This window comes from Rhizobium ruizarguesonis, from assembly GCF_017357285.1.
Lineage (GTDB): Bacteria > Pseudomonadota > Alphaproteobacteria > Rhizobiales > Rhizobiaceae > Rhizobium > Rhizobium ruizarguesonis.
Genome location: NZ_CP071678.1, coordinates 67501 through 516254, shown reverse-complemented (window position 1 = coordinate 516254; position 448754 = coordinate 67501). Strand labels below are relative to the sequence as shown.

At 61.3% G+C, this 448754-nt stretch carries 430 protein-coding genes, 4 tRNA genes, 2 rRNA genes, 1 other RNA gene and 4 pseudogenes (2 of these 441 only partly in view); 260 read left to right on the top strand and 181 right to left on the bottom strand.

Annotated elements, in window-relative coordinates:
* Both J3P73_RS02505 and J3P73_RS02500 read left to right on the top strand, forming a co-directional pair.
* Positions 1-367, top strand: the 3' portion of a protein-coding gene (locus tag J3P73_RS02505) for a pyrimidine 5'-nucleotidase (RefSeq protein ID WP_018485363.1). Its footprint begins 341 nt before the window's first position; the window shows 367 of its 708 coding nt (coding positions 342-708); its start codon lies beyond the left edge, outside the window; the stop codon is at positions 365-367.
* A gap of 104 nt (positions 368-471) precedes the next feature.
* Complete coding sequence (locus J3P73_RS02500) at positions 472-1107, top strand: EF-hand domain-containing protein (protein ID WP_027689524.1); 636 nt, start codon at positions 472-474, stop codon at positions 1105-1107.
* A 99-nt stretch (positions 1108-1206) separates the two neighbouring features.
* Here the strand turns inward: J3P73_RS02500 and J3P73_RS02495 are convergent, their stop codons facing one another.
* Positions 1207-2073 carry an LOG family protein gene (locus tag J3P73_RS02495; protein WP_024323867.1) on the bottom strand — a complete coding sequence of 289 codons (867 nt, stop codon included), beginning with the start codon at positions 2071-2073 and terminating at the stop codon, positions 1207-1209.
* A gap of 194 nt (positions 2074-2267) precedes the next feature.
* Between J3P73_RS02495 and dapD the strand changes: the two genes are divergently transcribed.
* The 3 genes from dapD to J3P73_RS02480 all read left to right on the top strand — a co-directional run bounded on the left by dapD (position 2268) and on the right by J3P73_RS02480 (position 5006).
* Entirely contained in the window at positions 2268-3128 is an 861-nt protein-coding gene (gene dapD, locus J3P73_RS02490; protein ID WP_018068718.1) for a 2,3,4,5-tetrahydropyridine-2,6-dicarboxylate N-succinyltransferase, read from the top strand.
* 101 nt (positions 3129-3229) lie between these two features.
* A complete protein-coding gene (gene dapE, locus J3P73_RS02485) occupies positions 3230-4423 on the top strand; it encodes a succinyl-diaminopimelate desuccinylase (protein WP_027689523.1) in 1194 nt (397 codons plus the stop codon).
* Positions 4410-5006, top strand: a complete 597-nt coding sequence (locus tag J3P73_RS02480; protein WP_018068716.1) for a hypothetical protein — start codon at positions 4410-4412, stop codon at positions 5004-5006. Before dapE ends, J3P73_RS02480 begins: the two co-directional genes overlap by 14 nt.
* A gap of 120 nt (positions 5007-5126) precedes the next feature.
* Here the strand turns inward: J3P73_RS02480 and truA are convergent, their stop codons facing one another.
* The 6 genes from truA to J3P73_RS02450 all read right to left on the bottom strand — a co-directional run bounded on the left by truA (position 5127) and on the right by J3P73_RS02450 (position 9778).
* Entirely contained in the window at positions 5127-5945 is an 819-nt protein-coding gene (truA, locus tag J3P73_RS02475; RefSeq protein WP_018070093.1) for a tRNA pseudouridine(38-40) synthase TruA, read from the bottom strand.
* A complete protein-coding gene (gene fmt, locus J3P73_RS02470; protein ID WP_024323862.1) occupies positions 5945-6880 on the bottom strand; it encodes a methionyl-tRNA formyltransferase in 936 nt (311 codons plus the stop codon). The genes truA and fmt overlap by 1 nt, the downstream gene beginning before the upstream one ends.
* 20 nt (positions 6881-6900) lie before the next feature.
* On the bottom strand, positions 6901-7323 hold the full coding sequence (locus J3P73_RS02465) for a type II toxin-antitoxin system VapC family toxin (RefSeq protein ID WP_018070091.1): 423 nt from the start codon (positions 7321-7323) through the stop codon (positions 6901-6903).
* Complete coding sequence (locus tag J3P73_RS02460; RefSeq protein ID WP_018070090.1) at positions 7320-7604, bottom strand: plasmid stabilization protein; 285 nt, start codon at positions 7602-7604, stop codon at positions 7320-7322. Before J3P73_RS02460 ends, J3P73_RS02465 begins: the two co-directional genes overlap by 4 nt.
* A gap of 64 nt (positions 7605-7668) precedes the next feature.
* Positions 7669-8184: a peptide deformylase gene (gene def / locus J3P73_RS02455; RefSeq protein WP_020397424.1), complete on the bottom strand. Its 516-nt coding sequence runs from the start codon at positions 8182-8184 to the stop codon at positions 7669-7671.
* A gap of 97 nt (positions 8185-8281) precedes the next feature.
* Entirely contained in the window at positions 8282-9778 is a 1497-nt protein-coding gene (locus J3P73_RS02450; protein ID WP_020397423.1) for a globin-coupled sensor protein, read from the bottom strand.
* Between the two features lie 204 nt (positions 9779-9982).
* On the opposite strand from J3P73_RS02450, the gene J3P73_RS02445 reads away from it, so the two are divergent.
* The 3 genes from J3P73_RS02445 to J3P73_RS02435 all read left to right on the top strand — a co-directional run bounded on the left by J3P73_RS02445 (position 9983) and on the right by J3P73_RS02435 (position 14792).
* On the top strand, positions 9983-11209 hold the full coding sequence (locus tag J3P73_RS02445; protein WP_130764799.1) for a DNA recombination protein RmuC: 1227 nt from the start codon (positions 9983-9985) through the stop codon (positions 11207-11209).
* Between the two features lie 104 nt (positions 11210-11313).
* Positions 11314-12213 (top strand): ribokinase, encoded by a 900-nt coding sequence (locus tag J3P73_RS02440; protein ID WP_130764798.1) that lies wholly within the window; start codon positions 11314-11316, stop codon positions 12211-12213.
* Between the two features lie 242 nt (positions 12214-12455).
* Entirely contained in the window at positions 12456-14792 is a 2337-nt protein-coding gene (locus J3P73_RS02435) for a methyl-accepting chemotaxis protein (RefSeq protein WP_024323859.1), read from the top strand.
* A 151-nt stretch (positions 14793-14943) separates the two neighbouring features.
* Here the strand turns inward: J3P73_RS02435 and J3P73_RS02430 are convergent, their stop codons facing one another.
* The 8 genes from J3P73_RS02430 to lptC all read right to left on the bottom strand — a co-directional run bounded on the left by J3P73_RS02430 (position 14944) and on the right by lptC (position 22735).
* A complete protein-coding gene (locus J3P73_RS02430) occupies positions 14944-16314 on the bottom strand; it encodes an IS1182-like element ISRle11 family transposase (protein ID WP_075226224.1) in 1371 nt (456 codons plus the stop codon).
* A 120-nt stretch (positions 16315-16434) separates the two neighbouring features.
* A complete protein-coding gene (ptsN, locus tag J3P73_RS02425; RefSeq protein WP_018070085.1) occupies positions 16435-16899 on the bottom strand; it encodes a PTS IIA-like nitrogen regulatory protein PtsN in 465 nt (154 codons plus the stop codon).
* 70 nt (positions 16900-16969) lie between these two features.
* The gene (gene hpf, locus J3P73_RS02420; protein ID WP_017958734.1) at positions 16970-17545 is read right to left on the bottom strand and encodes a ribosome hibernation-promoting factor, HPF/YfiA family; all 576 of its coding nucleotides are present in this window, start codon (positions 17543-17545) and stop codon (positions 16970-16972) included.
* Positions 17546-17836: 291 nt separating this feature from the next.
* Positions 17837-18760 carry a DMT family transporter gene (locus J3P73_RS02415; RefSeq protein ID WP_024322174.1) on the bottom strand — a complete coding sequence of 308 codons (924 nt, stop codon included), beginning with the start codon at positions 18758-18760 and terminating at the stop codon, positions 17837-17839.
* 126 nt (positions 18761-18886) lie between these two features.
* Positions 18887-20446 carry an RNA polymerase factor sigma-54 gene (rpoN, locus tag J3P73_RS02410; RefSeq protein ID WP_018070083.1) on the bottom strand — a complete coding sequence of 520 codons (1560 nt, stop codon included), beginning with the start codon at positions 20444-20446 and terminating at the stop codon, positions 18887-18889.
* Positions 20447-20601: 155 nt separating this feature from the next.
* Positions 20602-21378 carry an LPS export ABC transporter ATP-binding protein gene (gene lptB, locus J3P73_RS02405; protein ID WP_020397421.1) on the bottom strand — a complete coding sequence of 259 codons (777 nt, stop codon included), beginning with the start codon at positions 21376-21378 and terminating at the stop codon, positions 20602-20604.
* Positions 21379-21418: 40 nt separating this feature from the next.
* Entirely contained in the window at positions 21419-22054 is a 636-nt protein-coding gene (locus J3P73_RS02400; RefSeq protein ID WP_018070081.1) for an LptA/OstA family protein, read from the bottom strand.
* Positions 22055-22069: 15 nt separating this feature from the next.
* The gene (lptC, locus tag J3P73_RS02395; RefSeq protein WP_024322175.1) at positions 22070-22735 is read right to left on the bottom strand and encodes an LPS export ABC transporter periplasmic protein LptC; all 666 of its coding nucleotides are present in this window, start codon (positions 22733-22735) and stop codon (positions 22070-22072) included.
* A 225-nt stretch (positions 22736-22960) separates the two neighbouring features.
* On the opposite strand from lptC, the gene sppA reads away from it, so the two are divergent.
* The 3 genes from sppA to J3P73_RS02380 all read left to right on the top strand — a co-directional run bounded on the left by sppA (position 22961) and on the right by J3P73_RS02380 (position 24732).
* Positions 22961-23911, top strand: a complete 951-nt coding sequence (sppA, locus tag J3P73_RS02390; protein ID WP_024322176.1) for a signal peptide peptidase SppA — start codon at positions 22961-22963, stop codon at positions 23909-23911.
* Between the two features lie 29 nt (positions 23912-23940).
* Entirely contained in the window at positions 23941-24240 is a 300-nt protein-coding gene (locus J3P73_RS02385) for an integration host factor subunit beta (protein ID WP_003544934.1), read from the top strand.
* 159 nt (positions 24241-24399) lie between these two features.
* Positions 24400-24732: a LapA family protein gene (locus J3P73_RS02380; RefSeq protein WP_017966752.1), complete on the top strand. Its 333-nt coding sequence runs from the start codon at positions 24400-24402 to the stop codon at positions 24730-24732.
* A gap of 39 nt (positions 24733-24771) precedes the next feature.
* On the opposite strand, the gene J3P73_RS02375 is transcribed toward J3P73_RS02380, so the two are convergent.
* Together J3P73_RS02375 and J3P73_RS02370 are read right to left on the bottom strand one after the other, a co-directional pair.
* Positions 24772-25206, bottom strand: a complete 435-nt coding sequence (locus J3P73_RS02375) for a GNAT family N-acetyltransferase (protein WP_018070078.1) — start codon at positions 25204-25206, stop codon at positions 24772-24774.
* A 37-nt stretch (positions 25207-25243) separates the two neighbouring features.
* Complete coding sequence (locus J3P73_RS02370) at positions 25244-25699, bottom strand: SRPBCC family protein (protein ID WP_018070077.1); 456 nt, start codon at positions 25697-25699, stop codon at positions 25244-25246.
* A gap of 68 nt (positions 25700-25767) precedes the next feature.
* On the opposite strand from J3P73_RS02370, the gene J3P73_RS02365 reads away from it, so the two are divergent.
* The 6 genes from J3P73_RS02365 (at position 25768) to olsB (ending at position 32384) form a co-directional block, all read left to right on the top strand.
* Positions 25768-26415, top strand: a complete 648-nt coding sequence (locus J3P73_RS02365; RefSeq protein WP_024322178.1) for an NUDIX hydrolase — start codon at positions 25768-25770, stop codon at positions 26413-26415.
* Positions 26416-26604: 189 nt separating this feature from the next.
* Positions 26605-27702: a class I SAM-dependent methyltransferase gene (locus tag J3P73_RS02360; RefSeq protein ID WP_130764796.1), complete on the top strand. Its 1098-nt coding sequence runs from the start codon at positions 26605-26607 to the stop codon at positions 27700-27702.
* Entirely contained in the window at positions 27699-28559 is an 861-nt protein-coding gene (locus tag J3P73_RS02355) for a TrmH family RNA methyltransferase (protein ID WP_024322180.1), read from the top strand. The genes J3P73_RS02360 and J3P73_RS02355 overlap by 4 nt, the downstream gene beginning before the upstream one ends.
* On the top strand, positions 28556-29059 hold the full coding sequence (lspA, locus tag J3P73_RS02350; protein ID WP_130721425.1) for a signal peptidase II: 504 nt from the start codon (positions 28556-28558) through the stop codon (positions 29057-29059). Before J3P73_RS02355 ends, lspA begins: the two co-directional genes overlap by 4 nt.
* A gap of 55 nt (positions 29060-29114) precedes the next feature.
* The gene (locus J3P73_RS02345; protein ID WP_130764795.1) at positions 29115-31397 is read left to right on the top strand and encodes a PAS domain-containing hybrid sensor histidine kinase/response regulator; all 2283 of its coding nucleotides are present in this window, start codon (positions 29115-29117) and stop codon (positions 31395-31397) included.
* Positions 31398-31505: 108 nt separating this feature from the next.
* On the top strand, positions 31506-32384 hold the full coding sequence (gene olsB, locus J3P73_RS02340) for a l-ornithine N(alpha)-acyltransferase (RefSeq protein ID WP_018070071.1): 879 nt from the start codon (positions 31506-31508) through the stop codon (positions 32382-32384).
* A gap of 19 nt (positions 32385-32403) precedes the next feature.
* On the opposite strand, the gene J3P73_RS02335 is transcribed toward olsB, so the two are convergent.
* Together J3P73_RS02335 and J3P73_RS02330 are read right to left on the bottom strand one after the other, a co-directional pair.
* Positions 32404-32943 carry a L,D-transpeptidase family protein gene (locus J3P73_RS02335; RefSeq protein WP_130654460.1) on the bottom strand — a complete coding sequence of 180 codons (540 nt, stop codon included), beginning with the start codon at positions 32941-32943 and terminating at the stop codon, positions 32404-32406.
* A gap of 287 nt (positions 32944-33230) precedes the next feature.
* The gene (locus tag J3P73_RS02330) at positions 33231-35516 is read right to left on the bottom strand and encodes an NADP-dependent malic enzyme (RefSeq protein ID WP_018070069.1); all 2286 of its coding nucleotides are present in this window, start codon (positions 35514-35516) and stop codon (positions 33231-33233) included.
* Positions 35517-35629: 113 nt separating this feature from the next.
* Between J3P73_RS02330 and mutS the strand changes: the two genes are divergently transcribed.
* The 4 genes from mutS to murJ all read left to right on the top strand — a co-directional run bounded on the left by mutS (position 35630) and on the right by murJ (position 43309).
* Positions 35630-38356: a DNA mismatch repair protein MutS gene (gene mutS / locus J3P73_RS02325; protein ID WP_130654459.1), complete on the top strand. Its 2727-nt coding sequence runs from the start codon at positions 35630-35632 to the stop codon at positions 38354-38356.
* A gap of 12 nt (positions 38357-38368) precedes the next feature.
* On the top strand, positions 38369-38644 hold the full coding sequence (locus tag J3P73_RS02320) for a hypothetical protein (protein ID WP_130654458.1): 276 nt from the start codon (positions 38369-38371) through the stop codon (positions 38642-38644).
* Between the two features lie 153 nt (positions 38645-38797).
* Complete coding sequence (locus J3P73_RS02315; RefSeq protein ID WP_130814620.1) at positions 38798-41704, top strand: [protein-PII] uridylyltransferase; 2907 nt, start codon at positions 38798-38800, stop codon at positions 41702-41704.
* Positions 41705-41728: 24 nt separating this feature from the next.
* Positions 41729-43309 carry a murein biosynthesis integral membrane protein MurJ gene (gene murJ / locus J3P73_RS02310; RefSeq protein ID WP_018070066.1) on the top strand — a complete coding sequence of 527 codons (1581 nt, stop codon included), beginning with the start codon at positions 41729-41731 and terminating at the stop codon, positions 43307-43309.
* Between the two features lie 24 nt (positions 43310-43333).
* Here murJ and J3P73_RS02305 read toward each other — a convergent pair whose 3' ends face one another.
* Entirely contained in the window at positions 43334-43762 is a 429-nt protein-coding gene (locus J3P73_RS02305) for a YcbK family protein (protein WP_018070065.1), read from the bottom strand.
* Positions 43763-43950: 188 nt separating this feature from the next.
* Here J3P73_RS02305 and J3P73_RS02300 point away from each other — a divergent pair, with 188 nt between their 5' ends.
* From J3P73_RS02300 to trmB, 16 genes are all read left to right on the top strand, one after another.
* Positions 43951-44349: a VOC family protein gene (locus tag J3P73_RS02300; protein WP_024322186.1), complete on the top strand. Its 399-nt coding sequence runs from the start codon at positions 43951-43953 to the stop codon at positions 44347-44349.
* Between the two features lie 130 nt (positions 44350-44479).
* The gene (gene trpS, locus J3P73_RS02295; RefSeq protein ID WP_024322187.1) at positions 44480-45544 is read left to right on the top strand and encodes a tryptophan--tRNA ligase; all 1065 of its coding nucleotides are present in this window, start codon (positions 44480-44482) and stop codon (positions 45542-45544) included.
* Positions 45545-45651: 107 nt separating this feature from the next.
* Positions 45652-46143 carry a universal stress protein gene (locus tag J3P73_RS02290; protein ID WP_003544884.1) on the top strand — a complete coding sequence of 164 codons (492 nt, stop codon included), beginning with the start codon at positions 45652-45654 and terminating at the stop codon, positions 46141-46143.
* A 185-nt stretch (positions 46144-46328) separates the two neighbouring features.
* Positions 46329-46895 (top strand): NifU family protein, encoded by a 567-nt coding sequence (locus tag J3P73_RS02285; protein WP_130771060.1) that lies wholly within the window; start codon positions 46329-46331, stop codon positions 46893-46895.
* A gap of 88 nt (positions 46896-46983) precedes the next feature.
* The gene (tsaB, locus tag J3P73_RS02280; protein WP_130771059.1) at positions 46984-47646 is read left to right on the top strand and encodes a tRNA (adenosine(37)-N6)-threonylcarbamoyltransferase complex dimerization subunit type 1 TsaB; all 663 of its coding nucleotides are present in this window, start codon (positions 46984-46986) and stop codon (positions 47644-47646) included.
* The gene (locus tag J3P73_RS02275; RefSeq protein WP_018070061.1) at positions 47643-48143 is read left to right on the top strand and encodes a GNAT family N-acetyltransferase; all 501 of its coding nucleotides are present in this window, start codon (positions 47643-47645) and stop codon (positions 48141-48143) included. The genes tsaB and J3P73_RS02275 overlap by 4 nt, the downstream gene beginning before the upstream one ends.
* A gap of 82 nt (positions 48144-48225) precedes the next feature.
* Complete coding sequence (locus J3P73_RS02270) at positions 48226-48654, top strand: Fur family transcriptional regulator (RefSeq protein WP_003544875.1); 429 nt, start codon at positions 48226-48228, stop codon at positions 48652-48654.
* A gap of 27 nt (positions 48655-48681) precedes the next feature.
* Positions 48682-49479, top strand: a complete 798-nt coding sequence (olsA, locus tag J3P73_RS02265; RefSeq protein WP_024322189.1) for a lyso-ornithine lipid O-acyltransferase — start codon at positions 48682-48684, stop codon at positions 49477-49479.
* Positions 49480-49799: 320 nt separating this feature from the next.
* Positions 49800-51209: a tRNA (N6-isopentenyl adenosine(37)-C2)-methylthiotransferase MiaB gene (miaB, locus tag J3P73_RS02260; protein WP_130654457.1), complete on the top strand. Its 1410-nt coding sequence runs from the start codon at positions 49800-49802 to the stop codon at positions 51207-51209.
* Positions 51210-51227: 18 nt separating this feature from the next.
* Complete coding sequence (locus J3P73_RS02255) at positions 51228-52280, top strand: PhoH family protein (RefSeq protein ID WP_024322191.1); 1053 nt, start codon at positions 51228-51230, stop codon at positions 52278-52280.
* Positions 52280-52795, top strand: coding sequence for an rRNA maturation RNase YbeY (ybeY, locus tag J3P73_RS02250; protein WP_018070056.1), 516 nt, complete (start codon positions 52280-52282; stop codon positions 52793-52795). Before J3P73_RS02255 ends, ybeY begins: the two co-directional genes overlap by 1 nt.
* Positions 52792-53937 carry a hemolysin family protein gene (locus J3P73_RS02245; protein ID WP_018070055.1) on the top strand — a complete coding sequence of 382 codons (1146 nt, stop codon included), beginning with the start codon at positions 52792-52794 and terminating at the stop codon, positions 53935-53937. Before ybeY ends, J3P73_RS02245 begins: the two co-directional genes overlap by 4 nt.
* Before the next feature lie 80 nt (positions 53938-54017).
* Positions 54018-55622 carry an apolipoprotein N-acyltransferase gene (lnt, locus tag J3P73_RS02240; RefSeq protein ID WP_130771058.1) on the top strand — a complete coding sequence of 535 codons (1605 nt, stop codon included), beginning with the start codon at positions 54018-54020 and terminating at the stop codon, positions 55620-55622.
* 152 nt (positions 55623-55774) lie between these two features.
* On the top strand, positions 55775-56191 hold the full coding sequence (locus tag J3P73_RS02235) for a helix-turn-helix domain-containing protein (RefSeq protein ID WP_017966725.1): 417 nt from the start codon (positions 55775-55777) through the stop codon (positions 56189-56191).
* Between the two features lie 178 nt (positions 56192-56369).
* The gene (metK, locus tag J3P73_RS02230; RefSeq protein ID WP_018070053.1) at positions 56370-57608 is read left to right on the top strand and encodes a methionine adenosyltransferase; all 1239 of its coding nucleotides are present in this window, start codon (positions 56370-56372) and stop codon (positions 57606-57608) included.
* 8 nt (positions 57609-57616) lie between these two features.
* Positions 57617-58318 (top strand): tRNA (guanine(46)-N(7))-methyltransferase TrmB, encoded by a 702-nt coding sequence (gene trmB / locus J3P73_RS02225; protein WP_018070052.1) that lies wholly within the window; start codon positions 57617-57619, stop codon positions 58316-58318.
* 262 nt (positions 58319-58580) lie between these two features.
* On the opposite strand, the gene J3P73_RS02220 is transcribed toward trmB, so the two are convergent.
* Positions 58581-58838: a BQ00720 family protein gene (locus J3P73_RS02220; RefSeq protein WP_003556039.1), complete on the bottom strand. Its 258-nt coding sequence runs from the start codon at positions 58836-58838 to the stop codon at positions 58581-58583.
* 47 nt (positions 58839-58885) lie between these two features.
* On the bottom strand, positions 58886-59311 hold the full coding sequence (locus J3P73_RS02215) for an Hsp20 family protein (RefSeq protein ID WP_003583826.1): 426 nt from the start codon (positions 59309-59311) through the stop codon (positions 58886-58888).
* A 276-nt stretch (positions 59312-59587) separates the two neighbouring features.
* Between J3P73_RS02215 and J3P73_RS02210 the strand changes: the two genes are divergently transcribed.
* The gene (locus J3P73_RS02210) at positions 59588-60532 is read left to right on the top strand and encodes a nucleoside hydrolase (RefSeq protein ID WP_024322194.1); all 945 of its coding nucleotides are present in this window, start codon (positions 59588-59590) and stop codon (positions 60530-60532) included.
* A gap of 41 nt (positions 60533-60573) precedes the next feature.
* Here J3P73_RS02210 and grpE read toward each other — a convergent pair whose 3' ends face one another.
* Both grpE and hrcA read right to left on the bottom strand, forming a co-directional pair.
* Positions 60574-61206 carry a nucleotide exchange factor GrpE gene (gene grpE, locus J3P73_RS02205; protein WP_024322195.1) on the bottom strand — a complete coding sequence of 211 codons (633 nt, stop codon included), beginning with the start codon at positions 61204-61206 and terminating at the stop codon, positions 60574-60576.
* A gap of 112 nt (positions 61207-61318) precedes the next feature.
* Positions 61319-62407 carry a heat-inducible transcriptional repressor HrcA gene (gene hrcA, locus J3P73_RS02200; RefSeq protein ID WP_003556035.1) on the bottom strand — a complete coding sequence of 363 codons (1089 nt, stop codon included), beginning with the start codon at positions 62405-62407 and terminating at the stop codon, positions 61319-61321.
* Between the two features lie 128 nt (positions 62408-62535).
* Here hrcA and rph point away from each other — a divergent pair, with 128 nt between their 5' ends.
* Genes rph through hemW form a run of 4 tightly spaced genes read left to right on the top strand, consistent with a single transcriptional unit; the run spans position 62536 to position 65534 of the window.
* A complete protein-coding gene (gene rph / locus J3P73_RS02195; protein WP_003556034.1) occupies positions 62536-63255 on the top strand; it encodes a ribonuclease PH in 720 nt (239 codons plus the stop codon).
* Entirely contained in the window at positions 63252-63677 is a 426-nt protein-coding gene (locus J3P73_RS02190; RefSeq protein ID WP_130771057.1) for a VOC family protein, read from the top strand. Before rph ends, J3P73_RS02190 begins: the two co-directional genes overlap by 4 nt.
* The gene (rdgB, locus tag J3P73_RS02185; RefSeq protein WP_018070047.1) at positions 63678-64322 is read left to right on the top strand and encodes an RdgB/HAM1 family non-canonical purine NTP pyrophosphatase; all 645 of its coding nucleotides are present in this window, start codon (positions 63678-63680) and stop codon (positions 64320-64322) included.
* A gap of 9 nt (positions 64323-64331) precedes the next feature.
* Positions 64332-65534 carry a radical SAM family heme chaperone HemW gene (gene hemW / locus J3P73_RS02180; protein ID WP_130654453.1) on the top strand — a complete coding sequence of 401 codons (1203 nt, stop codon included), beginning with the start codon at positions 64332-64334 and terminating at the stop codon, positions 65532-65534.
* 65 nt (positions 65535-65599) lie between these two features.
* Here hemW and J3P73_RS02175 read toward each other — a convergent pair whose 3' ends face one another.
* The 5 genes from J3P73_RS02175 to mutM form a co-directional block, all read right to left on the bottom strand.
* The gene (locus J3P73_RS02175) at positions 65600-66682 is read right to left on the bottom strand and encodes a saccharopine dehydrogenase family protein (RefSeq protein WP_003556030.1); all 1083 of its coding nucleotides are present in this window, start codon (positions 66680-66682) and stop codon (positions 65600-65602) included.
* Positions 66683-66819: 137 nt separating this feature from the next.
* Positions 66820-68370, bottom strand: a complete 1551-nt coding sequence (gene dnaA / locus J3P73_RS02170) for a chromosomal replication initiator protein DnaA (protein WP_018070045.1) — start codon at positions 68368-68370, stop codon at positions 66820-66822.
* An 855-nt stretch (positions 68371-69225) separates the two neighbouring features.
* Entirely contained in the window at positions 69226-69504 is a 279-nt protein-coding gene (rpsT, locus tag J3P73_RS02165; RefSeq protein ID WP_003556028.1) for a 30S ribosomal protein S20, read from the bottom strand.
* Between the two features lie 192 nt (positions 69505-69696).
* Positions 69697-70470, bottom strand: a complete 774-nt coding sequence (locus J3P73_RS02160) for an enoyl-CoA hydratase (RefSeq protein WP_018070044.1) — start codon at positions 70468-70470, stop codon at positions 69697-69699.
* 38 nt (positions 70471-70508) lie between these two features.
* Positions 70509-71399: a bifunctional DNA-formamidopyrimidine glycosylase/DNA-(apurinic or apyrimidinic site) lyase gene (gene mutM, locus J3P73_RS02155; protein ID WP_130662719.1), complete on the bottom strand. Its 891-nt coding sequence runs from the start codon at positions 71397-71399 to the stop codon at positions 70509-70511.
* A 149-nt stretch (positions 71400-71548) separates the two neighbouring features.
* Between mutM and ubiE the strand changes: the two genes are divergently transcribed.
* The 8 genes from ubiE (at position 71549) to J3P73_RS02115 (ending at position 81673) form a co-directional block, all read left to right on the top strand.
* A complete protein-coding gene (gene ubiE, locus J3P73_RS02150) occupies positions 71549-72325 on the top strand; it encodes a bifunctional demethylmenaquinone methyltransferase/2-methoxy-6-polyprenyl-1,4-benzoquinol methylase UbiE (protein WP_011650173.1) in 777 nt (258 codons plus the stop codon).
* A 62-nt stretch (positions 72326-72387) separates the two neighbouring features.
* Positions 72388-73962, top strand: a complete 1575-nt coding sequence (gene ubiB, locus J3P73_RS02145; RefSeq protein WP_024322200.1) for a 2-polyprenylphenol 6-hydroxylase — start codon at positions 72388-72390, stop codon at positions 73960-73962.
* 198 nt (positions 73963-74160) lie between these two features.
* Complete coding sequence (locus tag J3P73_RS02140; protein ID WP_130814758.1) at positions 74161-75732, top strand: aromatic amino acid lyase; 1572 nt, start codon at positions 74161-74163, stop codon at positions 75730-75732.
* Between the two features lie 146 nt (positions 75733-75878).
* Positions 75879-77258 (top strand): dihydroorotase, encoded by a 1380-nt coding sequence (locus tag J3P73_RS02135; protein ID WP_130835999.1) that lies wholly within the window; start codon positions 75879-75881, stop codon positions 77256-77258.
* Positions 77255-78535: a Zn-dependent hydrolase gene (locus J3P73_RS02130; RefSeq protein ID WP_130814756.1), complete on the top strand. Its 1281-nt coding sequence runs from the start codon at positions 77255-77257 to the stop codon at positions 78533-78535. Before J3P73_RS02135 ends, J3P73_RS02130 begins: the two co-directional genes overlap by 4 nt.
* Positions 78516-79613 (top strand): thiohydantoin desulfurase, encoded by a 1098-nt coding sequence (locus J3P73_RS02125; protein ID WP_130814755.1) that lies wholly within the window; start codon positions 78516-78518, stop codon positions 79611-79613. Before J3P73_RS02130 ends, J3P73_RS02125 begins: the two co-directional genes overlap by 20 nt.
* A 3-nt stretch (positions 79614-79616) precedes the next feature.
* Entirely contained in the window at positions 79617-79946 is a 330-nt protein-coding gene (locus J3P73_RS02120; protein WP_130814754.1) for a TfoX/Sxy family protein, read from the top strand.
* 65 nt (positions 79947-80011) lie between these two features.
* Complete coding sequence (locus J3P73_RS02115) at positions 80012-81673, top strand: thiourocanate hydratase (RefSeq protein ID WP_130814753.1); 1662 nt, start codon at positions 80012-80014, stop codon at positions 81671-81673.
* A gap of 17 nt (positions 81674-81690) precedes the next feature.
* On the opposite strand, the gene J3P73_RS02110 is transcribed toward J3P73_RS02115, so the two are convergent.
* Both J3P73_RS02110 and J3P73_RS02105 read right to left on the bottom strand, forming a co-directional pair.
* Positions 81691-82077 carry a VOC family protein gene (locus tag J3P73_RS02110; RefSeq protein ID WP_130814752.1) on the bottom strand — a complete coding sequence of 129 codons (387 nt, stop codon included), beginning with the start codon at positions 82075-82077 and terminating at the stop codon, positions 81691-81693.
* Entirely contained in the window at positions 82074-83324 is a 1251-nt protein-coding gene (locus J3P73_RS02105) for an MFS transporter (RefSeq protein WP_130814751.1), read from the bottom strand. Before J3P73_RS02105 ends, J3P73_RS02110 begins: the two co-directional genes overlap by 4 nt.
* Before the next feature lie 90 nt (positions 83325-83414).
* On the opposite strand from J3P73_RS02105, the gene J3P73_RS02100 reads away from it, so the two are divergent.
* Positions 83415-84293: a LysR family transcriptional regulator gene (locus tag J3P73_RS02100; protein WP_130814750.1), complete on the top strand. Its 879-nt coding sequence runs from the start codon at positions 83415-83417 to the stop codon at positions 84291-84293.
* Between the two features lies 1 nt (position 84294).
* On the opposite strand, the gene J3P73_RS02095 is transcribed toward J3P73_RS02100, so the two are convergent.
* Positions 84295-85200 (bottom strand): LysR family transcriptional regulator, encoded by a 906-nt coding sequence (locus J3P73_RS02095; protein ID WP_130676118.1) that lies wholly within the window; start codon positions 85198-85200, stop codon positions 84295-84297.
* A 126-nt stretch (positions 85201-85326) separates the two neighbouring features.
* Between J3P73_RS02095 and J3P73_RS02090 the strand changes: the two genes are divergently transcribed.
* The 3 genes from J3P73_RS02090 to coaBC all read left to right on the top strand — a co-directional run bounded on the left by J3P73_RS02090 (position 85327) and on the right by coaBC (position 88311).
* On the top strand, positions 85327-86091 hold the full coding sequence (locus J3P73_RS02090) for an SDR family oxidoreductase (RefSeq protein ID WP_024322210.1): 765 nt from the start codon (positions 85327-85329) through the stop codon (positions 86089-86091).
* Between the two features lie 135 nt (positions 86092-86226).
* The gene (locus J3P73_RS02085; RefSeq protein ID WP_130676117.1) at positions 86227-86976 is read left to right on the top strand and encodes an SDR family oxidoreductase; all 750 of its coding nucleotides are present in this window, start codon (positions 86227-86229) and stop codon (positions 86974-86976) included.
* 129 nt (positions 86977-87105) lie between these two features.
* On the top strand, positions 87106-88311 hold the full coding sequence (gene coaBC / locus J3P73_RS02080) for a bifunctional phosphopantothenoylcysteine decarboxylase/phosphopantothenate--cysteine ligase CoaBC (protein ID WP_024322212.1): 1206 nt from the start codon (positions 87106-87108) through the stop codon (positions 88309-88311).
* A 10-nt stretch (positions 88312-88321) separates the two neighbouring features.
* Here coaBC and J3P73_RS02075 read toward each other — a convergent pair whose 3' ends face one another.
* Complete coding sequence (locus tag J3P73_RS02075; RefSeq protein ID WP_025396826.1) at positions 88322-89134, bottom strand: class II glutamine amidotransferase; 813 nt, start codon at positions 89132-89134, stop codon at positions 88322-88324.
* 256 nt (positions 89135-89390) lie between these two features.
* Between J3P73_RS02075 and J3P73_RS02070 the strand changes: the two genes are divergently transcribed.
* From J3P73_RS02070 to J3P73_RS02050, 5 genes are all read left to right on the top strand, one after another.
* On the top strand, positions 89391-90302 hold the full coding sequence (locus J3P73_RS02070; RefSeq protein WP_130687080.1) for a pirin family protein: 912 nt from the start codon (positions 89391-89393) through the stop codon (positions 90300-90302).
* Between the two features lie 332 nt (positions 90303-90634).
* Complete coding sequence (locus J3P73_RS02065) at positions 90635-91312, top strand: FadR/GntR family transcriptional regulator (protein ID WP_130814748.1); 678 nt, start codon at positions 90635-90637, stop codon at positions 91310-91312.
* The gene (locus J3P73_RS02060; RefSeq protein ID WP_018070023.1) at positions 91309-92601 is read left to right on the top strand and encodes a CynX/NimT family MFS transporter; all 1293 of its coding nucleotides are present in this window, start codon (positions 91309-91311) and stop codon (positions 92599-92601) included. The genes J3P73_RS02065 and J3P73_RS02060 overlap by 4 nt, the downstream gene beginning before the upstream one ends.
* Positions 92602-92702: 101 nt before the next feature.
* Entirely contained in the window at positions 92703-94235 is a 1533-nt protein-coding gene (locus tag J3P73_RS02055; protein WP_018070022.1) for a S10 family peptidase, read from the top strand.
* Positions 94236-94310: 75 nt separating this feature from the next.
* Complete coding sequence (locus J3P73_RS02050; protein WP_130673459.1) at positions 94311-94712, top strand: GFA family protein; 402 nt, start codon at positions 94311-94313, stop codon at positions 94710-94712.
* A gap of 129 nt (positions 94713-94841) precedes the next feature.
* On the opposite strand, the gene J3P73_RS02045 is transcribed toward J3P73_RS02050, so the two are convergent.
* Complete coding sequence (locus J3P73_RS02045; protein ID WP_130814747.1) at positions 94842-95423, bottom strand: Lrp/AsnC family transcriptional regulator; 582 nt, start codon at positions 95421-95423, stop codon at positions 94842-94844.
* Positions 95424-95450: 27 nt separating this feature from the next.
* Between J3P73_RS02045 and J3P73_RS02040 the strand changes: the two genes are divergently transcribed.
* Positions 95451-95837 carry a RidA family protein gene (locus J3P73_RS02040; protein ID WP_130673457.1) on the top strand — a complete coding sequence of 129 codons (387 nt, stop codon included), beginning with the start codon at positions 95451-95453 and terminating at the stop codon, positions 95835-95837.
* 45 nt (positions 95838-95882) lie between these two features.
* Here the strand turns inward: J3P73_RS02040 and J3P73_RS02035 are convergent, their stop codons facing one another.
* On the bottom strand, positions 95883-96590 hold the full coding sequence (locus tag J3P73_RS02035; protein ID WP_130687075.1) for a glutathione S-transferase family protein: 708 nt from the start codon (positions 96588-96590) through the stop codon (positions 95883-95885).
* Positions 96591-96704: 114 nt separating this feature from the next.
* On the opposite strand from J3P73_RS02035, the gene J3P73_RS02030 reads away from it, so the two are divergent.
* Positions 96705-97595, top strand: a complete 891-nt coding sequence (locus tag J3P73_RS02030; protein ID WP_130656833.1) for a LysR substrate-binding domain-containing protein — start codon at positions 96705-96707, stop codon at positions 97593-97595.
* A 4-nt stretch (positions 97596-97599) separates the two neighbouring features.
* Here the strand turns inward: J3P73_RS02030 and J3P73_RS02025 are convergent, their stop codons facing one another.
* Positions 97600-99183, bottom strand: coding sequence for a peptide chain release factor 3 (locus tag J3P73_RS02025; RefSeq protein ID WP_003544762.1), 1584 nt, complete (start codon positions 99181-99183; stop codon positions 97600-97602).
* Between the two features lie 91 nt (positions 99184-99274).
* On the opposite strand from J3P73_RS02025, the gene dut reads away from it, so the two are divergent.
* Together dut and J3P73_RS02015 are read left to right on the top strand one after the other, a co-directional pair.
* Complete coding sequence (gene dut / locus J3P73_RS02020; protein ID WP_130814746.1) at positions 99275-99745, top strand: dUTP diphosphatase; 471 nt, start codon at positions 99275-99277, stop codon at positions 99743-99745.
* Complete coding sequence (locus J3P73_RS02015) at positions 99745-100644, top strand: GNAT family N-acetyltransferase (protein ID WP_130814745.1); 900 nt, start codon at positions 99745-99747, stop codon at positions 100642-100644. The genes dut and J3P73_RS02015 overlap by 1 nt, the downstream gene beginning before the upstream one ends.
* 6 nt (positions 100645-100650) lie before the next feature.
* Here the strand turns inward: J3P73_RS02015 and J3P73_RS02010 are convergent, their stop codons facing one another.
* A complete protein-coding gene (locus tag J3P73_RS02010) occupies positions 100651-101115 on the bottom strand; it encodes an Lrp/AsnC family transcriptional regulator (RefSeq protein WP_024322220.1) in 465 nt (154 codons plus the stop codon).
* A gap of 99 nt (positions 101116-101214) precedes the next feature.
* Here J3P73_RS02010 and J3P73_RS02005 point away from each other — a divergent pair, with 99 nt between their 5' ends.
* Positions 101215-102129, top strand: coding sequence for a DMT family transporter (locus tag J3P73_RS02005; protein ID WP_174826447.1), 915 nt, complete (start codon positions 101215-101217; stop codon positions 102127-102129).
* A 47-nt stretch (positions 102130-102176) separates the two neighbouring features.
* On the opposite strand, the gene J3P73_RS02000 is transcribed toward J3P73_RS02005, so the two are convergent.
* The gene (locus J3P73_RS02000; RefSeq protein WP_003544754.1) at positions 102177-102695 is read right to left on the bottom strand and encodes a Dps family protein; all 519 of its coding nucleotides are present in this window, start codon (positions 102693-102695) and stop codon (positions 102177-102179) included.
* A gap of 232 nt (positions 102696-102927) precedes the next feature.
* On the opposite strand from J3P73_RS02000, the gene J3P73_RS01995 reads away from it, so the two are divergent.
* Positions 102928-103545 (top strand): LysE family translocator, encoded by a 618-nt coding sequence (locus J3P73_RS01995; RefSeq protein WP_130814768.1) that lies wholly within the window; start codon positions 102928-102930, stop codon positions 103543-103545.
* 145 nt (positions 103546-103690) lie between these two features.
* A complete protein-coding gene (cysK, locus tag J3P73_RS01990) occupies positions 103691-104653 on the top strand; it encodes a cysteine synthase A (RefSeq protein ID WP_003544751.1) in 963 nt (320 codons plus the stop codon).
* 1028 nt (positions 104654-105681) lie between these two features.
* On the opposite strand, the gene J3P73_RS01985 is transcribed toward cysK, so the two are convergent.
* The 5 genes from J3P73_RS01985 to J3P73_RS01965 all read right to left on the bottom strand — a co-directional run bounded on the left by J3P73_RS01985 (position 105682) and on the right by J3P73_RS01965 (position 112181).
* Positions 105682-107214 (bottom strand): YifB family Mg chelatase-like AAA ATPase, encoded by a 1533-nt coding sequence (locus J3P73_RS01985; RefSeq protein WP_207579743.1) that lies wholly within the window; start codon positions 107212-107214, stop codon positions 105682-105684.
* 179 nt (positions 107215-107393) lie between these two features.
* Complete coding sequence (gene gshB / locus J3P73_RS01980) at positions 107394-108341, bottom strand: glutathione synthase (RefSeq protein ID WP_130814743.1); 948 nt, start codon at positions 108339-108341, stop codon at positions 107394-107396.
* 146 nt (positions 108342-108487) lie between these two features.
* The gene (locus tag J3P73_RS01975) at positions 108488-109510 is read right to left on the bottom strand and encodes an ABC transporter permease (protein ID WP_018070006.1); all 1023 of its coding nucleotides are present in this window, start codon (positions 109508-109510) and stop codon (positions 108488-108490) included.
* Entirely contained in the window at positions 109494-111014 is a 1521-nt protein-coding gene (locus J3P73_RS01970; protein ID WP_130814742.1) for a sugar ABC transporter ATP-binding protein, read from the bottom strand. The genes J3P73_RS01975 and J3P73_RS01970 overlap by 17 nt, the downstream gene beginning before the upstream one ends.
* Before the next feature lie 180 nt (positions 111015-111194).
* Complete coding sequence (locus J3P73_RS01965; RefSeq protein ID WP_207579742.1) at positions 111195-112181, bottom strand: sugar ABC transporter substrate-binding protein; 987 nt, start codon at positions 112179-112181, stop codon at positions 111195-111197.
* 335 nt (positions 112182-112516) lie between these two features.
* Here J3P73_RS01965 and J3P73_RS01960 point away from each other — a divergent pair, with 335 nt between their 5' ends.
* On the top strand, positions 112517-113527 hold the full coding sequence (locus tag J3P73_RS01960) for a LacI family DNA-binding transcriptional regulator (RefSeq protein WP_024322229.1): 1011 nt from the start codon (positions 112517-112519) through the stop codon (positions 113525-113527).
* A gap of 29 nt (positions 113528-113556) precedes the next feature.
* Here the strand turns inward: J3P73_RS01960 and J3P73_RS01955 are convergent, their stop codons facing one another.
* From J3P73_RS01955 to J3P73_RS01940, 4 genes are all read right to left on the bottom strand, one after another.
* Positions 113557-114060, bottom strand: coding sequence for a cupin domain-containing protein (locus J3P73_RS01955; protein WP_018070002.1), 504 nt, complete (start codon positions 114058-114060; stop codon positions 113557-113559).
* Between the two features lie 117 nt (positions 114061-114177).
* Positions 114178-114546, bottom strand: a complete 369-nt coding sequence (locus tag J3P73_RS01950) for a YraN family protein (protein WP_130791993.1) — start codon at positions 114544-114546, stop codon at positions 114178-114180.
* A complete protein-coding gene (gene rsmI, locus J3P73_RS01945; RefSeq protein WP_130791992.1) occupies positions 114536-115453 on the bottom strand; it encodes a 16S rRNA (cytidine(1402)-2'-O)-methyltransferase in 918 nt (305 codons plus the stop codon). Before rsmI ends, J3P73_RS01950 begins: the two co-directional genes overlap by 11 nt.
* Entirely contained in the window at positions 115450-115620 is a 171-nt protein-coding gene (locus tag J3P73_RS01940) for a hypothetical protein (RefSeq protein ID WP_165447878.1), read from the bottom strand. Before J3P73_RS01940 ends, rsmI begins: the two co-directional genes overlap by 4 nt.
* A gap of 93 nt (positions 115621-115713) precedes the next feature.
* Here J3P73_RS01940 and dnaN point away from each other — a divergent pair, with 93 nt between their 5' ends.
* From dnaN to J3P73_RS01900, 8 genes and pseudogenes are all read left to right on the top strand, one after another.
* Positions 115714-116832 (top strand): DNA polymerase III subunit beta, encoded by a 1119-nt coding sequence (dnaN, locus tag J3P73_RS01935; RefSeq protein ID WP_018069998.1) that lies wholly within the window; start codon positions 115714-115716, stop codon positions 116830-116832.
* 54 nt (positions 116833-116886) lie between these two features.
* Positions 116887-117796 (top strand): annotated as a pseudogene (locus J3P73_RS01930) (DUF72 domain-containing protein).
* A gap of 95 nt (positions 117797-117891) precedes the next feature.
* Positions 117892-118491, top strand: coding sequence for a phospholipid N-methyltransferase PmtA (gene pmtA, locus J3P73_RS01925; protein WP_012759835.1), 600 nt, complete (start codon positions 117892-117894; stop codon positions 118489-118491).
* A gap of 1 nt (position 118492) precedes the next feature.
* Positions 118493-119074: a histidine phosphatase family protein gene (locus J3P73_RS01920; RefSeq protein ID WP_024322233.1), complete on the top strand. Its 582-nt coding sequence runs from the start codon at positions 118493-118495 to the stop codon at positions 119072-119074.
* 6 nt (positions 119075-119080) lie between these two features.
* Positions 119081-119788, top strand: coding sequence for an orotidine-5'-phosphate decarboxylase (gene pyrF / locus J3P73_RS01915; RefSeq protein ID WP_130791990.1), 708 nt, complete (start codon positions 119081-119083; stop codon positions 119786-119788).
* A gap of 29 nt (positions 119789-119817) precedes the next feature.
* Positions 119818-120105, top strand: coding sequence for a DUF1330 domain-containing protein (locus J3P73_RS01910; protein ID WP_003544731.1), 288 nt, complete (start codon positions 119818-119820; stop codon positions 120103-120105).
* Positions 120106-120217: 112 nt separating this feature from the next.
* The gene (locus tag J3P73_RS01905; RefSeq protein ID WP_207579741.1) at positions 120218-121198 is read left to right on the top strand and encodes a complex I NDUFA9 subunit family protein; all 981 of its coding nucleotides are present in this window, start codon (positions 120218-120220) and stop codon (positions 121196-121198) included.
* Between the two features lie 285 nt (positions 121199-121483).
* Positions 121484-121636, top strand: coding sequence for a hypothetical protein (locus tag J3P73_RS01900; RefSeq protein ID WP_003544729.1), 153 nt, complete (start codon positions 121484-121486; stop codon positions 121634-121636).
* 246 nt (positions 121637-121882) lie between these two features.
* Here J3P73_RS01900 and J3P73_RS01895 read toward each other — a convergent pair whose 3' ends face one another.
* Entirely contained in the window at positions 121883-122680 is a 798-nt protein-coding gene (locus J3P73_RS01895) for an undecaprenyl-diphosphate phosphatase (RefSeq protein WP_024322236.1), read from the bottom strand.
* A gap of 232 nt (positions 122681-122912) precedes the next feature.
* On the opposite strand from J3P73_RS01895, the gene J3P73_RS01890 reads away from it, so the two are divergent.
* The 3 genes from J3P73_RS01890 to J3P73_RS01880 are packed head-to-tail and all read left to right on the top strand — an operon-like array spanning position 122913 to position 125644.
* Positions 122913-123605: a glutathione S-transferase family protein gene (locus J3P73_RS01890; RefSeq protein ID WP_003544722.1), complete on the top strand. Its 693-nt coding sequence runs from the start codon at positions 122913-122915 to the stop codon at positions 123603-123605.
* A gap of 12 nt (positions 123606-123617) precedes the next feature.
* Positions 123618-124772, top strand: coding sequence for a tRNA epoxyqueuosine(34) reductase QueG (gene queG / locus J3P73_RS01885; protein ID WP_130791989.1), 1155 nt, complete (start codon positions 123618-123620; stop codon positions 124770-124772).
* Positions 124772-125644 carry an SDR family oxidoreductase gene (locus J3P73_RS01880; protein ID WP_075225624.1) on the top strand — a complete coding sequence of 291 codons (873 nt, stop codon included), beginning with the start codon at positions 124772-124774 and terminating at the stop codon, positions 125642-125644. The genes queG and J3P73_RS01880 overlap by 1 nt, the downstream gene beginning before the upstream one ends.
* 228 nt (positions 125645-125872) lie before the next feature.
* On the opposite strand, the gene J3P73_RS37415 is transcribed toward J3P73_RS01880, so the two are convergent.
* The gene (locus J3P73_RS37415) at positions 125873-126208 is read right to left on the bottom strand and encodes a hypothetical protein (protein ID WP_226532197.1); all 336 of its coding nucleotides are present in this window, start codon (positions 126206-126208) and stop codon (positions 125873-125875) included.
* Between J3P73_RS37415 and J3P73_RS01875 the strand changes: the two genes are divergently transcribed.
* From J3P73_RS01875 to J3P73_RS01850, 6 genes are all read left to right on the top strand, one after another.
* Entirely contained in the window at positions 126108-126413 is a 306-nt protein-coding gene (locus J3P73_RS01875; RefSeq protein WP_205931220.1) for a septal ring lytic transglycosylase RlpA family protein, read from the top strand. The genes J3P73_RS37415 and J3P73_RS01875 overlap by 101 nt on opposite strands.
* Before the next feature lie 143 nt (positions 126414-126556).
* Entirely contained in the window at positions 126557-127846 is a 1290-nt protein-coding gene (locus tag J3P73_RS01870) for an RsmB/NOP family class I SAM-dependent RNA methyltransferase (RefSeq protein WP_207579740.1), read from the top strand.
* 285 nt (positions 127847-128131) lie between these two features.
* Entirely contained in the window at positions 128132-129406 is a 1275-nt protein-coding gene (locus J3P73_RS01865) for an imelysin family protein (protein ID WP_075225621.1), read from the top strand.
* 47 nt (positions 129407-129453) lie between these two features.
* A complete protein-coding gene (locus J3P73_RS01860) occupies positions 129454-130992 on the top strand; it encodes a di-heme oxidoreductase family protein (protein WP_027689506.1) in 1539 nt (512 codons plus the stop codon).
* Positions 130992-132092: an imelysin family protein gene (locus tag J3P73_RS01855; protein ID WP_024322243.1), complete on the top strand. Its 1101-nt coding sequence runs from the start codon at positions 130992-130994 to the stop codon at positions 132090-132092. Before J3P73_RS01860 ends, J3P73_RS01855 begins: the two co-directional genes overlap by 1 nt.
* A 4-nt stretch (positions 132093-132096) precedes the next feature.
* On the top strand, positions 132097-133176 hold the full coding sequence (locus J3P73_RS01850; RefSeq protein WP_130791985.1) for a DUF1513 domain-containing protein: 1080 nt from the start codon (positions 132097-132099) through the stop codon (positions 133174-133176).
* A gap of 16 nt (positions 133177-133192) precedes the next feature.
* On the opposite strand, the gene J3P73_RS01845 is transcribed toward J3P73_RS01850, so the two are convergent.
* The gene (locus J3P73_RS01845; protein ID WP_130687060.1) at positions 133193-134269 is read right to left on the bottom strand and encodes a DUF2252 family protein; all 1077 of its coding nucleotides are present in this window, start codon (positions 134267-134269) and stop codon (positions 133193-133195) included.
* A gap of 294 nt (positions 134270-134563) precedes the next feature.
* On the opposite strand from J3P73_RS01845, the gene J3P73_RS01840 reads away from it, so the two are divergent.
* Together J3P73_RS01840 and J3P73_RS01835 are read left to right on the top strand one after the other, a co-directional pair.
* A complete protein-coding gene (locus tag J3P73_RS01840) occupies positions 134564-135013 on the top strand; it encodes a PaaI family thioesterase (RefSeq protein ID WP_003544704.1) in 450 nt (149 codons plus the stop codon).
* Positions 135010-135648 (top strand): 5'-methylthioadenosine/S-adenosylhomocysteine nucleosidase, encoded by a 639-nt coding sequence (locus J3P73_RS01835; protein ID WP_207579739.1) that lies wholly within the window; start codon positions 135010-135012, stop codon positions 135646-135648. The genes J3P73_RS01840 and J3P73_RS01835 overlap by 4 nt, the downstream gene beginning before the upstream one ends.
* A 72-nt stretch (positions 135649-135720) precedes the next feature.
* On the opposite strand, the pseudogene J3P73_RS01830 reads toward J3P73_RS01835, so the two are convergent.
* The 5 genes and pseudogenes from J3P73_RS01830 to J3P73_RS01810 form a co-directional block, all read right to left on the bottom strand.
* Positions 135721-135862: pseudogene (locus J3P73_RS01830) on the bottom strand (transposase); the annotation flags it as partial.
* Positions 135863-135980: 118 nt separating this feature from the next.
* The gene (locus tag J3P73_RS01825) at positions 135981-136133 is read right to left on the bottom strand and encodes a TetR family transcriptional regulator C-terminal domain-containing protein (RefSeq protein ID WP_231528617.1); all 153 of its coding nucleotides are present in this window, start codon (positions 136131-136133) and stop codon (positions 135981-135983) included.
* Positions 136134-136440: 307 nt separating this feature from the next.
* On the bottom strand, positions 136441-137223 hold the full coding sequence (locus J3P73_RS01820) for an ATP-binding cassette domain-containing protein (RefSeq protein ID WP_024322247.1): 783 nt from the start codon (positions 137221-137223) through the stop codon (positions 136441-136443).
* Positions 137216-139471 carry an ABC transporter permease gene (locus tag J3P73_RS01815; protein WP_024322248.1) on the bottom strand — a complete coding sequence of 752 codons (2256 nt, stop codon included), beginning with the start codon at positions 139469-139471 and terminating at the stop codon, positions 137216-137218. Before J3P73_RS01815 ends, J3P73_RS01820 begins: the two co-directional genes overlap by 8 nt.
* 102 nt (positions 139472-139573) lie before the next feature.
* Positions 139574-140656: a substrate-binding domain-containing protein gene (locus J3P73_RS01810; protein ID WP_024322249.1), complete on the bottom strand. Its 1083-nt coding sequence runs from the start codon at positions 140654-140656 to the stop codon at positions 139574-139576.
* A gap of 284 nt (positions 140657-140940) precedes the next feature.
* Between J3P73_RS01810 and guaA the strand changes: the two genes are divergently transcribed.
* Positions 140941-142503, top strand: a complete 1563-nt coding sequence (guaA, locus tag J3P73_RS01805; RefSeq protein ID WP_020052549.1) for a glutamine-hydrolyzing GMP synthase — start codon at positions 140941-140943, stop codon at positions 142501-142503.
* 109 nt (positions 142504-142612) lie between these two features.
* Here guaA and J3P73_RS01800 read toward each other — a convergent pair whose 3' ends face one another.
* The gene (locus tag J3P73_RS01800; protein WP_024322250.1) at positions 142613-143143 is read right to left on the bottom strand and encodes a dihydrofolate reductase family protein; all 531 of its coding nucleotides are present in this window, start codon (positions 143141-143143) and stop codon (positions 142613-142615) included.
* Positions 143144-143347: 204 nt separating this feature from the next.
* Positions 143348-144229 carry an AraC family transcriptional regulator gene (locus J3P73_RS01795; protein WP_075225617.1) on the bottom strand — a complete coding sequence of 294 codons (882 nt, stop codon included), beginning with the start codon at positions 144227-144229 and terminating at the stop codon, positions 143348-143350.
* A gap of 288 nt (positions 144230-144517) precedes the next feature.
* On the opposite strand from J3P73_RS01795, the gene J3P73_RS01790 reads away from it, so the two are divergent.
* On the top strand, positions 144518-145009 hold the full coding sequence (locus J3P73_RS01790; protein ID WP_024322252.1) for a GNAT family N-acetyltransferase: 492 nt from the start codon (positions 144518-144520) through the stop codon (positions 145007-145009).
* Positions 145010-145115: 106 nt separating this feature from the next.
* Here J3P73_RS01790 and J3P73_RS01785 read toward each other — a convergent pair whose 3' ends face one another.
* The 3 genes and pseudogenes from J3P73_RS01785 to J3P73_RS01775 all read right to left on the bottom strand — a co-directional run bounded on the left by J3P73_RS01785 (position 145116) and on the right by J3P73_RS01775 (position 147801).
* A complete protein-coding gene (locus J3P73_RS01785; protein ID WP_075225616.1) occupies positions 145116-145661 on the bottom strand; it encodes a YbhB/YbcL family Raf kinase inhibitor-like protein in 546 nt (181 codons plus the stop codon).
* A 46-nt stretch (positions 145662-145707) separates the two neighbouring features.
* Positions 145708-146553: pseudogene (locus J3P73_RS01780) on the bottom strand (helix-turn-helix domain-containing protein); the annotation flags it as partial.
* Positions 146554-146829: 276 nt separating this feature from the next.
* On the bottom strand, positions 146830-147801 hold the full coding sequence (locus J3P73_RS01775) for a LysR family transcriptional regulator (protein WP_075225614.1): 972 nt from the start codon (positions 147799-147801) through the stop codon (positions 146830-146832).
* 78 nt (positions 147802-147879) lie between these two features.
* Between J3P73_RS01775 and J3P73_RS01770 the strand changes: the two genes are divergently transcribed.
* Positions 147880-148404, top strand: coding sequence for a hypothetical protein (locus tag J3P73_RS01770; protein ID WP_075225613.1), 525 nt, complete (start codon positions 147880-147882; stop codon positions 148402-148404).
* A gap of 46 nt (positions 148405-148450) precedes the next feature.
* Here the strand turns inward: J3P73_RS01770 and J3P73_RS01765 are convergent, their stop codons facing one another.
* A complete protein-coding gene (locus J3P73_RS01765; RefSeq protein WP_075225612.1) occupies positions 148451-149347 on the bottom strand; it encodes a LysR family transcriptional regulator in 897 nt (298 codons plus the stop codon).
* Positions 149348-149454: 107 nt separating this feature from the next.
* Between J3P73_RS01765 and J3P73_RS01760 the strand changes: the two genes are divergently transcribed.
* Genes J3P73_RS01760 through J3P73_RS01750 form a run of 3 tightly spaced genes read left to right on the top strand, consistent with a single transcriptional unit; the run spans position 149455 to position 151527 of the window.
* A complete protein-coding gene (locus J3P73_RS01760; RefSeq protein WP_075225611.1) occupies positions 149455-149826 on the top strand; it encodes an Atu4866 domain-containing protein in 372 nt (123 codons plus the stop codon).
* A 58-nt stretch (positions 149827-149884) separates the two neighbouring features.
* The gene (locus J3P73_RS01755) at positions 149885-150736 is read left to right on the top strand and encodes an oxidoreductase (protein WP_018069965.1); all 852 of its coding nucleotides are present in this window, start codon (positions 149885-149887) and stop codon (positions 150734-150736) included.
* A 56-nt stretch (positions 150737-150792) separates the two neighbouring features.
* The gene (locus tag J3P73_RS01750) at positions 150793-151527 is read left to right on the top strand and encodes an SDR family oxidoreductase (RefSeq protein WP_075225635.1); all 735 of its coding nucleotides are present in this window, start codon (positions 150793-150795) and stop codon (positions 151525-151527) included.
* A 112-nt stretch (positions 151528-151639) separates the two neighbouring features.
* On the opposite strand, the gene J3P73_RS01745 is transcribed toward J3P73_RS01750, so the two are convergent.
* The gene (locus J3P73_RS01745; protein ID WP_075225610.1) at positions 151640-152203 is read right to left on the bottom strand and encodes a methylated-DNA--[protein]-cysteine S-methyltransferase; all 564 of its coding nucleotides are present in this window, start codon (positions 152201-152203) and stop codon (positions 151640-151642) included.
* A 282-nt stretch (positions 152204-152485) separates the two neighbouring features.
* Between J3P73_RS01745 and J3P73_RS01740 the strand changes: the two genes are divergently transcribed.
* From J3P73_RS01740 to ybaK, 4 genes are all read left to right on the top strand, one after another.
* A complete protein-coding gene (locus J3P73_RS01740; RefSeq protein WP_075225609.1) occupies positions 152486-153085 on the top strand; it encodes a 2'-5' RNA ligase family protein in 600 nt (199 codons plus the stop codon).
* A 91-nt stretch (positions 153086-153176) separates the two neighbouring features.
* The gene (locus J3P73_RS01735) at positions 153177-154238 is read left to right on the top strand and encodes a succinylglutamate desuccinylase/aspartoacylase family protein (protein WP_075225608.1); all 1062 of its coding nucleotides are present in this window, start codon (positions 153177-153179) and stop codon (positions 154236-154238) included.
* A 120-nt stretch (positions 154239-154358) separates the two neighbouring features.
* Complete coding sequence (locus tag J3P73_RS01730) at positions 154359-154709, top strand: ArsC family reductase (RefSeq protein WP_130656803.1); 351 nt, start codon at positions 154359-154361, stop codon at positions 154707-154709.
* Between the two features lie 32 nt (positions 154710-154741).
* Complete coding sequence (gene ybaK, locus J3P73_RS01725) at positions 154742-155215, top strand: Cys-tRNA(Pro) deacylase (RefSeq protein WP_130673433.1); 474 nt, start codon at positions 154742-154744, stop codon at positions 155213-155215.
* 76 nt (positions 155216-155291) lie between these two features.
* Here ybaK and J3P73_RS01720 read toward each other — a convergent pair whose 3' ends face one another.
* A complete protein-coding gene (locus tag J3P73_RS01720; protein ID WP_075225605.1) occupies positions 155292-155735 on the bottom strand; it encodes a MarR family winged helix-turn-helix transcriptional regulator in 444 nt (147 codons plus the stop codon).
* Between the two features lie 83 nt (positions 155736-155818).
* Here J3P73_RS01720 and J3P73_RS01715 point away from each other — a divergent pair, with 83 nt between their 5' ends.
* Positions 155819-156502: a glutathione S-transferase family protein gene (locus J3P73_RS01715; RefSeq protein ID WP_075225604.1), complete on the top strand. Its 684-nt coding sequence runs from the start codon at positions 155819-155821 to the stop codon at positions 156500-156502.
* A gap of 131 nt (positions 156503-156633) precedes the next feature.
* The gene (locus J3P73_RS01710) at positions 156634-157887 is read left to right on the top strand and encodes an aminopeptidase (RefSeq protein WP_024322267.1); all 1254 of its coding nucleotides are present in this window, start codon (positions 156634-156636) and stop codon (positions 157885-157887) included.
* A gap of 245 nt (positions 157888-158132) precedes the next feature.
* Here J3P73_RS01710 and J3P73_RS01705 read toward each other — a convergent pair whose 3' ends face one another.
* A complete protein-coding gene (locus tag J3P73_RS01705) occupies positions 158133-158726 on the bottom strand; it encodes an NAD(P)H-dependent oxidoreductase (RefSeq protein WP_024322268.1) in 594 nt (197 codons plus the stop codon).
* Between the two features lie 2 nt (positions 158727-158728).
* Entirely contained in the window at positions 158729-160309 is a 1581-nt protein-coding gene (gene xseA, locus J3P73_RS01700; RefSeq protein ID WP_024322269.1) for an exodeoxyribonuclease VII large subunit, read from the bottom strand.
* A gap of 341 nt (positions 160310-160650) precedes the next feature.
* Between xseA and J3P73_RS01695 the strand changes: the two genes are divergently transcribed.
* The gene (locus tag J3P73_RS01695; RefSeq protein ID WP_018069953.1) at positions 160651-160896 is read left to right on the top strand and encodes a hypothetical protein; all 246 of its coding nucleotides are present in this window, start codon (positions 160651-160653) and stop codon (positions 160894-160896) included.
* 127 nt (positions 160897-161023) lie between these two features.
* Here J3P73_RS01695 and J3P73_RS01690 read toward each other — a convergent pair whose 3' ends face one another.
* A complete protein-coding gene (locus J3P73_RS01690; protein WP_207579738.1) occupies positions 161024-162871 on the bottom strand; it encodes a hypothetical protein in 1848 nt (615 codons plus the stop codon).
* A gap of 160 nt (positions 162872-163031) precedes the next feature.
* Here J3P73_RS01690 and J3P73_RS01685 point away from each other — a divergent pair, with 160 nt between their 5' ends.
* Both J3P73_RS01685 and J3P73_RS01680 read left to right on the top strand, forming a co-directional pair.
* Positions 163032-164039, top strand: a complete 1008-nt coding sequence (locus J3P73_RS01685; protein ID WP_024322271.1) for a glycosyltransferase — start codon at positions 163032-163034, stop codon at positions 164037-164039.
* Positions 164036-164413: a GtrA family protein gene (locus J3P73_RS01680; RefSeq protein WP_024322272.1), complete on the top strand. Its 378-nt coding sequence runs from the start codon at positions 164036-164038 to the stop codon at positions 164411-164413. The genes J3P73_RS01685 and J3P73_RS01680 overlap by 4 nt, the downstream gene beginning before the upstream one ends.
* Positions 164414-164516: 103 nt before the next feature.
* On the opposite strand, the gene J3P73_RS01675 is transcribed toward J3P73_RS01680, so the two are convergent.
* A complete protein-coding gene (locus J3P73_RS01675) occupies positions 164517-165503 on the bottom strand; it encodes a Gfo/Idh/MocA family protein (protein ID WP_018069949.1) in 987 nt (328 codons plus the stop codon).
* A 178-nt stretch (positions 165504-165681) separates the two neighbouring features.
* Between J3P73_RS01675 and J3P73_RS01670 the strand changes: the two genes are divergently transcribed.
* Positions 165682-166629: an aldo/keto reductase gene (locus J3P73_RS01670; protein ID WP_130772135.1), complete on the top strand. Its 948-nt coding sequence runs from the start codon at positions 165682-165684 to the stop codon at positions 166627-166629.
* Between the two features lie 14 nt (positions 166630-166643).
* Entirely contained in the window at positions 166644-167123 is a 480-nt protein-coding gene (locus J3P73_RS01665) for a GNAT family N-acetyltransferase (RefSeq protein ID WP_130772133.1), read from the top strand.
* On the opposite strand, the gene J3P73_RS01660 is transcribed toward J3P73_RS01665, so the two are convergent.
* Positions 167069-167746, bottom strand: coding sequence for a hypothetical protein (locus tag J3P73_RS01660; RefSeq protein WP_018069946.1), 678 nt, complete (start codon positions 167744-167746; stop codon positions 167069-167071). The genes J3P73_RS01665 and J3P73_RS01660 overlap by 55 nt on opposite strands.
* 114 nt (positions 167747-167860) lie before the next feature.
* Here J3P73_RS01660 and J3P73_RS01655 point away from each other — a divergent pair, with 114 nt between their 5' ends.
* Positions 167861-168358: a YciE/YciF ferroxidase family protein gene (locus J3P73_RS01655; protein ID WP_003544628.1), complete on the top strand. Its 498-nt coding sequence runs from the start codon at positions 167861-167863 to the stop codon at positions 168356-168358.
* A gap of 45 nt (positions 168359-168403) precedes the next feature.
* Here J3P73_RS01655 and J3P73_RS01650 read toward each other — a convergent pair whose 3' ends face one another.
* Positions 168404-169312 carry a LysR family transcriptional regulator gene (locus J3P73_RS01650; RefSeq protein ID WP_018069945.1) on the bottom strand — a complete coding sequence of 303 codons (909 nt, stop codon included), beginning with the start codon at positions 169310-169312 and terminating at the stop codon, positions 168404-168406.
* Positions 169313-169545: 233 nt separating this feature from the next.
* On the opposite strand from J3P73_RS01650, the gene J3P73_RS01645 reads away from it, so the two are divergent.
* Both J3P73_RS01645 and J3P73_RS01640 read left to right on the top strand, forming a co-directional pair.
* Positions 169546-170541, top strand: a complete 996-nt coding sequence (locus J3P73_RS01645; protein WP_024322276.1) for an aldo/keto reductase — start codon at positions 169546-169548, stop codon at positions 170539-170541.
* Positions 170542-170632: 91 nt separating this feature from the next.
* Entirely contained in the window at positions 170633-170992 is a 360-nt protein-coding gene (locus J3P73_RS01640; protein WP_017966590.1) for a nuclear transport factor 2 family protein, read from the top strand.
* Between the two features lie 54 nt (positions 170993-171046).
* Here J3P73_RS01640 and pheT read toward each other — a convergent pair whose 3' ends face one another.
* From pheT to infC, 5 genes are all read right to left on the bottom strand, one after another.
* Complete coding sequence (gene pheT, locus J3P73_RS01635) at positions 171047-173470, bottom strand: phenylalanine--tRNA ligase subunit beta (RefSeq protein WP_024322277.1); 2424 nt, start codon at positions 173468-173470, stop codon at positions 171047-171049.
* A 16-nt stretch (positions 173471-173486) separates the two neighbouring features.
* Entirely contained in the window at positions 173487-174569 is a 1083-nt protein-coding gene (pheS, locus tag J3P73_RS01630) for a phenylalanine--tRNA ligase subunit alpha (protein ID WP_207579737.1), read from the bottom strand.
* Positions 174570-174719: 150 nt separating this feature from the next.
* The gene (gene rplT, locus J3P73_RS01625; protein WP_003544622.1) at positions 174720-175124 is read right to left on the bottom strand and encodes a 50S ribosomal protein L20; all 405 of its coding nucleotides are present in this window, start codon (positions 175122-175124) and stop codon (positions 174720-174722) included.
* A gap of 38 nt (positions 175125-175162) precedes the next feature.
* The gene (gene rpmI / locus J3P73_RS01620) at positions 175163-175366 is read right to left on the bottom strand and encodes a 50S ribosomal protein L35 (protein WP_003544621.1); all 204 of its coding nucleotides are present in this window, start codon (positions 175364-175366) and stop codon (positions 175163-175165) included.
* 311 nt (positions 175367-175677) lie between these two features.
* The gene (gene infC / locus J3P73_RS01615) at positions 175678-176214 is read right to left on the bottom strand and encodes a translation initiation factor IF-3 (RefSeq protein WP_075225634.1); all 537 of its coding nucleotides are present in this window, start codon (positions 176212-176214) and stop codon (positions 175678-175680) included.
* Positions 176215-176392: 178 nt separating this feature from the next.
* Here infC and J3P73_RS01610 point away from each other — a divergent pair, with 178 nt between their 5' ends.
* Both J3P73_RS01610 and J3P73_RS01605 read left to right on the top strand, forming a co-directional pair.
* The gene (locus J3P73_RS01610) at positions 176393-177232 is read left to right on the top strand and encodes an alpha/beta hydrolase (protein ID WP_024322279.1); all 840 of its coding nucleotides are present in this window, start codon (positions 176393-176395) and stop codon (positions 177230-177232) included.
* A gap of 154 nt (positions 177233-177386) precedes the next feature.
* On the top strand, positions 177387-177986 hold the full coding sequence (locus tag J3P73_RS01605; protein WP_018069940.1) for a transglutaminase-like cysteine peptidase: 600 nt from the start codon (positions 177387-177389) through the stop codon (positions 177984-177986).
* 479 nt (positions 177987-178465) lie between these two features.
* Here the strand turns inward: J3P73_RS01605 and mbfA are convergent, their stop codons facing one another.
* The gene (gene mbfA, locus J3P73_RS01600; protein ID WP_011650070.1) at positions 178466-179449 is read right to left on the bottom strand and encodes an iron exporter MbfA; all 984 of its coding nucleotides are present in this window, start codon (positions 179447-179449) and stop codon (positions 178466-178468) included.
* A 173-nt stretch (positions 179450-179622) separates the two neighbouring features.
* Between mbfA and J3P73_RS01595 the strand changes: the two genes are divergently transcribed.
* Positions 179623-180090: a group III truncated hemoglobin gene (locus tag J3P73_RS01595; protein ID WP_024322280.1), complete on the top strand. Its 468-nt coding sequence runs from the start codon at positions 179623-179625 to the stop codon at positions 180088-180090.
* Positions 180091-180092: 2 nt separating this feature from the next.
* Here the strand turns inward: J3P73_RS01595 and J3P73_RS01590 are convergent, their stop codons facing one another.
* The 3 genes from J3P73_RS01590 to J3P73_RS01580 form a co-directional block, all read right to left on the bottom strand.
* On the bottom strand, positions 180093-181004 hold the full coding sequence (locus J3P73_RS01590; RefSeq protein ID WP_130772131.1) for an EamA family transporter: 912 nt from the start codon (positions 181002-181004) through the stop codon (positions 180093-180095).
* A gap of 318 nt (positions 181005-181322) precedes the next feature.
* A complete protein-coding gene (gene recX, locus J3P73_RS01585; protein WP_130772129.1) occupies positions 181323-181874 on the bottom strand; it encodes a recombination regulator RecX in 552 nt (183 codons plus the stop codon).
* Between the two features lie 9 nt (positions 181875-181883).
* Positions 181884-182909, bottom strand: coding sequence for a histone deacetylase family protein (locus J3P73_RS01580; RefSeq protein WP_130772127.1), 1026 nt, complete (start codon positions 182907-182909; stop codon positions 181884-181886).
* 133 nt (positions 182910-183042) lie between these two features.
* Between J3P73_RS01580 and J3P73_RS01575 the strand changes: the two genes are divergently transcribed.
* Entirely contained in the window at positions 183043-183654 is a 612-nt protein-coding gene (locus J3P73_RS01575) for an HAD-IA family hydrolase (protein ID WP_130772125.1), read from the top strand.
* A 15-nt stretch (positions 183655-183669) separates the two neighbouring features.
* Here the strand turns inward: J3P73_RS01575 and J3P73_RS01570 are convergent, their stop codons facing one another.
* Together J3P73_RS01570 and J3P73_RS01565 are read right to left on the bottom strand one after the other, a co-directional pair.
* Positions 183670-184188: a GNAT family N-acetyltransferase gene (locus J3P73_RS01570; protein ID WP_018070277.1), complete on the bottom strand. Its 519-nt coding sequence runs from the start codon at positions 184186-184188 to the stop codon at positions 183670-183672.
* A gap of 24 nt (positions 184189-184212) precedes the next feature.
* Positions 184213-184779, bottom strand: a complete 567-nt coding sequence (locus tag J3P73_RS01565; protein WP_130772123.1) for a helix-turn-helix domain-containing protein — start codon at positions 184777-184779, stop codon at positions 184213-184215.
* A gap of 138 nt (positions 184780-184917) precedes the next feature.
* Here J3P73_RS01565 and tenA point away from each other — a divergent pair, with 138 nt between their 5' ends.
* The 4 genes from tenA (at position 184918) to J3P73_RS01545 (ending at position 188212) form a co-directional block, all read left to right on the top strand.
* Positions 184918-185616: a thiaminase II gene (tenA, locus tag J3P73_RS01560; RefSeq protein ID WP_024323486.1), complete on the top strand. Its 699-nt coding sequence runs from the start codon at positions 184918-184920 to the stop codon at positions 185614-185616.
* A gap of 76 nt (positions 185617-185692) precedes the next feature.
* Positions 185693-187525, top strand: a complete 1833-nt coding sequence (gene lepA / locus J3P73_RS01555) for a translation elongation factor 4 (RefSeq protein ID WP_017962846.1) — start codon at positions 185693-185695, stop codon at positions 187523-187525.
* Between the two features lie 58 nt (positions 187526-187583).
* Positions 187584-187814, top strand: a complete 231-nt coding sequence (locus tag J3P73_RS01550; protein WP_003544591.1) for a type II toxin-antitoxin system CcdA family antitoxin — start codon at positions 187584-187586, stop codon at positions 187812-187814.
* A gap of 98 nt (positions 187815-187912) precedes the next feature.
* Complete coding sequence (locus J3P73_RS01545) at positions 187913-188212, top strand: CcdB family protein (RefSeq protein WP_018070280.1); 300 nt, start codon at positions 187913-187915, stop codon at positions 188210-188212.
* 3 nt (positions 188213-188215) lie between these two features.
* Here the strand turns inward: J3P73_RS01545 and J3P73_RS01540 are convergent, their stop codons facing one another.
* The 3 genes from J3P73_RS01540 to J3P73_RS01530 all read right to left on the bottom strand — a co-directional run bounded on the left by J3P73_RS01540 (position 188216) and on the right by J3P73_RS01530 (position 190189).
* A complete protein-coding gene (locus J3P73_RS01540; RefSeq protein ID WP_018070281.1) occupies positions 188216-188668 on the bottom strand; it encodes a GFA family protein in 453 nt (150 codons plus the stop codon).
* 184 nt (positions 188669-188852) lie between these two features.
* Positions 188853-189401 (bottom strand): sugar O-acetyltransferase, encoded by a 549-nt coding sequence (locus J3P73_RS01535; protein WP_130687040.1) that lies wholly within the window; start codon positions 189399-189401, stop codon positions 188853-188855.
* 11 nt (positions 189402-189412) lie between these two features.
* Entirely contained in the window at positions 189413-190189 is a 777-nt protein-coding gene (locus tag J3P73_RS01530; RefSeq protein WP_197728884.1) for a type 1 glutamine amidotransferase, read from the bottom strand.
* A gap of 203 nt (positions 190190-190392) precedes the next feature.
* On the opposite strand from J3P73_RS01530, the gene J3P73_RS01525 reads away from it, so the two are divergent.
* Positions 190393-190686, top strand: a complete 294-nt coding sequence (locus tag J3P73_RS01525; protein WP_017966569.1) for an Rdx family protein — start codon at positions 190393-190395, stop codon at positions 190684-190686.
* 9 nt (positions 190687-190695) lie between these two features.
* On the opposite strand, the gene J3P73_RS01520 is transcribed toward J3P73_RS01525, so the two are convergent.
* On the bottom strand, positions 190696-191115 hold the full coding sequence (locus J3P73_RS01520; RefSeq protein WP_064653391.1) for a BA14K family protein: 420 nt from the start codon (positions 191113-191115) through the stop codon (positions 190696-190698).
* 168 nt (positions 191116-191283) lie between these two features.
* Between J3P73_RS01520 and J3P73_RS01515 the strand changes: the two genes are divergently transcribed.
* Positions 191284-191370: transfer RNA gene (locus tag J3P73_RS01515), tRNA-Leu, on the top strand.
* Between the two features lie 265 nt (positions 191371-191635).
* On the top strand, positions 191636-192751 hold the full coding sequence (locus J3P73_RS01510) for an IS110 family RNA-guided transposase (RefSeq protein WP_130772323.1): 1116 nt from the start codon (positions 191636-191638) through the stop codon (positions 192749-192751).
* 398 nt (positions 192752-193149) lie between these two features.
* Here the strand turns inward: J3P73_RS01510 and J3P73_RS01505 are convergent, their stop codons facing one another.
* Complete coding sequence (locus J3P73_RS01505; RefSeq protein WP_130687039.1) at positions 193150-193347, bottom strand: hypothetical protein; 198 nt, start codon at positions 193345-193347, stop codon at positions 193150-193152.
* Positions 193348-193488: 141 nt separating this feature from the next.
* Between J3P73_RS01505 and J3P73_RS01500 the strand changes: the two genes are divergently transcribed.
* The 10 genes from J3P73_RS01500 (at position 193489) to J3P73_RS01460 (ending at position 203331) form a co-directional block, all read left to right on the top strand.
* A complete protein-coding gene (locus J3P73_RS01500) occupies positions 193489-194628 on the top strand; it encodes an acyltransferase family protein (RefSeq protein WP_130687038.1) in 1140 nt (379 codons plus the stop codon).
* A gap of 299 nt (positions 194629-194927) precedes the next feature.
* Positions 194928-195218 (top strand): hypothetical protein, encoded by a 291-nt coding sequence (locus tag J3P73_RS38120; protein WP_018070286.1) that lies wholly within the window; start codon positions 194928-194930, stop codon positions 195216-195218.
* A 563-nt stretch (positions 195219-195781) separates the two neighbouring features.
* The gene (gene rfbF / locus J3P73_RS01495; protein WP_026170764.1) at positions 195782-196555 is read left to right on the top strand and encodes a glucose-1-phosphate cytidylyltransferase; all 774 of its coding nucleotides are present in this window, start codon (positions 195782-195784) and stop codon (positions 196553-196555) included.
* Positions 196546-197610, top strand: coding sequence for a CDP-glucose 4,6-dehydratase (gene rfbG, locus J3P73_RS01490; RefSeq protein ID WP_130814767.1), 1065 nt, complete (start codon positions 196546-196548; stop codon positions 197608-197610). The genes rfbF and rfbG overlap by 10 nt, the downstream gene beginning before the upstream one ends.
* On the top strand, positions 197607-198842 hold the full coding sequence (locus tag J3P73_RS01485; RefSeq protein ID WP_130772117.1) for a class I SAM-dependent methyltransferase: 1236 nt from the start codon (positions 197607-197609) through the stop codon (positions 198840-198842). The genes rfbG and J3P73_RS01485 overlap by 4 nt, the downstream gene beginning before the upstream one ends.
* Positions 198839-199366 carry a dTDP-4-dehydrorhamnose 3,5-epimerase gene (gene rfbC, locus J3P73_RS01480; RefSeq protein ID WP_130687036.1) on the top strand — a complete coding sequence of 176 codons (528 nt, stop codon included), beginning with the start codon at positions 198839-198841 and terminating at the stop codon, positions 199364-199366. Before J3P73_RS01485 ends, rfbC begins: the two co-directional genes overlap by 4 nt.
* Before the next feature lie 11 nt (positions 199367-199377).
* Positions 199378-200616, top strand: coding sequence for a glycosyltransferase family 2 protein (locus J3P73_RS01475; protein ID WP_130689827.1), 1239 nt, complete (start codon positions 199378-199380; stop codon positions 200614-200616).
* Positions 200617-200692: 76 nt separating this feature from the next.
* Positions 200693-201841 (top strand): DegT/DnrJ/EryC1/StrS family aminotransferase, encoded by a 1149-nt coding sequence (locus J3P73_RS01470; RefSeq protein ID WP_130772115.1) that lies wholly within the window; start codon positions 200693-200695, stop codon positions 201839-201841.
* Between the two features lie 32 nt (positions 201842-201873).
* Entirely contained in the window at positions 201874-202632 is a 759-nt protein-coding gene (locus J3P73_RS01465; RefSeq protein WP_017962832.1) for a cephalosporin hydroxylase family protein, read from the top strand.
* A 24-nt stretch (positions 202633-202656) separates the two neighbouring features.
* On the top strand, positions 202657-203331 hold the full coding sequence (locus J3P73_RS01460) for a GNAT family N-acetyltransferase (RefSeq protein WP_130687033.1): 675 nt from the start codon (positions 202657-202659) through the stop codon (positions 203329-203331).
* A gap of 6 nt (positions 203332-203337) precedes the next feature.
* Here J3P73_RS01460 and J3P73_RS01455 read toward each other — a convergent pair whose 3' ends face one another.
* Together J3P73_RS01455 and J3P73_RS01450 are read right to left on the bottom strand one after the other, a co-directional pair.
* Positions 203338-203670 carry a hypothetical protein gene (locus J3P73_RS01455; protein ID WP_018070294.1) on the bottom strand — a complete coding sequence of 111 codons (333 nt, stop codon included), beginning with the start codon at positions 203668-203670 and terminating at the stop codon, positions 203338-203340.
* Positions 203671-203729: 59 nt separating this feature from the next.
* Positions 203730-205334, bottom strand: a complete 1605-nt coding sequence (locus J3P73_RS01450; protein WP_130687032.1) for a GumC family protein — start codon at positions 205332-205334, stop codon at positions 203730-203732.
* A gap of 134 nt (positions 205335-205468) precedes the next feature.
* Between J3P73_RS01450 and J3P73_RS01445 the strand changes: the two genes are divergently transcribed.
* The 12 genes from J3P73_RS01445 (at position 205469) to J3P73_RS01390 (ending at position 221199) form a co-directional block, all read left to right on the top strand.
* On the top strand, positions 205469-206518 hold the full coding sequence (locus J3P73_RS01445) for a glycoside hydrolase family 5 protein (protein ID WP_130687031.1): 1050 nt from the start codon (positions 205469-205471) through the stop codon (positions 206516-206518).
* Positions 206519-206520: 2 nt separating this feature from the next.
* Positions 206521-207813, top strand: coding sequence for a hypothetical protein (locus J3P73_RS01440; protein WP_018070297.1), 1293 nt, complete (start codon positions 206521-206523; stop codon positions 207811-207813).
* Positions 207814-207982: 169 nt separating this feature from the next.
* On the top strand, positions 207983-208999 hold the full coding sequence (locus tag J3P73_RS01435) for an acyltransferase family protein (protein ID WP_130772107.1): 1017 nt from the start codon (positions 207983-207985) through the stop codon (positions 208997-208999).
* A gap of 313 nt (positions 209000-209312) precedes the next feature.
* A complete protein-coding gene (gene purU / locus J3P73_RS01430) occupies positions 209313-210197 on the top strand; it encodes a formyltetrahydrofolate deformylase (RefSeq protein ID WP_018070299.1) in 885 nt (294 codons plus the stop codon).
* 120 nt (positions 210198-210317) lie between these two features.
* Positions 210318-213245, top strand: a complete 2928-nt coding sequence (locus J3P73_RS01425) for an aminotransferase (RefSeq protein ID WP_130814734.1) — start codon at positions 210318-210320, stop codon at positions 213243-213245.
* 522 nt (positions 213246-213767) lie between these two features.
* Positions 213768-213962 carry a hypothetical protein gene (locus J3P73_RS01420; protein ID WP_003544544.1) on the top strand — a complete coding sequence of 65 codons (195 nt, stop codon included), beginning with the start codon at positions 213768-213770 and terminating at the stop codon, positions 213960-213962.
* 232 nt (positions 213963-214194) lie between these two features.
* The gene (locus J3P73_RS01415) at positions 214195-215190 is read left to right on the top strand and encodes a P1 family peptidase (protein ID WP_130772103.1); all 996 of its coding nucleotides are present in this window, start codon (positions 214195-214197) and stop codon (positions 215188-215190) included.
* 56 nt (positions 215191-215246) lie between these two features.
* A complete protein-coding gene (locus J3P73_RS01410) occupies positions 215247-216167 on the top strand; it encodes a LysR substrate-binding domain-containing protein (RefSeq protein ID WP_130772101.1) in 921 nt (306 codons plus the stop codon).
* Between the two features lie 149 nt (positions 216168-216316).
* A complete protein-coding gene (locus J3P73_RS01405; protein ID WP_130772099.1) occupies positions 216317-217846 on the top strand; it encodes an ABC transporter substrate-binding protein in 1530 nt (509 codons plus the stop codon).
* Between the two features lie 110 nt (positions 217847-217956).
* Complete coding sequence (locus J3P73_RS01400; RefSeq protein WP_130665362.1) at positions 217957-218904, top strand: ABC transporter permease; 948 nt, start codon at positions 217957-217959, stop codon at positions 218902-218904.
* A gap of 3 nt (positions 218905-218907) precedes the next feature.
* Positions 218908-219771, top strand: a complete 864-nt coding sequence (locus tag J3P73_RS01395; RefSeq protein WP_018495741.1) for an ABC transporter permease — start codon at positions 218908-218910, stop codon at positions 219769-219771.
* Between the two features lie 36 nt (positions 219772-219807).
* Positions 219808-221199, top strand: coding sequence for an amidase (locus J3P73_RS01390; RefSeq protein ID WP_018070306.1), 1392 nt, complete (start codon positions 219808-219810; stop codon positions 221197-221199).
* Here J3P73_RS01390 and J3P73_RS01385 read toward each other — a convergent pair whose 3' ends face one another.
* The 3 genes from J3P73_RS01385 to J3P73_RS01375 all read right to left on the bottom strand — a co-directional run bounded on the left by J3P73_RS01385 (position 221200) and on the right by J3P73_RS01375 (position 223981).
* Entirely contained in the window at positions 221200-222057 is an 858-nt protein-coding gene (locus tag J3P73_RS01385) for a C40 family peptidase (RefSeq protein ID WP_130814732.1), read from the bottom strand.
* Between the two features lie 11 nt (positions 222058-222068).
* Complete coding sequence (locus tag J3P73_RS01380) at positions 222069-222419, bottom strand: MarR family transcriptional regulator (protein ID WP_003544522.1); 351 nt, start codon at positions 222417-222419, stop codon at positions 222069-222071.
* 170 nt (positions 222420-222589) lie between these two features.
* Positions 222590-223981, bottom strand: coding sequence for a leucyl aminopeptidase (locus J3P73_RS01375; protein ID WP_018070308.1), 1392 nt, complete (start codon positions 223979-223981; stop codon positions 222590-222592).
* 142 nt (positions 223982-224123) lie between these two features.
* On the opposite strand from J3P73_RS01375, the gene J3P73_RS01370 reads away from it, so the two are divergent.
* Positions 224124-224960: a tetratricopeptide repeat protein gene (locus tag J3P73_RS01370; RefSeq protein WP_018070309.1), complete on the top strand. Its 837-nt coding sequence runs from the start codon at positions 224124-224126 to the stop codon at positions 224958-224960.
* 47 nt (positions 224961-225007) lie between these two features.
* Here J3P73_RS01370 and J3P73_RS01365 read toward each other — a convergent pair whose 3' ends face one another.
* The 10 genes from J3P73_RS01365 to J3P73_RS01320 form a co-directional block, all read right to left on the bottom strand.
* Positions 225008-225640: a LysE family translocator gene (locus tag J3P73_RS01365; protein WP_024323509.1), complete on the bottom strand. Its 633-nt coding sequence runs from the start codon at positions 225638-225640 to the stop codon at positions 225008-225010.
* Between the two features lie 196 nt (positions 225641-225836).
* A complete protein-coding gene (locus J3P73_RS01360) occupies positions 225837-226823 on the bottom strand; it encodes a type II secretion system F family protein (RefSeq protein ID WP_018482130.1) in 987 nt (328 codons plus the stop codon).
* A 15-nt stretch (positions 226824-226838) separates the two neighbouring features.
* The gene (locus J3P73_RS01355; RefSeq protein WP_075225712.1) at positions 226839-227846 is read right to left on the bottom strand and encodes a type II secretion system F family protein; all 1008 of its coding nucleotides are present in this window, start codon (positions 227844-227846) and stop codon (positions 226839-226841) included.
* 5 nt (positions 227847-227851) lie between these two features.
* Entirely contained in the window at positions 227852-229327 is a 1476-nt protein-coding gene (locus tag J3P73_RS01350; RefSeq protein ID WP_018070313.1) for a TadA family conjugal transfer-associated ATPase, read from the bottom strand.
* 132 nt (positions 229328-229459) lie between these two features.
* A complete protein-coding gene (locus J3P73_RS01345; protein WP_018070314.1) occupies positions 229460-230737 on the bottom strand; it encodes a CpaE/TadZ family protein in 1278 nt (425 codons plus the stop codon).
* 14 nt (positions 230738-230751) lie between these two features.
* Positions 230752-231507: a CpaD family pilus assembly protein gene (locus J3P73_RS01340; RefSeq protein WP_130665359.1), complete on the bottom strand. Its 756-nt coding sequence runs from the start codon at positions 231505-231507 to the stop codon at positions 230752-230754.
* The gene (locus J3P73_RS01335) at positions 231504-233003 is read right to left on the bottom strand and encodes a type II and III secretion system protein family protein (protein WP_029768293.1); all 1500 of its coding nucleotides are present in this window, start codon (positions 233001-233003) and stop codon (positions 231504-231506) included. The genes J3P73_RS01340 and J3P73_RS01335 overlap by 4 nt, the downstream gene beginning before the upstream one ends.
* A gap of 12 nt (positions 233004-233015) precedes the next feature.
* Positions 233016-233831, bottom strand: coding sequence for a Flp pilus assembly protein CpaB (gene cpaB / locus J3P73_RS01330; protein WP_075225710.1), 816 nt, complete (start codon positions 233829-233831; stop codon positions 233016-233018).
* Positions 233832-233941: 110 nt separating this feature from the next.
* Positions 233942-234454: an A24 family peptidase gene (locus J3P73_RS01325; RefSeq protein ID WP_018070318.1), complete on the bottom strand. Its 513-nt coding sequence runs from the start codon at positions 234452-234454 to the stop codon at positions 233942-233944.
* A 113-nt stretch (positions 234455-234567) separates the two neighbouring features.
* Positions 234568-234756: a Flp family type IVb pilin gene (locus tag J3P73_RS01320; RefSeq protein WP_018070319.1), complete on the bottom strand. Its 189-nt coding sequence runs from the start codon at positions 234754-234756 to the stop codon at positions 234568-234570.
* A gap of 380 nt (positions 234757-235136) precedes the next feature.
* Here J3P73_RS01320 and J3P73_RS01315 point away from each other — a divergent pair, with 380 nt between their 5' ends.
* The 7 genes from J3P73_RS01315 (at position 235137) to J3P73_RS01285 (ending at position 240699) form a co-directional block, all read left to right on the top strand.
* Complete coding sequence (locus J3P73_RS01315; RefSeq protein ID WP_024323514.1) at positions 235137-235547, top strand: pilus assembly protein N-terminal domain-containing protein; 411 nt, start codon at positions 235137-235139, stop codon at positions 235545-235547.
* Positions 235548-235661: 114 nt separating this feature from the next.
* Entirely contained in the window at positions 235662-236297 is a 636-nt protein-coding gene (locus J3P73_RS01310) for a TadE/TadG family type IV pilus assembly protein (protein ID WP_018070321.1), read from the top strand.
* Positions 236297-236878, top strand: a complete 582-nt coding sequence (locus J3P73_RS01305) for a TadE/TadG family type IV pilus assembly protein (protein WP_075225708.1) — start codon at positions 236297-236299, stop codon at positions 236876-236878. The genes J3P73_RS01310 and J3P73_RS01305 overlap by 1 nt, the downstream gene beginning before the upstream one ends.
* A 204-nt stretch (positions 236879-237082) precedes the next feature.
* Positions 237083-238303: a phosphopentomutase gene (locus J3P73_RS01300; protein ID WP_075225707.1), complete on the top strand. Its 1221-nt coding sequence runs from the start codon at positions 237083-237085 to the stop codon at positions 238301-238303.
* Complete coding sequence (locus J3P73_RS01295) at positions 238300-239268, top strand: adenosine deaminase (protein WP_024323516.1); 969 nt, start codon at positions 238300-238302, stop codon at positions 239266-239268. Before J3P73_RS01300 ends, J3P73_RS01295 begins: the two co-directional genes overlap by 4 nt.
* A 106-nt stretch (positions 239269-239374) precedes the next feature.
* Positions 239375-240004: a uracil phosphoribosyltransferase gene (gene upp, locus J3P73_RS01290; RefSeq protein ID WP_012759721.1), complete on the top strand. Its 630-nt coding sequence runs from the start codon at positions 239375-239377 to the stop codon at positions 240002-240004.
* Between the two features lie 125 nt (positions 240005-240129).
* Positions 240130-240699: a TIGR02281 family clan AA aspartic protease gene (locus J3P73_RS01285; protein WP_130722180.1), complete on the top strand. Its 570-nt coding sequence runs from the start codon at positions 240130-240132 to the stop codon at positions 240697-240699.
* A 6-nt stretch (positions 240700-240705) separates the two neighbouring features.
* Here the strand turns inward: J3P73_RS01285 and deoA are convergent, their stop codons facing one another.
* The 9 genes from deoA to J3P73_RS01240 form a co-directional block, all read right to left on the bottom strand.
* Complete coding sequence (deoA, locus tag J3P73_RS01280; RefSeq protein WP_130688592.1) at positions 240706-242013, bottom strand: thymidine phosphorylase; 1308 nt, start codon at positions 242011-242013, stop codon at positions 240706-240708.
* A gap of 1 nt (position 242014) precedes the next feature.
* Positions 242015-242791 (bottom strand): deoxyribose-phosphate aldolase, encoded by a 777-nt coding sequence (gene deoC, locus J3P73_RS01275; RefSeq protein WP_024323209.1) that lies wholly within the window; start codon positions 242789-242791, stop codon positions 242015-242017.
* A 114-nt stretch (positions 242792-242905) separates the two neighbouring features.
* Positions 242906-243706, bottom strand: a complete 801-nt coding sequence (locus tag J3P73_RS01270; protein ID WP_024323208.1) for a purine-nucleoside phosphorylase — start codon at positions 243704-243706, stop codon at positions 242906-242908.
* Entirely contained in the window at positions 243703-244092 is a 390-nt protein-coding gene (locus tag J3P73_RS01265; protein WP_130656747.1) for a cytidine deaminase, read from the bottom strand. The genes J3P73_RS01270 and J3P73_RS01265 overlap by 4 nt, the downstream gene beginning before the upstream one ends.
* Before the next feature lies 1 nt (position 244093).
* Positions 244094-245065, bottom strand: a complete 972-nt coding sequence (locus J3P73_RS01260) for an ABC transporter permease (RefSeq protein WP_018070329.1) — start codon at positions 245063-245065, stop codon at positions 244094-244096.
* Positions 245066-245075: 10 nt separating this feature from the next.
* Entirely contained in the window at positions 245076-246179 is a 1104-nt protein-coding gene (locus J3P73_RS01255; RefSeq protein ID WP_018070330.1) for an ABC transporter permease, read from the bottom strand.
* 7 nt (positions 246180-246186) lie between these two features.
* On the bottom strand, positions 246187-247698 hold the full coding sequence (locus J3P73_RS01250; protein ID WP_130676049.1) for an ABC transporter ATP-binding protein: 1512 nt from the start codon (positions 247696-247698) through the stop codon (positions 246187-246189).
* A gap of 88 nt (positions 247699-247786) precedes the next feature.
* The gene (locus tag J3P73_RS01245; RefSeq protein ID WP_018070332.1) at positions 247787-248779 is read right to left on the bottom strand and encodes a BMP family lipoprotein; all 993 of its coding nucleotides are present in this window, start codon (positions 248777-248779) and stop codon (positions 247787-247789) included.
* 316 nt (positions 248780-249095) lie between these two features.
* On the bottom strand, positions 249096-249413 hold the full coding sequence (locus J3P73_RS01240) for a hypothetical protein (protein WP_130772093.1): 318 nt from the start codon (positions 249411-249413) through the stop codon (positions 249096-249098).
* Between the two features lie 228 nt (positions 249414-249641).
* Between J3P73_RS01240 and J3P73_RS01235 the strand changes: the two genes are divergently transcribed.
* Positions 249642-249731 (top strand) — tRNA-Ser (locus J3P73_RS01235).
* A gap of 63 nt (positions 249732-249794) precedes the next feature.
* Here J3P73_RS01235 and J3P73_RS01230 read toward each other — a convergent pair.
* A complete protein-coding gene (locus J3P73_RS01230; RefSeq protein ID WP_018447980.1) occupies positions 249795-250271 on the bottom strand; it encodes an Lrp/AsnC family transcriptional regulator in 477 nt (158 codons plus the stop codon).
* Between the two features lie 41 nt (positions 250272-250312).
* On the opposite strand from J3P73_RS01230, the gene J3P73_RS01225 reads away from it, so the two are divergent.
* The 3 genes from J3P73_RS01225 (at position 250313) to J3P73_RS01215 (ending at position 252057) form a co-directional block, all read left to right on the top strand.
* A complete protein-coding gene (locus J3P73_RS01225) occupies positions 250313-250933 on the top strand; it encodes an RBBP9/YdeN family alpha/beta hydrolase (protein WP_075225227.1) in 621 nt (206 codons plus the stop codon).
* Between the two features lie 241 nt (positions 250934-251174).
* On the top strand, positions 251175-251384 hold the full coding sequence (locus J3P73_RS01220) for a KTSC domain-containing protein (RefSeq protein WP_003555857.1): 210 nt from the start codon (positions 251175-251177) through the stop codon (positions 251382-251384).
* Between the two features lie 433 nt (positions 251385-251817).
* Positions 251818-252057, top strand: coding sequence for a CrpP-related protein (locus tag J3P73_RS01215; RefSeq protein ID WP_024323204.1), 240 nt, complete (start codon positions 251818-251820; stop codon positions 252055-252057).
* On the opposite strand, the gene pncB is transcribed toward J3P73_RS01215, so the two are convergent.
* The 8 genes from pncB to J3P73_RS01175 all read right to left on the bottom strand — a co-directional run bounded on the left by pncB (position 252039) and on the right by J3P73_RS01175 (position 261530).
* Positions 252039-253343 carry a nicotinate phosphoribosyltransferase gene (gene pncB / locus J3P73_RS01210; RefSeq protein ID WP_024323203.1) on the bottom strand — a complete coding sequence of 435 codons (1305 nt, stop codon included), beginning with the start codon at positions 253341-253343 and terminating at the stop codon, positions 252039-252041. The genes J3P73_RS01215 and pncB overlap by 19 nt on opposite strands.
* Positions 253344-253530: 187 nt before the next feature.
* Positions 253531-253878, bottom strand: coding sequence for a hypothetical protein (locus tag J3P73_RS01205; protein WP_018070339.1), 348 nt, complete (start codon positions 253876-253878; stop codon positions 253531-253533).
* A gap of 88 nt (positions 253879-253966) precedes the next feature.
* Positions 253967-254926, bottom strand: a complete 960-nt coding sequence (locus J3P73_RS01200) for a 2-hydroxyacid dehydrogenase (protein ID WP_024323202.1) — start codon at positions 254924-254926, stop codon at positions 253967-253969.
* An 8-nt stretch (positions 254927-254934) separates the two neighbouring features.
* Positions 254935-256572, bottom strand: coding sequence for an ABC transporter ATP-binding protein (locus tag J3P73_RS01195; protein ID WP_024323201.1), 1638 nt, complete (start codon positions 256570-256572; stop codon positions 254935-254937).
* Positions 256569-257717 carry an ABC transporter permease gene (locus J3P73_RS01190; protein ID WP_024323200.1) on the bottom strand — a complete coding sequence of 383 codons (1149 nt, stop codon included), beginning with the start codon at positions 257715-257717 and terminating at the stop codon, positions 256569-256571. The genes J3P73_RS01195 and J3P73_RS01190 overlap by 4 nt, the downstream gene beginning before the upstream one ends.
* Positions 257717-258805, bottom strand: a complete 1089-nt coding sequence (locus tag J3P73_RS01185; RefSeq protein WP_024323199.1) for a microcin C ABC transporter permease YejB — start codon at positions 258803-258805, stop codon at positions 257717-257719. Before J3P73_RS01185 ends, J3P73_RS01190 begins: the two co-directional genes overlap by 1 nt.
* A gap of 150 nt (positions 258806-258955) precedes the next feature.
* On the bottom strand, positions 258956-260788 hold the full coding sequence (locus J3P73_RS01180) for an extracellular solute-binding protein (RefSeq protein WP_130774116.1): 1833 nt from the start codon (positions 260786-260788) through the stop codon (positions 258956-258958).
* Positions 260789-260900: 112 nt separating this feature from the next.
* Entirely contained in the window at positions 260901-261530 is a 630-nt protein-coding gene (locus tag J3P73_RS01175; protein ID WP_018070345.1) for a TetR/AcrR family transcriptional regulator, read from the bottom strand.
* Positions 261531-261565: 35 nt separating this feature from the next.
* On the opposite strand from J3P73_RS01175, the gene J3P73_RS01170 reads away from it, so the two are divergent.
* The 7 genes from J3P73_RS01170 (at position 261566) to J3P73_RS01140 (ending at position 268281) form a co-directional block, all read left to right on the top strand.
* On the top strand, positions 261566-262138 hold the full coding sequence (locus tag J3P73_RS01170; RefSeq protein WP_024323196.1) for a hydrolase: 573 nt from the start codon (positions 261566-261568) through the stop codon (positions 262136-262138).
* Positions 262139-262261: 123 nt separating this feature from the next.
* Positions 262262-263338 carry a penicillin-insensitive murein endopeptidase gene (mepA, locus tag J3P73_RS01165; RefSeq protein WP_018070347.1) on the top strand — a complete coding sequence of 359 codons (1077 nt, stop codon included), beginning with the start codon at positions 262262-262264 and terminating at the stop codon, positions 263336-263338.
* 88 nt (positions 263339-263426) lie between these two features.
* A complete protein-coding gene (locus J3P73_RS01160; protein WP_130772091.1) occupies positions 263427-263807 on the top strand; it encodes a methylglyoxal synthase in 381 nt (126 codons plus the stop codon).
* 17 nt (positions 263808-263824) lie between these two features.
* Complete coding sequence (locus J3P73_RS01155; protein WP_018482160.1) at positions 263825-264850, top strand: glucokinase; 1026 nt, start codon at positions 263825-263827, stop codon at positions 264848-264850.
* 146 nt (positions 264851-264996) lie between these two features.
* Positions 264997-266784, top strand: coding sequence for an ABC transporter ATP-binding protein (locus tag J3P73_RS01150; RefSeq protein ID WP_018482161.1), 1788 nt, complete (start codon positions 264997-264999; stop codon positions 266782-266784).
* 15 nt (positions 266785-266799) lie between these two features.
* Complete coding sequence (gene dapB / locus J3P73_RS01145; RefSeq protein ID WP_024323195.1) at positions 266800-267624, top strand: 4-hydroxy-tetrahydrodipicolinate reductase; 825 nt, start codon at positions 266800-266802, stop codon at positions 267622-267624.
* 21 nt (positions 267625-267645) lie between these two features.
* On the top strand, positions 267646-268281 hold the full coding sequence (locus J3P73_RS01140; protein WP_024323194.1) for a 2,3-bisphosphoglycerate-dependent phosphoglycerate mutase: 636 nt from the start codon (positions 267646-267648) through the stop codon (positions 268279-268281).
* Positions 268282-268320: 39 nt separating this feature from the next.
* Here the strand turns inward: J3P73_RS01140 and phnF are convergent, their stop codons facing one another.
* Entirely contained in the window at positions 268321-269058 is a 738-nt protein-coding gene (phnF, locus tag J3P73_RS01135) for a phosphonate metabolism transcriptional regulator PhnF (protein WP_024323193.1), read from the bottom strand.
* Positions 269059-269176: 118 nt separating this feature from the next.
* Between phnF and phnG the strand changes: the two genes are divergently transcribed.
* From phnG to J3P73_RS01060, 15 genes are all read left to right on the top strand, one after another.
* Positions 269177-269653, top strand: a complete 477-nt coding sequence (phnG, locus tag J3P73_RS01130) for a phosphonate C-P lyase system protein PhnG (RefSeq protein ID WP_024323192.1) — start codon at positions 269177-269179, stop codon at positions 269651-269653.
* Entirely contained in the window at positions 269653-270261 is a 609-nt protein-coding gene (gene phnH / locus J3P73_RS01125) for a phosphonate C-P lyase system protein PhnH (RefSeq protein ID WP_024323191.1), read from the top strand. Before phnG ends, phnH begins: the two co-directional genes overlap by 1 nt.
* 4 nt (positions 270262-270265) lie before the next feature.
* Positions 270266-271372: a carbon-phosphorus lyase complex subunit gene (locus J3P73_RS01120; RefSeq protein WP_012759692.1), complete on the top strand. Its 1107-nt coding sequence runs from the start codon at positions 270266-270268 to the stop codon at positions 271370-271372.
* A complete protein-coding gene (locus J3P73_RS01115) occupies positions 271369-272244 on the top strand; it encodes an alpha-D-ribose 1-methylphosphonate 5-phosphate C-P-lyase PhnJ (protein WP_024323190.1) in 876 nt (291 codons plus the stop codon). Before J3P73_RS01120 ends, J3P73_RS01115 begins: the two co-directional genes overlap by 4 nt.
* Entirely contained in the window at positions 272241-273017 is a 777-nt protein-coding gene (gene phnK / locus J3P73_RS01110) for a phosphonate C-P lyase system protein PhnK (RefSeq protein ID WP_003544413.1), read from the top strand. Before J3P73_RS01115 ends, phnK begins: the two co-directional genes overlap by 4 nt.
* Positions 273018-273043: 26 nt before the next feature.
* Positions 273044-273751, top strand: coding sequence for a phosphonate C-P lyase system protein PhnL (phnL, locus tag J3P73_RS01105; RefSeq protein ID WP_018070356.1), 708 nt, complete (start codon positions 273044-273046; stop codon positions 273749-273751).
* Entirely contained in the window at positions 273748-274365 is a 618-nt protein-coding gene (locus J3P73_RS01100; RefSeq protein ID WP_018070357.1) for a DapH/DapD/GlmU-related protein, read from the top strand. The genes phnL and J3P73_RS01100 overlap by 4 nt, the downstream gene beginning before the upstream one ends.
* Before the next feature lie 117 nt (positions 274366-274482).
* Entirely contained in the window at positions 274483-275328 is an 846-nt protein-coding gene (phnC, locus tag J3P73_RS01095; protein ID WP_032989633.1) for a phosphonate ABC transporter ATP-binding protein, read from the top strand.
* Positions 275329-275412: 84 nt separating this feature from the next.
* Positions 275413-276318: a phosphonate ABC transporter substrate-binding protein gene (gene phnD, locus J3P73_RS01090; RefSeq protein WP_018070359.1), complete on the top strand. Its 906-nt coding sequence runs from the start codon at positions 275413-275415 to the stop codon at positions 276316-276318.
* A gap of 171 nt (positions 276319-276489) precedes the next feature.
* Positions 276490-277449: a phosphonate ABC transporter, permease protein PhnE gene (phnE, locus tag J3P73_RS01085; RefSeq protein WP_018070360.1), complete on the top strand. Its 960-nt coding sequence runs from the start codon at positions 276490-276492 to the stop codon at positions 277447-277449.
* A gap of 7 nt (positions 277450-277456) precedes the next feature.
* A complete protein-coding gene (phnE, locus tag J3P73_RS01080) occupies positions 277457-278800 on the top strand; it encodes a phosphonate ABC transporter, permease protein PhnE (protein ID WP_024323188.1) in 1344 nt (447 codons plus the stop codon).
* A 140-nt stretch (positions 278801-278940) separates the two neighbouring features.
* Positions 278941-279636 (top strand): DUF1045 domain-containing protein, encoded by a 696-nt coding sequence (locus tag J3P73_RS01075; protein WP_018070362.1) that lies wholly within the window; start codon positions 278941-278943, stop codon positions 279634-279636.
* Between the two features lie 13 nt (positions 279637-279649).
* Positions 279650-280789, top strand: a complete 1140-nt coding sequence (locus J3P73_RS01070; RefSeq protein ID WP_026238715.1) for an alpha-D-ribose 1-methylphosphonate 5-triphosphate diphosphatase — start codon at positions 279650-279652, stop codon at positions 280787-280789.
* Positions 280786-281385 (top strand): phosphonate metabolism protein/1,5-bisphosphokinase (PRPP-forming) PhnN, encoded by a 600-nt coding sequence (gene phnN / locus J3P73_RS01065; RefSeq protein WP_018070364.1) that lies wholly within the window; start codon positions 280786-280788, stop codon positions 281383-281385. The genes J3P73_RS01070 and phnN overlap by 4 nt, the downstream gene beginning before the upstream one ends.
* Before the next feature lie 19 nt (positions 281386-281404).
* The gene (locus J3P73_RS01060; protein ID WP_018070365.1) at positions 281405-281908 is read left to right on the top strand and encodes a GrpB family protein; all 504 of its coding nucleotides are present in this window, start codon (positions 281405-281407) and stop codon (positions 281906-281908) included.
* A 37-nt stretch (positions 281909-281945) separates the two neighbouring features.
* On the opposite strand, the gene J3P73_RS01055 is transcribed toward J3P73_RS01060, so the two are convergent.
* Together J3P73_RS01055 and polA are read right to left on the bottom strand one after the other, a co-directional pair.
* Positions 281946-284288 carry a DNA translocase FtsK gene (locus tag J3P73_RS01055; protein ID WP_024323187.1) on the bottom strand — a complete coding sequence of 781 codons (2343 nt, stop codon included), beginning with the start codon at positions 284286-284288 and terminating at the stop codon, positions 281946-281948.
* A gap of 275 nt (positions 284289-284563) precedes the next feature.
* Entirely contained in the window at positions 284564-287563 is a 3000-nt protein-coding gene (polA, locus tag J3P73_RS01050; RefSeq protein WP_032989629.1) for a DNA polymerase I, read from the bottom strand.
* Between the two features lie 543 nt (positions 287564-288106).
* Here polA and J3P73_RS01045 point away from each other — a divergent pair.
* Complete coding sequence (locus J3P73_RS01045; RefSeq protein WP_003544385.1) at positions 288107-288523, top strand: MarR family winged helix-turn-helix transcriptional regulator; 417 nt, start codon at positions 288107-288109, stop codon at positions 288521-288523.
* Positions 288524-288633: 110 nt separating this feature from the next.
* On the opposite strand, the gene J3P73_RS01040 is transcribed toward J3P73_RS01045, so the two are convergent.
* Positions 288634-291018, bottom strand: coding sequence for a bifunctional diguanylate cyclase/phosphodiesterase (locus J3P73_RS01040; protein ID WP_130772089.1), 2385 nt, complete (start codon positions 291016-291018; stop codon positions 288634-288636).
* Positions 291019-291231: 213 nt separating this feature from the next.
* Between J3P73_RS01040 and J3P73_RS01035 the strand changes: the two genes are divergently transcribed.
* From J3P73_RS01035 to J3P73_RS01005, 7 genes are all read left to right on the top strand, one after another.
* Positions 291232-292620 (top strand): dipeptidase, encoded by a 1389-nt coding sequence (locus tag J3P73_RS01035; protein ID WP_130772087.1) that lies wholly within the window; start codon positions 291232-291234, stop codon positions 292618-292620.
* Positions 292621-292999: 379 nt separating this feature from the next.
* The gene (locus J3P73_RS01030; protein WP_130814730.1) at positions 293000-293668 is read left to right on the top strand and encodes an SH3 domain-containing protein; all 669 of its coding nucleotides are present in this window, start codon (positions 293000-293002) and stop codon (positions 293666-293668) included.
* A gap of 547 nt (positions 293669-294215) precedes the next feature.
* Entirely contained in the window at positions 294216-294437 is a 222-nt protein-coding gene (locus J3P73_RS01025; RefSeq protein WP_018070371.1) for a hypothetical protein, read from the top strand.
* A 210-nt stretch (positions 294438-294647) separates the two neighbouring features.
* Positions 294648-296990 carry a transglycosylase domain-containing protein gene (locus J3P73_RS01020; RefSeq protein WP_130682686.1) on the top strand — a complete coding sequence of 781 codons (2343 nt, stop codon included), beginning with the start codon at positions 294648-294650 and terminating at the stop codon, positions 296988-296990.
* 384 nt (positions 296991-297374) lie between these two features.
* Positions 297375-299291: a molecular chaperone DnaK gene (gene dnaK, locus J3P73_RS01015; RefSeq protein WP_018070373.1), complete on the top strand. Its 1917-nt coding sequence runs from the start codon at positions 297375-297377 to the stop codon at positions 299289-299291.
* A gap of 86 nt (positions 299292-299377) precedes the next feature.
* On the top strand, positions 299378-300505 hold the full coding sequence (gene dnaJ / locus J3P73_RS01010; RefSeq protein WP_011649969.1) for a molecular chaperone DnaJ: 1128 nt from the start codon (positions 299378-299380) through the stop codon (positions 300503-300505).
* A gap of 527 nt (positions 300506-301032) precedes the next feature.
* On the top strand, positions 301033-301233 hold the full coding sequence (locus J3P73_RS01005; protein WP_075225239.1) for a hypothetical protein: 201 nt from the start codon (positions 301033-301035) through the stop codon (positions 301231-301233).
* Positions 301234-301388: 155 nt separating this feature from the next.
* On the opposite strand, the gene J3P73_RS01000 is transcribed toward J3P73_RS01005, so the two are convergent.
* Positions 301389-301754 carry a helix-turn-helix domain-containing protein gene (locus tag J3P73_RS01000; protein WP_075225240.1) on the bottom strand — a complete coding sequence of 122 codons (366 nt, stop codon included), beginning with the start codon at positions 301752-301754 and terminating at the stop codon, positions 301389-301391.
* A gap of 482 nt (positions 301755-302236) precedes the next feature.
* Between J3P73_RS01000 and recF the strand changes: the two genes are divergently transcribed.
* The 3 genes from recF to J3P73_RS00985 are packed head-to-tail and all read left to right on the top strand — an operon-like array spanning position 302237 to position 304667.
* Complete coding sequence (gene recF / locus J3P73_RS00995) at positions 302237-303361, top strand: DNA replication/repair protein RecF (RefSeq protein WP_130656729.1); 1125 nt, start codon at positions 302237-302239, stop codon at positions 303359-303361.
* Complete coding sequence (locus J3P73_RS00990; RefSeq protein WP_130656728.1) at positions 303358-304182, top strand: molybdopterin-synthase adenylyltransferase MoeB; 825 nt, start codon at positions 303358-303360, stop codon at positions 304180-304182. The genes recF and J3P73_RS00990 overlap by 4 nt, the downstream gene beginning before the upstream one ends.
* On the top strand, positions 304179-304667 hold the full coding sequence (locus J3P73_RS00985) for a GNAT family N-acetyltransferase (RefSeq protein ID WP_018070378.1): 489 nt from the start codon (positions 304179-304181) through the stop codon (positions 304665-304667). Before J3P73_RS00990 ends, J3P73_RS00985 begins: the two co-directional genes overlap by 4 nt.
* Positions 304668-304680: 13 nt before the next feature.
* On the opposite strand, the gene J3P73_RS00980 is transcribed toward J3P73_RS00985, so the two are convergent.
* Positions 304681-305682 carry a 2-hydroxyacid dehydrogenase gene (locus tag J3P73_RS00980; protein ID WP_018070379.1) on the bottom strand — a complete coding sequence of 334 codons (1002 nt, stop codon included), beginning with the start codon at positions 305680-305682 and terminating at the stop codon, positions 304681-304683.
* A gap of 184 nt (positions 305683-305866) precedes the next feature.
* On the opposite strand from J3P73_RS00980, the gene J3P73_RS00975 reads away from it, so the two are divergent.
* A complete protein-coding gene (locus J3P73_RS00975) occupies positions 305867-306406 on the top strand; it encodes an SH3 domain-containing protein (protein WP_024323179.1) in 540 nt (179 codons plus the stop codon).
* Here the strand turns inward: J3P73_RS00975 and J3P73_RS00970 are convergent.
* Positions 306399-307391, bottom strand: a complete 993-nt coding sequence (locus J3P73_RS00970; protein ID WP_130772083.1) for an adenosine kinase — start codon at positions 307389-307391, stop codon at positions 306399-306401. The genes J3P73_RS00975 and J3P73_RS00970 overlap by 8 nt on opposite strands.
* A 520-nt stretch (positions 307392-307911) precedes the next feature.
* On the opposite strand from J3P73_RS00970, the gene J3P73_RS00965 reads away from it, so the two are divergent.
* Complete coding sequence (locus J3P73_RS00965) at positions 307912-308859, top strand: AEC family transporter (protein WP_130656727.1); 948 nt, start codon at positions 307912-307914, stop codon at positions 308857-308859.
* A gap of 69 nt (positions 308860-308928) precedes the next feature.
* Here the strand turns inward: J3P73_RS00965 and J3P73_RS00960 are convergent, their stop codons facing one another.
* Positions 308929-309492, bottom strand: coding sequence for a c-type cytochrome (locus J3P73_RS00960; RefSeq protein WP_018070383.1), 564 nt, complete (start codon positions 309490-309492; stop codon positions 308929-308931).
* A 154-nt stretch (positions 309493-309646) separates the two neighbouring features.
* On the opposite strand from J3P73_RS00960, the gene J3P73_RS00955 reads away from it, so the two are divergent.
* Both J3P73_RS00955 and J3P73_RS00950 read left to right on the top strand, forming a co-directional pair.
* Positions 309647-310402 carry a 3-deoxy-manno-octulosonate cytidylyltransferase gene (locus J3P73_RS00955; RefSeq protein ID WP_018484623.1) on the top strand — a complete coding sequence of 252 codons (756 nt, stop codon included), beginning with the start codon at positions 309647-309649 and terminating at the stop codon, positions 310400-310402.
* A 10-nt stretch (positions 310403-310412) separates the two neighbouring features.
* Complete coding sequence (locus tag J3P73_RS00950; RefSeq protein WP_018070385.1) at positions 310413-311267, top strand: prephenate dehydratase; 855 nt, start codon at positions 310413-310415, stop codon at positions 311265-311267.
* Between the two features lie 35 nt (positions 311268-311302).
* Here the strand turns inward: J3P73_RS00950 and J3P73_RS00945 are convergent, their stop codons facing one another.
* The 5 genes from J3P73_RS00945 to J3P73_RS00925 all read right to left on the bottom strand — a co-directional run bounded on the left by J3P73_RS00945 (position 311303) and on the right by J3P73_RS00925 (position 314333).
* Positions 311303-311671, bottom strand: coding sequence for a VOC family protein (locus tag J3P73_RS00945; protein ID WP_003555800.1), 369 nt, complete (start codon positions 311669-311671; stop codon positions 311303-311305).
* Between the two features lie 193 nt (positions 311672-311864).
* Positions 311865-312122: a hypothetical protein gene (locus tag J3P73_RS00940; protein WP_018495780.1), complete on the bottom strand. Its 258-nt coding sequence runs from the start codon at positions 312120-312122 to the stop codon at positions 311865-311867.
* Between the two features lie 144 nt (positions 312123-312266).
* The gene (locus J3P73_RS00935) at positions 312267-312962 is read right to left on the bottom strand and encodes a helix-turn-helix transcriptional regulator (RefSeq protein WP_018070387.1); all 696 of its coding nucleotides are present in this window, start codon (positions 312960-312962) and stop codon (positions 312267-312269) included.
* A 4-nt stretch (positions 312963-312966) separates the two neighbouring features.
* Positions 312967-313926, bottom strand: a complete 960-nt coding sequence (gene nudC / locus J3P73_RS00930; protein ID WP_024323175.1) for an NAD(+) diphosphatase — start codon at positions 313924-313926, stop codon at positions 312967-312969.
* The gene (locus J3P73_RS00925) at positions 313923-314333 is read right to left on the bottom strand and encodes an HIT domain-containing protein (RefSeq protein WP_024323174.1); all 411 of its coding nucleotides are present in this window, start codon (positions 314331-314333) and stop codon (positions 313923-313925) included. Before J3P73_RS00925 ends, nudC begins: the two co-directional genes overlap by 4 nt.
* An 89-nt stretch (positions 314334-314422) precedes the next feature.
* Between J3P73_RS00925 and ffs the strand changes: the two genes are divergently transcribed.
* The 4 genes from ffs (at position 314423) to J3P73_RS00905 (ending at position 317616) form a co-directional block, all read left to right on the top strand.
* Positions 314423-314519: signal recognition particle sRNA small type (ffs, locus tag J3P73_RS00920), an RNA gene on the top strand.
* A 45-nt stretch (positions 314520-314564) separates the two neighbouring features.
* Positions 314565-316442 (top strand): DNA polymerase III subunit gamma/tau, encoded by a 1878-nt coding sequence (locus tag J3P73_RS00915; RefSeq protein WP_130774114.1) that lies wholly within the window; start codon positions 314565-314567, stop codon positions 316440-316442.
* 21 nt (positions 316443-316463) lie between these two features.
* Positions 316464-316787 carry a YbaB/EbfC family nucleoid-associated protein gene (locus tag J3P73_RS00910; RefSeq protein ID WP_007634163.1) on the top strand — a complete coding sequence of 108 codons (324 nt, stop codon included), beginning with the start codon at positions 316464-316466 and terminating at the stop codon, positions 316785-316787.
* 259 nt (positions 316788-317046) lie between these two features.
* Positions 317047-317616, top strand: coding sequence for a hypothetical protein (locus tag J3P73_RS00905; RefSeq protein WP_130772081.1), 570 nt, complete (start codon positions 317047-317049; stop codon positions 317614-317616).
* Positions 317617-317668: 52 nt separating this feature from the next.
* On the opposite strand, the gene J3P73_RS00900 is transcribed toward J3P73_RS00905, so the two are convergent.
* Positions 317669-318286, bottom strand: a complete 618-nt coding sequence (locus J3P73_RS00900) for an MOSC domain-containing protein (RefSeq protein ID WP_018070391.1) — start codon at positions 318284-318286, stop codon at positions 317669-317671.
* Between the two features lie 57 nt (positions 318287-318343).
* On the opposite strand from J3P73_RS00900, the gene recR reads away from it, so the two are divergent.
* On the top strand, positions 318344-318949 hold the full coding sequence (recR, locus tag J3P73_RS00895) for a recombination mediator RecR (protein WP_003555792.1): 606 nt from the start codon (positions 318344-318346) through the stop codon (positions 318947-318949).
* Positions 318950-318960: 11 nt separating this feature from the next.
* Complete coding sequence (locus J3P73_RS00890) at positions 318961-320208, top strand: lytic murein transglycosylase (protein WP_018070392.1); 1248 nt, start codon at positions 318961-318963, stop codon at positions 320206-320208.
* A gap of 6 nt (positions 320209-320214) precedes the next feature.
* Here the strand turns inward: J3P73_RS00890 and J3P73_RS00885 are convergent, their stop codons facing one another.
* Both J3P73_RS00885 and J3P73_RS00880 read right to left on the bottom strand, forming a co-directional pair.
* Positions 320215-320670, bottom strand: coding sequence for a GNAT family N-acetyltransferase (locus J3P73_RS00885; RefSeq protein WP_018070393.1), 456 nt, complete (start codon positions 320668-320670; stop codon positions 320215-320217).
* Positions 320671-320692: 22 nt separating this feature from the next.
* The gene (locus tag J3P73_RS00880; RefSeq protein ID WP_024323170.1) at positions 320693-322372 is read right to left on the bottom strand and encodes an MFS transporter; all 1680 of its coding nucleotides are present in this window, start codon (positions 322370-322372) and stop codon (positions 320693-320695) included.
* Positions 322373-322570: 198 nt separating this feature from the next.
* Here J3P73_RS00880 and rimP point away from each other — a divergent pair, with 198 nt between their 5' ends.
* From rimP to J3P73_RS00830, 10 genes and pseudogenes are all read left to right on the top strand, one after another.
* Positions 322571-323176: a ribosome maturation factor RimP gene (rimP, locus tag J3P73_RS00875; protein ID WP_018070395.1), complete on the top strand. Its 606-nt coding sequence runs from the start codon at positions 322571-322573 to the stop codon at positions 323174-323176.
* Positions 323177-323236: 60 nt separating this feature from the next.
* Positions 323237-324838, top strand: a complete 1602-nt coding sequence (nusA, locus tag J3P73_RS00870) for a transcription termination factor NusA (RefSeq protein WP_018070396.1) — start codon at positions 323237-323239, stop codon at positions 324836-324838.
* Complete coding sequence (locus tag J3P73_RS00865; protein ID WP_017989926.1) at positions 324835-325527, top strand: RNA-binding protein; 693 nt, start codon at positions 324835-324837, stop codon at positions 325525-325527. The genes nusA and J3P73_RS00865 overlap by 4 nt, the downstream gene beginning before the upstream one ends.
* Positions 325528-325628: 101 nt before the next feature.
* Positions 325629-328382: a translation initiation factor IF-2 gene (gene infB, locus J3P73_RS00860; RefSeq protein WP_024323169.1), complete on the top strand. Its 2754-nt coding sequence runs from the start codon at positions 325629-325631 to the stop codon at positions 328380-328382.
* Between the two features lie 149 nt (positions 328383-328531).
* Entirely contained in the window at positions 328532-328936 is a 405-nt protein-coding gene (rbfA, locus tag J3P73_RS00855) for a 30S ribosome-binding factor RbfA (RefSeq protein ID WP_018070398.1), read from the top strand.
* 13 nt (positions 328937-328949) lie between these two features.
* Positions 328950-329882: a tRNA pseudouridine(55) synthase TruB gene (gene truB / locus J3P73_RS00850; RefSeq protein ID WP_024323168.1), complete on the top strand. Its 933-nt coding sequence runs from the start codon at positions 328950-328952 to the stop codon at positions 329880-329882.
* A 95-nt stretch (positions 329883-329977) separates the two neighbouring features.
* Positions 329978-330829 (top strand): annotated as a pseudogene (locus tag J3P73_RS00845) (alpha/beta fold hydrolase).
* A gap of 153 nt (positions 330830-330982) precedes the next feature.
* The gene (gene rpsO / locus J3P73_RS00840; protein ID WP_003544317.1) at positions 330983-331252 is read left to right on the top strand and encodes a 30S ribosomal protein S15; all 270 of its coding nucleotides are present in this window, start codon (positions 330983-330985) and stop codon (positions 331250-331252) included.
* Between the two features lie 348 nt (positions 331253-331600).
* Positions 331601-333739 (top strand): polyribonucleotide nucleotidyltransferase, encoded by a 2139-nt coding sequence (gene pnp, locus J3P73_RS00835; protein ID WP_130774113.1) that lies wholly within the window; start codon positions 331601-331603, stop codon positions 333737-333739.
* Positions 333740-333918: 179 nt separating this feature from the next.
* Positions 333919-334935, top strand: a complete 1017-nt coding sequence (locus J3P73_RS00830; protein ID WP_026170769.1) for a class I SAM-dependent methyltransferase — start codon at positions 333919-333921, stop codon at positions 334933-334935.
* A gap of 96 nt (positions 334936-335031) precedes the next feature.
* Here the strand turns inward: J3P73_RS00830 and fabI are convergent, their stop codons facing one another.
* From fabI to fabA, 3 genes are read right to left on the bottom strand one after another with little or no spacing between them, the layout of a single operon-like run.
* Positions 335032-335838, bottom strand: coding sequence for an enoyl-ACP reductase FabI (fabI, locus tag J3P73_RS00825; protein WP_018070403.1), 807 nt, complete (start codon positions 335836-335838; stop codon positions 335032-335034).
* Between the two features lie 7 nt (positions 335839-335845).
* A complete protein-coding gene (gene fabB / locus J3P73_RS00820) occupies positions 335846-337078 on the bottom strand; it encodes a beta-ketoacyl-ACP synthase I (RefSeq protein WP_024323165.1) in 1233 nt (410 codons plus the stop codon).
* A gap of 45 nt (positions 337079-337123) precedes the next feature.
* Positions 337124-337639: a 3-hydroxyacyl-[acyl-carrier-protein] dehydratase FabA gene (gene fabA / locus J3P73_RS00815; RefSeq protein ID WP_003555774.1), complete on the bottom strand. Its 516-nt coding sequence runs from the start codon at positions 337637-337639 to the stop codon at positions 337124-337126.
* Positions 337640-337940: 301 nt separating this feature from the next.
* Here fabA and irrA point away from each other — a divergent pair, with 301 nt between their 5' ends.
* The gene (gene irrA / locus J3P73_RS00810) at positions 337941-338360 is read left to right on the top strand and encodes an iron response transcriptional regulator IrrA (protein WP_024323164.1); all 420 of its coding nucleotides are present in this window, start codon (positions 337941-337943) and stop codon (positions 338358-338360) included.
* 119 nt (positions 338361-338479) lie between these two features.
* On the opposite strand, the gene J3P73_RS00805 is transcribed toward irrA, so the two are convergent.
* Positions 338480-339115 (bottom strand): trimeric intracellular cation channel family protein, encoded by a 636-nt coding sequence (locus J3P73_RS00805; protein WP_018070405.1) that lies wholly within the window; start codon positions 339113-339115, stop codon positions 338480-338482.
* 226 nt (positions 339116-339341) lie between these two features.
* On the opposite strand from J3P73_RS00805, the gene J3P73_RS00800 reads away from it, so the two are divergent.
* On the top strand, positions 339342-339815 hold the full coding sequence (locus J3P73_RS00800) for a hypothetical protein (protein ID WP_018070406.1): 474 nt from the start codon (positions 339342-339344) through the stop codon (positions 339813-339815).
* A gap of 124 nt (positions 339816-339939) precedes the next feature.
* On the opposite strand, the gene J3P73_RS00795 is transcribed toward J3P73_RS00800, so the two are convergent.
* Together J3P73_RS00795 and J3P73_RS00790 are read right to left on the bottom strand one after the other, a co-directional pair.
* A complete protein-coding gene (locus tag J3P73_RS00795; RefSeq protein WP_130772079.1) occupies positions 339940-340728 on the bottom strand; it encodes a YdcF family protein in 789 nt (262 codons plus the stop codon).
* A 68-nt stretch (positions 340729-340796) separates the two neighbouring features.
* Entirely contained in the window at positions 340797-341519 is a 723-nt protein-coding gene (locus tag J3P73_RS00790; RefSeq protein ID WP_130772077.1) for a YoaK family protein, read from the bottom strand.
* A 238-nt stretch (positions 341520-341757) separates the two neighbouring features.
* Here J3P73_RS00790 and J3P73_RS00785 point away from each other — a divergent pair, with 238 nt between their 5' ends.
* Positions 341758-341994: a DUF2798 domain-containing protein gene (locus tag J3P73_RS00785; RefSeq protein WP_130772075.1), complete on the top strand. Its 237-nt coding sequence runs from the start codon at positions 341758-341760 to the stop codon at positions 341992-341994.
* 332 nt (positions 341995-342326) lie between these two features.
* On the opposite strand, the gene J3P73_RS00780 is transcribed toward J3P73_RS00785, so the two are convergent.
* Positions 342327-342596 carry a hypothetical protein gene (locus J3P73_RS00780; protein WP_130772073.1) on the bottom strand — a complete coding sequence of 90 codons (270 nt, stop codon included), beginning with the start codon at positions 342594-342596 and terminating at the stop codon, positions 342327-342329.
* Between the two features lie 304 nt (positions 342597-342900).
* Between J3P73_RS00780 and J3P73_RS00775 the strand changes: the two genes are divergently transcribed.
* Positions 342901-343719, top strand: a complete 819-nt coding sequence (locus J3P73_RS00775) for a universal stress protein (protein WP_207579736.1) — start codon at positions 342901-342903, stop codon at positions 343717-343719.
* A 744-nt stretch (positions 343720-344463) separates the two neighbouring features.
* Positions 344464-345330 carry a universal stress protein gene (locus tag J3P73_RS00770; RefSeq protein ID WP_130772069.1) on the top strand — a complete coding sequence of 289 codons (867 nt, stop codon included), beginning with the start codon at positions 344464-344466 and terminating at the stop codon, positions 345328-345330.
* A 51-nt stretch (positions 345331-345381) separates the two neighbouring features.
* Here the strand turns inward: J3P73_RS00770 and J3P73_RS00765 are convergent, their stop codons facing one another.
* Entirely contained in the window at positions 345382-345840 is a 459-nt protein-coding gene (locus J3P73_RS00765) for a pyridoxamine 5'-phosphate oxidase family protein (protein WP_130772067.1), read from the bottom strand.
* A gap of 147 nt (positions 345841-345987) precedes the next feature.
* On the opposite strand from J3P73_RS00765, the gene J3P73_RS00760 reads away from it, so the two are divergent.
* Positions 345988-346809 (top strand): universal stress protein, encoded by an 822-nt coding sequence (locus J3P73_RS00760; RefSeq protein ID WP_130772065.1) that lies wholly within the window; start codon positions 345988-345990, stop codon positions 346807-346809.
* Here J3P73_RS00760 and J3P73_RS00755 read toward each other — a convergent pair.
* Positions 346806-348677 carry a heavy metal translocating P-type ATPase gene (locus tag J3P73_RS00755; RefSeq protein WP_130772063.1) on the bottom strand — a complete coding sequence of 624 codons (1872 nt, stop codon included), beginning with the start codon at positions 348675-348677 and terminating at the stop codon, positions 346806-346808. The genes J3P73_RS00760 and J3P73_RS00755 overlap by 4 nt on opposite strands.
* A 345-nt stretch (positions 348678-349022) precedes the next feature.
* Here J3P73_RS00755 and J3P73_RS00750 point away from each other — a divergent pair, with 345 nt between their 5' ends.
* From J3P73_RS00750 to J3P73_RS00735, 4 genes are read left to right on the top strand one after another with little or no spacing between them, the layout of a single operon-like run.
* Positions 349023-349289, top strand: a complete 267-nt coding sequence (locus J3P73_RS00750) for a PepSY domain-containing protein (protein WP_130702381.1) — start codon at positions 349023-349025, stop codon at positions 349287-349289.
* Positions 349290-349292: 3 nt separating this feature from the next.
* Positions 349293-349859: a cytochrome b/b6 domain-containing protein gene (locus tag J3P73_RS00745; RefSeq protein ID WP_130772061.1), complete on the top strand. Its 567-nt coding sequence runs from the start codon at positions 349293-349295 to the stop codon at positions 349857-349859.
* Positions 349856-350533: a response regulator gene (locus J3P73_RS00740; RefSeq protein WP_024323153.1), complete on the top strand. Its 678-nt coding sequence runs from the start codon at positions 349856-349858 to the stop codon at positions 350531-350533. The genes J3P73_RS00745 and J3P73_RS00740 overlap by 4 nt, the downstream gene beginning before the upstream one ends.
* 56 nt (positions 350534-350589) lie before the next feature.
* A complete protein-coding gene (locus J3P73_RS00735) occupies positions 350590-351861 on the top strand; it encodes a sensor histidine kinase (RefSeq protein ID WP_130772317.1) in 1272 nt (423 codons plus the stop codon).
* Positions 351862-351984: 123 nt separating this feature from the next.
* On the opposite strand, the gene J3P73_RS00730 is transcribed toward J3P73_RS00735, so the two are convergent.
* The 6 genes from J3P73_RS00730 to J3P73_RS00710 all read right to left on the bottom strand — a co-directional run bounded on the left by J3P73_RS00730 (position 351985) and on the right by J3P73_RS00710 (position 357926).
* A complete protein-coding gene (locus J3P73_RS00730) occupies positions 351985-353247 on the bottom strand; it encodes an MgtC/SapB family protein (RefSeq protein ID WP_130772059.1) in 1263 nt (420 codons plus the stop codon).
* 253 nt (positions 353248-353500) lie between these two features.
* A complete protein-coding gene (locus tag J3P73_RS00725; RefSeq protein ID WP_130772057.1) occupies positions 353501-354472 on the bottom strand; it encodes an ABC transporter ATP-binding protein in 972 nt (323 codons plus the stop codon).
* 16 nt (positions 354473-354488) lie between these two features.
* Entirely contained in the window at positions 354489-354614 is a 126-nt protein-coding gene (locus tag J3P73_RS38055; RefSeq protein ID WP_018070423.1) for a hypothetical protein, read from the bottom strand.
* A gap of 15 nt (positions 354615-354629) precedes the next feature.
* The gene (locus J3P73_RS00720; RefSeq protein ID WP_130772055.1) at positions 354630-355337 is read right to left on the bottom strand and encodes a CBS domain-containing protein; all 708 of its coding nucleotides are present in this window, start codon (positions 355335-355337) and stop codon (positions 354630-354632) included.
* A gap of 484 nt (positions 355338-355821) precedes the next feature.
* Positions 355822-356895 carry an alcohol dehydrogenase AdhP gene (gene adhP, locus J3P73_RS00715; RefSeq protein WP_207579735.1) on the bottom strand — a complete coding sequence of 358 codons (1074 nt, stop codon included), beginning with the start codon at positions 356893-356895 and terminating at the stop codon, positions 355822-355824.
* 305 nt (positions 356896-357200) lie between these two features.
* Positions 357201-357926 (bottom strand): response regulator, encoded by a 726-nt coding sequence (locus J3P73_RS00710; RefSeq protein ID WP_018070427.1) that lies wholly within the window; start codon positions 357924-357926, stop codon positions 357201-357203.
* Positions 357927-358051: 125 nt separating this feature from the next.
* Here J3P73_RS00710 and J3P73_RS00705 point away from each other — a divergent pair, with 125 nt between their 5' ends.
* Entirely contained in the window at positions 358052-358804 is a 753-nt protein-coding gene (locus tag J3P73_RS00705; RefSeq protein ID WP_130772051.1) for a Crp/Fnr family transcriptional regulator, read from the top strand.
* Between the two features lie 158 nt (positions 358805-358962).
* On the opposite strand, the gene J3P73_RS00700 is transcribed toward J3P73_RS00705, so the two are convergent.
* Positions 358963-359262: a hypothetical protein gene (locus J3P73_RS00700; protein ID WP_026170774.1), complete on the bottom strand. Its 300-nt coding sequence runs from the start codon at positions 359260-359262 to the stop codon at positions 358963-358965.
* Positions 359263-359479: 217 nt separating this feature from the next.
* Here J3P73_RS00700 and hemN point away from each other — a divergent pair, with 217 nt between their 5' ends.
* Positions 359480-360832 carry an oxygen-independent coproporphyrinogen III oxidase gene (gene hemN, locus J3P73_RS00695; RefSeq protein WP_018070429.1) on the top strand — a complete coding sequence of 451 codons (1353 nt, stop codon included), beginning with the start codon at positions 359480-359482 and terminating at the stop codon, positions 360830-360832.
* 286 nt (positions 360833-361118) lie between these two features.
* Positions 361119-361613: a hemerythrin domain-containing protein gene (locus J3P73_RS00690; RefSeq protein ID WP_024323149.1), complete on the top strand. Its 495-nt coding sequence runs from the start codon at positions 361119-361121 to the stop codon at positions 361611-361613.
* 109 nt (positions 361614-361722) lie between these two features.
* On the opposite strand, the gene J3P73_RS00685 is transcribed toward J3P73_RS00690, so the two are convergent.
* The 3 genes from J3P73_RS00685 to J3P73_RS00675 form a co-directional block, all read right to left on the bottom strand.
* The gene (locus J3P73_RS00685) at positions 361723-362181 is read right to left on the bottom strand and encodes a pseudoazurin (RefSeq protein ID WP_024323148.1); all 459 of its coding nucleotides are present in this window, start codon (positions 362179-362181) and stop codon (positions 361723-361725) included.
* A 160-nt stretch (positions 362182-362341) separates the two neighbouring features.
* Positions 362342-364267, bottom strand: coding sequence for a PAS domain S-box protein (locus tag J3P73_RS00680; protein ID WP_024323147.1), 1926 nt, complete (start codon positions 364265-364267; stop codon positions 362342-362344).
* A 27-nt stretch (positions 364268-364294) separates the two neighbouring features.
* Positions 364295-365056 (bottom strand): Crp/Fnr family transcriptional regulator, encoded by a 762-nt coding sequence (locus J3P73_RS00675; protein WP_018070433.1) that lies wholly within the window; start codon positions 365054-365056, stop codon positions 364295-364297.
* Positions 365057-365253: 197 nt separating this feature from the next.
* On the opposite strand from J3P73_RS00675, the gene ccoN reads away from it, so the two are divergent.
* From ccoN to hemA, 15 genes are all read left to right on the top strand, one after another.
* Positions 365254-366876 (top strand): cytochrome-c oxidase, cbb3-type subunit I, encoded by a 1623-nt coding sequence (gene ccoN / locus J3P73_RS00670; RefSeq protein ID WP_018070434.1) that lies wholly within the window; start codon positions 365254-365256, stop codon positions 366874-366876.
* A gap of 8 nt (positions 366877-366884) precedes the next feature.
* Positions 366885-367619 carry a cytochrome-c oxidase, cbb3-type subunit II gene (ccoO, locus tag J3P73_RS00665; RefSeq protein WP_018070435.1) on the top strand — a complete coding sequence of 245 codons (735 nt, stop codon included), beginning with the start codon at positions 366885-366887 and terminating at the stop codon, positions 367617-367619.
* A gap of 8 nt (positions 367620-367627) precedes the next feature.
* Entirely contained in the window at positions 367628-367780 is a 153-nt protein-coding gene (locus J3P73_RS00660; protein ID WP_003568501.1) for a CcoQ/FixQ family Cbb3-type cytochrome c oxidase assembly chaperone, read from the top strand.
* 16 nt (positions 367781-367796) lie between these two features.
* A complete protein-coding gene (gene ccoP / locus J3P73_RS00655; protein ID WP_245002730.1) occupies positions 367797-368645 on the top strand; it encodes a cytochrome-c oxidase, cbb3-type subunit III in 849 nt (282 codons plus the stop codon).
* An 11-nt stretch (positions 368646-368656) separates the two neighbouring features.
* Positions 368657-368845: a hypothetical protein gene (locus tag J3P73_RS00650; RefSeq protein WP_018070437.1), complete on the top strand. Its 189-nt coding sequence runs from the start codon at positions 368657-368659 to the stop codon at positions 368843-368845.
* A 176-nt stretch (positions 368846-369021) separates the two neighbouring features.
* Positions 369022-370590 carry a cytochrome c oxidase accessory protein CcoG gene (gene ccoG, locus J3P73_RS00645; RefSeq protein WP_130774111.1) on the top strand — a complete coding sequence of 523 codons (1569 nt, stop codon included), beginning with the start codon at positions 369022-369024 and terminating at the stop codon, positions 370588-370590.
* The gene (locus J3P73_RS00640; RefSeq protein ID WP_130673337.1) at positions 370587-371072 is read left to right on the top strand and encodes a FixH family protein; all 486 of its coding nucleotides are present in this window, start codon (positions 370587-370589) and stop codon (positions 371070-371072) included. Before ccoG ends, J3P73_RS00640 begins: the two co-directional genes overlap by 4 nt.
* Complete coding sequence (locus tag J3P73_RS00635; RefSeq protein WP_207579734.1) at positions 371069-373354, top strand: cation-translocating P-type ATPase; 2286 nt, start codon at positions 371069-371071, stop codon at positions 373352-373354. The genes J3P73_RS00640 and J3P73_RS00635 overlap by 4 nt, the downstream gene beginning before the upstream one ends.
* A complete protein-coding gene (gene ccoS, locus J3P73_RS00630; RefSeq protein ID WP_003549679.1) occupies positions 373351-373509 on the top strand; it encodes a cbb3-type cytochrome oxidase assembly protein CcoS in 159 nt (52 codons plus the stop codon). The genes J3P73_RS00635 and ccoS overlap by 4 nt, the downstream gene beginning before the upstream one ends.
* A gap of 34 nt (positions 373510-373543) precedes the next feature.
* Positions 373544-374215 (top strand): Crp/Fnr family transcriptional regulator, encoded by a 672-nt coding sequence (locus J3P73_RS00625; protein WP_027689473.1) that lies wholly within the window; start codon positions 373544-373546, stop codon positions 374213-374215.
* A 177-nt stretch (positions 374216-374392) separates the two neighbouring features.
* Positions 374393-374812 (top strand): cytochrome c maturation protein CcmE, encoded by a 420-nt coding sequence (gene ccmE, locus J3P73_RS00620; RefSeq protein ID WP_245002696.1) that lies wholly within the window; start codon positions 374393-374395, stop codon positions 374810-374812.
* Entirely contained in the window at positions 374809-375006 is a 198-nt protein-coding gene (locus tag J3P73_RS00615) for a hypothetical protein (RefSeq protein WP_027689471.1), read from the top strand. The genes ccmE and J3P73_RS00615 overlap by 4 nt, the downstream gene beginning before the upstream one ends.
* A gap of 74 nt (positions 375007-375080) precedes the next feature.
* Positions 375081-375761, top strand: a complete 681-nt coding sequence (locus J3P73_RS00610) for a CBS domain-containing protein (protein WP_018481338.1) — start codon at positions 375081-375083, stop codon at positions 375759-375761.
* A 408-nt stretch (positions 375762-376169) separates the two neighbouring features.
* The gene (locus tag J3P73_RS38050; protein WP_018070445.1) at positions 376170-376298 is read left to right on the top strand and encodes a hypothetical protein; all 129 of its coding nucleotides are present in this window, start codon (positions 376170-376172) and stop codon (positions 376296-376298) included.
* A gap of 111 nt (positions 376299-376409) precedes the next feature.
* The gene (hemA, locus tag J3P73_RS00605) at positions 376410-377624 is read left to right on the top strand and encodes a 5-aminolevulinate synthase (protein ID WP_130662588.1); all 1215 of its coding nucleotides are present in this window, start codon (positions 376410-376412) and stop codon (positions 377622-377624) included.
* Between the two features lie 109 nt (positions 377625-377733).
* Here hemA and J3P73_RS00600 read toward each other — a convergent pair whose 3' ends face one another.
* A complete protein-coding gene (locus tag J3P73_RS00600) occupies positions 377734-377952 on the bottom strand; it encodes a hypothetical protein (RefSeq protein ID WP_018068675.1) in 219 nt (72 codons plus the stop codon).
* 128 nt (positions 377953-378080) lie between these two features.
* On the opposite strand from J3P73_RS00600, the gene J3P73_RS00595 reads away from it, so the two are divergent.
* Positions 378081-378638: a threonine transporter RhtB gene (locus J3P73_RS00595; protein WP_018068676.1), complete on the top strand. Its 558-nt coding sequence runs from the start codon at positions 378081-378083 to the stop codon at positions 378636-378638.
* 121 nt (positions 378639-378759) lie between these two features.
* A complete protein-coding gene (locus J3P73_RS00590; protein WP_018068677.1) occupies positions 378760-379092 on the top strand; it encodes an ArsR/SmtB family transcription factor in 333 nt (110 codons plus the stop codon).
* Between the two features lie 153 nt (positions 379093-379245).
* Here J3P73_RS00590 and J3P73_RS00585 read toward each other — a convergent pair.
* A tRNA-Ala gene (locus tag J3P73_RS00585) sits at positions 379246-379321 on the bottom strand.
* Positions 379322-379472: 151 nt separating this feature from the next.
* A complete protein-coding gene (locus tag J3P73_RS00580; protein ID WP_017966434.1) occupies positions 379473-379856 on the bottom strand; it encodes a TIGR02300 family protein in 384 nt (127 codons plus the stop codon).
* 276 nt (positions 379857-380132) lie between these two features.
* Here J3P73_RS00580 and aroA point away from each other — a divergent pair, with 276 nt between their 5' ends.
* The 3 genes from aroA (at position 380133) to rpsA (ending at position 384091) form a co-directional block, all read left to right on the top strand.
* Positions 380133-381491, top strand: coding sequence for a 3-phosphoshikimate 1-carboxyvinyltransferase (aroA, locus tag J3P73_RS00575; RefSeq protein WP_018068678.1), 1359 nt, complete (start codon positions 380133-380135; stop codon positions 381489-381491).
* 72 nt (positions 381492-381563) lie between these two features.
* The gene (gene cmk, locus J3P73_RS00570; RefSeq protein WP_011649930.1) at positions 381564-382211 is read left to right on the top strand and encodes a (d)CMP kinase; all 648 of its coding nucleotides are present in this window, start codon (positions 381564-381566) and stop codon (positions 382209-382211) included.
* A gap of 176 nt (positions 382212-382387) precedes the next feature.
* Positions 382388-384091 (top strand): 30S ribosomal protein S1, encoded by a 1704-nt coding sequence (rpsA, locus tag J3P73_RS00565; protein WP_003544285.1) that lies wholly within the window; start codon positions 382388-382390, stop codon positions 384089-384091.
* Between the two features lie 198 nt (positions 384092-384289).
* On the opposite strand, the gene J3P73_RS00560 is transcribed toward rpsA, so the two are convergent.
* The 3 genes from J3P73_RS00560 to J3P73_RS00550 form a co-directional block, all read right to left on the bottom strand.
* Positions 384290-385828, bottom strand: a complete 1539-nt coding sequence (locus tag J3P73_RS00560) for a hypothetical protein (protein ID WP_075225764.1) — start codon at positions 385826-385828, stop codon at positions 384290-384292.
* A 230-nt stretch (positions 385829-386058) separates the two neighbouring features.
* Positions 386059-386685 carry a ribonuclease D gene (locus tag J3P73_RS00555; RefSeq protein WP_024323108.1) on the bottom strand — a complete coding sequence of 209 codons (627 nt, stop codon included), beginning with the start codon at positions 386683-386685 and terminating at the stop codon, positions 386059-386061.
* A 248-nt stretch (positions 386686-386933) separates the two neighbouring features.
* Complete coding sequence (locus J3P73_RS00550; protein ID WP_018068682.1) at positions 386934-387743, bottom strand: MerR family transcriptional regulator; 810 nt, start codon at positions 387741-387743, stop codon at positions 386934-386936.
* 170 nt (positions 387744-387913) lie between these two features.
* On the opposite strand from J3P73_RS00550, the gene J3P73_RS00545 reads away from it, so the two are divergent.
* Positions 387914-389194: a 4-aminobutyrate--2-oxoglutarate transaminase gene (locus J3P73_RS00545; protein ID WP_130772017.1), complete on the top strand. Its 1281-nt coding sequence runs from the start codon at positions 387914-387916 to the stop codon at positions 389192-389194.
* 66 nt (positions 389195-389260) lie between these two features.
* The gene (locus J3P73_RS00540; protein ID WP_130772015.1) at positions 389261-390742 is read left to right on the top strand and encodes an NAD-dependent succinate-semialdehyde dehydrogenase; all 1482 of its coding nucleotides are present in this window, start codon (positions 389261-389263) and stop codon (positions 390740-390742) included.
* Between the two features lie 46 nt (positions 390743-390788).
* Here the strand turns inward: J3P73_RS00540 and J3P73_RS00535 are convergent, their stop codons facing one another.
* On the bottom strand, positions 390789-390998 hold the full coding sequence (locus J3P73_RS00535; protein ID WP_064250150.1) for a SlyX family protein: 210 nt from the start codon (positions 390996-390998) through the stop codon (positions 390789-390791).
* A gap of 450 nt (positions 390999-391448) precedes the next feature.
* Here J3P73_RS00535 and uxaC point away from each other — a divergent pair, with 450 nt between their 5' ends.
* A complete protein-coding gene (gene uxaC / locus J3P73_RS00530; RefSeq protein WP_130774109.1) occupies positions 391449-392864 on the top strand; it encodes a glucuronate isomerase in 1416 nt (471 codons plus the stop codon).
* The gene (locus J3P73_RS00525; protein ID WP_130765409.1) at positions 392861-394315 is read left to right on the top strand and encodes a mannitol dehydrogenase family protein; all 1455 of its coding nucleotides are present in this window, start codon (positions 392861-392863) and stop codon (positions 394313-394315) included. Before uxaC ends, J3P73_RS00525 begins: the two co-directional genes overlap by 4 nt.
* Before the next feature lie 118 nt (positions 394316-394433).
* Here J3P73_RS00525 and J3P73_RS00520 read toward each other — a convergent pair whose 3' ends face one another.
* The 7 genes from J3P73_RS00520 to J3P73_RS00490 all read right to left on the bottom strand — a co-directional run bounded on the left by J3P73_RS00520 (position 394434) and on the right by J3P73_RS00490 (position 403169).
* The gene (locus J3P73_RS00520; RefSeq protein ID WP_130774108.1) at positions 394434-396884 is read right to left on the bottom strand and encodes a GcvT family protein; all 2451 of its coding nucleotides are present in this window, start codon (positions 396882-396884) and stop codon (positions 394434-394436) included.
* Positions 396885-397760, bottom strand: a complete 876-nt coding sequence (locus J3P73_RS00515; protein ID WP_024323114.1) for a phosphotransferase — start codon at positions 397758-397760, stop codon at positions 396885-396887.
* Positions 397761-397830: 70 nt separating this feature from the next.
* Positions 397831-398907: an ABC transporter ATP-binding protein gene (locus tag J3P73_RS00510; RefSeq protein ID WP_130665324.1), complete on the bottom strand. Its 1077-nt coding sequence runs from the start codon at positions 398905-398907 to the stop codon at positions 397831-397833.
* Positions 398908-398939: 32 nt separating this feature from the next.
* Entirely contained in the window at positions 398940-400037 is a 1098-nt protein-coding gene (locus J3P73_RS00505) for a Gfo/Idh/MocA family protein (RefSeq protein WP_024323116.1), read from the bottom strand.
* Positions 400037-400924, bottom strand: a complete 888-nt coding sequence (locus J3P73_RS00500) for a carbohydrate ABC transporter permease (protein ID WP_024323117.1) — start codon at positions 400922-400924, stop codon at positions 400037-400039. The genes J3P73_RS00505 and J3P73_RS00500 overlap by 1 nt, the downstream gene beginning before the upstream one ends.
* Positions 400917-401876, bottom strand: coding sequence for a carbohydrate ABC transporter permease (locus J3P73_RS00495; RefSeq protein WP_024323118.1), 960 nt, complete (start codon positions 401874-401876; stop codon positions 400917-400919). The genes J3P73_RS00500 and J3P73_RS00495 overlap by 8 nt, the downstream gene beginning before the upstream one ends.
* Before the next feature lie 6 nt (positions 401877-401882).
* Positions 401883-403169 carry an ABC transporter substrate-binding protein gene (locus J3P73_RS00490; RefSeq protein WP_018483117.1) on the bottom strand — a complete coding sequence of 429 codons (1287 nt, stop codon included), beginning with the start codon at positions 403167-403169 and terminating at the stop codon, positions 401883-401885.
* A 197-nt stretch (positions 403170-403366) separates the two neighbouring features.
* On the opposite strand from J3P73_RS00490, the gene J3P73_RS00485 reads away from it, so the two are divergent.
* From J3P73_RS00485 to J3P73_RS00465, 5 genes are all read left to right on the top strand, one after another.
* Positions 403367-404044: a TetR/AcrR family transcriptional regulator gene (locus J3P73_RS00485; protein WP_018483118.1), complete on the top strand. Its 678-nt coding sequence runs from the start codon at positions 403367-403369 to the stop codon at positions 404042-404044.
* Between the two features lie 131 nt (positions 404045-404175).
* Positions 404176-405324 carry a Gfo/Idh/MocA family protein gene (locus tag J3P73_RS00480; RefSeq protein WP_018483119.1) on the top strand — a complete coding sequence of 383 codons (1149 nt, stop codon included), beginning with the start codon at positions 404176-404178 and terminating at the stop codon, positions 405322-405324.
* Positions 405325-405327: 3 nt separating this feature from the next.
* Complete coding sequence (locus tag J3P73_RS00475) at positions 405328-406491, top strand: dihydrodipicolinate synthase family protein (RefSeq protein ID WP_024323119.1); 1164 nt, start codon at positions 405328-405330, stop codon at positions 406489-406491.
* A gap of 24 nt (positions 406492-406515) precedes the next feature.
* The gene (locus tag J3P73_RS00470; RefSeq protein ID WP_024323120.1) at positions 406516-407340 is read left to right on the top strand and encodes a sugar phosphate isomerase/epimerase family protein; all 825 of its coding nucleotides are present in this window, start codon (positions 406516-406518) and stop codon (positions 407338-407340) included.
* Between the two features lie 154 nt (positions 407341-407494).
* Positions 407495-408772, top strand: a complete 1278-nt coding sequence (locus J3P73_RS00465) for a Gfo/Idh/MocA family protein (RefSeq protein ID WP_075225758.1) — start codon at positions 407495-407497, stop codon at positions 408770-408772.
* A gap of 28 nt (positions 408773-408800) precedes the next feature.
* On the opposite strand, the gene J3P73_RS00460 is transcribed toward J3P73_RS00465, so the two are convergent.
* The 3 genes from J3P73_RS00460 to J3P73_RS00450 form a co-directional block, all read right to left on the bottom strand.
* Entirely contained in the window at positions 408801-409811 is a 1011-nt protein-coding gene (locus tag J3P73_RS00460; protein ID WP_207579733.1) for a hydroxyacid dehydrogenase, read from the bottom strand.
* Positions 409808-411664, bottom strand: a complete 1857-nt coding sequence (locus J3P73_RS00455) for a DUF2264 domain-containing protein (RefSeq protein ID WP_207579732.1) — start codon at positions 411662-411664, stop codon at positions 409808-409810. The genes J3P73_RS00460 and J3P73_RS00455 overlap by 4 nt, the downstream gene beginning before the upstream one ends.
* Before the next feature lie 130 nt (positions 411665-411794).
* Complete coding sequence (locus tag J3P73_RS00450) at positions 411795-412814, bottom strand: LacI family DNA-binding transcriptional regulator (protein ID WP_130772003.1); 1020 nt, start codon at positions 412812-412814, stop codon at positions 411795-411797.
* A 144-nt stretch (positions 412815-412958) separates the two neighbouring features.
* On the opposite strand from J3P73_RS00450, the gene J3P73_RS00445 reads away from it, so the two are divergent.
* Positions 412959-414245: an ABC transporter substrate-binding protein gene (locus tag J3P73_RS00445; RefSeq protein ID WP_130772001.1), complete on the top strand. Its 1287-nt coding sequence runs from the start codon at positions 412959-412961 to the stop codon at positions 414243-414245.
* Positions 414246-414321: 76 nt separating this feature from the next.
* Here the strand turns inward: J3P73_RS00445 and J3P73_RS00440 are convergent, their stop codons facing one another.
* The 5 genes from J3P73_RS00440 to J3P73_RS00420 are packed head-to-tail and all read right to left on the bottom strand — an operon-like array spanning position 414322 to position 419726.
* On the bottom strand, positions 414322-415290 hold the full coding sequence (locus J3P73_RS00440; protein ID WP_018068698.1) for a glycoside hydrolase family 26 protein: 969 nt from the start codon (positions 415288-415290) through the stop codon (positions 414322-414324).
* Positions 415291-415294: 4 nt separating this feature from the next.
* Entirely contained in the window at positions 415295-415816 is a 522-nt protein-coding gene (locus J3P73_RS00435) for a DUF995 domain-containing protein (RefSeq protein WP_130662556.1), read from the bottom strand.
* A 37-nt stretch (positions 415817-415853) separates the two neighbouring features.
* Positions 415854-417722: a glycosyltransferase family 2 protein gene (locus J3P73_RS00430; RefSeq protein ID WP_130771999.1), complete on the bottom strand. Its 1869-nt coding sequence runs from the start codon at positions 417720-417722 to the stop codon at positions 415854-415856.
* Complete coding sequence (gene galE / locus J3P73_RS00425; protein ID WP_130662554.1) at positions 417719-418702, bottom strand: UDP-glucose 4-epimerase GalE; 984 nt, start codon at positions 418700-418702, stop codon at positions 417719-417721. The genes J3P73_RS00430 and galE overlap by 4 nt, the downstream gene beginning before the upstream one ends.
* A 1-nt stretch (position 418703) precedes the next feature.
* Complete coding sequence (locus J3P73_RS00420) at positions 418704-419726, bottom strand: UDP-glucuronic acid decarboxylase family protein (protein ID WP_018483131.1); 1023 nt, start codon at positions 419724-419726, stop codon at positions 418704-418706.
* 385 nt (positions 419727-420111) lie between these two features.
* On the opposite strand from J3P73_RS00420, the gene J3P73_RS00415 reads away from it, so the two are divergent.
* Positions 420112-420432 carry a hypothetical protein gene (locus J3P73_RS00415; protein WP_130665322.1) on the top strand — a complete coding sequence of 107 codons (321 nt, stop codon included), beginning with the start codon at positions 420112-420114 and terminating at the stop codon, positions 420430-420432.
* 15 nt (positions 420433-420447) lie between these two features.
* Here the strand turns inward: J3P73_RS00415 and J3P73_RS00410 are convergent, their stop codons facing one another.
* On the bottom strand, positions 420448-421230 hold the full coding sequence (locus J3P73_RS00410; RefSeq protein WP_024323129.1) for a helix-turn-helix transcriptional regulator: 783 nt from the start codon (positions 421228-421230) through the stop codon (positions 420448-420450).
* A gap of 836 nt (positions 421231-422066) precedes the next feature.
* Between J3P73_RS00410 and J3P73_RS00405 the strand changes: the two genes are divergently transcribed.
* The 12 genes from J3P73_RS00405 to J3P73_RS00350 all read left to right on the top strand — a co-directional run bounded on the left by J3P73_RS00405 (position 422067) and on the right by J3P73_RS00350 (position 442717).
* Complete coding sequence (locus tag J3P73_RS00405; protein ID WP_018068705.1) at positions 422067-423014, top strand: hypothetical protein; 948 nt, start codon at positions 422067-422069, stop codon at positions 423012-423014.
* A 145-nt stretch (positions 423015-423159) separates the two neighbouring features.
* The gene (locus tag J3P73_RS00400; RefSeq protein WP_130774107.1) at positions 423160-425184 is read left to right on the top strand and encodes a hypothetical protein; all 2025 of its coding nucleotides are present in this window, start codon (positions 423160-423162) and stop codon (positions 425182-425184) included.
* 25 nt (positions 425185-425209) lie between these two features.
* Positions 425210-427510 (top strand): type I secretion system permease/ATPase, encoded by a 2301-nt coding sequence (locus J3P73_RS00395; protein WP_130771995.1) that lies wholly within the window; start codon positions 425210-425212, stop codon positions 427508-427510.
* 5 nt (positions 427511-427515) lie between these two features.
* Positions 427516-428865: an HlyD family type I secretion periplasmic adaptor subunit gene (locus J3P73_RS00390; protein ID WP_018068708.1), complete on the top strand. Its 1350-nt coding sequence runs from the start codon at positions 427516-427518 to the stop codon at positions 428863-428865.
* 119 nt (positions 428866-428984) lie between these two features.
* Positions 428985-429476 carry a hypothetical protein gene (locus J3P73_RS00385; protein WP_018068709.1) on the top strand — a complete coding sequence of 164 codons (492 nt, stop codon included), beginning with the start codon at positions 428985-428987 and terminating at the stop codon, positions 429474-429476.
* A gap of 270 nt (positions 429477-429746) precedes the next feature.
* Positions 429747-431399: a GNAT family N-acetyltransferase gene (locus tag J3P73_RS00380; protein WP_130771993.1), complete on the top strand. Its 1653-nt coding sequence runs from the start codon at positions 429747-429749 to the stop codon at positions 431397-431399.
* Positions 431400-431521: 122 nt separating this feature from the next.
* Complete coding sequence (locus tag J3P73_RS00375) at positions 431522-433210, top strand: ABC transporter ATP-binding protein/permease (RefSeq protein ID WP_018068711.1); 1689 nt, start codon at positions 431522-431524, stop codon at positions 433208-433210.
* Positions 433211-433321: 111 nt separating this feature from the next.
* On the top strand, positions 433322-433990 hold the full coding sequence (locus J3P73_RS00370) for a CBS domain-containing protein (protein WP_018068712.1): 669 nt from the start codon (positions 433322-433324) through the stop codon (positions 433988-433990).
* A gap of 402 nt (positions 433991-434392) precedes the next feature.
* Entirely contained in the window at positions 434393-436858 is a 2466-nt protein-coding gene (locus J3P73_RS00365) for a phosphoketolase family protein (RefSeq protein ID WP_130656680.1), read from the top strand.
* Between the two features lie 30 nt (positions 436859-436888).
* On the top strand, positions 436889-440779 hold the full coding sequence (locus J3P73_RS00360) for a GH36-type glycosyl hydrolase domain-containing protein (protein ID WP_130763888.1): 3891 nt from the start codon (positions 436889-436891) through the stop codon (positions 440777-440779).
* A 5-nt stretch (positions 440780-440784) separates the two neighbouring features.
* Positions 440785-442104 carry a glucoamylase family protein gene (locus J3P73_RS00355; RefSeq protein WP_018068715.1) on the top strand — a complete coding sequence of 440 codons (1320 nt, stop codon included), beginning with the start codon at positions 440785-440787 and terminating at the stop codon, positions 442102-442104.
* Positions 442105-442186: 82 nt separating this feature from the next.
* Entirely contained in the window at positions 442187-442717 is a 531-nt protein-coding gene (locus J3P73_RS00350; RefSeq protein ID WP_245002695.1) for an ROK family protein, read from the top strand.
* Positions 442718-442852: 135 nt separating this feature from the next.
* Here the strand turns inward: J3P73_RS00350 and J3P73_RS00345 are convergent, their stop codons facing one another.
* The 5 genes from J3P73_RS00345 to J3P73_RS00325 form a co-directional block, all read right to left on the bottom strand.
* Positions 442853-444847, bottom strand: a complete 1995-nt coding sequence (locus J3P73_RS00345) for a glycosyltransferase (RefSeq protein WP_024323135.1) — start codon at positions 444845-444847, stop codon at positions 442853-442855.
* Complete coding sequence (locus tag J3P73_RS00340) at positions 444829-446061, bottom strand: HlyD family secretion protein (RefSeq protein ID WP_024323136.1); 1233 nt, start codon at positions 446059-446061, stop codon at positions 444829-444831. The genes J3P73_RS00345 and J3P73_RS00340 overlap by 19 nt, the downstream gene beginning before the upstream one ends.
* Before the next feature lie 316 nt (positions 446062-446377).
* Positions 446378-446454 (bottom strand) — tRNA-Met (locus tag J3P73_RS00335).
* 235 nt (positions 446455-446689) lie between these two features.
* Positions 446690-446804, bottom strand: a 5S ribosomal RNA gene (rrf, locus tag J3P73_RS00330).
* A 184-nt stretch (positions 446805-446988) separates the two neighbouring features.
* A 23S ribosomal RNA gene (locus tag J3P73_RS00325) occupies positions 446989-448754 on the bottom strand (it continues 1177 nt past the right edge of the window).

Below are 448754 nucleotides of genomic sequence, written 5' to 3'. Positions count from 1 at the left end.
CAAATTCATCTTCACCAATGGCAGCGTCAAGCATGCCGAAATGACGGCGGAGGCGCTCGGCATTCTCGAGCATTTCGACGACATCTTCGATATCGTCGCCGCCGATTACGTGCCGAAGCCGGCGCAGGCGACCTACGACAAGTTCACGGCGCTGAAGCGCGTCGAAACTGCCAAGGCGGCGATGTTCGAGGATCTGCCGCGCAACCTGACGGTGCCGAAGGCGCTCGGCATGCAGACCGTACTGCTCGTACCGCGCAATCTGGAAGAGACGGTCGTCGAATGGTGGGAAAAGACCAGTGGCGAGGAGGATCATATCGATTTCGTCACCGACGATCTCGCCGCTTTTCTCCGCAAGATTATCGGCTGAAGCATTACGAAGTTTTCATTCAGCTTACCGATGTTTAACTGGGTCTTTCGGGCCTGCTGCCATAGCTTCTTTCGTGAGGGGACACCTTACGAAAGGCAAACACGATGTACCGCAACAAGCTGATACTGGCAGCGCTTTCCTCCACCCTCATCTTCGGCGCAGCCGCCGGGGCAGTTTTTGCCGCACCCGGTGACGGGCCGCGTCAGCACCCCGGCATGCACGGTCCGGGGCCTGCTGCCTTCCGCGAAATCACCTATGTCCGCATGCTGAAGCAGTTCGACACGAACAAGGACGGACAGATCTCCAAGGACGAGGCGACCGCCGGTATCGACAAGATCTTCGCTGCGATCGACACCAACAAGGACGGTTCGCTGACACCGGGCGAAATCCGTGAGTACCGGAAAACGCAGATGCAGGCGATGAGAGATCAGCGCAAGCAGGAAGCCGGCGAAAACAAGGATGCGAACGCCGCACCCACGGCGCCTGAAACCTCCGACAACAATGACCAGGGACGGCCGCCGCGCGACGGCCACGACGGTCGTGACGGACATCGCTGGATGCGCCATGGCGGCAACTTCATGCGCGCCTCGCTGATGATGCAACGGATCGACACAGACCAGAACGGCCAGATCTCCAAACAGGAAGCCGAAGCCGCCTTCGACAAGCTGTTTGCGCGAATGGACCGCAACAAGGACGGCGTCATCTCGATCGACGACATGCCGGACCGGCCGCTTCTGTAAGGCCGGACGAACCGTTCCTCCCGCTCCATTCCTGCTCCGCGGGAAGGAGCGGGGGAATTATGAATGCGCGTCGTTCGGCCGAAGCGCGCGCTTGAGCCCTTACTCGCGGTGTTCGTAGAAATCCTGCACGATCTTCCATGCCGCTTCTGCCGTATCGACGAAGCTGATCAGCTTGACGTCGTCAGGCGCGATCGTGCCGAATTCGGCCAATGCCTCGAAATTGATGATCCTCCTCCAGAACGACTCCCCGAAGAGGATCAGCGGCAGGCGCTCCATGCGGCCGGTCTGGATCAGCGTCAGGCATTCGAAGAATTCGTCAAGCGTGCCGAAGCCACCGGGAAAGACCGCGATCGCCTTGGCGCGCACCATGAAGTGCATCTTGCGGATGGCGAAATAGTGGAAGTTGAAGCTGAGTTCCGGCGTCACATAGGCGTTCGGCGCCTGCTCGTGCGGCAGTACGATGTTGAGGCCGATCGAAGGTGCGCCCTCGTCGGCCGCGCCGCGATTGCCCGCCTCCATCACCCCGGGGCCGCCGCCGGTGACGATGACATATTCGTGGAAATTCAAGGTGGCCGAATATTTCGAGCAGAGCCGGGCGAATTTGCGCGCCTCGTCATAGTAGACGGAGGCCGCCTCCAGGTTGACGCGCTGGATATCGTTGCGGGCTGCCCAGGCGCTCTGGCCGGGGGCGGGAATGCGGGCGCCGCCGAACATGACGACGGTCGACTTGATGCCGCGTTCGGTCAGCATCATCTCCGTCTTCAACAACTCCAGCTGCAGGCGGATCGGCCGCAATTCCTCGCGGCAGAGGAAATCCTCGTCGACATAGGCAAGGCGGTAGGCAGGCGATAGCGTCTGCGGCGTCTTCGGCACGGCTTCGGCGCGCTGCCTGTCGGTCGAGCTGCTCTTCAGCGGGTCCCATACGCCATCCTTGCGCCGCGAACCGCCGTTTCGTCCCTTCGCCATGTCGAAATGCCTTTCAGTATTGCCGGCTTCGAAACCGGATATGTCGCTATAACGCCTTGAATCCAGATATGATCTTGTCGGAAAAATCATTCCGTTCTACGGGTTCATACTGTAGAGCAGGATTGACCCCCGCCAACCGCAATTCCGGAGACCCCGCCGTCTCCACGATAAAGATCGAAGTTTAAGGAATTCTCATGAGCGCCACCGACCTCGCATCCCTCGAAAAGATCATCGAAGCCGCCTTCGACAATCGCGACAATGTGAACACGTCGACGAAGGGCGAGGTTCGCGATGCGGTCGAATCAGCGCTCGATTTGCTCGATGCCGGCAAGGTCCGCGTCGCCGAACGCAGCTCCGACGGCGCCTGGACGGTCAATCAGTGGCTGAAGAAGGCTGTGCTCTTGTCCTTCCGCCTCAACGACATGGACGTGGTCAAGGGCGGTTCGGGCAACTCGACCTGGTGGGACAAGGTTCCTTCGAAATTCGAAAACTGGGGCGAGAACCACTTCCGCGCCGCCGGCTTCCGCGCCGTGCCGAACTGCGTCGTGCGCCGCTCGGCTTACATCGCCCCGAACGCCATCCTGATGCCTTCCTTCGTCAATCTCGGCGCCTATGTCGGCGAAGGCACGATGGTCGATACCTGGGCAACGGTCGGCTCCTGCGCGCAGATCGGCAAGCATGTGCATCTCTCCGGCGGCGTCGGCATTGGCGGCGTCTTGGAGCCGATGCAGGCCGGCCCGACGATCATTGAGGACAATTGCTTCATCGGCGCCCGTTCCGAGGTGGTCGAAGGCTGCATCATCCGCGAAGGCTCGGTGCTCGGCATGGGCGTCTTTATCGGCAAGTCGACCAAGATCGTCGACCGCGCCACCGGCGAGGTGACCTACGGCGAAGTGCCGCCCTATTCCGTCGTCGTCGCCGGCTCGATGCCGTCGGGCAATGCGACGATGGGCAACGGCCAGCCGGCGCCGCATCTCTACTGCGCCGTCATCGTCAAGCGCGTCGATGAAAAGACCCGCTCGAAGACCGGCATCAACGAGCTGCTTAGAGATTGATGACACCGCGACGTTGATCCGGTAAACAGACGGCGTCTTTTTACGCGAGGCGGCCCCGCCTTGCCATGTCTTTGCCATTCCCGCCGGATAGTTCGACCGCCATGACCGCTACCGACCCCGTCGCCAATCTTCAGACGCTGATTCGCTGCCCGTCCGTGACGCCCGCCGAAGGCGGCGCGCTGTCGGCGCTGGAGGCAATGCTTGCGCCGCTCGGCTTTACGGTCGACAGAGTGAAGGCGAGCGAAGAGCGAACACCTGACATTGAAAACCTCTATGCCCGCCTCGGCAAGGACGGCCCGCACCTGATGTTTGCCGGCCATACCGATGTCGTGCCGGTCGGCGACGAAGCCGCCTGGACGCATCCGCCCTTTGAGGCCCAGATTTCGAAGGGCGAACTTTTCGGCCGCGGCGCCGTCGACATGAAGGGCGGCATTGCCTGTTTCGTCGCCGCGGTCGCCCGCCATATCGAGAAAAACGGGCAGCCCAAGGGCTCGATTTCCTTTCTCATCACCGGCGACGAAGAAGGTCCGGCGATCAACGGCACGATCAAACTGCTGCAATGGGCAGCCGAGCGCGGTGAGCGCTGGGATGCCTGCCTGGTCGGGGAGCCAACCAATCCGGACAGGCTCGGCGACATGATCAAGATCGGCCGGCGTGGCTCGCTGTCGGGCAGGATCACCGTACACGGCGTGCAGGGCCATGCCGCCTATCCGCACCTTGCCGACAATCCGGTGCGCGGCATGCTGCAGCTGACGCAGGCGCTGATGGACCCGCCGTTTGACGGCGGCACCGACGATTTCCAGCCGTCGAACCTCGAAGTGACCACGGTCGATGTCGGCAACCCGGCGACCAACGTCATTCCGGCCAAGGCGTCGGCGAGTTTCAACATCCGCTTCAACGACAGCTGGACCGTCGAAGCACTGCGTGCCGAAATCCTGCGCCGTCTTGACGCCGCTGCCCGGGACGGCGCGCTGCGGCCGAGCCGCGACCCGGTGAAATACGATATCGTCTGGGCCGACCGGCCGAGCCATGTTTTCCTGACGCGCAACAATGCGCTGATCGCCTCGCTGTCTTCAGCCGTCGAAAGCATTTCCGGCCAATCGCCGCGGCTTTCGACCACCGGCGGCACATCGGATGCGCGCTTCATCAAGGATTATTGCCCGGTCGTCGAGTTCGGCCTCGTCGGCCAGACGATGCACATGGTCGACGAGCGCGTCGCTGTCGCCGATCTGGAGACGCTGACGGCGATCTATGAAACCTTCATCGCCCGCTGGTTCGCCAATGCCGGGCTTTAGGGAGGTTCAATATTACCTGGCCGGCCTCTGGCTGCTGATCCGGCTGGATCCGCGCGGCTTCCGCTACCTCGACATGTCCGAGCGCGGCGTCAACCGCTCGTTCTGGGCGATGGCCTGGTGCCTGCCGCCGATGGGCATTTCCTGGCTCTGGTGGCGGCAGGCCTTCCTGCGCTCTATGCCGCCGGAAGCCGATGTCGACTTTGCCTTCTATTTCAGGCTCGGCCTCGTCGAACTCGCCAACTGGTTTGTGCCGCTGGTCTTTGCCGGGCTGCTGCTGCTTGCTTTTCGCATGGGCGAGCGTTTCGCCCCCGTCGTCGTCAGCATCAACTGGCTCGGCGTGCCGCTCTCCTATATCAACGGGCTGCTGCTGGCGCTGGTGTTCTTCCTGCCCGGCTCCGTCGGCCTCGTCTCGCTGCTGCTGCTCGCCTTCATGCTGGCGCAGGTCTTCGTGCTGGCGCGCATTCTCCGGATGATCTGCCACGGTCACGCGCTGATGGTCGGAGCGCTCACACTGGTGCTGCTCGTGCCATCGATGATCCTTTCGGAATATCTGCAGCACTTCCTCGGCATCTATCCCGTCTAGAGCATGATGCCGAAAAGTGTGAGCAGTTTTCGGGCGACATCATGCTCTAACTCTTTAATTTAGAACAGGATTCAGATTTTAGGCCGACCCGGCCTAAAATCATCCTGTTCTTGGGTAAACTTACGAGGGATCGTCAGCATCCCCGTCATTGGCATCGGTATCGGTGACCGGCCTTCGGCGATCGGGAATCACGTCGGGATAATCCACCTGCATGAAATAGAGCCCGTCCGGCGGCGCCACCGGGCCGCAGGCCTTGCGGTCGCGCGCCTGAAGCGCTGCCTCGACATCATCAGGCGTCCACTTGCCTTCGCCGGCGAGCTTCAGCGTGCCGGCGAAGGAACGGATCTGGTTGTGGAGAAAACTCTGCGCCGTGGCGCGGATCTCGATTAACTCGCCATTGCGCGTCACATCCAGCCGGTCGAGCGTGCGCACCGGGCTATTTGCCTGGCAATGGGCGGCGCGGAAGGTGGAAAAATCGTGCCTGCCGACCAGCCTCTGGGCGGCAGCGTGCATGACCTCGTGGTCGAGCACCTTCGGCACCCACCAGGCCTTGCCGGCTTGAAGCGCCAGCGGCGCCCGGCGGCTGACGATGCGATAGAGGTAATGGCGCCGCAGCGCCGAAAAACGCGCATCGAAGAAATCGGGAGCCGCCTCGACGTCGAGAATGGAGACGCGCTCGCCGGCAAGCCTCAGATGCGCGTTCAAGGCATTCTGCAGTTGGTAGGGCGACCACGCCTTCGAAAGATCGGCATGGATCACCTGCCCCATGGCGTGGACGCCGGAATCGGTGCGTCCGGCGCCGCGGACCAACACCGTCTCGCCGGTCAGGGAAAACACCGCGGCTTCGATCGCGCTCTGGACCGAGGGGCCGTTCTCCTGCCGCTGCCAGCCGACATAGGGGCCGCCGTCATATTCGACGGTCATGCGAAAACGCGGCATCAGGAAAGCCTCATGCCCGCCGCAAGCGGCGTGCCCCTGAGGAAATCCGCCGCCATCAGCGGCTTGCCGCCGGCCTTCTGCAGCCTGGTCAACCGCACCGCGCCCGAGCCGCAGGCGACCACGAGATCATCCGTCAGCAATTGCCCGGCCGCACCCTGCCCTTCAGCCAGTTCGGACCCCAGCACCTTCACCCGCTCCGGCTTGCCGCCGATTTCGAGCTCGAACCAGGCCCCCGGAAACGGCGCCAGGCCGCGGATGTGATTGTGCACGTCCTTGGCATCCCTGGAAAAATCGATGCGCGTCTCGGCCTTGTCGATCTTGGCGGCATAGAGCACGCCGTCTTCCGGCTGCGGCGTCAGCGGCAGATCGTTCATCTCGAGTTTCACCATGGCCTCCGCCATCGCCTTGGCGCCGACCAACATCAGCCGGTCGTGCAGCTCGCCAGCGGTCATGTCCGGGCCGATCTCGACCTCGCGGGTCAGTGCGACGGCGCCGGTATCCAGACCCTTGTCCATCTTCATCACCATCATGCCGGTCTTTGCGTCGCCGGCCATGATCGCCCGCTGGATCGGTGCCGCACCGCGCCAGCGCGGCAGCAGCGAGGCATGGCCATTGTAGCAGCCATCCCGGGTGCCGTTCAAAATTGCTTCCGGCAGCAGCAGTCCGTAGGCAACGACGACGCCGACATCGGCATTCAGGCCACGAAACCTCTCGCGTTCCTCGGGGTCCTTGAAATTAACCGGGGTGAAGACCGGCAGGCCGAGCAGTTCGGCCGCCTGATGCACCGGCGATTTCTGCAGATCGAGGCCGCGCCGCCCGCCCGGCCGCGGCGGCTGCGTATAGACCGCAACGATCCCGTGCCCGGCATCGACGAGCAGGCGCAGGGTCGGAACCGAGAACTCCGGGGTTCCCATGAAGATGATGCGAAGAGACATTTTATCTCGCCAATTGAGGATCAACCGTCTTCAAACGGGTTTACGAGCTTGAGATCAAGCCCCTCGAAATCTCGAGTGTTGCGGGTCGCAAGCGTCGCGCCGTTTGCAAGGCAGATGGCGGCAATCATGGCATCCTGGACAGAAATCGGCCGCCCTATGCTTTCGCGTTTCGCCCGCAAGCGACCGGTTGCCATAGCCGTTTCCAAATCCCAGCCGGCGATACGATCGCGAAACTGGCCTTTCACCAAATTCTCCATCGCGCGAAAGAAGCGGTCTGATCCTGTCTTCAAGAAAACCCTTTCGGCTCCGTAAATCTGCTCCATCAAGCCAACCGTGCAAAGCCAGATTCTCGAGCCATCCTGCCGCAATATCCAAGCCTTCACCTTTTCACTCGGCAATGGCTTGGCGAACTCGGAAATCACATTCGTATCGAGAACGATCATTCGAAATCCTCGAACGGCCTGCCGAAATCCTTTTTCCGCGCGGCCTCGATTTCGTCCATGATTGCAGCGAATTCATCGTCAACTGCGTTTTCGCTGACGAAAGCGGCGCGTATTGCTTCATATGCCGACAAAGTCTCGGGCTTTGCTTCGGTTTTTCTTTTCAGCGCGTCCCGCAAAAGCTCCTTGGCCTCGTCGGAAAGGCTGTTTCCGCTCCGCTGCGCCGATTCCGCAATGTCTCGCTTCATTGCTTCGGAAATGTTTCTGATCAGAAAGTCACCCATATGGCGCCTCCACTATGATATCAGTGATATCATAGTGCCTCGCCGGTGAATTTTCAACGCAGCGTCAGAGCGCCTTGGACTTCGCCGCCTTGGTGAATTTCTTGATCACCATCTCCCGCTTCAGCCGCGAGATGTAGTCGATGAACAGCACGCCGTTCAGGTGGTCGATCTCGTGCTGCAGGCAGGTGGCAAGCAGCCCGTCGGCTTCCACGGTCTGTTCCTTGCCGTTGCGGTCGAGATATTTGACCGAGACAACGGCCGGGCGCTCGACCTCGGCATAATAATCCGGAATCGAAAGGCAGCCTTCCTCATAGACGGAGCGCTCGTCGGAGGATTTGACGATCTCCGGGTTTATGAAGACCTGCGGCTGTTTTTCCTCGCCTTCGCGCGAGATGTCGATGACGAGCATGCGGCGCGGCACGCCGATCTGGATCGCGGCAAGGCCGATGCCCGGCGCGTCGTACATGGTTTCCAGCATATCGTCGGCAAGACGCTGCAGGTCGGAGTCCACCCGCTCGATCGGCTTGGACAGCTGGCGGAGAACGGGATCGGGAAGAATGATGAGTGGCTTGATGGTCATGGCGTTCCCATAACCCATCTTTTCCGACTATGGAATTATCCGGCAGGCGGGGAATACGCTTTTTTGCATCCCCGCCTGGAATTTCGCCATATTCGCCTCAGGCCGCCCGGCGGGCAGCACTGGCGGAATGGCCCTCCGGCCGGGCGCGGAAGCGCCGCAGCAGCTCGATCAGGCTCTCCACCTCGTCCTTGAGCCGGCGGGTTTCTGCCGAGGAGTGCTCGACCATGTCCGAATTCTGCTGGGTGATCGCACCCATGTTGCGGACGGCGAGGCTGACCTCGTTGACGCCGGTCGCCTGATCGCGCGCGGCGGCGGCGATATCGGCGACGAAACGGTTGATGATATCGATGCGGCTGATCATATCGTTCAGCGCCTCACCGGTGCTGGAGACGATGCCGACGCCCTGATTGACCTGGGTCGAACTCTGAGAGATCAGGTTCTTGATCTCCTTGGCCGCTTCCGCGGTGCGCTGGGCGAGCTGGCGGACTTCCTGGGCGACAACGGCAAAACCCTTGCCGGCATCACCGGCGCGTGCCGCCTCGACACCGGCGTTCAGCGCCAGCAGGTTGGTCTGGAAGGCGATCTCGTCGATAACGCCGATGATCTTGGAGATCCCGGTCGAGGATTTCTCGATGCCGGCCATCGCCGAAACGGCGCTGGTGACGAGTTCGCCGGAGTTCTTCGCCTTCTCTTGCGTCTCGCGCACGGCGGCCGAAGCCTTCTCGGCATTGGCGGCCGTCTGGCCGACGCTGACGGACAGCTGCTGCAGGGCGGCCGAGCTCTCCTCGACGCCTGCCGCCTGCTGGGCGGTGCGCAGCGCCAGATCGTTGGTCGCATTGGATATAACGTCGGCGCCGCTCATGATATGGCCCGAGGTCTCGCGTACGGAGGCGAAGGACTGGCTTAGCGCCCTGACGGCGCGGTTGTAATCCTCGGCCATGTGCCTAAAATTGCCCGGTAGGTCGGACGGCAGGGTGGCTTCGAGATCGCCTTTCGACAGCGCTTCCAGACCGCGGCGCAGCTGCTCCAGCGCGATCGCCTGGTCGGATTCGGCCTGGGCGCGCTCTTCTTCCAGGGCGCGACGCTTGGCTTCGAGCGTCTCCAGATAGACCGAGATGGAATAATCCATGTCGAGCATGCCGGCCTTGATGACGGCCGACAGCTTCTCGGCCAATGCCTTGCCCTGCTGGCGCGCAAAGATCGACGGCCACTGCTTCTCCATGATGCCCTTGACGAGCTCGGACATGACGATGGCGTAACCGCCAATATACCAGCGCGGCTCCAGCCCGATGCGGGCGTGGGTGCGGCCGACTGCGGTCACGCCGTTGACATAGCTCTCGTCGAATGCGCCGCCGGCGAGATTGGCCCAATGATCCTGCTGGCGCTTCCTGGCATGGCCGACATGGTTCTTATCGGCGAAGAAGCCGGCGACAGCGGGGGTCTTGGCGATCTTGGCGTAGAATTTATCAAGGGCGCCGCCGATCAGCTCTGATATGACAGGGCGCAGATCCCGCATCGACTTGCGCGCCGCCTCATCCAGTTCGATGAAGTCGAGGCGCTGCCTGAGGGCATTGTCGGTCTGCTGGGCGGTCATGGAGATCTCTGTACTTGGCGCGCGGCGCGGGAAGGAATTTCTGCGCCGCAGGTTTTGGCCAATATGGTTGAGCAATCGTTAAATCGGACGGCGATTTCTTCTCCCCGAGCGCGGAAGAGCGATAGCGTGCGAGGATATTGCGGGTCGTCCATTCCGTTCACGTTTTGATCTATATATCGCCGTTTCTTCTGTTATGCTTGCCGCATGACCATCCATTCCGAATCGCTCGCCCTTTCCCTTGCCTCGATCAGCCCGGCCATGCTGGCGCTTGTCGGCGGCGTTCTCGCCGCCCTCGCCCTGCTGGTGATCGTGCTTCTGCTGCGCGGCGCCGGCCTTCGCCGCGAGCAGGCGGAGGAGGCAAGCTTTCGTGCTGAGGAAAACGAAGCGCGCATGGCCGAGCTTTTGAAGATCCAGGCGGAGATGCAGGGCCGCATCGCTGTCATGACCGAGGTCTTCGGCGCGCGACAGAGCGAACTCAACCAGACGATCAGCCAACGCCTCGATGGCATGTCGCAGCGCGTCAGCTCGACGATCACCGAGCAGACAAAATCGACGCATGAGAACCTGCAGCGGCTGCAGGAGCGGCTGGCGGTCATCGATGCCGCGCAGAATAATATCCAGACGCTCGCCAAGGATGTCGTCGGGCTGCAGGCCATTCTGTCCAACAAACAGACGCGCGGCGCCTTCGGCCAGTCCAGGATGGAAACGATCGTCGCCGACGGCCTGCCGATGGGCGCCTACGCCTTCCAGCAGACGCTCTCCAACGGTTCGCGGCCGGACTGCACGATTCGTATGCCGAACGGCGCGCCGCCGCTGGTGATCGACGCGAAATTTCCGCTCGAAGCCTGGAACGCGATCCGCGACGCCGGCAGCCCCGAGGCAGGCAAGATCGCCGGCCAGCAGTTCCGCCGCGATATGGAAATCCATATTCGAGACATTTCCGAGAAATATCTGATCCAGGGGGAAACCCAGGATACAGCCTTTCTCTTCGTGCCGTCCGAATCGATCTTCGCCGAGATCCACGAGCATTTCGAACCGGTGGTGCAGAAGGCGCATCGCGCGCGTATCGTCATCGTCTCGCCGTCGCTGCTGATGCTGTCGATCCAGGTCATCCAGGCCGTGCTCAAGGATCAGCGCATGCGGGCCCAGGCGCATCTGATCCAGGGTGAAGTGGCGATCCTGATGGACGACCTTAGCCGCCTCGACGAGCGGGTGCGCAAACTGCAGGGCCATTTCGCCATGGCGCAGAAGGATATCGACATGGTGGTCACGTCAGCCGACAAGCTCACCAGGCGCGGCGCCAGGATCGAAGCGCTTGAATTCGAGGCGGGCAGCGGCGATGCACCCCCCGCCCGCGACGACGTGGCCCCGGCCAAATCGGTGGAAAGCCGCACCGGTCTTCTGAAGCTCCGGGTGGTTGACGAGGAGTGATCGCTTCGGGCAGTGTCTCGCCCGCATGAAACACTAGGAGCATGATGTCATCCGAAAACCGATCACACTTTTCGGCATCATGCTCCAGAAGACGGGACACATTCATGATCACAGTTTTCGGGTCCATCAACATGGATCTCATCGCCACGACCGAGCGTCTGCCGAAGCCCGGCGAGACGGTGGCCGGCAACGGCTTTGCCACGGCCGCCGGCGGCAAGGGCGCCAACCAGGCGCTGGCAGCGCGCCGCGCCGGCCGCTACGTGCATATGGCCGGCGCCGTCGGCAAGGATGCCTTTGCTGCGGAGGCGCTGGCTCTGCTCGATGATGTAGGCACCGACCTTTCCCTCATCAACCATGTCGACGGTCCCACCGGCACGGCGCTGATCCTTGTCGGCGGCGATGGCGAGAACATGATTGCCGTCGTTCCCGGCGCCAATGGCCAGGTCACGCCTGCCGATGCCGAGACGGCGATCGGCCGCATGAACGAAGGCGATATCCTGATGCTGCAGCTCGAAGTACCCGCTGCTGCCGTCGAACGCGCGCTGTCGGCCGCCCGCGCCAAGGGCGTCACCAGCATTCTCAACCTCGCGCCGCTGATCCCCGATGCGCCGCGTCTCGGCCGGCTTGCCGATATCGTCATCGCCAACGAGACCGAGTTCGAGCGGCTCGCCGGACAGGAGGGCATGGACGCCCAAGCGCGCGAGGCAGCCCTTGCGCGCCTGCATGCGGAAACCGGCCAGACGCTGATCGTGACGCTCGGCGCCGACGGGGTCATCGCCATCCGCGACGGGGCGATTTCACGAGCGCAGGGTCTCAAGATCGAACCTGTCGATACGGTCGGCGCCGGAGACACATTCTGCGGCTATTTCGCTGCCAGCCTCGACGACGGCCTCGATTTTGTCTCGGCGCTGCGCCGTGCAGCGGTTGCCGGTTCGCTCGCCTGCCTCAAGGCTGGGGCGCAACCATCGATCCCCTTGAGCGAGGAAGTCGCAGACAGGATATAGGGGCGTCTCTTTGCGAAACCGCCGGCAAAACTCCCTGTAATTCAGGGCGTTCCGGCGATTTTCCTGGCCTCGATCGATAGAGTTTCATTCAAATTTAAGAGATTTCCGGCGATGTTCCTCGTGGTCGCCGGCGCCTCCCGCCTTTCGGATTCCGGACGTCCAAGCGGCTGCCTCATGATGGGGCGAGCCTTTGCTCCTGTGCCGGAGAATGCCCGTTCGGCGCATCCTTGCCCGAGGACCCCATGTTCATTTTTCGTATGAAATCGCTTGCGGCGAAACTCATCGTCATCACCGGCATCGCCATTGCGCTTGTTCTCATCGTTTCGAACTTTTTCCTCATCGGCCAGACCCGGGATCGCGTCCAGACGCTGACAATGGATCAGGCCAACCTCGAGGCAAAATCGATCGCCAATGAAATCGCCGCCAATGTCGGCGAACTCGCCAGTGCCGCGCGCACCATGTCGGGCGTCATCGGCCGCGGCCATGAAGGCAAGTCGCTCGATCGCAAGGGCATGATCAATGTGCTCAAGGCCAATCTCGAGCAGAATGCCTTCGCCTTCGGCAGCTGGTTCTGCGAGCAGCTCGGCGCGCTTGACGGCAAAACCACCGAGATCGCCAACAATAATGACGAAGGCACGAACAAGAACGGCGCTTTCACGCCCTACTGGTCGAAGACCAAGGACGGCGGCATCCAATATTCGACCTTCGACAATGATTATACCGCCGCATGGTGGAAGCTCGCCGCCGACAGTGGCAAGGGCGCGATCACCACGCCCTATATGGCTGAGGGAACAGACGTGCCGACGCTGCTGACCTCGATTGCCTATCCGGTCATGTCGGGCGGCAAGATGATTGGCGTCGGTGGCGTCGACATTTCGCTGAAGTCGCTGACCGACAAGCTGCAGGCGCTGCATCCTTTCGGTTCGGGCCGCGTCACGCTGCTGTCGCAGGCCGGCAACTGGATCGTCGCGCCGATCCCCGACCTGATGACCAAGGAATATGATGGTGAGGGCACCGACATCGTCAAGACGGCGCTGTCGAGCAAGCAGCCCGGTCTGGTCAGGAACCTCACCTATGACGGCCTCGATCCCTTCGATCGCGTCGTCTATCCGTTCGCGGTCCCTGGCGTCAACGCCACCTGGGTCGTGCTCGTCGACGTGCCGCACACGGCGATCAACGCGCCGGTGCGAGACCAGACCTACATGATGATCATCAACGGGCTGATCGTGCTTGGCGCCGTCATGCTGGCGCTCTATTTCGCGGTCCGCTCTTTCGTGCAGCGGCCGCTCGGCGGGCTCGTCGCCAGCGTCAAGGCGCTGAGCGACGGCCAATATGGCGAACCGGTCGCAGCACAGGACCGCAGCGACGAAGTCGGTTCGGTCGCCAAGGCGCTGGAAGGCTTCCGCTTCACGCTCGCCGACAGCCGCCGCCTCGAACACGAGGCCGCCGACCAGCGGCAGGCCGCCGAGACCGAGCGCAGCCGCTCGGAATCGGAACGCCAGGAATCGGTGTCGCTGCAGCGCCATATCGTCTCGATCGTCGGCGCCGGCCTTTCCGCGCTGTCGCAGGGCAATCTCGGCCACCGCATCACCGACGAATTCCCCGGTGAATACGGCAAGCTGAAACAGGATTTCAACGCTGCCCTGGCGAGCCTCGAAGAGACCATCAACACGATGAACCTCAGCGTCGCCAACATCGGTTCCGGCACCGGCGAAATCAGCAACAGCGCTTCCGACCTCGCCAAGCGCACCGAGCAGCAGGCCGCAAGCCTGGAAGAGACGGCGGCCGCGCTCAACGAGCTCACCGCGCAGGTCGATTCCAGCGCCGAGAATGCGCGCACGGCAGCCGACAACGTCCACCTCGCCTGCCAGGATGCGGAAAAGTCCGGCGAAGTGGTGCAGAAGGCGATTGCCTCGATGCAAGGGATCGAACAATCTTCGACGGAGGTTTCGCGGATCATCGGCGTCATCGACGAGATCGCCTTCCAGACCAACCTGCTCGCCCTGAACGCCGGTGTCGAGGCGGCGCGTGCCGGGGAAGCCGGCAAGGGTTTTGCCGTCGTCGCCCAGGAGGTGCGTGAACTCGCGCAGCGTTCGGCCAATGCCGCCAAGGAAATCAAGACGCTGATCAACACCTCGGCCGTCCAGGTCAAGGAAGGCGTCGATCTCGTCGGGCGCGCCGGCGGCACGCTGCACAAGATCGCCGAACAGGTGATGGGCATCAACGAGCTCATCCGGCAGATCTCGGCATCGGCCAGCGAACAGGCTGTCGGCTTGAAGGAAATCAACCAGGCCATGAACCAGATGGACCAGGTAACGCAGCAGAATGCGGCGATGGTGGAGGAAGCGACCGCCGCCAGCGTCGCACTCAACGACGAGGCACAGACGCTGAAGGCGCTCGCCACCCGCTTCAATGTCTCGGGTTCGGGGAACGCCGCAGCGCTTGCCTCGGTCGCGCAAAAGATGCGGGCGCCGGCAGCCGCAGCCCCTTCGCGCGTGAGCGCCCCGGCGATCCGTCGCACCGTTGCCCCGTCGCGTGGATCCGCGGCCGTGGCGCAGGACAGCTGGGAAGAGTTCTGATCGTTCAGTGCATCATAATGCGAAAGGCGCCTGAGAGATCAGGCGCCTCAGACCGCTGACAAACCCGTCGATTTTTCGGCGGGTTTTGTTTTTGCGGATTGGATTTTTTTGGCGGTAGTGTTTTGGCGGAGGTGAAGAAGGATGTATCGGCTCACGCCATGGCTGGTTTTGACGCTGTGGTGAGCGCCATTGCGATCTTCTTGATGTTTTGGGCGGCCGCAGCCAACAGGCACTGGCATGAGACTCGGGTGAGACTTCGGAAGCGGGCATAGCGATGCCCGTGAAGCTGCTTGGCATCGGCGAAGGAACGTTCGACCGTCTCCTTTCGCCGCTTGTAGATTGCCTTGCCCCAAGGGGTCAGGCGGTTGGCATCGGTGCGCTGGCGGGCATCGGCCCAGACATGGCGGGTGATGGTACGTGTCGCCGTGGCGTTATTGGTGCAGGAGGCCAACAACGGACAATCGCGGCAGATGGCAGGATCCGAACGATAGTGGCGATAACCGTTGCGGTCGGTGGTGGCATAGGCGAGCAGTTGGCCTTCGGGGCAGCGGTAACCGTCTGTCTCGGGCTCATAGCCGAATTTCGACTTGCGCATCATGCCGGCTCTGGGCGGGGTCGGATTGCGATAGCCGGTGACACCGAGGATGGTGCGGTCTTCAAGACCCTTGGCGATGCCGGATGTCGCATAGCCGGCATCCAGCCCGACAGCACCGACCTCGAAGCCGAACCGCTCACGCTGCCGGTCCAGCCGGTCGAGATAGACGATACTGTCATGCACATTGGCGGGCGTGACATGGGTGTCGGTGATGATCGCCAGCTTGCCATCCACCGTGCGGTGATCGAGGTAGAAGAAGCCCTTCGGCTTGCCGTCGCGCACCATGTAGCCGCTGTCGGGATCGGTGCGCGACACCTTGGTTTCCTTCACCTCCGGCTCGCGCTCTTTTTCCTTCAAGGGCTTCTGGCCGTGGAGTGCCCGCTCGGCCTCAATCGCCCGGTCGAGGTCGGCCCAGTAATCGGAACGCGACTTTTCGATCATCGCAAGATCATATTTGCCCTTGTTGGCATTCGCCTTCAGATGCGTTGAATCCGTATAAAGCACCGTGCCATCCACCAGGCCATGACGGATCGCCTGCTCAACGATATGATCAAAGATGTCCTGTGCAACCGAGGTGTCGTTGAAGCGCCGGCGGCGGTTTTGCGACAGCGTCGAGGCGTCAAACACACCATCCGTCAGCTTCATCTGCAGAAACCAGCGATAGGCGACGTTGACCTCAATCTCGCGCACCAGCTGACGCTCCGAGCGGATGCCGAACAGGTAGCCAATGAACAGCGCCTTGAACATCAAGGTCGGATCGAGCGGCGGGCGGCCGTTGTCGGCGCAATAAAGCCCCGCAACCCGGCCATGGATGAAGGAAAAGTCGATCACCGCATCGATCTTGCGAAGCACGTGATCCTTTGGCACCAGGCTGTCGAGCGTCACCATCTCAAGAGCCGTCTGGGTGGGGGCAGGTTTCTTCAACATGTCCCAATGAATCACAAACCCCTGGACGGTGCCAGGGGTTTGTCAGCAGTCTGAGGCGCCTGAGAGATCAGGCGCCTTTTTTTGCATTCGAGAATGCGATGCGTTATCGCGCGACGCGCGTCAGGCAGCGTTCGACGTCTGCTCTTCGTTGAGGAAGGCATAGATCGCCTGGGAGGAATCGGTGGCGCGCAGCTTGGCGACCAGATCGTGATCGCGCAGCACGCGGGCGATACGCGACAGAGCCTTGAGATGATCGGCGCCCGCGCCCTCCGGCGCAAGCAGCAGGAACACGAGATCGACTGGCTGGTCGTCCAGCGCCTCGAAATCGACCGGCTGTTCCAGCCGGGCGAAGATGCCGACGATCGAATGGATGTTTCCCAGCTTGCCGTGGGGAATGGCGATGCCGTTGCCGACGCCGGTCGAGCCCAGGCGTTCGCGCTGCAGGATAACGTCGAAGATCTCCCGTTCGGAAAGCCCGGTGATCCTGGCGGCTCTTGCAGCCAATTCCTGAAGCAACTGTTTCTTGGAATTTACTCTGAGGGCGGGAATGATCGCATCCTGATGGAGCAAATCTGCCAATGCCATTTCTTTTTCCTTCTGTCGCCGGGATCAAATGCAAGGAGCGGCGGCAACACCGCCGCTCACCACGCTGATCTCAGCCTTTGATACTGGCTGAATCGATCCAGCCAATATTTCCGTCGTGCCGACGGTAAACGATGTTCAGATGTTCCTTGCCGGGGCTGCGGAACAGGAGAAGCGGCTCGTCGGTCATGTCGAGCGCCATCACGGCGGTGGCGACCGACATGGTCTTCAGCTGCTTGGTGCTTTCAGCGACGATCGCCGGAGCGAAATCGTCGGCGATTTCATCATCGTGATCAGGAACGGAATCCATAACCGTGTAGGAGACCTCTGCAAAACCATTCAGATGGTTTCCGGCGTGATGGTCCTTCAGCTTGCGCTTGTAACGCCGCAGCCTTTTTTCGATCCGCTGGGAGGCAGCGTCGAAAGCCAACTGCGGGTCGGTCGCCTCGCCGGCCGCATGCAGTACCACGCCGCTGTCGAGATGCAGCTTGCAGTCCGCCGAGTAACGAGAACTCGCCTTTTCCACGGTAACCTGGCCGGAATATCCCCCGTCGAAGTATTTCGTGATGGCCATACCAATTTGGTCCTCGATCTTTTGACGGAAGGATTCACCAATTTCCATATGTTTCCCGGATACACGCACACTCATGGAGTTTCCCTTCTTATGGTCGTTTGCGGGTATCAGTTTACGCCAAGCCTCAGGTTCATCCAAGCACTTCGCACAATCTCAAGCAAGATCGGCTTAGGCCTGCGGGTCCTTGGTACCCTTCTGATGCTGGGGATAACTACAGACGCCGTTCGCGGCATCGATTGCGGCGGGCTTCTAGCCAGAGGTTACCGAAAAGTCAATAGGGCGAGAATCACCATCGGCGGCGCCCGGGTAACGTGTAGTCGATACCTTGCTGGGCAAGTTATGCCGCCGATTGCCACCCCATCAACTTTATGCGCTTCGCGCTTGCGTTGCGCTCGCCCTCGCGGGGATCGTCATGGCTGCGACACCTGATATGACGCAGACGAGTCCGATCCAGGCCGTCTGGCTCAGCTTTTCGCCGAGGAAGACGATGCCGATCGCAACACCGATCGGCACTCTGAGATAGGCTTGCGAGGTGGTTCCGACCGAACCCAGCGTCTGGACGAGACGGAAATAGATCGTAAAGGCAAGGGCCGTCGAAAAGGCGGAGAGGGCAAGCAGCGCCAGCACCGATGCCGCCGACGGGTCGAGTTCCCATGGCCGATCGACGACGAGGCTCATGGGCAGGAGAATGACCGCGCCTGAAATCAACGAGCCGGCCGCCGGCACTGCGGGATCGAGCCCCTTGAAGTTCTTGCTGAAAATCGCGGCACCTGCATAGCAGATGGTCGCCAGGATGATGGCAAGCTGCGCCATCAGGCTTTCGCCGAGACCGCCGAGCGCTTCGACGCCGATGACGAGGCAGATGCCAGCAAGCCCGGCCATGACGCCGAAAAGCCTTCGCAGTGTCACCTGCTCATGGCGGGTCATCAGCACGGTCAGCAGGAAGGCGAAGATCGGCGTTGCCGAATTCAGGATCACCGCCAATCCGGCATCGACGGACTGTTCTGCCCAGGCGATCAGCGTGAAGGGGACGACGCTGTTCAGACAGGCCTGAACGAAAAACCGGCGCCAGGTCGCACCATCGCACGGCAGGCGGACACGCCGGTGGCGCAGCCCGGCCAGCAGAATACCGCCGGCAATCAGCGTGCGGGCGGCGATCAACGTTATCGGCGGGATGGTCTCGACGCCGATCTTGATGAAGCTATAGGAGGAACCCCAGAGGGTCGCCAGCACCAGCAGCAGGAAAAGCTCCCTGGCAAGGTTCGGAATTTGCGGCGTCATCGTCGGCATTTCGATCTTCGTTCAAGAAAATTCAAAGGGTTGCAGCGCCGTTGCGTCTGAAAAGACGCAGGGCCTGGAGAGGAATAACGGGATTTGCGGGCAGGATGCTTCGATCCAGGTCGAAGCATGACAGGGTCAGAAGCCGGCGACCTTGGCGAGCGCTCGCTTCTCGCGACGGCGCTGCACCGAAGAAGCGATGTTCATGGCCTCCCGGTATTTCGCAACCGTGCGGCGGGCAAGATCGACGCCGCCCTTTTTCAGCATGTCGACGATATCGTCGTCGGAAAGCACCGCCTCCGGGCTCTCCTGCAGGATCAGCGCACGGATCTTGTGACGCACGGCCTCGGCCGAATGGCTATCGCCGCCAGCGACGGCGCTGATCGAGACGGTGAAGAAATATTTGAGTTCGAAGAGGCCGCGCGGCGTCAGCATATATTTGTTCGACGTGACGCGGCTGACTGTGGATTCATGCATCTTGATCGCCTCGGCGACCGTTTTCAGGTTCAGCGGGCGCAGGTAGTCGACGCCATGCAGCAGGAAGGCGTCCTGCTGGCGGACGATTTCGCTTGCCACCTTCATGATGGTTTTTGCCCGCTGGTCGAGGCTGCGGGTCAGCCAGTTGGCGCTCTGCAGGCAATCGGAGAGGAAGGCGTGATCCTCTCCATTGCGGGTCACGCGGGAAAAATAGGACTGGTTGACCAGCACGCGCGGCAGCGTATCCGGATTGAGCTCGACCAGCCAGCCGCCCTCGGAGGAGGCTCTGACGACCACATCCGGCATGATCGCTTCGGAAACACCCGCCTCGAAACCGCTGCCCGGCTTGGGATTGAGCTGGCGGATCTCGCCGAGCATGTCGAGAAGATCTTCCTCGTCGACGCCGCAGAGCCGCTTCAACGTGGCAAAATCGCGCCGCGCCAGGAGTTCGAGGTTTTCGACCAGAGCCTGCATGGCGGGGTCATATCGGTCCTTCTGCCTGAGCTGGATCGCCAGGCATTCGGCGAGGCTGCGGGCGAAAACACCCGGCGGATCGAGGCTCTGGAGGGTGGCAAGCACACGCTCGGCCTGTGCGAGGCTCGTGCCCAGCCTCTCGCCCGCCTCGACGATATCGGCCTGCAGATAACCGCAGTCGTCGAGCTGGTCGACAAAATTCTGCGCGATCAGCCGGTCGGCCATGTCAGGCAGGACGAAGGGGATCTGCTGGGCAAGATGATCACGCAGCGACACCTGGCCGGCGACGAAATCATCGAGATCGTAATCGGCGCCCTCGCCGCTGCCCGGCATCGATTTCCACTGGCTGACGAGCTCCGGCGCATCGAGGCGCTGCGGGGCACCGTCATCTGGAAAGACATTGGTGTAATTGGCGTCGAGTTCGTCGTTCAGCCGGCTCGTGCTGGCGCTGCCGCCATTGTCATACCAGTCGCTGGAAAGCGCCTCGGTCCGGTTGTCGTAACCGTCATCCGACCCGGCATCTTCCGGCTGATGAGCATACTCGCCATCTTCGGATTCGCCGCGTTCGCCGCCCCCCTCGCCGTCATTCGACGGAAATTCGAGCAGCGGGTTCTTCTCGACTTCCTGGGCGATGAACTGGGTGAGTTCAAAATGCGTCATCTGCAGCAACTGGATGGATTGCATCAGTTGCGGTGTCATCACCAGGGACTGGGTCTGGCGCAGGAAAAGATTGGCGGACAGTGCCATGACGGACGCGAAACTCCCCTCAATTCCTCCGGGAAACCGCGTCCGATCAAGGCTTCAGGCCACGGAAATCCAAGTTGGCCCAAAAATTGCTTTTTTATTGTATTTGGTCAAGCGGAACTATGCCGACAAGGTGAATTTCTGCGGGTCGCCCGGTATCAGAGGCTGAAATTGTCGCCGAGGTAGAGCCGGCGCACTTCCGGATTGTTGACGATGTCGTTCGCCCGGCCATGGGTCAGCACCTCACCGGCATGGATGATGTAGGCGCGGTCGATGAGACCCAGCGTCTCGCGCACATTGTGGTCGGTGACGAGAACGCCGATGCCGCGCGCCGTCAGGTGGTGAACGAGATTCTGGATGTCGGCGACCGAGATCGGGTCGACGCCGGCGAAGGGCTCGTCGAGCAGCATGAAGGTCGGGTCGGTCGCAAGTGCACGCGCGATTTCGAGGCGGCGGCGTTCACCGCCGGACAGGGCTACGGCGGCACTCTTGCGCAGCTTCTGGATATGGAATTCCTCCAGCAGCTCGTTCAGCTTCTGCTCGCGCTCGGCCTTGTCCTTCACATGCACTTCGAGGACGGCGCGGATATTCTCTTCCACCGTCAGCCCGCGGAAGATCGAGGCCTCCTGCGGCAGGTAACCGACGCCAAGGCGCGAGCGGCGGTACATCGGCATGGTCGTGACGTCGTTGCCGTCGATCTCGATCGTGCCTTCATCCACCGGCACAAGGCCGGTGATCATATAAAAACAGGTGGTCTTGCCGGCGCCGTTCGGGCCGAGCAGGCCAACGGCCTCGCCACGGCGCACCACCAGCGAAACGCCGTTGACGACGCGCCGCGTCGCATAGGTCTTCGTCAGACCGCGTGCAATCAGCGTTCCCTGATAGCGACTCTTGTCGGCGGCGCCCGCAGCTTGTGGCCCGGGCTTGCCGAACATGGTGGATAGCGATGATAATTTCACGTGGGAGGCCGGCTTCTCAGTTCTGCTTCTGCTGCGGTGTATTCGGCTTCGATTTCGGATCGAGCTGAATCTGGACACGCCCGCCGCAGCTTTCAAGCTCCGCCTGGCCAGTCTGCATGTGAACCGTCAGTTTACAGCCGGTGAAGACGTTCGGCCCGTCCGACAGAATAACTTTGTTTCCCTCATCTGCCGTGAGGATGAATGTCTGCGAGGCCATGTCGAAATTGCCGTCATCGGCGGTCGCCGTCTGCGTGCCCGAGGTTAAGAGGACCTTGTCCGTCACCAGGATCTTGTCGATATCTGCGCTTCCCGATGCAAGCGAGGCCGACTGCTCCGGCTGGGCGGCGGGTTGGGCGCCGTCAGCAGCCGGCTTTGCCGCCTTGTCCTTGTAATAGACGGTCATCTTGCCGGACTGCATCGTCGTCGTGCCCTGGACGACCTTGACCTTGCCGGTGAAGAGCGCGGTGTGTTCCTGGTCATGGATCTCAAGCTTGTCGCTTTCGATCTGGATCGGCTGGTCGTTGGAAAGCTTCATGCCCGACATCGTGGTCGACTGCGCACCCGCGCCCGAGGCCGTCAGAATAAGGGCAAATGCGCCGGCAATGAATGCCATGCCTGTCTTGCAAGTGGAAATGCGACAATCTTTTGTCATGGATGACCCGGCTGGTTAAGTGCCCTGTTTATGGATGGTGGATGGATCGACATTCATTCGAACATTCCCCTCGAATGTGATCACCCGCCCCTTATCGGTTATCTGAAGCGTCTGCGCAACAATGGAGGCATTGTCCTTGGTGATGGTGACGGGGTCGTCGCTCCGCATGTTTCCGCCCTTGATGTCGAGCTGCGCGGACTGGAAATTCGCATTGAGGCCGCTGCTCAGCACCAAAGTGAAGGGGGCCGTCATATGCAGATTGTCGGTGGCGCGGTTGTAGTCGGCGGTAGAGGCGACGACGCGGGCGATCAGGCCGTCATTCATCGGCACAGCGGCCTTGATGGTTTCGAGCGTGATGAGATTGGGATTGCGGATGTCCTGCAACGCCCTTTCGGCCAGCATCGAATAGTTGATGCCGTCGGAATTGCGGCCAGCGATCGCCGGCTTTTCCATCACGACCTTGCCGTTCTCGATCTTGGCGCCTTCCAACTTGATGTTCTCGGGCAGATAGATGCGGACCAACGCCACCGCGGTTAGGCTCGCTGCGATGACCAGGGCCGCCACCGGCAGCAATATTTTCAGCCGGCGCACGCGGGCGGAATGGAACAACGCATCGCCATAGGCATTCTTGCCGGACCCTGAATAGGCGGCATGTCCGTTGTTCTTCAGGGTATCGAGCATAGGCCTCGTCCATGTGCGGTGATCGCCGCGCCTCGATAACAAAGCGGGCCGCCAATCACAGTTCGTTTCGCATTATTACATTGGCTTGCCAATATGGAATTTTTTCTGCAACAAGCAACAAAACGGAAAAACATTTAAAAGTGGCATTCGTACGGGTCGCTGCCACCCTATTTCACCGGATTGATCGGCGGCGTGCCGAAGCCGGTGCCAGCGCTGGAGGTTTCCATGGACAGTTCGATCATCGCGGATCGCCGGCGGCTGCGCCGCAAGCTCGGCTTCTGGCGCCTCATCGCGGTGGCCCTCATCGTGGCACTGGGTTTCGCCTTCTACCACTTTGCCCTCGGCGATGCCGGGACGGAGCGCCCGCATATCGCCCATGTGACGATATCTGGACTGATCGTCGACGACGACGAACTTCTGGAGCGGCTGAAGAAGGTCGAGACCAGCGACCAGGTGAAGGCAGCGGTGATTTCGATCTCGTCGCCCGGCGGCACGACCTATGGCGGCGAAAAAATCTTCAAGGCGATCCGTGCGATATCAGCCAAGAAGCCTGTCGTCTCCGACGTGCGCACACTTGCCGCCTCCGCCGGTTACATGATCGCCACCGCCGGCGATACGATCATTGCCGGCGACAGCTCGATCACCGGCTCGATCGGCGTCATCTTCCAGTACCCGCAGATCCAGCCGCTGCTCGACAAGATCGGCGTCTCGCTGCAGGAGATCAAGTCTTCGCCGCTGAAAGCCGAGCCCTCGCCCTTCCACGAGGCGAGCGAAGAGGCCAAGGCGATGATCCGCAACATGGTGGTCGACAGCTATAACTGGTTCGTCGACCTGGTTGCCGACCGGCGCAAGCTGCCGCGCGACGAGGTGCTGAAACTGGCCGACGGCACGATCTATACCGGCCGCCAGGCGCTGAAGGTGAAACTCGTCGATGCAATCGGCGGCGAGGCTGAGATCCGCGCTTATCTGACGTCGCGCGGCGTCGACGGCGAACTGCCGATGGTGGACTGGGACAAGAAGAGCAATACGCCCTTTCTGCTCGCTGGGGCTGTTTCCCGGTTGATTACGATCTTCGGTTATGATGATCTCATGAAAACCCAGGATATCAATGGAATCCTGCCCCCAAAGTTGCTTCTTGACGGGCTGCTTTCAGTTTGGCAGGTTGGCCACGATTGATAAGAAATCAATAATTTAAGGGGGCGAATGTGATCAAGTCCGAATTGGTGCAGATAGTTGCGGCACGCAACCCGCATCTCTATCACCGCGACGTCGAGAATATCGTCAACGCGGTTCTCGACGAGATCACGGATGCACTGGCTGCGGGTAACCGAGTCGAATTGCGCGGCTTTGGCGCCTTTTCGGTCAAGAACCGCCCTTCCCGCTCCGGTCGCAATCCGCGGACCGGCGATACCGTCTTCGTCGAGGAGAAGTGGGTTCCCTTCTTCAAGACCGGCAAGGAGCTGCGCGAGCGGCTCAATCCCGGCCAGGCCGACGAAGAGGATTGAGCCGTCGCTGCCTGCGGCGAAACCGCACTTGAACTTGAGGGCCGTTTTCCTATTCTGGTAACGCATCGTACTTTACGCGTCTGAAGAGACGCGTGGCGCTGTAAGCATGAAACGCGCCCCGCAAAAAGACCGGCGCAATCTGCCGCGTGGAGACCTCAAATGGCCAAGAAGATCGTCAACCTGTTGATTCTGCTGCCGCTCGGCGTCATCCTCATCGTCTTTTGCGTCGCCAACCGGCAGAGCGTCACGCTCGCCTTCAATCCGTTTCGGCCGGAAGACCAGGTGCTTGCAGTTTCCGCGCCCTTCTTCGTCTTCCTGTTCATCGCGCTGATCACAGGCATGCTGATCGGCGCGGCCGCCACCTGGTTCAGCCAGGGCAAACACCGCAAGCGCGCCCGCACCGAGGCCAAGGAAGCCATTCGCTGGCAAGGCGAGGCCGACCGCCACAAAAACCGTGCCGAGGAAATCGCCGGGCAGCTGCCGGCGCGGTAAAACCGGATTGGCATGTCGACGGCCGGCTTTGGCGGCGTCTCAAACCGGAAAAAAGCTCAATTCCTCATAGTCACCCTCCGGCGAGGCGCCGTTGCCGGTCACCTGGAACCCGTGGGAAAGGTAGAACGCCTTCGCCCGCCGGTTCTTCACCAGGCATTTCAGCCTGTACCGGTGTTGCGGCCATTCCGGCAGGGCGTGCAGCAGCGCCGTGCCAGCGCCCTGCCCATGAAATTCAGGGCTGATATAGAGCATGTGGATGAAATCGTCCTCCGGCCAGAGCGACAGGAAGCCGGCGACGCTGCCGCTTTCATGCGCGCAGACGAAAACCGTCTCGCCGTTCGTATGGGCGGCGAAATCCTCGCGATAGAACTTGCCGGGATCGACCCAGACGAATGTTTCGCGGCGCACGGAAAGATAAATCTCCGCGAGCCTTTCCTGGTCTTCCGCCCGCGGCGGCCTGATGGTCCACGTCATGACGTCGATTTAAACAAACCCTCAGCCCGCGCCAAGCCTAACCGGCCGCCATCTTCGCGACGACGGCGGCATTGAAATCCGAAAAGAACCCTTCGGCGAGCTTCTGCGAGGTCGAATCGAGCAGGCGGGCGCCGAGCTGGGCGAGCCTGCCACCGAGTTCGGCCTTCGACCGGTAGTGCAGGATGGTCTCCACACCCCTTTCCTCGAGCACGATATCGGCGCTACCCCTGGCGAAGCCGGCAAGACCGCCCTTGCCTTCGGCCGACAACGTGTAACTCTTCGGCGCATCGACATTGGAAAGCGTCAGCAGCCCATGGAAGGTGGCAGACAGCAGGCTGAACTTGACCTTGATCGTCGCCTCGAAAGCGCTCGGCGACAGCCGCTCGATGCCCTGACAGCCTGGAATGCAGCCGCGCATGATCTCGGGATCGTTGAGCGCTGCCCAGACGACGTCCCGCGGCGCGGCGATGCGTTCTTCGCCGGTGAAATCCATTCGATAGCCCCATCTCCGATCAGCTCATCTTATCCCAGCGGGAAAGCGCTTTGCCAAGGCGGGACGGAATGTTATCTGCCGGGTTCCGATCTGGCACACATTTGACACACATAGGGGATGGGCCGATGAACGACGAACTGAAGCCCTGGAGCGTGACGGCAAGCCGTATCACCTATGAAGATCGCTGGATCCGGGTCCGGAGCGACGATTGCGTCACCGCCGATGGAACCGTCATCGCGCCGTTCCATGTGCTCGATTATCCTGACTGGATCAACGTCATTCCGCTGATGCCCGACGGGCGCGTGCTGCTGACGCGCGAATACCGGCACGGCCGCGGCGAGATCGTGGCCGGTCTGGTCGCCGGCGGCATCGAACCCGGCGATAGCAAGACCGGTGATGCGGCGATGGCGGCGGCACGGCGCGAACTGCGGGAAGAGACCGGCTATGAAGCCTCGACCTTCGTCAAGCTGCTCACCTCCTATCCGAATGCGGCCAACCACAGCAATGTGGTGACGAGCTGGCTGGCGCTCGGCCTGAGCAAGGTCGGCGAACCGGCATTCGACCCCGGCGAGAAGGTCGACCTGCTGTTTGCGGATCTTGCTGCCACCCTTGGCGACCTGCAGTCCGGCGCCGTCATCATGCAATCGATGCATGTCGCAGCCCTCTATGCGGCGGAAAGCTGGCTTCGCACACAAGCCTCCGAGGGCTTGAAATAGGCGCCGCGCCGGGAGACCCTGTCGTCTTGCCCGGGTCAGGTCGGCTGCGCAGTTGATCCGGCACGCTTTTCTGGGCTACTGCATAATTCAAGTGCTGCAGCGTCCTTTGCGCGTCTCAAAAAAGACGCACGGCGCTGTAGAGGACGCAAAAGCCGATAAGCCACCCCGACAGAGATGCGGAAGAGCACGTTGAAACAAAGAGAAGGCCGGCCGGGCCAGAAGAAAACATCAGGTCCTTCCGGTGTAAGCCGCAGGGACGATCGGGCAGGCCGGCCGCCAAAGCCGGTCGCGCGGCCCGCGGCAACCCGCGAGGCGGTGCGCGAGGCTGCTGTGCCTGCCGCCGTCGTGCGTCCCCTGATAACACGCAGCGGCGAGCGCCCGACTGAGCGCGTGCCCGTCATCCTCGAATCGCTCGGGGCCGGCGACTTCCACCTGATCGACAGCGGCAACGGCGAAAAGCTGGAGCAATATGGCCCCTACCGCATCATCCGCCCCGAGGCCCAAGCGCTGTGGCGGCCTTCGCTGCCGCCCCAAGTCTGGGAAAAGGTCGATGCCGCCTTCACCGGCGACACCGACGAGGAAGGCACCGGCCGCTGGCGCTTCCCGAAAGAGGCGCTCGGCGAGACCTGGCCGCTCAATCTGCTCGGCGTCGATTTCCTTGGCCGCTTCACCTCCTTCCGTCATGTCGGCGTCTTCCCCGAGCAGATCGTCCACTGGAGCTGGATGAAGGAGCAGGCCGAAAAGGCCGGCCGGCCGCTGAAGGTGCTGAATCTCTTCGGTTATACCGGCGTCGCCTCGCTGGTCGCCGCCGCAGCCGGCGCCGAGGTCACCCATGTCGACGCCTCGAAGAAGGCGATCGGCTGGGCAAGGGAAAACCAGGCGCTCGGGCGCATGGAGAAGTTGCCGATCCGCTGGATCTGCGAGGATGCGATGAAATTCATCCTGCGCGAAGAACGCCGCGGCAGCCAATACGACATCATTCTCACCGATCCGCCGAAATTCGGCCGCGGCCCCAATGGCGAAGTCTGGCACCTCTTCGAGCATCTGCCGTTGATGCTCGACGTCTGCCGCGAGATCCTGTCGCCAAAGGCAGTGGGCCTAGTGCTGACGGCCTATTCGATCCGCGCCAGCTTCTATTCGATCCACGAGCTGATGCGCGAGACGATGCGCGGCGCCGGCGGCGTGGTCGAATCCGGCGAGCTGGTGATTCGCGAAGCCGGCACCGACGGCAGGACGCCGGGCCGCGCGCTTTCCACCTCCCTCTTTTCCCGCTGGGTGCCGAAATGAGCAAGGACTTCCACGATCAGGGGCCGCGCAGGGTCGGACAGGTGAAGGAAGTCACCTCGCTTGCCAATCCGATCATCAAGGACATCAAGGCGCTGACCAACAAGAAGTCGCGCGAGGAAAGCGGTACTTTCCTCGCCGAAGGGCTGAAGCTCGTCATCGATGCGATCGAACTCGGCTGGGCGATCCGCACGCTGGTCTATGCCAAGGCCGCCAAAGGCAAGCCGCTGGTCGAGCAGATGGCGGCAAGGACCGTCGCCTCGGGCGGGCTGGTGCTCGAAGTCAGCGAAAAGGTGATCGCCTCGATCACCCGCCGTGACAATCCGCAAATGGTCGTCGGCATCTTCGAGCAGCGCTGGACACCGCTCAAGGGTATCCGGCCAAAGGAGGGCGAGACATGGGTGGCGCTCGACCGGGTGCGCGACCCCGGCAATCTCGGCACCATCATCCGCACGGCCGATGCGGCCGGCGCTTCCGGCATCATTCTGCTGGGAGAAACGACCGACCCGTTTTCGCTCGAAACCGTGCGCGCCACCATGGGCTCGGTCTTTGCCGTTCCGGTCGCGCGGGCGACACCTGAGGAATTCATCGCCTGGCGGAAATCGGCCGGCGTTTCCGTCGTCGCGACGCATCTTGCCGGCGCGGTCGATTACCGGACGATCGACTACCGGAAAAAGCCGGTCGTGCTCCTGATGGGCAACGAACAATCCGGCCTGCCGGAGCAGCTGGCCAGGGAGGCCGACGCGCTTGCCCGCATTCCGCAGCAGGGCCGCGCCGATTCCCTCAACCTCGCCGTCGCCACCGCCGTCATGCTTTTCGAGGCGCGCCGCCATCTCCTCTCACTTGCCGAGGGCAAATGACCGAACAGACGCATGCACGCCCCGCGCTGTTTTCGCGCCCGGCACCGATCTTCTTCTTCATCGTCGTCGCCGTTCTCATCGACCAGGTTGTCAAGATCACCGTCGATCACACTCTGCCGCTGCAGGAGGCGGTGCCGGTCATTCCGATGCTGGCGCTCTACCGCACCTACAATCTCGGCGTCGCCTTTTCGATGCTGTCCGGCATGGACGGTTGGTTCATCGTCGGCATGCGGCTCGTCATCGTCGCCTTCGTCATCTGGCTGTGGCACCGCACGGCGAAGGACCGCTGGATCGCTCATCTCGGTTATGCGCTGATCATCGCCGGGGCGATCGGCAACCTCGTCGACCGCTTCGCCTATGGTCATGTGATCGATTACATTCTTTTCTACACCGAGAGCTGGTCCTTCGCGGTCTTCAATCTCGCCGACAGTTTCATCACCATCGGCGCCGGTTGCGTCATTCTCGACGAGCTGCTGCTGCCAAAAAAGGCCAGCCGCTAAAATCTTATCGAAATCCTGAAGGCATTCGGAACGGGCCTCATGTTATCCAGATAGCATGCAGAACCTGGGACAGTTGCAGGAAAGATTGTCCGCCGCCTTCGGTGGACCCGCCGCCAAGCCGCATGAGAAGCGGATGGAGGCCTCTTCCTCACGACCCGGCGCATCGGCACCTCAGGGAGCCGATGATCGTCAGAGGGGAACCGCACCGACAAGGCGCCTGCTGTTCTACTGGTTGGGCGGCGCCGGCCTTCTTGCCGCAACGATCCTGATGCTGCTTGGCCATGCCGGCGATCCGTTGCTTCTTTCGGGCGGCCTTGTCGTTCTTGGCCTTGCCGTCATCGCCAGTTATGCCCTGCTGATGGTTCGGCCGCGCAAGGCCGGGCAGGGCCCCGGCAAATCCCTGCAGGATTGGAACGCTGGCGCAAAGCTGTTTGCCGACGTGCACGACGTGCTCGGCGACATCACGGTCAGCCGGACCATGGACCGGCGCATCATCTCCGCCAACGATACTTTTCGCCGCCTGAGCGGGCGGCTGCGTCCGGAAGGAAAAACCTGCGAGGAGATCGGGCTTGCCTTCCGCCCCGGCCCGATACCGCACTGCTACGATGTCGAGATCTCGACACCGGAGGGCCAGCGCATCTTCCTCTGGCGCGACGTCGTCACCCGCGACCCGGCAAATGGCCGCCTGCTGTTGCAGAGCGTTGCCCGCGACGTGACCGACGAGCGGCTCATCGCGCAGGGTCGCGAAGAGGCCCGGCAGAAAGCCGAATATAACAGCGCCGCCAAATCGAGGCTGCTTGCCACCGTCAGCCACGAGGTGCGCACGCCGCTTTCGGGCATCCTCGGCATGACGCATCTGATCGCCGAGACGCGGCTGACGCAGGAACAGCAGAACTATCTCGCGAACATCCGCCAGTCCGGCCATGCGCTGACGCAACTCGTCGAGGATCTGCTCGACTTCTCCACCATTGAGGTCGGCCGCTTCGCGCTGCACCCGCGCTCGGAATCGCTGCGCAAGCTTCTGGAAAGCGTCGTCGAGATGCTCGCCCACCGGGCGCATGAAAAGGGTATCGAGATCGGCGCCACAGTGTCGTCCGACGTGCCCGAAAATATGAGCTTCGACCCGGCGCGGCTGCGCCAGGTTCTCTTCAACGTCATCGGCAATGCCGTGAAGTTCACCCAGGTCGGCGGTGTCTTCATCCGCGTATCGCTCGACGCCGACGACATCTCGATCACCGTCACCGATAGCGGTCCCGGCATGACGACGGAGGAGCAGGCGCGCGTCTTCGGCGAGTTCGAGCAGGGCGGGAGCGTTGCCGACAAGAGCAGCGGGACCGGGCTCGGCCTTGCCATCTCCGCCCGCATCATGCGCGAATTTAACGGCGCGCTGACGGTTGCCAGCGAAAAGGGCAAAGGCAGCGAATTCACCATCCGCTTCCCCGTCGATATCGGCAGTGAGCGCCCCGACCGGCGAAACACGCTGCTTGCCGGCAACAGCGTCGTGCTGCTGGCCCCAGCCGGTGCGGCGCGCACAGCCATTGCCGAGACGATCACCACGCTCGGCGGCCTCTGCCATCTCGTCGGCGACGGCGAGACGGCGCGGGCAACGCTGCTCGGCTTGGCAAAGGGCGGACGGCGGCCGACCGATATCATCATCGACCACCGGATGTCGGCTGAATTTTCCGCCCATCTTGCCGATCGCGCCGACATCGCCGCCCTCGGCCTGCGCAAGGTGCTGCTCGTCAATCCGGAAGAGCGCAGCGCCCATCCGCTCGACCTTTTCGACGCCTGGCTCATCCGGCCGCTGCGCGAGCAGTCGCTGATCGACGTGCTGCGCGGGCGCATGCGCGGCATGGAGAAGCGCGACGCGCTCAACGACAACCAGCCGGGCTTCGGCCTTTCGGTGACAGAGACGTTGGTTGCCGCCAGCGGGCTCAGCATCCTGCTCGGCGAGGACGACCCGATCAATGCCATGCTGGTGCGCGTCGTCCTGGAAAAGGGCGGGCATAAGGTGCGCCATGTCGAAGATTTCGAGGCCCTGCTCGACTACGCGCTCTGCGAGGCGAATGCCCGGCCCGATATCATCATCAGCGACCTCTCGATGCCTGGTGGTAACGGCATCGAAATGCTGGGACGCCTGCGCGGCCATGAACGGCGGCTCGATCTTGCCTCGGTGCCGGTGATCGTGCTGACCGCCGACAAGAGCGACGAATCGCGCCGCCAGGTCTTGCTGAATGGCGCCAACCGCGTCATGGTAAAGCCGGTCGATCCGGTGCGGCTGCTGACCGAAGTTCAGGCGGTTGCCGCCCTTTCCGCCCGCCGGGCAGAGGCGCGGTGAGCGCCTCAGAAACCGGCACGCTTCTTGCGGCTGGAAACTCAAAATGTCACTTTCCTGTCGCAGAGAAGTGTTTTATGGCGTCGATAAGCCGGCAACGGGAGAATCGTCATGTCCGCCATCGACATCCTGAATCGTGACACCACCGCGGAGCCCGCACGGCCCTCGACGGCTGCTGTACAGAAGGACGGCGATATCCTCGGCCGCATCGGCAATCTGGAGACCCGCCTTGCCCGCACGGCACGCGAGATCGATGCCGCCCAGGCCGTGCGCTACCGCGTCTTCGTCGACGAAATGAAGGCGCAGCTGCCGCTGGATGCCATGCGCCGCCAGCGCGATGTCGACGCCTATGACGCTGTCTGCGATCATCTTCTGGTTCTCGACCGCTCGATCGAGGGCGACCCGGAAGACCAGATCGTCGGCACCTACAGGCTGTTGCGTCAAGATGTCGCCATCGCCAATGGCGGTTTTTACTCGGCTTCCGAATTCGAAATCGACGGCCTCATCGCCAAACATCCGGACAAGCGCTTCATGGAGCTCGGCCGCTCCTGCGTGCTGCCGGAATACCGCACCAAGCGCACCGTCGAGCTTCTGTGGCAGGGCAACTGGGCCTATGCGCTGAAGCATGGCGTCAGCGCCATGTTCGGCTGCGCCTCTTTCCCCGGCGTCTATCTCGAAAGCCACGCGCTGGCGCTGTCCTTCCTCTATCACAATGTGCTGGCGAAGAACGAATGGGCTGTCGGCGCCCTGCCGGATCTGGCCCGCAACATGGACCTGATGCCCGTCGAGGCCATCAACCCGAAGCGGGCGCTGATGGCCCTGCCGCCGCTGATCAAGGGCTATCTGCGCCTCGGTGCGATGGTCGGCTCCAGCGCGGTTGTCGATCATGCCTTCAACACGACCGACGTGCTGATCGTGCTGCCGATCACCAGCATTTCGGACCGTTACCTGAACTATTACGGCGCCGACGCCGGCCGCTTCGCGAGCTAGAGCCTTTCCTCGCAATGCTTCAGGGCATGATCTCTATCGGGGTATGAGTGGGGACGCGAGCCCAGATATCGCGCATCTCCGCGTTGGTTACTGCAACACACCCATCCGTCCAATCCCAAAGGTGATGGACGTTTCCGAATAGGCCCCAGCCATTGGGAAGCCCGTGGATCATGATATCGCCCCCGGCTGGAAAGCCTCCGGCTTCAGCGTTGCGCCGATCATCCGGGTTTGGATAGGAAATGTGCAGGCTCAGATAGGCCATAGACTTTGGATTTCGCCAGTCTATTTCATAACGCCCTTCAGGTGTTTTCTCGTCACCTTCTCGTTGCTTGGGCCCGGCATCGGCAGCCGTGCCGAGAGAAATCCGGTATGTAGAGATGGGAGCATCGCCTCTGAGAAGGACCATGCGACGTTCGGATTTATAAACGCGAATGAGGTCAGCCCGTTGTTCCAATGGCGCATCCGGAGGCGGCGAGCCTGGGCCGACCCTGGCCATCAATTTCGTATAAGCGAAACAGCTGGCGACCACGATGACTAAAACGACAAGCTTGTTTCTCAACTTGATCTCATCTTCAGGAGGCGCGCTCGAGGCCGGGCACGATCGGGCCGGCAATGGCTAGAGCATGATGCCGAAAAGTGTGCGCGGTTTTCGGCATCATGCTCTATTTCTTTGATTTAGATCAGGATTCAGATTTTAGGCCGATCGGGCCTAAAATCATCCTGATCTAGCAAGCCTTGGCGATCATGATGCTTCACCCCTCGGCGCCAGTCTAAAGCCGGATAAATGCCCGGCCGACGCACTGTCAGCCGGGCACCAAAAGGCGTCTCAGAAACGCAGGACGAGGTTTACGAACCCGCCCCATAGGCGGCGATCGCCGCCATGTTGACGATGTCGCTGTCCTTGGCGCCCATCGAGGTGATCTGCACCGGCTTGTCGAGGCCGACGAGGATCGGGCCGATCACCGTGGAGCCGCCGAGTTCCTGCAGCATCTTGGTCGAGATCGAGGCCGAGTGGAAGGCCGGCATGACGAGCACGTTGGCCGGCCCGGAGAGGCGGCAGAAGGGATATTGCTCCATCACCTTGCGGTTCAAGGCGACGTCGGCCGCCATCTCGCCGTCATATTCGAAATCGACGCGGCGCTTATCGAGGATCTTCACCGCCTCGCGCACCCGCTCGGAGCGTTCACCCGAGGGATGGCCGAAGGTGGAATAGGCCAGCATGGCGACACGTGGCGGATAACCCATGCGCCGCGCTAGACCGGCGGCCTCTTCGGCGATATCGGCAAGCTCTACGGCCGTCGGCATGTCGTGCACCGCCGTATCGGCAACGAAGACCGTGCGGCCGCGGCAGAGCGCCAACGACACGCCGATGACGCGGTGGCCGGGCTTCTCGTCGATGCAGCGGCGCACATCTTCGAGCGCCGTCGAATAGTTTCGGGTGATGCCCGTCACCATGCCGTCGGCGTCGCCGAGCGCCACCATGGTGGCGGCGAAGTGGTTGCGGTCGTTATGGATCAGCCGCTGGGCGTCGCGGTGGAGATAACCCTGCCGCTGCAGCCTGGCATAGAGATAGTCGATATAGGCCTCGACCCGGGTCGAAAGCCGGGCATTGACGATTTCGAGGCCCGGCCGGTTGAGATCGATGCCGGCGCGTTCCGCCGTCGCCCGGATCAGATCCTCGCGGCCGAGCAGGATGGCGGTGCCGAGCTGCTGGTTGGCATAGGACATCGCGGCGCGCAGGACCTGTTCTTCCTCGGCCTCGGCAAAGACGATCCGCTTCGGATGCCGGCGGACACGCTCATAGAGTCTGGCGAGCGTCGAGGCGATCGGATCACGGCGCGCCGAAAGCTCGCGGGCATAGCCGGGCATGTCGGTGATGACCTTGCGGGCAACGCCGCTTTCGATCGCGGCTTGCGCGACTGCCACCGGGATCGCCGAGATCAGCCTGGGATCGAAGGGAACGGGGATGATGTATTGCGACCCGAAACGCGGCCGGTTGCCCTGATAGGCGGCAACGACGTCATCGGGCACGTCCTCGCGGGCAAGGTTTGCCAGCGCCTTGACGGCGGCGATCTTCATCGCGTCGTTGATGGTCGAGGCGCGGACATCGAGAGCGCCGCGGAAGATATAGGGAAAGCCGAGGACGTTGTTGACCTGGTTCGGATAGTCCGAACGGCCGGTCGCCATGATGGCGTCGTCGCGGATGCGGGCCACCTCTTCCGGCGTGATTTCGGGATCGGGATTGGCCATGGCGAAGATGATCGGCCGCTCCGCCATCGAGCGGATCATCTTGGCCGAAAACGCGCCCTTCTGCGACAGACCGAAAACGACGTCCGCGCCTTTCATCGCCTCTTCCAGCGTGCGCGTGTCGGTCTTTGCCGCATGCGCCGATTTCCACTGGTTCATGCCCTCGGTGCGGCCCTGGTAGATGACGCCCTTGGTGTCGCAGAGGATGACGTTCTCAGGCGCAAAACCCATCGCCTTGATGAGTTCGACGCAAGCGATCGCCGCAGCACCCGCACCGTTGCAGACGAGCTTCGTCGTCTTCAGGTCGCGACCGGTCAGCTCCAGCGCGTTGATCAGGCCGGCGGCGGCAATGATCGCCGTTCCATGCTGGTCGTCATGGAACACCGGAATATCCATCAGCTCGCGCAGCCGGCTTTCGATGACGAAACAATCCGGAGCCTTGATATCCTCAAGGTTGATGCCGCCGAAGGAAGGACCGAGGAAGCGCACGCAGTTGATGAACTCGTCGACATTTTCCGTATCGATCTCGAGGTCGATGGAATCGACGTCGGCGAAGCGCTTGAACAGCACCGCCTTGCCCTCCATGACGGGCTTGGACGCCAGCGCGCCGAGATTGCCGAGGCCGAGGATTGCCGTGCCGTTGGAAATGACGGCGACCATATTGCCGCGCGCCGTGTAATCATAGGCGGTCTGCGGATCGGCGGCGATCGCCTTCACGGGCACGGCAACGCCCGGCGAATAGGCAAGCGAGAGGTCACGCTGCGTCGCCATCGGCTTGGTCGGGTTGATCTCCAGCTTGCCGGGCCGGCCCATTGCGTGAAAATCGAGCGCCTCCTGGTCGGTAACCGAGGTCACCGGCCGGTCCTTCTTATCGATATCGGGCATAAATCCTCCAACGTCCTGTGGGCGACGCTTTGCTCTTCCTCAAATGCTGTTGTCATCTATAGCGGCGCGCGGATAGGGTTGGCACCTGTTTTTTTGGGAAAAACTCCACCTCCGTGAACGCACGAATAGACACAGGGAATGAAGCCTTTTCGGCTGCCGAGCTTGCCACGGCGGAAAGCCGTGCCTCGGCGACGCCGATGATGGAGCAATATATCGAGATCAAGGCGAACAATCCGGGTTCGCTTCTGTTCTATCGCATGGGCGATTTCTACGAGCTGTTCTTCGAGGATGCGCTGGAGGCTTCACGCGCGCTCGGTATCACGCTGACCAAGCGCGGCCAGCACATGGGCCAGGATATCCCGATGTGCGGCGTTCCGGTGCATGCGGCCGACGATTATCTACAGAAGCTGATTTCACTCGGCTTCCGCGTCGCCGTCTGCGAGCAGATCGAGGATCCGGCCGAAGCAAAAAAACGCGGCGCGAAATCCGTCGTCAAGCGTGACGTCGTCCGCCTCGTCACTCCAGGCACGATCACCGAGGAAAAGCTGCTTTCGCCCTCGGAATCCAACTATCTGATGGCGCTGACCCGCATTCGCGCCAGCGGCGAGGCCTTGCTGGCGCTTGCCTGGATCGATATTTCCACCGGCGTCTTCAGGCTTGCCGAGACCGAAGCCTCGCGACTGCTTGCCGATATCCTGCGCATCGATCCGCGCGAACTCATCCTGCCCGACACGATCTTCCACGATCCCGAACTCAAGCCGGTCTTCGACGTGCTCGGCCGGACAGCGGTGCCGCAGCCTTCCGTGCTCTTCGACAGCGCCAGCGCCGAAGGCCGGATCGCGCGGTATTTCGGCGTCGCGACGCTCGACGGCTTCGGCACCTTCTCACGCGCCGAGCTGGCGGCAGCAGCAGCCGCCGTCGCCTATGTCGAGAAGACGCAGATTGCCGAGCGGCCACCGCTTGGAAAGCCGGAACGGGAAAGTGCGGCCTCGACGCTGTTCATCGATCCCGCCACCCGCGCCAATCTCGAACTTGCCCGCACGCTTTCGGGCGATCGCAACGGTTCGCTCTTGAAGGCGATCGACCGCACCGTCACCGGCGGCGGCGCCAGGCTTCTTGCCGAGCGGCTGATGTCACCGCTGACCGACCCCGCCCGCATCAATGCGCGGCTCGATTCGATCGGCTTCCTGATCGACGACCCCCTGCTCTGCGGCAATCTGCGCGACACGCTGAAACATGTGCCCGACATGCCGCGCGCCCTGTCGCGCCTGGCGCTCGACCGCGGCGGCCCGCGCGATCTCTGGGCGATCCGCCAGGGCCTTGACGCGGCGGGCGGAGTTGCGGCCATGCTCGGCAAGGCGATGCTGCCCGAAGAGCTCAGCCAGGCGCTGTCCGGGCTGCAGGCCCTTCCCGCGGCAGTGGAGAAGCTGCTTGCCGAGACGCTCGCCGACGAATTGCCGCTGTTGAAACGCGATGGCGGCTTCCTGCGTGACGGCGCCAGCGCCGAGCTCGACGAGGTCCGGGCACTGCGCGACCAGTCGCGCCGCGTCATTGCCGGCCTGCAATTGCAATATGCCGAGGAGACCGGCATCCGGTCGCTGAAGATCAAGCACAACAACGTCCTCGGTTATTTCATCGAAGTCACCGCTGGCAATGCCTCGCCGATGACGGAGACGGCGGACGCGAAGGGCCGCTTCATCCACCGCCAGACGATGGCGAACGCGATGCGCTTCACCACGACCGAACTTGCCGATCTCGAAAGCCGCATCGCCAATGCCGCCGACCAGGCGCTGACGATCGAACTCGAAGCCTTCGACAGGATGACGGCGGCCGTGGTTGCGGAAGCCGAGGCGATCAAATCGGGCGCCCGGGCGCTTGCCGTCATCGACGTCGCCTCAGGCTTGGCGCTTCTCGCCGAGGAGCAGGCCTATTGCCGCCCGCAGGTCGACGGCTCGAAGATGTTTGCCATCGAGGGCGGCCGCCATCCGGTCGTCGAGCAGGCGCTGCGGCGGCAGGCAGGTGGTCCCTTCGTCGCCAATCATTGCGATCTGTCGCCCAAGACCGGTGACCGGGACGGGGCGATCTGGCTGCTGACCGGCCCTAATATGGGCGGCAAGTCGACCTTTCTGCGCCAGAACGCATTGATCGCCATCCTGGCGCAGATGGGCTCCTTCGTGCCGGCGACATCAGCCCATATCGGCATCGTCGACCGGCTTTTCTCGCGGGTCGGCGCATCAGACGATCTGGCGCGCGGGCGCTCGACCTTCATGGTTGAGATGGTGGAAACAGCGGCGATCCTCAACCAGGCGAGCGACCGTTCCCTCGTCATCCTCGACGAGATCGGCCGCGGCACCGCGACGTTCGACGGTCTTTCGATCGCCTGGGCCGCCGTCGAGCACCTGCATGAGGCCAATCGCTGCCGCGGCCTCTTCGCCACGCATTTCCACGAGCTGACTGTGCTTTCGGAAAAGCTTGGCCGGCTATCGAACGCGACGATGCGCGTCAAGGAATGGGACGGCGACGTTATCTTCCTGCACGAGGTCGGGCCGGGTGCGGCGGACCGCTCCTACGGCATTCAGGTCGCGCGCCTTGCCGGGCTTCCGGCCTCGGTCGTGGCGCGAGCTCGTGATGTGCTGACCCGCCTGGAAGATGCCGACCGCAAGAACCCGGCGAGCCAGCTGATCGACGACTTGCCGCTTTTCCAGGTGGCGGTGCGCCGCGAGGATACGGCCCGCGGGCCCTCCAAGGTCGAGGAGGCGTTGAAAGCGATGAGCCTTGACGACATGACGCCGCGCGAGGCGATGGATGCGCTTTACGACCTCAAGAAGAAGCTGAAATAGGAGTAGCGCGCCATGTTCATGGAAAAACTGGTTCGCGAAACCGAGCGCCTCTCGCTCATCTGCTCCATGCTCGATACGATGCGGCGCGCCGATAGGGACCGCAATGCGCGCGGCTGGACGTCGCCGATCGGCATGCTGAAAATCACCCGCTGCTGCGCTGTGATCTCAGAGCTCGGAACGTCGATTGCCAAGGCCGGCTATCGCGAATGCGACAGGCAGGCGCTTGAGGAGATCATGCGCGAGACACGGCAGGTGCTGCATCTGCTGAATGCGCGGGCAGCCGGCTGAGGATTTCGGGAAAGCCCGAAGATTTCGGGAAAGCCGGCGCCTTGCGTCAAAGCGCCCTCGCCTCTTGCAGCGAACCAACACCATTTCGCCAAATTTAAAGGTTCTTGCAGTATCAAAGCCCGTGTCAATCGCCGGGCAAAGGGGCTATAGCGCATGCAGACGAAACCAGCGGCAGGCCGTGAACCGGCAGTCCGGCATGAACAGGAAACCGCCCCGGCGATAACGATGCGCGACCTCGATTTCTCCAATATCCTCGACGTCGAGCTCTTGCAGAAGCAGTGTGACGCCGTTGCCGAGGCCAACCGCAACCGGCCCGACATCCTGCGCGCCGATCTTCTGGCGGTGCTGAAGAAGGCGAGCACGGAGGGCCGGCAGAAGGCGCGCGAGGCACTGATGGCCGACGGCGGCGGGCTGAACTGCGCCTACCGGATTTCCTGGCTGCAGGACCAGATCATCACCGTCCTCTACAATTTCGCCACCGCCCATATCTTTCCGCATCAGAAAGACAAGTTTGCGGTGACCGCCGTCGGTGGCTACGGCCGCGACACGCTGGCGCCGGGCTCCGATATCGACCTGCTCTTCCTCTTCCTGCCGAGGCCGGCGGAAGAGACGCACAAGGCGGTCGAATTCATGCTCTATGTGCTCTGGGACATGGGCTTCAAGGTCGGTCACGCCACCCGCACGGTGGAGGAATGCATCGCGCTTTCCAAGTCCGACATGACGATCCGCACCGCCATCCTGGAGATGCGCTACATCTGCGGCCTGCAGCGGCTGGGAACCGAGCTCGAGACCCGCTTCGACAAGGAAATCGTCACCGGCACCGGTCCCGAATTCATCGCCGCCAAGCTTGCCGAGCGCGACGAACGCCACCGCAAGGCGGGCGACACGCGTTATCTGGTCGAACCGAACGTCAAGGAAGGCAAGGGCGGGCTTCGCGACCTGCACACGCTGTTCTGGATCTCGAAATATTATTATCACGTGCGCGACCAGGCGGAACTGGTCAAACTCGGCGTGCTGTCCAAGCACGAATACCGTCTGCTTGAGAAAGCCGACGATTTTCTCTGGGCGGTGCGCTGCCATATGCACTTCCTGACCGGCAAGGCCGAGGAGCGCCTGTCCTTCGACATCCAGCGCGAGATCGCCGAAGCCTTCGGCTATCACACGCGCCCGGGCCTTTCGGCCGTCGAGCGCTTCATGAAGCACTATTTCCTTGTCGCCAAGGATGTCGGCGATCTCACGCGCATCCTCTGCGCTGCGCTTGAAGACCAGCAGGCGAAGTCGATCCCGGGCCTCACCGGCGTCATCAGCCGCTTCACCCATCGCAATCGCAAGATCGCCGGCAGCGTCGAATTCGTCGAAGACCGCGGCCGTATCGCGCTCGCCGACCCCGAGGTCTTCAAGCGCGATCCGGTCAACATCATCCGGCTCTTCCATGTCGCCGACATCAATGGGCTGGAATTCCATCCGGATGCGTTGAAGCGCGTCACCCGTTCGCTCGCGCTGATCGACAACGCCTTGCGGGAAAACGACGAGGCGAACCGGCTGTTCATGTCGATCCTGACGTCGAAGCGTGATCCGGCGCTGATCCTGCGCCGCATGAACGAGGCCGGCATGCTCGGCCGCTTCATCCCCGAATTCGGCAAGATCGTCGCGATGATGCAGTTCAACATGTATCATCACTATACGGTCGACGAACATCTGATCCGCACCGTCGACATTCTCTCCGAGATCGACAAGGGGCGCGCCGAGGATCTGCATCCGCTCGCCAACAAGCTGATGCCCGGCATCGAGGACCGCGAGGCGCTGTATGTCGCCGTTCTCCTCCACGACATCGCCAAAGGCCGCCAGGAGGATCATTCGATCGCCGGCGCCCGCGTCGCCCGCAAGCTCTGCGCCCGCTTCGGCCTGTCGCAGAAGCAGACTGAGATCGTCGTCTGGCTGATCGAGGAACATCTGACCATGTCGATGGTGGCGCAGACCCGCGACCTCACGGACCGCAAGACGATCACCGATTTCGCCGACCGCGTACAGTCGCTCGACCGGCTGAAGATGCTCCTGATCCTGACGATCTGCGATATCCGCGCCGTCGGTCCGGGCGTCTGGAACGGCTGGAAGGGCCAGCTTCTGCGCACGCTCTATTATGAAACCGAGCTGCTGCTCGCCGGCGGCTTTTCGGAGGTCTCCCGCAAGGAGCGGGCCAATGCCGCCGCCGAGGCGCTGCATTCAGCGCTCGCCGACTGGAGCCAGAAGGACCGCAATACCTATACCAAGCTGCACTACCAGCCCTATCTGCTTTCCGTGCCGCTGGAAGACCAGATCCGCCACGCCCATTTCATCCGCCAGGCCGATAAGGCGGGCCAGGCGCTCGCGACCACGGTGCGCACCGACAGTTTCCACGCGATTACAGAGATCACCGTGCTGTCGCCCGACCATCCGCGGCTGCTCGCCGTCATTGCCGGCGCTTGTGCCGCGGCCGGCGCCAACATCGTCGACGCCCAGATCTTCACCACATCGGACGGGCGGGCGCTCGACACCATCCATGTCAGCCGCGAATTTACCGACGATGCCGACGAGCTGCGGCGTGCGGCGACGATCGGACGGATGATCGAGGACGTGCTGTCCGGCCGCAAGCGGCTGCCCGAGGTCATCGCCACGCGCGCGCGCAACCGCAAGAAAAGCAAGGCTTTCGTCATTCCGCCGTCGGTCAACATCACCAACAGCCTGTCGAACAAGTTCACCGTCATCGAAGTCGAATGCCTCGACCGGCCGGGACTGCTGTCCGAGATCACCGCCGTGCTGTCCGATCTGTCGCTCGACATCCAGTCGGCCCGCATCACCACCTTCGGCGAGAAAGTGATCGACACCTTCTACGTCACCGATCTGGTCGGCCAGAAAATCTCCGGCGACAGCAAGCGCGCCAACATCACCGCCCGGATGAAGGCCGTCATGGCCGAGGAGGAGGACGAACTGCGTGAGCGCATGCCTTCTGGCATCATCGCGCCCGCCGCCACCGCCCGGACATCGCCCTCCACCGACAAGAAAGCCGGTTCCCCCGTATGAGCCAACACGCATGAGCCCAAACGCATGAGCCTCGTCAAGAAATTCGCGACCGTCGGCGGCGCAACCCTCGGGAGCCGCATCTTCGGCTTCGCCCGCGAAACGCTGATGGCAGCCGCCCTCGGCACCGGACCGATGGCCGACGTCTTCTACGCCGCCTTCCGCTTTCCGAACCTCTTCCGCCGGCTGTTTGCCGAGGGTGCCTTCAACGCCGCCTTCGTGCCGCTCTTTGCCAAGGAGATCGAGGCAAACGGTACGGAAGGCGCCAAGCGCTTTTCGGAAGAAGTCTTCGGCGTGTTGTTTTCGGTGCTGCTCCTCATCACCATCGTGATGGAGCTTGCCATGCCGCTCTTGGTGCGCTTCGTCATCGCGCCGGGTTTTGCCGACGATCCCGACAAGTTCTCGATCACCATCCGCATGGCGGCGGTGATGTTTCCCTATCTGATGTGCATGTCGCTGACGGCGATGATGAGCGGCATGCTGAATTCGCTGCATCATTTCTTCGCCGCCGCCATCGCGCCGGTCTTCCTCAATGTGGTGATGATCGGGGCGCTGTTTTATGCGCTTTATACCGGCGCCGATCCGCTGGCGACCGCCTGGTATCTCTCCTGGGGCGTTCTTGCCGCCGGCGTCCTGCAGCTCGCCGTCGTCTATGTCGGCGTGCTTGCGGCCGGCATGAGCATCGGCTTCCGTTTCCCGAAGATGACGCCGAACGTCAAGCGGCTGCTGATCCTGGCGGTGCCGGCTGCGGTGACGGGCGGCATCACCCAGATCAACCAACTGATCGGTCAGGCGATTGCGTCGTCCCGCGACGGCGCGATCGCAGCGTTGCAATATGCCGACCGCATCTATCAGCTGCCGCTCGGCGTCGTCGGCGTCGCCGTCGGCGTGGTGCTTCTGCCGGAACTTGCCCGGGCGCTGAAGGGCGGCAACCTGCGCGAGGCTGGAAACCTGCAGAACCGCTCGATCGAATTCGTGCTGTTCCTGACGATCCCTGCCGCCTTCGCGCTCTGGATCCTGTCCGACGAGATTATCCGCGTGCTCTATGAGCGCGGCGCCTTCCATCAGGAAAATACCGCCGTCGTCGGCTCGATCCTGGCGATTTACGGCATCGGCCTGCCGGCCTTCGTGCTGATCAAGGCGCTGCAGCCCGGCTTCTATGCCCGCGAGGACACCAAGACGCCAATGCGCTTTTCGGCCATCGCGGTTGCGACCAACTGCGCCACGGCGCTGACCCTCTTCCCCTATATGGGCGCGCCCGGCATAGCGGTTGCCGAAGCCACCGCCGGCTGGATCAGTACCGTGCTGCTGTTCAGCACGCTTTTGCGCCGTGGCCATCTGACATGGGAATGGGCGCTGGCAAAGCGCACCGCCCTGCTGATCGTCGCTGCGGCCGTGATGGGTGCTGCCATTGTCTTCCTGAAGCAGCACTGGGCGCCGTGGCTTGCTTCCGGCGCGCCGCTTATCACCAAGATCGGCACCCTCGGGCTGCTGATTGCGATCGCCATGCTGATCTATTTCGCCGCCGCTTTCCTGGTCGGCGGGGCAAATCTCGGCATGATCCGACGCAATCTCAACCGCAAGCCGGCACCGGCAAAGGACGGGTGAGGTCGCACTTTTCCTGTTATTGCTTCAGCAATCGACCCATCGTCGCTGCGGTCCGACGTCGACATGGATGATGCCGTTGCAATAGCTGCCGATGCCGCCGATGCCCGGCGCGCTTCTTGCGGCTGATATGATGGTGCGCTCCGACAGGCCGGGCATCCTGAAATCGGCCGCCAGACATTTCCCGTGCAGGGACCCATGGCGGCGGGGATGCGGCCTGTGACCCGAGGTTATCACGGGGCGGCGGCCGGTCTTCGCAGCAATATACGACAGGACCGCTCGCAGCCGCCCGGGAAAGCAGCCGGCACGAACGCTGACGGTCTGGACCGTGTAGGCGAGGCGTGCCTCATGTTTTGGAAGATGAACACCGTGCCGTTTCATGTCTTGACCGACGGCACCGGTTGCTGATTGTAGGGCGAAAAGGCCTGCCATGGCGAGCAAAGTTGCGTTCTGCATGGTCCCTCCGATCGGCTATCGCAGCAACCCCATCGGCGCCGGTGCCACGCGGCGGATTTTCAGTTCAAAAAAAGCTTTTTTGTGAAATTTTATACTCCATTATGAGTAAGACGGTTGATCAATTCGGCTTAAAAACCGGGATATCGCCGCTCGAAACTGGAATAAACATCTCAAACGCGAGGTAACACATGATGATCCAGTCTCTTTTCCTCGTCACTCTCGTCGTCGACGACTACGACCGCGCCAAGGCCTTCTATTGCGACGACCTCGGTTTCGATTGCCTTCAGGACGAGCCGCAGCCGGAGGGCAAGCGCTGGGTGGTGGTGAAGCCAAGGGGTGGGGATGGCGCCGCGTTTCTGCTGGCGCAGGCGGCAGACGAGACGCAGCGCGCAGCCATCGGCAATCAGACCGGCGGTCGTGTCGGCTTCTTTCTGAAGACCGACGATTTCGCCCACGACCATGCCGCGATGCTGGCGGCCGGCGTGCGCTTTCTGGGAGAGCCGCGTCACGAGGTTTACGGCACGGTGGCGGTCTTTGCGGATCCCTACGGCAACACTTTCGATCTGATCCAGCACACTGCCGCCTGAACCCCTTGATTGCGACCGATTGCCCGTGCATAAGCCGCGGCGTTAGCAATATGGGCGAAAAGCCCTGCTGCATTCTGCAGCAATTTAAACTGTGACAGCGTGGGCCCTCCACCAGCCTATTGAGGACGACATGAACGAATTCAAGAAACTCGTATTCTCCGGCGTACAGCCGACCGGCAATCTGCATCTCGGCAATTATCTCGGCGCGATCCGCCGGTTCGTGGCGCTGCAGGAAGGCAATGACTGCATCTATTGCGTCGTCGACATGCATGCGCTCACCGCCCAGCTCGTGCACGAGGACATGCCGAGCCAGACGCGCTCGATCGCCGCTGCCTTCATCGCCGCCGGCATCGATCCGGAAAAGCATATCGTCTTCAATCAGTCGGCCGTGCCGCAGCATGCCGAACTCGCCTGGATCTTCAACTGCGTCGCCCGCATCGGCTGGATGAACCGTATGACGCAGTTCAAGGACAAGGCCGGCAAGGACCGCGAACAGGCCTCGCTCGGCCTTTACGCCTATCCGAGCCTGATGGCTGCCGACATTCTCGTCTATCGCGCCACCCATGTGCCGGTTGGCGAGGACCAGAAGCAGCATCTGGAGCTTGCCCGCGACATCGCGATGAAATTCAACCTCGACTATGCCGAGCATATCAGCAGGACCGGCTACGGCGTCGACATCACCGTCGGCAACGAGCCGGTGCATGCCTATTTCCCGATGGTCGAGCCACTGATCGGCGGACCGGCACCGCGTGTCATGTCGCTACGCGACGGCACCAAGAAAATGTCGAAGTCGGACCCCTCCGATCTCTCGCGCATCAACCTGATGGACGACGAGGACGCGATCTCGAAGAAGATCCGCAAAGCCAAGACCGATCCGGACGGTTTGCCGAGCGAGATCGACGGGCTGCAGGGCCGTCCGGAAGCCGACAATCTGGTGGCGATCTATGCCGCACTCGCCGACAAGTCGAAGGCGGACGTGCTTGCCGAATTCGGCGGCCAGCAATTCTCCGTCTTCAAGCCGGCGCTGGTCGATTTGGCGATCCACGTGCTCGCGCCGATCACCGGCGAGATGCGCCGGCTGATGGACGATACCAGCCATATCGACGCGATCCTGCGCAAGGGCGGCGAGCGCGCAAGGGCCCGTGCCGAGGTGACGATGCAACAGGTGCGCGACGTCATCGGCTTCCTCTATTGAGATAAATCTCCTCTTCTCCCTGTCGCGGGAGAAGAGGATTTCTTCTGGGGCATCAGGGCAAAAACTGGGCTTGCAAATTTTCCGCTTCGGGTGTCAGAGTCCGCGCCATGGTATCGAAGCGACTCTCACGGCTCGAAGGTCACCGCCGCAAATTCATGGCGGTAATCGACGGTACACCCGAATGCCAACGCGCCGTTCATTATGCCGGCCGGCGCGCGAAGAATTCCAATGGCGGGCTGGTGCTGCTCTATGTGATCCCCGATGGGGATTTCCAGCAATGGCTCGGCGTCGAAGAGATCATGCGAGCCGAAGCCCGTGAAGAGGCCGAGGCGGTGGTTGCCAAGATCGCCCAGATCGTGCGCGAGACCATCGGCATCGAGCCTGAGGTCGTCATCCGCGAGGGCGGTGCTGCCGAACAGATCAACGCCGTGATCGAGGAAGACCGCGATGTGGCGATTCTGGTTCTGGCCGCCGGTTCTGCGAAGGAAGGTCCAGGGCCGCTCGTCTCCTCGGTCGCCGGTCGCGCTGCGGCGTTTCCGATCCCGGTCACCGTGCTGCCGGATACGCTGACCAACGAGGAAATCGACGCCCTCTGCTAGAGCATGATGCCGAAAAGAGTGAGCGGTTTTCGGACGAGATCATGCTCTAACTATCAGGCCTAGAATCATCCTGTTCCAGCTTTTCTTGAGTACAAGTCTCTTGATTAGAGCCGTCAATCGGCTTATCTTCTTTTGAAGAATTCTAAAGACGGTCGAGACCATGGGCCGGCCGCATGGAGAACCAGATGTTCATTCAGACCGAAGCCACGCCGAACCCTGCCACGCAGAAGTTCCTGCCGGGCAAAGTGGTGATGGAAAACGGCACGGCCGAGTTCCGCAGCGCCGAAGAGGCTGAAGCCTCGCCGCTCGCCGCCCGCCTGTTCGAAATATCAGGCGTCACCGGCGTCTATTTCGGCTATGATTTCATTTCCGTCTCCAAGGATAATGCCGACTGGCAACATCTTAAGCCGGCTATATTGGGCTCGATCATGGAGCACTTCATGTCCGGCAAGCCGGTCATGGGCGATGCCTCCATCCTTTCCGAAGACGCCGATGCCGGCGACGAATTCTTCGACGAAGGCGATGAATCGATCGTGCTGACCATCAAGGAGCTTCTGGAAACCCGCGTGCGCCCGGCCGTTGCCCAAGACGGCGGCGACATCACTTTCCGCGGCTTCAAGGACGGCAAGGTCTACCTGAACATGAAGGGTTCCTGCGCCGGCTGCCCGTCTTCGACGGCAACGCTGAAGCACGGCGTGCAGAACCTGCTGCGCCATTTCGTTCCGGAAGTGCAGGAAGTGATTGCCGCTTAAAAAACTTGAATTCGTCCGGCTGTTCATCTCAGGTTCGGCCGAACGGATTTATCGATAGGCGACACTGGTTTATTCGGAAATTGATGGCATGATCATTCTGGCGCTCGACACGGCGGGTGTGGACTGCGCTGCCGCTGTCTATGACAGCAGCAGGAATACGGTGCTGGGGGAGGCATCGGACATGATCGGCAAGGGGCATGCTGAACATCTGATTGGTATCGTCGATCGCGCGCTGGATCAGGCGGGACTGGCGCTTTCTCATATCGACCGCCTTGCCGTCACCATCGGTCCCGGCTCCTTTACCGGCATCCGCGTCGGCGTTGCCGCAGCCCGCGGTTTTGCGCTCTCCCTCAATGTTCCCGCCGTCGGCATCACGACGCTAGAAGTCATGGCATCAGCCCAGCGCGACAAGACGCCTCATCGCGCCGTGCTGGCGGCGATGGATGCCAAGCGCGACGAGATCTACCTCCAGTCCTTTGCAGCCGACGGTTCTCCGCTCGACACGCCACGGGCGGTCAGCGTTGCAGAAGCGCAGGCTTTTGCCGCCGGCTTCGACGGCGAGATCACCGGTTCGGCGACGGTGCTGCTGAAGGCTGACGCCGGCGGTGATCACATCAACAGATTCCCGATCTCCATCGTGGCGCGCCTGGGCGCTGCCGCCTCCCCCGATGCCGGAAAGCCGAAGCCCCTTTATCTGCGCGGACCTGATGCCAAGCCGCAGGCCGGGTATGCGATTGCGCGACGAGTATGACGATGCTGGAAGCCTATCTGACGCTGAAACCGGAATTCGAGATCATCGCCATGGAGCGCGAGGATTGCCGCGAGGTCGCCCTCCTGCACGGCGAGCGGTTCGCCCGCCCCTGGGGCGATGGTGAGTTTCACGGCCTGCTGATGCAGGACACCGTGTTCGGCTTCGTCGCACGCCAGACCAATGCCATCCTGAAAAAGCCGCTTCCGGGGTTCATCCTTGCCCGCCATGTCGCCGGCGAGGCGGAGATCCTGACGATTGCCGTGCAGGCGAAGGTCGCCCGCGCCGGACTGGGCTGGCGGCTGATGCAGGCGGCGATGCGGGAAGCACACGCGCGTGGCGGCGAGAGCATGTTTCTCGAGGTCGACAACGGCAATACGGCAGCACTTGGCCTCTACCGCAAGCTCGGCTTCGAAAAGGTCGGCGAACGCCAGGGTTACTACAGGCAAGAAAACGGCGCCCTCTCCACGGCGCTTGTCATGAAGCGCGTTCTTCGGTAGTTCCCTGGCAGCGAGATGACATGCAGGCCGGCGCAAATGCCGTGCGGCGTTGTCGAAACACGAATATCTCTATAGGCGGGCGATGACTGATGTAGCCAAGACCCTTGAGGAGCTTTGCACCGAACGCGGCATGCGCATGACCGAGCAGCGCCGCGTGATCGCGCGCATTCTCGAAGACTCGGAAGACCATCCCGACGTCGAAGAACTCTACCGCCGCTCGGTGAAGGTCGATGCGAAGATCTCGATCTCGACCGTCTATCGCACCGTGAAACTGTTCGAGGATGCCGGCATTATCGCCCGCCATGACTTCCGCGACGGGCGCTCGCGCTATGAGACGGTGCCGGAAGAGCATCACGACCACCTCATCGACCTGAAGACCGGCACGGTCATCGAATTCCGCTCGCCAGAGATCGAGGCACTGCAGGAGCGCATCGCCCGCGAGCACGGCTTCCGGCTGGTCGACCACCGTCTGGAGCTCTACGGCGTTCCGTTGAAGAAAGAAGACCTCTGAAGCAATGGCAGCCTGGGAGACCAGCATTTGATCGCCTGGCTGCGCATCGCCTTCGCTGCGGTCGTCATCCTTGCCGTCAGCCTCGTGCTCATGCCGCTGCAGGTGCTGGCGCTGCGGTTCGACTGGCGGCTGCGCCGCAGGCTTCCGCGCGTCTGGCACCGTATCGTCTGCTATTGCCTCGGCATCCGCGTCCGCGTGAGCGGCAAGCTGGAAGATCGCCGGCCGCTGATGCTCTGTTCCAACCATTCCTCCTGGCTGGATATCATGGTGATGTCGGCCGTTGCCGACGTCGTCTTCATTGCCAAGATCGAGGTTCGCGACTGGCCGATCTTCGGCGCGCTCGCCAAGCTGCAGAAAAGCGTCTTCGTCGTGCGCGAGGAGCGGCGCAAGACCGGTCATCAGGCAAACGAGATCGCCGGGCGCATGGCCGACGGTGAGATCGTCGTGCTCTTTCCCGAGGGCACGACCTCGGACGGCAACCGGCTGCTGGAGGTCAAGTCCTCGCTATTCGGTGCTGCCGCGATGGCGGTGCCCACGTCACCGACGGGAACGGTCGTGGTGCAGCCGGTGGCGGTTGCCTATACCAGGGTGCATGGCATCGCCATGGGGCGTTATCACCGGCGGCTCGCCGCCTGGCCGGGGGATCTCGACCTCTTGCCGCATCTCATCGACATCGTGCGCTGCGGCGCCATCGACGCCGAGGTTTCTTTCGGCGAGGCGGTGGATTACCGCGCCGACACCAGCCGCAAGGAGGTAAGCGCGACGATCGCCTTGCGCATCCGCAACCTCCTGAACAGCCGCCTGCGCGGGCGGGAAATCTCTTAGAGCCTTTCCTGGTCAGATTGCAGCATTCTGCCGGAGCAGGTTTTCGTCAGGGCAGAGGCGATTGGCGAAGGGCATACCCCAAGGTACGTCCGAGCCGATCGCCTCTGATCCTGGCGCAAAGATGCCCGGCCCTTCGGGTTGGCTGAAACGGGCCGCCTGATCGACCGGCCGGCTTGGCCGTAGAGCTTGGCTACGACGCGCGCCGGCCGATCGACCATCCGACTCCGCTTGAGCCAACAGAATGCCGCAATCTGACCAGGAAAGGCTCTAAAGCAAGATTTCGATTTTCTCCGGCGGCAAAAACCACTAAATAGCGCGCCATGACACAGGACAGCGCCCTTCTCCAGGCCCCGGAATCGACACCCCGCGATGGCAGCAACAGCCGCAAGGTCTTCATCAAGACCTATGGCTGCCAGATGAACGTCTACGATTCCATGCGCATGAGCGACGCGCTCGCCCGCGACGGCTACGAGCCGACGGAAGATATGGAAGAGGCGGACCTCGTTCTGCTCAACACCTGCCATATCCGCGAGAAGGCGGCCGAGAAGGTCTATTCGGCGCTCGGGCGGCTGCGCGAGATGAAAAAGAAGAAGGCGGCGGACGGCCGGGAGATGATGATCGGCGTTGCCGGCTGCGTCGCCCAGGCCGAAGGCGAGGAGATCCTGCGCCGCGCACCCGCCGTCGACGTCGTCATCGGCCCGCAGACCTATCATCGCCTGCCGGAGGCGCTGCGCCGGGCCAAACAAGGCCACCGCGTCGTCGATACGGAATATGCGATCGAGGACAAGTTTGAGCATCTGCCGATCGCCGAGAGCCGAAAGATCCGCGCCCGCGGCGTCACCGCCTTCCTGACGGTGCAGGAGGGCTGCGACAAGTTCTGCACCTTCTGCGTCGTGCCCTATACACGCGGCTCGGAAGTGTCGCGGCCGGTTTCCCAGATCGTCGAGGAAGCCGAAAAGCTCGTGGAAAGCGGGGTGCGCGAGATCACCCTGCTCGGGCAGAACGTCAATGCCTGGCACGGCGCCGGGAGCCAAGGCGAGGCATGGAGCCTCGGCGACCTGCTCTATCGCCTGGCGGAGATCCCCGGCCTTGCGCGGCTGCGCTATACCACAAGCCATCCGCGCGACATGGACGACCGGCTGATCAACGCCCATCGCGACCTCCCGGCGCTGATGCCCTATCTGCATCTGCCGGTGCAATCGGGCTCGGACCGGATCCTGAAAGCAATGAACCGGCGTCACACGGCGGCCGAATATCTGGCGCTGATCGAGCGCATCCGCACCGTGCGGCCTGACATCGCCCTGTCCGGCGATTTCATCACCGGCTTTCCGGGGGAGACAGATGAGGATTTTGAGGATACACTGAGGCTTGTGGAGGAGGTACGTTATGCACAGGCTTTCTCGTTCAAATACTCGACACGGCCGGGCACACCCGGCGCGGAACTGAAGGACCAGGTGCCGGAAGAAATCAAGGCAGAACGGCTGGAACGCCTGCAAATGCTTCTCCTGAAGCAGCAGCAGGAATTTGCCGAATCCTGCATCGGCAAGGAGATCGACCTGTTGCTCGAAAAGCCCGGTCGCATGCCGGAACAACTAATCGGACGTTCTCCCTGGCTTCAATCAGTGAATGTTGATGCAAAAGCATCGCAAATCGGTGACATTATTAAAGTGCGAATCACCGGAACCGGAACAAACAGCCTGTTTGCCGAACGCGCAGAGGCTGCGGTTTAACCTAAGGAGCCCGACCGCTTGAACGGACAAGAATTGGTTTCTTCTTCACCGCGCCACCCCCGCACGCCGAGCGACACCAATCACTTCGTCCTGACGTTCGAGAACAACCGGTTCGCCAGCGAGCTGTTCGGTCAATTCGACCAGAACCTCAAGCTGCTCGAGCAACGGCTCAATATCGATGCGCGGGCACGCGGCAATTCCGTCGTCATCACAGGCGATGTCGTCACCACCAATCAGGCGCGGCGCACGCTCGACTATCTCTATGAAAAACTTCAGAAAGGCGGCAGCGTGGAACGATCCGACGTCGAGGGCGCAATCCGCATGGCGGTCGCCGCCGACGACCAGCTCAGCCTTCCCACAATGGAACGCAAGGCCAAGCTGACGATGGCGCAGGTTTCGACACGCAAGAAGACGATCATCGCCCGCACGCCGACGCAGGACGCCTATATCAGGGCGCTGGAACGCGCCGAGCTCGTCTTCGGCGTTGGCCCGGCCGGCACCGGCAAGACCTATCTTGCCGTCGCGCATGCCGCCCAGTTGCTGGAGCGCGGCGCGGTCGAAAAGATCATCCTGTCGCGTCCGGCGGTCGAGGCCGGCGAGCGCCTCGGCTTCCTGCCCGGCGACATGAAGGAAAAGGTCGATCCCTATCTTCGCCCGCTCTATGACGCACTCTACGACATGATCCCCGCCGACAAGGTCGACCGGGCGATCGCCGCCGGCGTCATCGAAATCGCGCCGCTCGCCTTCATGCGCGGCCGCACGCTCGCCAACGCCGCCATCATCCTCGACGAAGCGCAGAACACGACAACGATGCAGATGAAGATGTTCCTGACGCGTCTCGGCGAGAATGCGCGCATGATCGTCACCGGCGACCCGAGCCAGATCGACCTGCCACGCGGCGTCAAATCCGGCCTCGTCGAGGCCTTGCAGCTTCTGAACGGCGTCGAGGGCATCTCGATCGTGCGCTTCAAGGATACCGACGTCGTCCGCCATCCGCTGGTCGGGCGCATCGTCAGGGCCTATGATTCCACCTATGCCGTCGAAACCGAAGACGTCAGCCGGCAGGACTGATGGCCGAACTCGACATCCAGATCAGCGTCGAGGACATCGGCTGGCCCGGCGAGGAAACGCTGCAGTCGTTTTGCGAACGCGTGCTCAGTGCCGCGGCAATCTATCTCCGCGACAGCGAGAAGCAGCCCTTCCCGACGATGCCGCCCGAGGTTTCGCTTGTCTTTACCGACGATGCCTCGATCCAGGACATCAACGCCGAATGGCGCGGCAAGGACAAGGCGACCAATGTGCTCTCCTTCCCCGCCTTTCCGGTTCAGCCCGGCAAGATGCCCGGTCCGATGCTCGGCGACATCATCATCGCCCGGGAGACGGTGGAGCGGGAAGCGACCGAGCTGGAAAAGAGCTTCGACGACCACCTGACCCATCTTCTGGTGCACGGTTTCTTGCATCTTCTCGGCTACGATCATATGAATAGTGCCGAAGCCGAAATTATGGAGGGGCTGGAGACTCGCATTTTGGCGCAGCTCGGCCTATCTGATCCTTACGAGGGTCAAGACCTTAAAATGGAACCATGAGCGACTTTACGACGAAGCCGGCGGCAGACGCCAAGGACTCCGAGCCATCCTCCTCTTCGGACGAGGCAGGCAGTAGTAGTCGGCCATCCGGCCGATCGCAATCCTTCTGGTCGCGCGCCGCGCGCATGCTTCGCCCGCAGCAGGGCTCGCGACTGCGCGAGGATCTCGCCGACGCGCTGATGACCGATGCGGCCGGCGACGATGCCTTTTCGCCCGACGAACGGGCGATGCTCAACAACATCCTGCGCTTTCGCGAAGTGCGCGTCGCCGACGTGATGGTGCCGCGCGCCGATATCGAGGCGGTCGACCAGAACATCACCATCGGCGAGCTGATGATCCTCTTTGAGGAATCCGGCCGTTCGCGCATGCCTGTCTATGCCGATACGCTCGACGATCCGCGCGGCATGGTGCATATCCGCGATCTGCTCTCCTATGTCGCCAAGCAGGCGCGCAACAAACGCCGCGGCCCGACGAAACCGGCCGCTGTCGTGCCGGCGATCGAGGTTGCGCCCGAAAACATCCAGAAGACCACGCGTTCGGCCAAGCAGAATTTCGATCTCGCCCGCGTCGACCTGCAAAAGACGCTTGCCGAGGCTGGCATCATCCGCAAGATCCTGTTCGTGCCGCCGTCGATGCTGGCGTCCGACCTGTTGCGCCGGATGCAAGTAAACCGCACGCAGATGGCGCTCGTCATCGACGAATATGGCGGCACCGACGGGCTTGCCTCGCATGAGGACATCGTCGAAATGGTGGTCGGCGACATCGACGACGAACATGACGATGAAGAAGTGATGTTCAAACGCGTCGCCGAAGACGTCTTCATCGCCGACGCCCGCGTCGAACTGGAAGAGATCGCCGCCGCGATCGGGCCGGATTTCGACATCAGCGAGCAGGTCGACGAGGTCGATACGCTGGGCGGCCTGATCTTCTCGGCGCTCGGCCGCATTCCGGTGCGCGGCGAGGTCGTGCAGGCGCTGCCGGGCTTCGAATTCCACATCCTCGACGCCGATCCGCGCCGCATCAAACGGCTGCGCATTACCCGCAAGCGCCACGCGGTTCGCCGCCGCGCCAAGACGGATGGCGACATCGCCCCCGGCTCCGAGGCCGGCGACGACCGGCCGGCGGAATCGACCGCCAACTGACAGGACCCAACTGACGGGACAAAGAGCCGCTTTTTTGAAAGACTGCGATCGGGTTGATTCGCGGTTTGATGGGAGTGCGCATGGAGCGGCTTGCGGACAGGGTTATCCTCGTCTGGGGTTTCAAACGGTCGCTGCTGGCCATCGCCGCCGGGGCATTCGCGGTTCTGGCGCTGCCGCCCTTCGGCTTTTTCGCGGCGATGTTCGTTTCCTTCACACTGCTCGTCTGGCTGATCGACGGGGCGGCGGCTTCGCCTGAAAGCGGCCTGATCGGCAGGCTGTGGCCGGCGTTCACCACCGGCTGGCTGTTCGGCTTCGGCTATTTCGTCGCCGGCCTCTGGTGGCTCGGCCATGCGCTGCTGGTCGATCAGGAGGAATTCGCCTGGGCGCTGCCGCTGGCAATCCTCGGGCTGCCGGCCTGTCTTGCGATCTTCTACGGGCTGGCGGCCGCCCTTGCCCGCATCGTCTGGTCTGATGGCATGGGGCGGATCGCCGCGCTTGCGGCTGGCTTCGGGCTGATGGAGTGGCTTCGAAGCGTGATCCTCACCGGCTTTCCCTGGAACGCCATCGGCTACGGCATGATGCCGGTTCCGCTGATGATGCAGTCGGCGCATGTGATCGGGGCGATGGGGGTGACGACCCTTGCCGTCTTCGTTTTTTCTGCGCCTGCCCTTGCCGGGACGCGGCAAGGCGCGCGGCCGGGCATCGCGCTCGCCGTCCTGCTCTTTGCCGCTCATCTCGGTTATGGCGCTTATGCTCTCTATCTCGCGCCGCGGCCGAACACATTGCCGGAGGACAAGCGGCCGGTGGTGCGGTTGGTGCAGCCGGCAATCGACCAGGCGGCGAAGATGGACAACGACGCCGACCGCGCCGCGATCTTCGAGACGCATCTGAAGCTTTCGGCTGAAGCACCGAAGAATGGCGGACGCAAACCCGATATCATCGTCTGGCCAGAAACCTCGATCCCCTTCATCCTGACCGACAACCAGGATGCGCTGACGCGGATCGCCGATACGCTTGATGACAACCAGGTGCTGATCGCCGGCGCCGTGCGCGCCGAGGAGATGGGACCGGGCACTCCGACGCGCTATTATAATTCCATCTACGTGATCGACGGCCGCGGCCAGATCATCGGCGCCTCCGACAAGGTGCATCTGGTGCCTTTCGGCGAATACCTGCCCTTCGAGGACGTGCTCACCGAATTCGGCATTCAGAACGTCGTCGAAATACCAGGAGGGTTTTCGGCCGCGGCAAGCCGGCACCTGCTGACGCTGCCCGGCGGCCTCAATCTCTATCCGCTGATCTGTTACGAGATCATTTTCCCCGGCGAAATGACCGGCGACATAAAAGACGCCAATGCGATCCTCAATATCACCAATGACGCCTGGTTCGGCGCGACGCCCGGCCCCTATCAGCATTTCCAGCAGGCGCGGGTACGGGCTGTTGAAACCGGTCTGCCGTTGATTCGTGATGCCAATAGCGGCATTTCAGCGCTGGTGAACGCCCATGGGGAAATTATTGCGGGCCTCGATCTTGAGGAAACCGGCTTCATCGATGCAACGCTCGATAGCAACAGCGCGGGACTCGGAACGACAAACCCCCAGCAAACATACTTCTGGTTGACCGAGGCACTGCTGATTCTGATTGCGCTAATTTCTCGCAGAGGTTTTATTTCCGGGTTGAATTGACCAAAAACCCCTAAAATTGCATAGTGATGACAATCGGCGTTCTTAACGTATGTTCGAAGGTGGGTTCCTCACCTCTTGCAACGTGGCGTTTTGGGATGGATCAGGGGCATGCCGGTTAGAAACAGGTTGAAATTCTTAGCTAGGGCACGACCATGATTGAAAACAAAAAGAAGCCGAATCCGATCGACATCCATGTTGGCAGCCGTATTCGCCTCCGTCGTACGATGCTGGGCATGAGCCAGGAAAAGCTTGGCGAAAGCCTTGGCATCACCTTCCAGCAGATCCAGAAATATGAAAAGGGCACCAACCGCGTCGGCGCAAGCCGCCTGCAGAACATCTCGAACATCCTCAATGTTCCGGTGTCCTTTTTCTTCGAGGACGCGCCCGGCGAACATTCTGCCGGCGGCGGCGGCATGGAAGCCTCCAGCTCGAATTACGTCGTCGATTTCCTGTCCTCCTCGGAAGGACTGCAGCTCAATCGCGCCTTCGTCAAGATTTCCGATCCCAAGGTTCGCCGCAAGGTCGTGGAGCTGGTGAAAGCCCTGGCCGCTGAAGCCGACGCCGACTGAACCAAGACCAGTGCAGAATTCGAAAGGCGGTCGAAAGGCCGCCTTTTTTGCGTTTTTGGGGCAAAATTTGTCACTTTGCCGCAGATATAAAGATATATTTATGTCCTTCTGCGCTTGTCATCGGCCCTCGAACTGAGTACCTACTAGCTGGCTTTTGTTCTTTGAGGGGAATCCCGAAATGCGCGCGAATTATCTCTTTACCAGCGAATCTGTTGCCGAAGGTCATCCGGACAAAGTCTGTGACCGCATCTCCGACGAGATCGTCGATCTGGTCTACCGCGAAGCGGCCAAGACCGGCGTCAATCCATGGGGCGTGCGCATTGCCTGCGAAACGCTGGCGACGACCAACCGCGTCGTCATCGCCGGCGAAGTCCGCCTGCCGCCGAGCCTGATGAAGAAGGACAAGGACGGCAAGGACGTCATCAACCCGTCGAAGTTCAAGGCTGCCGCCCGCCGCGCCATCAAGGATATCGGCTACGAGCAGGACGGCTTCCACTGGAAGAAGGCCAAGATCGACGTGCTCTTGCACTCGCAGTCGGCCGATATCGCGCAGGGCGTCGACAGCGCCTCCGACCAGCAGGGCGACGAAGGCGCCGGCGACCAGGGCATCATGTTCGGTTACGCCTGCCGCGAAACGCCGGACCTAATGCCGGCCCCGATCTATTATTCCCACAAGATCCTGCAACTGCTCGCGATTGCCCGCAAGAAGGGCGACGGCGAAGTCGCCAAGCTCGGCCCCGACGCCAAGAGCCAGGTGACCGTGCGTTACGTCGACGGCAAGCCGTCGGAAGCAACCTCGATCGTGCTTTCGACCCAGCATCTCGACGAGAGCTGGGATTCGAACAAGGTCCGCGCCGTCGTCGAGCCCTATATCCGCGAAGCGCTCGGTGAACTGAAGATCGCCGACGATTGCAAGTGGTACATCAATCCGACCGGCAAGTTCGTCATCGGCGGACCGGACGGCGATGCGGGCCTCACCGGCCGCAAGATCATCGTCGACACCTACGGCGGTGCCGCTCCGCATGGCGGCGGTGCATTCTCCGGCAAGGACACGACGAAGGTCGACCGTTCGGCCGCCTATGCCGCCCGCTACCTTGCCAAGAACGTCGTCGCCGCCGGCCTTGCCGACCGTTGCACGATCCAGATCTCCTACGCGATCGGCGTCGCCCAGCCGCTGTCGATCTATGTCGACCTGCACGGCACCGGCAAGGTCACCGAGGATCAGATCGAAGCGGCTATCCGCAAGAACATGGACCTTTCGCCGACCGGTATCCGCCGCCATCTCGACCTCAACAAGCCGATCTATGCCAAGACCTCTGCTTATGGCCATTTCGGCCGCAAGGCCGGCCGCGACGGCTCGTTCTCCTGGGAGCGCACCGACCTCGTGAAGGCGCTCAAGGAAAGCGTGAAGGCCTGAGATAAAGCATGACGGATATGGAACGCCGCAGCCGGGCGACCGAAGCCTTCTTCGGTCGCCGCAAGGGCAAGGCCCTGCGCGAACAGCAGGCCGAGACGCTGAACAGTCTCCTGCCGGCATTCCTGATCGATCTTACAGCGGCTCCCCCCGAGCCGCTGACATCCCTCTTCCCGGTTCCAGTCGAAAGATTGCGGCTGGAAATCGGTTTCGGCGGCGGCGAGCACCTGATCCACCGCGCGCTGGAGACACCTTCGACCGGCTTCATCGGTGTAGAACCCTTCGTCAATTCCATGCAGAAGCTGCTGTCGCGCATCGGCGAGACCGGCGCTTCCAATATCCGCGTCTATAATGACGACGCGACGCAGCTGCTCGACTGGCTGCCGGACGGTTCACTCGATATAATCGATCTGCTCTATCCCGATCCCTGGCCGAAGCGGAGGCACTGGAAGCGGCGCTTCGTCTCGAAAACCAATCTCGACCGCTTTCATCGCGTGCTGAAGCCCGGCGGCCTGTTCTGCTTCGCCTCCGACATCGACACCTATGTGAACTGGACGCTGATCAAATGCCGCGACCATGGCGGTTTCGACTGGATGGCCGACAATGCAGCGGATTGGCTGACGCCCTATGAGGGCTGGCCGAGCACACGTTACGAGGCCAAGGCGCGGCGCGAGGGCCGGTCTTCGGCCTATCTGACATTCAGGAAGATCTGAGCCTACCGCAATTCAAAGTGCCGCAGCTTCCTTTGCGCGTCTCTAAAGCGCGGCGCAATCTTTCAGATTCGCTCCTTGCGCTTTAGGTCTTTGTTTTTACGCATGTCGTTATCGCAAAACCGCTGCACAGTTTTGCGCGACATGCTTTAAAGACGCGCGGCGCTGTAGGCGCAATGTCGCAACAACAGTCCCGACCGCAGCGAAATGAATAGAGGGACCCCGTGCCGGAACGCGGTAAAACGCGACAGACGGTCGTTGACGGTCAGTGCAGGCTGACCGTCTTCAATTCGTCCTCGGCAGCCTTGAAGAAGGTGCTGGAGCGGTTATCCGTCAGCAGGATCGGCGTGCCGTCGGCGCCGAAGAGCGCCCACAGATCGACGGTCGGATCGATATCCGGCGCCTCGGGAAAGCACTTGGCGACCTCATCGGTCCGCATTTTTCTGATATAGGCGACCTCGCCGTTGCCGATGTGGGCAAGCTCGGATTTGGTCAAGTGAGACGTGGCTTCTTTCATCAACATTCCTGTTCCTCCGGGAGAAGGGACCAACGGTTCGACAAACCGTTGTGCTACTGTGAGACCGAAATGTTAATTTTCTTGACCATTCGCGCGGGTTCCGGACGAATTAGATCGACGGAGAGCAGACCGTTCTTCAGGCCGGCGCCGAGCACCTGCATGCCATCGGCAAGGACGAAGGTACGCTGGAACTGGCGGGCGGCGATGCCGCGATAGAGATAGTCCCGCTCGCCCTGTTCGACCTGGCGGCCGCGGATCAGAAGCTGGTTCTCCTCAATGGAGACATCGAGTTCCTCTTCGCTGAAGCCGGCCACCGCAAGAGTGATGCGCAGACGTTCCGGCGCACCGCTGTCGGCGCCGATGCGTTCGATATTGTAAGGCGGATATCCGTCGCTCGCCTTGGAAATGCGCTCCAGCGTCTTTTCCATGGCATCGAAGCCCAGAAGCAGCGGGCTGGCGAAAGGGGTAATGCGGCTCATCTCTTTTCAAGTCCTTGGCGCAAGCGACCATCCCGGACCTCAAGTGCAGCATCCGGATGCCGCTAATATGGGGACAGGAGCCCGGCGCTGCAAGGCATGGGGCGCGACGTGTCGGCGCCACCTTCTCAATTTTAAGCTGACGTCAGGCTCTTTCCTTGACAAAGCGCCTGCTGCCTCGCATCAAAACATGCCCGCGCGGATTGTGCTGATTTGTGACGGGACGTGAAGAAATCGGTGCGGCCCGATAACACGCAGTGCGAGGATGGAACGATCGGAATGGCAAGCGCAAGAAAGATCATCATCGACACGGATCCCGGCCAGGACGACGCGGCCGCCATCATGCTGGCCTTCGGCAGTCCCGATGAGCTGGAGGTGCTGGGGATCACGACGGTCGCCGGCAACGTGCCGCTTTCGCTCACCAGCCGCAATGCGCGCATCGTCTGCGAGCTCTGCCGACGGACGGAGACGAAGGTTTTCGCCGGCGCCGACGCGCCGATCGCCCGCAAGCTGGTGACGGCCGAACATGTGCACGGCAAGACCGGCCTCGACGGTCCGGAGTTGAACGAGCCGACGATGGCGCTGCAGCCCGGCCATGCCGTCGATTTCATCATCGAGACGTTGCGCCATGAGCCTGAAGGCACTGTGACGCTGTGTACGCTCGGGCCGCTCACCAATATCGGCATGGCCTTCCAGAAGGCGCCCGACATCATCCCCCGCATCCGCGAGTTGGTGATGATGGGCGGCGGCTTCTTCGAGGGCGGCAACATCACGCCGGCCGCCGAATTCAACATCTATGTCGACCCCGAAGCCGCCGATATCGTCTTCCGCTCAGGCGTTCCGATCGTGATGATGCCGCTTGATGTGACGCATCAATTGCTGACCCGCAAGGACCGGGTGAAACGCATGGCCGAGATCGGCACGGCGCCGGCAAAGGCCATGGTCGAGATGCTGGAATTCTTCGAACGCTTCGACATCGAGAAATACGGTTCCGACGGCGGGCCGCTGCACGACCCGACCGTCGTCGCCTACCTGCTCAAGCCGGAGCTTTTCCAGGGCCGGGACTGCAATGTCGAGATCGAGGTCCAGTCCGAACTCACCGTCGGCATGACGGTCGTCGACTGGTGGCATGTGACCGAGCGCAAGCGCAACGCCAAGGTTATGCGCCATGTCGATGCGGATGGCTTTTTCGATCTGCTGATCGAACGCTTCGCCCGCATCTAACGCTTCGGCTTTCCTTCTGCACGAGGCAGAAGGAAGGGATATCAGGCGTCTTTCTCGTCGAAGACGGAGTTGGTTTCGGCTTCCGCCGGCTTCGGGCCGCCCTTCGCGACACCGACCATGGCCGGGCGCAGCACGCGCTCGCCGATGGAGAAGCCTGCCTGCACGACCTGCACGACCGTATTGTTCGGCACGTCGGGGTTCGGCACCTCGAACATTGCCTGATGGAAATTCGGATCGAACTTCTGGCCAACCGGCTCCAGCTTGCGAACGCCGTGGCGCTCGAGAGCCGACAGCATGGCGCGCTCGGTCATCTCGACACCCTCGATCAGCGTGCTAAGGCCGGCATCGGCCGCAGCTTTGGTCTCCGGAGAGATGGCATCAAGTGCGCGGCGCAGATTGTCCGAGACGGCGAGCATGTCGCGTGCAAAGCCCGCGACGGAATAGGACTTGGCATCCTTCACCTCGCGCTCGGTGCGCCGGCGCAGATTGTCCATCTCGGCAGCAAGGCGCAGATAGCGGTCGCGCAGTTCGCCGTTTTCGGCTTTCAGAAGCTCAAGCGCGTCCGGCTGGGCGGCCTCTTCCTGCGCAGTTTCGTTCTCGACGTAGGCGGTAGCGTCGGCTGCGGCATCCGCCACAGTTGCGTCAGGTCCGTTTTTCGTCGTGTCATCGGTCATGACGGTCTCCGGTTGGTGTCTTCAGATGCGCCCGATATCGAGGTTTGACCGAAAAAAATCAAGTCTGCGTGACAAAGAAGCGAAAATTCCGCGTGCTTGGCAGTTGCGGGCGTCAAAGCTGGTTGCGCGAAAGGCGGGAGACGAGCTGGGCCGTATAGTCCACCATCGGCACAATACGGGAATAATTGAGCCGCGTCGGGCCAATGACGCCGACAGCGCCGACGATGCGATCGTCATCGTCACGATAGGGCGCGACGATGAGCGACGAGCCGGAGAGCGAGAAGAGCTTGTTTTCCGATCCGATGAAAATGCGCACGCCCGAACCGCTTTCAGCGAGATTGAGAATCTCGATCAGACTGTCCTTCTTCTCGAGATCGTCGAACAGCAGGCGCAGCCGGTCGAGATCCTCGGCGCCGGCCAGGCCTTCGAGCAGGTTGGCGCGGCCGCGGATGATGAGCTGCGTGGGCTTTCCCTCGTCCGGGCTGCCGGCCCAGACAGCGATGCCGCGCTCGACCAGATCGCGCGACAGGGCATCGAGCTCGTGGCGGACATCGTCCTTCAACCGGCTTAATTGTTTGCGGAGTTCCGGCAGGGTCTGGCCGGACATATGCGCATTGAGAAAATTCGCCGCCTCCGTCAGCTGCGAGGAGGTGACACCCGCCGGCAGCTCGATGATGCGGTTCTCCACCTGATCGTGATCGCCGACGAGCACGGCCAGCGCCTTTGTCGGTTCGAGCCGGATGAACTCGACATGTTTCAGCACCGGATCGCTTTTCGAGGTGATGACGAGGCCGGCGCCGCGCGAAATGCCGGATAACATGCGGCTTGCCTCGTTCATCATCGATTCGACGGGATTGCCGCCGCTTTCGGCCCGCACCTGGCGGTCGATATTGGCGCGTTCCTCGGCGGAGAGGTCGCCGACCTGCATGAAGGCATCGACGAAGAAGCGCAGGCCGATCTGGGTCGGCAGCCGGCCGGCGCTGACATGCGGCGAATAGATGAGGCCGAGCTCTTCGAGATCGCTCATGACGTTGCGCACCGAGGCCGGCGACAGCGACATCGGCAGGATACGGGACAGGTTGCGTGAACCGAGCGGCTCGCCGCTTTCCAGATAACCTTCGACGATGCGACGAAAAATTTCCCTGGAGCGCTCGTCCAGCGCAGCTACGGCATCCGAAACCGACGTCGACCTGATGCCCATGAAGCTTTCGAACCCGTGCTGATGATACTTCCTGAAAAGTAAGTCAAACTAACACCCGTGGCAAAAGGGAATTTGCAAATGAGCGCCGCCAATCGTAGAAGCGGTCAAATAAACCCCAGGAGATAAGAATGCGGCCTTCAGGCAGAAAAATCGACCAGATGCGCAAGGTCTCGTTCGAGCGCAATTTTTCCAAGCATGCGGAAGGCTCCTGCCTGGTGAAGTTCGGCGACACGCATGTGCTCTGCACGGCGAGCCTCGAAGAGAAGACGCCGCCATGGCTGCGCAATACCGGCAAGGGCTGGGTCACGGCCGAATACGGCATGCTGCCGCGGGCGACCGGCGAACGCATGAAGCGCGAAGCCGCCGCCGGCAAGCAGGGCGGCCGCACCCAGGAAATCCAGCGTCTGATCGGCCGGTCGCTGCGCGCCGTCGTCGACCTGCAGGCGCTCGGCGAACGGCAGATCACGCTGGATTGCGACGTCATCCAGGCCGATGGCGGCACGCGGACCGCCTCGATCACCGGCGGCTGGATCGCGCTTTACGACTGCCTGAAATGGATGGAAAGCCGCAACATGATCAAGGTCGACCGGGTCCTGAAGGATCATGTCGCCGCCATCTCCTGCGGTATCTTCGCCAGCCAGCCGGTGATCGATCTCGATTACATCGAGGACTCCTCGGCCGAGACCGATGCGAACTTCGTCATGACGGGCACCGGCGGCATCGTCGAGATCCAGGGCACGGCCGAAGGCACGCCGTTCAGCGAAAGCGAATTCACTTCGCTGATGCAGCTTGCCAGGAACGGCATCGGCGAACTCGTGGCGCTGCAGAAGCAAGCCGTCGAAGGATGAACCCCATGCTGGAAGGCATGTTGGAAACGGCGCTCTATGCGCGGGATCTCGATAAGGCCGAGACGTTTTACGAAGACGTTCTCGGGCTTGAAAAGATCGCCCGCGCCGCCAACCGGCATGTCTTCTTCCGCTGTGGGCCCGGCGTTCTGTTGATCTTCAATCCCGAGGAAACGGTAAAGCCGCCGGCGCCTGGGTCGCTGCAGGTGCCGCCGCACGGCACGAGCGGCCAGGGCCATGCCTGTTTCCGGGTGTCCGGCGGCAATATCGATGCCATGGCCGAGCGGTTGACGGCAGCGGGCGTGGCGATCGAATCCGAAGTGCACTGGCCGAACGGCGGCCGTTCGATCTATTTCCGCGATCCGGCCGGCAACAGCCTGGAATGCGCGGAGGCTAAAATCTGGGGCATCGAACAGGATATCTGAATGCGCAAGCTTGAAACGAAGACCATCGTCGTCGCCAGCCACAATGCCGGCAAGATCCGCGAGATCCAGGAATTGATCGGGCCGCTCGGCTTCACCGCCAAATCGGCGGCCGAGCTGAACTTCGTCGAACCGGATGAGACCGGCACAAGCTTCGAGGAGAATGCGACGATCAAGGCGGTCGCCTCGGCCAATGCCGCCGGCATGCCGGCGCTTTCGGACGATTCCGGGCTGGTGGTCGACGCGCTTGGCGGCGATCCTGGTGTCTACACCGCCAATTGGGCGGAGACATCTAACGGCACGCGCGATTTCGACATGGCGATGGCGAAGGTGGAAAAGGCGCTGCAGGATGCGGGCGCAACAAAGCCGGAACAGCGCAGGGCGCGTTTCATCAGCGTGCTCTGCCTTGCCTGGCCGGATGGGCACACGGAGCTGTTCCGCGGCGAGGTGGAAGGCAGCGTCGTCTGGCCGCCGCGCGGCACGCAGGGCTTCGGCTACGATCCGGTCTTCCAGCCCGAGGGCTACGACATCACCTTCGGCGAAATGAGCGGCGAGGAAAAACACGGCTGGAACGTCGGCAAGCCGCAAGCGCTGTCGCACCGTGCCCGCGCCTTCAAACTCTTTGTCGAAACCTGCCTGGAGGCATAAGGTCGGTCCGTGGGCAATCTCGACACACCAAGCACCTCGCGCGACGCGGCTCTGCTCCCCGATACCGGCGAGCCGGGCTTCGGCGTCTATGTGCATTGGCCCTTCTGCGCGGCGAAGTGTCCCTATTGCGACTTCAACAGCCATGTGCGCCACCAGCCGGTGGATCAGGAGCGTTTTACATCAGCCTTCCTGAAGGAGATGGAGACGGTCCGGTCCCTCAGCGGGCCGAAGACGGTGACGAGCATCTTCCTCGGGGGCGGCACGCCGTCGCTGATGAAGCCGGAAACGGTTTCCGCCATTCTCGACGGCATTGCGCGGCAATGGCATGTGCCTGCCGGCATCGAGATCACCATGGAGGCCAACCCTTCGAGCGTCGAAGCCGAACGTTTCCGCGGCTACCGGGCGGCCGGCGTCAATCGCGTCTCGCTTGGGGTGCAGGCGCTGAACGACCGGGATCTGAAATTCCTCGGCCGGCTGCATGATGTCGCCGACGCGCTGAAGGCGATAAGGCTGGCGCGCGACATCTTTCCGCGCATGTCCTTCGACCTCATCTATGCCCGGCCCGACCAAACGGTCGAGGAATGGGAAAAGGAACTGAAGGAGGCGATCTCCTATGCGGTCGACCATCTTTCGCTCTATCAGCTGACCATCGAGGAAGGCACACCTTTCTACGGCCTGCACAAGGCCGGCAAGCTGATCGTGCCGGACGGCGAGCAATCGGCATTGCTCTACGAGGCAACGCAGGAGATCACGGCACGCGAGGGCATGCCGGCCTATGAGGTTTCCAATCATGCCCGGCCAGGGGCCGAAAGCCGGCATAACCTGACCTACTGGCGCTACGGCGATTATGCCGGCATCGGCCCAGGCGCCCACGGTCGGCTGACGCGTGGCACCGAGAAGCTTGCGACGGCGACCGAGCGCAAGCCGGAAGCCTGGCTCGACATGGTCGAGCGTGATGGGCACGGCATACTCGACGAGGAGCGGCTCGGCTTCGAGGAACAGTCCGACGAACTGCTGCTGATGGGGCTGCGGCTCAGGGAAGGCGTCGATCTCGCCCGCTGGCAACAGCTTTCGGGCCGCGACCTCGACCCGAAACGCGAGGAATTCCTGCTCGAACACAAATTCATCGAGCGGATCGGCAATTCACGCCTGCGCTGCACACCGTCCGGCATGCTGATCCTCGATTCCGTCGTCGCGGATCTCGCCTGCTGACATCATAAGACGAGTGGATTTGCGGCGCGACGGCATCGATATTGCCGCCGCGCCGGAAGGCAGTCTCAGCCGTGGCTGGTGGCGCCGGCCTTGAAGAGGCTGCCGGTCGGCGTCTTCAGGAACATCTCCAACGGAATATGCTCCTGGTGCAGGAAGCCGGTTGCCGGCAGCAGGCCGTCGCGGACCATCTCGATGACGGCGACGACGGAGGCTGACGTCGTCCAGGCGATCGCCGTACGGCGCGCGCCGGCAATCTCGATCGGGTAATAGGCGCGCACGAACTCCTTGCGGCGCAGGCTGCCATTCTCGGTGCCCTCGGCGGCGACATGGACATAGACGACATCGTCTTCAACAGGCGGCTTGGCATTGGTCAGGATCTCGCCGGCGAGCTTGCGCTTATCGCGCATCAACAGTTCATGGAAGAAGAAGTTCATCAGCTCCATATGGCCGGGATAACGCATGGTCTTGTAATCGAGATTGTCGATCTTGCCGAGCATGGTGTCGCACATGGTGCCAAGGCCGCCCGACGTCGTGAAGGCTTCGAGCTTGACGCCGCCGACATAGACGGTCTCGTGCCATTCCATCGGCGAGACGAGCTTGCGCACACCGCCCTCGATGACCTCGCAGTCGTTCAGATATTCGTTGACGACGCCCTCGGGCGACCAGTTGAAGGCGTAGCCGAGCAGTCCGGTCGGATGCTGCGGCAGGGCGCCGACGCGCATGCGGATCGAACGGCAGCGATCGAAGCCGTCGGCCAGGCTTGCGCCGACGATGCCGACGAAACCCGGCGCCAGGCCGCATTGCGGCGCCATCAGGCCGCGGGCGGTCTTCGACAGTTCGATGATGAAATTGGTTGTGGGAACGTCTTCGGTCAGATCGAAATAATGGATACCCGCAAGATGGGCGGCCCGCGCCAGCTCGATGTTCAAATGATAGGGCAGGCAGGAGAGCACAGCCTCGACATTCGAGAGCAGTTCGCCGATCACCTGGGGATCGGAAATATCGCCGGTGCGGCACTTGAAGGGGACGTCGCTCAGCGGCAATTGCGCATCGACGCCGATGACCTCGAAACCGCCTTCATGCAAAAGCGTCGCCGCCAGCCGTCCGACCTTGCCCAGGCCGAGAACGGCGATCTTTTCAAAACTCATTCATTCCTCCCACGCGCCGTTTTGGCGCTTCAGTCTTTGACATGCAGTTGATGCGCGGGAGGTATAGAATAAAAAACTTATAAAGGAAAACGGCCGGAATCGCTTCCGGCCGTTGAATCCTTAAGAAAACCCGTCGATTATTCGTTGATCAAGCGCTTCAGAAGCTCGACTTCGTGCGAAAGCTTGGTGTCTCCCGAAATCAGCTCCTCGATCTTGCGCACGGCGTGCAGCACGGTCGTGTGATCGCGCCCGCCGAAACGACGGCCGATCTCCGGGAAGGAGCGCGGCGTCAGCGTCTTCGACAGATACATGGCAATCTGGCGCGGCTTGACGATGACGCGGGTGCGGCGGTTCGAGACCAGTTCCTGACGCGAGACGTTGTAGTGCCTTGCGACGATGCGTTGGATATCCTCGATGCGCACACGGCGAGGCTCGCCGGAGCCGACCAGATGGGCGAGCAGTTCATCGACGCGTTCGATCGACAGGTTCGGCTCGAAGGAGCGGCGGAAGACCAACTGGTTGAAGGCGCCTTCGAGTTCGCGGCCGCTGGCCGTGACGTTGCGGGCGACGTGCTGGAGCAGCTCGGCGGGAATGTCGAGCGACGGATCTTCGAGCCGGGCCACAGCAAGGCGACGCTTGAGGATTTCGAGACGCATTTCGTAATCCGGCGCGTCGAATTCGATCGCGACACCGCCCTGCAGGCGCGAGCGGACGCGGGGGTCGAGCGACTCCAGCTCCCAGGGCGCACGGTCGGCTGCAACGACGACCTGCTTGGCGCTGTCGAGCAGCATGTTCAGGAGATGGCAGAATTCATGCTGGATCATCTTGCCTTGCAGGAACTGCATGTCGTCGATGATCAAGAGATCGATGTTGCGCAGCGAATCCTTCAGCGTCAGCGCATCATTGTCGCGGATCGCGGTGGCGAAGCGCCACATGAAATATTCGGCCGTCAGATAGACGACGCGCAGCGCCCGCGGGTTCTGCACCGCCGCATTGGCGACCGCCTGCAGCAGGTGGGTCTTGCCGAGACCGACGGTCGAATGGATGAAGAGCGGGTTGAAGCGCACCGCGCCCTGACCAGCTTCCGCGATGGTCTTTGCAGCCGCAAGTGCGACCCGGTTCGAGCTGCCTTCGACGAAGGTGTCGAAGGTGAAGCGGCTATCGAGCGGCGAACCGAAGAGCGGCGAGCCGAAGCTTGCAGGCCTTGCGGCGGCAACAGCCGAAACCGCCTGCTGGACGGCCTGACCGGCCGGCTGCGCGCTTGTCGGGCGACGCATCTGCGTGGGGGCGGCTGGTTCCGGCGCGGCCGCCTCATCGAGCGCCTTCGTGCCGTGGCGCGTTGCCGTGCGCACCAGGACTTCGATTTTAAGAATTTCCGGATCCTCGGCCTGGAACAGACCGGTGATGAGATCGAGATAACGATTGTTGATCCACGACTTCAGGAAGGTCGTGGGAACCGAAAGGCGAACCACGCTCTTCGATACCGAATGCAGCTTCAGCCTGGCAAACCAGCTGGCATAGACGTCAGGACCGACCTGGGCCTTCAAGCGCGCGCTGACGCGCTCAAACAAGATGCTTTGCTTCATTTCCGCCTTTGCTTCGCCCACTTCGAGGCGAATGGAGCCGAACGCCTGCGGTGCCGCATCCCCATTGTCGAGCCCGCCCGTCGTCATCGTATTCATCTGCATAATGCCGCCTTTCAATTCCACCGGGCGGCATCCGCTAAAACGGCCGCCCGATCATCCCCGCTTTGGCGGGCTGACGGATCCTCATGAGCCGCTCGCCTGCCGGTTCACTCAAACACTGCCCCATAAGGGACCGGCGCAGAACTCCGTTGCAGGTGCCGCGTTCATGCGGCAACCTTCATCGGCTTTCCGTGCCAGGCTGGCGGTCGAACCTCGTTTTCGGCCGACCAGCCCGAACGCAATATAACTTTAACCTTCTCCGCTGGCCTCGCCTTAAACGTGTGGCCAATGAAGGCACAAAACATCCCCGCTCCGTAACAGCCACGTTACGGCTCAAATCCGTCGAGTGCTTGAAAAAACGGAAGCGCAATGCTCCGTAACAAACGGCACAAACTTATCGCCCTGCCGACGTGGCAGTTAAGACCGAGCCTGTGCAGGTGATGTCCGCGCCCTTTGTTGAAAGCCATTTAGGCAGGATCAAAAGGCAATATCAACGATGAATTTTACGCAAAATTAAGAAGCGGGCATTGACTCCGCCTGCCCTTTTCGGGCGTCACACCAGCGTCAAAAAAGAATCGCAGTTGAATCAAAGAGATTCCCCCGTTCGGGCTATTTTGACACGCATTGAAAGAAAAAAAATAAAATCCTCTTGACTCGCCTGTGGTCCCGGAAGCTTGGGGCAGAGTCGCGCGGCGTGAAAGCATCCTTGCGCAAACCATTGTTTTTAAACAATTTTTCCTGTCATGGCGCTGACACGAAACAGTCGTCAGATTAACCATGCAGGGGCTGATCGGTGGAATCGAAAAAGCCCGGTAAAATTACCGGGCTAATCATAAAGAAGAAGTCCTTAATGGAAGATTACGCGGTCGTGGTGACCGAAAGAGCCTTCACACGAGCGGCCAGGCGCGAGACCTTGCGCGATGCCGTGTTGGCATGCAGCACGCCCTTGCTGGCGGCGCGGGCAAGCTCGGGCTGAGCAGCCAGGAAAGCTTCCTTCGCCTTGGCGGCGTCACCGGATGCGATGGCCTCTTCGACCTGGCGAACGAAAGTACGAACGCGCGAGCGACGAGCCTTATTGACGTCGGTACGGCGGGCGATCTTGCGGGTCGCTTTTTTCGCCGAAGTTGTATTGGCCATGGATGCCTCTCTCAAGAATTCGAACAAACTCCGCCATTACCGCGGGCCCTGCGGCCACAAAATCCAGCAATGCGGGAGCAATCGCGGAAAACCAAACCGGCTTTCCGAACCGTGGGCGGGCATATAACTCTAAAGCCGGCCCACGTCAACGCGGATTTTCACGCTTTACCACTGGCAAGCGCCTAAAAGCATTTAACGGTGCGTAAAAGCCGGTTTGCGCTTCTCGACGAAGGCCGCCATGCCTTCCTTCTGGTCGTCCGTGGCAAAGAGGCTGTGAAACAGGCGGCGCTCGAAACGCAAGCCCTCCTCCAGCGTCGTCTCGAATGCGCGGTTGACCGCCTCCTTGGCCATCATCACCGAGGGACGCGAAAGCGAGGCGATCTTTTCGGCCGCTGCCAGCGCCTCGTCGAGCAGGCGATCGGGCGCCACCACACGCGAAACGAGTCCCGATCGTTCGGCTTCCGCCGCATCCATCATGCGGCCGGTGAGGATGAGATCCATTGCCTTCGCCTTGCCGACGGCGCGCGTCAGCCGCTGCGAGCCGCCCATGCCGGGAATGACGCCCAGGGTGATTTCCGGCTGGCCGAACTTCGCCGTCTCCGAGGCGATGATGAAATCGCACATCATGGCGAGCTCACAGCCGCCGCCGAGCGCAAATCCGCTGACCGCAGCGATCACCGGCTTGCGTGCCTTGGCGACCTCATCCCAGCCGCTGATGAAATCACTCTTATAGATATCGGCGAACTGGAGCGGCTGCATCTCCTTGATATCGGCGCCGGCGGCAAAGGCGCGCTCGGAACCGGTGAGCACGATCGCCCCGACCGCCTCATCGGCGTGGAAGGCGGCATAGGCCTCTTTGAGCTCTTTCAGGACGGTGGAATTCAATGCGTTCAGCGCCTGCGGGCGGTTCAGCGTGACGAGGCCGACATTGCCTCGGGTTTCGACGATCAGGGTCTCGTAGGCCATGCTGTTCTCCCGGTTTCTCACTCTTACTTCTGGCAGGCTTACTTCTGGCAGGTGGCGCAATAGAAGGTGGAGCGACCCGCCTGGACGATGCGGGCGACCGTACCGCCGCAGCCGGGCGTGCGGCAAGCCTGACTTTCGCGATCATAGACGGAGAAGGAATGCTGGAAATAGCCGAGCGATCCGTCGGTCTGGATATGGTCGCGCAGCGACGATCCGCCGGCGGCGATCGCATCGGCGATGACGTCGCGGATCGAGGCGACGAGCAGGTCGAGCTGCGCCTTCGGCCGGCCCCCTGCCGTCACCAGCGTGCCGGCGGCGCGGATCGGCGAAAGATGCGCGCGCCACAGCGCCTCGCAGACATATATATTGCCGAGACCGGCAATGTTCTTCTGGTCAAGCAGCGCGCTCTTCAGCGGCTGCGCCTTGTCCCGGAAGCGTTCGGCCAGATAGGCGGCGCTGAGCTCGTTTCCTGTCGGCTCCGGGCCGAGATCGCGGAAGAAGGGATGGGCGGCGAGATCGGCACGTCCCACCATATCCATGAAGCCGAAACGGCGCGGATCGTTGTAGACGACACGACGCGGGCCGCTTGCGGCTTGCAGATGGAAGACGACGTGATCGTGCTTCTCATCCTTCGAGCGGACATGGTGGAATTCGCCCGGCACGCCGGAGGCAGCCCCCTCCTCGATGCGAAACGAACCGGACATGCCGAGATGCGAAATCAGCGTGTTGCCATCGTCGAGATCGACCAGCAGATATTTGGCGCGGCGGCCAAGGCCAACGATGGTGCGGCCGGAAACCCTGTCCGCGAAAGCGTCGGGAAAGGGGAAGCGCAGATCGCCGCGGCGCAGCTCCAGCTTGGTGATGCGAGCACCCTCCATCGCCGGCGTCAGGCCGCGTTTCACCGTTTCGACTTCTGGCAATTCCGGCATCTTAACCCATCTATATCTAACGTGTTTCAACCGACGACGATGTGCGCTATAGCGCCAGAGTGCCGCGGAGAATGCGGCCCATAGATAACGTCGCGGGCGGTCTTGCGCTATGGCCGCCGCGCCCGAATCTTCAGGAACGGAGCAGTCTGATGTCAGAAAGCCGCACTTCCGCCGATGGCGGCATGGAGACCTCCTACGGCTTCCGCGAGGTGCCCGATGGCCAGAAGCAGGGCCTGGTCAACCAGGTGTTCCACAAGGTCGCCAAGCGCTACGACATCATGAACGACGTCATGTCGATGGGCATGCACCGCGCCTGGAAGGATGCGATGATCTCGGCGCTGAACCCGCGCAAGGAGCCGGGCTATAAGGTGCTCGACGTTGCCGGCGGCACGGGTGATATCGCCTTCCGCATCGTCGAGGCGTCAGGCAGACAGGCGCATGCCACCGTGCTCGACATCAACGGTTCGATGCTCGGCGTCGGCGCCGAGCGGGCGGAAAAGAAAAAGCTTTCCGGTAATCTCACCTTCGTCGAGGCGAATGCCGAGGAACTGCCTTTCGAGGCGGGCAGCTTCGACGCCTATACGATCGCCTTCGGCATCCGCAACGTGCCGAGGATCGATGCGGCGCTGTCTGAAGCCTATCGCGTCTTGAAGCGCGGCGGACGGCTGCTGGTGCTGGAATTTTCCGAAGTCGATATGCCGCTTCTCGACAAGATCTACGACGCCTGGTCGTTCAATGCCATTCCGCAGTTCGGCAAGGCGATCACCGGCGATGCCGAACCCTACCAATATCTGGTGGAATCGATCCGCAAGTTCCCGAACCAGGAGAATTTCGCGGCAATGATCCGCCAGGCCGGCTTTTCGCGCGTCACCTTTACCAATTATACCGGCGGCATCGCCGCACTCCATTCCGGCTGGAAGCTCTGACGCATGACGCCGAAAAGTGTAGAGCGGTTTTCGAATAGCGTCGCGCGAGAATCAAACAGAACATGAGTACTTTCGGCGCATATTTCCGCCTTTGGCGCGTCGGCTGGGTGCTCGTGCGTGAGGGTGTCGTGTCAGCCCTTCCTTCCGAAGGGCTGCCGCCTCCGGTCGCGCTCGCCAAATCCTTCGTCACGATTTTCGAGCGAGGCAAGGCGCGCCATCAGAAGCGCAGCGACCGGTTGGCCCAGGCTGTCGAGCGGCTCGGTCCCTCCTATGTGAAGATCGGGCAATTCCTGGCAACGCGGCCGGATGTCGTCGGCGTCGAATTCGCCAACGACCTGTCGCAGCTTCAGGACCGGATGGCCTTCTTTCCTTCGGCAGCCGCCAAGGCCAATATCGAAGGCTCGCTCGGACGGCCGATCGGCGAGCTCTATGCAAGCTTCGGCGATCCGATCGCTGCCGCCTCGATCGCGCAGGTGCATCCGGCCGAGGTCGATAGTGCCGAGGGCCGGAAGAAGGTCGCCGTCAAGATCGTGCGGCCCGGCGTGCGCCAGCGTTTTGCCCATGACATCGAGGCAATGTATCTCGTTGCCCATATGCAGGAGCGTTTCCTGGCGTCCAGCCGGCGGCTGCGGCCGGTCGAGGTGACGAAGACGCTGGAGCAGACGACCAAGGTGGAGATGGATCTTCGCCTGGAGGCGGCCGCTCTTTCCGAGATCGCCGAGAATACCGAACGGGATCCCGGCTTCCGCGTGCCGAAGGTCGACTGGGAGCGGACCGGGCGCGACGTCATCACCATGGAGTGGATCGACGGCACGAGGATGTCCGATGTCGAGGGCCTGCGCGCGGCGGGCCACGACCTCAACCTGCTTGCCGATACGCTGATCCAGTCGTTCCTGCGCCATACGCTGCGCGACGGCTTCTTCCATGCCGACATGCATCCGGGCAATCTCTTCGTCGATGCGGACGGCATGATCGTCGCCGTCGACATGGGCATCGTCGGGCGGCTGGGCAAGAAGGAGCGGCGGTTCCTCGCCGAAATCCTCTATGGCTTCATCACCCGCGACTATATCCGCGTCGCCGAGGTGCATTTCGAGGCCGGCTATGTGCCCGGACATCACAATGTCGAAAGCTTCGCCCAGGCGATCCGGGCGATCGGCGAGCCGATCCATGGACAGCCGGCCGAGACGATCTCGATGGGCAAGCTGCTGACGCTGCTGTTCGAAGTGACCGAACTCTTCGACATGGCGACGCGGCCGGAACTGGTGATGCTGCAGAAGACCATGGTCGTGGTCGAAGGCGTGTCGCGCATGCTCAATCCGCGCTTCAACATGTGGAAGGCCTCCGAGCCTGTCGTCGGCGACTGGATCCGCACCAATCTCGGACCGAAGCGGATCGCCACCGATCTCAAGGATGGGCTGAAGGCGGCGGTCAAGCTCGCCGAGGCCGTGCCGGAAATCGCAGCGAAGACCGAAAAATTCCACCATCAGCTGCTGCATATGAGCGAGCACGGGCTGCGCTTCGATGCTGAGACTGCGGAGGCGATCGGCAAGGCCGAAGCGCGGCACAACCGTTCCGCCAGGATTGCGCTGTGGATCATCGCATTGACGCTTGTCTATATTGCCTGGATGCTGAGCTGATCGGCTGCCAAAAACATGCTGTGTTCGGCATTTGGGATATCCCATGTGACGGAGGGCTCGCTTAGTCTCGTCTTCAAAGCATGATGCCGAAAAGTGTGAGCGGTTTTCGACATCATGCTCTGACTCTTTAATTCAGAACAGGATTCAGATTTTGTGCCGATCCGGCCTAAAATCATCCTGTTCTAGGGAGATAGGCACATGAAGCACGAACGCCTTGGCATCGAACTTTCCGGACAACCGCTCGGTTTTGCCGAGATAGTGACGATTGGTGCGGGCAAGGCTGCGATTTCGGCTTCGGCGACAGGCATGGCCCGCATCGCGATCGCCCGCGAGGTCGTCGAGGATGCGATTGCCTCCGGCATGCCGGTCTACGGCTCGACGACAGGCGTCGGCGCCATGAAAGACGTGGAGTGGTCGGCCGACGAACTCGACACCTTCAATCTCGGCCTGGTGCGCGCCCATCATTTCGGCACCGGCACACCCTTTTCCTGCAATATCGTGCGCAATGCCATGGCGATCCGCATCAACACGGCGCTGACCGGCCAGGTCGGCTGCACGCCGGAGCTGATCCAGGCCTATATCAGGATGCTCGAGGCCGATCTCATCCCGGTCGTGCGCCGCACCGGCTCGATCGGCTGTGCGGATATCGGCCTGATGGGACAGATCGGCGCGGTGCTGACCGGCGTCGGCGAAGCGATCTATCGCGGCAACCGGATGCAGGCGGCCGAGGCTTTCCAGGCCGCCGGGCTGGAACCGATGCGGATGGCGCCGCGCGATAGCCTCGCCTCGCTCAGCATCAATGCGGTGAGCTTTGCCTCGGCAGCGGAGACGACGCGCAACGCCGCGGCCTCGATCCGCGTCCTGCTGGCAACGGCGATGATGGCGGCCGGCGCGCTCGGCGCGTCCCGCGATCCCTGGAAAGCCGTTCGGCATGTCGGAACGGCGCGCGAGGCGCTGATTGGCGCCTGGCTTTGCAATGCCTCCGACGAATGGAACTGGCCCGTCGCAACGCATGTGCAGGATCCGCTCAGCCTGCGGATGATCGCGCAGGTGTTCGGCGCGGTGATCGAAAACCTTTTATCGACCGGCCACAAGATTCTTGCCGCCACCGGGCGCTCGGACGACAATCCCGTCGTGGTCGAAGGCCGGGTGATGACGTCGGGCGGCTCGCTGCCGCTCGATGTGACGATCCTGCTCGAATCGGCCGCGCTCTGCATGGCGCATGCGGCGCGCAACGCCTTCAACCGCTGCGTCATTCTCGGCAATGGCCAGCGGCGCGACCTGCCGGTCAATCTCGTGCCGCCGGGGCGGATTGCCACCGGTTTCGGGCCGATCATCAAACTTGCCGGCGAGATCTTCTCGCGCGTGTTGTCGATGTCCAATCCCGTGTCGGCGCAGTCGCTGGTGGTTGCGGCGGGACTGGAGGACGAGGCTGCCTTCCTGCCGCTGGTCATCGAGCGTTTCGACCGGCAGATGCGCGCGCTGAAGCGTCTCGCAGCCCTCGAGGCGCTGCTGTCTGCCCAGGCGATCGACATTCTCGGCGATGAACCAAAGGGCGTTGCCGCCATGCTCTACGAGGTCGTGCGCAAACATGCGGATTTCTATACGGTCGACCGGCCGCTTTCGGCGGAGGTCGAGGCAATCGAGGAGGAACTTGGTTCGGACGACTTCGTTTCGAAGCTGACCGATCAGGTTCCGATCGCCTCCTTCGACGATTTCTTCGCGCTCGGCTCGCTGGAGCGCATCGAGGAGCGGCTGACCAGCCCCTAGAACAGGATGAGTTTAGGCCCAGTCGGCCCAAAATCTGAATCCTGTTCTAAATTAAGAGTTAGAGCATGATGTCGTCCGAAAACCGCTCACACCTTTCGGCATCATGCTCGAGCGGCAGTCTGATTTCAGCTTAGGAAGGAAGCGCCATGGACTTCGATCTCGTTCTGCAGGGCACGGTGGTGCTGCCCGACCGCATTCTCGACGAGGGTTATGTCGCCGTGCGCGACGGCAAAATCGCCGAGGTCGGCCTCGGCGTGCCGCCTGCGGGCCGCGAACGGCATCTGCTCGGAAAAGCGCTGATCCTGCCCGGTGCGATCGACGCGCAGGTGCATTCGCTTTCCCAGAACGACCAGGAGGATTTCCTCTGGTCGACACGATCGGCAGCGGCCGGCGGCGTGACTGTCATTGTCGACATGCCCTATGACGAAGGCAATCTCGTCTGCTCGGCAGCGGCGGTGAAGCGGAAAGTCGATCATGCCGGTCCGCAGGCGCGGGTCGATTTTGCACTTTACGGCACCGTCGATCCGGAAGAAGGCCCAGCGCGGATCCGTGAGATGGTGGAGGCAGGCGTCGCGGCCTTCAAGTTTTCGACCTTCGGCACCGATCCGAAGCGCTTTCCGCGCATTCCACCGGCCCTGCTCGATGCCTGCTTTGCGGCAATCGCGCCGACAGGACTGACGGCGGGTGTGCACAATGAAGACGATGAGGCGGTGCGCACCTATATGGACCAGGTGAAGGCGAGCGGCATTTCTGATTGGCGGGCGCACGGCCTGTCACGGCCGCCGATCACCGAGCTGCTGGCGATGCATACGATCTTCGAGACGGGTGCTCATACCGGCTGCCCGGCGCATGTGGTGCACTGCTCGCTCGGGCGCGGCTACGATATCGCGCGTGCCTATCGCCGCGACGGCTTTGCGGCGACTGTGGAATGCTGCATCCACTACCTGACGCTCGACGAGGAAAACGACGTAAAGCGGCTCGGCGGCAAGGCGAAGATCAACCCGCCGGTGCGGCCGCGTGCCGAGGTGGAGACGCTCTGGCGGAAGGTGGCCGAGGGTGATGTCTGGCTGGTTTCGACCGACCACGTCAGCTGGTCGGAAAACCGCAAGACCAATCCAGACATGCTCGCCAATGCCTCCGGCGTTCCCGGCCTCGAGGTGATGGTGCCGCTTTTCGTCAAAGGTGCCGTCGAACGCGGCATTCCGCTGACATGGGCAGCCAGGCTGATGGCGGAGAACCCGGCGAAGCATTTCCGGCTCGACCATATCAAGGGTGCGCTGACCCCAGGCAAGGATGCCGATATCGTCGTGCTGGAGCCGCGCGACAGCGTCTATGACGCCGCCGCGAGTGGCAACAATGTTGTCGGTTGGAGCCCCTATAACGGCATCCGCCTGCCCTGGACCGTTTCCGCCACCTATCTGCGCGGTGAAAAGATCGCTGAGGGCGCGAAGGTGCTGGCCGAGCCCGGCACCGGCCGGTTCGTGCGGCCGTTGCCGCGCCAGGTCATTGCGGGAGCTGAAGCATGAGCCGCAATCTACCCGTCAATGCCGGCCGGATCGCTGAAGATATCGAGGCGCTGGCCGGGATCACCGAGCCGGGGCATCCCTGGACGCGGCGGGCTTTCTCGCCGCTCTTTCTCGATGGCCGCGCCTATATCGAGGTGCGGATGAAGGCGGCGGGGCTGGAAACGCGGATCGATGCCGCCGGCAATCTGATCGGCCGGCGGACAGGCCGGAAACCGTGGCTCGGCACGATCATGGTCGGCTCGCATTCCGACACGGTGCCGGATGGCGGCCGCTTTGACGGCATTGCCGGGGTCATCTCGGCGCTGGAGGTGGCGCGCGCGCTTGTTGACCAGAATATCGAGCTCGATCACGATCTGGAAATCGTCGATTTTCTTGCCGAGGAGGTGAGCATCTTCGGCGTGTCCTGCATCGGCAGCCGCGGCATGACCGGCCAGTTGCCGGAGGCCTGGCTTTCGCGCGTCAGCGACGGCGGCGACCTGGCCGAAGGCATCGCGCAGGTCGGCGGCAGACCTGATGTGCTGATGCAGCAGAACAGGCCCGATATAGCAGGCTTTCTGGAGCTTCATATCGAACAAGGCCCGGTGCTCGAAGCCGAAAAGGAGGATGTCGGCATCGTCACCGCGATCTCGGGCATCACCCGTATCGAGATCACCGTCGAAGGGCGGGCCGACCATGCCGGCACGACGCCGATGGACCGGCGGGCGGATGCGTTGGTGGCGGCGTCGCAGCTGGTGCTCGACATCCGCAATGCCGCTGCCGAGCTTGCCAAATCGCCGGGCCATTTTGCAGCGACGGTCGGCGAATTCCGGATCGAGCCGAATGCCGCCAATGTCGTGCCGTCGAAGGTGGTGCTGCTGATCGATGGCCGTGCCGAAATCCGCGCCGACATGGAGGCATTCTGCCGCTGGCTCGACGGTCATGTCGAGAAGCTGGCGGGCGCCTATGGCGTGACGATCAAGACGCCGAACCGGGTTTCCGACAATCAGCCGACGCCTGGCGATGCCGGGCTGCTGTCGACCTTGGAGGCTGCCTGCGTGCGGGTCGGCGCGAAACACCGGCGCATGGCCTCCGGCGCGGGGCACGATACGGCCTGGATCGCCAAAGTGGCGCCGGCGGCGATGATCTTCGTGCCTTGCCGCGAGGGCCGCAGCCATTCGGCCGACGAATGGGCTGACAATGACGATATCGCGCTCGGTGCCGCCGTGCTTTTCGAAGCGGTGCGCGAGATGGACACGAGCTTGAATCAGGAGAGGACCGATGGGACGCATACTCGTTGAGAAGGACGTCGAAGCTGCCGTCAAGGGCGGCTCCGTCTATGCCGCCGGCGGCGGCGGCTGGGCCGATCACGGGCGAATGCTTGGGCTTGCCGCCGTCAATGTCGGCAAGCCGGAGCTGGTCTCGATCGACGAGCTGAAGGACGAGGAGTGGATCGCCACCGCAGCGGCGATCGGCGCACCGGCCTCCACCACCCCCTGGGAAATGCAAGGCATCGACTATGTGAAGGCTGTGCAATTGCTGCAGGAGGCGCTCGGCGAAAAGCTCTCCGGGCTGATCATCGGCCAGAACGGCAAATCCTCGACGCTGAACGGCTGGCTGCCGTCGGCGATCCTCGGCACCAAGGTGGTCGACGCGGTCGGCGATATCCGCGCGCATCCGACGGGCGACATGGGCTCGATCGGCATGGCCGGTTCGCCCGAGCCGATGATCCAGACCGCGGTCGGCGGCAATCGGGGGGAGAATCGTTATATCGAGCTCGTCGTGAAGGGCGCGACGGCGAAGATCTCGCCGGTGCTGCGCGCCGCAGCCGACCAATCCGGCGGCTTCATCGCCAGCTGCCGCAATCCGCTCCGGGCCTCCTATGTCCGCAGCCATGCAGCACTCGGCGGCATCTCGATGGCGCTTGCGCTCGGCGAAGCAATCATCGCAGCGGAGAAGCGCGGCGGATCTGCCGTCATCGATGCGATCTGCAAGACGACGGGCGGACATATCCTTGCCGAGGGCGTCATCACCCGCAAGGACGTCGTCTACACCAAGGAAGCCTTCGACATCGGCACAATCACCGTCGGCGCAGGCGGAACATCGGTGACGCTGCATGTGATGAACGAATATATGGCGGTGGACGATGCAGATGGCAAAAGGCTTGCGACCTTCCCCGCGGTGATCACCACGCTTTCGCCAGAGGGCGAGCCGCTGAGCGTCGGCCAGCTTCAGGAGGGCATGCATGTCTTCATCCTGCATGTGCCGATGGGTATCATTCCGCTGTCGGCAAGCGTGCTCGATCCGACCGTCTATCCCGTCGTCGAAAAGGCGATGGGGATCGAGATCGCACGTTATGCACTGGCGACGAAGGCCTGAGCCATGGCGCGCGATCCCGGTCTCGAAGAACTGATGCGCGACGAACTCGGCGGTCGGCCGGGCCTTGCCGAAAAATCCATGTTCGGCGGCTGGGCCTTCATGCTGAACGGCAATCTTCTCTGCTGCGCGCGCCATGACGGCATGCTGATCCGTCTCGGCAAGGGCAATGACGGCTGGGCGCTGGCACTGCCAGGCGTGATCCAGATGCTGTCGGGCGAGCGGGTGATGCATGGCTGGGTGCGAGGCAATGCCGAAGTTTATGGCGACGATGCCCTGAGACGACTTTTGCTCGATGCGGCGCTCGCCTATGTGGAATCGCTACCGAGCAAATAGCAAGCGATGCCATTCCCTCTCTTGGCGGGAGAAGAAACGAGGCAGAGCAAAACGAGGAACCCACGATGCCGAAGGCCAATCCACGTCATCCGAAATTTCCGATTCCCGGCGGACCGGAGCTGCGCGCCAAGGGCTGGCGGCAGGAAGCGCTGCTGCGGCTGCTCGAAAATGTGCTGTCCGTCGGCGAGGACCCCGACAACCTGATCGTCTATGCCGCTCTCGGCAAGGCGGCCCGCAACTGGGCGGCACACAAGGGCATCGTCAAGGCGCTGACCGAGATGGAAGAGGACCAGACGCTGCTCATCCAGTCCGGCAAGCCGATCGGGCTGGTTCGAACGCATGCCAAGGCGCCGCTTGTTATCATGGCGAACTGCAATATCGTCGGGCAATGGGCAAAGGCCGAAGTGTTCTACGAGCTGCAGCGCAAGGGACTGATCTGCTGGGGCGGGCTGACGGCCGGCGCCTGGCAATATATCGGCAGCCAAGGCGTCATCCAGGGCACGTACGAGATCTTCATGCGCATCGCCGAGCGGCGCTTCGGCGGCGATCTCCTCGGCCGGTTCGTGCTGACGGCCGGTCTCGGCGGCATGGGCGGGGCGCAGCCACTCGCCGGCCGCATGGCAGGCGCTGCGATCCTCTGCGTCGACATCGATCCGGAGCGCGCCCGCAAGCGCCAGCAGATTGGTTATCTCCAGGAAATCGCGCCCGATCTCGACACCGCCCTTCAGATGATCGATGCGGCGGTGAAGGACAAGCGGGCGCTTTCCGTCGGCCTCGTCGGCAATGCGGCGGAGGTCTATCCCGAGATCGCCCGGCGCGGCATCGTGCCCGACATCGTCACCGACCAGACCTCGGCGCATGACCTCGTCTATGGCTACGTGCCGAAGGGCATGAGCCTTGAGCAGGTCAAGGGCCTGCGCGAAGATGGCCAGGGGCAGTTGATGGCGGCAAGCCGGGCCTCGATCGTCGAGCATGTGACGGCCATGCTGGAGTTCCAGAAGCGTGGCTCGGAAGTCTTCGACAATGGCAACCTGATCCGCACGCAGGCTAAAGAGGGCGGCGTCGCCAATGCCTTCGACATCCCGATCTTCACCGAAGCCTATCTCAGGCCGCTGTTTGCCCGGGCGATCGGCCCGTTCCGCTGGATGGCTCTGTCAGGCGAGGAGAGCGACATCGCCCGCATCGACGACCTGCTGCTCGAAATGTTCCCCGACAACAAGATCATCACCAACTGGATCCGCCTGGCGCGCGAGCATGTGCCATTCGAGGGGCTGCCGGCCCGCATCGCCTGGCTGGGCCACGGCGAACGCACCGCACTCGCAAGGCGCGTCAACGCGCTGGTTGCAAGCGGCGAACTCAAAGGCCCGGTCGCCTTCTCCCGCGACCATCTCGACGCCGGCGCCATGGCGCATCCGAATATCATGACCGAGGGGATGAAGGACGGCTCCGACGCAATCGCCGACTGGCCGCTGATCGATGCGATGATGCTCTGCTCGTCGATGGCCGATCTGGTCGTCATCCATTCCGGCGGCGGCGGCTATGCCGGCTACATGACGAGCTGCGGCGTCACCGTTATCGCCGACGGCACGGATGCCGCCGACGAACGGCTCGACCATGCGCTGACCAACGATACGGCGCTCGGCGTCATGCGTTACGCCGATGCCGGTTATGAGGAGGCGCTGGACGAGGTGGCGAAGAAGGACGTGCCCTATATCCGGCTTGGTTGATGTGCGGGAGGCGGACGTCAAGCAATCAGATTGGAGACTTCGAGAAGGTTGCCGTCGGGGTCCCTGAAATAGACCGAGCGCAAACGCCCGGTCGCACCGGTGCGCTCGACCGGGCCCTCTTCGATCGCAACGCCCGCGGCCTGTAGATCAGCGATGACATCGGCAAGCGGCGTCTCGGCGATGAAGCAGAGGTCGCCGGAGCCGGGTGTGGGACGTTTCGCCTTGGGATCGAATTCGTGTCCGGCCTGGTGCAGGTTGATCTTCTGCCGGCCGAATTTCAGCGCCTTGCGGCCTTCCGCGAAGGTTTCGACCGACATGCCGAGGATGTGGGAATAGAAATCGCAGGTGGTGGCGATATCGACGACGGTCAGCACGAGATGGTCGAGGCGGTCTATGCGGATCATGCTTTTCTCCTCGCAAGGTGCTGGGCAAAACAGGCGGAGACAAAGGCCAGCGCCAGCATGGCAAGGGTGAAGATAACGACGGCGGTCCAGCCTTCAACCGCGAAGAACCAGCCGCCCGCCGAACCCATGAGGCTGGAGCCGACATAATAGGCGAGCATATAGAGCGACGAGGCATGGCCCTTGGTGCCATGCGCCAGCTTGCCGACAAGGCCGCTGGCGATCGAATGGCTCATGAAGAAGCCGGTCGTGAGCACAATTATACCGAGGATGATGACCGGGAGTGAGGCAAAGAGCGTCAGTGCGCTGCCGGCGGCGGTGAGTGCCAGACCGAAGAGAAGCACGGAAAAGTGCCCGATCCTGTCCCCGAGCAGGCCGCCGATCGAGGAGGCGCCGATGCCGAAGAGATAGACGGTGAAGATCAGCCCGAGTTCGGTCTGGTTGAGGCCGTAGGGCGGCGCCACCAGGCGGAAACCGGCATAATTGTAGATCGTCACGAAGGAGCCCATCGCCAGGAAGGCGATGGCGAAGATGAAGGGCAACGCCGGATTGCTGAGATGGCCGAGCCAGGCTTTTGCATGAAAGCGCGGATCGAAGCCCGGCCGGCGGACGAAATTGCGTGACGGCGGCAGGAGGGCGATGAAGCCGATCGCGGCGGCAAGACCGATGGCGCCGATGAGAAAAAGCGCCGGACGCCAGGTGAGATATTCGGCAAAGATGCCGGTCAGCACGCGGCCGGACATACCGCCGAAGGCCGTGCCGCCGACATAGAGGCCCATGGTGGCGCCAAGTCCGCGCGGGTCGATTTCCTCGGCGAGATAGGCCATGGCAACAGCGGGCACGCCGCCGAGAACGAGGCCCTGCAGCGCGCGGATGACGAGCAGCAGATGCCAGTTCGGGGCAAAGGCGGTGGCGATGGTCAGCAATGCCGCGCCGACCAGCGATATCGACATCAGGCTGCGGCGGCCAAGACCTTCCGAAACCGCGGCGGCGCAGACGATGGCGACCGCCAGGAAGCCGGTGGAGAGCGACAGGGACAGCGAGCTTTCGGCCGGACTAACGGAGAATTGCTGCGAAAAGATCGGCAGCAGCGGCTGCACGCAATAGAGCAGCGAGAAGGTGGAGAAGCCGGAAAGGAAGAGCGCCAGGCTGGCGCGGCGATAGGCGCCGGTGCCACGGGTCAGGTAGTGTTTTTGCCCTGGGATCGCGGTTGTCTCGGCGGTCTTCATTGCATGCGCTGACGTCGGCATATCTCATCCTTCCGACCTTCGATCTAGTCAACGCCACTCCATTTGTCCAATATATGAAACTAGCGATTTCGATATGTTTTGGAGATGGCGATGGAGCTGCGGCATTTGAGATATTTTCTCGCGGTGGCGGAAGTAGGCAATTTCACCCGTGCCGCCGGCAAGCTCGGCATCGGGCAGCCGCCGCTCAGCCAGCAGATCGGCGATCTGGAGAGGGAAGTGGGTGCGGCGCTGTTTCACCGCGTGCCGCACGGCGCCGAATTGACGGCGGCGGGCGCGGCCTTCCTCGGCGAGGCAAAGGCGTCGCTGGCCGCCGCGGAAAAGGCAAAGCTTGCGGCGCAAAGCGCCAATCGCGGCGAGACCGGCCGGCTGTCGCTCGGTTTCACCGCTTCCTCCGCCTTCAATCCCATGGTCAGCACAACGATCCGACGCTTTCGCGCACGCTGGCCGGAGGTGCAGCTGTCGCTGATGGAAATGAATACGCTGGCGCTGATGCAGAAGCTGGAACGCGGCGAGCTCGACGCCACCTTCATGCGCCCCAGCCTCGACGATCCCGCGGGCATCCGGCTGCGGCGGCTGCCGGATGAGCCGATGGTGATCGCCCTGCCCGCCAGCCATCCCTTGACACGGCACCCCAGCCTGCCGCTTGCGGCGCTGGCGGACGAACCCTTCATCCTCTTTCCCCGGCTCGTGGGCCTGAGCCTCTACGACGATGTCGTGCTCGCCTGCCGCAAGGCAGGGTTCGAGCTGACCGTGGCACAGGAGGCGCCGCAGATTTCATCGGTCGTCAATCTGGTGGCGGCCGATCTCGGTGTCTCGATCGTGCCGGCCTCGATTTCGCAGATCAAGCTCGAAGGTGTGGCCTACCGGCCGATCGAGGGGCCGCCGGCCGTGGCGCGCCTGGCGCTGGCAATCCTGAAAACACATCGCTCGCCGGTCACCGAGAACCTGATCAGCCTGCTGAGCTCATGAATTAGCCCACCGCATCCCAATAGGGCGGATCGCCGAAGCTCTTCTTCAGGTGGTCGGCGATAGCGCGGAGCTTGGCGGAGGGATTTCTGCCTTCGGGATGGGCCATGTAGATGAATTCGGCCTCCGGCCTATGGCCGACGTCGATTTCGGCAAGCCGGCCCTCACGGATGGCCGGGCCGGCGATGAAGGCAGGCAGCAGCGCGATGCCGAGGCCGGCAATCGCGGCGTCGCGGAGCATGTCGCCATTGTTGATGCCGAGCGCCAGTTTCGCGCGCACGACGATCGCACCATCGGGCGTCTGGAAGCGCCAATCGGCAACGCCGCGATTGGTGTAGAAGATGCCGCGATGGCTGTTGAGATCAGCCAGCGACGACGGAATTCCCTGGCGCGCGAGATAATCCGGCGAGGCGCAGAGAAGACGGCGGCTGCGCGTGAGTTTCCAGGCGACCAGCCGGCTATCGGCGATCGGGCCGTTGCGGATAATGGCATCGTAGCCGTCCGAGGCGGCATCGACGCGCCGGTCATCGATGTCGAGGGTCAGTTCGATCTCGGGATGTTCGGCAAGAAACGGATAAAGCGCCGGACCGAGATGCATGCGGCCGAAGGTGACGGGGGCGGCGATGCGGATCGGGCCGGACAGCGTTCCGCGCCGCTCGGCCATATCGGCCGCGGCCTCCTCGATCTCGCGCACGATGCGCGCGGCACGCTCGAGGAAAACCGCGCCATCCTCCGTCAAAGTAAGCTTGCGGGTCGTTCGATGCAGCAGCATACCGCCCAGCGACTTCTCCAGTTCGGCCAGCCTTTCGCTGACGACGGATTTGGACAGCCGCAGGCGCCGGGCCGCCTCGCTGACCGAGCCCGCCTCAACCACGGCGACGAAAGCCGCAATACCTTCTATTCTGATCATCGTTCGGCTTTTCCGAATTCGAATTCCTCAATCTGAAGACTAATCCGAACGAAGGGAAAATGCCATCTTCAACTCATCGAAAGGGACGGCAGGGGCCGCCTCACCTTAAACGCAGGAGATGGAACCATGAACCGCTTGAACAACAAGGTCGCGATCGTCACCGGCGCAAGCTCCGGCATCGGCCGCGCCACGGCAAAGCTCTTCGCCGCCGAAGGCGCCAAGGTCGTCGTCGGCGCCCGCCGCCAGGGCGAACTCGACAGCCTCGTCGCGGAGATCAAGGCAGAGGGCGGCGACGCCATCGCCATTGCCGGCGACGTGCGCTCGGAAGATTATCACAAGGCGCTGGTCGCCGCCGCCGTGACGAATTACGGCAAGCTCGACATCGCCTTCAACAATGCCGGCACGCTCGGCGAAGCCGGTCCGAGCACCGCCGTTTCGGAAACAGGCTTCAGCGAGGCGCTGACAATCAATCTGACGGCCTCCTTCCTCGCCGCCAAGCACCAGATCGGCGCAATGGTGGAGAATGGCGGCGGCTCGGTGATCTTCACCTCGACCTTCGTCGGCTACAGCTTCGCCTTTCCGGGCGTTGCCGCCTACGCCGCCAGCAAATCCGGCCTGATCGGCCTGACGCAGGCGCTCGCCGCCGAATTCGGCCAGCAGGGCGTGCGCGTCAATGCCATCCTGCCAGGTGCGGTCGATACCGACATGTATCGGGACATGAACGATACGCCTGAGAAGCAGGCCTTCGTTACCAATCTGCATGCGCTGAAGCGTGTCGCGACACCCGAAGAACTCGCCCGCTCGGTTCTCTATCTCGCCTCCGACGATGCGAGCTTCGTCACCGGCACGGCCTCGCTGGTCGACGGCGGCGCTTCGATCACCCGCACCTGAGGCGGCGCGGCGCGATTATTCGATGCGGGTTGACGATCCTTCAACACGCCGGCTTATCGCGCCGCTTTTTTCAGAGCATTCTCCCATCCAACAACAACGGGCCGCGGCCCAAAATTCGATCAAAGGAACGTCATCATGTCACGCCTGCAAAACAAGACAGCCCTCATCACCGGCGGCACCAGCGGCATCGGTCTCGAGACCGCCCGCCAATTCATCGCCGAGGGCGCCCGCGTCGTCGTTACCGGCAGCAGCGCGGCAAGCGTCGAGGCGGCCCGCGCCGAACTTGGCGGCAAAGCCACCGTCATCCAGGCCGATGCCGGCAATGCGGTCGGCCAGAAGGCCGTCGCCGATAGCGTGAGAGAGGCTTTCGGCACGCTCGACATCCTCTTCGTCAACGCCGGGGTCGCCGAATTCGGGCCGCTGGAACAGTGGAGCGAAGCCGCCTTCGACAAGTCGGTTGATATCAACGTCAAAGGACCGTTCTTCCTGATTCAGGCGCTGCTGCCGATTTTTTCGAAGCAGGCCGCGATCGTGCTCAACACCTCGATCAACGCCCATATCGGCATGCCGAACTCCAGCGTCTATTCGCTGACGAAGGGCGCGCTGCTGACGCTTGCCAAGACATTGTCGGGCGAACTCATCGGCCGCGGCATCCGCGTCAACGCCGTCAGCCCCGGCCCGATCGCCACGCCGCTCTACAGCAAGCTCGGGGCGTCGGAAGCGGATTCCAAGGCGATGACCGCGCAGATCCAGGCCCAGATCCCCGTCGGCCGCTTCGGGAACCCCAGCGAAGTCGCCAAGACGATCGTCTTTCTCGCCTCCGATGAGGCGGCCTATATCGTCGGCAGCGAACTCATCATCGACGGCGGGATGAGCAACCTCTGACCCCACGAGCGCGGCGGAGACCAGCTGCCGCGCTGCTTGCCGGCTTCGGCATGGCGTCGGCGCGATTGCATGTTCTCCGCCAAAGGCTTAGGGTCGAGGGCGGTCAGAAAAGGCGACGGGTAGAAGGCCATGGCTCTCAGCGGCAAACGCATCCTCCTCATCATCTCCGGCGGCATTGCGGCCTATAAGAGCCTGGACCTGATCCGCCGGCTGCGCGAGCGCGGCGCGAGCGTGCGCCCTGTGATGACCAAAGGCGCGCAGGAATTCGTCACGCCGCTTGCCGTCGGTGCACTGGCGGCGGACCATGTCTTCCTCGATCTGTTTTCGCGGCAGGACGAACAGGATATCGGCCATATCCGCCTGGCGCGCGATTGTGACCTCGTGCTGATCGCCCCTGCCACCGCCGATCTGATGGCGAAGATGGCGAACGGGCTTGCCGACGATCTCGCTTCGACCGTGCTTCTGGCGACCAACAGGCCGGTGCTTGCCGCACCAGCGATGAACCCCGCCATGTGGGCGCACCCGGCGACACGGCGCAATGTAGCGCTGCTCAGAGCCGACGGCATCCGTTTCGTCGGGCCGATGGCTGGCGAGATGGCAGAGAGCCGGGAGGCCGGACTTGGCCGGATGGCGGAACCGCTGGAGATCGTCGCTGCGGCCGAAACCATGCTCGATGACGGAGAAAAACCGCTGAAGGGTCGCAAGGCGATCGTCACGTCAGGACCGACGCACGAACCGATCGATCCGGTGCGCTATATCGCCAACCGCTCCTCCGGCCGACAGGGGCATGCGATCGCCGCTGCCCTTGCAAAGCTCGGGGCGGAGGTGACGCTGGTGTCAGGGCCGGTAACAATTGCGGACCCGATCGGTGTCAATGTCGTGCATGTCGAGCGGGCGGAGGAAATGCGTGATGCCGTGCTTGCGGCGCTGCCGGCCGACATCGCGGTGATGGTGGCAGCGGTGGCGGACTGGCGCGTCGCCTCGGCCGCCGACCAGAAGCTGAAGAAACATCCCGGCGAATCCATTCCGACGCTGGCGCTGACCGAGAATCCGGACATCCTGAAAACCGTCGGCCATCATACGATGCGGCCGAAACTGGTGATCGGCTTTGCCGCCGAGACGCAGGACGTCGAAATCAATGCGAAGGCGAAACTCGAGAGGAAAGGCGCCGACATGATCGTCGCCAATGACGTTTCGCCCGCGACCGGCATCATGGGAGGCGGCCGCAACAGGGTCAAACTCGTCCGCCGCGACGGCATCGAGCAATGGCCTGACCTGGCGAAGGAAGAGGTGGCAGAACGGCTGGCGGCGCTGATCGCCAAGCAGTTCAGTTAACGCCGAGGGATCAGGCTGGAACGACGACGCGCTGCGATTTGACGGCCGCCCGTTTGCCCGGTCGAAAATCCGCGACGTCGATTCCTCCTTCGCCGACCGTGACGGCGCTGCCGTTCGGGATCTCGGCCCAGGCATCGCCATCGTCGTTCAGCGGCTCCGACACAAGACAATAGCCCTTGCCGACCGGCGAGGCATAAAGAGTCGGCGCCTTGCGATCGGTCGCATAGCGGATGGCATAAAGCGCCTTGCCGTCGGAGAAGGCAGCGGTAAAGCGCAGCAGCACCGAGCCGATGGTGTTTTCCGCCAGGTCCTCGATGAAGCCGATCATTTCCGCCATCGCGGCGATCGGCGCTTCGCGCAGGCCGAACTGCAGCGCCAGCAGGAACATCAATTCGGAATCGGTGGTGCCACCGCGGGCATTGAACAAGTCGTCGTCGAGCATCGCCTCCATCGGCCGGCGCAGACGCTCGAAGCCGGAGACCTGGCCATTGTGCATGAAGGACCAGCTCTCATGGGTAAAGGGATGGCAATTGTCGCGGCGCGTGCCGCCGCCTGTGGCAGCGCGGACATGGGCGAGGAAGAGCGGCGAACGGATCTGCCTCGCCAGGCTCTTCAGATTGCAATCCGACCAGGCGGGCAGGATATCGCGGTAGCGGCCGGGCTCGGGCCGATCACCATACCAGGCAATGCCGAAGCCATCGCCATTCGTCGCGGTCTTGGCGCGGGTGGCGCAATGCGACTGCTCGATCAGGGAATGGGCGGGCGAGGATACCAACTCCTCGAGATAGAGGGGGTCTCCGCGATAGGCTGCCCAGCGACACATGGCTCTTTGCTCCGGAACCCGCCGCATCGGCGGGAAATGCTGAAACGCAACTGAATTGTCGAATGTCGTCGCTAATAACAGCTTAACGCCCGGCCGGTTTGCAAGTGAAACATGACGATTTCTTGACGCCTGACCTCTTCAAATTCGGCGAAACGCTGTGTTCTTTTGTGAACACTGCGTTGTCTGCCCCGCAGACTTCGCGCCCGGCAGCCGGGCGGCTATAGTCGCCGCCAAGTTGAACCTCTAGGAGGACGCCATGTCGATCCGCCCCGTCAAGCATGAAAGTACCGCCACACCGACCATGGAAGGCGCCGGCGTCAAGCTGCACCGCGTCTTCGGCTTCGGCGATCCCGCGATGACCGATCCCTTCCTGATGATGGATGATTTCCGCAACGACAATCCGGCGGAATATATCCGCGGTTTTCCCTGGCATCCGCATCGCGGCATCGAGACGATCACCTATGTGCTCGCCGGCACCGTCGAGCACGGCGACAGCTTGGGCAATAACGGCCTGCTCGGCGCCGGCGACATCCAGTGGATGACAGCCGGCAGCGGCATCATGCACCAGGAAATGCCGAAGGGCGATTTTGCCGGCCGTATGCACGGCTTCCAGCTCTGGGCGAACTTGCCCTCCTCGCTGAAGATGACGGCGCCGCGCTACCAGGACGTCAAATCCACCGATATTCCTGTCGTCGTCGATGATGACGGCACGGCGGTGCGGGTGATCTGCGGCGATTTCTGGGGCAAGGCCGGTCCGGTCGATGGCGTCGCCGCCGAGCCGATCTATCTCGACGTTTCGGTGCCGCCCGGCCGGAAGAAGCGCCTGCCGGTCGATACCTACCGCAATGCCTTCGCCTATATCTTCGCCGGCTCCGGCACCTTCCGCGATGCATCGAAACCCTTCGGCGTGCGCGTCGAGAAAGAAGTCGACGGCGAGGAATTGAATATCCGCGACATGTCCGGCAACCGCACGCTCGTGGTCTTCGACAGCGGCGACGAAGTGACGGTGCAGGCAGGCGACCAGGGCATCCGTTTCCTGCTTGTCTCCGGCAAGCCGATCGAGGAGCCGGTCGCCTGGCACGGCCCGATCGTGATGAATTCGCGCGAGGAAATCATGCAGGCGATGCGCGAACTGCAGAACGGCACCTTCATCAAAGCTGCGCACTGAGCGCATTTCTCTCTTGCATCTGCGAAGAATCGGCCTACTTTTAAGCCATCAGCAACAGAACGAAAGGAAGGTGATCCAATGTCTAATGAGATTTCGGACCTCGTAACGGGCATGGAAGAGGTGACGAAGGCGAGGCAGCCCTCGCTCTAATCCCCGCCTTCCTGGGGCTGCATAGACAGTCCAGGCCAGTTTGAGGCCAAACTCATGGAAAGGGTCGCTGAGGCGGCCCTTTTTTATTGTCTTGATGTCTTTATTGTCTTGACGTCAGGCGTTGACGAAAGATCGAAATCTCACTACTCATAAAGTCATCTGATGACTTTATGAGTAGTGAGATGCGCGCACTGAGCAAGACCAATCTCGCGGATGAGGCGATCGAGGCGATCCGCGACGACATTCTCGGCAAACGCTGGGCGGTCGGCGAGAAATTGCCGAATGAAGCCTCGCTGTCGGCCATGCTGTCCGTCAGCCGCGGCACGGTGCGCGAGGCGGTGCGGGTCCTCGCCTCCCAGGGTTATCTCGAAACAAGGCAGGGTTCGGGCACCTATGTCCGCGCCACCAGCGATGCCGGCCGGCCGCTGACGATGGCGCGGCGCGCCAGCCTGCGCGACCAGTTCGAGGCGCGCCTGGCGCTCGACGTCGAGGCAGCCCGGCTGACGGCGATCCGCAAGACGCCGGAGATTGTTGCCGGGCTTCGCAGACTGCTTGCCGAACGCGGCAATTACGACGGCGGCAACCAGGCGGCCTTCATCGAACGCGACCTCGCCTTCCACAAGGCGGTCATCGCCGCCTCCGGCAACCGGGCGATGATCGAGATCTATGATTTTTTGTCGGCCTCGATCGCCGATACCATCGCGGCGACGCTCGGCAAGGATATTCCGGAACCCGATATGCAGGCGCATGCCGATATCGTCGACGCCATCGAAACCGGCGATCCCGACAAGGCGTATGCGGGGGTGCGGCGCTTCATGGCGCCGGTTCTTGCCGCACTCGACCGGATGATCCTGTCATGAACACGCCTTCCAACAATGCCGCCAGCGCGCTCGAGGCGGCCGACGAATTGCTTGTAGAGGCCGAGGCCGGCAGCCTTCTACCGCCGCAGGCAACGCCGGTGCGGGGAGCGGCGGATCGCTTTCTGCTCGGCGCGAGCCTGGTGCTGATCGCCTTCAACCTGCGCCCGGTCTTCTCGAGCGCCTCGGCGCTTCTGCCGGAAATCCGCTCGGAGCTCGGCCTCAGCACGCTGGGCGCCAGCCTGCTGACGACGCTTCCGGTCGTCTGCCTCGGCGCCTTCTCGCCGCTTGCGCCTCGTCTTGCCCAGCGCCTCGGCACGGAACGCACGCTGCTCGGCGTTCTCCTGCTTCTGGCCCTCGGCACGGGTTTGCGCGGGCTTTCCTCCGTGCCGCTGCTCTTCATCGGCACCGCCCTTGCGGGCGCCTGCATCGCCGTCGGCAATGTGCTGCTGCCGGGGCTGGTGAAGCGGGATTTCGCCGGGCGCGCGGCGCTGATGACCGGCTTCTACACGATGGCGCTCTGTGCCGGGGCGGCAAGTGCGGCCGGGCTGACGCTGCCGATCGAGCATGGATTAGGCGGCTCTCTCGCGGGCGCGCTCGCCATCTGGGCGCTGCCCGCCCTGTTCGTCAGCCTGCTCTGGCTGCCTGAAGTTCTTCGCAGCGGCGGACAGGCAAGACGAAATGGCTTCCACGTCAAAGGCCTCTGGCGCGACCGGCTCGCCTGGCAGGTGACGCTGTTCATGGGGCTGCAATCGGCACTTGCCTATTGCGTCTTCGGCTGGCTGGTCCCTATCTTACGCGAACGCGGGCTCGACGGCGTCACTGCCGGGGCGATCGTTTCGCTGTCGGTGATGGTGCAAGCGGCATCCTGCCTGATCGTGCCGCATATCGCCGTGCGTGGCCGGGACCAGCGGCTGATCAATGCGAGCCTCTGCGGCGTCGCCGTCACCGCCCTGCTCGGCCTGCTCTTCGCGCCGCTTTCGACGGTCTGGCTGTGGGCGGTGCTGCAGGGCATCGGCCAGGGTGGACTGATCGCGGCGGCCATGACGACGATCGTGCTGCGCTCGCGCGATCCCGATGTCGCCGCCCATCTTTCCGGCATGGCGCAATGTGTCGGTTACCTGCTCGCCGCCATCGGCCCCCTCATCGTCGGCCTCATCCGCGGCTGGACCGGAAGTTTTTCCTGGTGCGCGGCCCTCTTCGTTGCGCTCGGGCTCGGAGCGGCAATCAACGGCTGGAAGGCCGGCCGCGCGATCGAGATCAACGTTCACGCGGTCGAAAAGGACGGCTGAGCCGCTCGCTCACCTGTTCATCACCATCTCTTGATGCCGGTCGTCGGCCGCGGATGTTACGCTATCTCAGCCTCTCATTGCCCACCGCCGGAGGAGACATCTTGCGCATACGAACCCTGTTTCTGTTCACCGCGCTTGCAGCAATGCTGGCCCCCGCCCTTTCCTATGCGCAGGAAAGCGATCAACCAAGGGCGAATGTCCAGAGCGGCGCGCGCGACGGCGTGCTGAAGCTGCTGCCGGCCGATTCCGTCACCGAGCACGCGCTGACGATCGGCGACCGGAAGCTCGCCTATACTGCCACCGCCGGCACGCTGGATCTCTTCGGCCAGGACGGGGCGCAGACCGGCGCGATCTTCTACACCGCCTATGTCGCGCGGGATGGCGGGCCGAACCGGCCTCTGACATTTGCCTTCAACGGTGGGCCGGGTGCCGCTTCCGCCTTCCTGCATCTCGGGCTGGTCGGGCCGAAGGTACTCGATTTCGGGCCGGACGGACGCGACGGCGCCAATGCGAAACTCGTCGACAACCCGCAGAGCTGGCTCGATTTCACGGATCTCGTGCTGATCGATCCGATCGGCACCGGCTGGAGCCGAACGGCAAAGGCGGACGACGCTTCCAATTATTACAACGTCAGTGCCGATGCTGAGAGCATCGCCAAGGCGATCGCGCTCTATGTCGCGCACAACAACCGTTCCAACTCGCCGAAATATCTTCTCGGCGAAAGTTATGGCGGCTTTCGCGCCGCCAAGGTCGCCTCGGCGCTTCAGGAAAGCCAGGGCATCATCGTCGCCGGCGCAGTGATGCTCTCCCCCCTGCTCGAGGGCCAGCTGATGTTCAATGCCGATCAGTTCCCGCTCGGCGCAGCGCTGGAGCTGCCGTCGCTGGCGGCAGCCGAACTCGACCGGCACAAGGCCTTCGACGAAGAGAAGCAGAAGGAGGCCGAGACCTTCGCGCTCGGGGACTATCTGACGACGCTGGCGGGGCCGCCGCCGATGGGTGCCGACGCCGCCGCCTTCTATGGCAGGATCGCCGCATTGACCGGCATTCCCGAGGATATCGTCACCCGCAACCGCGGCTTCCTCGGCAGTTCCTTCGTCAAACATTCGGACGCGGGCAGCGGCGAGGTGATGAGCTCATACGACGCCTCCTTTGCAGCACCCGATCCCTATCCGGAATCGGATTACGACCGCGGCGACGACGCCATCCTCGACGGCTTCACCCGCGCCTATGGCGGCGCCTTCGCCGATTACGCCCGCAACGAGCTCGGCTTCAAGACCGAGATGACCTATTCGCTGCTCGACGGCGATATCAGCCGACGCTGGGAATGGGGCGGCGGGCGCGGCGGCGGATCGCGATTCCAGGCCAGCGCCACCGACAACATCCGGCAACTGCTCGCCTCGAACCCAGCATTCCATCTGCTGATTGCGCATGGCTACAGCGATCTGGTGACGCCCTATGGCGTCAGCCGCTACGTGGTCGACCATCTGCCGCCCTCGCTCGCCGGCGGCCGCGTCGGGCTGAAGCTTTATCGCGGCGGCCATATGTTCTATACGAAAGCCGATCAGCGGGCCGCCTTCACGGCGGATGCAAAGGCCTTCTACGCCACACGCCCGGCCGCTCAGCCGGCGGACTAGAGTTCTTTGTTTTCCGCATGTCATGATCGCAAAACCGCTGTACACTTTTGCGCGACACGCTTTGGGGACTTGCCGATGCATATCACCGGAGGATGCCACTGCGGGGCGATCCGCTATCAGGCGGAGATCGATCCGGAGCGGGTCTCGATCTGCCATTGCACCGATTGCCAACGGTTGACGGGCTCGGCCTATCGCATCACAGCACCAGCGCGGCCGCGAAGTTTCACGCTCACATCAGGTGAGCCAAGAGGCTACGCAAAATATGGCGACAGCGGCGGTCTCAGCCGTCAGTTCTTCTGCCCGAATTGCGGATCGCCGCTCTACCGCACAGACGGCGAAGGCGGCGCGATCGGCATCCGCGTCGGCGGCATCGACCAGCGGCGGGAATTGACGCCGAAAAAGCAGATATGGTGCCGCTCGGCTTTGTCCGGGGTGGAGAATATCGAAACGCTGCCACGCTTCGAGGGCGAGGATTAGAGCAATTCCAGGAAAAGTGCGAAGCGGTTTTCCGTTCGGAATTGCGTAAAAACAAAAGGCTAGAGCGGTCCTGCGCTTCCGTTAAAAGCTGAACCGCTCTAGGCTGGCGCCGGCTCAACATCCCGCCCCCTATTCCGGCCGAGGCATCTCCGGCCAGCTGTCGGTCACGCCGGCCTGTACCGGACGCTCCAGATAGGTGGAAAGGGCGATATAGCTGCGGGTGCCGGTGACGCCGGGAACGGCATGGATCTGCGCCAGAAAAGCTTCCAATGCCTGCGGGCTGGCGGTGCGGACCTTGAAGAGAACGCTGGCGTGGCCCGCGACCGAATGCATCTCCTCGACCTCGGGAAACTGCAGGACCTGCATCAGCCGCTCGCTCTTGCCCCAGCCGGCCGCTTCCACATGCACGAAAGCAAGCAGCGGCTTGCCGAGCGCTGCGCCATCCAGTGCGGCATGCACGCCCTTGATGGCGCCGGATTGTCTCAGGCGGCGCACACGCTCATGCACGGCCGGCGCCGAGAGGCCGACCGCTTCGCCAAGCCTGGCATAACTCTGGCTGCTGTCGGCGGCGAGCGCGGCTAATATTCTTCGGTCGAATGCATCGATGACCGACTGCTGCCGACGTCCCTGCCGAAGATCGTCTGTATTTCTTGTCATTCCGCAAAATCCCCTTTCTGCCGAAGAATAATCGCCGATACTGCCATTATTCAACAAAGTATTCGGAACAGGAGAAATTTCATGGAGACGATCGCGCGCAATCCAGCAAACGGGATCTATGCGGCCAGCCCTGATTACATCCATGCGCTGGAGGTCAGGCAACCGTCGCGGCTGCTCTTCGTCAGCGGCACGATGGGTCTCGATCAACAGGGAACGGCCGCGGCCGATCTGGAAGGCCAGTTGGAGCTCATCTGGTCCAATCTGCGCGCCATCCTCACTTCCGCTGATATGACGGTGGACAATATCGTGCGGCTGACGAGCTATCTCACCGACGGCGCCTTTATGGAGGCGAACCAGAATGCCCGTCTTCGGGCCCTCTACGGCCGCGCCGTGCCGACCACGGCGATCATCGTCGAAACGCTGCGCGACGACTGGCTCGTCGAGATCGAGATCGTCGCTGCCGGCTGACGGCAAATGGCCGTCACACCCCCAGGGGTGCGACGGCTGTGGTGATCAGGCCGCCTGTTTCAACAGGCCGAGCGCCTCGGCCAGATCGACCTCGCCGCGGAAACCGCCGCTGCTTTTCGCCTCCTGCCGATGCTCGATCGCATGGGCAAAACGCACGGCCGGCTCCTGCTGCATGCGCTCATAGAGGCGATGCAGGCCGGGAAACTGCCGGCGGTCGACGACCTGGTGAAAGTCGTTCCAGCGGGCGATGCCGACGAAATAGGCATCCGCCAGGCTCGGCCCATTGCCGAGAAGCCATTCGCGACCTTCGAGCAGACGCTCCAGCGTATGATGCGCCTTTTCGACCGCCGCGATTCCATAGGCGGTGAGGACCTGTTTCTCTTCCGGTTCCATTGGATGCTCGATCGCATACCAGAGCGGGCCGAAGGCCTTGAAGAAGGTGGTGTTGAGAAAGGCGAGCATCTGGTTCAGGCGATCGAAATCCGCCGACCCCGGGACAAAGCCCAGACCTTTGTCGATCGTGCCGGCGCTGATATGGTGGAGGATCGCCATGCTTTCGCTGATCGTCCTGCCATCCTCGAGCAGCAGCGACGGCGTTTCGCCGACCGCGTTGATCCTGATGTAGTCTTCGGAGGAGACCGCATCAGGCATCTCGACACGGCAGAGCCGGTAAGGCAGGCCGGACCATTCCAGCGCGACGATCGAGCCGAAGGAGCAGCCCTCCGGCACGCCGTAAAACAATATGGGTGACATCAATCGTTCCTTTCAGAATTGAACCCGTTTGGACACGTTGAATGTGCAGATGTGGACGATCTAGCGGTAGAGGCTATAAATGCATCGCAATGTCCACATATCTGGAAGCTGACGATGACGCTCTTCAACCTCAACGACCTCCATCTCTTCGTGCAGGCCGTCGACAGCGGCAGCTTCACCGCCGCCGCCAGACATCTCGGCATTCCGAAATCGACGGTGAGCAAGCGGGTTGCGGAGTTGGAGAGGCGGCTTGGCGTGCGGCTGATCCAGCGTACGTCGCGAAGCTTCGCGCTGACCGAACTCGGCCGGGAGTTCTTTCAGCATGCCCAGGCCTCGATGATCGAGGCGGAGATGGCCGAGGGCATCGTGCGGCGACATCTGGCCGAACCCGCCGGCAGCGTTCGCCTGACCGCCTCGGTGCCGACGGCACAGTTTACCTTGACGGAGCATCTGCCGGCGCTGGCGGTGCGCTATCCGAAGCTCAGGCTCTCCGTGCAGGTGACGGACCGCTTCGTCGATATCGTGCAGGAAGGCTTCGACATCGCGCTGCGCAGCCACCGCGGGGCGCTGCCGGATTCCGCGCTGGTACAGCGGAAGCTCGCCAGCCATCCCTTCTACATTCTCGCCTCGCCGGATTATATCAGCGCCCGTGGCGAACCGCGCCGGCCGGAGGAGCTGGCACTGCATGCGACGATCATGACCAGTCTGACGGAGGATCAGTGGCGGCTTTATTCGGCCGGCGATGAGGCTCTCGTCAGGCTGCATTCCGTCATGGCGGCGGATGAGCCCTATGTCTTGATGGAAATGGCCATGGCGGGGCTTGGCATCACCTGTCTGCCGACATCCGTCTGCCGCAAGGCGCTGGCGGACGGGCGGCTGGTGCGGGTGCTGCCGGAATGGACGGCGGGCAGCATCGAAACGACGATCCTGATGCCGCATCGGCGCGGCCAGCTACCGGCGGTGCGCGCCGTCGTCGATTTCCTGGCGGAACGGCTTGCCGGTTAACCGATCACGCCGCCTTGGCGGCGTGATATTCCTTGATCGCGACCATCTTGATCGCCGGATGACGCTCGGATTCGTAACGCAGCGAGAAACCGTCCTGGGCGAGGAAGACCGGGTCGCCGTCGAGATCGCGGGCGATATCGCCGCGTTTGACGGTGAGGAATTTTTCGAGATCGGCCGGCTGTTCGGCCGAGATCCAGCGGCAGACGGAGAAACGCGACATTTCGAAGGAGACCGGCAAGCCGTATTCGGCCATCAGCCGCTCCTTCAAGACGTCGAGCTGCAGGGCGCCGACGACGCCGACGATCGCCGGCGAACCGTCTTCCGGCGAAAACAGCTGGACGACACCTTCCTCGGCCATCTGCTGCAGGGCTTCCTTGAGCTTCTTCGCCTTCATCGCGTCTTCCAGGCGCACGCGGCGCAGGATCTCCGGCGAGAAGTTCGGCACGCCCTGGAAGACCAGCGATTCACCCTCGGTCAGCGTATCGCCGATCCGGAGCGTGCCGTGGTTCGGAATGCCGACAACGTCGCCGGCATAGGCGGTATCGGCGAGCTGGCGCTGCGAGGCGAAGAAGAATTGCGGCGCCGTCAGGCCGAGCTGTTTGCCGGTGCGGGCAAGCCTTGCCTTCATGCCGCGCTCGAGCTTGCCGGAGCAGATGCGGGCAAAGGCGATGCGGTCGCGGTGGTTGGGGTCCATGTTCGCCTGGATCTTGAAGACGAAGGCCGTCATCTTGTCGTCGGTCGCATGCACGGTCCTGGTATCGGCGACCTGGTCACGCGGCGGCGGCGCAAAATCGCCGAGCGCGTTGATGAGGTCGCGAACGCCGTAATTGCGCAGCGCCGAGCCGAAGAAAACCGGCGTCATATGGCCTTCCAGGAAGGCTTCGCGGTCGAAGGGACGGCAGGCCTCGATCGCCAGCTCGGTCTCCTCGACGAAGACCTGGCGCTCGTTTTCCGGCAGCCTGCCGGCCACGCTTTGCGGGCCATTGACCGGCGTTCCCTCGATTTCGGTATCCGAACCGCGCACCGTGTTGGCGGCGATATTGTAGGAGCCGCAAAAGGTCTTGGAACGGCCGATCGGCCAGGTGATCGGTGCCGTATCCAGCGCCAGCTTCTCTTCCACCTCATCGAGGATCTCGAAGGGATCGCGGCTTTCGCGGTCCATCTTGTTGATGAAAGTGATGATCGGGATATCGCGCATGCGGCAGACTTCGAAGAGCTTCAGCGTGCGCGGCTCGATACCCTTGGCGGCATCGATGACCATGACGGCGGCGTCGACGGCGGTCAGTGTGCGATAGGTGTCGTCGGCAAAATCCTCGTGACCCGGCGTGTCGAGGATGTTGAAGACATTGTCGTTATATTCGAAGGTCATCACCGAGGTGACGACGGAGATGCCGCGTTCGCGCTCGATCTTCATCCAGTCGGAGCGCGTCTGCATGCGATCCTTCTTCGCCTTGACTTCGCCGGCAAGCTGAATGGCGCCACCGAACAGCAGCAGCTTTTCGGTGAGCGTCGTCTTACCCGCGTCCGGGTGGGCGATAATAGCGAATGTGCGGCGGCGGGAGACCGCCTCGGCGAGACTTTCGGCCATGCTTGTGAATCCTGTGGAATTGCCGCGTATCTAGCGATTAAAGCCCGGCAATGCAATTGACCTGAGGCCCTCGGACGCAAAGTAATGGGCTATGACCATTCATCACGATACGCGCCCGACGCTGAACCTGATCCGCTTAGCCAATGGCGAAGGCCTCGACCTCCCCGCCTATGAAAGCAAGGGAGCGGCAGGCATGGACCTGCGTGCCGCCGTCGACGAGGCAACACCGCTGACGCTTCTGCCCGGCAAACGAGCGCTGGTGCCGACCGGCTTCATCTTCGAGATCCCCGAAGGATTCGAGGGACAGGTGCGGCCACGCTCCGGCCTGGCCTTCAAAAACGGCATCACCTGCCTGAATTCGCCGGGCACCGTCGACAGCGACTATCGCGGCGAGGTGAAGGTGCTGCTCGTCAATCTCGGCGAGGAAGCCTTCGTCATCTCGCGGGGCATGCGCATCGCCCAGATGGTGATCGCACCGGTGACCCAGGCGCGGGTGGCCGAGATTACCGAGGCAAGCGAAACGATGCGCGGCGCAGGCGGCTTCGGCTCCACCGGCGTCTGATGGCCAAGCGCCTTGACAGCGCTGGCCTGACCTTCCGGCAGGATTATTTCGGCGACCCTGCCGGCTGGGCGGCGCTGGTCTGCCTGCTTCAGGATATTTTCGGCATCGATATCGGGCCGCTGCAACAGCTTGGCGGACCAGATCCGACGAGCATGCCCTTCGGCTGGCTTGTTTCCGAAGGCGAACTTGCGGCCAATATCTCAGCTTTGGCGCTGCCCTTCGTCCTCAACGGCAGGATCGTCCATGCCGCCGGGCTCCAATCCGGCGCAGTGCGGCCGCCATGGCGTGGCCGCGGGCTCTATCGCGACGTCACGGTGAAAGCGCTCGACTGGTGCGAGGAGCAGGGTTTTGAAGCCGTCATCCTCTATACCGACAAGCCGTCGCTCTACGAGCCCTACGGTTTCCGCGCGATACCGCTGCACCGATACGAGGGAGCGGCACCCGCACCTTCGACACCAGCCGCACCCGCCCGGCCGCTTTTGCCGACGAATGCGGATAATCTTGCCCTGCTGCAAGCGCTGCTGAAAAGACGAAGCCCGGTTTCGACGTCGCTGGCGGTCATAGTCAATGCGGCGATGTTTCTCATCAACACCCAGCTCGATCCCGATATCCGGATCAGCTTCCTCGAAGACAAACAGGCGGTGATCGCCTGGAACATCGATGAGACGGGCCGCTTCAGCCTTCTCGACGTCGTGGCGGCTGAGATGCCGCGGCTTGCGGCGATCCTCGCCGGACTGGAGATTGCCCCCGCCGCCGTCGAGGTGCTCTTCCGTCCCGACAAGCTCGGCTGGGAGGGTGCTCCACAATCGTTGGAAAGCGGCACGCGGCTGATGCTGCGCGGGCTCGGCGATGCCACCCCGGATTTTCCGGCGATGCTGTCGCCGATGGCGGAATTCTAGATCTCCCTATTTCCGGCGGGAAAGCGGTGGCAGGCGGCGCTTGACGGGCGAGGCTTTGATCATCGCGGTGTTGGTCTCTGCCCTTTCGGCGACCCGGTCGAGGATGCCGTCGAGGTCCGACATGGAGCGGATGACCAGGCGGGCGATAAAACAATCATCACCGGTCACCTTGTCGCATTCGATGATTTCGGGAATTTCCTCGATGATCCGCTCGACGATGTGCAGCTGTCCCGGCAGCGGACGCACGCGCACGATGGCCTGCAGGGGATAACCGACGGCGGCGGGATCGAGATCGATGGTGAAGGCCTTGATGACGCCGCGCTCCTCCAGCCGGCGCAGGCGCTCGGCGGCACTCGGCGAGGACAGGCCGACCTCCTGCGCCAGTTCCTTCAGCGAGATCCGCGCATTGCCGGCCAGCGCCTCCAGAATGGCCTGATCGATTTCGTCGAGCGGTTGCACATCATTAGCCACGGCGAGATATTCCCCTCACATGATTAGGTAGTTTCGATAAACTTCCTTTTTATCAATATATAAAATCGCCTCTCGCCGCAATATTCTTATGCCATCGAAATGGAGGCAATCATGGGCAGCGACATCAAAAGAGGCACGGCGGAAATGACTGCAGCGATGCTGATCTCGGGGACGATCGGCTGGTTCGTCGTCATGTCGGGTCAGCCTGTCAGCGGCGTGGTCTTCTGGCGCTGCCTGTTCGGCGCGGTCACTTTGCTTGTCATCTGCGGCGCTCTCGGGCTGCTGCGGCCCGGCATCATCACGCTGCGCGCCTTCGGCATCGCCATATCAGGCGGCATCGCCATCGTCTTGAACTGGCTGCTGCTCTTTGCCTCCTACTCGCATGCGACGATCTCGATCGCGACGACGGTTTATAACACCCAGCCTTTCATGCTGCTGGTGCTCGGCGCGCTCCTTCTTGGTGAGAAGATCACCGCTGCCAAGCTGTTCTGGCTGGCGCTCGCCTTCGCCGGCATGACGGCAATCGTCCAAGGAAAACCCGGTGCGGGCGGCGCTGCGTTCGACGGCTACGGCCTGGGCATCCTGATGGCGCTCGGTGCTGCCTTCTTCTACGCGCTCGCAGCGCTTGCCGCGAAATGGCTGAAAGGCACGCCGCCGCATCTGATCGCGCTCATCCAGGTCGCAACCGGCATGCTGATGCTGGCGCCGATGACGGACTTTTCTCATCCGCCCGGCGATGTTGGATCCTGGGCGATCCTGGTGACCGTCGGCGTCGTCCATACCGGGCTGATGTATGTGCTGCTTTATGGCGCGATCCAGAGGCTGCCGACGCATCTCACAGGCGCCCTGTCCTTCATCTATCCAATCGCGGCGATCCTCGTCGACCGGCTTGCCTTCGGCCATGCGCTGCAGCCGATGCAGATCGCAGGCGCGGCGATCATCCTTCTTGCCGCCGCCGGCATGAATCTCGGCTGGACGCCGCGTTGGCTGCGGCCGCGGGCGCTGGAGAGCTGAGAACCGGGCGTCCCGATCGGGATGGCTGAGACGCCCGGTTGCCGACGTTACCTCTGCGGGCGCGTCGTTTCGAACAGGAACCAGGTGCGGCGCTCGCCCTCGTCGATCCAGTTCTCGATCAGGCTGGCGGTTGCGACGTCATTGTGCTCGTCGCAAAGGCCATGCACCTCGCGCAGCAGCGAAACGAGCTGAACGTTATCCTCGCGCAGTTCCGACAACATGTCCTCGGGCGTGACGAAATCCGCGTCATTGTCCAAAAGGCGCTGCTGACGAGCGATCTGGCCGATGGAGCGCAGCGTCGTGCCACCGATCTTGCGGGCACGCTCGGCAATGTCGTCGGTCATCGCGAAGATCTGTTCCGCCTGTTCGTCGAGCAGCAGATGATAGTCGCGAAAATGCGGGCCGGACATGTGCCAATGGAAATTCTTGGTCTTCACATAAAGGGTAAAGACATCGGCGAGCAGCGCGGTCAGCGCCGCCGAAATATCGGTAGTGGCGTTGGTCGACAAGCTGGACGGCGTCTTGAGTGGCGAAAGCCTGCGGGTTTCGGCTGGCGTATGGGACATTTAATCTCTCCTTGGTGATGAAAATCTCTAGCGCCACCGGCCGGGAAAACGCGGCGGGCCGCGCTGAACGCGCATTTGCAGAGAGGGAAATAGCAAGGCCGGATCGCTTTCCAAGTGGATCATGGTCCAGCAGACCTATTCCGTATGGTTATGGACCGATCAGCGCCAAAGCATTGATGAGGAAGCGGCGCTTGCCTATAGATGGGCGGTGGAAGCCCTGAGGGTTAAGAAGATGAGCCTCACCGTCCTGATCACCTATGCCGGAGCGCTGTTCATCGCCGCGGCCATTCCGGGACCCGGGATTACCGCAATCGTTGCGCGTGCGCTCGGCTCGAATTTCCGCGAGACCTTCTTCATGGGTCTCGGCCTGGTGCTCGGCGACATGACCTATCTCACGGCGGTCATTCTCGGCCTTGCCTTCGTGGCGCAAACCTTCACCGAGGTGTTCATCGCCATCAAGATCGCCGGCGTCCTTTATCTCGGCTACATCGCCTGGAAACTCTGGACGGCGGGGCTGTTGCCGCAGGATATCGCGGCGCGGAAATCCACCAATATCGGTCTATCCTTCCTCTCCGGCCTGCTGGTGACGCTCGGCAATCCGAAGACGATGCTCTTCTATGTCGCCCTGGTGCCGACGCTGATCGATATCGGCAATATCGGCCTGCGAGACTATGCGCTCCTGCTCACCACCACCTTCATGGTGCTGATCATCGTGGTGGTGCCCTATATGCTGCTTGCCTCGCGGGCCCGCACGATGCTGAAGCAGCCTCGGGCCTTGCAGGCGCTGAACCGGGTTGCCGCCGGCATCCTCGCCGGCACGGCAGCCTTCATCGCCACGCGAGCGGCCTGAAATAAACATTCGGCAAGAAACGGTTTTCAAAGGTTTTTTTCTCTCCTGATCACTCCTCCAGGTCGAACGCGGTCTGGCCTAGACGGGCCTTTGACCCTATTCTCCCCCTCGATTTCAGGAGCAGGATTTCAAAGGGAGAGCACCCATGTCGCACAAGCCCGGCCGCGGCCGCATCTATTCCTCGATCACCGAGACCATCGGCGACACGCCGCTCGTGCGCTTCGACAAGCTGGCGCGCGAAAAGGGCGTCGTGGCGAACCTGATCGGCAAGCTTGAATTCTTCAACCCAATCGCCTCCGTGAAGGACCGCATCGGCGTCGCGATGATCGAAGGCCTCGAAGCCCAGGGCAAGATCACTCCCGGCAAGACGGTGCTGATCGAGCCGACCTCCGGCAACACAGGCATCGCGCTCGCCTTTGCCGCCGCCGCCAAGGGCTATCGGCTGATCCTCACCATGCCGGAGACGATGTCGGTCGAGCGTCGCAAGATGCTGGCGCTGCTCGGCGCCGAGCTGGTGCTGACCGAGGGGCCAAAGGGCATGAAGGGCGCCATCGCCAAGGCCGAGGAACTGGCGTCCTCCCTTCCCGATGCCGTCATCCCGCAGCAGTTCGAAAACCCTGATAATCCCGAGATCCACCGCAAGACGACGGCCGAGGAAATCTGGAACGACACCGACGGCACGGTCGATATCGTCGTCTCCGGCATCGGCACCGGCGGCACGATCACCGGTGTCGGACAGGTGCTGAAAAGCCGCAAGCCCGAGATCAAGATCATCGCCGTCGAGCCAGCCGATTCGCCGATCCTGTCCGGCGGCAACCCCGGCCCGCACAAGATCCAGGGCATCGGCGCCGGCTTCGCGCCGAAGATCCTCGATACCGGCATCTATGACGAGGTCGTCACCGTGACCAATGACGAGGCCTTCGAACAGGCGCGCCTGGTGGCCAGGCTCGAAGGCGTACCGGTCGGCATCTCCTCGGGTGCGGCGCTGACCGCCGCAATCAAGGTCGGCATCCGTCCCGAGAATGCCGGCAAGAACATCGTCATCATCATCCCCTCCTTCGCCGAGCGCTACCTCTCGACGGCGCTGTTCGAGGGTCTCGGGAGCTGAGGCTGGCTTTGGCCGGGGTCTTTCCTGCGGCCATTTATCTTGCAAAATAGCGGGCGCTTCGGCGCCCCTTCTTTTATGCCGTCACCTGCATCCCAATCTAAGCCCGACGAAAGTTCTGTGGTAATCCGGAATAACGATTGTCGATGTCCCACTTGAGCTAGTTGAATCCAAATGTTTGCGAACCTTTGCCATGACTTCCGCCATTGTCGCGTGCAAACGATTCAGCTCAGTGTGCTCTTTCGTCCGCTCCGGAGCATAGCGCGAGATGAGGTACTCCCGCTTTGCTGTCATTGCTTCCAGATGCAGGGCAGTCTTTTTTCTCAGTTTAAGTTTAGCAACGAACATTGGCTCAGCGAGATTGTGCATCCGTTTTCGTATTTCCTCCGGAGTAACGCCCTCATGACGCAGGAAGGCGTTTAAGTAGAGTTCATGGCGTGAATGGCGCACATTCGAGCTGGTGCGATGGATAGTGCAACTTGCTTCTGACCCTCGCTGAATAGGAGGATCGAAGCGCGAGAGTAGGCATTCGCCAAGTTTAGGACTTCCCAGGGTTTGGCGTTTGAGCCCGGAAATTCATTACTCATGGGCATCCCCGGCGACAGGCTTTCTCATCCTTCACTTCCGATCGACTATGTCGAACAGACCGACATCCTTCTTAAGATTTTTTCAGCCGAAGCTAATATTGTAAAGAGCAACGAAGTGAGGAGAGGCTCTTGCCCCTAATGGATTAAGCGACATGGAGGATGCCTAAATCGGCGTCCTAGGCAGCTTCGGCACCGCCTTCGGCAGATCATCCGCTTGCCACGGCATTCGCGCCGATCGCGGCTGGCAACGCGCCCGTTATGGCAGCGATCAATCGTTCCGTCGAGATTGGGTTCGCCGACAGCGACATATCTCATAATCCGACAGCGCATCAGCGGGGATGTCGCTGAGGGCAGCGATCAGCGCAAACGCGATTGACGGATCGACGGAGGTAGGCGACCTGACGACTAATGCTTCAAAATATCTGCGCGCATCCACCCTTCTTCTTAGGCCGCAGCCGTCAACCTCTCTCCAGCAATGCGATAGGAAATCGCCTCGGCGAGATGGATGCGGCCGACGGTTGGCTTGCCGTCGAGATCGGCGAGGGTGCGGGCGACCTTCAGTACGCGGTGGTAACCGCGGGCGGAGAATTTCATCTTTTCGGCGGCGTCGCGCAGCAGCTGCAGGCCGCTGGCATCGGGCTCGGCCAGTTTCTCGATCATCGCTGTGGAGCAGCGGGCATTGGTGCCGATGCCCTTTGCGCCGGTGCTTTCGAAGCGCTCCTGCTGGATCTCGCGGGCGCGGGCGACGCGGCGGGCGACATCGGCGCTGGTTTCAGCCGCCATCGGCCGGATCAGATCGGCGGCGGAGACGGCCGGCACGTCGATGCGGATATCGATGCGATCCATCAGCGGGCCGGAGATGCGGGCCTGGTAATCGCTCATGCAGCGCGGGCCGCGGGCGCAGGTATGTCCCGGCTCGCCGGCCATGCCGCAGCGGCAGGGGTTCATCGCCGCGATCAGCTGGAATTTTGCCGGATAGGAGACGCGGTGATTGGCGCGTGCGATGACGCATTCGCCGCCTTCGAGCGGTTGGCGCAGCGCATCGAGCGCCTGCGGCGTGAACTCGGGAAACTCGTCGAGAAACAGCACGCCGTGATGGGCAAGCGAAGCTTCGCCCGGACGGGCGCGCAGACCGCCGCCGACGAGGGCTGCCATGGTGGCGGAATGATGCGGGGTACGGAAGGGCCTTCGATCGGAAAGCTTGCCGCCGGAGATCTGGCCGGCGATCGAATGAACCATCGACACTTCCAGCAGCTCGGCGGCCGAAAGTGGCGGGAGGATCGATGGCAGCCTGGCCGCCAGCATCGACTTGCCGGAGCCCGGAGGACCGACCATCAGAAGATTATGGCCGCCGGCCGCGGCCACTTCGAGCGCCCGCTTGGCGCTTTCCTGGCCCTTGATCTCGGCAAGATCCGGCAGGTTTGCGGCATTGGCGCGGATCGACGCCTCCGGCCTGGACAGGACCTGCGTGCCGCGGAAATGATTGGCAAGGGCAATCAGGCTGCGGGGTGCGAGGATATCGACATCCGCGCCCGCCCAGGCGGCTTCGGCGCCGCTTTCGGCCGGGCAGATCAGCCCCTTGCCGAGCGCATTGGCGCCGATCGCAGCCGGCAGCGCGCCTGATATGGCGGCGATCGTTCCGTCGAGATTGAGCTCGCCGACGACGACAAAATCCGACAGCGCATCGGCGGGAATGGCGCCGAGGGCAGCCATCAGGGCAAGGGCGATCGGCAGATCGAAATGCGAGCCTTCTTTCGGCAGATCAGCCGGCGCCAGATTGACGGTCACCCGCTTTGCCGGCAGCGCCAGGCCGGAGGCGTGGAGGGCCGCCTGCACGCGCTCGCGGCTTTCGGCAACCGCCTTGTCGGGCAGGCCGACGATCTGCATGCCGACCTTGCCGGGAGCGACCATGACCTGGACCTCGACCGGCACACCTTCGATGCCCTGAAATGCCACCGTACTGACACGCGCGACCATAAGCCCATCCCTTGTCCCGCAAACTCTACCATACCGCCCTGCTGCCTTTGAAGGCCAGCGGTTGCAATTTGGCATGGACGAAGGAATAAAACAAGAACAATCAAAGAACGGAGTCAGGCATCCGCTGTGACCTTGGTTGTGCTCGGTCGCAGGACCAGAACGGTCTTGGGCCGCCTGGCTCAGCCGCGCTTGCGCTCGATCGCATCCCAAAGCAGGGCTGCTATATCGGCGCCGCCGAACTTCTTCACCTCGCGGATGCCTGTGGGCGAGGTGACGTTGATCTCGGTCATGTAATCGCCGATCACGTCGATGCCGACGAGCAGGAAGCCGCGCTCCCTCAGCGCCGGGCCGATGCGGGCGCAGATTTCACTTTCGCGCGCCGTCAGCTCGGTCGCCTCGGCGCGGCCGCCGACATGCATGTTGGAGCGGCTGTCGTGTTCGGCAGGCACGCGGTTGATGGCGCCGGCGAATTCGCCGTCGACCAGGATGATGCGTTTGTCGCCCTTGCGCACGTCAGGCAGATATTGCTGAGCGATGAAGGGCTCGCGGAAAAGCTGGCCGAACATTTCGAGCAGCGAAGAGAGGTTGCGGTCGTCGCGGGTCGAATGGAAGACGCCAGCGCCGCCATTGCCGTAGAGGGGCTTCAGGATGATGTCGCCCATCTCGTCGCGGAAGCGGCGGATCTCGGCGGCATCCTTGGTGATCAGCGTCTTCGGCATCAGGTCGGAGAATTCGGTGACGAAGATCTTCTCCGGCGAATTGCGCACCCAGGCCGGATCGTTGACGACGAGCGTCTTCGGGTGGATGCGCTCGAGCAGATGCGTCGAGGTGATGTAGGCCATGTCGAAGGGCGGATCCTGGCGCAGCAGCACGACATCCATGGTCGAGAGATCAACGCGCTCCGGCGCGCCAAGCTCGTAGTGATCGCCCTTGACGTCGCGCAGCACCATCGGCTCGACGCTGGCATAGAGCTTGCCGTCGCGAAAGCTCAGGCGGTCGGGGGTATAATGGAACAGCCTGTAGCCGCGCGCCTGTGCTTCCAGGCTCATGGCGAAGGTGGAATCGCCTGCGATATTGATGCCTTCGACATGGTCCATCTGGACCGCTACATTGGTGATCTTGGCCATTTCCATCCCTCGCTGAATGCCGGACAGATGTAGGTCGGCCGGATTTCAAACGCAACGGCCAATCAAGGGCTTCCGGCACTGGAGCATTTTTGTTTTTGCGCAACTCCGGACGCAAAACCGCTGCACAGTTTTGCTGGAATTGCCTTTCACCGCGTTTCGAGTTTCCGCATCAACCGGCCGCGATAGCTGTCGAGAATAACGGCGAGCACGATGACGGCGCCGATGACGATCGGCTTGATATTGTCGTCGGCGCCCAAGAGCTGCAATCCCGTCGACAGCACCTGCAGAATGCAGGCGCCGACCAGCGTGCCGACAATCGAGCCTTTGCCGCCCGAAAGGCTGGTTCCGCCGATAATAACGGCGGCGATCGCATTCAACTCGTAGCCGATGCCCGCAACCGGGCTGCCGACATTGAGACGGAGCAGATAGACCATGGCCGCAATGCCGGCCGTCAGCCCTGAGATCGTGAAGACCGCAATCTTGTACCGTTTCGGCTCATGCCCCGACAGCCGCACAGCCTCTTCATTGGTGCCGATCGCGAAGACGAAGCGCCCGAAGACGGTGTAGCGCAGCACGAACCAGCCGATGAGGACGACGACGATCGCAATCAGAAAGATCGAGGGAAATATGCCCCAGAAGATCAGGTTGCCGAAATCGACGAAAGGCTGCGGCAGGCCGGTGATCGTGGAATTGTCGCTGACCACGCGCGCCAGGCCGCTGGCGACGTTCAGCATGCCGAGGGTGACGATAAAGGACGGAAGCTTCCACTTCTCGCAAATCCAGCCGTTGACAGCGCCAAGGGCAGCACCCGTGCCCATCGACGCAAGACATGCGAGAACAATCGCCTGCCATGGCGAGAACGCCGGATTGATCATGATCGTCGCACCGATCACCGTGCAAAGGGCAAGCAGCGATCCGACCGAGAGATCGATGCCGCCGACGAGGATGACGAAGGTCATGCCGGCAGCAAGCACGGTGTTGATGGCAATCTGCACGAAGATCTTCAGGAAGTTCTCCGGCGTTGCAAAATAGGGCGCCGTCGCCGAGAAAAACGCCAGGATCAGAATGAGGGCAATGGCGACGCCTGCCTCCTTCAGCGAGATCCGGACAAGCTTGTCCCAGACGCTCACCTCTTTCGCCTCGGTCTGTTTTTCAATGTTGGCGGACACGACTGTACTCCTTGTAGGCGAGCGAAAGGATCCTGCTCTCGTCAAACTGTTCCCGAACTATTTCGCCCGATATCTTGCCGTCGGAGAATACGATGATGCGATGGCAAATGCCCATGAGCTCCGGCAGATCCGACGATACGACCAGAACGCCTTTTCCTTCGGCGGCAAACTTCCACAGAAGCTCGTAAATCTCGGCCTTTGCACCGACGTCGATTCCACGGGTCGGCTCATCGAAAATCAACACCTTGGGGCCGCGGAACAGCCATTTTGCAATGACGACCTTTTGCTGGTTGCCGCCGGAAAAGGTCCTGACCGCCTGATGGATCGACGGGGTCTTGATGCGCAGTTCGCGCACGAGGCGCTGCGAATGATCATCCTGCGCTCTTCGCATGATCAAGCCGTTGCGGGAGATCTTGCCGAGATCGGTTATGGTGGCATTTTCAGCGCAGCTCATGTCGAGCATCAAGCCCTGCATCTTGCGGTCTTCGGTTGCCAGGCAGAGCCCCGCAGCAACGGCTTCTTTCGGCGAATGGATCTTGACCGGCTCGCCATTCACGCGAATTTCGCCGGCCGCTTTGGCATCGGCGCCGAATATTGCGCGAACCGCTTCCGTCCGGCCGCTGCCGACAAGACCGGCAATACCGACGATTTCCCCCTTTGCCACGGAGAATGACAGTTCCGGGCTATTGCGCGTCACCTTCAGGCCGGACACGCCGAGCGCCTCGCCGGACACGGTGCTGTCGCTGCGAAAAATGCCATGATCCGAAAGCTTCCGCCCGACCATGAGTTCGACGATGTCAGGAATAGCAAGTCCGGACAGCGGACGCGTGATCACATGCTGGCCGTCGCGCAGCACCGTCACATCGTCGCCGACGTCAAAGATCTCCTCCAGCCTGTGCGAGATGTAGAGCGTGGTCACGCCACGCCGCTTCAGCCGCTTGAGAATCTCGAAGAGACGATCGACCTCCTTGGAGGTCAGGGTTGCCGTCGGTTCGTCGAGAACGAGAAGCTTGCTTTCGTAGCAAAGCGCCTTGGCGATCTCGACCAGCTGAAGCTGCGCGACGCTGAGGCGGCTCGCCAGTGTGGTCGGAGCCACGTCGAGCCCGACCTCTTCCAGGAGTTCGGCCGCTCTGCTGTTCATTGCCTTATAGTTCACCAGGCCGTATCGGCGCGGCAGATGCTCAAACAGCAGGTTTTCCGCTACCGTCAGGTTGGAAAGCGGGTGCAGCTCCTGGTGAATGACACGGATGCCCGCCTTGAAGGCCTCCAATGGCGAGGCCGGATCATATTGCTTGCCGTCAAACAGGATGTGACCGTCATCCGGCCTGAAGACACCGCCGAGCAGATTGATCAGGGTCGACTTTCCAGCACCGTTCTCGCCGAGAAGAACGTGCCCCTTGCCGCGGCCGATCCGCATGGAGACATCCTTGAGCGCCACGACGCCCGGGAAGCGCTTGCCGATCCCTTCCAGCCTCAAAATGTCGTCATTTGCTGCGTCTGACACGTCGACCTCATACACGCTCTGTTCGAACTCCGCGCAGCGCGCATCCTAGGGCTCGGAAGCGAGCCTCATCCGGAGCGAATAACGCGTCGATCGGTTGGTAGCGGTTAGCGCCGGCCAACAGCCGGCGCTTCCTGTAGGGTACCGCGCGTCTTGTCAGACACGCGATGCGGGCGATCTCGACTATTTGAGATCCGCTGCGGTGACCAGCTTGATGTCGGTCTTGACCCAGCCGGTGAATGTCTCGCCGGCAAGTTCACGCATGCCATACTGGATGCCGAGGACCGCCATCTGCGCGCCATACTGTTCGACGGTGGCAAGCATCTTGCCATCCTTGATCAGAGGCTGAACCGGCGGAATGTTATCGAAGCCGACAACCTTGATCTTGCCGCTCTGACCGGCCGCATCGAGCGCCTTGACAACGCCGAGGGCCATGGAGTCGTTGGCTGCCATCACGCCCTGAATATCCTTATACTTCGTCAGGAAATTCGTCATGACGGTATTGGCTTCTTCCGTCTCCCAATGGGCCGTCTTGCTGTCGAGAAGCTCGAGCTTGCCAGACTTGACGGAGTCCATGAAGCCTTCCTTGCGCTCCTTGGCATTATCGGCCTCGGGGTTACCCTCGAGGATGACAACCTTGGCGCCGGGTCCCAGATCCTTGGCGAGCGCATCGCCCGCAAGCTTCGCCCCGCCCTTATTGTCAGGACCGAAGAACGCGAGATCGATACCGGCTTTCTTCTTCGCATCGGCATCGAGCGGCACGTCGATGTTGATGACCTTGACGCCAGCCTTGACTGCCTTTGCCAGAGGGGTTGCCATTGCCTTTGAATCGGCCGGCGCGACAACGATGATATCGTATTTCTGCGTGACGAAGTTTTCGACGGCATCGACCTGCGCGGCGAAGTCACGCTCATCCTTCATGCCGACGGCCTTGAAGTCGAACTTGTCCTTGTTTTCGGCCGCATATTTGTCGGCTCCTGCCTTCATTTGCTTGAAGAACTCATTGGACAAGGACTTCATGATCAGGCCGACCTTCGGCTTGCCGGCCGCAAAGGCGGGCGACACGCCACAGGACAGCGCAAGCACCAAGGTGCCGGCAAGTCCAAGCTTCAATGCCGCACGGCGCGGCGCATTGATCAAGACGGCTTCACGCTTCATAAAATTGGACATTTTTTCCTCCCGAACGGCCCTGGGCTCAGCTCCACCTGAGTTGCCCGCGGCAATGAACCGTTTCCAACGACATCTGGGTAGCACGCCTTTAAAAATTGTCAAGCAGTGGAAATCGGCCCAAGCATCCGCCTTTGCCGCCTCCTTCGATCCATATCAACGCGGATATGATGAACCGTTTCCATTGAGCGTCGGCCCACGCTCGTGCTATGGAGACTGGCGGTTAAAATTGAGATGCAGCCCTTTGACGAGGGCGGTAAAGACCATTAGCTGGAAGCGTCGATCAGGCGCCCGTCGGTGTCTTCCGAAGGCGTAGAGAAAGGGCCACTGTTTCCGTTATGTCAAAGGTCGGGATTCGAGAGGTTGCCAAGCTTGCGGGAGTTTCCACCGGGACCGTTTCGCGGGTTTTGAATGATCATCCCTCGGTGACAAAGGAATTGCGGGCGCGCGTCACAGCGATCATCAAAGACCTCGGCTATACGCCCGACCCGTCGGCGAGAAGCATGCGCGGCAAGGTCAGCCGCCTCATCGGCATCGTCATTCCGGATCTGACCAATCCGTTCTTCGCGGAGCTTGTCCAATCGGCGGAACAGGCGGCGGCAAATCACGGCTATAATATCATCGTCATGACGTCGTTTGATCACGCGGCCAAAGAGGCCGACCGCATCAAGCAGCTGACCAGCCGAAAGGTCGACGGCATCATGCTCGTTCCCAGCAATGATTTCCACACACTCAAACTGCCGAAGGGATTGCCGATCGTCGTCGTCGACCGTCTCATGCCGGGATATTCCGGCATAGCCGCCGATCACCGCAATGGGGTTCGGCTTGGCGTCGAGCATCTTTTGCAGCTCGGCCATCGCCGCATCGGCTTCATTTCGGGGCCAGGGCACTCCGTCCCCGCCAACGATCGCCTCAGGGGCTATCTCGATGCAATCGAGCAGGCGGATGACAGAACGCCAATGGCGGGGCCACCGCTGATCGCCGAGGCGGCTTTCGACTATGAGAGCGGCCGTTCCGCGGGAAATTATCTTCTGGCCCGCGCGCGAAACGAGCGGCCGACGGCGATCTTTGCAAGTTCGGACCAGCAGGCAATCGGCTGCATGCGGGCAGCCCATGATCTGGGAATCCCGATACCGGCAGCCCTTTCGATCCTTGGCTTCGACGGCATCCCGCTCGCAAGCATGACCACGCCACGACTGACGACGGTGAAACAGCCGATTCAAGACATAGCCGCAGCCGCGGTGGCCGTTCTGTTGAACAAGCAAACCGCGCCCGACCTCGACAATCCGATCCTATTCGGCTGCGAGATCTTGAAGGGCGAAACAACCGCCCCGCCTCAGCCCGATTAGCGCATAGGCCCGAGCAGCGAAGTCGATCTTCAGGCGGCGATGCCCTGGTTGCCGCTGTTGCGCAGCATGTTGCGGAGACGGTAGGCGATCGCCAAGGGCTTCGGGAAGGGTTTTCGCAGGAAGGCGACCTTGCGGACGTAATTGTCGACCCGCCAGCTCGCCCAGGTTCCGCCTGCAAAAAAAGCGACGTCGCCGGCACGCAGGGTTCGTTCCGTGCCGTCCTCGGCAGTGATATGGACCTCGCCTTCGAGGATCATCACCGTCTCGTCCCAGCCGAAGCGCCAGCGGAATTCGCCCGCCGTGCAGTCCCAGATCGCCGTTAGCGATGCTTCGTCATGACCGCGCGAATGTTCGGCGGTGCGAGCCTGCGGATTGCCGCTGACGATCCAGTCCGGATTGATCGGCGTCGGCTTCAATGGCAGCAGGTCGCTCGCATGCGCCACGAAGGATTTTCCGGCCGGCTTCGCCACGACATAAGGCGCGGAGCGCGCGGCCATGGCGACCGCACTTGCAAGCATCAGCTTCCAGGCCATGAAACAACCCCCAATTGTTATCCCTACCGAGATTTGGGTAGCAGAGAGTCGTAAGAACCTTGTTCACGCGCGGACTAAAAGTTTAACGATCCGGAAATCCAATGGGTCGAACGGAGGTCAGAAGGCATCCGGAAAGTGCCGCGGCAGCCGGCCGGGCATGATCGCCACAATATCATAACGCTGGGAAAGGCGGGCCTGATCCGCCTGGCGGGCCAGCCAGAGATCGCTTGCCGCCCGTATCCGCTTCTGCGCGGCGATAGAGACGGCATCGACCGCCGCGGCCTCGCCATGGCGGGCCTTGACCTCGACGAAGACGGCGAGATCGCCCTTGCGGGCAATAATATCAATCTCGCCGAGCCGGGTGCGGTGGCGCAGCGCCAGGATGCGGTAGCCCTTCAGCATCAGGAAGGCGGCCGCGATATATTCCGACATGCGGCCCCGGCGCAGCGCCTTCCTCCTGATGGCGGTGAGATCGCTATCGCCCATCGGCGTTCTTGATCTCCAGCAGGCGCTGGTAGAGCACCTTGCGCGGCAGGCCGGTGAGGCGGGCGGCCTCGGTCGCGGCGCCTGCCGTCGGCATCGACTTCGACAGGTCGGCCAGCATGGCTTCAACATCAGCCTCATCTGTCTCGACCGGCTCCGGCGGACCGATCACGAGGACGATCTCGCCCTTGACGTTTTCCACCTGCTGATAATGCGCCGCAAGGTCGGCAAGCGTGCCGCGGCGGAACTCCTCATAGGTCTTGGTCAGCTCGCGGCAGACAGAGGCGGGCCGAGTAGGCCCGAGCACATCGGCAGCGGCCAGAAGCGTTGCGCCGATGCGATGCGGCGATTCAAAGAAGATCAGCGTCGCGGGTGCCGCGGCAAGTTCACTGAGACGGTCGCGGCGGGCCTTGTCCTTGGCCGGCAGGAAACCGGCGAAAAGGAAGGCATCGTTCGGCAGGCCGGAGCCGACAAGGGCTGCGAGCGGCGCGGAGGCGCCGGGAATGGGAATGACACGGTAACCTGCCGCTATCGCCTGCCGTGCCAGCCGATAGCCGGGATCGGAAACCAGCGGCGTGCCGGCATCGGAAACCAGCGCCACCGAGCGCCCGGCTTCGAGCGCCTGCAGCAGCCTTGGACCGGCCTCGTCGGCATTGTGCTCGTGATAGGCGAAGGGGCGGTTCTGGATGCCGTAGCGGTCGAGCAGCACGCGGGTGACGCGCGTATCCTCGCAGGCAAGCACATCGGCGCCGGCCAGCGTTTCCAGCGCCCGCAGGGTGATGTCGCCGAGATTGCCGATGGGGGTGGCGACGAGATAGAGCGCCGGCTCCAGCGGCCGCGCCGGCACCGTTGCATTGTGCAGGCGGAAGCTTCGCCGGCTGGCGGCGTCCGCTGTCGTTTCCTCATTCATGCCATTTGCTTTCGTCCCGCCGGCTCTTGGCCGGCATCGAAGCCTTTATGGGCGAGCCGCACCGCTTCGGCAAGGGTTCGGATTTCTGTGAGCATTGCTCTGGAAAACGGCAAATGCAGGGGTGCCGACGTCCATGCCTCTTGCAAAGCAATGCTGAAGTCTGCCATTTTGCCCGTCCACTCCCCCGGCCTCAAGCCGGGACAGCATTCTTCGGGTGCTCGACGCGCCCGGACAGTCACGGTCGAAAGCGGTAGCATCCCATGCGTATTACTATTGAGCGGTCAAACCTGTTGAAATCGCTGAACCACGTCCACCGCGTGGTCGAACGTCGCAACACGATCCCGATCCTGTCCAACGTATTGCTCAAGGCCGACGGCCAGAAGCTCGACATGAAGGCGACCGACCTCGATCTTGAGATTACCGAGGCGACACCGGCAAGCGTCGAACAGCCCGGCGCCACCACCGTTCCCGCGCATCTTCTCTACGACATCGTGCGCAAGCTTCCCGACGGCTCGGAAGTGCTGCTTGCCACCAGCACCGATGGCGGCGCGATGACCGTACAGTCCGGCCGCTCGAAATTCTCGCTGCAGTGCCTGCCGGAATCGGACTTCCCTGATCTCACCGCCGGCACCTTCACGCATAGCTTCAAGCTGAAGGCGACCGATCTGAAAATGCTGATCGACCGCACCCAGTTCGCGATCTCGACGGAAGAGACGCGTTATTATCTCAACGGCATCTTCTTCCACACGATCGAGAGCAATGGCGAGCTGAAACTCAGGGCGGTTGCCACCGACGGCCACAGGCTGGCGCGCGCCGATGTCGATGCGCCCTCCGGTTCCGAGGGCATGCCCGGCATCATCATTCCGCGCAAGACGGTCGGCGAGTTGCAGAAGCTGGTCGACAATCCCGAAACGTTGGTGACCGTCGAGGTCTCCGACGCCAAGATCCGGCTGACGATCGGCTCGATCGTCATGACGTCGAAACTGATCGACGGCACCTTCCCGGATTATCAGCGCGTCATCCCCACCGGCAACGACAAGGAAATGCGCGTCGACTGCACGACCTTCGCACAGGCCGTCGACCGCGTCTCGACCATCTCCTCCGAGCGCGGACGCGCCGTCAAGCTGGCGCTTTCCGAGGGGCAGTTGATGCTGACCGTCAACAATCCCGATTCCGGCAGTGCGACTGAGGAAGTCGCCGTCGGCTACGACACCGATGCGATGGAAATCGGCTTCAACGCCAAATACCTGCTCGACATCACCGCCCAGCTTTCCGGCGAGGAGGCGATCTTCCTGCTTGCCGATGCCGGCTCGCCGACACTGATCCGCGACACGGCCGGCGACGATGCGCTCTACGTGCTGATGCCGATGCGCGTCTGAGGGGAACGAAGGCGACCGCTTGCCGTTTTTCCTCCTGTCAAAACGGAGGATCCCATGACCAAAAAGGCGGGAACGGTGCGCATCGGTATATCCGGCTGGACCTATGCGCCCTGGCGCGGCCAATTCTACCCAAAGGACCTGCCGCAGAAGCAGGAGCTTTCCTTCGCCGCCCGGCACTTCCGGTCGATCGAGATCAACGGCACCTTCTACGGATTGCAGCGGCCCGAAAGCTTCGGCCGCTGGCGCGATGAGACGCCGAATGATTTCGTCTTCGCGGTCAAGGGACCGCGCTTCATCACCCATATGCTGCGGCTGCAGAATATCCAGACGGCGCTCGCCAATTTCCTCGCCTCGGGCCTGCTGCGGCTTGGCCCCAAGCTCGGGCCGATCCTCTGGCAATTGCCGCCGAACATGGCCTTCGACCCATCCCTTTTCGAAAGTTTTTTGTCGCTGCTGCCGCATGACCGCGACGCGGCGATAGCGCTTGCGAAGCAGCACGACTGGCATATCAAGGGACCGGCCTGGCTTAAAAGCGACGGGCACCAGCCGATCCGTCATGCGCTCGAAATCCGCCACGAGAGCTTCCGCTCACCTATCTTCATCGACATGCTGAGGCGTCACAAGGTCGCTCTCGTCTGCGCCGATACGGTGAAATGGCCGCTGCTGATGGATATCACCGCCGATTTCGTCTATTGCCGCCTGCATGGTTCCGAAAAGCTCTATGTCAGCGGCTACGAGGGCGAAGCCCTCGACATATGGGCGCAACGCATCCGCGCCTGGGCCAGGGGTGGAGAAGCTGAGAATGCGACGCGAGTGCTGTCGCCCGTGCCGGTGCGAAACAAGGGCCGCGACGTCTATCTCTATTTCGACAATACCGACGTGAAACTGCGCCCCTATCGATGCCGATCATTTGAGCCAAAGGCTCGCCGATCTCATGCCTCGTTCAGCGCCCGAAGCTGCATGAACTGTTGATGCCGATGTCCTTGTTGCGAAAATCCTTGTCCCTTAAGCGACAAGCGGCATATTAAGGCATTCGATCAACATGCGGATGGGTGGAGAATGAGCTTACGGGTCAAGGTGAAGGAACGGTTGGGCAAGAAGTTCGACGACGAGATCCGCTTCTTCCGGGGCATGATGCAGGGGCCGAAGACGGTGGGCTCGATCGTGCCGACCTCCTCGATCACGGCGAAGCGCATGGCAAGCGTCGTCGATATCCATTCCGGGCTGCCGGTGCTTGAACTCGGACCGGGCACGGGCGCCATCACCAAGGCCATTCTCGGCCGCGGCGTCCGTCCGGAAAATCTCGTCGCAATCGAATATTCGACGGATTTTCATAAACATCTGCAGCGGACCTACCCCGGCGTGCACTTCATCAACGGCGATGCCTTCGATCTTCAGAGCACCCTTGGCAATTTCAGCGGTCTCACCTTCGATTCCGTCGTCTCGGGCATTCCGCTTCTGAATTTCCCAATGGCGAAGCGCATCTCGCTGCTCGAAAGCCTACTCGATCGACTGCCGGCCGGCCGGCCGATGGTGCAGATTTCCTACGGCGCGATCTCGCCGATCGCCGCCAATCCCGACCGCTACCATATCCAGCATTTCGACTTCGTCATGCGCAATATTCCGCCGGCGCAGCTCTGGATCTATAAGCGCGGCTGAGATGTTCGGGATCTACATCACTCATCCGCAAGTCAAGATCGATCCGAACGTGCCCGTGCCGAAATGGGGGCTTTCCGATATCGGTGCGGCGCGCGCCCGCAAAGCGGCAGAGAGCAGCTGGGCCAGGCAATTGCGGCGCATCGTCTCTAGCGACGAGACGAAGGCGATCGAAACGGCCGAAATCCTGGCGGAAGCTTCCGGCGTGCCCGTCGAGGTCGTTCACGCCATGCACGAGAACGACCGCTCGGCCACTGGCTTCCTGCCGCCGCCGCAATTCGAAGAAGCTGCCGACTGGTTCTTTGCCCATCCGGAGCAGAGCTTCAAAGGCTGGGAGCGCGCCGTCGATGCCCAGGCCCGCATCGTCGAGGCTGTTAACGCCGTTCTTGCCACGCATGATGCGACGTCGCCGATCGCCTTTGTCGGCCATGGCGGCGTCGGCACGCTGCTCAAATGCCATCTGGCGGGCAGCCCGATCACGCGCGACCGCGACCAGCCGGGCGGCGGCGGCAATCTCTATGCTTTCGGTCTTGCGGATCGGGGCCTAACATGCGACTGGACGCCGATCGAAGACTGGCAGGGGTGACTTCAGATGGACGCACGCGAGCGGTTGATCGTCGGCCTGGATGTTCCAACGATCGATGAGGCGGAAAGACTGGTTTCCGCGCTCGGCGACGACATTCTCTTCTATAAGATCGGCTATCAGCTGGTCTTTGCCGGCGGCCTGGAATTCGCCCGCGATCTTGCCGCAAGTGGCAAGAAGATCTTTCTCGACATGAAACTGCTCGACATCGACAACACCGTCGCCTCCGGCGTCGAGAACATCGCCAAGATGGGCATGTCGATGCTGACGCTGCATGCCTATCCGAAAGCCATGAAGGCGGCGGTCGAGGCCGCGGCCGGCTCCGGCCTCTGCCTGCTCGGCGTGACCGTGCTGACCTCGATGGATGCCGGTGACCTTGCCGAGGCCGGCTACAGCCAGGATCCGCACAGCCTGGTGTTGCGCCGCGCCGAACAGGCGCGCGCAGCCGGCATGGGCGGCATCGTCTGCTCGGCGGAGGAGGCGGCTGCGGTGCGCGAGATCGTCGGATCCGACATGGCAATCGTCACCCCCGGCATTCGCCCTGATGGCAGCGACAAGGGCGACCAGAAGCGGGTGATGACGCCTTTCGACGCGCTGAAGGCGGGAGCGACGCATCTCGTTGTCGGCCGGCCTGTCGTCAAGGCGCCGGATCCCCGAGAGGCCGCCCGCGCGATCCTCAGCGAGATGGTGACGGCACTCTGGCCGGCAAATCGCTGACCGCAATCAACGACAAAAGGGATAAGACCATGGCCAAAGGATACTGGATCGCCCGCGTCGACGTTCGCGATGCCGAGCGCTACAAGGATTACGTGGCGGCGGCCAAGCCGGCCTTCGAAAAATATGGCGCAAATTTCCTCGCGCGCGGCGGCGCCTTCACCGAGCTCGAGGGCAAGGCGCGCGTCCGCAACGTAGTGATCGAATTCCCCTCGATGCAGCATGCCGTCGACTGCTATAATTCGCCCGAGTACCAGATCGCCGCGAAAATCCGCCAGGAAGTCGCGGATGCGGAAATGGTCGTCGTCGAAGGCGTCTGAGCGCGGTCACATCCCAAAAAACTGATGGCGTGATGGGCCTTCCCGTCGCGCCGGGATTCGGCTAAGACGAGAGCCAATCAAGCATCCCGCAAAGCCTTTCGAGGAGCCTGCCATGACCCTTGCCAACCTGCCACCGCTCGTTACCGTGTTCGGAGGGTCGGGCTTCGTGGGCAGGCACGTGGTTCGGGCGCTGGCCAAGCGCGGTTATAACATCCGCGTCGCCGTGCGCCGTCCCGATCTCGCCGGCTTCCTGCAGCCGCTCGGCAATGTCGGCCAGATTTCCTTCGTGCAGGCGAACCTGCGTTATCGAAGCTCGATCGACCGCGCCGTCGACGGTGCGAGCCACGTCGTCAACTGCGTCGGCATTCTGCACGAGACCGGCCGCAACACCTTCGACGCCGTGCAGGAATTCGGCGGCCGCGCGGTTGCCGAAGCGGCGCGCGGCGCGGGTGCGACGCTGACGCATATTTCGGCGATCGGCGCCGACGCGAAATCCGATTCGGACTATGGCCGCACCAAGGGCCGCGCCGAAACGGCCATCCTCTCGGTCAAGCCCGATGCGGTGATCTTCCGTCCGTCGATCGTCTTCGGACCGGAGGACAGCTTCTTCAACAAGTTCGCCAAGATGGCGCGCATGTCGCCGATCCTGCCGCTGGTCGGCGGAGGCAAGACGAAATTCCAGCCTGTCTATGTCGAGGATGTCGCCGAGGCCGTCGCCCGCGCCGTCGACGGCAAGGTCGCCGGCGGCAAGGTCTACGAACTTGGCGGGCCTGAGGTGCTGAGCTTCCGCGAATGTCTCGAGACGATGCTGAAGGTAACGTGCCGCAAGAACCCGCTGGTATCCCTGCCCTTCGGCATCGCTTCGATGATCGGCAGCATCGCCTCGATGATCCCCTTCATAACGCCGCCGATCACGCCGGATCAGGTGCGCCTGCTGAAGCGCGACAACATCGTCTCCAGGGAAGCCGAGGCGGAAGGCCGCACGCTGAAGGGCCTCGGCATTGCGCCCACCATGGTGGCATCGGTGCTCGGCTCCTATCTCGTGCACTATCGTCCGCACGGCCAGTACACCGGCACCGGCAAGGCCGCCTGAGCATCTTTTCCAGACGATAAGACTTGGCCGTCTGCGGATGCCGCGGGCGGCCTTTTGACGTTGCCGTGTCCCGCAAAGCCCGGCGCAAGTTTGAAGTGTTCTGGTGCTCGGCATATTCAGCAGCGTTGCATAAAAGACGCATCGGAAATTTTGTGGAATTAACGCCAAATTTAGCAGGAACGATTATTGCTATTTGTCATTCCACTGACTACCAAACCCGCGCGTCTTCCAACGGACTCAACGCCTGCGGTCGCGTGCGGCAATCACTGTGAAAGGCATTTCTCGATGGGCAAGTCAATCGCGCTCCTGTTTGCGTGTGCGGCGCTGGTTATCCTTGCAGGCTCTTTCGTTGCGCCCGGTTCGGTCGCGGCGGTAAAGGGCGATTGCTCGCCGGCCTACGGCGTCGATCCTTGCTCGACGGCTTCGATCATCCATTGACGAAAAGCCCGGCGCCTGCGCCGGCATCCTGCTTAAAGCAAGCAGCCGATCGGAACGCCTGAAACAGGGCGCCTCGAGATCACCGCTCAGTCTCGTCTGCTTCAAAACGGCGGCGGGAGCGTATCCCCTCAATGACCAACTGAAAAAATCGGCGCCTTGCCGGTAATCGGATGCCTGTTTGTGCGGTCCGACGGGGCATTTGCATTCGCGCCGTGAGTTGCGCGAATGCAATGCGGGACGGATGTCTCAGGCAATCAAACCGGTCGCGGCCATGCCGAGCAGCAAGACACCGAGAATGATGCGGTAGATGGCAAACAGCGTAAACCGGTTGCTCCTGATATAGGCCAGCAGCCATTTGACGGCGATGAAGGCAACGATCGTGGAGACGACGAAGGCGATGCCGAGCGCCGTCCAGTCTTCGCCCGCCGCTCCGCCATCCTTGAATGTCTTCAGCAATTCATAGCCGCTGGCGGCGTACATTGTGGGTATGCCGACGAGAAAGGCGAATTCCGTCGCCGCAGCACGGTTGCCGGTGCCTGCCAGCATAGCGACGAAAATCGTGGCGCCGGAGCGCGAGGTTCCCGGGAAGACGCCGGCAACGATCTGGGCGATGCCGACCAGGATGGCGACAAGCCAGGTGATCTCTTTATGGGGCGGTCTGCGGGCGGCGGCCCATTCGGCAAAGATCATCCAGATACCGCCGATGATGAGCGCCCAGGCGATCGGTGTTGCGGTCTCCGGAAGTTCAAAGCCGAGCTTCTTGACGACCAGTCCGAGAATGGCGGTGATGAGAAAGGCGACGATCAGCTTGGCGGCGTAATCGCGGTTGACGGGATCGCGCCAGCCAAGCACCAGATCCAGCAGACGACGCCAGTAAATGATGGTGACGGCGAGGATGGCGCCCGCCTGAATGACGATGTTGAACATATCCGACCGATGTCCGAGCCATTGCTCGGCAATGATCAGGTGGCCGGTGCTCGAGATCGGCAGGAACTCGGTGATCCCCTCTATGACGCCGAGAATTGCAGCATTTATATAATCCATACATTGTCTCCGGTTTAAAGTTCGGTCGAGCCTGAGCGCTTGGGCCGATCAGGCTGCCGCTTCCATTCGTTCGTTAGACCGTGTTTCGCCATTATCAGATGGCCTGAAAAATCCGATTCGCTTGTGTTGGCGGGGCCAAGCTCCTATAGCTTCAACCAATGAGTCATGACTAGGGCGCTATAATCGAGCTGCCACACAGTCCTGTAACAGCAATCACAAAGCCCGAGTATCGATGCCCACGCTTTATCATCATCCCATGTCATCCGCATCTCGCTTCGTCCGGCTGATCCTGGCGGAATACGGCTATCAGGCGGACCTGATCGAAGAGCAGACATGGGAGAAGCGCCGGGATTTCCTGGCGCTCAATCCGGCCGGTACGCTGCCGGTCTATGTCGACGACAGCATGCGCGCGCTCTGCGGCGCGAGCGTCATTTCCGAATATCTGGACGAGACGCATGGCGTCTTGAAGCGCGACCGGCGACTGCTCGCCGAAGACCCTTTCCAGCGGGCGGAAATCCGCCGGCTGACCGAATGGTTCATGCAGAAGATGGAAAACGATGTGACCAAGCCGCTCGCCCGCGAGCGTGTCTATAAGTTGCAGATGACCGCCGATCAGGGCGGCGGAGCGCCGGATTCGAAGGTTTTGCGCACGGCCCGCGCGAATATTCGCCAGCATATGCGCTATCTCACCTGGCTTGCCGGTTCGCGTCAGTGGCTGGCGGGCGAGCGGATGAGCTATGCCGACCTTGCCGCCGCGGCCTCGATCTCGATCCTCGATTATCTCGGCGAGATCGAGTGGGCGGATTCGCCCGTCGTCAAGGACTGGTACCAGCGGCTGAAGTCGCGTCCCTCCTTCCGGCCGATGCTGACCGAGCGCGTGCGCGGCCTGACACCGGTTTCACACTATGCCGATCTGGATTTCTGACGAGGGCTCTTCATGCCCGAACCTGACAATGACGACAAAGAGCGCCGCCGCGACAATTTGACCGAGTTCGTCCGGGCGGAATCTGCCGCCAAGGGCTTCGATCTCTGCCGCATCACGCGCCCGGATGCGATCCCGCAAGCGAAGGAGCGTCTCGGCCAGTTCATCGATGCCGGGCGCCACGGGACCATGGACTGGATGGCGGAGACGCGCGACCGGCGCGGCGATCCGCGCACACTCTGGAGCGAGGTGCGCTCCGTCGTCGTCTTCGGCCTCAATTACGCCCCGGAAGAAGATCCCCGTGCTATCCTCGACAAGCCGGATAAGGCAGCGATTTCGGTCTATGCCCGCAACCGCGATTATCACGATGTCATCAAGGGCCGGCTGAAGGAGATCGCCACGCGCTTTGCGGCGCGGGCGGGCGCCGATGTGAAGGTCTTCGTCGATACGGCGCCGGTCATGGAGAAACCGCTGGCGGAGGCAGCCGGACTCGGCTGGCAGGGCAAACACACCAATCTCGTCAGCCGCGTTCATGGCTCCTGGCTGTTCCTCGGCACGATGTTCACCACCGCCGATCTTGCCGTCGACGCGCCGGAGACCGATCATTGCGGCTCCTGCCGCGCCTGTCTCGACATCTGTCCGACGGCTGCCTTCCCGGCGCCTTACCAGATCGACGCGCGGCGCTGCATCTCCTATCTCACTATCGAGCACAAAGGGCCGATCGACGCCGATTTGCGCGGGCTGTTCGGCAATCGCATCTATGGCTGCGACGACTGTCTTGCCGCCTGTCCCTGGAACAAGTTCGCAAGCTCCGCCTCCGAGATGAAGCTCAAGGCGCGGGAAGATCTGAAGGAGCCGTCGATCGCCTTTCTGCTGACACTCGACGATGCCGCCTTCCGTACCTTTTTCAGCGGCTCGCCGGTGAAGCGGATCGGCCGCGACCGCTTTATCCGCAACGTGCTGATCGCCGCCGGCAATTCCGGCGACAAGGCGCTCATCGGGCGCTGTCGCGGGCTTTCGGAGGATCCCTCACCCGTGGTGCGCGGCATGGCGGTCTGGGCGCTTTCACGGTTGATGGAGGCTGGCGAATTTGCGGCCTTTGCCGCACAAAGGGCAGACGAGAGAGACGACGACGTATTGAACGAATGGCGATTGGCGGGAGTGGGCTGATGCATGTGATGATCTTTGGTTGCGGTTATTCCGGCACGGCAATCGCCAAGGCCTTTGCCGGCGACGGCGTGCGGGTTTCCGGCACCACGCGCTCGCCTGACAAGATGGATGCGCTCCGCGAAAACGGCATCGAAGCATTCCTTTTCGACGGCGAGACCATGGAAGAGGGGCTGCGCCGGGCTTTGGACGGCGTCACCCATCTGGTCCAGTCGATCGCCCCTGGCAAGGCCGACCCGCTGCTGCGGCTGCTTGACAAAGACGGCGCACGCCTGCTGCCGAAGCTCGAATGGATCGGTTACCTCTCCACCGTCGGCGTCTATGGCGATCACCAGGGCGCCTGGGTGAGCGAGGAAACGCCGTGCCTGCCCGTTTCCGGCCGGTCGACGGAGCGGCTCGAGGCGGAAGAGGGCTGGCTGGCGATGGGCCGGGAGCGCGGCGTGCCGGCGGCGGTGTTGCGCCTTTCCGGCATTTATGGGCCGGGCCGCAACGCCTTCTGCAATCTGGACAAGGGCACGGCGCGACGGCTGATCAAGAAGGACCAGGTGTTCAACCGCATCCGCGTCGAGGATATCGGTGCGGCGACACGCTTCCTGTCGGAGCACGGCCTCGGCGGCATCTATAATGTCACCGACGACCGGCCCGGCCCGCCGCAGGATGTGATCGTCGAGGCAGCCCGCCTGATGGGCGTCGAACCGCCGCCGGAGCAGGCGTTCGAGACCGCCGAACTGACGCCGATGGCGCGCACTTTCTACGGCGAGAACAAACGGGTTTCGAATGCGAAACTCAAGGCGGCCGGCTTCGCATTCTCCTTCCCGAACTATCCTATGTCGCTTGCGCAATTGTGGCAGGATGGACGCTGGCGTGGGGAGTAGAACTCAGTCCTGTTTGCGACGGATACGCTCACCCAAAATGAGTAGGAAATTCCTACTTTCCCGCTTTGGCCGGACAATTTTCGCCGCATCTTATGGTTAACGGCCTTTGAATTTGCCCAAATGTGGCAGTAAATATGGCGAAATCAGAAAAATATTTTCGCGATTTTCGTGAACGCTATGGCGTTAACCATCCCTTCGGAAAATTCGTTCTGATTTTAACTGATTTTATTAGGTTTTTTCCACGCTTTGGCGCGGCGCGCATTCTTGGAATCCCGACACCACACTCACGAATGTTACAGATTGTAATATTCCGTGAACTGACTCGGCACTTTTTCGCCACTTTTTCACAGATTTAAGCCCCGCCGCCTGCAAGGGCGTGAGTTCAATAGTTGAGGGATACTCTGTTTTGAAGAAAATACGTCGTTCTATTATCGCCGCTGTAACTATTGCAGCCTGTTCTTCCATGCTTCCGGCGGAAGGTTTTGCTGGCAATGGTTGTGGCGGTGCTTCATGGTACGCACTTCGCTCCAAAACTGCTTCCGGGGAACGTATGAATCCTGCCATCTTGACTGCCGCACATCGTTCGCTTGCTTTCGGCACCAAGGTGAAGGTCACCAACCGCAACAATGGCCGCACCGTCGTCGTTCGTATCAACGATCGTGGTCCGTTCATCCGTGGTCGCGTGATCGACCTGTCGCGCGCCGCCGCGCAGAATATCGGCATGGTCAGCTCCGGCACTGCGAAGGTCTGCTACCAGGTCGTCAGCTGAGGCCGCCACTGACTGCGCCGGAAGCGGCGCTTGCTCTTGCCGTCAATCGCGGTTACCACCCGGTTGAGACTTGTGAACAACGACTGCGTGACACTCGCGTTTGCGCTGATCGTTCACACGCCACGGCAATAGGAGACATATGAATGCGTCTGGGCGGCCGCCTCGAAGGGGCGATTTCTGTGCTCGCGGACATCGATGCCCGCAAGCGGCCCGTCGCCGACGCGCTGAAGGACTGGGGCCTCGCGCACCGCTTCGCCGGCTCCGGCGATCGTGCTGCGATCGGCAATATCGTCTATGACGCACTGCGCATGCGGCTTTCCCATGCCTGGCTGATGGATGACGACAGTCCTGCTGCCATTGCCCATGCCGTCATGTTCCGCCAATGGGGTTTCACACCTGACAGTCTTGCCACTGAGCTGGCGGACGACAAGTTTGCGCCGGCGCCGCTTTCAGCCGACGCTGTTGCGGCCTTTCAAAGCCGCTCGCTCGATGATGCGCCGCCGCATATCCGCGGCGATATTCCCGAATGGGTCCAACCCTCCTTCGAACAGGCCTTCGGTGCCGCCTGGCTTGCCGAGGCACAGGCGCTCGCCGCCCGCCCGACGCTCGATCTGCGCGCCAACAGCCTCAAGGCCTCCCGCGACAAGGTCGTCAAGGCGCTCGAAAGAGCCAACGCGCATGCAGCGAAGATCGCCCGCTACGGCATCCGGATTGCCGCTGGCGAAGGCGCCTCGCGTCTCCCCAACGTGACAGCCGAGCTTTCGTTCCAAAAAGGCTGGTTCGAAGTTCAGGACCAGGGATCGCAGATCGTCGCCGACCTGGTGCTGGCCAGCGATGGCGAACAGGTTCTCGACTATTGCGCCGGCGGCGGCGGCAAGACGCTCGCCATGGCCGCGGCGATGCAAAACAATGGACAGGTTCACGCCTACGACGCTGACCGCAAGCGGCTGGCGCCGATCATCGAGCGGCTGAAGCGGGCAGGCACGCGCAATGTCCAGGTGCATGACGACGCCAGGGCGCTCTCCGGTCTTGCCGGACGCTGCGACAAGGTGCTGGTCGACGCGCCCTGCACCGGCACCGGCACATGGCGCCGCCGTCCCGATACGAAATGGCGGCTGACGGCGAAGAACCTCGACGAGCGCACCGCCCAGCAGCAGGACGCGCTGGCGCAGGCGAGCGGCTTCGTCAAACCCGGCGGCGATCTGATCTATGTGACCTGCTCGGTCCTGCGTCACGAGAACGAGGAACAGGCGCGCCGCTTCACGGCCGCCAATCCTGATTTTCAGATCGTCAGTGCCCTGCCTGCCTGGGATCAGCTGTTCGGAAAGGACGCCCCGCGTCCGCACTCTTCCGACGGCCTGTCGGTGACTTTGACCCCCGCCTCCACCGATACAGACGGCTTCTTCTTCTGTCGCATGCAGCGGAAGGGCTGACGCGACCTAGCGGAGGCCTCCGCAACTGCCGGTTTTTCAAGCAAATGCCGTTCAAAAATGACCGGTTAGCCGCGCCTGTCCATTCTTAAAATCATTCCAAACTAGAGTGTTTGACACCAGTTTGCTTTTGCGCGAAGAGACGGAGCCCGATTACAGCGCCGCGCGTCTTATCAGACGCGCAAAGGACGCTGTAACACTTTGAATCGACGCATCGTGCTTTCCGAAAATCGATTCCGATTTTCGGGCCGATGCGGTAGACGGAAAATCCCGTCACAGGAGAGGATCATGAAGCTCAACACATTCCGCGCAGCCGTGCTGGCGATTGCCCCCGCCGCCCTGCTCGCCCTTCCCGCGCATGCCGAGACCGATGCCGCCGCCGTGGTGAAACACTATGCCGACGTGGCGCATGCGAAATACGAAGACTCGCTGACGACGGCCAAGGCGCTCGACGCCGCGATCGACGCCTTCCTGAAGGCGCCGACCGACGCGACGCTCAAGGCCGCCAGGGAGGCCTGGATAACGGCGCGTGTTCCCTACCAGCAGACGGAAGTCTATCGCTTCGGCAATCCGATCGTCGACGACTGGGAAGGCAAGGTCAATGCATGGCCGCTCGATGAAGGCCTGATCGACTATGTCGATGCCTCCTACGGCACCGAGAGCGACGAAAATTCCCTCTACGTGGCAAATGTCATCGCCAACAAGACGATCAAGATCGACGGCAAGGATGTCGACGCCTCCAAGCTGACGCCGGAATTCCTCTCGGGCACGCTGGCCGAGGCCGGCGGCATCGAAGCCAATGTCGCGACCGGCTATCACGCCATCGAATTCCTGCTCTGGGGCCAGGATCTGAACGGCACGGGTCCCGGCGCCGGCGATCGCCCGGCAACCGATTACGACCTCAAGAATTGCACGCACGGCAATTGCGACCGGCGCGCCGAATATCTGAAGTCCGCCTCCACCCTGCTGGTTTCCGACCTGCAGGAAATGACCGACAACTGGACGCCGGACGGTGCGGCGACGAAGAACGTCGAAGCCGATCCGAAGGCCGGCCTCGTGGCGATCCTGACGGGCATGGGTTCGCTTTCCTACGGCGAGCTTGCCGGCGAGCGCATGAAGCTCGGCCTGCTGCTGCACGATCCGGAAGAAGAGCATGATTGCTTCTCGGACAATACCTATAACTCGCATCTCAACGACGCGATCGGCATCGCTGCCGCCTATACCGGCAATTATACCCGCGCCGACGGCACCAAGCTCAGCGGTCCGTCGCTGCACGATCTGGTGGCCGCCAAGGACAAGGCGCTCGATGCCGAAGTGGAAGGCAAGCTCAACAAGACGCTCGATGCCATGAACGCCATGGCAAAGCGCGGCGAGACGGTCGAGAAGTACGACCAGATGATCGGCGAGGGCAACAAGGAAGGCAATGCGGTCGTCCAGGCCGCCATCGACGGGCTGATCGACCAGACGAAATCGGTGCAGCGCGTTATTGCCGCACTCGATCTCGGTACGGTTCAGCTTGAAGGTTCCGACAGCTTGGATAATCCTAACGCCGTCTTCAAATAAGCAAAAAGGCGGGCCGCTTCGAAAGCCGGAGCGGCCCGGACCCTGAAATGTCGCATGCCCCGGCCCGCCGATTGATCGCCAGCGCAGCGCTCTGCGCCACGCTTGCCGGTTATTCCGTCAGCATCGCCGCCGGTTTCGATCTGCCGACGAAACGCACCGACCTTTCCGAAGCCGATCTGCAACGTGTCGCCGACGTCACCCGGCCGACGGCGGATTTTTCCAAGGCCGAACAATACGAAGCGATGCAGGCAGGAGCGACGACCTCGATCGACCCCGTCACCGAGGACAGCTTCTCGCATATTTCGGCCAATATCCCCTTCGAGGAAGAGCAGAATTTCAAGCTCGGCAACGCGCTCTTCCGCAAGCTCTGGGTTTCCGCTCCCTCCTCGACGCAGGCCTCCGATGGTCTCGGGCCGATGTTCAACGCCCGCTCCTGCATGAGCTGCCATGTCAATGATGGCCGCGGCAGACCGCCGGAGGGAGGCCCGAGCGCCACCTCGATGTTGCTGCGGCTTTCGCGTGCGGCCAGGACGCCGGAGGAAGAAAAGGCGGTTGCGAGTGCTGATGTCGTCAATTTTCCCGATCCGGTTTACGGCCATCAGCTGCAGGACCTCGCCGTTCCCGGCCTTGCTGCCGAGGGGAAGATGGCGATCAGCTACCACGAAGAGAGGGTGACGCTCGGCGACGGCGAGATCGTGTCGCTGCGCCGGCCGAGCTATGCAGTTGTCAATCCCGCTTATGGACCGCTCGATCCCGCGACGACGATTTCGCCGCGTGTCGCCTCGGCGATGATCGGCCTCGGACTGATCGAGGCCATTCCCGAAGCCGATATCCTGGCCCATGCCGATCCGGATGATGCCGATGGCGACGGCATTTCGGGGAAGGCTGCGATCGTGCGCGACCATCGCAGCGGCAAGATTGCGCTCGGACGGTTCGGCTGGAAGGCGCAGAACGCCACGGTGCGCGACCAGAGTGCAGATGCCTTCGCCAACGATATCGGCATCTCGACGCCCGATCAGCCGAATGCGCAGGGCGACTGCACCAAGGCGGAAGAAAAATGCCTTGATATGCCGACCGGGGTGCAGAAACGGCTGGGCGCAGAAGAAGCGCCGGGTCCCATTCTCGACCTCGTCACCTTCTATTCCGAAAATCTCGCCGTTCCCGCACGGCGCAAGGCGAGCTTCGCCGAGACGCTGCAGGGCAAGCGGATCTTCTACGAAAGCGGCTGCATTTCCTGTCATGTGCCGAAATTCGTCACCCGGCGGGATACGCCTGAAAAAGCACAGTCCTTCCAGCTGATCTGGCCCTATTCCGACTTTCTTCTGCACGATATGGGCGACGGGCTTGCCGACGGACAGCAGGTCGGTCTTGCAAGTGGACGTGAATGGCGCACGCCGCCGCTATGGGGTATAGGACTGACCCGGACTGTCAGCGGACACAGCTTTTTCCTGCATGACGGCCGTGCGCGGAGCCTCACCGAAGCGATCCTCTGGCATGGCGGCGAAGCTGAAAAGGCCCGCAACGCTTTCTCCTCCCTGTCGACAGACGACAGGGCGGCCCTGATTACATTCCTGGAGTCACTTTGATGCGCCTTTGGCACCCCCTGCTCTGCCTTACTCTGATCGGCCTCGCCACATCCGCGGCCGCCCAGACGACCACTCCGCCGGCAGGGCTGAACGAGGATGCCGTTCCCGCCGTCATGCAGCGCGCCGTCGACGAGGTGATCCGTCCCGGCTATCGCAACATGCAGCAATCGGCCGCCCGGCTGACGACGGCGATGAAGGATCTTTGCGCCGACGGCACGCAGCAGACGCTCGACAAGGCGAAGTCCACCTTCGACGATACGATCCGCTATTGGTCGATCATCGAGATCGTCCAGACCGGGCCTGTCATCCAGGACAATCTCTTCGAGCACATCCTGTTTTATCCCGACCGCAAGGGCGTCGGCCTCAAGCAGGTGCAGGCGCTGATCACCAAGGCCGATCCGAACGACGCGACCGTTGACGCGATCGCCGGCAAGAGTGTTGCGTTGCAAGGCCTGACGGCGCTGGAATACGTGCTTTACGGCAATGGCTCCGACGATCTCGTCGGGCAGAAAGGCAGTTTCCGCTGCCTTTACGGCCAGGCGGTCGCCGGCAATATCCAACGCGAAGCCGGCGAAGTCGTCGCCGCCTGGGAAAAGCCCGATGGCGTGCAGGCGAGCTGGAAACATCCAGGCCCGCAGAGCAACGATTTCATGGACAACAAGGAAGCGGTGACGGCGCTGCTCGGCATTCTCGTCCATGGTGCGGAGAATGTCCGCGACCAGCGGCTGGAGCAGTTCTACAAGGGCAAGGACACCGCGCCACGGCCGCGCATGGCGATCTACTGGCGCTCCAAAAATACCTGGAAATCGATGGCCGCCAATCTGGAAGGCCTGCGCACGCTCTGGCAGAAGGCCGGCATGGCCGAGCTTCTGCCGCCGGACAAACAGCCGATTGCCGCCGCGATCGACGAGGACTTCAAATCACTGCTCGACAGCGTGCCGAAGCTCAATCCTGACATCGACGTCGCCACCAGCGATGCGGAGAAGGCCAAGCTCGATACGCTGCTTGCCGACAGCCGCGACCTGATCACCCGGATCAGCGACGAATATGGCGCGGCGATCGGCCTTTCGGCCGGCTTTTCCTTTTCGGACGGAGATTGAGACGATGATGCGAAGTGCCGAGATCGACCGACGCAGTTTCGTCAAGGCAGCCGGCCTCGGCTTCCTTGCAGCCTTGGCGCCGAGGTCGCTGATGGCACTGGAGCGGACCGATGCGGTCTACGCCTCGGGCATTCGAGCAGCCGACGGCTCCTTTGCCGTTGCGACCGTGACCGAGCGCGGTGAGATCGTCGATCAGATGACGCTTCCCGCCCGCGCCCACGGCATGGCCTTCAGCGCCAGCACCGGCAAGACGGTCGCTTTCGCGCGCCGGCCGGGCACCTTTGCGATGATCTTCGATCCGCGGAACAAGGGCGAGCCGATCGCCATCAGTTCGCCAGAGGGCCGGCATTTCTACGGTCATGGCGCCTTCTCTCCCAATGGTCGTCTGCTCTATGCCAGCGAGAACGACTTCGACGGCAATCGCGGCATGATCGGTCTTTACGACGCCACCAACCGCTTCACCCGCATCGGCGAATTCGAGACCTACGGCATCGGTCCGCACGACATGACGGTTTCTGACGACGGACGCCTGCTCATCGTCGCCAATGGCGGCATCGAGACGCATCCGGATTTCGGCCGCACCAAGCTCAATCTCGGCGAGATGCAGCCATCGCTGGCGCTGATCGATGCGGCGACCGGGGCGCTGATCGAAAAACATGTGCTGCCGGCGGAATGGGCGGAACTCTCCACCCGCCACGTCGATCTCGACGGCGCGGGCCGCATCTGGTTCGCCTGCCAGTATGAAGGTCACCGCAAGGATTTGCCGCCGCTCGTCGGCCATTTCGCCAAGGGCGAAGATCTCTCCTTCATCGACCTGCCGGAGGAGACGACGCGCAGGCTTGCCAATTACGTCGGGGCGATCGCCGTCAATCGCAGCGAAGGTCTCGTCGGCATCACCTCGCCGAAGGGCGGCGCCTCGGTGACCATCGACGCTAGGACGGGCAAGATGCTGGCCGAGACTTCCGTTCCGGAGGCGGCAGGCATCGCGCCGGCAAAAAGCGGCTTTGCCGTCTCCTCCTATGATGGCGATTTCCTGTCGACCCGCAGCGACGTCGCCTGGGATCAGCACATCGTACGGATCTAATCACGGAAGTGGAGTTTTAGCCGGCACGCGAATAGGCTTTCTGCTCGGCGCTGACGCTCGATGCCGCGGCCCTTGCCGCCTCGTGCAGCCATTCGTTTCCCCGCGCCGCTAAATCCTTCAGGATGACTGCAACCGCCGCCGCATCGTCGGAATGGCAATTGGCGATCTCGAAGCCCATCAGTTCGAGCATCGTCGGCGAAAGCAGGATCTCGGGGTGCCGGTCGATTTCGATCTTGCAGCTGTTCGGCGAGAGCCGGCGCACGAGGATGCGGCCGGAAACCCGGTAGTGCGGATCGGCTGAGCGCGCCCGCCCATTGGCGATCTCGCTTGCATGGATCACCGCGTCCTGCGGCCTGTGGCGAAGCGACCAGGCGGACGGCAGCAGCGCCTTTGCCTCGCGCAGCACCGGCCCACCCTGCCATTCGGCATAGGCGACGAAACGCGGCCGGCCGAGGCTGCCGGTGCCGCCGCTGCGCGGCTTCGGCACGAAGGGTCCTGCCCCGGACGGCAGCGCGGCGGCGAGCGCCTTGACGTAGGCTGATGGCGGCGGTTTGCTGCCGGGAAGCAACATTTCGTATTTCTCCCAGAATTCCCGGCGTCCGGAATTCGGCAGAATCAACGCCTTGCGCAGCCATTTGTGGTCACGCTCGAGGATGACGGGCAGCGGACTTTCAAGGCCCCTGCGATAGCCGCTCAAGATCAGCTCGCCGATCATGCGAACCGAGGGACCGTCGTCACCGCGCGCCAAGACGGCGCTTGTCGCAAGGCGAACGAGATCAAATGCATAGGGCATCACCGCCGCGTCGTCGAAATCATTGACGCCCCAGACGAGCCGGCCCTCGATATCGCGCCAGGTGCCGAAATTCTCCAGATGCGTATCGCCGATCGCCAGCACCTCTGGCGCGCCTGTGAGTTCCGGGCAGATATCGAGGATGATCTCGCACCAGCGCCAATAGGTGGCGCGCAGGAAGACGAAATCGTCGCTCCGCATCTTCTCATGCTTCTCCCGGAGATCGTCCTTGACGAGATCGTCGCCGAGTTGACCGGCGAGCCAGGTCTCGAAATTGCGGACCGATTGCGATATCGTCGTCATGCCGCCGGCGCTCCATCATTTCGCGACCCGTGCGGAGAATACGCGTGCCGCGCGAAGCTGCAATCGTCTTCGCATCGGATCGCCACAATCCGGCAGTACTGGCCAGCGGTATTGGCCAGCAGTACCGGCCAGCGGTACCGGCCGGCTGTACCGGCTTGTACGGCGACGGAAGGTGAAAGGTTGCCCCGGCGACACGGTCCCGGGTTTCCATCGGCGCCCGGACCGATTTCAGCAATGTCCAGCTTGTCGAATGCGGCGCGCCATGCCACTTTCGCGGCTGCAAGAGGGGCAGACATGAGCGAGACTGACAGGGGCGATTTCCGCGCGCGAATCCGCCGTAATTTTGCGCGGCAGGCGGCGATGGAGACGATCGGCGCGGAGCTGACGCGCGTCGAGCACGGGGTCGTCGAGATCGAGCTGCCTTTCGACGTCAAACTGACACAGCAGCACGGCATCCTGCACGCAGGCATCATTTCCGCAGCGCTCGATTCGGCCTGCGGCTTTGCCGCCTACAGCGTCATCGACCCGGAAGCCTCGATCCTGACGATCGAGTTCAAGGTCAACCTCATGTCGCCGGGGCGCGGCGATCGTTTCCTGTTTCGCGGGGAAATCACCAAACCCGGCTCCACCATCATCGTCGCCGACGGACGAGGCTACGCGATCAGCGACGGGCCGGCCAAACTCATCGCCTCCATGACCGGAACGATGATGGTGATCCGCGGTAGAGAGGGCATTACAGGATGAAGTTCGAACTGAAATCGGTCGCGGGGAAATCCATCCTTTTCGTCATGGCGGCGGAGGCCGAATACGGTCCCTTCCTGCGTTCGCGCATCGAACCTCTGATGACCGGCGTCGGCCCGGTCGAGGCAGCCATCGCGCTGAGCAAGACATTGGCGCGGCTGGATGCCGTCGACGACCTGCCCGATCTCGTCGTCTCCCTCGGCTCGGCCGGCTCGGCGAAACTGGAGCAGACCGAAATCTATCAGGTGACCTCGGTTTACTACCGCGACATGGACGCCTCGCCGCTCGGCTTCGAAAAGGGCAAGACACCCTTTCTCGACCTGCCGGCAACGCTCGAGCTGCCGCTGCGCATTCCCGGCATTGCCGAAGCAAGCCTTTCCACGGGGGGCAACATCATCTCGGGCGCCGCCTATACCAATATCGACGCCGACATGGTCGACATGGAGACCTATGCGGTGCTACGGGCCTGCCAGGGCTACAAGCTGCCGCTGATCGGCCTTCGCGGCATTTCCGACGGCGCCGTCGAGCTGCAGCATATTTCGGGCTGGACCGAATATCTGCACATCGTCGACCGCAAGCTCTCCTATGGCGTCGACAGCCTGTTCACGGCGCTGGAGGATGGGGTTTTCTGGTTCTGATCCCCAGAATGGATCGTGTCCCGGCAGGTGGTGTAGGGGTCGGGAGATAGCAAAGCAGAGTGCCGGGGACACGATCTGAACGAGCGTCGAGCGCAGCCTCGGGTTGCCTGATTTCGACACTCCCTGCTCGTGATCGACTTTCCTGCTGCCAGGGTGTCGGTGCCAACCCTGCATAGGCGGCAAGTTGGCGCCGGTTGTCGACGTGGCGGGACAATCAACTCGGTTACATCCCTGCATTTCAAGAGCTGACAAAAAGCACACTGCTAAAGCGGGCGCCTTCCCGAAAGTGAGGACCCGACTGCGAAAGACGATCGCCGCGGTGGTCCCACTCGCTATCGCGCGTCGTCCTTACTATTGCCCTTCGATTGTGGGAGGCGATATCGCTGCAGAAACGTCCGGAGCGTCTCCTCTACAACGTCCTCGGCGGCTAAGGGCAGGCCTTCGCGACCGATCATCCAGGGCCACAGAGATGGCTCGTTCAGCATCCCTATGAACTGGTGAGCCGCAAGCAAAGGATTGCGGCAATCCAGAATGCCCAGGCTGCAGCTCCAGGATCCTCCTCGCGACGTTCGTCAGCCACGCCTCTCCGAAACAAGCCGTTTCTGACCGGCGCTTGCTCAGGAACGTCTTTGCACTGTGAACCTCTTCAGGGCCGCGAGCGTTTCCGGGCTGACATGTTGCTCCATCGGCGCCGGTCGTGACCCCACCTGCGCGTCGAATTACGATCGACAATCAACATGATGCGTTTCACCAGACCGGTGTCAACCTTCGCTTCTGATTCACAGTGGCTATTCAAATGGGCCTTGCCTCATCGGCTGTCAGCGCGCTCTCCCGCGTGCCGGAAACGATAATCTCCAGCACTTCATGCTCGTCGGTGTTCTTGATGTAACGATCGCCGACATACTCGCCGCGCTTGAGGACCATGACGCGATCGCCCACGGCGAAAATATCGATAAGGCGGTGTGAGATGATGATCTGGGCAACGCCCTGCCTCTTCAGTTCCAGCATGGTTTCGAGCAGCCGTTCCGTCGCCATCACGGAAAGGTTGGCGGTCGGCTCGTCGAGGATCACCACGCGCGGATCGAACGAGATTGCCCGCGCGATCGCGACGGACTGCTGGCGGCCACCCGACAGGCTTTCGACCTTCTGATAGACGGAATTCACGTCGACCTTGAGCCGTTTCAGCACGCTGTCGGCTTCCGCATACATCTTCCGCCTGTTAACGAAAGGGCCTTTGAGCGGCCAGCGGCCAAGGAAGATATTCTGGCCGACATCCATGTTGCCGCAGAGCGCGAAATCCTGGTAGATCATCTCGATGCCGACGTCGCGGCTCTCGTGCGGGCTCTTGAACCGCACCGGTTGCCCGGCAACGAGGATATCGCCCGCATCGCGCTGATAAGCGCCGGTCAGGATCTTCATGAGCGTCGATTTGCCGGCGGAGTTGTCGCCGACCAGGCCGAGAATCTCGCCAGGATAAAGCGTCAGATCGACCTTTCGAAGCGCCTGCACGGCCCCGAAGGCCTTTTCGATGCCCCGCATTTCCACGATCGGCGCGGATGGCGTCGCGTCAGCCATGACTGCTCTCCCGTGCTTGCGCGCCTCTTGCAAGGCGGGTTCGCAGGCGCCCGAAAATATTAGCCTGGCGCACCCATATGTCGATCAGCACCGCGACGATCAGGATGACGCCGATGAAGACGTTGATCCAGTGCTGCGGCATGCTGAACCCCTGGACGTTGAGTTGAAGCAGCGCCCGGACGAGCGTGATGACGGCGGCACCCGCAAGCGAACCGATCATCGTGCCGTAACCGCCGAAGATCGATCCGCCGCCGATGATGACGGAAGCGATCGCATCGAGCTCGCGAAACTGGCCGGCGACCGGGTTGAAGCTGCGAAAATAGGCGACGTTGATGATCCCGGCCATGGTTGCGCAGAGCGCCGACAGCATGAGCGAGATGAAGCGCACGCGGTTGGTGTTGATGCCGGCATAAGCGGCGGCGCGCACGTTGCCGCCGGCCGCACAGACCTTCAGCCCGAACGGCGTATAGGCAAGCATGATGCCAGCGATCACGGCAATGAAGAACATCCAGATCGTCTGGACGCTGACGACCTCGGCCACCGCGCGAACGATCCCCGGCGGCAATGCAAGGCCGAAATGAAGGAGAACGTCGTTCACCTTGCGTCCGAGCAGGTTGTAGCCCTCGGGCCAGCCGGTCAGCTGCTGTCCCGCGACGAACCAGGCGGCGAGCCCTCGGGCAATGTAGAACATGCCGAGCGTGGCGATGAAGGCAGGCAGTTTGAAGCCGACGACGACCATGGCGTTGACGGCTCCGGCGGTCATCCCCGCAAACAGGCCCATCGTCACGGCGGTGAGCGGATCGGCGCCGAGCACCTTCAGGAAATAGGCCGCGGTGCTGCCGGCAAGGGCAAGCACCGCGCCGACGGAGAGATCGATATCGCCGGCTGCGATGACATAGGTGAGCCCGACGGTGATGAGGGCCAATTCGGTGTAATTGAGCAGGATGGCAAAGGTGTTGGGCAGGTTCCACCAGTAGTCCGGCCTGAGCACGAGGCCCGTCAGCCACAACACGACGGTCAGGATGATGGCCAGTGCGTCGCGGCGGGCAAGAAACTTGCCGAGCCCGGTGGCAGACAGCGCCATGTCGGCCGCCATCGCTCCCTTGGTCTGCACACCTTCGATCGCCACGCCGCCCATCTCGTAGGCCGGCGGGGGTGGCCGGCCGCGCAGCCATGCCCATAGCCGGGCCGCGACCTGGCGCCGAATGAGTAAGGGCTCGATCAGCACGGCGATGACGAGAAGCAGACCCAGGAAAACCAGAACGGCGCCTGCCGGCAACGTGAACTTGGCGCCGACCGAGACGTTTTCACCGTCGATCACGACGATGCGGGTGATCGGCCATCCCTCGCGCAGCACCTTGTCGATCAGCACGACGACCGCGGCACCCAGGCAAGACCCGATCACGCGCCCGCGCCCGCCAAGGATCGATGCTCCGCCGATGACGACCGATGCGATGACGGTGAGTTCCCAGCTGACACCATAGAGGGGGGTGACGCCCTTGTCCTGCGCGGCCGACAGGAGAGCTGCAAGGGTCGCGCAAAGCGAGGAGAGCAGATAGGCGCGAATGCGCACCCAGCGCGTGCGAATGCCGGCATAGGCCGCCGCCTGCTCGTTTCCGCCGGTGGCGAAAGTCTCATAGCCCCAGCGGGTCTTGGCAAGCACATAGGCCCCAACCATGGCGATGAGGAAGAAGATCGCGATCTGGTTGTTGAAGCCGAGGATATTCGTCTCGCCCAGGTGGAAGAACAGCGGATGGTCTTTCGCCTTGTCGGAGTAATAGATTGCCTGGCCATGCGTCAGCGCCAGCACGAAACCGCGGCCGATGAAGAGGATCGTCAGCGTCGCGATGAAGGCCGGCACTTTCAGGACGGTGACGAGCACGCCGTTGATCAGGCCGATCGCCGTGCCCAGCAGCACGCAGAGGAGCACCGACTGGATCACGCCGAAATCGAGAAAGCTCGGGGCAAAAAGCCTGGCGAAGACGACGGCGACCAGGCCGTATGTCGAGCCGACCGAAAGATCGAGATCCTTGTTGGCGATGACGAACGTCATTCCGACCGCGATGATCCCCACGCGGGACGTATCGCGCAGCAGCGCGTGAAGGGCTTCCGTCGATCCGAAGAAGGCCGGGTTGACGATGGCCCCGCCGAAGTAAAGCAGCCCAAGGAACAAGAGGAGTCCCGCCTCCCAGCCGCCGACGAGCTGGGGTGGCGCACGGCCGAGCGATGTCGTCGTGGAGGGCTCCATGAGTTTCTACCGACCAAATGCGTTTCTACCATCCGATCCTTGCTGTCGTTTGGCGGGGAGGCTCGCGCCCTCCCGCCACAATTTCAGGCGTCGCAGACGAAATCAGTTCTCGAAGCGCTTGCCGACCTTGGCGACGTTATCCTTCGTCACAAGCTGGGCGCGCGTGTCGAGATTGGCAGCCGAAATTCCGCGATCGATCTGGAGATAGAGCTGCATGACGGGCCAGAAGCCCTGCAGGAAGGGCTGCTGGCCGAGCGAGCCGGTCAGATTTCCCGCCGCGATGCCTTCCTGCTGTGCCGGGCCGAGATCGAAACCAAAGGCGCAGAACTTGCCGGTCTTCCCCATCTGGGCAACCGCCTTGACCAGCGGCGGCGTAAAGACGTTGTTGGCCGTGAAGGCGCCGACCACGTCGCCACGGGACTCGAAGAGCGAAACGAGTGCGTTGACAGGGTCGTTCGGGTTCGTGTCGATGCCGACATTCTCCGGGCCGGCGTCAACCTTGAAGGCATCGAGCTTGCCGGCATTCTTCAACGTCTTGACGATGGCATTGAAGGCGGCGGTGACACGGTTGTTCACCTCGATATTGCCCATCGCGGTGGAGGACGGCAGCACGATCGAGCCGCTGGCAGCACCACTGGCAATCACGCAATTTGCGAGCGCCTCGCCGCCGATTGCCGCCGCCGACGCATCCTGGCCGGTGTGGCTGATCGCGCTGCGGTGCAGGATGGTGGCGTCGAACGAGTTGGTCGTCGCGATCGGGATGCCGGCCGCCTCGGCAGCCTTGACGATGTCGTTATAGGCGCCGACCTGCGGCGTCGTCATGATGATGCCGTCGATGGTCGGGTCCTGAACGATCTGGTTCAGGATCTCAATCTCGCGGGCGGGGTCGTCCACCGGCGATTCCGAACCGAGCAGCAATATCTTGGCACCGATCATGTTGCCGGCGACGGTCGCGCCGACATAGACAGGGTCGAAGAAGCCATTGCCTGCCGTGTGCGTCACGATCGCGAAGGTCAGATGACCGTCAGCCGAATGGAAATCCTTGGTGCCGGGGGCCTCTTTTGCGGCTTCCTCGAAGTTATAGCCGCCAACCGCTTTCTCGACGCCGCCCGACTGCGCAAATGCATGCGAGACACCGAGCGACAGTATCGCGGCCGATGCCGCGTAGAACAATACCCGCCTCATGATTGGTCCTCCCTTGAAACCAAGGGAGGAAAGCCGTTCGGGCGCAATGTATCGAGAGTGGGCCGAAGGATTATCCTCCCATTCTCTAATATTCCGCGCAATTCTGGTTCAAGTAAACCGCAAACCCATCGTACTTGTGAATTTTTCGCTTTTGGAAGCGTCCGATAACCGTCTTTGAATGGCAGGTGACAGGTTGGTGGGGTCGGGACAATTGGAACAATAAAAACCTGATGCCGCCGATTTCCCGGATTGCCAGGCGAGGCGCTTTTCATTAAAGCCTCGCCATGACCCAGACAGCACATCCCGACTCCGTTCTCATCGTCGATTTCGGCAGCCAGGTGACCCAGCTCATCGCACGACGCGTGCGCGAGGCCGGCGTCTATTGCGAGATCGTCCCCTTCCAATCGGCCGAAGAAGGCTTCCACCGCCTGCAGCCGAAGGCCGTGATCCTATCCGGCAGCCCGGCTTCCACGGTGGACGAGGGATCGCCGCGAGCGCCTCAGATCATCTTCGACAGCGGCCTGCCGGTGTTCGGCATCTGCTACGGCCAGCAGACGATGTGCATGCAGCTCGGCGGCAAGGTCGAGAGCGGCCATCACCGCGAATTCGGCCGCGCCTTCCTCGATGTCGACAGGGACTGCCAGCTGTTCGAGGGCCTGTGGTCCTCCGGCTCGCGCCACCAGGTCTGGATGAGCCATGGCGACCGCGTCACCGCGCTGCCGGATGGTTTCGAGGTGGTCGCCACCTCCTCAAACGCGCCCTATGCCTTCATCGCCGACGAGAAGCGCAAATATTACGGCGTGCAGTTCCACCCGGAAGTCGTGCATACGCCTGATGGCGCCAAGCTGATCGGCAATTTCATTCACAACATTGCCGGCATCAAGGGCGACTGGTCGATGTCGGCCTATCGCCAGAAGGCGGTCGAGCAGATCCGCGCGCAAGTGGGCGACAAGCGCGTCATCTGCGCGCTTTCGGGCGGCGTCGACAGCTCCGTCGCAGCCCTCTTGATCCACGAGGCCGTCGGCGACCAGCTGACCTGCATCCTCGTCGACCACGGGTTGATGCGCAAGGACGAGGCGGCCGGCGTCGTCGCCATGTTCCGCGAGCACTACAATCTGCATCTGTTGCACGTCGATGCCGCCGATCGCTTCATTGGCGAACTCGAGGGCGTCAGCGATCCGGAAACCAAGCGCAAGATCATCGGCAGGCTGTTCATCGAGACCTTCGAGGAAGAGGCAAAGAAGCTTGGCGGCGCCGATTTCCTCGGCCAGGGCACGCTCTATCCCGACGTGATCGAGAGCGTTTCCTTCACCGGCGGCCCGTCGGTGACGATCAAGTCGCACCACAATGTCGGCGGTCTGCCGGAGCGCATGAAGATGCAGCTCGTGGAACCCTTGCGCGAACTCTTCAAGGACGAGGTGCGCGCGCTCGGCCGCGAACTCGGCCTGCCCGACAGCTTCATCGGCCGCCACCCCTTCCCAGGCCCCGGCCTTGCGATCCGCTGCCCCGGCGGCATCACCCGCGAGAAGCTGGAGATCCTGCGCGAGGCCGATGCGATCTATCTCGACGAAATCCGCAAGGCCGGCCTCTACGACGCCATCTGGCAGGCCTTCGCCGTGCTGCTCCCCGTCCAGACCGTCGGCGTCATGGGCGACGGGCGCACCTATGAATTTGTCTGCGCATTGCGCGCCGTCACTTCCGTCGACGGCATGACGGCCGATTTCTACCACTACGACATGGAATTCCTCGGCCGCGCCGCGACCCGCATCATCAACGAGGTGCGCGGCATCAACCGCGTGGTCTACGATGTTACGTCGAAGCCGCCGGGCACGATCGAGTGGGAGTGAAGGGGAATAGCGCCGGAGAAGTTCGCCACCGGAGCGGGCTGTTTCCGTCGCTTTGGCCCCAAGCCAAGACCAGACTTTCACGGCGATTTTCATCTGGCGAGTCCCGAGATCAAGCCGGAACGTAGGTCAACCTGATCACATCCTCGCCAATCCGGTCATGAGCCATCAGGCGGAGCGGCGGCCGGGGTCCGGCGAAATATGGCTTGCCGTGACCGATCACGACGGGGTGCAGGTAGATTCGATACTCATCGATCAGGCCAAGTTCGGTGAGGCTTCGCGCCAAATTGGGGCCGGCAACTTCGATCTCCCCGTCGCGTTCCGCCTTCAGCTCGCGGATTGCAGCCTCAAGATCTTCCCCAACGAGCCTGGCATTGGGACCGACCGACGTCAACGAGCGCGAGACGACCCATTTCGGCTGGTTCCGCCACGCCGCCGCGAAGGCCTGTCGCTCTGCATCCCATTCAGGATGTTCATCGTCCCAGTAACGCATGACCTCATACATCTGGCGACCGTACACACTGCCCGCCTGCCGCTGAGCCTCTTCGATGAAGTGGCGGAAGAGCGTCGGGCCTGGCGCAAACGCCATATGATCGACGTAGCCGTCCAGGGACTGGTTCATTCCAAACACAAGTCTAGCCATACTCACTTCCTTTCCTTAGACGGCATTTCCGCACAGGTCTGCTTGCATTATGCAATCGGTTGGAAGTTAGCTCAACTGATTTCATATCGCAATTGGTTTTGCGCATAAATCCGCGACCTGATGGTCGCCAACCGGCCGGCCTGGGGTGGACAACGGCCTGTCCGCTTCCAGCGATCAGAATGGACAAGCCGTCATCACAGGGCGCTATTTCAGCGGCAGAAACAACTCCGCCACCGCCTCATGCTCCGCCACTTCCGGGAAGAAGCTCAGCCGCTGGCAATAGATCGGGAAGTCGCGTGCTGCCTCGCCGCTGGCCGGAAGCCAGTCGCGATAAAGGTAAAGCGCGGCGGGCTCCAGATTGTCGGTGTTGCCGACGACGCGCAGCACCGCGCAGCGTCCGCCAGGGATCTCGCCGGCTTTGATCTTTTCGCCGTTCGCCTCGATCGGTTGGTCGGTCCCGACACAAAGGTCCACGCTATAATCGGCAGGCGACTGAGGACGCCGCTCGGATCGCCAGACGTTGAAGGTCGGACTTGTCCTGGGGTGCAGGCCGGCGGCCTTGCGCCACGCGATGAACCGCTGGATGGTGGCGCCGAGCGTCGCAGGGTCGCCCCGATGCTCCATGATCGCCACCGGCGTGGTGGGCACATTGCGAATTATCACGTCGTCAGCGGTAAAAATCTTCTGCATGAGCTTGCTCCTTGCATTGTCGAGAGGCCCGAAGGCGGCAAGCCACGGCTCCCAGTCGGGAGACTTCCGGAACGACGAAGGCGATTGACCGAACCGTTGCCGAAAGGCGCGGGCGAAGGCATCCGGTGCGTTGTAACCGGCATCCATCGCTATATCAGTGACGCGTTCTTCGTCCCTGTAGGCCAGCCGGTATGAAGCGCGCTTCATGCGGGCAAGCCTGACATAGCGATGCACTGACAATCCGAAGGTCGCCATAAACTGCCGGTGGAAGTGAAACTTCGAGAAGGCTGCGACGCCGCTCAGAACGTCAAGATCGAGATCGTCATCGAGGTGCCGATCGACATAATCCAGCACTCGCTGCATCCGCTCATGATAGTTCCGAAGCGCTGCTGTCATTCGTCTTGGTCTCCGTGGCAGCTCAAACTAGATTCCTTCGGCAACGCAGCGCTCGACCGATCTTGCGGTTTGGCATGGATCAGCCGGCGTGCCGCCCGATCGGACCATCTTGCGATGCTCGCCCGGCGCTGTTATTCGCATTTCCGTCTTAGAGGAGAATGCCTTTGTTTGCCGTCGCAACGATCCAGAACTCACCGGCTGCGGCGGTAGGGATGAAGGCGCACGGCATCGTGACCGAGACCTGATCCTCGCTCTATCGCTCGGCCTTTAACGCGCCAATGCTGGCGCATGTCTAATGTCGAGAAGACTATGATTATCGAACTAAAGTCTCATGATTTTGAAGCGCTGCTGAAGGGCATCGCGCCTCGTCATCTGCGCCTTGTCCAAGACAGCGCGATTGCGCCTCCTGAAGTACTGGCGATGTTGAACCGCATCGCGGCTGACATCGGCGCAGAATTATCGCCGTCGGCCTGGATGATCGTGGAGGATGGCGAGATCGTCGGCCTGTGCTCCATCGTTCGGGTTCCACAAGATGGAAACATCCATATCGGCTATGGGGTTGCGCCTTCGCGCCAAGGCCGTGGATGCACCACGCGGGCCATAGGGCAGTTGCTTCAGTGGGCGCGGAACGACCCTCGCGTGGCTCTGGTCTCTGCGGAGACCCGCGTCGACAACATCGCGTCACAGCGTGTTCTTGAACGCAATGGCTTTGTCCAAATCGGCGAGCGGGTCGATGCTGAAGACGGTCCGTTGATCTGCTGGCAAGCAATGACTGCCTAGGTTTTACAGGCCAGAGAAGCCCGCACAGGAAACGGTCGGCCGAGGTTCAGTCACCTCGGCCGGCCGTTGTCATAAAGGGAATGACGACTACGATCCGAAGCCGGCTTCAGCGGCCGTAGGTGACCTCGACGGAGGCCTTGGCGAGCGTATTGGCCCTGACATAGAAGCCAACCATGGCAGCCGGCGCGGTCTCGGGAAGCGGGAGCTTGTCGACCGAGAGCGCGTAGACGGTGAACTGATAGTGGTGCGGCTGATCGCCGGCCGGCGGGCACGCGCCGCCATAGCCTGACATGCCAAAATCGGTGCGACCTTCGACGGTGCCTGCGGGAAGCTTTTTGTTACCGCTGGCGCCGGTGGCGATCTCCGAAGCATTTGCGGGAATGTTGAACACCGACCAATGCCACCAGCCCGAGCCTGTGGGAGCATCCGGATCGTAAGCCATGATGGCGAAGCTCTTGGTCGCCTCCGGCGCACCCGACCAGGTCAGCTCCGGCGAGATGTTCTTGCCGGAGCAGCCGAAGCTGTTGAAGACCTGCGCATCGGCCATGGACTTGCCGGCGACCAGATCCTTCGAGGTGAGCTTCATTTCGGCCTGTGCGGCCGTCGCGCCGAAGACGGATGTGGCGAGAAGTACTGCTGTGATGAAACGCATGCTGTTTTCCTGCGGTTGATAATGCAGGAAAACTACCGTCACCGAGCATGGCATCTGCCCCGCTACGCTCAACTTCTGCCCCGATCCGCTCAAAACGCTCGGAGCCGCCCCGCACATGGCGTGGATTGACGCCAAACCGCTCTTTGAACCGCGCCGCGAATTGAGACGGGGAGTCGTAACCGACCTCAAGCGCAACCTGCGCCATCGGCAGTGTGGTCGTCTGGATGAGCCCCAAGGCGCGGTTCATCCTTGTATCGCTCAGGATCTCACTGAAGCCGGTATTCTCCGCAGCCAGCTTACGCCTGAGCGTCGCTTCGCTCATGTTGAACGAGCGCGCCGCGTGCCCCAGCGTCCAATCAAAGGCCGTATCACTTTCGATCATCTGCCGCAGCCGGTCCTCGAGCCGAGGACTTTGGCATTGACCCAACACCGCTCCACAGAGCGCAAACCAGGTGATCAGTTCCATCAAGCGAGCCTTGGCAATCGCGCCGGGAAGCCTCGTCAGATTGCCGGGCTGACAGCAATAGTCAAACAATGCCTCGGCTTCCTCCGGCAGGCTGGAGGTGCCTGCCGGCACAGGCCTCGATGGAACAGCGATCGATCCCATTCTGATATAGGCTTCCTCGAAGAGCGGTCGCGGAACGGGAAGCGCCAGGGTCTGATACTTCTGCGGCGCTTTGGGAATGTTCTCCATCGTCAACGGTCTGTAGTCGGGCAGCAAGCCATAGGCGCCTGCCTCGAGGCGCAAAGCCTTGTCATCTGCCATGACAATCTTCGTTCCCGATTGCACCTGTATCAACAAGGGGCTCGTATTGACGAGACGATAAAAACAGGCCCGCCCGCCCTGGCGGATCAAGGCCCTGGTCGGAATGGGAAAGACCTCGTCGAGCATATGTTCTCCGACAACAGGATGGATGTTCGTGGGGCTCCGGCTGCCCGGCCGTGAGACTGAAGCCATGATCGGTAGAACCGGCATGAAGACGCCCGCCTCGCCCCACCGATGCCTTGAGGATCGGGAATACCAAAACCGCGTGTGATGGGCAATCTTGAGCGTCATCTAGGTGTTCGAAATCAATGGGTGCGGCATTATCTTCGCAACAACAGCCGCTTCGCATCGTTGATCTGCTTCACAAAGTGTCTGGATCTATTCCGGTCAGCGCTTCCCACTTCAGCGCATTTTCGTGGCTGGTGTTTGCGTGTCATCGATGTGAATTCGAGTTTTGTCCCCAGCGTCCGCCCGGCTTTTCACGTGATCGATGAAGGCCCGCAGCTTCGGCATCACTTGATGGCGACTGGGATAGTAGAGGAACACACCGGGCGCCATCGGTGCGAACGCCTCCAGGACGCGAACGAGTTTTCCCGCCTTCACGGGTCCGGCGGCGATTGGCTCAGGCACTTGCGCAAGCCCCATATCTTCGACGGCGGCTCCCAGCATGGTGGGAAAGTCGTGGGCGATCAGCGGCCCGGAGACGACAGCCTCGATCGGCTTTTTGCCGCTGACAAACGACCAGGGCGCGATTGAGCCGTTCGAGCGGCGCATGCGGATGCAGGCATGCTGACGCAGATCGTCGATACGCTCGGGCCGCCCTCTCCGGCGCAGATATTCGGGGCTGCCGACAACCACCAGCGGGAAGGACGGCGTCAGCCGGACCGCGACCATGTCGGCTGCGATGAACTGGCCGAGCCGGATACCGGCGTCAAATCCCTCGGCGGCGATATCGACCAATTCCTCATTCGCGGCGACCTCTACCTCGATCTCGGGAAAGGCCTGGCAGAAGGATGCGATCAGCGGCTCCAGCAGGATCGGCACCACTGCCGGCGGCACAGTGAGACGCAATAGTCCAGCCGGTCTCTGCCCGAGCTCACGCGCAACCTCGCTTGCGGCGACCAGTTCCTCGAATGCGGGCTTTGCACGCGTCAGGAACCGCTCACCGGCCTCCGTCAGGCCGACACTGCGCGTCGTGCGGATGAAGAGCACTGCGCCGACACGCTCCTCGAGAGCGCGTACGGCCTGGCTGATTGCCGATGGGGTCACCCCGAGCTCCCCAGCTGCCCTGCGAAAACTGCGGTGCCGGGCAACGCTCAGAAACGCCTCAACGCCGTCGAGCGCGCCTTGCCTGACTGTGAAGTTCTGCTTCATACCGCATCGATATTATCGCGAATAGTCGACCGCGGGAAGCGGGCGTACATCTGGATCCCACAAATCAGGAGTGCCCCGATGTCGACGGAATCCATCTTCCAAACTCATCTCGTCCTAGGCTATGTCGCGTGGCTGATTTGCTTCGGCGCCTATATTCTGCCCTGGCTCACGTCGATGGACAGGGTCAGGGCGCACCGCGCGATCGCCACTCTGCACAGCTTCCGCTTCTTCGGGCTCGTCTTCCTTCTCCCAGGCGTCGTCGGTCCCAACCTGCCCGCCAGCTTCGCCACCTTCGCTGCCTTTGGCGACCTTGCGGCCGGGCTGCTCGCCGTGCTGGCGCTCGTCACGATCAGGATGCGTCCGGTCTTCTGGCTGTTCGTCGTCGCCTTCAATCTCGTGGGAATGGGCGACCTCGTCCTCGACTACTATCACGCGATCCAGGCCGGCCTTCCCGCGCGGGCGGGGGAATTGGGCGCCGCATATGCGATCCCGATCATTTACGTGCCCCTGCTGATGATCACTCACGTCTTCGCATCCTATTTGCTGCTGCGCCCTCTGGCTAAGGCAGCTCGGGTCCTCACTGGCGAGGCGGCAATATCTTAACCTCCGCCATCTCAGGCGTCGCACCTTGCGATCGAGGATCGCAACTCTAGCGCCCGTCAAATCTCCGCACATAATCGACCAATGCGCGCAGCTTCAGCGGCTGTCGCTGGCGCCTGGGATAGTAGAGATAGAAGCCCTGGAAGGGCGGGCAGAAGTCCTCCAGCAGCGGCACGAGTTCGCCCCGTTCGATATAGGGCTGGAAGGTCTCCACCATGCCGAAGGTGATGCCTGCTCCCGCGCAGGCCATGCGGATCATCATTCCCATGTCGTTGGTCGTAACAGTGGGATCGACGGAGACGTCGAAGTCGCGATCATTCTCGGTGAACTCCCAACGATAAGGCGCCGTATCCGGGCGTGGCCGCCATCCGATGCAGGCATGACCCTGCAGTTCGCGGGGATGGCGGGGATGGCCGCGGCGCTCGAGATAGCTGCGGGATGCCGCCGCGCATTGTCGCTGCTCTTCGGAGACGGAGATCGCGATCATGTCCTGTTCGATCACTTCGCCGAGCCGGACACCCGCGTCGAACCCGGCTTCGACGATATCGAATTCGTCATCGGTGATGGTGATATCGAGTTTGATGTCGGGGCAGGCTTCCATGAAGCCGGCCAGCAAGGTGCCGGACAGGAAGTTCTCGGCGATCGAGGAAACGGTGATCCGCAGCAGGCCGCTCGGGCGCGCCTGCATTTCCCTTACCGTCTGCATCGCATCCTTGACCTGGCGGAGCGATGGACGAACCGCGTCGAAGAACACTTCGCCGGCTTCGGTCAGGCTGACGCTGCGCGTCGTGCGCTGGACCAGGGCGACTCCGACCCGATCCTCGAGGCGCTGCAGGGCCTGGCTGACGGCGGAGCGGGTGACGCCAAGCCGCTCGCCGGCGAGCCGGAAGTTCCGCGCCTCCGCCACTGCAAGAAAGACTGAAATGCCTTCGAGATCGTCGACCATTGGTTAGCATTTCTAACCAAGGCATCCTGGATTAGCAACTTAATCGTCGCAGATGGGCACGCTATCTTTCAAGTCGAGATCAACGCAAGGCTTCGAAAGGCAAGGCAATGCGAAGGATTTTCAAAAGCCCGGTCCTGCAGCTTTTCACGGCGGTCACTCTGGCTGGCACGGCGACCAGTTCGTCCGCCACCGATGCCGTGAACGACCGAGATCAGCAGCAACAAACAAGCGAGAACACGATGCAGCAACATCCCTATGTCGGCATGTGGGTAACGGATGATGGCCGCGTCCGCCACGAACTTCTGCCCAATGGTCGTTACGACGAAGCCCGTGGCAGCCGGGAAAGCGCCTACCGGGGACGCTACGACGTCACCGGAAGCCACATCGAATATTGGGATGACACGGGCTTCACAGCCGACGGCGATTTCGTCGACGGCGATACCCTCCATCATGGCGGCATGGTGCTTCGGCGCAGATGACGTACCGCCTGAAAGGCAACACCACACAGGAGAAGGCCGCGTTTGCCGGCCGGAAAGGATGACGATCATGTCTTCCCCAACACCCATCTGGTTCATCACCGGCGCATCGTCCGGGCTCGGCCGGGCACTCGCCGAAGCCGTGCTGGCCCGTGGCTGGCGCGCCGCTGTTACAGCGCGCAGACCCGAGACCCTGGCAGATCTCACGGCACAACACGGCGACCGCGCGCTTGCCCTTGCACTCGATGTGACAGACAGCCGCTCCATCGCCGGCGCGGTTCGTGACGCCGAAACGCATTTCGGTGCGATCGACGTCCTCGTCAACAATGCCGGCTACGGTTACCTCTCGGCGATCGAAGAGGGCGACGATGCCGAGATACGCGCCCAGTTCGAGACCAATGTCTTCGGACTGATAGATGTCACCAAGCAGGTTCTGCCGGGCATGCGCCGACGCCGGCAAGGGCATATCTTCAACGTCTCCTCACTTGGCGGGCTCGTCGCTTTTGCCGCAACCGGCTACTACCATGCCACCAAGTTCGCGGTCGAAGCCCTATCGGAATCGCTTTCCCATGAGCTCAGGCCGCTCGGCATCGATGTGACGATCCTCGAACCGGGCGCCTTCCGCACGGATTGGGCCGGCCGGTCGATGGTCGAATCCCGCACGATCATCGAAGACTATGCCGAAACATCCGGCAAGCGGCGCCAGGCCACCCGCTCGATCTCCGGCAACCAGCCGGGCGATCCCGCCCGCGCGGCAACCGCGATCATATCGGCGTTCGAGGCGGACGAACCGCCGCTGCGCCTGCTGCTCGGCGCACCTGCCCTGAAGATCGCCCGCGAACGGCTCGATGCGCTGCGCGCAAACTTCGACGCCTGGGCGGAGACGACGCTCAGCGCCGATTTCCCCAGCTGAATACCAAGAAACCTCAGTCGCATCGCCAGGCGAGCGGCGTGCAAATGGAGCTTGAAATGTCTGATATCGAAGGAAAAGTCATTGCCATCACCGGAGCCAGCAGCGGCATCGGAGAGGCGGCGGCAAAGGTGCTGGCTGCCGCAGGCGCCCATATCGTGATTGGCGCCCGCCGCACCGAGCGGCTGGAGGAACTCGCAGGCGACATCGCGGCAAAGGGTGGGTCGGTGCGCCTGCGAAAGCTTGACGTCACCGATCGTTCCCAGGTGGAGGCCTTCGCGGGCTTTGCCAGGTCCGAATTCGGCCGGCTGGACGTCATCATCAACAATGCCGGCGTCATGCCGCTGTCGCCGCTCGAGGCTCTCAAGGTCGAGGAGTGGGACCGGATGGTCGACGTCAACATCAAGGGCGTTCTCTATGGCATCGCGGCGGCGCTTCCGATCATGAAGGCGCAGGGATCAGGGCAGATCATCAACCTGTCTTCGATCGGCGGCCACAGCGTCTCGCCGACGGCCGCCGTCTATTGCGCGACGAAATTCGCGGTGCGGGCGATCTCGGACGGATTGCGACAGGAGACCGATCGCATCCGCGTGACGGTCATCTCTCCCGGCACGACGACATCGGAACTGGCCGAGACGATCACCGATCCGACCGCGCGGGACGCCATGAAGGCTTTCAGGGCGATCACCATCAGCCCCGAGGCCATCGCCAATTCGATCCTCTACGCCATCAGCCAGCCTGACGACGTCGATGTCAGCGAGATCATCATCCGGCCGACAGCCAGCCCGCATTGATCGGCTGAGACCCTGCCAAAGCAATTCCAGCAAAAGTGTAGAGCGGTTTTGCCAGGCAAAGCGCGAAGCGATTTTGCCGGGAATTGCGGAAAACGAAAAAAGTCTCCGCCGCCTAAAACCCCAGCGACTGCTGGGCGGGCGGCGGCGGAGCGAGGTTGACGCCTTCGAGCTCCAGCATCCGGGCCTTCGATGACGAACCGCCGGGCGCGGAGAAGCCGCCGATCTTGCCGCCGGCCGCAAGCACCCGGTGACAGGGGATGATCAAAGCGACAGGGTTCTTCGCCATTGCCTGGCCGACGTCGCGGGCGGCTTCCGGCCCGACGCCCAGCTCCTTGGCCAGCGCGCCGTAAGTGGTGGTGCGGCCCCAGCCGACACGCCTTGCCGCCGCATAAATATCCCGGAAGAAGGCATCCTGGCCGGCAAGATCGAGTTCGACGCCGGAAAAATCCGTTTCCTCGCCCTGGAAGTAGCGCTTCACGGCGGCGACCGTCTCCAGCACAGCGGGCGTCGGCGCACCGGGTTCGGCGTCCGGCAGGCGGCGCAACAGCAGCCGTTCGGTCGCTTCCGCTGATTTGGTCGGCAGTTGGAAGCGGGTGATGCCGGCGTCGCTCCAGGCGATGCCGCAGAAACCACCTGCGGTTTCGAAGATGAGATAGTGGTGTATGGTCTCAGCCATGACACAGCCTCCGCGTTTTCAATGACCCTCAAAATCGTATGGGACGGCCGCTGTTTCAACCCGTTTCTTGCGCGCGCCGGGCTTCCAGGAAATATTGTGGTGCGCCCCTGCATTGTCGACCGACTATCCACTTCACCCGGTCTTGAGCGACGGTCCGGACAAGTGTGACCCCGAGCATGTCGGGAAATTATGTTCTCTGTTTGTTCTTGCTGTTGCTTCCTTGCAGAGTATCTTCGTCGCGTTTTGAAAACGACGAGGCGGGTCATGACGACCTGAAATTCTATGAACCAGATGCCCCTCGACTTCGGAGACGACAAAAATGGTCGCGGACGGCGAAACGAAAGCTACGTCAACGGACACCGACTTTTCTTTGCGCTCTGCCCTCCTGATGCCATCGAGCAGCAGGCGGCCGCAATCGCCGATGACTATCGTCGAGCCTTCTCCCTTTGCGGCATCCCGCGCCTGACGACATTGCATGTGTCGATCATCTGGGTCGGCGACTATCCGAAGCTGCCGGAGGATGTGGTCTTCGCGGCACGGCAGGCCGGCGCCACGGTCGAGAGTGCGCCGATCGCAATGACCTTTGACCGGATCATGCGATTCCCGCAGGCGCGAGCGCTTGTACTTTGCGGCGAGGGCGGACGGAAACCGCTCACCCGGGTGCATGTCCAACTGGGCGTCGGCATGCACAATGCCGGATTGCGGCACAATATCAGCCGCGATTTCACGCCACATATGACGCTGCTCTACGACCGCAAAGCCATGCCGCCGACGACCCTCGACACACCCGTTTCATGGACGGCGTCCGAATTCCTGCTCATCCACAGTGTTGTCGGAAAAACCGAACATCGGATTATCGATCGCTGGCCACTGCTCGGTTAAGGCAGGCTGACGCCCTTGGCCGCGGCTTGCGCTTGCCCAGCTTCTGCGCATAAAGCTCGTTCAGGTGTTGCACACGGGAAGCGAAATCAGCATGGACGTTTCAGAGATCATCATCCCCGGCGATACATCGGGAACGGAGTGGCGGCTGCCGGTGCTGCGCTTTAAGGGCGGCGATCCGAAGGCGCCGAAGACCTATATCCAGGCGGCACTGCATGCCGGCGAGCTGCCTGGAACGGTGCTGCTGCATTTCCTTTGCGAAAGGCTGCGGCAGGCAGAAAACCAGGGAGAGATCGCGGGCGACATCACCATCGTGCCGCAGGCCAATCCGATCGGTGCGGCGCAATCGCATTTCGGCGAATTGCAGGGCCGTTTCGACTTGGGTTCGCGCACCAATTTCAACCGGGACTTTCCGCTGATCTCCCTGGCCGATCGCCCGACGCTGATCAAAGACCTCGATGATTACCCGGCTACCGACAGATTGAAGCGGCAGCTGCTGCATTTGGCGCTCGGGGCCGATCTCGTGCTCGACCTGCATTGCGACGATGAATCGCTGCAATATGCCTATATCGACGAGGCCTTCTGGCCGGAGGCGGCCGATCTCGCCGCTTCACTCGACATGGAGGCCGTGCTGCTTTCGGATGGCGAAAGCTCGGCCTTCGAGGAGGCCGTCGGCTTTGCGTGGAAATATGGCGTTCCCGGCGAACGCCTATTCGAGCTGCCCGGCAGACTCTCCGTCACCGTCGAGCTGCGCGGCAAGCGCGACGTCGATCCGGTATTGGCGAAAAAGGACGCCGACGGGCTCTGGCGTTTCCTCGCGGCACGGGGGATCGTCAGTGACGAAAAGCCGGCGGCAACGGCGTTTTCCGGTCCGGCCGTGCCGCTCGACAATGTCGAGATCATCCGCGCTCCGGAAGGCGGAGCCGTGCTTTTTCATCGCAATATCGGCGAGAGGATTGCGGAAGGCGACCTTCTCGCGACGATCATCACCCGGCCAGGACAGCCGGGCGGCAGCATCGAGCTCACCGCACCGCAGGATGGGCTGATCCTGACGCGAACATCCGACCGGCTGGTGCGACGGCGCGGCGACCTGATGAAGATCGCCTGCGACGAACCCAGCAAGGCTTCGCGCAAGGCCGGCACGCTGGAGAATTGAGCCACAGGCCGGCTTTGTCTGCCTCGATGGTCGACGCGCTCGGGGGATAAAACGTCGCACGGCGTTTGCGCCGGCCTTCGTGCATGTTATCTCGCGCCATCACAGGGAGATCGATCGGGCATGGCCATCACCATCTATGGCATCAAGAATTGCGACACGATGAAGAAGGCCCGCAACTGGCTGGAAGAACACGGCGTCGCCTATGAGTTTCATGATTACAAGGCGCTCGGTATCGACCGCACCCATCTCGAAGCCTGGATCGACCAGGCCGGCCTCGACACCGTGCTCAACCGCGCCGGCACCACCTTCCGCAAATTGCCCGATGCGGAGCGCGAGAACCTCACCCGGGAGAAAGCGATCGCGCTGATGCTCGACCAACCGTCGATGATCAAGCGGCCGGTGCTGGAGGCAAAGGGGAAATTGCTGATCGGCTTCAAGCCGGAGATTTACGCCGGTACCTTCGGCGGCTGACAGGCGGCCGAGTGAATTCACGAGGGAAAGAGATGTCCAAGACCACGCGCGCGACACAGGTTCTTTCGCAGGCGGGCATCGCCTTCACGGTCTATACCTATGACTACGACCCCAATGCCGAGCGCGTCGGGCTGCAGGCGGCAGAAGCGCTGGGCGAAGCGCCGCATCGCGTGCTGAAGACGCTGATGGCGGAGGTGGACGGCAAACCGGTCTGCGTCGTCGTGCCGTCGGATCGCGAGGTCAGCATGAAGAAGCTCGCCAGCGCCTTTCACGGCAAATCGGCCAACATGATGAAGCCTGCCGATGCCGAACGGCTGACGGGCTATCATGTCGGCGGCATCAGCCCTTTCGGCCAGAAGAAGACCGTGCCGACGGCGATCGAGGAGGCCGCGCTTGGCGAACCGCTCGTCTATATCAATGGCGGGCAGCGCGGGCTGCAGGTGCGGCTCGATCCGAAGGATGCGTTGAAGGCGCTGAAGGCTGTCGCCGCGCCGCTGATTGCCTAATCAGAGCATGATGCCGAAAAGTCTGAGCGGTTTTTCCGACGACATCATGCTCTCACTCTTCAATTGAGAACAGGATTCAGAGAAAGCGGTCGAGCAGGCCGGCGATCGCCTTCGCCTCGTTTTCGGCAAGCTTGCAGCCGATATGAGTGTCGATCGATTTGGCATAGACGATCCACATGCGCTCGCGAAGCTTTCGGCCGGCATCTGACAGCACCACCCAGCGGCCACGTCCATCCTCGGCGAAGACCTCGCGCCGGACCAGGCCCTCCCGTTCCAGCCGGTCGAGCAGGCGGGAAAGATTATACTGCGCCAGCAACGTCCGCTCCTCGATCTCGTAGGGGCGCAGCTTGCCGTCTTGCGAGCGCGCCAATTCCCACAGCACGTCATACCAGGCAAGCGGCGGCATGCCGGCCATTTTCAGGTCGGCTTCGATGGCGCCGAGCAACCGCTCTCGGGCGCGCATGATGCTCGTCCAGGCAGAGGTGACCGCTTCGCTCGGATTCGACGGTTTTTCAGACATAAATGCAGTTACATCTATCTTGAATTTCGCCGCAAGCGCTATTAGATGCATCTACATCTATCATCCTTGCCAAGGAGACCCCCATGAGCAAGCTTACCCTCGTCAGCCATCATCTCTGCCCCTATGTGCAGCGCGCCGCGATCGCGCTGCTCGAAAAGGGCGTGCCCTTCGAGCGCATCAACATCGATCTTGCCGACAAGCCCGACTGGTTCTTGCAGATCTCGCCGCTCGGCAAGGTGCCGCTGCTGCGGATCGAGGAGGAAGATGGCAGCGAGGCTGTCCTGTTCGAAAGCAGCGTCATCTGCGAATATCTGGAGGAAACGCAGCCGGGCGTCGCACTGCATCCGAAAGACGCGCTGGCACGTGCCCGCCATCGCGGCTGGATGGAATTCGGTTCCTCCGTGCTTTCCGATCTCTGGGGTTACGAGACGGCGCAGGATGCCGCGCAGCTGGAGGCCAAGCGTAAGGCACTCATCTTCAAATTCGCAACTGTCGAGAAGGTATTGACGGACGGCCCCTATTTCGCCGGCAACGACTTCGGCCTCGTCGACGCCGTCTTCGCGCCGGTCTTTCGGTATTTCGATCTCTTCGACACGCTCGGCGACAGCGACATCTTCGAAGGGCTTGAGCGAGTGACGCGCTGGCGCAAGGCTCTCTCCGAGCGGGCAAGCGTCAAGGCCGCCGTTGGCGAAGACTACCCGCAGCGGCTGATGGAATTCCTCGAAAAACATAACTCGATCCTGCTCAGGCTGCCTGCCGCCGCTTAAAGCCCGCCCACCCAGCCGGCCGGACATCTAATCCGGCCGCTTCAATTCGGCAGTGGAGCGCTTCATTTTCGCCGCAAACGGGTCTAAGTCTTCCAGCCTCCCACCGTCGATGACAGAAGGCAGGTTGAACCATGACTTTCATGCCCCAGAGCCAGAACACCGTTGATCCCGTCAAGCTGGAAAAGCTTGCCGAAGTTGCCGTCAAGGTCGGGCTGCAGCTGCAGAAGGGTCAAGATCTGGTGATCACGTCGCCTGTCGTGGCGCTGCCGCTCGTTCGCCTAATCACCAAGCACGCTTATAAAGTCGGCGCCGGGCTGGTGAGCGCCTTCTATTCCGACGAGGAAACGACGCTGGCGCGCTATCAATATGGCAGCGACGAGAGCTTCGACCGCGCCTCCGGCTGGCTCTACGAGGGCATGGCCAGGGCCTATGCCAACGGGGCGGCCCGTCTTGCGATCGCCGGCGACAATCCGATGCTGCTGTCCGAGCAGGATGCCGGCAAGGTCGGCCGCGCCAATCGCGCCAACTCCACCGCCTATAAGCCGGCGCTGGAGAAGATCTCGAATTTCGACATCAACTGGAACATCATCTCCTATCCCAACCCGTCCTGGGCCAAGGTGGTCTTCCCCGACGATCCGGAACCGATCGCGATCGCCAAGCTCGCCAAGGCGATCTTTGCCGCCTCGCGCGTCGATGTCAGCGATCCTGTCGCCGCCTGGGCCGAGCACAATGCCAATCTTGCCAAGCGCTCCGCCTGGTTAAACGGCGAGCGCTTCGCCTCGCTGCATTTCCGGGGACCGGGCACCGACCTGACGATCGGCCTTGCCGACGGACATGAATGGCATGGCGGCGCGTCCACCGCCAAGAACGGCATTACCTGCAATCCGAATATTCCGACCGAGGAAGTCTTCACCACGCCGCATGCGCTGCGCGTCGAAGGCCATGTTTCGAGCACCAAGCCGCTTTCGCACCAGGGCACGCTGATCGACAATATCCAGGTGCGCTTCGAAGGCGGGCGCATCGTCGAGGCCAAGGCCTCGCGCGGCGAAGAGGTCTTGAACAAGGTGCTCGATACCGACGAGGGCGCGCGCCGGCTCGGCGAGGTGGCGCTCGTGCCGCATTCCTCACCGATCTCGGCCAGCGGCATCCTGTTCTACAACACGCTGTTCGACGAAAACGCTTCGTGCCACATCGCGCTCGGCCAGTGCTATTCCAAGTGCTTCCTCGATGGCGCGACACTGAGCCAGGAGCAGATCAAGGCACAGGGCGGCAACTCCAGCCTGATCCATATCGACTGGATGATCGGCTCGGACAAGGTCGATATCGACGGCCTCAAGCCGGATGGCTCGCGGGTTCCGGTAATGCGGCAGGGCGAATGGGCCTAAGCGGCATCGTCGTGCGCTGACTGAGCCAGACGCTGACAAGCATCATGGCCATTGCTGGAAGCGGCGCGGCGGCCAGCCCCGTTCTTCGAGACCCCCGCGGGGCGCCTCCAGGATGAGGCTGGCGCGTGCGCGTGCCTCAGGTGATCCTTCGAGGCGATGTGGATCACGCCTCAGAACAAAATCGCGCAGCCCGGCAGCATGCTCTGTTGAACGCAAACCCGCTGCACACTTTTGCTGGAATTGCTTTAGCGGATCGCCGATAGCAGCTTGCGCACGCGATCGAGATGCGCCCTGCGCTTTGCATCGGTGGCCCGGTCCATGTCGTGCAGGCTGAGCATGCGGAAATTCAATCCCTTCGAGCAGAAGGCGGCGATGCCGCGCTTCAAGAGCCGGCGCACCGGATCGCCCATATAGAGACGCACCAGCCACCAGGGCGAGCCTGTCGTCGTCAGCGCATAGAACAGCCTGATATGGGTCAATTGCGGCACGATACGGCCGCCGGCAGCATCATGGCTGAAGGCAACGCCGGGGGCGAAGACACGGTCGAAGAAGCCCTTGAGGATGGCGGGGAAATTGAACCACCATTGCGGAAAGACGAGGATCAGGCCGTCGGCCGCCTTCAGGCGGACAACGATATCGGCAACGGCTGAGGTGTCATAGGGCACGTCGAAATAGCCGCTGCGCTCGGCCTTCGAAAGACGCGGATCGAAATCTTCGCGGTAGAGATCAAGCAGGTCGACCACGTGGCCCGTCGCTTCCAGCGCTTCGCGTGCGGTCCTTGCCACGGCAGCGGCGAAACTGTCCTCCAGCGGATGGGCAAGCACCAGCAGGATCCGCATTGTCAGAACAGGCTTCCCTGCTTCGGTGGCTCTGCGGATTTTACGCTGCGCTTCTTGGCACCGGCCGGCGGTGCGCCACCTTCCGTGGTCATGGCGCCGACACGACCGTCGGCGAATTCGATGGCGATGCCCGTGCCGGCGGAGAGCTGGGCAGCCTGCGAGACCGGCCTGTTATCCTCATCGCGAATGACGGCGTAACCGCGCTTCAGCACATTCTTATAGGAGAGCGACTGCAGCACGCGGTCCTGCGAAGAAAGTTCGGCGCGCGCACGGGTCAGCTGGTGGCGGATCGCCGTATCGGCATGGCGCGAAAGATTGCCAAGGCGTTCGCGGCCGCGGTCGGTCTGCGTCTTCAGCCGGGCAGGCAGCGAGGCGAGGATTGCCTCGGCGCGGTCGACGCGCGATTTCGAGCGGTCGATCAGCCGTTCGACCATGCGCTCGGCCCGGGCCATGCGCTCGTTCAGCGTCTGGCGGCGCTCGGCAATGCGGCCGGACAGCAGATCCGGGCGCAGATGCGCGGCGACGCGCTCGAAGCCGCGACGCTTATTGATGGTGTTGAGCTCCAGCCCGCGGCCGAGACCGGTCGCCGCCTCGTCGAAACGCCGGCGCGGCAAGGCGAGAAGCTGATCGAGCGACGGCAATGCCCGCATCAGAGCACGCACCGACTGGCGCCGCTGATCCATCTGCCGGTTCATGCAGCCCTGCAGGCGTGCCGCAAGAGCGGCGGCCTGCGCCTCGAGCTCCGCCTTGACGGGCACCGCCATTTCCGCGGCCCCTGTCGGCGTCGGCGCGCGGACATCGGCGGCATAATCGATCAGTGTCCAGTCGGTTTCATGACCGACGGCCGAGATCAGCGGTATTTCGCTTTCGGCCGCGGCACGCACGACGATTTCGTCGTTGAAGCTCCAGAGATCTTCCAGGCTGCCGCCACCGCGCGCGACGATCAGCACATCCGGGCGTGGGATGGCGCCTGAAGGTTCCAGCGCGTTGAAGCCGCGGATGGCGTTTGCCACCTCCTCACCGGACCCTTCGCCTTGAACCTTCACCGGCCAGACGAGGACATGCACGGGAAAACGATCGGAGATGCGGTGAAGGATATCGCGGATCACGGCGCCGGTCGGCGAGGTGACGACGCCGATGACGCTCGGCATGAAGGGCAGCCGCTTCTTGCGGGCGGGATCGAACAGGCCCTCGGCGCCGAGCTTGCGCTTGCGCTCCTCGATCAGCGCCATCAGCGCGCCGGCGCCGGCCGGCTCCAGCGTCTCGATGACGATCTGATATTTCGAAGAGCCTGGAAAGGTGGTGACCTTGCCGGTGGCGATGACTTCCATGCCCTCTTCCGGACGGAACTTCAGCCGCGAGAAGGTGCCCTTCCAGATGACGGCATCGATGCGGGCGCGATCGTCCTTCAGCGCGAAATAGGCATGGCCCGAGGAGTGCGGCCCGCGGTAACCGGAGATCTCACCGCGCACGCGAACCTGGTCGAAGGCGGTTTCGACGGTGCGCTTGATCGAGCCGGAAAGCTCCGAAACCGAATATTCGGCAAGGTTGGTCGGCGAATCGCCGTCGAAGACGTTGCTCATACCCTCTTTCTATGTCCATCCGCTGGAAACAGGAAGGGTGGCAGGGGCTTTGGGATCGGTTTTCCCAGCCGTTGAAATCGTTGTGGGAGGCGTTCGTCGCCACTGCATCAAGCGCGCTCGTCTCAACTCATCCTGCACATGCACTCGTTGCAGCCGGGCGAACAAACAACAAAATCGAGTAAATCCGTTTTGTTGCGGAACGGATAGTTAGATTGTGCGTTTTACCCGAAAGGGATTGCTAACCACCGCAATACAAAGGCTTTTCGGCGAGGACCGCCGGTAAATCTTTGTTAGTTGGCGCTTCCTATGCTTCCCCTCGTTATCTCTGGGAAGGTGCTGAAATGATTATTCTCACAGCAGCAGCATTGGGCATCAGCGCCGGGCAAATGCGCTCGGCTGGCGTGATCGCGTTGGTCGCCGCGTTGATCGGAATGACATTCGCGCTGGCGGCGATAACCTCGCCCGGCCCGGTGTCCCTTCTGGCATTCGTCTATGCCGTGCTCGGCTATAATGGCGGCCTCATGCTCTTCGTGATCGGGCTCTATGCCAATCAGCGCCTTCGTCGCGCCACGCGTGTCTCGCACTGATAGCGCGTCGCGATCTTTCAGATCGCTCCTCGCGCTTTAGGTCCTTATCTCAAACGCATGCCGTTATCGCCAAACCGCCGCAGAGTTTTGCGCGACATGCTTTATTCCATCTTGAAATTAGCCGGCGTCAATTCGTCGCCGGCCGATAGCGAAAGAACTGCACGCCCACGTCCGCCGCCTTCGGAAGCGGTTCCAGATAGGGCGGAATATTCCCCTTGCCGAGCTGCGCATAGAGGCCATCCGGCTTCAGCTTGGCGATCTCGCGCGTCTGCAGGTCGCCGGGGCAGAAGCCAAGCGCCGTCACGCCAGTCCCCTTCAGGAAGGCTTCCGCCTCCTGTGGCTCCGCCATGCCGATATGCAGTTCAGTCAGCATGCCGCCCTGATTGCGATGATAGGGCGCGGAGAGAACCCGGTTCTGCGTGAAGCGGAGGATCGGCACGCCCATTTCCGATGGCGCGGAGATCAGTCCGGCCGGTAGCCCGGCGAGCGGCGCCAGCGCCGCTTGCGATGTGCAGGAAATTTCCTTTGCCGGCTTCGCCGCCTTCTTCTGCGCAGCATTCTCCATCTGCAACGAGATAAACCCGCCACCGACGGCCCAGGCGGCCGGAGCACTGGCGAGCACGGTCACGATATAGACGAAGGCGGCGGCGACATTCTCGTTGTCGTTGTTGGAGATGCGCTTGATATCGATGATCAGCAGGGCAAGCGGCAAGATCGAGATCAGGTTCGAGAAGGTGGAACCGCGCACCTGGACCAGTGCGATTGCCCAGCTCGTCATCAGCAGGAAGAGCAGGATCAGGTGGATCTGCACGCGGTCACGCTGAACGACGCGGAAGATGCAGACGGCGATGCCGAACAAGCCGGCCGCATAGAAGCCACCGATCGAGAAGGGATCGGTGCGCCCGAGAACAAAAACCGACTGCGCTTCCGAAACATTCCTCAGCCAGAGCTCGACCAGCATCGGATCGAGACCGGCCAGCGGATCGCTCAGGCATTGCGGTGCGATCACGACCGCCGAACCGAGAACACCGGCGCCGACGACGGCGAGCGCGGCAAAGCGCAAGGGCCGGCGCAGGCGGCTCGCGAAAACCGCCGAAAACAACAGCAGTCCGCCGCCGATCGCCGCCAGGCTGTAATAGCCGAGCGAGAGATTGTCGCAGGTGACCATCGAATAAAGCCGGGGCGGCACCGTTGCGAAGAAGAGGATGCTGATCGCCATCGCCAGCGCCAGCCCGAAGGCCTTGGCGGCGGCAGCGAAATTTTCGCCCTCCCATGCCCAGAGCAGGACGATGGTCAGGCAGACGGCGGCGACGAAAGGTGTCGTCTCGGCGCCGATGGCAATGGCGACCGCTGCCGCGATGCCGGCAACCGCATAACTCCAGGCGCGACGCTCAGGATCCAGCAGCATCGCGATCATCGTCGCGACCAAGGCCAGCTGCGCATTGTGATGATCGATGGCGCCCGGCGCGAAACGGTTTCCGGTGTAGATCGCAAGACCGGTCAAGCCGAGACTGATGTGCATGGCGGCAACGCCGCCGATGCGCCGACCGGCAACCGCCATGGCGAGCATGGCAGGCAGGATGAGCGATACCGGCCAGGCGGCGAGCGCCAGCGCCTCGGCCGTCGCATGCGGTACAAACAGGCCGAAGAACCAGATCAGCGAGGCGATCGGCAGGTCGATCAGCCGCGACCAATGCATCAGCGTGCCGCCGTCGAGGCCGAGACGGTATTGCATCAGATCGAACCAGCCCTGCCCGGCCAGAAAATCGCGAACTTCGACGAGACGCATTCCGTCGTCATTGTCGGGGCCGACGTAATCGGTGGCACCGGAAAGCTTGGTGATGAGGATGGCGGCGGCAAGGATGACGCTATAGGCGATGACGGTTGGCCAGAGACGCGTCAGCAGGTCGCGTAGCCCGACCCGAGGGGCGTCTATCGCGGATGATGCATGGGTGATCGGCTGCACAGCGTTCATCGTGGTTAGCGGTTCGTTTCCGGATAGCGAAGCTTAACCGCCGCCGATCAAGAAAGTGTAAAGCCGTTTGTGGCAGCCGCTGATTTTGCCTGCGTCATAGGGTCTTATTAACGGCGCGTGATTTAGGTTGAGCGCGGCTTTCAGTGTAACGAGTAGAGTCATGGCCCGATCGCGTACCGACAATCTGAATATTGCCGTCCTGCTTCCCTGCTATAATGAAGCGGCGACGATCGGCCCTGTCGTCCAGGGCTTCCGGGCGACGCTGCCCGATGCTGCGATCCATGTCTACGACAACAATTCCACCGACGGCACCGCGCTGCAGGCGATGCTTGCCGGCGCGCATGTCGTGCGCGAGCGGCGCCAGGGCAAGGGCCATGTCGTGCGCCGCATGTTCGCCGACATCGACGCCGACATCTACATCATCGCCGACGGCGACGGCACCTATGCGCCCGAGGATGCCGAGGAACTGGTGCGTACGTTGCTGACCGAGCGCGCCGACATGGTGGTCGGCACAAGGCGCGGCGTGCACGCCGATGCCGGCCGTCAGGGCCATGCGCTCGGCAACCGGCTTTTCAACCTGCTTTACCGGATGATCTTCGGCCCCGATTTCACCGATATCTTTTCCGGCTACCGCGCGTTTTCGCGCCGCTTCGTCAAGAGCTTCCCGGCGGTATCAGGCGGCTTCGAGATCGAAACCGAAATGTCCGTGCATGCCTCCCGGCTGAAGCTGCCGGTCAGCGAACTGGAGCTCGACTACGGCCGCCGGCCGGAAGGCTCGCACTCCAAGCTTTCGACGTTCCGCGACGGCGCCAAGATCCTCTGGATGTTCGCGATGCTGATGAAGGAAACCCGGCCCTTCGCCTTTTTCAGCGCGATCAGCGCCACCTTCATGCTGGCGAGCCTCGGCTTCATGGCGCCGGTGCTGGCGGAATATTTCGAGACAGGTCTCGTCAGCCGCATGCCGACCTGGGTGCTGTCGACGGCGCTGATGATGATCTCCTTCATGCTTTTTACCGCCGGCGTCATCCTGGATTCCGTTGCGCGCGCCCGCGCCGAACAGCTCCGAATCCATTATATGGGCCTGGAGAGGCCGAGCGCGTTGAAGGCGCCGCTCAGCGACGCAGGGCCGGCATCGCGCGCGCGTCCCGGCAAGGCGGATGCGGCATGAGAAAGCTCATCCGCTTCACGATTGCCGGCGGCATCGGCTTCCTCGTCGATGCCGGCATCCTGTCGGCGCTGCTCCATCTGACGCCGCTCGGGCCGTTTCTGGCGCGACTCATCGCGATCGCCTTCGCCATGGCGGCGACCTGGGCTTTCAATCGGAGCTTCACCTTCGATCGCACCGGCCGTTCGCTTGCCACCGAAGGCTTCCGCTATGGCTCGGTCGGGGTGACGGCAGCGCTGGTCAATTACGGGCTCTATTCCGCGCTGCTGCTGTCGCTGCCGGTGCTTCAGCCGCTGGCGGCCATGGTGATCGCCAGCGTCGCCTCGATGATCTTCAGCTTCTTCGGCTATTCGCGCTTCGTCTTCCGCGCCGAGTGATTAGAGCGCCGCGCGTCCAATAGGACGCGCTAAGGACGCTCAAACCCTCTGAAGTGGCGCATAATCCTTTCCGAAAATCGATTCCGATTTTCGGGGTTATGCGCTAGACTGCTTCCCAGCCGTCCTTCTCGCTGGCCCGGTAGATCGCGTCGATCACCTTCTGGTTCAGCTTCGAATTTTCGAGGGTAACGATCTCTTCCTTGCCGTTCGTCACCGCCCGGGCGAAGGCCTCGACCTGCCGCTTGTACTGGCGGCTGTCCTGGAAGCGGAAGATGCGCGATTCAGTGTGGCTGCGGTCGGCAAGCTCGATCTCTTCCGGTCCCCAGCGATTGGCATTGAACGGCGACTTGACCTCGATGTAGCCTTCGGTGCCGTGGAAGACCATGACCTGGCGGTTGGCCATCTGCGTCGAGATATAGAAGCTCAGCTCGAAATCACCGAAATCGGCCTTGACGCTCGAATAGATATCCGTGCCGAAATCCGCATCGCGCTCGGTGATCGCCTGGATCCAGAGCGGCTCCTTGCCTGTGGAAAAACGCGTGCCCATGACCGGATAGACGCCGATATCGGGAAGGCCGCCGCCGCCGAGCTCGGGGACGTTGCGCATGTTGGCGGGGTCGCGGTTGAAATAGGTGAAGGCGCCCTGCACATGCCGGAGCGACCCGATCGCGCCCTCGCCGATCAGCGAGCGCACCTTCTGCCAGACCGGGGAATAGGTGATCATATAGGCTTCGGTGACCACCACCCGGTTGCGGTCGCGGGCGGCGATCAGATCGTCGATATCACCGGCCTTGAGCGCCAAGGGCTTTTCGCAGAGCACGTGCTTGCCGGCATCTGCCGCCTTGATCGACCATTCGATATGCTGCGAGGTCGGCAGCGGAATGTAGACGGCGTCGATGAGGTCGGATGCCAGCATCTCCTCGTAGGAGCCGAAGGCATGCGGCACCGAAAACCGGTCGGCCATCTCCCTCGCACGCTTGAGATCACGGCTGGCAATCGCCGTGACGACGCAATTCTCCGCATCCTGGATCGCCGGAACGACATTGTCGCGGCCGATCTTCGCCGTTGAAATGATACCGAAACGCAACATGATCCAAGCCTCCCAAACTGATTTCCGCGAACCATATTCAGGCCCTAGCTGCGGCGCAATGGCGCGACATGAAATCACGGAAGTTTGCCTTCCCGGATGCGCGGATCGCACTAAGTTGGTCAGGGCGGCGTTCTGCCGTATCCGCGATTTCAATTCCTTCACACTTCTGGAGAGCGTCATGGAAATGCGCCGGCTTGGAAAAACAGGTCTATCGGTCGCGCCGATCGTCATCGGCGGCAATGTCTTCGGCTGGACGGCCGACGAAAAAACATCCTTCGCCATTCTCGATGCCTTCTTCGACGCGGGCCTGAACACGATCGATACGGCCGATGTCTATTCCTCGTGGGTTCCGGGCAACAAGGGCGGCGATTCCGAAGAGATCATCGGGCGTTGGCTAAGCCAGGCAAAGATCTCCCGCGACAAGGCCGTTATCGTCACCAAGGTCGGCTCCGACATGGGACAGGGAAAGACGCTGAAGGAAACCTATATCCTGAAGGCGGTCGAGGATTCGCTGCGCCGGCTGCAGACCGATTATATCGACCTCTATCTCTCGCACTGGCCGGATGAAGATACGCCGCATGAGGAAACGCTCGGCGCCTTTGCCAAGCTGAAGCAGCAGGGCAAGATCCGCGCCATCGGCTGCTCGAACTATGATGCGACACTGCTTCAGGCTTCCTTCGACGCTGCCGAAGAGGCCGGCCTGCCGCGTTACGATGTGTTGCAGCCGGAATATAATCTCTATGAACGTTCGAGCTTCGAGGGGCCGCTTGCCGATCTCTGCGTCGAAGAAGACATCGGCGTGATTACCTATTTCAGCCTTGCCGCCGGCTTCCTCACCGGCAAATACCGCAGCAACGCCGATACGGAAGGCCGCGCACGCGAGGGCCGGGTTTCGAAATATCTCGACGATAAGGGCCTGCGTATTTTGGCCGCGCTCGACAAGGTTTCGGCCGAGACCGGTGCAGCGCCGGCAGAAATTTCGCTCGCCTGGCTGCTGCGCAAGAAGGGCGTGACGGCGCCGATCGCCAGCGCGACCAACCTTTCACAGCTTGAAAGCCTGGCGAAATCGGCGACACTTGCGCTTTCCAATGACGCGATGGCGCTCCTCGACCAAGCCGGCGCCTGAAAGAAAGAGACGCCATGACCGTCACGATACGTGAGGCCCGCCCCGAAGACGAAGCCCGCTGGCGCGAACTTTGGGCCGCCTACCTCGCCTTTTACGAAGTCACGGTCGATGCCGATATCACCGATTCCACATGGCGCCGGGTCTTCGATCCGGCGTCGGCGATTGCGATGCGTGTCGCCGAGGTCGATGGTGGGATGATGGGCTTTGCGCTTTATCTCACGCATGAGGGCACGTGGATCCGCGGCAGGGACTGCTATCTCGAAGACCTGTTCGTCGATGCCGATGCGCGCGGCAAGGGCGTCGGGCGGGCACTGATGGACGATCTCGTTTCGACCTGCAAAGCCAAGGGCTGGTCGCGGCTCTACTGGCATACGAGCGAGCAGAACAGAACCGCGCGGGCGCTCTATGACAGCTATGTCGAGAGCGACGGCCACATCCGCTATCGCATCACCTTCAAGACGCGCGGCGCTGTAGGCGCAGGAAATCCTTTATAAAAGGCGGCATGATCGCCTTCCCAATTGGCCATGCCGGGTTTGGTGAGGATGCCGCGCGGGCTGACATAACTCTGGATCACCCGCTTCGGCCGTTCGTGCCATTGGATATTGAAGGCCCAGAGCTTGGGAAAGAAGCAGAGCGAGGCATAAGGCAGGTGGTCGTGAATCCACCAGGCGAGCCGCTGCCAGTCGCTTTCATCGTGGTAATGGTCGATCATCCATGGCACGGCAATGCAGACGGCTGCGCCCATGCAGCCGTCGAAGTCCCTCATATCCCAGATGTGATGCGCAGCGGTGGACGCATTGGTCGAGCAGTTCAGATTGTTCTCGTTGCCGAACCTGTTGACCGCGGGCGAGCGATAGCCGGATCGGATATGCAGGCGCCCGAACGTTGCCTCCAGCGGCTCCAGCAATTCCTCGCAGAGCCTCTTGCCCGCCTCGATCGCCAGATCGGGATCCTCGGGGATATTGGGAATGCGATAGAAATCGGCGATTTCGGAATGCAGGAAATCGCGAAGAAAGAAGTTTTGCGACAGCCGTACGCGGCCAAGATCCTCCAGACCCTTCATTGAATTCGGTTTTCGCATGACGTCATTCTCCTGCGCATCGACGGCAGGAATCATCGCCCGGCACCGATTTCCAGTCCACCCGAAATCGGTCGGGAACAATTAGCGCGATCTTCTCTTCTTAATGTGTCGCCGCATTCGCGGTTTTCCCCAAAAACAAGGATCGAGAAAATGGCCAAGGAAAAGACGTTGGAAGATCTCTTCTACGACACGCTGAAGGACATCTACTTTGCCGAGCGGCAGATATTGCGCGCCCTGCCGAAGATGGCACGCGCCGCCCAATCCCCCGAATTGAAGAAGGGCTTCGAAAAGCACCGCGAGGAAACCGAAGGCCAGGTCGAGCGCCTGCAGCAGGTTTTCGAACTGATCGGCAAACGCGCCCAGGGCAAGACCTGCGAGGCGATCCAGGGCATCATCGCCGAGGGCGAGGAAATCATGGAGGAATTCAAGGGCACGGCGGCCCTCGATGCCGGCCTGATTTCGGCTGCCCAGGCCGTCGAGCATTATGAAATCGCCCGCTACGGCACGCTGAAGACCTGGGCAGCGACCCTCGGTCTCAAGGAGGTGGTCGGCCTGCTCGACCAGACGCTGCAACAGGAAACGGCCACCGACAAGACCCTCTCCCAGCTCGCCACCACGGCGGCAAACCAGAAGGCAAAGGCTGCCTGATGCGCACGGCACCCTAGCAAGAACGGGCGGCCCGGTTCCCATTCCTTACCGGCCGCCCGTATCCTGCTCGCTGTATCTGAAGAAATCGATGAAGGCGCGCAGCGCCGGGCGCATCTGTCGCCGGGTGGGATAATAGAGAAACGGCCCGGCATAGGGCGCGCACCAATCTTCCAGCACCCGCACAAGCTTGCCGCTCGCCAGTTCGTCATCGACCCGCATGTCGAAGAGATAGGCAAGGCCGGCGCCGTTCAGCGCCGCAAGCAAGGCCAGCCGATCCTCGCTGACGATCAGCGGCCCGTCGACCGAAACGACGAGTTCCTGCCCGTCCTTTTCGAATTCCCAGCGATAGATCGAGCCGTTGGTGAAGCGCCGCTTGATGCAGCGATGACGGACGAGATCGCGCGGATGCTCCGGCTTCGGATGGTGCTCGAAATATTCGGGCGAAGCGGCGATCACCGTCGTCAGATCGGGCGAGACCCTGACCGCGATCATATCAGCCTCCAGGCTCTCCTCCAGCCGGATACCGGCGTCGAAACCCTCCTTGACGATATCGGTGAAGCCATCCTCATTGGCGATCTCCAGGGTGATATCGGGATAGAGGTTGAGAAAGTCGCCGAGCCGCGGAGCGAGCAGCAGATCGGAGGCGAAGCGCGGCGCGGTGATGCGCAGGTTTCCGGCCGGCTTGGCGCGCGTATCGCGGACGGCCTCCAGAGCAATGTCGATCTCCTCGAGCGCGGGACGAAGTCTTTCAAGCAGCAGGCGGCCCTCCTCCGTCGGCGCGACGCTGCGGGTGGTGCGCGCCAGAAGCCGCACCCCCAGACTTTCCTCGAGGCTCGATATCGCATGGCTGATTGCCGAGGGCGCGACGAGGAGTTCCTTCGCCGCCGCCCGGAAGCTGCGATGCTCCGAGACGGCGGCGAGAACGGCGAGTTGCGAGAGCTGTGTCCTGTTCATTGATCGAAATAATAGAACAACCTGTTAGAAACTGCATGTATTTTCTGATTGATGGCGCAGCGATATGGTCTGCGGGTACCGCAACCATGCAGAACAGAATGATTTCAGGCCGGGCGGCCTAAAATCTGAATCCTGTTCTGAATTAATAGTTAGAGCATGATGTCGTCCGAAAACCGCTCACACTTTTCGGCATCATGCTCTGGCGGCTCAAAATCAGCTCAGAGGAGCACATCATGAAAAGCCGGAAACTCGGAAACGATCTGACCGTCTCTGCCGTCGGCCTTGGCTGCATGGGCATGAGCTTTGCCTATGGCGCCAGCGACGATGCGGAATCGATCAAGACACTGCATCGCGCCATCGATCTCGGCGTGACCTTCTTCGACACCGCCGAAGTCTATGGTCCCTTTACCAACGAGGTTCTTCTCGGCAAAGCGCTGAAGCCGTTCCGCGACCGCGTGGTGATCGCCACCAAGTTCGGCTTCAAGATCGATGCCAGCAAGCCCGGTACTGCCGCCATCACCGGCGTCGACAGCCGCCCTGAGCATGTGCGGGCGGTGGCCGAGGCCTCGCTGAAACGCCTCGGCATCGAGACCATCGACCTCTTCTACCAACACCGGGTCGATCCTGACGTGCCGATCGAGGACACGGTCGGCGTCATGGCGGAACTGGTGAAGGAAGGCAAAGTCCGCGCCCTCGGGCTTTCGGAAGCCGGCAGCGCCACCATTCGCCGCGCCCATGCGGTCCATCCGATCGCAGCCCTGCAGAGTGAATATTCGCTCTGGACGCGCGACCCGGAAGAGGAGGTGCTTGCCACCTGCCGCGAACTCGGCATCGGCTTCGTGCCCTACAGCCCGCTCGGCCGCGGCTTCCTGACGGGAGCGATCCGCAAAGTGGAGGATCTCGCTGCCGACGATTTCCGCCGACAGGTGCCGCGTTTCCAGGCGGAAAATTTCGACGCCAACGCCGCCCTCGTCGCGACGCTCGAGCGGCTGGCCGCTGAGAAAGGCGTGACGGCAGCACAGCTGGCGCTGGCCTGGGTGTTGAACCAGGGCGACGACATCGTGCCGATCCCGGGCGCCCGCAAGCTTCATCATCTCGAACAGAACGCCGCGGCCGCCGATATCGTGCTGAGCCCGGCGGAACTCGCGAGGCTTGAAGAGGTCATCCCGGCCGGACAGGTGGCCGGCGAACGTTACTCGGATGCCTCGCTTGCGATGACGAACATCTGAACCTGAAAAAGCCCGGTCGGCGCAACCGGCCGGGCTTGCCTTCGGGGCTGGCGAAACTATCTAACGCCATCTCGGAGAACGGGATGAAAATATGTCGGACAGGCAGGCAGTCGAACAGACGGTTCATCTCTATGTCGAAGGCATGGCCTTCGCCAATGAGGCAGCCTTGAAAAAGGCCTTTCATCCGAAAAGCTCGATCATCGGCCATTACGAAAATGCCGTCGAATGGCTGACGCGGGACGAATTCATCGCCGCGATCCTGCAGGAGGAGCCGGCGCCGCCCGGCACGCAGCCCTACATGGACATCCAGAGCGTCGATGTCGAAGGCGATGCGGCAAGCGTCAAGGTCACCGACGATTTCGCCGGCATGCGCTTTACCGATTATCTCTCGCTGCTGAAGATCGACGGCCGCTGGACGATCGTCAGCAAACTCTACCATCTGCATCTGTGAAAAGACCGGCCGCTATTCGCGACCGGTCCATTATTTGACGACGTTGGGTGAAGTTCAGCTTCTGAGGACACCGCCGGTGAATTTCGCAACGCTGGCGACGATCTTCTGCGTCAGCGCCTCGAAATCCTCGTCCGTCAGCGTGCGCTCGACCGGCTGGATCTGCACCTCGATCGCCACCGACTTCTTGCCGTCGCCAACCGATGCGCCCTCGAAGATATCGAAGACGTTGACGCCGGTTACCAGCTTGCGGTCGGCGCCTGTGGCGGCCTTGACGATGGCGCCGGCTTCCACCGTCTTGTCGACGACGAAGGCAAAGTCACGCCGCACGACCTGGAAGGGCGACAGTTCGAGCGCCGGCTTGGTGCGCGTCGCCTTGCGCTTGGCGTCCGGCATGGCGTCGACATAGACTTCGAAGCCGCACAGCGCGCCGGAGACATCGAGCGCTTCCAGTGTCAGCGGATGGAATTCGCCGAAATAGCCGAGCACGACTTTCGGCCCCATCTTGATCGTGCCGGAGCGGCCGGGATGATACCATTCCGGCCCGCCCTGCTCGATCTGGATATTGCCCATTGGCAGGCCGCAGGCTTCGATGACGGCGAGCGCGTCGGCCTTGGCGTCGAAGACGTCGACCGGCTTGCCGCCGCCCTTTGCGGCGTTCGACCAGGCGCGACCGGCGCCGGCAAGCGAGGCCGTGCCGCGGCGGATGCCGCCGGCCACGCGGCGCTGACCGTCCGGCCGATCGTTCTCATAGGTGCCGGAGACCTCGAAGAGGGCGACGTCGGAATACCCCTTGTCGGCATTACGCTGGGCTGCAGTCAGCAGGCCCGGCAGCAGCGAGGGGCGCATATCCGACATTTCGGCGGCGATCGGGTTGGCAAGCTTGAGGGCGGGCGAACCGCCGCCAAAGAGCTTCGCCTGGTCTTCCGGAATGAAGGACCAGGTGACGGCTTCGAGCATGCCGCGCGCGGCCAGCGCCCGCTTGGCGAGGCGGGTGCGGATCTGCAGCGTCGTCAGGATCTTGCCATTGACGGCCGCGTGGCTTTCGAGCGGCGCCGGCTTGATATTGTCGACGCCGTGGATGCGCATGACCTCCTCGACGAGATCGGCCTTGCCGTCGACATCGGGGCGCCAAGAGGGAACGGCGACGGAGACGCGCTCGCCGGAACTGGAGACCGTGAAGCCGAGGCGCATCAGAATCGTGTTGCTTTCCTCATTCGAGACGTCGAGGCCCGTCAGGCGCTTGACCTCCGAATAGGGGAAATCGACGATCTTCGGTTCGTAACCTTTGTAGCCGACGATCTCGGCCTTGGCGGCCTTGCCGCCGCAAAGTTCCAGCACCAGTTCCGTCGTGCGTTCGAGACCGGGGACCATATAGTCCGGATCGACGCCGCGTTCGAAGCGGTAGCGGGCGTCGGTGATGATGCCGAGGCTGCGGCCTGACTTGGCGATGTTCATCGGGTCCCAGAGGGCGGATTCGATCAGCACGTCGACGGTGTTCTCGTCGCAGCCGGAATGTTCGCCGCCCATGATGCCGCCGATCGACTCGATGCCATTGTCATCGGAGATGACGACGTTGTTCGGCGAGAGCTTGTATTCGCGCTGGTCGAGCGCCAGCACCGTCTCGCCTTCGGCGGCGCGGCGGACGGTCAGGTTGCCGTTGATCTTGGCAGCGTCGAAGACGTGGATCGGCCGCCCCTGATCGAAGGTCATGTAATTGGTGACATCAACCAGCGCGTTGATGGGGCGCAGGCCGATGGCGATCAGCCGCTGCTGCATCCAGCGCGGGCTCGGACCGTTCCTGACGCCGCGCACGAGGCGCAGCGCAAAGCCCGGGCAAAGCTTCGGGTCGTCGAGATCGAGCGTCAGCGTGACCGGCGTCTCGCCTTCCACGGCGAAGGACGGCGCGGGCCGGGTCTTCAGCGTGCCGAGACCGGAGGCGGCGAGATCGCGGGCGATGCCGTGGATGCTGGTGCAGTCCGGCCGGTTGGGCGTAAGGTTGATCTCGATGACCGGATCGTCAAGATGCGCATAGGCGGCATAACTCTGGCCGACCGGCGCATCGTCCGGCAGGTCGATAATGCCGTCGTGACTGTCGGAGATCTGCAGCTCCTTTTCGGAGCACATCATGCCATTGCTTTCGACGCCGCGGATATTGCCGACGGCGAGCGTCACATCGATACCGGGAACATAGGTTCCGGGCGCTGCGAAGGCGCCGACGAGACCGGCGCGCGCATTCGGAGCGCCGCAGACGACCTGGACCGGTGCGCCGGAACCGGTATCGACCATCAGCACCTTCAGACGATCGGCCTGCGGATGTTTTTCGGCCGAGACAACCCTGGCGATAACGAAGGGCTTGAAGGCCGCCTTGTCGTCGACATCCTCGACCTCCAGTCCGATCTCGGTGAGGCGCGTGCAGATTTCATCAAGGCCGGCATCCGTTTCCAGATGCTCTTTCAGCCAGGAGAGCGTGAATTTCATCGTCCCAATTCTCCGTTCAAGCGCTGAGGCCGCCGAACAGCGTCGGCATGTCGAGCGGGCGGAAGCCGTAATGCGTCATCCAGCGGACGTCGGCGTTGAAGAAGTCGCGCAGGTCGGGCATGCCGTATTTCAGCATGGCGATGCGATCGAGGCCCATGCCCCAGGCAAAACCCTGATATTCGTCGGGATCGAGCCCGCCGTAACGCAGCACGTTCGGGTGGACCATGCCGCAGCCGAGGATTTCCATCCAGTCGGTACCCTCGCCGAACTTGACGATCGGGCCGGAGCGGTCGCACTGGATATCGACCTCGAAAGAGGGCTCGGTGAAGGGGAAGAAGGACGGGCGGAAACGCATCGTCACGCTGTCGACCTCGAAGAAGGTCTTGCAGAATTCTTCCAGCACCCAGCGGAGGTTGGCGACATTGGCCTTCTTGTCGACGACCAGGCCTTCGACCTGATGGAACATCGGCGAATGCGTGGCGTCCGAGTCCTGGCGGTAGGTCTTGCCGGGAATGATGATGCGGATCGGCGGTGTCTGCGCCTCCATGGTGCGCACCTGCACCGGCGAGGTATGGGTGCGCAGAACCTTGCGCTCACCATTCTCATCCGGGTTGAAGAAGAAGGTGTCGTGCATCTCGCGGGCCGGATGGCCTTCGGGGAAATTCAGCGCGGTGAAATTGTAATAATCGGTCTCGATGTCGGGACCTTCAGCGATCGAGAAGCCCATGTCGGCGAAGATCGCGGTGATCTCATCGACGATCTGGCTGATAGGATGGATACGGCCGCGCTCGGCGGGCGAAGGGCGCACCGGCAGGCTGACGTCGACCGTTTCGGCCTTCAGCCGCGCATCGATCGCCGCTTGCCGGAGCGTCGTCTTGCGGGCGGTGAGCGCCTCGGTCACCGCGTTCTTCAGAACATTGATCGCCGCCCCCTTGCTCTGGCGCTCTTCCGGCGTCATGGCGCCGAGCGTCTTCAACAGTTCGGAGACGGAGCCCTTCTTGCCGAGGGCGGAAACGCGCACGGCTTCCAGGGCGGTTTCGTCATCGGCGGCGGCGATTTCGGCGAGCAGCGATGTGTTGAGCTGGTCGATATCTGACATTGTCACTTCTTTCCGTCCAGTATCAGGCGGGCGATCGGGAGGCAGGCGGCGCCGGCCGGCGCCAGGAATATAAAGAAAGAAAAACCCGCGCTAGCCCAAACCAGCGCGGGTTTCCCAAAATCATAAATTCAAAAGCTTGGGAAGCGCTGGTTACTTGACCGCGCCTTCAAACTCGTTCGCCGTGCCGGCTTCCTTGAGGTATTCAAGAGCCTTCTTGGCAGCGCTGACCAGCGCGCCGAATGCTTCCGGCTCGTGGATCGCCATGTCGGAGAGAACCTTGCGGTCGACTTCGATGCCAGCCTTGTTCAGGCCGTCGATGAAGCGGCCGTAGGTCAGGCCGAATTCACGCACAGCGGCGTTGATGCGCTGGATCCAAAGCGCACGGAAGTTGCGCTTGTTGACCTTGCGGTCGCGGTAGGCGTACTGCTTCGAACGATCGACAGCAGCCTTGGCGGTACGGATGGTGTTCTTGCGGCGGCCGTAAAAGCCCTTTGCTGCCTTCAGAACCTTCTTGTGCTTGGCATGAGAGGTGACGCCTCTTTTTACACGTGCCATATCATGATCTCCTTAAATCTAGCGTTCGCGGACGAGTCTCAGAGACCGTTCGGCAGGTAATTCTTGATAACCTTGCGGCCATCCGGTTCTGCGAGAACCATGGTGCCACGTGCATCGCGAATGAACTTGTTGGAACGCTTGATCATGCCATGGCGCTTGCCAGCAGCGGCAGCCTTGACCTTGCCGGTTGCGGTGATCTTGAACCGCTTCTTGGCAGAGGACTTCGTCTTCATCTTGGGCATTTTGCTACTCCTTCTGTCCTCCCTGCGCGCTTTATCAAAAAAGCCCTTCTCGCGAAGTCCGGTTCTCCGGCCGTCGCAACAAGGTGCGGGAGCGTTTGTTGTTGATCTGCGGCATCGGCGACGAACCGTTCCGCAAGCATTCGAAACTGCCACGGCATGCCCTGCCGGTCAGTTCGGACGCGCGCTTATAACCGCAGCGTCATGAAAGTGCAACGGGGCCGCGGAGGAATCTTCGTGCATCCAAAAATACAGTGGCAGAAAGCACAAAAGCCGCCCTTGCGGACGGCCTTGGGCGAAATACTGCCTGGCGCTTACTTCGGCGCCAGCACCATCATCATCTGGCGGCCTTCGAGCTTGGGCTCAGCTTCGACCTTGGCGAACTCGATCGTATCGGCCTTGACTTGCTGCAGAAGCTTCATGCCGAGTTCCTGGTGGGCCATTTCACGGCCGCGGAACTTCAGCGTCACCTTGACCTTGTCGCCTTCGTCGAAGAAGCGACCCATCGCCTTCATCTTCACCTCATAATCATGGGTGTCGATGTTCGGGCGCATCTTGATTTCTTTGACTTCGACGATCTTCTGCTTTTTGCGCGCCTCGGCGGCCTTCTTCTGGTTGGCATATTTCAGCTTGCCCAGATCGAGGATCTTGCACACTGGCGGCTCGACATTTGGGGAAATTTCGACGAGATCGAGGCCGGCTTCTTCCGCCATTCTCAAGGCCTGGTCGGTAGGCACGACGCCCATATTCTCTCCGTCAGCCCCGATCAGCTGAACTTTGGGAATGCGGATTTCACGGTTCGAGCGCGGTCCGTCCTTCACGGGCGCGTCGGTTTTAAAAGGTCTGCGAATGGTCGTATTCTCCTCGCGTTGTTTCGGAACGTTGCAGCATCGCGCTCCCAATCAGGGGTGCACAAACGTGTCGCGTCATCGCTGCAACGGAGTCAATATCATCCTTTAGCGGAAAAATCACCCGCTGTCAGCCTGCCAAGAATCTGTTTTATAGGCCAAAACAACAGGAGTTTCGCCGATGTCCGATCAGTTGTCCAATGCCCAGCCGCAGTTCCTGACGGTCGGCGAGGGTGAGGCGGCGCGTGAGATCGCCATGCTCGTCCGCCCGGCGCAGGTCGGCAATGGCGCACCGGCACTCGTCTGGCTGTCCGGCTACCGCTCCGACATGAGCGGCACCAAGGCGGTGGAACTCGACGGGCTGGCGGCGGAACTTGGGCTTGCCTCCATCCGCCTCGATTATTCCGGCCACGGGCTTTCCGGCGGCAGCTTCGGCGACGGCACGATCTCGCGCTGGCTGGAGGAGGCGCTTGCCGTCATCCGCCATGTCGCCCCCGAACGCGTGATCCTCGTCGGCTCCTCGATGGGCGGCTGGATCGCGCTCAGGCTGGCGCAGGAGCTTGCGCGGCAGGGTGGCCCAAAGCTCGCAGGGCCAAAGCTCGCAGGGATGGTGCTGATCGCGCCGGCGCCCGATTTCACCTCAGAGCTGATCGAGCCGAACCTCAAGGCCAAGGAGCTGAAGTCACTGGCCGAGCGCGGCTATTTCGAAGAGCGTTCGCAATACAGCCCGGAACCGAACATCTATACACGAGCGCTGATCGAGGACGGCCGCGAGAACCGGGTGCTCGACGGCATTATCGAAACGGGCTGCCCGGTGCATATCCTCCAAGGCATGAAAGACCCTGACGTGCCGCATGCGCATGCGATGAAACTGGTCGAGCATCTTCCCGCCGACGACGTGGTGCTGACCTTCATCCGCGACGGCGACCATCGCCTTTCCCGCCCTGGCGATATCGCGCTTCTCTTGAGTGCCGTCAAAGGCATCATCCGTTCATCAACAAATAGGCAGATGCCCGCCTGAATAGCATCGGCCGAAAGTAAGCTCCCGGGCTTGTTGCATTTTAACCATGTCGACGAGTTGCAAGGCGCTCCCAAGAAGTAACGATTGACTCTTTCCGGCCCTCTCCATTAACACTTTGTTAATAAATAAGGGGCGATGCGAGGAAAGAGCGGGCGTGCGGATCAAGGGTATCTTTGTGGCCATGATGGCCATGTTTGCGATGGCGACGGCCGCCATACCGGCCCCCAGCAGAAATGCTTCCATGGTGACAGGCAATGCCACCTCACAGCCGATCGGTCACTACGATTTCTGTCAGATCCACCGCAGTGAATGCGGTGCAAACCGCAATTCCGGCCCGGTCGCCATGACCGCTGCAAGCTGGTCGGTCGTGCGTTCGGTCAACGCCACGGTCAACCGCACGATCACGCCGATGACCGACAAGGAGATCTACGGCAAGGATGAGGTCTGGGCCTATCCGACCACTGCCGGCGACTGCGAGGATTTCGCGCTGCTGAAGCGCCGCATGCTGATCCAGCGCGGCTTTTCGGCCGCCGATCTGCTGATGACCGTCGTGCGTAAGCCGGATGGCGAAGGCCATGCGGTGCTGACGCTGCGTACCGCCGAGGGCGATTTCGTGCTCGACAACCTCGCCTCCGACGTCAAGCCGTGGTTTGGAACGCCCTATTCCTTCGTCAAGCGCCAGTCGAGCTACAATGCCGGCCGCTGGGTCACCATCGAGAACGGCCGCGACGTCCTGGTCGGCGCCCTGCGGTAAAGGTTGCAATTGAGAATGTGGAAAGGCCGGCGGTTTGCCGGCCTTTTTGTTTTGCCGGGTGGTTCTTTATACAGGGAGGGCTGCCTTTCGCTTACGCTCAGGGCGTTCGTCGCTTATGCTCCTCACCCCCCTCATCTGCCCTAACGGGCATCTTCTCCCCGCTGGGGAGAAGGGGGAGCAATCCGCACGGGTGTCATTCCCGAACCAATGCCGCAAGGGGAGCGAGGCGCCGCCACGACTCCCCTTCTCCCCAGCGGGGAGAAGAAGCCGGCAGGCAGATGAGGGGGTGAGCGGCGAAGCCGCGAATGCGCTGAGCGCAAGCGAAGGGCAAGACTGCAGTCGTGCCGCCTCTTGAGCCTTCGCAAACGCGGCCGGGGCCAAATAGTCAGCCGTCTCCCGGCCCTTCGCTTTGGGCTCAGGGCGTTCGTTGCTGCAATCGATTCGCTGGATCGATTGCTCGGGCTGCGCCCGACCGCAACTCACCCATTCCCGATCAGGATACCGGCGCCGAGCACCAGGCCGCCGCCGAGCACCACCTGGAAGGCGGCACGCAGGAAGGGGGTTTCCATGTAGCGGTTCTGGATGAAGGCGATCGCCCAGAGTTCGAAGAAGACGACGACGGCGGCGGTGATCGTTGCCGTCCAGAAATGCGGGATCAGATAGGGCAGCGCGTGGCCGAGGCCGCCGAGCGCCGTCATGATGCCGCAGGCAAGTCCGCGCTTGATCGGCGAGCCTCTGCCGGAAATCTTGCCGTCGTCATGGGCGGCCTCGGTGAAGCCCATCGAGATGCCGGCACCGACGGAGGCTGAAAGGCCGACGAGGAAGGTCTGCCAGGTATCTTGCGTCGCGAAGGCGGCGGCGAAGATCGGCGCCAGCGTCGAGACCGACCCGTCCATCAGCCCGGCAAGGCCCGGCTGCACATAGGTCAGCACGAATTGCCGATGCACCGTCGCGTCCTCGTCGTGCTTGACGTCTTCGGGCGTATGTTTGTCGCCCAGCATGCGGGCGATATCCTCATGCCCCTGTTCGGCAAGGGCGAGATCACCGAGAAGCTGGCGCGTCGAGGCGTCGGAGGTCCGTTTTGCCGCCTCGACATAGAAACGATAGGCCTGCTCCTCCATCGCCTCGGTTTCCCTGCGCATCGCATCCAGCGAAAGGTTTGCCCTGAGCCAGTCCGGCTTGCGCTCGTAGAAGCCCTCGACATGCTCGCGCCGGATCAACGGAATGCGCTCGCCGAAACGTTGACGATGGATCTCGATCAACGACTTGCGATGCGTATCCTCGACCTCGGCCATGTCCTCGAAGACCTTGGCCGAGGCCGGAAATTCGCGGCGCAGCCTGTCGGCATAGGCAAGATAGATGCGGGCATCGTCTTCCTCGGAGGCGATCCCAAGGGCAAGGATTTCCTGCTCGGACAGCGAGTCGAAAGATCGTTTCGAGGATCTGAAAAACCGCGCCAGCATGACTCTCTCCAATTTTTTAGAATAATTCTAAATCTAAAGAACCGTGCAATGCCGGTCAAGTGCGTACGGCAAGCTGGCTGACAGATTGCCGCAAGCGGCCCGGACGACTTTGGCGCGCTGGCATAAACACCTATATGAGAGGGCGCCGCATCACGCGGCGCCGGGGTTTTGGAATGGACAATGACATTCAGGGCCGCCCTGCTCATGTCGCGGCGATCCGCGAAAGGGCGGAGGCGGAGATGCGGGACATGGGCGTCGACGCGGCCTTCATCGACAGGCTGGTCGAGACCTTCTACGGGCGCGTGCTAACGCATCCCGATCTCGGCCCGGTATTCGACGCCAGGCTATCGGGCCGCTGGCCGGAGCATATGACGAAGATGAAGAGCTTCTGGTCGGCGGTCGCCTTCCGCAGCGGCGCCTATGGCGGCAAGCCGGTGCAGGCGCATACTCATGTGGCAAACCTGACGCCTGATCTCTTTCCGAAGTGGCTGTCGCTGTTTGCCGCAACGCTCGACGACATCGCCCCGTCGCCGGAGGCCAAGGCCTGGTTCATGACAACGGCGGAGCGGATCGCCAAAAGCCTGACACTGTCGCTGTTTTACAATCCGGCGCTCGACGATCCCAAGCGCAAACCGGCCTGATCTCAGGCCCTTTCCGCCGAGGCGGTGGCGCCGGCGCTGGCCGCCACGACGAGCGCCGTTCCCAGCATCTGCAGCACGGTCATCGGCTGGGCGAGGATCAGAAAGCCGGCAAGGGCGCCGATCGCCGGTTCGAGGCTCATCAGGATACCGAAGGAAGCCGCCGGCATGCGCCGCAGCGCCACCATCTCCAGCGCATAGGGCAGGAGCGGCACGAGGATGGCGAGGCCAAGGACCTCGACCAGTCCCCTCAGCGTGAAGGCGCCCGCCGTCTCCACCAGACCGAAGGGGGTTGCGACGAGGCCGGCGACGAGCAGCGACATCGAGAGACCTTCCAGCCCCTTGAAGGCAGCGCCGACCTTCTTCGTTAGCAGGATATAGACCGCCCATCCCACAGCCGAGCCGAGGGCAAAGAGGACGCCTGAGAGATTGCCGACCCAGCCTTCGCCGTCATGGGCGAGGAAGAGAATGCCGGCAGCAGCAATCAACGGCCAGGTGAGCCGCCAGGTCAGGCCATAACCGAAGACAGCGACCGAGAGCGGCCCGAGGAAATCGATGGCGATCGCCAGACCGAGCGGCAGCCGCTGGATCGCCGCGAAGAAGCAGAGCGTCATGGCAGCGGTCGTCGTGCCGAGCAGCAATGTCGCCCGCCATTGGGCGCTGGTATAACGCAGCACCGAAGGCCTGACGACGACGGCAAGGATGATCGCCGCGAAAGCAAGCCGCAGCCAGGTGGCGCCGGCAACGCCATAGGTCGCAATGGCTGACGAAGACAGTGCCGCGCCGAACTGGATCGAAGACATCGACATCAGGCACATCGCGACACCCGCCGCCAAGCCGCCCGAAGCCGGCGATACGCCCGGTTGCGCAATCAAGGCTGCGCCGTCAGTCCCGGTCTCGATATTCTTGATGTCCATGTGGCCCCCGATCCTGGCGCGGTTCTAGGCCGAAGACGGGGGAGAACCAAATTCAATCTTTTCATGCCGGGATCAAGAGCGCTGATGCTGAGGAATGCTAAGGATTGGCCGGCGGCGCGGGAGATCGCCGGTGGCAGCCCCTCATCCGCCTGCCAGCACCTTCTCCCCGCAGGCGGGGCGAAGGGACCATGCCGCGCCCTCTCCGTTCCCCACTCGCTCTCGCAAGGCACGTCCCCTCTCCCCGTTTTTTACGGGGAGAGGGTTAGGGTGAGGGACAGCCATCGGCGCGAACCAGCCAGCAAAAGCCTTGATGCAATATCAGCGACGGCCGGCAAGGATGACCTCTTCGGCGTCTTCGAAGCTCATGTCGAAGACCTTCCTGCCGATGTCGAAGCTGAAGCCGTTGCGGGCAAAAGCCGAAAGCTCTTTCGCCTTTCGCTTTTCATCAAGCTCGACCCGGCGGAAGGGGCCGAAGGCGCGCTTGCGGGCAAATATCGCTGCCGCATAGAGATCGTCTGCCTCTTCAAGCGCCGCCTCGACCTTGTCGCTGGAGACGCCCTTGGCAGCAAGCTTCTGGGCGATCGCGCGCTTCGATTTACCGCCGCGCACGGCAGAGCGCGTGCTGATCTCCGCATAGGCGTGATCGTCGAGCACCTTGTTGTCATACGCAAATTTAACAGCGAAATCGGCAACGGCCTTGAGTTGTGCCGCGCTGATACCGTCGAATTTCTCCTTCGCCTTGCGGGTAATGGCGTCAAACAGCTGCTTTTCCGTCATCATCCGCCGCTCGAGCCGATAGATAGCGGAGTTGCGCGCCCAGCTCAGCATACGGGGCGTCGGGATATCAGATGGAACGGTCTCGTCGGTCATCGGCAGGGATCAGGCTTCCAGACCCTTGAGGACATTGGCGACGTTGAGGCCGATCTCCGGCACGCCGTAGCCGCCCTCCATGCAGGCGAGCACCGGCAGGCCGGCGGCTGCTATCATCGCGCCCATGCGGGTAAAATCGTCGGAGGTGAGGCTGAAGAAGGAGATCGGATCGCGCTCGAAAGTATCGACGCCGAGTGCCACGACGATCGCCTCGGCGCCGAAGGCCTTGATGCGGGCCAGCGCATCGGCAAGGGCCGAAGACCAGACATCCCAAGGCGTGCCCGGCAGCATCGGATAGTTGCGGTTGCTACCTGCACCCTCCCCCTCGCCTTGCTCGTCGGCATGGCCGAGGAAATAGGGAAAGGCATGCATCGGATCGCCATGCAGCGAGGCGGTGAAGACATCGCCTCTGTGATAGAAGAGATCCTGCGTGCCGTTGCCATGGTGGAAATCGACATCCAGCACCGCGACTTTCCTCGCACCATGGTCGAGCAGCCGCTGCGCCGCGACGCCCGAATTGTTGATGAAGCAGTAGCCGCCGAAGAGATCGATGCCGGCATGGTGGCCGGGCGGGCGGCAGAGCGCGAAGGCGAAACGATTGCCGGCATTCAACCAGTCAGCGCCTGTGATCGCGCAGCGCATGGAAGCGATCGCCGCCTCGTAGGAGCCCTTGGTGATCGAGGTATCGGCGGCATTGGCATAGTGGCCGATCGCACCGACGATATTGTCGGGCACGCGCTGGCTGGTGCGGCGAACGGCGAAGGAATTGGCGATCGCCTCACCAGTGAAGCCGGCCGCCACCCAGCGGTCCCAGACGGTGGCGAGAAAATCCAGATAGGCGGGATCATGTACTTTTCGAGCCGTTTCCAACCCGTGCGCATCGGGCGCCACCACGTCGGTAAACCCCGCCTGCTTGACCGCCGCGAGAATCCATTCGGCGCGAAACGGCGCCTCGAAGGGCGTCACCAGTTGGCCGGCGTGCAGCTCCGTCCTGGCATCGCGCAGCTTGTGGTCTTCGGAATAGATGACGCGCATTTCAGATCCTGCCCTTGATTGACAATCGAGATTTACACGGCTCGGCCGCGACAAAAAAGTGGCGCGACGTCTTGAACGTCCAGGCGGATGACGCCACCTTCGCCGGTGTTTTGAGAACGAGGAAATTTTCCGCATGAAAGTGCTGATGGTCGATGTCGACGGCGTGCTCATTCATGGTCGCCCGACCGATGGCCTGCCTCTCTTCACCTATCTGGAGCGCGATCTCGGCCTGCGCCTCGACCTGCTGCAGCAGGAATTCTTCCAGACCCACTGGCGCGATATCATCATCGGCCGCGAAGCGCTGGAGCCGCGGCTCGCCAGCGTGCTCGCAAAGATCGCGCCCCATCTCAGCGCCGAAACACTGATCGACTACTGGTTCGAAAACGATTCCCGCCTCGACCGCAATCTGCTCGAAGAACTCGCCGCTCTCAGGCAAAGCGGCATCACCCTCTTGCTGGCGACCAACCAGGAACATAGGCGGGCACGCTACCTGATGGAGCAGATCGGCCTTAACGCGCATTTCGACGGCATCATCTATTCCGCAGCACTCGGGCACAGGAAGCCTTCTCCCGATTTCTTCCGGATGGCGACCGAGCGGGCCGGCGTGCTGCCTGGCGAGATCGCTTTCATCGACGATATGGCCGAAAATATCGAAGCAGCGCGGCAGTTCGGCTGGAATGCCGCGCAGTGGACGGCGGGCGCGACGCTTGGCGGCGCGCTTCCGGTCTTCGCCAGGCTGGCATGAGCGGGGCCGGCGCAATCAGGCGAGCCGCTTGTAGAACAGGGTGGTGGCGCAGAAACCGCCTTCCGGCCACAGCGCATAGTCGGGGATGACGCCGACGCGCTGCCAGCCCAAGCGCGGATAGATCGCCTCGGCATCGCTGCCGGTTGCCGTGTCGAGCACGAGCAGGGTCTTGCCGCGGCTTGCCGCCTCGCGTTCGGCGCCATCCATCAGCAGCCGGGCGAGCCCCTTGCCGCGGGCCGAGCGATGCACCAGCAGCTTCTTCAGATCGCCGCGATGCGGCTGGTTCGGCATCTGCGCGGCACCCACCTGCACCGTGCCGACGATCCTGCCGTCGAGTTCCGCGATCAGCAACAAGCTGCCGCCCGCAGCGACGGCATCGGCGACATCGCGCCAATAGGGCTCAGCATCTTCAGGCCCATAGGGCTGCATGAAGCCGACGGAGGCGCCGCCAGCGACGCAATCGACAAGCACTTCCGATAGAGCCGGAACGGCGGCGCGGGTCTCCTCGGCAGAAAGGATACGAATAGCAGGCATGCTGTTCTCCTGAATTGAATGGTTCTATCGGCTGCCGCGATCGAGCACGACGCAATAGCGCGCCGGCGCGTTGCCGGGATTGTAGAAGACGTGACCCTCGCCGACCGGCATAAAGAGGCAATCGCCCGGGCGCAGCCGGTAGACGGTCTCAGCCGCCGTCATCTCCAGCTCGCCGTCGAACAGCCAGATATGCTGCGTCATGCCATGGGCGCTCGCATGCGGGGGGAAGCTGACGCGTGCGCCGGCCGGGAATTCAACCTCGACGATATCGACATCGGAGGCGGTGCCCGGGGGTGAAACAGACCGCCTGATATAACGGGTCTCCGGATCGCGCCAGACCTGCTGTTCCTGCCTCCGGACGAGCGGCGAGGCCTGCCCCTCTTCCGCAAAGAAGGCCGACAGCGACAGGCCGAGCGCGGCGCAGATCCTTGCCAGCAGCGAGGCGGTCGGGCTCGCCTCCGCCCGCTCGATGCGCGAGATCATCGCCCGGCTGACGCCGGAAGCCGCAGCAAGATCATCGAGCGTCAGAGCCTTTTCCTGCCGCAGCGTGCGGATGCGGATGCCGATCGCCTGTTCGAGTTCCGGTTCCATTTTTCCGTCCAATGATTCCACTATAAGAGAAATACATTATCTGATGATGGAATCAAGTGCCTACGAAAAGCGGCCAAACGCGCCTTGCTTTCGCCGCTGCGCCGTCCATATATGGCGGCGTAATCCGAGGAGAGAGTGATGGACGCCAGCACGCAGAGCACGGACACGACGGGAAGCTTCACGGCTGCCGCCTGGGACAGGATCGCTCCGATCATGGCCGAAATCGAGGTCTTGCCGCTGCTGCAGCGCCTTTCGGACGGCACGCTGCCGTCCGAGGTGTTCCGGCACTACATCCTGCAGGATGCGCTCTACCTGAAGCATTATGCGCGATGCCTTGCGATCGTCGCGGCCAAGGCGCCCGACAATGCGCAGGTCCTGCGTTTCCTCGGTTCGGCGCAGAAGGCGATCACCGTCGAGCAGGGCCTGCATGCCGGCTTCCTCACCCAGTTCGGCATCACGTCTGCGGACGTCACATCAGCCGAACCCTCGCCTGCCGGCTTTGCCTATACGAACTTCCTGCTTGCCACCGCCTATCACAGTTCCTACGCGGTGGCGCTGTCCTCCATCCTTCCCTGCTTCTGGATTTACTGGCACGTCGGCGAAGCGATCAAGAACCGGCCTGTTATCGAGGGCAATGCCTTCCAGGCCTGGATCAACACCTATGGCGATCCGCAATTTGCCGCCGGTGCCCGTGAGGTGATCGCGCTGACCGACATCGCCGCGCGCACCGCATCGCCGGTGGAACGGGCGCAGATGACCGATGTCTTCGTGCGCGCCTCGCAATATGAATGGATGTTCTGGGATTCCGCCTGGCGGCTGGAGACGTGGCCGGTCTGATAGGCGACCGACACAGGACGAAATAGCGTAAACAGCGGGATAATTACCGCTTTGCGGCAGGGGGCGGCGCTGCTATATGGCGCGCATGAGCACCAATTCCACCACTCCGCTGTCCCATATCCGCAACTTTTCGATCGTGGCCCATATCGACCACGGCAAATCGACGCTGGCCGACCGCCTGATCCAGACGACGGGCGGCCTTGCCGAGCGCGAAATGTCCGAGCAGGTGCTCGACAATATGGATATCGAGCGCGAGCGCGGCATCACCATCAAGGCCCAGACCGTGCGCCTGCATTACCAGGCGAACAACGGCGAGAAATACATTCTCAACCTGATCGACACGCCCGGCCACGTCGACTTCGCCTATGAAGTCTCACGGTCGCTGTCGGCCTGTGAGGGCTCGCTGCTCGTCGTCGACGCCAGCCAGGGCGTCGAAGCGCAGACGCTCGCCAACGTCTATCAGGCGATCGACAATAATCACGAGATCGTCACCGTCCTCAACAAGATCGACCTGCCGGCCGCCGAACCCGACCGCATCAAGGAACAGATCGAGGAAGTGATCGGCATCGACGCTTCGGAAGCGGTGCTGATTTCGGCAAAGACCGGCCTCGGCATTCCCGATGTGCTGGAAGCGATCGTCCACAAGCTGCCGGCGCCGAAGAGCCCCGGCGGCGAAAAGGCGCCGCTGAAGGCGCTGCTCGTCGACAGCTGGTACGACGCCTATCTCGGCGTCATGGTTCTGGTCCGCGTCATCGACGGCGTGCTGACCAAGGGCCAGACGGTGCGGATGATGGGCACCGATGCGAAATACCAGGTGGAGCGTGTCGGCGTGCTGACGCCGAAGATGGTCAATATCGACCGCCTCGGCCCCGGCGAGATCGGCTTCATCACCGCCTCGATCAAGGAAGTGGCCGATACCCGCGTCGGCGATACGATCACCGAAGACAAGCGGCCGACGGCCCAGGCGCTGCCGGGCTTCAAGCCGGCGCAGCCGGTGGTGTTCTGCGGCCTCTTCCCGGTCGATGCCGCCGATTTCGAGGATCTGCGCGCCGCCATGGGCAAGCTTCGCCTCAACGACGCCTCCTTCTCCTTCGAGATGGAATCGTCGGCGGCCCTCGGTTTCGGTTTCCGCTGCGGCTTCCTCGGCCTGCTGCATCTCGAAATCATCCAGGAACGGCTGGAGCGCGAGTTCGACCTCGACCTCATCGCCACCGCACCGTCGGTCGTCTACAAGATGTACATGACCGACGGCACGGAGCGCGAGCTGCACAACCCGGCCGACATGCCCGATGTCGTCAAGATCTCGGAAATCCATGAACCGTGGATCCGCGCGACGATCCTGACGCCCGACGATTATCTCGGCAGCATCCTGAAGCTCTGCCAGGACCGGCGCGGCATCCAGATCGAGCTCACCTATGTCGGCACGCGCGCGATGCTGACCTACGACCTGCCGCTCAACGAAGTCGTGTTCGATTTCTACGACCGGCTGAAGTCGATCTCGAAGGGTTATGCCTCCTTCGACTATACGCTGACCGACCACCGTGAGGGCAACCTGGTGAAGATGTCGATCCTCGTCAACGGCGAGCCGGTCGACGCGCTGTCGATGATGGTGCACCGGACGGCTGCCGAAAAGCGCGGCCGCGACATGTGCGAGAAGCTCAAGGAGCTGATCCCGAAGCACATGTTCAAGATCCCGATCCAGGCCGCGATCGGCGGCAACGTCATTGCCCGCGAGACGATCTCGGCGCTGCGCAAGGACGTGACCGCAAAATGCTACGGCGGCGACGCCACCCGCAAGCGCAAGCTGCTCGACAAGCAGAAGGCCGGCAAGAAGCGCATGCGCCAGTTCGGCAAGGTGGAGATTCCCCAGGAAGCCTTCATCGCGGCATTGAAGATGGGCGACGAATAACGCTTCTCAACGCCATCTTATGCGCATACAATGTGCGCATAAAGTTGAGGAGATCGTTATGGCTCAGCAGCCAAGAAAAGCAGCGAACCTGTCTCTTGACGAAGGTCTCGTCTCCCAGGCGCGCGAGCTCCAGATCAACATTTCCCGGGCGGCGGAAGATGGCATTGCAAAGGCCATAAAGGCGGAGCGCGAGCGGCTTTGGCGTATCGAGAACGCCGAGGCTATCCGTCTGGAAAACGAATATGTTGAAAAGCACGGCTTGCCCTTCGCCAAATACCGTCAGTTTTAGAGCGGTTCAACGTTCACGGAAGCGTAGAACCGCTCTAAGTTTTGCTTTTACGCAATTCCTGACGGAAAACCGCTTCGCACTTTTCCTGGAATGCTCTGGTGGCACGCTTTCACGTCTATCACCTCAAAAGCGGAAATCTCCTGGCCATCGATCTTCAGGCCAATCTGCTTGACGATCTGCCATCGCGCGTCATGGTTCCGTTGCATCCGGTACAGGAACTGAGCTGGTCGATCTCGCGACTGAACCCACGCTTTCCTATTGAGAGTGAAACCTATGTCATGGCTACCCAGCGCATGGCATCGGTCCCGACCGCGGAAATTGGAAAAGTGGTGGCGGATCTTACCGCCGACAGCGATCGCATTATCGCTGCCGTCGACTTTCTCTTCCAGGGCTTCTGAGCCTCATCCGCTGCCCATATACTCCTTCACCAGCCCCTCATAGGCCTCCATCTCGGGCAGCGCCTCGTAGCTGTACACCGCGCCGGTCTCGGCGAAGGACAGCTTCTCGCTCGTCCAGGTCTCGATGAAGGGCGTGAACCAGCTCGGATCGTCGAGCATGGTCACGCGCAGATTGACGAACCAGTCCATGCCTTCCGGCCGGGTGAACATCCAGCTCATGCAATGCGGGCAGAAATAATGCTTCGTGGCACCATGCAGGCCGCCGATGACCGGCTCGCCCTGCGTCACCTCGAAGCCTTCGCTGGGGATAGCCGCACTCAGCGAATAGGCGCTCGATGTCATCTTCTGGCACCCCGTGCAATGGCAGGCCATGGTGAGCAGCGGCGGGGCGCTGATCTTCAATCGCACCCGGCCGCAACGGCAGCCGCCTTCCATGGGTAAGGTTCGCTCGCTCATGATGTCCTCCCGTTTTGCTTTCTGATCTAGCGGAGCTTTCGCCGCTGTCGAGGTCATCGCGGAATGGGCGGCCTTGCCGGCGTTAGAGCATTTCCCTTTTTCTCCGAATCACGGAAATGCTCTATCTCTTTGTTTTCACGCAATTCCGGACGCAAAACCGCTACGCACTTTTGCTGGAATTGCTCTAGCGGATGCGGGCTGGATTGCCGACCACGGTTGCGCCGGCCGGCACATCCCTGGTCACCACCGCACCGGCGCCGACGATCGCACCGTCGCCGATCGTGAGGCCGCCGAGGATGATGGCGCTGCCGCCGATCCAGACGTCACTGCCGATGGTGACTGGCCTGGCGATCTCGATGCCCTTGCTGCGCAGTACCGGCTCCTTGTGATGCTCGGCGCAATAGATCTGCACGCCGGGGCCGAACATGCTGCGGTCGCCGATCATCACCCGGCCGGAATCGAGGATGGTGCAGCCTGCATTGAAATAGACGCGTTCGCCGAGAGTGATATTGATGCCGTAGGAGCAGTGAAACGGCGCCTCGATGAAGACATTAGGCGCAGCCTGAGCAAAGAGCGCCTTCAGGGCTGGCGCCATCGCGCCGCGCTCATCCGGCGGCAGCGTATTGTGCGCATGGACGGCTACGCGCGCCTGCTGGCGCAAGAGATCGAGTTCATCATCGAGGCAGCAATACCATTCGCCTGCCGCCATCTTTTCGCGTTCGCTGGCCGGCATCGCACCGCCTCTCACGCCGAGGCCTGCGACAGCATTTCGACCTCTTGCCTCTCGATCAGGCTGACCCAGGCACGCGCGATGGCAAGGCCTGCAGCATCGGCGGCTCCGGCATGCCTTGCCGCCAGCTCGGCATGGTTCTCCAGCCAGCCCGGCGCGATGCGCGCAATCGTATCGGGGAATTCGGCTTTCCATTGCGCGACGACCGCTGAATTGGCCTCGAAATGGAACTGGGTGCCATAGACGGCGCGGCCGATGCGGAAGGCCTGGTTTTCGGCGACAAGGCTCGAGGCGAGGCGCACCGCGCCTTCGGGCAGCGAAAACGTATCGGCATGCCATTCGAAGATGGTGAACTCGCCGCCAAGCGCCGACAGCAGCGGATCGGCCCGGCCCTCGGCGGTGACGCCGATCCCGTGCCAGCCGAATTCCCGAGCGATCCCTAAGTGATTGTCGGCGCCATAGGCGCGGGCGAGGATCTGGCTGCCGAGGCAGATGCCGAGCACGGCCTTGCCGGCATCGCCGAAGCGGCGCGTGAGCCGGACGAGCTCCGGCAAGTAGGGGTGGGTTTCGTCATCCAGCGCGCTCTGCTCGCCGCCGAGAACGACCAGCGCGTCATGGCCGGATATATCTTTCGGCAGGATGCCGTCCTGCCACACCCGGAACCACTCGATCTCCGCGCCGGCCTCGTCGAGCGCGGCGGCAAGCGCGCCGAGGCCGGTATTCCGCATGTTTTCGATGACTGCGACGCGCATGGGTTCTTCCTGGTATGGCCGACCATCGGAAAAGACCATGCCGGAAGACCGTGCGCAAGACGCCAGAACAGGATTGAGGCTTTAGGCCGGTTCGGCCCAAAATCTGAATCCTGTTCTTAATTAAATAGTTAGAGCATGATGTCGCCCGAAAACCGCTCACACTTTTCGGCATCATGCTCTGCGAGGGCGATTGCGCGCACGCGCCACAGGGCTTAAATCTCGACAAACGAAAGGACATCGCCATGACCGAAAAAGCCCGCGTCACGATCCTCTACTGTACCCAGTGCAACTGGCTGCTGCGCGCCAGCTGGATGGCGCAGGAGCTGCTGCATACTTTTTCCGACAGCCTCGGCGAAGTGGCGCTGATCCCCGCCACCGGCGGCAATTTCGAGATCCGCGTCAATGGCGATCTGATCTGGGAGCGCAAGCGCGACGGCGGTTTTCCCGGACCGAGGGAGCTGAAACAGCGGGTCCGCGACATCGTCGAGCCCGGCCGCGATCTCGGCCACGTCGACCGCGCCTCGCTCGAAAGCTGATCACGACGATCAGCGATAGGGCGAGCGGCAGGTCTTGTAGATGCCCTCATAGGTGAGGAAACGATCCGTCCTCGGATTGTAGGAGCGGTACTCGTTGCTGCACCAGGCGGCATGGCTGTTCATGTCGCGCGCCTTCGGCTGCACCCTTTGCACCGGCGGCGGATCATAGGTCAGCTGCGGCGGCCCGGCAGCGCCCGGCCGGTAATAGGTTGGCCCCGCGCCGCGCGGACGGTAGTTCGGCTGGACATAGGCGGGACGATGCCATTGCTGCGGCCCGAACCCGAAGCAGCCGCGAAAATCGCAGAGCGTCGATCCCGTATTGAGCGGCCCGACCCCCGGCTTGCCCAGCTTCAGCGAATCGGCCCCGGCGATGGCGGGCGTGAGAATGGCGAGAAGGCCAGCGAGCAGAAGCGTGCGGGGAGCAAGCATGATGCATTCCTTTCGATATTTTCTCTATATAGGGCGTGCCAACCGGAGCGCTATGCCGACCCTTCGGCGCTCCCTTGCATGTGATCGGCTGCTTTTTCGCCAACTGTCAGAAAAACTTCAAAAACCCAGTTGACAGTCAGGGGCCACCCCCTTACATCGCTCTCCGTCGCCCAGATGGCGGAATTGGTAGACGCGCCAGCTTCAGGTGCTGGTACCCGAAAGGGTGTGGAGGTTCGAGTCCTCTTCTGGGCACCATTCCATTCTTGATCGCTACCAAGATCAAGGAGTTAAGCCTTTCCAACTAAAGTTGCGCAGGTGCCTTGCAACAAAGGCCAGTCACGATGCGCTCAAAGGCTTGTTCGCCTAAGGGCTCTCCAATTCCTCACTTCGTAAAGCGTATTCCCGCCGATCTGCGTAAGGCCGTATGTCCGTCTTCGCGCCTGAGGTGGCTCGCCCTACACTGGTTTTCCGAGGGTTGCTCGGACAGGCCGAGCCGATCCTCATCACAGGAGGACGAGCCGTGGCAGATTATAGAGAAGCTTTTGTCGGAATCGATGTCGCCAAGCTGAAGAATGCAATTGCTGTTGCCGAATCTGGCCGGGAAGGAGAGGTCCGCTATTTCGGCGAGGTTGATGCATCCTATGCCAGCATGCGCCGCATTATCCAGCGAATAGCCGCGAAGTTTGATCGTGTACATTTCTGCTACGAAGCTGGCCCAACCGGTTACGGCCTGCATCGGCTGATCCAATCCCTTGGCCATGAATGCATGGTTGTCGCTCCGTCATTGATTCCAAGGAAGCCAGGCGACAGGGTGAAGACAAACCGTCGAGATGCACTCGCGCTCGCCCGGCTATTGAGGGCCGGCGAGCTCACAGCGGTGTGGGTTCCCGATGAGGGTCATGAGGCGATGCGAGACCTCGTTCGCGCCCGGGCTGCAGCAGTCGAGACGTTGCGGGTTCACCGACAACAGATCAGCGCCTTCATGCTCAAGCATGGTCGCATCTATCCACGCAAGAAGGGCTGGACGATGCGATATCTGTGCTGGCTGCAGGAGCAACAATTCGATCACCCCGCGCATCAGATCGCTTTGCAGGAAATGGTCGAGGCGGTGCGCGTCTCGAAGGAGCGCGTCGAACGACTGGAGAAGGTCATCGAGGAATTCGTACCGAACTGGTCTCTTGCGCCGGTCGTCCGATCTCTACAGACGCTAAGAGGGGTCGATCTGATCGTGGCCGTCACCTTTGCCACGGAGGTCGGCGACGTGAGCCGATTTGAAAGCCCGCGCCAACTGATGGGCTATCTCGGCCTGGTACCTGGCGAGCGATCAACGGGTGAAACGGTTCGACGAGGTGCGATTACCAAGGCTGGCAACGGCCGGGTTCGGCACATGTTGGTCGAGAGCGCCTGGACTTATCGCCATCCGCCAAAGGTCGGCGCGAGGAAGCTGTACCGTCTGGAGCAAGCGCCGCCGAAAGTGCGGGAGATAGCATGGAAGGCTCAGAACCGGTTGACGGCTCGTTATCGAATGTTGACCGGACGCGGAAAGCGAACGACGGTGGTTTGTACCGCCATTGCCCGTGAGCTGACCGGCTTCATGTGGGCTGTTGCAAGGGAGGCGCAGGCGATCAGATCATAGATCGCCACATCGAACTTGCACCTCGCGCATGGGCGGGGGCGGAACAACGGCAGGGGAACACCCGTCAGACGCTTTGTGGCCGGCATTTGACCGACGCCCGCAGTAAGATCGGAGCAGCCCCGGACGCACTATCGGGAATGCGGTAGCCAATCCGCGCATCAGAGCTTGATCACCGACGTCCTTGAGTTCCGCCTCCACCCATACGCGATCATCATCATGAACAGCCGTTCGTTTGGGCGGTCGGTTCCTCGCGCCTAAAGCATTGACAACGGACATCAGAGCGTTTGGTGGGTCGCACCTTGGTCATTCCGTTCGCCAACGACACCATGGACTCAAGGTCGCACGCAGTTCGAGAGCATCCGGATTTCACTTCGCACTGCCAAGCCGCGCCGCCGCTGCTACGGACGCAGGACACCTTTGAGCCAGCGCAGTATCCCCTTGAAGCTCTCGAAGGCAGGCGGAAATGGTCCAATTTTGCCGTGCGCATGGATAATTTTCGTTCCGGCATCAATTTTGTGAATGCGCCCTGCCACCAATTTATATGAGTAGCCTTGCGCGTATAAAGCGTGGTCTGGGGCCACTTTTGCCCTCAGCATGTGGTCTCTCCAACGTCGATCAATATTACGTTGCCTCAACGGCAAAATCGGATCGACTAAAAAATTTTGAAGGCCGTCGCCTGCGCTTGCATATCCAGCCGTTGGTATGCACAAAGACTACATGTTTAACGGGAGAATGCCATGGGTAACGTCGCAGGCGGTGGCCGAATTGGCTGCTTGGATGGAATGCGCGGCATTGCGGCCCTTTGGGTCTTGATCGGACATGCACACCTTTTGACCGGTTTCGAGGTACCAGTTATTGGCGATCCAGATCTCGGCGTAGACCTTTTTATAATGCTATCTGGCTTCCTGATGGTGTTTCACTATCAACTGCGCAGAGATAGAGAGCCATGGGAATCGACCGATACCTGGCGATTTTTTTGGACAAGGCGATTCTGCCGCATCGCTCCCTTATACTACGTTCTGCTGGTGGTCGCCCTCGCCCTGGGTCCCTACCTCTACGATGCTCGGATGATTATTGACGCCTTCAACGGCAAACCACCGCAAGCAGCAACGCGCTATGTGGACGGCAGCATCGCCAACTACCTAACGCACCTGACATTTATATTCGGCCTGATCCCCCAGTACGCGTATCGCACTGCCTTGCCGGACTGGAGCATCGGGTTGGAGATGCAATTTTATGTTGCTCTCCCGTTCTTGATGATCATCATTGGTCGGATTGGGTGGCTGAAAGGCATCGTCATCATCGTAATCTTGAGTGTCTTAACAGCACTCGCCGTTCATCGACTTGGTGTGCGGTTTCCAATGCCAACATTCTTGCCGATGAAAATGCACGTTTTCGCTGCAGGAATGCTGCTGGCAGGCGCTTTATGGATGAAACCGAACGGGCGGGCCTATCTGGCATTTGTCATTGCGACGCTGTTGGTCCTGATTCCGATTGGTGGCGCTATGACCGTGCTCCATCAAGCCGTTCGTGTTTGTCTCGTCGCCTTGTTCTTTGGACTGGTGCATGTTGATAGGCTGCCCAGAGTGGTGGCGGACGTTGCGCGCCCAGTCGGCGCGTTCTTGGGCAACAGATTCTGCCATCACTTGGGGGAGCTTTCGTTTGGCGCCTATCTGATTCACCTTCTGGTCATGCTGCCAGTCATAGCCACATTGATCCAGAATTATCCGATGACCGACCCTTCCCGCTGGGCGGTGACGCTGTTTATTACGATTCCGATCGTCTATGCTTTGGCATGGCTCGGCTACAACTTCATCGAGCTGCAGGGGCAAAAGGCAGGCAAGGCTCTTTCGCGACCGAGGACGATAAGCGCGTAAGATTTCTTTATCCAATGCCGCCATCGAGCAGCATGGGCCTAGATCGGCCGAGCGACATCAATTCCAGTTGGCCAACGGCGTCACAGCGCGCCTTGTCGAAGGCTGCCATAGATGCTCGGCCGCTCAACCCCAAACGTGATCTCCTCACGAAACAGTTGTCTCCTCAGGGTGGCATCTGGGCGGAATAGCCGCGCTGGCTGAATTGTGGATCCAGGATCGTCCCCGCTCTTGATAGCTGGCCTCCATTGACTCCCTCACTCCAAAATGTGAACATATAGCGAACATAATGGAGTCTTGCGATGATCCGATACGCCACGTCCGCAGCCGGCAACCCCCAGCCACCAAAGGCGCGCGAGGTGTCAGCTGCCGAACCGGCCGTTGAAATGCCTCCCCCCAAGCCGGTCATTGAGGTAGCTTCTGCCGGCGCGGTGCTTGCTGCTTACCCGCTGCTGCCCAGCGGCGAGTCAGACGAGCTCGGCTCCGACACTCTGCAGAAGACCACCAAACCACCACGCCGGGCGGCAACAAAACGTAAGCCTAAGGTCGCCGAGGCAGACGACACTCCACTCCAGCTTAGTCTGGAGGCTTAACCGCAACCATCCGGCCAAGGTGTGGCGGCAGGGAACTCCCACCATAATCTATATAGCAAATCTATATAGCACTTCGGAATCCCGAAATTGGTTGCGGGATTGAAATCATTGAATATTCCTCCATGACGACAGCCCGCGAAAGGCGTCGAATTTCGGAATCCCGAAGCGGGGGAATTTCGGGATTCCGAAGTGGGATTTTTTTCTTCGGGCCGACGCGCCGGGCCTTTGCCCGGGGGCAATCGGCCGGCTATCTGACGCTTTCCTATCAGGATCGGCCGCGTCTGGTCGGATCAATTGCGCCCGCTTGGCGCTCCTCGTAAAACTGGGGGAAGGACGTGCCTTCGGCCAAACGGGATGTCCCGAACGGCAAGTTGTTCCATTGCTCAACGCATGGCCTGCGAAACGCGCGGCTGTCGGTTCCCACACCACCGCAAGCCTCGCACAAGAACGAAATCGGATACCGGGGCAAGGATGAACATACGGCCGTTCCGCCTGTCGAGAGCCCGGACGGCTCTGAGGGTGGTCTGCCGGAGCTTGACGAGACACTCTGGAGTTCGCTTGGGATGAAAGTCGTAATTCTTGCCGGTGGCCTTGGCTCGCGCCTTGCCGAGGAAACCAGTATCCGCCCCAAGCCACTGGTCGAAGTCGGCGGCATGCCGATCCTCTGGCACATCATGAGCATCTACGCCCATCACGGGCTCAATGATTTCATCATCTGCGCCGGCTACAAGGGTTATATGATCAAGGAGTATTTCGTAAACCTTGTTCTGCACCACAACGATATCACCGTCGACCTCGCCTCCAACAGCATCAACTATCACGGCGGCAAACGACCGAACTGGCGCGTGACTGTGGTCGATACCGGCATGTATTCGATGACCGGCGGGCGTATTGCGCGCATTCGCGATCATCTGACACCCGGCGAACCTTTCTGCGTGACCTATGGCGACGGCGTCGGCGACATCGATATCGCCGCCGAAGTCGCCTTCCATCGCAGCCATGGCCTCAAGGCGACGATGTGCGCGGTCACCCCGCCCGGACGTTACGGCGCCACGAATATCGAGGGACAGTACATCACCTCCTTCATCGAGAAGCCGAGGGGCGACGGCCAGCGCATCAATGGCGGCTTCTTCGTGCTCGACCCGTCGGTGGTCGATCTCATTCCCAGCGACGACACGATCTGGGAAGCCGGGCCGCTGGAGTGGCTCGCCGCCAACAACCAGCTCGCCGCCTTCAAGCATGACGGTTTCTGGCAGCCGATGGATACGCTTCGCGAGCGCAACCACCTAGAAGAGCTCTGGAATTCCGGGAAGGCGCCGTGGAAACTATGGGCCTGACGGACTTCTGGAACGGGCGGCGGGTTTTCCTGACCGGACATACCGGCTTCAAGGGATCGTGGCTTTCCCTGTGGCTGGAGCGGCTCGGCGCTGAGGTTACCGCTGTGTCGCTGGCGCCCGAGACCGAACCATCGCTCTATCGCAAGCTTGCTCCCTGGGACGATCGCGGCCATCACATCGTCGATATCCGCAATGCCGAGGCGCTTTTCGCTCTCTCGAGAAGTTTCCAACCGGAGATCGTCATCCATATGGCGGCGCAGGCTCTGGTGCGGCGTTCTTATGAGAACCCGGCCGAGACCTTTTCGACCAACGTCATGGGAACGGCAAATGTTCTCGACGCGGTCAGGCAGACGCCCTCCGTCAAGACCGTGCTGGTCATCACCTCCGACAAGGTTTACGCCAATAACGGCAGCGGCATCCCCTTCGTCGAGACCGATACGCTCGGCGGCAAGGATCCGTACAGCAACTCCAAGGCCTGCACCGAACTCGTCTGCCAGAGCTACCGCGACAGTTTCTTCAAAGGGCGCGATCTCAGGCTCGCCACGGTCCGCGCCGGCAATGTCATCGGCGGCGGCGACTGGTCGAAGGACCGGCTGATCCCGGATTTCATCCGCGCTTTCGAAGGCGGCGAACCGATCATGCTGCGCTATCCCGCGGCGATCCGCCCCTGGCAGCACGTGCTGGAGCCGCTTGGCGGTTATCTGAGCTTCGCTGAGGTGCTGACGCAGCAGCGCGGCAGGGATCTGCCGGATGCACTGAATTTCGGTCCGCATCCCGAAAGCTTCGCCACTGTTTCCGAACTCGCCGAAGCGCTCGGACGCGCGCACTGCGTCGAAGACGTTTGGCGGCTGGCGCCCGGCGAACATCTGCCGGAAGCGCCGGCGCTGACGCTGAGCTCGGCGCTTGCGCTCGACACCATCGGCTGGCGCCCGCGCCTCAGCCTGCAACAGACCATCGACTGGACTGCCGCCTGGTACAAGGCCAATCGCGAGGGCGAAGACATGCGCGCCTTCTCGCTCGGCCAGATCGCGGCATATGAGGAAGCAGTATCATGACAGCGCACAATTGCCGGTTTTGCGATGCCCCGCTGAAGCATCGTTTCGTCGACCTGGGCTCGACGCCGCTCGCCAACGCCTATTTGACAGAGGAGCAGCTCAACAAACCGGAGCCATCCTATCCGCTGCGCGCCTTCGTCTGCTCTGAATGCTGGCTGGTGCAGGCCGATGCCTTCGTTCCGCCGGAAGACATCTTCAGCCACTATGCCTATTTCTCCTCCTACAGCGACGGTTGGGTAGAGCATGCCCGCCAGTTTACCCTCATGGCGCGGAAGCGCTTCGGTCTCAGCGAGGCATCGCAGGTGATCGAGGTGGCGAGCAATGACGGCTACCTCCTCAAGCATTTCGTCGAAGCCGGAGTGCCGGTGCTCGGCATCGAGCCGGCCGAGAACGTTGCGGAAGTGGCACGGCAGATCGGCGTTCCCACGGAAGCGCGCTTCTTTGGCAAGGAAACCGCTGCCGATCTCGTCTCCCGCGGCCTTGCCGCCGACATTGTCATCGGCAACAACGTGCTAGCGCACGTGCCTGACATTAATGACTTCGTCGGCGGGCTTTCGGCCGAGCTGAAGCCTGACGGCGTCGTCAGCGTCGAATTCCCGCATTTGCTGCGGCTGATGGAAAATATCCAGTTCGACACTGTCTACCACGAGCATTTTTACTATCTGTCGCTGCTGGCTGTCGAAAAGGTGTTCGCGGCGCACGGCCTCAAGATCTTTGACGTGGAAGAATTGCCGACCCATGGCGGGAGTCTCCGCGTGCTTGCCTGCCGTGCAACATCCTCGGCTCACGCAACCGGCCGCGGCCTTGCCAAGGTCCGCGCCGATGAGGCAGCCGCCGGCTTCGACAAGGTCGAGACCTACGAGGCCTTCCAGAGCCGCGTGGCGCCGATCAAGGATGGGCTGCTCGCCTTCCTCGCGCAAGCCAAACGCAGCGGCAAGAAGGTCGCCGCCTATGGCGCTGCCGCCAAGGGCAACACGCTGCTGAATTTCTGTGGCGTCGGCACCGATCTCATCGAATACGTCGTCGACCGCAATCCGCACAAACAGGGGCATTTCCTGCCGGGGAGCAGACTGCCGATCTACGCGCCGGAGAAGATGGACGAGACGCAGCCGGATTATGTCCTCATCCTGCCCTGGAACATCAAGAATGAGGTCGTTGCGGCCAACAGCAGGGTCGGCGCCTGGGGCGGACGCTTCGCCGTTGCCGTGCCGGAACTGACGGTGCTCGGATGAAATTCCTTCCCACTGCGGTTTCGGGCGCCTTTGTCGTGGAAGTCGACGCGCGCTCCGACGACCGGGGAATGTTCGCACGAACCTTCGACGCGCAGACCTTTGCGGCGCAAGGTCTCGTGCCCGTCTACCCGCAGTGTAATGTCTCGCAGAACCACAAGCGTGGGACGCTGCGCGGCATGCACTACCAGGCCCAACCGCGGCCGGAGATCAAGCTGGTGCGCGCCACGCGCGGCAGGGTCTTCGACGTGGCGCTCGATCTGAGACCGGATTCGCCAAGCTATCTCAAATGGGCCTCCGTCGAGCTCGATGCCATCAGGCACAACGCCTTCTACATACCTGCCGGATGCGCACACGGCTTCCTGACGCTCGAGGATGATTGCGAACTCTTTTACCAAATGTCGGAAACCTACGTGCCGGACCTTGCCCGTGGCGTCCGCTGGGACGATCCCGCCTTTTCCATCGCCTGGCCGTTCACGCCGAGCATCATCAGCGAGCGTGACGCCGCGCTTGACAGCTACGGCTAGGAGACAAGCCTTTGAGCGGTATCAAACTCAGCATCTGCGTCCCGACCTATAACCGCGAAGCAAATCTCAGAAACGCGCTGACCTACTGCGAGAACGACTACAAGTTCGCCTTTCCCTTCGAAATCGTCATCTGCGACAATGCCTCCACGGACGGCACGCAGCAGGTGGTCGAGGAATTCATCGCCCGCGGCCAGCCGATCCGCTACTACAAGCGTGAAACCAATGCCGGCGCCGCGGCAAACGTCACGAGCGCTCTGCGCCTCGGCAAGGGCGAATACCTCATCTATCTCGCCGACGATGACATGCTGATTGCCGATGCGGTGGCCGACACCATCAGATATCTCGACAACAATCAGGAGGTGACCTGCGCCCATGCGCCGTGGTTCCTCTACGACGAAGTCGCCAAAACCGACATCACGAAGTTCTACAATGTCGAGGAGGATCGGAAGTTTCCGCATGGAAGCTTCGGCGACGTCTTCCAGTATATCTGCGACGGCCACATCTTTCCGGAAATCGCGATCTATCGCTCGTCAGCCCTGCGGTCGGCCTGGATTCCAAGAGAATTCTGCTTCTACCCGTTCCCGTTCCTTGCGCATTTCCTCGATCAGGGCGCGGTCTCCTTCCTGCAGCGGCCGTTCTACCGCTCCATCGTCAATTCGGCGATCGCCCGCGACCGTCCGCAAGAAGGCACCAACGACGTCATGACGAGCTGGGACCGCTATCGCGGCGGGCTTGAATATTTCCTCTATATGGGCGTCAAGCGCGGAGCGATGACTCTCACGCCCGAGACGCGTCTCAAGTATGACGAGATGTGCAAGGTCTTCACGCTCAATCGCATGGCGGTCGCCTTCCGCTTCTGGGCGGAGCGCAAGAACTTCATCAAGGCCTATGAGCTCTATACCCGCATCATGTGGGGCGGGATGCTCAACCACCCGGAAATTCGCAGTTTCCGTGAAAGGTTGCCCCTGATGGTCGCCATCCAGACGCTGGTGAGCGAAGTGAATTCGGCAATCGGCATCGATACGCTGCTTCTCGGCGGTTTCTCGGAAATCACCGCTCTCGAAGGCCTGCTGCGCGAACTCGGCCTCAACGGAAAGGTGAAGGTGACGGTGAAACTCAGCGACAGTCCGTTGGAAAGCACCGCCGTCTTCGTCAGCGTCAATAGCGACCGGGAGTATTTCGTAGCACTCGGCTACCTGCCCAACCTCGTGTTCCACGAGCACGATCTCTCCCGACACATCATCATGTGAGCCTCGCGCCAGCTTCAAAAACTAGCGTCGTGGCGGGCGCCTGCGTCTTGATTTCAATTCAACAGAAATTAGCGGCATGACACACAGGATCTTCTACACCAAGCCTTCGATCACCCAGCTCGAAACGGATTATGCGGCCGATGCCGCCGCCACCGGCTGGGGCGCGCGCTGCTACGACTATCTCAACCGCTTCGAACGCGACTTCAAAACCTATCTCGGCAGCGGCTTTGCGATCGCGACCTCGAGCTGCACCGGCGCCATGCACATGGGCTTGGCAGCGCTCGGCGTCGGCGAAGGCGATGAAGTGATCCTCGCCGATACGAACTGGGTTGCCACCGTCTCGCCGATCGTCCACCTCGGCGCAAGACCCGTTTTTGTCGACGTGCTTGCCGATACCTGGTGCATTGATCCCGAGGAGGTTGAGCGCCATATCACGCCGAAGACCAAGGCCATTATCGCCACGCATCTCTACGGCAACCTCTGCGACATGGATGCGCTGCTGGAAATCGGCAAGAGGACGGGCATTCCGGTGATCGAAGATGCGGCTGAAGCGGTCGGCTCCGTCTGGCACGGCCGCCGCGCCGGCTCGATGGGCGCCTTCGGCACCTTCTCCTTCCACGGCACCAAGACGCTAACGACAGGCGAAGGCGGCATGTTCGTCACCAATGACGCGGCACTCTACGAAAAGGTGCTGACGCTCAGCAATCACGGCCGGGCTCGCGGACAGACGAAGCAGTTCTGGCCGGATGCGATCGGCTTCAAATACAAGATGTCCAACATCCAGGCGGCCATCGGATGCGCCCAACTCGAGCGCATCGAGGAACTCGTCAACCGCAAGCGCGAAATTCTGGCCTCCTACATGATCCGGCTTTCGCCCCTGCCCGGCATCACGATGAACCGGGAATACACCGGCACGATCAACGGCGCTTGGATGCCGACCGCCGTCTTCCATCCGTCGACGGGCATTACCCGCGAGATGATGCAACAGACCTTCGAGACCGCCAATATCGATGCGCGCGTCTTCTTTTATCCCCTCTCCAGCCTCTCCATGTTCGAAGATCGGCCCCAGAACGTGAACGCCTGGAGCATTCCGGGCCGCGCGATCAACCTGCCGAGCTATCACGACATGAGCGAAGCCGATATCGACCGGGTAGCGGCAACGCTGCTCGATATGGCGGCCGGGCGGATCTACCACAACAGCACGGCATTGCGGCAGTCGGTTTAAGACAGCCCTACAGCGAAGGACAAAGAACAGTCATGACCACGAAGGACGATCGTCTCGAATTCGAAGCCCACAAGCGGGAAATGTCGCTTGCGCTCGGCAAGGATGAGGCAAGTTTTCAACAATCGCTGAACACACTGATCGGGCTCGACAAGTTCGACTATTTCTATCTCTGGTCATGGATGGGCGTGCCGATCATCCAGCTTCCGGTCGATATCCTGGCGACCCAGGAAGTCATCTGGGCGACCAAGCCTGATGTCATCATCGAAACCGGCATTGCGCGCGGCGGCTCGCTGATCTTCATGGCGTCGATCCTCGCCGCCATGGGCAACGACAAGGCCAAGGTTGTCGGCGTCGACATCGACATCCGCGCCCATAATCGCGAGTCGATCGAATCCCATCCGATGTCGAACCGGATCAAGATGATCCAGGGCGGTTCAGTCGACGACGACGTGCTTGCCGCCGTGAAGGCCGAGATCCCGCCGGGCGCCCGCGTGATGGTGGTACTCGACAGCGACCATTCCTACGAGCATGTCCTGGCGGAATGCCGCGCCTACGGTCCGCTGGTGACGGAAGGCTGCTACCTCGTCGTCGCCGACACGCTCATCGGCCACCTGACGGAGGAACAGGCCTTCACAAAACGCTCCAAGGTCTGGCTGCGCGGCAACGAGCCGCTGAAGGCCGTCACCGATTATCTGGCGGAAACCGACCGCTTCGAAGTCGATCCGGTTCTGAACGGCAAGTTGGTGCTGTCTTCCTCGCCGGGCGGCTACTGCATCTGCCGCAAGGCGTGAGCAGACACTCAGGGATAGTCGTTCATGGCGCAGGTCGATATCGTCAGCCTCAAAGACAATGCGGATCCGGCCAGACGGCTCCGACTTGCGATCAGGGACGATAGCCGCAGGCACGTGGGCGACCTGCAATGCATCGACAGGTCGATGCTCGACGAGCCCGGCCTGATCGACGACCTGACGACGTGGCGCAACCAGTCGATGCCGTTTTTCCTCAGCCAGTTTAACGCCACCCAGGAACGCACGCGGCAGTGGCTCGAAACCATCTCCCTGCCCGCCGCCGACCGAATCCTATTCGTCATTTGCGATCCCGGCGGAAACCGGTTCGGCAATTTCGGCATCTGCAACATCCGGCCCGGCTCGGCCGAATTCGACAACGTCATCCGCGGCCGGGCGAGCGATATCCGAAACCTGATGTTCCATTGCGGCAGGGCACTGCTGGAGTGGATGTTTTCCGGGCTCGGAGTCGAAACCGCCGAGCTGCATGTCTTCTCCCACAATGAAAAAGCGATCGGCCTTTACAAGCGGCTGGGCTTTGCGGCGGCCGAAAGCCTGCAGCTGCGGCGCACGGAGGAAGAGGGCATGGTCAAATATTCGGTCGTCGATCGATCGGAAGCAAATGCCGGCTTCGACTATCTGAGGATGGAGCTTCCGATCGGACGTTTCCGGCAGGCGCATCCAGCGGCTTTGCTGACCGCCTGAAGCCCCTCACCGCACCGGCTGATAGTGGCCGCGGAGCGGAACTTTGCCACCCGTGGTAACGAAGCCGTCGCGTTCGCAGACATACATCAGCGTCGGCATGCCGCCGGAACGGAAGATTTCGTCATAACGACGGCGGATCTGCACGGTTTCGGTGCGGCAATTGTAGGATTCCTCCTCTTTCTTGTCCGGCTGCGCCTTGACGCCGGGAAGACCCTTGTAGGGATAGAGGGGTTGAACGCCCGAATCGACGGATTTCGTCCAGTCGACGGCAAAGGCGGACGCCGGGGCGAGGCTCGGCACGGCAACGAGCGATATCAGAAGCATCATCAACAGCCGCATGGGAACTCTCCTGCCGGCAATAGGCCGTTCTTCCGATGTAGGAAAACCGACGACCGTCATCAAGCGGCCGCAGCGGGCGACTTCCTGAAATAACTTCTGATGACGGGATGGCCGAAGAGACCGGCAAGGATCGCAAAACCCGCGCCGACGACGAAACCGGCAAGAAAACCGCCGATAATGCCGGCGACCAGCAGGATTTTCTTTCCCGGACCATCGGCCTTGACCGGCGGCTCGGCCGGCGAGATGACGCGAATGTTACTCTGGTTGAAATTCTGCTCTTCACTCGTCTGGCTGGAGCGTTTCAGCACCGTCTCGTAAATATCGCGCGCCGCGGTCGCCTTGCGCTGCAATTCGTTCAGTTCCACCTGCTTGTCCGACGAACTCGCCTGTAGCGCCTTCTGCACGGCAAGCTCCTTGGCGATGCTGTCCTCGGCCGCCTTTGCCTGCTCGTATTCGCCCCTTGCCGAGGTGGCGAGACGCTGCAATTCGCCCTTGATTTCGCCGCCAATGCTTTGCAGCGAGGAGCGGGCCGCCTGCAGGCGCGGATGACGCGTGCCCATCTGGCTTTCGAGGCTGCCGACGGCGGCGGCCTGGGTGGCATATTGCTGACGCAGGCTGACGAGCGGCGAGGTGACGCCGCCCTCCGCCTGGTTGCCGGCGACAATGTCCTCGACGCGGAGATTGGCGACGGCATCGGCGCGCGCCTTCGCCTGGATGGTCTTTTCCTGTGCCGTCACCAGCATCGTGTTCAGCGAGACGAGCCGCTGGTCGGAGATCAGGTTTCCCTCGGTCGCGGCCATGTCATTGTCGGCGCGGAAGGTTTCGACAGCCTGCTCGGCTTCCAGCACCTTCTGGCGCAGGTCGTTGAGCCGTCCATCAAGTGTCGACGAGGTGTTTTCGTAGATGCCGTTCGAAGCGCTGTTCTCCTCCTCGGTGAAGGAGGTGACGACCTGGTTGGCAAGCCTTGCGGATTTTTCGGGATCGTTGGTCGTGGCAGCAAGCGAGACGACATAGGTGCTGGCCTCGCGGGTGATGACCAGCGCCTTCTGCAGAGTGCCGATTACGGCGGCGCCATCCGTCCGGCCGCCGGTGAATTCGGGATCCTGGCCGAGCTTCATGGCTTCGGCGACGCGGCGCAGCACATTGCCCGAAGTCAGGATCTGCACCTGGCTGTCGATCAGCGCCGAGATCATTTCCGGCGAGGGGCCCGAGGATTGCGCGCTGGCGTCGGCAAGGCCGATCTGGCGTGGGTCGAAATAGAGGCTGCTGACAGCGGTGAATTTCTGGGCGATCAGCGGCGCCACCGCCCCGCCGGCCACAGCTCCGAGAAGGCCCAGCCCCAGCACGACCAACCGCCGGCTCCAGATCGCGGCGATACTGGAGCGGAGGTCGAGAAGCGGGGCGGCAGGTGCCGACGCTGCATTCAACGGCGCGTCGACGACAGGCTGTTTTGGAGGAGGCGCCGGACGCTCATTTTGGCGGCTTTCGGCAATGCTTGCCGGCGGCACGACGGGTGGCGGGGCGGGTTCGGGCGATGGCTGGACGAAATCATCCGGACGGACGACAGGACTGCGCATGCGCACGCCTTCCGGCGCAGTCTGAGACGGCTCAAAACTGCGCCAGCCAGGGAGCCGGCTTACCCTGTTCCTGTCATACTGGTTCATACGCGCACTCGTGTCCCGCCCAGCGTGAAAGACTGAAGCCGAGGTGCAGATACTTTAGAAATTCTTAGCTAACGGACCGTTAAAATAACTTCAGCGACGCCGATGTTGCGATTTGCCGCGATTGCGAGGATGCCATGAGGACGAGACGACATCTGACAGCGCTGCTGCTTGCGGCCGCTCTGATCCCGTTGCCGGCCTTTGCGACTGAGGCTCCCTGTTATCGCGGCGTCAATTTGTCCGGCGGCGAATATGGCGAACGCGGCGGCATCTACGGCACCAACTATACCTATCCCGGCGAAGACACGATCGGCTATTTCGCCAAGAAGGGCATGACCATCATCCGGCTGCCCTTCCGCTGGGAGCGGCTGCAGCCGGCGCTCGGCGGACGGCTCGACGAGGATGAGCTCAAGCGGATCAAAGATACGATCGGTCTGATCCGCAAGCACGACATGACGGTTCTGCTCGACCCGCATAATTTCGGCTATTACGACAAGACCCAGGTCGGCACGGCGCCGGCGACGGATGCCGCCTTCGGGGATTTCTGGGCAAGGCTTGCCGTCGAATTTGCCAATCAGGACGGCGTTCTCTTCGGCCTGATGAACGAACCGCACGACATCAAGGCAACGGACTGGCTGGATGCCGCCAATGCGGCGATCCGCAGCATCCGCGCCGTCGGCGCGCGCAACCTCATCCTGGTGCCGGGCACGGCATGGAGCGGCGCGGGCAGCTGGGAAAAGGATGTGATCGGCGGCGCCAACGGCACGGTGATGCTCGGCGTGCGCGATCCGCTCGACTTCTACGCCTATGAGGTCCACCAGTATCTCGACGCCGATTCCTCCGGAACCCATCCGACCTGCGAAGGTGCAGGCGCCGCAGTCGCGGCGATCAACGGCGTCACTGCCTGGCTGAAGCAGAACCACAAACGCGGCTTTCTCGGCGAATTCGGCGCCTCCGCCGACAAGGATTGCATGAGCGGGCTGACCGAGATCTACGCCACCATGTCCGGGAATAGCGATGTCTGGCTCGGCTGGTCCTACTGGGCGGCGGGCGAATGGTGGCCGGCGGACGAGCCGTTCAACGTCCAGCCGCGCAAGGGCATCGAGCGGCCGCAGATGCGGCTTCTTGCCGAGGCGGCAAAAGCCGATGCCGGCACTTGCTCGGCCGTCAAGCCTGCGGGGAAATGAGCATGGCAGTCGTCGATCACAGGACAGCGACATTCACTGTAGCCGGCACCGTAGCCGGCAACCGGCTCGATGCCACCCGTGAGGCATTGCGCACCGATCATACGGTGCTCTGGCTCGGCCTGCTCTCCGTGCTCTACAACGGCATTCTCGCCTTCATCAACCACAACATCGTGCCGCTGTCGATAACGCATGTCGCCGCCAGCGAAGGCCTGATCATGGCGAGCGCCATCATCTACATCCTGCACAAGGGGATCTACGAGACCGACCTTCCGGCCTTCCTGTTCCTGCTGTTCACGCTCATCGTGACCATCTATGTCAGCGTGCTCAACCGCATGCTGTTCATCGATCACTTCCGCAACGTGCTGATTATCTTCTGCTTTACCGGGCTCGGCGGCTGGAGCAACGAGAAAACGATGAAGCTCGCCTTTCGCTGGGCAAGTTTTGCCGTCATGATCTTCCTGATCTTCGAGATCGTCAGCGTGCCGTTCTACGTCAGCATCGTCCACCCGTCCGACTATTTCGCCAATACACGCGGGCTGCTGCCGCTGAGCTACAACACGACGGGCCTCTTTCAGAACGCGCTCGGCTTTCCCGAGCGCTTCTCCTTCGGGATCATCGACCATCGTTCCTCCTCGATCTTCCTCGAACAGGTGTCGCTGGCCAATTTCTGCGGCGTGATCGCGGTCTACCTGATTTCGATGTGGGAGAAGCTTGGCCGCTGGGACCGGTTGCTGATGATCGGCACGGCCGTGCTGATCCTGGTGACGAACGACACGCGCACGATGCTGATCTTCTGCTTTGCCTGCATCGTCGGCTACTTCGTCTTTCCGAAGATCCCGAAGAATTTCAATCTGGCGCTGATGCCGCTGATCGTCGCCGCCGGCTTCCTCGTCTACGTGCTGAAACCCAATGCGACCGGCGACAATTTCACCGGCCGCATCAATCTGACGATGAAGAAGATCATGGAGCTCGATCCGCTCGCCATCCTTGGGCTTTCGGTCGACCGGGTGGCCGAATTCGCCGACAGCGGCTATGTCTACCTGATCTACGCGGCGACGATCTTCGGCGTCATCGCCTTATGGCTGTTCGTCTGCCTCTTTCCCGCCGGGCGCACGGCGGCGCAGCGGCGCTGCGCCCATTCACTTTCTCTTTTCATTTTTCTGAATATGATGATCGGGGGAACCGCGGTCTTCTCGATGAAGATCGCCGGTCTCCTGTGGTTCGTCGTCGGATATATGCGTTTCCACGACAGCCCGCGCATCCGGCAGGGTCGTCCGGCAGATGTATTGAGTTGACCGCAGCGGCACGGCTGAGACCGAGGCCCGCGCGAGCCTAGAACAGGATGATTTTAGGCCGGATCGGCCTAAAATCTGAATCCTGTTCTAAATCAAAGAAATAGAGCATGATGTCGTCCGAAAACCGCCCACACTTTTCGGCATCATGCTCGAGGGAGCAAGACGCTCGATGCTTGTCCAGCTTCAGTATCTGCGCGCCATCGCGGCGCTGATGGTCGTCTATTTCCACGCGATATTGCAGCTCGCCAAAGTCAATCCCGCGGTCGACGCCACCGCCTTCATCTATGGCGAAACCGGCGTCGACATCTTCTTCGTCCTGAGCGGCTTCGTGATGTGGCTGACAACGAGCGGACGCGCCATGAGCCCGGTCGATTTCGCCCGCCGACGCATCAGGAGGATCGTGCCGCTCTACTGGCTGGCGACGCTGTTTTCGGCGACGGTGGCGCTGGTGGCCCCGTCATTGCTGAAATCCACGGTGTTCGACCTGCCGCATCTCGCAGCCTCGCTGTTCTTCCTGCCATGGAGCAATCCTGCCGATCCGAGCACGATCACGCCGGTGGTCGTTCCCGGCTGGACGCTGAATTACGAAATGTTCTTCTACTTCGTGTTTGCGCTGTTATTGCCGCTACAGGAAGCTCGCCGTATCCCAGCGATGTTTGCCGTCTTTGCCGTCATCCTGATCGCCTGCCGGCTGCTGCCGGAAACGACTGTGACCCGGTTCTACCGCGAGCCGATCATGCTGGAATTCCTCGCCGGTGTCGTGCTCGGCTGGCTCTACGGACAGAAGATCCTGCTGCCGAACCGCTGGGCTTGGGCGGCCCTTGCCTTGGGCTTTGCCTTTCTCTTCATCAACGAGGCGCTGATGCCGCCGGAAAGCCGGTTCTATGCCTGGGGAATCCCGGCGATCTTCATCGTCTACGGCGCGATCTCCATCGAATTTTCCAGGCTGCCGCTGATCGGATGGCTGAACTATCTCGGCGACTGCTCCTACAGCATCTATATCACCCACGCCTTCACGCTGGCTTTTCTCAGGGTCGCCGCCGATCGCCTGCCAATCGGCATCCTGCAGCAGCCGGTGCTCTTCGTGATCCTCTCGCTGGTGCTCTCGTCGATCGGCGGCGCGATCATCCATGAGATCACCACGCCGCGCCGCAAGGTTGCGGTGGCGAGCAGTCCGCCGGCCTAAAGCGCGTCGCATCAGATTCTCTTGCCGCGCTTTAGCTCGTTGTTTCCGCATGTCACGATCGCAAAACCGCTGCACATTTTTGCGGACATGCCCAACTTCAGCACCGAAGGCGAGAATACGCATCCAAGCGGCGCTGACGGTACAGTTTTTCGCGCAACTTCTCCTAAGCTTCAGACTGAGCAATGAGAGAACTTGCGCAAACGTGATGGTTTCTCTTGCAATTTGTCGCATGAATGAAAGTGCGCCGGCCTATTCGCGGCCCGGGCTTTGATCTAAGCACAGCGGCGGCCTTGGAGAGGGAAGAGGGAAAGACATGACAAGTTACGTATTGACGGTATCCTGCAAGTCGACGCGCGGCATCGTGGCGGCGATTTCGAGCTATCTGGCCGACAAGGGCTGCAACATCGTCGACAGTTCCCAGTTCGACGATCTCGATACCGGCAGGTTCTTCACGCGGGTGAGCTTCATCTCCGAGGAAGGCGTGCCGCTTGCCGAACTCAAGGAAGGCTTCGAGCCGATCTGCAAGCGGTTCGCCATGGATGCCGAGATCCATGACGGCAACGCCCGCATGAAGGTGCTCTTGATGGTGTCGCGCTTCGGCCATTGCCTCAACGACCTGCTCTACCGCTGGAAGATCGGCGCGCTGCCGATCGATATCGTCGGCGTCGTCTCCAATCATTTCGACTACCAGAAGGTCGTGGTCAACCACGACATCCCCTTCCACCACATCAAGGTGACGAAGGAGAACAAGCTGCAGGCCGAAGGCCAGATCATGGATATCGTCGAACAGACCGGCACGGAGCTGATCGTGCTGGCCCGCTACATGCAGGTGCTTTCGGATGCGATGTGCCAGAAAATGTCCGGCCGGATCATCAATATCCACCATTCCTTCCTGCCGAGCTTCAAGGGCGCCAATCCTTATAAGCAGGCCTATCAACGCGGCGTGAAGCTGATCGGGGCGACGGCGCATTACGTCACTGCCGATCTCGACGAAGGTCCGATCATCGAGCAGGACACGGCGCGCATCACCCATGCGCAGTCGCCCGACGACTATGTCTCGATCGGCCGCGACGTCGAAAGCCAGGTGCTGGCGCGTGCCATCCACGCCCATATCCACCACCGCACCTTCCTGAACGGCAACCGCACCGTGGTCTTCCCGGCAAGCCCCGGCGGTTACGCCTCCGAACGCATGGGTTGAGCGTCGCCTAGACCCTGCATCTCTTTTGCTGGCGAATGACAATCTCCCGTTGCCTGCCAACGGCAAGTACTCGATTATCTCGTTCAATAGGTAATCGAATCATACAGCGGGAGGGGTGTCATGACCGACGAGGCGCTTGTTGATCGCATGGCGCTGCCGCGTCCCGACGTCACCGCCGGCGACGCGGAAGAGATCCTCCTTGCTCATTACAGCCTCTCCGGCACGCTAACCGAACTCGGCAGCCAGCAGGATCGAAACTATCGCGTCGATAGCGATCGTGGCCGCTACGTCCTGAAGATCTGCCATGCAGCCTACGAGATCCGCGAGCTCGAAGCGCAGAATGCGGCGATCCATCACCTCAAAAGCCGGCAGGATGCGCCGCGCGTTCCGCAGGTGATCCCCACCAATGAGGGGCGGGAGATCGTCGTCCTGACCGTGCGCGGGCGGGGCTATCAGGTCCGGCTGCTGGAATATCTGGAAGGCCAGGGGCTGACGGAGCTGACCTATCTGGCGCCGGCTTCCGTTGCAGCCCTCGGCGCGCTCTGCGCCAGGCTGGCGCTGGCGCTTGCCGATTTCAACCATCCCGGTCTCGACCGCAGCCTGCAATGGGATCTCAGGCGCGCCGGGCCGGTCGCGGTGCAGCTGCTGTCCGCGATCACCGACAGTGCGGCGCGCGACCGGATCGCCAAGACCATGGTCATGGCCATTCGCCGCATCCAGCCGTTGGCGCCATCGCTTCGGCTGCAGGCCGTGCATCATGACGTCACCGGCGACAATGTCGTCGGCCACCGCGACGCCCGTGGCCATACGATCCCCGACGGGGTGATCGATTTCGGCGACATCATCCGCGGCTGGCTGGTCGGCGACCTCGCCGTCACATGCGCTTCGCTGCTGCATCAGGCGGATGGCGACCCTTTTCATATCCTGCCAGCCGTCACCGCCTACCAGGCGATCTATCCACTGACCGGGGAGGAGCTGAAGGCGCTCTGGCCGTTGACCGTCGCACGCGCGGTCATTCTAGTTGCCAGCAGCGAGCAGCAGATTTCGGTCGATCCCGATAATGACTATGTCCGCGGCAATCTCGAGCACGAGCGGACGATCTTCGATACGGCGATGTCCGTTCCCTTCGAACTCATGGAAGCCGCGATCCTCAAGGCGGCCGGCGCAAATGTCGCCGCCCCGGAAGCATCGGGATGGCTACCGTTGCTGCCCAACATCGATCCCGCCGGGATCGCCTATGTCGATCTTGGGGTGCGGAGCCCGCATTTTTCCGCCGGCAACTGGCTGAATACCGACATGGACTGGCGGCTGCTTGCCCGCGTGGCAACCGAAAACGGCACGGCAGCGACACGCTACGGCGAATATCGGCTTTCCCGCGCGAGCCTGGGAAATGCGACGGGACAGGCGACCTGTGCCCTGCATATCGACATATGTCTCGCGGCAGGCAGCGCGATTGCAGCACCCTTTGCCGGCCGCATCGGCTGGAAGGACCAGCATCTGACGCTTGCCAGCGACAGCATGACCCTGCATCTCGATGGGCTCGATCTCTCGGTCGAGGATGGAGCCGAGGTTGCCAGCGGCGATCCGCTCGGCACGGTTATCGGAGAGGCTTCGTCGCTCGGCGGGCTGCGCGTCCAGCTTTGCAGCGTCGCAGGTCTCGAACCGCCGCTTTTTGCCACGCCGCGCACGGCGGCGGCCTGGTCAGTGCTCTGCCCCTCACCCTCGCTCCTTCTCAGCCCGGAAGCCGATGCGCCGAAATCTGATACCGCCGAACTGCTCGCCAGGCGGCGGGCGCATCTCGCAAGGCCGCAGAAGAACTATTACGCGGCGGCGCCGCAGATCGAGCGCGGCTGGCGAGAGCATTTGTTCGATGTCGAGGGCCGCGCCTATCTCGACATGGTCAACAACGTCACCATTCTCGGCCATGGCCACCCCAGGTTCGCGGCAGCAATCCACGCCCAATGGCTGCGGCTCAACACGAATTCGCGCTTCCACTATGCCGCGATCACGGAATTTTCCGAACGCCTCGCCGCCCTGTCGCCGGACGGGCTCGACGCGGTCTTCCTGGTCAACAGCGGCTCGGAGGCGAACGATCTGGCGCTTCGGCTGGCGCAAGCCCATAGCGGCGCGCGCAACATGCTCTGCCTGCTCGAAGCCTATCATGGCTGGTCAGCGGCGAGCGACGCCGTCTCCACCTCGATCGCCGACAATCCGCAGGCACCGACCACCCGGCCGGACTGGGTGCATACCGTCGTTTCGCCGAACACCTATCGCGGCGACTTCCGTGGTCCCGATACGGCAGCGGATTATCTCGGCATGGCGACACCGGTGCTTGAGGCAATTGATGCTGCGGGCGAAGGCCTTGCGGGCTTCATCGCCGAATCGGTCTACGGCAATGCCGGCGGGATTCCATTGCCGGAAGGCTATCTCAAAGAGCTCTACGCGCAGGTGCGCGCCCGCGGCGGCCTCTGCATCGCCGATGAGGTGCAGGTCGGTTATTCCAGGCTCGGACATTATTTCTGGGGCTTCGAGCAGCAAGGGGTCGTGCCTGATATCATCACCGTCGCCAAGGGCATGGGCAACGGCCATCCGCTCGGCGCCGTCATCACCACGCGGGAGATTGCGCAATCGCTGGAGAAGGAGGGCACTTTCTTTTCCTCTACCGGCGGTAGCCCCGTCAGCTGCATCGCCGGCATGACGGTGCTCGACATCATGGCCGAGGAAAAGCTGCAGGAAAATGCCCGGACGGTCGGCGATCATCTGAAGGCGCGGCTCGCCGCGCTGATCGACCGCCATCCGATTGCGGGCGCCGTGCACGGCATGGGCCTCTATCTCGGCCTCGAATTCGTCCGCGACAGAACGACGCTGGAGCCGGCGACGGAAGAGACGGCTGCAATCTGCGACCGGCTTCTCGAACTCGGCGTCATCATGCAGCCGACCGGCGATCACCAAAATGTGCTGAAGATCAAACCGCCGCTCTGCCTCAGCATCGACAGCGCGGATTTTTTCGCGGACATGCTGGAGAAGGTGCTCGAAGAAGGCTGGTGATCCAGGGCTTCCAGCATTAACCAAATCGGTCATTTCGAGGCATGTCGATCTTTAATGAAACGAGCCATTGCCGGATACAGCAAGGCTTCCTATGTCTGCCGCGGTGATCGATCGAACTTCCGATTCTGTCATGCGAATTTAACGAAGGACTGATATGTTTCTTTCTGTAAGTTCGGGCTACGACGGAATGAATTTTTTCGGATCGTCGATATTTTGACATGTTTCGGAATATGTTTCTGACAGGCTATGGGGTAATCTCTACCAAGTTAGTAGATTATCAAAGACAGCCATCACCGGCCCCGGGCTCTACCGGGACCCCTCAAGTGCAACGCCAACATAGGGAACGAGCATGATAGACATCGATATTCTCGCCGATCTCCTTGGGCGATCTGTGCTTGGCAATGACCGTCCGGGCGCCCTCTCCCGCCCGAACTGTCGAATGTGACGTTCGTCCTCCTTTCAACGGTACCAGACAAGTCAATTCGCCATGGCTGCGCATGTTGTGCGGCAGGAGTTCTATCTATGAAGAAGCAAGTTATCGAATATGCAGGCGTTCCCGTCGGGATCGTCATTCCCGATGAAGATCGGCTGAAGTTCATCGCCGTGAAATTTCATGTCCACGACCTCGACGAGCAGCGTTTCGGCTCGCCCGATGAGGTGCGGCTGGCCATCCATGACCTGATGACCCGCCGTCATCCGAAGCCGCTTCATGCCTGAGGGCATGAGGCCGCGATTAGCATTCGCGGCTTTTCCCGATGTCCGACCGGTCCCGCCAAATGGGGCCGGTCTTGTTTTTTGAGGGCATTACAGCGCCGCGCGTCTTTGTCAGACGCGCAAGGGACGCTGTAACACTTTGAATTGCTGCATAATTTTATCCTTAAATGGATTCCGATTTAAGGAATTATGCAGTACAGTCCTATCGGCCGCCTTTCCGCATAAGGATCCGCCCTTGCCCGATCTTCTCAACCTTATCACCGACATCGAAGGCGTCTCCGTCGGCCATGCGACCGACCTTGCGCTCGGTTCCGGCGTCACGGTCATCGTCTTCGACGAACCGGCCGTCGCATCCGGCACGGTGCTTGGCGGTGCGCCCGGCGGGCGCGACACCGGCCTGCTCGATCCGTCAATGACCGTCAATGCCGTGGATGCCTTCGTGCTCTCCGGCGGCTCTGCCTTCGGGCTGGATGCCGCCGGCGGCGTGCAGGCGGGCCTGCGCGAACTCGGCCGCGGCTTTGCCGTCGGGCCAGTGCGCATTCCAATCGTGCCACAGGCGATCCTGATGGACCTGCTGAACGGCGGCGACAAGGATTGGGGCCTTCATTCTCCCTACCGCGACATGGGTTATGCGGCGTTGAAGGCGGCTGCCAAGGGCACATTCGCACTCGGCACGACAGGTGCCGGCACAGGGGCGACGACGGCCACCGTCAAGGGCGGGCTCGGCTCGGCCAGCGCCGTCAGCAGCACCGAGCATCGCATCGCGGCGATCGTCGCAGTCAATGCGCTCGGCTCCGCAACGATCGGCGACGGGCCTCATTTCTGGGCGGCGCCTTTCGAAAAAGATGCGGAATTCGGTGGGCTCGGCATGCCTGATGTGGCTGACCACAGCATGCGGCTCAAGGGCATGAACACCCCGGCGACGACGATCGGCGCTGTCGTGACCGATGCGCAGCTGACGAAGGCCGAGGCGCACCGGCTTTCGCTCGCCGGCCATGACGGCCTTGCCCGAGCACTGCTGCCGGCGCACCTGCCGCTCGACGGCGACACCGTCTTTGCCGCTTCGACGGCCAAGCATCGAAGAGACGACATGGCGAGCCTGATGGAGCTTTGCCATCTCGCGACTATCGTCATGGCGCGGGCGATCGCCCGTGGGGTCTACGCTGCGACCGCGCTGCCGGTCGAGGGCGCGCAAAAGGCCTGGCGCGACCGCTATCCGAGCAGCGGTTGATTGAATAGGGTCAGACTCTCTACAGATCCAATATGCCGAATGGCGGAGAGACGTGAATGCAGATCCGGGCGCTGATGTATTTCGACGAGCTGGTCAGGACCAATTCGATGCGCCAGGCGGCCGAGAATCTCAATGTCGCGCCGACGGCGATCAGCCGGCAGATCGAGAACCTCGAATATCATTTCGGTGCGCCGCTCGTCGAACGCAGCGCCCGCGGCGTCAAGCTGACGGCCGCCGGCGAGCTGCTTGCCGCCCGCGCCGGCCGGACGCTGCGCGAGCTCGATCACGTGCAGCAGCTGATCGAAGACCTGAAGGGCCTGCAGCGCGGCCGCGTCAGCATCTATGCCAATGGCGCGACCGTCGCCAATCTGCTGGCGCCGGCGCTCGCCGAATTCAGCCTGAAATATCCGAAGCTGCGCTTTACCGTGACGATCACCAGCGCGCGGCAGGCGGTCGACGCCGTCAACAGCGCCGAGGCGGATATTGCGGTGACGCTGTTTGCGCCTCCTATGTCCGGCACCAAGGTACGGCTGCGCTCCGAGATCGTCTATGATCTGATCACCGCGCCGCAGCATCCTGCGGCCGGGCATGCCGAGATCGCGGTCCGGGAGCTCGCCGACTATGCGCTGGCGCTGCCGGATCAATCCTTCGGCTTCCGCCAGGCCTTCGACGCGCTGGTCGAGAAGGAGGGGCTAAGCCTCGATCCCGTCTTCGTCACCAGCTCGCTCGAAATGCTGAAGGAACTCGTGCTCAGCGGGGCTGCGGCCACGCTGCTGCCGGCGCTGACCGTCCGCCGCGAGATCGAAGCGGGTCAGCTCCTTGCCATTCCGCTCGCCGGCAAGACCGGCATCCGCACCCATGTCGATCTCTGCGTCGCGCCGGACCGGCAGCTGTCCTTCGCTGCGACGAAACTCCTCGACTTCATCGAGAGGTTCATGCGCGAACGTACGAACCGCCGGGCCGAGACGAGAGACTGACGCTTCGAGCTTGCATTGCCAGCGGATTTGCGGTGTAGCTTTTTCGGCTACACTGAGCACACAAAATCGTCATTGTGTGTGCACTGGCATAGTGCCACTCTATTCGCAAAAGGGCCTGCCATCGCAGCGTGGCCAGACAAGGGAACGTGATGATCAAGTTTTCGTTTGCGCCTTTAGCGCGTTTCGCCCGGCGGCTCTCGCTCAGTGCCGCACTTTCGGCCGGCCTGGTGATGACGGCGATGACGCCGGCCGAGGCGGCAAAGACCACCCTTAATCTCGGCATGAGCGTTGAGCCGGCCGGTCTCGATCCGACGATCGCAGCACCGGTCGCGATCGGCCAGGTGACCTGGCAAAACGTGTTCGAAGGGCTGGTGACGATCGACCAGGCCGGCAAGATCCAGCCGCAGCTGGCGAAAAGCTGGGAAATCTCGACCGATGGCCTGACCTATACGTTCAAGCTGCAGACCGGCGTCAATTTCCATGATGGCGAGGCCTTCGATGCCGCGAGCGCCAAGTTTTCGCTCGACCGCGCCCGCGGCGCGGATTCGGTCAATCCGCAGAAGCGCTTCTTCGCCTCGATCGCCTCGATCGATACACCCGATGCCGAAACGCTGGTGCTGCATCTCTCGGCACCGACCGGCAGCCTGATCTACTGGCTCGGCTGGCCGGCCTCAGTGATGGTCGCACCGAAGACGGCTGCCGACGACAAGACGACGCCAGTGGGCACCGGTCCGTTCAAATTCGCCAGCTGGGCGAAGGGCGACAAAGTCGAACTCACCAGGAATGCCGATTATTGGAACAAGGATGCGGCCGCCAAACTCGACAAGGTGACCTTCCGCTTCATCGCTGATCCGCAGGCGCAGGCGGCTGCGCTGAAATCCGGCGATCTTGATGCCTTTCCGGAATTTGCTGCACCCGAGCTGATGAGTTCCTTCGACGGCGATGCGAGGCTCGTCACCAAGATCGGCAATACCGAACTCAAGGTCGTTGCCGGCATGAACAATGCCAAGAAGCCTTTCGACGACAAACGCGTCCGCCAGGCGCTGATGATGGCGATCGACCGCAAGACGGTGATAGACGGCGCATGGTCGGGCCTCGGCACGCCGATCGGCAGCCACTACACGCCGAACGATCCGGGCTATCAGGACATGACCAATGTGCTGCCCTATGACATCGAAAAGGCGAAGGCGCTGCTCGCCGAAGCCGGCTACCCCAACGGCTTTACCTTCACGATCAAATCGCCGCAGATGGCCTATGCGCCGCGCAGTGCCCAGGTGATGCAGGCGATGTTTGCCGAAATCGGCGTGACGATGAATATCGAGCCGACCGAATTTCCGGCGAAATGGGTCCAGGACATCATGAAGGAGCGCAACTTCGACATGACGATCGTTGCCCATGCCGAACCGCTCGACATCGACATCTATGGGCGCGATCCCTATTATTTCAATTATAAGAACCCCGCTTTCAACGCGCTGATGAAGAAGGTCCAAGAAACGACCGATCCGGACGCGCAGAATACGATCTATGGCGAAGCGCAGAAGATCCTCGCCGAGGACGTGCCGGCGCTCTACCTCTTCGTCATGCCGAAACTCGGCGTCTGGGACAAACACCTGAAAGGGCTGTGGGAGAACGAGCCGATCCCCTCCAACGTGCTCTCCGGCGTCTCCTGGGACGAGTGAGCGAACAGTTAAGGCGGATTGAGAGGCACGATGAGCGAGGGGAAGCCGCATAGCGAGCCGTTCAATGCCGGTCGCAGCTCTCGCCGTTCCACATTAAAAGTGTGGCACGCATGATTCCACTCCTCGCCCGCCGCTTCACCGGTCTCCTGGTCACGCTCGTCATCGTCTCGCTGCTGATCTTCACCATCATGGACTTTCTGCCCGGCGATCCCGCCTCGATCCTGCTCGGCACCTCGGCGACACCGGAAACGCTTGCCGCGCTACGCCACGATCTCGGGCTCGATCAGCCGCTGCTGCTGCGTTACGGGCAATGGTTGACCGGCGTGCTATCCGGCAATCTCGGCAATTCGCTAACCTATGGCGTACCGGTCGCAGGATTGATCGTCGAGCGGCTGACCGTGACGCTGCCGTTGGCGCTGATGGCGATTATGCTTTCGGTGGCGATTGCCTTGCCGCTCGGCGTGCTGGCCGCCTCGCGCCGCGGCGGCATCTTCGACATCGTCGCAACGCTCTTTTCGCAGGTCAGCATCGCGGTGCCCGCCTTCTGGGTGGCGCTGCTCTTGATCATTCTGTTTTCGACGGTGCTCGGGCTGATGCCGGCCGGCGGCTTCCCGGGCTGGAGTGCCGGCCTGCTGCCGGCGCTGCAGGCGCTGGTTATGCCCGCCGTCGCGCTGGCGATGCCGCAGGCGGGCGTGTTGACGCGGGTGGCACGCTCGGCGGTGCTCGACACGATGCATGAGGATTTTGCCCGCACCGCAGTGGCCAAGGGACTGTCACGCAGTGCGGTACTGTGGCGCCATATCGTGCCGAACGCGCTGATACCGATCCTCACCATGATCGGGCTGCAATTCACCTTTCTCGTCGCCGGCGCGGTGCTGGTTGAAAACGTCTTCAACCTGCCCGGCCTCGGGCGGCTCGCGCTGCAGGCGCTCTCCCAGCGCGACGTCATCGTCATGCAGGATGTCGTGCTGTTCTTCGCAGGCCTCGTCATCGTGATGAATTTCATTGTCGATCTCTCCTATCTGGCGATCGATCCCAGGATGAGAAAGGCGGCCTGAACCATGGTACCGATTGCATCCCCCGCGATCGCCGGCCGCCATCGAGTCTTTAGACTTAGCCGGCGAATGAACTTGATTGCTGGGACTGTCATCATCGGGCTGCTGGTCGCCGTTGCGCTGCTGTCACTCGTCTGGACGCCGCTGCCGCCAGCGAAAATGCAGATCATCCACAAGCTGCAGCCGCCGCTTGCCTTCGGCCTGTTCGGCACGGACCAGTTCGGCCACGACGTGCTTTCGATGCTGATGGTAGGCTGCTGGAATTCACTGTCGATCGCCATCACAGCGGTTATGATCGGCGGGACGCTGGGTTCGATCGCCGGTATTTCAGCCGCGGCGATCCGCGGTCCCTTCGAAGCGCTGCTGATGCGCATCTGCGATGTCATCTTCGCCTTGCCGCCGATCCTGTCCGCCATGATGCTCGGCGCCTTTCTCGGGCCAGGGCGGTTCACCGCAATCACCGCGATTGCCGTCTTCATGATCCCGGTCTTTGCCCGCGTCACCCTCGCGACCTCGCTGCAGGCCTGGAGCCGCGACTATGTGACGGCGGCGCGCGCCATCGGCAATACGCGACTGACCATTTCGCTGCGCCATGTGCTGCCGAATATCATGAGCCAGATCATCGTGCATGGCGCGATCCAGCTGGGGTTGGCGATCCTCACCGAAGCGGGTCTCAGCTTCCTCGGACTCGGCATGGCGCCGCCGGCGCCGACCTGGGGCCGGATGCTTGCCGATGCGCAAACCTATCTGGCGCTCGCCCCCTGGCTGGCGATCCTGCCCGGCCTTGCCATCGCGCTCACCGTCTTCGGCTTCAACATGCTCGGCGACGGTTTGCGCGATCTGCTCGACCCGCGCGAGGCAAGCCGTTGATGTCCTCCCCAGACGAAAAGCCCGAAAGACCATGCCATGACCAAAACCGACCTCACCATCCGCGAACTCAGGCAGCGCTTCGCTGATAAAAGCCTCTCCCCTCTCGAATACTGGCTTTCCCTCGAAGACCATATCGCGGCCTGGGAGCCTTCGATTTCGGCACTCTACCTCTACGATCCGGAATCGGCGCGCGCCCAGGCGAAAGCGTCGACGGAGCGCTGGGCGAAGGGAGAAACGCTTGGCGCCCTGGACGGCATCCCGGTGACGCTGAAAGAGCTGATCGCCACGAAGGGCCAGCCGGTGCCGCTCGGCACGAGGGCAGTGGAACTCAAGCCGGCAGAGGCCGACGCACCGGCCGCCGCCCGGCTGCGGGAAGACGGCGCGGTGATCTTCGCCAAGACCACCTGCCCCGATTACGGTATGCTTTCCTCCGGACTTTCGAGCTTTCATCCTCTCAGCCGCAATCCCTGGAACACCACGCAAAATCCCGGCGGATCGAGCGCCGGGGCTTCCGCAGCGGCGGCCGCCGGCTACGGACCGCTGCATATCGGCACCGATATCGGCGGCTCGGTGCGCCTTCCCGCCGGTTGGACCGGCATCTTCGGCTTCAAGCCGAGCCATGGGCGCATTCCAGCCGATCCCTATTATGTTGGGCGCTGCGTCGGGCCGATGGCGCGCACGGTCGAGGATGCGGCCTTTTCGATGGCGACGCTGTCACGCCCGGACTGGCGCGACGGCACGAGCCTGCCGCCGAACGATTTCAACTGGATGGATCTCGATATCGACGTGTCGGGCATGAAGATCGGGCTGATGCTCGAAGCCGGCTGCGGGCTTGCGGTGGAGGATGAGATCAGGGTCGCGGTCGAAGCGGCGGCGCAACATTTCGAGAAGGCCGGCGCGACTATTGTATCAGTCCAACCGGTGCTGACACGCGCGATGCTGGATGGCCTCGACAATTTCTGGCGGTCCCGGTTCTGGGGCGATATCGCCGACCTCGACGAAGAACGGCGGGACAGCATCCTGCCCTATATCAGGGATTGGGCGATGGGCGGCGCCGACATCAGCGGCGTCGATGCGGTCAGGGGCTTCAACCAGACGATCGAGATGCGCAAGAGCTGCGGACGGCTGTTTACCGAGGTCGACGCCCTGCTTTCGCCGACCAATCCGATCATCTCCTATCCGGCCGAATGGGCATCGCCGACCAACGATCCGGCCCTGCCGTTCGAGCACATCGCTTTCACGGTGCCGTGGAACATGTCGGAGCAGCCGGCCGCTTCGATCAATTGCGGTTTCTCCCGATCGGGCATGCCGATCGGCCTGCAGATCGTCGGGCCGCGTTTCGACGATCTGCGGGTGCTGAGGCTGTCGAAAGCCTTCGAAGACTGGACGGGCGGGGTAAGATCCTGGCCGCGGCCTCCGATCAGTTGATCAGCTGATCGGACGGCGATAGCCGGTCGGTTGCTGGTAGAGCCAGCCGATGCGCTCGACGGCGGCCGCGAAATTCTCGCGCGCTACCGTCATGCTGTGGCCATTGGCATGGAGGATGGTTTCTGGATCCTCGAAGATGGCGACATGGCCCTTCCAGAATACGAGGTCGCCACGGCGGATTTCGGCGCGATCGATCGGCTGGCCGAGGCCTGCTGCCTGCAGGTCGGTATCGCGCGGCGCAGCTCTACCCGTCATCAGCATGGCAAGCTGGACGAGGCCGGAGCAATCGATACCGAGACCGGAACGTCCGCCCCAGAGATAGGGCGTTTCCAGGAAACGGGCTGCGATGCCGACATAATCGGCACCGTCGAGAGCGCCGATCGGCTGGACGTGCTTGGCGAAGATCGCCGTTCCGTCCTCGAGCACGACATAGCGATTGCCCCGCGCTTCCGCCTCGCCGGCGACATGAACGCGGCTTCCCATCGACACGGTGGCCTGGTGGGGCTTGCGCAGTTCCGGTTCGGGATAGACGAAGGCGCGCTGCACGGTGACGATATGGGTCGGCGCCGGTTTGCCTTCCAAGAGCGCGTCTGCCGCGACATACCCGACATAGCCGTCAGAGGCGGCTTTCACCCAGCACCAGCCGTCGGCGCGATCGAAAACCGTCACGTCCTCGCCGAGAAGCAGCTCGGTATCGATGCCGCGCGCAACATCCGGTTCAGGGCGCAAACCCACGACGGGAATGGCGACACGCGCCGGCGCGCCTTCCACAAAGCGCGACGCCTCGACCTTGCCTTCAAGCCTCGCTTCCGCGAGATCAGGTCTGTAGGCATGCAGGCGGCGGTCGAGCATCGTCATTCGCATTCCTTTCAGATCGGCAGCCGGCGGGCCTGATCTCGTATGAGATCGCCGAGCTTTTCCAGGTAGAGCGCGCCGCCGACGGTGCGCTTGATGATCACGTTGCGCCGGTCGGCATCGTCACGCACACGATCGACTAGGCCCATCTCGCCCATCGTATCCAAGGCGCGGGTAATGACCGGCTTGGTGACATCAAGCGTGGCGGCAAGCCCGCGCACCGTGTGCGGCGGCGGCACCAGATAAATATGCAGCAGGATCGCCATCTGGCGCAACGTCAAATCGCGGTCATCGTGGCGGACTTGATCGAGCGCCGCGCCATGCCAGAGCCCCAGCGCCTGCGAGGCGGTCAGTTCGATCGGCACGGCCCCTCCGGAAGATCGTTACGCTAACGTTTCATTTTCCGGTAGTTGCCATGCACATGCAAGGGGCGCTGGAAATTGCCGCCCGGCAGGGTGAATAAAATTTTAACGATCGGCAGCGAGGCGCAGCGCGTGAACACGCGGCGCGCCTCAACGCTTTTTTGCGTACGGGCTCAGCGCAGGCTCTCGCGGATATGATGAAAGAGCGCGCGGATCGCCTGTGCCTCGCCGCCGCCCGGCGAATGCGGCCGTTCGGACGGAGCCCAGCCGAAAATATCGAAATGCGCCCAGCTCTTCGCCTTGCTGACGAAACGCTTGAGGAAGAGAGCCGCAGTGATCGCACCCGCCATGCCGCCGGCCGGTGCGTTGGTAAGGTCGGCGAATTTGGTGCGGATATCCTTTTCGTAGCCGGAATAGAGCGGCAGGCGCCAGAGCGGATCGTCGGTTTCCAGGCTCGCTTCGGTCAGGTCATGCGCCAGATTGGCGTCATCGGTGAAGAAGGGCGGGAGATCCGGACCGAGAGCAACGCGGGCGGCGCCGGTCAGCGTCGCCATGTCGATCAAGAGCTCGGGCTCTTCCTCGTCGGCATAAGCGAGCGCATCGGCAAGGATCAAACGGCCCTCGGCGTCGGTATTGTCGATCTGGACGGTCAGGCCCTTGCGGCTCCGATAGATGTCGCCGGGGCGGAAGGCATTGGACGAGATCGCGTTTTCGACGACCGGGACGATAACACGCAGGTCGACTTTCAGCTTGGCGTCCATGATCATCAGGGCAAGCCCCATGACATTCGCCGCGCCGCCCATGTCTTTCTTCATCAGCAGCATGGAGGCGGCAGGCTTGATGTCGAGACCGCCGGTGTCGAAGCAGACGCCCTTGCCGACGAGCGTCACCTTGCGATGGCCCTTCTTGCCCCAGCGCAGCTCGAGAAGGCGCGGCGCATCGGCGCTGGCGCGGCCGACGGTATGGACCAGCGGGAAGTTTTGCGTGAGCAGGTCGTCGCCCGTAATCACCGATATCTCCGCCTTGTAATGTTCGGCCAGACTACGGAAAACGGCCTCGAGCTGCACCGGCCCCATGTCATTCGTCGGCGTATTGATGAGGTCACGGGCGAGAAAGACGCCGGCCAGCTGGCGCTTGATGTCGGCGGCGTCGGCATCGCGGGGGATCATCAGCGTCGCCGCCGGCGATTTTTCGGATTTGTAACGGTCGAAGCGGTAGCTGCCGAGCCCAAAGCCGAGGGCCAGGCGATTTGCCGTCAGCGGCGCGGTCTCGATGTGCCAGTCGCCGGCCGGCAGCGCGCGGGCGAGCCTGCCGGTGATGTAAGGCTGCTCTGATGGATTGGTGCCGAGGCCGTAAAGCGCGCCGCCGAGATGGCCTTCAGCCGTCGGGATCAGCAGCAGCGACCCGCTTTCGGCCTTGTAGCCTGCTCTGCGCGCCCAATCGAGCGCGATCGGATCGATCGTGCCGGTCTCGATATGGGCAGGCGTGACGGCAAAGATCGGCAGCGTCGAACCGCCCTTCGTGTTGAAAGGAGTCGGTCTCTCGATGAACTGATAGGGGGCCATGATTGTCCTTCGGCGGTCGTAAGGAATCGTTCCTTAACGGTCTGTTAGGGTTAACAGACTATTGCTGGAGCGAAGATTGCGTCAAACCTTTCCCTGTTCCGCTTCGAGGTCAGGCGCCGATTTCGGAATCCAGGAACGCGTCATGCCTGCCTCGCTCACCACCATATTCACGAATCGTATCCTGCAGGGCGCTGCGGCCTCGCTGATCGTCTTGGCGCTTGCCGGCTGCTCGACGACCAAGGACCGGATGACAACCGGCTCGGTGCCGAAGCTCACCAAGCCGGTTGAAGAGATGGACGCGACCGAGCTGCGCTCGGCGACGGACCGGCTCGGCCAGGCCTATGAAAAGAACCCGCGTGATCCCGTCACCGGCGTCAATTATGCAAATCTGCTGCGCATGAACGGCCGCGACACCCAGGCGCTCGCCGTCATGCAGCAGGTGGCGATCGCCAATCCCGGCGACCGCAACGTGCTGGCCGCCTACGGCAAGGCGCAGGCGGCGGCCGGCCAGTTCCAGCAGGCGCTCGACACGATCGGCCGCGCCCAGACACCCGACCGTCCGGACTGGAAGCTGGTCTCGGCCCAAGGCGCGATCCTCGACCAGATGGGCCGGGCAAGCGATGCCAGGCAGCGCTACCGCGACGCGCTCGACATCCAGCCGAACGAGCCCTCCATCCTTTCCAACCTCGGCATGTCCTACGTGCTGACCGGCGATCTGCGCACGGCCGAAACCTATCTGCGCTCCGCCGCCAGCCAGCCGACGGCCGACAGCCGCGTCCGGCAGAACCTTGCCCTCGTCGTCGGTCTGCAAGGACGTTTCCCGGAAGCCGAGCAGATCGCGCGGCGCGAACTTTCGCCGCAACAGGCCGATGCCAATGTCGCCTATCTCAGAGGCATGCTCTCGCAGCAGAATTCGTGGCAGAAACTCGCCGCCAAGGACAAGACGCCGGGCGCAGCGGACAGCAGCAATACCAACTGACCGGATCTCCTCAGCGCTTGAGTGCGTCCGAAGTCACGTGCGACAACCTATCGATCACTTACGCCCGCGAGAATGAGCCGGAGGCCGAGGCCGGCCATGACGACACCCGCGCTGCGGTCGATCCAGCTCTTGGCGGCAAGATAGAGCCGCCGCGGGTGGCGAGCCGAAAAAGCGAAGGCGACGATCGAATACCACCCCGCCTCCACGACGAAGACACCGAGCGGCAGCGCGACGATGAGACTGAGCGGCACCGTTCTCGGTAAAAGTGCGGCAAAGATGCTGGCATAGACGATGATGGTCTTCGGGTTGCTGAGTTGGGTCAGCAGCGCGGTCATGAAGCTCAGCCTCGGCGCGCGATTGCCGTTGACGGTGTCGGAGACCTCGAGCGGCTGACCAGCGCTCCTCCAGATATTGACGGCGATATAGACGAGATAGGCGCCGCCTGCGACCTTCAGCAGGACATAGAGCCATTCGAACTGAGACAGCAGCGCCGTCAGCCCGGCAAGCGCCAGCACGGCAAAAACGACACCGCCGGCGCCCATGCCGAATGCTGCCGCAAGGCCATCCAGCCTCGAACGCGAGATGGCGATCCTGGAGACGACGACGAAACTCGGGCCGGGGCTCATCGCGCCGACGGCCAAGGCTGCCACGATGCTGATGAAAATGCCCGCAGAAGACATTGGAAACCTCTCTTTTGGATTGAACGAACGTCAGGGGCGCCGCGGGGGGCGCCTGCGCTTGCCGATGGTCGTCCGTCCCATTTATCAGCTCTACAGGCGGCGGTCACGCGCGTTTAAGGCTGCGGATCGGACCGATGGTCCTTGATGCACATCGTCGTCTTCTGCCGAAAGCGGTCGCCTCTTTCCGGCTCAACCGTCAGAACTTGTCTGACACCTGGATGCCAGCCGGACCGAGAATGACGGCGATCAGCACCGGCAGGAAGAACAGGATCATCGGCACCGTCAGCTTCGGCGGCAGGGCAGCCGCCTTCTTTTCCGCTTCGTTCATGCGTTCGTCGCGTCCTTCCTGGGCGAGAACGCGCAGCGCCTGCGCGACCGGCGTACCGTAGCGATCGGCTTGGATCAGCGCCTGAGTCACCGAACGTACCAACTCGATCTGGGTGCGCGTGGCAAGATTTTCGAGCGCCACGCGGCGATCCGGCAGGAAGGAGAGCTCGGCCGTGGTCAGCACCATCTCCTCGGCGAGTGCTGGCGACTGCTCGCCGAGTTCTTCGGACACACGACGCATCGCAGCCTCGATCGAGATGCCGGATTCGACGCAGATCAGCATCAGGTCCAACGCATCAGGCCAGGCGCGCTTGATCGAGTGCTGGCGCTTGCCCATGCGGTTCGAGATATAGATATTCGGCGCGTAGAAGCCGAGATAACCGACGCCGATGACGGCGAAGAGACGGATGGGCATGCCTCTTCCGGCGAGATTGCCGAGCCCGAAGACCCAGACGGCGGCAAGCGTCAGAAAAAGGAAGGGCAACAGGAAACGCGCCACGAGAAAGGTATTCAGTGCATTCTCCGAGCGGAAACCGGCGGCACGCAGCTTGTTGACCGTATTGTCGTCGACGAGCGCCTTGCGCAGGTTGAAGCGCTCGACGATCTGGCGGACCGAGCGATTGTTCTGGCTCCGGAGCGATGCCTTGTTGGCACCGGTTTCCATGTTCATGCGGGCGCGTTCACGGGCACGGATCTGCTCGCGCTCGGTCGAAACCGCCTTCATGCGCTTGTTGAGATCGCCGCGCTCGAAGAAGGGAATGGCGATCGTGTAAAAGGTGGCGAAGACCGCGATCGCAACGAAGACGGCGATCAGCATGCTCGAATTGGTCAGCGTTGCGGCAAGGTCCTGCGACATGGTGCTTCCTTCCGGCTAGATGTCAAAATTGACCATGTTGCGCATGACGAAGATGCCGATCGACATCCAGATCGCCGAAAAACCCATGATGAAATGGCCGCGCGGATCGGTGAAAAGGATCATCATGTAATTCGGCGAGGTGAGATAGACGAGGGTCGCGACGATGAAGGGTAGAGCGCCGATGATGACTGCCGATGCCTTGGCTTCCATCGACAGCGCCTGGACCTTGGCCTTCATCTTCCTGCGCTCGCGCAGTACCTTGGAGAGATTGCCGATCGCTTCCGACAGATTGCCGCCAGCCTGCGACTGGATGGCGATGACGATGGCGAAGAAGTTGACTTCCTGGAGCGGCATGTGGATCGTCATGCGGGCGCAGGCGTCGGGGATGCTGAGACCCACCTGCTGCGCCTCGATTACGCGCCGGAATTCGCTCTTCACCGGGTCGGTGCCTTCGGTGGCGATAAGGCGGATGGCATCGTTGAGCGGCAGACCCGATTTGATCGAGCGCGTGATAACGTCAAGCGCATTGGGGAGTTCGTTGAGGAACTTGGTCTGGCGGCGCTTGATCAGAAAGCCGAGGACCCAGCGCGGCAGGCCGAGACCGGCGACGACGGCGATACCGACCATGACCATCCACGATACACCAATGACTAAGGCGACGAACAGCAGCACGGAGGCGAAAATGGCGCTGATGAGATAGAATTTCGCCGGTGTGATCGTCAGGCCGGCCTGCACCAGCCGGGATTTCATCGACAGGGTCTTCTTGGTCTTTTCATGCTGGCGCTTTTCCAGATCCTTCAGATTGTCCTGCACCGATTTGCGGCGCTTGGACAGCTCCTGCACCCGGTCACGGGCCGCCTTGACCTTGACCCGGTCGCTCTCGGCCGACTTGACGCGGTTGACGCGGCTTGCCGATTTCTTGTCGGCCTCGATCTTCGAAAACAACAGGGCATAGGCGACCGCCGCCGCGGAGACGGCGGCGAGGACGATGATTGCCAACACTACCGGATCGAACCCGAACATCTCACCTATTCCTTCGTTTTCGCTTCCATCGCGTCGAGAGCAGCGGCAAGACGTTTTTCCTCGTTGAAGTAGCGGGCGCGATCCCAGAAATGCGGCTTGCCAACGCCGGTCGACATGTGCCGGCCGATCAGGCGGCCGTTTGCATCCTCGCCTTCGATCTCGTAGCGCATCAGATCCTGGGTGATGATGACGTCGCCTTCCATGCCGATCACCTCGGTGATCTGGGTGATGCGGCGCGAACCGTCACGAAGGCGTGCCGCCTGAATGACGACGTCGACCGAGCTGGAAATGATCTCGCGCACCGTCTTTGCCGGCAGGGTAAAGCCGCCCATGGCGATCATCGATTCGATACGGCTCAGGCATTCGCGCGGCGTGTTGGCGTGGATCGTGCCCATCGAGCCGTCGTGACCGGTGTTCATCGCCTGCAGCAGGTCGAAAACCTCCGGTCCGCGCACTTCGCCGACGATGATGCGCTCGGGACGCATACGCAGGCAGTTCTTGACGAGATCGCGCATGGTGATCTCGCCCTCGCCTTCGATATTCGGCGGGCGCGTTTCGAGACGGACGACATGCGGCTGCTGCAGCTGCAGTTCGGCCGTATCCTCGCAGGTGATGACGCGCTCGTCCCTGTCGATATAATTGGTGAGGCAGTTCAGAAGCGTGGTTTTACCCGAGCCGGTGCCGCCTGAAATGACGACGTTGCAGCGCACGCGCCCAATGATCTGCAGCACGGTTGCGCCTTCCGGCGTGATCGCGCCGAAACGGACGAGCTGATCGAGCGTCAGCTTGTCCTTTTTGAACTTGCGGATGGTGAGCGCCGGCCCGTCGATCGACAGCGGCGGCGCGATGACGTTGACGCGCGAGCCATCCGGCAGGCGGGCGTCGCAGATCGGGCTCGATTCGTCGACACGGCGACCGACCTGGCTGACGATGCGCTGGCAGATCGAGAGAAGCTGCGCATTGTCGCGGAAGCGGATCTCCGATTCGATCGTCTTGCCGCCGACTTCGATGAACGTCTGGCCAGCGCCGTTGACCATGATGTCGGCAATATCGTCGCGCGCGAGCAACGGCTCCAGCGGGCCGTAACCGAGGACGTCGTTGCAGATATCTTCGAGCAGCTCTTCCTGCTCGGAGATCGACATCGCAAAGTTCTTGATAGTGATGATGTCGTTGACGATGTCGCGGATTTCCTCGCGGGCGCTTTCGCCGTCGAGCTTGGAAAGCTGCGAGAGATCGATCGTATCGATCAGCGCGGAAAAGACCTGCGCCTTGGTGTCGTAATATTCATCGGTGCGGGCCGGGCGCTTGCGTTGCGGCGTCTGCATCGGCGGTGGCGTCACCTGCTGGCGCACGGGCTCGCGCGAGGGTTCGACCAGAATGGAGGGGGAAGAGACCGCAGGGGCGGCGGCCGGAGCCGGCGGCGGTGGAGCAATCGCTCCTCCGACCTTTCCGGAACCTTCGTTTCCGCGTTTTCCAAACATGCCACTCGATCCAATCTGCTCGTTCTAGAGCATTTCCCGATCTCTCCGAGTCACGGAAATGCTCTATCTTTTTGTTTTCACGCAATTCCGGACGCAAAACCGCTGCACACTTTTGCTGGAATTGCTCATCGTCTACTTGCGCTTCAGGAGGCCCATCAGGCCGCCCTTCTTTGCCTTCTTGATCGCGACACGGCCGGTCACGATGTGCGATATCTGCGAAAAGGTCTCGGCTGTCGGCGACTTCGGGTCGACTTCCGAGATCATCCGGCCGCTATTGGCGGCGTTGCCGAAAAGATTGATGTCGAAGGGGATGATCGCGATCGGATCGATTTCCAGCGGTTCACAAAAATCCGACGGCGAAATCTCCGGACGTTTCGGCATACCGACCTGATTGAGGATGAGATGCGGCGGCCTGTCGTTCGGTCGCATCTTGCGCAACGCGTCCAGCATGTTCTTGGCATTGCGCAGATTGGCGAGATCGGGAACCGCTGCGATGACCACCTCGTCGACGCTCGATAGCACCGAGCGCGTCCATTCCGACCATACATGCGGAACATCGAGCACGGTGACGGGCGCGCTGCGCTGCAGAACATCGAGCACCGGCTGGAAAGCCTGGCCGTCGAAATCATAGGCACGGTCGAGCAGCGAGGGTGCCGCAAGCAGCGACAGATGCTCGGAGCATTTCGTCAGCAGGCGGTCGAGGAAGACCTCGTCGAGACGATCGGGCGCGAAGACCGCTTCGGCGATGCCCTGGGCCGGATCCTGGTCGAAATCGATGTTCGCCGTACCATAGGGCAGGTCGAGATCGGCGAGGATTGTCTCGGTGGAGAAGAGATTGGAAATGCCGAAAGCGCAATTATGCGCGATGGTCGAGGCGCCAGTGCCACCCTTCGAGCCGATGAAGGCGATGCTGCGACCGAGCGGCTCGGCGTCCGGATCGACGAAGATCGAGGCCATCGCCGCAAGGATATCGGGCATGGCAACGGGCTGGACCATATATTCGGAAATGCCGTTGCGGATGAGTTCGCGATAAAGCCCGATATCGTTGTAATAACCGATAATGACGACTTTGGTCGTCGGATCGCAGACCGCGGCAAGCGGCGCGAGTTCAGCGAGCAGGTTCGCGGCATTCGCCTTGGTCTCGAGGATGATGAGGTTCGGTGTCGGGGCGCCGGAAAACATATTGGCGGCAGCGGCGGTGCCGCCGCTGGTGATGCGCATGCTGACCTTCGCCACGCGCCGATCATTGGCGCAGCGTTCCATGACACGCTGCAGGGCCTCGCTCTCGCAAAAGGCGTGGACGGAGATGCGCGGCAGCGGCCGCATGTTTTCCAGATCCGCCATGCGCACGGCCTCTTCGGCGTGGCGAAGCTCGCTGGGATTCCTGATTTCGTATTCGATCGCGCTCATCGTCTCGTTCCGCCTCAGAAGCTACTGTCGCTGCCGACATCTTCGATCGTCGTCGTCGTCGTCCGGTATTCCTGGATGGCATTGTTGCGCCGCTGCGCGTCGATCGGGGTCATGCCGCGGGGTGCCACCAGATCCTCAGGATTGGCGATCTGGGCGGCCAGGTTGTTCTGCGAGGCGCAGCCGAAATTATAGTAATTCTGGTTGCTCAAATCGTTCGAGATGTCCTTCGGCCACTGGCCGCATTGCGTGGTGATCGCGGTGGTGCCGGTAAAGCTCAGCCGGATCGGCGCCGCATCGCCGGGGCCGGCCGCGGCATAGGAGGTGTTGACGATTTTCGAGCTTGCGATCCCCCGCGACGCCAGCTCGGCACGGACCTGATTGCGCAGTTGATAGGCTGCTGCCGAATTGGGCGAACCTTGCGGCGACAGCACGTAAACAGGGCCTGAGGCGCGCGAGATGTAGTTTGCGGCAAAACCGCGGATAAGATCGCGCTGGGCGATGGTCAGGCGGCGATCGGTGGAGGCGACGGGTATATCAACCGTCTGCTCCGCCTCCGTCACGATGATCGGGTGGCGGGCGCGGTAATCGTCCGGAATGCCGCCGGTCGTCAGTTGGTCGTGCGGGCCGGCGCATCCGGAAAGGACGGCCACCGAAATGGCAGCCGTCGCAAAAAACGCCTTCGAGATTCCGAAGCGGGGTGTCGTCGAATTCATGTGGGCCATCGCCTGATCTCTGTTCTGTGCCATTGCTGCCGATCGTGTCCCGCTCATTTGTAGATGAACCCGATCGAGCCGTGGAACTGCGCGTCGGCGACGGGCGCCTCGCGGCGGCCATAGACCTTGTTGACACGGTTGAGGAAGAAGGTTGCACCATCGTTCTCAGGGCTAAAATTGTCGTCCGGCCGGCTGAGCTGATTGCGCGCCACCGGACGCACCAGATAGGGCGTTGCGATGATGACGAGCTCGGTTTCCTGACGCTCGAAACCCTTCTGGCGGAAGAGCGTGCCGAGCAGCGGGATCTTCGAGACGCCGGGCGTGCCGCCCATCGTCTGAGAAACGTTGTCGCGGATCAGGCCGGCGAGCGCGATCGAACCGCCCGAGGGCAGCTCCACCGAGGTCTCCGCCGAACGGCGCTGATAGGTGGCGTTGCCGCTGCCGGCCACCGGTTCGGAGACATTGGTCTTGATCTGCAGGCTGATGCGGCCCGATGACAGCACGACCGGCTTGAAGGCGAGGTTGATACCATAGTTAAACGGCGTGACGGTGACGTTGCCGTTGCTGTCGGTCGTCGAATAGAGCTGCTGACCGCCGGAATTGAAGGTCGCGGCCTGACCCGATATTGCCGTCAGCGTCGGCTCGGCGAGCGTCTTGACGACCTTGGCCTGCTCCAGCGCGTTGAGATACGTCGAAATGTCATATTTGCCGATCGAGCTCTTGAAGAGCGCCGCCAGACCGCCGCCAACCGTCGATGTGGCACTGTCGGCGATGGGACTGCCGAGCTGGGCGACCGTCATGCCGGAGGAACTGGAAACGAGGTTGTCGAAGCCAAGCTGCTTCAGCACTTCGCGGCGGACCTCGGCGATCGTCACCTTGAGAGTGACCTGGTCCTCGCCCTCGATCTGCAGAAGATTGACGACCTGCGAGGCCTGACGGTTTTCGGCAAAGAGCGCCACCGAGCTATCGCCGCCGGTGCCGGATGCGGTCTCGGTTCTGGTCGTCGCCTCGCCGCCCTTCAGGAAGACCTGCGCCAGATCGGCCGCCTGCGTGGCATCTTGCGGCGTGCGCACAGTGCCGGTCAGCACGATGTTGTCGGAGACGATTTCGACGTTGATGTTGGAGTCGGGAATGAAGCGGCGGAGATTGACTTCGAGGCCGGAGACGTCGCGTTCGATCTCGATGTCGAGATTGACGATCTCCTGTCCACCGGCACCGAAGACGAAGATATTGGTCTGGCCGACCTTCTTGCCGAACAGGTAGATGCGCCGCGAGGTACGGGTCACGGCATCGGCCATGGTCGGATCGGAGACGAGGATATCGTGCGCGTCGTCCGGCAGATCGACGACGACGGCCTTGTTGAGCCCGAGCTTCAGCCGGCGATGGGCATTGGGGCCGGTCTGAGAGATCCGGACCAGGCTATCGGAATCGGCGTGCGCCTCGCCGGCGCCGAGAAACGGGGCGAAAGAGGTCGGCACTATACCGGAGACGCCGATTGCCAGCGAAAGGCAGCCTGTCAGGAGAGGTCCGGCGCGCCGCGTTGAATTGCCCATTTGCACGTCCTTTTACTCCGCCTTCGGCGCTGCGCTGGCATCCGTGACGATGGTGCCCGACTTGATGACCTGGATGATCGCACTGCCGTTGTCACCGCTCAGGAGATAGTCGGCGGCACTGGTATCCTGCTCCTGCGCATCGGCGACCGAGCGCAGCGCGAGCGACAGCCGGTCCGCCATCTGCTGGGCGACAGCGAGAACCTTCGTTTGATCAGGGGTGAGTTCGAGCGTCGCGGTCGTACCGACCACCGATTTCGAGCCGTCGTCCTTTTCCTGGATCTGCTGGTCGATGGCGAGGACGCGGACATTGCTCAGCACGGTTTCGGTAATGAGCTTGTCGGCTTCGGTGCCTTTGCGGACCATGATGACATCGACGCGGTCGTTCGGCAGGATGAAACCCCCGGCACCTGTTGCCACCGATATCTCGGTCGCGACGGCGCGCTTGCCGGCCGGCAACAGCGAGGAGAGGATGCGGCTGCTGGAATCGGCGATCTTTTCCGGCCGGATCGGTTCGCCTTCGAAGATCGGCAGGCGCACGACGGCGCCCTGCAGATCTTTGATCGCATCCGGCTTGTCGGCTTCGGTGATGAGGCCCTGGACGACGCCGCCCTGCGGCCAGGCCATCCAGTGCACCAACTTGTCGTCCAGCCTTGCGCCGACCGGCAGATTGGCGCTCGAGACGAGGACGTTGACGGTCGGTTCCTTCTCGATGACCGACTGAACCTGGGTGACGACACCGCCACTGCCAGCCATGCGCATTGCCAGGAGGCCGGCGAGGCCGGCTGCCACCACGGCGACAGCTAGGATTATAAGGCGGGCCGGTTTCATCGATCATTCCTCAGGGCACGATATGTTCGCCCTGTAGAATGCTCAGCAATTGGTATAATTATGGTTAATGGAACGCTTACATTTTAAGTTAACGGGCATTTAAAATACCGTTATTTCAGGCTTTCCAGCGCGACGAGAAAGAGCGGCGAGGAAGGGAAGGCCATGAAACCGCCGATCGCGATCGCGATGCCATAGGGGATCTTCTTGGCGAGCAGGATCGAGTTCGGCACCGGCAAACCGATGGCGAGGATGGTGTCCGATTGCGCTCTCACCAGCAGGATCAACAGGGTGATGAGGCCGCCGATCATGGCAACGTCGGTCATGAGGAACGCAAGGGATTGGTTCAGACCGAACCAGAGCGCGGTAGCGGTCAACAGCTTGGCGTCGCCGCCGCCCATCACATTAAAGGCAAAAAGGGCAAAGCAGGCGCCAAAGACGATGGCAGCAGCGGCGAGATGCATGCCGATCATTTCCAGGCCCAGGCCGGAGAATGGCGCGAGGAGAAGGAAAGAGGCAACAAGGATCAAGGAAATACGGTTCGGGATCGTCATGGTCAACAGATCCGAGAAGGCCGCCATGGCCAGGCAGAGTGGCAGTATTAGGAAAACTGCAGCTGCGAACATGCGTATACCCGATCATGACATGATGCGAAAAGGCTCACGGCCGTTCAGCCTGTGAGCCCGCTCGAATAGTTCGGCCGGAGCAAATCCGGCCGGCATTATGCAGATGCCGCTGCTTAGCTGCCGCTCGCGGTGGCCGCAGTATTCATCTTGGTGCCCAAGTTGTTGAACGTATCGCCGATCTTGCCGCCGAGGGTCGTTGCGCCGGTGATGAGCGCTACGGAAATGAGGGCGGCGATCAGGCCGTATTCGATCGCGGTCGCGCCGGATTCGTCCTTCAGAAAACGGCTAAAAAGCTTGGTCATGATAACTCCTAACTCCAGTTGATGTTCAGCACGTCCGCCAACTGTTTGCCGTTGATCGGATGACTGCAACCTAGCGAATGGCCGTTTCCATCGGCTTAAGGAAAAGAGTTAACGACATGTGAACGAGACAACAGGCCTTTGTAGAGTCAGTATTTTCTTACGCACTTACCTCAATATTTAACAATATTCCGGGAATAACTGCTGCATTCATCCGGAAATAGCACAAATTGCGTCTCCAACCGGGGCGTGCGCCGCCCCGAAACCGTGCCAGATCGGAGCATTACGCTTCATCCTGGAACAGAGCGGCAAGCTTAAGGCTTCGTTCACCATTTTTTTCCATTCTATGTGCATATTGCGCTGTGATCGTGAAAGAGGACCAAATGTCATCGAGCGGCAAAACCATTTTCTTTGCCGGCATGATCGCCGTTTTCGGTATTTCGGGAGTTTCCGCGGCCGCAGACGATGACATGCTGCGCGTCTATATGGATCACGCGCGCGTATTGAAGCTTGACCGCCCCGTCAGCAAGGTGATCGTCGGCAATGCCAAGGTCGCCGATGCGACCGTCGCCGACGCCAAGACCATCGTGCTGACAGGACGCAGTTTCGGCACCACAAATCTGGTGCTTCTCGATGCCGACGGCAATGCGATCCTCGACGAGCGCATCCTGGTGTCGATCGATGAGGGCAATACGGTGCGCGTCTACCGGCAGACCGAGCGCTCCGTGCTGTCCTGCACGCCGAATTGCGAGCAGCATGCGCAGCAAGCGGCCACCGCGACCGCCTCACCCTGAGCATATCTCGGAGCTTCCTCGACCATTCGTTAAAATCATCGTGTCAGGTTGAAACGGAAAATCAACGAACGGATCCTAGTGTGACGGACGGAGAATGTCGCTTAGGTCCAGGCAATGACGGTAATTGATCAGAAGACGGATAAGGCGCGCGCCTTTACGCCATTCCGTTTCTTACGGTTTCGCGCTCTCGCCCGCTCGCGCGACGGCGCAGCGGCGATCGAATTCGCCCTGCTTGCCATTCCCTATTTTCTGGTGATTTTCGCAATCCTCGAAACTTTCGTCGCCTTCGCCGCCGAAGAGCTCGTCTCCAACGGCGTTGATACGATGAGCCGCCGGATGCGAACCGGGCAGATCACCTATAATCTCGGCCGCACGACCGATATGAACCAGGCGCAATTCCGCCAGGCTTTCTGCGACGAGATCTCGATCCTGGTCCGCTGCTCGGCGAGCGAAGTCGCCACGCCGAGCAAGCTCTACCTGGATGTACAGACGTTCAGCACGTTTTCGGCCATTCCGACGACGATCCCCAAGCTTTCTACCGACAAATATGCCGATATCAATACGGCGGCCTTCAAATATGCTCCGGGCGGCGCTGGGACGATCAATATGGTCCGCGCCTATTACCGCTGGGAAATCATCACGGATCTGGTCCGGCCCTATATCACCACGATACGTCCCTCCGACGGCTCGATGCCGAGCCAATATCTGATCGTCGCCACCGCGGCCTTCCAGAACGAGCAGTATCCATAATGGCGTTGCGCAACCCGTTCACAAGACTGGTCCTGACGGCGCGGCGGCTCATCCGAGATCGCAAGGGCGCCGGAGCGATCGAATTCGCGATCCTCTTTCCCGTGCTCATCATGCTCTATATTGGCGCTTTCGAGATCACGATCGGCCTCAGCGTCAGCAAGCGCGTGACACGCGCCGCAGGAACGGTGGCCGACCTCATCACCCAGCAGCAATCCGTCACGAAGAGCGCGCTCGCGCAGATGCCTTCGGTCGCAACGGCGATCTTCGTGCCCTACAATTCGACGGCGCTGACGATGAAGATCACCGGGATTACCATCGATGCCAGCGCCAATGCGAAGGTGCTCTGGTCGTGGGCGCAGGACGGGACGGTGCCCTATGCCAAGAACGCCACAGTGAGCAACGTGCCATCGGACATGAAGACGGCGAACAGCTTCCTGGTCCGCACCGAGCTCAGCATCCCCTATACGATGTTCCTGTTTGCGCCGAACTTCATGCCGGACGGCATGCGCACGATCACCATCAGCCGCAGTTATTTCTACCGCCAGCGCCAAGGCGACTCGATTCCCTGCGGCGACTGCTGACGGCCCCTTCCCGCTCTTGTCTGCTGCATAACTCCCTAGATCGAAATCGATTTAGGGAGTTATGCAGCAATTCAAAGTGTTACAGCGTCCTTTGAAAAGGACGTGCGGCGCTGCAATTTGCCAAGCCGGCCGCGGCATTATATGGCTGGATCTCAGCCGCCTCCGACATTCCAGAGGCCGGCGATCGGCTCTCTCGGGTGTAAAATGGCGCGTGCCTTTCTTTTCGTTCTGGATTCTTTCGGCGTTGGCGGAGCACCAGATGCGACTGCCTATGGCGACGAAGGCGCTGATACGCTCGGCCATATCGCCGAGTTCTGCGCAGCCGGAGCCGGGGACCGCGCCGGATTGCGCGAAGGGCCGCTTTCCCTGCCCAACATGTCGGAACTCGGGCTAATGCACATCGCACGGTCCGCCTCCGGCCGGTTTCCGGCGGGCATGCCCGTCCCGGAAAAGGTCTACGGTATTTATGGCGCCGCCACCGAAATCTCCCGCGGCAAGGATACGCCATCAGGTCATTGGGAGATCGCGGGAACACCTGTCAGTTTCGATTGGGGTTATTTCCCGACGGAGGGCGACGCCTTTCCCCAGGAATTCATCGAGGCGCTGTGCAGGGAGGCTGATGTGCCCGGCATTCTCGGCAACTGCCATGCCTCGGGAACGGAGATCATCGCCCGGCTCGGCGAGGACCATATCCGCACCGGCAAGCCGATCTGCTATACCTCCTCGGATTCGGTCTTCCAGGTCGCGGCGCACGAGGTGCATTTCGGCCTCGATCGTCTGCTCGCCTTCTGCCGTTTGGCCCGGGGACTGCTCGATCCCTACAATATCGGCCGCGTCATCGCCCGGCCCTTTATCGGCCAGTCTACCTCTTCCTTCCAGCGCACCGGAAACCGGCGCGACTTTTCCGTGCTGCCGCCGGAACCGACGCTGCTCGACCGGCTTATCGAGCACGGACGGCACGTGCATGCTGTGGGAAAGATCGGCGACATCTTCGCGCATCAAGGCGTTTCCAGGGTCATCAAGGCGAACGGCAACGAGGCGCTGATGGATGCGTCGCTCTCGGCGATCGACGAGGCTGAGGATGGCGATCTCGTCTTCACCAATTTCGTCGATTTCGACATGATCTACGGCCATCGCCGCGATGTGCCGGGTTATGCCGCGGCACTCGAAGACTTCGATGCGCGCTTGCCCGAAGTCCACAAGAAACTGAAGCCCGGCGATCTCGTCGTGCTCACCGCCGATCATGGCTGCGATCCGACCTGGCGCGGCACGGATCATACGCGCGAGCGCGTGCCTGTTATCGCCTATGGCCCCGGTATCCGGTCGCGTTCGATCGGCGTGCGCCGCAGCTACGCCGATATCGGCGAGAGCATCGCCCGACATCTCGGCATCCCGGCCGGACCGCATGGAAGGAGTTTTCTGTGACATCGCATCTGAAGAAGGTCGAGCTGCACTGCCATCTGGAGGGTGCGGCCCCTCCAGCTCTGACCGCGGCGCAGGCGCGGAAATACGGCGTCGACATCAGCGCGCAGCTTCGCGACGGAGCCTATGTCTGGCATGATTTCGCAAGCTTCCTCGAATGTTACGACAAGGTTTCCGAGGTCTACAAAACCGAGGAGGACTATGCGCTTCTGACCGAAACCTATCTCGACGAACTGGCCCGCATCAATACGATCTACAGCGAGCTCATCGTTTCGCCCGATCACGGCAAGCGCATCGGGCTGGGCGCCGATGCCTATATATCAGGTGTCTGCGAAGGCATCCGGCGGGCCAGGGAAAAGAGCGGCATCGAGGCCCGGCTGATCGTCACCGGCGAGCGGCATTTCGGTCCGGAGAGTGTGATCGGTGCTGCCGAATATGCGGCAAAGGCCGGCAATCCTCTGATTACCGGCTTCAACCTTGCCGGCGAGGAACGCATGGGCCGCGTCGCGGATTATGCCCGCGCCTTTGATATCGCCCGCGATGCCGGCCTTGGGCTCACTATCCATGCCGGCGAGGTCTGCGGCGCCTTCAGCGTCGCTGACGCGCTCGATGCGGTGCGCCCCTCGCGCATCGGCCATGGCGTGCGCGCCATCGAGGATCTCGATCTGGTGAAGCGGCTTGCCGATCTCGGCACCGTGCTCGAGATCTGCCCGGGCTCCAATATCGCGCTCGGGGTCTTTCCAGATTTCGCCTCCCATCCGTTGCGCCATCTGAAGGAAGCAGGCGTGCGGGTGACGATCAGCTCAGACGATCCTCCCTTCTTCCATACCTCGCTCAAGCGAGAATATGAGCTTGCCGCCGGGGCTTTCGGCTTCGGTGACGCGGAGATCGATGCCATAACGCGCACTGCGATCGAGGCGGCCTTCGTCGACGATGAGACACGAAAGACTTTGCTCGCCCGGCTTTAAAAGACGCGAGAGACTGGGGAAGATCGACGCAAGTTGACCGCCACTCTTGCGGTCGGGCCGATTTCCGTGAAAGAAACATCCGATAGAAAGAATGAAAGGCTTCCCCATGGACGGCGTCACGGTCATCGATCATCCGCTTGTGCAGCACAAGCTCACCATCATGCGGCGCAAGGAGACATCGACGGGAAGTTTCCGGCGCTTGCTGCGCGAAATCTCGACCCTGCTCTGCTACGAGGTGACCCGCGATCTCGAATTGACGATGGAAACGATCGAGACGCCGCTGCAGACGATGGAGTCGCCGATCCTCGAGGGCAAGAAGCTGGTCTTCGCCTCGATCCTGCGTGCCGGCAACGGCCTGCTCGAAGGCATGCTCGATCTCGTGCCGTCCGCCCGCGTCTCGCATATCGGCGTCTACCGCGACCACGAGACGCTGCAGCCGGTCGAATATTATTTCAAGGCGCCGGAGGACGTGGCCGAGCGCCTGATCATCGTCGTCGACCCGATGCTTGCGACCGGCAATTCCTCGATCGCGGCGATCGACAAACTCAAGGAACGCGGCGCCCACAATATCCGCTTCCTCTGCCTGCTTGCCGCCCCGGAAGGCATCCGCAACTTCCGCGCCGCGCATCCCGATGTTCCGGTTTTCACCGCATCGATCGACAGTCATCTCAACGAGAAGGGCTACATCGTGCCTGGCCTCGGCGATGCCGGCGATCGCATGTACGGCACCAAGTAATTTCAGCCTTCCTTTACCAAATCGAAAGACTTTAAGGCCCGGTGGTTCAATCCGGGCCTTTTGTTGTCGATCTTAGCAACTTATCAGCACTTGAGGTTTAGGAAGCATGAAGCATGAGGCCCCGCATGAAGCGGGGTTTATACAGGAAGGATTTCTGTTTCATGCTCGTGCGTACCGTCCTATTCGCCAGCATCGCCGCGGTGCTCGCCACACAGGTGCCTTCCTTCTTCGGAAGCACCAGCCAGCAACCTGCTGACGCTCTCTCCGCCAATTACGTATCGACCGAAAGCGATGAGCCCGCAGTACCCGCGCCCGTATCCGGCAGCAATGCGATCCGCCTGCAGGCCGATGCGCAGGGCCACTATACCGGCAGCTTCAAGATCAACGGCAAGCCGGTGCAGGGCCTCATCGATACCGGCGCCACCTATGTGGCGCTCAATGAGACGCTCGCCCGCCGACTGGGCTTCACGGCCAACCAGCTCGATTTCCGTTATGGCGTGAACACTGCGAACGGTCAGACGAAGGCCGCGCATGTGACACTCGACCGGGTCGAAATCGGCGGTATTCGCGTGCGCGATGTCGAAGCCTTCGTCCTGAGGGACGATGCGCTGACGACGACGCTGGTCGGCATGAGCTTCCTGCGGAAGCTCGCCTCCTACTCCGTCGCCGACGGTTCGCTCAGCCTCAAGCAGTAAACCGCATCAGACCAGCCCCGCAATCACCGGTGTCAGCTCCGGCCTGTCCTCGGTGATGCGGTAGTGCATGGCAAGTGCTGTAGCCCCCCTCTCCGCCGCGGCCTCGTCAGCGGCGTGAACGAGAGCGATCGGTTCGCCCGCGGTCACACGGGTGCCGAGCGGCAGGAGTTCGGAAAAGCCGACGCGGTGGTCGATCCGGTCCGCCGGATGGCGTCTTCCGCCGCCGAGGTCGATGACACTGACGCCGATACCGCGCGCATCGCAGGCGGCAAGCCAGCCGGACCGGGCGGCCGGGACAGATTTTTCCACAGGTGCCCTGGCCAGATATCGGTCGGGGTTTTCGATGAGATCGGCCGGACCGCCGAGCATCGATACCATGCGCGCGAAGACCTCTGCCGCCTTTCCCGATGACAGGGCTCGACGCGCCATCGTCTCGGCTTCATCGGACGAAGCGGCAATGCCGGATTTCACCAGCATTTCGGCGGCGAAGGCGAGAACGACGGTCTCAAGCCGCGTGTCCTTTTTTCTGCCCGCCAGGAAGTCCAGGCAGTTGCGCATCTCGACGGCATTGCCGGCACTGTCGGCGAGCGGCTGGTTCATGTCGGTGATGAGGGCCGACGCCTTCACGCCTGCGCCATTGGCCACCTCGACCAGCGACTGCGCCAGGATCTCCGCCTGACCGCGGTCAGCCATGAAGGCGCCGTTGCCGACCTTGACGTCGAGCACCAGCGTCTCGAGCCCCGCCGCAAGTTTCTTCGAGAGGATAGAGGCGGTGATGAGGGGAATGGAATCGACGGTGGCGGTCACGTCGCGCACGGCGTAGAGCCTACCGTCGGCAGGCGCCAAGGTCCCGGTCTGGCCGATGATGGCGCATCCCGCTTCCTTCACGACCTTGTGGAACAAGTTCGCATCCGGGGTGATTAGATAGCCGGGAATGGATTCGAGCTTATCCAGCGTGCCGCCGGTGTGGCCAAGACCGCGTCCGGAGATCATCGGAACGGCCAGGCCGCAGGCAGCAGCGATCGGCGCCAGCATCAGCGAAACATTGTCGCCGACGCCGCCGGTCGAATGTTTGTCGGCGATCGGGCGGTCGATATCGGTCCATTGCAGCCTGTTGCCGGAATCGGCCATCGCCAGCGTCAAGGCCACGATTTCGGCCCGCGACATGCCCTTGAACCAAACAGCCATGGCGAACGCGCCGATCTGGCCTTCCGACAATTGGCCGGCAGCGAGTGCCGCGATGAAGGAGCTGATATCGGCGGCGTCGAGTTCGTCGCCATCGCGCTTGCGACGGATGATCTCCTGCGGAATCATTTCAGTAGCCCGACGCCGCAGCCGATGCCGACTGTGTTCCGCTCAGAACCGCCAGGATATCGTCGAGCAGGTCGGAAGCGCCGAAGCGGAACGTCGATGGCATCGGCCAGTCCGGTGTCATGATGGTTTCGGCAAGGCTCAGATAGAGTGCGGCATCGGCCACCGAGCCGATACCGCCTGACGGCTTGAAGCCAACCTTGCGGCCGCTTTCGCGGATAGCGCGGATCATGATGTCGGCGGCTTCGAGCGTCGCATTGACGGCGACCTTGCCGGTGGAGGTCTTGATGAAATCGGCGCCGGCATCGATGGCGAGTTCGGAGGCATGGCGGATCAATGCCGCATCCTTCAGCTCGCCAGTCTCGATGATGACCTTCAGCAGGACGGGGCCGGCGCATTCTGCGCGCACGGCCTTGACCATGTCGGTCACCGCCTTCTCATTGCCGGCGAGCAGCTTGCGGTAAGGGATGACCAGATCGATCTCATCGGCGCCATCGGCAATCGCCTCGCGTGCTTCGGCAGCGACATCGGCCACTTCCATATCGCCGGAGGGAAGGTTGACGACGGTCGCGATACGCACGGCATGCCCGGTGCCAAGGATATTGCGAGCCTGGGCGACGAACCGCGGCCAGATGCAGATCGCAGCACTGTTGCCGTAGGGCGTCTGCGCCCGGGCGCAGAGCGTGTCGATCTGCGCCTCGGTGCAATCATCCTTCAAATTGGTGAGATCGAGAAGAGAAAGGGCGACAGCCGCCGTTTCCCGGTTGGAATGGCCATTCATCTTTGCTTCCTCTAGAGCATGATGCCGAAAATGTGAGCGGTTTTCGGACGACGTCATGCTCTCACTATATAATGTAGAACAGGATTCAGATTTTAGGCCGACCCGGCCCAAAAATCATCCTGTTCCAGCCGCAATCATGTCTTTCAATATGGCGGCGAGACGGGCGCCGCCAATGGGCGCCATGTCCTTGGTTTCTTCATGGCTGAGCTCATTGCCGGTCATGCCTGCCCCATAGTTGGTGATAACGGAGGCGGCTGCAACCCTCAGGCCGAGCATTCTTGCGATGATGACCTCGGGCACCGTCGACATGCCGACGGCATCGGCGCCGAGGATGCGCGCCATGCGGATTTCGGCCGGCGTTTCGAAGCTGGGACCGGAGAACCACATATAGACACCCTGTGCCAGCTCGATTTCAAGTTTTGCCGCTGCCCTTTGCATCGCCGCGGCAAGGCCTGAATCATAGGCATTGGTCATGCCGACGAAACGGTGATCGCTTTCCTCGCCGATCAGCGGGTTCATGCCGGAATAGTTGATGTGATCGATGATCTGCATCACCGAACCGGGCGGCATGTCGTCACGCAACGATCCGGCCGAATTGGTCAGGATCAGCGCTTCGACGCCGAGCGCCTTCAGCACCTCGATCGGCAGGCGCATGGCGTTGGCATCGCCCTTCTCGTAATAATGCACGCGGCCGGAGAGCATGATAACGGGCACGCCGCCGAGGCGGCCGGCGACCACTTCGCCGGCATGTCCGGAGACGGCGCTGACGGGAAAGCCCGGCAGGTCGCGATAGGGAACACGAACGGCGCCGTCCAGCTCACCGACGAGGGAGCCGAGACCGGAGCCGAGTACGATACCGTGGCGCGGCTTGATGCCCCCGAGCAATGCGGCGAGCAGGCTGACCGTCGCCTTCATCCGAGTTCAGTCTCGAAGCTGAAGGGAAGAAGCTCTTCCATCGTCATGGTCTTCTTCACGCCCGCCTCATCGCAGAGGTAGATCTTCGTCTCCTTGGAGGCGAATTCGGAGATCTTCTGGCGACAGCCGCCGCAGGGCGGGCAAAGCGGCAGCTTCTCGGCAATGACGGCCATTTCGACGATCTTCTTCGCGCCGCCCATGATCATGGCGCCGATCGCCGTCGGCTCGGCGCACCACCCTTGCGGAAAGGAGAGATTTTCGACGTTGGCGCCGGTATAAACCTTACCGTCCTCGGCGCGGATCGCCGCACCGACCGGGAATTTCGAATAGGGCGCATGGGCAAAGGCCATGGCGCCGCGGGCGGCTTCGAACAGATCGTGAGACATATCAACGCTCCTTCGTATAGGGCACGCCACCAGCTTTTGGCGGGGTCGCAACGCCGATGAAGCCGGCAAGCAGGACACAGGTCAGAACATAGGGCAGCGCCTGGAAGACCTGAACCGGCACTTCGCCGATCAGCGGCACCTGCTTTCCCTGCATGAAATTTGCCAGCGCATCGAGGAAGCCGAAGAGCAGGCAGGCAAACATGACGGGCACCGGCTTCCACTTGGCAAAGACCAGAGCGGCAAGCGCGATATAGCCCTTGCCGGCCGACATGTCCTTGATGAAGGCGGCGGACTGGGCGATTGCCAGATAGGTGCCTGCAAAGCCGCAGAGAATGCCGGCACACATGACGGCGCGGTAACGCAGCCAAGCGACCGAGATACCGGCTGTATCGACCGCGCCCGGGTTTTCGCCGACGGCGCGCAGCCGCAGGCCGAAGCGTGTGCGGTAAAGCACCCACCAGGAAAACGGCACGGCGAGAAAGGCGAGATAGGTGAGGACATTGTTGCCCGATATGACATTGGCATAGATCGGGCCGATGATCGGTATCTCGCGGGCGGCATCGGCGCCTGGCAGGATGATCGGCGCGAAGCGCGACTCCGGCGACAGCTGCGGCGTGCGTCCGCCCTGGCCGAACCAGGCCTGACCGAGCACGATGGTGATGCCGGCGATGAAGAAGTTGATCGCGACACCTGACACAATCTGGTTGCCGCGATTGGTGATCGAGGCAAAGCCATGCACCAGGCTCAGCGCCACCGAGCAGAGGATGCCGGCACCGAGGCCGAGCCAGGCCGAATCGGTGAGATAGGCAACGCAGGCGGCGGCGAAGGCCGATCCCAGCATCTTGCCCTCGAGACCGATATCGAAGATGCCGGCGCGTTCCGAAAACAGACCGGCAAGGGCGGTGAAGATCAGCGGGATCGACAGGCGGATGGTCGAGCTCAGAACGCTGATGAAGATGTCATAATAATCCATCGCCCGCTCCTTAACCGCGCTTGAACTGTTGGTAGAGGCGCACCATCGCCGGCCGGAACATATATTCCAGCGCGCCGGCAAAGAGGATCACCAGACCCTGGATGACGAGGATCATCTCGCGGGTGATGTTCGGCATTTCGAAGGAAATCCAGTCGCCGCCCTGGTAGAGAATACCGAAGAGGATCGCCGCCACGATGATGCCGAGCGGATGGTTGCGGCCCATCAGCGAGACGGCGATGCCGACGAAGCCGGCACCACCGACGAACTCCACCTGCAGACGGGCCGACGAGCCCATGACAGGGTTCAGCGCCATCATGCCGGCGAGCGCGCCGGAGAGCAGCATGGCGATGATCACCGTGCGGGCATAGGGGATGCCGGCATAGGCCGCCGCCGTCGGGCTGACGCCCAGCGTGCGCATCTCGAAACCGAGCTTGGTGCGCCAGACGAGCAACCAGACGAGGTAGCTGACGACGAGCGCAATAATGAAGGAGACGTTGAACGGGGCAGCCCCCAGCTTGGCGCCGAACAGCTGCATGACCCAGCCGAGCTTCGGCAATTGGCCGCCTTCGAGGAAAGTGCGGGTTTCCGGCGCCATTTTGCCCGGCACGATCAGCACATGCACCAGGAGATAGACCATGAGCGCTGCGCCGATATAATTGAACATGATCGTCGTGATGACGATGTGGCTGCCGCGTTTTGCCTGCAGGAATGCCGGGATGAAGGCCCAGGCTGCACCGAACAGGCCGGCGCCAACGACGGCGATCGGCATCGTTACATACCACGGCACGTAGCGATCGAGCGCCAGCGCCACCAGCGCGCAGCCGAGGCCGCCGACATAGGCCTGGCCTTCCGAGCCGATGTTAAACAGGCCGGCATGGATCGCCACCGCGACGGAGAGACCGGTGAAGATGAAGCTCGTCGCGTAATACAGCGTGAAGCCGATGCCTTCGCCATTGCCGAGCGCGCCCTGGATCAGCAGCGACAGCGCATCGAGCGGGCTCTCGCCGATCAACCAGACGACGAAGCCGGAGATCAGGAAGGCGACGATGAGGTTCAAAATCGGGATGAGGCCGTAATTGATCCAATTTGGTAGTGGAACGGAAGCAGTGCTCATAAAGGCCTCATGCGGCAATGCCGGCCATCATCAGGCCGAGGGTCTGTTCACCGGCATCGGGCGTCTTCTCGCCGACGACATGGCCGGCAAACATGACAAGGATACGGTCTGAAAGGGAGCGGATCTCATCGAGTTCGACGGAGACGAGCAGGATCGCCTTGCCTGCGTCGCGCATCTCGATGATCCGGCGGTGGATGAATTCGATGGCGCCGATATCGACGCCGCGTGTCGGCTGGCCGATGATCAGCATCTTCGGATCGCGTTCGATCTCGCGGGCGACGACGATCTTCTGCTGGTTGCCGCCGGAGAAATTCGCCGTCTTCAGCCGCGGGTTCGGCGGGCGGATGTCGTATTTCTCGATCTTCTCCATCGCATCCTTGCGGATCGCTTCGAGATCGAGCAGCGGGCCTTTGCTGTAGGCCGGGCGGCGATGGTAACCGAGCACGGAATTTTCATATTCCTCGAATTTCAGCACCAGGCCCATATGGTGGCGGTCCTCTGGAATATGAGCGAGGCCGAGATCACGCAGGCGGGCGGGATCGGCCTTGTCGATCGTCTGGCCGTCGAGCAGGATTTCACCGGAAGTCGGCTTGCGGATGCCGGCAATCGCCTCCAGCAATTCGGACTGGCCATTGCCGGCGACACCGGCGATGCCGACGATCTCACCGGCGCGCACGTCGAAGGAGACATTGTCGACCATGGTGACGCCGCGATTGTCCTTGACCGTGAGGTTGCGGACGGACAGCACGGCGGATCCGGGATTCGCCTCGCCCTTCTGCACGCGCAGCAGCACGCGGCGGCCGACCATCAGTTCGGCGAGTTCCTCCACCGTCGTCTCCGACGTCTTGCGGGTCGCGACCATTTCTCCGCGGCGCATGACCGAGACGGTATCGGTGATCGCCATGATCTCGCGCAGCTTGTGGGTGATGAGGATGATCGTCTTGCCCTGGTCGCGCAGCACCTTGAGAATGCGGAAAAGGTGATCGGCTTCCGCCGGAGTCAAAACGCCTGTGGGCTCGTCGAGGATCAGGATCTCGGCGCCGCGATACATGGCTTTCAGGATCTCCACACGCTGCTGCAGGCCGACCGGCAGCTCCTCGATCAGCGCGTCGGGATCGACCTCCAGGCCATATTCCGTTTCCAGCCGCTTGAGCTCGGCACGGGCCGAGGTGACGCCCCTCGCAAGCAACATGCCGCCTTCGGCGCCAAGCATGATGTTTTCGAGCACCGTGAAATTATCGACCAGCATGAAATGCTGGTGCACCATGCCGATGCCGGTGGCGATCGCCGCCTGGCTGTCGCGGATGGTGACGGGATTGCCGTTGACGCGGATCTCGCCGCTGTCGGCATGGTAAAAACCATAGATGATCGACATCAAGGTCGATTTGCCGGCGCCGTTTTCGCCGATGATGCCGTGGATCGTCCCCCTGGCAACGGTAAGGTTGATGTCCTTGTTGGCGTGGACGGCACCGAATTTCTTGTCGATGCCGACAAGCTCGATAGCGGGCTTATCTGTCACTGCAGGCTCCAAATAAGAAAAGGGCGTATGGCGAAAATCCCCTCCGCCATACGCCCGATCTCAATCGTCGATCACATTCGGGCGCGGATCACTTCGGGCAAGCGTTGTCCGAGGTGTAATCGTGAACCTTGATGGTTCCCGCGATGATGTCGGCCTTGGCCTTGTCGACGGCAGCCTGCATTTCCGGCGTGATCAGTGACTTGTTGTGCTCATCGATCGCGGCGCCAACACCGTCTTCCTTGACGCCGAGCGCCTGGACGCCGCCGGTGAACTTGTCGTTCTTGGTGTCGTTGTAGGCGTTGTAGACGGCGAGGTCGACGCGCTTGACCATCGAGGTCAGGACCGAGCCCGGATGCAGATAATTCTGGTTGGAGTCGACGCCGATCGACAGCTTCTTGTTGTCAGCGGCCGTCTGCAGAACGCCGAGACCGGTGGCACCGGCTGCCGCATAAACGACGTCAGCGCCCTGGTCGATCTGGTTCTTGGTGAGCTCGCCGCCGCGGACCGGGTCGTTCCAGGCAGCGCCCGTCGTGCCGGTCATGTTCTGGAAGACTTCGATATCGGCCTTGACGGAGCGTGCGCCCTGCTCGTAGCCGCATTCGAACTTACGGATCAGCGGAATGTCCATGCCGCCGACGAAGCCGACCTTGCCTGACTTCGACGCCATGCCGGCGAGAACGCCGACGAGGTAGGAGCCTTCTTCTTCCTTGTAGACAACCGAGCGGACGTTCGGCTTGTCGACGACGGAGTCAACGATGATGAACTTGGTATCCGGGAATTCGGCTGCAACCTTCTCGATGGCCGAAGTCCAGGCGAAGGAAACGGCAACCACCGGATTGAAACCGCGGCTTGCGAAGTTACGGATGGCCTGTTCGCCCTGGGTGTCGCCCGTCGGCTCGAAGTCGCGATAGGCAATGCCGGTCTCGGCCTTGAACTTCTCGGCACCGTTGTAGGCCGCCTCGTTGAAGGACTTATCGAACTTCCCGCCGGTGCCGTAAACCAGCGCCGGCTTGACATCGGCGGCAAGCGCCGTCGTCGACATGGCAGCCACGGCAAAGAGAGTGAGAAGGGATTTTTTCATTGTGCAGCCCTGTTGTTGCTATTCGTTAGGGGTCCTCCCGCAAGCCCTTTTCGGGCATGTCTGCGGAACCACCGACCTCCCCCCGGAGGCCTGGCTGCGCGCATCCTTGCATGGCTCACAGAAAAATTCACCAGAAATTTTTCAGCTGGTAAAGATTTGCAGCGATTGCCGAAAATCAGCTCTTCGGGGCTGATTTTTGGACATTCCTTGCATCAGAATGCGGATTTTCTAGCCAATCCGGCGGCAAATACCGAGTAGAAGGGCGGGCGATGCCCACCCGGATTTCTCGCCGGATCGTGTTGGCAGAACCACCTTGCTATGCGGTGAAACGACCCGCCACCGGCGGCTTCCTGTAGCCGGTCATCCACAGAAGCAGCGCGATCACCAGGAAAACGGCAAAGGCCGGCTGGAGCATCAGCCACTGGAAGATGAAGGTGTAGAAACGCGGGTGGATATAATAGGAAAGGGAGGATTGCAGCGACGTCAGGGTTGTCGGGCTCACATCCTGCCAGGCATCGGAGATTGGCGTCATCACCACGGAGGACGCCGCAACCGATTGGATCGAATCGATGGTCCCGGCAATCACGGCCGCCGCAAGCGCGACAAGACTCGCCAGACGCAACAGGAAACGCATCAATTCCTCCGACGCTCGATATGCCGGACAATTCCGGCCGGCCGCGCCATTCTCCACCTTCGAGAATTACATAGTCATCGATGAGGTGAAGCACAATGGAGGGGCCGAGGCGAGTTTTATCGGAAGAAGTCAAAAAACTGTTAGATTTCGGTTGATCGGCAAAAATTCATCGGTATATATCGCGCCGTTCCGACGATTTGCTCCTATCCGGGCGCGAACGCCAAAAAAGGACAGGTGGCCGAGTGGTTTAAGGCGCACGCCTGGAACGCGTGTGTACGTGAAAGCGTACCGTGGGTTCGAATCCCACCCTGTCCGCCATACCTTCATTTTCAATATTGATTCAAACCGCATCCTGAGCCGGACGCGGAAGCTTTGTTATTCTCAAGGGCGCTGCAGCAGGGCGCGTCCAATCGGCTTCGGATTCTCGCTGCGCAACACCAGAGATGTCGTCACGGCCCCAAATCGCGCGATCGTGTCAACGATCGTTTCCAACTCTCCCGGCGACGGAACCAGCACCTTCAAAAGAAAACAGTCCTCTCCAGTGAGGCGCAATACTTCCATGACCTGCGGCATCTCCGCGAACTGTTTCAGACAGGCCTTGATATGCTCATGCGTCGTGCGCAAGCGAAGCACAGCCGTCATTCCAATTCCCAAAGCGGTGGGGTCGATACGGGCGGAGTAACCGACAATGATGCCGCGGTCTTCCAGCCGCTTGACTCGTTCTGATGCTGCCGGCTGAGAGAGCCCGACCCGTCGACCGAGTTCGGAAATCGCAATACGTCCATTTTCCTGCATCGCTTCGATAATGGCGATATCGGTTGGATCGAGCAGTACCCGATTGTTTTCCTGAAAAGCCATGGAATCACCTTAAAATCATCGGAGAGGGACGTGGTTTTCCGATGATCATTCATTCCGAAGCAAATGAAAATGCATCATTTTCACCTGCGCGGATGATCAAAGGAAAACACATGAAGGACATCATCATATTGCCGGGAATTGGCGGTTCGGGCGAGACTCATTGGCAAACCCGCTGGGAAAGGTCGAACCCGGACATGCGGCGTTTCCAACCGGCTAGTTGGGAAAAACCCGATCTGGCGGACTGGATTTCAGCTCTGGAACGCGCCGTCGGCGCATCGGCGACCCCTCCCCTGCTGGTCGCCCATAGCCTTGCCTGTCTGCTGGTTGCTCATTGGCAGCAGGTTTCTTCGCTTGCCGTTGCCGGAGCATTTCTTGTGGCGGTTCCAGATCCGCAGTCCGATTCATTTCCTGAGGAGGCGGCCGGATTCGCAAATACGCCATCGCAAAAAATACGCTTCCCCACTCTGATTATCGCAAGCGCCGATGATCCCTTCGGCACGCTCGACCATGCCCATGCGCGAGCGGATCTGTGGGGCAGCGGTCTTGTCGCGATCGGACCTTTCGGCCATATCAACGGGCAAAGCGGCCTTGAGGACTGGATCCCAGGAAAGGCCTTGCTGACGGCCTTCTCTGCCGGATTGGCGAAATCTGATCGGGTTTGATCTTATTTCGAGTTCCCGACCAAATAGCGGAAACAGGCCTTTGCTGCGGCGGACGTGTGCGAGACGGAGCAACGAAATGCCCCGCTCGCAAGCGTATGTTCGAGGCTCTCGACCCGTCGCTCCGATGACGCTACGAGGTTTTAAACGTCGAAAGATTCCTGAATTTTTACCATGCGGCTTCACCGCGTCTTTGCACGTTTGGGTTTACCGTCTGCCAAACTAAAAAACAGAGGTAAAACAGGTGGAAGAACTTTCGGTAAAGTCGAAGATCATCAAATCCGTCTATTTCAGCCAGGAAGACGGACGGCTCAGGATTTGTTTCAAGAATGGCGAGGAACGTCTGTTCGAAGGCGTTCCCTCCTCGGAAGCGCATGCGATGACGGTGGCGCCGTCTCCCGGCCATTATTATCTCGACCGGATCAGAACCCGGTTTCGCAGATTGGCAGCCTGAAAACCCGAGCGGATAGCGACAGCACGCATTGCGGGATTGTGCGGGATCGGGACGAGGCCGGTGGATATTAACCGGCTGTTAGCCTTCGATATCATCTCGGTTGGATCGCCCCTGCCGGAAAGCGGCAACGTGTCGGCGCTGGCGGCCTGTTCAAGGTCGGCCAGCCGGGAGGCTCGGCGGCGGACCCCAGCCAGGAAGCCGAGCCTCCCCGTCACGGGTGCTCGGTGAGCGTGATGACGAAGCGCATGAGTGGCTCTCGGACGCCGTCATGCTCTGCTTGTCTGATTGAGATGACCCCGGGCCGGTTGCGACCTGATCATCCCTGGGCTAGCGAATTGGGGTTAATCCTGTGAAAAACTCGAATTATCGCATCCGGACTCGACAACGCTTTATTAGCATGATTGCATAAATCGGGATAAAGACGGGGGTCATGATGTTCGAGAATCTGCTTGAGATGCAGGAGCGTGGCGCACGGGACCGTGCCCGTGGCCGCAGCCTAGCCGACAATCCGATGTCGAAGCCGGATATCCTGCCGATAACCGACTTCCAGGAATGGTACTCGATGTTCGATGCCTGGCGCTTCGGTTGGTCGATCGAAGATGCGATGGCGGGGCACATCAATATGCCCCGGGATGGCGGCGCCTTGCCCCAGACCTACACCAGAACGGTCTGATCGACCCTGTCCTCGGCGCCGAAGAATTTCAGGTAGCGTTCGACCTCGGCCGGTTCACCGGTCGCCTTCTGCGGATTGTCGGAGAGCTTCACTGCCGGACGGCCGTTGGCGTCGCTGACCTTGCAGACGACGGAGATCGGGTTGAGGCCGGAGATCTCGATCGGCGCGCAGCCGGAAAAATCATTCGTCAGGTTCGTGCCCCAGCCGAAGCTCATGCGCACGCGGCCTTCGAAATGCCGGTAGGTATCGATGATGGCGTCGACATCGAGACCGTCGGAGAAGATCAGCAGCTTCTGGCGCGGATCGCGGCCCATCTTCTTCCACCAGTCGATAATCTTTTCGCCGCCTTCGATCGGCGGGGCACTGTCCGGGCGGAAGCCGGTCCAGTCGGCGACCCATTCCGGCGCGTCGCGCAGAAAGGCGGCGGTGCCGAAGGCGTCCGGCAGCACGATCAGAAGGTTGCCGCCATAGAGCTTGTTCCAGTCGCGCAGGATCTTGTAGGGCGCGTTGCGCAACTGCTCGTCGGTTTCGGCAAGGGCGGCGGCCACCATCGGCAGCTCGTGGGCATTGGTGCCGACGGCCTCGAGATCGGAATCCATCGCCAGCAATACGTTGCTGGTACCGGCAAAGGCCGGGCCGATGCCTTCCTTCAGTGCCTCGACGCACCAGCGCTGCCAGAGGAAACTGTGGCGGCGGCGGGTGCCGAAATCGGAGATGCGCAGGCCCGGCAATTCCTTTAGCCGCTCGACCTTCGACCACATCTTCGCCTTGGCGCGGGCATAGAGCACATCGAGGGTGAAGGGGCCGAGCGCCTTCATCGCCGAGCGCGACCGCAGCTCGTTGACGATGGCAAGGGCCGGGATTTCCCACATGGTGGTTTCCTTCCACGATCCGTGGAAATCCAGCACATATTGCCCGTCCTTCTTCGACAGCTCGTATTCGGGCAGCTGGAAATTGGAAAGCCAGGCGAGGAATTCCGGTTCGAAGATCTGGGCGCGACCATAGAAGCTGTTACCCGCCAGCCAGATCATCTCCTTCTTGGAGAGCCTCAGCGTGCGGGCATGATCGAGCTGCTCGCGCAATTCGCCTTCATCGAGCTCGTCGGCCAGACGCACGCGCTTGGTGCGGTTAATCAGGGTGAAGGACGCGTTCACGTCCGGATAGAGCTTCCAGATCATCTGCAGCATCAAAAGCTTGTAGAAGTCGGTATCGATCAGGCTGCGAATGATCGGATCGAGTTTCCAGGCGTGATTGTAGACGCGTCTTGCGATATCGGTCCTGGCCATGAAACTCCCGCCCCTGTCCACTCCGGTCAGGTGCTGCCAAATTCCCGGGTACTGCCAAGTTCCCAGCCGGCGCACGAAATCGGCTCGTGTGCCTTCTTATCGAAAAATCGGCGGCTAAAGTCCAGACAAAACAATGAACGTCCCGCCGCAGTGTGGCGGCGGGACGGGAACATGGTTTTGCTCACGATTATTGGGCCGGCGTTGCGGGCGCCACATTCGGAGCGGCCGGCGTGCTGTTCGGCGTTTCGGTTGGAACAGCAGTACCGTTCTGTAGCGCCGGCGCGGCGGCCGGAGCAGGCTGCTGCGACTGAAGCTGCTGGCCGGGCTGCTGCGGTGCCACCTCGTTCGCCTCGCGCTTGCCCCAAATCTCGACCGGTATCCAGACCACGAAGGCAAGCACCAGCGCAACGATCAGCACCGTCAGGATGCGATAACCCGTGCGTCCCTGCCTTGCCTTCACCGGCGGGATCATCTCTTCCTTGTGAAGCTTGCCATCGGACTTTTCCCAGCGTGTTTCCGTCTGATGCGCCATCATCGTCTCCTTCCGCTGTCTTGACCGGCCGATCCGGCTGTGAAGAATTTCCGCAAAGGAAACGGGTGGCTGTCTGGAAGGTTCCGAAAGCTCAATAGCCGGCGGCGCGGTCGACCACGAATTGCAGCGGCTCGCCGCGCTCGAAACGGGCGATCTGCGTCTCGACATGCCGGAACAGCGCGTTTTCTTCGGAAACGGCCGCGTCGTGCGGCGTAAGGAAGACGTTCTGCAAGTCCCACAATGGGTTGTCTGATGCAAGCGGCTCCGCCTCGAAGACATCGAGGGAAGCGCCGCCGAGGGTACCGTCACGAATGGCGGAGGCGATATCGGCCTCGACCTGGCTCTTACCGCGGCCGGCATTGATGAAAACCGGCTGCCCAAGCGCGCCGTTGCGACGCAGCTTCGCAAACAGTCCGGCGTCATAGAATCCCGTTGTTTCAGGCGTCAGCGGCAGCAGGCCGACGAGGATGTCGGTCCTTGCGAGAAAGCTGTCCAATTCGCTGGCGTCGAAGGTTTCGATACCATCGATCTGCTTGCGGCTGCGCGACCAACCGATGATGTTAAAACCCATCACCCTCAGCTTGGCGGCCGCGTCCTGCCCGAGAATGCCGAGGCCCATGACGCCGACCGTCACTTCCGCCGCCTCCGGCGCGATCAGCTTGGCCCACTCACGCTGGCGCTGGTGGCTGTCATGGGCGTATTGCCCGCGCAGATGCATCAGGCATTGCATGACCACCCATTCGCTCATGCGCGTCGTCAAGCTGCGGTCGACGAAGCGGACGATCGGGATCTCGGGCAGGCCGGCCATGCCGATGATATGGTCAACGCCGGCGCCACCCGAAAAGATCACTTTCAGGTTCGGCGCCCGCGCGAAAAGGTCAGCATCCGGCTTCCAGAGAAGCGCGTATTCGACCGCGCGGAGATCGCGTGCCTGATTGGCCGGATCGGCGAGATTGATGCTGCCGCGGTCGGCAAAGGCCGTCTTCAGCACGCGGGCGACGCCTTCGTGATTGAACTTGATATCGACGAGAACGGGAGGGCTTGCGGGCATGATCTTCTTTATTGCTGCACGGCGGGCGTCGGCACCGCCTCGATGTTGAAAGCGGCGGCCATCAGCGCCCTGGTGTAATCGTCCTTCGGCGCGCGGAAGATGTCGGCTGACGGACCCTGTTCCACCACCTTGCCGAAACGCATGACGATGACGTCGTTGGCGAGCGCCTTCACCACTTTCAGGTCGTGGCTGATGAAGAGATAGGCAAGGTCGTGCTTCTTCTGCAGATCGCGCAGCAAATCGACCACCTGGGCCTGGACGCTCATGTCGAGTGCGGAGGTCGGCTCGTCAAGCATGACGAAGCGCGGCTTCAGCACCATGGCGCGGGCAATGGCAATGCGCTGGCGCTGGCCGCCGGAGAATTCGTGCGGATAACGCCAGCGGGTCAGCGGATCAAGACCCACCTCTTCCAACGCCCAGCAGACGCGCTGGTCGCGTTCTTCAGCAGTCAGGGAGCGCTCATGCACCTTCAGCCCTTCGGCGACGATATCGCCGACCGACATGCGGGGGCTCAGCGAGCCATAGGGATCCTGGAAGACGACCTGAAGCTGATTGCGCAACGGCCGCATCTCGCTGAACGAATAGCCGGCTATATCCTTACCGACAAAGGCGATCCGTCCTTGCGAGGAAATCAGCCGGGTGAGCGCCAGGCCGAGCGTGGTCTTGCCGGAGCCGGACTCGCCGACGACGCCGAGCGTCTGGCCGGCGCGCAGCGAAAGATCGATGCCGTCGACCGCCTTGACGTGATCGACGACGCGGCGCATCAGCCCAGCCTTGATCGGGAACCAGACGCGGATATCCGAACCTTCCATCACCATCGGTTTCGACGGATCGGCCAGCGGCGGCTCGCCGCGCGGTTCGGAGGCAAGGAGATGCCGGGTATAGTCGTGCTTCGGATTGGCGAAGACGTCGTCGACGGCTCCGGTTTCGACGATCCTGCCCTTGGTCATGACGCAGACGCGATCGGCGAATTTGCGCACGATGCCGAGATCATGAGTGATGAACAGCATCGACATGCCGTGGACCGCCTTTAACTGCCGGAGCAATTCGAGGATCTGCGCCTGTACGGTGACGTCGAGGGCGGTGGTCGGCTCGTCGGCGATCAGCAATTCCGGCCGGTTGGCGAGCGCCATGGCGATCATGACGCGCTGGCGCTGGCCACCTGACAGTTCGTGCGGATAGGCCTTCAACCGCTTCTCCGGCTCACGGATGCCGACCTGGTTCAGCAATTCCAGTACGCGCTGGCGCGCCGACTGACCGGTGAGGCCTTGGTGGAGGGCGAGGATCTCGGCGATCTGCTTCTCGATCGTATGAAGCGGATTGAGCGAAGTCATCGGCTCCTGGAAGATCATGGTGATGTCGTTGCCGCGCACTTCGCGCAGTTCCCGCTCCGACGCCTTCAAGAGATCCTTGCCCTTGAAGAGGATTTCGCCGGAGGGATGGCTTGCCGAGGGATAAGGCAAAAGCCGAAGGATCGAGTTGGCCGAGACCGACTTGCCGGAGCCGGATTCGCCGACGAGCGCCACGACTTCGCCTTTGGCGATATCGAAGGAGATGTGATCGACGGCGCGCGAGGTTTCGCCGCCCTGATGAAAGGCAACCGAGAGATCGCGGACGGAAAGCAGCGGTTCTGTCATATCACTCATTGAAACGTCTTCCTCGGGTCGAAGGCATCACGCACGGCTTCGCCGATGAAGATCAGCAGGGACAGCATGATCGACATGGCGAAGAAGGCCGTCAGCCCGAGCCATGGCGCCTGCAGATTGGTCTTGCCCTGGGCGATCATCTCACCGAGCGAGGGGGAGCCCGGCGGCATGCCGAAGCCGAGGAAATCGAGCGAGGTCAGCGTCGTGATCGAACCGGAGAGGATGAAAGGCAGGAAGGTCAGCGTCGCGACCATCGCGTTCGGCAGCAGGTGGCGCCACATGATGGTGCGATTGTTGACGCCGAGCGCGCGGGCGGCGCGGACATATTCGAAATTGCGGGCGCGCAGGAATTCGGCGCGCACGATGCCGACGAAGCCGACCCAGGAGAAGAGCAGCATGATGCCGAGCAGCACGAAGAAGCCGGGCGGCAGGAGTGCGGCGATGATCAGCAGGATGTAGAGTACCGGCATCGACGACCAGATCTCGATGAAGCGCTGCAGCAGCAGGTCCGTCCAGCCGCCGAAATAACCCTGCACCGCACCCGCCGTCACGCCTATAACAGCCGAGCAGATGGTCAGCACCAGGCCGAAGAGCACCGATATGCGGAAACCGTAGATGACGCGCGCCAACACGTCGCGCGCCTGGTCGTCAGTGCCGAGCCAGTTGAGATTGCCGGCGGTGCAATCCGGATCGTTCACCCCTTGCGGGTAGCCGGCGCAGCGCTCCTCCTTCGTCATCAGCCAGAAGGGGGCGGTGGGCGCCGAATGCGGAATATTGGAATTGACCGAGCGATAGGAATAGCGGATCGGCGGCCAGATCATCCAGCCATTGGCATTGATCTCGTCTGTTATCACCGAGGAGCGATAGTCGGTTTCGGCCAGGAAGCCGCCGAACTTCTCCTCGGGATAGTCGATGAGGACCGGAAACAGGATCTCGCCCTTGTAGGAGGCGATGATCGGCCGGTCGTTGGCGATGAACTCGGCAAACAGGCTGAGGATAAACAGCAGCATGAACAGCCACAGCGACCAGTAGCCGCGGCCGTTCGCCCGGAAATTCTGCCAGCGGCGAATGTTGGTCGGCGAGAGCAGGCCCTTGCGCGGCGGCTTGACGGGTGTTGCGACGGCAGGATTTGCGGCGGCGTCCATCAGACATCCCTCCGCTCGAAATCGATGCGCGGATCGATCCAGGTGTAGATCAGGTCGGAAACCAGGCTGACGACGAGGCCGAGCAGCGAGAAGATGTAGAGCGTGGCGAAGACGATCGGGTAATCCCGGTTAATGACCGAGAGATAGCCGAGACGACCGAGGCCATCGAGCGAGAAGATGTTTTCGATCAGCAGCGAGCCGGTGAAGAAGGCGGAAATGAAGGCGCCCGGAAAACCGGCAATAATGATCAGCATGGCGTTGCGGAAGACATGGCCGTAGAGCACCTGCCGCTGGTTCAGACCCTTGGCGCGGGCGGTGACGACATATTGCTTCTTGATCTCCTCGATGAAGGAATTCTTGGTCAAAAGCGTCGTCGTCGCGAAGGCGGACAGGGAAAGCGAGATCAGCGGCAAGGTCAGGTGCCAGAAATAGTCGAGCGGCTTCTGCCACCAGGTAAGCTGGTCGAAATTGTCGGAGACCAGGCCGCGCAGCGGAAACCAGTCGTAAAAGGAACCACCGGCGAAAAGCACGATCAGGAGAATGCCGAAGAGGAAGCTCGGTACGGCATAGCCGACGACGATGACGCCCGACGTCCAGACGTCGAAGGTCGATCCATCCTTGACTGCCTTGCGGATGCCGAGCGGGATTGAGATGGCATAGGAGAAGATCAGGATCCAGATGCCGAGCGAGATCGACACCGGCAGCTTCTCCTTGATGAGTTCGAGCACGGAGGTGTTGCGGAAGAAGCTCTCGCCGAAATCGAAGCGGCTGTAATTCCACATCATCTCGCCAAAACGGGTCAGCGGCGGCTTGTCGAAGCCGAACTGTTTTTCGAGCTTGGCAATCAGTTCCGGGTCAAGCCCCTGGGCACCGCGATATTTCGAGCCTTCATCGCTGCCAGTGCCGCCGAGAAGATCGCCGCCGCCGGACAGGCGCTGGTCGGCACTATCGGCCTGACCGGTCAATTGGGCGATCACCTGCTCGACGGGACCGCCGGGCGCGAACTGGATGACGATGAAGGAAATCGCCATGATGCCGACAATGGTCGGGATCATTAGAAGCAGGCGGCGAAGAATATAGGCGCCCATCAGCCTTCAGCCTCCGGGAATGTTTTTCCTGTCTGCCTGCCGTCCAGTCTCATGCCGCTCAATCCGCCAGCCTTCCCTTGCCGGCCCTGCCGGCTTGTCGTGATTCGCTCGTGCCATTTGGAGCCGAGGGCCCCTGCATTGCAAGCCCGCTCATTTTGCCGAGGTCGACCACCAAGCATCGGGGAAGCCAAGGCTGTAGGCCGGAAACTCGGCCGGATGCGTGACCGTGTTCCAATAGGTGATGTTATAAGTATCGCGGTAGAACAGCGGGATGACATAGTGATTTGCAAGCAAGACCCGATCCATGGCCTTGATTGCTGCGATCTGCTCGTCGCGGTTCGGCGCGAAGATAATCATGCGAATAAGCTCATCAACGGCTTGGTTGGCTATGCCGGCATAATTGCGGGAACCCTGTTGGTTGACCGAACCAGATCCCCAATAGTCGGCTTGTTCGTTGCCCGGATTCATGGTCTCCGCCCAGACATTCCAGATCATATCGTAGTCGAAGCTGCGTTCACGATTGACAGATTGCGACGCATCGACTGTCCGGATCCGCGCATCGATGCCGATTTTCCTAAGATTGTTGGCATAAGGCACCGCCCAGCGCTCCAACATGGGGCTCGACAACAGGATCTCGAAACTCATCGGCTGGCCGGTCTTGGTATTGACCATGCGATTGCCCTTGAGCTCCCAGCCGGCTTCTTTGAAAAGCGCGATCGCCTTGCGGAGGTTATCGCGGCTCTTCTGCTGATCGCCGCCGACGGGATTGGTATAGGGCGTGGTGAAGACTTCGGGCGGAACCTTATCCTTCATGCCCTGCAGAATTTCCAGCTCTCTGCCCTGCGGAAGGCCGGAGGAGGCGAGTTCGGTGTTCCAGAAATAGCTGTCGATGCGTTTGTAACTATTAAAGGCAACGGTACGGTTCAGCTCCTCAAAATCCAGACCATAGTTCAGCGCCTCGCGGACCCTGATGTCCTTGAAGAGGTCACGTCGCATGTTGGGCACGAGAGCCTGCATGATGCCGGTGGCGCGCAGCGGGTTTGCAACCTCCTCTTTTTTGACACGTCCTTCCTTCACCGCGGGAAAATCATATCCCGTCGCCCAACGGGCAGCCGTGGTTTCCTGCCAGTAGTCGCTGTTGCCGGCGCGAAAGGCCTCGAACTCGACATCCCGATCACCGAAATAGGTGTAGTTGACGTTGCGGAAATTGTTCTGGCCGACATTCACATTGAGGTCCTTGCCCCAATAGTCGTCACGCAATTCATAGCGGATTGTCGCGCCGGGCGAGAAGGAAGCAATCTTGTAAGGTCCCGAACCCATCACGGGCTCGAGGGTCGTCTTTGAGATATCGCGTGGCTTGCCGTCCGGTCCCTGCCCCTCCCACCAATGCTTCGGCACGACCACCAACTGGCCAAGAATATTCGGGAGCTCCCGGTTGTTCTTTTCATCGAAGGTGAAGGTGACGTCGCGATCGCCGGTCTTTTCGGCTTTCACCACGTGGCGGTAATAGTTACCCGCGAGGGGGTTTAATTCCTTCGTCTTATTCAGACTGAAGATGACGTCCTCGGGCGTTACCGGCTGACCATCCGCCCATTTCGCTTCCTTGCGCAGGCGGAAGGTCGCGCTCGAGACGTCGGCGGGAAAAGCCAGTCCCTCGGCAAGCAGACCGTAGGAGACGAGGAGCTCGTCGTCGGCGGGCTTCATCAGCGTGTCGTAAACGAGCGTCAAGCCCACTGCCGTCTGACCTTTGGCAAGCAGCGGGTTGAAGCTGTCGAAGGCGCCGCTTGCGGAGAGGCGCAGGTCTCCGCCTTTCGGTGCATCGGGATTGACGTAGTCGAAATGCGCAAAGCCCGGCTTGTACTTCATCTCGCTGATGACCGAGCTCCCGATCTGAAAGGGCTGGTCCTGACCCGTTGCCGGTATTGGCGCCAGAGCGCCCGCAAGCGATAGAAACAAACCGATCTTCGACCACAGAGCCGCCATTCACGCTTTCCCCTGATTATTGACGGGTTCGACAATACGAAAAATACAGGCGAAAAACAGGAGAGAGTTTGGTTTTTGCCGGGCGCGCCAAATTTTGACCCTCAGGTCCGTGTCAAGGCGTCGCCTCTTCGAGCCGCCTTCGCAACATGCGGCGCAACTCTGTTACAAGGCGCGGGTCGCCGGCGCTGTCGGGATCATAGGCCGCGGCAACGACGATGCGCAGAAGCTCCAATATGAGGGCCGCAAGCAGATCGACATCGGGCTCCACCGAAGGGTTGGCCTTCCTCAGCAAGGCGACGATGCTTGCCCGCATTTCGGCGCGGGAGCGTGCCTTGCGCTCCTTGGGAATGTCGCGCCTGGCCGCCAGAACAGGAAATTCCGGGAACTCCTCGATGAAGCGTCCGAGCCTCGTGAAGACCGCATCGCCGATCTCGGCGGCAGTTTTTCCCGCAGATTCGTCTTCGAGCGCGGCCAGTGCCGCATTGAAATGCTGCAGCCGGTCAATATGCAGCGCCTCGGCGAGAAGCAGCTTCGTTGGAAAGAACTGATAGAGCGAGCCGATCGAAGAGTTGGCGGCGGCGGCGATCTCGGTCATCGTTGCGGCATCGTAGCCCTTTTCGAGGAAGACCTTTGCCGCGGCTTCGAGCAGGACGGCAACGCGCTCATGGCCGCGCTGGCGTTTCGGGAGACGGGTCTGCGGCTCGGGGCTTGATTTTTGTGAGGCATCCCTCATATTTTTCATTGTGAGGATACCCTCATATTTTATGGAGCCCTTTCATGCCGCTTTACGATCCCAAAACCACCGCACTCATTTCCATCGATCTGCAGGGCCTCGTCCTTGGCCGGGCGCTGGCGCCCCATTCCGGCCGGCAGGTGGTCGAAAACACCGCCGCAATCGCCACCAGCCTGAAGGCGGCCGGCGGAACGATCATCCTCGTCACCGTCGGATTCTCCCCGGACTATGCCGATGCTGTCAACCAGCCGGCCGATGAGGCGCTGCACTTTCCGGAAGGCGGCCTGCCGGCCGCAGCTCTTGCCGTGCCGCCGGAGATTGCGGCCCTTGCCGCCGATGTCCATATCGTCAAGCATCACTGGAGCGCCTTTTACGGCACCGAGATGGATCTGCAGCTGCGCCGCCGCGGTATCAGGACGGTGATCCTTGCCGGCGTCGCCACCAATTTCGGCGTCGAATCGACCATACGCGATGCCTTCGCGCATAACTATGCCGTCATCGCCGCCGAGGATGCGATGACCAGCTTTTCGCCTGAGATGCATGATTTTTCCTGCCGGTACATCCTGCCGCGGCTGGCGCGCATCCGGAAAACCGCGGAGATCGTCGCCAGTATCTGAGCCGCTGCGGCGATCCGTCACCGCCTTCTTCTCCCACCGCCAGCCAAAACATCGATTCACCAAAATCGCTTTTCACGATAGGTTCGATCGCAAATCACTTCGGCAGCGGTTCAAGGGAACAGTATGGCTTTCGGCTTCGCTCAGGCTTTCAGGACATTCGGCAAACTGACGCTTGCCGGCGCAATCGGCGCAAGCCTTGCCGCCGGTGACGTCGGTGCGGAGCAGAAGACGCCGAGCCCGGGCAGTGCCAAGGGGCAGTTCGGCGCCGTCAGCCTGCCGACGCAGGGACCGGCGCAACCGATCGGCTTTTACGCGAAGGGCTGCATGACGGGTGCGGTGGCGCTGCCGACCGACGGGCCGACCTGGGAGGCGATGCGGCTTTCGCGCAATCGCCGCTGGGGCAATCCGGCGATGATCTCGCTGCTCGAGCGTCTTTCTGAGGACGGGGTCAAATATGCCGGCTGGCCGGGCATTCTCGTCGGCGACATTGCGCAGCCGCGCGGCGGGCCGATGTTCAATGGCCATGCCTCGCACCAGATCGGCCTCGATGCCGACGTCTGGTTTACGCCGATGCCCGCGCGCCGCATGACGGCCGAGGAGCGCGAGGATCTGCCCTTCACCACCATGCTGCAAAAGGACAAGTTCCTGACTGTCGACCCCAAGGTCTGGACGCAATCGCGCGCGCGGCTGCTGATGCTGGCGGCAAGCTATCCCGAGGTGGAGCGCATCTTCGTCAATCCGGCGATCAAGAAGAAGATGTGCGACACCTGGACCGGCGACCGCACCAATCTCGGCAAGCTCCGGCCGGAATACGGCCACGACTCGCATTTCCACATCCGCATCAAGTGCCCGCCCGGTGCTGCGGGATGCACGCCGCAGGCCGCCGTCGCTGCCGGCGACGGCTGTGACAAGTCGCTCGCCTGGTGGTTCACGCCGGCGCCCTGGGCACCGCCGAAACCGCCGAAGCCCGGCGCCAAGCCGCCGAAGCCGCCGCGCGAGATGATGGTCTCCGACCTGCCGAAGGCCTGCGGCGCCGTGCTCGATGCTACTTCCGTCGCCTCGATGCAGGCCGCCACCTATGGCGGACCTTCCGCCGCAAGCGCGCTGACCGCCGCTCCGGCCGCAGCGCCTGCCGCCGACGCCGATGGCGCTTTACCCGATGTCGGCCCGGTTCCGAACGACAAACCGGCGATACAATGAGCAAGGCCCGGGGTGCGTTGTCTTTCAAATCGCAAACTCTTGGTATAGAAGCCATCAAATCGATTGAATTGCTCGGGCGGAGGGGTTGATGGCCGGCGGCAGATGCCTTGCATTGATTGCGCATGACCAGAAGAAGGACGACATGGCGGATTTCGCCCGCGCCAACCGGGATTTTCTCTCCCGATGGAAGATCGTCGCCACCGGCACCACTGGCGGGCGCGTGCTCGACGCCGCCCCCGATCTCCACGTCACGAGGTTAAAAAGCGGGCCGCTCGGCGGCGACCAGCAGATCGGCGCGCTGATTTCGACCGGCGAGGTCGACGCCCTGATCTTCTTCGTCGACCCCTTGACGCCGATGCCGCACGATGTCGACGTGAAGGCATTGATGCGGCTGGCGATCGTCTATGATATTCCGATGGCGCTCAACCACGCGACCGCTATAAAACTTCTTCCCACACTCGACGCCTGATCAGCACGGAACCGGCCATGCCAAAACTGAACAACAGCACCGCTCCGCTGCCTTTCCCGATCCTGATCGGCGATATCGGCGGCACGAATGCCCGTTTCTCCATCCTCACCGATGCCTATGCCGAGCCGAAACAGTTCCCGAACGTGCGCACGGCGGATTTCGCCACGATCGACGAAGCGATCCAGCATGGCGTGCTCGACAAGACCGCCGTGCAGCCGCGCTCGGCGATCCTCGCCGTCGCCGGCCCGATCAATGACGACGAGATCCCGCTGACCAATTGCGACTGGGTGGTGCGGCCAAAGACGATGATCGAGGGCCTCGGCATGGAGGATGTGCTCGTCGTCAACGATTTCGAGGCGCAGGCGCTGGCAATCGCCGCCCTTTCGGATGAAAACCGCGAACGCATCGGCGACGCCACCGGCGACATGATTGCCTCCCGCGTCGTGCTCGGACCGGGCACCGGCCTCGGCGTCGGCGGGCTCGTGCATGCCCAGCACAGCTGGATCCCGGTTCCCGGCGAAGGCGGCCATGTCGATCTCGGGCCGCGCAGCAAGCGCGACTATCAAATCTTCCCGCATATCGAGACGATCGAAGGCCGCGTTTCGGCCGAGCAGATCCTCTGCGGGCGCGGCCTCGTCAATCTCTACCATGCCATCTGCATTGTCGACGGCATCCAGCCGACGATGAAGGATCCCGCCGACATCACTTCGCACGCGCTTGCCGGCAGCGACAAGGCAGCCATAGAGACCGTCTCGCTGTTTGCCACCTATCTCGGCCGCGTGGCGGGCGACATGGCGATGGTGTTCATGGCGCGCGGCGGCGTCTATCTCTCAGGCGGCATCTCGCAGAAGATCATCCCGGCGCTGAAGAAGCCGGAATTCCGCATCGCCTTCGAGGACAAGGCGCCGCATACGGCGCTGCTTCGGACCATCCCGACCTATGTGGTGACACATCCGCTGGCAGCGCTTGCCGGGCTTTCCTCCTATGCGCGCATGCCGGCGAATTTCGGCGTCTCGACGGAAGGCCGCCGCTGGCGGCGTTAAGCCTGGCGCGCAAAGAAATACAGCGTTCTTGGCGCGTCCTGGCGGACGCGCGGCGCTCTAGCCAAACCAGTCCCAACTCTTTATAGACCCCGGCAAAAGTGCGCGTCGTCATCGCGGGGCGCTTGGTCCGAGACAGGAAATCCTATTTGGAAGCGGCGGAAAGCAGAACGCAGGGCGTCAGCAGCGATACCGTAACCGGCATCCTGAAGCGAATCATCGCTGAAAACGGCCGCGATCATCTGTGGGGCTATGTTTTTGCGATCGCCTGCCTCATCGTGGTGGCGCTTTCGACGGCGTTCACCGCCTGGATCATGCGGGCGATCATCGACGAGGCCTTCGCCAATCGGCGCGCCGACGTCGTCTGGATCATCTGTCTTTCGATCTTTATCGCCTTCGTGCTGCGCGGTTTTGCGAGCTATGGCCAGGCGGTGGCGCTTTCCAAGGTCGGCAACGATATCGTCGCCCGCTACCAGCGCCGGCTCTATGCGCATCTGATGACGCTTTCGGTCGGCTTCTTCAGCGAGGCGCGCTCTGCCCATATCGCCGCGCAGGTGAGCCAGAATGTCAGCGGCATTCGCGACGTGCTCAACCTGACGATCACCTCGACAGTGCGCGACCTGCTGACTTTCGTTTCGCTGCTCGCCGTGATGATCCTTCAGGATCCGTTGCTCAGCCTTGCCGTGTTCATCATGGCGCCGCCGCTGCTTTATGCGCTGCGCTATGTTTCGAAGCGGCTGCGCTCGGCGACTCGCGAGGCCGTGCATCTGAACAGCCACGTTCTCGGCGCCATGCAGGAGACGATCCAGGGCATCGCTATCGTGAAAGCCTTCACGATGGAAGAAGAGCTGGAGCGCAAGGTCAACAAGCTCATCAAAGGCGCCGAAAGCCGGGCCAACCGGATTGCCCGACTTTCCGAGCGCACCTCTCCTCTGACGGAAAGTTTCGCGGGTTTTGCCGTCGCCAGCGTGCTTGCCTATGCCGCCTACCGCTCGATATACTTCAATGTGCCACCCGGCGCCTTCTTCTCCTTCGTCACGGCGCTGCTGCTTGCCTATGACCCGGCCCGCCGGCTTGCCCGCCTGCAGGTGCAGATGGAGCGCGCCGTCGTCAATGCGCGGATGATCTATGAACTGCTCGACATGGAACCGCGCCAGCGCGACCTGCCGGATGCCCGGCCGCTGACGGTGACGCAGGCAAGGATCGAATTCCGCAATGTTTCCTTCGCCTACGGCAATGAGAGCGTACTCAGCGGCGTCAGTTTCACCGCCGAGGGCGGCGCGACCACGGCGCTGGTCGGGCCCTCCGGCGCCGGTAAATCCACCGTCATCAGCCTCATTCCGCGTTTTTACGATCCGCGCGAGGGCGAAATCCTAATCGACGGACAGGATATCGCCCACATCACCAAGAAGTCGCTGCGCCAGCAGCTCGCCTATGTCTCGCAGCAGCCCTATCTGTTCGAGGGTACGATCCGCGACAATATCCGCTATGGCCGGCCGGAAGCGACCGATGCCGAGGTGGAAGAGGCGGCGCGGCTTGCCTATGCGCATGACTTCATCTCAGCACAGCCGCAAGGTTACGAGACGCCGGTCGGCGAAAACGGCGTGACGCTTTCGGGCGGCCAGCGCCAGCGGTTATCGATCGCGCGCGCCCTGGTACGCAATGCGCCGATCCTGCTTCTCGACGAGGCGACCTCCGCCCTCGACACCGAATCCGAGGCAGCCGTGCAGAAGGCGCTCGATGAAGCGATGAGCGGACGCACCGTCGTCGTCATCGCCCACCGGCTTTCGACCGTGGTGCGCGCCGACAAGATCGTCGTCATGCAGCAGGGTCGTGTCGTCGAGGAAGGTAATCACGAGACGCTTGCGAAGGTCAGCGACGGTCTTTACGCTCGCCTCAACAACCTGCAGAGGCCTTCGGCCTCCGATTCAAACTGACCTGGTGAGACTGACATGGGCGATGCTGCGATGAAACTGGTGGTGGTTGGCGCAGCCGGACGCATGGGGCAGACGCTAATCCGGCTCATCCATTCCATCGAAGGCGTCACGCTGCATGCCGCGATCGAGCGCACCGGCTCGCCCTTCGTCGGCAAGGATGCCGGCGAGATCGCCGGTCTCGGCCCGACCGGTGTCGTTATCGGCGACGATCCGCTCAACGCTTTTCTCGATGCCGAAGGCGTGCTCGACTTCACCTCGCCTGCTGCAACAGTGGAATTCTCAGGCCTCGCCGCGCAGGCCCGCATCGTCCATGTCATCGGCACGACGGGCTGTTCGGACGACGACAATGCCAGGATCGCCGCAGCGGCCCGCCATGCCCGCATCGTCAAGTCGGGCAATATGAGCCTCGGGGTCAATCTGCTCAGTGTGCTCGCAGAGCAGGCAGCGCGTGCGCTCGATCCTGATGACTGGGATATCGAGATCCTGGAAATGCACCACAAGCACAAGGTGGATGCGCCGTCCGGCACCGCCCTTCTTTTCGGCGAGGCCGCGGCAAAGGGGCGCGGCATCGATCTTGCCACGAAATCCGTCCGGGTGCGCGACGGCCATACCGGCGCCCGCGAAGCGGGCACTATCGGCTTTGCGACGCTACGCGGCGGCTCCGTCATCGGCGAACATTCCGTGCTTTTCGCCGGAGAAGGTGAAATCGTCACCCTGTCGCACAGTGCGGCCGACCGCTCGATCTTTGCGCGCGGCGCCATCAAGGCGGCCCTTTGGGCGCGCGACAAGAAGCCGGGTCTCTATTCCATGCTCGACGTGCTCGGGCTTTCTTCCTCATAACGATACTACGGAGGCATATTCATGAGCGGTACCCTCGTCCTCGTTCGCCACGGCCAGAGTGACTGGAACCTGAAGAATCTCTTCACCGGCTGGAAGGATCCCGATCTGACCGAGCTCGGCGTCCAGGAAGCCAATGCCGGCGGGGCGGCGCTCGCCGAATACGGAATCAAATTCGACGTCGCCTACACCTCCGTGCTGGTTCGTGCGCAGCACACGCTGAAGCTCATCCTCGACAAGGTCGGCCAGCCCGATCTCCTGACGATCCGCGACCAGGCACTGAACGAGCGCGACTACGGCGACCTCTCCGGCCTCAACAAGGACGATGCACGCGCCAAATGGGGCGAGGAACAGGTGCATATCTGGCGCCGCTCCTATGACGTGCCGCCTCCCGGCGGTGAAAGCCTGCGCGACACCGGCGCCCGCGTCTGGCCCTACTACCTCACCGAGATCCTGCCGCGCGTGCTCAGGGGCGAGAAGGTGCTGGTTGCCGCTCACGGCAATTCGCTGCGCTCGCTGGTGATGGTGCTCGACAAGCTGAGCAAAGAAGGCGTGCTCGCCCTCAACCTCGCGACCGGCGTGCCGATGGTCTACAAGCTGAAGGCGGATTCCACCGTCGCATCCAAGGAAGTGCTCGGCGACATGTCGGGCGCGCATTAATCTTGGCTGATCTTTCCCCGCTTCGGCGGGGAAAGGCGCTCAGTTCTCGATGGTGAACTGTACCCGGTCGGCCGCGAAGCGGCTGATCGAATATTGCACCGGCACACCCTCAAGGTCGGTATTCATCGCCTTGGCGATCAGCAGGATCGCGCCGGGGGTGAGTTCGAGGTCGGCCATATCGGCTGCACTCGCATGGGCGGCCGTCACTTCGGTCGTGGCGCGGACGTAATCTGGCAGGCCGAGTTCGGCGAAAGCCTTGGTGATCGATTCTTCCGTCCGGTAGGCCTGACCGATACCGGCAAAGCGCTTGGCGGGAAACCAGCTCGTCGCCCTTGAAACCGGCCGCTTGTCTGCCTGGCGCAATGTTTCCAGGCGGATCACCTCTTCTCCCGGTTTCAGGCCCAGCCAGCGGGCGATCTCGGCACTCGCTTCTTCCTTCGCCTCATCGAGCAGAAGGCCGCGCATTTCACGCGCCTGATCGCCAATGCCGGCAGTGAAGCGCGTGCGCCGCGTGATCGGAAAATTCAGCCGCTCCTTGCGCTCGATCAGCGTGCCGCGACCTTGTACCGCACGGACGATCCCCTCCTGCGCTAGTGCCGCCAGCGCACTGCGCACCGTATGCCGGTTGACGCCGAATTGCAGCGCCAGCATGGTTTCCGGCGGCACCATTCCCGTTTCGTCATAGGCGCCGCTGCTGATCGCCTCGCGAATCCGATCGGCGATCTGGCGCCAGAGCGCCACGCCGGTTTGCCTTTGCACCTGCTTCAATCCCGCCATTCCGCCCCTGCCCACCATTTCACGCCGCCGATGTCACACGCTTGTCACGACATCGATTTAGAGCTAAGTATATCTTGTATAGTTGTCTATATCAATAGACATTTAGAGGGAAGCGGCGATGATATCAGCAGACAGGACAGACGCTGCGTCACAGACGGCATCCGGGCGCAAACGCGCCGCCGATCTGCTGGCGCGCGCGGAGCGTAGCGAACTCTCAGCGGTCTTCGATGCGCTGCCGGAAAAGCCTGTGGCCCATCAGGTGCGCGGACCGGAGACCGGGCTGGTCATGGTGCGCGGACGCATCGGCGGCGGCGGCGCTCCCTTCAATCTGGGCGAAGTGACCGTGACGCGGGCGACGGTCCGGTTCGACACCGGCTCGGTCGGCCATGCACAGGCGCTCGGCACCGACCGCGAGAAGGCCAGGCTTGCGGCGATCTTCGACGCGCTCTGGCAGGAGGATGCGACAAAGGATTTCGTCGAACAGGCACTGCTTTTACCGATCGCCGAACGGATCGCCGATGCCGAACGCCGCAAGGCGGACGAGACGGCGGCAACCCGCGTCGATTTCTTCACCATGGTGCGGGGAGACAACTGATGGGCCTGAAGACAGAAGCTTTGACCGGCGGCTTTGCCGTCCCGGTCTTCCATGCCCAAAGCGTCTTCAAGATGCTGATGGACGGCATGGCCCGCCCCGGCACGATCCAGACCGTTCAGCCCGACGTCGCTCCGCCGGCACCGCTCGGCATCGCCGCCGGCACGATCGCGCTGACGCTTTGCGACCACGACACGCCCGTCTGGCTTTCCCAGGGACTGGCGAGATCCGCCGTGCCGGAGTGGCTCGGCTTCCATACCGGCGCGCCGCTGACGACCGAAAAGGCCGAGGCGCGCTTTGCCTTCACCGAGGCCGGCACCGCGCTTTCCTCCTTCGGCCTCTTTGCATCAGGCACGCAGGAATATCCCGATCGCTCGACGACCCTCATCATTGAGCTCGCCGAACTCGAGGGTGGCCGCAGGCTGGCGCTGATGGGTCCCGGCATCCAGAGCGTGACGGAGATCGCGCCTATCGGCCTGCCGGAGACCTTCCTGCGGCTCTGGACCGAGAACCGTGCGCTCTTTCCGCGCGGCGTCGACATCGTGCTGACATCGGGCAGGCGTTTCCTCTGCCTGCCGCGCACCACCAAGATCACAGCAACGGAGATCTGAGCTCATGTATGTTGCCGTCAAGGGTGGCGAGGCTGCCATCGCCAATGCCCACCGCCTGCTCGCCGACCGCCGCCGCGGCGACCGTTCGCTACCGGCGATCGGCATCGAACAGATCGTGGCGCAGCTGGCGCTCGCCGTCGACCGCGTCATGGCCGAGGCTTCGCTTTTCGACCGCACGCTCGCAGCACTCGCCATCCGCCAATCGCGCGGTGACATGATCGAGGCGATCTTCCTGCTGCGTGCCTACCGCACAACGCTGCCGCGTTTCGGCTATTCGAAGCCGCTCGACACAGCTGATATGACGATCGAACGCCGCATCTCGGCGACCTACAAGGATCTGCCGGGCGGCCAGCTTCTTGGGCCTACCTTCGACTATACCCACCGCCTGCTCGATCCCTCGCTGCTTTCGGACGAGGCAGTCGAGACGCCCGCTCAGCGCGCCGCCGAGACCGGCCGCGTCATGCGCGTCTCCGAGATCCTCGGCGAGGAAGGCCTGATCGAGGCCGACGGCGACATGCCGGAAGATCACGAGATCGGCGACCTGACCCGCGAGCCGATGGAATTTCCGATGACCCGGGATCTGCGCCTGCAGGCGCTTGCCCGCGGCGACGAGGGCTTCCTGCTGGCGCTCGGTTATTCCACCCAGCGCGGCTACGGCCGCAACCACCCCTTCACTGGTGAAATCCGCATCGGCGACGTCGAGGTGGAATTCGACGTGCCGGAACTCGGTTTCGCCGTCTCGCTCGGCACGATCCAGATCACCGAATGCCAGATGGTCAACCAGTTCAAGGGTTCGGCCAAGGCGCCGCCGCAATTCACCCGCGGCTACGGCCTGGTCTTCGGCCAGAGCGAGCGCAAGGCGATGGCGATGTCGCTGGTCGACCGGGCGCTTCGCGCCGAAGAGCTCGGCGAGGATATCACCGCGCCGGCACAGGATGAGGAATTCGTCATCTCGCACTCCGACAATGTCCAAGCGACGGGCTTCGTCGAGCACCTGAAGCTTCCGCATTATGTGGACTTCCAGGCCGAACTCGATCTCGTCCGCCGCATGCGCCGCGAATTCGAAGCCGCCCGCAACGGTGGCGAAGACATGAAGGAAGCCGCCGAATGACCGATCTGGCCAGCTACAACTTCGCCTATCTCGACGAACAGACCAAGCGGATGATCCGCCGCGCCATCCTGAAGGCGATCGCCATTCCGGGTTACCAGGTGCCCTTCGCCTCGCGCGAAATGCCGATGCCCTATGGCTGGGGCACCGGCGGCGTGCAGGTGACGGCCTCGATCATCGGACCGGACGACGTGCTGAAGGTCATCGACCAGGGCGCCGACGACACGACCAACGCCGTTTCCATCCGCGCCTTCTTCCAGAAGGTCGCCAATGTCGCGGTGACGACGCATACCAAGGATGCGACCATCATCCAGACGCGCCACCGCATTCCCGAAGAAAAGCTTGGGGTCGGGCAGGTGCTCGTCTACCAGGTGCCGATCCCCGAGCCGCTGCGCTTCCTCGAGCCGCGCGAGACCGAGACCCGCAAGATGCACTCGCTCGAAGAATACGGCCTCATGCATGTGAAGCTCTACGAGGATATCGCCCATAACGGCCGCATTTCGCGGACATACGCCTATCCGGTGAAGGTCCACGGCCGCTATGTCATGGACCCGTCGCCGACGCCGAAATTCGACAATCCGAAGATGCATATGTCGGACGCGCTGCAGCTCTTCGGCGCCGGACGCGAGAAGCGCATCTATGCGGTTCCGCCCTATACCGACGTCGTCAGCCTGGATTTCGAAGATTATCCCTTCGATATCCAGCGCTTCGACAAGCCCTGCGCCCTTTGCGGTGCGGAGGATGTCTACCTCGACGAGGTGGTTCTCGACGACAAGGGCGGGCGGATGTTCGTCTGCTCCGATACCGATCATTGCGAAGACCGCCGCGCGCACGGACATGCCGGCGAGATGCTGGCCCGGGAGGCTGCAGAATGAGCGATACTCCGCTTCTCAAAGTCCATGACGTTTCGAAATTCTACGGCAACCGCATCGGCTGCCGCGACGTCTCCTTCGAGCTCTGGCCCGGCGAAGTGCTCGCCATCGTCGGTGAATCCGGCTCCGGCAAGACGACGTTGCTCAACTGCCTTTCCACCCGGCTGCTGCCGAGCACGGGCAGCGTCGAATATCACATGCGCGACGGCAGCTACCGCGACCTCTATCGTATGAACGAGGCCGAGCGGCGCTTCCTGATGCGCACCGATTGGGGCTTCGTGCACCAGAACCCGGCCGATGGCCTGCGCATGACGGTCTCAGCCGGCGCCAATGTCGGCGAACGGCTGATGGCGATCGGCGACCGGCACTACGGCAAGATCCGCGCTTCGGCGATCGACTGGCTCGAACGCGTCGAGATCGACGCCGACCGCATCGACGACCAGCCGCGCGCCTTTTCCGGCGGCATGCGCCAGCGCCTGCAGATCGCCCGCAACCTCGTCACCGGCCCGCGGCTCGTCTTCATGGACGAGCCGACCGGCGGCCTCGACGTCTCGGTGCAGGCGCGCCTGCTCGACCTCGTGCGCGGCCTCGTCAACGATCTCGGCCTCTCGGCCATCATCGTCACCCACGATCTCGCCGTCGCCCGCCTGCTCTCGCACCGGATGATGGTGATGAAGGACGGCTACGTCATCGAACACGGGCTCACCGACCGCGTGCTCGACGACCCGCGCGAACCCTATACGCAGCTGCTCGTCTCCTCGATCCTGCAAGTCTGAGGCCCAAAACCAAGGAAGAAGAAATCATGGCAACGCCTCTCGTCGTTTCCGAAGTCTCGAAGAGCTTCACCATGCATCTGCGCGACGGCATCAAGTTGCCCGTCGTCTCCGATGTCGCCTTCTCGGTCGCATCGGGCGAATGCGTCGTTCTCGGTGGCCCGTCGGGCATCGGCAAGAGCTCGCTGCTCAAGATGATCTACGGCAATTATGCCGTCGACACCGGCCAGATCCTCATCCGCCACGACGGACGCATCGTCGATCTCGCCTCCACCGATCCGCGCACCGTGCTCAACGTCCGCCGCAATACGCTTGGCTATGTCAGCCAGTTCCTGCGCACCGTGCCGCGCGTCGCGGCGATCGATGTGGTTGCCGAACCACTGGTGGCACGCGGCGAGGACGCCGCCACGGCACGGGAAAAGGCGGGCGCCCTGCTGGCCAGGCTCAATCTGCCGGAAACGCTCTGGCAGCTCCCGCCCGCCACCTTCTCCGGCGGCGAGCAGCAACGCGTCAACATCGCGCGCGGCTTCATCACCGAGCATACGATCCTGCTTCTCGACGAACCCACAGCCTCGCTCGATGCCAGGAACCGTGCCGTCGTCGTCGGCATGATCGCGGAAAAGAAGAAGGCGGGTGTCGCCCTTCTCGGCATCTTCCACGACGAGGAAGTGCGCGAAGCCGTCGCCGACCGCATCCTCGACGTCCAGCAGTTCTCACCCAGAAAGATCGCTGCATGAGCCGCAAGCTGGGTATCGAGCCCTATTTTCATGAGACGGCATCCGTCACCGATTCCACCTTCGGGCGCTATACGGAGGTCTCGGAACGCAGCCGCATCAGCGAGGCCACGTTCGGCGACTATTCCTACATCATGCAGGACGGCTCCGTCTGGTGTGCGACGATCGGCAAGTTCGTCAATATCGCCGCCGCCGTGCGCATCAACGCCACCAACCATCCGACCTGGCGCGCGACACTGCATCATTTCACCTATCGCGCCGCCGACTACTGGCCGGACGGCGACATGGAGACGGACTTCTTCGCCTGGCGGCGCGCAAACCGGGTGACGATCGGCAACGATGTCTGGATCGGCCACGGAGCGACCATCCTGCCCGGCGTTAGCGTCGGCAACGGCGCGGTGATCGGAGCCGGGGCCGTCGTCTCGAAGGACGTCGCGCCCTATGCGATCGTCGGCGGCGTGCCGGCCAAGCTCATCCGCGAGCGCTTTCCAAGAGAGGTCGGCGAACGGATGGACAGGCTTTGCTGGTGGGACTGGGAGCACGACCGGCTGCGCCAGGCGCTCCAGGATTTCCGCAACCTTAGCGCGGAAGATTTCCTGTCCCGCTACGGCGGTTAAACCCCCGATATGGGGGCGGAGAATTGTGACAGGACTTACACAAATTTGACATGCGAGGTTCATCAAGCGGGACTAATGCGATGCTGATCAAGGCCTGGATCGCAAGGGAAGAGCATGATGTTCGAGCTGAAGAATGTCACACGTCGTTTCGGAAAAAAGCTCGCCGTCGATTCCGTCACGCTCGCCATTCCCCAGGGCCAGATGGTCGGCGTCATCGGCCGCTCCGGCGCCGGCAAGTCGACGCTGCTGCGCATGATCAACCGCCTTCAGGAGCCGAGCTCCGGCTCCGTTCATTTCGCCGGCGTCGAGGTCTCCGGGCTTCGCGGCCAGGCGTTGCGCAACTGGCAGCGCGACTGCGCGATGATCTTCCAGCAGTTCAACCTGGTACCGCGCCTCGACGTTCTCACCAATGTCATGCTCGGCCGCCTCAATCATCGCTCGACGCTTATGAGCCTCCTCAACATCTTCACCCGCGAGGAACGCGTGCATGCCATCGCGGCACTCGAACGCCTCGGCATCGAGCAGACGGCGCTGCAGGCGGCCGGCACGCTTTCCGGCGGCCAGCAGCAGCGCGTGGCGATCGCCCGCGCGCTGATGCAGAACCCGAAGATGGTTCTTGCCGACGAGCCGATCGCCTCTCTCGATCCGCTGAACGCCAAGATCGTCATGGATGCGCTGCGCGACATCAACGAGCGCGAGGGCATCACCGTCATCACCAACCTTCACACGCTCGACACCGCCCGCAACTATTGTGAGCGCATCGTCGGCATGGCCGGCGGCCGCGTCGTCTTCGACGGCAAGCCCTCGGAGCTGACCGCCGAAGCGGTGAAGGAAATCTACGGGACGGACAAGGACGGCGCCGGCATCGACGAAACGGTGACCTCGACATCGATCAATATCGCCCCCGAGCGGGCAGACAATCAATCCGCCGGCACCCAACCGCTGGCGCTGGCCGGCCTCTGAGAGGCAGCCGCGATCGAGCGCCCGCGTCAAGGGCACACTTCTTTGTAACGGGAAGACCGGGGACACCGGTCAATAGGAGAGAACATGTTGAAGAAAGCACTCTTTGCGGCAACGGCGCTCTTCGCGCTTGCCGGCGCTACCCATGCTGCAGACCTCAAGGAATTCCGCATCGGCATCCTCGGCGGCGAAAACGAAACCGACCGCCTGCGTAACTACGCCTGTCTCGCCGACCACCTGAAGAAGGAATTCGGCTTCGAGAAGGTTTCGCTCTTCCCGGCCGCCGACTATGACGGCGTGATCCAGGGTCTGCTCGGCGGCACGCTCGACTTCGCCGAACTCGGCGCTTCCGGCTACGCAGCCGTCTACATCAAGGATCCGAAGGCTGTGACGCCGATCCTGACGACGCAGCAGAAGGACGGCTCGACGGGTTACCACTCGATCGGCCTCGCTCTGAAATCATCGGGCATCAAGACCATCCAGGACGCCAAGGGCAAGAAGCTCGGCTACGCCGACCCGGATTCCACCTCCGGCTACCTCGTTCCGCTGACGCAGATCCCGAAGGACACGGGCATGCCGAACGACAAGTTCTTCGCTTCGACCCAGTTCAACGGCGGCCACGAGAACAACCTTCTTGCCGCCTATGACGGTAAGGTCGACGTCGCCGTCGACGATAGCTCGGGCATCGGCGATTTCAAGGACGGCTACACCTCCGGCACCTTCCGCAAGGAAGTCGACAAGGGCGCCGTCGATCCGAACAAGCTGGTCGAAGTCTGGCGTTCGCCGCTGATTCCGAACGGCCCGCTCGTCGTTCGCAACGCTCTCGGCGAAGAATGGCAGACGAAGCTTACAGCCTTCTTCACGGCTCTGCCGGAAAAGGATCACAAGTGCTTCGCGGCTATCGAAGGCGGCGATTACAAGGGCTACTCGCCCGTCAAGCACGACTTCTACAACACCGTCGTTGAAGTCCGCAAAGCTGCCATCGGCGGCTGATCGAGCCGTTTCGAATGAGGGCGGCCAGCGACGGCCGCCCTCTATCTTTTGACTACAGCGCCGCGCGTCTTAGACGCGCAAAGGATGCTGTAGCACTTTGAATTGCTGCATAATTCTATCCTCAAATCGATTCCGATTTGAGGATAGAATTATGAAGTAGGCGAGGCGTTGATGACTATTGCCGATACACAGCCGCACATGCAGAGCACGCAGGAGATCGGCACCGCCTGGGACCGGATGGTGGCCAAGCGCCGCTTCTATACCGTTCTCGGCCTGGTTATCCTGATTGCGGCTTTTGTCAGCTCCGTCCGCTTCGCCGATGAGAGCAATGCCGGCCATTTCTTCGACCGCCTGCCGCATCTCTTCGACTTCCTGAGCTGGCTCATCCCCAAGGATTGGCACGACGTCTGGCGCGCGCTGTTCGACATAGCGAGCGTCAACGACAAGGGCGGCGAGGAATTCAATTTCGACAGGGGACGCGTCTATGTCTGGGGCGCCTTCTACATTCCCGAATATTTCGAGCTGATGATCGTCACGATCAACGTGGCGCTGATCTCGACGATCATCGCCTTCGTCTTTGCCGTCCCCTTGAGCTTCTTTGCCGCGCGCAACCTGACGAATTCATGGCCGTTGCGCATCTTCACCAAGCGGCTGATGGAATTCCTGCGCGCCTTCCCGGAAATCGTCATTGCCGGGCTGTTTTCGGCGATCCTGTCGATCGGGCCGGTCGCCGCCATCATCGCCATCACCCTGCACACGATCGGCGCGCTCGGCAAACTCTTCTACGAAGTGGCCGAGAATATCGACATGAAGCCGCATGAGGGCATGAAAGCCGTCGGCGCCAACTGGTGGGAGCGCGTCCGCTTTGCCGCCCTGCCGCAAGTGCTGCCGAATTTCACCTCCTATGCGCTGCTGCGCCTTGAGATCAACGTGCGCGCCTCGACCATTATCGGCGCCGTCGGCGGCGGCGGCATCGGCGAGGAGCTGAAACTTTCGATCTCGCGCGGCTTCGGCGCCAAGACGGTGGCGCTCGTTCTTCTGCTGTTCGTGACGATCGTCGCCGTCGACCAGTTCTCCGCATGGCTGCGCCGCCGCCTGGTCGGCGAGCACGCCTTCCTTCTGCAACATTGAGGCCGCCATGACGGTGATCGACGCAAACCGTATGCACGAGATAGAAACGCGCTATCCGGAATATTTCCACCAGTCGTTCCGCCAGCGTTTCGGCGGGCTGATGATCCTCATCGCGACGCTGCTCTACAGCCTCTATGCCGTCTGGTTCTTCGATCTGCCCAAGCTCTTCGCCGAAGCCCATTGGGAGCGCGTCGGCATCTATCTCAGCCAATGGGTGAGCTACGACGTTCAGCCGGAATTCCGCATTGGGGATGACGGCTCGATCGACATCCGTTATCCGCGTTTCTCGCCGCTCGGCGACAATCCGAATCCGGACTGGCTGGTCAACAACCCCGACGGCAGCATCACCGTTTCGATCAGCGGCACCAGCCGCACCGTCACCGTCTCGAAGAGCGAGACGATCGTCACCGCGTATGGCGTCAGCGTCCCGGTGGACGTTTTCGGCGGTGCGCCGAAAGTCGTCGGACCGGTACCCGGCTGGATGACGGTCTATGATGACAACGTGCTGGCCGATCTCGGCTTTGCCGGCAATGTCAGCATATCAGTCGACCGGGTGAAGATTCGCAAACGTTTCATCGGCTGGGCGAATTTCGTCTTCGACACGCAATCGTCCTTCTTCGACAAGCCGGTCGGCGAGGTCGTCAGCCTCATCGTCTCCGGCCCGCGCATCAAGCCCGACCAATCCAATCTGTCGCTCGCCTTCGACGACATCTGGAACAACAGCGAATGGCAGCACGGCGACGTCTGGACCAAGCTTTTCCAGACGATCGTCATGGCGTTCCTCGGAACGCTGCTCGGCGCGCTTACCGCGTTCCCGCTCGCCTTCCTGGCAGCGCGCAACATCACGCCGAACCGCCTGCTGAATCAGATCCTGAAGCGCTTCTTCGATTTCCTGCGTTCAGTCGATATGCTGATCTGGGCGCTGTTCCTGACACGCGCCTTCGGCCCGGGCCCGCTTGCCGGCAGCGGTGCGATCTTCCTCACCGAGACCGGCACGCTCGGCAAACTCTATTCGGAAGGCCTCGAGAATATCGACAACAAGCCGCGCGAAGGCATCAAATCAACAGGCGCTCAGACCGTGCTCGTTCATCGTTATGGCATTATGCCGCAGATCGTTCCCGTCTTCGTCAGCCAGACGCTCTACCAATGGGAATCGAACGTGCGCGGCGCGACCATTATCGGCGCCGTCGGCGCCGGCGGCATCGGCCTGAAACTGTGGGAGGCCATGCGCACCAACGCCAATTGGGAAAACGTCGCCTACATGGTCATTCTGATCTTGATCGTCGTCTTCATATTCGACACCGCCTCGAACGCGTTGCGCCACCGGCTGATGGGCACGAAAACCCACTGATCCATCGATCAAAGGCGGTGGCGGCGCGACGTCATCATCATTCTGTCACGGAAATCTTTTAGCCGGGAACCTGCTTGCGGTTCGCCGCCAAATCACTGCACAGTGCCCTCCCCGTTTGGACGATCTCCAGGATAAAAGCCTTGCGCTACGCTCTCTATTTCTCGCCGCCGAAGGATGATCCCCTGACCGGCGCGGCCTCGCTCTGGCTCGGTCGCAATGCTTTCACCGGCGAGACCTATCCGGCACCGGAATATGCGCAACTGGGTGCGGCAGAGCAATTCGAGCTGACCGCCGACCCCCGCCGCTACGGCTTTCACGCCACGATCAAGGCGCCTTTTTCGCTCGCCTCCTCGGTCACCGAGAAAGATCTCATGGCCGTCGCCGAGGATTTTGCTCAGCGCACGCAAGCCTTCGAGATTCCTGAACTCGTGCTCGGCCAGCTCGGCCGTTTTTTTGCTCTCGTTCCCGGTTCTCTTCATCAACCTCTTCAGGATTTCGCCGCGAAGGTGGTAAGGTCGTTCGAACCGTTCCGGGCAGCGCTTTCCGAGGCCGATATGGCGCGGCGCAACCCGGAGAAGCTCAGCGACAGCCAGCGCACCCATCTGCAGCGCTGGGGTTATCCTTACGTCATGGAGGATTTCGGCTTTCACATGACGCTGAGCGGCCAGGTGCCCGAGACACGTGCTCAGGTAATGAAAGCGATCCTGACCGAGCGTTTTGCCGATTTCACCGGCCGACCGCTTTCGATTTCCGGCCTTGCCGTCTTCATCGAGGAGACGCGCGGTGCCCCGTTCAAAATTCATTCCTGGCTGCCGCTTGCCGGCGCCAAAAGCTGAAAGACTTGACGACATGAGCAAAGAGACCGTGTTTTCCAACGCCCGCATCGTTCTCGAGGATGACATCCTCTTAGGCTCGATCCTCATCCGCGACGGGAAGATCGCCGACATCTCCGGGGGTAACTCGGTAGCCGGCGAAGATTTCGAAGGCGACTACGTCATCCCAGGCCTTGTCGAACTGCACACCGATCATCTCGAAGGCCATTATCAGCCGCGCCCCGGCATTCGCTGGAACAAGACCGCCGCCATCCAGGCGCATGACGCCCAGATCGTCACCTCAGGCATTACCACTGTGTTCGACTGCCTGCGCATGGGTGCGGACGAGGACGGCGGCTTCGAACATGGCGAGATGCGCGAGATGGCCGATGCCATCCAGTCGGCGGAGAAGGAAGGCAGGCTGCGTGCCGAGCACCTGCTTCATTTGCGCTGCGAGGTCTCGGCCGACAATGTGCTCGAACATTTCGCCGACTTCGAAAACGACCGGCATGTGCGGCTCGTCTCGCTGATGGATCATGCACCCGGCCAGCGTCAGTTCCAGACGATGGATCAATATGTCTTCTACTACCAGAAGAAGCGGGGCCTGAGCGACGAGGCTTTTGCGCGTTTCGTCGCCAAGCGCCAGGCAGAATCGGCGCGCAATTCGACGCCGCACCGCAACGCCATCGCCAAGGTCTGCGCCGAGCGCGGCATCACCGTGGCAAGCCATGACGATGCGACGCTCTCGCATGTCGACGAGGCGATCGACAACGGTGTGCGCCTGGCCGAGTTCCCGACCAGCTTCGACGCCGCCCGGGCATCGCACGGACATGGCATGAGCGTGCTGATGGGCGCGCCGAACATCGTGCGCGGCAAATCCCATTCCGGCAACATCGCCGCCCGCGACCTTGCCGAAATGGGGGTGCTCGATGTGCTTTCCTCTGATTACGTGCCGCTCAGCCTACTGCATGCGCCGTTCATCCTCGCCGATGAGGTCGAGAGCATCAGCCTGCCGAAGGCGATCGCCATGGTGACGTCGACACCCGCCCGCACCGTCAGCCTCGATGATCGCGGCCGGATCGCAACGGGACTGCGCGCCGATCTCGTTCGCGTCCATCGTTCGCACGGCGTGCCGGTGACACGCTCGGTCTGGCGCCAAGGACGCCGTGTCGCATGACGATGTCGCACGAACCCCACGCAGGAGCCGGAGCCGAGCGCGGCATCATGGTCGTCGTCGTCGGACCGAGCGGCGCTGGCAAGGACACGCTGATGAACCTCGCGGCCCGGCGTTTCAAGGGCCGCGACGATGTGCATTTCGTCCGCCGCGTTATCACCCGTCACCGTGACGCCGGCGGCGAAGATCATCTTTCCGTCTCCCTCCAAGGTTTTGCCGCCATGGAGCAATCAGGCTCCTTCGCCGTCTGGTGGGAAGCGCACGGCCTGAAATACGGCATTCCGGCCGAAGTTTCGGTAGCGCTGTCGAAAGGCCACGTCGTCGTCGCCAACGGCTCGCGCTCGGCGCTTCATCGCTTCCAGGCCGCCTTCCCGCGTCTGAAAGTCATCAACGTCACCGCCCGCCCCGAAGTGCTCGCCGGCCGGCTGGAGGCGCGCGGCCGCGAGACGCATGAAGATATCATGGCCCGGCTTGCCCGCGGACCGCTGACGGTGCGCGGCGAATACGACGTGGTGGAGCTCGACAATAGCGGCTCGCTCGAAGAGGCCGAGCAGAAGATGATCGAGATCCTAAACGGGTTGCTGACCAAGACGCACTGAACGGATCGAGAGGAAGGGCATGCGTGCTATCAAGGTGGTCGACTACGATCCTTGCTGGCCGCGGCTCTTTGCCGAAATCAGCGCCGAGGTCTCCGCCTTGCTCGGCGACCGCCTGCTTTCCATCGATCATATCGGCAGCACCTCGGTGCCTGGCCTGGCGGCCAAGCCGAAGATCGACCTCGATGCCGTGATGATATCCGACGCGTTCCTGCCGGCGGCGATCGAGGTGGTGCGCGCGGCCGATTTCGTCTTCCACGGCGATACTGGAGAGCAACGATGGGCTTTCACCCGCGATCATCAAGCTTATGGCTTCAAGCTCTATCTTTGCGGACCCAATAATCGCGCGCATCGGGAGCGCATTCTGTTTCGCGATTATCTCCGGGATCATCCCGAGAGGGCCAGGGCCTATGCCGATCTGAAACGCAGGCTGGCTGCGGAGGCAAGCCGCGATTGGGATTTTTATACCGGCGGAAAGACCGCGTTTGTCAGCGAGACGGTTCGGCTGGCTGCCTTGAGGACATGAAATGGAGTGCGCGCAGTGCACTCCATGCCATTATCGATTAATCGCCATCGCCCCGTCCCGATACGATCTCGCGCTTGCCGACGTGATTGGCCGGACCGACCAGACCTTCCTTCTCCATGCGTTCCACCAGCGAGGCGGCGCGGTTATAGCCGATGCCGAGGCGGCGCTGGATGTAGGACGTCGAGCATTTCTTGTCGCGCATGACGACCTTGACCGCCTGTTCGTAAAGCTCGTTGCCATCCTCCGAGGCCATGGCGCTCTTGTCGAAAACGGCGCCGGCTTCTTCCTCTTCCGTCTCTTCCTCCTCGTCGGCGGTGACAGTGTCGAGATATTCCGGACGGCCTTGGGTTTTCAGATGGGCAACGACCTTTTCGACCTCGACATCCGAGACGAAGGGACCGTGGACACGGGAAATCCGCCCGCCGCCCTGCATATGCAGCATATCTCCCTGACCGAGCAGCTGTTCAGCGCCCTGTTCGCCGAGAATGGTGCGGCTGTCGATCTTCGAGGTCACCTGGAAGGAGATGCGGGTCGGGAAGTTTGCCTTGATCGTGCCGGTGATGACGTCGACCGACGGACGCTGTGTCGCCATGATCAGATGGATGCCGGCGGCTCGCGCCATCTGGGCGAGGCGCTGGATCGCGCCTTCGATATCCTTGCCGGCGACCATCATCAGGTCGGCCATCTCATCGACGATGACAACGATATAGGGCATCGGCGTCAGGTCCAGCGCCTGGCTTTCCTCGATCGGAGTGCCGGTGCCCTTGTCGAAGCCGACCTGGACCATGACATGGATGGTCTCGCCCTTTTCGCGGGCCTGGGCGACGCGGTCGTTGTAACCGTCGATGTTGCGGACACCGAGGCGCGACATCTTGCGATAGCGCTCCTCCATTTCGCGCACGGCCCATTTCAGCGCCATGACCGCCTTCTTCGGATCGGTGACGACGGGCGTCAGCAGATGCGGGATGCCGTCATAGACTGACAGTTCGAGCATCTTCGGGTCGACCATGATCAGGCGGCATTGTTCCGGCGTCATGCGGTAGAGCAGCGACAGGATCATCGTGTTGATCGCGACCGACTTGCCGGAACCGGTGGTGCCGGCGACGAGCAGATGAGGCATCTTGGCGAGTTCGGCAATGACAGGCTCGCCGCCGATGGTCTTGCCGAGGCCGAGCGCCAGCTTGTAACCGCTCTTCTCGAAATCCTGGCTTTCGATCATCTCGCGGAAATAGACGGTTTCACGTGTCACATTCGGCAATTCGATGCCGATGACGTTGCGGCCGGGGACGACGGCAACACGGGCCGAAAGCGCCGACATCGAGCGGGCGATATCGTCGGCAAGGCCGATGACGCGCGACGATTTCACGCCCGGCGCCGGCTCGAATTCATAGAGGGTGACGACAGGGCCGGGGCGGACATGGATGATCTCGCCCTTGATGCCGAAATCCTCCAGCACGCTTTCCAGAAGCCCGGCATTCTGCTCCAGCGTCTCCTGCGACATGATCTCGCCGAGGCGTTCCGGCGGTTCCTGCAGAAGGGCGCGCGGCGGGAATTCATAGCCGGATGCGTCGATCCTTTCGGGCCTCGCGGCCAGGCGCGGCGACGGCAGAACCGCGGCGACAGGCGGGGTGCGCTGCGGCGCCGGCGCAGCCTGAGGTGCTGATGCAATTTGAGGGGCTGGCGCGACCTGGGGGGTTGGCGCCGCTTGAGGTGCCGGCATGACCGGTGCCTCGACAGCGATGCGCCTGGGCCTTTCCAGGGACGGGGCGGCCGGAGGGCGCACAGCAACCTTTGCGGAGATCGCGGCGGGCTGCGGGACCGCGCGGGAGGTGACGGGAGCAGGGGCCGGCCGGCCGGGGCGCCATTCCATGATCCGGAACAGCGACGTGATCGATTCGGGCGAGGCCTCGGTCTTCGGGAACGAGATCAAGGAAGGCGCGCGAACCGGCGTCTCTTCGAAGGCCATGACTTCCCAGAAGGCGAAATCCGAAATGGAGGAAAGCTCGGCGCTGGCGCGGAAGGCGGGCGCGCCCGGCACGTCAGGCAAAGGTGACTGCTGCAGTTCAACCCTGTGCGGTGCTGCGGAAATTTCGTCCGGCTCGGGCAGATAGATATCGAACGGCACGTCGACGGCAACCGGCTCTATCCGTATCGCCTGCTGTCCAATCTGCGAATCATCGCGAACGGGCTCATTCGGCGCGCGCCGCTTGCTGATCAGCGTTTCCGGCGTGCGGGTGAAACGGACATTCGGCGCGAGGGAAAAGTTGCTCTGCCAGATGGGTGCCGCCGGCTTCTCCCCTGGGTTTTCCGCCGGAAGGTCCGTTTCAATCTCGCTGGAAAAATCTCCGGCATCCGTCAAATTGGTTCTGGGAAAACGCATGCGTCCGCTACTCACTCATGCTTTGCAAATTACGACCCTACCGGGATAGAAAAGGAAGGTTAATAAGTTCCTTCCTGCCGTATCGTTCCGATACGACTCCTGGAGATAAATCGCTGCACTTTCAATGAGTTCTGGCAGTGAGAAAAATCTTTGCCAATTTTGGCGAGGCGCTCTAAAGCGCGTCGCAATCTTTCAGATTCGCTCGTCGCGCTTTAGGTTTTATTTCCACGCATGTCGTTGTCGCAAAACCGCTGCACAGTTTTGCGCGACATGCTTTAGTGCGCCTCGTCCCAATTGGTGGCGGCGCGGGCATCGACCCTCAGCGGCACGCGCATTTCCAGCGCCGGCATGGTGGCGTTTTCCATGACCGAGACGATGACCGGCATCGCCTTTTCGACATCCCCGTCCTCGACCTCGAAGATGAGTTCATCGTGCACCTGCAGCAGCATGCGGACGCGATCGGCAAGGCCGACTTCAACAAGCGCCGGCTCTATCTTGATCATCGCCCGGCGGATGACGTCGGCAGCCGAGCCCTGGATGGGCGCATTGATCGCCGCACGTTCGTTGAATGCGCGTACGGATGGATTGGACGAGCGGATTTCGGGATAGTTGATGCGGCGACCGAAGATCGTTTCGACGTAACCCTTGTCGCGCGCCATGGCCTTCCGGCTTTCCATATAGTCGCGGATGCCGGGGAAACGCTCGAAATACTTCTTGATGTAGTCGCCGGCTTCCGAACGCTCGATCGAAAGCTGATTGGCAAGGCCGAAGGCCGAGATGCCGTAGATGATGCCGAAATTGATCGCCTTGGCGCGGCGGCGCACCTCGCCCGGCATGCCTTCCACCGGAACGCCGAACATTTCCGACGCGGTCATGGCGTGGATGTCGACGCCATCTTCGAAGGCCTTGGTCAATTGCGGGATCTCGGCCACATGGGCAAGCACGCGCAGTTCGATCTGGCTGTAGTCGGCGGAGATCAGCTTGTGGCCAGGCGTCGAGATGAAGGCGGTGCGGATCTTGCGGCCTTCTGCGGTGCGCACCGGAATGTTCTGCAGGTTCGGCTCCGACGAGGACAGGCGCCCCGTGGTCGTCGATGCCAGCGAGTAGGAGGTGTGGACCCGCTTTGTCTCGGGGTGAACGTAACCCGGAAGCGCGTCGGTATAGGTGGATTTCAGCTTGGTAACTTGGCGCCAGTCGACGATCTTGCGCGGCAATTCGAAACCGGCGGCGGCCAGATCCTCGAGCACCTGGGCGGAGGTGGACCATTGGCCTGTCTTCGTCTTGCTGCCGCCGGAAAGGCCCATCTTGCCGAACAGGATATCGCCCAGCTGCTTCGGCGAACCGATATTGAAACGCTCGCCAGCCAGCACGTAAATCTCGTCCTCCAGCCTTGCTGCACTCTGGGCCAGCTCGCCGGACAGGCGCGACAGGATCTGCCGGTCGACGGTGATGCCGCGCGCTTCCATGCGCGCCAGCACCGGCAATAGCGGCCGCTCCAGCCGTTCATAGACGCTGGTCAATCCCGCCGCCGCCAGCCGCGGCTTCAGCACCAGCCAGAGGCGCAGCGTCACGTCGGCATCTTCGGCGGCATAATGGGTGGCGCGGTCGATATCGACCAGATCGAAGGTGACGTTCGCCTTGCCGCTGCCCGCCACGTCCTTGTAGGGGATCGGCGTATGGCCGAGGAACTTTTCCGAGAGCGGGTCCATGCCATGCGCGCCGGTGCCGGCGTCGAGCACGTAGGAGATCAGCATCGTGTCGTCGAAACTTCTGGTCTCGATGCCGTAGCGCTTCATCAGCAGGTAATCGTATTTCAGGTTCTGGGCGACCTTGAGAACCGATTCGTCTTCCAGCAATGCCTTCAGCCGTGGCAGGGCATCGCCCATGGGAATCTGGTTTTCGGCAAGGCCGCCGCCGAGCAGATCGCCGACGCCGTTCTTGTGGACGAGCGGCACATAGGCGGCGCGGATCTTCGTGCCGGTGGGATCGGCCGTATTGTCAGCGATCGCCAGCGAAAAGCCGACAAGCTCGGCCTGCATCGCATCCAGCGACGTGGTCTCGGTATCGAAAGCAACGAGGCCGGTAGCGCGCGCATCGGCGATCCAGCGGTCGAGCGTCGTCAGATCGCGGATCGTGACATAGGCCGAATGATCGAAGGGCAGCGTCGCAAAGGCTTCGGCCCGCGCCTTGGCAAGATCGGCGGGCGAAAAGGCGCCCTCGACAGCGGTCTTCGCTTTCGCACGCGGCGGCACCGGCATGGATTCGCCAGAAACATCGGGGATGCCGCCAGCAACGGGCTCAGGTTCGGCCGCATCGAGATCCGGGCCGCGGGCAGCCTCACCCCATTCGATGCGAACGATCGCCGGTTCGATGGCGCTCGCATCGCAATCGCAGGCTTCGGCGACACGGCGCGTCAGCGTGGTGAATTCCATCGTCTTGAGGAAGCCGATCAGCTTCGGGCCGTTCTGCGGTTCCAACACCAGCGCGTCGAGATCGAGATCGAGCGGCACATCGGTGCGCAACCGCACGAGGTCGCGCGAGAGCCTGGCCATGTCGATATTGGCGAGGATCGTCTCGCGGCGTTTGACCTGTTTGATCTCGGTGGCGCGTTCGAGCAGGGTGTCGAGATCGCCGTATTCCTCGAGGAGCTGGGCGGCGGTTTTCGGGCCGATGCCGGGAATGCCGGGAACGTTGTCGACGGAATCACCGGTCATCGCCTGCAGGTCGACCATCTTTTCCGGCGGCACGCCCCATTTCTCGATGACATCGGGAATGCCGATCTGCTTGTCCTTCATGCTGTCATACATGTGGACATTGGGGCTGACGAGCTGCATCAGATCCTTGTCGGAGGAGACGACGGTGACATCGGCGCCGGTCGCTTCGGCCTGGCGGGCATAGGTGGCGATGATGTCGTCGGCCTCGAAGCCTTCGGTCTCGATGCAGGGCAGATTGAAGGCGCGGGTCGCCTCTCTTATAAGGCCGAATTGCGGGATGAGCTCTTCCGGCGGAGCGGAGCGGTTCGCCTTGTAGGCGTCGTAGAGATCCTTGCGAAACGTCTTGGCGGAATAATCGAAGATGACGGCAAGATGTGTCGGCGTCACGCCGACATCGGTATTGCGTGCATCCCTCAGCAGTTTCCACAGCATGTTGCAGAAACCGGAAACGGCGCCGATCGGCAGGCCGTCGGTCTTGCGGGTCAGCGGCGGCAATGCATGAAACGCCCGGAAGATGAATCCGGAACCATCGACTAGGAAGAGGTGATCGCCTTTTTTCATGCGTGCATGGATAGCGCGGGCATGGGACGAGGTCCATATAGAGTTCGGCATAAAGTTCGGCGCGCGAAAAGGATTATGGCGTTCGGAGCGTCACAGCGCCGCGCGTCTTTTCGGACGCGCAGAGAACGCTGAGCACTTGGCGTTGCTGCATAATTTTATCCTTCGAGCGATTCCGATTCCCGGAATCCTGCAGCCGGGATTCCGGCTCACCAAACTGTTACCGATTTGTAACGATGGCCCTCCCTTGAAAAACCACATTCTGAGGCACAAATCCATGTCACCGGCGCTTGATTGCGCCGCGGGTCTGATTACCGGCTTGTCCCCCGCCGCGTCAGGCTTGGACAAAGGCCTTATCCCCCTCTCCGGGCCTTTGTCCCCACTTTAAAGTCGCCATGGCCAACCTCCAGGCCATGGCGACTTTTGTTTTTTCAAGACACTCGAAATTCTGATCGCCGCTTGCATGTTATGGAGCATCGTATGCGATTTGCTGCATTGTCTCCGGCATGGTTTTGAGCCTAACTTGCAATCATGGGATTTAACCGCATGGATTCGGGAGCCTACCTTGCCAGCCAGCTGGCGAAGGGTTTTGCCCGCTCGCTGCACCAGCGCGCGGTCGGGCTCGGTTTTTCTCCGGGCCAGTTCCCCATTCTGCTGGAACTCTGGGCCGAGGACGGGCTGACCCAGAAACAGCTTCTCGAGCGGGTCGATATTGAGCAGGCGACCATGGCCAACACGCTTTCGCGCATGGTGCGCGACGGGTTGATCGAACGGCGGCCGCATCCGTCCGACAAGCGGGCGCAACTGCTCTTCCTGACGCCGCGCGCCCGCGCCATGGAGGCCGAAGCGATCGAGACCGCGCGTGAGGCCGACCTGGCGCTGTTTAAAGGTTTTCGAGTTTTCGAGCGCGAGCTGACACTCGAATATATCCGCCGGCTTCTGGAAAACGCCAAGGCGCTCTGACCACTGCATAGTTCCTTAAATCGGAATCGATTTAAGGATAAAATTATGCAGCAGTCTAAAAGTGTTACAGCGTCCTTTGCGCGTCTGAAAAGACGCGCGGCGCTGTAAGATCACTCGCCAGCACCATGTGCGCGTCGCAATGACGACACGCCGGTTTCCATCTGCGCGGTCAGGACGTTTTCGTGGGCGGCAAGCTTGATGCTCGGCTCGATATCCGGCTTGCCGAGTAAAAGGCCCTGCACTTGCGCGCAGCCTTCCTCGACGACGATCCGGCGCTGCATCTCGGTTTCCACGCCCTCCGTCACGACAGGCATTCCGAGGCTATGACCAAGGCCGATGATGGCGCGCACGATCGAGCGCGCCCCCGCATCATGTTCCAGCACGCCGGTGAAACTGCGGTCGACCTTGATCTTGTCGAAAGGGAATGAACGCAGGTTGGAAAGCGAGGAAAAACCGGTGCCGAAATCATCCATGACGATGTGCACGCCGAGCTTGTGCAGCCGCAGCAGCGTCATCATCACCCGGTCGCGATCGCGAATGAGGGCCGCCTCGGTGATCTCGAGCTCCAGCCGGCCGGGCGCAAGCCCGGTTTCGGCGAGGATCGCCTCGATCCGCTCGCAGAGGTTCGGCAGCATGAATTGCACCGGCGAGAGATTGACGGCGATCATCAACGGCAGCGGCCAGCGCACAGCCTCCCTGCAGGCCTGCTGCAACACCCATTCGCCGAGTTGGACGATCGAGCCGCTTTCCTCGGCGATCGGGATGAAGATATCGGGCTCGGTCAAGCCGTGACCTGGCCGGTTCCAGCGCATCAGGGCCTCGTAGCCGCCGATCTCGCCGCTCAGCGCATCGAGGATCGGCTGATAGCTGACGTGGATCTGGTTGCGGATGATCGCATGACGCAGTTCGCTTTCGATCTGGCGGCGGTTCCGTGCCGCCTTATCCATTTCCGCGTCGAAGAAACAGACCTTGCCGCGACCGTCATGCTTGACGCGGTAGAGTGCAGTATCGGCATTGTTGCAGAGTTCTTCAGCAGCAGCGCCATCCGCGGGATAGAGTGCGATGCCGACGCTGACGCCGACGGCGGTCGGGTCGCGCGCCGTGTCCATCTCGGCGGCGAATTCGCCAAGGATATCAGCCGCAAGCTTTTGGGCCGCCGCCGGCTGCTGCCCGGCGAGCTGAATGATGGCGAATTCATCGCCGCCGAGGCGGGCGATCGTATCGCTTTCATCGGCCACGCGGCGCAGGATCGAGGCGACCTTGCGGAGAATACGGTCGCCTTCGGCATGGCCGAAGATATCGTTGACGGCCTTGAAGCGATCGAGGTCGAGATAGAAGAGGGCAACCTCGCTGTTCTTTCGTTCGGCCATCTGCAGCGCCTGCCGGATGCGGGTATCGAACAGCGACCTGTTCGGCAGATCGGTGAGCACGTCGTGGTGGGCGAGATGCTCGATCATCTCCTCGGCCTGCCTGCGCTCGGTGAGATCACGCACCGCCAGCACCTCGCAATTGTGCCCGCGATAGACGATCCTGCTCGCGGTCACTTCGACGGCGATCTCCCCGCCGTCCCTGGTGTTGAGCAGCGTCTCGCTGGGTCTGTTCTGCCCAGTCCCCTGAAAAGCGGTCAAAACAGCCGAGGGCGCCTTGCCGGCAAGACCGGCAAGCTTCCAACCGGAAAGCTCCTGGAAGCGTTCATTGGCGTCGATGATCCGGCCTTCCCGCAGGATCAGCAGCCCTTCCTGCGAGGCATTCGCGAGCCCCCTCAGATCCGTCAGATGGCTTTCGATAAAGACCACCGCGAGCGCAATCAGAATGAGCGTCGTCGCCGCCACCACGACGATCGCAGCAAGGAGGCTGGCGTCGAGCACCGTTGCCGGAAGCTCTTTGCCGGGATCCGGCACGAGCGTGATGCTGGCCATCGAGATGAAATGGAGAGCGCAGATCGCGAGGACGAAAGTGATTGACGAGGCGAGGAGCCGCCTCAGTCCCTTCAATTGGAAAAAGGCGTGGAAGGCGGCGCTCGACAACAGCGCTCCCGCGAGAACCGCACTCAGCGTCATCAAGGGATCATAAAGGATGACAGCCTGCGTTTCGATCGCCTGCATGCCGGTCAGGTGCATGGAGGCGATGCCGAGCGCCATCAGGGCGCCGCCGCGGATGCGAGAAAACCTGCCGCGGCTTTCCGAAGCAACGAGGATGGCCGCCCACGAACCGACAACCGACAGGAGGAAAGAAAGCGTCGTCAGGCCCAGTTGGTAGCCGATCGGCATGCCGCCGTCATAGGCCAGCATCGCGATGAAGTGCGTTGCCCATACGCCGGTACCGAAAGCGAAAGCCGAGGCGCCGATCCAGAGCTTGCGCCGCCCGGCGTCGCATTCCTGGGCGCGGGAAAGCAGCAGCATGGCCGCCATAGCGCCGACCAGGCAGACGGCGGCGGCCGCAAGCACCAGCCGCCAATCGTGGTTGTCCCGAATACATGTAATGACCGAAAACATCCGAACCTCGCACAGCAGAATTCGGTCAAACTATTTAGGTTGTACTAAATAACTGTAAATTGAATTAGTATTACCTTTTATATTATCCGGCAAATCTTCCTGATATTAGTCCATGCCCCGCCGGTCTTTCGCGCCGACGATTTTTTGTTTTTCCGCCTCGCCTGCCTTTCTGGTTTGGTCTATCGTCCGGCCGAATTTCAAAAGGAGTCGAAAATGACCGATGTAAACCAGGTGCTTGCGCGCGCGGATCAGAACCTTTCATCGAGCCTCGACAAGCTGTTCGAACTTCTGCGCATCCAGTCGATTTCCACCGATCCCGCCTATAAAGCCGAATGCCGAAAGGCCGCCGAATGGCTCGTCGCCTATCTTGAAGGGCTAGGCTTTGCGGCCTCGGTCCGCGACACGCCCGGCCATCCGATGGTGGTCGCCCACCATGCCGGCGCTTCCGCCGATGCGCCGCATGTTCTCTTCTACGGCCATTACGACGTTCAGCCGGTCGACCCGATCGAGCTCTGGGAAAATGACCCCTTCGAGCCGTCGATCAAGGATGTCGGCGAGGGCCGCAAGATCCTGACCGGCCGCGGCACCTCTGACGACAAGGGCCAGCTGATGACCTTCGTCGAGGCTTGCCGCGCCTATAAGGAGATCAACGGCGCGCTTCCCTGCCGCATCACCATTCTCTTCGAGGGCGAGGAGGAATCCGGCTCGCCATCCCTGAAGCCCTTCCTCGAAGCCAATGCCGCCGAGCTCAAGGCCGATTATGCGTTGGTCTGCGATACCGGCATGTGGGACCGCGACACGCCGGCGATCGCTGCAGCGCTGCGCGGCCTCGTCGGCGAGGAAGTGATCGTGACGGCCGCCGACCGCGACCTGCATTCCGGCCTCTTCGGCGGCGCGGCGGCCAATCCGATCCATATTCTCGTCGAGGCTCTTGCCGGTCTGCATGACGAGACGGGCCGCATCACGCTTGACGGCTTCTATGATGGCGTCGAGGAAACGCCCGACAACATCAAGGCGTCATGGGAGACGCTCGGCAAGACCGCGGAGAGCTTCCTCGGCGAAGTCGGCCTCTCTATCCCATCCGGCGAAAAGGGCCGCTCGGTGCTGGAACTCACCTGGGCGCGGCCGACCGCCGAAATCAACGGCATCTGGGGCGGCTATACCGGCGAAGGCTTCAAGACGGTGATCGCCGCCAAGGCTTCGGCCAAGGTTTCGTTCCGCCTCGTCGGCACGCAGGATCCGGCCGCCATCCGCGAGGCTTTCCGCAGCTATATCAGCTCGAATATTCCCGCCGATTGCTCGGTCGAGTTCCATCCGCATGGCGGCTCGCCAGCGATCCACCTCTCTTATGATTCGCCTGTTCTGACCAAGGCGAAGAACGCGCTTTCCGACGAGTGGCCGAAACCCGCCATCGTCATCGGCATGGGCGGGTCGATCCCGATCGTCGGGGATTTCCAGAAGATGCTCGGCATGGAATCGCTGCTCGTCGGCTTCGGCCTCAGCGATGACCGCATCCACTCGCCGAACGAGAAATACGAGCTCGTCTCCTACCACAAGGGCATCCGCTCCTGGGTGCGGATTCTTCAGGCGCTGGCCGCCTGAAAGACGTGCCAGGCAGAATCGCAAAAAACAAAAAGGCCGGTTCGACCCGGCCTTTCGTCATCCGCTCATCTCAGTGCCAGTTCATCCGTGGTCAAGGAGCAAGCGGGTATTGCAATGAGACTGCCGCCGAAAGGTTAACCAACCGTTAACAGTGCCTACCCTTTGTCGGAAGCACCACTCGCGGCTCCAAGGCGCTGTCCGACATTTCGCCGTTCAAGCTGCGTTCATCGCGGGCGATATATAAGCCATTGAAAGATAAGACGAATAACAACGCCCTAAACACCTGGGGGCGATCGCTCTATCTTTTGTTTCAATGGCATATGCCAAGGAAACGCGGCCAAGCGCTGCCTGAAAAACGTGCCAACAAGGACTGAGAAGCGTGAAAAATCTCTTTATTAAAATCGCAGCGGTCGGCCTGCTTATGCTGGCGCCTGCCATAGCGCAGGCTGCCGAGGGCTACTCGACGGCGAACGTCAACATGCGTGCGGGTCCGAGCACCCGTTATCCCGCCGTCGCGGTCATCCCGACCGGTTCTTCCGTTGAGATCCGCGGATGCCTTTCCGACGTCAACTGGTGCGACGTGGAATTCTACGGCGGCCGCGGCTGGGTTTCCGGCCAGTACGTGCAGGCCCTCTACCAGCAGCGCCGCGTCTATGTCGGCCCGCAATACTACCGTCCGCTCGGCATTCCGATGATTCGGTTCAGCGTCGACAATTATTGGGACCGTTACTACCGCAACCGCGATTTCTATCGCGACCGTGACCGCTGGAGCCGCGGCCCGGATTATTACTACCGCGACCGCGACAATCGGGATCGTGACCGCGATCGGGATAACCGGGATCGTGACCGTAACTGGCGCGAGCGGGATGGCGACCGAGATGGGCGCGATCGCGATCGTGACTGGCGCGACGACAATCAAAGGGACGATCGGCAAAGGGACGATCGGCAAAGAGGTGAACGGCAGAGGGACGACCGGAGAGGCGATGATCGCAGGCCTGACCGCAGGAACTTTGATTGCCGCCCCGGCGATCCCTCCTGCGACGAATGAAACAGAAGGGGGACGGCACGCCGTCCTCTTTTGAGGTTTGCCAAGCCAAAGGCAAACACCCAAGAAAAAGCCCGGCGCTCCCTTGGGAGGGATGCACCGGGCCTGATGTCGATCGGCGCGTGTTGAGGGGAGACGGCCGATCATTCGCGGGACGTGAGGGGTTGTCCCGCTTCTCCATAAACAATCGCGAAGCCTATTGGTTCCGCCTCCTGCACAATTCCTTACATCGGAATCGAATTTAAGGATAAAATTATCCAGAAATTCAAAGTGTTACAGCATCTCTTGCGCCTCTCGAAAAGACGCGCGGCGCGGTAATCTATGTCGTATCGCACGTAACTCGCGCCACAGACTGCGGGTCTTTGTTTTCACGACGCGCGCCGCTTCGCCGGCGAGCGCAAGACAGGAAACGCGGGGGAAGCATCGATCCTCGGACACGGTCACCGACAATTTGATGTGAAGCCATCGCGAGGCTCTTGTTTTGCGGGATTCTTTATTGCAGTTTTGTGAAGTTGCGGATTGATTTTAATCCGTTCGAGGCTGGACCCTGATGACGCAAGACTACCTGGCTTTCTTCGGGCTTTTCGCCCCTCGGGCAGCCGCTACCGATGTTACCATTTGGCATAAACACAACCCACTCCTGCCTGTACGCCTCACCGATGGGGCGAACCTCAACCCTTCCGGCCAGATCTGGCGCCGCTTTCATCTGGGCGAGTGGGAATATAAGCAGGACCCGGAAACGCTCGACGATTACGAGGCCCGGCAGTTCTGAAGGCAATGCTGTCGCCCGGCGCGATCTGCTTTACTTTCCATTATTAATACCCCGTTAAATCGCCGCATTTACAGTTCAGTCGGATGATCACGGCGGCACTCAAAGTGCTCCAGCGTCCTTCGCGCATCTGAAAAGACGCGCGGCGCTGGAGAAGAGCACCGTTATGCGAAGCTGGCTTCGCGATCGAACATGGGGTGCGACCGGTCCGCGATGGCAGGCAGAGGCAGATCAGGCGACAGAATAGAACCGTCCTTCAGCGGCCGCCCGGCACGCGACGATGACGAATTCTCGCTCGATGCCGACGACCGCATTGCCGGAGGCCGATCCCAGCGCCGCGGCGGCTCGAATCCCCCGCCGCAACGTGCCGCCCCCCGGCGGAAGCGCGAGCCGCAAGAGCGCGAAGGCGGCGGCTTTTTCGGCTTCCTGCGCCGCGTGATCTACTGGTGCGTCGTGCTTTTCATCTGGGCGGGCATCGGCGTTGCCGGGCTCGTGGTCTATTATGGCTCGCGCATGCCGAGCGCCAGCACATGGGCGATCCCGGAGCGGCCGCCGAACGTGAAGATCACCGCCGTCGACGGCAGCGTCATTGCCAATCGCGGCGCCACCGGCGGCGAGGCGCTGTCGCTCGAAAACATGTCGCCCTATATTCCGGAAGCCGTCATCGCCATCGAAGATCGGCGTTTCTATTCGCATTTCGGCGTCGATCCGCTCGGCCTCGGCCGGGCTGTTGTGACCAACCTCACGGCTGGTCACATGGTGCAGGGTGGCTCGACGCTGACGCAGCAGCTTGCCAAGAACCTCTTCCTCTCGCCTGAGAGAACGCTTGAACGCAAAGTGCAGGAGGTGCTGCTCTCGCTCTGGCTGGAGCAGAAATACACCAAGGACCAGATCCTTGCCATGTATCTCAACCGGGTGTTCTTCGGATCGAACGCCTATGGCGTCGAGGCGGCCTCACGCCGCTACTTCAACAAATCGGCGCGTGACGTGAACCTCGGCGAGGCCGCGGTGCTGGCCGGCCTGCTCAAGGCGCCGTCGCGGCTCTCGCCGGCCCGCGATGCGGACGCGGCGAATGCGCGCGCCCAGCTCGTGCTCGCGGCGATGCGCGAGCAGGGTTTCATCACCGATTCCGAGGTCAAGACGGCGATGTCGCAGACCCCGGCTTCGGCCAAGAGTTACTGGTCGGGCGCCGGGCACTATGTCGCCGACATGGTGATGGACGAGCTGCCGGGTCTGATCGGCGACGTCAAGGAAGACGTCATCGTCGATACGACCATCGACAAGTCGCTGGAAAAGAAGGCCGAGCAATCGCTGGTCGACGTGCTCGACAAGGAGGGCGGGAAGCTCGACGCCTCGCAGGCGGCCCTGGTCTCGATCGACGGCACCGGCGCGATCCGGGCACTGGTCGGCGGCAGGGACTATGCGACAAGCCAGTTCAACCGCGCCGTCAAGGCCAAACGCCAGCCGGGTTCGTCGTTCAAGCCCTTCGTCTATGCTGCCGCACTCGAGAAGGGGCTGACGCCCTATTCGGTGTTCAATGACGCGCCGATCCGGATCGGCGACTGGACGCCCGAAAATTACGAGAAGAAATACAATGGCGAGGTGACGCTGGCGACCGCGCTTGCCAAGTCGCTGAATACGGTGGCCGCCCAGCTGGTGATGTATGACGGGCCGGACCAGGTGATCAAGCTTGCCCACCGGCTCGGCATTGAAAGCGAGCTGCAGCCGAACGCCTCAATCGCGCTCGGCACCTCCGAGGTGTCGCTGATGGAACTCACCGCCTCCTATGCCGCCTTCATGAACGGCGGCTACAAGGCGACGCCGCACGTCATCCGCCGGGTGACGACAGCCGAAGGCAAGGTTCTCTACGAAAATACCTATGACAGCCCGCCGCGCGTGCTGTCCGAGCAGATCGCCGCCGAAATGGATACGATGATGATGGGCGTCATCGAGAGCGGCACCGGCAAGAGCGCCAAGATCCCCGGTTGGCAGGCGGCGGGAAAGACCGGCACGACGCAGAATTCGCGCGACGCGCTCTTCGTCGGTTTCACCAGCAACCTCACCACCGGCGTCTGGTTCGGCAATGACGACGGCAAGCCGATGAAGAAGGTGACCGGCGGCGGCTTGCCCGCCAAGGCCTGGAAGGAATTCATGATCGCCGCCCACAAGGGACTTTCGCCGGCACCGCTCTTCGGCAACGGCCAGTTGATCGCCGATCCGAACAATGGGCAGCCGATGGCGCAGACAGCGCCAGGCGATGGGCAATTGGGCAGCGGGCAGCCGATGACGGCCGAGGCGCCGCCTTCGACGATCGGCGGCATTATTTCCGGCGTCTTCGGCGGCAACGACAATGCAAACCGCTATCCGCAAGCGCCTGCCCGGCAGCAGGGGGCAAGCTCCGGCAATGGCGGCCCGGTTCCGCCCGCAGACATTGCCGAAGGCGGGGGTGCTAACTATGAGGGCATGGTTCCACCCGGCGATGTCGGGGGCGCGCAGACAACCTCTTCCGTCCAGCCGCGGCGCACGACGCTGCTCGATCTGATCATGGGCCAGTGAGATCTTTGCTGTATGCCCCGCACAAGCCCGATGCCCTTAAGCGCGTCGCGATCTTTCAGATTCGCGCCTCGCGCTTCAGGTCTTTGTTTTACGCATGTCGTGGTCGCAAAACCGCCGCACAGTTTTGCGCGACATGCCGTAAAATACGGCCGCTTTCCGAACATGGGGCGACCTCTTTCCCGGCTACTGTAAAAATTGAACGCAACACATTCGTTTTGCTGGATTCCGGGGCATTTCTCGCCTTGCAGTCCAGAAAACCGCTCCTTATATACGCCGCATCACCGCAATCACGATTGCGTAATCTCAAGTAGACCCATCCCGTAAGGGGCTGTCAGGGAAATGCCTTCTCGGGGTTCCGACAGCTTGCTTCAAGGAGAGAATGACATGGCAAAAGTAATTGGTATCGACCTTGGAACGACGAATTCCTGCGTCGCAGTCATGGACGGCAAGGACGCGAAGGTTATCGAGAATGCGGAAGGTGCACGCACGACCCCTTCCATGGTGGCATTTTCCGAAGATGGCGAACGCCTCGTCGGCCAGCCGGCCAAGCGCCAGGCAGTCACCAACCCGACGAACACGCTCTTTGCAGTCAAGCGCCTGATCGGCCGCCGATACGAAGATCCGACCGTCGAGAAGGACAAGCACCTCGTTCCCTTCACCATCGTCAAGGGCGACAATGGCGACGCCTGGGTCGAAGCCAATGGCAAGGGCTACTCGCCCGCACAGATTTCCGCGATGATCCTTCAGAAGATGAAGGAAACCGCCGAATCCTATCTCGGCGAAAAGGTCGAGAAGGCCGTCATTACCGTTCCCGCCTACTTCAACGACGCGCAGCGCCAGGCCACCAAGGATGCCGGCCGCATCGCCGGTCTTGAAGTCCTGCGCATCATCAACGAGCCGACCGCTGCGGCACTCGCCTACGGCCTCGACAAGAAAGAAGGCAAGACGATTGCCGTCTACGACCTTGGCGGCGGCACCTTCGATATTTCGATCCTCGAGATCGGCGACGGCGTCTTCGAGGTGAAGTCCACCAACGGCGATACTTTCCTCGGCGGTGAAGACTTCGACATGCGTCTCGTCGAATATCTCGTCGGCGAGTTCAAGAGAGACAACGGCATCGACCTGAAGAACGACAAGCTTGCCCTGCAGCGCCTCAAGGAAGCTGCGGAAAAGGCAAAGATCGAGCTTTCGTCCTCGCAGCAGACCGAAATCAACCTGCCGTTCATCACCGCCGACGCCTCCGGCCCGAAGCATCTGACGCTGAAGCTGACCCGCGCCAAACTCGAGAGCCTGGTCGACGATCTCGTCCAGCGCACGATCGCGCCGTGCAAGGCAGCGCTCAAGGATGCCGGTGTTACCGCTGCCGAAATCGACGAAGTGGTTCTCGTCGGCGGCATGAGCCGCATGCCGAAGGTGCAGGAAGTCGTCAAGCAGTTGTTCGGCAAGGAGCCGCACAAGGGCGTCAACCCGGATGAAGTCGTCGCCCTCGGCGCCGCCATCCAGGCCGGCGTTCTGCAGGGCGACGTCAAGGACGTCCTGCTCCTCGACGTAACGCCGCTGTCGCTCGGCATCGAGACGCTGGGTGGTGTCTTCACCCGCCTGATCGAACGCAACACGACGATCCCGACGAAGAAGAGCCAGACCTTCTCGACCGCCGAAGACAACCAGCAGGCCGTGACCATCCGCGTTTCGCAGGGCGAGCGTGAAATGGCTGCCGACAACAAGCTGCTCGGCCAGTTCGACCTCGTCGGGCTGCCGCCGTCGCCGCGCGGCATGCCGCAGATCGAAGTCACCTTCGACATCGACGCCAACGGCATCGTCCAGGTTTCGGCCAAGGACAAGGGCACCGGCAAGGAACAGCAGATCCGCATCCAGGCTTCCGGCGGTCTTTCCGACGCCGACATCGAGAAGATGGTAAAGGATGCCGAAGCCCATGCCACCGAAGACAAGAAGCGCCGCGAGGCCGTCGAAGCCCGGAACCAGGCTGAAAGCCTGATCCATTCCTCGGAAAAGTCGCTGAAGGATTACGGTGACAAGGTTTCCGAGGCCGACCGCACCGCGATCTCGGATGCGATCGCTGCGCTGAAGACGGCGTCGGAAGCGTCCGAGCCCGATGCCGACGACATCAAGGCCAAGACCCAGACGCTGATGGAAGTGTCGATGAAGCTCGGGCAGGCGATCTATGAAGCACAGCAGGCCGAAAGCGGCGCTGCTGGCGATGCCTCTGCGGAAGGTGGCGACAATGTCGTCGATGCCGACTACGAGGAAATCAAGGACGACGACCGCAAGAAGTCCGCGTAATCCGCGACGGCGTGGTTATGCTTCAACACCTGATCCGGCTGCTCACCATGGCAGCCGGAAAATCCATTTCCGGGGTTTAATCCTTAATGGCAAAAGCGGACTTTTACGAAACTCTGGGTGTGGCCAAGTCGGCGGACGAGAAAGAGCTGAAAAGCGCCTTCCGCAAACTGGCGATGAAATACCATCCGGACAAGAACCCGGATGACAAGGACGCCGAACGGAAGTTCAAGGAAATCAACGAAGCCTACGAGATGCTCAAGGACCCGCAGAAGCGGGCAGCCTATGATCGTTATGGCCATGCGGCCTTCGAGCATGGCGGCATGGGCGGCGGTGGCGGCGGATTTGCCGGCGGCGGTTTCTCCGACATCTTCGAGGATATCTTCGGCGAGATGATGGGTGGTGGGCGCGCGCGCCAGCGCTCGTCGGGCGGCCGTGAGCGTGGCGCCGATCTTCGCTACAACATGGAAATAACGCTGGAAGAATCTTTCTCCGGCAAGACGGCGCAGATCCGCGTTCCGACGTCGATCACCTGCGACGTCTGTTCGGGTTCGGGCGCCAAGCCCGGCACGCAGCCGAAGAACTGCGGCACCTGCCAGGGAACGGGGCGCGTGCGCGCGGCACAGGGCTTCTTCTCGATCGAGCGGACCTGCCCGACCTGCCACGGCCGCGGCCAGATCATTCCCGATCCTTGCCCGAAGTGCCACGGCCAGGGCCGGGTGACGGAAGAGCGTTCGCTCTCGGTCAATATTCCCGCCGGCATCGAGGACGGCACGCGCATCCGCCTGCAGGGCGAAGGCGAAGCCGGCGCCCGCGGCGGGCCGGCAGGTGACCTCTATATCTTCCTGTCCGTCAAACCGCATGAATTCTACCAGCGCGACGGAGCCGATCTCTATTGCGCCGTTCCGATCTCGATGACGACGGCCGCGCTCGGCGGAACCTTTGACGTGGCGACGCTCGACGGCACCAAGTCGCGCGTGACCGTGCCCGAGGGCACGCAGGTCGGCAAACAGTTCCGCCTCAAGGGCAAGGGCATGCCCGTGCTGCGTTCGGTGCAGACGGGCGACCTCTACATCCAGATCCAGATCGAGACGCCGCAAAAGCTCACCAAGCGCCAACGCGAACTGCTTCAGGAATTCGAGCAGCTTTCCTCCAAGGAGAACAATCCGGAATCGACGGGCTTCTTTGCCCGGATGAAGGAATTCTTCGAGGGCTGAGCCGCAACCGACACGCCCATTTCGAAAGCCGGGGACGGAAACGTCTCCGGTTCTTTTGTCCCAGGAATCCTAGAGCGGTTAAGCTTTTAACGGAAGCGCAGGACCGCTCTAGCCTTTTGTTTCTATGCAATTCCGGACGGAAAACCGCTTCGCACTTTTCCTGGAATTGCTCTAAAGCGCGGCGCGATCTTTCAGATTCGCTCGTCGCGCTTTAAGTCTTTGTTTTTATGCATGTCGTCATCACAAAACCGCTGCACACTTTGCGCGGCATGTCTCAATTTGTGACATTCGCCATCCACGCCGGCCAATCTGTCCCGGATCGATACGGCGGCGGGCGGGAAGATGACTTGCGTTAACGCAGCCAGATGATGCCGCTTGCAAGTTTTCCAAATGAATTCAGTCTCTGCCGTCAGTGCATAACCCCGAAAATCGGAATCGAATTTCGAGGTTATGCACCAAATCAATGCGATAGAGCGTCCTTAGTGCGGCACTCTAGCGGGGGACAACCAAACCAAGGGTAACGACCAATGGCGCCAGCCTTTTCCTCTCAGTCCGACGACGTCGACGTTCTCGCCGGCGCCATCTACACATGGTGCGCCGAGCGCAATATCAAGCTTCGCAGCCAGCAGGGCCTTTCAATCGCCAGCATCGCGATCGACCTTTACCATGCCGGCCACCAGACGCAGGACGATCTGCTGATGGCGCTGCACGAACGCGAGATTCACTAAAGCGCGCGGCACCGAACCTCATTCAGGTGACCTGCCCCGGTCCTTGTGTTGATGCACGCCGCCCCCAAAACGCTGCACAGCTGCAAGCATCTGGACATCGTCCAGAGCGGGAACAGGTCGTTCTTTTTCGTGGTAAACCTGATGGCTCAGTGGAATCAGGCGGCGGTTTCGGCCGCTTCGCCCGTCATGAGGGTGAGGATGGTCTTGACCGCTTCCTTGCCTGCCGGTGAGTTCAGTTTGTCGAAGCTTAGCGCAAGCGCATAGGCGTCGGGGCTGAGTTCGATACGGCTGCCGAATGGTGACACGCCGGCTCCCTCGAAAAGGGCAGAGATCTCGACATCGAGAAAAACCGCGATCTGATGCAACTTGCTGGCGGAAACGCGGTTCGTCCCCTTTTCGTATTTCTGGATCTGCTGGAAAGTCAGTCCGAGTGCTTCGCCAAGTTCGAGTTGGGAAACACGGCGAAGGGCGCGAAACTGTCTGACGTTGCGACCGACGATAATATCAACCGGATCTGGCACTTCATCACTCTCTCATACATAAACGGTTCGTTTACCATATCGCCTTCCCGGAATAACTCAACCCAGCAGTTGCAAAATTCAACCGACTTTTTCTGGGCATTACGTTACGTCAGTCGCCTTAAAGGATCGCGGCAAAGCCGGAATATCCGGATCTCGGAGGCACTGACGGTGACCGTCGACAATATCGGCCTGGCGATGTCGGAGCATCCCCGGCGGTTGTATTTTTAGTAGAATTTAGAACGCTTAATGCCTGCGCCCTACATTTGCAGAATGTCGGACACCAGCACCTCGGTCACGGTGTCATTCGGAAAATATGTCCCGCGCGGTATTTCGCCGCTTCGAGCTTCTCCCTTATGGCTCAACCGCCGCGTCCCTGATTTGCGGCGGTATCAGAGGTTCGCGATCCACGGCCAAGAAGCTGCCAGCCTTGCCATCAACGCCGCTTAGGCTTAGCTGTCACGCTTCACGATTCCGGACATTCGATGCCGCACAAGGTTTCTCTTTCCCGTCTGAAGCTGACAGACTTCCGCAACTATGCGGCAGCGGCCCTTACCCTTGACGGTCGGCACGCCGTGCTGACGGGAGACAACGGCGCCGGCAAGACCAATCTCATGGAGGCCGTCTCGCTGCTTTCGCCTGGCCGCGGTCTGCGTCGCGCGGCCTATGGCGACATTACCCGCGTCGGCGCGGCCGGCGGGTTTTCGATCTTCGCCGTGCTCGATGGCATGGAGGGCGACGTCGAGATCGGCACCGGCATCGAAACCAGCGAGGAGACCACCGCCCGCAGGCTGCGCATCAATGGCACAACGGCAAAGACTGCCGACGAACTGACCGACCATCTGCGCCTTCTCTGGCTGACACCGGCGATGGACGGCCTGTTTACCGGTGCCTCCTCCGACCGGCGCCGCTTTCTCGACCGGCTGGTGCTGTCGCTCGATCCCGCCCATGGCCGCCGCGCCAGCGATTTCGAGCGCGCCATGCGCAGCCGCAACAAATTGCTGGACGAAGGCCGCTTCGATCCCTCCTGGCTTGCCGGCATCGAGGAGCAGATGGCAAGCCTCGGCATCGCCATGGCGCTCGCCCGGCAGGAGATGCTCGGCCTGCTGACTCGGCTGATCGAGGAAACACGGGAGAGCTCGCCCTTCCCTTCGGCATCGCTGCAGCTCTCGGGATTCATGGACGGTCAGTTCTCGCGCCCCTCGGTGGACCTCGAAGATGACTACGCGGCGATGCTGGCAGAGAGCCGCTACCGCGATGCCGGAGCCGGGCGCACGCTCGAGGGGCCGCACCGGGCCGATCTCATCGTGCATCACCGCGAAAAGGCGATGGAGGCGGAGCGTTGCTCCACCGGCGAGCAGAAAGCGCTGCTTGTCGGCCTGGTGCTTGCGCATGCGCGGCTCGTCGGCAATCTCACCGGCCATGCGCCGATCCTGCTGCTCGACGAGATCGCAGCGCATCTAGACGAGGGCCGCCGCGCCGCGCTATTCGACCTCATCGACGGGCTCGGCGGCCAGGCCTTCATGACAGGAACGGATCGGGCGATGTTTTCAGCACTCGGCGACAGGGCGCAGTTTTTCACGGTTGCCGACGGAAGGGTGTTCGAATGACGGAGGCGGCTTTTCCCGGCGTCGGGCGTCATGATAACATCGGCGCCATGGAACCGCTCAGCCCGGAAGAAATCGCGCGCTATCACCGCCACATCCTGCTTCCCGAGATCGGCGGCGCCGGCCAGCAGAAACTGAAAGCCGCCCGCGTGCTGGTGATCGGCGCCGGCGGCCTCGGTGCACCGGTCCTGCAATATCTGGCCGCTGCCGGCGTCGGCACGCTCGGTATCGTCGACGACGACCGGGTGTCGCTGTCGAACCTGCAGCGCCAGGTGATCCACGATTCCGGCACGATCGGCGAGCTGAAGACCGAGAGTGCCGCCTTCGCCATCGCCAGGCTCAATCCGCATGTCCAACTGATCCGCTTCGAGGAACGCTTTTCGCCGGAGGCCGCCCGCCGTCAGCTCTCGGGTTTCGATCTTCTGATCGACGGATCGGACAATTTCGACACGCGTTATGCCGCCGCCGATGCGGCTGATGAAGCGCGCATCCCGCTCGTCAGCGGCGCCGTCGGGCGTTTCGATGGTTCGCTGACGGTTCTCAAGCCCTATGAGACAGCTGAGGATGGAACGGCCAACCCTGGATATCGCGACCTGTTTCCGGAAGCGCCGCCGGCGGGGCTGATTCCCGCCTGCGCCGAGGCCGGCATCATTGGCGCACTCACAGGCGTCATCGGCACGATGATGGCGATGGAGGCGATCAAGCTCATCACCGGCACCGGCGAACCGCTGGTCGGACGGTTGCTGCTCTACGACGCGCTCTCGGCCCGCTTCGACACCATCCGCTACAAACGACGCCACACGACACAAAGACAGGCCGGATGACGATTATTCGTCTTGATCAGACTTTCACGCGCTGGGACGAACTGCTGGCTCTGATCCTCGCCTCCTTCGCCTCGATGAACGGCAGGATCGATCCGCAATCTTCGGCGCTCAAGCTGACGACGGAGTCGCTGGCCGAAAAGTCCAGAGCCGAGATCGGCCATGTCGCCATCGACGGCGAAAAGCTGATCGGCTGCCTCTTCCTACGGCCGGAGACCGATTGTCTCTATGTCGGCAAGCTCGCCGTTCTGCCTGAGGCGCAGGGCAAGGGCCTCGGCAAGCGGCTGCTGGCGATTGCCGAGGAAACGGCCGCAGCGCTCGGTCTTCCCGCTTTGCGGCTGGAAACGCGGATCGAGCTCACCGACAATCACGCCGTCTTTGCCGCCTGGGGATTTTCCAGAACCGCCGAAAAGGCGCATCCCGGCTTTGCCAGGACGACATTCGTCGAGATGCGCAAGGTCCTTGCGCCTCCGATCTGCGTCGCCTGATTTACAGCGTTCTTCAACGGCCCGGCAGCACGCGATTCGGCGGCCTGTGACCGTCGATGAAGGTGCGGATGTTGATGATGACCTTGTCGCCCATGTCGATGCGGCCTTCGATCGTCGCCGAGCTCATATGCGGCAGCAGCACGACCTTGCCCTCATTGGCGAGCTTGACCAGCTTCGGGTTGACGGCGGGCTCGTTTTCGAAGACGTCGAGGCCGGCGCCGGCAATCCGTCCCTCCCTCAGGCACTTGATCAGCGCAGCTTCGTCGACCACGTCGCCGCGTGCGGTGTTGACGAGATAGGCTGTCGGCTGCAGCAGCGCCAGACGGCGGGCCGAGATCAGGTGGAAGGTCGCCGGCGTCGACGGACAATTGATCGAAACGATGTCAACGCGGGCGAGCATCTGGTCGAGGCTTTCCCAATAGGTCGCCTCCAGTTCGTCCTCAACGGCCGGATTGACGCGCTTGCGATTGTGATAGTGGATCGACAGGCCGAAAGCCTTGGCGCGGCGGGCGACCGCCGTGCCGATGCGGCCCATGCCGACGATGCCGATGCGCTTGCCGTGAATGCGCCGGCCGAGCATCCAGGTGGGAGACCAGCCTGCCCATTCACCCGGCTTGTCGGTCAGCACGCGCGCACCTTCGCCGAGCCTTCTCGGAACTGAGAGAATCAGCGCCATGGTCATATCGGCGGTGTCCTCAGTCAGGACGTTCGGCGTGTTGGTGACGGTAATGCCCTTGCGCGCAGCCGCCTCGACGTCGATGTGATCGGTGCCGTTGGAGAAGCTCGCAATCAGCTTCATCTGCGGTCCCGCCTGCTCGATCAGCGCCGCGTCGATACGATCGGTGACGGTCGGCACCAGCACGTCGGCGGTCTTGACCGCGGCGATAAGCTCAGGAACGGAACGCGGCGCGTCGTCGATGTTCAGCTCTGCGTCGAAGAGTTCGCGCATGCGGGTTTCGACGGCATCCGGCAGCTTGCGGGTGATGTAGACCTTCGGTTTTTTCTTCGCTGTCATGGCTGCCTGTGGTGCCTTGTTCAGAGGTCTTTAACCAAGAGGGGTGATAATTTTCCCATTCCGGGCATTTTCTACCAGACCCGCACGCGAAGACAAACAAAACTCGCGGTGCAGCCGGGGAATGTCAGAGCCCGGACCGCGAGCAGGCCAAGCCTGCCGCGTATTCGAGCAAACGGAAACTTCCATGCGCAGCAAAGTCCTGAAGTCCTGCCTCGCCCTTGCCATCGCTCTGGCTGCATCCGTGGGAAGCGTCGAATTCGCCCATGCGCAGGCAGCCAAGGGGCCAAGCGGACTGCCATTGCCGCGTTTCGTCACGCTGAAATCCAAGCGCGTCAATCTGCGCATCGGTCCGGGAACGGATTACGCCGTTTCGTGGATGTACCTGAAATCCGGCCTGCCGGTGGAGATCATCCAGGAATACGACAACTGGCGCCGTATCCGCGATGCCGACGGCACCGAAGGTTGGGTCAACCAGTCGCTGCTATCAGGCCAGCGCGCGGCGATTGCCGCCCCGTGGATGAAGACCAAGGGCAAAGGCGTCTATGTCAATCTGCGCCGCGAGGCGCAGCCCTCCGCCTCGATCGTTGCCAAGCTGGAACCCGGCGTGATGATCACCATTGGCGAATGCAACGGCGACTGGTGCCGCGCCGAAACCGACGGCGCCTCGGGCTGGGTGGCGCAGTCGGAGATCTGGGGCGCCTATCCCGGCGAAGCCTTCAAATAAGCCCTGCCCGTTTGGCGGCCTCGGAAAGCGAGGTCATTGGGCGCGGGCCGATCTGCTGGATGACGATGCCGGCGGCCAGGCAGCCAAGCTTGCCGCAATCCTCGAGAGACCGCCCCTGCGTGTAGCCGTAGAGGAAGCCGGAGGCGAAGAGATCGCCGGCACCCGTCGTATCCACAACTTCCTTGATCCGGATCGCATCGACGTAAAAACGCTCACGGCCCGTCAGGATGACGGCGCCATTCTCGCTCATCGTCACGGCGGCGATCTTGCAATCGGCGGCGATCCTGTTCAACGCCTCCTCGAAATCGTCGGTCTCGTAGAGCGACAGCGCTTCCTGGCGATTGGCGAAGACGATATCGACCTTGCCGGAGCGCATCAGATCGAGGAATTCGCCGCGATAGCGGTCGACGCAGAAGCTGTCGGACAGCGTCATCGACACTTCGCGGCCGTTTTCATGGGCGATGCGGGCACAATCGAGGATGGCTTCCTTGGCGCGCGGCGGATCCCAGAGATAACCTTCGAAATAAGTGACCTTGGCGTCAGCCACGACGTCGGACTCGACGTCTTCCGGGCCGAGCTCGACGCAAGCGCCGAGATAGGTGTTCATCGAGCGCTCGCCATCCTCGGTGACGAAGATCATCGAACGTGCCGTCGGCGGGAAGGTGCCCTTGGGCCGGGTCTGGTAGTGGACGCCCTGGGCGCGGATGTCGTGCGCGAAGATATCACCGAGCTGATCTTGGGCAACATTGCCGAAATAGGCAGCGTTGCCGCCGAGATTAGCCACGCCCGCCGCCGTATTGCCGGCGCTGCCGCCGGAGGCTTCGAGCGCCGGTCCCATGCGCGAATACAAGAGTTCGGCGCGTTCGGCATCGATGAGGTTCATCGCCGCCTTGGTGATCTGGTTGTCAATGAGGAACTGGTCGTCGCAACGGGCAATGATGTCCACGATTGCGTTGCCGACTGTCAGAACATCGAATCTTGTCATGAAATGGGGGGTCCCGGAGTTTGTGATAGCCGGGGTTTGGTCTTAGCGAAATTTCCGCGGTTTGGAAGGATAAATGGTGGATGGCGCATCTATTTCTTCGCAAAAGTGCCGCCTATTCGTCATGTCCCTGTCATTTTCAAAATCTAGAAATCTTCGCAAGAAGACCGGCATGAGCAGCTTTCAGTTGCAGCCGGGCGCACGAGGGATGATCCCTTCGATCTTACCGGCGCGATGCTGACCACGGATGAACTGGCAGCTTCGTGATCCGGGTTTCCGGCAAGACCGGAGCGGAAAAAGCGGGCTGTGCCCGCTTTTTTTTGTTTTGCCGATGCGCCTGATTGGACGGCGATTGCCTTTTCAATCCAAGCCGTTTGCTGCTACTGCATAATTCCTTAAATCGGAATCGATTTAAGGATAAAATTATGCAGCAATTCAAAGTGCTACAGCGTCCTTTGCGCGTCTGAAAAGACGCGCGGCGCTGTAGACGTCGAATACTCCCCCGCGCAGAGCAGCCTCCCCTATGTCAGCCATCATTCTCGACGTCCTTCCCATCTTCATCCTGATTCTCATCGGCTGGGTGATCGTCCGCAGCGGGTTGATGGCGTCGAATGTCGGCGAAGCGCTCAGCGAATTCGTCTTCAAGATCGCCGTGCCGCTTCTGCTTTTCCGCACCATTGCCGAGGCGGATTTTCATGGCGCCTCGCCTTTTCGCCTCTGGATCGTCTATTTTTCCGGCGTTGCCATCACCTGGACTGCGGGCCATATCGCCGCCACACGCCTCTTCGGCCGCGACGAACGAATCGGCGTGCTGGCCGGCGTTTCCTCGGCCTTCGCCAACAATATCTTCATCGGTCTGCCGCTCGTCGAGCGGACCGTCGGCGACGAGGGGCTGGTGGCGCTGTCGATCCTACTTGCCGTGCATCTGCCCGTGATGATGGTCGCCGGCACGGTCCTGATGGAGCATGCCGAGCGCAAGATCGCCGGCAAAAGCGATCGCAGCATGGTGCTCGTGCTTCGCCAGATCGCTGTCAATCTCGTGCGCAACCCGCTGGTGATCGGGCTTGCGGCCGGCATGGCGATGCACCTTTCCGGTCTCGCCATGCCGACGACGGTGGCAACGGTCGTCGGGCAGATCGCAGGCATTGCCGGTCCGGCGGCGCTGATATCGCTCGGCATGGCGCTGGAGAGATACGGCATCTCCGGCAATCTCGGTATTGCCAGCGTCACTTCGACCTTGAAGCTGCTGCTGCTGCCCGGCTGCGTCTGGGCAGCGAGCCATCTCCTCGGTCTCAGCCCCGAGTGGACGGCAGCGATCGTGCTGACTTCCTCCGTTCCGACAGGCGTCAATGCCTGGCTGATCGCCAATCGCTTCGGCGTCGGTCACAGCCTCGCCGCCTCGACGATCACGGTGACGACGGCGCTCGGCGCCATCACGGTCTCGCTCTGGGCCTATTTCCTCGGTGCTTGAGCTGATATCCGCACAACGAAAAGCCGGGCTTGCAGGCCGGGCTTCGATGTCATGCGATTGTCTGCCGCGTCACTGCGTCGCGGTGTTCGGATCCGGCAGCGGCACAGGCGAATCGGCAAGCGTGTGCAGGTAGAGGATGACGTTGGCGCGATCCTGATCCTTCGCCAGACCGGCGAAGCCCATGGCAGTGCCCGGAACGTCCTTCTTCGGCGCCATCAGGAACTTGTTGAGATATTCGAAAGTCCACTTCTCGCTGCTGCCCTTGGAGAAATCCTTCATGGCAGCGGAATAGGCGAAGCCTTCATGCGAGGCGATCGGGCGATCTACGACACCAAAGAGGTTGGGACCGACCTTGTTCGGTCCCCCTTTGGTGCCGTCATGACAGGCCTGACACTTCTTGAAGACCGTTTCACCGGCCTTGGCATCTGCAGAAGCGAGCAATTGCGCGATCGGAACGGCAACGGCAGGCGCAGCCTCGCCACCAGCGGCGGGCGCCTCTTCGGCAACGATCGCGAAACCTTCCTTTTCCGGTGCTTCGGAATGGAAGATCCCTTCGGACGCGATGGAGACAGACATCAGAACGAAAATCGTTCCGAGCAGCGCCCCCACGGCCGTATTGACGTATGAATTCATCTGCAATGCTCCCCTTGCAGCCGGCAGACCATAAACCGGACCATCTTGAAATCGCGCGGAACCTATGTCTTTTGGTTGATCGTTGCAACTGTCTAAATGGTCTTGTGCGTGAGACTTTTTGACACTTTTCAGCCCGGAATAGAAGGCCCGAACAATGAGTGATTCAAATTTAGACGGCGTGCTCGTATTGATCCCGGCGCGCATGGCCTCCACACGGCTTCCGGGCAAGCCGCTGGCCGATATTTGCGGTCTGCCGATGATCGTCCAGGTGGCGCTACGCGCCAGGGAGGCAGCCATCGGCCGCGTCGTCGTCGCCGTCGACGACGCCCGAGTATTCGATGCCGTGGCCGCTGCCGGCTTCGAAGTCGTCATGACCCGCGTAGACCACCAATCGGGTTCCGATCGGATCTTTGAGGCGCTGACGAAAGTCGATCCGGACGGAAAGGCGAAAATCATCGTCAACGTCCAGGGCGATCTGCCGACGATCGATCCGGAAACGGTGCGCGCGGCGTTGCGCCCTCTCGAGAACGAGGCGGTCGATATCGGGACGCTGACGACCGAAATCGACAATGAGGAAGACAAGGCCGCGCCGCATATCGTCAAGATCGTCGGTTCGCCGATTTCCGACACCCGACTGCATGCGCTTTACTTCACGCGCGCAACCGCCCCTTACGGCAAGGGACCGCTCTACCACCATATCGGTCTTTATGCCTATCGGCGCGCGGCGCTCGAACGTTTCGTCTCGCTCGGTCCTTCGACGCTCGAAAAGCGCGAATCGCTGGAGCAGCTACGGGCGCTGGAAGCCGGCATGCGCATCGACGCCGAGATCGTTGACACGGTTCCGCTCGGTGTCGATACTCCCGCCGACCTTGAAAAAGCGCGGCGCATCCTCTCCGCAAAGTCGAACTGACGGAATCATCATGAACATCAAGACCAACAGGATCGCCTTCCAGGGCGAATTCGGCGCCAATTCCGACATGGCCAGCCGCGACATGTTTCCGACCATGGAGCCGCTGCCCTGCCAGACCTTCGAGGATGCGTTCACGGCGGTCGACAACGGCGACGCCGATATCGCGATGATCCCGATCGAGAATACGATTGCCGGGCGCGTCGCCGATATCCACCATCTGCTGCCGGAGTCGCGGCTGCATATCATCGGCGAATATTTCATGCCGATCCGCTTCCAGCTGATGGTGCTGCCCGGTGTCACCAAGGACGAGATCCGCACGGTGCACAGCCATATCCACGCACTCGGCCAATGCCGCAAGATCGTTCGCGCCAATGGCTGGAAGCCGGTGATCGCCGGCGATACGGCAGGGGCGGCAAAGCTGGTGAAGGAAACCGGCGACCGCTCGATGGCCGCCTTGGCGCCGCGGCTTGCCGCCGATCTCTACGGGCTCGAGATCATCGCCGAAAATGTCGAGGATACGGAAAACAATGTGACCCGTTTCGTCGTCCTGTCTCGCGACGAGGAATGGGCGCAACGGAATTCGGCGGAAGAAAAGGTCGTCACCACCTTCGTCTTCAACGTCCGCAACATTCCGGCCGCGCTCTACAAGGCGCTTGGCGGTTTTGCCACCAACAACATCAACATGACGAAGCTGGAAAGCTACCAGCTCGGCGGAAAATTCGTGGCGACGCAGTTTTACGCCGATATTGAAGGCCATCCGAACGATCCGAACGTGCGCCGGGCATTGGAGGAACTGCGCTTCTTTTCCGAGAAAGTGCGCATCCTCGGCGTCTACAAAGGGCATGCGATGCGAGGCCTGCTTTAGGACAGGCCTCACGCGCGCCTTAAATTATTTATCAATTATTTATCCGGCTCACAGACACGCAGCCGATGCCCGTCCGGATCGAGCACGACGAAGGTCGGACCAAAATCCAATTCGGTCAGTTCCTGGGCGATCGGCAGACCACGCTGGCGCCAGTCTTCGTAGTGCCTGGCGACAGCATTTTCTCCCTCGACCATGAAGGCCACTTCGCCACGGTTGCCGATGGCGGAAGGCTGCGGCTCGACCTTGCTGCGCCGCCAGAGACCGAGCGTGAAGCCGCCTTCAAGCGGAAAAGCGACGAAATTCGGCGCCTCCACGGCCGGTTCGCGATTGAGCAGGTTCCGGTAGAAGCTGGCGCTTTCACCCGGGTCCTTGACGTAAAGGATGATGAGATTGGGGCTGGTCATTTCGGTTCTCCCGTTGTTGTAAAATGGGGCCGAACGAGATCATCTGCTGACAGTTAATGGCAGCAGTGTGCTAAGGGCGCAGCGATCGCAACGCCCCGTTCTCGTCGGGCGGAATGTTGATAAGGATGGGCTTCCTAACGCGGTCGCGCATGTCGTTGTCGCAAAACCGCTGCATACTTTTGCGCGATATGCTTTAGAGCGGAAAACGGTCCTCGCAACGCGGGTCGCGTCCGTCGATGAAGCCGAGGTCGCGCTTCAGGTAATCCGGTGTCGCTTCAAGGTCGAGGCCGGTGCGGTCTCTGCGAAATCGGAAAATGTTCATGACCAGGTGCAGCAGGCCGGAGCGCGCTGACTGGCGGACATCGGCAAAAGTCTCGGCCGAAATGACATCGGCAAAGGACTCGGCTGCAAAACGGTCGTTGGTGAAATGAATGGCTGGAGGCGTTACCACGATCAGTACTCCTTCCCTGGCGCATCGGCACGATGCGCGGAACCTAGATGCTACAGCGTCCTTTGCGCGTCCGAAGACACGCGGCGCTGTAGTGGATTGGCACTGATAATAACCCTGGCTGCTGACAGTTTATGGCAGCAGCGTTCAGTTCTCGACCGGTACGTCCTGCGTCTCGCGCCATTCCTTGAGGAGCACCGTGCGGCGGCGCGGATAACGCACCTCGTGCAAGGCCATGTCGATGATGCGATCGGTGCGGAAATGGCGGAAATCCTGGCGTAGTTCGCACCAGGCCATGAGGACTCGCACATGCTCGTAATAGCCGAGCCCGAAAGGCCAGACGCGGCGGCGCGAGATACGACCCTGCTCGTCGCCATAATGCAGCTCGAGGATACGCTCCAGGCGGATCGCCTTGCGGATGGCTGAAACGTCAGCCTTGTCCTCGTCCCTGCGTTTGGGACCGACGAACAGCGCTGCCGAATCGATCATCTCGCGCATATCGGCCGGCAGCACGGCGGCAATCTTGGCCAGTGCGTCGGCGCCGGCGCCGGCAAGGCGCGGCTCGGCGGCGCGGGCCACCCAACGCGAGCCGAGCACCAATGCCTCGAGCTCTTCTTCGGAAAACATCATCGGCGGCAGCATGAAGCCGGGCTTCAGCACGTAGCCGATGCCGGCTTCGCCTTCGATCATCGCGCCCTGGGCCTGCAGGCTGGCAATATCGCGATAGAGCGTGCGCAGGCTGACGCCGGTCTCCTGGGCGAGCACGGTTCCAGTCACCGGCCGCCGGTAACGCCGGAGCGTCTGGAGCAGCGTCAGCAGCCGTTCCGAGCGGGCGACCGGCATGACGCTAGCGCTTCCACTCCACCCAGTCGCGCATCAGGCGGTGGGCGATCGCCCCTTTCGGCGGCGAGGCCTTGCCTGTCGCGCTCGGGCGTTCCAGCATCTCGATCGTTTCCTCGCGGGTGAACCAGCGGCAATCCTCCAGCTCGGTCTCGTCGCGGCTGATTTCGGTCGATTTCGCCTCGGCGTAACAGCCGATCATCAAGGAATGCGGCATCGGCCAGGGCTGCGAGGCGTGATAGCGGATGCGGCCGGTGCGGATGCCCGATTCCTCCAGCGTTTCGCGGCGCACGGCGTTCTCGATGGTTTCGCCGGGCTCGAGGAAGCCGGCCAGACAGGAATACATGCCGGGCGCGAAATGCGGACTGCGGCCGAGCAGGCAGAGGTCGCGCTGCTCGTCAACCGTCAGCATGATGACGACGGGGTCGGTGCGGGGGAAGATCACGTGTTCGCAGGCGGCGCAGACGCGCTTGTAGCCGCCGATGTGGATCTCCATCGCCGAGCCGCAGCGGCCGCAGAAGCGGTTATCGCCGTTCCAGCGGATGAGGCTTGCGGCCTGGGCGAATTCGCCGAGCAACACCTCGTCGATCAGCATTTCGCGAAACAGCGTGCGGCCGTCGGCAGGCTTGTAATGGCTGGTGAGGTCGTCGGCGTCGATGCCGACGGGAACGGCAAGGCGCGGCTCGCCGGTTTTTCGGTAGCCGAGAAGCACCGTTTCATCCCAATCCGGCTGCAATCCCTGCAGCTCGTAGCGGGCAAAGAGCGGATCGAGCACTTGGCCGTCATGCTTCAGCACCAGCTTATCCCTCGCGAAGGCGAAGATATGGGTACCTTCCTTGGCCAGCGCCTTTTCGACGGATTGTTCGTCGCGATGCTCGGAATCGCGATTGAGGTCGTTGGCGGCAAAGGCCGTGAGATTGCTGGGCTCCGGATGCGGCACATCCGAATCGAAAAGCGAATGACTCATGATGAAAGGGCTTCCCGCAGCTTCGCTGTAAATTCGTCTCTCTTTCCGTCCTCGTAGGGCTCCGCGCGCCCGAAGCCCCAGACGGGACCCGGCCAGTTCGCATCGCCTTCGAAGCGGGCAATGACATGAACATGAAGCTGGCGGACGATATTGCCAAGAGCCCCGACATTGATTTTTGTCGCGCCGGTGATTTCCTTCAGGGCCTTGGCGACCAGCTCCGTCTCGAAGGCAAGCAGCACCTGGTCGAGCGGCGTCAGCTCGAAGATTTCGGTGATATCGGCCCGGCGCGGCACCAGAATCAACCAGGGCCAGCGGGCATCCCTCGACAATCTCAGATCGCAGAGACCGGTGACCATGATGCTGACGCTGTCGTTTTCCAGCCGAGGGTCGAGCGCGAAACCTTTCAAAGGGCATTCTCCTCATGTTTTCCAACGACTAGCAGTTTTTTTGCATGTTGGCTTGCTTTTGATGACGATATTGCCGATATGTGCATCCGGGAGGTTGGTGGTGGACGAGCCACTCGCCAACCGGGTCAGGTCCGGAAGGAAGCAGCCCTAACGAGCCCGGCACGGGTCATCGTGCCAGCCTCCCACCTTCTCTCCACGAAGTGCCCGACGATCCGGGCGACAAGCAGGGCGATGAGCGACACCGAGCGACAATCAAAAGATGCCGCCTCGACGGGCACCGGATACCGGGTGCTGGCTCGCAAATACCGCCCCAAGGATTTCACGGACTTGATGGTCGGCCAGGAGCCGATGGTCCGTACCCTCACCAACGCCTTCGAAACCGGCCGCATCGCGCAGGCCTATATGCTGACCGGCGTGCGCGGTGTGGGCAAGACGACGACGGCGCGCATCCTGGCGCGGGCGCTGAACTACAAGACATCAGAAATCGACAAGCCGACGATCGACCTTCGCACGCCGGGCGAACACTGCCAGGCGATCATGGAAGGCCGGCATGTCGACGTGATCGAGATGGATGCCGCCTCCCATACCGGTATCGACGACATCCGCGAGATCATCGAGCAGGTGCGCTACCGGCCGGTTTCGGCGCGCTACAAGGTCTATATCATCGACGAAGTGCACATGCTGTCGACGCAGGCCTTCAACGGGCTTTTGAAGACGCTGGAAGAGCCGCCGGAGCATGTGAAGTTCATCTTCGCCACCACCGAGATCCGCAAGGTGCCGATCACCGTGCTGTCGCGCTGCCAGCGCTTCGACTTGCGCCGTATCAGCGCCTCCGATCTCGTCGGGCTGTTCACGACGATCGCGGCCAAGGAAGGCATCGAGGCGGAGCCGGACGCGCTGGCGATGATCGCGCGTGCGGCCGAAGGCTCGGCGCGCGACGGCCTGTCGCTGCTCGACCAGGCGATCGCCCATGGCGCAGGCGCCGTTCAGGCGGAAGCCGTGCGCGGCATGCTCGGCCTTGCCGATCGCGCCCGGATCGTCGATCTCTTCCAGCATATCGTCAAGGGTGATGTGGCCGCAGCCCTCGGCGAGTTCCAGAACCAGTACGAAGCCGGCGCCAACCCGGTGGTGGTGCTGACCGATCTTGCCGATTTCACCCATCTGGTGACGCGGCTGAAATATGTGCCGGATGCGGCAAACGATCCTTCGCTCAGCGAGGTCGAACGCACCAAAGCGGCGGAATTCGCCAAGGGCGTTGCGGTGACGACGCTGTCGCGCATCTGGCAGATGCTGCTCAAGGGCATTCCGGAAACGGAAGGCTCGTCGCGGACGGCAGGGGCAGCCGAAATGGTGCTGATCCGGCTTGCACATGCCGCGCATCTGCCCGCGCCCGAGGATGCGGCGCGCCGGCTTGCCGAATTTTCCGGCGACAATGCCGGCCCACGGCCCGCGGCCCCGCCGTCCGGCAATGGCGGCGGCAACGGAACAAGGGTTCCCTATCAGAGCGGTGTCGCCGCGCGTGCAACGGAAACCGCGCCGAGCCCGCCGCAGCCTTCGGCGCCGGTGGCGATGCTGCGTGCCGTGCCGAGCAGCCAACCTGAGACCTTGCCTGTCGGTCGGATCGAACCAAAACCGGCGGAAGCCCTGAAGCCGCTCGTCCCGGTCAATTCGGTCAATGATATCGTCAACCTCGCCACCGAGAAGCGCGACCCGAAGCTGAAGGCGATGGTGCGCACCTTCCTGCGCCCCGTCCGGATCGAAGCCGGCCGGCTCGATGTCAGCCTGGCTCCCGGTGCGCCGACGACGCTGCTCAACGAGCTTGCGGTCAAGCTGAAGGAATGGACCGGCATCCATTGGATCGTCAGCCTCAGTCGCGACGAGGGCCAGCCGACGCTTGTCGAAGCGGAGGCCAGGACGCGGGAACAGCATGTGATCGACGCGCGCCAGGACCCTGACGTGGCGGCGATCCTTGCGCATTTTCCCGGTGCCAAGATCATCGACGTGCGCGTGCGGGCGCCCGAACCGGAGGAAGAAGGCGAGGCGACGCCGCCGGCCGCCGCCGAATCCGAGGAGGGTGACATCCTGCCGGGCGACGACATAGAATTCTAAGTTTCAACAAGGAGCGAGACGATGCGCGACATCATGGGCATGATGGGCAAAGTCAAGGAAATGCAGGCCAAGATGGAGCAGATGCAGGCGGAGATCGCCGAGCTCACGGCCGAAGGCAAGGCGGGCGGCGGCCTCGTCACCGTCCTCATCTCGGGCAAGGGCGAGCTGAAGAGTCTGAAGATCGATCCGTCGCTGTTCAAGGAAGACGACGTCGAGATCCTCGAGGACCTGATCGTCGCCGCTCACAAGGACGCCAAGGACAAGGCCGAGGCGCTCGCCGCCGAGAAGACCAAGGCGCTGACCGCCGGTCTGCCGATCCCGCCGGGCTTCAAGCTACCGTTTTGATAGCGGGCAATTCGGTCGCATTTTCGTTTTCTTCGAATTGCAGAGATATTCCAAAGCGTGTCGCATCGAATTGATTCATGCGATGCGCTTTATTTGTTTTGACACATATCGCTATCGCGGAGTCTCTGCACACTTTCCAACGACATGCATTTATCTCCTTGTTTTCAAGCAATTGCCGACTCAAAACCGCGCCATAGTTTTGCTGGAATTGCTCTCATATTTTCGGCAAGTAGTTTCATAGATCTCCATAAGGTTTTTCATGAAGATTGTCGGCGTTTTTCGCCTTTGTCTCGCCGCAGCCTTAGCCATGCCGACGGTTGTCAATGCAGGCCAGTGCGATCGCAGCAAGCGTGTTTATGTCTTTGATCAGTCTAATCCGGGCGACGACACCAAAATCTTCTACAAGGCGCGCACCGGAGAACACCCATTCTATGCGGAACTAATAAAGTTTGAAACGTGGCGAAAATCCAAACTCGTTTGGTCTATCGACGGCGTTGTGATATGCAGCGATGTTCTGCCCATGTGCAATTTAGACTTGCCTTCTTCCAAGAAAAATAGTGATAAATCCGTATCTTACGAGTGTTTCAAGGAAATCGATGATCCGGCAGCACCCAATGAACCAGCGGTACCGTTCCTGATCCCCGTCACCGAAATTTTCTCCGGCGAACAAACGCCGTACATCGCCTTTGGCAATTTGACCGCCTTCTCGCTGGCCTGCAGCAAGCACATGGGGGTGCACATTAAACGGAAGGAGTTGCTAACCGAGGACGAACGGAAAAATGGATTCGTGTTGCCTCCTTTTGTTCGGCTAGAATCATGCCAGGAATAGATCGCCGTCCGCCAGAACCGATGCGGTCGTCATTGTCGCTGGCGGACAGTCCTTATATGCCGGGCTCCAGCATCGCCCGCAGCTTGTAATGAATTGGGGCTGCGAGGTATCGCGCCCGATCCGTCTCCGAAAGCCGCCCGCCGAAAGTCTCCATCAACTCCGGCATCGTGACCTTCTCTCCCGCAAAGGCTTGATGCTCCACGGGCATTCCGGCCTTGACCACGCCGCACCCAATGACGCGGCAATAGATGCCGGGACGGGCGGCGGCGGCGTAACGCTTGACGAATTTCGGATCGGCCATCCTGGCGGCGAAGGTGGCGCAGGGCATACGGCATGATGTGACTTCGAGGACGAGATCGCCGGTGAGGAAACGGTCGCCGACGGCGACGTCGCGATTGTCGAGATCCGATATCACCATGTTTTCGCCGAAGGTGCCGGGTTCATAAGGCCGGCCGAGCTCCCTGCTCCACCAGTCGAGCGTCAGCGATCCCTCGACATAAACAGCCTGCTCGACGCCGCCATGGTGTTTGCGGTTGCAGATGGCATCGCCGACAAGGCCTTCGGCATCGATCATCACCGCGCCACTGACGGCATGTTTGAAGATGCCGGTCTTGTAGCTCTTGCCCGGCAGTCTTTCGGGATCGCCGGTGCACAGCGCCAGGATTTTCATGGGATGGCCAATCCTTCCGCGATTCCGTTTCCGTTCCATATCAGTTAAGAACGGCGCATGGCAAAACGAGTCACCGGCCCCGAAATCGAAAAACTCATCCAGCTTCTGGCGAAGGTGCCGGGCCTTGGGCCGCGCTCGGCGCGCCGGGCGGCACTGCATCTGATCAAGAAGAAGGACCAGTTGCTCGGCCCGCTGTCGAATGCAATGGGCGAGGCCTATGACAAGGTGAAGATCTGCTCGCGCTGCGGCAATGTCGATACGGTCGACCCCTGCATTGTCTGCACCGACACGCAACGCGATCAGTCCGTCATCATCGTCGTCGAGGACGTATCGGATCTCTGGGCGCTGGAGCGGGCAGGCGCGATGAACGCCGCCTACCACGTACTCGGCGGCACGCTGTCGCCGCTCGACGGGGTCGGTCCTGACGATCTCAACATTCGCGGGCTGATCGACCGGGTCGGCGAAGGCGGCATCCGGGAACTGATCATCGCGGTCAATGCCACCGTCGAGGGACAGACGACGGCGCATTACATCACCGACCAGTTGCAGGGGCTCGACGTGAAGATCACGCGGCTGGCGCATGGCGTGCCGGTCGGCGGTGAGCTCGACTATCTCGACGAGGGTACGCTTGCGGCGGCACTTCGGGCGCGGACGGTGATATGAGGGGTTTGTTTATGGCGAAGAGCACGGGGATATTCGCACTCGCGATGGCGGCAGTTCTCCTGCCCTTCTCCTGTTATGCGGCCCCTTCGAAAGCCGATGTCGAGGCGCAGTTCGAGAAATGGGTGCAGAGCGACCTCTGGCCGGAGGCGAAGGCGAACGGCATTTCGGAGAAGGTCTTTCAGGCCGCTTTCTCCGGCATCACGCTGAACTGGAACTTGCCCGATCTCGCTCCGCCGGGCTTCCCGCCGCCGAAGGAGCAGAAGCAGACGCAGGCCGAATTTTCCTCACCCGCTCCCTATTTCAACGAGGACCAGCTGAAGAAGCTTGCCGCAACGGGACGCGGCTTTGCCGCCCAATATGGCTCGACGCTGAAGCGGATCGAAAAGACCTATGGCGTGCCGGGCTCGATCGTGCTTGCCATCTGGGGCCGAGAGACGGGCTTCGGCGCCGCGAAGATCCCGAATTCGGCGATCGAGGTGCTGGCGACCAAGGCCTTCATGTCGACGCGCAAGGAGATGTTCCGCACCGAGCTGGTGGCCGCACTCCATATTCTCGACGGCGGCGACGTTACACCTGCCAACTTCAAGGGTTCGTGGGCGGGCGCACTCGGCCAGCCGCAATTCATGCCGACGAGCTATCTAAAATATGCCGTGGATTTCGATGGCGACGGTCACCGCAATATCTGGACCTCGGTGCCCGATACGCTCGCCTCGATCGCCAATTACCTTGTCAAGAAAGGCTGGCAGCGCGGCCGCGACTGGGGTTTCGAGGTGTCGATACCGGAGGCGGTCTCCTGCGCGCAGGAAGGACCCGATCTGGCAAAGCCGCTGTCGCACTGGGCCTCGCTCGGCATCGACCGCATCTCCGTCAAGGGCTTTCCCTCAGGCGAGATGAAGGCTGAGGGCATGATGCTGGTGCCGGCCGGCCGCGACGGACCGGAATTCATCGTCACGCCGAATTTCTACGTCATCAAGGAATATAATAATTCCGATCTCTACGCGCTCTATATCGGCAACCTCGCCGACCGGATCGCCTATAATGGCGGCGCCTTCCAGGGTGGATGGGGCGATGTCGGCAAGATGCTGCGCTCGGATGTCGCCGCCATGCAGAAGGCGCTGGAACGGCAGGGCTATGATGTCGGCGGCTCCGACGGCCTGCCGGGCTACAAGACCCGGCGTTCGATCGGCCAGTGGCAGGCAAAGAACGGCATGAAGCCGACATGTTTTCCCGAGGCCACGATGAAGGGCAAGCTGAAGTAACCGGCTTCAGAGGTTGCGTTTCAAACCTTCATGGCTGGCGACGAAACCGAGCCTCTCGTAGAAGCGGATCGCGTCCCCCCGCGTCTTGTCCGATGTCAGCTGCACCAATCCGCAACCGCGCTCGGCACATTGGGCGATCGCCCATTCGATGAATTCAGAGCCGAGGCCAGAACCGCGAAGATCACTTGCGACACGCACGCTTTCGATCTGGCCGCGCCACATGCCCGTCCTCGAAAGACCGGGAACAAAACTCAGCTGCAGGCAGCCGACGACCAGATCGGCCGCATCGCTTGCGACGGCCAGAAGCTGATTGGCGTCCGCCTCAATCGCCGCAAAGGCCGAGAGATAACGCGCGTCGACAGGATCCGAAACGATCTCCCTGCTGGCGCCAAGATCATCATCGGCCAGAAGCCGGATGATGGCGGCAAGATCGGATTGGCGGGCGAGCCTGAATCTATACATTTTTGATCTCTGCTAGCTAGTCTCAATGATGCAGATCGATCGGCGCCTTGTGGAAGACGTCGTCACCCGGCGGAATGGCCTGGCGTTCGATCATGCGGTGGACATGCAGCGGACCTTCACCGCGGTGAAGCGCACGCAGCCTGTCGGTGTTTTCGGCATCGGCCTGCGTGCGCCGCTGGTTGTGCCTTATGTATTCGACCCAGGTCGGCGTGTGGTAGGTTTCCGTCCAAAGGCTGGGATTTTCGAGATCACGCATCAGCGCCCAGTTGCGGGCGCCGTCGCGGATGCGGATACGGCGGCGTTCACCCATCAGCTCCATGAACTCGGCAAGGTCCTCATCGGCGATCTCGTAATCGACCTGGATGACGATCGGCCCGCTGCGCGGTGTGATGTCGAGACTGAGGGCCGGTTCGGTGAAGCGGTTCAGCGGGTCGAGATTGAGCGAGGCGAAGGCCGGCATCGAAAAACGCAGGCCGATGGCGATGCCGAGCAGCATGACGACGGATGACATCAGCAGCGCATCGGCAACGCCATAGCGATCGGCGGCGACGCCCCACAGCCAGCTGCCGCCGGCAATGCCGCCGAAGGTGACTGTCTGATAAAGCGACAGCGCCCGGCCAACCACCCAGCGCGGCGTCGAAAGCTGGACGATGGTGTTGAACAACGAAAGTGCGGAGACCCAGCAGGCGCCGGAAACGAGCAGCCCGGCAGAGGTGAGGACGGCACTCGGGCTGAAGGCTGCGATGACCGCACTCAGTGCAAAGCCGGCAAAGGAGAAGCGGATGATCATCTCGCTGGAAAGCACCTGGCGAAGCCTGGCATTCAGCACCGCACCGCCAATCGCGCCGATGCCGAAGGCGCCGAGCATGAAACCATAGGTCAGCGGGCCGCCGGCAACGAGATCGAGGGCGACCACCGGCAGCAGCGCCAGGATCGAGCTGGCGCCGATGCCGAAGAGCAGTCCCCTGACAAGGACCTTTTCGAGATTGGGCGACATCGAGACATAACGCAGGCCGGCAAAGATGGCGCTGCCGAGCGCCTCGCGCGGCAGGGTCGAGACGGGCGCGGCTGGCCGCCAGCGCAGCAGGGCATAGATCAAGGCGAGGTAACTCAGCGTGTTCACCGCAAAGGCCGCGGCCGCGCCGGCAGCGGCGACGATGACGCCGCCGATTGCCGGGCCGACGCTGCGGGTGATGTTGAAACCCATGCTGTTCAGCGTGACCGCAGCCGGCAGATCGGCGCGCGGCACCATGTCGCCGACCGAGGCCTGCCAGGAGGGATTGTTGAGCGCGGTGCCGCAGCCGATCAGGAAGGTGAAGAAGAGCAGCAGCCAGGGCGTGATCCAGCCGAGAAGGGCGGAGGCCGTCAGCAGCGCCGAGACCGTGAGCATCATGCACTGCGCCGTCAGCATGACCCGGCGGCGGTCATAATTGTCGGCCAGAGCGCCCGATATCAGCGAAAACAACATGATCGGCAGCGCCGTCGAGGTCTGCACCAGCGCGACCATGTCCTCCGAGGCGGTGATCGTCGTCATCATCCAGGCGGCGCCGACCGCCTGGATCAGGCCGCCGAAATTCGAAGAAAGGCTCGCAAACCAGATGGTGCGGTAGGTATCGTGCCGCAAAGGCGCCAATGTCGACGAAGTGTAGGCCACGATTTCTCCCGCTTTTGTTATTGCGCGCCAACGGCAATATATGCGCAAGACCGGCGCTGGCCATAGGCCTCATCACGTCGCCGGAAGCGAATTGGCCGAATCGGTCGCAGACCTTGCAATTTCGGAAAAACCCGACTATATGCCTCTCAAATTCTTGATCGCTTGATGAAGAGTGGGCCGCAAGGACCCGCTCTTTTTTATTACCGCGATCGCTTAAACAGCATGAAATTGCGAGGAGCGCACCGCTTGTCGGACATGACAAACGCAGACAACGAACTTGAGCCGCGGCTGATTACCGAAACCGGGCTCGACCAGCGTCTTGCCGATATCATCGAACCCGTTCTCGTCGGCATCGGCTTTAGGCTTATCCGCGTCCGGATGCTGAACCAGAACGGCGCGACGATGCAGGTTATGGCCGAACGCAACGACGGCACGATGTCGGTTCAGGATTGCGAAGAAGTCTCGATGGCGATTTCTCCCGTCCTCGATGTGGAAGATCCGATCGATAAAGAGTATCATCTGGAAGTGTCTTCGCCCGGCATCGACCGTCCGATGGTGCGGAAATCCGATTTCGTCCGCTGGCAGGGCCACCTTGTGAAATGCGAGACGTCGATCTTGATCGACAATCGCAAGCGCTTCCGCGGCAAGATCGTCGAAGCAGGCGCAGATGGTTTCACGCTTGAGCGTGACCAGGTTGCCTATGGGGAAGAGCAGAAGGTCACCATTCCCTTCACGGCGCTTAGCGATGCGAAGCTCATTCTGACCGACGACCTGATCCGCGATGCGTTGCGCGCCGACAAGCTGGCGAAAGCCCAGGCCGCCAACCAGAACGACGCAGAAGACGAAGAATAACCGATCAACAGACCGCTCTAGGGACGGGAACCCGGCGAGTAAAGACGGAGAAACAAGACAATGGCAGTCAGTGCGAACCGGCTCGAACTTCTGCAGATCGCAGATGCAGTGGCGCGCGAAAAAGTCATCGACCGCGAGATCGTGCTGGCCGCAATGGCCGATGCCATCCAGAAGGCGGCACGCTCCCGTTACGGCACCGAGTCCAACATCCGGGCCGACATCAATCCGAAGACCGGCGAAATCCGTCTGCAGCGCCTGCTCGAAGTCGTCGACAAGGCCGAGGATTATTCGACGCAGATCCCGCTGGAACTTGCCCGCGACCGCAACCCGGACGCCGCCCTCGGCGACTTCATCGCCGATCCGCTGCCGCCGATGGATTTCGGCCGTATCGCCGCACAGTCGGCCAAGCAGGTGATCGTCCAGAAGGTCCGCGAAGCCGAGCGTGACCGCCAGTTCGACGAATTCAAGGATCGCGTCGGCGAAATCGTCAACGGTACCGTCAAGCGCGTCGAATACGGGAACGTCATTGTCGATCTCGGCCGTGGCGAAGGCATCATCCGCCGCGACGAAATGATCCCGCGCGAAAACGTCCGCTATGGCGATCGCGTCCGTGCATACGTCTATGATGTCCGTCGCGAGCAGCGCGGCCCGCAGATCTTCCTGTCGCGCACGCATCCGCAATTCATGGTGAAACTCTTCACCATGGAAGTGCCGGAGATTTACGACGGCATCATCCAGGTGAAGTCGGTCGCCCGCGATCCGGGTTCGCGCGCCAAGATTGCGGTGATCTCGAACGACAGCTCGATCGATCCGGTCGGCGCCTGCGTCGGTATGCGCGGCTCGCGCGTTCAGGCCGTCGTCGGCGAGCTCCAGGGCGAGAAGATCGACATCATTCCGTGGTCGCAGGACCCGGCGACCTTCGTCGTCAATGCCCTGCAGCCGGCCGAAGTCGCCAAGGTCGTTCTCGACGAGGATGCCGAGCGTATCGAAGTCGTCGTTCCCGACGAGCAGCTGTCGCTTGCGATCGGCCGTCGCGGCCAGAACGTCCGCCTCGCCTCGCAGCTGACCGGCTGGGATATCGACATCATGACGGAGGCCGAGGAATCGGAACGCCGCCAGAAGGAATTCAACGAGCGCACCAACCTGTTCATGGATTCGCTCGATGTCGACGAGATGGTCGGCCAGGTTCTGGCTTCGGAAGGTTTTGCCGCGGTTGAAGAACTGGCTTATGTCGATCTCGACGAAATCTCTTCGATCGACGGTTTCGACGAGGAGACGGCGCAGGAAATCCAGCAGCGCGCCCGCGAATTCCTCGAGCGTCTCGAAGCCGAGATGGACGAGAAGCGCAAGGCGCTCGGTGTCCAGGACGAACTGCGTGAAATCAACGGCATGACCGCCCAGATGATGGTGGCGCTCGGCGAAGACGGCATCAAGTCGATCGAGGACTTTGCCGGCTGCGCTGCCGACGATCTCGTCGGCTGGTCGGAACGCAAGAACGGCGAAACGAAGAAGTTCGAGGGCCTGTTCTCGAAGTTCGACGTCTCGCGCGTCGAAGCAGAACAGATGATCGTCCAGGCCCGCCTTTCGGCTGGCTGGATCACGCAAGAGGACCTGGATAAGGGGACCGAAGAAGAGGTCACCGAAGCCGAACAAGAAGCATGATGACCGCGCATGAACCGGACGCTCCTCTCGAGGACGACGATCTTGCAGGTTATGACGTGAACGGACGCATGTGCATCGTGACGCGCGAAAGCGGATCGCCGGAAGAGCTGATCCGCTTCGTCGCCGCTCCCGATGGAACAGTTGTCGCCGACCTGAAGCGCGAGCTTCCGGGACGCGGATGCTGGGTGAAGATCGACCGGTCGCTGGTCGACAGGGCAGTGGCGAAGAAGCTCTTCGCCCGCGCGCTGAAGACGGATGTAAAGGCGGCGGACGATCTCGGCGCGAGTGTCGATCGGCTGCTCGCGGCGCAATTGATGCAGATGATGAACATGGCGCGGAAAGCCGGCCAGTTCGTCAGCGGGTCCTCGAAAGTGGATGCCGCGGTCAGAAGCGGAGCAGCCCTTGCGGTGTTCCACGCGACTGGTGCAGCGGACGACGGCGTCCGGAAAATCGACCAGGCCCGCAAGGCCTGGCACCTCGGAATGGAGACCGAGGAGGAGATACCTTCCTTCCGTCTCTTCTCGGAGAGCGAAATGGAAGGCCTGATGGGCCAGAATGCTTTTATCCATGCCGCAGTGCTTGCAGGGCAGGCGGGTGAAGGTGTAGTGAAGCGCGCAAAGATGCTCGAACAGTACCGTATTGGCGGTCAGTCCCGGGCAGCGGGCGGCGCTGGCCGGCAAAAACAATGAGGCGGTCACCGGCATCGGCCGGTCCCATACTCATTGATCGACAGTATTGAACGACAGGGTCTGATCTAGTCATCGCTCCCTGTCCGAAGGAACGGGAACGAATGACCGATAGTAACGACGACAAGACAATCAGCGTAGCGGGCAAAAAGACACTCACCCTGAAACCATCGGGGATGAGCCAGGGCACCGTTCGCCAGGATATGGGTCGAGGTCGCACCAAGGCGGTCGTCGTCGAGACCCGTAAGCGGCGCCCGATGCGCCCGGAAGACGAAAAGCCGATCACACCCGTCGCTCCGCCGGCCCCCGTGCGCGCAGCCGAACCGGCGCCCGCACCCGTGCAGGCGCGTCCGCAGCAGCCGACGCCGGCTCCGCGGGTTCAGCAGGGCAACAACAACCAGACGAACCAGCGTCCGCCGCAGCAGTCCCACCAGCCGCCGCGCCAGAACGATCGTCCGCGCCCGGTGGTGCTGAACCATCTGTCGCCGGAAGAGATGGACGCCCGCCGCCGCGCGCTTGCCGACTCCCAGGCGCGTGACGCCCAGGATGCGATCCGCCGCGCCGAGGAAGAAAAGCGCCGTGCCGCCGAAGAGGTGATCCGCAAGGCAGCCGAAGCGGAAGAAGCTGCCCGCAGGGCCGCTGAAGAGGCTATCCGGCAGGCCGAGGCACCCGCTGTTGCTGAACCCGCAGTCGCAGAACCGGCTCCGGCCGAAGCACGCTCCGACGCGCCACGGCCGCCGCAGCCCGCATCGTCGGCACCGGCCGCACGCCGGCCCGATGCGGCTGGAGCACCTGCTGCCCGTCCGGCACCCGGCGCTGCCGTCCCTGGGGCCGTTCGCGGCCGTCGCGAAGAAAAGGAAGAAGACGATCGTGGCGCAGCGCGCGGCGGTCCTGTCCGTGGCCGCGTCGTTCGCCCGGAACCCGCAAAGCCGGTCACGACTCGTCCGAAGACGGATGAAGAGCGCCGCCGCGGCAAGTTGACGATCACCACCGCCAATGTGGACGGCGAGGACAATGCCCGCGGTCGGTCGCTCTCGGCGATGCGTCGCCGGCAGGAGAAGTTCCGCCGCGGTCAGATGCAGGAAACCCGCGAGAAGATCTCCCGCGAAGTGGTTCTGCCCGAGACCATCACCATTCAGGAACTGTCGCAGCGCATGTCCGAACGCGCCGTCGACGTCATCAAGTACCTGATGAAGGAAGGCCAGATGATGAAGCCGGGCGACGTCATCGACGCCGACCTTGCCGAAATCATCGCCGGCGAATTCGGCCATACGGTCAGGCGCGTGTCGGAATCCGACGTCGAACTCGGCATCTTCAACGTGTCCGACGACGATGGCGAACTGGTTTCGCGCCCGCCCGTCGTTACCATCATGGGCCATGTCGACCACGGCAAGACCTCGCTGCTCGACGCCATCCGCCATGCCAACGTGGTCTCCGGCGAAGCCGGTGGCATCACCCAGCATATCGGCGCCTATCAGGTGGAGCAGAACGGTCAGAAGATCACCTTCATCGATACGCCCGGCCACGCCGCCTTCACGGCAATGCGTGCCCGCGGTGCGCAGGCGACCGACATCGCGATCCTGGTCGTCGCAGCCGACGACAGCGTGATGCCGCAGACGATCGAATCGATCAACCACGCCAAGGCGGCCGGTGTTCCGATCATCGTGGCGATCAACAAGGTCGATAAGCACGAGGCTGATCCGCAGAAGGTCCGTAACCAACTGCTGCAGCACGAAGTCTTCGTAGAATCCATGGGCGGCGAAGTGCTTGACGTCGAGGTTTCGGCCAAGACCGGCAAGAACCTCGACAAGCTGCTCGAGGCGATCCTGCTGCAGGCGGAAATTCTCGATCTCAAGGCCAATGCGAACCGGACCGCGGAAGGAACGGTTATTGAAGCCCAGCTCGATCGTGGCCGTGGTTCGGTCGCGACCGTGCTCGTCCAGAAGGGTACGCTTCGTCCGGGCCAGATCATCGTTGCCGGCGACGTCTGGGGCCGCGTGCGCGCCCTCGTCACCGACAAGGGCGACCATGTGAAGGAAGCCGGCCCCGCGACCCCGGTCGAGGTTCTCGGTCTGTCCGGCACGCCGCAGGCAGGCGACAAGTTCGCCGTCGTCGAAAGCGAAAGCCGCGCCCGCGAAATCTCGGAATATCGTCAGCGTCTGGCCCGCGACAAGGCGGCTGCCCGCCAGTCGGGACAGCGCGGTTCGCTGGAACAGATGATGATGCAGCGCCAGAGCGTCGGCATCAAGGAGTTCCCGCTGGTCATCAAGGGTGACGTGCAGGGCTCGATCGAAGCGATTGCCGGCGCGCTGGAGAAGCTCGGCACCGACGAAGTCCGCGCCCGCATCGTCCATTCGGGCGCCGGCGGCATCACCGAGTCGGATATCTCGCTCGCTGAAGCCTCGAACGCGGCCATCATCGGCTTCAACGTTCGTGCAAATACGCAGGCACGCCAGTTCGCCGAGCGCGAAGGCATCGAAATCCGCTACTACAACATCATCTACGACCTCGTGGATGACGTGAAGGCAGCGATGTCAGGCCTGCTGTCTCCGGAGCGGCGCGAAACCTTCATCGGCAATGCCGAGATCCTCGAGGTGTTCAACATCACCAAGGTCGGCAAGGTCGCAGGCTGCCGTGTTGTCGAAGGCAAGGTCGAACGTGGTGCAGGCGTCCGCCTCATACGCAACGACGTCGTCGTTCACGAAGGCAAGCTCAAGACGCTCAAGCGCTTCAAGGACGAAGTGTCCGAAGTGCCGATGGGTCAGGAATGCGGCATGGCCTTCGAAAACTACGAGGACATGCGCGCCGGCGACGTCATCGAGTGCTTCCGCGTCGAGCATATCACGCGCACGCTCTAAACTGCTGCGCCTGAACTTTCCGAAAGCCATCCGCCAGCCGGCGGATGGCTTTCGGGCATCTGTCGACTTGACCTTTTCGACCAAAAGAGTCATGGACGCTCTCCTTTGACGGGTTCGATTCCCAGCCGCATCGGCAAATAGAGATAACAATGACCAGAGTAACTTCTTCCGCGCCTTCGCAGCGCATGCTGCGCATTGGCGAACAGGTTCGCGCCGCTATCACCCAGGTGCTGCAGCGCGGCGAAGTGCGTGACGACGTCATCGAGGCGACCGTGATCTCGATCTCGGAAGTGCGCATGTCGCCGGACCTTAAGATCGCCACCGCCTATGTGACGCCGCTCGGCGTTTCCGACCACAGCATCGTCATCCAGGCGTTGAACCGTCATGCAAGATTCATCCGCGGCCGGCTCGGGCCGCAGCTTCGGCAGATGAAATACATGCCGGAGGTACGCTTCCGCGACGATACCAGCTTCGACAACTACAAGAAGATCGACGAGCTGCTGCGTTCGCCCGAGGTGAGCCGCGACCTCGACGGCGATAATGACGAACAATAAACAGAAGAGACGCATGTCCAAACCACGCAAACCCAAAGGCCGGCCGATTTCCGGCTGGCTGATCCTCGACAAGCCGGTGGATTTCGGCTCGACGGAAGCCGTCTCCAAGATCAAGTGGCTCTATAAGGCTGAGAAGGCCGGTCATGCCGGCACGCTCGATCCGCTCGCCTCCGGCATGCTGCCGATCGCGCTCGGCGACGCGACGAAGACCGTTCCCTACGTGATGGACGGCCGCAAGATCTATGAATTCACGGTGAGCTGGGGCGAGGAGCGTGCGACCGACGATCTCGAGGGCGAGGTGACCAAGAGTTCGGACAAACGCCCGAGCGAACAGCAGATTCGCGATATCCTGCCTGGATATATCGGTACCATCAGCCAGGTGCCGCCGCAGTTTTCCGCTATCAAGATCGCAGGTGAACGCGCCTATGATCTGGCGCGCGAAGGCGAAACCGTCGAAATCCCCTCGCGTGAGGTCGATATCTTCCGGCTGACCTTGCTCGCCTGCCCGGACGCCGATAGCGCGCATTTCGAAGTGGAATGCGGCAAGGGTACTTATGTCAGGGCGCTGGCGCGCGATTTCGGGCGCGAGCTCGGCTGCTACGGCCATGTGTCCGGGCTGCGGCGCACCTTCGTCGCGCCTTTCGCGGAAGAGGCCATGGTGCCGCTCGCGGATCTCGTGGCACTGGAATCAATCGAGGATATGGACGAGCGCCTGGCGGCCCTCGACGCGCTGCTGATCAACACCTGCGAAGCGCTATCCTCCCTGCCCCATCTCGTCATCAATGACGACCAGGCGCACCGGCTGAAGATGGGCAACCCGATCCTGGTGCGTGGCCGCGATGCGCCGGTTGCCGAAAGCGAAGCCTATGCGACGGCCCGCGGCAGGCTGATCGCGATCGGCGAGATCGGCCAGGGCGAGTTTCGCCCGAAGCGGGTTTTCGGCTGAGCCTATCTGGCTTTCTGACAACGACAGAGATTGTCAGCCGGCAGCAATGCGGTATTTTCCCTGTCGGGCCATGGCGGCCCGACAGGGGGAAGACTATGCGCGGAATTGTTATCGCAATCCTGACGTTCTTTTCGATGTTGCTTGCCGTCGCCGGCGCTCAATCCGCCGAGCGCTGGGCCGAGCTTCCGGCCTTTCCTTCAATGCCGGTGGCAAAGACGAGCGGCATGGCCGATGTGAACGACATCAAGATGTATTACGCAGAGTATGGCGAAGGCGAGCCGATCCTCTTCATCCATGGCGGACTTGGAAATGCCGACGTCTGGGGTCACCAGGTCGCCGATTTTGCCAAGGACCACCTGGTCATCGTTGCCGATAGCCGCGGACATGGGCGCTCGACGCGCAGCCAGTAGCCCTTCGGTTACGACCTGATGACGTCTGACTACGTCGCGCTTCTCGACTATCTGAAGATCGACAAGGTGACACTTGTGGGATGGTCGGATGGCGGAATCATCGGCATCGACATGGCGATGAAACATCCGGAGAAGCTGATGCGCGTCATTGCCCACGCGGCAAACGTCACGACCGACGGCCTTAAGGCTGACGTGATGAGCAACAAGACCTTCAACGACTACATCAACGTCGCCGGCGAATATTACAGGAAGCTGTCGCCGACGCCGAACGAGTACGACGCCTTCGTGAAACAGATTTCCCACATGTGGAAGACCCAGCCGGCCTGGACGGCAGCGGATCTTGGAAAGATCGCGGTGCCGGTCACGCTCGCCATCGGCGACCATGATGAGGCCGTAAAGCTCGACCATACGGAGATGATGGCGAAAGACATTCCGGGCGCCAAGCTGGTGATCCTGAAAGACGCCAGCCATTTCGCCATGCTGCAGGATCCCGCGGGCTACGATGCAATGATCTGGGACGCCATGGCGGGCCGCTGAAAACCGCTGCGGGAGCTCCCCTCTTTCCATCGCTGCTTATTTGGTTTATAGGCAGCGCCAGCGTCAGGTTCGCCTGCTCGCATTCACGGCCAAAGCTGGACGACATCCCGGCTTTTGGCGACTCTATCTCCTCCTCTTAGAAAGGATCACCCGATGTCGATCACTGCTGAGCGCAAGTCTGCGCTGATCAAGGAATATGCGACCGTTGAAGGCGATACCGGTTCTCCGGAAGTCCAGGTCGCGATCCTGACCGAGCGCATCAACAACCTGACCGAACACTTCAAGGACCACAAGAAGGATAACCATTCCCGCCGTGGCCTGCTGACGATGGTTTCGAGCCGCCGCTCGCTTCTTGATTATCTCAAGAAGAAGGATGAAGGCCGCTATTCCAAGCTGATCACCAGCCTGGGTATCCGCCGCTAAGATTATCCGGCGGGCGCTTTCCCAAGCGCCCGCCGGATGTGTTTCGGGACACGGCTCCCGATGAAATGTTCCAGCCGCGCCCTATTTTACGCGGTGGAAAGACCGGCAGGCCCGGATGGGCCGGATCTGCCAAACCAACCGTTGACCTGTCATGGGGCAGGATTGCCGGATGCTTTCGGCCAAGGCTTGTCAATGAGCTTTGGCCCGGTTTCTCAAGAACTCCTGAGGAAGCCGAAGATGAAAAGCCTCCCGTTGTCTTGCCCGTGATACGTCACATTGATTGCGGTCGACTGTGCGCTGCGCCTTGATATCGGCGATGGCGCGTGCTCCCGCATTGAAGGACAAGAGATGTTTGATACACACACAGTGGAAATCGAGTGGGCCGGCCGCCCGCTGAAGCTCGAAACCGGCAAGATCGCCCGTCAGGCCGACGGCGCGGTTCTCGCCACCTACGGCGAAACCGTCGTTCTCGCCACCGTCGTCTCGGCCAAGTCGCCGAAGCCCGGCCAGGACTTCTTTCCGCTCACCGTCAACTACCAGGAAAAGACCTACGCAGCCGGCAAGATCCCCGGCGGCTATTTCAAGCGCGAAGGCCGCCCGAGTGAAAAGGAAACCCTGGTTTCCCGCCTGATCGACCGCCCGATCCGCCCGCTCTTCCCGGAAGGCTACAAGAACGACACGCAGGTTGTCGTTACGGTTATCCAGCATGACCTCGAAAACGATCCGGACATCTTGTCGATGGTCGCTACCTCGGCTGCGCTGACGCTCTCCGGCGTTCCCTTCATGGGCCCGGTCGGCGGTGCGCGCGTCGGCTACATCAACGGCGAATACGTTCTCAACCCGCATCTCGACGAGATGGATGAATCGAGCCTCGACCTCGTCGTCGCCGGTACCTATGACGCCGTGCTGATGGTGGAATCCGAAGCCAAGGAACTCAACGAAGACGTCATGCTCGGCGCCGTCATGTTCGGCCACAAGGGCTTCCAGCCGGTTCTCGACTCGATCATTAAGCTCGCCGAAGTTGCCGCCAAGGAGCCGCGCGACTTCCAGCCGGCAGATTACTCCGCTCTCGAAAACGAGATGCTCGGCCTTGCCGAAGGTGAACTGCGCAATGCCTACAAGATCACCCAGAAGGCCGACCGCTACGCCGCCGTCGACGCCGTCAAGGCGAAGGTGAAGGCGCATTTCCTCCCCGAGGAAGGCGAAGCCAAGTACACGGCCGAAGAAGTCGGCGCGATCTTCAAGCACCTGCAGGCGAAGATCGTCCGCTGGAACATCCTCGACACCAAGAGCCGCATCGACGGCCGCGACCTTGAGACCGTTCGTCCGATCGTTTCGGAAGTCGGTCTTCTGCCGCGTACGCACGGTTCGGCGCTCTTCACCCGCGGTGAAACGCAGGCGATCGTCGTTGCCACCCTCGGCACCGGCGAAGATGAGCAGTATGTCGACAGCCTGACGGGCATGTACAAGGAGCGCTTCCTGCTCCATTACAACTTCCCTCCCTACTCGGTTGGCGAGACCGGCCGCATGGGTTCCCCGGGTCGCCGCGAAATCGGCCACGGCAAGCTCGCATGGCGCGCGATCCGTCCGATGCTGCCGACGGTCGAGCAGTTCCCCTACACGCTGCGCGTCGTCTCCGAGATCACCGAGTCGAATGGCTCGTCCTCGATGGCGACTGTCTGCGGTACCTCGCTCGCTCTGATGGACGCCGGCGTTCCGCTGGCAAAGCCGGTTGCCGGTATCGCCATGGGTCTGATCCTGGAAGGCGATCGCTTCGCTGTCCTGTCCGACATTCTCGGTGACGAAGACCACCTCGGCGACATGGACTTCAAGGTCGCCGGTACCGCCGACGGCATCACCTCGCTGCAGATGGACATCAAGATCGCCGGTATTACCGAAGAGATCATGAAGGTCGCACTTGGCCAGGCCCAGGGCGGTCGCGCCCACATCCTCGGCGAAATGTCCAAGGCCATCACCGAAAGCCGCGGTCAGCTCGGTGAATTCGCTCCGCGCATCGAAGTCATGAACATCCCGGTCGACAAGATCCGTGAAGTCATCGGCTCGGGCGGCAAGGTCATTCGCGAAATCGTCGAAAAGACCGGCGCGAAGATCAACATCGAGGACGACGGCACCGTCAAGATCGCCTCGTCTTCGGGCAAGGAAATCGAAGCGGCCCGCAAGTGGATCCACTCGATCGTTGCCGAGCCTGAAATTGGCCAAGTCTACGAAGGCACGGTCGTCAAGACCGCCGACTTCGGCGCCTTCGTCAACTTCTTCGGCGCCCGCGACGGCCTCGTCCACATCTCGCAGCTCGCTTCCGAGCGTGTTGCCAAGACGCAGGACGTCGTCAAGGAAGGCGACAAGGTCTGGGTCAAGCTGCTCGGCTTCGACGAACGCGGCAAGGTTCGCCTGTCGATGAAGGTCGTCGACCAGGCCACCGGCCAGGAAATTGCGAACGAGAAGAAGAAGGAAGAAGCGGCCGAATAAGCCGCCTTCCAGATTTAATACCGGGCGCGGGAATGCTTCCGCGCCCTTTTTTGTATCCTGAAGCGCGAGGCGATCTTTCAGATTCGCTTGCCGCCCTTCAGGTCTTCGGTTTGGCGCATGTCGTGCTCGCAAAACCGCTGAACACTTTTGCGCGACATGCTTTAAGACGAGACGAGACCATGAGCAGCGAGACGCTGAAGACCCTGTTCCATCCCTTTGCCAGCGGCACAGTCGAGGCGCCCGGCGAGGGCGAGCGCGTGCTCTTCCTCGGCGCCGAGGCAGGCTTTGCGTTGCCGGAAGGCTTCGCCGCCTCGCTCAGCGCCGTCCAGGGCTTCCGGCCACTCTATCGGCAGCTGCTGGCGCAGCGGATCGAGGCGAAGCCGGAGATCGACGGCGAGGACTACGATGCCGCTCTGGTGCTCTGCACCAAGCACAAGGGCGAGAACGAGGCCAATCTGGCTGCCGCTATCGCCCGCACGCGGCTCGGCGGCCTGATCGTCGTTGCCGGCGCGAAGGAAGACGGCATCCAGCCGCTGCGCAAGCGGATGGAAGGTTTCAATCTCGCAGTCGACTATATGCCGAAATATCACGGCGTTGCCTTCTGGTTCGGCCGGCCGGCGGATGCCGACGAGATTATCTCCAAGCTGGCAAAGTCGCCGGTGCGTGTCGACGGCCGTTTCAATGCAACCGCCGGCATGTTCTCGCATGACCGGATCGATGCCGGATCGGAACTGCTTGCCTCGCGCCTGCCGCAAGATTTCACCGGCGACGTTGCGGATTTTGGCGCCGGGTGGGGCTACCTCTCCGCCGAACTGGCGCAGAAGTCGCGTGGACTGACCCGCCTCGACCTCTACGAGGCCGATCACGCGGCTCTGGAGGCCGCCAGGGATAATCTGGCGGAGAACTGCCCGAACGCGCCTGCGCGCTTCTTCTGGCACGATCTGGCGGGCGAACCGGTCAAGGATAAATACGACCTCGTCATCATGAACCCGCCCTTCCACGAGGGCCACGCCGCCGACCCGGCGCTCGGCCAGGCAATGATCAAGACTGCCGCATCCGCCCTTCGCGGCGGCGGCCGCCTGATGCTCGTCGCCAATCGCGGCCTGCCTTACGAGCCGGTTCTGGCGGCAAATTTCAGGGAAAGCGGTGAAACCTGCCGCAATGCCCGCTTCAAGGTTCTCTGGGCGAAGAAATAGGGCTTAGGCTGCCTCGATACCGAACCATTGCGATTAATAGAAAAAGGCCGTGCGCATCATCTGCGCACGGCCTTTTGATTTTCAACGGAGTTGTGGTTATTCGACGTCCGCTTTGCGCAGCGTTTCCAGCGTCGGCATGGAGGTGACGTTGAAGCCGGCGTCGACGAAGTGGATTTCGCCGGTGACGCCGGAGGAAAGGTCGGAGAGCAGGTAGAGAGCCGAACTGCCGACCTGATCGATGGTGACGGTCTTGCGCAGCGGCGCATTGCGCTGGTTCCAGGAGAGGATCGCGCGCGCATCAGAGATGCCGGCGCCGGCAAGCGTGCGAATCGGGCCGGCGGAAATGGCATTGACGCGGATGCCGCGCGGGCCATAATCGGCAGCAAGGTACCGCACCGAAGCCTCAAGCGCTGCCTTGGCAACCCCCATGACGTTGTAATTCGGGATGACGCGCGTCGAGCCATTATAGGTCAGCGTCAGCATCGCGCCACCATCTTCCATCAATGGAGCGCAGCGCTTGGCGATCTCGGTGAAGGAAAAACAGGAAATGACCATGGTTCGGCTGAAATTCTCACGCGTCGTATCGGCGTAGAGACCCTTCAGCTCGTTCTTGTCGGAAAAGCCGATGGCATGGACGATGAAATCGAGCTTACCCCAGCGCTCCTTGATCGCGTCGACGACGGCCTCGACCGAGGCTATGTCCTCGACGTCACAGGGCAGCACGAAATCTGAGCTGACCTCGGCAGCAAGCGGCTTGACGCGCTTGCCGAGCGCATCGCCCTGATAGGTGAAGGCGAGTTCCGCACCCTGTGCGGCGAGAGCTTTTGAAATCCCCCAGGCGATCGAGTGGTTGTTGGCGACGCCCATGACGAGCCCGCGCTTACCCTGCATGATTCCCATCATATTATTATTATCCGTTATAGCGCTGGAAGACCAGCGTGGCGTTGGTGCCGCCGAAGCCGAAGGAATTGGAGAGGGCAATGTCGATCTTCGCGTCGTCGATGCGCTTGCGCACGATCGGCACGCCTTCGAATTCTGGGTCGAGCTCGGTGATATGGGCGCTTTCGCCGATGAAGCCATGCTGCATCATCAGCAGGGAATAGATCGATTCCTGCACGCCGGCAGCGCCAAGCGAATGGCCGGTCAGCGACTTGGTCGACTGGATATGCGGGATCTTCGAGCCGAATACCTCGCGGATGGCGCCGATTTCCTTGCTGTCGCCGACCGGCGTCGACGTGCCGTGGGTGTTGACGTAGTCGACGTCGCCTTTGACGGTGGCAAGCGCCTGGCGCATGCAGCGGATAGCGCCTTCGCCCGAGGGGGCGACCATGTCGTAGCCGTCCGAGGTTGCGCCGTAGCCGACGATTTCGGCGTAGATCTTGGCACCGCGAGCCTTGGCGCGCTCCAGTTCCTCAAGCACCAGCACGCCGGCGCCGCCGGCGATGACGAAACCGTCGCGGTTGACGTCATAGGCGCGCGAGGCACTGTCCGGCGTGTCGTTATATTTGGAGGACATGGCGCCCATCGCATCGAAGAGATTGGACATCGTCCAGTCGAGATCCTCGTGGCCGCCAGCGAACATCACGTCCTGCTTGCCCCACTGGATCATCTCGGCGGCGTTGCCGATGCAATGCGCCGAGGTCGAGCAGGCCGACGAGATCGAATAATTGACGCCGTGGATCTTGAACCAGGTGGCGAGCGTGGCCGATGCGGTCGAGGACATTGCCTTCGGCACGGCGAAGGGGCCGATGCGCTTCGGGCTGTTGTTTTTTATGGTGATCTCGGCAGCTTCGATCAGGGTGCGGGTGGACGGACCGCCGGAGCCCATGATGATGCCGGTACGTTCATTCTGAGCGTAGTCTTTCTCTTCCAGGCCGGAATCGGCAAGGGCCTGTTTCATGGCCACATGGTTCCAGGCGCCGCCCTGCGACAGGAAGCGCATGGCGCGGCGGTCGACCAGTTCGGCAAGTTCCGCCGAACCGAGCTTCGGACTGCCCCAGACCTGGCACTTGAATCCATGTTCGGCGAAATCGCTCGAAAAGGAGATACCCGACTTTGCCTGCCGCAAGGATTCGGTGACTTCGGCCGCGTCGTTTCCGATCGAGGACACGACACCCAGACCCGTGACAACTACCCGTCTCATCTGATCAAACCTTTGTTGTTTTCGTCAGCCGCTCGAAATGCGGTTTCAGGCCGTCTTGTCTTTCGATAGACCGACGCGAAGGTCGGCCGCCTGATATATGGTCTCGCCGTCCGCCTTTAGCCAGCCGTCGGCCGTGCCGAGGACCAGACGGCCGCGCATGACACGTTTGAAGTCGATGCCATATTCGATCAGCTTCGTCTGCGGCCGGACCATGCCCTTGAATTTCACTTCGCCTGTTGAAAGCGCCATGCCGCGGCCTTGCTCGCCGAGCCAACCCAGAAAGAAACCGGTCAGCTGCCACATGCCGTCAAGACCGAGGCAGCCCGGCATAATCGGATTGCCTTCGAAATGGCAAGGAAAATACCAGTCGTCGGGGCGAACGTCATATTCGGCCCGGAGGTAGCCCTTATCGAAGGTGCCGCCCGTTTCGGAAATATCCGTGATGCGGTGAACCATCAGCATAGGCGGCAGGGGCAGCTGTGCATTGCCGGGGCCGAACAGCTCGCCATGTGCGCAAGCGATGAGTTCTTCATACGAGAAGCTGGACTGTCTGGTCGTCATAAAGTTTCTTTTTCCCCCCGCGTCAAGCCGATAGATGTGAACGTGTAGTCCAAGTTCTTCAGAAAATGAAGCACAAGCAAGGCAACTTCATTCATCGTCCCGGACCAGGCTTACGCCATTATTTGGTGGTCGCATACAGGAAGGCTAGGGCCGGGACCAGACCTATTTGCGTCAGAAGCCCGTTTTTGCCGCGTTTATCAGGCTCCTGTCCCCATTGAACTATTGAAAGGCTCTGATGCAAAAGTTATACCGCTTAAAGAAACATGATTGCTTTATGCCAGAATAACCGGAGTTGGTTTTGATGACGGGTGCACTCCCGATCGCAATAGAGGTAAGGCTGCGCTGTGCGGGCCTGCGCCCCACCCGCCAGCGTGTTGCGCTCGGCGATCTCCTGTTTGCCAAGGGTGATCGGCACTTGACCGTCGAGGAACTGCATGAGGAGGCGGTTGCCGCCGGCGTGCCGGTGTCTTTGGCAACCGTCTACAACACGCTGCACCAGTTCACGGAAGCCGGTCTCATCCGCGTTCTCGCCGTCGAGAGCGCCAAGACCTATTTCGACACCAATGTTTCCGACCACCACCATTTCTTCGTCGAAGGCGAGAACGAGGTGCTCGACATACCCGTCAGCAACCTGACGATCGCCAATCTGCCGGAACCGCCTGAGGGCATGGAGATCGCCCATGTCGACGTGGTGATCCGCCTGCGCGCGAAGCAGGGCTGACGATACCTCTCAAGCGCGTCGCGCCGGATCGGCCTCATGCGACGCCCATTAGATCTTTGTTTTTATGCATGTCGTTGTCCCAAAACCGCTGCGCACTTTTGGGCGACATGCATTAGGCCTCACATGACATCGTCGGGATGCCGGCCGGGCTTATGCCTGTAGGTTGGGAAGGTCCAGCCGAACCACAGGGCTCCACCGCGCACGGCAAAGGCCGCCACGACGCCGCAGGCAGACGCCAGATAGAGCTGCATTCCGAGCCCATTGGCGAGCGTGAACACACCGGCGCCGATGAGGGCTGCCGTCACGTAGATTTCCGGCCGCAACAGAACCGAAGGCTCGTTTGCCATCAGATCGCGCAGGATGCCGCCGAAGGTCGCCGTCAGCGTGCCGGTAACGATCGCGATGGTCGGAGAGCCGGTGGCGGCAAGACCCTTGGCGGCGCCGAGCACGCAATAGGCGGCGAGGCCGATCGCATCCAGCCAGATCAGCAGGCGATAGCGCGATTCCAGCAGGTGGGCGGTGAAGAAAACGATGACCCCCATGATGCAGCAGACGAGGATATAGGCGGGGTTCAGCACCCAGAACACCGGCACGCGCCCGAGCACGATATCGCGCACGGTACCGCCGCCCGTTCCCGTCACCATGGCGAAAAACAAAAAACCGATCAGATCCAGTTGCTTGCGCGAGGCGGCGAGCGCGCCTGTCGCGGCAAACAGCGCAATGCCGGCATAATCGAGATAGACGAGCAAAGACATGCGAACCCCGGAACCGGCAGAATTGAGAACAGGATTCAGATTTTAGGCGAATTAGGCCTAAAATCACCCTGTTCTCGGGAAAGAACCACGGCGGCAAGGGCGGCGCAAGGCGGCGGCGTCATAAAGCCAAAGTCTTTATTTGATGCAGGTCGTTGTCCCAAAACCGCTGCACACTCTTGGGCGACATGCATTAGGCTGCAGAGCCTTTATCCAAAAGAGGAAAGCCGTGAAAACGCTGGTGCTCGCCGTTCTGAATATCGTCCTGCTGCTTGCCATGCCGGCTGCCGCCCTCGGTCAACAATCGCTGATCTCCGATCCTGAGATCTACGAGAAGAAGCATTTCCAGGAACAGTGCAAGACAGCCGAATTTGCCGACGGCTTCATCATCCGGCAGGACATCAACAATGATGGCCTGATCGATGCAGTGGTCGACGAGGGCCAACTGACCTGCGACGGGCAGAAGGGGCCGCAATGCAATGACGACGGCTGTACCTATAATTTCTACCTGCAGGTTGCCGAAGGCGGTTATTTCATGATCGCGACGGCACAGATCTATGGCTACGATTTCGTCCAGCGCTTCGGCAACATGGTGCTGGCGATGAAGATGCATCCGCGCTTCTGCGACCGCACCGAAGGTGATCCCTGCACCGTGACGGCACGCGTCCGCGGCACGAAATTCGTCACCATCTCGAAGAAGTAAATCTTAGAGCCGTTCCTTCCTGGAAGCGCGGAACCGCTCTAGCCTTTTGTTTTGACGCAATTCCCGGCAAAAGCGCTTCGCGCTTTGCCTGGGAAAACCGCTTCGCACTTTTCCTGGAATTGCTCTATTGCGGATAAAGCTCCGACGTGCGGCCGGCGAGATAATAGCCGACCAAGCCGTACCATTCGCGGATCGCCGTCGCCATGTTCTGGGCGTTGAGGCTCGGCTGGGTGAAATCGAGCCCGGGCGTCACCTTGCCGTCGGTGCGATAATCGGTCGGCCAGGGCACGATATCGATGCCGAGCTTGCGGAAGATGCCGACGGAGCGCGGCATATGGAAACCCGACGTGATCAGCAGGCAATTGGAAAGCCCCTGGCTCGCCAGGAATTCCTTCGTGTTGACGGCATTTTCAAAGGTCGTGCGCGATTGCGTCTCTTCGATCAGGCGATCTCTGCCAACGCCGAAGAGCGGGAAGAAACGCTCGGATGCGGCCGCATCGCCTTCATAGATGCCTGACATGGAGCCGTCGCCGCCTGATACCAGAATGCGTGACTGCGGAAATTTCTGCGCGAGCCGCAAAGCTTCGATGAAGCGGTCGGCTCCGCCGTTGAATTCTATGCCGTGACGCGCCGTATTCACCTCGTTTTCGAAGGCGCCGCCGAGCACAATCATGCATTGCAGGTTGTCGGGATCGGCTGCGGGTCTTGCGAACCGCTCCTCCAGATCCTGCATCAGGAGGTTACCGGCCGTGGTGTAGAGCGTGATGAAAAGGATGAGGGCCGCACCGAATGTGCTGAGGATATGCAGGATACGCCAGTTGAGAAGGCCGGCAATGAGGGCGAAGAAGACGAGCAAGAATGCCAGTGACAGCGGCTGGGCGAAAATCCAGACAAGCTTCGAAATCAGGAACAAGACATACTCCTCAAGGGTTGGCGGCGATCCTTCCTATCCGATTCGACGATGACAAGAATGCGACGGTTCTATTTCGCGCGCGCAACGGCCGAGTGATGCGGCGCGATCTTCTGGTTGAAACGCCGCTGCAGCGGCCGCGGGATGAACATGGCGGCAAGCGCCAGTATCATCGCAAAGAGCGAGACCAGCCACAGCGCATGCGCGCCGGTCAGCCGCGTCAGAACGGCGCCGGCGATTGCGCCGAGCACCATGCCGCCCCAGGGCACGATCTGGATCGTCCATTCGACATGGCGATCACCGATGATCCAGCGGCCGATGCCTCGGCCGAAGCGCGACAGGGCGCCGGTCACATAGGTCAGCCCGATCGGCAGGCCTTCGATGTGCTCGACGGCGACGTTCACCATGCCCATGGAAAAAACGATCATGTAGAACCGCACGAGCAGCATATTCTGTACCGTCATCATCGAGGCGAGCGCCAGAACCAGGCCGACGCAGCCAAGCACCACGAAAATGCGGCGTTGCGAGATATGGGAGATGACGATGCCTGCCGCATTGCCAAGCACGAAGACGATGATGGCAGAGATCAGGACAGCCGCGTGATAAAGATTACCCTCGCTCAAGGCGAGCGCGGCCCGTGTGGTATTGCCCGTCATGAACGAGACGAAATCGCCGGTCAGCAGAAGGCCCGTCGCATCGGTCATGCCGGCAAGAAACGAGATCGAACCGACAAGGGCGAGCCCGGTCATGGTTCGCCGGGTGCGGATGATGCGACGGCGTCTTGCTCTGCTCATTGGCCAAGGGTCCTGAAGCCGAATCGTTGAAGTTCTGGCTAGAAATATAAAACCTCTCATGAAGGAAATGGCAAAGGCGATCGGAAGGGATGGGGCAGGACTTGAACAACGAGGCATTTTGGGCCATAGAAACGGCGTTGCTTCAGATCGAAGCTCCGTAAGCGTTTACGTCAATCAACGCGCAACCCGCTGGTCGGCGCTGCGCAATTGCTCTGATTGGCATCTTACGGAGATCGAAATGCCCAAAGGCAAACTCCCCAAACGTTACAATGCGATCGTCATGCCGCTCATCCTCTCGCTGCTGATGACCTCAGTCGTCTCGGCGATCAGCATCCTGAGAGCACAAGGCCTCACCGCGCCTGCCCTCGCCATGTGGCCTTCCGCATGGGCGCTCTCCTGGGCGATCGCCTTTCCCGTCCTGCTATTGGTTCTGCCAGTGGTAAAGCGGGTGACGGCTGTTATTGTCGAGATGTGAAGAGCGCGAGGCGCCCGGCAGGCTGCGCAAGCGGCCCGCCGGCGTTCAGGTCGGGGAGCGCCCTTTCCGAGACACTGCGGAAGCGTCGCGAGACCGGCGACGTCATCGCTGGTGTCCTGGCGGACCATCCGGAGGCGTTCTGGCGAGCCCGTGCTCCCCCTACCCTGCAGCACTTTTGCCATTCATTCGGCAAGCCATTTCCTTTGATATGTATCAAGGCATGTTTTTCGGGCGGGGGGTAAGGTTTCAGGCAACTTGCCGAGGTAGTCCAAGAGCTTTCCTGCGGCAGGTTTTCCTGGGAGATCAACCGGTCCGGAGAAAAGGTGATGTCATTAAAGCTGATCAGTGGAATGATGAAGTCGTCCGGCGACGAAGCTTTGCTTGCGATGGATGCGGGCGGCGCAAATCAGATGGTCGTCATTGACAGGGGAGCCCTCCTCGAGGTCGCAGAACCACGACGCTGCGACGAGAACCGGCTTCAGGAAAATATCGATCTGTTCAGCCGGATTGCGTCCGCGAAATATGATCGCGGCGACGTCGAACCGGATGGGCGCATCCGAATTGGCGCAGATGATCTCCTGGCATGGCGGCAAAATACGCATGTCAAAAGCAAGCCGGAAAACGTTCGACGGGTTTCGGAGTGAAAACTCTGCAGCCGGAGCGCCGCAACGGTAGCCTCGACAGCACGTCCGTGAACGACGCCGGCGACCTGGCTTGAAAGGCCCATGCTTTGCGCCGGCTGGAAGGCAAGTGCCGGCCCGATGAGATTGGGCCAACAAGCCCATCGATCAACGCCGTCGCCATTGAGAATGGGCGCCATCTTTGACGTACGTCAATTCATAATTCCAGGGCGGTGCCAGACTGTGGCGAATATCAGGTCTCGCCTCTTTCCGTCTGGAGATTAGCATGAAGCAACACCTCTTTCTTCCGCTCCTCACCTATCCGGATGCGACTTCGGAATTCATGATTGCCAACGCCGTCGCACTTGCGCACCACATGCAGGCGACGCTTACGGTCTGTGCGGTGGAGATTACCATTCCCGACGTTTCCAATGCACTGTCGTCGCTGATCATCGATGCGGCGAAGATGGCGCGGGATGCTGGGGCTCTCAGTCGCAAGCGTGCCTCGGCGCTGACCGGCATGGCGGTCGATGCGGCAAAAGCTGCTTGCGTGGATGTACGCACGCGCGAGATCAAGATTACGGAGCCTTTCGTCGTCGAGGCGCTCGCGGAAGCATCACGCGCCTACGATCTCGTGCTGCTGGAATCGATCTCCCGTCCGATCGTCGAAGCGGTGCTATTTGCGTCCGGTCGGCCGCTCATCCTCTATCCTTCTGCGCCTTTCCGTGGCCGGATCGATCACGTCGCCATCGCCTGGGATGGCAGCCGCGCTGCCGCACGGGCGGCACATGACGCCTCGTTTTTCCTGGAACGAGCATCCAAGGTCTGCCTGCTTTCGGTCATCGATGAGAAGCCCATGAAATACGAGACGGGCGATTATCTCGTCGAGAATCTGCTGAAGAGCGGCGTCGTGGCGGAGGTGACACGCGTACGTGCGGGGGGCGAGCCGGTCGGGGAGGTGCTGCAAACCAAAGCCTTCGAGTTGCGAGCAGACCTTCTCGTCATGGGCGGTTTCGGCCATTCGCGTCTGCGCGAATTCGTGCTCGGCGGTGCTACCCAAGCCGTGCTGACCAATATCAGCCTGCCGATCCTGCTGTCGCATTGAGCGTTGGCCGACGATGTCCAAAGATCGAATTCGGAGCGGCCGGCTCCGAACTCGCATCGTGAGAACAGTCGAAGGCAGGAAACATATGCATGCCGGGGATAGATTCTCCCGTCTAAGCCTAAAGCGCGTCGCGATCTTTCAGATTCGCTCGTCGCGCTTTAGGTCTTTGTTTTTACGCATGTCGTTATCGCAAAACCGCTGCACAGTTTTGCGCGACATGCTTTAGCGACCGGAAGGACCATGCATCGCCCTCAACCGACGAATCGTCTCGCAGCCGCCAGGCTTTGATGAAACTGTCGTCTTTCTGCCGGCCGCTTCGGCCGCAGCTTCCACCAGTTGAAAAGCATATTCCACCGCTGCTTCCGTATCATCGTGGGAGAGTTTTTCAGCTTGGCAGCGGGTCTCGAGCGACCGTCTGATCCGGCGTTTGATTGCAGGCATAACGGCGCCATCCGCGTGAGCGAAAAGCTGTCGCAGGCAGCTGGTGGCGACCACTTCGGAAACCAGAAGTTTTCCTTCGATTTCACCGAGCGTCGGCACGGCAAATCGCGCTCCTCCAGTCTGACAGTCACGATCTGTAACCAACATCGTCGTTCTCCTGTTGCTTCGGCTTTCAATCATTTGTCGTTGAGCGCTCTTTTCACGCGGCGCAGGATCACCGATCGTCCCTCATGCATCCTAGCCGACGGGAACATCGCCCGCTTTGCGTCAGATCAACGAATGGGAGAGCGAGAAAGGTTAGGGTTGCCTATCTCCAGCAAGAAAGGCGATCTGGTCATGACCATCAAAACTGTTTTGAGTGTCCTCGGCGTCAATCACTTCGATGAAGACCTGAAGGGTGCCATCGACTTTTGCGAAACTCACGGCGCCCATCTCACCGCAATGCTGATTTCGATGGGTGCAGCGCCCCCTATCGGTTCCTACGAGGTCATCTCGACCGTCTGGATCGAAGAACGACAGCGCGAAATCGATCGCCTGGCCGGTAAGACTTCCGATATCAAAGCGATCCTTGCAAGGAGTGGAACCTCCTTCGAGGTGCAGGAGATCTACACCGAATTCGCCTGGGCGGATGAAGATATCGCCGAGCGAGCACTCTATGCCGATCTCGTCTTGATCGGCCCGCAGGCCGCCCGTGACGAAGAACTTCGGCGCAGAGTTATAGACGGCGCCCTGTTCCGGTCGCCGACACCGATGCTGATCAACCCCAAAAAGACGAATGTCGGGCTTGGCCCAAAGGCGATCCTGCTGGCTTGGGACTCCAGCGACGAGGCTTCGCGCGCGGCACGTCAGTCGATCGATTTCCTGCGGGCTGCCGAATCCGTGCATGTTACCCTCGTCGACCCACGGGCCTCATCATCCGCGAATGGTGAAGAACCAGGCGCTGACGTTGCCACCTTTCTGGCACGGCACGGGGTAAAGGTTGATGTGGATTGCGTCGCAAGCGGCGGTCGTCGCGTCGATGAGGTGCTGCGCCAGCATGCCGTCGATGTCGATGCCGACATGATCGTCATGGGCGCATATAATCATTCTCGACTGCAGCAGCGTCTTTTTGGCGGAGTAACGCAGTCGATGCTGGGGGAAATCAACATTCCTCTGTTCCTCGCCCACTGAGCAAGACGCCCCGGGGGTAAATCCCCCGGGCGTCTTTCATCGGTGTTTCGGTCAATCAACCGGAAGCGCCGTTCGACCGGTAACGCTTCGGACAAATATGCCATAAAAAATGTGCTCAGACGCCGAGTCCGTTGGCTGGGCCTGCGGCTTGAGCGCGCCGATTTCCCACCAGTCGGAGTGTTTTTGCAACAACGACCAGGCGTGCAACCTTTCACTGCGCCAAAGGTCTGTATCCGGAAACTCCTCGAACCGCCCATCGACGACGACACTGGTCCACCCCCTGCCGGCGCTACGCTGGTCAATTTGCAAGCAGACGTTTTCGTTCATGCGCATCCAGTCGACTTTTCGGCCGGGCATTGAAAAACTGTAGATCGCACCTTTTGCATAAGCGAAATAGATCGGAACCACGTAGGGTTGGTTATCCTTGCAACAGGCCAGGTGGCCAAACCGCGCCTGTTCAAGAACGGCGAAGCATTCTGCTTGCGTCAGGTCTTTCAGGATGTAGCTCATCGGTAAATCTCCTTGCCGCTCTCCCTCCTTCATGAGGACATTGGATATCAGGATCGCGCTTTCGCGTTTCAGCAACCTTGATCTTCGTCAAAGCGCAAGTCGCACGGGCAGGCGATGCTAGCTTCAATCATCGAGAGGACATCCGCCATGAAAGCGCAATTTCATTTGCCCCTCGCCACCTATCCAGACGCAAGCTCCTTTTCGCTCCTTCAGAATGCTGTCGCTGTTTCCCATCACCAAAAGGCCGATTTGACGGCAAGCATACCGCTGGTCAGGATGGAGCCTGTTCAGCCGCGATTTCCATCTTTCATTGACCTAGAAAAAAAGCGTGCGGAGGCCGAGCGCTTCAGTAACGACAATGGAACCGTTCTCGGGCAGACGCTTCGTGATTATGCGAAGAAAGCCGAGGTGGAGGTGGAGATCCAGCCATTCGACACGAGCGAGCCGTTTGTTGCACAGACCCTTGCCGAGCTGTCACGCGCATACGATCTTTCAATTTTGGAAGCCTCTGAATTGATGAGGCCGCTGATCGAGAGCGTGCTGTTTGAAGGCGGTAGACCGCTCCTGCTTTTCCCCTCGGACAATTTTTGCGGCCGGATCGATGCTGTTGCCGTCGCCTGGGATGGAGGAGCCACCGTCGCGCGGGCACTGACAGGCGCCAGGCTCTTGCTGGAACAGGCCTCGCGTGTTGTCCTGATTTCCGTCACCGACGATAAGCAGATTGACGAACGCAGCCGAGATTACCTTGTGGCCGCGCTAGGGAAGGCCGGCCTTGCCGTCGATGTCACGGCCGTCCAAGCGAACGGAGATTCGCCAGCCAGCGTCATCCAAGCTGCGGCTCTGGAACGCAAGGCAGATTTGCTCGTCGCCGGCGCGTTCGGTCATTCAAGGCTGCGCGAATTCGTCCTGGGTGGGGTCACACGGTCACTGTTGACGCGCCTTGAAATACCCGCTCTCCTTTGCCCCTAGTAGAGTGCACGCAGTGCGTTGCCGATGACGGCAACATCGATCACTTCCTGGAGAAGCGCGCCCTGCACAGGTGTGAGGTATCCCAGGCCCGCACAAACCATCGCGATCACCGAAAGACCGATGCCGCAACCGACGCTCTGAAGAGCGATCGCACGGGACCGCCGCGCGATTTGCAGCAGAGTTCCGATCTGCCCCAGGTCGTCGCGCACCAACAGGACGTCTGCCGCTTCGGCGGCGGCGGCAAGATTGCGCCGGCCAACGGCGACACCGACATCGGCGGCGGCAAGTGCCGGCGCATCGTTGACGCCATCACCGATCATCATGACGCGCCCGTAGGCTCTCTCGGCCGCCACTGTTTCGACTTTCCTGGCCGGCGTAAGCTGAGCGCTGATCTGATCAAGACGAAGAGCAAGACCAACAGCGCCGGCGACTTCGCTCCTGTCGCCAGTCGCGAGGCTGAGCCGCTTGACGCCCAGACGCCGGAGATCCGCGATCACCAGGGCGGCATCCTTGCGAACCGGATCCGCCATGACGATCGTACCGGCAAGGGTTCCATCGACCGCCACATAGGCTGTGACTATGCTCTTGTCCTTCGGGCCAGGGCGGGTCGCGGACTTGATCTTTTCGGCAATGAAATCCCACCCGCCGACGGCTACCTTGCGCGCATCGACATATCCCTCGATGCCTTCTCCGGGCACTTCTGCGAGCTGGACCGGTTTGGCGAGCTTGAGGCCACGTCGCTTCGCTTCTTCGACAATCGTTTGACCAATCACGTGGGCAGAGGCTTGATCCACGGATGCTGCAAGACGCAAAAGCTCGTCCGCATCCCGATCCGTTTCAATGCTGACGACAGCAGGCTCTCCAGTCGTCAGCGTGCCTGTTTTGTCGAAGACCACGACCGAGATCGTCGCAAGGACTTCAAGGACATGAGCTCCTTTGACCAGGACACCCGCGCGCGCAGCCTTCGACATTCCTGCCACAAGGGCGACGGGGACGGCGAGGATCAGCGGGCAAGGCGTCGCGACGACGAGAACCGCAACAATCCGGGCAGGATCGCCTGACAACCACGCGGCTAGGCCGGCGATCACCAGGGTCATCGCCAGGAAGGCGAGGGAGAAGCGATCAGCCAACCGCGATATTGGCGCTTTTGAGCTTCGCGCCTGGCTCACCATCCGGACAATTCCGGCATATGTGCTTTCGCTCGCTGAGCCGGAGGCAATCATTTCGAAAGCATCGCCGAGATTGGAAGAGCCGCTCATAATCAGCTCACCGCTGCCCCGCCGTACCGGCAGCGATTCGCCGGTGAGAGCTGATTCGTTCAAGAGCGTGTGGCCGGCTATAACCTTGCCATCGACAGGGACCACGTCGCCTTTGCGGACGAGCAGCCTGTCTCCCGGGAGAAGCGCAGCGATGGGTACCTCGGATAGGCCAGATGCGGTGATACGAACGGCACGGCGCGGCGCGCGCGACAGAAGTTCGCTCATACCGCTCTCCGCGCGCCTTTGCGCAAAGCTCTCCAGGAACTGCCCACCTGCATACATGACGGCAACGATGGCGCCGGCAAAATATTCGCCAAACCAGAGCGCGGCACTCATGGACAGGGCGGCGATGAGATCCAGGCCGATGTCGCCGCGTCTCAAACTGAGGGCGACGTCAACAGAAAGCGCGACTATGACAATGACCGTTGCGCTGACCAGAGCGGTGGTGGACCAGAAAAGTAAACCTGCATGCCACCATCGCAGCAGACCGCCGGCGATGAGGCCGGTGATTGCAATAGCCGCGAGCGAAAGCGGCCAGATGCGTTGAATAAGCGCAGAAATTCCAGTTTCTGGAGCTTCGGGCAGAGCGACGGTCTCAGGCATCGACATGTTCGGCACCGGTCTGTTTGACTGAGGCGCTTGTTGCCGCATACGCGGCGTTGCCGGCCACATCGGCTGCGAAAGCAACAGCGATGCCTGTGGCCTCGTGGTCCGGGGTAAATGGCCCCGGCGGAGGGACGGGCCAGTCGACGGCTTTCGTGAGCTGAACCATAGGAAAGCCTCTCGGGTCACATAATATCTAAGATATCATCGGCCAACCGGACGAGGAGACATTGATCCATGACAATGACGCCCCTGGTTGTTCGCTCTTAAAAATTCGGACAGCAAACTGACAGCTTTGTCGCCCTAAGCATTCGGTCGTCGCCTCACGGGGCAAATGCAAAGGACCAAATCATGAAGCTGAAACTGATCGTCGCCATCGCAGCCGCAGCCGCAGCTCCGGCGCTGGCATTTGCTAGCCCCAGCTGCACCAAAGAGCCGCAATCAAAGTGGATGTCCGAAGATGCCATGAAAGCGAAGATCGACCAGATGGGCTACAAGGTGCGGACATTCGAAATCACCGGGAACTGCTACGAAATTTACGGCAAGGACAAGGCCGGCAACCGTGCTGAAGTCTATTTCAATCCGGTTTCCGGTGACATCGTCCAGAAAGGCGACTGAGCGATGACGGCAATTTCGTCAAAGAAGGAGGGCCCCCGGCCCTCCAGCGCTCCCCGCGACACCATAAAAGTGTGGGACCCCATCGTCAGGCTGTTTCACTGGACCATCGTGACGGCCTGTACACTCAACCTATTTTTCTTGGAGGAAGGAAAATATTGGCACCGGGTCACAGGTTATGTCGTCGCCGCAGCCATTGCCACGAGAATCGTATGGGGCTTTGTCGGGACAAAACATGCGCGGTTCAGTGACTTCTTTCCAACGCCGACCAGGGTGATGCGCCAGATGGTCGATATCCTCCGTGGCGCAGAGCAACGGTATATCGGACATAATCCTTTGGCATCGCTGATGATGCTGTGTTTGATGGCGCTTCTTGCAGCAACCGCATTGACCGGCTGGATGACGACGCTTGATGCGTTCTGGGGTGAGAAGTGGCTCGAGCGATTGCATGGTACCATCGCAAACGGCATCATGGTTCTCGCCTTTGTCCATGCCGGCGCAGCGATCTTGGAGAGCTGGAGACACAAAGAAAACCTGGTCTGGTCGATGGTGACGGGTCGGAAGAAGGCATGAGAATTCTTCTTATCGAAGATAGCGCACGGCTTCGCGAACTTCTTTGCGAGGCCGCAAGGGACGCCGGATGGCGAATTGACGCCTTTGCCAGCGCAGAAGAAGGCCGACTGGCCCTCGAAACAGTCAGCTATGACCTTCTCCTTCTCGATCTTGGCTTGCCGGACGAGGACGGTCTCAACGTCTTGAAGTCGCTCCGGCTTGCGAAGAGCCAGATACCCGTCCTCGTCCTCACCGCGCGCGGAGCCATTGATGAACGTATCGCCGGACTGGACGCCGGAGCGGACGACTATCTCGCCAAGCCATTCCACAATGGCGAACTCATCGCGAGGATTCGCGCCCTGATGCGCCGGGCACCCGTCACCGCAATGCCCATCCTGGAATTCGCGGCGGTCGACTTTGACGTCGCATCCCGACAGGTCACCTGCAACGGTTCGGAAATCGCTCTGGCGCCATCGGAAAAGGCGTTGCTTGAATTGCTGATGCGGCATGGAGGTCACGTCGTTTCCAAACAGAAAATAGAGCATGCCTTTTCTGAATTCGGCGATGAACGCAGCAGCAACGCCGTCGAACTCGCGGTTTCTCGGCTGAGAAAAAAGCTGGAGGGGCATCCGATCGAAGCTGCCATCGAAACCGTACGGGGCGTCGGCTACATGTTGCGCGAGGTCCGCGGTTGATCCGGGCAAATCCTACACTGGCGACAATTCTGACGCGGCGAATTGCGTTTTTCGCAATGCTTGCAATGCTCGTGCAGCTCGCCGTCATTTTCTCTGACTATTATTGGAATGTGGGCGAGCTCTCGCGCTTGTTTGTCGAGCAGGAGACCGGGAGACTTGCTTCCGGCGTTGGCGATGCCAGTGGTGGCGTCACTTATCGGCTCCCGGAAGAAATAGAGCAGCGCTATTCGAATGCCAAGACAGGCTATATCGCACGGATTCGAGATGCGTCCGGGAAAGTGATCTTCGAATCCTGCGACGATGCGTGTGAGAGCCGTTTCCTTCCAAAGGACGTCAATCCACCCGACTTCTGGCTGCGAACGCTCATTCCGGGGAAGCCGCTCACATTGGTCGGAGGGCGGGCGTTTTTTGTCGGCCACCAGCGCATTGTCGTTGACGTAGCGACGATGGGCGATCCACAGAATGTCATATCAGAAGTCTTCTGGAACGAGATTCTCGAGCACATGATCGTGCCGATGAGCATTCTTCTGGTGCTTGTTCTCGGTGCGACATTGCTGTCCGTGCGACGCGCCCTGAAACCCGTACAAGCGGCGGCCAATGCAGCAGACCTGATTGATCCCCTGGACTCCATGTCCCACCTGCCGTTTCAGGAGATGCCGCGTGAGGTCGCTCATCTCGCCGTAGCCGTCAATCGCGCCTTTGAGCGCGTCGGCGAACTCATGAAATCCCAAAGGGTACTGACGTCGGGTATCGCGCACGAGGTTCGTACCCCGCTTGCCGCGATCAAGCTCGAACTCGGCCGCATCGATCATCCCAGGGCGCGTAAAGCCGAAGCCGACCTTGACGACCTCGTAGACTTCGTCAGTCAGCTTACCGCACTTGCTCGCCTGGACTCGTTCGATCACGGAATGTTCGAGGAGATTGATCTTGCCATGTTGTGCTCGGAGGTCGTTACGCAGCTAGCGCCGTGGGTTTACGAGAACGAGCACTCGCTTGAGCTTTCGATTCAAGCGCACGACGTGTTTGTGAAGGCTGTTCCGGCCTTATTGAAGGATGCGTTGCGCAATCTGATAGAGAATGCGGTGCACCACACGCCAAATGGCACAAACATTGTTGTAAGGGTCGGCACGAAGTGTGTTGAGGTCGAAGACAGGGTCGCGTCGGTACAGCAAGCGCCTGCCGATCCGGTTTATCGGTCTGACGGCCTCGGAATAGGCCTCAAGATCGTCGAACGGATTGCCGAGCTGCACAAGGGATCGCTTCGCAATACTCTGACAAAGCATGGTCACACATTCTATCTGGAGCTGGCGAGGACGGAGGGGCGCTGAGATCTGGAATGGCCTCAAGACAATGCAATTCTCGCTGCCACACATGCGACACGCATCGAAAAGAAGGCGTGCTCGGCAAGAAGGCGAACGGCATCGGCAATGGTCGATTATGCGAACAAGCGCTCACGCCAGCACCAAGCCGGCAATTCCGGCAAAAGTCGCGACACTGCCGGCGATCGCGAAACGAACCGCATAGGCGATGCTCCCCATGCTTGCTGCAAGAACAGCTTTCGCAAGCAGATTGGCGAATGCGGCGACCGCTATGGCGCGAGCGGCCGCATCCGCCGGCACCTGGATGGATGACAGTTTAGCCACGGCAAGTGTTATCGCATCGAGATCGCCCAGTCCCGTGATGAACGCAAGGGCGACCAGCGACTGAGTTCCGAAGACGATCAGGGTCATGCGTGTCAGGACCGTCACGACGGCGAGAACAAGCGCGAAACGCAGCACGACCATCACCTCAAGTGGGTTTCGCGGCAAGAAATCAGTGCTGTCATCCGTGCGCCGCAACGATGCGGCGAGGCCGCCTCCCATGGCGAAGATCACAGCAGCGGGCGCGAGCGATGGAGCCAGCTCTCTGAAAACAGCCGGTGCAATGACGCCGCAAATCAAAAGCACTCGGGCGAGGGAAACGGCACCCGCCAGCATCGCTCCCGCTGAAAGCAGTGGTGAGAGGGCAGGCATCTGTGTCGACTGGCGGGCAAAGGAAAGCGTCAGGGCTGTCGACGAGACGATGCCGCCGCTGGCCCCGGTCAACAGGATTCCAGCGCGGGCACCGCTGAGCTTGATCAGGATATAACCGACAAAGGAAACAGTTCCCACCAGGATCGTCAGCATCCAAAGCTCGAAGGGGTTGATCGCCTGCCAGGGATCGACCGGCTCATTGGGCAGGATCGGGAGGATGACGACCGTCATCGTCAGCAGAATCAGGGCCGCCCTGAGCTCGAGCCAGGTCAATTGACGAAGAAATCCATGCAGCGGTTCCCGCGCGGCGAGAAGGGCTGTTATTGCAACAGCGCTTGCCGCCGTCGCCGTCATATCGGCAACGACTGCGCCGAAGCCCAGCGCGAAGACCGTTATTGCCGCAATGGTACCGGTTGCGCTGTAGTCTTTGTCATGTGTTGCCTGCATGCGGCTGAAAACGAGAATTGTGACGCAAAAGGAAGCAAAGATAGCCGTCGGCAGAATTGGCCCTGTCACGGGCTGCAGGAAACCGCAGAAGCCGCCCAGGAAACTGGACAGGCCATAGGTGCGGATCCCCGCCACTCTTTTGCCCGGCGCGGCCTCACGATCCTGCCAGCCGCGCTCGATGCCGACCAGGATACCGATCGCAAGCGCGAGGCTGAGGCGCTGGAAAGCTTCTGTCGTTACCAATGATATCATCATCTGATGGTCCAGACGTGCCGGCCCATCCATCGCTGAAGGCACCTGCGCCGCCTATATCGTTGCCGTTCATCCGCAAGCTGCTGTCAGCGACATTCGGACAGATTTGCTCCACGAACTGCTAATATGCCGAGTACAACACGAAGAATGCCGGAGGTCGAAGCATTCCAAACGAAGAGCGCTCGTTGCGTATCTCATGCTTATCCCAATCAGCCTTCAGATACTCGTGCAAGCGACCTGCCACCAATTCAAGCCTTCACCGCCTCAACGCCGGCACTTCGTCCCTGTAGACGCCTTCGCCCCGTAAAGTGGTGGCGGCATCGCTCGCATCGCGGATCATGGCGTATTTGACCTGGGTGACTTTGAGGTCGCGGTACCAGTCGACAAGTTCCCCCCAGGGATCAGTGATCTTGGACAGACCGGAGATGAAGGCGACGACCGTGCCTATCTCGGTCTTGCCAGTGACGACATAATAGCCGCCGAGCGCGAAGATGCCGACATAGCCGACCTGCGTCATCAGATTCATCAGAAAATTCATGGTGAACTTGATCCGGTAGATGCTCATATTGGTCGAGAAGAGCCTCTGCACCCGGCCGCTCTGGGCGTCGAGAGCATCGCTGGTGACGACGTGCCGGACCATCCCCTCGCTGACGTGTCGCATCACCGTGATCTTGGTCTCGACCCGGCGGTTGATCGCCAATTGCATCAGCGGCACGAAGCCGATCTGCGGCAAAAAGACGAGGGCGACGGCAAGCGCCATCAGCGGCTGCAGGTAGATCATGTAACCGCCGACCGCAATCAGGATGCCGGCCTGCAACAGCGGCTCCGAAACGCTGGTGCCAACGAAGCCGCCGACGGGTTCTGCCTCGGCCAGGACGATCGAGAGCTGAACACCTTCGGCAAGTGCATCGACGGGAGATTCGTGAGAGCACTCGGATGCGGCGAGCACGCCCATGCGAAGCCAGCGGATCGCGACCTCGCCGATCCATCCGCGATAGAGGTTCAGCGCCAGCTTGGTCAGACCTTCCAGAAGGGCGAGGCCGAGATAAGCGAAAACAAGAATCAGGATGGCCTGATAGGAAGCGCCCCCTGTGGCCGCGTTGATGATGCGCCTTTGCACCTCAAGCGGCGCGGTGCCGGCGAGGAAGAGGAGGATCGAAAGGGCGGCGATCGCGATCTGATGATGGCGACCCATGAGGAGTACGAAACCGAACAGGTTTTTCGGCATTTGACGTCCTGACCCCTCACCCTTCCGATGAGGTGACGAGTTTTTCCATGTCGGGAAAGAGAAGTGCGGACGCTGCCGACATTGCGAGCATCGACGTGGCCAGCAGTTGCGCCATGCGATCGTTGAGAGCCGGGTGTTCCATGGTTTTCCCTCGAGTTCAGCCCAGTCTGGCCTCGGTCTCCGGCGGCGGGATTGCGACGCCGTAATAGGGATCGACCCAGACGAGCTGGTCCTTGATCGACGTCACGCCCGCGACTTTCGCAGCGAGACGTTCGCGTTCGTCGAAGATGGTGCCACTCAGCTCGGCAACGCCGTTCGCGACCCGGCAATGGATGAAGCCGTTGCGGCTCCAGCTCTGCCTGGCAAGCTCGGCGTCGATCGCTGCCTGGATCTGTGCATCGCCTGCGGAAACGGCGGCGGCCGGCAGGGCCTGCGAGAGTGCGCGCAGCAGGTCGGAGCGGGCAACGATGCCGACGAGCCTGCCGTCGGCGACGACGGGCAGGCGCTTGACGTCCTGGCGCTCCATCAGGCTGACGGCGTCGGCGATGGAGGCGGTTGGCGCGATCGCGCTGACCGGCACGGTCATCACCTCCTCGACCCGCCGTCCATGGGCGCGGACATATTCGTCGGCGATCTTGCCGGAGCTGGTCAGCCATTCGAGCAGCCAGGAACGCTTGCGCTCTGTGTTCAGTTCGCTACGGCGCAGGAAATCGCCTTCGCTGACGATGCCGACGAGTGCTCCGTTGGCATCAACGACCGGCAGGCCGCTGATCTTGTTATCGAGCATTCGCTTCGCGGCTTCGGCAACGGAACAGGATGCCGGTACAGTAATCGGTGGCGAGGTCATGATGGCTTGAACGAGCATTTTCAACTCCTGATGAAGGCAAGTTTGGGATCCCGTCGGTGGCGCTCCGAAGCTTTCGAATGGGTCAGCATTAGCCGACGAACCATTGGCTGGATATCGATCGCTTCGGAGGGCGGCCGCGCTTTGAACCGGTGGGAAGAAGATAGCGTCGATGAAAGCGGGATGCTTTGATCAACGTCAAAATTGAAGAGACAAACAGACATGGACGCGGGCGGCGGCACAGGGCATTTTGCGCATCAGCCGGCGCGCCGCCATGGTAACGCTCCGCCGTCCGTATGAGATCAATGATCAACGCATGTTACGGTACAGCCGTTCTGCTCCTGTCGGAAATATCGGCGTCCCGCCGCTTCGGAGCGGCAGGGATGCTGTGCAGCGGCCAGCTAAAGCGCGTCGCAATCTTTCAGATTCGCTCCTTGCGCTTTAGGTCTTTGTTTTTACGCATGTCGTTGTCGCAAAACCGCTGCACACTTTTGCCCGACATGCGTTAGGCAGCGGACTGTCCCTGCGTCGCGAATGCGCTCGCCTGCCTGGCGATGTCGAGCACCATGCGCCCCTCGATCGTTCCCGCCTTCAGACCGGCAAAGATATCGTTGACATCATCGAGCGGCGCCTTGGCAATCTCGGCCCGGACGCGGCCCTCGGTGGCAAATGCGAGCGCTTCATCGAGGTCACGGCGCGTTCCGACGATCGAACCACGCACGGTGATGCGTTTCAGCACCACGTCGAAGATCGGCATCGGGAAATTGCCCGGCGGCAGACCGACAAGGCTGACGGTGCCTTTGCGGCGCACCATGCTGAGTGCCTGCGAGAGAGCAGGTGGAGAGACGGCGGTGACAAGCACGCCATGCGCGCCGCCGCTCGTCACCTTCAACACTTTCTCGATTGTGTCTTCGGACAGCGCATTGAATGCGAGATCGGCGCCGACCTGGCGGGCGAGGTCGAGCTTGGCGGCAGCGACATCGAGGGCGATTACCTTGAGGCCCATCGCCTTGGCATATTGGATCGCGACGTGACCGAGGCCGCCGACACCTGATATCGCCACCCACTCACCGGGCCGCGCCTCGGTTTCCTTCAAGCCCTTGTACGTCGTGACGCCGGCGCAGAGGATCGGCGCGATCTCGGCGAAGTTGACGTTTTGGGGAAGGCGGGCAGCGAAGGCGGCGGAGGCGATGACATATTCGGCAAAGCCGCCGTTGCAGCTGTAGCCGGTATTGTGCTGGTGTTCGCAAAGCGTTTCCCAGCCGGTTTCGCAATATTCGCAGCGAAGGCAGGCATCGTGCAGCCAGGCGACGCCGACGGCATCGCCTTCCTTGAATTCGGTGACGCCGGGACCGAGGGCGGCAACGATGCCGGCCGCCTCATGGCCCGGAATGAAGGGCGGCGTCGGCTTGACAGGCCAGTCGCCTTCGGCTGCGTGCAGATCGGTATGACAGACGCCGCATGCGACGACCTTCACCAGGATTTCGCCCGGGCCGGGCACAGGCACAGGCACGCATTCGATTGCGAGCGGTTTGCCGAATTCGCGCACCACGGCCGCCTTCATCAGCTTGTTCGTCATGATCATCATCCTTTCACGATGTTTGTTCGGGGGGATGATGAAGACGGCGACTGGCGGCGCATTGATTCATCGCAAGCGGCCCTCAAAGGCGTTCGAGTCGACGGCGTCCAAATCTTGACGCCGATAAGGCCTGTGCGCACGCCGGCCCGATCTCGCCTGGTGCGACGGGTCAGAGGGCAGTGGCGCCAAGGAGATCGCGATCCCTGTCCCGAGCGCCAGAACATGGTAGCGATGAAACTGCTTCACGAGGTCATCGGCGGACTGACGAAGGAAGTGACCTTAGGCGTCACCATTTCCTGAAACCGTCAATCCAGCCTGGCGGTGAAGACGTAGCCGACGCCGCGCACGGCCTTGATGAATTGCGGCCTCTTCGGATCGGTCTCGATCTTGCGGCGCAGCCGGACGATCTGGGCATCGATGGTCCGGTCGAAGGCTTCGAGATTTCGGCCCCGGGTCAGATCCATCAGCACGTCACGGGTTAGCACCCGGCCGGCATGCCGCACGAAGGTCGCCAGCATGTCGAATTCACCGGTCGTCAATTCGATCTCCGCACCTTCGGGATCGAGAAGCTGGCGGCGGCTGAGATTGAGCTTCCAATCCTCGAAACCGATGATTTCCTCGCTGACCGGGTCGGCATTGCGTGCCGAAGATTGCCGACGACGCAGGATCGACTTCAGCCGTGCATGGACTTCTCTGAGGTGGAACGGTTTGGCGATGTAATCGTCGGCGCCGATCTCCAAACCGACGATCCGGTCGACGACGTCGTCGCGGCCCGTCAGCATCATGATCGGAACATCGGATTGGGCGCGAATTTCGCGGGCAAGATCAAGGCCGTCCGTGCCGCCGGGAAGGACAAGATCGAGCAGGATGGCATCGAAATTCTGCTGGCGCATGCGTACCCGCATCTCGATCCCGTCGGAGGCGGACGAGACAGCGTAACCTTCGTCCTCGAAATAGCGCGTCAGCATCTGACGAATGCGCGGATCGTCGTCTACGACGAGAAGATGCGCGTCATGCTGAAGTGTTGCCATCGCCCATCCGTCAAGCCGCGCTTGTTACAGACTGTTACTGAATTGCACCGTCTTTAACACGCGCGGCATCGGTGTGTCACCAGAAGCCGGTCAATTGTCCTCATCGACAGCACAGAGGGACGATCATGCTGCAGGCAACCCATTTTCACCCCGCTCTGGAGATCGCCAACGCGGCGCTTCTCGGCTCCGAGCCGAACTGCTTGCAGGCGCTTTTCAGAGACCAGCCAGTCGAACATCTGGCCGCCGGCCAGTCACTGTTCTTCGAGAGCGACGTCGCCAAACACCTCTTTGAAGTGGTTGAGGGGAACCTGCGCATCTTCAGGATCATCTCCGATGGCCGCCGGGTCATCACCGGTTTCCTCCATGCCGGCGACATCGTCGGCGTATCGTTGAAGAACCACTATCTCTACAGCGCCGAGGCAGTCACCGATACCAAGGTTCGCCGTTTCTCACGCAAGGCTTTCGAGGCCGAAGTCAGCAACTCGCCGGAGCTGCGGCCGGAGGTCTTCGCCCGGCTTCGCGACGAGATGGCCGCCGCCCAGGATCAGATGGTGCTCCTGTCCTGCAAGGATGCCGAGGAGCGGCTCTGCAGTTTCCTGTTGAAGCAGCTTCGCCGTGACCCGGGCCATTGCCGGTCCAATGCCATCGTCGAGCTGCCGATGACGCGGCTCGACATGGCCGACTATCTCGGCCTGACAATCGAAACCGTGTCGCGGACGATGACGAAGCTGACCAACAAGGGGGTCCTGATGGCGGCCGGCCGCCATTGCGTGCGCATCATGAAATACGCGACACTCGTGCAGCTCTCCGGCGACGATGATGAATATGATGACGACGAACGCGGCTTGATCGGTTACGCCGGAAGGCAGCGCCAATAATCCCGAATTGATGAAAGCCAGAACGCCTAAAGCATGTCGCGCAAAAGTGTGCAGCGGTTTTGCGACAACGACATGCAGAAAAACAAAGACTTAAAGCGCGAAGAGCGAATCTGAAAGATCGCGACGCGCTTCAATGACGCGGCATCGGGCGGTGCGGTTTATATCCCCGCCGCCACTTCGGACGATTGCCACGCGCGGCGCCATCTGCGGACGTCGTTCGCCGTGACCAGGACCACGTCGCCGCCGGACCTCTTTGAACCAAGGCCGCTCGCCACGATTTCACAGAACGCGTCGATGTGCTGAAGCAAGCGGACTTCGGTTGCGCGAGGTGGCGAGGCTATGGATAGCAGTGCGCGCCTGGAGACACCGACCGTTTTCATGCCTGCGCCGAAACGCACATCTATGCGCCCCGACTTGTCTCGCGCATTCAGGCTTGCGGTGACGACATCGTGCGGCACTTTCATCTCCTAAGCGGAAACCTGCGTTGCATGAACGGCTGCCGGCCATTGGTGCTCCCAAATTCTCTCCAAGCTACGACATCGGCGCAGAGACACTTTGACCTCGGTCAACTCGACATCAGTTGCCGTGCGAGTGGACGCCAACATTGATTTAGAACAAGGAAGCTCGCGCAGTTCGACCTCATAAACCATCCTGTTTTTGTCAAAGGATGCGACAATGTCCGACTGTCTGGTCGCCAAGTATGGCGACGCGCGGTTCCCGCGCTACACGAGCTATCCAACGGCGCCAGCCTTTTCAGCCGCTGTGGGACCGGATGAATATGCGGGGGGTCTCGCAAATATTGAAGAAGCCGGACCCGTCTCCGTCTATTTCCACGTCCCATTCTGCCGCTCAATGTGCTGGTACTGCGGTTGTCACACGAGCATCACCCGACAGGATGGCCCGGTTCGCGAATACCTGGATGTCATGAGCCAGGAGATCGAGCTTGTATCCTTTGCTGCCGGTAACGAAGTCCCCGTAAAGAACATTCATTTCGGCGGCGGCACCCCGACGATCATGAGGCCGCAGGAATTTGCTGCAGTGATGGCAAAGCTGCGGAGCGCCTTCAGGTTTGAGGCAGATGCGAGCATTGCGGTTGAAATCGATCCACGCACATTGGCCGTTCCGATGATCGAAGCGCTGGGCGAAAGCGGTGTTGATCGCGCAAGCCTCGGCGTTCAGAGCTTTGACCCGATCGTGCAAGCCACGATCAACCGAATGCAATCTTTCGAGCGGACGGAGATTGCGGTCAGCGGGCTACGCTCCGTGGGCATCTCCAGTATCAACTTCGATTTGATATACGGCCTTCCGAAACAGACCGTGCAATCCTGCATCGAAACCGTCAGACTGGCCGCGCAGCTGCGTCCCGAGCGTTTCGCCGTTTTCGGTTATGCGCACATTCCGGCCTTCAAGAAGCACCAGCGCCTCATAGATGAAGCGTCGCTTCCGGATGCAAAACAGCGAAACGAGCAGGCCGAAGCCATCGCGGAAGAGCTTGTAAAGGCCGGATATGCGCGCATCGGGCTCGATCATTTTGCGCTGCCGGACGATCAACTCGCGGTCGCTGCGCGTAACGGCACGATGAGAAGGAATTTCCAAGGCTATACCACAGATGATTGCAAGACGCTGATCGGCCTCGGTGCTTCGGCGATCGGGCGATTGCCGACCGGTTATATCCAGAACCATGTGCCATTGGGACTGTATCAGGAGCGGGTTGCTTCCGGCATCCTGCCGACAGCCAGGGGATATCTTCTGACCGAAGAGGACAAGCTTCGGGCCAAAATAATCGAGCGGCTTATGTGTGATTTCGAAGTCGATCTCGGACGATTGAGCAAGGAGTCGGGTTTTGACATCGAATTCCTCATTGAGCGAAACGAGCGGCTCAACGACCTGGTCGCCGATGGCGTCGCGACGATTTCCGGAGATCGGATTGTCGTGTCTCAGGACGCACGGTTCATGGTCCGCGCCGTTGCTGCGGCATTCGACGCGTATTTCGGTTCGCACGGGCGCACGCACAGCAAGGCCGCTTGATCGAGAAACCAACCTTGTTCGGCGGTCCGCCTTCAGGACAGGAATGCCGTCGCGAGATGTATCCCGCTATCTCTTTGATCGAGCGCAAAGAGCCCATCGATCAGACAGCCTAGGTTCGGGTGAAAGGAGACCGTGATGACTGGTGCGCAGACCGGGCTATCGAGAGCAACATCCCTGATCGTCCTATTTGCAATCACCCCTGCCAGACCGGTGTCCTGCAACGAATGGGCGTGGTTCCCGCCGCCATGGCGATCGCCCGCCGGCTTGTCCCTGCAGAGGTAAAAGGATGAACAACCCAATCCTGAACAGCTTCGAAGAACTCGAAAGCTGCTATGATCAGCTTGTGTCGTGGTGCGACGTGCTACAGGCAATCGCCGACTTTCTGCCTTGCCATATCGATGAAAGCCTCTGCGGCCGTATTTCACGCGGTCTGATCCCGCTGTTGCTGACGACACACCAACTCGAAGAGCGCTCGATCTCGCCCGCACTCGGGCTGATCATGACGGTCGAGGAGCTGGCCGATGCAAGGGAACGCCGGTACGCCGGTCGTCTATTCGATCATGATGCGGCGCAGCACGTCGTCTTCACGCTGGAAACCCTGAGCGAGGGACGCTGCCGGCTCTCCTGGGAAGCTGTAGGATATCAGTTGCGTTCGTTCTTCTGTTCGCTGCGCAGGCATATCAAGTCGGAACGGGAGATCATCAGGCTGCTTCAACGGGCAATGGAGGATGAACCGGCGTCGCGTTCGCCCAACGTGACTGCTCAGACGGAAACGGCCTGAGCAGCGCGCTGCCAAAGACAATCACGAAGCAATTGCCTCGGGCTTGACGATGATGGTTCTCGTCGTGCGGCACGGCGCGCAAGCGGCGCCGTCCGCACCTGTCGTTCAGTCACTGGGTGATCTGAGCCTGGGTGATCTGCCCGAGGTCGGCATCCAGCCTCTTGCGCACCATGTTCGGCACCTTGGCGATCCTGATCGCGTCAAGATTAGCCGGGTTATCGCCGACCTGGATCAATGCAATCATGCCCATGCCCACGTGTGGCGTGCACTTCAACACATAAGCGCCCGAAACGTCGAACTTCACCTGATACTGCTCGCTCGGCTTGGATTTGAACTCGGAAACGCCGTCGGGGATGAGCCCTTTGAACGTCTCGACATTGTGGCTCTTGTCCGTGGGAATGAACGTTACGGTGTCGCCGGGGGCAATCTTCAGAAAGCCGGGCTCGAACACCATCGCACCGTCGGTGCCGTTGTTCAGCATCTGAACCTGGTGGTCGGCAGCCATCAACGGTGCAGCCGAAGCGATCAAGGCTGCCGTTGCAACGATCAGACCGAATTTCAAACGCATTTGGATATCTCCTGTTCTGCGAGGTCTGATTTACACTCGCGAACATCTTTTAAGACATGCCGGACCCCGGTTCTTTGACGCTGGTCAAATGTGGGAGAAAGCGCGCACTCCGCGCGTTCGCGCGGGCCAAGATGCAAAATCAGAATGGTCACCCTGGATGTCACTTCGCGTCGAGAAGTTCGCGGACCCGCAACGCCAGCTCCTTTGCGGTATAGGGTTTACGCAGCCATTGCGCGCCCGGAACCGTATCATTGCCTGCGAGACCCGGTTCGGAATATCCCGACGTAAAGAGCACGGCAATGTCCGGCCGCAAAATGCGCACCTCTTTTGCGAGTTCGTCACCCGTCATCCCGCCCGGCATCACGATGTCGGTAAAGAGGAGCGCGACGTCAGTATTTTCCTTCAGGAGACCGAGCGCGCGGTGACCGTTTTCGGCTTCACGCACCGTATAGCCCATCGACGCAAGCCTGGCGACGGCCACGCGGCGGACACGCGCGTCATCTTCGACGACCAGCACCACTTCGTCCCCCTGCGGCAGTTGGTTGTCACCGGAGCCATGGTCCGGTGCCGGCTCTTGAGGCTTCGCGCCATTGATGGCGGGGAGATATATCCGGACTGTCGTGCCGCGCCCCACCTCGCTGTAAAGCTGGAGATGCCCGCCCGATTGCTTCACGAAACCATAGACCATGCTGAGCCCGAGACCTGTGCCCGAGCCAACTTCCTTCGTCGTAAAAAATGGTTCTATCGCGTGCTTCTTGACCTCCTCGGTCATACCGGAACCGGTATCCGTCATCGTGACGAGCACGAAGTTGCCGCTGCGCAGCTCCGGATACATTTTCGCATAGTCGGCATCGAGATGGACCCGCGAGATCGTCGTCGTGAGACTGCCGCCCTTGGGCATGGCGTCCCTTGCGTTCAAAGCGATGTTCAGAATGGCGTTCTGGAGCTGCGAGCTATCCACAAGGACATTCAGGCCCGATCCGTCGATGACGGTCGACAACCTGATATCTTCGCCGAGCGTTCGCCGGAGCAGATCCGAAAAGCCGCTCACAAGCTGACCAAGATCTGCGTGCTTTGGATTCAGCGGCTGCCGTCGGCCGAAAGCCAGCAGTTGAGCCGTGAGCACCGCTCCGTCCGCCGCCGCGGCCTGAGCCTCTCCCAGAATTTCACGAAGGCTGCCGGGCGGCAGCTTATCCTCGATCATTTCGAGGTTGCCGCTAATGACGGTGAGGAGGTTGTTGAAGTCGTGCGCGATGCCTCCGGTCAACTGCCCGACAGCTTCCATCTTCTGCGACTGACGAAGATCTTCCTCGATTTTGTAACGGCTGGTGAGATCGCGGATAAAACCGGTGAATATACGCTCTCCGTTCGCCGTCGCCTCGCCGACGTGGAGTTCCATCGGAAACTGGGACCCGTCAGCCCGTTTCCCGGTGACGACGCGCCCGTAGCCGATGATGCGTTTCTCACCCGTATCGAGATAGTGATCGATGTAGCCGTCGTGAGCATCGCGGTAGGGATTCGGCATCAGGTTGCTGACGTTGCGGCCGCAAATCTGGTCTGAAGACATTCCAAACAGCTTTTCGGCAGCCTTGCTGAACGAAAGCACCACTCCCTTGTCATCGATCACCACCATGGCGTCCGGCACGGTGTCGAGGATCGAACTCAGATGCGCTTCGCGGGATTTGACCACCTCTTGAGAGCGTTTCAATGCGCTGACGTCGCTGTTTGTCTCTATGACGGCAAGGTCCCCATCCGGCAGATTGACCAGCACGCAGCGAGACGCGACATGAATGTCATGCCCGCCCTTGTGACGATGAGTGGTTTCACCCTGCCAGAAGCCGCGCGATTTCAACTGTTCGCGGATATTTTCCACTGGTTCGGGGAACTGTGTCGCCAGCAGTTCGTGCACTTTCTCCCCGACGGCTTCTTCTCTTGCCCAACCATACATGTTCTCGCAGCCGATGGACCAATGCGTGATGGTTCCGTCAAACCGATGGATCAGGATGTCAGCTCCGTCCAGCACGTGCACCATCGCATCCAGCTCCTGGGACGACACGGTTCTCGGCGATACGAGGCGGTGGGGCATGAACGTCGATCCTGCGGCTTTGTTGCATCAATGCAAGCTGACCCTATGACAGGATTCCTCCGAAAAATCATCAGCGTCGCCGGACAACCGCGTAAGGCAGGCGAGATTGACGATTCGCAAATCATGTCTGCCCTCGGGAATGACGACGTTTCGGGATGCAAGCTTCGTGAGAGTGCGCGACACGGTTTCAATGGTCAGACCGAGATGGTCTGCAATGTCCTGCCGACTCATAGGGACGCGCAACACGCTTTGCCGCGCCTGAAGATTGCGGCGAGATGCAAGCTTAGCGATGAAACTGCACAGGCGCTCCTCGGCGTTCTTCTTCGAGAGCAGCACCATCTGTTCATGTGCGGCAGCCGTCTCACGGCAGAGCAGGAAGATGTATGCGGTGTGAAGAGCATCCGACCGGGCGACGTCGTCGTCGAAGCTCTTTCGGGATACGCGGCGAATCTTGCATTCGGTAACCGCCTCCGCCGTGAAAAGGAAATCCTTTTGCAGCGATGCGCCGATGAGGTCGCCGGCGAATTGAAACGCGGTGATCACACGGCGACCGTCACCGACGATGCGATAGAGGCGAACAACCCCCTCTACGAGCTGGAAAAGATGTTTCGCCTCGTCGCCTTCCCAGCAGATGGCTCTCCCGGCGGGAACGAGTTCCGTCGCCGAGGTGAGGAAGAGCGCTGACAGAGATTGACCGGCGTGGATTGCCTCGTTCGTCATTTCGGCATGTTCGAACACTTGGTTTTTCTGCATCAGCATCGTCGTGTTCCTCGTTGTCAGTCGGCGCATTGGAACGCCTCTGCGTCACAGCGGAATGATCGGACAGTGCTAACCGGTGAAAGTTTGTAACAGTTTGTAACCGCGGCGGTTCGCCCCGTCTTGCTGTCCTCTCGTTGATGTAGATCAAGGAGCAATTCGCGGCTTCGTGACAGTCCTGGCGAGAAAGCCGGCCACGACGCGGTCGTCGGCGCACTGGGGACGACATCATGAATTACACAACGGAAACGATGGTGATCGCGGTCGCGGCGTTTCTAGCGCTGCTAGGAGCCGCATTCGCACATGATCATCTCTTTGCGGTCCATATGGGCATACTTTGCTTCTGCCTCGCCGTGGGGGCTGCTCTGCTGGTCAGGAACGTTGATTTTTCGCCGGCAGGCCAACGGCGGAAAGTCGATATATCAGGCTATTTCGACGAGGTGATCCGGTATGGCCTGATCGCCACGGTATTCTGGGGCGTGGTCGGCTTCCTGGTTGGCGTGGTCATTGCGCTGCAGCTGGCCTTTCCCGACCTCAACATCGCCCCTTATCTCAATTTCGGAAGGCTGCGGCCCGTTCACACATCGGCGGTCATCTTCGCCTTTGGCGGCAACGCGCTGATCATGACGTCGTTCTACGTGGTGCAACGCACCTGTCGCGCACGTCTTTTCGGCGGCAGCCTGGCCTGGTTCGTATTCTGGGGCTACCAGCTTTTCATCGTGATGGCTGCGACCGGATATGTTCTCGGAATCACCCAGGCCCGTGAATATGCCGAACCTGAGTGGTATGTCGACCTCTGGCTGACCATCGTCTGGGTCGCCTATCTCGCCGTGTATCTTGGAACGATCCTGAAGCGCAAAGAGCCGCACATCTACGTGGCAAACTGGTTCTATCTCGGCTTCATCGTCACCATCGCCATGCTGCACGTGGTCAACAACCTTGCGGTTCCGGCCTCGTTCCTTGGCTCCAAGAGCTATTCTGTCTTCTCGGGCGTCCAGGACGCGCTGACCCAATGGTGGTACGGCCACAACGCCGTCGGCTTTTTCCTCACCGCCGGCTTCCTGGGCATGATGTACTACTTCGTGCCGAAGCAGGCCAACCGACCGGTTTATTCATACCGGCTCTCGATCATCCACTTCTGGGCGCTGATCTTCATGTACATCTGGGCCGGCCCGCATCATCTGCACTACACGGCATTGCCCGATTGGGCCCAGACGCTCGGCATGGTTTTCTCGATAATGCTCTGGATGCCCTCCTGGGGCGGAATGATCAACGGTCTCATGACCCTTTCAGGCGCCTGGGACAAGATCCGCACCGATCCGATCATCCGTATGATGATCGTCGCGATCGCCTTTTACGGGATGTCGACCTTCGAAGGCCCGATGATGTCGGTGAAAACCGTCAATTCGCTCAGCCACTATACCGAATGGACGATCGGTCACGTGCATTCCGGCGCTCTCGGCTGGGTGGGAATGATCACCTTCGGGGCGATCTACTACCTGACGCCGAAGCTATGGGGACGCGAGCGTCTCTACAGCCTGCGGATGGTCAACTGGCACTTCTGGCTCGCAACCCTCGGGATCGTCGTCTACGCCGCCGTGCTTTGGGTTGCCGGCATCCAGCAGGGGCTCATGTGGCGCGAGTACAATTCCCAGGGCTTCCTCGTCTATTCCTTCGCGGAGACGGTCGCGGCGATGTTCCCCTACTACGTGCTGCGCGCGGTCGGCGGAACGCTTTACCTGGCGGGTGGTCTCGTCATGGCCTGGAACGTGTTCATGACGATCCGCGGCCACCTGCGCGACGAAGCTGCAATCCCAACCACTTTCGTGCCCCAACCACAGCCTGCCGAATGAGGTGAGACATGGCATCGATACTAGATAAACATCAGATCCTCGAGAAGAACGCGACGCTTCTTCTCGTCGGCTCGCTGCTCGTCGTGAGCATCGGCGGCATCGTCGAAATCGCACCGCTGTTCTACCTGCAGAACACGATTGAAAAGGTGGAAGGCATGCGGCCGTATACGCCGCTCGAGCTGGCCGGCCGGAACATCTACATCCGCGAAGGCTGCTACCTCTGCCACAGCCAGATGATCAGGCCGTTCCGCGACGAGGTCGAACGCTACGGCCATTACTCGCTCGCCGCCGAGTCCATGTACGATCATCCTTTCCAGTGGGGATCCAAGCGAACCGGGCCGGATCTGGCCCGTGTCGGCGCCCGCTACTCCAACGAATGGCATGTCCAGCATCTCGCGGATCCACGGGCAGTGGTGCCGGAGTCGATCATGCCGCGTTACGCCTTCCTCAAAGAGCAGAGGGTGACGGTCAAGGACGTGGGAATGGACCTGAAGGCCAACGAGGACGTGGGCGTGCCTTATAACGACGACATGCTGGCGAACGCGGAGGCCGACATGAAGGCCCAAGCCGATCCGAACGCAGATACGACGGCCCTGCTTGCCCGCTATCCGAAGGCGAAGACCGGCGATTTCGACGGCGATCCTGCTGCGCTGACCGAAATGGATGCCCTGGTGTCCTACCTGCAGATGCTCGGAACGTTGGTCGATTTCTCGACCTACGACGACGCGACCGGCTACCGATGAGGTGATCCATGGAAACCTACACTGCAATGAGACACTTCGCCGACAGCTGGGGCCTCCTGGCAATGGCGGCATTCTTCGTCGGCGCGGTTGTGTTCACCCTTCGCCCAGGCAGCAAGCAAACGGCGAAAGAGGCCGCCGATATTCCCTTGAAGGATGATTGAGATGTAGGCAAAACATATCGATGAATTTAGCGGCGTCGAAACGACCGGACATGAATGGGACGGCATCCGCGAACTCAACAATCCGATGCCCCGCTGGTGGGTGTGGACCTTCTACGCCACCATTGTCTGGGCTTTGGGCTATGCGATCGCATATCCCGCGATCCCGATGATTACCGACGCCACGAAGGGCATGCTGGGCTTTTCCAGCCGCGCCGAGCTGCAGCAGAACCTGGATCAGGCCAAGGCATCGCAGACGACGCTTCATGATCTGATCGCCGCCAAGACGCTGCACGAGATCGATTCCGATTCTGCCCTTCGCGAATTCGCGGTCGCCGGCGGCGCATCTGCGTTCAAGGTGAACTGCGCGCCGTGCCATGGCTCGGGAGCAAGCGGCGGCCCGGGATTTCCGAACCTCAACGACGACGATTGGCTGTGGGGCGGAGACCTGGATGCCATCCAGGCGACGATCGCGCATGGGATTCGCTTCGACGGGGATACGGACACTCATGCTTCCGAGATGCCGCCCTTTGCCGATGTTCTGGATCCCCTCCAGACAAGGCAGGTCGCGGCTTACGTCTGGGGACTGACCAATACACCGTCGGACCCCGGTCTCACAGAGGCAGGAAAACAGGTCTTCGTCGATAACTGTGCCGCATGTCACGGCGACGACGCCAAAGGAAAAGCCGAAATGGGCGCGCCGGATCTCGCCGATGCGATCTGGCTGAAGGCACGCGGCGAGGATGCGATCATCCGCCAGGTGGCCGCTCCCAAGCATGGCGTCATGCCTGCCTGGGCAGGGCGTCTCGGCGATACGACGGTCAAGGAACTTACCATTTTCGTGCATTCGCTTGGCGGCGGGACGTGAGGAGAAAAGCCATGGCAGCTCACGGCCACAACCCGATCCTCGATCTCTATGGCACGCAGCGCGCCATCATACGATCGCGTGTGTCGGCGCGCGCCAAGGCCACCACGCCGCCCCCTTCCGATCAGGACGACCCGGCAAAGATCGGCAGTTCGATCGTCAGTTTGACCTGCCTCAAAGACCACGAGCAGACAAGCCGCTAGCTGTAGACTTGTCGAGGACGTCCCAGCGGTGGTTGTTCCCCCGCAGCTCCTCCAGGCCACGCCCTCTCTCCAGGGCGTGGCCTTTTCCTTTCGCAGGAAGGCCTTGCCTCTTGATCTGCATCAAGGAACGGATGCGCGGCAGATGGGACAAGGGCGGGTGAAATCGGATAGGTCCCATGAACCTCCACACTGCACCAGATCCCGATAACATCGAGCGGCTCAATGTCGAGCCGGTCAATGCCCGTCGCAACCGGCAGCCTCTCTACGCACCTCGGAAGAAGGTTTTTCCCAAGCGTGCAGAGGGACGATTCCGTCGGTTCAAGTGGATCGTCATGCTGATTGCGCTCGGCATCTACTATCTCGCGCCATGGATTCGCTGGGATCGCGGTCCTTACGCGCCTGACCAGGCAATCCTCATCGACCTTTCCTCACGGCGCTTCTTCTTTTTCTTCATCGAAATCTGGCCTCAGGAATTTTATTATGTAGCGGGTCTCCTCGTCATGGCGGGGTTTGGCCTGTTTCTCGTCACTTCCGCGGTTGGCCGCGCATGGTGCGGCTACGCTTGTCCGCAAACCGTCTGGGTTGATCTTTTTCTCGTCGTCGAACGTGCGATCGAAGGCGATCGAAACGCGCGAATGAAGCTTGACGCTGGTCCCATGAGCTTTGCCAAGCTGAGGAAGCGTGTCGTCAAACACTCGATCTGGTTGCTGATCGGCGTCGTCACGGGCGGAGCGTGGATCTTTTATTTTGCCGACGCGCCGAGCCTGCTTGTTTCGCTGTTCACCGGCCGCGCTCCTGCAGCCGCCTACACCACCGTCGCCATCCTTACTGCGACGACCTATGTGCTCGGCGGTCTCATGCGAGAGCAGGTGTGCACCTATATGTGCCCGTGGCCACGCATCCAGGGTGCGATGCTCGACGAAAATTCTCTCGTCGTCACCTACAATGACTGGCGGGGCGAGCAGCGGTCGCGTCACGCCAAGAAGGCTTTAGTCAATGGCCTATCGGTCGGGGATTGCGTGGATTGCAATGCCTGCGTGGCGGTGTGTCCAATGGGAATCGACATTCGCGACGGACAGCAGATGGAGTGCATCACATGCGCGCTCTGCATCGACGCCTGCGACGGTGTCATGGACAAGCTCGGAAAGCCTCGCGGCCTGATCGCCTACGCCACGCTGAGCGAATACTCGGGCAACATGTCGCTTGCCACGGACGAAGGACGAACGGCCGTCCAGCCATCCAGGGTTCGAAACGAGGATGGGACCTTCATTCCGGCGATCCGGCACTTCAACTGGCGTATCATCTTTCGTCCGAGAACCGTGTTTTACTCAGTCGCCTGGGCGTCGGTCGGCGTGGCCATGCTCGTCCATCTCACCTTTCGGGAGCGCCTTGAACTCAACGTCGTTCACGACCGAAACCCCCAATATGTTCTGGAAAGCGACGGCTCGCTGCGGAATGGCTACACGCTTCGTGTTCTGAACATGGTGCCGACGCCGAGGGATGTGAACATAAGTCTGGTCGGGCTGGAGGGGGCGACGATGCGCATTCCCGAGTTCGGCAAGGAAGACGCTCGCAGCTTTACAGTCCATGCCGAACCCGACGCGGCCACGACGCTCAAGGTCTTCGTTACGCGCAAGCCTACCGGAGCGGCGATCAATGAATTTCTGTTCGTTATCGAAGATACCGATCATGCCGATCGGGCAACCTACCGCGCGGCGTTCAATGCACCGGGAGACATCAAATGAAGACCTCCGCTCAAGGTTTTACAGGCCTGCACATGCTGCTTGCGACCTCGGCATTCTTTGGCGTGGTGATCGCGGTGAACGTCACCATGGCCTTCTATGCCTCCTCCAGCTGGAGCGGTCTGGTCGTGGAAAACACCTATGTCGCCAGTCAGGAGTTCAACCGCAAAGCGGCGGCGATGAAGGCAATGGCCGCTTCCGGCATCGAGGGCAACCTCTCCATAAAGGGGCACGAGATCCGCTACGACATTCACGACAAGAGCGGATCGCCTGCGATCGTCGACGACGTCGTTCTGAATTTCAAACGGCCCGTCGGAGACCACGAGGACTTCCTCCTTACGCTCAGGAAGACAGCCGCGGGGCGGTTCGAAGCGGAGCATGATCTAGCCGAAGGTGACTGGATCGTCGAGGCCATCTCGCGAAACGGCGGCGTGGTCGTCATGCATGAGGCAAAACGCATCGATACCGCGGAGTTAGACCAATGACCTGCTGTACCATGGACGCGGAAAGCGTACTTGCCCTCAGCGCGACATCATTCAGTGCCGAAGAGGTCCGCCTTGCCAGCCAGCCGCTCGGCGAGGGATTGCGCCAGCTGGACCTGAGCGTTTCCGACGTCCACTGCGGCGGCTGCATTTCGACCATCGAAAGGGCGTTGTTGACGCTTCCCTTCGTCAAGACAGCGCGAGTCAATCTCACGGCGCGAAGGGTGACCTGCGTCTACCAGGAGGAGATCGAGACGGGCGCAACCGATCCGTCCAAGATCCTCGCAGCGATCAACGCGGCCGGATATCGCGCGCATCTCTTCACCCCCTCCGCTCCCGAGAACGACAAGACCAGAAATCAGCTTCTCCTCGCGATCGGCGTTTCCGGTTTTGCGGCTGCCAACATCATGTTGCTCTCGGTATCGGTCTGGTCGGGCGCAGATGCCGCGACGCGCGATATGTTTCATTGGATCTCGGCGATGATAGCAGCGCCCGCGCTGGTTTATGCGGGGCGCTTCTTCTTCAAATCGGCCTGGAATGCGCTGCGGCACGGGCGCACCAACATGGACGTTCCGATTTCGCTCGCCGTGACGCTCTCCTATGCCGTTTCATTGTGGGAGACCGTCCATCACGGCGAGCATGCGTGGTTCGACGCTTCGGTCTCGCTGCTCTTCTTCCTGCTGATCGGCAGAACTCTCGATCATGTCATGCGGGAAAAGGCTCGGGCGGCGATCAACGGGCTCGCAAGACTGGCCCCGCGCGGAGCATTGCTGATCAATCCGGACGGGTCGCGACGCTACATTGCGGTAGAAGAGATCGCGGCTGGGGATGAAATCTCGATAGTCGCAGGCGAACGGGTTCCCGTCGATGGCATAATCGTCAGCGGAGAAAGCGACCTAGACCTCTCCATCGTCACCGGCGAGAGCAGCCCCGTCGCCGTCGCCAGCAACAGCGAAGTGAGTTCTGGGGCGATGAATCTGACCGGCTCGCTCGTGTTGCGAGCGACGAGAATTGCCAAGAATTCGCTTCTCTCGGAAATCATCGGCCTCATGGAAGCCGCCGAGGGCGGAAGAGCTCGCTATCGCAGGATCGCCGATCGCGCTGCGACACTCTATTCCCCGGTCGTGCATCTGCTGGCGCTGGTCTCCTTCCTTGCCTGGGGCCTCCTGGGCGGAGACTGGAAACAGGCCATGCTGGTCGCCGTAGCGGTCCTGATCATTACCTGCCCATGCGCATTGGGTCTTGCCGTGCCCGTGGTCCAGGTCGTCGCCGCGGGGGAGCTTTTCCGGAAGGGCATCATGGTGAAGGACGGCTCAGCACTCGAAAGACTGGCCGAGACCGACACCGTGGCCTTTGACAAGACGGGCACCTTGACGATGGGCAGTTCGCGCCTTGTCAGGGTGGACGCCATCGACGAGAGCGCCACCGCAATCGCCCGTGGATTGGCAGCGCATTCACGGCATCCTCTTTCTCGGGCCCTGGTACGGGACACCGAAACCGACCTCATGTCCTTCGACATCGTCACGGAAATCCCCGGCGGGGGACTGGAAGCCAGGAGCGGAGCGGATGTCTATCGATTGGGCAACGCGGCGTTTGCCTGCGGAACCAGCTTCGTGCCCCGCATCGCCGACAGTCCGTTCTCGGAAGTGGTCCTGTCGAAGAATGGTGTCGATCTTGCCCGCTTCTTCTTCGATGACACGCTTCGTTCGGGTGCTTGCGAGGCCATCGACCGGCTCGATGCAGCCGGCCTTGAAACGCTGATCGTGTCGGGCGACAGGCAGACCGTCGTCGACAATACGGCGCATGCCCTGGGTATCGACAGGGCTTTGGGCTCTCTGACGCCGAAACAGAAGGTCGAGGAATGCCAGAGGCTGAATGGCGAAGGTCGTCGCGTGCTCATGGTTGGCGACGGTATCAACGACGCCCCGGCACTTGCTGCCGCGCATGTCTCGATGGCGCCGGCCACGGCCTCCGATATCGGCAGACAGGCGGCCGACCTGGTTTTCTTCAACGATCGCCTTGACGCTGTTCCAGAAGCGATCGCCGTTGCGCGACGATCCGCCAGCCTGATCCGCCAGAACTTCGCTCTCGCCATCGGTTACAACGTTCTGGCGGTGCCGATCGCCATCGCCGGATTGGCGACGCCGCTAATAGCGGCGGTGGCAATGTCGACATCTTCGATCATCGTCGTGACCAACGCCCTGCGCCTGAACGCCTTTGGCAAGCGTCCGGATACGCGCATTCGAGGGCGGATCGGCAGGAGTGCGGAGGTCAAAGCCGCATGAACATGTTGATCTATCTCATACCGATCGCGCTGCTGATGGGAGGAATAGGACTCCTGGCATTCCTTTGGTCGCTGAAGAGCGGCCAGTATGACGACCTTCAAGGCGCCGCCTGGCGAATCCTCGCCGAGGACGAAACCGATCAACGAGAACCCTGACCGCACACTGGGTCCAAACACGAAAGGAAGATGGATGCTTGCGAAAAATTCTGTACTTCTGCAGTCTGACCTGTTTGCTGGTTGGGATCAGGCGACTGTGGAGCAATTCACCGCAACGGCTGAGGTTCGAACCTTCGCCGCTGACGAGAAGATCATAGCCGAGGGCCAGCAGGCATCGTTCGTCTACTGCGTCTTGAACGGGTTTGTCCGACTTTCAAAATCGGAATCCGCCGGGCGCGAGGCGGATATCTGCGTGTGCGAGCCGGGCGACACCTTTGGAGAGTATCTACTCGCGGGGGGCGGCTCCTACGCTTATAGCGCGCGGTCCGCCGACGGGGCCGAGGTCGCGCTGTTTGCGCTTGCGGACTTGCAGGCGTTCGCCGACCAACATCCAGTCGTACACCGGAACGTCATGCGCATCATGGTCAGGCACCTGCTCGGCGCGATGGATTGTATTGCGGGAGATCGGTTGCTCACAGCCGCGCAACGGGTGGCAAACTACCTTATGAGCCGTTGCCCCGCCTCGGCGACCACCTCGCGGGTCACGTTCCGCCTTCCTTACCGGAAGCGGATCCTGGCCGGCAAACTGGGACTGGCGCCGGAAGCCCTTTCCCGCGCGTTTGCGGCGCTCGCCCCGTCGGGGGTCGAAGTCAGAGGCAAGGTCGTCCTCGTCGATAGCGTCGACCTGCTGCGGGAGGCATGCTGAACCAACAAAACGGGATCGGCAAAGTGTCGTAATTGACCGGGGTCAATGTGCCGATCCCCCAGCCGATAGCGAACACGGCAGGCAATTGCTGGCGCTTGCCAGAGAACTCGGTATCGCGACGGAGGGACCGACGCAATGACACGCAAGTAGAAGCGCCTCGCGGTAATCGCGGGCGGCATGGGCTTCATTGCCGCCGCCGTGCTGTTGGTGATGTTCGCCTTCAGCCAGTCGGTCGCCTATTTCTACATGCCGGCCGATCTGGCCAAGACGCCGGTAGCGCCTGAAACCCGCATTCGCCTCGGTGGCCTGGTCGGCGAGGGCAGCGTCGTGCGCGACACCGGCTCGACGGTGGAATTTGCCGTCACCGACGGCAGCGCCAATGCCGTAATGGTCAAATATACCGGCATTCTCCCCGATCTCTTCCGCGAAGGGCAAGGCGTCGTCACCGAGGGCATGTTTGCCACAGGCACCAACGTCTTCATCGCCGATACCGTGCTTGCCAAGCATGACGAGACCTACATGTCGAAGGATGTGGCCGACAGGCTGAAAGCCCAGGGGCTATGGAAGGAGGGCCAGGAGGCAAAGGCGACGCCATGATCATCGAGATCGGCCATTATGCGCTGGTGCCGGCGCTCGTGACATCGATCATCCTCTCCATCGTACCGGTGATCGGCGCGCGCAGGCGCGACCAGGCGATGATGGATGTGGCGAGCAAGCCGACTGGCAGCAAGCTGACAGCGGATGAGCAGGCGAAGCTGAGCGAGCTGCTTCACAGAGATCGCACTATTTGACGGAGATCAATGGCGGCTCGACGCGGTCGTCCTATCGTCGTCGCAGCAACAATTCCTATGAACGAGGCAGGACAATGCAGGCGAAGGACATAATGACCACTAACGTGGTGTCGATCGGTCCAGCGGTCGGTATACGCCACGCCGTCGCTGTCATGATGCAAAACAACGTAAGCGGCCTTCCTGTCATTGACGACGAAGGCCGCGTCTGCGGATTGCTTACGGAGGGCGATCTGCTGTTGCGGAGAGAGATCCGCTTCGCTCCCCGCGCCGCCCGCGCACCCGAAATCATATCCGAGATTGATCTTGAGCGATATATTTCCAGCAATGGCTGGTGTGTCGCCGATGTCATGTCTCAAGATGTAATCGTGGCGAGCCCCGACAGCGAGGTGTCGGATATCGCCGAAAGCCTCCAGGCGCACCGGATCAAGCGGCTGCCTATCGTCGAGGACGGGCGCCTTGTCGGGATTGTCAGCCGCAGGGACATCCTCGGCCTGATCATCGATGCCCAGACGGCACCGCTGCCAAAAGGAGATGAATCGATCAGGCTGGCTGTCCGAACGCGCCTGAGGTCGGATTTGGGGATAACGCCCCAGAAGGTCCAGGTAACCGTCAAGAACGGCCAGGTGACACTCGATGGCAACGTGGAGTCGGAGCTGAAGCAAAAGGCTGTTCGCACCCTGGTCGAAAGCCTGGGTGTCGGCGCCTATCGTGACCGGCTCCAGATCGCCCGGCTGACCGGGACCGAGGTGGGCTGAGACAGCGCCTTATGCCGTTTAAAGCGCCCAGCATATCCGCACATCCGCGGATACCAATTTCCGGATATCGAAGCATATGCGGCGATAATGCACCTTATGGGCACCCGCTGGTGATCAGCCCGCTTCTCGCAGGGATTTTGTGAAATCGCTGCTTGCCTCAACCAGACAATCTCGCAGATTTTGGACATCCGAAGTTCTCAAGCTTGCGGCATTGCCGCCCGCGCCTGGCGGCGCGGCTTCGGCTGGCGCTCGTTGGTGGGGGTGAATTTGACGCGAGGAGGCTCGCTCGGTGTTGCGCCCCAAAACCGAGCGAGCCTCTGTCAAGTTCCCCCCTTGACACGGGAAAATCCCGACCCACCAAACCGACATACTCAATAGGCGATGCCGTTTCCTTGATGGAGGTCAAACATGGCTGGCAGAGGCAGCGATGATCTCTTCCAAAGCGGGCAGAATATCCATCGTGAGGCTTTGATCGTCGATCGGTCCGACATGTCTCAAGACGGACGGCTCGTCGAAGCCTCTTCAGCCATCTCGTGACTGGTCCGATGCGCTCGCCACCTGGTGCTCAGCTTTCACCCAACTTGATTAGGATCAAATACGCCGCAACCACCGCAATGTATTGCTCCGATCACACAGGGGAGCGTGCACATGGATTTCGAAGCGTTTTTCAAAGACGAGCTGGACGGGCTTCATGCTGAGGGCCGTTACCGCGTTTTTGCCGATCTCGAACGTCACCGCGGCAATTTTCCCCGCGCGACGCGTTACACCGCGGATGGCCAAAAGGAAGTCACGGTCTGGTGCTCCAACGACTATCTCGGCATGGGCCAGCATCCGAAGGTGATCGAGGCGATGAAGAACGCCATCGACCACTGTGGCGCGGGTGCGGGAGGCACCCGGAATATTTCTGGCACCAACCACCATCACGTCATGCTCGAGCGTGAGCTTGCCGATCTGCACGGCAAGGAAGCAGCGCTGATCTTCACGTCTGGCTATGTGTCCAACTGGGCGGCACTCGGCACGCTCGGCGCCAAGATCCCCGGCCTGATCATCTTCTCCGATGCGCTGAACCATGCTTCGATGATCGAGGGCATCCGCTATGCCAAGTGCGACAAGGTGATCTGGAAGCACAATGACGTGGCCGATCTCGAAGCCAAGCTCAAGGCCGCCGATCCGAAGGCGCCGAAGCTGATCGCCTTCGAGAGCGTCTATTCGATGGATGGCGATATCGCCCCGATCAAGGCGATCTGCGACCTCGCCGACAAATATGGGGCGATGACCTATCTCGACGAAGTGCATGGCGTCGGCATGTATGGCCCGCGCGGCGGCGGCATTGCCGAGCGCGAAGGGCTGATGGACCGGCTGACCGTCATCGAAGGCACGCTCGGCAAGGCGTTCGGGGTGATGGGCGGCTATATCGCCGCTTCGACGGCACTTTGCGATTTCATCCGCTCGTTTGCCTCGGGCTTCATCTTCACCACGGCGTTGCCGCCGGCACTGGCCGCCGGCGCCGTTGCCTCGATCCAGCACCTGAAGGTCAGCCAGTTCGAGCGCGCCCGCCATCAGGACCGTGTCCGCAAGCTGAGGGCGCTGCTCGACCAGCGCGGCATTCCGCATATGCCCAATCCGAGCCATATCGTGCCGGTGCTGGTCGGCGATGCGGCCAAGTGCAAGTGGATCTCCGACCTGCTGCTCGACAATTGCGGCGTCTACGTCCAGCCGATCAACTATCCCACCGTGCCGAAGAAGACCGAACGGCTGCGCATCACGCCGACGCCGCTGCATTCCGATGCCGATATCGCCCATCTGGTCGAGGCGCTGCATTCGCTCTGGTCGCGCTGCGCATTGGCGCGGATGGTTGCTTGAGCGAGACCGGTCGGCCATCGCATATTTCATCGCATCTTAGGTGCGATCCCCGCGGCTTCTCTATTGCACACCGTTGCACAAGCCAGGTCTTGGATGGGGATCAAAGCGGCTATTCTTCTTCCAGCAGAAGAGCTGTAGCTAGGTAGCCCATGCTCATCGTGCTCGCGAAGAGATAAATGAACAGCCCCTGTGCGAGATAATTCTCAAGGGTATCTGCCGTGGAGGTGGAGGACAAAAGACCGTTCTGCCAAACCGCGAAGCCCACAGCGCATCCAATTGCAAAGCCCGTGGCCAATCGAGTGAGTATGAAGCTGATCATGCGAGGCATGGCGGCACCTCAGAGCTAACTCACCGCAACGGCCAAGCAACGAGAATGTTCCGGCTGCAAAATGATCTTTGTCAACGACAGAGGAGGCCGGCCATGCAAAAAGCGGACGGAAACGAGGGACTGAAGCAGTGTATCTCCTAGCTTTTGCAGCCGGCGTTTTTGCGCTTCTCATTTTGCCTGGGCCGACCAACGCGATATTGGCGATGGCATCTCAGGGTCTGACCGCCGGGCGCGCGATCATGCTGCTTGGTACTGTTGCGTGCGCCTATCTGGCCATTGTCGTTCCGGCTTCCGGCCTGGCCGGTCCCTTTCTCCACGAGCACCCTCTGGCCGCGCAAGGCGTCAAGCTTGCTTCTGCAACCTGGGTGTTCTACCTCGCGCTTCGGCTCTGGGGCGTCGGATCCAGTCCCAAGGAGATTGTGACAGTACGGCAGTTGGCGATCACGACGCTGTTGAATCCCAAGGCGCTTATCATCGGGCTTACGATGATGCCTTCCGCGCAGGATGTGTCTGTAATGGCCGCCATCGTGACCCTCGCATTCGTCGTCCTGCTCGTATCGTCGATCTGGCTGTCGACAGGCAGAATTGTTCTGGGAAGCGAAAAACAAATGCCGTTGCTGGCTCGGCGATGCGGATCCGCTACCCTCCTGCTGTTCTCCGCAGTGCTGACCTTCAGCGCCTTTTGACAGGCACCAAGGATGCGGCCAATGCGTGATGCCGCAAGCTTCTCATTGAGAAATTTGCCTTAGGTCAATGAGCAAGTCTCCCCCGCCGCTAACATGCATCAGCGTTCAGAGGAGATATGCAATGCTCGCGAATGACGGAGAACTGGCGGACTATTTTTCCGCACTGGCGAATGCCAGCCGTCTATCCGTGCTGCGTAGGCTGGCTAACGGTGAAATCTCGGCCAAGGAACTTGCCACAAGTGTCGGGCTTAGCCAGTCGGCATTATCGCACCATCTGAACGTGCTGAAACGTCAGCAGGTCGTCAAGGCGCGCCGCGAAGCTCAGACGATCTACTATTCGCTCGCCAGCGATCGAAGCGAGAAAGCCGTCTCTCTTCTCAACGGCATATTGTTTCCCGACGGACTGCAGATGTCGATGTTCGGCTTCCCGGACTTCAGCCCCGAGGCCGCGTGAAAATCGCGATCGGTCGGAGCGTCGATCCTGCTAAGGTGGCCCGCCGCAGCCTAGCTGTCGGATCCCACAGTGCGATGGTGCGATCAATTCAGCCGGATGGAGGAACCACTATGGGCGAGGTTTTACGTAGCAGACCGGTTGGCAAAAAGAGTTTGGTGGAGCTAAGCGGGATCGAACCGCTGACCTCTTGCATGCCATGCAAGCGCTCTCCCAGCTGAGCTATAGCCCCATCAAGGTGGTCCGGTTCATGGCCGGTCCTGGGATACTCGTAAGGCACGTGCCCTGCGGAGTGGCGGCTTATTACTTCCGGTTTCCGGAGATAGCAAGCCTAAAAAAATGCGGCCCGGAGAATTTTTTCCTCGCCGGGCCGAAATGCGGTCTCAGACTTCGTCTTCGTCGCCGGTCACGCCGATGATATCGCTCATGTCGTCATCATCGTCATCTTCGTCGGGTGTGAGGAAGGTATCGTCGTCGTCATCGCCTTCGATTTCGACATCGTCGTCGCCGATATCTGGAATGTCGTCGCCGCCGGCGGCGTCATCGGCATCTTCCAGCGAAACCAGTTCGACTTCGGTGTTTTCAGTATCGACTTCCGCGACCTCGTCTTCCTCGGCAACTTCGGCGATCGCCGAGGTTTCTTCGAAGAAGGACAAAGGGTAGGACTTGCCGGTATAAGGAGAGACGATCGGATCCCGGTTCAGATCATAAAACTTCTTGCCGGTTTCCGGATCGGTACGCTTGGTTCCAAGTTCCGCTTTCGCCACTATAAGCCTCGTGTGAATAGCCGAATATGAGATTCGGCAGATGCCGTTCAAGCCGGCGTTCCATCGGAATTTATAAGCCGGTCCCCTTAATCGCTGTGGCTTCCCATGTCAAAGCCAAACTTTGCGATCCGAGCGCCGGGTTTTTGGCAAGCCGACGGATGACCGCCCGGCGCGTTTATGTTAACGAGCCGCAACAGCTGCAGAAGCGGACGGGAATTGCGACCGGCCAAGCCCGCCTTGCGGCAAAAATAGACTGCGTTTGCAAAGGATTACGCCATGCTGCACGGCTCTGCGCCCAGGCCCGCCACCGCCCGCAAATCCGCCAGTCTTACAGGCAGCGTCCGCATTCCGGGCGACAAGTCGATCTCGCATCGTTCCTTCATGTTCGGCGGGCTTGCTTCCGGCGAAACGCGGATCACCGGCCTGCTCGAGGGTGAAGACGTGATCAATACCGGCCGGGCAATGCAGGCGATGGGCGCCAGGATCCGCAAGGAGGGTGCGCAATGGGTGATCGAGGGCACCGGCAATGGTGCGCTGCTTGCGCCTGACGCGCCGCTCGATTTTGGCAATGCCGGCACCGGCGTGCGGCTGACCATGGGTCTCGTCGGCACATACGACTTTCACTCCACGTTCACAGGCGACGCCTCGCTTTCGAAACGGCCGATGGGCCGTGTGCTCGCTCCGCTGCGCGAAATGGGCGTGCAGGTCAGCGCATCCGAAGGCGACAGGCTGCCGGTGACGCTCAGAGGCCCGGGAACGCCGAGCCCGATCCGCTATCGGGTGCCGATGGCATCCGCCCAGGTGAAATCGGCCGTGCTGCTTGCCGGTCTCAATACGCCGGGTGTCACCACGGTCATCGAGCCGGTGATGACGCGCAACCATACCGAAAAGATGCTGCAGGGTTTTGGCGCCGCCCTTTCCGTCGAGACGGACGGGGATGGCGTGCGCACGATCCGGCTCGAAGGCCGCGGCAAGCTGGCGGGCCAGGTGATCGACATTCCGGGCGATCCCTCCTCCACCGCCTTCCCGCTGGTTGCGGCGCTGATTGTTCCCGGCTCCGACATCACCATCGTCAACGTGCTGATGAACCCGACCCGCACGGGACTGATCTTGACGCTGCAGGAGATGGGCGCTGATATCGAGGTGGTGAATGCACGTCTTGCCGGCGGCGAGGACGTGGCGGATCTGCGCGTGCGCCATTCCGAGCTCAAGGGCGTCACCGTTCCCGAAGATCGGGCGCCGTCGATGATCGACGAATATCCTATTCTGGCCATCGCTGCCTGTTTCGCCGAGGGCGCGACGGTCATGAAGGGGCTGGAGGAACTGCGCGTCAAGGAGTCCGACCGTCTTTCCGCCGTCGCCGACGGGCTGAAGCTGAATGGCGTCGACTGCGACGAGGGCGAGGATTTTCTCATCGTGCGCGGCCGGCCAGACGGCAAGGGCCTCGGCAACGCCGCTGGCGGCCAAGTCCGGACGCATCTCGACCATCGCATCGCCATGAGTTTCCTTGTCCTGGGGCTTGCCTCGGAGCATGCTGTGACGATCGACGACGCGGCGATGATCGCGACCAGTTTTCCGGAATTCATGCAGCTGATGACCGGCCTTGGAGCGAAGATCGAGCTGGTGGCGGAATGATGTGCCAGCTGCCGCATGTCCGCAAAGACGAACTCATTCGCCGTTTCGGCGTGCTGCCGCAGGATTGATCATATGACAAACGAGACCTTCACCATCGCCATCGATGGCCCGGCGGCCGCCGGCAAGGGCACGCTTTCACGCCGCATCGCCGACCAATACGGCTTCCATCATCTGGATACCGGCCTGACCTATCGCGCCACGGCCAAGGCGCTGCTCGATGCCGGCCTGCCGCTCGATGACGAGGCGGTGGCGGAAAAGATCGCAAGAGAGGTTGAACTCGCTGGATTGGATCGCGATATACTTTCCAAACATGAGATCGGCGAAGCCGCATCGAGGATTGCCGTGATGCCGGCGGTGCGCCGGGCGCTGGTCGAGGCGCAGCGACGGTTTTCGACGAAAGCACCGGGAACGGTGCTCGATGGGCGCGATATCGGCACGGTCGTCTGCCCGAATGCGGCGGTGAAATTCTATGTAACGGCGTCGCCGGAAGTCCGCGCAAGACGCCGTTATGACGAGATCCTCGGCAAAGGCCTGACGGCGGATTTCGATGCGATCTTCGAGGACGTCAAGCGGCGCGACGAACGCGACATGGGACGGGCCGACAGCCCTTTGAAACCAGCTGATGATGCGCACTTGCTTGATACGTCGGAAATGAGTATAGAGGCCGCGTTTCAAGCTGCTCAATCGATCATCGATGCGGTCTTGAGCCGAAATGCCTAAATTCAAGCGATTTTGCGTGCTCTGAGCATGGATCGCTTCTAATACAGCAAGCCTGAAATTCCGTCCAAGCGCCGGATTGCCTTCGTAAGAGAGGGCGGACTGGGTTCAGGCCCGTTCAACGCAAACCAACCGGCGCATACGTGTCCGCTTCCGTTTCAGGACACGCAGGAGATTTTATGTCAGTAGCTACCCCCTCCCGCGAGGATTTCGCGGCTCTTCTCGAAGAGTCCTTTGCCAAGAACGACCTGGCCGAAGGCTATGTCACCAAGGGCATCGTCACGGGCATCGAGAAGGACGTCGCCGTTGTCGACGTCGGCCTGAAGGTTGAAGGCCGCATCGCGCTCAAGGAATTCGGCGCGCGCGCCAAGGACGGCCTGTTGAAGGTCGGCGACGAAGTCGAAGTTTATGTCGAGCGCATCGAAAACGCGCTTGGCGAAGCCGTTCTGTCGCGCGAGAAGGCTCGCCGCGAAGAAAGCTGGGTCAAGCTCGAAGCCAAGTTCGAAGCTGGCGAGCGCGTCGAAGGCGTGATCTTCAACCAGGTCAAGGGCGGCTTCACGGTCGACCTCGACGGTGCGATCGCCTTCCTGCCGCGTTCTCAGGTCGATATTCGCCCGATCCGCGACGTGACCCCGCTGATGCACAATCCGCAGCCCTTCGAAATCCTCAAGATGGACAAGCGCCGCGGCAACATCGTGGTTTCGCGCCGTACGGTTCTGGAAGAATCCCGTGCCGAGCAGCGTTCTGAAATCGTTCAGAACCTCGAAGAAGGCCAGGTTGTTGACGGCGTCGTCAAGAACATCACCGATTACGGTGCGTTCGTTGACCTCGGCGGCATCGACGGCCTGCTGCACGTCACCGACATGGCATGGCGCCGTGTGAACCATCCGTCGGAAATCCTGAACATCGGCCAGCAGGTCAAGGTTCAGATCATCCGCATCAACCAGGAAACCCACCGTATCTCGCTCGGCATGAAGCAGCTCGAGAGCGATCCGTGGGATGGCATCCAGGCCAAGTATCCGGAAGGCAAGAAGATTTCCGGTACCGTTACGAATATCACCGACTACGGTGCATTCGTCGAGCTGGAGCCGGGCATCGAAGGCCTGATCCACATCTCGGAAATGTCCTGGACCAAGAAGAACGTTCACCCCGGCAAGATCCTGTCCACGAGCCAGGAAGTCGAAGTCGTCGTTCTCGAAGTCGATCCGTCCAAGCGCCGTATTTCGCTCGGCCTCAAGCAGACGCTGGAAAATCCGTGGGCAGCATTCGCCCGCAGCCATCCGGCCGGCACTGAAGTCGAAGGCGAAGTCAAGAACAAGACCGAATTCGGCCTGTTCATCGGCCTCGACGGCGATGTTGACGGCATGGTGCACCTCTCCGACCTCGACTGGAACCGTCCAGGCGAACAGGTCATCGAGGAATTCAACAAGGGTGACGTCGTCAAGGCCGTCGTTCTCGACGTTGATGTCGAGAAGGAACGCATCTCGCTCGGCATCAAGCAGCTCGGCAAGGATGCAGTCGGCGACGCCGCTGCTTCTGGCGACCTGCGCAAGAATGCAGTCGTTTCCTGCGAAGTCATCGCGGTCAACGACGGTGGCGTCGAAGTGAAGCTCGTCAACCACGAAGACATCACTTCCTTCATCCGCCGTGCCGACCTCGCCCGCGACCGCGACGAGCAGCGCCCTGAGCGCTTCTCGGTCGGCCAGGTGTTCGACGCCCGCGTTACCAACTTCTCCAAGAAGGACCGCAAGATCATGCTGTCCATCAAGGCTCTGGAGATTGCGGAAGAGAAGGAAGCCGTTGCCCAGTTCGGTTCGTCCGACAGCGGCGCTTCGCTCGGCGACATTCTGGGCGCAGCCCTGAAGAACCGCGGCGGCGAATAAGCTTCGCATCCGCCTTTGAATTGAAGAACCCGCCGGAGCGATCCGGCGGGTTCTTCATTTTCAGGCGATGGAAAAGTGCTAGAGCGGTTTAGCTTTCAACGGAGCGCTGAACCGCTCTATCTTTTTTTACGCAATCCCTGGCAAAACCGCTTGGCGCTTTGTCTGGGAAAACCGCTTCACACTTTTCCTGGAATTGCTCTATTCCCAGCCGACCATGCGCTGATAGAGCGCATAGACCGGATCGGCGGCCGCGCCTGGCTGATAGGCCGATGGTTCGGCATCGATCATCCTTGGCGTCCTTCGCTCGGGTGCGGCGGCGGTTTCTTCGGCGTCGGGCTCGGCATCCTCGCCGCCTGACTGCGCCTGCTGCTGATCCTCGGACGCGTCGTCGCGGTGGTGCTGATGCTGGTGGTGCGTTTCGCCTGCCTTCTCGTTCGACGGCGTATCCTTGGCGAACTGGTAAGGCAGCTGGGTATAGGCAAGTCCCTCGGGCATCCTTGCCGCCAACGGCACATAGGAAGCCTCGGCCGTCTCGGGAACCGGCATCATCTGCGGTTGCGCGGAGATTTCTTTCGGCTGACGGACGGCCACGGTCTCGATATCCATCTGCGGCGGACGGAGCGCTGCGGACTGGCGAGGATCGGATGCTGTGAATTCGGCTGGCTGCCTGGTCAAGGTTTCGGTCGCATCGCTGATGACGGCGTCATCGAGGATCGTATCGATCTCCACTGCCGCCTCGACGGGAACATCTTCCAGCACGGTTTCGATGTCCTGCTCGCGGATGATGGTGGCGATCATCTCGGAGACTTCTTCAGTCATGGAGGCGACAATTCCTGCCCAGTTCCTGGGAATGACAGGATCGACCTTTTCCGACATCGCGCGGGGTTGAATGGCGGCCGGCTCCGGCGTTTCCGGCGTGTCGTCGGCCGCTGCGGCTTCCATCGGCAACGGTTGCCCGGCTTCGATCTCCTGCGGCGCAGATTTTTCCGGGGCGATCTCCCTTGCCGTCGCCGGGGCGGATTGAGCCCTGTTCTCAGCCTTCGGCGCTTCCGGATCGGCAGCTTCCACGGCTTCGGCGATGACCGCTTCTTCGACGGTCGCCAAAGCTGCGGCCTCGATCAGCGAATCGGCTGACGCAGGCGCCGTGTCTGCCGGCTGACGCATGGCGGCAGGCAGCCTGTCCTCATGCAGCCGGATCTCGGGGCGAGCTTCGGCGCGCATCGGCGATGCATCGTTCTGGCCATAGGAGCGGACGACGGCGCGGGCGGCGAGATCGCGATCCTTATAGCGGACAATCTCCAGATAGGCGACGACGCGGGCGGCTTCAGGGCCTGTCGGGTTCTTCAGGGCCTCGGCGATCGTCCGGAGCGGCACGCTATGCCCATTCTCGGTGAGCTGGCGCTCGACCTCGTCGATCCTGGCGGTTGGCAGCCGCCGGATGGCATCGGCGAGCCGAGAGGCGAAGGCAAGATTGCTCTCGTCCTCGCCACGATCCAGTGAGATCGAGCGGCCTGCCGCATCGATGACATCGAAAAGGGCTTCGACCATGCGCTCACGCGCCGCAAGGAGCAGAATATTGAGCTTGCCGGCAATGGCGGAATTGAGGTCTGCGGCTTCGACGGCGTTGACAGGCGCGGGGGCAATCACCGAGTGGCCGAGACCACTGGCGACGATCGCCGCTGTCTGACCCTGGGACGAAAAGCTTGCATTGGACGCTGCACGAACGGGAGTCAACATGGCATGCTCCTTTCGTAAAGTGACGATGAAAGCAGGCTCTAGAAAAGGACCGCGCTCATCCGGTCCCCTTGCATCCCAGCAGATCCTCCTGTCCGCATGACGCAGTTCCGGCGTCATCGAATGCATAAAAATTAACAGGAATATTAATAGACAGGCGTTAATGAATCGCTAACGGCCGCGGACAAGTCTGCCGCCCGGTTATTGGCAAACGCAGAATGAAAGCAATTCGCTCAGCTATGGGCGAAGATATCGGCCTCTTCCCAGCCGAGCAGGTCGAGCTTGGCGCGGGTCGGCAGGAATTCGAAGCAGGCCGTCGCATGATCATAGCGGCCGTCGCGGATCAGCCGTTCCGTCAGCTTGTCGCGCAACGCATGCAGATAAAGCACATCGGAGGCGGCATATTCGAGCTGGGCCGGGGACAGCGTCTCGGCTGCCCAATCGGAGGATTGCTGGGCCTTGGAGACATCGACGTCGAGCATCTCCTTGAGATTGTCCTTGAGACCATGGCGATCCGTGTAGGTCCGGATCAGGCGCGAGGCGATCTTGGTGCAGAAAACCGGTGTCGTCGTGACGCCGAAGGTATGGAAGAGCACGGCAATATCGAAGCGGCCGTAATGAAAGATCTTCTGATGGGTCGGGTCTTCGAGCAGTGCGACAAGATTGGGCGCCTGCTTCTGGCCGGCGGCGATGCGGATGATATCGGCGGTGCCGTTACCCGGCGAAAGCTGGACGACGCAGAGCCGGTCGCGGCGCGGCACCAGGCCGAGCGTTTCGGTGTCGATCGCAATCGCGCCGGTGTAGCGGGCGGCATCGGCCGCGGAAATATCGCCTTCGTGATAACGTATGGTCGCTGCCATGAGACTGTCTTTCGTTCGATGCATCCCCTACAGCGCCGCGCGTCTTTTCGAGAGCCGCAAAGGACGCTGTAGCACTTTGAATGGCTGCATAATTTTATCCTTGAGTCGATCCCGATTTAAGGAATTATGCAGCGCTATAGCGCAAAGGCGCAGAGTGCGAAACCGCTTTCCTGCCGCTAGAGCGCCGTGCGTCCTCTTGGACGCACATAGGACGCTCTACCTCTTTTATTTCCGCATTGTGCAGCCATTCAGAATGTCGGCGGCGTGTTGATCCAGAGAAGCACGGTTTCGCCATCGTGGCGGTTGCGCCAGGAATGGTCGCGGCGGCTTTCGAAATAAAGTGAATCGCCGGGACCGAGGTCGAAGAACTGATCGCTGTCGAGCACCAGTTCGAGCCGGCCGGACAGAACATGCATGAATTCCTCGCCCTCGTGGCGATAGGCGCCTTCGCTAGCAGCCCCCGGCGCCAGCACGAAACGATGACAGTCCATCATCCGGCGGCCTTCGGCAAGGAGCTGCACCGCGACACCCGGCGTTGTTTCCGGCCACTTGCGCCATTCGCCGGCGCGCACCAGCGCCGGCACGTCCCCGCTTTCCTCACCGGAGAGGCGGGAGACGGTGGTGCCGTAATATTCGGCGAGATCGTGCAGCGTCTTGAAACTGACGCCCTGCGAGGTGCGTTCCAGCGTCGAGAGCGTCGAAGAGCTGACGCCGATGTCGCCGGCCACCTGATCGAGCGTCTTGCCGCTCGCATGGCGCAGGCTGCGCAGCTTGCGGCCGAGGCCACCATCCTGGCTTGCCTCGGCGCCATCGGCGGAAGGCTCCTCGCTCTCCAGCGCCTCGCGGATTGCCGCGGGATTGAGGCCACGCTCGACACGATACCAGGAGATGCGCTTCAACCGCGCCACATCGTCGGCGCTGTATTGCCGATGACCGGTTTGCGAACGGCCGGGAACCACCAGACCCTGGCTTTCCCAGAGGCGCAGCGTCGAGGCCGAAACGCCCGCCAGCCGCGCGGCTTCCGCCACCTTGTAGCGTACAGGCCCGTTATCGTTCATTCGAAACTATCCCCGATTCCAATCGCCCCAGAGCCTTCATCAAAAAGTGTGATGTTTGAAGCAAAAAATGCCGCTTGATTTCTTGCAGGAAAAATGTAGGAACTTTCTACACATCTTGCAGAACTTATGCAAGATAGTTCTGAAGCCCTTTTCAGCGCAGGAGCGCATCGATGAACGCGACAAGCCTTACGGACCGGAAGAACGCAGCCATTTCACGCGGCGTCGGCATGACGACCCAGATCTATGCGGATCGCGCAGAGAATGCCGAGATCTGGGACAAGGAGGGCCGCCGCTACATCGATTTCGCCGCCGGCATCGCCGTTCTCAACACCGGCCACCGCCATCCCCGGGTCATCGCAGCGGTCAAGGATCAGCTCGACCGCTTCACCCATACCTGCCATCAGGTGGTGCCCTATGAAAGCTACGTACACCTTGCCGAACGGCTGAACGTGCTGGTGCCTGGTGATTTCGAGAAGAAGACGATCTTCGTCACGACGGGCGCTGAAGCGGTTGAGAACGCCGTCAAGATCGCGCGCGCCGCGACCGGCCGCTCCGCCGTCATCGCCTTTGGCGGCGGCTTCCATGGCCGCACCTTCATGGGCATGGCGCTGACCGGCAAAGTCGTGCCCTACAAGGTCGGCTTCGGCGCGATGCCGGGCGACGTGTTCCACGTTCCCTTCCCGATCGAGCTGCACGGCGTCACCGCCGATCAGTCGCTGGCGGCGCTGAAGAAGCTCTTCGCCGCCGATGTCGATCCGCAGCGCGTCGCCGCCATCATCATCGAGCCGGTGCAGGGCGAAGGCGGCTTCTATGCTGCCCCCGCCGCCTTCATGAAGGCGCTGCGCGGGCTCTGCGACCAGCACGGCATCCTGCTGATCGCCGACGAGGTGCAGACGGGTTTTGCCCGCACCGGCAAACTGTTCGCAATGGATCACCACGAGGTGGCGCCTGACCTGACGACGATGGCAAAGAGCCTGGCCGGCGGCTTTCCGCTCGCCGCCGTCACCGGCCGCGCCGCGATCATGGATGCGCCGGGACCGGGCGGGCTCGGCGGCACCTATGGCGGCAATCCGCTCGGGATCGCGGCCGCCCATGCCGTGCTCGACGTCATTGTGGACGAGGATCTCTGCAACCGCGCCAACCAGCTTGGCGGACGGCTGAAGCAGCGGCTGGAATCGTTGCGCGAGACGGTGCCCGAGATCGTCGATATCCGCGGACCGGGCTTCATGAACGCCGTCGAATTCAACGACCGGACGACGGGACTGCCGAGTGCGGAATTCGCCAACCGGGTGCGGCTGATCGCGCTCGACAAGGGCCTGATCCTGCTCACCTGCGGCGTCCATGGAAACGTCATCCGCTTTCTTGCACCGATCACCATCCAGGACGAGATCCTCGGCGAAGCGCTCGATATTCTCGAAGCCTCGATGCTGGAGGCGAGCGCGGCCAAGTGACCGCACCGAAACCGGATTTCAATGGCTGCCGGCAACTGGCAGCCACACTCCCAAGGAGGATATGACATGGCTTTCACCACCGCACTGACCAAGCACGTTCCCTTCTCCTCGCCGTTTCTGCGCGATGCCGGCTATATCGACGGCGTCTGGACATCAGGCGATGCCACGAGGACTTTCGACGTGCTGAACCCGGCAACCGGTGAACTGCTCGCCTCGCTGCCCGATATGGGTGCGGCAGAGACGCGGGCGGCGATCGATGCAGCCCATGCCGCCCAGCCGGGCTGGGCTGCCCGTCCGGCCAAGGAGCGCAGCGCGATCCTGCGCAAATGGTTCGACCTGATGGTCGTCAATGCCGACGAACTCGCCGCGATCCTGACCGCCGAAATGGGCAAGCCGTTCCCGGAAGCGCGCGGCGAGATCCTTTATGCCGCGGCCTATATCGAATGGTATGCGGAAGAAGCCAAGCGCATCTATGGCGAGACGATCCCCGCGCCTTCCGACGATAAACGGATGATCGTCATCAGACAGCCGGTCGGCGTCGTCGGCACGATCACGCCGTGGAATTTCCCGGCGGCGATGATCACCCGCAAGATCGCCCCGGCGCTTGCCGTCGGCTGCACCGTGGTCTCGAAGCCAGCCGAACAGACGCCGCTGACGGCGATCGCACTTGCGGTGCTCGCCGAGCAGGCCGGCATTCCGGCCGGCGTCTTCAACGTCATCGTCGGGGTCGACGGTCCGGCGATCGGCCGCGAGCTCTGCGGCAACGAAAAGGTGCGCAAGATCAGCTTCACCGGCTCGACGGAGGTCGGCCGCATCCTGATGCGGCAGTGCGCCGACCAGATCAAGAAGGTGAGCCTGGAGCTCGGCGGCAACGCCCCTTTCATCGTCTTCGACGATGCCAATCTCGACGATGCCGTCGAGGGCGCGATCGCCTCCAAATACCGCAATGCCGGCCAGACCTGCGTCTGCGCCAACCGCCTCTACGTCCAGTCGAACATCTATGACGCCTTCGCCGCCAAGCTTGCCGCCAAGGTCGCCGAGATGTCGGTCGGCGACGGCTTCAAGCCGGGTGTCGTGATCGGGCCGCTGATCGACGAGCAAGGCCTTGCCAAGGTGGAGGACCATGTCAGCGACGCGCTTGCCAAGGGCGCCAAGGTATTGACCGGCGGCAAGCGCATCGACGGCGCCGGCACCTTCTTCACGCCGACAGTCCTGACAGGCGTTGCGCGCGGCATGAAGGTGGCGCGCGAGGAGACCTTCGGGCCGGTGGCGCCGCTCTTTCGCTTCGAGACCGTCGAGGATGTCATCGCCCAAGCCAATGATACGGAATTCGGTCTTGCCGCCTATTTCTACGCCGGCGACCTGAAGAAGGTCTGGCGGGTGGCGGAAGCGCTGGAATACGGCATGATCGGCATCAATACCGGCCTGATGTCGTCCGAGACGGCACCCTTCGGCGGCATCAAGCAATCCGGCCTCGGCCGCGAAGGCTCGCGCCACGGCGCCGACGACTATCTGGAAATGAAATATCTCTGCATCGGCGGCGTCTGATTGATCATCCTAACGAGACGGGCACGCGGCATTGCGCCGCGTGCCGTCAATAATGCGGCGGGCGGGTAATGCCAGGCGCTTCCAATGACTGCTCTTCCAGCGACAGGAAGCGTTCGGTCAGCCGGTCGAGCTTGGTGCGCATCTGCTCGACGGTCTTCCATTGCTCGGCGAGCTGATCGGAAAGCTCTTCGATCGTCTTTGCCTGGTGGGCCAGCATTTCTTCCAGCCGGGTGATGTGGTTCGTCTCGTCGGACATTAGAGCCTTTCCGGGTTAGATTGCAGCATTCTGCCGGAGCAGCTTTTCGTCAGGGCAAAGGCGATTGGCGAAGGGCATACCCCAAGGTACGTCCGAGCCGATCGCCTTTGCCCTGGCGGAAAGATGCCCGGCCCTTCGGGTTGGCTGAAACGGGCCGCCTACTCGACCGGCCGGCTTGGCCGTAGAGCTGGGATACGACGCGCGCCGGCCGGTCGACCATCCGACTCCGTTTGAGCCAACAGAATACTACAATCTAACCCGGAAAGGCTCTAGATCCTCCTTTGCCGAAACCGGCAGAACAGATGGTTCTGCAAAGCGGAAATAGGCCGCCGCGTCAATGCTTTCCATGCCCGGCGCGGCCACGCGCAAAACTGTACCGTTTGGTTACTAAAAGACCTTGCCGCGCCTGATGTTGTGGGGTAGGCCGTTATCCATCAGGGAGGAATACTGATGGATGCAGGAAACGGCTTTCTTCATCCGGACCGGCTTTTTCCGGCTGATCCGGCAACACGGACCATCGCGCGCGACCTCTACGAGACGGTGCGCAATCTTCCGATCGTCAGCCCGCACGGGCATACCGAACCCTCCTGGTTTGCCGACGACAAGCCCTTCGAAGACGCGGCCTCGCTGCTGGTCATTCCCGATCACTATCTCTTCCGCATGCTGCACAGCGTCGGGCTCACCTTGGACGAGCTCGGCGTGCCGCGGCTCGACGGCAAACAGGTGGCAACAGGACGGGCGATATGGCGGACTTTTGCCGCGCATTATCACCTTTTCCGCGGGACGCCTTCGAGCCTTTGGGTCGACCACGCCATGTCGGCCGTGCTCGGTTGCACCGAGCCGCTGACATCTGACAATGCCGATGCGCTCTACGACCATATCAATGCCCAGCTTGCCCTTCCCGAATTCCGCCCGCGGGCGCTGCATCAGCGATTCGGCATCGAAACGATCGCGACGACGGATGGGGCGCTCGATCCTCTGGCACATCACCAGAAGTTGGCGGCCGACGGCTGGATCGGCAAGGTGCGCACCACCTACAGGCCGGACAATGTCACCGATCCCGACGCCGTCGGCTTCCGCGACAATCTCGTCAAGTTCGGAGAGATCACCGGCACTGAGGTGACGCGCTGGGACGGCCTGATCGAGGCGCATCGACGCCGGCGCGCCTATTTCCGCCAGTTCGGCGCCACCGCCACCGACCACGGCGTGCCCACCGCCTTTACATCAGATCTGCCGCTTACGGAAAAACAGGCGCTGCTCGAAAAGGCCCTGAAGGGTCCGCTTTCGCCTGAAGAGGCCGAGCTCTTCCGCGGCCAGATGATGACCGAGATGGCCGGGCTTTCGGCCGAAGACGGCATGGTGATGCAGATCCATGCCGGCTCGAGGCGCAATACCGACCGCGGGCTCTTTGCGACGCGCGGCGCCAATATGGGCGCCGATATTCCGACACGCACGGACTGGGTCGGCGGCCTGAATGCGCTGCTATCAAAATATGGCCACGCACCGGGTTTGCGTGTGCTGCTCTTCACGCTCGATGAGACGACCTATGCACGCGAGCTGGCGCCGATGGCTGGCCACTGGCCCTGCCTGATGATCGGCCCGCCCTGGTGGTTCTACGACAGCCCGAACGGCATCCGGCGCTATCTCGACCAGGTTGCGGAAACGGCAGGTTTTGCCAATATGGCGGGTTTCAACGACGATACGCGCGCGCTGCTTTCGATCCCGGCCCGGCATGACGTCTGGCGCCGCGAAGTCTGCCGCTTCCTCGCCCAGCTTGCCGCCGAGCACCGGATTTCCAAGCGGGAAGCCGAGATCGTCGCGGGCGAGCTTTCCTACGGCAACGCAAAGAAGGCCTACAAGCTGTGACCGAACGACTGCAGACGCTTTCCGGCCTCGCCCCGACGGCGAAGCTTCCCGCCTATGACCGCGACCAGCTGAAAAGCGGCATCCTGCATCTTGGGCCGGGCGCCTTTTTCCGCGCGCATTTCGCGCCGTTTACCGATGCCGCAATTGCGGTGAGCGGCGGAGACTGGGGCATCGAGGTGGCGAGCCTGCGCACAGCCGATGTCGCCGATCACCTCAACGAGCAGAACGGCCTCTATACGATGCTGATCCGCGATACGTCGGGCACGGTGGCGCAGGTGATCGGCCCCATTTTGCAGGCGCATGTGGCGACCCGTGATCCAGCAGGACTGCTCGATCGGCTGGAAGATCCTGCAATCCGCATCGTCAGCCTGACGGTGACGGAAAAGGCCTATGGCATGGATACCGCGACCGGAGGGCTCGACCTCAACCATGCCGATGTGGCGGCCGACCTCGCCAACCGCCGTGCGCCGCGCGGCGTCATCGGCTATCTGGTCGAGGGACTTTCCCGGCGGCGGGCGAAGGGCATCGCCCCCTTCACACCGCTCAGCTGCGATAATCTTCCGAGCAACGGCGCCGTTTTGAAACGACTGGTTCTCGATTTTTCCGAACGCGTCGACCCCTCGCTTCGTCAATGGATCGAGGTAAATGTGCCTTTCCCCTCGACCATGGTCGATCGCATCACGCCGGCGAGCACCGAGGCGACTTACCAGGATGCCGAACGGCTGACCGGACGGCAGGATCTGGCAGCGATCGAGACCGAACCCTTCACGCAATGGGTGATCGAAGATCATTTCGCCGATGGCCGGCCGGCCTGGGAGAAGGCCGGCGCCTTGATGGTCACGGATGTTTCGGCCTATGAGAAGATGAAGCTCCGGATGCTGAACGGCGCACATTCGCTGCTTGCCTATCTCGGTTATATCGGCGGCTATGAATTCATCCGCGACGTAATGGATGATGCTGGCCTGGCGGCCCTTGCCTACCGCCACATGCATGCGGCCGCGAGAACGCTCGATGCGGTTCCTGGCATCGACCTCGATGACTATGCCAGCGAATTGATAGCGCGCTTTGCAAACAAGGCGATCGCACATCGCACCTATCAGATCGCCATGGACGGCACGCAGAAACTGCCGCAGCGGCTGCTGGAACCCGCAACCGAGGCACTGGCGCATGGCGACAAGGCGGAGACCTATGCGATCGCCGTTGCAGCATGGATGCGCTACGCGATCGGCGAGCACGGCAACGGCGAGCGCTATGAACTGCGCGATCCCCGTGCTGGCGAAATCGCCGTTCTCATCGCCGATGTCCCGCGCACCGGCCTTGCGATCTCGGCGGCTCTTTTCACCCTTCCGGGACTCTTTCCGGCAGCTTTGACAGGAAATCGGGCGTGGACGCAGGATGTCTCCGACAAGCTGGAGATCCTGATTCAAGACGACCGGTTGCCGCTTTTCTAGAACAGGATGATTTTAGGCCGGGTCGGCCTAAAATCTGAATCCTGTTCTACATTATATAGTTAGAGCATGCTTTCGTCCGAAAACCGCTCACACTTTTCGGCATCATGCTCTAGCCCCGCTACGCCTTGATGCGCGCCATATCCGGATCGTAGAGCGGCGACAGCGATACCTTGCAGGGGATGCGTTCCCGCGCGACGTCAAGCTCATAGGCGCCGGAGAGGACGAAATCCTCGGTCACGCCGTCGGGATTGCGGACGTAGCCGTAGCCGATCGGCTTGCCCAGCGTATAGCCGAAGCCGCCGCTCGACAGCCAGCCGACGCGCTTGCCGTCGCGATAGATCGTTTCGCGGCCGAGCAGTACAGCATCCGCATCCTCCGGAATGAAGCAGGCGAGGCGTTTCTTCACCCCACCCGCAAGCTGCCGTTCGATCGCCTCACGGCCGCGGAACGGGATATTCCTCCGCATCTTCACCGCCCAGCCGAGACCGGCTTCAATAGGCGTATGGTCGGGACCGATATCCGACCCCCAGGCGCGATAACCCTTTTCCAGGCGGCAGCTCTCAATCGCGCGGTAGCCGGCATTGACGAGGCCGAGTTCACCGCCAGCGGCCATCAGCACGTCATAGACCGTGGTCGCATATTCAATGGGAACATGCAGCTCGTAACCGAGCTCGCCGACGTAGGTGATGCGCAGCGCCCGCACCGGGCAGCCTGCAATGCCGATGGTCCTGACCTTGCCGAAGGGGAAGGCCGCATTCGAGACGTCGCTGCCCGTCACCTTTTCCAGCACGACGCGCGAATTCGGTCCCATCAGCGACAGCACGGAATAGGCGGATGTGACGTCGACCAGCTCGGCATGCATCGCCGCCGGTATATTGCGTGCGATCCAGTCGAAGTCATGCGTGGCGAAGCCGGTACCGGTGACGATGTAATATTCGTTCTCGGCGATGCGGGCGACCGTCACGTCGCATTCGATGCCGCCCTTGTCGTTCAGCATCTGCGTGTAGACAAGCGATCCCACCGGCCTTGCGACATCGTTGGCGGCGATCCAGGACAGCGCTGCCTCGGCATCCCTGCCCTTCAGCACGAATTTGGCAAAGGAGGTCTGGTCGAAGATAACGGCCGCTTCGCGCACGGCCTTGTGCTCGCGGCCGACGGCGTCGAACCAGTTCTGCCTGGTGTAGCTGTAGACATCCTTCGGCTCCTCGTTGGCGAAGAGATCGGCAAACCAGTTCGGCCGCTCCCAGCCGAGCTTTTCGCCGAAACAGGCGCCCTGCGCCTTCAGCCTGTCATAGAGCGGCGATTTACGGCAGGGGCGGCCGCTCGAATGTTCCTCGAACGGCCAGGCCATGGTGTAATGTTTGCCGTAGGCTTCGAGCGTGCGTGTCAGCACCCAGTCGGTATCGAAATGCGGACGTCCGAAACGGCGGATATCGACCGGCCAGAGATCATATGGCGGTTCGCCCTTCGTCACCCATTCGGCAAGCGCCATGCCGGCGCCACCGGCCGAGGCGATGCCGAAGGCGTTGAAACCGGCGCCGACGAAGAAATTCTTCAGCTCCGGCGCCTCGCCGAGAATGAAGTTGCCATCCGGCGTGAAGCTTTCCGGGCCGTTCAGCAGCTGCTTGACGCCGACATTCTCCAGCGCCGGAACGCGGCCGAGCGCCTGTTCCATGATCTGCTCGAAATGGTCGAAATTGCTGTCGAGCAGCGTGTAATGGAAACCTTCGGGGATGCCGTTTGCCGCCCAAGGAATGGGGTTCGGCTCGTAGCCGCCCATGACGATGCCGCCGACCTCTTCCTTGTAATAGGTCAGGCGATCAGGATCGCGCAGCGTCGGCAAGTTGGATGGCACGCCGAAGGATTCGGTGATGATGTATTGATGCTCGACGGAGACCAGCGGCACGTTGACGCCGAAACGGGCGGCGAAGGGGCGCGTCCATTGGCCGGCGCAGACGACGACGCGCTCGCATTCGATGCGCCCTTGCGCCGTGACGACGGCACGAATTCTCCCCTTGTCGATTTCGAGGTCGAGGACTTCGGTATCCTCGAAGATCGAAACGCCCGACATGCGGGCGCCCTTTGCCAGCGCCTGGGTGATGTCGGAGGGATTTGCCTGGCCGTCGGTCGGGAGGAAGGCGGCGCCGACGAGATCGTCTGTCGTCATCAGCGGCCAGAGATCGAAGGCTTCCTGCGGGGTCAGCAACTGCATTTCGAGGCCGAAGGACTGGGCGGTGGTCGCCTGGCGCCTGACCTCGGTCCAGCGTTCTTCGTTGCAGGCAAGACGCAGGCCGCCATTCATCTTCCAGCCGGTGCCGAGACCCGTTTCCGCCTCCAGCCGCTTGTAGAGATCGACGGAATAGCCGAGGAGCTGGGTGATGTTGGCGCTGGTGCGCAGCTGGCCGACGAGGCCGGCGGCGTGGAAGGTGGTGCCCGAGGTAAGCTTCTTGCGCTCCAGCAGCACGGTATCGGTCCAGCCGAGCTTGCCGAGATGATAGGCCGTCGAGCAGCCGATAATACCGCCGCCGATGACCACGGCTTTCGCCGTCTTCGGTAATTCCTTCGTCATTTAATGGTCCTGTTCAAAGGCTTGATAGGCGCGCTCGAAGCGCGCGAGATTTTCGGCCGTGTAGCCGGCGTAATCGAAATCGATGGTGGAATGGATTTCCGAAATCATGCTCCAGAGCGTCTCGCGTAGCAGCGAGGCGCATTTCATCGCGGTATAGCGCCGGCTGAGATTATCGGTCAGCGGCCGGTCGAAATAGGTCTCCAGCATCGTGCGCTCGGCCGCTTCCGAGAGTTCGTTGTTGGAGGCCAATCCGCCAAGATCGAAAAGTGGCGTGTTGAAACCGGCATAGTCCCAGTCGATCAGCCAGAGCCGTTTGCCGTCATCGAGAAAGTTGGCGGCCAGCAGGTCGTTGTGGCCGAAGGCGATCTCGAAAGGCCCTGCCGCTTCCTCCAGTACCTCAGCCCGGCCGAGGAGGACCGGCAACAGAGGAAGATAAGCGCTTTCCGACGCCTTCAGATTGGCGGCGTAGTCGCGGATGACGTGGAAGACCCAGAAGATCATAGCCTGGCCGCGGAAATGCCGGGCAATGTCGCGATGGCAGGCGCGGACCAGGGGCAAGACCCGGGCCAACATTTGCGGCGTCCTGATATCTTCCGGCGAAAGCGCTCTCGCCTCGATATATTCGAGCACCAGGACGCCCGGCGAATGGTGGATGACCGCCGGTGAAATGCCGGCTGCATGGGCGGCACGGCTTGCGGCAAGCTCGTTCTGCCGGTTGATGTGATGGATCGGAATATCGGTGCCGAGCCTGACCACGCAGCGCGCGACGGCATCGCTGACCAGATAATTCCTGTTGGTGATGCCGCCTGCTATCGGCGAGATTTCGATCGGGCCCTGCCAGATGCCAAGCGCATGAATCCTATCTTCAGGCGTCATGCTTGATCCCCCTGCGGCCCCTCCCGAAATGATGGGCCAGAGGAGGATCTGATGTCAAGCAGCGGCGCGCTTAGATCGTCTTGCCGGCGGCATCGAAGACGTGGCAGCGGGCCGGATCGAAGGAAGCCTTCACATTGGCGCCGCGCTCCACCTTCTGCTGCCCGTCAAGCGCGACGGTCAGGAGCTGGTTATCCGGCGTGGTCGTGTAGAGCATGGTGGCGCCGCCGAGATTTTCGACGAGATCGACGTTGACGGTCGAGAGCGTGATGGCGCCATCGGCCAGCGAAAGATGCTCGGGACGGATGCCGAAGGTGACCTCCTCTCCCGCCCCGCCTTTCAGCCGGCGTGGCAGGCGGACGGAATTACCGCAGACATGGATGCTGGTTTCGGTCTCGCCGACCTGCTCGATGCGGGCCTTCAGGAAATTCATCTTCGGGCTGCCGATGAAGCCGGCGACGAAGCGGTTGGCCGGGTTGTTGTAGAGATCGAGCGGGGCGCCGACCTGCTCGATACGGCCGGAATTCAACACCACGATCTTGTCCGCCATCGTCATGGCTTCGACCTGGTCATGGGTGACATAGATCATCGTATTGCCGAGGCTGCGGTGCAGGCGGGAGATCTCGACGCGCATCTGCACGCGCAGTTCGGCATCGAGATTCGACAGCGGTTCGTCGAACAGGAATATCCGTGGCTCGCGCACGATGGCGCGGCCGATCGCGACACGCTGACGCTGGCCGCCGGAGAGCGCCTTCGGCTTGCGCTCCAAGAGCTTCTCGATCTGCAATATCTCGGCGGCGCGCTTCACCTTCGGCTGAATATCGGCCTTCTTGTAACCCGCCGTCTCCAGGCCGAAGGCGAGGTTCTTGTAGACCGACATGTGGGGATAGAGCGCATAGGACTGGAAGACCATGGCGATGCCGCGCTTGGCGGGCGCCACCTCGTTCATGCGTTCGTTGTCGAGCAGCAGCCCGCCGCCGGTGATCTCCTCGAGACCTGCGATCATGCGCAGAAGGGTCGATTTTCCGCAGCCCGAGGGGCCGACAAAAACGACGAATTCGCCGGGATCGATGGTCAGATCGATGCCATGGATCACATCCAGCGAGCCGTAGCGCTTCTCGACCTTCTGAAGAACGACACTGGTTGCCATCTTCTCAAAACCCTCTCTTTTTATTTTGTCGGTTACTTCGTTCTTGCGCGCCAATCGGCGTATTTCGGGCTGTCGGGACCGACCGGCAACGGCACTTCGGCGCCGCTGTCGGAAGACTGGTAGATGGCGGTGACGAGTTCCAGCGCGCGGCGGGCGTCCTTTGTCGTCACCGGCAACGGCGCATGGCCGCTGAGGAAAGCGTGGAACTGGCCCATCTGGGTGGTGAAACGCGGCGCGACCGGCTGCCAATCGCCAATCACCCCGTCGATCTGCTCCTGCACGTCGTCATTTGCGGCGATGATCTTCCAGGGGTCCTTGCCGGGTGTATAGGGCTCGTGACTGCTCTCGAAAGTAACGTTCTCGAAGTGCAGCCTGAGCCGGCTAATCTGCTCCTGCGAACCAAGCGTGCAGGACAGCGAGACAAAGGCGCCGCTTTCCATCAGCAGGCTGGCAGAGGCACAATCCTCGACCTCGATATCGTTGACGCGGGTGGCGACGCGGCCGAAGACCCTGGCCGCCGGACCCATCAGATGCATCAGCATGTCGTGCAGGTGCAGTGCATGGGTGACCAGCACGCCGCCGAGTTCCGTCGCCCATTTGCCGCGCCAAGGCACGGCGTAATACTCCGGCTTGCGCAGCCAGAAGGTTTCGACCGAAGCGGTATAGGGCTTGCCGGCAATACCGGCGTCGATGATCCGCTTGGCCTTCTGAATGCCGTCGCCGTAACGGTACTGGAAGATCGGCATCAGCACGCCTTTGGCGGTCTTTTCCGCTTCCATGATGGTATCGACGGCGGCAAGCGAGCCCGTCAGCGGCTTTTCGCAGACGACATGTTTACCGGCGGCAAGTGCTGCAACCACCTGTTCCAGATGGATGCCGGGAGGCGTGCAGATATCGATGATATCGATCGTGTCGTCGGCCAGCAGTTCCGCAAAAGAGGTGGCGCGCCGTTCGATGCCGAACTCGTCGCCGACCGCTGCCATGCGCTGTTCGTTCAGGTCGCAGATCGCCACGACCTTGAACTTGTCGGAATGCGGCAGGTAACCCTCGACGATGTGGGAGCGGCCGATACCGCAGCCGACGATCGCGACCGTTCTGATGCTCATGTCGCTCTTTCCCGTTATCACCATCAACGCTTCATGCCCGTCGTGGCGATGCCCTCGATCAGCAGGCGCTGGAAGAACAGGAAGAAGAAGAACACCGGCACGAGCGTCAGGGTCGACATGGCGAACAAACCGCCCCAATCCGATGCACTGGTGGAATCCACGAAGGTGCGCAGGCCGAGCTGGATCGTATAAGTGTTCATGTCGTTCAGGTAGATCAGCGGGCCGAAGAAATCGTCCCAGGTCCAGATGAAGGAGAAGATGGCGGCCGTTGCCAGCACCGGCAGCGACAGCGGCAGCATGATCTTCCAGTAGATTCGCCAAGCGCTGCAGCCATCCATCATCGCCGCCTCGTCCAATTCGCGCGGAATGCCGCGGAAGAACTGCACCATCAGGAAGATGAAGAAGGCATCGCTTGCCAGGAACTTCGGCACGACAAGCGGCAGGATGGTGTTGACCCAGCCGAGATCGAGAAAGAGCACATATTGCGGGATCAGCGTCACGTGATAGGGGATCATCAGCGTGCCGAGCATGATCGCGAACCAGAAATTCCGGCCGGCAAAACGCAGCCGCGCAAAGGCGAAAGCCGTCAGCGAACAGGCGATGACATTGCCCGTCACCACCAGCAGCGAGATGACCAGCGAATTCCAGAAGAACCGGCCGAAGCTGACATCGAGGCCGACCCAACCGCGTGCATAGGAGGAGAAATCGATCGACGACGGGATGAGCGATGTCGACGAGAAGATCTCGTTTTCCGGCCTCACCGATGCCGAAACCATCCACAACAGCGGATAGAGCATGAGGAGTGAAGCGGCGATCAGCAGGGCGTGGATGATGAGCGACGCCGGCAGGCTGCGTTTGGTGATGTCGGATGGCGGCCTGGCCGCAGTGACGGAAGCGGTCATCTCAGTCATCGTAGTGCACCCAATAACGCGAGGTCAGGAAGGAGAAAGCGGTGAAGATCGCGATGATCACCACCAGGATCCAGGCGAGCGCCGAGGCGTAGCCCATGCGGAAATTGCCGAAGGCTTCCTGATAGAGGTAGAGCGTGTAGAACAGCGTCGAGTTGATCGGACCGCCGGTGCCGCCTGATATGATGAAGGCCGGCGTGAAGGCCTTGAAAGCATCAATCGTCTGGACGACGGCATTGAAAAAGATCACCGGGGTCAGAAGTGGCAGCGTGATCTTGTAGAATTGCCGGAACTTGGAGGCGCCGTCGAGGCTCGCGGCCTCATACATATCCTGCGGGACCTGGCGCAGGCCGGCCAGGAAAATAATCATCGGCGAGCCGAACTGCCAGACGGACAGCGCCACCAGCGTGTAGATCGAATAGTTCGGATGCGAGATCCAGCTCGGACCTTCGATACCGAAATACGAAAGCGCGGCATTGACGAGGCCATCGCTGGCGAAAAGCTGGCGCCAGAGCACGGCGATCGCCACGCTGCCGCCCAGCAGTGACGGCAGATAGAAGATGGCACGATAGACCGACAGCCCGCGCAGGCCGCGGTTCAGCGCCATGGCGACCAGCAAGGCGAAGGTCAGTTTGAACGGCACCGAGAAGACGACATAAGTCAGGGTGACGTGCATGGCGGCCGAGAATTTCGGGTCCGCCGTGGCGATGCGCACGTAATTCGCCATTCCCACCCACCGCGGCGACTGGAGCATGTCGAAGTCGGTGAAGGAGAGGTAGAGCGAAATCAGGGCCGGCCCGAGCGTCAGCCCGAAAAAGCCGATGAGCCACGGAAGAAGGAAGAGATAGCCGGGAGCATTGGCATTCCAGAGACGCCTGAAGCGTCCATCGGCCACGGCCCCCTGATATCTTTCCACATTTATGGCCCCTGCGGGCGTGCGCATCGCATTGCTCATACGGGATCAGCCTCGTGCGAGAATCTGCGTGATTTCATCGACAAGCTGCTTGCCGCCATCGGAAGGTGATACCTGTCCGAAGGCCACCTGTTCGGCGATGTTGCGCAAGGTCAGCTCACCTTCACCGGCGCCGGCGGGCGGCGGCGGCGGCAATTTGCCGGCGAGTTCGCCAAGGCCGCTGACATAGGCGAGCGCAACCTTGCCGTTCTCGTCGAGCTTCGCCGCGACGACCTCACGCATGGCGCTCGATTCCGGAATGCCGCGTTCGACATCCAGAAGCAGCGCTGCCTCGGGGTCCTTGACGAAGAAATTGACGTAGTCCACGGCCAGGTCCACGGCTTTCGACTGGGCGGAGACCGAGAAGAACATCGAAGGCTTGCGGTAGTGGCCGCCCTTCGAATCCGCCTTGACGCGCATGTAGTTGGTCAGCGCCAGCTTGTCCTTGTTCATTGCCTGATAGGCGACGAACTGGTTGGAATGGGCAAAACCAGCGGCCGACTTGCCGAGCGATACCGTGTTGGTTTCGATATCGTTCTTGTCGAGGGCCTGGACATCAGCAGGAACGCAGGCGCCGGCCGCACGGAACTTGGCCCACATGTCGTACCATTCGGAGGCATCGTCCACGCCGAAGGCGATCTTGCCGTCGGCGGTATAAAGCGCCTTGCCGCGCTGACGCAGCCAATTCTCGAACAGCGGTTCACCGCCGCTGCCGTCGGCCATGCCGAACATGCCCTTGCGTTTGCCTGCCTTGGTGATCTCCGCACCGATGCGGCCGAATTCTTCCCAGGTGGTTGCCTGGGTCGGCAGATCGACGCCGGCCTCCTTGAAGGCCGTGGTGTTCAGGACCGTGGCCGCCGAATTCGCCCCGAGGCTGACGCCATAGAGATGGCCGTCGACGCTGCCGCCTTCGATCTGCGCCTTGTCGAAATCGTCGAGGTTGAGCTTGGCCGGCATATAGGATTCGAGCGGTGCGAGCGCGCCGCGCCGCGCATACTGGACGATATAACGATAGTCCATCTGGATGACATCGGGCGCGTTGCGGCCGGCGACCTGGGTCGCAAGACGCGGCCAGTAGTCGCCCCAGCCCAGGAATTCGCCGGTGATCGACGTGCCCGGCTTCTTCGTCTGATAGAGCTGCGATACCTTGTTGGTGCGATCCGCGCGCGGCTGCGAGCCCCACCACAGGAGACGCAGGCGCGTTTCCTGTGCCAAAGCGCTGGTTCCCAGCGCCGAGAGCGACAGAAGCGTCGCTCCTCCCGCAACGAAATTACGTCTGCTTACACGTAGGCTCATTTTTTCCTCCTCCAAAGGGAAGCGCCTCCACACGCTTCCGAACCTAGTTACCCTTGCATAAATAACTAATTGGTTACAAGCTACGGGCAAAGCGGCGAGCGTGTCAAGCGGTGTCGCACGCGGGCCCTTCAAATTCGGTTTTTACAATTTCGCACCGAAGGCTTATGAGCGCAACATGTGAAGTCGGAGGTGGAGAGATGAACGACAGCGGGGAGAATGGGGAAAAGAAAAGGTCTCGACGCCCGGTCGCGGAGCGGACGGCCCAACGCGATCCAGAGCGAACACGCGCTGCGATCCTCGATGCGGCAACCCGGGAATTCGCCGAAAACGGCATGGGCGGGGCTCGTGTCGACGCCATCGCCGAGCGCGCCGGCACCAACAAGCGCATGCTCTATCATTATTTCGGCGACAAGGAGCAGCTCTACCTCAAAGTGCTCGAAGAAGCCTATGTCGGCATCCGCACCGCCGAGCGCGCGCTTCATATCGGCGACCGCAGCCCGGAGGAAGGCATCGGCGAACTGGCGCTCTTCACCTGGCGTTATTTTCTCCAGCATCCGGAATTCCTCAGCCTGCTCGGCACGGAAAATCTGCATCGCGCCCGCTGGCTGCGCCAGTCCGTCCGGCTCAAGGAACTGCATTCGCATCTGATCGGCGAGCTTTCGGACGTGCTCGAGCAAGGAAAGAAGCAGGGCGTCTTCATCGAGACCGCTGATCCCCTGCATGTCTACCTGACGATCGCCTCGCTCGGTTATTTCTACCTGTCTAACCAGTACACGCTGTCGACGATCTTCGGCCGCGACCTGATCGAACCGACCCATCTCAATGCCTGGGAAAGGCATATCGTCCACGTCACGCTCGCCTCGATCAAGCGCTGAATCTCGAAAATCGGATTTGACTATTGACAGCCGCGCCGCTCTTCTGCCATCAAGTAACTGTTTAGTTACCGGCTTGGGAGGGCCGGGCCAGGATGCCCGCTCCCGCCGCAAAAGATTGCTGGGAGGAAAAAATGGCACGCTTGGGGATCATCTTGCACGGCGTCACCGGCCGCATGGGTTACAATCAGCATCTGGTGCGTTCTATCCTCGGCTTCCGCGACCAGGGCGGCATCACGCTGAAATCGGGCGAGAAACTCGAGATCGACCCGATCATCGTCGGCCGCAACGGCGCCAAGATGGAAGAGCTGGCGAAGAAGCATGGCATCAAGCGCTGGTCGACCGATCTCGATGCCGCTCTCGCCAATCCCGACGACACGATCTTCTTCGACGCCGGCACGACGCTGATGCGCGCCGAGCTGCTGTCCAAGGCGCTCGATGCCGGCAAACATGTCTATTGCGAAAAGCCGATTTCCGACGATCTGCAGGTGGCACTCGACCTTGCCCGCAAGGCGCGCGGCTCCGGCCTCAAACATGGCGTCGTGCAGGACAAGCTCTTCCTGCCCGGCCTGCGCAAGCTGGCGCTGCTGAGGGATTCCGGCTTCTTCGGCAAGATCCTCTCGGTGCGCGGCGAATTCGGCTACTGGGTTTTCGAAGGCGATTGGGGCGTGCCCGCCCAGCGGCCCTCCTGGAACTATCGCAAGGGCGACGGCGGCGGCATCATTCTCGACATGCTCTGCCACTGGCGCTACGTGCTCGACAATCTGTTCGGGGAGGTCAAGGCTGTCTCCTGCCTCGGCGCCACCCATATAGGCCGGCGCATCGACGAGCAGGGCAAGCCCTATGATTGCGACACCGACGATGCTGCCTATGCGACCTTCGAGCTCGAAGGCGGCGCGATCGCGCAGATCAATTCCTCCTGGGCCGTTCGCGTCCGCCGCGACGACCTCGTCACATTCCAGGTCGACGGCACGCATGGTTCGGCCGTCGCCGGCCTGACGAAATGCTGGAGCCAGCACCGCGTCAACACGCCGAAGCCGGTGTGGAATCCGGACCAGCCGCAGACGATCGACTTCTACAAGACCTGGGACGAGGTTCCGGACACGCAGGCCTTCGACAACGGCTTCAAGGCGCAGTGGGAAATGTTCATCCGCCATGTTGTCGAAGATGCGCCGTGGCCCTATGGCCTGGAAGCCGGCGCCAAGGGCGTGCAGCTTGCCGAACTCGGCCTGAAATCCTGGGCCGAGCGCCGCTGGCTCGATGTTCCCGCACTGGAGTTCTGAGCCGTGACGACGATCAATCTCCCTCTTGACGGCAAGATCGCCCCCTACACGCTGACCGGCACGCCGATCGCACTCGCCAAGCGCGACGCCAAGGCCTTTCCGCGCATCGCCTTTGCCGCCGCCCATGTCGTCGCCGATCCGCTCGCCGACAACGATCCGTGGCTGACGCCGGCGATCGACTGGGAGCGGACGCTCGCCTTCCGCCATCGGCTCTGGGATCTCGGCCTCGGCGTTGCCGAAGCGATGGATACGGCACAGCGCGGCATGGGCCTCGGCTGGCCGGAAGCGCGCGACCTCATCCGCCGGGCGCTCGGTGAGGCGGCCGGCCGCAAGGACGCACTGATCGCCTGCGGCGCCGGCACCGATCATTTGACGCCGGGACCCGACGTCACTATCGACACGATCCTCAGGGCCTATGAGGAGCAGATCGAAACCGTGGAGGCGGCCGGTGGCCGCATCATCCTGATGGCGAGCCGCGCGCTTGCCGCCGCTGCCAAAGGACCGGACGACTATGTCCGCGTCTATGACCGGATCCTCCGCCAGGTCAAGGAACCTGTCATCATCCATTGGCTCGGCGAAATGTTCGATCCGGCGCTCGAGGGTTATTGGGGCAATGGTGATCATATCAAGGCCATGTCCACCTGCCTCGAGGTGATCGAGACGCATGCCGACAAGGTCGACGGCATCAAGATCTCGCTGCTCTCCAAGGAGAAGGAAGTGGCGATGCGCCGCCGGCTGCCGAAAGGCGTGCGCATGTATACCGGCGACGATTTCAACTATGCCGAACTGATCGCCGGCGACGAAGAAGGCCATTCCGACGCGCTGCTCGGCATTTTCGATGCGATCGCGCCGGCAGCCTCGGCAGCCCTCGAAGCGCTCGGCCGCAAGAGCAATCATGAATTCTTCGACCTGCTGGAGCCGACCGTGCCGCTGTCGCGCCACATCTTCAAGGCGCCGACCCGCTTCTACAAGACCGGCGTCGTCTTCCTCGCCTATCTCAACGGCCTGCAGGACCATTTCGTCATGGTCGGCGGCCAGCAGAGCACGCGATCGCTGACGCATCTGGCCGAACTCTTCCGCCTGGCCGACAAGGCACGGGTTCTGGCCGATCCCGAACTGGCCGCAAGCCGGATGCAGAAGGTGCTCGCCGTCCACGGCGTCAACTGAAGACACCGGATGGAGGAGAATAACATGCAGGTCGAAGGACTTTCGATCAATCTGGCGACGATCCGCGAACAATGCGGCTTTGCCCAAGCCGTCGACATCTGCCTGAAACACGGAATCACCGCGATCGCGCCGTGGCGCGACCAGGTCGCCAAGGCCGGTCTCGACGAGGCTGTGCGGATCGTCAAATCGAACGGTATCAAACTGACTGGTCTTTGCCGCGGCGGCTTCTTCCCGGCGGCAAACGATGCCGACTGGCAGAAAAACCTCGACGACAACAGGCGGGCGATCGACGAGGCGGCAGCGTTTTCCGCCGATTGCCTCGTGCTCGTCGTCGGCGGTCTGCCGGGCAGCTCGAAGGACATCGTCGCAGCGCGCCGAATGGTGTTCGACGGCATTGCCGCCGTTTTGCCGCATGCGCAGGCTGCCGGCGTGAAGCTCGCCATCGAACCGCTGCATCCTATGTATGCCGCCGACCGTGCCTGCGTGAACACGCTCGGTCAGGCGCTCGATATGTGCGAGCAGCTCGGCGAGGATGTCGGCGTTGCGGTCGATGTCTACCATGTCTGGTGGGATCCCGATCTTGCCAACCAGATCGCCCGCGCCGGGCGCATGAAACGCATCTTTGCCCATCACATCTGCGACTGGCTGGTGCCGACAAAGGACATGCTGCTCGACCGCGGCATGATGGGCGATGGTGTGATCGACCTCAAAGGCATAAGAGGAATGGTGGAGGCCGCCGGTTTCTTCGGCGCGCAGGAGGTGGAGATCTTTTCGGCCGAGAACTGGTGGAAACGCCCGGCCGACGAAGTGATCGCCACCTGCGTCGAGCGCTTCAGGAGCTGCTGCTAAAGCATGTCGCGCAAAAGTGTGCAGCGGTTTTGCGATCATGACATGCGAAAAACCAAAGACCTAAAGCGCTGGCCAAGCGAATCTGAAAGATCGCGACGCGCTTTAGGCCTGATTTTCAGTATTTGTTTCATCACGCATGCAGGAGGATCATTCGATGGAGAAACGCCGTTTTGCCCTGATTGGTACGGGAAACCGCGGCACCACCATGTGGGGCAAGGATCTGCTTGCCGGCTGGCGCGAGCATGTCGACCTGACCGCGATCGTCGAGAAGAATTCGCTGCGCGGCGAACGCGCCCGCAACATGATCGGCAGCAATGCGCCGCTCTACGAAAACATCGATTCGATGCTCAATGAGCAGAAGCCGGATCTGGTCATCGTCTGTACGCCCGACCATACGCATGACGATATCGTCGTGCGGGCGCTGGAGTCCGGTATCGACGTCATTACCGAAAAGCCAATGACGACCTCGGTCGAAAAGATTCGCCGGATTCTGGATGCCGAAAAGCGCACTGGTCGCCGGGTCGACGTGTCCTTCAACTATCGCTACGCGCCGACGGCTGCGAAGATCAAGGAATTGCTGAATGCCGGCGAGATCGGCCGGGTTACGTCAGTCGATTTTCATTGGTATCTGAACACCAAGCACGGCGCGGATTATTTCCGCCGCTGGCATGCCTATACGGAAAATTCCGGCAGTCTGTTCGTCCACAAGGCAACGCATCATTTCGATCTGTTGAATTGGTACCTCGACAGCGATCCCGATGCCGTCACCTCCTTCGCCGACCTGCAGAATTACGGCCGCAAGGGCCCGTTCCGCGGCCCGCGCTGCAAGCTCTGTCCGCACGCGCATGAATGCGACTACTACCTCGATCTCGAGGCCGATCCCTTCCTTGATTCGCTTTACGAGGATCCTTCGAAGATCGACGGCTACTTCCGAGACGGCTGCGTCTTCCGCGAGGACATCGACATTCCCGACACGATGGTGGTGTCCCTCCGTTACCGCAACAACGTCCATGTCTCCTATTCGCTGAACACCTTCCAGCCGATCGAGGGCCATCACCTTGCCTTCAACGGCACCAAAGGGCGCATCGAGCTTCGCCAATATGAGGCCCAGCCCTGGGAAGAGCCGAAGGAGGACACGATCCTCCTCATCCGCAATTTCCCGAACGGCAAGGAGGCTGTGGAGCGCATCGTCGTTCCGCATTTCACCGGCGGCCATTACGGCGGCGACGACCGGATGCGCAACATGATCTTCAAGCCCGATACGGAAGACAGGCTCGCCCAGCGCGCCGGCACGCGGGCGGGCGCCATGTCCGTGCTTTGCGGTATTGCCGCGCTGGAGAGCTCGCGCACCGGCAAGGTGGTCAACATTGCCGATCTCATGCCCGAACTTGCCGATGACGGTTCGCCGAATTCGCTTAGAGCGTCGCGCTGATATCATCGCCTGAGCCGCTCGACGCGCCTCAGGCGATGTTTTCGAGATTTGCCCGGTGGATCTGGTAGAGCAGCGGCTGGCCGGTCACGAAGCGCTCTATCTCGTCCACCGCCATCTCGCCAAGGCGCGCCCGTTCCAGCCCGATGGCGCCGGCGATATGCGGTGTCAGAAAGACATTCGGCAGATCGTAGAAAGCAGAGCCCGCCTCCGGGATCTCCGGATCGGTGACATCGAGGACCGCGTCGATGCGGCCGGTCTTCAGCGCCGAAAGCAGGGCGGCCTCATCGATGAGAATGCCGCGCGCCGTGTTGATGAGCGTCGCGCCGTCCTTCATCAGCGACAGCCTTCGCGCATCGATCATATGCCGTGTCGACGGCAGCGACGGCGCATGCAGGGAAACGATTTCCGCTTGCCGCATCAATTCGTCGAGATCGACCTTTTCCGTTCCGAGGCCAGCTGCCTCGGCGGCATCAAGCGTCGGGTCGGCGAGCAGCAATCTATAGTCAAAGGGTTTCAGGAGCTCGATGACGCGCCGGCCAATGCGCGACGCGCCGACGATGCCGACGGTGCGGCGGTAATTTCCGATCGCTTCGCGCTGCATCGGATGGGTTCGATTGCGGTTGCGATCGGCGACGTAGAGATCGCGAAAACGGAAGACCCGCTTGCCGGCGAAAATGATCGCCGCCAGCGTGAATTCGGCCACCGGTACGGCATTTGCCTCGGCCGAATGGCTGACCGGGATACCGGCTTCGAAGATGGCGTCGTCGATGACGCCCTTTACCGTGCCCGCCGCATGGACGATGAGCTTAAGATGCGGCGCCGCGGCGGGGATTTCAGGCCCGACATAAGGCCCGCCCCAGCCGGTGATCAGGATTTCGGCTTGGGCCAGCAGACCCCTCGCGCGCTCGTCGTCGAAGCGCTGTAGCGGCTTGGAATCCAGCAAGCGACCGATGCCGCTCAGCCGGCGCAGGACCTCATCCGGCAGGACATGCTGCGTGCGCGACGGTTGCATGGCAAGGACAATGGCCGGCTGGCTCATGGCATCTGTCCCGGCGCCTCAATGGCGCTGACCGTCACGCCCTTTTCCCTCACCAGGGCCTCCAGCGCTGCAAGGTCAGGCGCTTTCGGCGGGATCGTCCAGACAGACGAGACGGCAGCGGGATCGTCAAGTGCGAGCACCGCCGTCACCAGGATTGTTTCACCGGCCGGAATCTGCCCGCGCAGTTGCGGCACCAGGGTTTTTGCGACGATCACATTGGTGTTGGGCATTGCCTTCTGGACGAGACCCGAACGTTTGGCCGAAGAGCCGAGATCGAGAATGCCGGTGAAATCGGCTTCGCCGATCGCATAGGCAACCCCAGCCGAGGCGGACAGCGTATCCAGCTCGAAATCCCGGCGGCCGATGGCAAATCCGCCTTCGGCAATCCGCAGCGGCCGGCTTGTCCTGATCCGGTGGAGGCGGATATGCCAGGGAGCGGCGGGCACGAGCCAGGTCTCGACGTCGACATCGGCAAAAGGCGACCATTTCGCATAAAGCACGTCGCCTGCGAGCTTGGCTTCCTCGTTCGTTTCGCGCACGCGGTAGTGCAGGCCGTCATCGCTGAAGGCAAGCGCTGAATCGAAGGCGGCAAGCGCGAAGGCGCGCTCATCGGCCTCGACGCTGAAGCCGTAGCGGGCGGAATAAGCGAACTTCGCATATTTTTCCGTGCCGCACCGCATCTGCAGGTTTTCCTGACCGGAAGACAGCGCCACGACATCGCCGCCCGCCCGCATGATCACCATGCCGGGATGACGCTGGGGGATGATGTTAGGTGCCTGCTCCGGCACTTTTTCCTTCGCCGTCCAGAACGGATGATCATCGGGGATCGCCAGCGGCAGAAAGGCCTTGAAGGCCCAGTAGGGCGAGCCGGCGGAATTGTAGCTCTCCGACATCAGCAGGTTCGGATAGCCGAAACCGATCGACAGCACGCCGTCGCGATCGGCAATCGGCTTGTCCCTCCACCAGCGCAGATGCTGCAGGCAGAGATGCTTGACTTCGCCCCAGGGCAGAGCCTCGACATCGGCGAAGGCGAGCGCCGACCAGAAGCCGGCGCAGGCAAAGCGATAGGTCAGGCTGCGGCCGAAGGGGATCGTCGCCCCGTCAGCGGCAAACCAGTGGCGGAAATCCCGGGCGAAGAGGACCGCGCGCTCGCGGTAGCGCTTTGCATAGTCGTCGTCGACGAGCTTCGAATAGATCAGGCCATAGAAATGCATGGCGAAGGGAATGTAGTGGTCGATACGGCGCACGTTTCCGTCGCGATACCAGCCGTCGCCGATATAAAAGCCTTCGAGTTCCTCAAGATATTGCCGCGTCAGGCTGCGGTCGAAATCCGCGCCGAGACGATCGAGCGCGATATCGACGAAGATCCGGAAGAATTTCCAATTGTTGTCGGCATAATCGAACTGCCGGGCATGCTTGAGATAGGCGACGACATTGCCGCGGGCGCGCGCATCGAGCGGCTCCCAGATCTTTTCGGGCACCAGCGCCAAGGCAAAACCGAGAGCGGCAAGCTCGACCATCCGCTGATCGCGGCCGTTGACCGTTCCCCAATATTCGGGATTGGCGGGATCGGTGCCGTTTGCGAGGCCTTCGGCAAAACGATGCCAATAGGCGAAGTCGCCATTGCCGGCGCCAAGCGGCGCCAATCCCCAGAGCGGGCGGGCGAAGCCTTCGAGATCGGCCGCCGCCCGGTCGAAATGGGCGGCGCCGCCATTGAGGGTGACGCGGGCATTACCCTTCGAGAAACAGGCAAGCAGCGGATCGAAGAGCGCAAGCAGGGCGCGGCTCATATCGGCGCGACTTTCCAGCGGATTGCCGGCGAGCGGGTTGGCGCTGGCGGGATCATAGGGCATCGGTATCACTCACGGGTTCTAGAGCATGATGCCGAAAAATGTGAGCGGTTTCGGACGATATCATGCTCTAACTCTTTATTTTAGAACAGGATTCAGATTTTAGGCCGACTTGGCCTAAAATCATCCTGTTCTAGGCGTTCGGAACAGTCCCTCCCGGAATGGGAACGACCGCCTGGCAGATGTGGCGGGCAGAGGCTGTCCTGTTGCGGAAACGGGACAGCATCAGGGAAACGGCCTCGCGCCCGAGGGCAGCGCGGTCGACGCGCATGGTGGAAAGCTGCGGACTTGTCATCAGCGCGCAGGGCAGATCGTCGAAACCGACAATCGCGAAATCCTCCGGCACACGCAGGCCCGCCTCGGTGACGGCCTCGAGCACGCCGACGGCGATGAAATCATTCATACAGAAGGCGGCGGTAAAAGCGGCATCCTCAGCAAGTGCCGCGGCGGTGCGGTCATGCGCCTCCCGGCTGGCGCTACCGTCGAGGGTCAGGGACAAGAGACGGCCCTCGGCGCCGGGGACGGCGGCGATCGCCGCCTCGAATCCGCGCACGCGTTCCCGGATCGTATGGCGGTGCGAACCGCTCAAATGCAGGATTCGGCGATGGCCGGCCCTTGTCAATCGGCTGGTCGCCTCGTAGGCGCCAAAGAAATTAGCCGGCGAAACGCCATCGAACTGCATCCTCGGATCAGTGCCGTTGACAAGAACGGTCGGTGTCATGGTCCCTTGCAACCAGCCGCGCAACGTCTCGTTCGGATCGATGCCGACGAGAAAGAGACCTTCAGCCCCCGCCGTCTGCATATAGTCGCGCACAGCATCCGGCGTGATACGATCCTCGCGGACCAGCCGGACATCGAAGGGCATGCCCGCTTCCGCAGCGCCGGCGCGCAGGCCGTCGACGATGGCTTCATAGAAAACGCTGAGGGTGCCGGTGACGCCGTCGCTGGCAATCAACGCCAGCCCGCCGGCAACGGCTTCGGACGCCGGTTTGACGGGATAGCCGTTCTCAGCTGCCACCTTCAATATCTGGCGACGGACGGTTTCGCTGATACCAGGTTCGTTGGCGAGCACGCGCGACACCGTGGAAACGGAAACGCCGGCCAATGTGGCTATATCGGCCTGACGCGGCCGTCTGATCTTTTGGTCGTTCATAGGCAAACATTATGCAAGTCATGCAAATTTGCAAGAAAATGGTTGCTTCTTGCAATAATATTTTTTTTGCGTAATCTGTTTGCCGAAGTGCTCGCTAATGCCGTTGGAGGATGGCAGCGGGCAGTTGGGACAAGGAGGATCATCATGCAGGTCAATCGCCGTTCATTTCTGATGGGTTCAGCCGGTGCGGCCGCCGGTCTCGCCCTCGGCGCCGGAAGCGCCATTCCGGCCTTTGCGGAAGACGCGCAGCTGCGTGCCATGTGGTGGGGGTCCAACGACCGCGCCAAGCGCACGCTCGATGTTGCCAAGCTTTATCAGTCGAAGACGCCTGGCGTCACTCTCGTCGGAGAATCGCTGTCGGGCGACGGCTACTGGACGAAGCTCGCAACGCAGATGGCCGGCCGCTCGATCGCCGACATCTTCCAACTCGAGCCAGGAACAATCTCAGACTATTCGAAGCGCGGCGCCTGCCTGCCGCTCGATGAATTCGTCCCTTCCACGCTGGACGTTAAGTCCTTCGGCGCCGACATGCTGAAACTGACCACCATTGACGGCAAGCTCTATGGTGTTGGCCTCGGCCTCAACTCCTTCTCGATGTTTTTCGACACCGTCGAATTCGAAAAGGCGGGCATCCCGCTGCCGACGCCCGATCTCACCTGGGATGAGTATGCCAAGCTCGCCGTTGAACTCGCCAAGTCTTCCGGCAAGGGCGGCGGCCCCTATGCGGCGCGCTACGCCTACGTGTTCGATGCCTGGCTGCGCCAGCGCGGCAATAGCCTCTTTGCGAGGGAAAGCGTTGGGCTCGGCTTCACGGCCGACGATGCCAGGGAATGGTTCGACTACTGGGAGAAACTGCGTAAGGCGGGCGGCACCGTTGCTGCCGACGTGCAGACGCTCGATCAGAACACGATCGACACCAATTGCCTTGGTCTCGGCAAATCGGTGATCGGCATGGCCTATTCAAACCAGATGATCGGCTATCAGCTGATCATCAAGAACAAGCTTGGCATCACCATGCTGCCGCGTGAAAAGAAGGGCGGCCCATCCGGCCATTATTACCGTCCGGCACTGATCTGGAGTGTGGGCGCTACGACCAAGCAGGGCGAAGCTGCTGCGAAGTTCATCAGCTTCTTTGTCAACGATCCCGAAGCCGGCAAGATTCTCGGTGTGGAACGCGGCGTGCCAATGTCGCCTACCGTGCGCGAAGCCATCCTGCCACAGCTCAACCCGACGGAGCAGGAAACGGTCAAATACGTGAACCTGCTCAAGGATCAGGTCGGCGAGTATCCGCCGCCGGTGCCGATGGGAGCAACCCAATTCGACCAGCGCGTGCTGCGCCCGCTTTGTGACGAACTCGCCTTCGAACGGATTTCGCCCGCCGATGCGGCGACCCGGCTCATCGAAGAGGGTAAGGCAACGATCAAGGGATGATCGGTCGCCCGACACGAGGAGAGGCCCGCAACACCCCGGCGGGCCTCTCCGTTTCAAGCCTCTGTTTTCCGGACCATCAGTTGCCCAGGTTTTCGACCACGCGCCAGTCCGGCCGGCCAAGATCGAACGGCCATGCATGCACATCCTGGTCGTTGAAATAGACGACCTCCTGCAGATTCGGGAAGGCGCTCTGCTTCAATGTGGCAGTTTCGATCCACGGCCTGATATAGGCGTCGCCGCCTTCATAGCCGAGCTCCGCCACCCAGATCGGCTTTCCGTAGCCGGCGACGAGATCATAGCCCTGCTTCAGTGCTTCCGAGAACGTCCGGTGCTCCTTGTAGGCAAGCTCGTCGTAGCGCTGCAGGCCGAAGACCGAGAGCCCGACGAGATCGACATAATCGTCGCCGGGATAGTAGGCCTGAAGGCCAGGCTCTCCCTTCGGCGACCACATGAGCTCTGTGCCGGGCGCCTCCTTACGAACGATGTCCATCATCCGCTTGTAGGCTGTGATATAGTCCTGCGGGCTCCAGCCAGACCATGAAAACCGCCCTGACTTATCCTCCATCTCCTGTCCCCAGCGGACGATCACCGGGCTTTTCAGCTCGGATATCATGTGCGCGATCGAACGCATGTTGACATCGTAATCACCGCGCAGAACCTTGGCGCGAAGTTGAGCGGAGGTTAGCCGCCAGTCGACGTCCCAGGACCACGGCTCCACAGTGATCAGCAGGTTGCGGCCTCTCGCCAGCGCATAGGCATCGGCGACCCGCAAGGTTTCCAGGTCGACGTCCTCCCACGGCAGGAACAGGGCTTCGGTCGCGACATTCGCCTGCGCGCCGAAATCGCCGTGCGGATCGTAGGCCCCGAACTTGATGCCGTCGGCATGAACGACGGGGCGCTTGTCGATGATCGCCTGCACGGCCGCCGCCGGGTTTGGGGCAATACCCGCATATTGCACTTCGCTCCGGCCCGGCAGATCCGCGACACACAACAGCAGCAACGCAATCGCGGTGGTCGAGAGGTTGTTTTTCATTAGCTTCTTCATGGCTTCACCCTCCTTTTCGGGCTATTTCCTGGCTCAGCAGGACCTGCTTCAGTTCGCGCGCCTTCGCGCTCACCGTATCCATGGGAACGAGCTTGCCGAACTCGTCATCCGGGAGCACCGATGCATGGCGGAAGACGTACCACTTGCCGTCCGGCTGGCGCCGCTGATAGATCGTGTTGCCGATCTTGCGGTGACCGAAACAGGTGCTGGCGCGGGCCGCACCCTCGGCATTCGTCCAGGTGGCACGCATGCAGAGCTGACCGAGATCGTCGACCACCCATCTGCCTTCGGCGAAGGACGGCTTCCCCTTGTCATTGCTCCAGGCGACGAACCGCCGGCCGTCATCGAAGAAACGGCCGCCGCCGGTGTTCCAGGTCCAGGTCTTGTCGCCGTAGATACGATAGAGCTCATAGGCGCTGACCGGCGTTGGCGCTTTCGTTTTGGCGACCTCTGCGCCATGTGCCGCCATTGGCAGGCACAGGCTGAGAGCGAGCGCCGCTCCGTATAGTCTCGATCCGATACTCATTACATCCTCCTACTCGACACTTGCCGGTTCCGCCGGCTCAGACACCTTGTTCGTCCCGTCCCGTGCTTCCGAACCCATTCCATCTGAGGCGGAACTTCACGATCCTGGTCTTGCCACCGCCGACACCGGCACCGGCCACGGCAAACTGTGATTGGCTGAAACTGATGAACGTCTGGCCGTGGGAAAGGGCCTCGAGGCTGCGCAGACCATGGCTGCCCGCCTGCATGCCGCCGGTGATGCAAATCGCAAGCCCCATGGCTGTCGCAAGCCACAGCCCGCGTGATTGCGGCAGCCGCGGCAGATCGTTCTCGATTGCATGGCGAATGACGATCAGCACTGTCAGCGACAGATAGATCGAAAGATTTATCGCAGCGAAAACATAAAAGCCCTGAGCGGCCGCGGCCTCACTGGCCAGTGCCACGGCGGCTGCGCACAGTCCGGCGAGCCCTATATAGGGCGCGATGACGCGCAACGGCAAAGACCGCTGCTGCTGCCTTCCCTTCGGCGTGATGCGGAAATCGACGAAAGAGCCACAGATATAGTCGCGAAGCGCGGCGAGGCTGCCGGCAAGCGACCACGGCCAGCGCAGGAAGATAAAAGCAAGCCCTTCCCAGCCGAACAGTTTCGCATCGTGCGGCCTGAAGGTTCCCGTGGCCCGCCAGAAGAAGGCAAACAGCGTCAGCACGACCGATATCGGCACAAAATGCAGCAGGAAATCCGGATAGGTCACATTGACGAAGACTTGGCCCGTCATCAAGGCGGCAACCGGCAGCAGGAACATCACGGCCATGAAGGCGGAGAAGAGCGGATACCACAGCTGCGAGAACACGAACTGAAATCTCAGTCTCCAGGGCAGGTGCATGATGTAACGGCGGGAATGTTGCAGCAGGATCGTGACGAGGCTGCGCGACCACTGGAATTCCTGGACGACGAGATCAGTGAAGTTCGCTGGTCCGTCGCCATGAGCGATCGCATCGACGGCATGCACGCCACGCCAGCCGCCGGCATTCATCATCAGCGTTGTCGAATGGTCTTCCGCAAGTTCTGGGCCGAGGCCACCGATCTGGCGAAGGGCTGATGTGCGAACCGCATAATGGGAACCGATGCACAGCGGCGCCCAGCCATTGTTGTAACCGGTCTGCAGCGAACCGTGCAGGCTTGCCTCGGCATAGAGCCTGCCGCGCGCCGCCCAGCTTGCGCCGGCATTGGCATCGCAGATGCTGGGAGCGGAGACATAGCCGATCTCGGGATCTGCAAAGGGGCGCAGGACTTCACGGAGGTAGGTTGGCGTCGGTACATGGTCGGCATCGAACTGGGCGACGAAGTCATAGCGCGCATAGCCGAAATGGTCGTAGAAATAGGCAAGGTTGCCTTCCTTGCAACGCGTCCGACGCGGCCAGGTGGTGCGATGATACTCCGCCACGCCCTTTCGGGTGGAGATCAGCACACCGTGCGCCGCACACCAGCGCGTGGTTTCCTCCGAAGGGTCCTCGTCGGCCAGCCAGACATCGAAATCGACGCCGGTCTGGTCGAGCATCGCCTGAAGCGTGGCGCGAACGACGGCAAAGGGTTCGGACGGCGCCTTGGTGACGACCATTGCCACCCGCCCTTCCGGCAGCCGTGCCGCAGGATTGACCGTCCTCGCATCCAAGAAGATCAGGATGAAATAGGCCGGCACGAGCGTGATCCAGGCAAGCACGAGGGTGATAAGCACGAAGGCGGCCCAGGAAATGATATGGGCAGACTGGCACCACCAGATCCAGAAATAACCGAGTGCTGCCAGCCAGCAGAGGATGCCGAAGCCATAGGCGACGCGGTTCCAGCCGGTGAAAACAGGATCGAATGCATCAGCCGCGGCGGCCTTCGCCGTCCTGACGCTGTGACCGACTTGCAGAGCGTCGCTCATGCCGTCACCTCCAGTCCGAAGGTGGGGCCGGCGGTGCGGATGATCGTATCGATGTCCGACAAAACTGGCGAGAAACCGAGCTCCGCCTTCGCCCTTGCGGTATTGGCAAAGAGGATCGGCGGATCGCCGGCACGGCGGGCGCGATAATTCACGGGGACTTCACGGCCGCTCGCGCGATAGATCGCCTCGAGAATCTCGCGTACCGAAGTGCCCCGGCCAGAGCCGAGATTGACGCTGAGCGAGCCGCCGCCCGCCATCAGGTGATTGACGGCGGCGAGATGCGCCTGGGCGAGATCGCTGACATGAACATAATCGCGAACACAGGTTCCATCCTCTGTCGCATAATCGGTGCCGAAGATATCGAGCCGCTCCAGCCTGCCGGCGGCGGCAAGAAGAGCGCGAGGGATGAGATGGGTCTCGGGGTGATGGCGCTCGGCAAGCTCGCCATCGGGATCGGCGCCGGCCGCATTGAAATAACGCAGCGCGGCAAAGCGGATACCATAGGCAGCGGCAAAATCCTCAAGCGCCATCTCGAAGATCAGCTTGGTGCGCCCATAGGGATTGATCGGGTGCTGTGGGCTTTCCTCCCGAATCGGCAGCGAGGCGGGAATGCCATAGGTGGCGCAGCTGCTCGAAAAGACGATCCGCTCGATGTCCTGATCGAGGCAGGCCTCGAGCAGCGTCAGGCTGCCGACGACATTGTTCCGGTAGTATTTCCTGGGCATGTCGACGGATTCGCCGACATAGGCATTGGCACCACAATGGATGACGCAATCGGGCGAAAACTCTGCAAGGGTCCGGCGCAACGTGGCGGCGTCGGCAAGCTCTGCCCGGATGAGCGGGCCCCAGCGGACGCTGTCGGCATGTCCCGTCGAGAGATTGTCGTAGGTGACGGGGATCATGCCGGCGCGCGACAACGCTTTGCAGATATGACTGCCTATGAAACCGGCGCCGCCGGTAACGAGAATGTAGCGGGGCATCTCATACGACCTCCGCCTTCTCTGTGCCGGCCAGCAGTCCGTCGAAATATTCGACGGTGCGAGCCAGGCCAGCTTCGAGCCCGATGCGAGGCTTCCAGCCAAGATCGGCCATGGCCCGGGAAATATCCGGCCGCCGCTGACGAGGGTCGTCGGTGACCGCAGGCAGGTGGACGATCCGGGAACGCGAGTTCGTCAGGTCTCGAATGATTTCCGCCAGACGTCGAACGGTCATTTCGGCTGGGTTGCCGAGGTTGATCGGACCGTTGCAGGCGCTGCCGGCAGCCGAAAAACGTAGGAAACCCTCAATGAGGTCGTCGACATAGCAGAAAGAACGGGTCTGCTGACCATCGCCATAGATCGTCAGGTCGGCATTGCGCAGGGCCTGAACGATAAAATTGGAAACCACCCGCCCGTCGTCCAGGCGCATGCGCGGTCCGTAGGTATTGAAGATGCGGCCGACCTTGATGTCGACACCGTAAGTCCTATGGTAATCGAAGAACAGCGTTTCGGCGCTGCGCTTGCCTTCGTCGTAACAGCCGCGCGGTCCGATCGGGTTGACATTGCCGCAATAGGATTCGTGCTGCGGGCTCTGAGTCGGGTCGCCATAGACTTCCGACGTCGACGACTGGACGACGATCGCACCGGTCTTTCGCGCGCAATCAAGGGTATTGACGGCGCCAAGCACGTTGGTGAGCAGCGTTCCCACAGGATCCCGCTGATAATCGGGCGGAGAGGCGGGGGAGGCGAAATTGAAGATGAGCGACGCATCGATATCGAAGGGCTGCCTAACATCGTGCTCGACGATGCGGAAGCGGGTGTTCGAAGCAAGATGAGCGACATTCGCACGGCGGCCGGTCGAAAAATTATCGAGGCATGTGACGCTGTGGCCGCGCTGCAGGAGCCTTTCGCAGAGATGTGAACCGAGGAAGCCGCCCCCGCCATTCACAAGAACGGTGCGTCGCCCTTGGAGCACCGGTATGCCTGACACTTTAGAATAGCCTTCGTTGGGAACGAAACTACGCATTACAAACTCCTTCCCAGGTATTTAGTCTTTTGTTTTATTTATGCACTGCTTGCCTCCGTTACCCGCTCTGGATATTCATAAAACTGAGCGTCCACACATGAATAACTTTGTAGTTACTCTCCGGATACCGAATTACTATTAAAATAATACAACGAATGTTAGCAAGGTCAACTTGAAAAATTCCCGCCATCCAAAATAATTACGCAAGTATACTTTAAAGTAACAAATGATTAATCACTTTCAACGCTTTACGACCAATACGCCTCATCCGCCTCTCAAGCTTCACTCAATGCAGCTAATATACGAGGGAAGTCGGGAGATCGGCGGAGCTCAACGGCACGGCCGGTCTTGCATCCGGAAGCGCCATATGCGAGGGGTTTGGGCTATGTTGAAAAAACAAGATGCAGCGCAGCTGAAAGGCTGGTGTCTTCGCTTGGCGATGTTCGTCGGGGGAACGACGCTTGTGGCGATCGGACCAACGGCCTGCGCGGTTGTTGACGACGATATCGCGGTCGTCGCGAAAAAGAATATCGTCATGGTCGAGGCGCCGCGCGTCTCGAAGGCCTACGCCTATCCGGAAAATCACGCCGAGCGCCCGGCCGGGGTAACGGCCCGCGCTGTCGCCTATCACGGCTCAGCGCCTTATATCTGCTCTCCAAGCGGCTTCGGACAGAAGTCGCGCTGCTTTGCGCGTCCTTCTATCTGAAACAATAGCGCTACATCAATTGCGCCACCGGCCGGACATGTCGTCTTCGCCAGCGGGATGCTCATTGAAGAAGCGGGATGCCGCTTCCGTGCGGTTTCGGACGTTCATCTTCTTGTAGATGTTGCGGACGTGAACCTTCACGGTGTTTTCGGAAAGATGCAGCTTGTCGGCGATGATCTTGTTTTGCGTCCCCTTGCAGATGAGATCCAGGATCTGAACCTCCCGGGTGGTCAAAGCGGAGATACTGTCGCGTCTCAGCTTGAGCGCATTGTTGCGGGCCGCATCGACCGATTTTGTCTGATAGAGCGAAGGTTCCAGCTGGGCGTTCTTGTTGTTGAGACGGTTGAGAAGTGCTGACGGAAAATGTTCGCCGCCCTTCATCAGCAGATCCACAGCGGCCATGAAGACGTCGAGCCGGAGATTGAGCGGCAGGACACCATCGATGATCCTTGCCTCTACCAGCCGGCTGACATAGGGCTCGAGCATGTCGATCGCTTCGACGACAAGTCCGATCGAGGTTTCAGGGTGGTTTTCGCGGGCAGCCTGCAGCGCTTCATGAAGCTCGGGGCCGGGTATATGATAGAATAAAACAAGCTTCATATCGCTGGTATCTTTTTCCAGCATTGGCTTTGTGCTCGTTATGCTTGCTACTTCACAGTTCGGAAATTTCTTTGCCAGTGCTTCTACCATGCATTCTGAAAACAGATCCGCCTTGGCTACCACTAGTATAGTATCTCCAGACTGACTTAACTTCCTTCCTTGGTCCGCATTCTCCATTCCAGACCCTGTCATGAACATATACGCCTCCCCTAGCGTTACACTTTACTCAAACGTGGAGCGATGGCGGGTATTGGATAGTATGAAATGTCGATCCCGGATGTCATCGCCTTATTTTTTAGACATTTCTTAATTATGTTAATACGGATTGAGAAGGAAGGAAATGGCCCAAAGTGATTAGTTTTAGCGGACGAAAAACGATACGATACAAAGCCTTGGTTGTATTTTCATTGCGATAGATACTTCAAGGCTATATTTGCTCTGACTATAGATAATCAGCTTAATGTAATATTTCAGTACAAATTGTCATACTTTCGTCATGCTGGGTGGCCGGATATAGGACGGGGAAGAGATTCCCCTCAACCCGGCAGCGAATGCCGGGAGCCCCGGATTCTCGTTGCCCGCCAACCCTCCCGCCGAAGAGATCTTAGCGCTCCGGCGACAGGGGCTACCCAGGGCTAGCCAGGCATGGCAGATCCGCCTTAGCCCGAATTGGTATCTATCGGATCCGCATTTTTTCCAGCAGTCTGTGATCGTCACCCAAGTGGCGACATGGAAAATCCGTGTATTGTTTTGCGTTTTGATACATGGCCTCCATTTAGGGCAACCCAAACGAAAATTAAGCCTGAATACTCCTTATCCTTCTCAGGATGAGGAGCCGGATATGTGCGGCCTTGTACTGAGTGCGTACGTTCCCAATACCAACGATTTGATCAACAAATCGCGATGAAGCTGCAGATGACACGTATCGAATACATCTGCCGATGTTAACCGCATCGGAGCGAGCGCGAGTAAAATCCCATTTGAGATGAGAGGGATTTCGAAAAGCTGCTCCGGTTTTTTTCTGGAGGACTCCAGTGTCTGACGAAACCGAAATCACCAAGGTCGGGGCGCTTGCCGACGGCTTTGCCAACAGCGCTATCAATTCGACTGAAATCGAAGACGATTCGACCGGTTATGTTGGCGGCGTCGCCAATGGGGACAATCGCGACAATACCGACAACAGTGTAGATGTGGACGTCAAGGCCGAGCTCTCCGCCAATAATGGCGACAACCGCGACAACGAATATGACTGGAGCAACAAGTCCGACGACGATACGAGCACCAAGACCACGACGATCACCGATACCGACACCAAAACCGATTACGACTGGAGCTATGACAGCAAGTCGTACAGCGACAACGACACCGACACCAAGACGATCACGGACACCGACACGAAGACGGTGACAGACACCGACATCAAGACCATTACGGATACGGATACCAAGACGGTCTCCGACAGCAACAACACCTCCGACAGCTTCAACAAGACGGATACCGACTTCGCCGTCATCGAAGACGTCAAGGACTTCGACAACCTCGGCGTTGCCGGCCACGACCTCACCTTCAACCTCGGCGACGACTTCTCTTTCACTCTCGACGTTGACAGCATCCTCAACAATTCGCTGTCCGGCGCGGGCAACGACAGCGGCTTCAGCGCCGTCCAGGCGAACCATCTGGCCGACCAGGACCAGGCCTGGAACATCAAGATGGACAATGGCGGGGCCGAGAACCATCTGAAGGCCGATGGCGGCCACGCCGATAGTGCCGAAGGCATGGAGATGGACGGCAAGGGCTGGGATCTCAAGGCTGGCGACGATGCCAATGGCTCGAGCACGGCCGACGCTTCGGCAATCCTTGCCAATTCCGGCTTCCATCTCGAGCTTGTTCAGGGTGCGAACCTGCTCAGCAACACAATCGACTCCAGCGTCATCGGCGGCAATTCTCATGTCTCCGACGTCGGCGAGGATACCAGCACCTGACACGGACCTCCAACGACCAAGACGAACTGCACCGGCCCGGCCGGTGCAGTTTGACTGCTTGAAAACGGTTTGACGACCACACCACGGCGCCCAACGAGGGGGCACCCGCAAGGCCGATCGTCATTTCGAATGGGAGGGCCGAACGATGCATATCGAGAAGATTTCGGAAATCATTGCGCACTTCATCGGTCTCTTCGAGATGACGACCGACGAGATGAGGTTGCGCACCAACTATGCTGAAGGCGCAGGACCGGGCGCGGATGGACCCGCTCTGCCGGATCAGGATGCCTATACCGCTGCCTTCTCTTCCGATCTTCAGCTCAAGGACTATGATCCGGGTGTCATTTACAAAAGCGGCAGTTACGATATCGAGTATGGTCCGGCACGCCATTTAGGTCGCGTCTCCGAAGACAGTCTCGAGAAGCTGGCGGCGATTGCCGCAAAGGATATCCCGTTACCGCATTTCGGCGATCCTACGGATATCGTGCTCACGGATGAGCCGGAACTGACCGTCTTTGCCGGGCCTGGCTCGGCGATCAGTCATGCCATCCAGGTCAACGTCCTCTACGACGACGATTATCTCGATATGACGAGCAGCGTCCATGCACCGCGAGACACGAGTTTCGTCATCGAGCAGCTCGCGGACTTCAGCACCAAGGCCGAGATCTTCACGCCTTTTGCGAGCCTCCACCGAACCGACACCTATGATGGCGCGCTGAAGATCGCCGAGGATCTCGAAAGCTATATTCAGAATGCCCAGAACACAGAGGACAGCGGCACAGCTTCGCTCGGCACCGACGCGACGCATAATTTCGTCCGCGTCGACCCCGAGGTCAACGACACCGTCTACGTCAACGGCAAGGCCGAGACCGATATACCTGTCCTCGACGACTTCCTGCCCGACCGTGGTCTCGCCAAGCTCCAGGAAGAACCCTACGACAACAATACATCCGTCGAGCAGACCGACCCGACTGGCAACAGCCTTGATGTGACCGCCGGTGCAAATCTCCTTGTCAACGTCGCCTCAGTGATCAATACCGGCGTCATCGCCTCGGTCACCGCGGTGATGGGCAACTACCACCAGGTCGACGCGATCTCCCAGACCTTTGTCTACAGCGATCACGATGAATTCGCCTCGGCGCTGCACGCATCCGGCCATTCGGCCGAGGAGGCGGGAACGGTCGCCAAGAATATCGCCCTCTTCGAACACAGCACCTTCGAAGCATCGAGCCACGCCGACACCGATGCTGCCGAGCCGACGTTCCCGAGCAGCTGGCGCGTTAGCGTCATCGACGGCGACGTCTCCGTTGTACAGTGGATCGAGCAATATCACTTCGTCAGCGACAACGACACGATGACGGTCACCACCTCCGGATCCGAAACCACGGTTCTGACGGGCGGCAATACCTCCATCAACTTCTCCTCCTTTTTCGGGATGGGCATGCAGTATGATCTGGTGATCATCGGCGGCAACGTGCTCGACATCAACAGCATCACGCAGATCTCGCTGCTCTACGACAATGACTGGGTGCGGGCCGAAGACGGCGCCGACATACAGACGGGCAACAACCTGATCTGGAATTTCGCCTCAATCCACAATGTCGGAACGGACAGCCCATTCGCGGCCATGCCGGACTATATTGTCGAGACGCAGAAGGCGATCGAAGACCGCGATCCCAATATGCCCGAAGGGCTGTCGTTCGACGTGAATTTCCAGGGATATGCCGGTCTCAATGTGCTCTACATCACCGGCAATCTCTACGACATGACGATCATAAAGCAGGTCAGCATTTTCGGCGATTCCGATGATGTGACTCAGGCGGCATCGGCCATCCTCGACATCAATCCCGATGCAACGGTAACGATCGACACAGGCAGCAATGCTGTCATCAACATCGCCGAGATCGTCGACTACGACAGTTTCGGCCAGACGACCTATCTGGCAGGCCAGCTCTATTCAGACGCCATCCTCATTCAGGGCGGGCTGGTGGAGCATGACACGACCGAGCCGCAGCCGGCCGACGACAGGCTCGCCAACGAAGTCATTGCCTTTCTCGATAACGACGATCCGGGGGGCAGCGATTCTGCGGACGGCGTCATAAATGCCGGGCATGATTTTTCATGGTCGTCGGCGCACCCCGCCGACGTAATGCAAGCCATGGTCGCGTGACCTTGAGTATTGCGGAGGAACCACGATGAACCAGATTTCAAAACAAATCTTTGCGGCGGGCAGCGCCCTCGATCTCAGGTCGGGCAATATTCCTTCCGCTGCCCCCTCGGAGGCTGCGATGAGCGATGTGTGCATCTCCGCGATCGACCAGGCGGTCGAGAATCTTCGCAGGCTCAGCGGCGCCGTTGTTTCGTCTCCCGATGGGGGCAAGAAGACGGTCGAAGTTGCGGCACGCGAGGCTGCCGATATCGGAGGCGCAAGTAAAACTCAGCCGCCGCTGACGCAGAAAACGGTGACGCCGGAAGCCTCGAATGTGAAAACAGCACCTCCTGCCGCGGCGGTGCAGAGCCCGGCGACAGCAAAACCGATGGAAGCACCGGCCCAACCGAGGATCGAAGCGCGGCTGCCCCTCGAACTGCCGAAAGAGAAGACCGAGCTCAAATCGAGCCCGACGATGCCCTTCGGCAAGACCATCGAAGGCGAAAGCGGTCCAATCAGCGAGAACGACAGGCGGCTGCGCACCGGCGGCGGCGGAAATGGCAAGGATTCCGATCCCGGGGGCGACGGGGGCGGGGGCGGCGGAAGTGGCGGCGGTTTTCACAAGCGCAGCGAGCCTGTGAATTTCGCCGCCAGCCTCTCGCGTGGCATGGCGGCGGTGCGGCGCAACATGGTGGTCGTCATGATGTTCACGATCGCCATCAACGTCCTTCTGCTGGCAATCCCGCTCTATCTCTTCCAGATATCCGACCGGGTGCTGACAAGCCGCTCCATCGATACGCTCGTCATGCTCTCGATCGCCGTGATCGGCGCCGTGCTGCTGCAGGCCTTCATGGATTCGGTGCGGCGCTTCATCCTGATGCGCACCGCGGTGGAACTCGAAGTGCAGCTCGGCGCGCCGATCCTCAGCGCTGCAGCGAGAGCATCGCTGCATGGCAGCGGCAAGGATTATCAGACGCTACAGGACCTGCAGCTTTTGCGGGGCTTCCTGACATCCGGCACGCTGATCGCGTTTCTCGATGCGCCGCTAATGCCGTTCTTCGTGGTCGTCGTCTATTTCGTGCATCCGCATCTCGGCATCATCATCATGACCTGCTGCGCGGTGCTTTTCTTCATCGCCTATCTGAACCAGAAATTCACCGCCCGGCAATTCGCCGAATCCAACGGCTATCTCAGCCGGGCAAATTTCCACCTCGATTCCATGTCGCGCAATTCGCAGATCATCAACGCAATGGCGATGATCCCCGAGGCGGTGAAGATGTGGGGCCGGGAAACGGCGGGCTCGCTGAAATCGCAAGTCGAGGCGCAGGACCGCAACATCATCTTCTCCGGCATATCGAAGGCCTGCCGCATGATCACCCAGGTCACCCTGCTCGGCTGGGGCGCGCATCTGTCGCTTTCGGGCGAGCTGACGGGCGGCATGGTGATTGCCTCCTCGATCATATCGGGACGCGCGCTGGCGCCGATCGAAGGCGCCATCGAAGGCTGGCACCAGTTCAACCGGTCGGCCGCCGCCTATGGCAGGATCAAGAGCCTGCTCTTGAACTCGCCGTTGAACTTCCCGCGCCTGCGCCTCCCCAATCCCGAAGGCCGGCTCGATGTCGAACGCATTCTTTTCGTGCCGCCGCCGCAGAAGAAGGTCATTCTCAACGGCATCTCTTTCTCGCTCAGGAAGGGGGAATCGCTCGCAATCATCGGCAATTCCGGGTCCGGCAAGACGACGCTCGGCAAGATGCTCGTCGGCTCGATCGTCCCGACATCGGGAAATGTGCGGCTGGATTTGATGGATCTGCGCAACTGGGACCAGCGCCAGTTCGGCGAAAGCATCGGCTATCTGCCCCAGGACGTGCAGCTCTTTCCCGGGACGATCAAGGCCAATATCTGCCGCATGCGCGACGACGTCGACGATCATCAGATCTACGAAGCCGCGGTGCTGGCCGACGTGCACGAGCTCATTGCCGGCTTCCCGCAGGGCTACGAAACCATCGTGGCGGCCGATGGCGCTCCGCTTTCGGGCGGCCAGAAGCAGCGCATCGCGCTGGCCCGTGCCTTCTTCGGCAATCCCAAATTCGTCGTCCTCGACGAGCCGAATTCGAACCTCGATACCCAGGGCGAGGCAGCGCTTGCCAGGGCGCTCATCCACGCAAAGAAGCAGGGCATCACCACCGTCACCATCACCCAGCGCCCAGCCCTTCTCCAATGCGTCGACAAGATCCTCGTGCTCAAGGAGGGCACTGTCGCCATGTTCGGGGAGAGGATCGAGGTGCTGCAGGCGCTTTCCAAGAGCAACGGCAATAACGGTCAACGAGCACCGCGCATCGAAGGATGAACGACATGGGACGGAAAAAGCAGGAGACATCAGGTCCGGTGCAGCTCGAATGGTATAGCGACGTGCCGCGCTCGATCCGCGTGCACAGCATCGTCGGCCTGACGGTACTCTTCACTTCGTTCGGCGGCTTCGGCTTCTGGGCGGCGACGGCGCCGCTCGCCTCCGCCGTTATCGCGCAGGGAAGCTTCGTCGCGACCGGCAACAACAAGATTATCCAGCATCTGGAAGGCGGCATCATCAGGGAGATGCGCGTCAGCGAAGGCGATACGGTCAAGGAAGGCGACATCCTGCTGACCCTCGATCCCACAGCATCCCGCTCAAACGAGAGGATGCTGCAGCTTCGCCGCTTGCGCCTGGAAGCCGTTGTCGCAAGGCTCCGTGCCGAAGCGCAGGGCCTGCGTGAATTCCAGCTTCCCGATATCGTGGCGAAGGAGGCCAGCGATCCCGACATCAACGCGATCATCCAGAGCCAGAACGTCGCCTTCCACAGCAAGCAGATCAAGCTCGAAGAGCAGCTCAATCTGATCGGGAAGAACATCGCGTCGCTCGAATTCCGGTTCGCCGGCTATAGGGGCCAGCGAGAATCCTTCGAAAGGCAGCTGTCGCTGCTGACCGAGGAACGCGACTCCAAGGCTCGGCTGGTCAAGGTCGGCTACATGCGCAAGACGGATCTGCTGGCAATCGAGCGGGCGATCGCCGATGCGATGGGCGACATTGCTCGACTGAACGGCGAGCTCAACGAGAGCGAGGCGGAGATCGCCAAATTCCGCCAGGAAGCCGTCATCGCCGTCAACTCCAACAAGCAGGCGGCACTCGATGCGCTCGAGACCGCCGAAACCGATCTGGACAGTGTGCGCGAACAGATGCGCGAGGCCGCCGGCGTGCTCGAACGCACCACTATCCGTTCGCCGGTGTCGGGCACGGTGGTGCGCTCCTATTTTCACACCGCCGGCGGTGTCATCACCACAGGAAAGCCGATCATGGAGATCCTGCCGGCGCATGTGCCGCTGATCCTGGAAGCGCAGGTGCTGCGCACCTCGATCGATCAGCTGCATGAGGGAGAAACGGCCTCGATCCGCCTCACGGCGCTCAATCGGCGCACGACCCCTGTTCTGCAGGGCAAGGTCTTCTACGTCTCAGCCGATTCGATCGAGGAAAATTCGGGAGCTTCGGTCAAGGACGTCTATATCGTCCGCGTCGGAATACCCGATTCCGAGATCGCGCGGGTGCACAATTTCCATCCCGTTCCCGGTATGCCGGCCGAAGTGCTGATTCAGACGTCGGAACGCACCTTCTTCGAATATCTGAGCAAACCGATCACCGACAGCATGTCCCGGGCTTTTAAGGAACGCTGATCGCCCGCGATCCGGCATGGGCGGTCCCGCTAAATATGGCGGACTTGCCCGATGTCTGATGTAATGTCCACATGTCATCCCTTGAGGGATGAATCCCCTCCGGGGAGAAAGGGTCAAGCATGGCGGCGATGTCCGATGTCCTGCTGCGGGTCGGCCGCCTGAACTATGTCTGGACGAACACCGAAAGCCTGCTGATCTATATCATCGCCCATCTTCTCCGGGTCGAAAAGGATGCAGCAATCGTCGTGTTCCTGACGCTCAACACGACGCGCGCCCGGATCGATCTCATCGAACGGCTTTCCAAACTCGCTTCGACCTCTCCTTCCGACCGGAAGGCTATCCTTTCGGCCATGTCGCGGCTGAAGAAAGAATCCAAGACACGCAACAAGTACAATCACTGCATCTATTCCTTCGACGAAAAGGGAGAGATCTCGAGCACGCAGCTGATGCGGCTCGTCGAGGACGACAAGGAGATCCGCTACGGCAAGATCGAGCAGATGGACGCGCGCGAGATCGACCTTCTGGAAAAGTCGATCGCCGAAATCGTCGCCATCAGCCGGACGCTCTGGGCCTTCATCCATGCGAGCCCGCGGATCTCCGGTGATCTCTGATCTAGTCCTTATGTATGTCGTGCCCTCCAGACCGCTCCACACTTTCGGGCGACCCACATTGAAGCGCAGAATCCTTCGGGACGCATTACGCCCTATCACTTTGAATCTACGGATGATTTCCTACCGAAACCAATTCCGATTTCGGGTTATGCGCCGGCTCAGGACTAATCACATTTAAGCCCTGCAAATCATCCGGACGGTTTATTTGAAGATCGGTGTTTCCCATTAGAATGAAACCTCCCGAGTGACGTATGGGGTATTGGGGGCGGCATGCGCATAGATATCATCGACACCATTGCCGGGTTCGAGGCGGTCCGCGACAACTGGGATCAGGTCTTCATGGAGGATCCCGACGCGCAGCATTTCCTCTCCTGGATATGGCTGAAGAATTATCTTTCCCGCCGGCGCCGCTGGTTCATCCTCGCCCTTCGCGAGCGCGAACCCGGAGCACCTTATGTCGCCTTCTTTCCGCTGCGTCTCATCACGCATCTAAACGAGAAGACCGGGCGCTTCTACGACGAGATCATGATGGCCGGGAATTTTGCGGCCGATTATACCGGCTTCATCGTCAGACCGGATTACGAGCGTCATGCCATTGCCGGCTTTGCTTCGTTTCTCAAATATCAGAACTGGACCGACCTGAAGCTCGAATATTTCAGCGGCCCTGCCGGGCGGCGCGAGAAGATGATCGAGGCGCTGCAGGGGCCGGAGGTGATGTTTCGCGACAGCTCACCCAAGAACAGCGAGAATATCGACAACACGATCTGCCCCATCGTCCCCCTGCCGGCAAGCTTCGACGACTATCTCGAACAGCGCATGAGCAGCCAGACGCGCCAGAAACTCCGGCGGTTCCTGCGCAAGGTCGAAGGCGACGATATTTACCGGATCACCATGGCAACCGCCGAGACCATCAATCGGGACATGGACATCCTCTTCAATCTCTGGCGGACCAAGTGGAGCGCCCGCAAAGGCGCGGAGCGAACCGAGCGGCTGATCATCACCACGCGCGAGATGCTGATGGACAGCTTCAACAGCGGCAATCTCGACGTGCCGGTCCTTTGGTATGGCGACCAGCCACTCGGTGCGCTGGCAAATATCGTCGACCGGCAGAAGAAGGCGATCCTCTTTTATATCACCGGCCGCGACGAGAACTGGAAGACACCGTCTCCCGGTCTTATCCTGCACGGTTACTGCATCCGGCGGGCGATCGAGGACGGCTTCAAGACCTACGATTTCCTGCGCGGAAACGAACCTTACAAATATATGTTCGGGGTGGAGGAAAGGCAGATCAGCTGCACCCTGTTCCGCACCCGCAACGGCCAGAATCTGCATGGCGTGCTCAACCCGCGCAGCATTCGTTTCGTCTACGAACAGGCGCTCGACATGTACCGCAACGGAGCCCGCAGCAAGGCGGAGATCGCCTTCAACCAGGTTCTGCAATCCGCTCCAGGCCATACCGGCGCGGAATTCGGGCTCGCCAATCTGCTGTTCGACCGAGGCAAGCTGACAGAGGCCCTGACTGCCTACAAGGCTCTCACCGAGCGAGCGCCCGATCCGACACCGATCCAGATGCGGCTTGGCGACACGCAGCTTGCCCTGCATCAATATGAGCAGGCCGCAGAGACTTTCCGCCAGGTCGGCGAGATCGGGCCGCATCTCATCCAGGCGCATTACAAGCGTGGCATCGCCCTTGCGGCCAGCAAACGGCTCGCCGAAGCGGAGGCCGTCTTCGCCGCGATCCAGCAAGTGCATTCGGACGACCCGACCGCGCGCGACTATGTCGCCAAAGCGAGTGCGGCGCTCGAACGGATCCGCGTGAGTGCCGAGCCCACCCCTTGCAAAACGGACGCCGTGCCGGAGACCATCGCCCGCTGGAACCGGGGACGGCAGCTCAGCGAACGACGTCGACCGCGTCCGCACTGACATTAAACCCTATTGCCGATTCATTCCTTGATTTCGCTTCTTCCAGCGCACATGGCGCAGTGGTGTTCCAGGCGCGGTTGTGCTTTAAATTTGGGCATCACCCATGGGGGAAGACCACTGCCATGGATACGCAGCAAGTTCCCTTCAAGGTAACAGCCGTTCGCTTCGTGCGAGCGGTCAAGGTCTTCATGACTTCCGAGGTAGGCGGAAAAGCGGCATTGATGTTTGCCGGGCTGGTAGCACTCTTCCTCGCGCTCAGCGGCCTGAACGTTGCCAACAGTTACGTAGGCCGCAACTTTATGACAGCAATCGCTAATCGCCAGACGCCCGAGTTCATGCGGCAGGCGATATTTTACATCGGAGTCTTTGCAGCATTCACGATCGTCGCGGTTGTCTCCCGGTTCATTGAGGAACGCCTTGCACTGCTTTGGCGAGAATTCCTAACGCGACGGGCCGTCAGTTTATATCTCGCCGACAGAGCCTACTATCATCTGGACGTCTCCGGACAGCTCACCCACCCCGACCAGCGCATCGCCGAGGACATGCGTGTATTCACGGTCACGACGCTATCCTTCATTCTAATGATCCTAAACAGCAGTCTGACGATCATCGCCTTTTCCGGGGTGTTATGGTCGATAAGTCCCCTGCTGTTTGCGGTTGCCGTTGTGTATGCGGCTTGCGGGTCGTACCTGACGATCGCGCTTGGGCGACCGCTCATCAAACTGAATTACGACCAGCTCGACAAGGAGGCGAGCTTCCGCTCCGGCCTGATACAAGTTCGAGAAAACGCCGAGGGCATAATGCTGGCGCATTCCGAAGAACAGCAGGGTTTTCGTCTGCTACGACGCCTCGATGACGCGGTCGCCAATTTTCGCAAAGTCACCGCCATCAATCGCAACGTCGGATTCTTCACCACAGGTTACAACTGGCTGATCCAGATCATTCCCGCCTTGATCATTGCTCCCGCCTACATAAGAGGGAATATCGACTTCGGCGTAATCACCCAATCCGGCGCAGCTTTCGCAATGCTGGTGGGTGCTTTTTCGCTGGTTATAACCCAGTTCCAATCCATCTCCACGTTCGCCGCGGTCGTCGCGCGGCTTAGCTCGCTGATGGAGGCTATCGAACGATCAGGAACACCCGCGGACGCAGGCATCGAGGTTGTCGAGGGAAAAGAGCGTCTGGCTTACGAGCAATTGACCCTGCTGCACGCGACGAACAGTGTCCCTATTGTGAAGGACGTATCGATTTCGATCCCCTTGGGAACGCGCGTCTTGATCACGGGGCCGGCTCAAGACGCCCAGGCCGCGCTGTTCAGAGCGACGGCCGGCATTTCATTCAAGGGATCCGGGCGCATCATTCGCCCAGCCGCCGATGACATACTCTTTCTCCCGCAGCGGCCTTATCTGCCGACAGGGACACTGCGCCAGATTCTTGTACGCAACGAGCGCGCAGGCAAAATCCCGGATGACCGCATCGTGCAGATCCTGCGCGAGCTCAATCTCGAACACGTGCTGGAACAGGCGGGCGGATTAAATACCGAACAAAACTGGGAAATATTGCTCTCGCCGCAGGAGCAGCAACTTCTGGCATTCATCAACATTCTCATCGCGGCGCCGCAGTTCGCCTTCCTGGATCGACTGGACGCGACGCTCGGTCTCGAACGACTTCACACGATCATGCGGATGCTTTCCGAGAGTTCGATCACATACATCAACAACGCAGAAACCGCCGCCCTGCGCGATTACCACGATGCGGTGCTGGAATGCAGTGAGGATGGCGGATGGGTGTGGACCGTGAACCGGGCCTGAGACCGGTATGAGACAGGGCTGCGGCAACGCCGGTAATTCGGTTGTCGAACGCCCGCAACAGGTTTATTTTGTCAGATCCTCGATGCCCTTTTAAGGGAAGGTCGTGCGGAGATGCTAGTCAAAGATGTAATGATCACGAAGGTTGTCGGCGTATCACCTGACAATAGCGTTCGGCGAGCCGCCGAGATTATGCTTGCCAATCACGTGAGTGGTGTCCCGGTCATCGACGATGCGGGTCGCCTCGTTGGAATCATCAGTGAAGGCGATCTGCTGCGGAGAACGGAGTTGGGACGGGAAGCCACCGCCGAATTCGGAACGTCTGCCCTTACCGCTGAAGAGAAAGCCACAGCTTATGTTAGGAGCAACGCGTGGAGAGTTGCCGACGTCATGAGCTGCGACCCGATCGTCGTAGAAGGAGACACGTCACTGGCGCGAGTGTCTGCATTGATGCAGGAACATCAGATAAAACGCATTCCCGTTATGAGAGATGGCGTGCTGGTTGGCATCGTCAGTCGTGCGGACCTTCTGAAGGCGATCGTCACGGCCGATCAGGATGAAACCGCGTCAGGTGACGAGGCCATCCGTCGCAGCATTGCGACACGCCTCAGCGAAAATGCGGATCTTCTGGGAAAAGACACGACCGTGACCGTCACCGACGGTGTGGCTCACCTGTGGGGAACCATCGACACGGAAGAGTGCAAGAAGGCGGCGCGCGTCGCTGCCGAAAGTGTCCGCGGCGTGAGGCGAGTGGTTGAACATTTCTCTGAGGATCGTCGGTAAAAGCCGGCAGGATTTCCTTCGCTATCGGCTTCTGTCTTCGGATTAAACCTCGGATGCCGTCGATTTTAACTGTGCTTCCGATGCATTTTGTGCGAGTATTAGCTCGTACGCATAGACAGCTGGGAGCGAAGCCGCTTCGACGGCAGGGCGATATACAAGAAAAGTAGAGATGTAAGTGATGGCCGCAGCCGCAACGGGCGGGCCAGCGTCTCAGGCTGATTGAAACAGGCACCATATGGCATATTGGGTCGACAACGACCGCGCTGCAGATTGTGCCTGCCGTCAGCATCCCTTCCGCCAAGCATCTGTCGCTCGCTTCATTCGCTCGCAGTTAGAAACTCGACAATTTCTCACCTTGGAAGATCTTACCGTAGCAATCTGGGCTCAGAGGAGGAGGCACCCATGGTTTCGCTCAAAACGGCACGAGATGCAAAGGTCGCCATACACGCGAAGATGGCAACGGGCGGCCCCCTTTCGACGAAAGAATTGCAGTCCATCGACGCCTATTGGCGGGCATCGAACTATCTGTCGGTCGGACAGATTTATCTTCTCGACAATCCACTGCTGAAGGAACCATTGAGGCGCGAGCACATAAAGCCGCGACTGCTTGGCCATTGGGGCACCTCGCCGGGTTTGAACATGCTTTACGTGCATCTCAACCGCGTGATCAAACGCGATGATCTAGAGATGATCTACGTCATCGGACCAGGACATGGCGGACCGTCGCTGGTTGCGCACGCCTATCTCGAAGGCACCTACAGCGAAGTTTATCCCAATATAAGTCAGGATGCCGAGGGCATGAAGAGGCTGTTCAAGCAGTTCAGCTTCCCCGGCGGCATCCCTAGCCACGTTGCCCCGGAAACCCCCGGCAGTATCCACGAGGGCGGTGAATTGGGTTATGCCCTTAGCCACGCTTATGGGGCGGCGTTCGACAACCCAAATCTGATTGTCGCCTGCGTCGTCGGCGACGGGGAGGCCGAAACCGGGCCGCTTGCAACAGGCTGGCACGGCAACAAATTCCTCAATCCCGCTCGCGACGGCTGCGTGCTGCCAATCCTGCATCTGAACGGCTACAAGATCGCCAATCCGTGCTTCCTCGCCCGCATTCCCCGGGACGAGCTGAGGAAGTTCTTCGAAGGCATGGGCTACACGCCGTATTTCGTCGAGGGTAGTGACCCCGAAAACGTGCACCAGCAATTGGCCGGCGTGCTCGACACAGCAGTGGCGGATATCCAGGAAATCTGGGCAGCTGCCCGCACCAAAGGCAAGATAAAACGCCCGATGTGGCCGATGATCATTTTCCGGACGCCAAAGGGCTGGACCTGCCCCCCCGAAATCGACGGCAAGAAGTGCGAGGATTACTGGCGGGCGCACCAGGTGCCGATGGGCGACATGGACAAACCGGAGCACATCCGCATTCTGCAGCAATGGATGAAGAGCTACCGCCCTGAGGAATTGTTTGATGACAGCGGTCGCTTGAAGCCAGGGCTGGCGGCGCTGGCGCCTGTGGGGCAACGCCGGATGAGCGACAATCCGCATGCCAACGGCGGATTGCTATTGCGGGACCTGAAAATGCCCGACTTCCGGGACTACGCGGTATCCGTTCCAAGCCCCGGGCAAACCCACACCGAGGCGGCGCGAGTGATGGGCAAGTTTCTCCGCGATATCATGAAGATGAACATGGACAGCAAGAACTTCCGACTGTTCAGCCCTGATGAGAACAACTCCAATCGCTGGCAGGATGTACTGGAGGTCACCGACCGCTGCTACATGGCGGATATCTATCCGGAAGACGATCATCTGTCGCCCGATGGCAGAGTGATGGAGGTGCTCAGCGAGCATCAATGCCAGGGCTGGCTGGAAGGTTACCTGCTGACCGGCCGGCATGGCTTCTTTTCCTGCTACGAAGCTTTCATCCACATCATCGACTCGATGTTCAACCAGCATGCCAAATGGCTGAAGGTGTGCAACGACATTCCATGGCGGCGATCGGTCGCCTCGCTTAACTACTTCCTGAGCTCCCATGTCTGGCGGCAGGACCACAATGGCTTCAGCCACCAGGATCCGGGATTCATTGATCACGTCGTCAACAAGAAGGCGGACGTTGTCCGGATCTATCTGCCGCCGGACGCCAATACATTGCTCTCTGTAACCGATCACTGCTTGCGCAGCCGCAACTATGTCAACGTGGTTGTCGCAGGCAAGCAGCCTGCTCCGCAGTGGCTGACGATGGATCAGGCCATCAAGCATTGCAGCGAAGGTCTCGGCATTTGGGGATGGGCCAGCAATGACATGGGAAGTGAACCTGACGTCGTGATGGCATGTTGTGGGGATGTTCCAACGCTTGAGACGCTGGCGGCGGTTGAGCTAATCCGGGAGCATCTGCCGGAGCTGAAAGTCCGTGTTATCAACGTCGTGAACCTGATGAAACTTCAACCCCCGTCCGAGCACCCACATGGGCTGCCGGATCGCGATTTTGATGCGCTGTTCACCAAGAACAAGCCGATCATCTTCGCCTTCCACGGCTATCCGTGGCTCATCCACCGGCTCACCTACCGCCGTACCAATCACGGCAATCTGCACGTCCGCGGCTACAAGGAAGAAGGAACGACGACGACGCCGTTCGACATGGTGGTCCTGAATGAAATGGACCGCTTCCATCTGGTCGAGGACGTCATCGACCGGCTGCCGCAGCTCGGTGCGCGCGCTGCATATTTCAAACAGGCAATTCGCGAGAAGCTGGTCGAACATCGCCAATACATTGAGAAGTATGGCGACGACATGCCGGCAATCAGCGGCTGGAAATGGGGCTCGAAAGCTCAGCCAAAAACACGTCAAAGAACCTCCACCGAAGGGGACAATGCTTGAGCAACATTGTGCAATCGAACGGAGGTTCCAGTGGCAACGAGCACGGCCGACGCGCCACGCCATGATAGTATCGCGGAGCTCAATCCGAGTTCCGCGGTCGCATTGCTTTCCAACGACCGATACAGTGTCCTGGTCACCGCTGCCGGCGCTGGTTACGGAATGTGGCAAGGCCTCGACATTACCCGGTGGCGCGAGGACAGCACCCGCGATTGTTGGGGCCAATTTTGTTACGTCCGGGATCTGACTGACAACGATCTCTGGTCCATCGGGCGGCAGCCATTATTTCGCCCTTCAAATATCTACGAGCACGCCTTTTATGGAGACCGGGCCGAACTCAGCTGTCATGCCGGCGACATTGAAATCGTCTCGAAAATCTGTGTCGCACCCGATGTGGACGTGGAAGTGCGCATGCTCACAGTCACGAACCATGGCACACGGGAAAGAACCCTCGAACTGACAAGCTATGCCGAAGTCTGCCTGTACAATCGCAGCGCGGATATGGCGCATCCGGGTTTTGCCAAGCTTTTCGTGGAGACGCAGTTTGACGAGGCGACAGGCGCCTTGTTTGCCCGTCGCAGGCCACGTGCTGCCGGGGAGAAAGCCACTTGGGCAGTTCACGTCTCCTCGTCGAACCTGCAGCCTGCCCAAGCGGCCCAATATGAAACCGATCGGCTGAGATTTCTTGGTCGAGGCCGGACAACAGCCAACCCAATGGCATTTGACGCAGGCGCACCGCTCTCCGGAACAACCGGGCCTGTCCTCGACCCGATTTTCTGTCTGCGGCGAACGGTTCGTCTGGCGCCAGGCGCTGATGCGCGCGTCGCCTTCGTCACAGGAGCGGCAGACGACCAGTCGGCCGTGCAGTTCATCGCCAAGAGATACGCCGAGATCGACGCGGTCGAGCAAGCTTTCTCCGATGCATCGAGGAGATACGAAAGCGAGCTCCAGACGCTGGGCCTGAAGCCCCGTGATATCTCGCTGTTCAATCGGCTGGCCGGGAGCGTCGTATTTGCGAACCCGGCCATGCGGCAGGCAGCCTCTCTCCAGAGAGATCGGTGGGATCAGGCGGCCCTGTGGGCTCATGGCATCTCCGGCGACCTCCCCATTGTGCTGGTCCGCGCGAATGGCAATAGGCACCATGCCCTCCTTCGCCAGGTAACGATGGCTCACGAGTTCGCTCGGCGGAGGGGCTTGAGATTTGACCTGATCCTAGTTGATGAGGACGGTTCGGCAAGCGCCAAGCGACTGGCCGAAAAGCTGCAGTCGGGCCCGCAAGCCGAAATGATCGGCAAACCCGGCGGAATCTTTATCCTTTCCGAGCCCGATACCGAAAGCGACCACCTGGCGACCATCGCCGCGGCAGCGCGCGTCGTCCTGCTGGGAAGCGGCGGTGAACTCGGCGATCAACTCAACCGGCTCTCCCCGGCCAGGTCACCTCTTTCACCCACCTTTACCACTCGGCTGAGCGAGCAACCCGCAGCCCCGCCTCCTAAACCAGCCGAAGATTTGCAATACTGGAACGGGCTCGGCGGCTTCGCAGCTGATGGGCACGAGTATGTGGTGCGCGTGGACGCGCTCAAACCCCAAGCCCCCACCCTGCCGCCTGCGCCTTGGACCAACGTGATCGCAAATCCGCATTTTGGCTGTCTGACGACTGAAGCCGGTCTTGGCTATACATGGGCGGAGAACAGTCAAATGAACCGGCTAACACCGTGGTCGAACGACCCGGTTACGGATGCGCCGGGCGAGGTCCTCTATTTGCGGGATGAGGAAACCAGCGACACCTGGACGCCGACACCCTTGCCGCTCGGACCCGGTGCGGTCGTGACTGTACGTCACGGCCAGGGTTACAGCCGGTATACAAGTTTTAGCCGACACCTCAGTCAGGAACTGACGGTATCGGTCGCGCCCAACGATCCGGTCAAAATCATGCGCCTCAGGCTTAGCAACGAGGATACCCGGGTTCGGCACGTGACCGCAATCTATTTCGCCGAGTGGGTGCTTGGAACCCAGCGTGAACAGACAGCAGCGCGGGTCGTCTGCGAGCGGGACGCCAGATCGGGTGCGATCGTGGCCAGGAATCCCTGGGCCGGCGATTTTGCCGGAAGGCTGGCTTTTGCAGCCGCCAGTCAGCCGGCAAGGTCGACCACGTCCGACCGGACGGAGTTTCTGGGTAAATACGGTTCCGTGTTTCAGCCGGCGGCCCTGGGGCGAACCGATCTGGCTGAACGTTTTGGCCCACTACTGGATCCCTGTGCCGCGCTGATGGTGGATATCTCCCTGCGCCCCAGCGAAAGCAGGGAGATTGTCTTCATACTTGGGCAGGCTGCCGATCTCGATGAGGTCAGCAGGCTCGTCCATGAGCATACCGACCTCGAGCGCGCAGCCGCGAGCCTGTCTGCTGCCTCCCGCCAGTGGGATGACATTCTCAACTCGATCCAGGTCTCGACGCCGGACACGGGCTTGAACTTGATGATGAATCGTTGGTTGCTGTACCAAGTTCTGGCATGCCGCATGTGGGCGCGCACGTCCAACTATCAGTCCGGCGGCGCGTATGGATTCAGGGACCAGCTGCAGGATGTGATGGCGCTGGTCTATAGCGTGCCGAGCGAGGCCCGCTCACACATCTTGCGATCGGCGGCGCGCCAATTTGAGGAGGGGGACGTCCAGCACTGGTGGCACCCGCCATCTGGCGTCGGCGTTCGCACCCGGATCACTGACGACTTGTATTTCCTGCCTCTCGTCGTTCACCACTATGTTTCCACGACAGGCGACGCTCAACTGCTTGACGAGATTGTTCCCTTCATCACGTCACCGGTGCTGCGAGACGATCAGGAGGAAGACTTCAACCAGCCGGCGACCAGCGAGCAGTCCGGCACCGTCTATGAACATTGCGTTCGAGCGCTGGAGCATGGCTACCGGCTAGGCAGCCATGGCCTGCCCCTGATGGGAACCGGCGACTGGAACGACGGCATGAACAAAGTTGGCGCTGGGGGTAAGGGGGAGAGTGTCTGGAATGGCTGGCTCTATCTCACGGTGCTGAAATCATTTGCCGAGATTTCAGCGTCACGCGGGGACCAGAGCCGTGCCGCCTGGTGCGGCGAACGGGTAGAAGCCTTGCGCATTGCCATTGAGGCCAACGCCTGGGACGGCGGCTGGTATCGCCGGGCTTATTTTGACGACGGCACGCCGCTTGGATCGTCCCTGAATGACGAATGCCAGATCGACGCCATCCCCCAAGCTTGGGCTGTCATTTCCGGCGAGGCGGATGCGGAACGCGCTTCGCAGGCAATGCGTGCGGTCCACGACCGGCTTGTCCGCCAAGAAGACAGACTGATCAAACTCTTCGACCCGCCGTTTGACGACGGCGTGCTCCAGCCCGGCTACATCAAGGGCTACGTCCCCGGCATCCGTGAAAATGGCGGGCAGTACACACATGCGGCAACCTGGGTGGTCTGGGCGACTGCTTTGCAGGGCGACGGCGAGCTCGCATTGAAGCTCTGGAACCTGATCAATCCGATTTATCACGGTGCAACGAAGGATCAAGTCGAACGCTACAAGGTCGAACCATATGCGGTCGCCGCCGATATCTATGGCGCGCCCCCGCACACGGGGCGCGGTGGATGGACCTGGTACACGGGATCGGCCAGTTGGCTTTATCGTGTAGCGCTCGAGGCGATCCTTGGCTTTCGCCAGGAGGGGCGATTCCTGCGATTCGAACCCTGCGTTCCGGCAGGCTGGCCGGCCTATGAGATCGCATACCGATATGGATCTGCGACCTACCGCATCCATTTCGACAACTCGAAGGGCATCGGCCGGGGTGTGCAATCCGTCACGCTGGATGGCGAACCTGTTGCGAACGAGAGCGTCCCGCTTGCGCAAGACGCGCGCACGCACGACGTCCACGTTATCATTGGATAGCGGCCATGCCCGAAACGCTCTCGACCGACGCCGATCTCGACCGCTTGCCAACGGACCACGATCTCAGTCGGCTGCAGTTCACCACTGTCTTATACTATCTCCACTGCACGAACCCGGACAACGGTCTCGTCCGCGACAAGACGGAACCCAACGCACCGGCCAGCATCGCGGCGATCGGCATGGCACTGGCGACGATCCCCGTAGTCGTGGAACGCGGCGTCCTCATTCGCGAATTTGCGGCAAAGATCACCCGCAGCCGCCTGAGATACCTGATGGCATGCCCGCAGGGGCCCGAGCCGGATTCATCAGGTTACAAGGGTTTCTTCTATCATTTTCTGGATATCGAAACGGGCCGCCGAGTTTGGCAATGCGAGCTGTCGACAATCGACTCCGCTTTCCTGTTTGCGGGTGCCTTAACCGTTGCCACTTATTTTGATCGGGATACGGCCGATGAGGCGGAAATCCGCGGCCTCGCAACGGCGCTTTACGAGAGGGCCGATTGGAATTGGGCCCGCGACGGCGGCGCAACTTTGACGCATGGCTGGCGTCCGGAGAGCGGCTTCATCCCCTATCGATGGCGCGGCTATGATGAAGGCCTGCTTCTCTACATCATTGGTCTCGGATCCCCAACTCACCCGCTGCCGCCCGAATCTTATGCCGCCTACACCGAGAGCTACGAATGGAGGAATATCTACGGCCGAGAACTGCTATATTCGGGACCGCTCTTCACCCACCAGCTGTCGCATATGTGGATAGATTTTCGAGGCATACGCGATGCGTTCATGCGCGAGCATGACACCGATTATTTCGAAAACACCCGGCATGCGACATATGTCCAGCAGGAGTATGCAATCCGCAACCCGATGAACTTTGCAGGGTATGGCGAGCATTGTTGGGGGTTTACAGCGTGCGACGGGCCTGGCTGGGGCAAGCGGACGACAGAAGGGGTCGATCGGGAGTACTTCGACTATATCGCTCGCGGGGCTCCCTTCGGGCCTGACGACGGCACGATCGCACCATGGGTCGCCGTCGCCTCGCTGCCGTTCGCGCCGGAAATCGTTGTGCCGACTGTTCGCAACTTTGCACGAATGAACCTCGGCATGACGCGGCTTTACGGTTTCAAACCGTCGTTCAACCAAACATATGCCGTGGAAAATAGCCCGGCCGGGTGGTGGGTAAGCCCACATCACTTCGGCATTGACCAAGGACCTGTTGTCCTCATGATTGAAAATTATCGGACCGGATTGCTCTGGAGCATCATGCGCCGATGCAAGCCCATTGTAACCGGATTACGACGCGCAGGATTCTCTTCAGGCTGGCTTTAGACGGCCGCTTGGCGCGGACGGAAGGTTTGGTTCCTGGTGCAGGATTTGTGGTTTTCTGTCCGGCTTTATCGGCTTTGCCTTCTTGCAGGCCCCTGACGAACTACCGGGCTGGCGCGAAGTCCCCCTCGCGCGCCTTCTTCAGGACCGGTCGAACCTGCCTGTGCGGCTGGAGAACGATGCCAACGCCGCCGCTCTCGGCGAATGGCGTTTCGGCGCCGGCCGCGGCGCGACCTCGAGAGCGAACGATGCCATTGCGGGGCGGTGGGCCACGGCGCTCGGCTGGCATGCGACGGCTCTGACAAAGCCAGGCGACGGCTCGGCGCTGCGAACCCTGTCCCACGACGTCGAGGTCACGGGTCGACACGTTGTCGAGGCTGCGCGCGGCGGTGACGAAGCGGCACTTGCGCTGATTGGCAGGGAAGCCCGCTGGCTGGGCATCGGCTTTACCAATCTGCTCCATCTCTACTCGCCCGACATGATCGTCATGGGCGGTGGAATTTCCCATGGCTATAATCTCCTTCGCAAACCGCTCGAGGCCACCATCCAGGAACGAGCGATGCCCGCTTTTCGCGACGTGCCGGTTGTGCCGAACTCGGTAGGCATGCCGGCTTGATTGGCGCCGCAAGCCTGATCTTTCTCGATTGAGAGATACCCGAAATACTCACGCAGGTTCGGCTGAGATCAGTAAGCTTCTTGACCGCTTGCCGACCTGGCCTTTGGCCGACTGCCGGGCCGGGAAACACCTCGCTCAAAGCGTCCGGGTCCGACCGAATGTCCGAAGCAGGAGGTTGATCGAGACAGCGACTTTGTCAATGTCACGAACGTCCTGGGAGTAACGCCCGGTATAAAGTTTCACGATCATTTTATCGCGGGGCGAACCGCTAAGATCAAAAAAGAGGTGCAGGTAGAAGGCCTCCTTGTCGCCTAAGCGAGCGAGGCTCCTTCGTCTTTGGGTGACCGTCCTTAGTTCGGTTTTGAAGGGCGAAAAACCCTCGAGCGACAGCGTGACATCGGCGGACGCAAAGCGCGTCTCCGGCGGCACGGCAACGACTGCCTTGTCCAGCGCCAGACTGACTATGCGGCCGGAAACACCGTCGACGTGAACCGCTTCGTCAAGTTTGAACGCATTGAAGAGCCGTCGCGGTTTCTCAAAGCAGATCAAAGACGCAATAGCGAGAACGAGAATGTTGATGCCCGACCAGCAAACCGCAATCGGCGAGAACTGCGCCTCGATATGGGAGGTCTCAGGCACAATATTGATGACAAGACCGATGGCCGTCGCCACTATCAACGCCGCTATCCAGGCAAGGCTGTATCCATCAAATCCGATCGCCTCGTTGCCGCTGCCCTTCGGGGTCACCCTGAATGGCTTGCCGAAGGGGCGCACCACACTGGAAATAACGGTTGGCAACATCCGAAACGTCGAAAAAGCCCCGACGGCACTCGATACGACAGGCAAATATCGGGTCGGTGTTATCCAGAGCATCAAAAGGAAATAGGCCGTCAGCAACGGCACCTGATGGGAGATATAGTCCGCAGCGTTGGTGAAATAGAGCGGCAGCAAGCCGAACCAGAGATATATGATCGGGATGATCAATATCGTAAAGCGCACCAGATACTGCACCAACCACGATAGCGGAAGGAACATGATGCGTTGAAAAAGTGACAGACCAGGTCCGCGCAGTGGGCCGTTGTGAAGATAGAGTGTTTGAATCCCCCCCTGACACCAGCGCTCGCGCTGTACAAAATAGCCGGTCAGATTCTCAGCGGCCAATCCCATCGACAGGCGCTCATTCAGGTAACGGGTCTTGTAACCCTTGTTGAGCATGGAAAGTGTGGTCAACAGATCCTCTGTGATGGATTCCGTTGGAAACCCGCCAATCTCATCGATCGCCTTGCGTCGCGCGATTGAGCATGACCCACAGCAGAAACTGACGTCCCAGATATCTCGGCTCGGTGCAATTTCATCAAAGAACAAACGCTGCTCGTCAGGCCAGATATTTTCGAGACCGAGATTTGTTTGTACCGGATCGGTATTGAAGAAATGCTGTGGCGTTTGAACGATGCCGATGGTCGCATCGGAAAAGAAGGGAAGCGTCCGGCGCAGGAAGTGACGATAGGGCACGAAGTCAGCATCGAATATCGCGATGAAGTCGCCGGAGCTGACCTTCAGACCATTGTTCATGTTGCCGGCTTTGGCATGGCTGTTGTCGGGCCGTGTGACGTGGATTGCTCCCTTCTCCTCGCAGTACGCCTTGAGCCAATTACGACGCTGATCGTCGAGCACGTAGACTTTCAGCTTGTCTTGCGGATAATCGAGCGCAAGCGCCCCTATGATCGTCCGTTCCAGGACGTCGAGCGGTTCGTTGTAGGTAGGAATGAACACATCCACCGTGGGCAATTCATCCTCGTCACCTCTAAAGAAGTCTGGCGCAAGCCTGTCCGCTTCTGCGCTCCGGTCCACGTATCGACTCATCAAAACCAGGAAGAGCACGACTTCGAAGAACGCGAGAATTTCTATGATGAACAGAAACCAGACCCAGTAGAAATTGAGGCCATTGTTGGGATAAGGAAGTACCGTCTCGAATAACCGCCAGAGTATATAGCGCAATGCAATGGCGCCAACGACCACGCATGTGATTGCGCGCGTCCAACTATGGTTACGCGACCAGTTGAAAGGCCCAAGCAAAAAGAACGCCAAAACCGAAAATGTCGGAGCCAGTGCTATGAGATACTGAACCACAGGCTCTCTATCCAGTTCCATATGCGGATGTTAGGTTTGGGAAGGCGCACCTGAACAGAACGCCCCACCTGACAAAAGTTCGCATAATCCGTATTGAGAGCGGAGGGAGCCAGGCCCACGCGTATTCGATCGTTGCGTTTGGCTGTTTCGGGCTGATTGGCTGCCAGCGTGTCCTTCTCGGCGACCGCGGAGCTGCCTCTCACCGATAGGACAACGCCTTTGAAGGCCTCGCCTCCGCCCAACAAGCGCACCTCTGCAGTAAGGCCAGGATAAATCTCTTGGTAATCGACCTCCGGAACAAGGATATCGACGAAAAGATCGCTGCAATCGAGGATGCGCATCAGCTCGGTATTGAGGATGACGTTCGAGCCATTGACGATGTTGCTACTCCACACGACTCCGTCGAAAGGTGATGGATCTGATGCCGAAGTGAGACTGCGGACGCGGTTTTCCTCCTCAATCAGTTGCATTTGCACCTGTGCGCCCCGTGTTTCGTTTTCGGCGATGCGCGTGTTGAGATCGCTGATACGAACGATGACCTCATCCTGTCGCTGGCGAGAATAGGGCACGTCGTTCTGGCCGTCACCGAAAACGAAAACACCGTTGCGAACGGCTTCCAGCTTTTGTTCGAGCTGGGCTACGGTCAAACCACTGATTTCGAGTTCGCCCCCCGCCGCTTCCCAGGCGGCTCGGGCGGACTCGACCATCTTGGTGGACAGGATACCCTTCGCCTCAAGCGCCAGCCGCCGGTCAAAGTCCACTTGCGCGACATTGTCCTGCGCCTTGGAAACCTTGACCCGTTTGTTTAGAATTTCAACTTGTCGCTCCAAGTCGGCAACGGTTGTGCGCGTAAAGACTTCCATGCGTGCGCCCAATTGATCACGAAGCCGTACAAGCTCATCGCGTTCCCGCTTTAGCGCCGCAACATGTTCGACAGCAGTCATGTGGTCGGCCTGCAGCGAAGTCAGTATTGCGCGGTTCACGCGGGCGTTGTGTATCAAGGCGAGCGGCGCTCCTGCCAACACGCGCGCACCAACTTTTGGGGGTGTTTCTGCGACTTCGCCGTCGATAGGAGCGTTCACGATCGCAAATCGCGCATTGACTGTACCGTCGAGACTTGTAAAGCCAGTCAGGCCGGGCAGCAAAAGAACGATCGCAAGCGCGAACAGCAATATGCCGACCAGAATACGGGTAATGCGGTGGTTCCAGATCATTAGCAATTCCAAAATCATCAACCGCAAGGCACTCGTGTGAGGCTTGTGCAAATGCAACTATATCTTGTAGTGATGTAGGCGCACCATGGCCATAGACAAGGGGACGAGCTGGCTGCGCTCGATACGTTCGGTAAAATGTCGCAATAAGGCTAACCTGGGATTAGCTATGTACTGCAGCGGAGGCTCGTTTTGTATGATGATGGACCGTGCCGGCGCCCCTGAGTAGGCATTAACCTCGCCCCGTTACCAAACGCACGAAAAGCCCTCCTTGCGGAGGGCTTTTCGTATGATGGTGTTTTTGTTTATGTTGGAAGTTTGGTTGCGGGGGCAGGATTTGAACCTGCGGCCTTCAGGTTATGAGCCTGACGAGCTACCGGGCTGCTCCACCCCGCGTTATCCAGGCGACGCTTGCGTCGTCCGTCCAGGTTTTTGCCATCTGGCAAAATACCGACTGCGTAAAACGCCTTTGGCGGTTTACGCTTACTGCCCGAGCAAATTGCCTGCAATTTGTCTCGTGTTTGTTGGCACCATTATAACACAAAATGCCGCTTGCGAGCGGCCCTTTGTTTCGGCATGGGCCGTAGAGTTAGTGATGAGAAGATTGTTTTACATAAGTTGCGTTTTGCAGACCTGGCAGCGACCTACTCTCCCGCGTCTTAAGACGAAGTACCATGGGCGCAGGGGCGTTTCACGGCCGTGTTCGGAAAGGGAACGGGTGCAGCCACCCCGCCATAACCACCAGGTCGGCAAAGCGCAACTATATGTTTTGAGAAGCTGGTGAAGTGCTATGACTTCGTTTTTGAACACGTTTTAGAGCTCCAACCGGACGAACACTTCGTGTTCGCCGGGACCGGGCAAAGGCTGGTGCCTTCGCCTTGTCAGGACGACCGCTTTGCGGTCGCCTTGAGATGAGCATAGTCAATGAGAACGATCAAGCCAATCGAGCTATTAGTACCGGTAAGCTTCATGCGTTGCCGCACTTCCACACCCGGCCTATCAACGTGGTCGTCTTCCACGGCTCTGATAGGGAATACTCGTTTTCAGGTGGGTTTCCCGCTTAGATGCCTTCAGCGGTTATCCCGTCCATATATAGCTACCCTGCTATGCCCTTGGCAGGACAACAGGTCCACCAGAGATATGTCCATCCCGGTCCTCTCGTACTAGGGACAGATCCTGTCAATATTCCTACACCCACGGCAGATAGGGACCGAACTGTCTCACGACGTTCTGAACCCAGCTCACGTACCGCTTTAATTGGCGAACAGCCAAACCCTTGGGACCTGCTCCAGCCCCAGGATGCGATGAGCCGACATCGAGGTGCCAAACAACCCCGTCGATATGGACTCTTGGGGGTCATCAGCCTGTTATCCCCGGCGTACCTTTTATCCGTTGAGCGATGGCCCTTCCACGCGGGACCACCGGATCACTATGACCGACTTTCGTCTCTGCTCGACTTGTCAGTCTCGCAGTCAGGCGGGCTTATGCCATTGCACTCGACGACCGATTTCCGACCGGTCTGAGCCCACCATCGCGCGCCTCCGTTACTCTTTCGGAGGCGACCGCCCCAGTCAAACTACCCACCATACACTGTCCCGGACCCGGATAACGGGCCGCGGTTAGACATCCATGACGATAAGGGTGGTATTTCAAGGATGGCTCCACGGAAACTGGCGTCCCCGCTTCAAAGCCTACCACCTATCCTACACATGCCGACACGAATGCCAGTGTAAAGCTATAGTAAAGGTGCACGGGGTCTTTCCGTCTGACCGCAGGAACCCCGCATCTTCACGGGGAATTCAATTTCACTGAGTCTATGTTGGAGACAGCGGGGAAGTCGTTACGCCATTCGTGCAGGTCGGAACTTACCCGACAAGGAATTTCGCTACCTTAGGACCGTTATAGTTACGGCCGCCGTTTACTGGGGCTTCGATTCAAAGCTTGCACCTCTCCTCTTAACCTTCCAGCACCGGGCAGGCGTCAGACCCTATACGTCGTCTTGCGACTTCGCAGAGCCCTGTGTTTTTGATAAACAGTCGCTACCCCCTGGTCTGTGCCACCCCATAATAGTTGCCTAGCATGGGGTCACGCTTCTTCCGAAGTTACGCGTGCAATTTGCCGAGTTCCTTCAACATAGTTCTCTCAAGCGCCTTGGTATACTCTACCTGACCACCTGTGTCGGTTTCGGGTACGGTCTATACGGTGGAGCTATTTCCTGGAACCGCTCCGCTGCCCATCCAATCCAATAAGAATGAACAACTTGTGCAATCCGTCACTACCACCAGGCCCACGAATATTAACGTGGTTCCCATCGACTACGCATTTCTGCCTCGCCTTAGGGGCCGGCTAACCCTGCTCAGATTAACTTTAAGCAGGAACCCTTGGTCTTTCGGCGAGAGGGTCTCTCACCCTCTTTATCGTTACTCATGTCAACATTCGCACTTCCGATACCTCCAGGAGCCCTCACGGGTCTCCCTTCATCAGCTTACGGAACGCTCCGCTACCACTTGCGATTGCTCGCAAATCCTCAGCTTCGGTGCATGGCTTCAGCCCCGTTACATTTTCGGCGCAAAGACCCTTATTTAGACCAGTGAGCTGTTACGCTTTCTTTAAATGATGGCTGCTTCTAAGCCAACATCCTGGTTGTTTTGGGATCCTCACATCCTTTCCCACTTAGCCATGACTTGGGGACCTTA

What these genes read in the sequence shown, in the direction of transcription:
- J3P73_RS02500 (WP_027689524.1), top strand. Translation starts at nt 472, where the DNA reads ATGTACCGCAACAAGCTGATACTGGCAGCGCTTTCCTCCACCCTCATC.
- J3P73_RS02495 (WP_024323867.1), bottom strand. Translation starts at nt 2,073, where the DNA reads ATGGCGAAGGGACGAAACGGCGGTTCGCGGCGCAAGGATGGCGTATGG.
- dapD (WP_018068718.1), top strand. Translation starts at nt 2,268, where the DNA reads ATGAGCGCCACCGACCTCGCATCCCTCGAAAAGATCATCGAAGCCGCC.
- dapE (WP_027689523.1), top strand. Translation starts at nt 3,230, where the DNA reads ATGACCGCTACCGACCCCGTCGCCAATCTTCAGACGCTGATTCGCTGC.
- J3P73_RS02480 (WP_018068716.1), top strand. Translation starts at nt 4,410, where the DNA reads ATGCCGGGCTTTAGGGAGGTTCAATATTACCTGGCCGGCCTCTGGCTG.
- truA (WP_018070093.1), bottom strand. Translation starts at nt 5,945, where the DNA reads ATGCCGCGTTTTCGCATGACCGTCGAATATGACGGCGGCCCCTATGTC.
- fmt (WP_024323862.1), bottom strand. Translation starts at nt 6,880, where the DNA reads ATGTCTCTTCGCATCATCTTCATGGGAACCCCGGAGTTCTCGGTTCCG.
- J3P73_RS02465 (WP_018070091.1), bottom strand. Translation starts at nt 7,323, where the DNA reads ATGATCGTTCTCGATACGAATGTGATTTCCGAGTTCGCCAAGCCATTG.
- J3P73_RS02460 (WP_018070090.1), bottom strand. Translation starts at nt 7,604, where the DNA reads ATGGGTGACTTTCTGATCAGAAACATTTCCGAAGCAATGAAGCGAGAC.
- def (WP_020397424.1), bottom strand. Translation starts at nt 8,184, where the DNA reads ATGACCATCAAGCCACTCATCATTCTTCCCGATCCCGTTCTCCGCCAG.
- J3P73_RS02450 (WP_020397423.1), bottom strand. Translation starts at nt 9,778, where the DNA reads ATGACCGCCCAGCAGACCGACAATGCCCTCAGGCAGCGCCTCGACTTC.
- J3P73_RS02445 (WP_130764799.1), top strand. Translation starts at nt 9,983, where the DNA reads ATGACCATCCATTCCGAATCGCTCGCCCTTTCCCTTGCCTCGATCAGC.
- J3P73_RS02440 (WP_130764798.1), top strand. Translation starts at nt 11,314, where the DNA reads ATGATCACAGTTTTCGGGTCCATCAACATGGATCTCATCGCCACGACC.
- J3P73_RS02435 (WP_024323859.1), top strand. Translation starts at nt 12,456, where the DNA reads ATGTTCATTTTTCGTATGAAATCGCTTGCGGCGAAACTCATCGTCATC.
- J3P73_RS02430 (WP_075226224.1), bottom strand. Translation starts at nt 16,314, where the DNA reads ATGTTGAAGAAACCTGCCCCCACCCAGACGGCTCTTGAGATGGTGACG.
- ptsN (WP_018070085.1), bottom strand. Translation starts at nt 16,899, where the DNA reads ATGGCATTGGCAGATTTGCTCCATCAGGATGCGATCATTCCCGCCCTC.
- hpf (WP_017958734.1), bottom strand. Translation starts at nt 17,545, where the DNA reads ATGAGTGTGCGTGTATCCGGGAAACATATGGAAATTGGTGAATCCTTC.
- J3P73_RS02415 (WP_024322174.1), bottom strand. Translation starts at nt 18,760, where the DNA reads ATGCCGACGATGACGCCGCAAATTCCGAACCTTGCCAGGGAGCTTTTC.
- rpoN (WP_018070083.1), bottom strand. Translation starts at nt 20,446, where the DNA reads ATGGCACTGTCCGCCAATCTTTTCCTGCGCCAGACCCAGTCCCTGGTG.
- lptB (WP_020397421.1), bottom strand. Translation starts at nt 21,378, where the DNA reads ATGTTCGGCAAGCCCGGGCCACAAGCTGCGGGCGCCGCCGACAAGAGT.
- J3P73_RS02400 (WP_018070081.1), bottom strand. Translation starts at nt 22,054, where the DNA reads ATGACAAAAGATTGTCGCATTTCCACTTGCAAGACAGGCATGGCATTC.
- lptC (WP_024322175.1), bottom strand. Translation starts at nt 22,735, where the DNA reads ATGCTCGATACCCTGAAGAACAACGGACATGCCGCCTATTCAGGGTCC.
- sppA (WP_024322176.1), top strand. Translation starts at nt 22,961, where the DNA reads ATGGACAGTTCGATCATCGCGGATCGCCGGCGGCTGCGCCGCAAGCTC.
- J3P73_RS02380 (WP_017966752.1), top strand. Translation starts at nt 24,400, where the DNA reads ATGGCCAAGAAGATCGTCAACCTGTTGATTCTGCTGCCGCTCGGCGTC.
- J3P73_RS02375 (WP_018070078.1), bottom strand. Translation starts at nt 25,206, where the DNA reads ATGACGTGGACCATCAGGCCGCCGCGGGCGGAAGACCAGGAAAGGCTC.
- J3P73_RS02370 (WP_018070077.1), bottom strand. Translation starts at nt 25,699, where the DNA reads ATGGATTTCACCGGCGAAGAACGCATCGCCGCGCCGCGGGACGTCGTC.
- J3P73_RS02365 (WP_024322178.1), top strand. Translation starts at nt 25,768, where the DNA reads ATGTTATCTGCCGGGTTCCGATCTGGCACACATTTGACACACATAGGG.
- J3P73_RS02355 (WP_024322180.1), top strand. Translation starts at nt 27,699, where the DNA reads ATGAGCAAGGACTTCCACGATCAGGGGCCGCGCAGGGTCGGACAGGTG.
- lspA (WP_130721425.1), top strand. Translation starts at nt 28,556, where the DNA reads ATGACCGAACAGACGCATGCACGCCCCGCGCTGTTTTCGCGCCCGGCA.
- J3P73_RS02345 (WP_130764795.1), top strand. Translation starts at nt 29,115, where the DNA reads ATGCAGAACCTGGGACAGTTGCAGGAAAGATTGTCCGCCGCCTTCGGT.
- olsB (WP_018070071.1), top strand. Translation starts at nt 31,506, where the DNA reads ATGTCCGCCATCGACATCCTGAATCGTGACACCACCGCGGAGCCCGCA.
- J3P73_RS02330 (WP_018070069.1), bottom strand. Translation starts at nt 35,516, where the DNA reads ATGCCCGATATCGATAAGAAGGACCGGCCGGTGACCTCGGTTACCGAC.
- J3P73_RS02320 (WP_130654458.1), top strand. Translation starts at nt 38,369, where the DNA reads ATGTTCATGGAAAAACTGGTTCGCGAAACCGAGCGCCTCTCGCTCATC.
- J3P73_RS02315 (WP_130814620.1), top strand. Translation starts at nt 38,798, where the DNA reads ATGCAGACGAAACCAGCGGCAGGCCGTGAACCGGCAGTCCGGCATGAA.
- murJ (WP_018070066.1), top strand. Translation starts at nt 41,729, where the DNA reads ATGAGCCTCGTCAAGAAATTCGCGACCGTCGGCGGCGCAACCCTCGGG.
- J3P73_RS02305 (WP_018070065.1), bottom strand. Translation starts at nt 43,762, where the DNA reads ATGCAGAACGCAACTTTGCTCGCCATGGCAGGCCTTTTCGCCCTACAA.
- J3P73_RS02300 (WP_024322186.1), top strand. Translation starts at nt 43,951, where the DNA reads ATGATGATCCAGTCTCTTTTCCTCGTCACTCTCGTCGTCGACGACTAC.
- trpS (WP_024322187.1), top strand. Translation starts at nt 44,480, where the DNA reads ATGAACGAATTCAAGAAACTCGTATTCTCCGGCGTACAGCCGACCGGC.
- J3P73_RS02290 (WP_003544884.1), top strand. Translation starts at nt 45,652, where the DNA reads ATGGTATCGAAGCGACTCTCACGGCTCGAAGGTCACCGCCGCAAATTC.
- J3P73_RS02285 (WP_130771060.1), top strand. Translation starts at nt 46,329, where the DNA reads ATGTTCATTCAGACCGAAGCCACGCCGAACCCTGCCACGCAGAAGTTC.
- tsaB (WP_130771059.1), top strand. Translation starts at nt 46,984, where the DNA reads ATGATCATTCTGGCGCTCGACACGGCGGGTGTGGACTGCGCTGCCGCT.
- J3P73_RS02275 (WP_018070061.1), top strand. Translation starts at nt 47,643, where the DNA reads ATGACGATGCTGGAAGCCTATCTGACGCTGAAACCGGAATTCGAGATC.
- J3P73_RS02270 (WP_003544875.1), top strand. Translation starts at nt 48,226, where the DNA reads ATGACTGATGTAGCCAAGACCCTTGAGGAGCTTTGCACCGAACGCGGC.
- miaB (WP_130654457.1), top strand. Translation starts at nt 49,800, where the DNA reads ATGACACAGGACAGCGCCCTTCTCCAGGCCCCGGAATCGACACCCCGC.
- ybeY (WP_018070056.1), top strand. Translation starts at nt 52,280, where the DNA reads ATGGCCGAACTCGACATCCAGATCAGCGTCGAGGACATCGGCTGGCCC.
- J3P73_RS02245 (WP_018070055.1), top strand. Translation starts at nt 52,792, where the DNA reads ATGAGCGACTTTACGACGAAGCCGGCGGCAGACGCCAAGGACTCCGAG.
- lnt (WP_130771058.1), top strand. Translation starts at nt 54,018, where the DNA reads ATGGAGCGGCTTGCGGACAGGGTTATCCTCGTCTGGGGTTTCAAACGG.
- J3P73_RS02235 (WP_017966725.1), top strand. Translation starts at nt 55,775, where the DNA reads ATGATTGAAAACAAAAAGAAGCCGAATCCGATCGACATCCATGTTGGC.
- metK (WP_018070053.1), top strand. Translation starts at nt 56,370, where the DNA reads ATGCGCGCGAATTATCTCTTTACCAGCGAATCTGTTGCCGAAGGTCAT.
- trmB (WP_018070052.1), top strand. Translation starts at nt 57,617, where the DNA reads ATGACGGATATGGAACGCCGCAGCCGGGCGACCGAAGCCTTCTTCGGT.
- J3P73_RS02220 (WP_003556039.1), bottom strand. Translation starts at nt 58,838, where the DNA reads ATGTTGATGAAAGAAGCCACGTCTCACTTGACCAAATCCGAGCTTGCC.
- J3P73_RS02215 (WP_003583826.1), bottom strand. Translation starts at nt 59,311, where the DNA reads ATGAGCCGCATTACCCCTTTCGCCAGCCCGCTGCTTCTGGGCTTCGAT.
- J3P73_RS02210 (WP_024322194.1), top strand. Translation starts at nt 59,588, where the DNA reads ATGGCAAGCGCAAGAAAGATCATCATCGACACGGATCCCGGCCAGGAC.
- grpE (WP_024322195.1), bottom strand. Translation starts at nt 61,206, where the DNA reads ATGACCGATGACACGACGAAAAACGGACCTGACGCAACTGTGGCGGAT.
- hrcA (WP_003556035.1), bottom strand. Translation starts at nt 62,407, where the DNA reads ATGGGCATCAGGTCGACGTCGGTTTCGGATGCCGTAGCTGCGCTGGAC.
- rph (WP_003556034.1), top strand. Translation starts at nt 62,536, where the DNA reads ATGCGGCCTTCAGGCAGAAAAATCGACCAGATGCGCAAGGTCTCGTTC.
- J3P73_RS02190 (WP_130771057.1), top strand. Translation starts at nt 63,252, where the DNA reads ATGAACCCCATGCTGGAAGGCATGTTGGAAACGGCGCTCTATGCGCGG.
- rdgB (WP_018070047.1), top strand. Translation starts at nt 63,678, where the DNA reads ATGCGCAAGCTTGAAACGAAGACCATCGTCGTCGCCAGCCACAATGCC.
- J3P73_RS02175 (WP_003556030.1), bottom strand. Translation starts at nt 66,682, where the DNA reads ATGAGTTTTGAAAAGATCGCCGTTCTCGGCCTGGGCAAGGTCGGACGG.
- dnaA (WP_018070045.1), bottom strand. Translation starts at nt 68,370, where the DNA reads ATGCAGATGAATACGATGACGACGGGCGGGCTCGACAATGGGGATGCG.
- rpsT (WP_003556028.1), bottom strand. Translation starts at nt 69,504, where the DNA reads ATGGCCAATACAACTTCGGCGAAAAAAGCGACCCGCAAGATCGCCCGC.
- J3P73_RS02160 (WP_018070044.1), bottom strand. Translation starts at nt 70,470, where the DNA reads ATGGCCTACGAGACCCTGATCGTCGAAACCCGAGGCAATGTCGGCCTC.
- mutM (WP_130662719.1), bottom strand. Translation starts at nt 71,399, where the DNA reads ATGCCGGAATTGCCAGAAGTCGAAACGGTGAAACGCGGCCTGACGCCG.
- ubiE (WP_011650173.1), top strand. Translation starts at nt 71,549, where the DNA reads ATGTCAGAAAGCCGCACTTCCGCCGATGGCGGCATGGAGACCTCCTAC.
- ubiB (WP_024322200.1), top strand. Translation starts at nt 72,388, where the DNA reads ATGAGTACTTTCGGCGCATATTTCCGCCTTTGGCGCGTCGGCTGGGTG.
- J3P73_RS02140 (WP_130814758.1), top strand. Translation starts at nt 74,161, where the DNA reads ATGAAGCACGAACGCCTTGGCATCGAACTTTCCGGACAACCGCTCGGT.
- J3P73_RS02135 (WP_130835999.1), top strand. Translation starts at nt 75,879, where the DNA reads ATGGACTTCGATCTCGTTCTGCAGGGCACGGTGGTGCTGCCCGACCGC.
- J3P73_RS02130 (WP_130814756.1), top strand. Translation starts at nt 77,255, where the DNA reads ATGAGCCGCAATCTACCCGTCAATGCCGGCCGGATCGCTGAAGATATC.
- J3P73_RS02125 (WP_130814755.1), top strand. Translation starts at nt 78,516, where the DNA reads ATGGGACGCATACTCGTTGAGAAGGACGTCGAAGCTGCCGTCAAGGGC.
- J3P73_RS02120 (WP_130814754.1), top strand. Translation starts at nt 79,617, where the DNA reads ATGGCGCGCGATCCCGGTCTCGAAGAACTGATGCGCGACGAACTCGGC.
- J3P73_RS02115 (WP_130814753.1), top strand. Translation starts at nt 80,012, where the DNA reads ATGCCGAAGGCCAATCCACGTCATCCGAAATTTCCGATTCCCGGCGGA.
- J3P73_RS02110 (WP_130814752.1), bottom strand. Translation starts at nt 82,077, where the DNA reads ATGATCCGCATAGACCGCCTCGACCATCTCGTGCTGACCGTCGTCGAT.
- J3P73_RS02105 (WP_130814751.1), bottom strand. Translation starts at nt 83,324, where the DNA reads ATGCCGACGTCAGCGCATGCAATGAAGACCGCCGAGACAACCGCGATC.
- J3P73_RS02100 (WP_130814750.1), top strand. Translation starts at nt 83,415, where the DNA reads ATGGAGCTGCGGCATTTGAGATATTTTCTCGCGGTGGCGGAAGTAGGC.
- J3P73_RS02095 (WP_130676118.1), bottom strand. Translation starts at nt 85,200, where the DNA reads ATGATCAGAATAGAAGGTATTGCGGCTTTCGTCGCCGTGGTTGAGGCG.
- J3P73_RS02090 (WP_024322210.1), top strand. Translation starts at nt 85,327, where the DNA reads ATGAACCGCTTGAACAACAAGGTCGCGATCGTCACCGGCGCAAGCTCC.
- J3P73_RS02085 (WP_130676117.1), top strand. Translation starts at nt 86,227, where the DNA reads ATGTCACGCCTGCAAAACAAGACAGCCCTCATCACCGGCGGCACCAGC.
- coaBC (WP_024322212.1), top strand. Translation starts at nt 87,106, where the DNA reads ATGGCTCTCAGCGGCAAACGCATCCTCCTCATCATCTCCGGCGGCATT.
- J3P73_RS02075 (WP_025396826.1), bottom strand. Translation starts at nt 89,134, where the DNA reads ATGTGTCGCTGGGCAGCCTATCGCGGAGACCCCCTCTATCTCGAGGAG.
- J3P73_RS02070 (WP_130687080.1), top strand. Translation starts at nt 89,391, where the DNA reads ATGTCGATCCGCCCCGTCAAGCATGAAAGTACCGCCACACCGACCATG.
- J3P73_RS02065 (WP_130814748.1), top strand. Translation starts at nt 90,635, where the DNA reads ATGCGCGCACTGAGCAAGACCAATCTCGCGGATGAGGCGATCGAGGCG.
- J3P73_RS02060 (WP_018070023.1), top strand. Translation starts at nt 91,309, where the DNA reads ATGAACACGCCTTCCAACAATGCCGCCAGCGCGCTCGAGGCGGCCGAC.
- J3P73_RS02050 (WP_130673459.1), top strand. Translation starts at nt 94,311, where the DNA reads ATGCATATCACCGGAGGATGCCACTGCGGGGCGATCCGCTATCAGGCG.
- J3P73_RS02040 (WP_130673457.1), top strand. Translation starts at nt 95,451, where the DNA reads ATGGAGACGATCGCGCGCAATCCAGCAAACGGGATCTATGCGGCCAGC.
- J3P73_RS02035 (WP_130687075.1), bottom strand. Translation starts at nt 96,590, where the DNA reads ATGTCACCCATATTGTTTTACGGCGTGCCGGAGGGCTGCTCCTTCGGC.
- J3P73_RS02030 (WP_130656833.1), top strand. Translation starts at nt 96,705, where the DNA reads ATGACGCTCTTCAACCTCAACGACCTCCATCTCTTCGTGCAGGCCGTC.
- J3P73_RS02025 (WP_003544762.1), bottom strand. Translation starts at nt 99,183, where the DNA reads ATGGCCGAAAGTCTCGCCGAGGCGGTCTCCCGCCGCCGCACATTCGCT.
- dut (WP_130814746.1), top strand. Translation starts at nt 99,275, where the DNA reads ATGACCATTCATCACGATACGCGCCCGACGCTGAACCTGATCCGCTTA.
- J3P73_RS02015 (WP_130814745.1), top strand. Translation starts at nt 99,745, where the DNA reads ATGGCCAAGCGCCTTGACAGCGCTGGCCTGACCTTCCGGCAGGATTAT.
- J3P73_RS02005 (WP_174826447.1), top strand. Translation starts at nt 101,215, where the DNA reads ATGGAGGCAATCATGGGCAGCGACATCAAAAGAGGCACGGCGGAAATG.
- J3P73_RS02000 (WP_003544754.1), bottom strand. Translation starts at nt 102,695, where the DNA reads ATGTCCCATACGCCAGCCGAAACCCGCAGGCTTTCGCCACTCAAGACG.
- J3P73_RS01995 (WP_130814768.1), top strand. Translation starts at nt 102,928, where the DNA reads ATGAGCCTCACCGTCCTGATCACCTATGCCGGAGCGCTGTTCATCGCC.
- cysK (WP_003544751.1), top strand. Translation starts at nt 103,691, where the DNA reads ATGTCGCACAAGCCCGGCCGCGGCCGCATCTATTCCTCGATCACCGAG.
- J3P73_RS01985 (WP_207579743.1), bottom strand. Translation starts at nt 107,214, where the DNA reads ATGGTCGCGCGTGTCAGTACGGTGGCATTTCAGGGCATCGAAGGTGTG.
- gshB (WP_130814743.1), bottom strand. Translation starts at nt 108,341, where the DNA reads ATGGCCAAGATCACCAATGTAGCGGTCCAGATGGACCATGTCGAAGGC.
- J3P73_RS01965 (WP_207579742.1), bottom strand. Translation starts at nt 112,181, where the DNA reads ATGTCCAATTTTATGAAGCGTGAAGCCGTCTTGATCAATGCGCCGCGC.
- J3P73_RS01960 (WP_024322229.1), top strand. Translation starts at nt 112,517, where the DNA reads ATGTCAAAGGTCGGGATTCGAGAGGTTGCCAAGCTTGCGGGAGTTTCC.
- J3P73_RS01955 (WP_018070002.1), bottom strand. Translation starts at nt 114,060, where the DNA reads ATGGCCTGGAAGCTGATGCTTGCAAGTGCGGTCGCCATGGCCGCGCGC.
- J3P73_RS01950 (WP_130791993.1), bottom strand. Translation starts at nt 114,546, where the DNA reads ATGGGCGATAGCGATCTCACCGCCATCAGGAGGAAGGCGCTGCGCCGG.
- rsmI (WP_130791992.1), bottom strand. Translation starts at nt 115,453, where the DNA reads ATGAATGAGGAAACGACAGCGGACGCCGCCAGCCGGCGAAGCTTCCGC.
- J3P73_RS01940 (WP_165447878.1), bottom strand. Translation starts at nt 115,620, where the DNA reads ATGGCAGACTTCAGCATTGCTTTGCAAGAGGCATGGACGTCGGCACCC.
- dnaN (WP_018069998.1), top strand. Translation starts at nt 115,714, where the DNA reads ATGCGTATTACTATTGAGCGGTCAAACCTGTTGAAATCGCTGAACCAC.
- pmtA (WP_012759835.1), top strand. Translation starts at nt 117,892, where the DNA reads ATGAGCTTACGGGTCAAGGTGAAGGAACGGTTGGGCAAGAAGTTCGAC.
- J3P73_RS01920 (WP_024322233.1), top strand. Translation starts at nt 118,493, where the DNA reads ATGTTCGGGATCTACATCACTCATCCGCAAGTCAAGATCGATCCGAAC.
- pyrF (WP_130791990.1), top strand. Translation starts at nt 119,081, where the DNA reads ATGGACGCACGCGAGCGGTTGATCGTCGGCCTGGATGTTCCAACGATC.
- J3P73_RS01910 (WP_003544731.1), top strand. Translation starts at nt 119,818, where the DNA reads ATGGCCAAAGGATACTGGATCGCCCGCGTCGACGTTCGCGATGCCGAG.
- J3P73_RS01905 (WP_207579741.1), top strand. Translation starts at nt 120,218, where the DNA reads ATGACCCTTGCCAACCTGCCACCGCTCGTTACCGTGTTCGGAGGGTCG.
- J3P73_RS01900 (WP_003544729.1), top strand. Translation starts at nt 121,484, where the DNA reads ATGGGCAAGTCAATCGCGCTCCTGTTTGCGTGTGCGGCGCTGGTTATC.
- J3P73_RS01895 (WP_024322236.1), bottom strand. Translation starts at nt 122,680, where the DNA reads ATGGATTATATAAATGCTGCAATTCTCGGCGTCATAGAGGGGATCACC.
- J3P73_RS01890 (WP_003544722.1), top strand. Translation starts at nt 122,913, where the DNA reads ATGCCCACGCTTTATCATCATCCCATGTCATCCGCATCTCGCTTCGTC.
- queG (WP_130791989.1), top strand. Translation starts at nt 123,618, where the DNA reads ATGCCCGAACCTGACAATGACGACAAAGAGCGCCGCCGCGACAATTTG.
- J3P73_RS01880 (WP_075225624.1), top strand. Translation starts at nt 124,772, where the DNA reads ATGCATGTGATGATCTTTGGTTGCGGTTATTCCGGCACGGCAATCGCC.
- J3P73_RS01875 (WP_205931220.1), top strand. Translation starts at nt 126,108, where the DNA reads ATGCTTCCGGCGGAAGGTTTTGCTGGCAATGGTTGTGGCGGTGCTTCA.
- J3P73_RS37415 (WP_226532197.1), bottom strand. Translation starts at nt 126,208, where the DNA reads ATGGCAGGATTCATACGTTCCCCGGAAGCAGTTTTGGAGCGAAGTGCG.
- J3P73_RS01870 (WP_207579740.1), top strand. Translation starts at nt 126,557, where the DNA reads ATGCGTCTGGGCGGCCGCCTCGAAGGGGCGATTTCTGTGCTCGCGGAC.
- J3P73_RS01865 (WP_075225621.1), top strand. Translation starts at nt 128,132, where the DNA reads ATGAAGCTCAACACATTCCGCGCAGCCGTGCTGGCGATTGCCCCCGCC.
- J3P73_RS01860 (WP_027689506.1), top strand. Translation starts at nt 129,454, where the DNA reads ATGTCGCATGCCCCGGCCCGCCGATTGATCGCCAGCGCAGCGCTCTGC.
- J3P73_RS01855 (WP_024322243.1), top strand. Translation starts at nt 130,992, where the DNA reads ATGCGCCTTTGGCACCCCCTGCTCTGCCTTACTCTGATCGGCCTCGCC.
- J3P73_RS01850 (WP_130791985.1), top strand. Translation starts at nt 132,097, where the DNA reads ATGATGCGAAGTGCCGAGATCGACCGACGCAGTTTCGTCAAGGCAGCC.
- J3P73_RS01845 (WP_130687060.1), bottom strand. Translation starts at nt 134,269, where the DNA reads ATGACGACGATATCGCAATCGGTCCGCAATTTCGAGACCTGGCTCGCC.
- J3P73_RS01840 (WP_003544704.1), top strand. Translation starts at nt 134,564, where the DNA reads ATGAGCGAGACTGACAGGGGCGATTTCCGCGCGCGAATCCGCCGTAAT.
- J3P73_RS01835 (WP_207579739.1), top strand. Translation starts at nt 135,010, where the DNA reads ATGAAGTTCGAACTGAAATCGGTCGCGGGGAAATCCATCCTTTTCGTC.
- J3P73_RS01825 (WP_231528617.1), bottom strand. Translation starts at nt 136,133, where the DNA reads ATGCTGAACGAGCCATCTCTGTGGCCCTGGATGATCGGTCGCGAAGGC.
- J3P73_RS01820 (WP_024322247.1), bottom strand. Translation starts at nt 137,223, where the DNA reads ATGGCTGACGCGACGCCATCCGCGCCGATCGTGGAAATGCGGGGCATC.
- J3P73_RS01815 (WP_024322248.1), bottom strand. Translation starts at nt 139,471, where the DNA reads ATGGAGCCCTCCACGACGACATCGCTCGGCCGTGCGCCACCCCAGCTC.
- J3P73_RS01810 (WP_024322249.1), bottom strand. Translation starts at nt 140,656, where the DNA reads ATGAGGCGGGTATTGTTCTACGCGGCATCGGCCGCGATACTGTCGCTC.
- guaA (WP_020052549.1), top strand. Translation starts at nt 140,941, where the DNA reads ATGACCCAGACAGCACATCCCGACTCCGTTCTCATCGTCGATTTCGGC.
- J3P73_RS01800 (WP_024322250.1), bottom strand. Translation starts at nt 143,143, where the DNA reads ATGGCTAGACTTGTGTTTGGAATGAACCAGTCCCTGGACGGCTACGTC.
- J3P73_RS01795 (WP_075225617.1), bottom strand. Translation starts at nt 144,229, where the DNA reads ATGACAGCAGCGCTTCGGAACTATCATGAGCGGATGCAGCGAGTGCTG.
- J3P73_RS01790 (WP_024322252.1), top strand. Translation starts at nt 144,518, where the DNA reads ATGTCTAATGTCGAGAAGACTATGATTATCGAACTAAAGTCTCATGAT.
- J3P73_RS01785 (WP_075225616.1), bottom strand. Translation starts at nt 145,661, where the DNA reads ATGCGTTTCATCACAGCAGTACTTCTCGCCACATCCGTCTTCGGCGCG.
- J3P73_RS01775 (WP_075225614.1), bottom strand. Translation starts at nt 147,801, where the DNA reads ATGAAGCAGAACTTCACAGTCAGGCAAGGCGCGCTCGACGGCGTTGAG.
- J3P73_RS01770 (WP_075225613.1), top strand. Translation starts at nt 147,880, where the DNA reads ATGTCGACGGAATCCATCTTCCAAACTCATCTCGTCCTAGGCTATGTC.
- J3P73_RS01765 (WP_075225612.1), bottom strand. Translation starts at nt 149,347, where the DNA reads ATGGTCGACGATCTCGAAGGCATTTCAGTCTTTCTTGCAGTGGCGGAG.
- J3P73_RS01760 (WP_075225611.1), top strand. Translation starts at nt 149,455, where the DNA reads ATGCGAAGGATTTTCAAAAGCCCGGTCCTGCAGCTTTTCACGGCGGTC.
- J3P73_RS01755 (WP_018069965.1), top strand. Translation starts at nt 149,885, where the DNA reads ATGACGATCATGTCTTCCCCAACACCCATCTGGTTCATCACCGGCGCA.
- J3P73_RS01750 (WP_075225635.1), top strand. Translation starts at nt 150,793, where the DNA reads ATGTCTGATATCGAAGGAAAAGTCATTGCCATCACCGGAGCCAGCAGC.
- J3P73_RS01745 (WP_075225610.1), bottom strand. Translation starts at nt 152,203, where the DNA reads ATGGCTGAGACCATACACCACTATCTCATCTTCGAAACCGCAGGTGGT.
- J3P73_RS01740 (WP_075225609.1), top strand. Translation starts at nt 152,486, where the DNA reads ATGAACCAGATGCCCCTCGACTTCGGAGACGACAAAAATGGTCGCGGA.
- J3P73_RS01735 (WP_075225608.1), top strand. Translation starts at nt 153,177, where the DNA reads ATGGACGTTTCAGAGATCATCATCCCCGGCGATACATCGGGAACGGAG.
- J3P73_RS01730 (WP_130656803.1), top strand. Translation starts at nt 154,359, where the DNA reads ATGGCCATCACCATCTATGGCATCAAGAATTGCGACACGATGAAGAAG.
- ybaK (WP_130673433.1), top strand. Translation starts at nt 154,742, where the DNA reads ATGTCCAAGACCACGCGCGCGACACAGGTTCTTTCGCAGGCGGGCATC.
- J3P73_RS01720 (WP_075225605.1), bottom strand. Translation starts at nt 155,735, where the DNA reads ATGTCTGAAAAACCGTCGAATCCGAGCGAAGCGGTCACCTCTGCCTGG.
- J3P73_RS01715 (WP_075225604.1), top strand. Translation starts at nt 155,819, where the DNA reads ATGAGCAAGCTTACCCTCGTCAGCCATCATCTCTGCCCCTATGTGCAG.
- J3P73_RS01710 (WP_024322267.1), top strand. Translation starts at nt 156,634, where the DNA reads ATGACTTTCATGCCCCAGAGCCAGAACACCGTTGATCCCGTCAAGCTG.
- J3P73_RS01705 (WP_024322268.1), bottom strand. Translation starts at nt 158,726, where the DNA reads ATGCGGATCCTGCTGGTGCTTGCCCATCCGCTGGAGGACAGTTTCGCC.
- xseA (WP_024322269.1), bottom strand. Translation starts at nt 160,309, where the DNA reads ATGAGCAACGTCTTCGACGGCGATTCGCCGACCAACCTTGCCGAATAT.
- J3P73_RS01695 (WP_018069953.1), top strand. Translation starts at nt 160,651, where the DNA reads ATGATTATTCTCACAGCAGCAGCATTGGGCATCAGCGCCGGGCAAATG.
- J3P73_RS01690 (WP_207579738.1), bottom strand. Translation starts at nt 162,871, where the DNA reads ATGAACGCTGTGCAGCCGATCACCCATGCATCATCCGCGATAGACGCC.
- J3P73_RS01685 (WP_024322271.1), top strand. Translation starts at nt 163,032, where the DNA reads ATGGCCCGATCGCGTACCGACAATCTGAATATTGCCGTCCTGCTTCCC.
- J3P73_RS01680 (WP_024322272.1), top strand. Translation starts at nt 164,036, where the DNA reads ATGAGAAAGCTCATCCGCTTCACGATTGCCGGCGGCATCGGCTTCCTC.
- J3P73_RS01675 (WP_018069949.1), bottom strand. Translation starts at nt 165,503, where the DNA reads ATGTTGCGTTTCGGTATCATTTCAACGGCGAAGATCGGCCGCGACAAT.
- J3P73_RS01670 (WP_130772135.1), top strand. Translation starts at nt 165,682, where the DNA reads ATGGAAATGCGCCGGCTTGGAAAAACAGGTCTATCGGTCGCGCCGATC.
- J3P73_RS01665 (WP_130772133.1), top strand. Translation starts at nt 166,644, where the DNA reads ATGACCGTCACGATACGTGAGGCCCGCCCCGAAGACGAAGCCCGCTGG.
- J3P73_RS01660 (WP_018069946.1), bottom strand. Translation starts at nt 167,746, where the DNA reads ATGATTCCTGCCGTCGATGCGCAGGAGAATGACGTCATGCGAAAACCG.
- J3P73_RS01655 (WP_003544628.1), top strand. Translation starts at nt 167,861, where the DNA reads ATGGCCAAGGAAAAGACGTTGGAAGATCTCTTCTACGACACGCTGAAG.
- J3P73_RS01650 (WP_018069945.1), bottom strand. Translation starts at nt 169,312, where the DNA reads ATGAACAGGACACAGCTCTCGCAACTCGCCGTTCTCGCCGCCGTCTCG.
- J3P73_RS01645 (WP_024322276.1), top strand. Translation starts at nt 169,546, where the DNA reads ATGAAAAGCCGGAAACTCGGAAACGATCTGACCGTCTCTGCCGTCGGC.
- J3P73_RS01640 (WP_017966590.1), top strand. Translation starts at nt 170,633, where the DNA reads ATGTCGGACAGGCAGGCAGTCGAACAGACGGTTCATCTCTATGTCGAA.
- pheT (WP_024322277.1), bottom strand. Translation starts at nt 173,470, where the DNA reads ATGAAATTCACGCTCTCCTGGCTGAAAGAGCATCTGGAAACGGATGCC.
- pheS (WP_207579737.1), bottom strand. Translation starts at nt 174,569, where the DNA reads ATGTCAGATATCGACCAGCTCAACACATCGCTGCTCGCCGAAATCGCC.
- rplT (WP_003544622.1), bottom strand. Translation starts at nt 175,124, where the DNA reads ATGGCACGTGTAAAAAGAGGCGTCACCTCTCATGCCAAGCACAAGAAG.
- rpmI (WP_003544621.1), bottom strand. Translation starts at nt 175,366, where the DNA reads ATGCCCAAGATGAAGACGAAGTCCTCTGCCAAGAAGCGGTTCAAGATC.
- J3P73_RS01610 (WP_024322279.1), top strand. Translation starts at nt 176,393, where the DNA reads ATGTCCGATCAGTTGTCCAATGCCCAGCCGCAGTTCCTGACGGTCGGC.
- mbfA (WP_011650070.1), bottom strand. Translation starts at nt 179,449, where the DNA reads ATGCTGGCGCGGTTTTTCAGATCCTCGAAACGATCTTTCGACTCGCTG.
- J3P73_RS01595 (WP_024322280.1), top strand. Translation starts at nt 179,623, where the DNA reads ATGGACAATGACATTCAGGGCCGCCCTGCTCATGTCGCGGCGATCCGC.
- J3P73_RS01590 (WP_130772131.1), bottom strand. Translation starts at nt 181,004, where the DNA reads ATGGACATCAAGAATATCGAGACCGGGACTGACGGCGCAGCCTTGATT.
- recX (WP_130772129.1), bottom strand. Translation starts at nt 181,874, where the DNA reads ATGACCGACGAGACCGTTCCATCTGATATCCCGACGCCCCGTATGCTG.
- J3P73_RS01580 (WP_130772127.1), bottom strand. Translation starts at nt 182,909, where the DNA reads ATGCGCGTCATCTATTCCGAAGACCACAAGCTGCGCGATGCCAGGACG.
- J3P73_RS01575 (WP_130772125.1), top strand. Translation starts at nt 183,043, where the DNA reads ATGAAAGTGCTGATGGTCGATGTCGACGGCGTGCTCATTCATGGTCGC.
- J3P73_RS01570 (WP_018070277.1), bottom strand. Translation starts at nt 184,188, where the DNA reads ATGCCTGCTATTCGTATCCTTTCTGCCGAGGAGACCCGCGCCGCCGTT.
- J3P73_RS01565 (WP_130772123.1), bottom strand. Translation starts at nt 184,779, where the DNA reads ATGGAACCGGAACTCGAACAGGCGATCGGCATCCGCATCCGCACGCTG.
- tenA (WP_024323486.1), top strand. Translation starts at nt 184,918, where the DNA reads ATGGACGCCAGCACGCAGAGCACGGACACGACGGGAAGCTTCACGGCT.
- lepA (WP_017962846.1), top strand. Translation starts at nt 185,693, where the DNA reads ATGGCGCGCATGAGCACCAATTCCACCACTCCGCTGTCCCATATCCGC.
- J3P73_RS01550 (WP_003544591.1), top strand. Translation starts at nt 187,584, where the DNA reads ATGGCTCAGCAGCCAAGAAAAGCAGCGAACCTGTCTCTTGACGAAGGT.
- J3P73_RS01540 (WP_018070281.1), bottom strand. Translation starts at nt 188,668, where the DNA reads ATGAGCGAGCGAACCTTACCCATGGAAGGCGGCTGCCGTTGCGGCCGG.
- J3P73_RS01535 (WP_130687040.1), bottom strand. Translation starts at nt 189,401, where the DNA reads ATGCCGGCCAGCGAACGCGAAAAGATGGCGGCAGGCGAATGGTATTGC.
- J3P73_RS01530 (WP_197728884.1), bottom strand. Translation starts at nt 190,189, where the DNA reads ATGGTCTTTTCCGATGGTCGGCCATACCAGGAAGAACCCATGCGCGTC.
- J3P73_RS01525 (WP_017966569.1), top strand. Translation starts at nt 190,393, where the DNA reads ATGACCGAAAAAGCCCGCGTCACGATCCTCTACTGTACCCAGTGCAAC.
- J3P73_RS01520 (WP_064653391.1), bottom strand. Translation starts at nt 191,115, where the DNA reads ATGCTTGCTCCCCGCACGCTTCTGCTCGCTGGCCTTCTCGCCATTCTC.
- J3P73_RS01505 (WP_130687039.1), bottom strand. Translation starts at nt 193,347, where the DNA reads ATGCTGAGGGCAAAAGTGGCCCCAGACCACGCTTTATACGCGCAAGGC.
- J3P73_RS01500 (WP_130687038.1), top strand. Translation starts at nt 193,489, where the DNA reads ATGGGTAACGTCGCAGGCGGTGGCCGAATTGGCTGCTTGGATGGAATG.
- J3P73_RS38120 (WP_018070286.1), top strand. Translation starts at nt 194,928, where the DNA reads ATGATCCGATACGCCACGTCCGCAGCCGGCAACCCCCAGCCACCAAAG.
- rfbF (WP_026170764.1), top strand. Translation starts at nt 195,782, where the DNA reads ATGAAAGTCGTAATTCTTGCCGGTGGCCTTGGCTCGCGCCTTGCCGAG.
- rfbG (WP_130814767.1), top strand. Translation starts at nt 196,546, where the DNA reads ATGGGCCTGACGGACTTCTGGAACGGGCGGCGGGTTTTCCTGACCGGA.
- J3P73_RS01485 (WP_130772117.1), top strand. Translation starts at nt 197,607, where the DNA reads ATGACAGCGCACAATTGCCGGTTTTGCGATGCCCCGCTGAAGCATCGT.
- rfbC (WP_130687036.1), top strand. Translation starts at nt 198,839, where the DNA reads ATGAAATTCCTTCCCACTGCGGTTTCGGGCGCCTTTGTCGTGGAAGTC.
- J3P73_RS01470 (WP_130772115.1), top strand. Translation starts at nt 200,693, where the DNA reads ATGACACACAGGATCTTCTACACCAAGCCTTCGATCACCCAGCTCGAA.
- J3P73_RS01465 (WP_017962832.1), top strand. Translation starts at nt 201,874, where the DNA reads ATGACCACGAAGGACGATCGTCTCGAATTCGAAGCCCACAAGCGGGAA.
- J3P73_RS01460 (WP_130687033.1), top strand. Translation starts at nt 202,657, where the DNA reads ATGGCGCAGGTCGATATCGTCAGCCTCAAAGACAATGCGGATCCGGCC.
- J3P73_RS01455 (WP_018070294.1), bottom strand. Translation starts at nt 203,670, where the DNA reads ATGCGGCTGTTGATGATGCTTCTGATATCGCTCGTTGCCGTGCCGAGC.
- J3P73_RS01450 (WP_130687032.1), bottom strand. Translation starts at nt 205,334, where the DNA reads ATGAACCAGTATGACAGGAACAGGGTAAGCCGGCTCCCTGGCTGGCGC.
- J3P73_RS01445 (WP_130687031.1), top strand. Translation starts at nt 205,469, where the DNA reads ATGAGGACGAGACGACATCTGACAGCGCTGCTGCTTGCGGCCGCTCTG.
- J3P73_RS01440 (WP_018070297.1), top strand. Translation starts at nt 206,521, where the DNA reads ATGGCAGTCGTCGATCACAGGACAGCGACATTCACTGTAGCCGGCACC.
- J3P73_RS01435 (WP_130772107.1), top strand. Translation starts at nt 207,983, where the DNA reads ATGCTTGTCCAGCTTCAGTATCTGCGCGCCATCGCGGCGCTGATGGTC.
- purU (WP_018070299.1), top strand. Translation starts at nt 209,313, where the DNA reads ATGACAAGTTACGTATTGACGGTATCCTGCAAGTCGACGCGCGGCATC.
- J3P73_RS01425 (WP_130814734.1), top strand. Translation starts at nt 210,318, where the DNA reads ATGACCGACGAGGCGCTTGTTGATCGCATGGCGCTGCCGCGTCCCGAC.
- J3P73_RS01420 (WP_003544544.1), top strand. Translation starts at nt 213,768, where the DNA reads ATGAAGAAGCAAGTTATCGAATATGCAGGCGTTCCCGTCGGGATCGTC.
- J3P73_RS01410 (WP_130772101.1), top strand. Translation starts at nt 215,247, where the DNA reads ATGCAGATCCGGGCGCTGATGTATTTCGACGAGCTGGTCAGGACCAAT.
- J3P73_RS01405 (WP_130772099.1), top strand. Translation starts at nt 216,317, where the DNA reads ATGATCAAGTTTTCGTTTGCGCCTTTAGCGCGTTTCGCCCGGCGGCTC.
- J3P73_RS01400 (WP_130665362.1), top strand. Translation starts at nt 217,957, where the DNA reads ATGATTCCACTCCTCGCCCGCCGCTTCACCGGTCTCCTGGTCACGCTC.
- J3P73_RS01395 (WP_018495741.1), top strand. Translation starts at nt 218,908, where the DNA reads ATGGTACCGATTGCATCCCCCGCGATCGCCGGCCGCCATCGAGTCTTT.
- J3P73_RS01390 (WP_018070306.1), top strand. Translation starts at nt 219,808, where the DNA reads ATGACCAAAACCGACCTCACCATCCGCGAACTCAGGCAGCGCTTCGCT.
- J3P73_RS01385 (WP_130814732.1), bottom strand. Translation starts at nt 222,057, where the DNA reads ATGACGATGCTCGACCGCCGCCTGCATGCCTACAGACCTGATCTCGCG.
- J3P73_RS01375 (WP_018070308.1), bottom strand. Translation starts at nt 223,981, where the DNA reads ATGGCCCCCTATCAGTTCATCGAGAGACCGACTCCTTTCAACACGAAG.
- J3P73_RS01370 (WP_018070309.1), top strand. Translation starts at nt 224,124, where the DNA reads ATGCCTGCCTCGCTCACCACCATATTCACGAATCGTATCCTGCAGGGC.
- J3P73_RS01365 (WP_024323509.1), bottom strand. Translation starts at nt 225,640, where the DNA reads ATGTCTTCTGCGGGCATTTTCATCAGCATCGTGGCAGCCTTGGCCGTC.
- J3P73_RS01360 (WP_018482130.1), bottom strand. Translation starts at nt 226,823, where the DNA reads ATGTCGCAGGACCTTGCCGCAACGCTGACCAATTCGAGCATGCTGATC.
- J3P73_RS01355 (WP_075225712.1), bottom strand. Translation starts at nt 227,846, where the DNA reads ATGTTCGGGTTCGATCCGGTAGTGTTGGCAATCATCGTCCTCGCCGCC.
- J3P73_RS01350 (WP_018070313.1), bottom strand. Translation starts at nt 229,327, where the DNA reads ATGTTTGGAAAACGCGGAAACGAAGGTTCCGGAAAGGTCGGAGGAGCG.
- J3P73_RS01345 (WP_018070314.1), bottom strand. Translation starts at nt 230,737, where the DNA reads ATGAGCGCGATCGAATACGAAATCAGGAATCCCAGCGAGCTTCGCCAC.
- J3P73_RS01340 (WP_130665359.1), bottom strand. Translation starts at nt 231,507, where the DNA reads ATGAGCGGGACACGATCGGCAGCAATGGCACAGAACAGAGATCAGGCG.
- J3P73_RS01335 (WP_029768293.1), bottom strand. Translation starts at nt 233,003, where the DNA reads ATGGGCAATTCAACGCGGCGCGCCGGACCTCTCCTGACAGGCTGCCTT.
- cpaB (WP_075225710.1), bottom strand. Translation starts at nt 233,831, where the DNA reads ATGAAACCGGCCCGCCTTATAATCCTAGCTGTCGCCGTGGTGGCAGCC.
- J3P73_RS01325 (WP_018070318.1), bottom strand. Translation starts at nt 234,454, where the DNA reads ATGTTCGCAGCTGCAGTTTTCCTAATACTGCCACTCTGCCTGGCCATG.
- J3P73_RS01320 (WP_018070319.1), bottom strand. Translation starts at nt 234,756, where the DNA reads ATGACCAAGCTTTTTAGCCGTTTTCTGAAGGACGAATCCGGCGCGACC.
- J3P73_RS01315 (WP_024323514.1), top strand. Translation starts at nt 235,137, where the DNA reads ATGTCATCGAGCGGCAAAACCATTTTCTTTGCCGGCATGATCGCCGTT.
- J3P73_RS01310 (WP_018070321.1), top strand. Translation starts at nt 235,662, where the DNA reads ATGACGGTAATTGATCAGAAGACGGATAAGGCGCGCGCCTTTACGCCA.
- J3P73_RS01305 (WP_075225708.1), top strand. Translation starts at nt 236,297, where the DNA reads ATGGCGTTGCGCAACCCGTTCACAAGACTGGTCCTGACGGCGCGGCGG.
- J3P73_RS01300 (WP_075225707.1), top strand. Translation starts at nt 237,083, where the DNA reads ATGGCGCGTGCCTTTCTTTTCGTTCTGGATTCTTTCGGCGTTGGCGGA.
- upp (WP_012759721.1), top strand. Translation starts at nt 239,375, where the DNA reads ATGGACGGCGTCACGGTCATCGATCATCCGCTTGTGCAGCACAAGCTC.
- J3P73_RS01285 (WP_130722180.1), top strand. Translation starts at nt 240,130, where the DNA reads ATGAAGCGGGGTTTATACAGGAAGGATTTCTGTTTCATGCTCGTGCGT.
- deoA (WP_130688592.1), bottom strand. Translation starts at nt 242,013, where the DNA reads ATGATTCCGCAGGAGATCATCCGTCGCAAGCGCGATGGCGACGAACTC.
- deoC (WP_024323209.1), bottom strand. Translation starts at nt 242,791, where the DNA reads ATGAATGGCCATTCCAACCGGGAAACGGCGGCTGTCGCCCTTTCTCTT.
- J3P73_RS01270 (WP_024323208.1), bottom strand. Translation starts at nt 243,706, where the DNA reads ATGAAGGCGACGGTCAGCCTGCTCGCCGCATTGCTCGGGGGCATCAAG.
- J3P73_RS01265 (WP_130656747.1), bottom strand. Translation starts at nt 244,092, where the DNA reads ATGTCTCACGATCTGTTCGAAGCCGCCCGCGGCGCCATGGCCTTTGCC.
- J3P73_RS01260 (WP_018070329.1), bottom strand. Translation starts at nt 245,065, where the DNA reads ATGGATTATTATGACATCTTCATCAGCGTTCTGAGCTCGACCATCCGC.
- J3P73_RS01255 (WP_018070330.1), bottom strand. Translation starts at nt 246,179, where the DNA reads ATGAGCACTGCTTCCGTTCCACTACCAAATTGGATCAATTACGGCCTC.
- J3P73_RS01245 (WP_018070332.1), bottom strand. Translation starts at nt 248,779, where the DNA reads ATGAAAAAATCCCTTCTCACTCTCTTTGCCGTGGCTGCCATGTCGACG.
- J3P73_RS01240 (WP_130772093.1), bottom strand. Translation starts at nt 249,413, where the DNA reads ATGCGTTTCCTGTTGCGTCTGGCGAGTCTTGTCGCGCTTGCGGCGGCC.
- J3P73_RS01230 (WP_018447980.1), bottom strand. Translation starts at nt 250,271, where the DNA reads ATGGCTTTTCAGGAAAACAATCGGGTACTGCTCGATCCAACCGATATC.
- J3P73_RS01225 (WP_075225227.1), top strand. Translation starts at nt 250,313, where the DNA reads ATGATCATTCATTCCGAAGCAAATGAAAATGCATCATTTTCACCTGCG.
- J3P73_RS01215 (WP_024323204.1), top strand. Translation starts at nt 251,818, where the DNA reads ATGTTCGAGAATCTGCTTGAGATGCAGGAGCGTGGCGCACGGGACCGT.
- pncB (WP_024323203.1), bottom strand. Translation starts at nt 253,343, where the DNA reads ATGGCCAGGACCGATATCGCAAGACGCGTCTACAATCACGCCTGGAAA.
- J3P73_RS01205 (WP_018070339.1), bottom strand. Translation starts at nt 253,878, where the DNA reads ATGATGGCGCATCAGACGGAAACACGCTGGGAAAAGTCCGATGGCAAG.
- J3P73_RS01200 (WP_024323202.1), bottom strand. Translation starts at nt 254,926, where the DNA reads ATGCCCGCAAGCCCTCCCGTTCTCGTCGATATCAAGTTCAATCACGAA.
- J3P73_RS01195 (WP_024323201.1), bottom strand. Translation starts at nt 256,572, where the DNA reads ATGAGTGATATGACAGAACCGCTGCTTTCCGTCCGCGATCTCTCGGTT.
- J3P73_RS01190 (WP_024323200.1), bottom strand. Translation starts at nt 257,717, where the DNA reads ATGGACGCCGCCGCAAATCCTGCCGTCGCAACACCCGTCAAGCCGCCG.
- J3P73_RS01185 (WP_024323199.1), bottom strand. Translation starts at nt 258,805, where the DNA reads ATGGGCGCCTATATTCTTCGCCGCCTGCTTCTAATGATCCCGACCATT.
- J3P73_RS01180 (WP_130774116.1), bottom strand. Translation starts at nt 260,788, where the DNA reads ATGGCGGCTCTGTGGTCGAAGATCGGTTTGTTTCTATCGCTTGCGGGC.
- J3P73_RS01175 (WP_018070345.1), bottom strand. Translation starts at nt 261,530, where the DNA reads ATGAAAAATATGAGGGATGCCTCACAAAAATCAAGCCCCGAGCCGCAG.
- J3P73_RS01170 (WP_024323196.1), top strand. Translation starts at nt 261,566, where the DNA reads ATGCCGCTTTACGATCCCAAAACCACCGCACTCATTTCCATCGATCTG.
- mepA (WP_018070347.1), top strand. Translation starts at nt 262,262, where the DNA reads ATGGCTTTCGGCTTCGCTCAGGCTTTCAGGACATTCGGCAAACTGACG.
- J3P73_RS01160 (WP_130772091.1), top strand. Translation starts at nt 263,427, where the DNA reads ATGGCCGGCGGCAGATGCCTTGCATTGATTGCGCATGACCAGAAGAAG.
- J3P73_RS01155 (WP_018482160.1), top strand. Translation starts at nt 263,825, where the DNA reads ATGCCAAAACTGAACAACAGCACCGCTCCGCTGCCTTTCCCGATCCTG.
- dapB (WP_024323195.1), top strand. Translation starts at nt 266,800, where the DNA reads ATGGGCGATGCTGCGATGAAACTGGTGGTGGTTGGCGCAGCCGGACGC.
- J3P73_RS01140 (WP_024323194.1), top strand. Translation starts at nt 267,646, where the DNA reads ATGAGCGGTACCCTCGTCCTCGTTCGCCACGGCCAGAGTGACTGGAAC.
- phnF (WP_024323193.1), bottom strand. Translation starts at nt 269,058, where the DNA reads ATGGCGGGATTGAAGCAGGTGCAAAGGCAAACCGGCGTGGCGCTCTGG.
- phnG (WP_024323192.1), top strand. Translation starts at nt 269,177, where the DNA reads ATGATATCAGCAGACAGGACAGACGCTGCGTCACAGACGGCATCCGGG.
- phnH (WP_024323191.1), top strand. Translation starts at nt 269,653, where the DNA reads ATGGGCCTGAAGACAGAAGCTTTGACCGGCGGCTTTGCCGTCCCGGTC.
- J3P73_RS01120 (WP_012759692.1), top strand. Translation starts at nt 270,266, where the DNA reads ATGTATGTTGCCGTCAAGGGTGGCGAGGCTGCCATCGCCAATGCCCAC.
- J3P73_RS01115 (WP_024323190.1), top strand. Translation starts at nt 271,369, where the DNA reads ATGACCGATCTGGCCAGCTACAACTTCGCCTATCTCGACGAACAGACC.
- phnK (WP_003544413.1), top strand. Translation starts at nt 272,241, where the DNA reads ATGAGCGATACTCCGCTTCTCAAAGTCCATGACGTTTCGAAATTCTAC.
- phnL (WP_018070356.1), top strand. Translation starts at nt 273,044, where the DNA reads ATGGCAACGCCTCTCGTCGTTTCCGAAGTCTCGAAGAGCTTCACCATG.
- J3P73_RS01100 (WP_018070357.1), top strand. Translation starts at nt 273,748, where the DNA reads ATGAGCCGCAAGCTGGGTATCGAGCCCTATTTTCATGAGACGGCATCC.
- phnC (WP_032989633.1), top strand. Translation starts at nt 274,483, where the DNA reads ATGTTCGAGCTGAAGAATGTCACACGTCGTTTCGGAAAAAAGCTCGCC.
- phnD (WP_018070359.1), top strand. Translation starts at nt 275,413, where the DNA reads ATGTTGAAGAAAGCACTCTTTGCGGCAACGGCGCTCTTCGCGCTTGCC.
- phnE (WP_018070360.1), top strand. Translation starts at nt 276,490, where the DNA reads ATGACTATTGCCGATACACAGCCGCACATGCAGAGCACGCAGGAGATC.
- phnE (WP_024323188.1), top strand. Translation starts at nt 277,457, where the DNA reads ATGACGGTGATCGACGCAAACCGTATGCACGAGATAGAAACGCGCTAT.
- J3P73_RS01070 (WP_026238715.1), top strand. Translation starts at nt 279,650, where the DNA reads ATGAGCAAAGAGACCGTGTTTTCCAACGCCCGCATCGTTCTCGAGGAT.
- phnN (WP_018070364.1), top strand. Translation starts at nt 280,786, where the DNA reads ATGACGATGTCGCACGAACCCCACGCAGGAGCCGGAGCCGAGCGCGGC.
- J3P73_RS01060 (WP_018070365.1), top strand. Translation starts at nt 281,405, where the DNA reads ATGCGTGCTATCAAGGTGGTCGACTACGATCCTTGCTGGCCGCGGCTC.
- J3P73_RS01055 (WP_024323187.1), bottom strand. Translation starts at nt 284,288, where the DNA reads ATGCGTTTTCCCAGAACCAATTTGACGGATGCCGGAGATTTTTCCAGC.
- polA (WP_032989629.1), bottom strand. Translation starts at nt 287,563, where the DNA reads ATGAAAAAAGGCGATCACCTCTTCCTAGTCGATGGTTCCGGATTCATC.
- J3P73_RS01045 (WP_003544385.1), top strand. Translation starts at nt 288,107, where the DNA reads ATGGATTCGGGAGCCTACCTTGCCAGCCAGCTGGCGAAGGGTTTTGCC.
- J3P73_RS01040 (WP_130772089.1), bottom strand. Translation starts at nt 291,018, where the DNA reads ATGTTTTCGGTCATTACATGTATTCGGGACAACCACGATTGGCGGCTG.
- J3P73_RS01035 (WP_130772087.1), top strand. Translation starts at nt 291,232, where the DNA reads ATGACCGATGTAAACCAGGTGCTTGCGCGCGCGGATCAGAACCTTTCA.
- J3P73_RS01025 (WP_018070371.1), top strand. Translation starts at nt 294,216, where the DNA reads ATGACGCAAGACTACCTGGCTTTCTTCGGGCTTTTCGCCCCTCGGGCA.
- J3P73_RS01020 (WP_130682686.1), top strand. Translation starts at nt 294,648, where the DNA reads ATGGCAGGCAGAGGCAGATCAGGCGACAGAATAGAACCGTCCTTCAGC.
- dnaK (WP_018070373.1), top strand. Translation starts at nt 297,375, where the DNA reads ATGGCAAAAGTAATTGGTATCGACCTTGGAACGACGAATTCCTGCGTC.
- dnaJ (WP_011649969.1), top strand. Translation starts at nt 299,378, where the DNA reads ATGGCAAAAGCGGACTTTTACGAAACTCTGGGTGTGGCCAAGTCGGCG.
- J3P73_RS01005 (WP_075225239.1), top strand. Translation starts at nt 301,033, where the DNA reads ATGGCGCCAGCCTTTTCCTCTCAGTCCGACGACGTCGACGTTCTCGCC.
- recF (WP_130656729.1), top strand. Translation starts at nt 302,237, where the DNA reads ATGCCGCACAAGGTTTCTCTTTCCCGTCTGAAGCTGACAGACTTCCGC.
- J3P73_RS00990 (WP_130656728.1), top strand. Translation starts at nt 303,358, where the DNA reads ATGACGGAGGCGGCTTTTCCCGGCGTCGGGCGTCATGATAACATCGGC.
- J3P73_RS00985 (WP_018070378.1), top strand. Translation starts at nt 304,179, where the DNA reads ATGACGATTATTCGTCTTGATCAGACTTTCACGCGCTGGGACGAACTG.
- J3P73_RS00980 (WP_018070379.1), bottom strand. Translation starts at nt 305,682, where the DNA reads ATGACAGCGAAGAAAAAACCGAAGGTCTACATCACCCGCAAGCTGCCG.
- J3P73_RS00975 (WP_024323179.1), top strand. Translation starts at nt 305,867, where the DNA reads ATGCGCAGCAAAGTCCTGAAGTCCTGCCTCGCCCTTGCCATCGCTCTG.
- J3P73_RS00970 (WP_130772083.1), bottom strand. Translation starts at nt 307,391, where the DNA reads ATGACAAGATTCGATGTTCTGACAGTCGGCAACGCAATCGTGGACATC.
- J3P73_RS00965 (WP_130656727.1), top strand. Translation starts at nt 307,912, where the DNA reads ATGTCAGCCATCATTCTCGACGTCCTTCCCATCTTCATCCTGATTCTC.
- J3P73_RS00960 (WP_018070383.1), bottom strand. Translation starts at nt 309,492, where the DNA reads ATGAATTCATACGTCAATACGGCCGTGGGGGCGCTGCTCGGAACGATT.
- J3P73_RS00955 (WP_018484623.1), top strand. Translation starts at nt 309,647, where the DNA reads ATGAGTGATTCAAATTTAGACGGCGTGCTCGTATTGATCCCGGCGCGC.
- J3P73_RS00950 (WP_018070385.1), top strand. Translation starts at nt 310,413, where the DNA reads ATGAACATCAAGACCAACAGGATCGCCTTCCAGGGCGAATTCGGCGCC.
- J3P73_RS00945 (WP_003555800.1), bottom strand. Translation starts at nt 311,671, where the DNA reads ATGACCAGCCCCAATCTCATCATCCTTTACGTCAAGGACCCGGGTGAA.
- J3P73_RS00935 (WP_018070387.1), bottom strand. Translation starts at nt 312,962, where the DNA reads ATGCCGGTCGCCCGCTCGGAACGGCTGCTGACGCTGCTCCAGACGCTC.
- nudC (WP_024323175.1), bottom strand. Translation starts at nt 313,926, where the DNA reads ATGAGTCATTCGCTTTTCGATTCGGATGTGCCGCATCCGGAGCCCAGC.
- J3P73_RS00915 (WP_130774114.1), top strand. Translation starts at nt 314,565, where the DNA reads ATGAGCGACACCGAGCGACAATCAAAAGATGCCGCCTCGACGGGCACC.
- J3P73_RS00910 (WP_007634163.1), top strand. Translation starts at nt 316,464, where the DNA reads ATGCGCGACATCATGGGCATGATGGGCAAAGTCAAGGAAATGCAGGCC.
- J3P73_RS00905 (WP_130772081.1), top strand. Translation starts at nt 317,047, where the DNA reads ATGAAGATTGTCGGCGTTTTTCGCCTTTGTCTCGCCGCAGCCTTAGCC.
- J3P73_RS00900 (WP_018070391.1), bottom strand. Translation starts at nt 318,286, where the DNA reads ATGAAAATCCTGGCGCTGTGCACCGGCGATCCCGAAAGACTGCCGGGC.
- recR (WP_003555792.1), top strand. Translation starts at nt 318,344, where the DNA reads ATGGCAAAACGAGTCACCGGCCCCGAAATCGAAAAACTCATCCAGCTT.
- J3P73_RS00890 (WP_018070392.1), top strand. Translation starts at nt 318,961, where the DNA reads ATGGCGAAGAGCACGGGGATATTCGCACTCGCGATGGCGGCAGTTCTC.
- J3P73_RS00885 (WP_018070393.1), bottom strand. Translation starts at nt 320,670, where the DNA reads ATGTATAGATTCAGGCTCGCCCGCCAATCCGATCTTGCCGCCATCATC.
- nusA (WP_018070396.1), top strand. Translation starts at nt 323,237, where the DNA reads ATGGCAGTCAGTGCGAACCGGCTCGAACTTCTGCAGATCGCAGATGCA.
- J3P73_RS00865 (WP_017989926.1), top strand. Translation starts at nt 324,835, where the DNA reads ATGATGACCGCGCATGAACCGGACGCTCCTCTCGAGGACGACGATCTT.
- infB (WP_024323169.1), top strand. Translation starts at nt 325,629, where the DNA reads ATGACCGATAGTAACGACGACAAGACAATCAGCGTAGCGGGCAAAAAG.
- rbfA (WP_018070398.1), top strand. Translation starts at nt 328,532, where the DNA reads ATGACCAGAGTAACTTCTTCCGCGCCTTCGCAGCGCATGCTGCGCATT.
- truB (WP_024323168.1), top strand. Translation starts at nt 328,950, where the DNA reads ATGTCCAAACCACGCAAACCCAAAGGCCGGCCGATTTCCGGCTGGCTG.
- rpsO (WP_003544317.1), top strand. Translation starts at nt 330,983, where the DNA reads ATGTCGATCACTGCTGAGCGCAAGTCTGCGCTGATCAAGGAATATGCG.
- pnp (WP_130774113.1), top strand. Translation starts at nt 331,601, where the DNA reads ATGTTTGATACACACACAGTGGAAATCGAGTGGGCCGGCCGCCCGCTG.
- J3P73_RS00830 (WP_026170769.1), top strand. Translation starts at nt 333,919, where the DNA reads ATGAGCAGCGAGACGCTGAAGACCCTGTTCCATCCCTTTGCCAGCGGC.
- fabI (WP_018070403.1), bottom strand. Translation starts at nt 335,838, where the DNA reads ATGATGGGAATCATGCAGGGTAAGCGCGGGCTCGTCATGGGCGTCGCC.
- fabB (WP_024323165.1), bottom strand. Translation starts at nt 337,078, where the DNA reads ATGAGACGGGTAGTTGTCACGGGTCTGGGTGTCGTGTCCTCGATCGGA.
- fabA (WP_003555774.1), bottom strand. Translation starts at nt 337,639, where the DNA reads ATGACGACCAGACAGTCCAGCTTCTCGTATGAAGAACTCATCGCTTGC.
- irrA (WP_024323164.1), top strand. Translation starts at nt 337,941, where the DNA reads ATGACGGGTGCACTCCCGATCGCAATAGAGGTAAGGCTGCGCTGTGCG.
- J3P73_RS00805 (WP_018070405.1), bottom strand. Translation starts at nt 339,115, where the DNA reads ATGTCTTTGCTCGTCTATCTCGATTATGCCGGCATTGCGCTGTTTGCC.
- J3P73_RS00790 (WP_130772077.1), bottom strand. Translation starts at nt 341,519, where the DNA reads ATGAGCAGAGCAAGACGCCGTCGCATCATCCGCACCCGGCGAACCATG.
- J3P73_RS00785 (WP_130772075.1), top strand. Translation starts at nt 341,758, where the DNA reads ATGCCCAAAGGCAAACTCCCCAAACGTTACAATGCGATCGTCATGCCG.
- J3P73_RS00780 (WP_130772073.1), bottom strand. Translation starts at nt 342,596, where the DNA reads ATGCGTATTTTGCCGCCATGCCAGGAGATCATCTGCGCCAATTCGGAT.
- J3P73_RS00775 (WP_207579736.1), top strand. Translation starts at nt 342,901, where the DNA reads ATGAAGCAACACCTCTTTCTTCCGCTCCTCACCTATCCGGATGCGACT.
- J3P73_RS00765 (WP_130772067.1), bottom strand. Translation starts at nt 345,840, where the DNA reads ATGAGCTACATCCTGAAAGACCTGACGCAAGCAGAATGCTTCGCCGTT.
- J3P73_RS00760 (WP_130772065.1), top strand. Translation starts at nt 345,988, where the DNA reads ATGAAAGCGCAATTTCATTTGCCCCTCGCCACCTATCCAGACGCAAGC.
- J3P73_RS00755 (WP_130772063.1), bottom strand. Translation starts at nt 348,677, where the DNA reads ATGTCGATGCCTGAGACCGTCGCTCTGCCCGAAGCTCCAGAAACTGGA.
- J3P73_RS00750 (WP_130702381.1), top strand. Translation starts at nt 349,023, where the DNA reads ATGAAGCTGAAACTGATCGTCGCCATCGCAGCCGCAGCCGCAGCTCCG.
- J3P73_RS00745 (WP_130772061.1), top strand. Translation starts at nt 349,293, where the DNA reads ATGACGGCAATTTCGTCAAAGAAGGAGGGCCCCCGGCCCTCCAGCGCT.
- J3P73_RS00740 (WP_024323153.1), top strand. Translation starts at nt 349,856, where the DNA reads ATGAGAATTCTTCTTATCGAAGATAGCGCACGGCTTCGCGAACTTCTT.
- J3P73_RS00735 (WP_130772317.1), top strand. Translation starts at nt 350,590, where the DNA reads ATGCTTGCAATGCTCGTGCAGCTCGCCGTCATTTTCTCTGACTATTAT.
- J3P73_RS00730 (WP_130772059.1), bottom strand. Translation starts at nt 353,247, where the DNA reads ATGATGATATCATTGGTAACGACAGAAGCTTTCCAGCGCCTCAGCCTC.
- J3P73_RS00725 (WP_130772057.1), bottom strand. Translation starts at nt 354,472, where the DNA reads ATGCCGAAAAACCTGTTCGGTTTCGTACTCCTCATGGGTCGCCATCAT.
- J3P73_RS38055 (WP_018070423.1), bottom strand. Translation starts at nt 354,614, where the DNA reads ATGGAACACCCGGCTCTCAACGATCGCATGGCGCAACTGCTGGCCACG.
- J3P73_RS00720 (WP_130772055.1), bottom strand. Translation starts at nt 355,337, where the DNA reads ATGCTCGTTCAAGCCATCATGACCTCGCCACCGATTACTGTACCGGCA.
- adhP (WP_207579735.1), bottom strand. Translation starts at nt 356,895, where the DNA reads ATGACGAACAAGCTGATGAAGGCGGCCGTGGTGCGCGAATTCGGCAAA.
- J3P73_RS00710 (WP_018070427.1), bottom strand. Translation starts at nt 357,926, where the DNA reads ATGGCAACACTTCAGCATGACGCGCATCTTCTCGTCGTAGACGACGAT.
- J3P73_RS00705 (WP_130772051.1), top strand. Translation starts at nt 358,052, where the DNA reads ATGCTGCAGGCAACCCATTTTCACCCCGCTCTGGAGATCGCCAACGCG.
- hemN (WP_018070429.1), top strand. Translation starts at nt 359,480, where the DNA reads ATGTCCGACTGTCTGGTCGCCAAGTATGGCGACGCGCGGTTCCCGCGC.
- J3P73_RS00690 (WP_024323149.1), top strand. Translation starts at nt 361,119, where the DNA reads ATGAACAACCCAATCCTGAACAGCTTCGAAGAACTCGAAAGCTGCTAT.
- J3P73_RS00685 (WP_024323148.1), bottom strand. Translation starts at nt 362,181, where the DNA reads ATGCGTTTGAAATTCGGTCTGATCGTTGCAACGGCAGCCTTGATCGCT.
- J3P73_RS00680 (WP_024323147.1), bottom strand. Translation starts at nt 364,267, where the DNA reads ATGCCCCACCGCCTCGTATCGCCGAGAACCGTGTCGTCCCAGGAGCTG.
- J3P73_RS00675 (WP_018070433.1), bottom strand. Translation starts at nt 365,056, where the DNA reads ATGCGCCGACTGACAACGAGGAACACGACGATGCTGATGCAGAAAAAC.
- ccoN (WP_018070434.1), top strand. Translation starts at nt 365,254, where the DNA reads ATGAATTACACAACGGAAACGATGGTGATCGCGGTCGCGGCGTTTCTA.
- ccoO (WP_018070435.1), top strand. Translation starts at nt 366,885, where the DNA reads ATGGCATCGATACTAGATAAACATCAGATCCTCGAGAAGAACGCGACG.
- J3P73_RS00660 (WP_003568501.1), top strand. Translation starts at nt 367,628, where the DNA reads ATGGAAACCTACACTGCAATGAGACACTTCGCCGACAGCTGGGGCCTC.
- J3P73_RS00650 (WP_018070437.1), top strand. Translation starts at nt 368,657, where the DNA reads ATGGCAGCTCACGGCCACAACCCGATCCTCGATCTCTATGGCACGCAG.
- ccoG (WP_130774111.1), top strand. Translation starts at nt 369,022, where the DNA reads ATGAACCTCCACACTGCACCAGATCCCGATAACATCGAGCGGCTCAAT.
- J3P73_RS00640 (WP_130673337.1), top strand. Translation starts at nt 370,587, where the DNA reads ATGAAGACCTCCGCTCAAGGTTTTACAGGCCTGCACATGCTGCTTGCG.
- J3P73_RS00635 (WP_207579734.1), top strand. Translation starts at nt 371,069, where the DNA reads ATGACCTGCTGTACCATGGACGCGGAAAGCGTACTTGCCCTCAGCGCG.
- ccoS (WP_003549679.1), top strand. Translation starts at nt 373,351, where the DNA reads ATGAACATGTTGATCTATCTCATACCGATCGCGCTGCTGATGGGAGGA.
- J3P73_RS00625 (WP_027689473.1), top strand. Translation starts at nt 373,544, where the DNA reads ATGCTTGCGAAAAATTCTGTACTTCTGCAGTCTGACCTGTTTGCTGGT.
- ccmE (WP_245002696.1), top strand. Translation starts at nt 374,393, where the DNA reads ATGGGCTTCATTGCCGCCGCCGTGCTGTTGGTGATGTTCGCCTTCAGC.
- J3P73_RS00615 (WP_027689471.1), top strand. Translation starts at nt 374,809, where the DNA reads ATGATCATCGAGATCGGCCATTATGCGCTGGTGCCGGCGCTCGTGACA.
- J3P73_RS00610 (WP_018481338.1), top strand. Translation starts at nt 375,081, where the DNA reads ATGCAGGCGAAGGACATAATGACCACTAACGTGGTGTCGATCGGTCCA.
- J3P73_RS38050 (WP_018070445.1), top strand. Translation starts at nt 376,170, where the DNA reads ATGGCTGGCAGAGGCAGCGATGATCTCTTCCAAAGCGGGCAGAATATC.
- hemA (WP_130662588.1), top strand. Translation starts at nt 376,410, where the DNA reads ATGGATTTCGAAGCGTTTTTCAAAGACGAGCTGGACGGGCTTCATGCT.
- J3P73_RS00600 (WP_018068675.1), bottom strand. Translation starts at nt 377,952, where the DNA reads ATGCCTCGCATGATCAGCTTCATACTCACTCGATTGGCCACGGGCTTT.
- J3P73_RS00590 (WP_018068677.1), top strand. Translation starts at nt 378,760, where the DNA reads ATGCTCGCGAATGACGGAGAACTGGCGGACTATTTTTCCGCACTGGCG.
- aroA (WP_018068678.1), top strand. Translation starts at nt 380,133, where the DNA reads ATGCTGCACGGCTCTGCGCCCAGGCCCGCCACCGCCCGCAAATCCGCC.
- cmk (WP_011649930.1), top strand. Translation starts at nt 381,564, where the DNA reads ATGACAAACGAGACCTTCACCATCGCCATCGATGGCCCGGCGGCCGCC.
- rpsA (WP_003544285.1), top strand. Translation starts at nt 382,388, where the DNA reads ATGTCAGTAGCTACCCCCTCCCGCGAGGATTTCGCGGCTCTTCTCGAA.
- J3P73_RS00560 (WP_075225764.1), bottom strand. Translation starts at nt 385,828, where the DNA reads ATGTTGACTCCCGTTCGTGCAGCGTCCAATGCAAGCTTTTCGTCCCAG.
- J3P73_RS00555 (WP_024323108.1), bottom strand. Translation starts at nt 386,685, where the DNA reads ATGGCAGCGACCATACGTTATCACGAAGGCGATATTTCCGCGGCCGAT.
- J3P73_RS00550 (WP_018068682.1), bottom strand. Translation starts at nt 387,743, where the DNA reads ATGAACGATAACGGGCCTGTACGCTACAAGGTGGCGGAAGCCGCGCGG.
- J3P73_RS00545 (WP_130772017.1), top strand. Translation starts at nt 387,914, where the DNA reads ATGAACGCGACAAGCCTTACGGACCGGAAGAACGCAGCCATTTCACGC.
- J3P73_RS00540 (WP_130772015.1), top strand. Translation starts at nt 389,261, where the DNA reads ATGGCTTTCACCACCGCACTGACCAAGCACGTTCCCTTCTCCTCGCCG.
- J3P73_RS00535 (WP_064250150.1), bottom strand. Translation starts at nt 390,998, where the DNA reads ATGTCCGACGAGACGAACCACATCACCCGGCTGGAAGAAATGCTGGCC.
- uxaC (WP_130774109.1), top strand. Translation starts at nt 391,449, where the DNA reads ATGGATGCAGGAAACGGCTTTCTTCATCCGGACCGGCTTTTTCCGGCT.
- J3P73_RS00520 (WP_130774108.1), bottom strand. Translation starts at nt 396,884, where the DNA reads ATGACGAAGGAATTACCGAAGACGGCGAAAGCCGTGGTCATCGGCGGC.
- J3P73_RS00515 (WP_024323114.1), bottom strand. Translation starts at nt 397,760, where the DNA reads ATGACGCCTGAAGATAGGATTCATGCGCTTGGCATCTGGCAGGGCCCG.
- J3P73_RS00510 (WP_130665324.1), bottom strand. Translation starts at nt 398,907, where the DNA reads ATGGCAACCAGTGTCGTTCTTCAGAAGGTCGAGAAGCGCTACGGCTCG.
- J3P73_RS00505 (WP_024323116.1), bottom strand. Translation starts at nt 400,037, where the DNA reads ATGGTGATAACGGGAAAGAGCGACATGAGCATCAGAACGGTCGCGATC.
- J3P73_RS00500 (WP_024323117.1), bottom strand. Translation starts at nt 400,924, where the DNA reads ATGACTGAGATGACCGCTTCCGTCACTGCGGCCAGGCCGCCATCCGAC.
- J3P73_RS00495 (WP_024323118.1), bottom strand. Translation starts at nt 401,876, where the DNA reads ATGAGCAATGCGATGCGCACGCCCGCAGGGGCCATAAATGTGGAAAGA.
- J3P73_RS00490 (WP_018483117.1), bottom strand. Translation starts at nt 403,169, where the DNA reads ATGAGCCTACGTGTAAGCAGACGTAATTTCGTTGCGGGAGGAGCGACG.
- J3P73_RS00485 (WP_018483118.1), top strand. Translation starts at nt 403,367, where the DNA reads ATGAACGACAGCGGGGAGAATGGGGAAAAGAAAAGGTCTCGACGCCCG.
- J3P73_RS00480 (WP_018483119.1), top strand. Translation starts at nt 404,176, where the DNA reads ATGGCACGCTTGGGGATCATCTTGCACGGCGTCACCGGCCGCATGGGT.
- J3P73_RS00470 (WP_024323120.1), top strand. Translation starts at nt 406,516, where the DNA reads ATGCAGGTCGAAGGACTTTCGATCAATCTGGCGACGATCCGCGAACAA.
- J3P73_RS00465 (WP_075225758.1), top strand. Translation starts at nt 407,495, where the DNA reads ATGGAGAAACGCCGTTTTGCCCTGATTGGTACGGGAAACCGCGGCACC.
- J3P73_RS00460 (WP_207579733.1), bottom strand. Translation starts at nt 409,811, where the DNA reads ATGAGCCAGCCGGCCATTGTCCTTGCCATGCAACCGTCGCGCACGCAG.
- J3P73_RS00455 (WP_207579732.1), bottom strand. Translation starts at nt 411,664, where the DNA reads ATGCCCTATGATCCCGCCAGCGCCAACCCGCTCGCCGGCAATCCGCTG.
- J3P73_RS00450 (WP_130772003.1), bottom strand. Translation starts at nt 412,814, where the DNA reads ATGAACGACCAAAAGATCAGACGGCCGCGTCAGGCCGATATAGCCACA.
- J3P73_RS00445 (WP_130772001.1), top strand. Translation starts at nt 412,959, where the DNA reads ATGCAGGTCAATCGCCGTTCATTTCTGATGGGTTCAGCCGGTGCGGCC.
- J3P73_RS00440 (WP_018068698.1), bottom strand. Translation starts at nt 415,290, where the DNA reads ATGAAGAAGCTAATGAAAAACAACCTCTCGACCACCGCGATTGCGTTG.
- J3P73_RS00435 (WP_130662556.1), bottom strand. Translation starts at nt 415,816, where the DNA reads ATGAGTATCGGATCGAGACTATACGGAGCGGCGCTCGCTCTCAGCCTG.
- J3P73_RS00430 (WP_130771999.1), bottom strand. Translation starts at nt 417,722, where the DNA reads ATGAGCGACGCTCTGCAAGTCGGTCACAGCGTCAGGACGGCGAAGGCC.
- galE (WP_130662554.1), bottom strand. Translation starts at nt 418,702, where the DNA reads ATGCCCCGCTACATTCTCGTTACCGGCGGCGCCGGTTTCATAGGCAGT.
- J3P73_RS00420 (WP_018483131.1), bottom strand. Translation starts at nt 419,726, where the DNA reads ATGCGTAGTTTCGTTCCCAACGAAGGCTATTCTAAAGTGTCAGGCATA.
- J3P73_RS00415 (WP_130665322.1), top strand. Translation starts at nt 420,112, where the DNA reads ATGTTGAAAAAACAAGATGCAGCGCAGCTGAAAGGCTGGTGTCTTCGC.
- J3P73_RS00410 (WP_024323129.1), bottom strand. Translation starts at nt 421,230, where the DNA reads ATGTTCATGACAGGGTCTGGAATGGAGAATGCGGACCAAGGAAGGAAG.
- J3P73_RS00400 (WP_130774107.1), top strand. Translation starts at nt 423,160, where the DNA reads ATGCATATCGAGAAGATTTCGGAAATCATTGCGCACTTCATCGGTCTC.
- J3P73_RS00395 (WP_130771995.1), top strand. Translation starts at nt 425,210, where the DNA reads ATGAACCAGATTTCAAAACAAATCTTTGCGGCGGGCAGCGCCCTCGAT.
- J3P73_RS00390 (WP_018068708.1), top strand. Translation starts at nt 427,516, where the DNA reads ATGGGACGGAAAAAGCAGGAGACATCAGGTCCGGTGCAGCTCGAATGG.
- J3P73_RS00385 (WP_018068709.1), top strand. Translation starts at nt 428,985, where the DNA reads ATGGCGGCGATGTCCGATGTCCTGCTGCGGGTCGGCCGCCTGAACTAT.
- J3P73_RS00380 (WP_130771993.1), top strand. Translation starts at nt 429,747, where the DNA reads ATGCGCATAGATATCATCGACACCATTGCCGGGTTCGAGGCGGTCCGC.
- J3P73_RS00375 (WP_018068711.1), top strand. Translation starts at nt 431,522, where the DNA reads ATGGATACGCAGCAAGTTCCCTTCAAGGTAACAGCCGTTCGCTTCGTG.
- J3P73_RS00370 (WP_018068712.1), top strand. Translation starts at nt 433,322, where the DNA reads ATGCTAGTCAAAGATGTAATGATCACGAAGGTTGTCGGCGTATCACCT.
- J3P73_RS00365 (WP_130656680.1), top strand. Translation starts at nt 434,393, where the DNA reads ATGGTTTCGCTCAAAACGGCACGAGATGCAAAGGTCGCCATACACGCG.
- J3P73_RS00355 (WP_018068715.1), top strand. Translation starts at nt 440,785, where the DNA reads ATGCCCGAAACGCTCTCGACCGACGCCGATCTCGACCGCTTGCCAACG.
- J3P73_RS00340 (WP_024323136.1), bottom strand. Translation starts at nt 446,061, where the DNA reads ATGATCTGGAACCACCGCATTACCCGTATTCTGGTCGGCATATTGCTG.